The sequence below is a fragment of the Pseudomonas sp. AF03-9 genome (assembly GCF_020515815.1).
In the GTDB taxonomy this organism is placed as follows: domain Bacteria; phylum Pseudomonadota; class Gammaproteobacteria; order Pseudomonadales; family Pseudomonadaceae; genus Aquipseudomonas.
On the sequence record NZ_JAHPJF010000005.1, the window covers coordinates 57,672 to 409,287 of the forward strand.

Below are 351,616 nucleotides of genomic sequence, written 5' to 3' on the forward strand. Positions count from 1 at the left end.
AGGGCTTGTTGGATCAGCTGGCGAATGGTGTCTTTCATGGTGTTCTCTTTGTGCCGCAAGCGGCGGCGCGCGATGCGCAGGTGGAAAAACTGGGCATTATCCGTGGCGAGGGCGGGCTTGCCAACCGTTCAGACGGGTTGGCGGACCTGCGGGCCTCATCGCGGGCAAGCCCGCCCCCACATTTAAGGGCGTTCACAATCCAAACAGTGGGACCAATCGATCAATACAGATCCACGGGGTCGACGTCCATCGACCATCGCACTTGCCGGCCGCTGGGCATTTGCTCCAGAGCAAGCAATAGGCTACTTAACAGCCGATGCAATGGTGCTCGCGACGTCGCCTGCAAGAGTAGCTGGGCACGATAACGCCCGGCGCGGCGCTCCATGGGTGCGGGCACCGGGCCGAGCAACTCGATGCCGGTCAGACCCAGCTCACCGAGCAAACGTTCGGCGGCACTGCATGCCTCGTCGAGAAAACCTTCGGCCTGCCCCGGCTTGTGCGCTTCGGCGCGCAGCAAGGCCAAGTGGGCAAACGGCGGCAGGCCGGCGGAGCGGCGTTCGCTCAAGGCCTGTTCAGCGAAGGCAAAGTAACCTTGCTCTGTCAGCTGAATCAGCAGTGGATGGTCGGCCAGGTGTGTCTGGATAATCACTTTGCCCGGCTCTTCAGCGCGCCCCGCACGGCCGGCGACCTGCACGATCAACTGCGCCATGCGCTCGCTGGCGCGGAAGTCGCCGGAGAACAGACCGCCGTCGGCATCCAGGATCGAAACCAGTGTCACCCTGGGGAAATGGTGTCCTTTGGCCAGCATCTGCGTGCCGATCAGAATGCACGGCTGGCCTTTCTGGATGGTGGCGAACAGCTGGTTCATCGCATCTTTGCGCGAGGTACTGTCGCGGTCGACCCGCAACACCGGGTAGTCCGGGAACAGGATGCCCAGGCGCTCTTCGGCCCGTTCGGTGCCCGCGCCCACCGGCCGCAGGTCGACTTTGCCGCACTGCGGGCAGTGGCGTGGCACCCGTTCCACATGGCCACAGTGATGGCAACGCAGCTCGCCGTGGCGCTGATGCACGGTCATGCGCGCGTCGCAGCGCTCGCACTCGGACATCCAGCCGCAGTCATGGCACAACAGCGTCGGCGCAAAGCCGCGACGGTTGAGGAACACCAGCACTTGCTGGCCGGCGGCGAGGGTCTGGCCGATGGCTTGTTGCATCGGCCCGGAAATGCCGCTGTCCAGCGGGCGGCTTTTTACGTCCAGGCGCAGGAAACGTGGCTGTTTGGCGCCGCCTGCACGTTCGTTCAGGCGCAGGAGGCCGTAACGGCCGGTGTAGGCGTTGTGCAGGCTCTCCAGGGACGGCGTGGCCGAACCCAGCACAATCGGGATGTCTTCCTGGCGCGCGCGTACCAGCGCGAGGTCGCGGGCGTGGTAGCGCAGGCCTTCCTGCTGTTTGTAGGAACCGTCGTGTTCTTCGTCGATGATGATCAGCCCGGGGTTTTTCATCGGGGTGAACAGCGCCGAGCGGGTGCCGATAATAATGTCGGCCTCGCCATCTCGTGCGGCGAGCCAGGACTCCAGGCGTTCGCGGTCGTTGACCGCCGAGTGCACCAGGGCGATGCGCGCGTTGAAGCGTTGCTCGAAACGCGCCAGGGTCTGCGGGCCCAGGTTGATCTCGGGGATCAACACCAGCGCCTGTTTGCCGGCCTGCAGGGTTTCGCGGATCAGTTGCAAATACACTTCGGTCTTGCCACTGCCGGTGACCCCGGCCAGCAGGAACGCGTGGAAACTGTCGAAGCCTGCACGGATCGCCTCGTAGGCAGCGCGTTGCTCGGGGTTCAGCGGCAGTTCCGGTTGGGCCAGCCAGTGTTCGTGACGTGGGTCGGGGGCGTGCTTGCGGATTTCCACCTGCACCAGGCCCTTGGCCAGCAGCAGGTCGAGACTGTCTTTGCTCAGCATCAGCTTGCTTAACAGCTGATGGGCCACGCCATGGGGATGCTGCGCCAGGGTGGCCAGGGCCTCACGCTGACGCGGGGCGCGGGCGATGCGCGGGTCATCGAGGCGCGCGCCGGGCACCATCGACCAGAAACGTTCCTGGCGCGCTTCGGCCAGTTCGCCCTGGCGCAGCAGCACCGGCAGCGCCCAGCTCAGGGTGTCGCCGAGGCTGTGCTGGTAATACTGGGCGGTCCACAGGCACAGCTTGAACAGCGCGGGCGGCAGCGGTGGCGTGGCGTCGAGGATTGCCAGTGCAGGCTTGAGCTTCTCTGCCGGCACTTCGCTGTGGTCGGTGACTTCCACTAGGATGCCGATCATTTCCCGGCGCCCGAACGGCACGCGCACGCGCATGCCTGGTTGCAACTGCGTCCGCAGCACGCCGGCCGGGGCCCGGTAGTCGAACAGGCGGCGCAGGGGCGAAGGCAGGGCGAGGCGCAAGATGGCGTCGGGCACGCGGGGGTCTCATCTATAAAGGCAGGCGGTGGCGCAGGGGCGGGAGCCTAGCAGACAGGGGAGGGCTTGGGGTAGCCGATGGTTTTCTGATGAAAGGAAGTTTCACGCCCAAAGCGCCGCTTGCGCGTTTAAAAAGGTCTGGTAGAATCCGCGGCCTAATTACGTGCGGTATTCGACAATAGTGTCGAGTGGCGGCACGCAGCCCGAGGAAGTCACCATGAAAGCCGATATCCATCCAGCGTACGAAACCATCGAAGTAACCTGCAGCTGCGGTAACAAGTTCGAAACTCGTTCGAACCTGTGCAAGCCACTGGGTACTGACGTATGCAACGAGTGCCACCCGTTCTACACCGGTAAGCAGAAAACTCTGGACACCGGCGGCCGTGTACAGCGCTTTGCTGACCGTTTCGGCGCTTTCGGCAAGAAGCCTGCTGCTACTCCAGCAGAGTAAGGCTGAAAAGCCCCCTGGGCTTTTCCTGCTGAAAAAAGAGGCGTCCCTTGTGGACGCCTTTTTTGTGCCTGGAATTTGAGAGAATCGCATTTAATTGATGCATTAATAAAAAATTGTAGACATTTTTTTAGGCGATTGTGAACAGTTGAGCCCTTGTATCCCGTGGCCTTAGACCAAAGTACGTCGGTTTGGGGCCTTGACACCGGTGACTACCCAGTCTTGTAGGGACTTTACGACACGCGTATCCTCGGCGGTCCGTCGACCAACAGTAAAAGCGGAATGCCGATATGTCTGATTTGAAAACTGCCGCTCTCGAATATCATGCCCATCCTCGTCCAGGAAAGCTGAGTGTAGAGCTCACCAAAGCCACCGCCACCGCCCGCGACCTGTCGCTGGCCTACAGCCCTGGCGTGGCCGAGCCCGTACGTGAAATCGCACGCGACCCTGAGCTGGCGTACAAGTACACCGGCAAAGGCAACCTCGTTGCAGTGATTTCCGATGGCACCGCGATTCTGGGCCTGGGCAACCTTGGCCCATTGGCTTCCAAGCCGGTCATGGAAGGCAAGGGCGTGCTGTTCAAGCGCTTTGCCGGCATTGACGTTTTCGACATCGAAGTCGATTCCGAGAGCCCGCAGGCTTTCATCGACACCGTAAAGCGCATTTCCATCACTTTCGGTGGCATCAACCTGGAAGACATCAAGGCACCTGAGTGCTTCGAGATCGAAAAGGCCCTGATCGAACAGTGCGACATTCCGGTATTCCACGATGACCAGCACGGCACCGCGATCGTTACCGCGGCCGGCATGATCAACGCCCTGGAAATCGCCGGCAAGACCCTGGCTGACGCCAAGATCGTCTGCCTGGGCGCCGGTGCGGCAGCTATCTCGTGCATGAAGCTGATCGTGAGCATGGGCGCCAAGCTGGAAAACATCTACATGGTCGACAGCAAGGGCGTGATCCAGTCCGAGCGCACCGACCTGAACCAGTACAAGGCGATGTTTGCCCACCCGTCCTCCAAGCGCACCCTGGCTGATGCCCTTGACGGTGCAGACGTGTTCGTCGGCCTGTCCGGCCCGAACCTGCTGAGCGCCGAAGGCCTGAAGTCCATGGCGGCCAACCCGATCGTGTTCGCCTGCTCCAACCCGGACCCAGAGATCGCGCCGGAACTGGCTCACGCCACCCGTAACGACGTGATCATGGCTACCGGCCGTTCGGACTACCCGAACCAGGTCAACAACGTACTGGGCTTCCCGTTCATCTTCCGTGGCGCCTTGGACGTTCGCGCCAAGCGCATCAACGAAGAGATGAAAGTGGCTGCCGCTAACGCCCTGCGCGAACTGGCCAAGCTGCCGGTGCCTCAGGACGTATGCGACGCCTACGGCGGCGCCAAGCTGGAATTCGGTCGTGAGTACATCATTCCGAAGCCAATGGACAAGCGCCTGATCACCCTGATCTCCGATGCCGTGGCCAAAGCCGCCATCGAGACCGGTGTGGCCACCCTGCCGTATCCGAAGAACTACCCGCTGCAAAGCGTGGATGATGTGTTCAACGGCTAAGCCGTTGTAGCGCACCAACAAAAAGCCCCGGCTCTCGCGAGTCGGGGCTTTTTGCTGTGTGGTGATTTGTTTGAGCCTTGCACAGATCTAAATGTGGGGCCAGCTCCCACAGAAGCCAGCTGCCACACTGGATCTGCATCAGAACAGATCGATCGGCGCCGCCTCGTCTGCAGGCAGCGGGCTGCCTGGCACCACACCATTGCCCAGTTCATTGACCGACGGCGGCGTGTCTTCGCTCTTGAACAGTTCGAAGTACGCATTCGGCGTGCTTGGCGAGGCGGCGCGGCCACTGACCGGATCGATCCGCAGGCTGAGAATGCCTTCCGGCTCCGGCTGGGTATGCAACGGCTTGTCCTTCAAGGCAGCGCCCATGTAGCTCATCCAGATCGGCAGCGCGACGGTGCCGCCGAATTCGCGACGGCCGAGGCTTTCCGGCTGGTCGTAGCCGGTCCATACGGTGGTCACGTAGTCGCCGTTGTAGCCGGAGAACCAGGCGTCCTTGGAGTCGTTGGTGGTGCCGGTCTTGCCTGCGATGTCCGCACGGCCGAGGGCCAGGGCACGGCGGCCGGTGCCTTTCTTGATCACATCTTCAAGGATGCTGTTGAGGATGTAGGTGGTGCGACCATCCACAATCCGTTCGGCCACTGCCGGCGCCTGTGGCTCGGCAGGTATGGCGGCGTTGGCGGCCGGCGTGGCGCCTGGCGTCGGTTCGATGGTGATACCGCCGTTGCTCGGCGCGGCCAGGCCGTCCGTGGCGGCGATGCCGTTGACCACATCACCCGGCACCCGTGGTGGGTTGGCGGTGAACAGGGTGTCGCCATTGCGGCTTTCGATCTTGTCGATCAGGTACGGCGTGATCTTGTAGCCGCCGTTGGCAAAGGTGCTCCAGCCGGTGGCGATTTCCATTGGCGTGAGGGTCGCGGTGCCCAGGGCCAGGGACAGGTTCGGCGGCAGGTCCGACTTGTTGAAGCCAAAGCGCGTCATGTAGTCGATGGTCTTGCCGACGCCCATCGCTTGCAGCAGGCGGATCGATACCAGGTTGCGCGACTTGTACAGCGCCTCGCGGATACGGATCGGGCCGAGGAAGGTGTTAGTGTCGTTCTTCGGACGCCAGACCTTGTCCAGGTACTCGTCGACAAACACGATCGGGGCATCGTTGACCAGGCTGGCGGCTGTGTAGCCGTTATCCAGCGCGGCGCTGTAAATGAACGGCTTGAAGCTCGAGCCCGGCTGGCGCTTGGCCTGGGTGGCGCGGTTGTAGTTGCTCTGCTCGAAGGCAAAGCCGCCGACCAGGGCGCGGATCGCACCGTTCTGCGGGTCCAGGGAGACCAGCGCGCCCTGGGCGACCGGCACCTGGCTGAATTTGAGGCTATCGTCCTTCTGGCGTTGCACGCGGATCAAATCGCCCACCTGCGCCACATCCGACGGCTGCCTGGGCATCGGGCCCATGCTGTTGGTGTTCAGGAACGGGCGGGCCCACTTCATGCTGTCCCACGACACATGGGCTTCGCCGGTGCGGGTCAGCACCTGCACGCCGTCTTTCTTCACCTGGGTCACGATGGCCGGCTCCAGGCCGCTGATTGCGCGCTGCTTGCCCAGTTCGGTGGTCCACGCGCTCAGGGTCTTGCCCGGCAGACGCGATTCGGGGCCGCGGTAGCCGTGGCGCTGGTCGTAGGTGATCAGGCCGGAATGCACGGCGTTGTTGGCGATTTCCTGGGTGTCGCTCGGAACGGTCGTGGTGACGCGGAAACCTTCGGTGTAGGCCTCGCTGCCATACCGGCCGACCATCTCGGCACGGGCCATTTCGGCGATATACGGTGCGTTCACTTCCGGCGTCGGCACGTGGTAACTGGCGTTCAACGGCTCGGCCACGGCGGTTTCGTAGGCGTGCTGGTCGATCTTGCCCAGCTTGTACATGCGCCCCAGGATCCAGTCGCGGCGCTCTTTGCTGCGCGCCGGGTTGGCCAGTGGGTTGAAGCGCGACGGCGCCTTGGGCAGGCCGGCGATCATCGCCATCTGCGCCAGGCTGGCATCACGAATCGACTTGCCGTAGTAGACCTGCGACGCCGCCTCGATGCCGTAGGCACGGTTGCCCAGGTAGATCTTGTTGACGTACAGCTCAAGGATCTCGTCCTTGGTCAACTGGCGTTCAATCTGCAAGGCCAGCAGGATCTCTGTGGCCTTGCGCGAAAAACTGCGTTCGCTGGTGAGGAAGAAGTTCTTCGCCACCTGCATGGTGATGGTGCTGCCGCCGGATTGAATGTGTCCGCTTTTTACCAATTGCGTGGCTGCACGCACCAGGCTGCTTGGGTCGACGCCGTAGTGGTTGGCGAAATTGTCGTCTTCGGCCGACAGCAAGGCGCTGATGAAATTGGGCGGAATATCGGCAAAACGGATCGGGGTGCGGCGCATTTCACCGAACTCCGCGATCAGCTTTTCATCGCTGCTGTAGACCCGCAAAGGAATCTGCAACTGGATACTTCTGAGTGCCTCTACGGAGGGTAAACCCGGACTAAGGTAGAGGTAGGCCCCGCTGAGTACGAGCAGCAGCCCGCAGACGATCGCGACAATGGAGTACCCGAAAAACTTCAGCAGACGAATCAAGGCTTTTGGATTTCCAGAGAAAAGAATGGGTTAGGCGTCGGGGCATGCATGGCAAACGATGGATCGACCCGGGCTGCAGATAAAAGCGGGGAAAAACGCTGCGCATTAAAGCATTTTTCGGCTTGGGGCGTCATTCGCGCCTCTCAAACAAGCCGACCGAATGCACGGTGCGCGGCAGCAATCAGGCGGTATGACAGGGAAAGTTTTGGGGAGTTTTATGAAAAAGGGATTTTTCAGGCGAAAAGTCGCCAGCGTCCTGGGCGTCGATCTTAATGATCAGGAGATCAAGCTGGTCGAACTGGGCCGTTCAATTCGCGGTTACAGCGTGCAAGGCTATGTCATCCAGGCGTTGCCGGCCCATGTGGTGGTCGATGGCGCCGTGCTCGACCTTGCGGCTGCCGGGCAGGCGCTGCGCCAGGCGTTGTCGCGGCTGCACACATCGACCAGGTACGCGGCCGTTGCCGTGGCGGGGCCTTCGGTCATCACGCAGGTGATCGAAATGGAGGCTGGGCTCAGCGACGACGAGATGGGCTGGAAGATCCAGATGGAGGCGGATCAATACATTCCCTATCCACTGGATGACATGGCGCTCGACTTTTATGTGCAGGGCCCTTGTGCCCATGACCCCATGCGCGTCGAGGTGCTGCTGGCGGCGTGCCTCAGGGAACAGGTCGAGGCACGCGCGGCGGTCCTGGCCCTGGCTGGGTTGATGCCGAGGGTGGTGGACATAGAACGGTTTGCATTGGCGCGCGCTTGCCTTCAGGATTTCCCCAGCTTCACGCCGAGCCATCAAGTCGATGGCGAACGATGGGCTATGGATGCCCAGGGAATGGGAGTTGCTTGCGGGTTGGCCCTGAGGAGTTTCGCTTGATGACACGAATCAACCTATTACCCTGGCGCCAGGCACTCGCGCAGCGGCGGCGCAAATTTTTCCTGATGTTGCTGCTGGCATTCGCTGGTGTGGCGCTCGCAGCGGTGTGGCTGGCCAATCAAGTGATCGACCAAGCCATCGACCGCCAGGTCACGCGCAATAGCCGCGTCGATAGCGACATTGCGGTCCTGGATGCGCGCATCAAGACCATCGACGACCTGCACGTGCAAGGCCGGCAATTGGCGCAGCGCATGAAGGTGGTCGAGGACTTGCACGACGCTCGCTCGTCCGGCGCCCAGCTGTTGGACCAGTTGGCGCGCGCGGTGCCTGATGGCGTGCACCTGCATGAGGTGGTGGCCAAGGGCGATGCGGTGAGTGTCCGTGGCAGTGCCGAGTCCAGCCAGGATATTGCCCAATTGATGCGCCGCCTGGAGGCCTCGCAAGGTGCCAGCGCCACCCGCTTGCAACATGTTCGAACGGAAGGCGTGCGTGGCGACAATGAATTCCAGTTGATGGTGCGCAAGGGAGCGCCAGGCGAGGTTCAGCCATGAGCCGGGTCAGGCTCGATGTCGGCTCGCTCTATCACAACGCTGCAACATGGCCTTTGGCAGGCAAGCTCTTGTCAGGCTGTGCGCTGGCAGGGTTGGTGCTGCTGGTGGGCGATAGGCTGTATCTCGACGCGTCACAGGACCGTTTGCGCCAGGCTGAACTGAACGGCGTGGCGCTTGAGCAGCAATTGGCGCAAAAAAGCGTGCTGGCTGCCGGCCTTGAACAGCGTACCCAGCAGTTGCAGGTGCTGCGCGAGCAGGTCGAGGCGCGTTGGCGGCAATTGCCCGGCGAGTCCGCAATGCCCGGTCTGCTTGACGACACGGCGCGGTTGGCGCTGGCCAATGGTCTGTTGGTAGAAAGCATCACGCCGTTGGATGAGCAGGCGCGTCCGTTCTATATCGAGCAGCCGGTGCAGATTGGCGTCAGCGGGACCTTTCACGACCTGGCAAGGTTCGTGAGTGCCCTGGGCGGCCTGTCGCGGATCACCACGGTGCATGACCTCGCCCTGCGGCCTGACGGCAAGCTGTTGCGCCTTGATCTGCTGGCCAGGACTTATTGGCGCGCGCAGCAAAGCGCTGGGGTGGGTGAGTACGTGGCGCAGGCCCCGTCCTTTGTCTACGACCCCCAGGGATTGCGCGATCCTTTCCAGCCCCTTGCGGTTCAAGTCACCCGCACCCGTGGTCGGCCGGCCCAAGCGCCGGACCTTGCTCGGCCACGGGGCATCCTCGAAGCGCTGGCGGTCGATCAATTCGAAATGGTCGGCACCCTGTCCCGTGGTATGCAGGCCTTTGTCTTGCTGCGTGCGGCTTCCGAAGTGCATCGGCTGGCGGTCGGCGACTACCTCGGGCCGCATCACGGTCGGATCACCGCCATCTACGCCGGGCATATCGAGCTGGTCGAGTTATTTCCCGATGAACAGGGTGACTGGTTGGAGCGCCCGCGAACCCTCGCGTTAAACGTCAACTCATAACGGAATAAAACCAATGAAAAGGACTTTCCTGTCCTTCGGTGTGGCGCTATGGATAGCGTTCACGGCACCGATGGCTGCTGCTGTGCCCAATCGCGTCGACCTGATCCACCTGCCGCCCCCGGTGGCGGGTGCTGGCGACAAGCTCAACCTCAACTTCCAGAATGTCGAGCTGCGCGCCGTGTTGCAGCAAATTGCCGATGTGGCGGGCCTCAACCTGGTGGCCGGCGACGACGTGCAAGGCTCGATTACCCTGCGGCTCAAGGATGTGCCCTGGGACCAGGCGCTGGACTTGGTGTTGCAAGCCAAAGGCCTGGATAAACGGATCAAGGCCGGTGCCTTGCTGGTTGCACCCGCCGAGGAGTTGGCCGCGCGTGAATTGCTGAGTTTGGAATCGCGCCGGCAGATGGCCGAATTGGCGCCGCTGCGCCGGGAACTGTTGCAGGTCAACTACGCCAAGGCCGCTGATCTGGCCAAACTGTTCCAGTCGATGAGCGGGTTTGAGGGTGTCACCGATGAGCGTGGCTCGGTGGCGGTGGATGAACGCACCAATAACATCATTGCCTACCAGACCGGCGAGCGCCTGGAGGAGCTGCGGCGGATTGTGGCGCAACTGGATATTCCGGTGCGCCAGGTGATGATCGAAGCGCGGATTGTCGAGGCCAACGTGGATTACGACAAAAGCCTCGGGGCGCGCTGGGGCGGACGGCTCAATCGTGGAAACTGGGCGGGCGGGGGCATCCGCAAGCCGTTGCCGGAAGGCGCGGAGCTGCCGGAAAGCCCGCCCAGCTCGCCGTTTGTCGATTTGGGGGCGATTACCGGCACCTCGGGGCTGGGCGTGGCCTACGTCACCGACAACCTGCTGCTGGACCTGGAACTGACCGCCATGGAGAAAACCGGTAACGGCGAAATCGTCTCACAGCCCAAGGTGGTTACATCCGATAAGGAAACCGCACGCATCCTCAAGGGCACCGAGATTCCGTACCAGGAATCGAGCTCCAGCGGCGCCACATCGGTGTCGTTCAAGGAGGCCTCGCTGTCCCTGGAGGTCACCCCGCAGATCACCCCGGATGACCGCGTGATCATGGAGGTCAAGGTCACCAAGGACGAGCCCGACTACCTGAATAAACTCAACGATGTGCCGCCGATCAAGAAGAACGAAGTCAACGCCAAGGTGCTGGTCCGGGATGGCGAGACCATTGTCATTGGCGGAGTTTTCTCCAATACCCAAAGCAAAGTGGTAGATAAAGTGCCATTTTTGGGCGATGTGCCGTATCTTGGCCGCCTTTTCCGGCGCGATGTGCTGGCGGAGAAAAAATCCGAGCTGCTGGTATTCCTGACTCCGCGTATTATGAATAACCAGGCGATTGCTGTGAGTCGTTGATTCTGTGCGAAATTTGATTCTTGTAGGACCGATGGGCGCTGGAAAAAGCACCATCGGCCGTTTGCTTGCCAAAGAGCTGCGCCTGCCATTCAAAGATTCCGACAAGGAAATTGAAGTGCGCACGGGTGCCAATATCCCATGGATCTTCGATAAGGAAGGCGAACTGGGCTTTCGGGACCGCGAGCAGGCGATGATCGCCGAGCTGTGCGGCCTCGACGGCGTGGTATTGGCCACCGGCGGTGGCGCAGTCATGCGCGAAGAGAACCGTCGGGCACTGCATGCCGGTGGTCGGGTGGTTTACCTGCATGCCTCGGTCGAGCAACAGGTTGGCCGCACCGCCCGCGATCGCAATCGCCCGCTGCTGCGCACGGCCAACCCGGAAAAAACCTTGCGGGACCTGCTGGCGCTGCGCGATCCGCTGTATCGGGAGATCGCCGATCTGGTGGTGGAAACCGATGAGCGGCCACCTCGGATGGTGGTCCTCGATATTCTTGAGCGCCTGCAACGGCTGCCACCCCGTTAAAGCCAGGCCCGAAATGCGCTATTCTCGGCGGCGCGCCATCACCCTCTGGGGTGTGGCGTAGAGCCATCAGGCAACGCCGAGTCTCGACGTTGCCGGTCGTCAATACATCTCTAACGCGGGGACACATGCAGACACTTAAGGTCGATCTAGGCGAGCGCAGCTACCCGATCCATATTGGCGAAGGTCTGCTGGACCAGCCCGAGTTGCTCGCACCGCATATTGCCGGGCGGCAAGTGGCGATCATCTCCAACGAAACGGTCGCGCCGCTGTATCTTGAGCGTCTGAGCCGCAGTCTTGCGGCGTATTCGGTGATCTCGGTGATCCTGCCCGACGGCGAAGCCCACAAGAACTGGGAAACCCTGCAACTGATCTTTGATGGCCTGCTCACCGCGCGCCATGACCGCCGCACCACCGTGATCGCCCTGGGCGGCGGTGTGATCGGCGACATGGCCGGCTTTGCGGCGGCCTGCTACCAGCGTGGCGTGGACTTTATCCAGGTGCCGACCACCTTGCTGTCCCAGGTCGACTCGTCGGTGGGCGGCAAGACCGGTATCAACCATCCGCTGGGCAAGAATATGGTTGGCGCGTTCTACCAGCCTCAGGCTGTGCTGATCGACACCGCCACCCTCAATACCTTGCCGCCGCGCGAGTTGTCGGCGGGCCTGGCGGAAGTCATCAAGTACGGGCTGATCTGCGATGAGCCGTTCCTGGCCTGGCTGGAAGAGCACGTCGACGCCCTGCGCAACCTCGATCAGGTCGCCCTCACCGAAGCGATTTCCCGCTCCTGCGCCGCCAAGGCGCTGGTGGTGAATGCCGATGAACGGGAGTCCGGCGTACGGGCCACCCTGAACCTCGGCCACACCTTCGGCCATGCGATCGAAACGCACATGGGCTATGGTGTGTGGTTGCATGGGGAGGCCGTAGCGGCTGGCACAGTAATGGCATTGGACATGTCGCAGCGCCTGGGCTGGATCAGTGCCCAGGAGCGCGATCGTGGTATCCGCCTGTTCCAGCGCGCCGGTTTGCCGGTCATTCCGCCTGAGGAAATGACCGAGGCGGACTTCCTCGAACATATGGCGATAGACAAGAAAGTGATCGACGGTCGACTACGACTGGTGCTGTTGCGCCGCATGGGCGAAGCGGTGGTGACCGACGATTATCCAAAAGAGATTCTACAGGCCACGCTGGGAGCGGATTACCGCGCCCTGGCTCAGCTGAAAGGTTAACCAGATTCCGATGACTAGTTTGCATGCCGACGAGGCGTTCCTCGGCCATTACCAGTTAAGCCACGACCCTTTTGCTCCACGGGTGCCTGGTTTCAAATTCTTCCCGGCCCAGCGCAAGCCAGTGCTGGGGCAACTGCACCACCTGGCGCGCTACAGCCAGTTGCTGCTGGTGGTCACCGGCCCGTTGGGCAGCGGCAAGACCTTGCTGCGCCAGGCCCTGGTGGCCAGTACCAACAAGCAATCGGTGCAGAGCGTGGTCGTATCCGCTCGCGGGGCCGGTGATGCGGCGGGTGTGCTGCGCCAGGTGGCCCAGGCCCTGGACGTGTCCAGCGCCGAGCCGAATGCGATCCTCAAGCAAGTGGTGCAATTGGGCCTGACCGGCCAGGAAGTCTACTTGCTGGTGGATGACGCCGAGCAGCTTGACGAATCCGCGCTGGAAGCGCTGTTGGCGCTGGCAGCCGGCACGCCGGAAGGCCGTCCCCACGTGTTCCTGTTTGGTGAGTCGTCGTTGATCGCCGATCTGGAGCAGATCAGTGGCGATCAAGAGCTGTTCCACGTGATCGAATTGCAACCGTACGAAGAAGAGGAAACCCGCGAATACCTGGCTCAACGCCTGGAAGGCGCAGGGGCCGGTATCGAACTTTTCTCCGCCCAGCAGATCTCTGATATTCACGAAAGCTCCGACGGCTGGCCTGGCACCATCAACCAGGTCGCCCGCGATGCGATGATCGAAGCCATGATTGCCAGCCGCTCTGCGGTCAAGCGTCCAAAGATGGGGTTCACTATGCCTAAGAAGCACGTATTGGCGATTTCCGCCGTTGTCGTGGTTGCCGTCGCCGCCGCCTGGTTGATCCCGGGCCGCAACAAGGCCCCGACCACCGCTGGCGCGCCAACCGAACAGGCGCAGTTGCCACTGGGCAAGCCCACGCCAAATGTCGAATTCGCCAACTCCGGCCAGCCAACCAACCTGCCGATGGTCGGCCAGCCGGTGATGCGCGGCCCGCTCGCCGAAGAAGCCGGCGGCATCTCCGAAGGCGACGACGGCGTGCCGGTGGAAGGCTCCAGCGCCACACCGCCAACCGTGACCACCACCGCGCCACCTGCGGGCGTGCCGGCAGGCCAGCCAGCGGCAGTTGCCAAGCCGACGCCGACGCCGACGCCGGCACCGGCACCGACCGTCGCCACAGCCAAGCCGACGCCAGTGACCAAGCCGGTTGTCGCGGCGCCAGCGCCAGCCGCCAAGCCAACCCCGGCTCCGGCCGCCAAGCCGGCTGAAAAGCCTGTCACCGTCGCCAAGGCCGGTGCAGCGGGTAGCGGTTGGTACGGCAGCCAGCCTGCGAGCAACTTCGTGGTGCAGATCCTAGGCACCAGCTCCGAAGCCAACGCCCAGGCGTTCGTGAAAGAGCAGGGCGGCGAGTACCGTTATTTCAAGAAAGTGCTCAACGGCAAGCCTCTCTACGTGATCACCTACGGCAACTTCTCCAGCCGTGCAGCCGCTGATTCTGCGATCAAATCCTTGCCAGCGAAGGTTCAGGCTGGTAAACCTTGGCCTCGCACTGTCGCCAGCGTTCAACAAGAACTGGCAGCAACTCGCTGAAGATCCGGCGGCCTTACCCAGGCCGCCCTCCCGGCACCTCAAAAAATATCCGCAAGTGCGTGCTGCCCTCACAGGCCGCGCGCTTTGTGGTGTCTGCGTCACAGTGGCTTTTGAGTCGTAGCGGTCAGAATTAAAAAAGTTTTGACTAGCACAGCATATCGCTTTAAACCTTTCATAAATGCGACATAGATTTGCGACATTTCGTCGCTAAATTTGTGAGCGTCTGTGTCGGTGTGTACAATGACCTCCCTTTTGCCCCCGCTAAGCCGGCGTACGTTCGGCGTGGAAGGTAACCGGTTGAATTGAAAAGAAATTTGCCTCGATATAAGAGGCAGCCTGGTGAGAAAGTGTCTATGAAAGCAGGTCTGTACCAACCCGATGAATTCAAGGATAACTGCGGTTTCGGCCTGATAGCCCATATGCAGGGCGAGCCCAGTCATACCCTTTTGCAAACGGCCATCGAGGCCCTGACCTGCATGACCCACCGCGGTGGGATCAACGCCGACGGCAAGACCGGTGACGGTTGCGGCTTGCTGATCCAAAAGCCCGACCTGTTCCTGCGCGCTGTCGCCAAAGAGCAATTTGCGGTCGACCTGCCCAAGCAGTACGCCGTGGGCATGGTGTTTTTCAACCAGGACCCGGTAAAAGCCGAAGCCGCTCGCGAGAACATGAACCGCGAGATCCTCGCGGCCGGCCTGCAACTGGTCGGCTGGCGCAAAGTGCCGATCGACACCAGCGTACTCGGCCGCCTGGCCAACGAGCGTCTGCCGCAGATCGAACAAGTGTTCATCGCAGGCGACGGCCTCAGCGACCAGGACATGGCGATCAAGCTGTTTACCTCCCGTCGTCGTTCGTCCGTGGCCAACGCCGCCGATGCCGACCACTACATCTGCAGCTTTTCCCACAAGACCATTATCTACAAAGGCCTGATGATGCCGGCGGACCTCACCGCCTTCTATCCAGACCTGAGCGATGAGCGCCTGCAAACCGCGATCTGCGTGTTCCACCAGCGCTTCTCCACCAACACCCTGCCGAAATGGCCGCTGGCCCAGCCATTCCGCTTCCTCGCCCACAACGGCGAGATCAACACCATCACCGGTAACCGCAACTGGGCCGTGGCCCGTCGCACCAAGTTCGCCAACGACCTGATGGACCTCGAAGAGCTCGGCCCGCTGGTCAACCGCGTGGGTTCCGACTCCTCCAGCATGGACAACATGCTCGAACTGATGGTCACCGGCGGCATCGACCTGTTCCGTGGCGTGCGCATGATCATTCCGCCAGCGTGGCAGAACGTCGAGACCATGGACCCGGACCTGCGTGCATTCTACGAGTACAACTCGATGCACATGGAACCGTGGGACGGCCCGGCCGGCGTGGTCATGACCGACGGTCGCTACGCGGTGTGCCTGCTCGATCGTAACGGTCTGCGCCCGGCGCGTTGGGTCACCACCACCAACGGTTTCATCACCCTTGCGTCGGAAATCGGCGTGTGGAACTACCAGCCCGAAGACGTCATCGCCAAAGGCCGCGTCGGCCCTGGCCAGATCCTGGCCGTGGACACCGAAACCGGGCAGATCCTCGACACCGATGCCATCGACAACCGCTTGAAGTCGCGTCACCCGTACAAGCAATGGCTGCGCAAGAACGCCCTGCGCATTCAGGCGACCATGGAAGACAACGACCACGGTTCGGCGTTCTACGATGTCGATCAGCTCAAGCAATACATGAAGATGTACCAGGTCACGTTCGAAGAGCGCGACCAGGTGCTGCGTCCGCTCGGCGAGCAAGGCTACGAGGCCGTCGGCTCCATGGGCGATGACACGCCGATGGCCGTGCTGTCCCAGCGCGTGCGTACGCCGTACGACTACTTCCGCCAGCAGTTCGCCCAGGTGACCAACCCACCGATCGACCCGCTGCGCGAAGCCATCGTGATGTCTTTGGAAGTGTGCCTCGGTGCCGAGCGCAACATCTTCCAGGAGTCGCCTGAGCACGCTTCCCGTGTGATCCTCAGCTCGCCTGTGATCTCGCCGGCCAAGTGGCGTTCGTTGATGACCCTGGACCGCCCGGGCTTCGACCGCCAGATCATCGACCTGAACTACGACGAGAGCCTCGGCCTTGAAGCCGCGGTGCGCAACGTCGCCGACCAGGCCGAAGAAGCCGTGCGCGCCGGTCGCACCCAGATCGTGCTGACCGACCGCCACATCGCCCCAGGCAAGCTGCCGATTCACGCCTCGCTCGCCACCGGCGCGGTACACCACCGCCTGACCGAAAAAGGCCTGCGCTGCGACTCCAACATCCTTGTCGAAACGGCCACTGCCCGCGACCCGCATCACTTTGCGGTGTTGATCGGCTTCGGCGCCTCGGCGGTGTACCCGTTCCTCGCGTACGAAGTGCTGGGCGACCTGATCCGTGCGGGTGAAGTGCTGGGCGACCTCTATGAGGTGTTCAAGAACTACCGTAAGGGCATCACCAAGGGCCTGTTGAAGATCCTGTCGAAGATGGGCATCTCCACCGTCACGTCCTATCGCGGTGCGCAACTGTTCGAAGCCATCGGCCTGTCCGAAGAAGTCTGCGAGTTGAGCTTCCGTGGCGTGCCAAGCCGTATCAAGGGTGCACGTTTCGTCGACATCGAAGCCGAGCAGAAAGCCCTCGCGGCCGAAGCCTGGAGCGCGCGCAAGCCGATCCAGCAAGGCGGCCTGCTCAAGTTCGTGCACGGTGGCGAATACCACGCGTACAACCCGGACGTGGTCAACACCCTGCAAGCCGCCGTGCAGCAGGGCGACTACGCCAAGTTCAAGGAATACACGAGCCTGGTGGACAACCGCCCGGTGTCGATGATCCGCGACCTGTTCAAGGTGAAGACCCTGGACACGCCGATGGACATCAGCGAAGTCGAGCCGCTGGAATCGATCCTCAAGCGCTTTGACTCTGCCGGTATCTCCCTGGGCGCGCTGTCGCCCGAGGCCCACGAAGCCCTGGCCGAAGCCATGAACCGCCTGGGTGCGCGTTCCAACTCCGGCGAAGGCGGCGAGGACCCGGCGCGCTACGGCACCATCAAGAGCTCGAAGATCAAGCAAGTGGCGACTGGCCGTTTCGGCGTGACTCCGGAATACCTGGTCAACGCCGAAGTGCTGCAGATCAAGGTCGCCCAGGGCGCCAAGCCCGGCGAAGGCGGCCAGCTGCCAGGCGGCAAGGTCAACGGTCTGATCGCCAAGCTGCGTTACGCAGTGCCGGGCGTCACCCTGATCTCGCCACCGCCGCACCACGACATCTACTCGATCGAAGACTTGTCGCAGCTGATTTTCGACCTCAAGCAAGTCAACCCGCAGGCCCTGGTCTCGGTGAAACTGGTAGCAGAAGCCGGAGTGGGCACCATCGCCGCCGGTGTGGCCAAGGCCTATGCCGACCTGATCACCATCTCCGGTTATGACGGCGGCACCGGCGCATCGCCGCTGACCTCGATCAAGTACGCCGGTGCACCGTGGGAACTCGGCCTGGCGGAAACCCACCAGACCCTGCGCGGCAACGACCTGCGTGGCAAGGTTCGGGTACAAACCGACGGCGGCCTGAAAACCGGCCTCGACGTGATCAAGGCGGCGATCCTCGGCGCCGAAAGCTTCGGTTTCGGCACCGCGCCAATGATTGCCCTGGGCTGCAAATACCTGCGCATCTGCCACCTGAACAACTGCGCCACCGGCGTCGCCACTCAGAACGAGAAGCTGCGCAAGGATCACTACATCGGCACCGTCGACATGGTGGTGAACTTCTTCACCTACGTCGCCGAAGAGACCCGTGAGTGGCTGGCCAAGCTGGGCGTGCGCTCCCTCGAAGAGCTGATCGGTCGTACCGATCTGTTGGAAATCCTTCAGGGCCAGACCGCCAAGCAACATCACCTGGACCTGACGCCGCTGCTCGGCAGCGATCACATCCCGGCCGACAAGCCGCAGTTCTGCGGTGTCGAGCGCAACCCGCCATTCGACAAAGGCCTGCTGGCCGAGAAGATGGTGGAGATCGCCGGCTCGTCGATCCTGGAGTCCAGCGGTGGCGAATTCGCCCTGGACATCTGCAACTGCGACCGTTCCATCGGCGCGCGCATCTCCGGCGAAATCGCGCGCAAGCACGGCAACCAAGGCATGGCCAAGGCGCCGATCAATTTCCGCTTCAAGGGCACTGCGGGCCAGAGCTTTGGCGTGTGGAACGCCGGTGGCCTGCACATGTACCTGGAAGGCGACGCCAACGACTACGTGGGCAAGGGCATGACCGGCGGCAAGCTGGTGATCGTTCCGCCTAAAGGCAGCGTCTACAAGACTCAGGACAGTGCCATCATCGGCAACACCTGCTTGTACGGCGCCACCGGCGGCAAGCTGTTCGCCGCCGGCACCGCCGGTGAGCGTTTTGCCGTACGTAACTCCGGTGCCCACACCGTGGTGGAAGGCACCGGCGATCACTGCTGTGAGTACATGACTGGGGGCTTTGTCGCGGTACTGGGCAAGACCGGTTACAACTTCGGTTCGGGCATGACCGGCGGTTTCGCCTACGTGCTCGACCAGGACAACACCTTCGTCGACAAGGTCAACCACGAGTTGGTCGAGATCCAGCGGATCAGCGGCGAAGCCATGGAGTCCTACCGGAACCACTTGCAGCACGTGCTGGACGAGTACGTCGAGGAGACCGGCAGCGAATGGGGCCGCAACCTCGCCGAAAACCTCGATGATTACCTGCGTCGTTTCTGGCTGGTCAAGCCCAAGGCTGCCAACCTGAAATCGTTGCTTTCCAGCATCCGTGCCAACCCGCAGTGATATGCGCCTGAAGAGTTTGATGAGGTTTTAACATGGCTGAACGTCTGAATAACGACTTCCAGTTCATCGATGTCGGGCGCAAAGATCCGAAGAAGAAACTGTTGCGTCAACGCAAGAAAGAGTTCGTGGAAATCTACGAACCCTTCAAACCCCAGCACTCGGCCGACCAGGCCCACCGCTGCCTGGGTTGCGGTAACCCGTATTGCGAATGGAAGTGCCCGGTGCACAACTTCATTCCCAACTGGCTGAAGTTGGTGGCCGAGGGCAACATCCTCGCCGCCGCCGAGCTGTCGCACCAGACCAATACCCTGCCGGAAGTCTGCGGCCGGGTGTGCCCGCAGGACCGTCTGTGCGAGGGTGCCTGCACCCTCAACGACGGCTTCGGTGCGGTGACCATCGGTTCGGTGGAGAAGTACATCACCGACACCGCGTTCGCCATGGGCTGGCGTCCGGACATGTCCAAGGTCAAGCCGACCGGCAAGCGCGTCGCCATTATCGGCGCCGGTCCTGCCGGCCTCGGTTGTGCCGACGTGCTGGTGCGTGGCGGCGTGACCCCGGTGGTGTTCGACAAGAACCCGGAAATCGGTGGCCTGCTGACCTTCGGTATCCCCGAGTTCAAGCTGGAAAAAACCGTCCTGAGCCACCGTCGCGAAGTGTTCACCGGCATGGGTATCGAGTTCCGTCTCAATACCGAAATCGGCAAAGACGTGACCATGGAGCAACTGCTCGAAGAATACGATGCCGTGTTCATGGGCATGGGCACCTATACCTACATGAAGGGCGGGTTTGCCGGTGAGGACCTGCCGGGCGTGTATGACGCGCTGGACTTCCTCATCGCCAACGTCAATCGCAACCTGGGCTTTGAAAAGTCGCCGGAAGACTTCGTCGACATGAAAGGCAAGAAGGTCGTGGTACTCGGCGGTGGTGACACCGCGATGGACTGCAACCGCACCTCGATCCGCCAGGGCGCCAAGTCGGTGACCTGTGCCTACCGTCGTGACGAAGCCAACATGCCCGGCTCGCGCAAAGAGGTGAAGAACGCCAAGGAAGAAGGCGTGAAATTCCTCTACAACCGCCAGCCGATTGCGATTGTCGGTGAAGATCGCGTCGAAGGCGTGAAGGTGGTCGAGACCCGTCTCGGCGAACCGGACGCCCGTGGCCGTCGCAGCCCCGAGCCGATCCCGGGTTCCGAAGAGATCATCCCGGCCGACGCCGTGGTCATCGCCTTCGGTTTCCGTCCAAGCCCGGCGCCGTGGTTCGAACAGTTCCAGATCCAGACCGACAGCCAAGGCCGCGTCGTGGCCCCGGAACAAGGCCAGTACAAGCACCAGACCAGTAACCCGAAGATCTTCGCCGGTGGCGACATGGTGCGCGGTTCTGACCTGGTGGTAACCGCGATCTTCGAAGGCCGCAATGCTGCCGAAGGTATCCTGGATTACCTGCAAGTCTGACCCCGATCCCGAGCTGAAACGGGATCAAACTGTGGGAGCGGGCTTGCTCGCGAATGCGGAGTATCAGTCACTAAATGTGTCGACTGACCCACCGCTTTCGCGAGCAAGCCCGCTCCCACATTTGGTTTCAGCGTGTTCAAGACATTGCTTCAAATCAACCCGATAGACAAAAGGCACGGCTCACTCCGTGCCTTTTGCGTCCGGCTCTGAGAAAATGCCCGCACTTTTTTTGCGGATGCCGACATGACTGCCCTGAAGAACGACCGTTTCCTTCGTGCCCTGCTCAAGCAACCCGTGGACGTCACCCCTGTGTGGATGATGCGCCAGGCCGGTCGCTACCTGCCGGAATACCGCGCCAGTCGCGCCAATGCCGGTGACTTCATGAGCCTGTGCATGAACCCGGAGTTCGCCTGCGAAGTCACGATGCAGCCGTTGGACCGCTACCCGCAACTGGACGCGGCGATCCTGTTCTCCGACATCCTCACCATTCCTGATGCCATGGGCCAGGGCCTGTACTTCGAAACCGGCGAAGGCCCGCGTTTCAAGAAGGTCGTCAGCACCCTGGCCGACATCGAAGCCCTGCCGATCCCTGATCCGCACAAAGACCTTGGCTACGTGATGGACGCCGTCAGCACCATCCGCCGCGAGCTCAACGGCCGCGTGCCGCTGATCGGCTTCTCCGGCAGCCCCTGGACCCTGGCCACCTATATGGTCGAAGGCGGTTCGTCGAAAGACTTCCGCAAGACCAAGGCCATGCTCTACGACAACCCGCAAGCCATGCACCTGCTGCTGGACAAGCTGGCACAGTCGGTCACCTCCTACCTCAACGGCCAGATCATGGCCGGCGCGCAAGCGGTGCAGATCTTCGATACGTGGGGCGGTAACCTGTCGGCGGCGGCGTACCAGGAGTTCTCCCTGGCCTATATGCGCAAGATCGTCAGCGGCCTGATCCGCGAACACGAAGGCCGCAAAGTGCCGGTGATCATGTTCACCAAGGGCGGCGGCCTGTGGCTGGAAAGCATCGCCGACGCCGGTGCCGACGCCCTCGGCCTGGACTGGACCTGCGACCTCGGTGAAGCCCGCCAGCGCGTCGGCAACCGTGTCGCGCTGCAAGGCAACATGGACCCGACCGTGCTCTACGCCAAGCCGGAAGCGATCCGTGCCGAAGTCGGCCGCATCCTGGCCAGCTACGGCAAGGGCAGCGGGCACGTGTTCAACCTCGGCCATGGCATCACGCCGGAAGTGAACCCGGAGCATGCGGGTGCGTTCTTGCGGGCGGTGCATGAACTGTCTGCGCAATACCACCAGTAAACACCCCCGCCTGACACGAGCCCTCCTTTGCCTGCAAAGGGGGGCTCGTTGCGTTTCAGCCGCCGTTCAGCACTGTCTGGGTAATCTCGGTTCTTTAGGATTTCTCCTACAGTCTAGGTAGTTCGCCTCGGTAAAAATCCTACCCGACTCTTCCACTCGCCATTGATTGGCGTTGCTTGTCAGGTGATTTCGAGATGAAGACTTCCCCCTATTCAACGATCCAGAAGCTCCTGCACTGGATATCGGCCGTCATTATTCTGTGGGCGCTGCTGTCAGGCTTTGTTGTGGCGATGTTTACCGTGCCCGCCCCGGTCAAGGCGTGGGTCGGCTTTTTCAACGTGTCGTTGACCAGCCTGTACATCCCGGTCTTTGTCATGCGGCTGTATTGCTCGTTTGGCCACGGCCTGGATTTTTCCATCAAGCGTACGCCGCAGGAGTACCTGGCGCTGCTGGTGCACAAGGCCATGTACCTGATGCTGGCGGTGGTACTGGCCACGGGCGTGCTGATGATGGACCGGCCGATCAACGTATTTAACCTGTTCACCATCGCCCCGTTCGAAAGTGACCCGGCGGCCATTGTCTGGTACACCCGCGTGCATGTGCTGTCGTGTGTGGGGTTGTTGCTGATGCTGGTCGCACATATTGGTGCGGTGGTGCTGCATGAAACGCGTGGTAAGCGGGTGATGGCGCGGATGTCGTTTGATAAGACAGCCGCTGCCGTACGTAGGGATCAGGATGTCAGAGTCTGTTCAGCGAATCGTGCAACGACGTGATCGAAGGCTTGCTGATCAGCGAGTGCTGTTTCGCGCAGCGCCTTAGTCAGGGTTTTGAAGTCCTCATCGGTGGCCTGCGCTACAAAATCCGGGGCAAAAACACGCTTAATGGCACTCTGGCGTCGGTTGTTCAGGTAGGCGATGTCCAAAGCCAGGACTTCGATCATTTTTGCTGCTGGCGAATCATCGGTGTTGGTTGCTTGTATTTCTCCGGTCAATAAGTAGCGAAAGCGCTCCTCGCAGCCTTCCTCCATCGGTGATATGTGCTCGGCTTCGTCAAACCAGTCGCCTTTGACATGTCCGCAATGCAGTGGGGAGCCACGTTTGGTTTCCCTGATGCAGGATGCGTGAAGATTCTGGTACTCCAGCCCCAGCTCTGCGAAGTGCTCTTGCGGTCGGAAGTGCTCGATATGCCTGGATGCGGCATCAGAACTGCCAGAGGCACAGGTGTTACGTGCTTTTTGCGTCTTGCAACGGCGGCAACTTCGCCAACTTCAACGCCACCAGCAACGCCCCCACCAACAACGCCACGATAAACCCGCCAATTCCATTCCACTCGGCGTAATGCCAGAAGAACCCGCCCGCCGTCCCCGCCACGCTCGACCCCGCGTAATAGCAGAACAGGTACAGCGATGACGCCTGCCCCTTGGCCTTCACCGCGCGGCGGCCGATCCAGCTGCTGGCCACCGAGTGGGCGCCGAAGAAGCCGAAGGTGAAGATCAGCATGCCCGGTACGATCAGCCACAACGGGGAGAACAGGGTCAGGAGCATGCCGCTGAGCATCAGCACGATGGTGGCCCACAGCATGCGGCGGCGGCCGAGGCGGTCGGCCAGGGAGCCGATTTTCGCCGAACTGTAGATGCCCGACAGGTACACCAGCGACAGCAGGCCGACCACGGCCTGGCTCAAGTCGTAGGGATCGGCCAACAGGCGATAGCCGATGTAGTTGAACATCGTCACGAATGCGCCCATCAGCAGAAACGCTTCAAGAAACAGCCACGGCAGGCCCGCGTCCTTGAAGTGCATGACGAACCCATCCAGCAGGCTGCGCGGCCTGAGGCTGCTGGCGCGGAAGTTGCGCGATTCGGGAAGGATCTTCCAGAACACCGTGGCGGCGATCAGCGCCAGGGCGCCGATGATCAGCATCGCGGTGTGCCAGCTGACGAAATCGATCAGCACGCCGATGATCAGGCGCCCGCTCATGCCGCCAATCGCGTTGCCACCGATGTACAAGCCCATGGCCAAGCCGATGTGCTGCGGGTGGATCTCTTCGCTCAGGTAGGTCATCGCCACGGCGGCCAGGCCGCTCAGGGACAAACCCACCAACGCGCGCATCAAGAGGATCCCTTCCCACGTCGGCATCAGGCCGCTGGCAATCGTCGCCGTTGCTGCACAGAGCAGCGCGGCGACCATCACCGGCTTGCGCCCCAGGGTGTCGGAGATCGGTCCGGTGATCAGCAAACCCAGGGCCAGCATCGCGGTGGACACCGACAGGATCAGGCTGCTCTGCGCGGCATTGATCGAGAACTCATGGGACAGCGCCGGCATCATCGGCTGCACGCAATACAGCAGGGCAAACGTGGCAAAACCACCGCAGAACAGCGCCAGTACCGTGCGCATGAACATCGGCGTGCCTTTTTCGATGTACGCGTCATTGAACTGGGCCACCACCTCATCCAGGGCAGTGGGTGGCACTTCTTGAGCGAGTGGAGCGACAGCAGAATTCACGGGGACCTCGGGGAGGGGAAGCGTGCCAGGACCGGCCATGCAAAAAAGAATATAGCTGGCTAATGATTCTTTCCAATATATTGTTCGACCTGTTTGAGAGCTTTTACGACCTAATGAGGCTGGCATGGAATTACGACATCTGCGGTACTTCATCGCCGTCGCCGAAGAACTGCATTTCGGCCGCGCCGCGCAGGTGCTGGGCATCTCGCAACCGCCGCTGAGCCAGCAGATCCAGGCACTGGAGCAGGAGGTAGGCGCGCGGTTGTTCGAGCGTACCAATCGTCGGGTCGAGCTGAGCGAGGCCGGCCGCTTGTTCCTGCATGAGGCGCGATTGGTGTTGGCCCAGGTCGACAAGGCCGCCGATGTGGCCAGGCGTGCGCAGTTGGGCGAACTGGGTGAATTGAAGATCGGCTTCACCTCGTCGGCGCCGTTCAACGCGAGCATTCCCCAGGCGATTTTTGCCTTCCGCCAGGCGTTCCCGGCGGTGCATCTGAACCTGCAGGAAATGAGCAGTACCGAAGTGGCCGAGTCACTGGTGGACGAGTCGATCCAGGTCGGCTTGATGCGCCCGCTGCCGTTGCCGGACTCCCTGAGTGTGATCGAGTTGATGCGCGAACCGCTGGTGGCCGTACTGAGCGCCGGTCACCCGTTGGCGCAAGGCAGCGAGCGCGGCTTGCACCTGGCGCAGTTGGCCGAGGAACCCTTCGTGTTTTTCCCGCGCAGCTACGGCAGCGGTCTCTATGCGCAGTTGCTGAACCTGTGCCGTGACGCCGGCTTCAGCCCGCACTTTGCCCAGGAGGCAGGGGAGGCGATGACCATCATCGGCCTGGTGGCGGCAGGATTGGGGGTGTCGGTGCTGCCAGCGTCTTACCAGCGCATCCGGATTGATGGCGTGGTCTATCGCACGTTGCTGGATGAGGAGGCGGTGACATCGGTGTGGCTGGTGCAGCGCAAGGGCGTGCAAACGCCGATGGCAGCGGCGTTTGTGGAGTTGTTGACGCGCAAGGCTGTTCAGTAAGCAATACGCAATTCAAAACGAAGCAGATCAAAGTGGGAGCTGGCTTGCCTGCGATAGCATCACCTCGGCCTGACTGAAAAACCGAGTTGTCTGCATCGCGGGCAAGCCAGCTCCCACAGGGAGCGGCCCCAGTGTTATTTGGTAGTGCCCGTCTGCTCAAACAACTGCGCCGCCGAGCCCGACTCGCTCACGCCGTTGCTGCGCAGCCCGGCCATGATGTCGCTGTCCAGGTTGTTCACCCAACGGTTGTAGTTGCGATGGATCTTGCCGTCCTTGTAGCCCAGGGCGCGGCTGTCGCGGTAGGTGATGGCGTAGCTGTTGCGGGTGTAGCGGATGTCGATGGCCGCGTAGTACTGGTTGCGGACGGTGATCTCGGCCTGCACCAGTTGTGGGCTCAGGCGTTGTACCGTCCAGTCGCGTTTTTGCAGGGCGCTGAGGATGACCTGCTTGATTTTTTCTTCGCCGACCTGGGCGTTGGCCGGCAGTTCGTGCTGGGTGTTGAGCACCGGCTTGCTGGTGCAACCGGCGGTGGTCAATAGGGCGAGAGTGATCAGGGTGGCGCGTAGCAAGGAAGACATTCCGTATTCTCCAATCGATTAAAAAGTCAGGACCAGCGGCGGAAGATCAGCGAGGTGTTGACGCCGCCAAAGGCAAAGTTGTTGTTCATCACGTAGTCGTGGTGCATCTCGCGGAACTCACCTTGCAGGTAATCGAGCTCACCGCATTGCGGGTCCACCACGTCCAGGTTGAAGGTGTGCACGTACTGGTTGCGGTTCATCATCTCGATGCTGAACCACGACTCCAGCGCGCCGCACGCGCCCAAGGTGTGGCCGAGAAAACTTTTCTGCGAACTGATGGGCATGCGGCTGCCGAACAAGGCGTGGGTGGCCAGGGTCTCGGCGACGTCACCTTGGTCGGTGGCGGTGCCGTGGCCGTTGACGTAGCCGATGGCCGCCGGCTCCAAGCCTGCATCCTCAAGCGCCAGCTCCATGGCGCGGCGCATGGTTTTCTGTTCCGGGCGCGTGGTGTGCTGGCCGTCGGCGTTGCTGCCGAAACCGACCAGTTCCGCGTGGATATGGGCACCGCGTGCCAGCGCATGTTCCAGTTCTTCGAGCACCAGCATGCCGCCGCCTTCGCCGATCACCAGGCCATCGCGGCCGCTGTCGTAGGGGCGTGGGCTGGTCTGCGGCGCATCGTTTTTCAGGCTGGTGGCGTAAAGCGCATCAAACACCATGGCTTCGGTGGGGCACAGTTCCTCGGCGCCACCGGCGAGCATCAACGGCAGGCGGCCGAACTTGATCGCCTCGTAGGCATACCCGATGCCCTGGCTGCCGCTGGTGCAGGCGCTGGACGTGGGGATCAGCCGCCCGGTCAGGCCAAAGAAGATGCTGATATTCGCCGCCGTGGTGTGCGGCATCATGCGTACGTAGGAGTTGGCATTCAGGCCCTCGGCCACCGAGTTCAGCAGCATATTGCCGAATGCCTTGATCTCGTCGGTGCTGCCGGTGGACGAACCGCAGGCCACGCCCATGCGCCCATCCTTGATCGACTCGTCACCCAGCAAACCGGCGTCCTGCAACGCCTGCTCCGCCGCCCACACCGCAAAGCGCGAGACACGGCCCATGCTGCGCAGTTGCTTGCGCGTCCAGTGGGCGGGCACGACAAAATCGTCGATCGGCCCGGCCAGGCGCGTGTTCAATTCGGTGAAACGGTCCCACTCATCCATGCGCCGGATGCCGCTGCGGTTGGCGCGGAAGTTGGCCGAGATGGTCGCCCAATCGCTGCCCAGGGAAGTCATGCCGGCCATGCCGGTCACTACGACGCGTTTCATCAGCACAGGCCTCCGTTCACGGCCAGGACCTGGCGGGTGATATAACCGGCCTCGGCCGACATCAGGAAATTCACCGCACCGGCGACCTCTTCCGGGGTGCCCATGCGCTGTGCCGGGATCATCTTCATCAACTCTTCCACCGGCACGTTTTCATCCAGCATCGCTGTGTCGATCAGGCCCGGTGCGACGCAGTTGACGGTGATCTTGCGCTTGCCCAACTCGATGGCCAACGCTTTGGCTGCACCGATCAGGCCGGCTTTCGAGGCGCTGTAGTTGACCTGGCCACGGTTGCCGATCAGCCCGGAAACCGAAGTGATGCAGACGATGCGTCCAGCGGCGCGGCGGCGAATCATCGGCATCATCACCGGGTGCAGCACGTTGTAGAAACCGTCGAGGTTGGTACGCAGCACCACGTCCCAATCGTCTTCCGACAAGGCCGGGAACGCGCCGTCGCGAGTCAGGCCGGCGTTGAGCACCACGCCGTAATAGGCGCCGTGTGTCTCAACGTCCGCTTCAAGGATTGCCTTGCAGGCCGCGCGGTCCGCCACATCGAATTGCAGCACCCGCGCCTTGCGGCCCAGGGCTTGGACCTCGACCTGCACCGCGTCGGCTTCGGCACGGCCACTGCGGCAGTGCAGCACGATGTCGTGGCCGGCCTGGGCCAGGCGCAAGGCAATGGCGCGGCCGATACCACGGCTGGAGCCGGTGACCAGTACGGATTCAGTCATGGCGTTACGTCCTTCGATTCATCTAAATAGTTGGCCGCCTGGGGCGGTCGAAATACATTCAAGCGCGCACTGGCCTGGATCCCGTCACCAGTGAGGTGGCATTCGAACACACCCATGCCGTTGTCGTCTTCCAGGGAGCGTATGCCGTGGATCTTCAGCTCGGCGCCCGCCGGGAAGTGCTCCACGTTGCACTCGAACTTGCGTGTGCCGAGCAGGAAGCCCAGTTCCACCGCTTCGCCGTTCTGGCGCGCGCGGCAGCCGGCATAGGCGGCGACGCTTTGCGCCATCAGCTCGATGCCGACCCAGGCCGGCAGGCTGCCGTCCGGGCGGTTGAACAGGCCGCCGGGGGTGACGGTGAGGCGGGTGTGAATCTGCTCTTCATCGAACGACAGCACCTGATCGATCAGGATCATGTCGCCGGCATGGGGCAGCAGTTCGGCGAGTGGCCAAGGGGTCATGGGGCCTCTCCGATAATCAGGCTGACGTTGTTGCCGCCGAAGGCAAACGAGTTGCTCATCAGGCGGGGTTTTTCCAGGGTTTCGCCCAGGTGCGCCCACTTCAGGGCGGGCAGTGCCGGATCGGGCTGGCCGTCCCAGAGGTGCGGCGGCAGTTGGCCGTGGGTCAGGCTCAGCCAGCAGAACGCCGCTTCCAGCGCTCCAGCGGCCCCCAGGGTGTGGCCGCTCATGGGTTTGGTCGACGAGCAGGGCACGCCGCCGGGGAACAGGTTGGCCACGGCCAGGCTCTCCATGGCGTCGTTGTGCTGGGTGGCGGTGCCGTGCAGGTTCAGGTAGCCGATCTGCTCAGGCGTCAGTTGCGCGCTGGCCAGGGCCTTGCGCATCGATTGCAACGCGCCCTTGCCGCTGGGCTCGGGGGCGGAGATATGGTGTGCATCGCAACTCGCGCCGCTGCCCAGCAGGGCAATCGGCGCCGGCTCTTTACTCATCACGAACAGCACCGCGGCTTCGCCGATATTGATGCCGTTGCGGTTCACCGAAAACGGGTTGCAGCGCTCGTTCGACACCGCTTCCAGCGAACTGAAGCCGTTGAGCGTCAGCTTGCACAAACTGTCGACGCCGCCGCAGATCACGGCGTCGCACACGCCCAGGTCCAACAGGCGCTGGGCACTCATCAACGCACGGGCGCTGGAGGTGCAGGCAGTCGAGATCACATAGGCCGGGCCGCTCAGTTGCAGCCAGTCGGCAAGGAAATTCGCCGGGGCGCTGAGTTCCTGTTGCTGGTAATCGTAGTCGCCGGGGAACTGGTGTTCGCGCAGGTAATGGGCGATGCCGCGACTGGCCTCGTCGATGCCCGAGGTGCTGGTGCCGAGCACAACGCCGACCCGCGACGGGCCGTAGGTGTGGATCGCCTGGCGAATCTCGCCCTCGATCTGCAATGCCGCCTCCAGCAACAACTGGTTATTGCGGCTGCTCTGCTGGCCCAATTCCAGCGGGATGGCTGCCAGTTCGCCGTGCACGCTGCCCACCGGCAACACGCGTTCGGGCACCCAGCCGCTTTCGGCGCGCATGCCCGAACAGTCACCGGCAAACAGGCTGCGGCTGACTTCGGCCTGGCCACGGCCGAGGGCGCAGATCACGCCGAGGGCATTCAGGTAGGCGGTCATTGGGCGGCTCCGAGCGGGGTGATGCGGTAGCTCAACGGCTGCCCGCTGATGTTCACGCTGAAAGCCTCGGACGACTGGTAGATGATCTGCCAATGCCCCGGCAGTGTGCGCGTCAGGTCCATGGCCTGGGCGCTGGGGTACAGCGTGCGCACCTCATCCGCCGAAGCCAGGGCAAACAGCAACGCGGCAAACAGCTCGCGGGCCTGGGGATTGGGCGGCAGCAGGCCGTCGGCCTGCCAATGGCCATTGACCAGTTTTTGCCGGGCCTGGGGAATGCCCAGTGGGTCCATCATCGACCAGCGGATGCCAGCGCCTTCGCGCTGGATCACCAACAGCCAGTCCTGGCTCTGGCCGTCGGCCAGGCGCTGCACATGCAATTGCAACGGCAACGCCAGGGCCGGGGGATTCTTCGGCAGCGGCGGCTGGCTGGCGCAGGCGCCCAGCAGCAACAGGCAACCGATCAGCAACAGACGCATCATGGGGCGGTGCTCGCCAATGGTTTGCGAGCCACACAGTTGACCAGGGTTTCTTCGCGCTGCCCCACCGGCGGCGCCTTGCGCAGGCCCCAGCGTTCGAGCAGGCCGAAATCGCTGGAACGGCTCCACCACAGATACGGGTACGAGACGTTCTGCGGACCGAATTCAAAACCCTGCTCGCGGAGCATCTCCAGATATTGCTCGGCGCTTTTCTGCACATGCATCGGGTGGCGGAACAGCCAGCGGATCACCCAGGTGTCGATATAGGCTTCGGTGGACTCGGCAAACAGCAGATAACCGCCCGGCTTGAGCACGCGGTAGAACTCTTTCAGCGCGCGGTGCTGCTCGACCAGGTGGTGGAAGGTCTGGTGGCAGAACAGGATGTCGACGCTTGCGTCCGGCACATCGAGGGTGGCGCAGTCGCTGCCGATCAACTCGACGGACAGGCCCTGGCGCGCCGCTTCGGCTTGGCTCAGTGCGAGGCTGTGAGGGTCGGCATCCAGGCCGATCAGGCGCTCGGGCGCAAACACCTGCTGCAAGTACTGGAACGACTTGCCCTGGCCGCAACCGGCGTCGAGCAACACCGGCGCGGGCGGCAAGGGGTCGCTGAACAGGCTGCGCAGGTCGTTGATCGCCACGCGCAACACGTGGTGCTGCCAGGTGTGGCTGCGCAGGAACCAGAAGCCGAACTTGGTTTCTTCGACGTAGTTTTTACTCAGGTACTGACTGCTCATACCGGCTCACTCGCACAGATTTCCGACAACATCCGCAGGCGCCGCTTGGGCTCGCTGACAAACGGGTTACGCTCATCCCACGCGTAACCGGCGAGGATCGAGCAGATCATCCGGCGGATCTCCGGCGAGCTGTCCGGATGGTAGATCACGTCCTGGAAAGTCCCGGCGTACCAGCCTTCGACATAGCAGCGGAAGGTGTCGACACCGCGCTTCAATGGCTCGGCGAATTCGGTTTGCCAGTCCACCGCCTCGCCCTTCAATTGGCGATGCAACAGGCCGGCAGCCATGCTCGCCGAACGCATGGCGATGGTCACCCCGGAGGAGAACACCGGGTCGAGGAACTCCGCCGCATTGCCCAGCAGCGCGAAGCCCGGGCCATGCAGGGTCTTGACGTTGGCCGAGTAGCCGCCGATGGTGCGCGCCGGCGTATCCCACACGGCGTTCTGCAGTACGGTGGACAGGCTTGGGGTTTCGTCGATGAACCCGCGCAGGCATGCGTCGAGGTCGCCGTCGCGGCCGTCGAAATGCTCCTTGGCCGCGACCACGCCCACCGAGCAGCGGCCGTTGCTGAACGGGATGCTCCAGAACCAGATGTCACGCTGGGTCGGGTGGGTGGTGATGAGGATTTTGGTGCGGTCGAAACCGGGGTGTTCGATGCGGTCTTCGATATGGGTGAACACCGCCTGGCGCACCGGGAAATCCGACGGTGCTTCCAGGTCCAGCAGGCGCGGCAGCGCGCGGCCGTAGCCGCTGGCGTCGAGCACGAACTTGGCCTTGAGGTGGTACTCGCTGCCGTTCTCGCGGCGCACGTGCAGGTAGCGGGTCTCGCCTTTGAAATCGACGCCGACGATGGTTTCGCCGTAGCGGATGTCCACGCCTTGCAGCGCTGCCTGATCGGCCAGCAACTTGTCGAACTCGCCGCGCTGCACCTGGAAGGTGGTCGGCTTGCCGTGGCTGAACGTGTCGCTGAAATCAAACGCGCTGTAGCGCTCGCCCCAGGCGAACGCGGCGCCGGTCTTCACCTGGAACCCGGCGGCCTGCACGGCGTCGAGCATGCCGGCTTCTTCGATGAAGTCGATGCAGTGCGACAGCAGGCTTTCGCCGATCGAGAACCGTGGGAAATGCTGGCGCTCGATGATCAATACATCATGCCCTTTGCGCTTTAGCAGCGCGGCGGCGATGGCCCCGGACGGACCGGCACCGATCACCACCACCTGGCGACGTTCCATTTCAACTATGGGCACGAGGGCTCCTTGCCACTTTGGCGATAATCACATTCATAAGGCGTGCTTCTGTTGCCCGGCCCAGGGCGCCAGCATAAAGCTGAATGCCAGGCCGAGGCTGACCGATAGGCCGAAATTACTCACTGCCGGCGTGCTGGACACGGCCAGCAGGCCGAACGACAACCAGGTTGTCAACGCCGCCAGCAGCGTGCCCAACAGGCTGACCGCCGGGCCGCCGATCTGCTCGCGCATCAAGATCGCGTAATCGACGCTGATCGCCGTGACCAGTAGCAGGCCGAACAGGCTGAACAGGGTCAGCGGCTGGCCCAGCCAACCAAGGCTGGCCAGGCTGCACAGCGCGGCGAGCAACGGCAGCGCGACGATGCGCAAGGCGCCGCCGAAGCCGAACGGCAGGATCAGCAACAACACGATCAGCACGCACGACATCAATTTCAATTCGGCCGCGCTGATCTGCGTGTCGGCGAATACCCGGTTCAAATCGCCGAGGCGATCGACCAGTTGCACCCCTGGCAAATCCACGGCCTGCACGCGCAGCAACGCCGGGTTGTTCAGGCCCTGCAGGCTGACCATCGCTGCCACGCCGCCGTCCACCGGGCCCAACCACAGCGTGCGCCAAGGCTCGGCCAGCGGCCCGGCCAGTGCGGCGTCGATGTCTTGGGTGGGCAGCGCTTGCAGTTGTGCGACTTCGGCCTGCAGGGCGGCGACGGGGACGCCGAGGTCCAGCAGCGGTTGCCAGTGTTGGGGCAGGTTGTTCAGCGCATCGCGCACCCGTTGTTGCTCGGCGGGCAGGCTGACCAGTTGATTGAGCGCCAGGTAGCCCTGGAGCTTGTCCATGTTCACCAGTTGATCCAGGCGTTGGCCCAAGGCACTTTCACGCTCCAGCAACTGCTGCTGGTTCTCGGCGCGCACCAGGAAGAACTGGCTGGTGGGCTGGAACCCGGTGATCCGCGCCACGGCCTGGGCCTCTTGGAGCAATTGCGGCGGCGCACCGATCCACTGGCGAATATCGTTTTTGCTGTCGAGCTGCCACAGTCCACCGGCGCAAAACAGCAACAGCAGCGCCAGCAATGCCGGGCTGGGTACGCGCTTGAGCAACGAGGCACGCACCAGCCACAGGCATTCGGCGATGCGCAGCGGCCACTGCGCCGGGCGCAGTTCCACACCCTTGAGCAGCGCCGGCAACAGGCACACGGCGGACAGGTAGGCACCGACCAGGCCGGCAGCGGAGAACACCGCGATCTGGGTCAGCGCCGGGAACGGTGTCCAGGCCAGGGCCAGGTAGCCGATGCAACTGGTGGCCAGGCTCAGGCTCAGCCCCGGTAGCGTCAGGCGCAAGGCCGGCCAACTGCGCCAGGGTTTCAGGCTCCAGCTTTTTGACAGGTAGTGCAGCGGGTAATCCACCGCCACGCCGATCAGGCTGGAGCCCAGCACCAGGGTCATCACATGCATGTGGCCGAACAGCGCCACACAGGCCACCGCGCCAAACAGCATGCCCACCAGCACCGGCACAAACGCCAGCAGCACGCGCCAGCGGCGAAACGCGAGCAACAGCAACAGCAGGATGCCCACGGTGGCGCCACCGCCGACCCAGGTGATCTCCCGCGTGGCTTGCTGCTGACCGTTGGCCGCATAGAGCAGGCCGCTGGCGGCGAGTAGCTGGGCGCCTTGCTCGCCGGCCTGTGCACGGCTGGTTTGGAGCAGGTCCGCCACTTGCAGCGGCAATTTCATGTCGAAGGCATTGCCGGTGGTGCGCGCACGCAGCAGCACCCAGCTCTTGCCGTCGGCATCGGCGATCAACGCGCCGCTGCCAATGTCCAACTGCACCGCGCCGTGCTGCGGTTGGCTGTTCTGGATGCGCCCGGTCAGGCCCAACCAATCGTCCTGGCTCGGCACCAGGCTGAAGCCGGTGAAGGGGTCGAACAGCGCTTGCATACGTTGCTGGATAAACGCGTCGGGCTGTTCGATCAGTTGTTCGCGGTCCTTGGCCGAGAGCATCGCCAGGCGCCCGCGCAGCAGTTGCTCGCGCAGCGCCGGCAGGTCCGCTTGCAGGTTCCACTGGACCTTTTCAAACAGCCCGCTGGCCTGCCAGCGCTCGCCCAACTGTTGCGCCACGGCCACCGCTTGCTGGCGGTCGGCATGCCCGACCAGCACCAGCATTTCGCGGTTCAGCGGCTCTTGCATGCGCTGTTCGGCTTTTTGTTCGAGCGCGTCCGGCGTGTTGCCCGGCACCAGTTCCATCAGGTTGGCCGACAACGGCGCGCCATGGCGCCACTGCCAGCCGGCCAGGGCCAGCACGGCCACCAGCAGGATCAGGAACAGGCGCGGCAGCAGGCGCTCACTGGGCAAAGTCATGTCGCTCCGCGTCGCTCAGGGGCAGGGCTGCGGTGCTGTCTTGCATGCGCAGTAGGGTGCTGTCGCCCTGGGTTTCCAGCAGTTCGATGTTTTGCACCAGCTCGCCACCGTCGATATTGATCTGGGTGAAGACTTGTTTTAACAGCAGCGAGCGTGGGATCAGCGTCAGTTTCCAGTCGTTGGCTTCGCCTTGCAGTTGCAGTTCGAAGTCGCGTTGCAAGCCGCTGCTGTCGCCCTGAAGCACGGCGAGGAACAGGCGATTCTGCTCGGCACCGGCGCTCTTGTTCGGCAGCGGCTGCCAACCGTTGGCGTCGCGGCGGGCAATGCCCTGGGCGCTGATGCGGTAGTCCTGTTGCAGCGGGGTTTTGAGCAGCCATAGCAGGCCGTGGTCCTTGGCGAGCACGAAGGTGCCTTTGCTGACCAGCGGCTGGGGCAGGGCGCGCAGGTGTTTTTCCTGGGTGAAGTTGCCGTGGATCACCGAGGGTTTGGCGAGTTGGTCGCTGAGTTGCTGCAAGTCGAAGGCACGGGCCAGACTTGGAATACTGAACAGCAAGATCAGCGCGATCCATGTGGGAGCGGCGGTGCGACGATTCGACTTGCTCGCGAAGGACCTGAGGACGCCGCGTAGTGCCAGGCGGGTTGCAATATCGTTGACGACCTTCGCGAGCAAGCCCGCTCCCACAGGGGACCTCATTTCAGGGCTCTCTCTACGGCGTCTGTGAAGACTTTTGGCGAGGCCAATTGCATCTCACGGCTGGCGATTTCCACCGCCACTTGCACAGTGCTCGCGCGGGTCAGGCGCTCGCCGCTGGCCAGGTCGGTGATCAGGTAATTGACCTTCAAACGGTTTTCCCACTCCACCAGGCTGGCACGCACGTTGATGGTCTGGCCAAACACGGCGCCACGCACGTAGCGCAACTGCATGTCGATCACCGGCCACGCATAGCCCGATTCCAGCATCTGCGTGTAGTTGTGGTCGAGCTTGTCGAGCAGCGCGCAGCGCGCCACTTCCAGGTACTTCACGTAATGCCCGTGCCAGACGACGTTCATGGTGTCGACGTCGAAAAACGGCACGAGGATTTCGGTGTCGCAGTGCAGCACGCCGGGGCTACGCATGCAGCCTCCAGTGTTGTGCGGCAATGCGCTGCAGGCACAGGCGCAGTTCGCCTTCGAGGGCACGGTCTTCGATCACCGGCGGGAAGTCTTGGGCCAGTTGTTCGTGCATCGCGGCCAGGGCTGGCGGCAACGGCCGGGCGTCTTCGGCCTGGGCGCGTAGCCATACGCCCTGGTTGGCGGCGAGCAAGGTGGCGGCGGCGACCTGTTCGGTCAGCTCCAGCACGCGGATCGCATCGCGGGCGGCGATGGTGCCCATGCTCACTTTGTCTTGGTTATGGCATTCGGTGGAGCGCGAGAACACGCTGGCCGGCATGGTGTTTTTCAACGCTTCGGCGGTCCAGGCGCTGGTGCCGATCTGCACGGCCTTGAAGCCGTGGTTGATCATCGCGCGGTCCTTGGGGGCGCCGGACAGGTTGCTCGGCAGGCCGTGGTTGTAACGCACGTCCACCAGCAGTGCGAGCTGGCGGTCGAGCAGGTCGGCGACGTTGGCCACCAGGGTCTTGAGGCTGTCCATGGCGAAGGCAATGTGGCCGCCGTAGAAGTGGCCGCCGTGCAGCACGCGTTCCTCTTCGGCGTCGATGATCGGGTTGTCGTTGGCACTGTTCAGTTCGATTTCGATGAACGAACGCAGCCAGTTCAGGCTGTCGGCCAGCACGCCCAACACGTGGGGGGCGCAGCGCAGCGAGTAGCGGTCCTGCAAGCGATGCAGCGGTGCAGTCGGCGCGTCGATCGCCAGGTCCTTGCGCAGCCAGGCGGCGACTTGCATCTGCCCCGGATGCGGCTTGGCGGCGAACAGGCGTTCGTCGAAGTGTTCCGGGTTGCCTTGCAGCGCCACCACGTTCAGCGCGGTGATGCGCGTGGCCAGTTGCAGCAGGTAGTCGGCGCGGGCGAAGGCCAGGCAGGCGAGGCCGGTCATCACGGCGGTGCCGTTCATCAGCGCCAGGGCTTCCTTGGGGCGCAACACCAGCGGGTCCCAGCCCAGCTCACGGTGCACGTCGGCGGCCTGGCGGCGTTCGCCACGGAACATCACTTCACGTTCGCCGGACAAGGTCGCGGCCACGTAGGACAGCGGCGTCAGATCACCGCTGGCGCCCACCGAACCTTCTTCCGGGATCAGCGGCAGCACGTCGTGTTCGAGGAACGCATGCAGGCGCTCCAGCAGTTCCACGCGTACCCCGGACACGCCGTGGCACAGCGACTGCAAACGCGCGGCCAGCACGGCGCGGGTGGCTTGGGCGTCGAGTAGCTTGCCCAGGCCGCAACCGTGGAAGGTGTACAGGTGGCGGGGCAACGCTTCGACGTGCTGCAACGGCACGGCCACCACGCACGAGTCGCCGTAGCCGGTGGTCACGCCGTAGATCACGCCTTCCTTGTCCAGCAGCGAGTCGAGGAACTGCGCGCCCTTGGCGATGCGCTGGCGATAAGCGGCATCGCCCTGCAATTGGGTGGGCGCCTGACGGTTGGCCAGGGCCAGCACGTCTTCGATGCGCAAGGCGCGTTCGCCAAAGGTTACCGGCTCAAGATGCGTCGTCATCGGTCTTCCAGAAAGGGTAAAAGTTGAACCATTGTTGGGGCGCTTCCAGGCAGAACTGACCCAGGCGTGCGGCGTAACGCGCGGTCCACAGGGCTATGACCTGCTCGCGGGTATTACGTTTCCATTCGATCAACGGCGTGAACGGCTCGATGGTCAGGCGATAGCGGCTTTGGTGCTTGAGGCACATCAGCAGGTTCACCGGGCATTTGAGCAAGCCGGCCAGCAGCCACGGGCCTTGGGGGAAGGCGGCATCGTGGCCGAGGAAGTCCACGCGTACCGTGCGCCCGCCATGCAGGGGCACGCGGTCGCCGGCGATGGCCAGCCACTCGCCGTCATCCAGGCGCTGGCTGAGCAGCAGCATGGTGGCCGGGTCCAGCTCGCTGACCTGGATCAGGCGCAAGTGGGTCGCCCCGGCTTCCCCGAGCAGGCGGTTGAATTGTTCGGCGTGCTTGGTGTGCACCAGCACGTTCATGGTCACTTGCTCGCCGATTTCGGCGAGGGCGCGGCACACTTCGAGGTTGCCCAGGTGTGCGCCCACCAGCATTTGCCCGCGCTCGCCGCGCAGTTGCCCGCGTAACTTGGCCGGATCGTTGATCTCGATCTGCTCCAGGCGCAGCTTGCCGTTCCATACGTCGAGCTTGTCGAGCAGGGAGTCGGCGAAGGCCATGAACTGGCCGAAGACTTTACGCTGGGTCGGGCGCAGCTCGTCACGCCCGCTCCAGTCGGCCAGGCGCTGCTGGTATTGCCAGGCGCTCTGGCGCGCAGTGCGGCCGAACAAGTAGAAGTACAGGACGATGGCGTACAGCAGCGGGCTCAGCACGCGGCGGCCAAGAACCTTGGCGGCGAACGCGGTGAGTTTCATCAGCAGGAAGCTGCCGCGCTCCTCGCGGTCGGCCCAGTGCTTGGCGCTGTCGCTCATGCCTGCCACCGTCGCCACAGGATCATCGGCGCACGCACCAGCATGCCGAAGAACAAGCGGGTGTGCATCGCCGAGATGCGCACGTTGTCGCGCAGCAGGCGGAAGTGCGACAGGCCATCAGCCGGGTAATGCACTTGGGTCGGCAGCCAGCGCATCGGCTGGTTGCGCCAGGCCAGGCGCACCAGGATGTCGGAGTCGAAATCCATGCGCGTGCCGATGTAGGCCGAGTCCATCAGTGCCAGCGTGGGGGCCAGCGGGTACACGCGAAAGCCGCACATCGAGTCGCGGATCTGCAGCGACAGGGTGTTGATCCACACCCACACGTGGGTCAGGTAGCGCGCGTACAGCCGTCCCTTGGGCACGCTCTCGTCGTATTCGGGGTAGCCGCAGATGACGGCGTCGGGGTGGGTGCGCGAGGCGTCGAGGAAGGTCTCGACTTCACGCAGGTCGTGCTGGCCGTCGGCGTCCACTTGCAGGGCGTGGCTGAAGCCCAGGCGTGCGGCTTCACGGAAACCGGCCATGACCGCGCCGCCCTTGCCCTGGTTGTTCGGCAAGGTCAGCAAGGTGACGTTGTCCAGGCTTGCCAGTTGTGCCAGCACCGCCGCACAGGCCGGGCTGCTGCCGTCGTCTACCAGCAGGCAGGGCAGGCCGCTGTTCAGCAGGCTCTGGACCACGGCGGGCACGGCGGCTTCGTGGTTGTAGACCGGGATCAGGGCGCAGGGGTTATGCATGGTTTGCCCACAGAAGCTTATTCACTTGGTTTCTCCAGCAAAATCCGCCCACTGGAGCAGGCCGCCTCGCCATTGCGGTAGGCGAAGTACAGCTTGCTGCGCTCCTGATCAAAGCGCAGGTGCAGTTGGATGTGGTCGCCCGGCCGTACGAGTTGCTGGAACTTGAGCACTTCCATCCCGGCAAAGGTCGCGGGCAGGTCGAGCAGTTGCTGGCCGAGGTTGAACGCCCATTCGATCTGCACCACGCCCGGCAATACCGGCGTGAGCGGGAAGTGGCCGCTGAAGTAGGCCAGGTCCGGCGGGATGCTCAGTTGCAAGGTCCATTCGCCGTCGGCTTCGATTTGTTCCAGCACTTGTGGGGCTTTTGGCCGTGGGGCCAGCAGCAACGCCTCGACGTGGGCCTGGGGCAGTTTGCCTTGGCTGTTGAGGGGTAACTGGCGCAGCACACGCCAGCGACGCGGCAGCGCCAAGGCTTCGCAGTGTTGGCTCAGGTGCTGGCGCAGGGCTTGGGTGAGCGCACGACGGCCTTGATTGCGCAGGGCATGCAGGCCTTCGGCGCTCAGCACCACCAGCGCGCCGAGGGAGGCGCGGTTTTCCTGGACCACGCCCAGGCGGGTTTCGGCGACCCACGGGTGGGCCATCAGCGCCTGTTCGAGCATGGGCAGGGAGATGCGTTTTTCTTCCAGCTTGACGATGCGGTCCAGGCGCCCGAGCAGTTCGAAGCGGCCATCGGCATGGATGCGCGCGGCGTCGGCGGTCTGTTCGACATGCCCGGCGGGCAAATAGGGCGAGGCGATGCGCAGGGCACCGTCGGCGTCCTGGCTCAGCGCCACGTCGGCGAACGGCTGCCAGGGCTGTGCGCCCTGGCGCCAGGCGATGCCGCCGGTTTCCGAGCTGCCGAGGATTTCCGTCGGCCATTGCTGCAAGCGGTCGTACAACTCGCCAGCGGCCTCGATGGGCAAGGCACCGCCGGAGGAAAACACCCGCGCTACCTGGCTCAGCGCCGGCCAGTCGAGGTTGTCGCCCATGCGCTTGAGCAGCGCCGGGCTGGCAACCCAGGCGAATTGTGGGTGTTCGCGGCTGGCGCGCTGCAAGTCCTCGGGAAAGGCCAGTTGCTTGCGCACAAAGGTACGCCCGGCACACAGGGGCCACAGCACGCGGAACAGCAACCCGTAGATATGCTGGGTGGCGACGCTGCCGATGATGCAGGCGTCTTTCAGGTCTGCGCCCCACAGGGTTTCCAGGGCGTCGACTTCGTTGGCCAGTTGGCGCAGGGTCTTGTCGATGCGCTTGGGTTCGCCGCTGGAACCGGAGGTGCACAGGCTCAGTTGACAGGTGTCCAGATCCAGCGCCGCAGCGCTCAACGGCGCCTGATACAGGGCGTCGAGGTCCGCGACTTCGGTCAACCAGGCGTCGACGGCTGCGTCCCAGCGTTGGCGGGTTTGCGGTTGCAAGTCGGCGGGCAGCAGTACGCCGACACCGGCTCGCCAGGCACCCAGCAGGGCGATCGCCAGCAGGCCGGCGTCTTCCAGGTGCACGGCGACGTGCTGGATACCACGCGCTTGCAGGCCCGCGGCCAGGCTCAGGGACTGCTCCCACAGCTGGGCGTGATTCATTGCAGGTTCGGTCGTGACCGGACGCTGTTCCAGCGGCTCAAGCAGCAACTGCTCAAGTTTCAACCCATTCATACGCGGCCTCGAACCCTTTGTCGTACCAGCCATTCCACGGCAAACAACAGCCCCATCAACCCGTAGGCGATCAGGCCGTTGTACAACGTCCACCAGCTCAGTGGCGCCCATAGGGTAAGGGCGGCGGCGAGCAGGCCATTACATAGAAAAAACGCGCTCCAGACCACGGTGACCTGGCGCGTATACACAATCGCGTGGGGTGGCAGTTGCGGATCGGTCATGCGCGCCAGGCGCTCGACCATCGGCGGGCCGTATTTCAGGCTCAGGCCGAACAGCGCCAGCATGAATGCGCTGACCAGGCTCGGATACCAGCGCAGCAAGTGCGGGTTGTCAAACCAGGCCAACAGCAGGCAGAACACGATCACCGCCAAGGCCATCCAGCGGCTGCCGGGACGCCGCGCGCCGGTCATTGCGCGCAACAGCCACAGGCTGCCCAACAGCAGGCCGAATTGCCACGGTGCAAAGTGCTCGGTGCCGTAATACACCGCAAAGGGGTACAGCAGCCCCGCCAACAACAGGCCAAGGCCGATCAGTCGGCTCATGCGGCGGGCTGGACCAGACGGTACACCGCCTCAACCACGTCGTTCACGGTGCGCACCGCCTTGAACTCTTCGGCAGCGATTTTCTTGCCGGTCTGGCGCTTGATATGGTCGATCAAGTCCACCGCGTCGATGCTGTCGATTTCCAGGTCCTGGTACAGGTTGGCGTCAAGGGTGACGCGTTCCGGCTCCAGTTCAAACAGTTCCACCAGGGCATCGCGCAAGGTGTTGAAAATATCGTCACGAGTTTGCATGGTACGGTCTCAAGCTGCCTGTCGGGCCGTGACGAACGCCGCAAGGCTGGCCACGTCGGTGAAGTGATTGCGGGTGTCCTTGGCGTCGGCATCGATCTTGATGCCGTACTTTTTCTGGATCGCCAGGCCCAACTCCAGGGCGTCTACCGAGTCCAGGCCCAGGCCTTCGCCGAACAGGGTTTGGTCGCTACCGATGTCGTCGACGCTGATGTCTTCAAGGCCCAGGGCCTCGATGATCAGCGCCTTTATTTCTTGCTCAAGGCGTGTGTCTCGGTTGCTCATCTTCGGCGAGCTCCTTAATAAAATAGTCGTGCAGGTAATCGTTGAGCTTGCGTGAAGCCTGGGGCGCGGGCCCCAGTGTGGCGAACGCCTGTGGTTCTATATCGGCACCCACGCGCAAACTGAAGTGAAAGCGGCGTTTTGGGATGCGATACCAGGGTTCGGCCTTGGTCAGGGTCGTGGGGCTGACCTTGATCACCACCGGGGTGACGATTGTCGCACCGCGCAGGGCAATGGCGGCGCCGCCGCGATGAAAGGCGGGCGCGGCACCGGGTGTGGTGCGGGTGCCTTCGGGGAAAATGATCAGGGTCTGGCCGTCGCGCAGGGCGTCGGCGGCGGCGTCGAGCATGTCGGCGCTGCCGTCATTGCTGATGTAGCCCGCGTCGCGCACCGGGCCACGCATGAACGGGTTCTGGAACAGGCTCTGCTTGACCACGCAGTTGGTCTGGCGCATCAGGCCGATCAGAAACACCACATCGATCAGCGACGGGTGGTTGGCGACGATCATCTGGCCTGGGCGGCCGAGTTTTTCCGCACCTTCGACGCTGTAGGTGAGGATGCCCAGGCGGTACATCAGGCGAATGAAAAACCAGAACAGGCAACTGATGGTGTGGCGGGCGCGCCGTTGATGCTGCTTGGCATCGCCCGGCAGGCAACTGAGCAGCGGGAATACCAGCAAACGCAGGCACAGGCCGCCGATGCCAAAGGTCAGGAAGCTGATGGCGGTCGCGAACAGGCGCCAGTAGTAGGCCTGCCGTGGCTTGTCGGTCATTACTTGCGTTGCCAGTTCCATACGCGGTTCTTCCAGGCATGTTGGCAGGCGCCCTGCTCGGTGAGCAGGGTGCGCAGCAGGTTCAGGGCGTGGGGCCACTGGGTTTGAGTGGGTTGGACAGTGCCGGTGTGCAGTTCCAGCTGCCACTCGTCGCCCGGTGTCAGCAACAGACCGAGGGCGTAGGGGAATGGCACGTCTTTGATCCAGCTGGCGTAGGCGGCGGGCGGCTGTTCTTCGGTGATCACCAGCAACACCGCCGGGGCGCCTTCGTTGAGCAGCGCGGCGGCTTCGAGCACGCCGTGCTCCAGGCCATCGCCAGCGGCGGCGAGGGCGGTCATTTCGCTGGTTTCATTGCGCAGGATCGACCACAGGCCAATCACCGCGTTATGCACCGACAGGCTGAACTGGGTCGGCGACAGGGGCTGGTCGTTGGCCAGGTCGCTGAGGATGTCGAGGGTGCGCGGGGTTTCGCCATGCCGGGAGATGAACACCAGCGGCAGATCCTGCAGGCCTTCGGCCAATGGCCAGCCGACGCTGAACGCCATGCGCGCCAGGCGGCTGAGGCGACGGCGCTGCATGGCCGGCAGGAACGACACGTCGGGGGAGGCTTCGCTGGCTGGCAGCAACACCGGGGCCTGGCACCAGGTGTGCCAGTCCTGCGCGCTGTCGAGACCTGGGGCCCAGGCACGCCATTGGGCGATATTGAAATTGATCACTGAGAGGTTATCCCGCCCCTGCGGGCTTCCATGTGCGGCCGTTGGCCCCGAATACCGGGACAGGGAGCAATGGCCGAATGGCGCGCATTATCCCGGTGCCGTGGGGTTCTAGCAAACTTTGGTAATGAATTGTTCAAGGCTGATTACAAATGTGTTGGAAAGATTTACAGATTGTCCGTTACCGCAGGTCCGGTTGGATTGTCGGTTCGTTCTGTTTCATTTGTCGGCGATGGATGACAGTCCGCGCGCCAATCGCCCGTGATGCAGCAATGCATGGATGAACGAGGTAGCTAACAGGCGCTTTTGCCCTCTACACTCGGACATTCATTGATACACGGAGGTTTTTCCATGCGGCGTGTGGTGTTCAATCAGAAAGGCGGTGTGGGCAAGTCCAGCATCGCCTGCAACCTGGCGGCAGTCAGCGCCAGCGAAGGCTATCGAACCCTGTTGGTGGACCTCGATGCACAAGCCAATTCAACCCAGTACCTTACCGGGCTGACCGGCAACGACATCCCCATGGGGATCGCGGATTTCTTCAAGCAGACCCTGTCTTCCGGGCCGTTTTCCAAGAAAAACCAGGTGGACATCTACGAAACCCCCTTCGATAACCTCCACGTGATCACCGCCACCGCCGAGCTGGCTGACTTGCAGCCCAAGCTTGAGGCCAAGCACAAGATCAACAAGCTGCGAAAGTTGTTGGACGAGCTGAGCGAAGACTACGACCGGATTTACCTGGACACACCGCCAGCCCTGAATTTTTATGCGGTTTCAGCGCTGATTGCCGCTGATCGCGTACTGATCCCCTTCGATTGCGACAGTTTCTCGCGCCAGGCCCTGTACGGCCTGCTGGCGGAAATCGAAGAATTGAAGGAAGACCACAACGAAGGCCTTGAAGTGGAAGGCATCGTGGTCAACCAGTTCCAGGCCCGGGCGAGCCTGCCGCAGCAGATGCTCGACGAGTTGATTGCCGAGGGCCTGCTGGTGCTGCCGGTGTACCTGGCCAGTTCGGTACGTATGCGCGAATCGCACCAGGAGAGCAAACCGCTGATCCACCTGGACCCACGGCACAAGCTGACCCAGCAGTTTGTGGAGTTGCATAACCTGCTGGAAAACGCCTGATCTGACAGATCACTGAAAATCCCTGTGGGAGCGGGCTTGCTCGCGAATGCGGTGTATCAGTCACAAATATTTTGACTGGCCCACCGCATTCGCGAGCAAGCCCGCTCCCACATTTGTTTTGCATTCCGGCAGAGGGATTTGGATTTGTCCCACAGAGGCTGTAGGACAGGTCTGGCAATAGGGCATGAGCCTTGTATCGTTGCCTACGCGTACGCCAGAATCCGCCGGCTTGTGCGTCTGGAGGGGTGTCTCTTAAGGTTCGCCGGTCGCTGAATGTTCAGTGATCGGGTTTAGTAGCCCGTGTTGAGGCGTACAGCAATTCTCCATTTTATGGTGGCTGTACGGAGGGCGCTTTCGAGCGCGCCGGTTGCGTCTCCCGGTCTACTAACCTGCGTACAGCTGCCACCCTCTGTTTAGTAGCGGTCGGTTGCAGCTCCATTTAGGAGACGATCCATGGCTAATGTTTATTGCGTCACCCCCAACCTCCCCACCGAAACCCTCGTGCTCAACAGCTACGAAACCTTCTCTTCCGTGCGCACCCTGCTGCTCAACCTGTCCAACGACCTCACCGGCGAACACCGCGACGTGGCCTTGGCGATCCACCAATTGAGCGAACTGGGCGTGCTGCTGGTCGGCCAGATGATGGACCGCGAAGCCCCACTGGCCTGAACCTGCAATGCGATCAATGTGGGAGCTGGCTTGCCTGCGATAGCTGTAGTGAATTCAACACTGTCATCGCAGGCAAGCCAGCTCCCACATTTCGACCGAGTTACACGCCCTGGCTGCGCAGCCAGGCCATCAACTGCGGCAACGGGAACGCCCCGCTCTGGCGCGCCACTTCGCGGCCGTTCTTGAACAGGATCAAGCTAGGAATCGAACGAATCCCCAACTGCGCCGACAGCTGCTGATTGGCCTCACTGTCCAGTTTGGCCAACCGGCACTTACCCTCCAGTTGCCCCGCCGCCTGCTCAAACACCGGCGCAAAGGATTTGCAGGGCCCACACCAGTTGGCCCACACGTCCACCAGCAGCGGCAAGTCTCCTTTGATCTGGCTGGCGTAGTCGCCTTGCTTCAGCTCGAAAGGCTTGCTCAGTAAGACTGGCTGCTTGCAGCGCCCGCACTTGGGCGCGTCGCCCAGGCGTTCGCCGGGGATGCGGTTGAGGCCGTTGCAGTGAGGGCAGGGGATGACGAGAGGGTTGGACATGAGGGCTCCTACAGTAATTGAAAGGTTACGACGAACAACTAATCTCCAAATGTTTACCCCAATCCGGCGGCCGCTGCGCGTATTGCTCCATCCCCGGCTGTTCTTCAAACGGCTTGCTCAGCACCTCATGCAGCCGCTGCACTTCACTGTAGTCCCCGGACTCGGCAGCGGTGATGGCGTTCTGCGCCAGGTAGTTGCGCAGGAGGTACAGCGGGTTCACCGCGTGCATCCGTTCGCGGCGCTGTTCCTGGCTGTAATCCCCGTCCCGTTCAACGCGGGCCTTGTACAGGTCGGCCCAGGCATCAAACCCGGCCCTGTCGACAAAATCATCACGCAGCTTCGCCACGGCCAGCGCCGCCGACTCATCGCCAAGGCGGCGGAAGAACAGGGTGTAATCCACGCCGCTGTTCTGCATCAGCTTCAGCAGGCGCTCCACCAGTTTCTGGTCGTCATCTTCAGCGGTGGTGAGGCCCAGCCGGCGGCGCATCAAGTCCAGGTAGTTCGCCTGATACAGCGGCAGGTACAGGCCAAGCGCTTCTTTCAATGCATCCACACTGATAAACGGCGTCAACGCCTGCGCCAATGCGCTCAGGTTCCACTGGCCGATCGGCACCTGGTTGCTGAAGGAGTAACGCCCTTCATGATCCGAATGGTTGCAGATGAAGTGCGCGTCAAAATCATCCAGGAAGGCAAACGGCCCAAAGTCGAAGGTGATGCCCAGGATCGACATGTTGTCGGTGTTCATCACCCCGTGGCAGAAGCCATAGGCCTGCCATTTGGCAATCAGCTCGGCGTTGCGCTCGACGATTTCACGGAACATCGCCAGATACGGCTCAGGCTGTTCGCGGCATTCAGGGTAGTGAAGATTCAGTACGTGCTCGGCCAAAAGCGCCTGCTGCTCGGGCTTTTTGGTGTAGTAAAAGTATTCGAAATGCCCAAAGCGGATGTGGCTGGGCGCCATGCGCAAGACCATCGCGCCACGTTCCTGTTTCTCGCGCCACACCGGGGTGTCGGAGCCGATCACGCACAGTGCACGACTGCTCGGGATGCCCAGCGCATGCAGCGCTTCAGAGGCGAGGAATTCACGAATCGAAGAGCGCAGTACCGCACGCCCATCGCCCATGCGCGAGTAGGGCGTTTGCCCGGCGCCCTTGAGGTGCAAGTCCCAGTGCTCGCCGGCGGCGTTGTACACCTCGCCCAGCAGCAAGCCCCGCCCATCACCGAGTTGCGGGGTATAGCCGCCGAACTGATGCCCGGAATAGACCATCGCCCGCGGCTCCGCTTCTGCCCACAGCTTGTGCCCGCCGAACAGTTCGGCGAACACCGGTGTTTCGGCCACGGCCGGGTCGAGGTCGAGTAGCGCCATGGCGGCAGGGCTTGCGACCACCAGTCGGGGGGCATCGAGGGGTTCGGGCAAAACGTGGGTTGAGAACGCGTCGCCCAAGCGTGCGAAGCGATTGTCGAAGGTCAGTTCGTCGAGGGCTTTCACCGGCCATCTCCAGCAGAATGTCCGAGCATTCTGCTGGGGATAGCGCGGTTAGTCGAGTTTGCTCGGCGGCGGTTCGATGACGCCGCCGTCATTGGCGGGCTTGGCCGGGCTGTCGACTTCCACCAGTTTGTATTCCTGGCCGTGGAGGTTCTTGAGGTAGACCTCCATCTGGCGGAACGAGATGTTGATGTGGTGGTTCTTGAACTCGCGGTTGATAAAGCGGTTCACCTCGTCGATCACCGGGTTACGGTCACCGAGGTCGCGCACGTGCATGCGCAGTTCGTGGTCGAGGGTGCTTTCGCCGAAGTTGAGGAAGTAGACATGAGGTTCCGGTTCCTTCAGCACCCGTGGGTTTTCCCGGGCGGCCTTGAGCAGCAATTCCTTCACCAGATCCAGATCCGAGCCGTAGTCCACGCCCAGTTTCAGGGTCACACGGGTGATGGTGTCGGTCAGCGACCAGTTGATCAACTGCCCGGTGATGAAGGTCTTGTTCGGGACGATGATGTCCTTGCGGTCAAAGTCGGTGATCGTGGTGGCGCGAATGCGGATCTTGCTCACCGTGCCCGACAGGTTGCCGATGGTGATGGTGTCGCCGATCCGTACCGGGCGTTCGAACAGGATCATGATGCCGGAGATAAAGTTGGCGAAGATCTCCTGCATGCCGAAGCCCAACCCCACCGACAGCGCCGCCACCAGCCATTGCAACTTGTCCCAGCTCACGCCGAGGGTGGACAGCGTAGATACAAAGCCGACGCCGGCAATCACGTAGGAGAGCAATGTGGTGGTTGCGTACGCGCTGCCCTGGGCCAGGTCCAGCTTGGACAGCACCAACACTTCCAGCAAGCCCGGCAGGTTGCGTGCCAGGGCAAAGGTAATGCCGACAATGATCGACGCCCCCAGCAAGTCGCCGATACTGATGGGCACCATGCTGATATTGGCACCTGTGCCGCTGGTGTATTCGTAGAGGGTCACGTTGTCCAGGTAGGAGAACACCGTGATCAGGTCCTTCCACACCCAGTACAGCGCCGCGATGAAGCCGCCGAGCAGGGCCAGGCGGATCAGGCGCATCGACTGTTCGTTGACCTGCTCGATGTCCAGGGTCGGTTCTTCGATCACCGCTTCGCCGTCGCCGGCTTCCTTGGCCGCCTGGCGTTTGGCCAGGGCGCGGGCATAGGCCAGGCGCCGTGCGGCAACGCCCAGGCCACGGACGAAAGTGGCTTCGATCACCAGCCAGAACATCAGCAGGTACAGGGTGTTGATCAAGCGGTCGCTGAGCTTGAGCGCGGTGTAGTAGTAGCCGAAGCACACGGCGATAAACAGTGCGATGGGCAGCGCGGTAAACAGCACGCCCACGGCTTTGCGGAACAGCGAGGCCTTTTCGTGCGCGGGGCTATGCAACAACAGGCGGCCCAGCAGCCAGGCCATCAAGGCGTAGCACAGCAACACCACGCCGATGCCCAGTACATCGTCGGCCAGCGCCGCCGGTTGGTGCTCGGCGATGGCCACCACGGCCACCAGGGCCAGTACCACCAGGCCGAGTTTGCGCACCCAGCCTTGCAGGAACTCGACCTGGGGTTTCTCCCAGCGGAAGTGCAGCTCCGCCACGCCGCCGGGCGCCAGGATGCGATAGGCGGTGTAGAACACCATCCACGCCTGGGCGATCTGCAACAGCGCAGCGCCCAGATTGGCGTTTTGCCCACGGGCGTCGATCTGCAAGGCATAGCCGCACAGCGCCAGGCCCAGGGATACCGGCATCGCCAGCAGGATATTGATCAGGATCGCCTGGGGCGTATGCCACTGGCTGTCGCGCTTGAAGTGGCCGATGTCCTGATGGACTTTGTTCAGGCGCTGATACAGGTTTTTACGCCGCCACAGCAGCGCGCCGATCAACAGCAGCAACGGCAGGAACAGCAGCGGCCGCTGGGTCAGGCCGTCATACAACTCGCTGACGCTGGAAGCCCAGGGCAGGGTGGTGATTTGCTTGCTCAGGTTCGCCGGTACGGTTTCCAGCCACTCGGTGTCCAGCGGCTTGTTGCTGGGGATCCAGAACATCTGCTCATCCAGCGTCGCGCGCAAGGTGGTGGCGGTGCTCAGCAGTTGTTTCTGGTTGAGTTGCAGGGTGATCGATTCATTCAGCAGCGCACTCAGCTCACGGCTCAGGCGCTCCAGCAGGTCGCTGCGGGTGATCGCCAGTTCCAGCAGGGTACGGCGCAGTTGCGGGGTGACGTCTTCCGGCGACTGGTTCGCCAGCAGGTTATCCACATACGCGCTCGGGGAACTGATCAGCTCACGCTGTTGGTTGACCTCGAACTGGTACAGGCGAATGTTGGCGATGTCGTCCGCCAAGTCGCGGTCCACGGTGAGGCGCGGCAGGGCCTGCTTCTGTTTGTAGAGGATCTTGGACAGCAGCAGGCTGCCCTTGAGCACGTTGATCTGCTCGTCCAGGGCGGCATCGCTCTGGGTCACGGTGTCCAGTTGCTGCTTGGTCTGCAGGTTCTTCTGGGTCAGGTCGTTGAGGCGGTCGGTGCTTTTGAGCAGGTAGTCGGACAGCTTCAGGTTGGCCGCGCTTTCGGTGGCCAGCAGGCTGCTGCCCCCGGCTTTCTGCGCTTCGATGGATTGCTGGGTGACGGTCTGTTGCGACTGTGCCAGGCGTTTCTGGTTGATCAGGGTTTGCAGGTCCTGGATCTCTTGTTCCAGGCGCGCGGTCTTTTCCATCACCAGGTCATGCTGGCTGTTGCCCAGGTCTTGCAGTTGGCTGTTGCCGGCCAGTTCCTGGCGGCGCAGCGGGATCAGCGCGTTGAGCGAGGCAAGTTCGGCGTTGAGCTGGTTGCGCTGGTCGGCGCTGAGGGTCTTGCCGTTGTCTTTGCCAGCCTTGAGGGTCGAGTTGATCTGCAGGATGCGCGTCTGGCTGTTGCTGATTTCGGTCTGGGCGCGCTCGGGGCGGGTCTGGGCGGCGATGCTCAGGCTGTTGGCGTCGGCCAGCTCTTTTTGCAGGTCGCCTTGCTGGGTGGTGCGCTGCACCAGCAATTGTTCGAGCTGCGGCACCGGCAGGCTGGCGTAGCGCTGGGCCACCGGGATGACCTTGGTGGCCTTGAGCCGGGTCAGTTCACGCTGGTTTTCGGCGGTCTGGCGCGGCGCATCGCCCAGCTGGCGCTTGAGGTCCACCAGGCGCTGCTCGTAATCCTGCTTGTTGCCCAGGTACGTCAGGGTCTGTTGCAGGATGGTCTGCAAGGCCTTCATGTCGGCGTCGGGCAGCTTGCGGTCGGGCAGCTTGTCCAGGGTTTGCTGGATGGCGTCGGCGCTGGGCGGGTCGGCCGCGTGAACGGTGCCGACACAAAGGGTCAGGCCCAGCAGGGCAGTGGCGAGAAACGAGCGCAGGATTGGCATAGAGACCGGTCGAGCAAGGTGAAGAATCGGGGGTGTTGTCGCCCCGCAGTTTAGAGGAAGAGTCCGGGGCCCGGGCGACTTCCTTCGGGGAATCTGACGCCCACTTTGCCGATCTTGTTCCCGTCCATGACTGCGACGGTCCAGATGGTGTTGTTCCATTCCACCTGGTCGCCGACGATGGGCGCGCCGCCGACTTTCTGGGTGATGAAGCTGCTCAGCGGCATGTCCGGGTCGATGCCTTCCAGTTTCAGGCCGTACAGGGCGGAAACCGCGCCCAGCTGGGCGTCGCCTTCGAGGACGAAGTCGCCGAAGAAGCGCAGGTCGAGGCCGCGTTGCGGCGCCTGGCTGAACAGTTTGCCCAGGGCCGGCAGGTTGTGTTCGTGGCCGATCACGCAGAGCAAGTCGCCGACTTCCAGCACCGTACTACCCGACGGGTGGAGCAGTTGCTGGCCACGGAACAGCGCGGCGATCCGCGTGCCCTCGGGCATTTTCAGCTCGCGCAGGGCGGCGCCGATGCACCATTTCTCGGCACCCAGGCGGTAGACGAACAGCTCCCACTCGCTGGTGACGTGCACTTCCAGGGCCGCGCGGGAAATCGGCGCCGGGTCCGGTGGTACGGTGACCTTGAGCAGCTTGGCCACCCACGGCAGGCTCGTGCCCTGCACCAGCAGCGAGACCAGCACGATAAAGAACGCCAGGTTGAAGTACAGCTGCGCGTGAGGCAGGCCGGCCATCAGCGGGAACACTGCGAGAATGATCGGCACCGCGCCGCGCAGGCCTACCCAGGCGATAAAGGCTTTTTCGCGGCCGTGGAACGCCTTGAACGGCAGCAGGCCGACGATCACTGACAGCGGCCGCGCAAACAGGATCATCCACAGCGCCAGGCCCAGGGCCGGCAGGGCAATCGGCAGCAGGTCATGGGGCGTGACCAGCAGGCCCAGCACCAGGAACATGCCGATCTGTGCGAGCCAGGCCATGCCGTCGAGCATATGCAAAATGCCATGACGGCTGCGCACCGGCCGGTTGCCGATCACCAGGCCGCACAGGTACACGGCGAGAAAGCCGCTGCCGTGCAGGGCGTTGGTCACGGCGAAGACGAACAGGCCGCCGGCGATTACCAGGATCGGGTACAGGCCGGTGGCCAGGTTGATGCGGTTGACCATTTGCAGCATCAGCCAGCCGCCCCCGAGGCCGACGACGCCGCCGATGCCGAACTCGCGTACCAGGTGGGTCAGCAGGCTCCAGTGCAGGCCGGTCTGGCCGCTGGCGAGCATGTCGATCAGGGTGACGGTGAGAAACACCGCCATCGGGTCGTTGCTGCCGGACTCGATCTCCAGGCTGGCGGTCACCCGTTCGTTGAGGCCCTTGCCGCCCAGCAGCGAGAACACGGCGGCGGCGTCGGTCGAGCCGACAATCGCGCCAATCAACAAGCCCTGGATGATATTGAGGTCGAACAGCCATGCTGCGGCCATGCCGGTGAGGCCGGTGGTAATCAACACCCCCACCGTGGCCAGCGACAATGCCGGCCAGAGTGCCACGCGGAAACTCGCCACCCGAGTGCGCAAGCCGCCGTCGAGCAGGATCACGGCCAGTGCGAGGTTGCCCACCAGGTAGGCGGTCGGGTAATTGTCAAAGATGATGCCGCCGCCATCGACACCGGCAACCATGCCTACGGCCAGGATGATCACCAGGATCGGAATCCCCAGGCGGGACGAAAGAGAACTCACCAGAATGCTCGCACTCACCAGCAACGCGCCGATCAAGAACAGGCTGTTGATGGTCGTCGCATTCAAAGGCAGTACTCCATGGGCAAACAAGACGGGGCGCAAACTGACCATGCAGTCTGCGTGCCAGCGATTCTAACCTGTTGAATTGCTGCGCTGTCAAAAAGCTTTTGCAGGTTGGCGAAGATCCAATGTGGGAGCGGGCTTGCTCGCGAAAGCGGTGTGCCAGTCGATACATCTGGCGACTGATACACCGCTTTCGCGAGCAAGCCCGCTCCCACATTTTTGGCCGAGGTGTGTCAGTTAGAGGCGGAAACGGCCGACCATCCCATTCAAATCCACCGCCAATCGCGACAACTCACTGCTCGCCGCACTGGTCTGGTTGGCGCCTGTCGCCGATTGCACCGACAGATCGCGGATGTTCACCAGGTTGCGGTCCACTTCCCGCGCCACCTGCGCCTGTTCTTCCGCGGCGCTGGCGATCACCAGGTTGCGCTCGTTGATCTCGACAATCGCAGTGTTGATGGTATCCAGCGACATCCCTGCACCTTTGGCGATGTTCAGCGTCGATTCCGCACGCTCGGTGCTGTTGCGCATCGAATCCACTGCGTGTTCGGTGCCGGCCTGGATGCTGCCGATCATCCGCTCGATCTCGCTGGTGGATTGCTGGGTACGATGGGCCAGTGCGCGCACTTCATCGGCGACCACCGCAAAACCACGTCCGGCCTCACCGGCGCGGGCGGCTTCGATGGCGGCGTTGAGGGCCAGCAGGTTGGTCTGGTCGGCGAGGCCGCGAATCACGTCCAGTACCTTGCCGATGTCCCGCGACTCATTGGCCAGGTCGCCAATCAATGTGGCGGTGGCTTGCACATCACCGCTCATGCGTTCGATGGCGCTGACGGTTTCCTGCACCAGATCACGCCCGTCACCAGCCGAGGTGGTGGCGTTGCGCGAGGCTTCGGAGGTGCTCACCGCATTGCGCGCGACTTCTTCGACGGCGCTGGTCATTTCATTGACGGCGGTGGCGGCTTGTTCGATCTCGTTGTTTTGCTGGGTCAGGCCACGGGCGCTTTCGTCGGTGACGGCGTTCAGCTCTTCGGCGGCCGAGGCGAGTTGGGTGGCGGACCCGGCGATGCGTTGCAGGGTGTCGCGCAGTTTGTCCTGCATCTTGGCCATGGCGGCCAGCAGGCGGCCGGCTTCGTCATTGCCGTCGACCTTGATCGGGCGCGTCAGGTTGCCTTCGGCGACTTCTTCGGCGGCTTCCAGAGCCTGGGCGATAGGCACGGTGATGCTGCGGGTCAGCAGCCAGGCGAACAGCACAGTCAGCGCGGTGGCCAGTACCAGCAGGCCTACCACCAGGTCGAAAGCCAGGTCGTATTGATCCTTGGCTTGCTGATTGGTGACCAGGGCCATCTTGTTGTTGATGTCCAGCAGGCGCGCCAGCACGGCGTTGACCTGCTCGGAGTTGCTCAGCAGCTCAGTGTTGATCAGGGTGCGCAGGGCTTCCACCTGATTGGCCTGGGACAGGCTCTTCATGCGCGTTTCGATCTGACGGTACTGGCCCAGCAAGGTGACGTACTCGTCATAGGCGGCGCGCTCTTCGCGACTGTCGATGAGTTTTTCGTAAATGCCCTGGGCGGCGCGGATCTGCTGGTCGCGCAGTTCGAAGGTTTCCAGGGTCTTCTGCTGCACGTCCGGCTCGCGGTTGGTCAGCAAACGGTAGGACAGGACGCGCAGGCGCAGGGTCAGCTGGGTGAACTCATCCAGTGCGCGAATGCTCGGCACGCTGGACAGGGTGATGTCTTCGGCGGCGCCACGGATCTTGCTCATCTGGTTCAGGGCGAACACGCCGAGAAACAACATGAGTGCGCCGATAAACGCGAAGCCAAGAAAGGCGCGCGGCGCGATATTCATATTACGAAGGGACATGCTGGAATCCTGGGGGAGAAGCGCGATCCGTGCGGGCGTGATACGGGGTGTGCCTCTCTATCGGTCGTACGACTAAAGTCTAAAGGGGGCTGTGCGTTTTTGTCGCATCCGACGAGGTTCAGGAACCAGATGGGGGAATTGCAGTCACTAAGGCTCGAAAGCGCGGCTCGGCCCTGAATAATCGGGCTGCGCGCCGGGGATAACCCTGGCATCCGAGGTGAATTTTCTTTATCGTCACCGCCCTTTGAAAAAGCCCGAGAAATCAAAATGTTAGAAGCATCCCTCAGCCAATTGGAACAACTGGTCAGCGACCTGGTACAGCAGAACCAGGATCTGTTGGGCAGCAACGAATCCCTCAAGGCCGAACTGGCTCGCGCCAAGGATGAGAACGACAGCCTGCAACTGAGCCTGATGGAACAGGAAGAAAAACAAGGCGCCACCGCCGCCCGTATCCAAGCGTTGGTTGAGCGTGTGAGCGCAGGTCCGGTCGGCGCATGAATGAAGGGATAAAGGTCGTTTCGATTCTCGGCGAGGATTACTCGATCAAGGCGCCAGCCGGGGAAGACAAAACCCTGATGCACGCCGTGACCATGCTCAAGGCCTCCCTGGCCACCACCAAGAAAAAGTACCCGACCCTGATCGGGGACAAGTTACTGGTGCTGGCGGCGTTGAACCTGTGCGCCGAACAGATCGAAATGCAGCAGGCGCACCAGGAGGAACTCGACCGTTACCAAGAGCAAGTCAGCGCCACGGTCGAGGTGATTTCCAAGGTAATCGGACAGCCTTAGAACCACGCGTCCTGCATCGCGAGGCACGTATCATCCCGCGCCTCCAGAATCGCCAGTTCATGATGGCAGCCCGGTACTTCCCAGGTCAGGAAATACCGGGCGGCCTGGAACTTGCCTTTATAGAAGGCGACATCCGCCGCATTGCCCTTGGCCAACCCCTCTTCGGCGCGAATCGCCTGTTCCAGCCAGCGCCAGCCAATCACCGTATGCCCAAATACCTTCAGGTACAGCGCCGAATTCGCCAGGCTGCTGTTGACCTTGCCGTGGGCCAGATCCGTGAGCAGGCCAATGGTGACGCTTTGCAAGCGGTTGACCAGTTGCTCCAGGGGTTCTCTCAGGGCATTGAGTGATGGATATTCCTGCGCCCGGGCGCCGGTTTCGGCGATCAGCCGGATCAGTTGTTTCAAGCCCGCGCCGCCGTTCTGCGCCAGCTTGCGTCCCAGCAAGTCGAGGGACTGGATGCCGTGGGTGCCTTCATGGATCGGGTTCAGGCGGTTGTCGCGGTAGTACTGCTCCACCGGGTATTCGCGGGTGTAGCCGTGGCCGCCGAGGATCTGGATCGCCAGTTCGTTGGCCTTGAGGCAGAACTCCGAGGGCCAGGATTTGACGATGGGGGTGAGCAGGTCCAACAGTTCGTGGGCCTGTTTACGCTCGGTTTCAGTCTCCAGGGTGGTGGTGTCGTCGAACAGGCGTGCGGCGTACAAGCCAAGGTCGAAGGCGCCTTCGACGTAGGCTTTTTGCGTCAGCAGCATGCGTTTTATATCCGCGTGCTGAATGATCGAGACCGGCGCCGTTGTCGGGTCCTTGCTGTCCGGCAGGCGACCTTGCGGGCGTTCACGGGCGTATTCCAGGGAATACAGGTAGCCGGCGTAACCTAGCATCACCGCGCCCATGCCAACGCCGATTCGCGCTTCGTTCATCATCTGGAACATGCAGCTCAAGCCCTGGTGCGGTTTGCCCACCAGATAGCCGACACAGTTACCGTTATCGCCGAAGTTAAGCGCCGTGGACGTGGTGCCGCGCCAGCCCATCTTGTGAAACAGCCCGGCCAGTAGCACGTCGTTGCGTTCGCCAAGGCTGCCATCGTCGTTGACCAGGAACTTGGGCACGATGAACAGCGAAATGCCCTTCACCCCGGCGGGCGCGTCCGGCAGCTTGGCCAGCACCATGTGCACAATGTTTTCCGACAGCGGGTGATCGCCGCCGGAGATAAAGATCTTGTTGCCCTTCAGACGATAAGTGCCGTCGGCCGCCGGTTCTGCGCGGGTACGAATATCCGACAGTGACGAGCCCGCATGGGGTTCGGTCAGGGCCATGGTGCCGAAGAAGCGGCCATCGATCATCGGCTGCAGGAAGCGTTGTTTCTGCTCCTCGGTGCCGAAGCTTTCGATCAGGTTGGCGGCGCCCATGGTCAGGAACGGGTAGGACGTGGATGCGGCGTTGGCCGATTGGAAATGCGCAAAGCATGCCTGGGAGAGCAGGGTGGGCAACTGCATGCCACCGGCTTCGAAGCTGCGCGCGGCGTTGAGGAAGCCGGCTTCCAGAAATGCATCGACGGCCGGTTTGACCTCGGGAATCAGGATGGCTGCGCCATTTTCGTAGCGCGGCTCGTTTTCGTCGTTCTTGCGGTTATGGGGGGCGAAGTACTTTTCGGCGATGTTTCGAGCGGTGCTGATCGCCGCATCGAACGTTTCCCGATTGTGCTCGGCAAACCGCTCGCGCCTGGTCAGGCTCTCGGCATCAAGGACTTCGTACAGCTCGAAAGCCAGATTGCGGGAACTGAGCAGCGTCTCGGACATGGCGGATCACCTATGTGGGAATAGGGCCGAGTCTAAGTGCGCAAATAGAGGCTGGATAGCAAGATTGATTTGGGTGATGGAGGGGCAGAACACGGACGGGTGAGAGATACGCAGTCCAAATGCGGGAGCGGGCTTGCCCGCGAAGACGGAGTGCCAGTCACTGAATTAGTTGACTGACCCACCGCTTTCGCGAGCAAGCCCGCTCCCACAGGTTTAGCCGATGGTCATCAGGCTCGCGTTACCGCCCGCGGCTGCGGTGTTAACGCTCAGTGCCCGCTCGATCACCAGGCGTTCCAGCGCGATCGCCGTCTCACCTTGGGACAAACCATGCACCCCGACAATCGCACCACTGCGCTGCGCCACTTGCTGGCACACCGCACGCAGTTGGTCGGAGTCGCCGTGGTGCACAACAGCGTCGAATACCACTTCGTCCTTGGTCCAGTCAGCCACGCGCTTGATCTTCGCCTGAATTTCTTTCGGCAGGCGTGGGAGCAACGCCTTGGTCAAGTCAGTTTCCGGCCATACCGCCGAACCGCCTACCGCCAGCACTGCCGCCAGTTGCGTCAGCAGGTCGCCTTCTACTTCCGCCAGGCACAATACGTGCTCGCGGGGCAGGATGGCGTAGCTGTTGCGCTCGCCGGTCGGGCCGGCCAGTTGGCGGGTGATACCGCTTTGCGATTGCGCGGCGAACTGGCTGCACAGGGCGCTCAGCTCGCTGAGCTTGTTGCCGTCGGCCCAGGTTTTCAGGGCGGTCAGCGGCTGGCTCATGGCATCCCGCAGACGTACATCTGGAGCGGCCAGGGCATCGCCACGCACGAAGGACTGCTCGATGGCATCCGTAGGACGAGTCGACAGCAGGCGATACAGGTACAGCGGACCACCGGCTTTCGGGCCAGTCCCCGACAAGCCTTCGCCACCGAACGGTTGTACGCCAACCACGGCACCCACGATGTTGCGGTTTACGTAGACGTTACCGGCGTGGACGTTGTCGATCACCTTGGCGATGGTCTCGTCGATACGGGTGTGCACGCCCAGGGTCAGGCCGTAGCCCGACGCGTTGATCTGGCCGATGAGCTGATCGATCTCTTTGCGCTTGTAGCGCACCACGTGCAGTACCGGGCCGAAGATTTCGCGTTGCAGTTCGTCGAAGCTTTCCAGTTCGATCAGGGTTGGCATCACGAAGGTGCCGCGCTTGATCTCTTCACCGTCGGCGATTGCCACCTGGTACACATTGCGGCCTTTGTCACGCATGGCCTGGATGTGTTTCTCGATACCCGCCTTGGCTTCGGCGTCGATCACCGGGCCGATGTCTACCGACAGGCGCTCCGGGTTGCCCAGACGGCATTCGGCCATGGCGCCCTTGAGCATTTCGATGACGCGGTCTGCCGAATCTTCCTGCAAGCACAGTACACGCAGGGCTGAGCAGCGTTGACCGGCACTGTCGAAGGCCGAGGACACGACGTCGATGACCACTTGTTCGGTGAGTGCCGAGGAGTCGACGATCATTGCGTTCTGGCCGCCGGTTTCGGCGATCAGCGGGATCGGACGGCCCTGGGCATCCAGGCGACCGGCGACATTGCGCTGCAGCAGGCGCGCAACCTCGGTGGAACCAGTGAACATCACGCCTTTGACGCGATCATCACCCACCAGGCGGGCACCCACGGTTTCGCCCTGGCCCGGCAGCAGTTGCAGCACGCCTTGCGGAATACCGGCTTCCAGCAGGATGCGCACGGCTTGCGCGGCGACCAGCGGGGTTTGCTCGGCAGGCTTGGCCAGTACGGGGTTGCCGGCGGCCAGTGCAGCGGCGACCTGGCCGCTGAAGATCGCCAGCGGGAAGTTCCACGGGCTGATGCACACCACCGGCCCCAGTGGGCGGTGGGCGTCATTGGTGAAGTCGTTACGTGCCTGCACCGCGTAGTAACGCAGGAAGTCCACGGCTTCGCGCACTTCGGCGATGGCGTTGGCGAAGGTCTTGCCGGCTTCGCGGGCCAGCAGGCCCATCAGCGGTTGGATCTCGCTTTCCATCAGGTCGGCGGCGCGCTCCAGGATCGCGGCACGCTCGGCGGGCGGGGTGGCCTGCCAGATCGGACCGGCGCCGATGGCGCACTGGATGGCGTTGTCGACGTCTTCGACCGTAGCTTCTTGTACGTGGCCGACCACGTCGCGCAGGTCGGACGGGTTCAGCACCGGTGCCGCCGGTTGTTCACTGGCGGGGCAGCCGAGCATCGGCGCGGCCTTCCAGTTGTTGTGGGCAGTGGCCAGCAGGGCGCAGGACAGCGATGCCAGGCGATGTTCGTTGGCCAGGTCGATACCGGCCGAGTTGGCGCGGTCGCTGCCGTACAGGTCACGGGGCAATGGAATGCGCGGGTGTGGCAGGCCGAAGCCGCCTTCCAGCGTGGCCATTTGCTCGATGCTGGCCACTGGATCGGCCACCAGCTCCTGAATCGAGATGGACTGGTCAGCAATGCGGTTGACGAACGAGGTGTTGGCGCCGTTTTCCAGCAGGCGACGTACCAGGTAAGCCAACAGTGTTTCGTGGGTGCCGACCGGAGCGTACACGCGGCACGGACGGTTCAGCTTGCCATCGGAAACCTTGCCTACAACCTGCTCGTACAGAGGTTCACCCATGCCGTGCAGGCATTGGAACTCGTACTGGCCCGGGTAATAGTTCTGGCCGGCAATATGGTAGATGGCCGACAGGGTGTGGGCATTGTGCGTGGCGAACTGCGGGTAGATGACTTCCGGCACCGACAGCAGTTTGCGTGCGCAGGCGATGTAGGACACGTCGGTGTAAACCTTGCGGGTGTACACCGGGTAGCCTTCCAGGCCTTCGACCTGGGCGCGCTTGATCTCGCTGTCCCAGTACGCGCCTTTTACCAGGCGGATCATCAGGCGGTGACGGCTACGGCGCGCCAGGTCGATCACGTAGTCGATCACATACGGGCAACGCTTCTGGTAAGCCTGGATCACGAAGCCGATGCCGTTCCAGCCGGTCAGTTGCGGCTCGAAGCACAGGCGTTCCAGCAGGTCCAGCGACAGCTCCAGGCGGTCGGCTTCTTCGGCGTCGATGTTCAAGCCGATGTCGTATTGCTTGGCCAGCAAGGTCAGGGACAGCAGGCGTGGGTACAGCTCGTCCATCACACGCTCGTACTGCGCACGGCTGTAACGCGGGTGCAGTGCCGATAGCTTGATGGAGATGCCCGGGCCTTCATAGATCCCGCGGCCGTGGGAGGCTTTGCCGATGGAGTGAATGGCTTGTTCGTACGAGGCCAGGTACTTCTGCGCATCGTGTTCGGTGAGTGCGGCTTCACCGAGCATGTCGTAGGAATAGCGGAAGCCCTTGGCTTCGAACTTGCTCGCGTTGGCCAGGGCTTCGGCGATGGTTTCACCCGTGACGAACTGCTCGCCCATCAGGCGCATGGCCATGTCGACGCCCTTGCGGATCATCGGCTCGCCGCTCTTGCCGATGATGCGGCTCAGGGACGAGGTCAAGCCCGCTTCGTTGTGGGTGGCGACCAGTTTGCCGGTCAGCAGCAGGCCCCAGGTGGCGGCGTTGACGAACAGCGACGGGCTGTTGCCCAGGTGCGGCTGCCAGTTGCCGGTGCTGATTTTGTCGCGGATCAGCGCGTCGCGGGTGCCCTTGTCCGGGATGCGCAGCAGCGCTTCGGCCAGGCACATCAGTGCCACGCCTTCCTGGGACGACAGGGAAAACTCTTGCAGCAGGCCCTGAACAATACCGGCACGGCCACCGGCACTCTTCTGGTTACGCAGTTTTTCAGCGATCGACGCAGCCAGCTTGTTGGTGGCTTCGGCCATTGGTGCTGGCAGACGAGCCTGTTCGATCAGCATCGGCACCACTTCCGGCTCAGGGCGGCGGTAGGCGGCAGTGATCGAGGCGCGCAGCACGGATTGCGGCAGGATGCTCTCGGCAAATTCGAGGAAGCACTGGTGCGCGTGGTCGGTCTGGACCTCGCCAGCGTCGTCGCCGTCCTTGCTGCTCAAGCCATTGAGTTCGGTCAGGGTTGCACCACCCTCCAGTTTCTCCAGGTAATTGAAAATCGCCTGCTTGATCAGCCAGTGTGGCGTGCGATCAATGGAGGTCGCGGCCGCCTTCAGGCGTTCGCGGGTCGGGTCGTCGAGTTTGACCCCAAGGGTGGTCGTAGCCATTTTCTTATCCTCATGGGTGCCACTACCGAGTGGCATCAGCTGGCGGCAAGATTAGCTTCGCCCATGAAGAGGTGCAACCGGGTGCAACCCTTTTTATGCATGAAATTTTTGAAGGAGGGCATGAAAAAAATCGGCCCTCAACAGAATCCGCTTCACGGTGGTGCATTTGCTTCTTAGATCGGCTGTGCTTGCTCCGAAAAGGAGCAAAAACGGGGTGTTTTCTGGAATTAACATCAAGGTGCAACTTATTCTCGAGAAACTGGTTGCACCTTATTTAGTTTGTTGAATAGGATTCGCGCCCTAGGTGCAACCACCGCAAGGTTTGGTTCATCGGCTGACGGCTTTCCTGGGGAAACGTCAGTCATAAATGCGCGGCACGCAGTTACGTCTACCTACTTTCAGTGGGTGGCCGTCTGACAGACCGTCGCTACATAAAAACAAAGCCAGGGCGTCACTCATATGAGCGTTAGCAATCCAACCCTGATCACGTTCGTGATCTACATCGCAGCAATGGTGCTGATCGGCTTCATGGCCTATCGCTCCACCAATAACCTTTCCGATTACATCCTCGGCGGTCGCAGCCTCGGTAGCGTGGTCACGGCCTTGTCGGCCGGTGCGTCCGACATGAGTGGCTGGTTGTTGATGGGCCTGCCCGGCGCGATTTACATGTCCGGCCTGTCGGAAAGCTGGATCGCCATCGGCCTGATCGTCGGTGCCTACCTCAACTGGCTGTTCGTGGCCGGTCGCCTGCGGGTACAGACCGAACACAACGGCGACGCCCTGACCCTGCCGGACTACTTCTCCAGCCGTTTCGAAGATAAGAGCGGCCTGCTGCGGATCATCTCCGCCGTGGTGATCCTGGTGTTCTTCACCATCTACTGCGCTTCGGGCATCGTGGCTGGCGCCCGTCTGTTCGAAAGCACCTTCGGCATGTCCTACGAGACCGCGCTGTGGGCCGGTGCTGCTGCGACTATTGCCTACACCTTCGTCGGTGGTTTCCTGGCAGTGAGCTGGACAGATACCGTACAAGCCACCCTGATGATCTTCGCGCTGATCCTTACGCCGATCATCGTGCTGCTGGCCACCGGCGGCGTCGACACCACCTTCCTGGCCATCGAAGCCAAGAACCCTGACAACTTCAACATGCTGAAGAACACCACCTTCATCGGCATCATCTCGCTGATGGGCTGGGGCCTGGGTTACTTCGGCCAGCCGCACATCCTCGCGCGTTTCATGGCGGCGGATTCGGTGAAGTCGATTGCCAACGCGCGCCGCATCTCCATGACCTGGATGATCCTGTGCCTGGGCGGCACCGTGGCCGTAGGCTTCTTCGGCATCGCTTACTTCTCGGCGCACCCGGAAGTGGCCGGCCCTGTGACCGAGAACCACGAGCGTGTGTTCATCGAACTGGCCAAGCTGCTGTTCAACCCGTGGATTGCTGGTGTGCTGCTGTCGGCCATCCTGGCTGCCGTGATGAGCACCCTGAGCTGCCAGTTGCTGGTGTGCTCCAGCGCCCTGACCGAAGACTTCTACAAGACTTTCCTGCGCAAAAACGCTTCCCAGCGTGAGCTGGTATGGGTTGGCCGCCTGATGGTGCTGCTGGTTGCCCTGATCGCCATCGCCATGGCCGCCAACCCGAACAACCGCGTGCTGGGCCTGGTGAGCTACGCCTGGGCCGGTTTCGGCGCGGCGTTCGGCCCTGTGGTGCTGATCTCGGTAATCTGGAAAGGCATGACCCGCAACGGCGCGCTGGCCGGCATCCTGGTCGGCGCGATCACCGTGATCGTGTGGAAACACTTCGAGCTGCTGGGCCTGTACGAAATCATCCCGGGCTTCATCTTCGCCAGCCTGGCGATCTACTTCGTGAGCAAGCTGGGCGCACCGACTGCAGGTATGGTCGAGCGCTTTGATGCGGCGGAGAAGGACTACAACCTCAACAAGTAATTGCGCTGGGCGTTAAGCGCCTGTCGAGTTGAAAAGAGCGGCCCGCGTCCTTTGGATGACGGGCCGTTTTTTTGTCGGTCTGGAGGTGAAAACGTGCTGGATTACAGGCTTGGTTGATCGCTGAAATGAAAAAACATCGCACCCACTGCGCCGACCAGACCGATAAGAGCTGTTCCGTGAAGGGCGAATTTCAGGCAGCGGGGAAACTCTGCGACTTGTTTTGCGTTGATGACGCCTCGTCTTGTGTTCCACTTCGGCAGTGCAATTGCTACATAGACCGCGCACAGTCTGGTCAATCTTCCTCGTAGGCTGTTGCCCCACAGGTGCTTGTAATTATCCAGCAGACTGCATTGGTCCAGGCGTTGCTCCATCGACTCCAATTTGCGATAGGCCAGGAAGATGTCGAGCGCGACCGCCAGAAGCATTGAGGCTGCCGAGCCCAATGCTATTTGGTCTTTGGCAGGGAGGTTGAGTATGTACTCAATACTCATACAGTACCTCTCCAGTGACCGCGCCAATTTCGCTGCCCCAACTGCCGAACGCCGCGCCCATGGCGCCGCCAGCGATCAAAAGACAGCTCAGGGCGCCCGGCCCGGTTGTCGGAGCCATTACCGCTATACACAAGCCCATTCCCATCTGGCCTCCAATGATTCCTCCCGCTACACCAAAGGTTAATTTACCCGCTTCCACATACTTCGCTTTTCGGCATTGTTCCCCTCTGCCGGTAGAACACGCCTCCTTGATCTCCAGCGCCGTGGACGTCGTACTCAACGCCATCCCCAACGGCGTGCCGTGTTTAAGCAGCTTCGCCGTCTTGGAAATTTTGGCAATCGTTTCTGCGTATCGATTGATCTCCCCTGTGTGCAAATAGCTCCTGGTCGATATCCCCAGCATTTTCTTGATCGATCCTTCATTGCGCAGGCCCGTGCCGTAACGCGCAAAGCTGCGCATTTGCGCTTCCAGTTTGGCAAACAGCACTTTGCGCCGAGCCAAAAAATCATCTCGCGCCGCGCCACCGCCTCGGCGCAGCGACTGTTTATGCAGGGCCTCGATTTCATCGAGAGTTTTCACGATTTCCTGCAAATGCCGGCTCCAGGCATCCCCTGCGGTACCTATCCCCAGCGAAGCGTATCCGAGTAGTTTTTGCAGCAAATCATAATTCTGCAGCGCAAAGGCAGCCCCGCCATGGGCCGTCACGCTATGGCGGACATCCCAGGCGGCGCGCACCAGGCATGACTCCTCTGCGGTGCAGGCTGAGGTGGTGTGGTCACCGATGATCACCAGGTGTCCCGGCAGCACCACCACATTGCGGATATGCGTATTCAGCGCGTCGAACTTGGCTTCGGCGTGTCGGCTCATGCACAAGCTCGCCTTGAGTTCCACAGACGTCAGTGGCCGCTCATTGATAAAGGCATAGGGCTGAGGCATTACAAGTCCCTCAGCGATTGGGTGTCGAGATGTCCCGCCATGAACGCATTCCTTTGGAGTGAACATGGCAGCGAAATTTAATCAGTTGCCTGGAAAACGTCGTGGTTATGCAGGGGGGAATTGGGGGTGGTTTTTTCAGTTTGGGAAACGGGCTACGCGGTGACGAAAAGCTTCCGTCAGATGCCTGCTTTTTTGCGCTGAAAACCCAGGCAAACGTGAACGGGCGAAAAGCAAACCCGTGACGTAAGGAATTACTGATTTGTTGGCGCTGTGATCAGTACGGCAAGTGGCTGAGGCACTATCCCCGGCCCACCCCTTCGCAGAGAAACACCGGATGTTCGCTCCTGCCAATCAAAGTGCCTTCACCCTGACCCTGGATGGGCTTGCCAGTGACTTAAAGGTCTTGAGCTTCACGGGCACCGAAGCCCTCAGCCAACCCTATTGTTTTGATCTTGAATTGGTCAGCGAACAGCCTGATCTGGATCTCGAAGGCCTGCTGCATCGTCAGATGTACCTGGGTTTCGACGCGCAGGGTCATGGCATTCACGGCGTGGTCTATCGCGTGGCTCAAGGTGACTCGGGGCGCCGGCTGACGCGCTATCAACTCAGTCTGGTTCCACAGTTGGCCTACCTGGCCCACAGCAGCCACCAGCGCATCTTCCAACACAAGACGGTGCCGCAGATGGTTGCGCAGGTGCTGACGGCGCAGGGCATTCAGGGCGATCGTTTTGAGTTCCGCCTCAGTGGTACGTATCCCGAGCGTGAGTATTGCGTGCAGTTTGGCGAGAGCGACCTGGCGTTCGTTCAGCGGCTGTGTGCCGAGGCTGGCATCCACTATCACTTCCAACATTGCGTCGAGCGGCACCTGCTGGTGTTTGGCGATGACCAGACGGTGTTTGCCCAGCCTGACCGGCCCAGCCCTTACTCCCCCGGTTCCGGGATGGTTGCGCACGCCCCGGCGATCAAGCGTTTTGCGGTGCAATTGGAGACGCGTACTACAGCGCTGAATCTGCGTGATTACGACTGGCGCAAGCCGCGTCTGACGCTGGAAAGCACGGTGGCCGGCGAGCAGCTTCCCCACCTTGAGGCGCAGGACTACCCCGCGCACTTCAGCGACCGCGCCCATGGCAAGTACCTGGCGCAGCGTGGCCTGGAGCGCTATCGCAGCGACTATCGAACCGCCCGGGGCAGTGGCGATGAACCGGCGTTGGTCACCGGCGGGTTTCTCAAGCTGGCCGGGCACCCGCGCGAGGAGTGGAATGATTTGTGGCTGGTGACCCATATCGTCCACGAAGGCAAGCAACCCCAGGTGCTGGAAGAGGCGGTCACCGAGGTGCCGGGCGGGGACTTTCGCCAGGGGTATCGCAATGAATTTGTGGCGGCACCGTGGGATGTGATCTTTCGTCCACCGTTGCCTGGGCGCCCGAGTATTTCGGGGTATCAGAACGCGGTCGTCACCGGCCCCGCCGACAGCGAAATTCATTGCGACGAATACGGTCGGGTCAAAGTGCAGTTGGCCTGGGACCGCAACGGCGAACACAACGACCATTCCAGTTGCTGGCTGCGGGTGGCCAGCGGTTGGGCCCACGACCGCTATGGCGCGGTGCTGATCCCGCGAGTGGGCATGGAGGTGTTGGTGGGCTTCGTCAATGGCGACATGGACATGCCGTTGGTGATGGGTTGCCTGCCCAACGCGGCGACGCCGCTGCCCCTCGACCTGCCGGCGGACAAGACCCGCAGCATCTTGCGCAGTCACAGCAGCCCCGGGGGTGGCGGTTACAACGAGTTGCGCATCGAGGACCGCAAGGGCGCCGAGGAAATCTACCTGCGTGCCCAGCGCGATTGGACCCAGCATGTGCTGCATGACCAGCAGGTGCAGGTTGACAACCGGCGGCGGATCACGGTGGGCGGCGAGTCGCACCACGAACTGCAAGGCGAGGAGCAGCGCATCACCCACGGCAATCGCCTGATCGAACTCAAGAGGGATGATCATCTGCTGGTCGGCGGTTCGCAGCAGATGCGGGCCGCAGGCACCATTCAGATTGGCGCCGGGCAAAGCGTGGTGATCGATGCGGGCGCGAGCGTGACGATCCAGGCCGGGGGGCAATCGATCACCTTGTCGGCCGGCGGGATTTTCAGCAGCGTGCCGATCCAGCCCGGTGGTGCACCCACTGTGGTGTCGGCGCCGTTGCGGCCTGGGCTGAAGGAGGCGTTGCAGACGGTGGTTCCTGCACCGTTGAGTCGCGTACAAGTCGCCAGCCTCAAGCGCAGTGCGCCGTTCTGCGAAGAATGTGAGCGTTGCAAGAATGGCCAGTGCGCCGTTGCCTGAAAAGGAGCCTACATCGATGTATCAATCCTTGCGTGCGGGTGAACAGCTCTTCGCCATACTGGGCGCCGCCAGCGACGCCAAGCCAGTGGACGCCTGGCGAGCGCTGGCCGCCGGAACGCCTCTGCAACCCGTTTGGGCCGGCACGCCCTATGGGACATGGAGCGAGGTGATGCCCTACGTCGCCATTGTCGAACCGGGCAGTCCGTTCCTCGACTGGGTAGCCGCCACCGAGTCCACCGACTGGGGTTGGCTGGCGGTTTCGTCCAGCCCGCTGGAAAGTGTGGTCGCGTACCTGCAAAGCCTGACCAAGGTCTTCCTGCCGGATGGTCAGGAGGTGTTCTTGCGGTTCTGGGACGGGGTGCAGTGGTGGCCGATCGTTCAGCAGTGCGGCGCGGAGCTATTGCCCGTGTTCCAACGCTACCTGATCAACGGTCAGCCGCTGAGCGTGGCGACCGGCCCGGTGGCGGTTGCCAACCCCGGCCCGTGGTGGCACGTGCCGGCGTCGCTGCTCGAACAGCTGGCCGGGCGATCGCGCCGAACTCTTATCGATAACCTGTTGCAAGGGCTCGAAGAGCAATGCCCGGACCTCCATACCGCCTTCCCGCCGGCGACCTTGCGGCACAAGGTCGCCTACTTCGCGCGCGGGCGGCAGATCAGCCATGCGGGGTTGGCCGGTTACCTCGTCTCAGAGCTGGGTTGAGCCCAACGCCTGCTGCAAATCCTCGATCAGGTCTTCAATCGCCTCGATGCCCACCGACAGGCGAATCATCTCCGGCTTGACCCCGGCCTTGGCCTGTTCTTGCTCGTTCATCTGCCGGTGGGTGGTGGAGGCCGGGTGGCAGGCCAGGGATTTGGCATCGCCGATATTCACCAGGCGCTTGAAGATTTGCAGCGCGTCGTAGAAGCGCACCCCGGCTGCGTAGCCGCCCTTCAAGCCAAACGACAGGATCGCCGACGGTTTGCCTTGCAGGTATTTCTGCGCCAGCGCGTGGTGCGGGTGATCCGGCAGGCCCGCGTAGCTGACCCACTCCACCTCGGCATGGCCTTGCAGGAACTGCGCAACTTTCAACGCGTTCTCGGTGTGGCGCTCCATGCGCAGGGCCAGGGTTTCCAGGCCTTGCAGCAGCAGGAACGCGTTCATCGGGGCCAACGCCGCGCCGGTATTGCGCAGCGGCACGGTGCGGGCGCGCGCGATAAAGGCGGCGGGGCCGAATTTCTCGGTGTAGACCACGCCGTGATAGGCCGGCTCGGGGTTGTTGAGGCCGGGGAATTTCTCCGGGTAATCGCTCCAGGGGAAGGTGCCGCTGTCGACTATCACGCCGCCCAGGGAGTTGCCATGGCCGCCGATGTACTTGGTCACCGAGTGCACCACGATGTCGGCGCCGAAGCTGATGGGCTTGCACAGGATCGGCGTGGCCACGGTGTTATCCACCATCAGCGGCACGCCTCGGGCGTGGGCGACGTTCGCCAGGGCTTGCAGGTCGACGATATTGCCCGCCGGGTTGCCGATGCTTTCGCAGTACACCAGCTTGGTGTTGTCGTCGATCAGCTCGGCGATGGCTTGCGCGGAGTCGTCACGGGCGAAGCGTACGTCCACGCCAAAGCTCGGCAGCAGGTGCGCAAACAGGGTGTAGGTGCCGCCGTAGAGCTGCGGCGTGGTGACGATGTTGTCGCCGGCGCGGGTCAGGGTCTGGATCGCATAGTGGATCGCCGCGCTGCCAGCCGACACGGCCAGGGCCGCAATACCGCCTTCCAAGGCTGCGATACGTTGCTCCAGCACGTCGTTGGTCGGGTTCATGATGCGCGTGTAGATATTGCCGGGTACGTCCAGGTTGAACAGGTCGGCGCCGTGCTGGGCGTTATCGAATTCGAAGGCGACGTTCTGGTAGATCGGCACCGCGACGGCCTTGGTGGTGGGGTCCGACTTGAAGCCGTGGTGCAGTGCGATAGTGGCGTCTTTCATGATTGTTATTGACCTCCTTGGACAGTGTGGGAGCTGGCTTGCCTGCGATAGCGTCACCGCGGTGTGCAGGTAATACCGCGTCGCCTGCATCGCGGGCAAGCCCGCTTCCACATAACGGGCTAGATCATTTTCAGCGAGGTTCCTGCGCTTTAAGCATAAGCACCGCACTGCACCTGAGCCCGCGTAAAAGGTAAACTTCGCCCCCTGCGCAGGAGCAACCATGAATTATCGTCACGCCTTTCACGCCGGCAACCACGCCGATGTCTTCAAACACCTGACCTTGACCCGCCTCATCGCCCTGATGTCGCGCAAGGAGCAGCCGTTCGCCTACCTCGACACCCACGCCGGTATCGGTCTGTACGACCTGCAGGGCGACCAGGCCAACCGCACGGGTGAATACCTGGAAGGCATCGCGCGCCTGTGGGGCCAAAGCGACCTGCCGCCACTGACCGCCGATTACATGCGCGTGCTGCACGAGATGAACCCGGATGGCCAGTTGCGCTACTACCCGGGCTCGCCGGAGCTGGCGCGCCGCCTCACGCGGCCGCAGGATCGGGTGTTGCTCAACGAGAAACACCCGGAAGACGGCCTGCTGCTCAAAGACAATATGAAGGGTGATCGCCGCGTCAAAGTGCATTTGGGCGAAGGCTGGCACGTGCCGCGTGCCCTGTTGCCGGTGCCGGAAAAACGCGCACTGATGCTGATCGATCCGCCGTTCGAGAAACTCGACGAGATGCAGCGCTGCGCCGCTTCCCTCAAGGAAGCCGTGAGCCGCATGCGCCAGACCGTCGCTGCGATTTGGTATCCGGTGAAAGACCAGCGCATGTTGCGCCGCTTCTACCAGGACCTGGCCGGCACTGGTGCGCCGAAGTTGCTGCGCGTGGAGTTGTTGGTGCATCCGCTGGATACGCCGAACACCCTGACCGGCTCGGGCCTGGCGATTGCCAACCCGCCGTGGGGTTTGGAGGAGGAATTGCGTGAGCTGCTGCCGTGGTTGTCCAAGCAGCTTGGGCAGACCCAGGGCGGGTGGCAGATGGATTGGCTGATTGCTGAGTAATCAGCTCTAAGGCCAGACACAGAACCAAATGTGGGAGCGGGCTTGTGTGGGAGCGGGCTTGCTCGCGAATACGGAGTGTCAGTCACAGAGTCAGTTGACTGATCCACCGCTTTCGCGAGCAAGCCCGCTCCCACATTTGAACTGTGTAAGCCTTAGATCGGGCAGGTCACGCCTGTGCCGCCAATCCCGCAATAGCCCTGCGGATTCTTTGCCAGGTACTGCTGGTGATACGCCTCGGCGAAGTACACCGTCGGCGCTTCGTCGATCTCGGTGGTGATCTCCCCCAGCCCGGCCTTGGTCAGTTCTTGCTGATACGCCTGCGCGCTGGCTTTCGCCGCGTCCAATTGCTCCGGCGTGGTCGCATAGATCACCGAGCGGTATTGGCTGCCAATGTCATTGCCCTGGCGCATGCCCTGAGTCGGGTTGTGCAGTTCCCAGAACATCTTCAGCAAGTCTTCGTATTTCACCTTGGCCTGGTCGTACACCACCAGCACCACTTCGCTGTGGCCGGTCAGGCCCGAGCAGACTTCTTCGTAGGTCGGGTTCGGCGTGAAGCCGCCGGCGTAGCCGACCACCGTGCTGACTACGCCGTCGCGCTGCCAGAATTTACGCTCGGCGCCCCAGAAGCATCCCAGGCCGAAGATCGCGAAACCGACGTCATCCAGGAAAGGGCCGAGCAACGGGTTGCCGTTGACGAAGTGGGTTTCGGGCAGCGCCATCGGGGTTTCGCGGCCAGGCAAAGCTTGTTCTGCAGTAGGAAGCACGTTTTTATTCACCAGAATTTCCGAGCGCAAGACCATGATCAGTCCTCTCGTCAGGTTGGGTTAGCGGTAAAGAGTCAGACAGCCAGTGTGCCCGAGTGTTACCACGCTGTCAGGCGACAGGTCCGCGTGGGTAGCGCTTGAGCATAGCAAACAGCTCTGCGCCGGGGATTGGCCGGTCGAACAGGTAGCCCTGGCCGACGTCACAGCGATGCCGGCGCAGGAACGCCAGCTGTTCGGCGGTCTCGATGCCTTCGGCCACGACCTTGAGCTTGAGGTTGTGGGCCATGGCGATCACCGCCGAGGTGATTTCCATGTCGTCCTGGTTGTCCGGGATTTCGTGGATGAAGCTGCGATCGATCTTGATGATGTCGATCGGGAATTTTTTCAAGTAGCTCAGCGACGAGTAACCGGTGCCGAAATCGTCCATGGCCAGGGTCAGGCCGAAGCTTTTCAGCTGGTCCAGTTGCAGGCGCGTGTCCTCGGTGGCTTCCAGCAGCAGGCCTTCGGTCAGCTCCAGCTCCAGCAGGTTGGCCGGCAACTGTTCTTCTTTGAGGATGGTGGCAATCGAGGCCACCAGGTCCGGGTCGGAGAACTGTTTGGGCGACAGGTTGATGGCGACCTGCAAGTTGCCCATGCCAGCGGCGCTCAGTTGCTTGCTCATGCGGCAGGCCTGGCGCGCGATCCATTTGCCGATGGGGATGATCAAGCCGGTCTCTTCGGCCACGCTGATGAACTGGTCGGGGCGGATCATGCCCTTTTCCGGGTGGTTCCAGCGCAGCAGCGCTTCCATGCCCAGCAAACGCCCGCTGCGCAGGCACAGCTTGGGCTGGTAGAACACGTCCAGCTCGTTCTGGGTCAGGGCGCGGCGCAGGTTGTTTTCCACGAACAGCTTGTAGCTGGCTTCGGCGTTCAGCGCTTCGGTGAATACCTGCACCTGATGTTTGCCATTGGCCTTGGCCTTGTGCAGAGCCAGGCCGGCGTTGCGCATCAGGGTCTGCGGGTCGCGACCATGCAGTGGTGCGCAGGCCAGGCCCACGGAGCCGGTGACGCTGATCAGTTGGTTGTCGACGAACATCGGTTTGTCGAGGGTCGCCAACAGCTGGCCGGCGACTTGTTGGCCGGTTTCCAGGTCGGTGTCGTCGAGCAGTACCGCGAATTCGTTACTGGCAAACCGCGCCAGGCTGCCGCTGGCGCTGAGGCTGTTGCGCAAGCGCCGGGCCAGGCTGATCAGCAGTTTGTCGCCGGTCTGGTGGCCGAGGCTGTCGTTGATCCGCTTGAAGTTGTCGATGTCCACCAGCAGCAGGCTGATCGGGCTGTCGCTGTCGCGGGCAAACCGTTCGTCGAGATTGCGAATAAACGCCGGGCGGTTGCCCAGGTTTGTCAGATTGTCGGTGTAGGCCAGGCGCTCGATGCGCTGCTGGGCCAGCTTGCTCTGGGTGATGTCTTCGTAGATGCCGATGTAGTGCGTCAGCTCGCGGTTGTCGCCGTACACCTTGGAAATCGACAACTGGCCCCAGTAGGGTTCGAGGTTTTTACGCCGGCTCTTGAATTCGCCCTGCCAGCTGTTGCTCTTGGCCAGGCTGGAGGGGGCGTCGAACAGCAACTCGCTGAGGTTCTCCAGCGCCGGCAGTTGTGCCAGGCGGTGACCATGGACTTCTTCGGCGCTGTACTGGGTAATCGCGGTAAAGCTCGGGTTGACGTATTCGACCACGCCGTCGCAATTGACCAGCAGAAAGGCATTGGCGCTTTGCTCGACCGCACGCTGGAACAGGTGCAGGGCGCTGGTGGCGGTGCGCCGGTTGTGGTTGTTGATGACCTGGGCGAACTGGTCCGCCAGCTCACCGGCAAAGGCGATTTCGTCGGCTTGCCAGATACGCGTGTTGCGACCTTGCTCCAGGCAGAGCACGCCGACCACCTGGCCATCCACACGAATGCTGGCGTCGAGCAGGGCCTGGATGTCCTTGGCGCGCAGTTCTTCGGCCAGCTCGCGGGTGCGCGGGTCGCGTAGGGCGTTGGTGGCGTCGATGGCGCGGCTGCTGTGCAGGGCTTCCAGATAATCCGGAAAACCGCTGGCATCGATGGGCTCGGGCAGATAGTGCTGCTGCTCGGCACGCAGGTAGGCGGCAATCGGCACCAGGCGCTGGTCTTCGAGGTGCCAGATGCGCGCACTGTCGACTTGATAGATCTCGCAGGCGCTGCGGGTGATCAGCTCGGCGGCTTCCTGCAACGAATTGTTGGCGGTGTAGCGCTGGCGGGCCAGCAGCAGGATCAGCTCCTGCTGGGCGCGTACGCGCTCCAGATGTTGCAACTGTTCCTGTTGCGCGCGCTGGTTGAGCTCCAGGGCGATTTGCAGGCGGCTGTTCTGGCTTTCCAGGTCGGCCGTCGGGACTGTCGTCGGGATTTCGTTGAACAGGCCGTCGACCACCATCAGGTAGCCGCGCAGCAGGTGGCGATTGTGTTGTTTGTAGGCTTCACCCATCTCCAGCAGGCTCAGTGGACCGTCGCTGGTGTGCAGGGTGTAGCGCACCAGGTAGTGGGGGCTGTGGCTGAGTTGTTGCTGGATCGCGTCATGCAGCTGATAGCGCGCTTGCGGCTCCATCAGGCTGGCGTAGGGGGTGCCGAGCAGGGCGCACAGCTCAACGGCCGGCAGGCCGAACTGGCGTTCGCAATTGGGGTCGAGGTACAGCAGGGCCCAGCTTGCCTCATTCAGCCGCTCGAAACGCAGCATACCGAGGCGCGAAGGCACCGGTAACTGCGTCACTACCTCGGCCGCCATACGGGCGACATCGGGTTGGCTTTTCATGGGGGAAACTCGCTTGGGAAAATGCGCACGGCGCCGGGCTCACGCCCTCTTTTCTGTCGCCTGCAAGCAAGGTTGCATCATGCAGCACGCACTGACAAGAGAGGATGAAGGCTAAGTGCTATATGGGTGTTATCGGCCGCGCGGGGGATTTCTGAAATGGTACTGACGGAAGGTGTACAAACCTGTTTTGTCTGTCCAATTTTCACCTGAAAAGCGGGCAAAAAAAGCCCCGCCAAGTGGCGGGGTTGAGGTACGAGCGTGGCGCTCGGAAATCGATGCAACCAGGCCTCCCCGGTGAAAGGGAGGCCTGTGGAGATTTACAGCAGGATGGTGCGGATGTCGCCGAGCAGTTGCCCCAGGCGCTGCGTGAAGCGTGCAGCAGCGGCGCCGTTGATCACACGGTGATCGTAGGACAACGACAGCGGCAGCATCAGCTTCGGCTGGAACGCTTTGCCGTCCCACACAGGCTGGATAGTGGCCTTGGACACACCCAGGATCGCCACTTCCGGCGCGTTGACGATTGGCGTGAAGCCAGTGCCGCCAATGTGACCGAGGCTGGAGATGGTGAAGCACGCGCCCTGCATGTCGTCCGGAGTGAGCTTCTTGTCGCGGGCCTTGGCGGCCAGCGCAGCCGCTTCGGCAGCGAGTTGCAGCAGGCTCTTCTGGTCGACGTTCTTGATGACCGGTACCAGCAGGCCATCCGGGGTGTCGACGGCAAAGCCGATGTGCACGTACTTCTTGCGGATGATCGCCTTGCCGCTTGGTGCCAGCGAGGCGTTGAAGTCCGGCAGCTCCTTGAGCAGGTGCGCGCAGGCCTTGAGCAGCAGTGGCAGCACGGTCAGTTTCACGCCAGCCTTCTCGGCCACGGCTTTCTGCGCAACGCGGAAAGCTTCCAGGTCGGTGATGTCGGCCTGGTCGAACTGGGTCACGTGCGGGATGTTCAGGTAGCTGGCGTGCAGGCCGGCCGCGCCGATTTGCATCAGGCGGGTCATCGGCACTTCTTCGATTTCGCCGAAGCGGCTGAAGTCCACGGTGCGGATCGGCGGAATGCCCGAACCGCCAGTAGCGCCGCCGGCAGCCGGAGCTTCCTTGGCTTTCTGCATCATGGCCTTGACGTAAGCCTGCACGTCTTCCTTCAGCACACGGCCGTGAGGGCCGGTAGCCGCGACGGCGCTCAGCTCGACGCCGAACTCACGGGCCAGCTGACGAACGGCAGGGCCGGCGTGAACCTTGGCACCGCTTGGCGCAGGTGCGGCAGCCACAGGGGCCGGAGCGGCCTCGGCTTTTGCAGCAGGTGCAGGCGCGGCAGCAGCCGGAGCCGCTTCAGCCTTGGCCGCTGGAGCAGCCGGGGCAGGGGCAGCAGCAGGCGCAGCGCCTTGTACTTTGAGCTTGAGGATGAAGTCGCCAGTGCCGACTTCGTCTTCCAGCTTGACCGCGATGCTTTCCACCACACCGGCAGCCGGCGAGGGGATTTCCATGGAGGCCTTGTCGGACTCCAGGGTGATCAGCGACTGGTCGGCTTCGACGGTATCGCCGACCTTGACCAGCAGCTCGATGATCTTGGCCTTGCCCGACGAACCGATGTCCGGCACGTGGATGTCCTGGACCGAAGCGGCGGCCGGAGCAGCAGCCGGGGCCGCAGGGGCCTCGGCTGGCTTCTCGGCAGGCGCCGGTGCAGCAGCGGCAGCCGGAGCAGCCGCTGGAGCAGGGGCCGCATCAGCGGCACCTTCGATTTCCAGTTCCAGCAGTTCGTCGCCTTCTTTCAGGCGGTCGCCCAGCTTCACTTTCAGGCTCTTGACCACGCCGGCCTTGGGAGCAGGGATTTCCATGCTCGCCTTGTCCGATTCCAGGGTCAGGATGCTCTGGTCGGCTTCGACGGTGTCGCCGACCTTCACAAACAGCTCGATTACTTCACCTTCACCGCTGCCGATGTCAGGTACGCGAATGAGTTCGCTCACAAAAAGTCTCCTCAGCAGTCCAGTGGGTTGCGTTTGTCCGGGTTGATACCGAACTTGACGATAGCGTCTGCTACCACCTTGGGTTCGATCTCACCGCGGTCAGCCAAGGCTTCCAGGGCTGCCAACACCACGAAGTGACGGTCGACTTCGAAGAAGTGACGCAGCTTCTTGCGGCTGTCACTGCGGCCGAAACCGTCGGTGCCCAGGACTTTGAATTCCTTGGACGGGACCCACTGGCGAATTTGTTCAGCGAACAGCTTCATGTAGTCGGTAGAGGCAATGACTGGACCCTTGCGGCCGGCCAGGCACTCTTCGACGTAGCTCTTCGCAGGTTTCTGACCAGGTTTGAGGCGGTTGCTGCGCTCTACGGCCAGGCCGTCGCGACGCAGTTCGTTGAAGCTGGTAACGCTCCACACGTCAGCGCCGACATTGAACTCTTCACGCAGGATCTTCGCCGCCTCACGCACTTCGCGCAGGATGGTGCCGGAGCCCATCAGCTGTACGTGGTGCGCTGCTTCCTTGGTGTCTTCTTCGAGCAGGTACATGCCCTTGATGATGCCTTCCTCGACACCGGCCGGCATGGCTGGCTGCTGGTAGGATTCGTTCATCACGGTGATGTAGTAGAAAACGTCCTGCTGCTCTTCGGTCATCTTCTTCATGCCGTCCTGGATGATCACCGCCAGCTCGTAGCCGTAGGTTGGATCAAAGGTGCGGCAGTTCGGGATGGTGGCAGCCAGGATGTGGCTGTGACCGTCTTCGTGTTGCAGGCCTTCGCCGTTCAGCGTGGTCCGGCCGGCGGTACCGCCGATCAGGAAGCCACGGGTACGGCTGTCGCCGGCTGCCCAAGCCAGGTCGCCAATACGCTGGAAACCGAACATCGAGTAGAAGATGTAGAACGGCAGCATTGGCTGGTTGTGGCTGGAGTACGAAGTACCGGCAGCGATGAAGGAGCTCATGGCGCCCGCTTCGTTGATGCCTTCTTCGAGGATCTGGCCCTTCTTGTCTTCCTTGTAGAACATCACCTGGTCTTTATCGACTGGCTCGTAGAGCTGGCCGACGGAGGAGTAGATGCCCAACTGACGGAACATGCCTTCCATACCGAAGGTACGGGCTTCGTCCGGGATGATCGGGACGATGCGCGGGCCGATTTCCTTGTCCTTGACCAGCTGCGCCAGGATACGCACGAAGGCCATGGTGGTGGAGATTTCACGGTCGCCCGAACCGTCAAGGATTGCCTTGAGGGTGCTGAGGTCCGGTGTCGGTACGCTGAAACTCTGGGCACGGCGCTGTGGCACGAAACCGCCCAGTGCAGTACGACGCTCGCTGAGGTAGCGGGCTTCGGCGCTGTTTGGCTCTGGCTTGAAGAACGGCAGGTTTTCCAGCTCTTCGTCCTTGACCGGGATGTCGAAGCGGTCACGGAACAACTTCAGGCTGTCGACGTCGACTTTCTTGGTGTTGTGCGCGGTGTTCTTCGCTTCGCCGGCACCGGTGCCATAACCCTTGATGGTCTTGGCCAGGATGACGGTCGGTTGTTCCTTGTGGTTCACCGCTTCGTGGTACGCCGCGTAGACCTTGTACGGGTCGTGGCCGCCACGGTTGAGTTTCCAGATCTCGTCGTCGGACAGGTCTGCAACCATCGCCTTCAGTTCAGGCGTGTTGAAGAAGTGTTCACGTACGAACGCGCCGTCTTTGGCTTTGTAGTTCTGGTACTCGCCGTCGATGACTTCGTCCATGCGACGTTGCAGGATGCCGTCGACGTCTTTGGCCAGCAGTGGGTCCCAGAAACGGCCCCAGATGACTTTGGTCACGTTCCACTGAGCACCGCGGAACACGCCTTCGAGTTCCTGGATGATCTTGCCGTTGCCGCGAACCGGGCCGTCGAGGCGCTGCAGGTTGCAGTTGATGACGAAGATCAGGTTGTCGAGCTTCTCGCGGCCAGCCAGGGAGATGGCGCCCAGGGATTCCGGCTCGTCACACTCGCCGTCGCCCAGGAAGCACCAGACTTTCTGCTTGCCTTCAGGGATGAAGCCACGGGCTTCCAGGTACTTCATGAAACGTGCCTGGTAGATCGCCTGGATCGGACCCAGACCCATGGAAACGGTCGGGAACTGCCAGAAATCAGGCATCAGCCAAGGGTGCGGGTAGGACGACAGGCCCTGACCGTCCACTTCCTGGCGGAAGTTGTTCATTTGTTCTTCGCTGATGCGACCTTCCATGAACGCGCGGGCATAGACGCCTGGCGAGGTGTGGCCCTGGAAGTAGATCAGGTCGCCGCCGTGTTCGTCGGTCGGGGCCTGGAAGAAGTAGTTGAAGCCGATGTCATACAGGGTTGCGCTGGAAGCGAAGCTGGAAATGTGACCGCCCAGGTCCGAATCTTTCAGATTCGTGCGCATTACCATCGCCATGGCGTTCCAACGTACCAGCGAGCGAATGCGGCGTTCCATGAACAGGTCGCCAGGCATGCGTGCTTCGTGGGTAACGGGGATGGTATTGCGGTATGGCGTGGTGATGGCGTAAGGCAATTGCGAACCGCTGCGGGTTGCGAGTTCGCCCATACGGGTCATCAGGTAGTGAGCACGGTCTTCGCCTTCTTTGTCGAGAACCGATTCCAGGGCGTCCAGCCATTCCTGGGTTTCGACGGGATCGAGGTCTTGCATGGCTTGCTCCAGGGCGGAAAGGCTACCAGAATCGGTTGCCTGAAGTTTGCGACTGGCCTTGTGGGCAGACGACATAAATTCTTGGATGGCCGAAGGTTGCTTCGGCGTCCTGTAGTTTTACTACAAATCGTCGGCCATTTCAGCCTTTCGAATGTATATACGAGTAGTAAAACTACACAAGACAGAGCGGATTGCTCGGTCTGGCTGGTGAGCATAATCGTTAATGTTGATCTTTTGCAGACAAGAAAAGGTAGAAGTTTAATGTTGCCTGCCAAAAAATATGAATTTTCAGCTATTTATAACCTTTGTTCGACAGTTCGTCGCCGCGTGGGGTTCTTGTCGGCACCGCAATCAGTCAATTACGCGCCGATCAAGGATAGACCATGAGCCTTCCAACGCTGGCCAACCTGCCGGCCATCCTCCTGCCTTACGCCAGCCGGGCCGAGCAGTCATTTCGTGACGCAGTGGCCGCGCTGGGCGACGATCATGGCCTTTCTGCGTGGTCGCTGCAACGCTGGGCCGATTTTGCCCGTGTGTGCGCCGCCAGTGATTTCGTGATTGAACAGAGCGTTCGTGACCCTTTGATGTTGCTGGAGCTGGTGGCCTGGGGCGAGCTGGACCGCGGTTTCGCCCCCGGCGAGCTGTGTGGGCAGATTGCTGGCGCTGTGCAACAGGCTGAAACAGAAGATGAGCTGGGCCGCGTCCTGCGCCGCCAGCGTACCCGTCATCAAGTGCGCATTATCTGGCGCGACCTGACCCGCCAGGCGGACCTGGTACAAACCTGTCGCGACCTCTCCGACATGGCCGACGCCAGCATCGACCAGGCGTACCAATGGTTGTACCAGCGCCACAGCGCACAATTCGGTACCCCCACCGGCCGGCGCAGCGGTGAGCCGCAGCACATGGTCATCCTCGGCATGGGCAAGCTCGGTGCGGTGGAGCTGAACCTGTCATCGGACATCGACCTGATCTTCGCGTACCCCGAAGGCGGAGAAACGGTGGGTGTGAAGCGGGCGCTGGATAATCAGGAGTTCTTTATTCGCCTTGGTCAAAAACTGATCAAGGCCCTCGATCCGATGACCGTCGACGGTTTTGTGTTCCGCGTCGACATGCGCCTGCGTCCTTATGGCTCGTCGGGCTCGCTGGTGCTCAGCTTCAACGCGCTGGAGCAGTATTACCAGGACCAGGGGCGCGACTGGGAGCGCTACGCCATGATCAAGGCGCGGGTAGTCGCGGGCGACCAGGTGGCCGGTGCGCAGTTGCTCGACATGCTGCGACCGTTCGTCTATCGCCGTTACCTGGACTTCTCCGCCATCGAAGCGCTGCGCACCATGAAGCAGTTGATCCAGCAGGAAGTGCGGCGCAAGGGCATGGCCGACAATATCAAGCTGGGCGCGGGCGGCATCCGCGAGGTGGAGTTCATCGCCCAGGCCTTTCAGCTGATCCACGGCGGCCGCGACCTCAGCCTGCAACAACGGCCGCTGCTCAAGGTCCTTGGCACCCTTGAAGGCCAGGGCTACCTGCCGCCGGCGGTGATCGCCGAGTTGCGCGATGGCTACGAATTCCTGCGTTACACCGAACACGCGATCCAGGCGATTGCCGACCGCCAGACGCAAATGCTCCCGGACACCGAGGAAGATCAGGCGCGTATTGCCTTCATTCTGGGCTTTGATGATTGGGCGGCCTTCCATGAGCGCTTGATGTATTGGCGCGGTCGAGTGGACTGGCACTTCCGTCAGGTGATCGCCGACCCGGATGAAGAAGAGGGCGAAGAAAGCGAGTTGGTCGTGGGCGGCGAGTGGTTGCCGCTGTGGGAAGAGTCCCAGGATGAAGAGGCCGCTTGCCGTCAGTTGGCCGAAGGCGGTTTCAGTGACGCGCCCAAGGCCCTCAAGGCCTTGGCCGGCCTGCGCAGCAGCCCGCAATTGCGGGCGATGCAGCGCCTCGGTCGCGAGCGCCTGGATGCGTTTATCCCGCGCCTGCTGGCCCAGGCCGTCGAGCATGCCAACCCGGACCTGGTGCTGGAACGCGTATTGCCGCTGGTGGAAGCCGTGGCCCGTCGTTCCGCCTACCTGGTGCTGCTCACGGAAAACCCCGACGCCCTGCGCCGCCTGCTGACCCTGTGCGCCGCCAGCCCGTGGATCGCCGAGCAGATCACGCGCTTCCCGTTGCTGCTCGACGAATTGCTCAACGAAGGCCGTCTGTTCAAGCCGCCGTTGGCCCCTGAGTTGGCGGCCGAACTGCGCGAGCGCCTCACGCGCATCCCCGAGGACGACCTCGAGCAACAAATGGAAGCCCTGCGCCACTTCAAACTGGCCCACCGCCTGCGCGTTGCGGCCTCGGAAATCGCCGGCAGCCTGCCGTTGATGAAGGTCAGCGACTACCTGACCTGGCTCGCCGAGGCCATCCTCGAACAAGTACTGGCCCTGGCCTGGCGCCAGACCGTGGCGCGCCACGGCTCGCCGCAGCGGGTGGACGGCACCCTGTGCGATCCTGGGTTCATCATTGTCGGTTATGGGAAAGTCGGCGGCATCGAACTGGGGCATGGTTCGGATCTGGACCTGGTGTTTATCCACGACGGTGACCCCCAGGCCGAAACCGATGGCGCCAAGCCGATTGACGGTGCGCAGTTCTTCACGCGCCTGGGCCAGCGCATCATTCACTTGCTGACCACCCAGACCACCTCCGGCCAGTTGTACGAAGTCGATATGCGCCTGCGTCCGTCCGGCGCCTCCGGGCTGCTGGTCAGTTCGTTGGGCGCGTTCGAGCGCTATCAGGAAAACGAAGCCTGGACCTGGGAACATCAGGCTCTGATTCGCGCGCGGGTGCTGGTGGGTAGCCAGGATGTCGGCCATGCGTTCGAGCAGGTACGGGCCAAGGTGCTGGGGCGTGAGCGCGACCTGGCGACGCTGCGCCAGGAGGTCAGCGAGATGCGCGCCAAGATGCGTGACAACCTGGGCACCAAGGGCACGGCGGCCGGTACCGGCGCCAATGCCTTCGACGCCACGGTGGCGTTCGACCTCAAGCAGGACGCCGGAGGTATCGTCGATATTGAATTTATGGTGCAATACGCGGCTTTAGCGTGGTCTGCGCAACATCCATCGTTGCTGCGCTACACCGACAATATCCGCATTCTGGAAGGTCTGGAGCAGGTGGGGTTGATGCCCGCCGCCGATGCCCATCTGCTGCGCGAGGTGTATAAGGCCTACCGTTCCGCCGCGCACCGCCAGGCGTTGCAAAACGAGGCGGGGACGGTGACCGGCGAGCAGTTTGCCGACGAACGGCGCCAGGTAATGCGAATCTGGCAGGAGCTGGGCTTGAGCTGAAACACTATTAGGGCGGGGAGGCATAAGCCTCCCCGCATCGTTTGTGGGAACTACATGAATATTTTGATCGTTGGGCCCAGTTGGGTCGGTGACATGGTGATGGCGCAGACACTGTTCCAGTGCCTGAAACAACGTCATCCCGACTGCCAGATCGACGTGCTCGCCCCCGAGTGGAGCCGACCGATCCTTGAACGCATGCCCGAAGTCCGCCAGGCCTTGAGCTTCCCGCTCGGTCACGGGGCCCTGGAGCTTGCGACCCGTCGTCGCATCGGCAAATCCCTGGCCGGCGCGTACGACCAGGCGATCCTGCTGCCCAACTCGCTGAAGTCCGCGTTGGTGCCGTTTTTTGCCGGTATTCCCAAGCGCACCGGCTGGCGCGGCGAGTTCCGCTATGTGTTGCTCAACGACGTGCGCACGCTCGACAAGGCACGCTACCCGCTGATGATCGAACGCTTCATGGCCCTGGCCTACGAACCGGGTGCCGAGCTGCCCAAGCCGTATCCGCGCCCCAGCTTGCAGATCGACCCGGTGAGCCGCGATGCGGCCCTGGCCAAGTTCGGCCTGAGCCTGGACCGTCCGGTGTTGGCGCTGTGCCCGGGGGCTGAGTTTGGCGAGTCCAAGCGCTGGCCGTCGGAGCATTACGCCAAGGTCGCCGAGATGAAAATCCGCGAAGGCTGGCAGGTGTGGCTGTTTGGTTCGAAGAAGGACCATCCGGTCGGCGAGGATATTCGCCAGCGCCTGATCCCTGGCCTGCGTGAAGAAGCGGTCAACCTGAGTGGCGACACGTCCCTCGCCGAGGCTATCGACCTGCTGTCCTGCGCCGATTCGGTGGTGTCCAACGACTCCGGCCTGATGCACGTCGCCGCCGCGCTGAACCGCCCTCTGGTGGCGGTGTACGGCTCCACGTCCCCTGGCTTCACCCCGCCGCTGGCCGACAAGGTCGAAGTGGTGCGCCTGGGCCTGGAGTGCAGCCCGTGTTTTGATCGCACTTGCCGCTTCGGCCACTACAACTGCATGCGCCAGTTGCTGCCGCAGCCGGTGAACGAAGCCTTGCAGCGGTTGCAGGACTCTGCGGTCGAGGTCCGATAGTTTGCGCGTACTGGTAATCAAGACCTCATCCCTGGGCGACGTGATCCATGCGCTGCCGGCACTCACCGACGCCGCGCGGGCGATTCCCGGCATCCGGTTCGACTGGGTCGTGGAAGAAGGCTTCGCCGAGATTCCGACCTGGCACCCGGCCGTCGACAAGGTGATCCCGGTGGCGATCCGCCGCTGGCGCAAGAACCTCTGGCAGACCATCAAGAGCGGCGAGTGGCGGCGCTTCAAGCAGCAAGTCCAGTCGACCAGATACGACTTGGTGATCGACGCCCAAGGCCTGTTCAAAAGTGCCTGGCTGACCCGCTACGTGCGTGCGCCGATTGCCGGTTTCGACAAAAACTCCGCCCGTGAGCCCATCGCCGCACGCTTCTACTCGCGCCGCCTGGCCGTCGCCCGTGGGCAGCACGCGGTGGAGCGCTTGCGCCAGCTGTTTGCCGTGGCCCTCGGTTATGACCTGCCCAAAGGCTTGGGCGACTATGGTCTGAGCGTCGACAAGCTGCTCGGTTTGCCGCCGAAAAAGCCTTTCGTCCTGCTGCTGCACGGCACCACCTGGGACACCAAGCACTGGCCCGAAGCCTACTGGCGCGAACTCGCCGAGCGCATGGGCCGCCTGGGTGTGGACGTGAAGTTGCCGTGGGGCAACGCCGCCGAAAAAGCCCGCGCCGAGCGCCTGGCCCAAGGCCTGCCAAACGCCGAAGTGCTGCCCAGGCTGAACCTGGCCGGCATCGCCCGCGTATTGGCCGGCGCCCGCGCCTGTGTGGCGGTGGACACCGGCCTCGGCCACCTGGCCGCCGCGCTGGATGTGCCGACCATCTCCCTGTTCGGCCCGACCAACCCCGGCCTCACCGGCGCCTACGGCAAGGGCCAGATTCACCTGGGCAGCGACTTCCCGTGCGCGCCGTGCCTGCAAAAACAATGTACCTATCAACCGACGGCCGACGACCAGCGTCGGTTCGACCTCAAGCGCGAGTCGCCCCTGTGTTTCACGCGCCTGAACCCTGAGCGTGTGGCCAGCCGACTGAGCACGTTGTTATTGGCTGAGGAGCTGCACTGATGCAACTGGCTTTCGTTTTGTACAAATACTTCCCCTTCGGCGGCTTGCAGCGCGACTTCATGCGCATCGCCCTGGAGTGCCAGCAGCGCGGCCACCAGATCCGTGTCTACACACTGATCTGGGAAGGCGACATCCCGCCCGGCTTCGAAGTGCTGGTGGCGCCGGTCAAGGCGTTCTTCAACCATCGACGCAACGAGAAACTCAGTGCCTGGATGGCTGCCGACCTGGCCAAGCGCCCGGTGGACCGCCTGATCGGCTTCAACAAAATGCCCGGCCTTGACGTGTACTACGCCGCCGACGGCTGCTTTGAAGATAAGGCGCAGAACCTGCGGCACTCGCTGTACCGCTACTTTGGCCGCTACAAGCACTTCGCCGAGTACGAGCGCGCGGTGTTTGCCAAGGACGCCAAGACCCAGGTTCTGATGATCTCCGAAGTGCAGCAGCCGCTGTTCATCAAGTATTACGACACCCCGCTGGAACGCTTCCACCTGCTGCCGCCAGGCATTGCCCAGGACCGTCGCGCACCGCCGAATGCCGCCGAAATCCGCGAAGGTTTCCGCAAGGAATTCAACCTCGCTGATGACGACCTGCTGCTGGTGCAGATCGGCTCGGGCTTCAAGACCAAGGGCGTCGACCGCAGCCTCAAGGCCGTGGCCGCGCTGCCAGCGGAGCTGAAAAAACGCACGCGCCTGTTTGTAATCGGCCAGGACGACCCCAAGGTATTCCAGCTGCAAAGCGCGACGCTGGGCCTGGGGGATAACGTGCAGTTCCTCAAGGGCCGCAGCGACATCCCGCGTTTCCTGCTGGGCGCCGACCTGTTGATCCACCCGGCGTACAACGAAAACACCGGCACCGTATTGCTCGAAGCCCTGGTCGCCGGGCTGCCGGTGCTGGTCTCGGCGGTATGTGGTTATGCCCATTACATCGCCGAAGCCGATTGCGGCCTTGTGCTGGATGAGCCATTCGAACAAGCCCAGCTCAACCGCTACCTGACGCAAATGCTCAGCGACACTGCACAGCGCGCGGCCTGGGGCCGCAATGGGTTGGCCTTCGCCGAGACGGCCGACCTCTACAGCATGCCGCAGCACGCTGCGGATGTGATTCTGGCGGAGCCGAAACGATGAAGTTGATTCTTGCCGAACCGTTCAAGACGTTGTGGGCCGGGCGTGACGCCTTTGCCGAAGTCGAGAAACTGCAAGGCGAAGTATTCCGCGAACTGGCGGCGCGGCGCACATTGCGCACCGTGGCTGAGGGCCGTCCTTATTTCGTGAAGATCCACCGTGGCATCGGCTGGGGCGAGATCTTCAAGAACCTGATCACCGCCAAGCTGCCGGTGCTCGGCGCGGGCCTTGAGTGGGCGGCCATTCACCGCCTGCAGGATCTCGGCGTGCCGACCATGACCGGCGTGGCGTTCGGCGAGAAGGGCAACAATCCAGCGGATCAGCACTCGTTCATCATCACCGAAGAACTGGCGCCGACCCTCAGCCTCGAAGACCTGACCCTCGACTGGGGCGCGCAACCGCCGGCACCGGCGTTGCGCCATGCGCTCACCTTTGAGCTGGCGCGCATGGTCGGCGATATGCACCGTGGCGGCGTGAACCATCGCGACTGCTACCTGTGCCACTTCCTGCTCGACACCTCGCAACCGATCGACGCCAACAACATCAAGCTGTCGGTGATCGACCTGCACCGTGCCCAATTGCGCGCGCATTTGCCGCTGCGCTGGCGCGACAAGGACCTGTCCGCGTTGTACTACTCGGCGCTGGACATCGGTCTGACCCGACGCGACAAGTTGCGCTTCCTCAAGGGCTATTTCCGCCAGCCGCTGCGCCAGGTCCTCGCCGAGCAATCGGCGTCGCTGAACCTGATGCAACGCAAGGCCGACAAGCTCTACGCACGCAAACAACGCTACGGAGATGCGATCTGATGGCGGGTTGGAACCTGGAGCCGGCCTACGCCAGCCTGGCGCATGATTTTGGCAGCCTTGAAGCGGTCTTCGCCCTGCAAGGCGAGCAACTGACCCACGACCCGCTGTCGGAAGTGATCCGCGTGGAGCGTGGTGGGGTCAATTACTACGTCAAGCGCTACACCGGCGCCGGCAAGGGCCTGCGCCGCTACCTCGGCAAGCCGCGGGTCAAGTCCGAATGGCAGAACCTCAAGCGTTTCGCCAAATGGGGCATTCCCACCGCCGATGTGGTCGCCTGGGGCCTGGAACGCAACGGCCTGGCCTATGACCGTGGCGCGATGATCACCCGCGAATTGCCGCGCACCGAAGATTTGTCGGTGCTGGCCGAGCGCGACGATGCACGCCTGCACGATCCGAAGTGGGTCGATGCGGTGAGCCGTCAGCTCGCCGAATACACGCGCACCATGCACGATCACCGCTTCACCCATAACGACTTGAAGTGGCGCAACCTGCTGATCGACGACCAGTCGACCCTGTACCTGATCGATTGCCCCAACGGCGACTTCTGGCGCGGGTTCTGGCTCAAGTACCGCATCACCAAGGACCTGGCGTGCCTGGACAAGGTCGCCAAGTATCACTTGTCGGCCACCCAGCGCCTGCGTTTCTACATGCAGTACCGCCAGCGCCGGCACCTGAGTGCATCGGACAAGCAGCGGATTCGCCACGTGGTGAAGTTTTTTGAGGGGCGCGAATGACTGACTTCCTGGCGGCTGAAGACCGTGCGCTGCTGGAGCGCCATGGTCTCGCCACGTTTGATGCGTTGTGGGCCAAGCAACTCGATGCGGTGGACGAGCCGAACACCAGCCGTGGTGGCTGGAGCAGCGTGTTTCGCCTGGAACTCGACGGCCACGGCTACTACCTCAAGCGCCAGAGCAACTACCTGACGCGCAGCATGCACCGGCCGTTTGGCGAGCCGAGTTTCTCCCGCGAATTCCGCAATATCAGCCGTTACCGCAAGCTCGGTATCCCGGCATTGCAGGCGGCGTTCTACGGCGAGCGCAAGGTCGCCGGTGAGCATCGTGCAATGCTGCTGACCCGCGCCCTCGACGGCTGGAATGACCTGGATTCACTGCTCGACGAGTGGCCGCAACTGAGCGACGCCCAGCACGTCGCCATCCTGCGGGCCTGCGGTCAATTGGCGCGGCATCTGCACAGCGTCGGCCAGGTGCACGGCTGTTTTTACCCCAAGCATATTTTTTTGCAGGCCACCGGCGACGGCTACGCTGCGCAGCTGATCGACCTGGAGAAGACCCGCCCGCTGCTGTTCGGCTGGCGTGATCGGGTCAAGGATCTGGAGCCGTTGCTGCGTCGCGCGCCGCAATGGTCGGATGCCCACGTGCGCCAACTGTTGGCGGCGTACCTCGATCAGCCTGAGGACAGCGCGCTGGTCGCCACTTGGTATCAGCGCCTGAATGCCCGTCGTAGCCACAAGGAAAACCGTTGATGCGTTTGTCCGAGCTGAAAACCGCCGGCCGTACCCCCGACTTGCCGCTGACCCTTGAGCTGGCCGACGCGGCGGGCCCCGGCCAACTGCAACTGCTGAGCCTGTTGCGCGTGTTGCCGGGCGAGCGCTATGTGGGCGCGGCGGTTTGGCGCGGGCGTCCGGTACTGGCCAAGTTGCTGGTGGGCAGCAAGGCGGCGCGGCATTTTCAGCGCGAACTCAACGGCGTGCGCCTGCTCGCCGCACAAGGCCTGACCACGCCGGCGTTGCTCGCCGACGGTTTGCAGGAAGGTGAGGGCGGCTGGCTGCTCTTTGAGTTCATCGACGGCGCCGAAAGCCTGGCCGATGCCTGGCAGGCCGTCGAAGACCTGCCACCGTTGGCCGACGAACAAACCGCCGTCCTCGCCGAAGCCCTGGGCGCGATTGCGCAAATGCACGTCAAGGGCCTGTGGCAGGAAGATCTGCACCTGGACAACCTGCTGCGCCAGGACGGCAAACTGTATTTGATCGATGGCGCCGGGATTCGCGTGCAAGAGGCGGGCAAGCCGCTGTCGCGTGACCGCGTGCTGGAAAACCTCGGGGTATTTTTCGCCCAGTTGCCGAAAAACCTCGAGCCGTTCACCGAAGAGTTGTTGGTGTATTACCTGCTGAGCAACGGTGAGCACGCCTTGCCGCTGCAAGCCCTGGAAAAACAGGTGCGCAAGGTCAGTGCCTGGCGCCTGAAGGATTTCCTCAACAAGGTCGGCCGCGAGTGCACCCTGTTCAGCGTGCTGCGTGGGCCGTTTGCCTTGCGCGCGATCCGTCGCGAAGAAGAGGCCGCGATGCTGCCGGTGCTGGACCAGGCCGACGCGTTGCTCGACAGGGGTCACCTCTTCAAGACCGGAGGCGCGGCCACCGTGGCCAAGGTCGACGTGGCGGGCCGCCCGCTGGTGATCAAGCGCTACAACATCAAGGGTTTCGTCCATTGGCTCAAGCGCTTCTGGCGCCCGAGTCGCGCGTGGCACTCCTGGCGCGAAGGCAATCGCCTGGCGTTCCTCGGCATTGCCACACCCAAACCGCTGGCGGTGCTGGAGAAGCGCTTTTTCTGGCTGCGCAGCCGCGCTTACCTGATCACCGAGCACCTGTCGGGCCCGGACATCATCGAGCGTTTTGCGCCCTATGTTGAACGCGGTGACGCCCCGGAAAGTGAGTTGCTGGCCCTGGATCATTTATTCGCCGAACTGATCCGCGAGCGCATCAGTCATGGTGATTTCAAGGGGCACAACCTGTTCTGGGATAAGGGGCGCTGGTCGCTGATCGACCTCGATGCAATGCGCCAACACAGCAGCAATGCCAGCTTCGCCCCGGCCTACGCCAAGGACCGCGCGCGGTTTATGCGCAACTGGGCGCCGGACAGTGCGTTGTACAAACTCATCGACCAGCGCTTGCCAGTGCAGGTCTGACCGCGCTCAAAAGGTGGAAGCAGATCAATGTGGGCGCGGGCTTGCCCGCGAAGGCGGCGTGTCAGCTTGCACATCAGCGCCTGATACACCGCTATCGCAGGCAAGCCAGCTCCCACACAAGCCAGACCTGCGTCCTGCCGCAAGTTCTTGATACCCAGCCGAACGGCGACGGCCCAGCAACACCAATCAACTGTGGGAGCGGGCTTGCCCGCGAAGGCGGCGTGTCAGTTTGCACATCAGTGCCTGATGCACCGCTATCGCAGGCAAGCCAGCTCCCACACAAGCCAGCTTCAACAGTTGATTTTTGGCGGTTTTAGAATTGGTATTCGGCGCCGGCACCGGCGTACCACGAGCGGCCGGGGGCGGCTTCGTAGTAGCGGTTGTTGCTGTCGCCGACGATCACCGAGCCGACGTATTGGCGGTCCAGCAGGTTGTCCAGGCGCAGGGTCTGGTGGAAGGTCCAGTGTTCGACCTTCTGCTCGAAGCGCGCACGCCAGTTGAACACGCTGTAGGCCGGCGCGGCGCGTTGGTTGTTGGTGTCTTCGACGTAGACCTTGCTGCGGTACAGGCCTTCGATGGCGGTGCTGACCCAGTCGCGGGGCTTCCAGTTGAGTTCGGCGAACAGGGTGGTTTGGGGCACGCCGGGGAGGTAGTTGCCCTTTTCAATAGCCTTTGCGTTGTTGGTGAAGTCACTGTCGTAGGTGGCTTGCAAGCGGGTGTAGGCGAGGTTGGTGCTCCACTGTTCGCTGAGCTGGCTTTCAATGCCCAGCTCGAAGCCGCGGCGCAGGGTGCGGCCGGCGTTTTGGTAGCTGGTGCGGCCTTGGAGGGATTGGCTGATCACCAGCTCATCTTCTGTGGTGATTTGGAACACAGCAGCGTTGATCCGGGTGTCGTTCAGCTGTGCCTTCAGGCCCATTTCATATTGAGTACTTTCAGACGGTTTTAGGCCGAAGTTGAAGCCTTCGACATTCCCCGGTGCGTAGGCCAATTCAGCCTGGGTAGGCGTTTCAAAGCCTTTACCGGCACTGACGTAGCCGTGCAACTGCGGCGTGAAGGCGTACATCACGCTCATCGACGGGGTGTTTTTCTGATAGGTCTTGTTGCCGCTGGCGTCACCGTTGCTCAGGTGTTGATCGTCAACGTCAAGTTCCATGGTGCTATGGCGTATGCCAGCTTGCAGGGTCCAGTTGCCCAGAGCCCAATTGGCTTGAATGTAAGGGTCAAGGCTGCGGGCGGTGTCGATTTCATCACGACGTAGCTCGCCTTTCACACCAAGGTTGGTGCCGCTGTAGTTTTGATAGCCATGGCGACTGTCTTCGCTCTGGTCAAAGTCCAGGCCGGTGATGATCATCAGTTCGCCCGGTGCGCTCTCAATGGGTTGCATCCAGCGCACGCTGCCGCCGTAGAACTTGCGGTCGAATTGCACCACGCCGCCGCCGCGCTCGTTGGACGGCGTGCCCTTGGGAATCGACAAGTACTGAATCACACTCCGCCGCCCCGTATACGCATTCACTTGCAGCGTCGCCTCGCCGAAATACCGCTCGTAATTCATCCCCAACTGCTGATGATCGATGCTTTTGCGTGTGTTGTACGTCAACGCCCCGGTGGCTACCGAGCGCGGATCATCCTTGTACGCTTCCCACGTCTGTCCCAGCGGGTCCTGCGTGCCGTTCTGCTCCAAACTGCTGTAGATGAGCGCCAACTTGCTGTCGTCATCCGGCTGGAAATTGAGCTTGGCGAACGTCTGGTCGCGCCGTGCGCTGCTGTGGTCGCGGTAGCCGTCGGTGTCCATGCGCGAGGCGTCCAGTACGAAGCCTGCCCCGTTGGCGGCACCTTCGGCGCTCAGGTGGTTTTTGCTCAGGCCGTCGCTGCCCACCAGGGTTTCGGCGCCGATGCGCGGCGGGCCTTCGCCGTTGCGGGAGAACATCTGGATCACGCCACCTGCGTTGCTGCCGTACAGGGTGGCCGCGGGGCCGCGCAGCACTTCGATGCGCTCGGCGGTGTCGAGGTTGAACGTAGCGGCCTGGCCCTGGCCGTCCGGGGTGCTGGCGGGGATGCCGTCGGCGATCAGCTTGAGGCCGCGGACTCCGAACGCCGAGCGGGCGCCGAAGCCACGGGAGGAAATCTGCAGGTCCTGGGCATAGTTCTGGCGGTTCTGCACCACCAGGCCGGGTACGCGGGAGAGGGCTTCGGAAGCGTTGATGCCGAGCTGGCCGTCACTGATCTGCTCGCGGCTGATGGCGTCCACCGAATACGGCAGGTCAAACGTCGGGCTGGCGCTGCGTGAGCCGGTGACGACGCTGGGGTCGAGGACCAGTGGCAAATCGTCGCCCATCGCGAGGCCGCAAAAACCGAGCAAGCCGGCAATAAGAGGGAGGTGAGCAGGACCAGCAATTTTCATCAGATAACCAGGCAAAGTGCGGCAAACGCGGGATTCTAGCGATTCTTTCACTGTTTAACGAATCCTCTGGCTGCGCCTTTGGCTCCGTCTGACCTGACTCTAGACGCAATCCTACAGACTGCCCCCATCAGCTTGGCGCTTGCCGCTAACAGCTCCCCACTGGTTTTAAGCTATAATCCCGCCCTTTAGCTGTTTCCTGCCCAGGCGGGAAGCACACTTTTTCGCGGCGTAACCCGCCTGCATGCAGACTAAAAGAGGCTAGACCCCTGTGGCATTGACGATTCTTGGCCTGTCCGGCGCCCTTAGCCATGATCCTTCCGCAGCCCTGTATATCGACGGCAAGCTGATCGCGGCCGCCGAAGAAGAGCGCTTCGTACGCGACAAACATGCAAAGAACCGCATGCCCTACGAATCGGCGAAGTTCTGCCTGGAACAAGCCGGTATCAAGCCCTCCGACGTTGACGTAGTGGCGATCCCGTTCGCCCCGATCAGCCTGTTCGGCGAGGCGCGCTGGCACTACGCCAAGCGTTACTGGTACGCCCCGGACCGCGCCCTCGACGCGATCCTGATGGGCAACCGTCGCTACAAGCGCTATCGCAACAAGATCGTCTGGTGCCTGGAGCAACTGGGCTTCGATCCGAAGAAAATCAAGATCGAGCCGGTTGAACACCACCTGGCCCACGCTTCCAGCGCCTACCACTGCTCCGGCTTCCAGGAGAAAACCGCGATCCTCGGCATCGACGGTAAAGGTGAGTACGCCACCACGTTCTTCGGTTATGGCGAGAACGGCAAGATCCACAAGATCAAGGAATTCTACGATCCGGACTCCCTCGGCGGCCTGTATGGCGCGATCACCGAGTTCCTCGGTTTCGAGATGCTCGACGGCGAGTTCAAGGTCATGGGCATGGCGCCGTACGGCGACGCCAGCAAATACGATTTCTCGCGCCTGGCCTCGTTTGAAAACGGCGAGCTGGTGATCAACACCGACTACGCCAACGTCATCGGCCTGCGTCGCTACAAAGAGAAGGGCAAGGGTTTCTACTTCTCGCCGAAACTGATCGAGTGGCTGGGCCCGAAACGCGAAGGCGACATCGCCGACGAGCCTTACATTCACTACGCCGCCAGCATGCAAGCACTGTTCGAAAAGCTGGCCTTGCAGATGATCGACCACTACCTGGGCGACATCCTCAAGGACACCGGCAAGCTGGCCTTCGCCGGCGGTTGCGCGCTGAACGTCAAGCTGAACCAGAAAATCATTGCCCGCGACGACGTGAAAGAGCTGTTCGTGCAGCCGGCGTCCGGCGATGCCGGTACTGCGGTGGGCGCGGCGGCCTACGTGTCCCACGCCCGGGGTGTACCCGTGGAGAAGATGGAACACGTCTACCTCGGCCCGTCCTACAGCAACGAAGACGTGATCGCGGCGTGCGCCAAGCACGCGAGCAAGCCGGTATGGCGCAAGATCGAGAACATGCCTAAACGCATCGCCAAGATCATGGTCGACGGCAACCCGGTGGCCTGGTTCCAGGGCCGCATGGAGTTTGGCCCGCGTGCCCTCGGCGGTCGTTCGATCATCGGTTGCCCAAGCGCAACCGGCGTGGCTGACCGTATCAACCACCAGATCAAGTTCCGCGAGCGCTGGAGGCCTTTCTGCCCGTCGATGCTCGACACCGTGGCCCCGCAGATGATCAAGGTCGATCACCCGGCACCGTTCATGACCTTCACCTTTGAAGTGTCGGAAGAGTGGAAGACCCGCGTGCCGGAAGTGGTCCATGAAGATGGCACTTCCCGCGCCCAGGTGCTCAAGCGCGAATACAACCCGCGCTACTACGACATGATGAAAGAGCTGGAAGTGCTGACCGGCAACGGCGTGTCGCTGAACACCTCGCTCAACCGTCGTGGCGAAGCGATGATCTGCTCGCCGAAAGACGCGCTGGACATGTTCTTCGGGTCCGACCTGCAGTACCTGATCATGGAAGACATCCTGGTGGTCAAGGACGGCGTGGACCCTTATGACTCGCTCGGCTGATCGCCACGTCCTGCAGTTCTGCCACGGCTATGACGGGCCGTTCCTGGACTGCGCGCGGCAGTACGCCAGTTTGTTCGCAGGCTCCGGCTACAAGGTGACCACGGTGTTTCTCACCGGGGTCGCCGACCCTGAGGTCGCGGCCGGTTGCGCCTCTGATGAAGTGTTGTTCATGGAGTTCAGCTCCAAGGCCATTCGTGGCTTGAAGCTGGGCGCCATCGCCGAGATGCGCAAGATTGCCGCATCGCGCAACTTCAGTTTCTGTATTGCGCACCGCGCCAAGCCGATCTACGTCGCCTTACTCGCCACGCGTTTGCAGGTGATCGGCGTGCATCACGCCTTTGGTGACTACCAACGCCGTGGCCGCCGCCTGTTCGCTTCGATTTTCCGCAAGCGCCTGAGCTTGCTGGGTGTCTCCGACGCCGTGCGCGACGACATCCGCCGTTGCCTGCCGAACTGGCCGGCGGCGCGTATCCAGACCTTGTACAACCGCATCGATGTCGAGGCCATGCAGGCCCTGCAAGTCTCGAGGGACGAGGCGCGGGACGCCCTCGGGCTCTCGCCGGATGAGTGGGTGGTCGGCAACGTCGGCCGCCTGCATCCGGACAAGGACCAGGCCACGCTGCTCAAGGGCTTCGCCCTGGCCTTGCCTCGGTTGCCCGCCGAAAGCCGCCTGGCGATCCTCGGCACCGGCCGCCTGGAGCAGGACCTCAAGGAGCTGGCGCGTGAACTGGGGATTGCCGACAAGGTCCTGTTCCTCGGCCAGGTGCCGGATGCGCGTCGCTATTTCCGCGGGTTTGACGTGTTTGCCCTGAGCTCCGACCACGAGCCGTTCGGCATGGTGCTGCTTGAAGCCATGGCCGCCGGTGTACCGTTGCTGGCCACCGCTTGTGGCGGCGCCAAGGAAGTGGTCGAAGGCGTGGGCATCCTGTTCCCCTTCGGCGACGCCGAGCACCTGGCCCAAGGCCTGGAGCACCTGGCCGCGATGGATCAACACCAGCGACGCCAGTGCGCCGAGTTGATGCTGGAGCGTCTGCACGCGCGCTTCTCGGATCAGGCGGTACGCACTGCTTTCTGGCAACTGCCACACGTTATTGAACTGACCGCGAGGGCTTGATGCTCAATCGATTCCAAGGCTGGCGCGAGCGCGGCTGGACCGTCGTCGATGCACCTGCCTACAGCCAGGCCTGGCAGCGTTTTGGCGGCAGCGTCGCGACGCATCCGCAAGTGATCGAACGCCTGGCCGGGCTGGCGGCTATTCCGGTGCGCTACCTGGCCTGGGAACAGGCCGGTGAACTCAAGGCGTGCATTGCCACCTGGGGCCGCGACTTGGCCTTGTCCAAGGACGTGCTCAAGCGCAGCGGCAAGAAAGGCCTGTTCGACCTGGGCAATGCCGAGATCATCCTGCCGGCCGCTGCCGATGCGCAGGCGCCACTGCGCCAGCGTGGGCGTTACCTGTCGGAGCTCAATGAAGGCCGTTTCACGGGGCTCAAGCCCCAGGCCGAGCAGTTGGCCATGGCGCGCACGCCCGAAGACTTGTCGAAGAAATTCCGCTACAACCAGCGCCGCGAACTGCGCCTGTTGGAGGAGGCGGGCGGGGTGGTACGGCCGGTCAGCGAGTTTTCCAGCACTGAGCTGGCGTCGATCTACTGCGACCTGTTCCTGCGCCGCTGGGGCTTTGTCGCAACGGGGGCCGAGCGTTTGGCCGAGGTGATCGAATTGCTGCGCGAGTGGTTGATCGGCTCGGTGATCTTCCTCAACGATGCGCCTATCGCGATCCAGTTGGTGTACCGGGTCGAGTCGCCAGAGTGGATCAGCGTGGAGTACGTCAACGGCGGGGTCGACCCTGAAACCCGTGCCTTCAGCCCCGGCAGCGTGTTGAGCTTTCTCAACACCCAGAGCGCCTGGGAACAGGCCCGCGAAGTCGGTAAGCCGCTGCGCTTTTCGTTTGGGCGTGCCGACCGCGAGTACAAGGACCGCTGGTGCAACCCTGTGCAGGTGTTCAGCTCATGACTCGCAAGCAGCAATTGCTCAAGCGCCATCGGCGCAACAAGCGCATGGCGCTGTTGATTGGTGTGTTGCTGCTGGTGCTGATCGGCATCCTGGTGGCCTGGTGGTTGCCGTTGCTGTTGGCCGCGCTGGCCTGGGTCGCTCACGAAGCGTGGTTTGCCGACCACCTGTTTTATGCCCCCAACGAAGACTATCAATACCGCTTCTCGGCCGATGCCGAGTTACCCGGCGTGCGCCTGGAGAACGGGCGCTTGTTGCTCGATCAACCGGTCGCCGCAGACGCCACGCTGGTGCTGGCGATCACAGTCAAAAGCACCTGGCTGGGACGCTTTCTCGACCCGAACATTGCCCTGGGTGACGACCGCCAAACCTTTGAACGTGGGGTCAACGGCGTGCGTTATCTCAACCTCAGCGGTTTGGCGCTGGATCAGTTGCAGCTGCGCGGTCGCCATTGTCGCCTGCTCGGCACGCCGCGCCTGTGGGCCTGGACCCAGCCGGATTACAGCACCCAGCGTGTGATGGTCATCGCGCCCCACGCCGACGATGCCGAACTGGCAGCTTTCGGGCTCTACAGCCAGGCGCAAAAGCCGTGGATCGTCACCCTCACGGCGGGTGAAATCGAAGCCGAACACTATCAGCAGATGGGCCTGGACACGGTCGAAGCCGCGCGCATCAAGGGCCGCCTGCGCGCCTGGGACAGCATCGCCGTGCCGCTATGGGCGGGCGTACCCCAGGCACACTGCGTGCAACTGGGTTATTTCTGCCTGCAATTGCAAGCCATGCAGGCCGCGCCAGCCCAGCCCTTCGCCTCCCGTGAAGCCGAGCTGAGCGATGTGCGGCCGTTTCGCCAGTTCAATCCGTTCCCGCTGCCGTCGGATAGCGACGGCTTGCCGACCTGGAATAACCTGCTGGCCGATCTGCGCGCGGTGTTGTTGATGGCGCGCCCTGAAGTGATCGTGCTGCCGTACTCGGCGCTGGACCCGCACCCCGATCATATCTGCGCGCAGAACGCCGTCATGCAGGCCTTGCAAGGCCTGGAGTGGCAGCCAACCACGCTGCTGGGCTACGCCAATCATCTGCATGACAATGACCGCTGGCCCATGGGCGACGCTGGCAGTGGCATAGCCTTGCCGCCGCTGTTCGATGCAACCCAGGAGCTGCATCCGTGCAGCCTGCCGCTGACGTTGGCGCAACAGCGCGACAAGGCCATGGCACTGGGCATGATGCACGACCTGCAACCCGCGCCACCCTTCAAGCGGCGTGTCCGGCGGTTGTTGCAGCGTGTACTGGCCGGGCGCGCGCGTTCGCCTTACGGGGAGAACGAGTTCTTCCGCAAGGCGGTGCGGCGACATGAGTTGTTCTGGCGTTTGTGACCTGTGAAAGGAAGAGCATGAAAGTTTTATTTCTGGTGCAGAAAGAACAGCGCGCCATCCTAGATCGTCTTTACGAAGGCATCGCCGAGCATTGCGAATGCGATACCCGCTGGCTGAGCAGCGCCGAGCAGCGCAACCTGCGCGGCTACTTTCGCCGTGAGGTCGATGTGACCCGCTACGACCGCATCGTGTTCTTCCTGCGTTTCAAGCAGGAGATCCGCCAGGCCGGTTTTATCCGTACGATCCCCAATCTGGTGATCCTCGAACACGACGCCTACCAGAACTACATTCCCTGCAAATACACCGGAAAATTCAGCGCCCATTACCGCCGTTTACCCTGGGCGCGGGTGATCAGCTCGGGCTTCATGGTGACCGAGCGCCTGCGTGCGGAAGGCTTCGACGCGGTGTTCGTGCCCAAGGGCTACGACCAGGCGCTGTTGCAGCCGCAGGCGCGTGAGCGTGACATCGAGCTGGCGTTTGTCGGTAGCACCAATAGCGTGGCCTACAGCGGGCGCAAGGCGTTGCTCGATGAGCTGGCACGGGTCGAGCCGCTGGTGGTGACGCGTACCAAGTCGGGTGAGGAATACTGTGCGACGCTCAACCGGATCCGCTTTTTTGTCAGTGCCGACGTGGGCATGGGCGAATACATGATCAAGAACTTCGAAGCCATGGCCTGTGGTTGCGTGCTGCTGGCGTTTGACCAGGGCGAGGCGGAAAACCAGGCCCTGGGTTTCAAGGACAAGGTCAACGTAGTGTTCTATAAAGACATCCCGCAATTGCAGGAAAAACTCGCCGAGTTGCGCGCCAACCCTCAGTTGGCGGCGGATATTGCGCGTAAAGGCCAGGAGCTGGCTGTCAGCCAGTTCAGCTTTGCACGTATCGGCCAGCGTATTGTCGAAGTGCTGCAGCCACCTCTGCGGCCACGTGCGCCGTTGAGTTTGCTGGAAACGCTGCGCCTGAAACTGGGCGTGTAACCTCTGTCAGGCCGTCGATTGCGGTCATTTTATTGTTGGTGCCCACGTGCGATTTTCCGAACAGAGCGACATCACCCTTGTAGTGACCAGCTGCGGTCGCTTTGATCTGTTAAAGCGCACGCTTGAAAGCTTCGACGTGTTCAACACGGCTGACATCCGCGAGGTGTTCATCACCGAGGACTCCGGTGACGACGCGGTACGCCAGGCGATTCCGGCCCATTGGCAGGAACATTGCACTTTCTTCGTCAACCGCCCGAAGCTGGGGCAGTTGGCATCCATCGACCTGGCCTACGCGTCGGTGAAGACACCCTATATTTTCCATTGTGAAGATGACTGGGAGTTTTACCGCCCGGGGTTTGTCGAGGACTCCAAGACGGTGTTGGAGCTGCGCCCGGATGTGCTCCAGGTGTGGTTGCGCAACTTTGTCTATGACTTGCAGGTGCACAGCCCCTATATCCATCTGGGGCCGCGTGAGCTGATCGGTGGGGTGCCGTGCTACCCGCTGATCTCCGACAAGCCGGAGTGGCAGGCGTTTTCCCTGAACCCCGGTTTGCGCCGCCTCAAGGAGTACGCGTTGTGCGCGCCTTATGCCGGGTTCGAGGGCGAGAAGGGCTTGTCGCGGCGCTATGCGCAGTTGAACTTGATGGCCGTGACCCTTGAGGGCGATGCGGTATTGCACACCGGCTTCGGCTTGCATGTGTCGACCTCGGCCGAGCGCTTGAACAAGGCCAAGCGCAAGCGGCGCGAGCGGATCAAGCTGGTCGCCATGCTGTTGTTGGGCCTCGCCATCGGCTGGCTGGTCAATTGAGTTGCATGCACGCCTCCAGAACACCGCAGAAGGTTCGTATTATTCAATGAGCATCCTCAACGTCATGTGGGCCGGTGGTACTGCATTCGCTTCCGTGCAGAAGGTTCATCAGCAAGTGCTTGGCAGCGTCGACTGCGGTGCAGCCGTGCATACCTGGCTGCTTCAGGGCGGTGCACAAGCTGGAGATGGGGCGCTGGAATGGAATCTCTCATCGGCTCAGCTCAAGGGCCGTCACCTGTGGGCGTTGCTGCTGCCGCGCATGCGCGCGCGTTTTCGACGGGCGCTGCCGCAGGACGTGAAGGTCGTGCTGCTCGATGGCGTCGGCGTTGCGCGGGTGTTGTTGCCGGTGCTCAAGACCGTACCCGAGGTACGTGCTGTGGTGCTGTTTCACGGCATGACACGCCTGCGTCGCACGGATCGCAAGCTGTTCGAGCAATTCTCCGAGGCCCGACTGACCGTGGCAGCTGTGTCGCAGACCCTGGCCGACTCGTTGCAACGCGATTTGCATCGCCCGGTGGCAGTACTGCGCAGCGCCTTTGACCCCAGCGCGTTTTGCGCCGCGATGCTGTCCCGCGAGCAGGCCCGCGCGCAGTTGGGCCTGGCCGCAGACAACGCTCCGGTGCTGGGCGCCGTGGGGCGCCTGGTGGGCAGCAAGGGCTTTGCCTGTTTGCTGGATGCGTTTGCCGCCGTGACCTCGCGTCGGCCCGAGGCGCGCTTGGTGATCATTGGCGAAGGCACTGCGCGTGCGGAGCTTGAAGCGCAGATTGAGCACCTTGGCTTGCGCGGCAAAGTCTTCATGCCGGGGCACCTGGCGGACGCGGCGACCCTGTATCGCGCATTTGATTGGGTGGCGATACCGTCTTCGGAGGAGGGGCTTGGGTTGATCGTGCAGGAGGCCGTGATGGCCGGTGTGCCGGTGCTGACCAGCGAGCTGGCGGTGTTCCGCGAGCAATTGGCGGACGCTGGTTGGTATGCACCGGCTGACGCTGTCGACGCCTGGACGCAACTGCTGGAGCGCGCTTTTTCAACCAGCCCGCACGTCGCCGTGGCGGCTCAGTTGGCGGCGCTGGCGCCGGAACAGGCCTGGCAGGACTTCACCGCCACCGCCCGCCGGCTGCTCTCACCCCGGTAGTACGGCTTGTTCGAGCGCTTGCATCGGAAAGCGTTCGTTCAGCTTCTCGCGCGCAATATAACGGGCGAAGTGCTGCAGGTTGCGCTTGACCAGCGCCGGACTCAGCGGCGCACGCAGGAAGCGCAGGTCGGCCACGTCGATCAGGCCCATCTGGTTGTCCGGTGTCACGACAATGTTGCCCAGGTGCAGGGAGCGGAAGTAGATCCCGGCGCCATGCAGGCGGCGAATCAGCGTCACCAGCGGTTCCAGGTTCTGCTCCCAGTCAAAACCTTCCTTGTTGGCGATCTGGCGCAGCGTCTCGCCCGGTAGCGGGCGATACAGCACGGCGGTCATGCCGGGCGCGTCCAGCTGGAAGCTGTCGAGTACGGTGAGGGTGGGAATGCCGCGCTGTTGCAACCCGAGCGCGTTATCGATGAAACGCTTGGAGTACGGGCGAAACAAGGCGGAAGAAAAAAACCGCTTGCGACGAAACAGTTTAAGGATGTTCCCGTCCGTCAGCAGGTAGACTTTGGGCCCATAGCTGTCCTTCTCCAGGATTCTGGCGCCTTCAATCATCGTGTTTAGAGCGGCTTGGGGAAGCCTTGAACATTGCATCGTCAGGAAGCCTTGTGGGAGTCGCGGGCACATGAGTCGGCAATGATGCCGAAAGTTTTGGGTTTTAACCATGCCGGGGTGGCAGGTTGGCCGTAGTATTAGGAGCGGATGATGCAGGCAAGTCGTTGGGCGCAAGTATGGATGGGGTTCGGGTTGCTGTGGTTTTTACTGGCAATCGCCTTTGCGCCGACCAATAAGATCTATCAACAGGGGCTGACGCTGTTCTTGTGGCTGCCGGCCATGGTGTTTGCCTGGTCTGCCCGTGAGCAGCTCAAGCAGGTCTGGCAGGCTCAGCGTTGGGTCTACCTGGCGCTGGGCGTAATGGCGGCCTGGGGCTTGATCAGCCTGCTGTGGACCAATGCCGAGGACCCTTCCCGCGAAGCCAAGCGCCTGCTGTATATCGGCGTATTCCTGCTGTTCTTGCCGGTGCTTGCCCAAGGGCGCACCGAGCAGGTGGTTCGCCTGATGCAGTGGGGCGGCTTTGGCCTGGCGTTGTCGTCGCTGCTGGCGATGGTCAAGTTCTATGGCCTTCAAGGCAATGCCTGGGACGCTCGTCTTGAAGGGTTGGGGCAGCTGTCCCATCCGATCCTGGGCGCGTACGTCATTGGTCTCGCGGCTGTGTGGATGCTGCACTGGATGCCCCGTGGGCGCTGGATGCAAGTGGCCTTCCTGGCGGCGATCGGGCTGCTCGGCCTGTTTGTCGTGGCGAGCCAGAGCCGTGGTGCCGCGCTGGCCTTGCTGTTGAGCGTGGTGGCGATGCCGCTGTGGAGCCGCGACCGACGCAGTACGGTGATCGCGATCGCCGCAGCGGTGGCGGCGGTGGTGGTATTCGTGTCGATGCAATCGTTGATGCTGTCCCGTGGCGTGTCGTTCCGGCCGCAGATTTTCATGGCGGCGCTGCAGATGATTGGCGAGCACCCTTGGACCGGTCTGGGCCTGGGTGGTAATTACAACGTGGTCTGGAATGAGTTCCGCTTCGACCATTCCCACAACCTGTTCACCCACGTCGCCATCGAACTGGGCCTGCCGGGCCTGCTGCTGTGGTGCGCGGTGTGGTTCGGCGTGCTGTGGCAAGCCTGGAAAGTGCGTGACACCCATTACGGCAAAGGCCTCATCGGCATGTGGGTGTTCTCCACTCTGGCGATGCAGTTCGATGCGGCCAACCTCACCGGCACCCCGCGTGCCGAGTGGTTTATCACCTGGCTGCCGATCGCGCTGGTCAGCGTGTCGGTCTGGGCTCGGGCCAAACCCGGCGCTTGTGATAAAGTTGCCGCCCTACCTAATCAGTGAGCTCAACAATGAGTGACGCACCGCCTAAAGCGGAACAGGAATCCAGCCTGAAAATTTATTTCAGGCTGCTGGGATACGTGAAGCCGTACATCGGCATGTTCCTCGTGAGCATTATCGGGTTTGTGATTTTCGCATCCACCCAGCCCATGCTGGCCGGGATTCTCAAATACTTCGTGGATGGCCTGAGCAACCCGGACGTGGTGTTTTTCCCCAGTGTTCCGTACCTCAAGGACCTGAAACTGCTGATGGCCGTGCCGCTGCTGATCGTGCTGATCGCCGCGTGGCAGGGGCTGGGCTCTTTCCTGGGCAACTACTACCTGGCCAAGGTCTCCCTGGGGCTGGTCCACGATTTGCGGGTGCAGTTGTTCAACAAACTGCTGGTCCTGCCCAACCGCTATTTCGATACCCACAGCTCCGGGCACCTGATTTCCCGCATCACCTTCAACGTGACCATGGTCACCGGCGCCGCCACGGATGCGATCAAGGTCGTGATCCGCGAAGGCCTGACGGTGGTGTTCCTGTTCGGCTACCTGTTGTGGATGAACTGGAAGCTGACCCTGGTGATGCTGGCGATCCTGCCGATCATTGCCATGATGGTCGGCAGCACCAGCAAGAAATTCCGCAAGCAGAGCAAGAAAATCCAGGTGGCGATGGGCGACGTGACCCACGTGGCCTCGGAAACCATCCAGGGTTATCGCGTGGTGCGCAGCTTCGGTGGGGAGACCTACGAAGAGCAGCGTTTCGCCAAGGCGAGCATGAGCAACACCGAAAAGCAGATGCGCATGACCAAGACCGGTGCGGTCTACACGCCCATGCTGCAATTGGTGATCTACACCGCGATGGCGGCGCTGATGTTCCTGGTGCTGTTCCTGCGGGGTGACGCGACCGCCGGCGACCTGGTGGCCTATATCACGGCTGCGGGCCTGCTGCCCAAGCCGATCCGCCAGTTGTCGGAAGTCAGCTCGACGATCCAGAAGGGCGTCGCCGGTGCCGAGAGCATCTTCGAACAGCTGGACGTGGTGCCTGAAGTCGACACCGGCACTGTGGAAAAAGAGCGGGTCAGCGGCCACCTTGAGGTGCGCAACCTGAGCTTCACCTACCCCGGCACCGAGCGCGAAGTGCTCAAGAACATCAGCTTCATCGCAGCGCCAGGCCAGATGGTCGCGCTGGTCGGGCGTTCGGGCAGTGGCAAGTCCACCCTGGCCGCGCTGATTCCGCGTTTCTATCATCATGAAGTCGGCGAGATCCTGCTTGATGAAGTGGAAATCGAGGACTACCGCCTGCGCAACCTGCGCCGCCACGTGGCCCAGGTGACCCAGCACGTGACGCTGTTCAACGACACCGTGGCCAACAACATCGCCTACGGCGACCTGGCCGGCGCGCCGCGTGAAGACGTCGAAAAAGCTGCCCGTGATGCCTACGCCATGGACTTCATCGCCGAGCTGCCCAAGGGCTTGGACACCGAAGTCGGCGAAAACGGCGTGCTGCTCTCCGGCGGTCAGCGTCAGCGTCTGGCGATTGCCCGTGCCTTGCTGAAAAACGCACCGCTGCTGATCCTCGATGAGGCGACCTCGGCGCTGGACACCGAGTCCGAGCGGCATATCCAGGCCGCCCTGGACAAGGTCATGAAGGGTCGTACGACCCTGGTGATTGCGCACCGCTTGTCCACCATCGAGAAGGCTGACCTGATCCTGGTGATGGATCACGGTGAAATCGTCGAGCGTGGCACCCATGCCGATTTGTTGGCCCTGGGTGGCTACTACTCGCGTTTGCACGCCATGGGGCTGGACGAGCCGGCAACGGCCAACATCGTCTGACCGACCGGGGCGCGCAATGCGCCCCGTTTTTGTTCAAAAAGTGAGCAGTTGCGCGGTCGGATGTCTTACAGATAAAGCTCTCGAACTAGGCAGCGCCCACCCTGTGCTAATATCGCGCCCCTGTTCATTTTGTATGTGGGTTGCTCCATGAAGTTGTCCATGCCGCGATTCGATCAAGCCCCTGTCTTGGTGGTCGGCGATGTCATGCTCGACCGTTACTGGCATGGTGGTACCTCACGGATTTCCCCTGAGGCGCCGGTACCGGTAGTCAAGGTCGAGCAAATCGAAGACCGTCCAGGCGGCGCTGCCAACGTTGCCCTCAATATTGCCGCCCTCGGCGCCCCGGCCTCCCTGGTCGGCGTGACCGGCGATGACGAAGCCGCCGACAGCCTGGCCAACAGCCTGCGCGGTGCCGGCGTGCGTGCGCTGTTCCAGCGCATTGCCCATCAGCCGACCATCGTCAAGCTGCGGGTCATGAGTCGTCACCAGCAATTGCTGCGGATCGATTTTGAAGAACCCTTCGCCACCGACGCCCTGGCCCTCAGCGGTCAGGTCGATGCGTTGCTCGAAGGCATCAAGGTGCTGGTGTTGTCCGATTACGGCAAAGGCGCCTTGAAGAACCACCAGGCACTGATCCAGGCCGCCAAGGCCAAGGGCATTCCGGTGCTGGCCGACCCCAAGGGCAAGGATTTCTCGATTTATCGCGGTGCCAGCCTGATCACGCCGAACCTCAGCGAGTTCGAAGCCATCGTCGGCGGCTGCGCCGATGAGCACGAGCTGGTGAGCAAAGGCGCGGCATTGATGGCCGACCTCGACCTTGGCGCCTTGCTGGTGACCCGTGGCGAGCACGGCATGACCCTGCTGCGTCCGGATCATCCGGCGATGCACCTGCCGGCGCGGGCCCGTGAAGTGTTCGACGTCACCGGCGCCGGCGACACCGTGATCTCCACCCTGGCCGCCTCGATTGCGGCCGGCGAAGAACTGCCTCACGCCGTGGCCCTGGCCAACCTGGCGGCGGGCATTGTGGTCGGCAAGTTGGGTACGGCGGCCATCAGTGCACCGGAACTGCGGCGCGCCATCCAGCGTTCCGAAGGTTCGGAGCGTGGCGTGCTGGGGATCGAGCAATTGCTGCTGGCGATCGACGATGCCCGTGCCCACAACGAAAGCATTGTGTTCACCAACGGCTGCTTCGACATCCTGCATGCTGGCCACGTGACCTATCTGGAACAGGCGCGCGCCCAAGGCGATCGCCTGATCGTCGCGGTCAACGACGACGCGTCGGTCAGCCGCCTCAAAGGCCCGGGCCGTCCGATCAACAGTGTCGACCGTCGTATGGCGGTCCTGGCTGGCCTGGGCGCGGTGGACTGGGTGATCAGCTTTGCTGAAGGTACCCCGGAAAACCTGCTGGCCCAGGTCAAGCCGGACGTGCTGGTCAAGGGCGGCGATTACTCCGTCGACCAGGTGGTCGGTGCCGACATCGTCAGCGCCTATGGCGGCACGGTCAAAGTGCTGGGGCTGGTTGAAAACAGCTCGACCACGGCCATCGTCGAGAAGATTCGCAACAATGAGTAAGTGTGTCCTGATAACCGGCGGTGCGGGCTTTATCGGCTCGCACCTGGTCGATGCGTTGTTGGCCAAGGGCTACGGCGTGCGCGTGTTGGACAACCTGTCCACCGGCAAGCGCAGCAACCTGCCGTTGGATAATCCGCGGGTCGAGTTGCTGGAGGGTGATGTCGCCGACGCCGAGCTGGTCGCGCGTGCCGCGGTCGGCACGGCGGCGGTGGTGCACCTGGCGGCGGTGGCCTCGGTGCAGGCATCGGTGGATGACCCGGTCAGCACGCACCAGAGCAATTTCGTCGGTACGCTGAACGTGTGCGAAGCCATGCGCAAAGCGGCGGTGAAGCGCGTGGTCTTCGCCTCCAGCGCGGCGGTGTACGGCAACAATGGCGAGGGTGCTTCGATTGACGAAGAGACCACCAAGGCGCCGTTGACGCCCTATGCGTCCGACAAATTGGCCGGCGAGCATTACTTCGACTTTTACCGTCGCCAGCACGGTCTGGAGCCGGTGATTTTCCGCTTCTTCAATATCTTCGGGCCACGCCAGGACCCGTCCTCTCCGTACTCCGGAGTGATCAGCATCTTCAGCGAGCGCGTGCAGCAGGGCGTGCCGATTGCCGTGTTTGGCGATGGCGAGCAGACCCGTGACTTCATGTATGTGGAAGATCTGGTTGACGTGTTGGTGCAAGCCATTGAGGCGCCGGACGCGCCGTTGGGCGCGATCAATGTGGGCTGGAATCGAACGACGACGCTCAAGCAGGTGTTGCAGGCGCTGGAAGAGATTGTCGGCAAGTTGCCAGCGGTGACTTACGGGCCGGCACGTTCGGGGGATATTCGTCACTCGCGGGCGAATAATCAGCGCTTGTTGGCGAGCTTCAAGTTGCCCGAGCCTACGCCTCTGAAAGTCGGCCTGGAGCGCTTGCTCAACGGCTGACGCGATTATAAATGTGGGAGCGGGCTTGCTCGCGAAGGCGGTGTACCAGTCTCTGCCTGTGCGGGCTGATCCACCGCTTTCGCGAGCAAGCCCGCTCCCACATTTGGATTTGCGCCGGGCTTGGCATTGGAGTGGAGCCGCTAGCTGCTGGCCTTCTTCTTCGGCGTAATCTTGCGCAGCACCCGCTGGGCCAAACGCTTCAATTTCGATTCTTTCTCCGGCTCCGCCAAGCCTTGCTGGCGCAGCCAATCCTTCCAGCGAATCCGCTCCTCACGCACCAGCCAGCCTTCCTGCTGGGCGAAGCTTTCCGCCAGGTACAACCCGCGCGTACTGGCCGGGTACAGCTGATCTTTTTTGACGGTGTACAGCTCGGCCAGCGGCTGGCCGTCTTTCAACGGCATCAGGTACAGGTCCGGGCGCTGGCGGTCGAGGCGCGCCACCAACTGGTCGCCTTCCAGGCGCTCGTCCACATGGAACAGGCTCAGGGACTTGGCTTCCTTCGGCACTTCCAGGCGCAAGTCGTAGATCAATTGCAGTGACGCCGTGGGCAGGTGCACATAGGCCCGTGGGCGTTCGATCAGCTGAGTGGTCGCGCAACGCACCGGGCGAGCTGCGCCGGACAGCGGGCTGAGGCGAAACGGCAGTGCTTCGCGGTAATGCAGCGCGGCGGAGTAGGGCGCCGGCAGCCAGGTGTCGTTGAAGCGCCCGCCGAGCCAGCCTTCGGGCGTTTCCAGCAGGCACTCTTCGGCGATTTCCTGGATGGCGGTGTGCAGCGGCAGGTTCAGTTCGTGGGCGGGGACGTAGCCGGAGATCAGCTTGAGTACCACGTCGCCACGGTCCTGGCGTCGCTGGCGTACCAGCACCCAGTAGTCCTTGTTTTGCCAGTGCAGGGTCAGTCGTACCGACACGCCGAGGTTCGCCAGTTCCAGCACGAAACGCTCGGGGTCGGCCACCTCCACCGGCTTGCGCCGTTGCAGGGTCTGGGCGAAGTTGAGCGGCATGCCGACGCTCTGGTAGTTCAGTCCTTCGGGGGTGGCTTCGACGTGCAGCGGCAGTGTCTTGAAGTTGCTGGGGTTTTTTCGTATGAGCGTGCGCGCCATGTCGGCTCCTGCTTGCGACTGGGTCGGCCGCGTCGGCGGCATCAGAGTTGACGAATAACCTGGGCAGCGGTCGCCACGTTATGGGCCAGGTGCAGCGGATTGATGGTCCCGACAATAGCACTGGCAACGCCCGTTTGCGCAAACAACAGCATGAAACTGGCACGTATTGGATCCATTCCAGGCTCCAGGCAAACGTGGCCACTGGCCAGGGCTTTTTTCACCAGGATGCCTTTGCCGTGGGCGGCCGCATAGTCAATGACGGCTTTCTCGGCCTGTTCGTTCAAATTGTAGGTGACCATCGCGCAATCGCCCTGCTCCAGAGCCTTCACGCCGCCTTCGACGGTTTTCCCGGAAAAACCGAAACCGCGGATCTTGCCTTCCTGTTTCAGCTCGGCGAGGGTCTGGTAGACCTCGCAGTCGTTGAGGATATGCAGGTCGTTGCCGTCGGAGTGCACCAGCACCAGGTCGATAAAATCCGTTTCCAGTCGTTTCAAGCTGCGTTCAATCGACAGTCGAGTGTGGGCCGCGCTGAAATCGTGGCGGGACACGCCATTGTCGAATTCCTCGCCGACCTTGCTGACAATCACCCAGTCCTTGCGCTGGCCGCGCAGCAGCGGGCCCAGGCGCTCTTCGCTGCGGCCGTAGGCGGGTGCGGTGTCGATCAGGTTGATGCCCAATTGCTGGGCCTGACGCAGCAGCATCCGGGCTGCGTCGTCATCTGGAATCTGGAAGCCGTTGGGGTATTTAACCCCCTGGTCACGGCCCAGCTTGACGGTGCCCAGGCCCAGCGGCGACACCAGCAGGCCGGTGCTGCCCAGGGGGCGATGCAGGTCGTGCAAGGTCGGCAGGCTCATGGCAGCAGTTGCTCCCAGGCCGGTACGCCGATAGCGGGCTTTGGCAGCTCGGGCAGCGGCTCGCTGGCGGCTGGACGGATGCCATCACGTTCGAAGCTGTTGATCACCCGGTCGGCGAAGTCCGGCGCCAGTGCCAGTTTGGTCGGCCAGCCTACCAGCAGGCGGCCGTCCTCAAACACGAAGGCGTTGTCGGGGCGGCTCAGACCCGTTTGCAGCGGCTCGGCGCGGTCGACGCGCAGGGTGGCCCATTGGGTCTGGCTCATGTCGATCCACGGTAGCAATTGCGCCAGTTCTTTTTGCGCCGTTGCGATCTGTTCTTCAGGCGTACGTGCCACGCCATCGGCCTCGGCAATGTCGCCGCCCATGTACCAGACCCAGTTGCCATCGGCGGCCGGGTGGGTGGTCACGGTGAGGCGCGGCTTGGTGCCGCCGCCCAGGCAGTGGGCGTACAGCGGCTTCAGGCCGGGGCCTTTGGCGATGATCATGTGCAGCGGGCGTTTTTGCATCGCCGGCTTGCTCAAGCCCAGGCTGGTCAGCAGGTCGGCGGTGCCGCCACCGGCGCTCAGCACGATGCGCTGGGCACGGATCTCGCGGCCATCCACCTTCAGGCCCACCAGCTTGTTGCCGTCCAGCAGCGGCTCGATGTGCTGCCCGGCGAGCAAGCCGTCGCCGGCCAATTGGGCCAGGCGTTCGATCACACTGGGGACGTCCACCACGAGTTCGGCCAGGCGATAGACCTTGCCCTTGAAGCGGCGATCTTGCAGGGCTGGGGGCAGGTCGTCGCCCTTGACCTGGTCGACACGGCCGCGCACGGCCTTGCTGGCGAAGAAGCTGGTGAGGTTGCCGGCGAGCGTGCCGGGGGACCACAGGTAATGGGCCTGGGAGAGCACGCGCACGCCGGTCAGGTCCAGCTCGCCATTGCCCGCCAAGGCTTCACGCCAGCGGCGCGGCATGTCGGCGATGGCTTCGGAGGCGCCGGTGAGGGCGCCGTGCAGGGCGTATTTCGCGCCGCCGTGGATGATCCCTTGGGACTTCACGCTTTGCCCGCCACCCAGGGTAGCGTTTTCCACCAATACCGTGGAAAACCCCTGGCGGCGCAGGCGCGCATTCAGCCAGAGGCCGGCAACCCCGGCGCCGACAATCAGGACGTCGGTGGAAATAACGGATGGCATGGGCGACCTCAGTGTTCAAGACAAGAGGCGCAGTATACAGGCTGTTGCGTGGTGGTCAGTGCCCGGCGGTTTTCGAAAACAACTGGATCACCACCACACCCAGCACAATCAGGCCCATGCCGAGCATCGCCGGCAGGTCGAGTTTCTGCCCGTAGATGAACAGCGCTGCGACGCTCACCATCACGATGCCCATCCCGGCCCACACCGCGTAGGCCACGCCCACCGGCACGGTGCGCACCACCAGGGTCAGCATCCAGAACGCCACGCCGTAGCCGACGATCACCAGTAGCAGTGGGATAGGTGTGCTCCAGCCCTTGATGGCTTTCATCGAAACAGTGGCGATCACTTCCGAGCAGATGGCGATGGCCAGGTAGTAGTAGGCAGGGTTCATGGGTAATCCTCGGTGTGAAGCGCGTTTGATAATGTCGCCATTTTAGGGCTTGGCCAGATGGGGTAAAGTCATTACCTATCTGAATTGGAGATGGGTTGAAGCATGAGCGTGCAATGGAACCTGGAACAGATGCGCCTGTTTGTCAGCGTCGCCGAGCAGCGTTCGTTTTCGGCGGTGGCGCGCGGGCAGCGCAAGGCGCAGTCGGCGGTGAGTAATGGGGTTGCGCTGCTGGAGGCCGACCTGGGCGTCAGCCTGTTCGAGCGTAGTAGCGGCCGCCAACCGCGCCTGACCGAGGCCGGCACGGTGTTGCTTGAAGAAGCCCGGGAAGTGCTGCGCCAATGCGAGCGCCTCAACGGCCGGGCGCTGTCGTTGATGCGCGGCGAAGAAGCCTGCCTGCGCCTGGCCCAGGATGAGGCGATGCTGTATCAGCCGGTGCTGGACAGCCTGGATGCATTGGCCGGGCAGTTTCCCAACCTGGAAGTGCAGATTTCCAGCGCCGCCCAAGGCGATGTCGCACGCAAGCTGGTGGAGCGCAAGGCCGACCTGGGCATGTTGTTCTATCACGATCAGATCCCCGAGGCGCTGGAGCGGCGGGTGGTCGGCAGGGTGGAAATGGTCACCGTCTGCGGGCGCAATCACCCGTTGGCTCGGCAGAAAACCGTGGACTGCCAGGGCCTCGCGCAATACCGCCAACTGCTGATGTCGACCCAGACCAGCGTCTACCCCGGCAGCGAAGCTGCCAGCCCACAGGTGTGGCGTGCCGACAGCTTTTACGTGCTGGCCGAATGGCTGACCCGTGGCCTCGGCTGGGCCTGGCTGCCGCGGCATGTGGTGCAATACCCGACCTACCAGAACCAGATGGTCGAACTCGACAGTGAATGGACCCCGCCAGCGTTGGTGGTGGAGTTGGTCTGGCGCCGTGACGAGCCCCTCGGCCCGGCCGCACGTTTTCTGGCGGAACGTTTTGCCGAGTGTCTACGGGCGATTGACTGAAAAAGCCGATAAACTCCGCCGCCATGAATAGAACTCTCTACAGCTGTCTGTTTTACCTGGCGCTGCCGTTGGTGGCTTTACGTCTGTGGCTGCGCGCGCGCAAGGCCCCGGCCTATGCCAAGCGGGTGAGCGAACGTTTCTCCTATGGCTTGCCGGTGTTACAGCCGGGCGGGATCTGGGTGCATGCGGTGTCGGTGGGCGAGAGCATCGCCGCCGCGCCCATGGTGCGCGGGTTGCTGGAGCGTTATCCGACGCTTGTGATCACCGTGACCTGCATGACGCCCACGGGTTCCGAGCGCATCCAGGCGCTGTTCGCCAACGAGCCGCGCATCCAACACTGCTACCTGCCCTATGATTTGCCTTGCGCCGCCAAGCGCTTTCTTGATCGCGTGCAGCCGAAGCTGGCGGTGATCATGGAAACCGAGTTGTGGCCCAACCACATCCACGCCTGTGCCCTGCGCGGTATTCCCGTGGCGTTGGCCAACGGGCGGCTGTCGGCACGCTCGGCCAAGGGTTACGGGCGTTTCGCCAAGCTCACCGCGCCGATGCTGGCAGAGATGAGTCTGTTGGCCGTTCAGACGCAAACCGAAGCCCAGCGCTTTTTAAGCCTCGGTGCGCATCCGCAAGCCGTTGAAGTGACCGGCTCGATCAAGTTCGACCTGACCGTCGACCCCGAACTGCCGCAGCGCGCCGCCGCTTTGCGCGAACAATGGGGCGCCAGTGAGCGTCCGGTGTGGATCGCCGCCAGTACCCACGAAGGCGAAGATGAAGTGGTGCTCGCCGCCCATCGCCAGTTGCTCGACAGCTATCCCAATGCGTTATTGATCCTGGTGCCGCGCCATCAGGAGCGTTTCGGGCCAATGTTCGAGTTGTGTGGGCAACAGGGATTCGCCACGGTGCGCCGTTCCACGGGCGATCCCGTCACCTCGCAAACCTCGGTGTTGCTCGGCGATACCATGGGCGAATTGCTGTTTCTGTATGCCTTGGCCGACAGTGCCTTTGTCGGCGGCAGCCTGGTGGCGACTGGTGGGCATAACCCGCTGGAGCCGGCGGCGTTGGCCAAGCCGGTGATCATGGGGCCGCACGTATTCAACTTCCTCGAAATCACCGCGATGATGCGTGAAGGCGGGGCGTTGCGGCAGGTGGATGATGCCCAAGGGTTGGCTGAGGCGGTGCGGCAGTTGTTCGAGTTGCCGCAGGATGCGCGCAGGATGGGGCAGGCGGGGCTCAAGGTGATGCAGGCGAACCAAGGTGCTTTGAAGCGTTTGCTGGATGGTTTGAGCAGACTCATCACCCACTGACAATAGAGGTCAAATGTGGGAGCGGGCTTGCTCGCGAAAGCGGTGGGTCAGCCTGCACATGTGGCGACTGATACACCGCCTTCGCGAGCAAGCCCGCTCCCACACAAGCCAGCTCCCACATTGGTTTTGCAGTGTTATCAATATCCCGGTCGGGCTTTTAGCTGCTCGGCAGCAGCCTTGGCCAAATCCGGCGGCAGGAAGTCGCGGTCCGGGTTGTAGTCCGCCTTCAGATAACGCGCCAGATCCTGCAAATCCCCCGGGTTCAACGTCCCCGCCGCCTGCTTCAAGCGCAGGTTGTCGAGGATGTAGTCATAGCGGCTGTTGTTGTAGTTGCGCACCGACGAGTACAGCTGGCGCTGCGAATCCAGCACATCGACGATATTGCGCGTACCCACCTGATAGCCGATCTCCGTGGCTTCCACCGCGCTCTGGTTGGAGATGATCGACTGGCGACGCGCCTGCACCTGTTCCACATCGGTGTTCACCGCGCGGTGCAGGTTGCGTGTGTTTTCCACCACCTGGCGGCGCAGGCCTTCGCGTTGCTGCTCGGTCTGGTCCAGGCGCGAATAGGATTCGCGCACTTGCGAGCTGGTCAGCCCGCCGCTGTAGAGCGGGATGCTCAGGCGCAGGCCAATGGTGCGTTGGGACACATCGCCGCCGTACGGCACCGGCAACTGGTTGGGGTTGCTGAAGCCGAGCGCATCGTTATCGCCTTTTTCGTACTGCGCCACGGCGTCGAGGGTCGGCGCGTGGCCGGCCTTGCGCTGCTTGAGGGTTTCTTCGGCGGCGGTGACAGCGTAGTTGCTGGCCAGCAGGTTCAGGTTTTGGCGCCCGGCGGTTTCGACCCAGGATTTGGCGTCGTTCGGCAGCGGCGGCAGTACCGGCAGGGTGTGGACGATGCCCTGAATCGAGTTGTACTGGCGATTGGTCAGGGTGATCAGCGCTTCGAACGCGTCTTCCACCTGGCGCTGGGCGAGGATGCGGTTGGCGCGGGCAGTGTCGTAGCTGGCCTGGGATTGCAGCACGTCGGTCTTGTCCGACAGGCCGACGTCGAAGCGTTCGTTGGACTGGTCCAGCTGGCGCTTGAAGGCATTTTCCTCGGCCTTGGTGGAGGCCAGGTTGTCCTGGGCGCGCAGCACGGCGAAGTAGTTTTCGGCGCTTTGCAGGATCAGGTTCTGTTCGGTGGCCGAGAGTTGCAGCGCGGCCTGTTCGTTGACGGCTTCGGCGGCTTGCAGCTGGAACCAGCGGTCGGCGCGGAACAGCGGCTGGCTCAAGGTCGCGCGCCACGAATGCGCATCGCGATTGGCAGTGCCTGATGGCTGCGAGAGCTGGGTGCGCACGTTGTTGCTGTCGGCACCGGCCGACAGGTTCGGCAGCAAACCGGCGCGGGCCTGTGGCACCACTTCTTTTTGCGCGCCGTATTGGGCGCGGGCGGCCGCCAGGTCAGCGTTGTTGTTTACCGCTTCCTGGTAGACGCTGACCAAGTCAGTGTTGGCGGACAAGGGCGCTTCTGCTGCCCAAACCATTCCATTGGTCGCACAAGACACGGCAAGAGCCAGTGAGAGTTTGCGCAGCATGAGGCGTTCCCTGATCAAATATTACGGCGATAATTTGTCGGCCAAGGCTACGGCCGCAGCTTCAGAGCGTCAAGCCTTGGAGCCGTACCGAGTGTAGTGGCGCGATCACGGCACAACAATCCTGCAATTGCGCCATTCATCATGCTGAATGCACCGCCATTGGCAATTTGCCTACGCCATGGTCTAGACTGGCCGCGTTCTTGTCGGGGTGCCTTGTTGGAAGGCTGAGATCGGTAAATACCGGATCCCGTTGAACCTGATCAGGTTAGCGCCTGCGTAGGGAACAAGATTTCTCGTCACCCGGCGAGTCCTCTTGTGCTTCGTCCGGGATGCTGTTCGACAATCGAACAGCCCTCGTGCGCCAAGCACAGCACTGGTTCCAGTGCGTCCGTCCGTCACAGGTTCGCTCCGACAAAAATCCACCGCCTGGATAAAGAGTTGGAGAGCCCGTGATGAGTACAAAACCAAAAAACACCGTGCACCTGAGTGAATCGGCCAAGGTTGATTCCGGCTCCGTGCAACCCTTTACCCGCTCGCAGAAAATCTACGTACAGGGCTCCCGCCCGGACATCCGCGTGCCGATGCGCGAGATCAGCCTGGACGTGACCCCCACCGATTTCGGCGGTGAGATCAACGCGCCGGTCACCGTCTACGACACCTCCGGCCCCTACACCGACCCCAACGTGATCATCGATGTGCGCAAAGGCCTGGGCGACGTGCGCTCGCCGTGGATCGAAGTGCGTGGCGACACCGAACGCCTGCCGGGCCTCAGCTCGCACTTCGGCCAACAGCGCCTCAGCGATGCCGAGCTGACCGCACTGCGCTTCGCCCACGTGAAGAACCCACGCCGCGCCAAGGCCGGCGCCAACGTTACGCAGATGCACTACGCGCGCAAAGGCATCATCACCGCCGAGATGGAGTACGTTGCCATCCGCGAAAACATGAAGCTCGAAGAAGCCCGCGCCACTGGCCTGCTCGACCAGCAACACGCCGGCCACAGTTTCGGCGCCAGCGTGCCGAAGATCATCACGCCTGAGTTCGTGCGCGAAGAAATCGCCCGTGGCCGCGCGATCATCCCGGCCAACATCAACCACACCGAACTGGAACCGATGATCATCGGCCGTAACTTCCTGGTGAAGATCAACGGCAACATCGGCAACAGCGCCCTGGGTTCGTCCATCGAAGAAGAAGTGGCGAAACTGACCTGGGGCATTCGCTGGGGTTCGGACACCGTGATGGACTTGTCCACCGGTAAGCACATCCACGAAACCCGCGAGTGGATCATCCGCAACTCGCCAGTACCAATCGGCACCGTGCCGATCTACCAGGCCCTGGAAAAAGTTGGCGGTGCCGCCGAGGACCTGACCTGGGAGCTGTTCCGCGACACCCTGGTGGAGCAGGCCGAGCAAGGCGTCGATTACTTCACCATCCACGCCGGCGTGTTGCTGCGCTACGTGCCGCTGACCGCCAAGCGTGTCACTGGCATCGTCTCCCGTGGCGGCTCGATCATGGCCAAGTGGTGCCTGGCGCACCACAAAGAGAACTTCACCTACACGCATTTCGACGAAATCTGCGAAATCATGAAGGCCTATGACGTCAGCTTCTCCCTCGGCGACGGCCTGCGCCCAGGCTCGATTGCCGATGCCAACGATGCCGCGCAATTCGGCGAGCTGGAAACCCTTGGCGAGCTGACCAAGACCGCCTGGAAGCACGACGTGCAAACCATGATCGAAGGCCCTGGCCACGTGCCGATGCAGTTGATCAAGGAGAACATGGACAAGCAGCTCGAATGCTGCGACGAAGCGCCGTTCTACACCCTCGGCCCGCTGACCACCGACATTGCGCCGGGTTACGACCACATCACCTCGGGCATCGGTGCGGCGATGATCGGCTGGTTCGGCTGCGCGATGCTTTGCTACGTCACGCCGAAGGAGCACTTGGGCCTGCCGAACAAGGATGACGTGAAGACCGGGATCATCACCTACAAGATCGCCGCGCATGCGGCTGACCTCGCGAAAGGCCATCCGGGCGCGCAGATCCGTGATAACGCCCTGAGCAAGGCGCGCTTCGAATTCCGTTGGGAGGACCAGTTCAACCTCGGCCTGGACCCGGACACCGCGCGTTCGTACCACGATGAAACGCTGCCGAAGGATTCGGCCAAGGTCGCGCATTTCTGCTCGATGTGCGGGCCGAAGTTCTGCTCGATGAAGATTACCCAGGAAGTGCGTGAGTACGCGGCCAACCAGCGCATTGACGCGGTGGATGTGGAGGTGGCCAAGGGCTTGGCGGAGCAGGCCGAGCGGTTCAAGCAGGAAGGTAGCCAGTTGTACAAGAAGGTCTGATCCGGGATTGGAGGTGCCTGTACCGGCCTCTTCGCGAGCAAGCCCGCTCCCACATTTTGAATGTATTCACAGTTCAAAATGTGGGAGCGGGCTTGCTCGCGAAAGCAATCTCCCAAACAAAAAATGCCCCTCAGAGATAACACCCTTGAGCATTCAACCGAGTACCTACTCCCCTGATATAGCCGTGCCGAGCGACAAACGAGTCTTCGGCGCCCGCGACTTGTTCTCCCTGTGGTTCTCCCTCGGCATCGGCCTGATGGTCCTGCAAACCGGCGCCTTGCTCGCACCGGGCCTGGGCCTGTCCGGCTCGCTGCTGGCGATCTTCCTCGGCACCCTGGTTGGCGTGTTGCTGCTGGCCGCCGTCGGCGTGATCGGTAGCGACACCGGCCTGTCTGCCATGGCCGCGCTGAAACTCAGCCTCGGCGCCAAGGGCGCGAGCCTGCCGGCGTTGCTCAACCTGCTGCAACTGATCGGCTGGGGCTCGTTCGAAATCATCGTGATGCGCGACGCCGCCAGCCTGTTGGGTACGCGGGCGTTCAGCGAAGGCAGCCTGCTGGCCAGTCCGTTGTTGTGGACGCTGTTTTTCGGTGGCCTGGCGACCTTGCTGGCCGTCAGTGGGCCGCTGACCTTTGTGCGCCAGATCCTGCGCAAATGGGGCATCTGGCTGCTGCTCGCCGCATGCCTGTGGCTGACCTGGAACCTGTTCGCCAAGGCCGATCTTGGCGCACTGTGGGCCCAGGCCGGCGATGGCTCGATGCCGTTTGCGGTGGGTTTCGACATTGCCATCGCCATGCCGCTGTCGTGGCTGCCGCTGATTGCCGATTACTCACGCTTCGGCAAGCGCGCCAAAAGCGTATTCGGCGGCACCGCGCTGGGCTTTTTCATCGGTAATTTCTGGCTGATGAGCCTGGGCGTGGCCTACACCCTGGCGTTTGCGCCAAGCGCTGAAGTGAATGCGCTGCTGTTGGCCTTGGCCGGTGCGGGCCTGGGGATTCCGCTGTTGCTGATCCTGCTGGATGAGTCGGAAAACGCCTTTGCCGATATTCACTCGGCGGCGGTGTCCAGCGGCATCCTATTGCGCCTGAAAGTCGAGCACCTGGCCCTGGCGATTGGCGTGATCTGTACGCTGATCGCCTGCTTCGCGCCTTTGGCCCAGTACCAGAATTTCCTGCTGCTGATCGGTTCGGTGTTTGCGCCGCTGTTCGGCGTGGTGCTGGTGGATCACTTCATTCTGCGCCGTCGTGGCCCGGGTCTGGTCGCCGCTCTGCGTTGGCCGGCGCTGCTGGCGTGGTTGGGGGGCATCGGCACTTACCACCTGCTGGCCAACCTGTATCCGGATCTCGGCGCAACCCTGCCGGCGCTGCTGCTGGCAGGGCTGTTGCAGTTCATCCTCGGGCGCGTGTTCAGCGGCGCGCAGGCACCCATTCAGGCTTGAGGATACCGTCCAGGCGCGAGTAGGGGATTTGCAACTCGACGTGGCCCAGGGCGTAAGGCGCGATGGTGGAGGTGGGGTACTTGAGGATCACCCCACCGTAGGTCAGTGCCACGTTCGGGGTTTTCTGGAAGGGGTAGGTCTTCACGAACTCCGGTTCCAGGCTCAGGCGGGTGCTGATCAGCCAGCTGTTGTGGGCCACCTGGGCGGCTTTCCAGAACGCGTCCTCTTTGCCGGGCAGCAGCATGTCGGTCAACGTCAGGGCCTTTTGTTGCTGGCGCGAATAGTTGATGAACCCGCGGCCCGGCTCGCCGTGGGTAACGCCCTGGTCCAGGTAGCTGGACAGCTCGATGATCACCAAGCCGTCATGCTGCTCACGTACCTTGGCCTGCAAGTACATGCTGTTGCGCGGCGCGGCGGTGCGCAGGAATTGCTCGCGATAGGTCTCAAGGCTGGTCGGCAGCGGGTCGTTCGCGTTGGTGCGGGTCATTTCCAGCAGGCGCTGTTCGATCAGGGCGTCCAGCTTGGGCTCCTTGGCGAAGTGCACGGTGTCGATGTTCACCAGTGGGCAATCGGCGCTGGCACAACCGGCCTGGCTTTGCTCGGTGGTGTCGCGGGTGGCTTCCAGCGGCGTGCGCCAGCTGGGTTGGAACAGGCTTTGACAGGCGCCGAGGGTCAGTGCGATGCAGGCCACGGAGGCGATTTTTAAAAGCGACATGGATGTCCTTCGTCTATCGATAAGAGCGAAATTGTGCAGGTTCGACTACCGGCATGGCCGTCAGTTCGCCACTAAGCTGAATAGAGTGAGTTTGACGTTCGCCGTCTATCCCGGCAACTGGAAAGGGGCTGCACCAACGGGCGCGAGCGCGTTAGGATGGCGCGAATTGCACAGGCTTAACGAGGCAGGATATGACGGATACAGCGAAATCGACGCCGAGCGCGGTCGAGATTGTTCAGCGCGACAATGCCTATCAGGGCTTCTACAAGCTTGATCGGGTGCAATTGCGCCATGAAAAATTCGACGGTGGCATGAGCCGTGTGATCAACCGCGAAGTTTTCGTTCGTCATGACGCCGTGTGTGTATTGCCCTACGACCCCCAGCGCGACGAAGTGGTGTTGATCGAACAGTTCCGCGTCGGCGCCCTGGGCCGTACCGACAACCCCTGGCTGATCGAGATGGTCGCCGGCCTGATCGACAAGGATGAGGAGCCGGAGGAGGTTGCACACCGCGAAGCCGAGGAGGAAGCTGGGCTGACATTCTCCGCGCTGTGGCCGATCACCAAATATTTCCCATCGCCTGGCGGCAGTACCGAATTTGTCCACTTGTTCCTGGGCCGTTGCGACAGCTCGGGCGCCGGTGGCGTCCATGGACTGGAAGAAGAGGCAGAAGACATCCGCGTCACCGTCTGGGCTTTTGAAGACGCCCTGCAAGCGGTGCGCGACGGCAGGATTTCCAACGCAGCCAGCATCATCGCCCTGCAATGGCTTGCGCTTAATCGCGCGGAAGTGAGGGGGTTATGGCAGTAAAGGCACGGGAACGTTATCGCGTCGACCTGATCGGGCTGCAAGCAGCCTGCGAGGCCAACTATGCGCGGTTGATGCGTCTGCTCCCCGACATGCGCCACGCCCCGGCGGCCAGGCGCATCGGCGTGACCCATGGCGACCAGATGCTTGGCGTGCTGACCCTGGAAGTCATCGTCAATTGCCCGTACACCACTACCCTGCGCGTGCGCCAGGAGCACAGCCTGCCGTGGCTGCCGGTGCCGCAACTGGAAGTGCAGGTGTACCACGACGCACGCATGGCCGAAGTGATCAGCGCCGAACATGCGCGGCGCTTTCGCAGCATCTACCCTTACCCGAACGTGTTCATGCACCAGCCCGATGAGAAAGCACAGCTCAATGTGTTCCTCGGTGAATGGTTGAGTCACTGCCTGGCCCTGGGCCATGAGTTCGAAGCGGTGCGGTAGATGTGAACTGCGTCTGCTTCCCCTGGTTTCCTCTTTGTGTCCTGCCCAGCATAATCACGCCAACTGTCCATTCCTGTGATTGCCTTGGGAGAGCGCCTTGCCGAGCGTATCCACCGTGAACCCCGATGCGCCGGCGCTGCTGGTGCAACTGTCCGACAGCCACCTGTTTGCCGAGGCCGACGGCACGCTGCTGGGCATGAACACCCGTGAAAGCCTGCAACAGGTGATCGCGTTGGTGCGCACGCAACAACCGCAGATCGACCTGATGCTGGCCACTGGCGATCTGTCCCAGGACGGTACGCTGGCGTCGTACCAGCAATTTCGCGACATGACCCGGCAGATCGATGCGCCGGCACGCTGGATTCCCGGCAACCATGACGAACCCCAGATCATGGCCCACGCTGCCGTGCACAGTGATCTGTTGGAACCGGTGGTCGATGTCGGCCACTGGCGCATCATCCTGCTGGACTCCGCCGTGCCGGGCTCGGTGCCCGGTTACTTGCAGGATCAGCAACTGCAACTGCTCGTCCAGGCGTTGAGTGAAGCGCCGAATCGCCATCATTTGGTGTGTTTCCACCATCACCCGGTGTCCATTGGCTGTGCCTGGATGGAGCCCATCGGCCTGCGCAATCCCGACGCGCTGTTTGCCGTGCTGGATCGCTTCCCGCAGGTCAAGGCAGTGCTCTGGGGGCATGTGCACCAGGAAATCGACCGCGAGCGCAACGGCGTGCGGTTGTTGGCCTCGCCGTCGACCTGCATCCAGTTCGCGCCGGGCAGCGAGGATTTCCAGGTCAGCGAGCAGGCGCCGGGGTATCGCTGGTTGCGACTGCATGCCGACGGGCGGTTGGAAACTGGCGTAGAGCGGGTCCAGGACTTCGAATTTACGGTGGATTACGGCAGCAACGGCTATTAAAAGCTGCAAACACTGATCATAAATGTGGGAGCTGGCTTGCCTGCGATAGCGGTCTGCCAGCAATCAATGTGTGGCTGATACACCGCTGTCGCAGGCAAGCCAGCTCCCACATTGGTTCTTCTTATGTCCTGTAGATACCACCCCGATCCCTGTAAACTGCGCCTCTTTGGCCCAAGTCACGGAGAGCCCGGCATGTCCGCTTCGATCCTGTATATCCACGGTTTCAACAGCGCGCCGGCGTCCAACAAGGCCAGCCAGTTGATCACCGTGATGGACGCCCTCGGCCTGGCCGACCAGTTGCGTGTGCCGGCCCTGCATCACCACCCGCGTCAGGCAATTCCCCAACTGGAAGCGGGGATCGCTGAACTGGGGCGGCCACTGCTGGTCGGCAGCTCACTCGGCGGCTACTATGCAACCCATCTTGCCGAACGCCATGGCCTCAAGGCGCTGCTGGTCAACCCGGCGATCAGCCCCCATCGGATGTTCGACGGTTACCTGGGCACCCAGAAGAACCTCTACACCGATGAAACCTGGGAATTGACCCACGACCACGTCGCGGCCCTGGCCGAGCTGGAAGTGGCGGCGCCCCAGGACGCCGTGCGTTACCAGGTGTGGTTGCAGACCGGCGATGAAACGCTGGACTACCGCCTCGCCCAACAGTATTACCGTGCCTGCGCCTTGCGCATCCAGGCCGGTGGCGACCATGGTTACCAGGGGTTCGCCAGGCAATTGCCGGCGTTGTTGAGCTTTGCCGGGATTGGCGCAGATCAGTATCAATCCTTCGATTTTTCGTCATTGTAAAAATCGCAGGTCATTTTTTAATCGAACGACTCACGACGAGACACCATGGCCACTCCCAGCGCTAGCTCTTATAACGCCGACGCCATCGAAGTCCTCTCGGGCCTCGACCCGGTGCGCAAACGCCCCGGCATGTACACCGACACCAGCCGGCCGAACCACCTTGCCCAGGAAGTCATCGACAACAGCGTCGACGAAGCCCTGGCCGGTCACGCCAAGTCGGTACATGTCATTCTCCACGCTGACCACTCCCTGGAAGTGTCCGACGACGGCCGCGGCATGCCGGTGGACATTCACCCGGAAGAGGGTGTGCCAGGCGTCGAGCTGATCCTCACCAAGCTCCATGCGGGCGGCAAGTTCTCCAACAAGAACTACCAGTTCTCCGGCGGCCTGCACGGCGTGGGCATTTCGGTGGTCAACGCCCTGTCCACGCTGGTGCGGGTCAGGGTCAAGCGCGATGGCAACGAATACGAGATGACCTTCGCCGATGGCTACAAGGCCACCGACCTGGCCGTCATCGGCACCGTCGGCAAGCGCAACACCGGCACCAGCGTGTACTTCGCGCCGGACCCGAAATACTTCGATTCGCCGAAATTCTCCATCAGCCGCCTCAAGCACGTGCTCAAGGCCAAGGCCGTACTGTGCCCGGGCCTGCTCGTCACCTTTGAAGACAAAGGCACCGGCGAGAAGGTCGAGTGGCACTATGAAGACGGCCTGCGCTCCTACCTGGAAGACTCCGTCAGCGATTTCGAACGCCTGCCCAACGAGCCGTTCTGCGGCAGCCTGGCCGGTAATAAAGAAGCCGTCGACTGGGCGCTGTTGTGGCTGCCCGAAGGCGGCGACAGCGTGCAGGAAAGCTACGTCAACCTGATCCCCACGGCGCAGGGCGGCACCCACGTCAACGGTTTGCGCCAGGGTTTGCTGGATGCCATGCGCGAATTCTGCGAGTACCGCAGCCTGCTGCCGCGCGGCGTGAAGCTGGCGCCGGAAGACGTGTGGGAGCGCATCGCGTTCGTGCTGTCGATGAAGATGCAGGAGCCACAGTTCTCCGGCCAGACCAAGGAGCGCCTGTCGTCCCGCGAGGCGGCCGCGTTTGTCTCCGGCGTGGTCAAGGATGCCTTCAGCCTGTGGCTCAACGAACACCCTGAACTCGGCCTGGCCTTGGCCGAACTGGCGATCAACAACGCCGGCCGTCGCTTGAAGGCCAGCAAGAAGGTCGAGCGCAAACGCATCACCGCCGGCCCGGCACTGCCGGGCAAACTGGCCGATTGCGCCGGGCAAGACCCGATGCGCTCCGAACTGTTCCTGGTGGAAGGTGATTCCGCAGGCGGTTCCGCCAAGCAAGCGCGGGATAAAGAGTTCCAGGCGATCCTGCCGTTGCGCGGCAAGATCCTCAATACCTGGGAAGTCGATGGCAGCGAAGTCCTCGCCAGCCAGGAAGTGCACAACATCGCCGTGGCCATCGGCGTCGATCCCGGCGCGGCGGACATGAGCCAACTGCGCTACGGCAAGATCTGTATCCTCGCCGACGCCGACTCCGACGGCCTGCACATCGCTACCTTGCTGTGCGCGCTGTTCGTGCAGCACTTCCGTCCGTTGGTGGATGCCGGTCACGTCTATGTCGCCATGCCGCCGCTGTACCGGATCGACTTGGGCAAAGAGATTTTCTACGCCCTCGACGAAGCCGAGCGCGATGGCATCCTCGACCGCCTGGTGGCCGAGAAGAAGCGCGGCAAGCCGCAGGTCACGCGATTCAAAGGCCTGGGTGAGATGAACCCGCCGCAGCTGCGCGAAACCACTATGGACCCGAACACCCGGCGCCTGGTGCAGCTGACCCTGGGCGATGACTTCGCCGCGACGTCGGAAATGATGGACATGCTGCTGGCGAAGAAACGCGCGCCAGACCGCAAGTCCTGGCTGGAATCCAAGGGCAACCTCGCCGAGGTCCTGGGCTGATGCGCACAGGTTTCGCCCTGGCGATCCTGGTGTTGAGCGGGTTGGCGGCTGCCTCGGTGGCTGCTGCGCCCGTGGCTGAACTCAAGTTGGTATCCGAACACCCGGTAGACGGCATGCGCGGCGGCAACCTGTCGGGCCTTGCGTTGTGTGGCAAGGAGCTGTGGACCGTTTCTGATCGCGACGACGACCAGATCTATCGCCTGGACATCAGCGCGCCGACCTGGAAGGCCGAGACGGTGAAGATCGACGTGCCGCCGGTGCCGGAGTCCGGTTTGCCTTGGGGGCTGCGTTCGCGCACCAAGGCCGCGTCGTTCATTCGCGGTGGCGACCTGGATTTTGAAGGCATCAGTTGCGACGCCGCGGGCAACCGCTACATTGTCAGCGAAGCCCATGCTGCGGTGCTGCAAGTGCCGGCCAGTGGGGCGCCCGAGTGGTTGCGGATCGCCCCGGGCATGGTGCGCGAGGCGCGGGCCAGTGGCCTATTGCTGCACTTCAATGCGTTGTTTGAAGGCTTGGCGATAAATCCTGAAGGCAATCAGATTTGGCTCGCGGCCGAGCGCGAGCGGCGCGGCCTAATCTCGATCAAGCGTCCGCAAAGCCTGTGGGATTGCGACGGCCCGTGTGTGTTGCTGAGCGAGGCCGGCCAGGAAGTGCAGCCCGCCCAGTTCTCCAATGCCAAGGCGGTGTCCAAGGACTTTTCCGACCTGGCGCTCTTCAATGGCAAGCTGTTTACCCTTGAGCGCAATGCGTTCCAGATCTGCCGGCGCGATGCGGTCACGGCCAAAGTCGAGCTGTGCTGGTCGTTTGCCGACGAGACCCTGACCCCAGCGCGGCGCTACCCTCAGGCCTTTGGCCTGGCCGAAGCGCTGGTGGTGGATGCCGACGGTGCCTGGTTGGGCATCGACAACAACTTCGGCCCGCGTGCCGATGGTGAAAAACGCCCGGTGGTTTATCGTTTCGCCGCCCCGGCCGGTGGCTGGAGTGCCCAGCCATGATTTTTGATTATTTTGAATTGACCCGGCGCCGCGGCATTTCCGCTGTGCCTTACCCAATGATGAGGCCCGCATGAGTGACATCCTCGCAGACAGCTTAGATGGCGTAGAACGCCGTTCGCTGGCTGACTTCACCGAAAATGCCTACCTCAACTACTCCATGTACGTGATCATGGACCGTGCCTTGCCGCATATCGGCGACGGCCTGAAGCCCGTACAGCGGCGCATCATTTACGCCATGAGTGAGTTGGGCCTGGACGCTGACTCCAAACACAAGAAGTCGGCGCGTACCGTCGGTGACGTGCTCGGTAAGTTCCACCCCCACGGCGATTCGGCCTGCTATGAAGCCATGGTGCTGATGGCCCAGCCGTTCAGCTACCGCTATACGCTGGTGGACGGCCAGGGTAACTGGGGTGCGCCGGATGATCCGAAGTCGTTCGCCGCCATGCGATACACCGAGGCACGTTTGTCGCGTTACTCGGAAGTATTGCTCAGCGAACTGGGGCAGGGCACCGCCGACTGGGGCCCGAACTTTGACGGTACCCTCGACGAACCCCTGGTATTGCCGGCACGTTTGCCGAATATCCTCCTCAATGGCACCACCGGCATCGCCGTGGGCATGGCCACCGACGTGCCGCCGCACAACCTGCGCGAAGTCGCCACGGCCTGCGTGCGCCTGCTCGATGAGCCAAAGGCCACGGTCGAGCAGCTCTGCGAGCATATCCAGGGCCCGGACTACCCGACCGAAGCGGAAATCATCACGCCGCGCGCCGACCTGCTGAAGATGTACGAAACCGGCAAGGGCTCGGTGCGCATGCGCGCCGTGTACCACGTCGAAGATGGCGACATCATTGTCACCGCGTTGCCGCACCAGGTGTCCGGCGCCAAGGTGCTGGAGCAGATCGCGGCGCTGATGCAGGCCAAACCGTCGAAGCTGCCGCAGGTTGCCGACCTGCGTGACGAGTCCGACCACGAAAACCCATGCCGTATCGTGATCATTCCGACCAACAGCCGGGTCGACCATGAAGTGCTGATGCAGCATCTGTTTGCCAGCACCGACCTGGAGTCGAGCTACCGGGTCAACGTCAACATCATCGGCCTGGACGGCAAGCCGCAGCTGAAAAACCTGCGCAACCTTCTGGTGGAGTGGCTGGAGTTCCGCGTGCAGACCGTGCGTCGCCGCCTGCAATTCCGCCTCGACAAGGTCGAGCGCCGCCTGCACCTGTTGGATGGCTTGCTGATTGCCTATCTCAATCTGGATCGGGTGATCCACATCATCCGTACTGCCGAACATCCCAAGGCAGAGCTGATCGCCGAGTTCCAACTGAGCGAGATCCAGGCCGATTACATCCTTGATACTCGCTTGCGCCAGTTGGCACGCCTGGAAGAAATGAAGCTGCGCGACGAACAGGACGCGCTGCTCAAGGAACAAGCCAAGCTGCAAGCCCTTCTGGGCAGTGAAGCCAAGCTGAAGAAGCTGGTGCGCACCGAGCTGATCAAAGACGCCGAAACCTATGGCGACGACCGCCGCTCGCCCATCGTGCAGCGCGCTGAAGCCAAGGCGCTGACAGAGACCGAGCTGCTGCCAAACGAGAAGATTACCGTCGTTCTGTCGGAAAAGGGTTGGGTTCGCTCCGCCAAGGGGCATGATATTGACGCCACCGGCCTGTCGTACAAAGCCGGTGACGGCTTCAAGACCGCTGCGGCTGGGCGTTCCAACCAGTTTGCGGTGTTTATCGACTCGACCGGGCGCAGTTATTCGGTGCCGGCCCACACCTTGCCGTCTGCTCGGGGCCAGGGCGAGCCGCTGACCGGGCGTCTGACGCCGCCGCCAGGGGCGAATTTCGAGTGTGTGCTGCTGCCGGAGGATAATGCGCTGTACGTGATCGCGTCCGACGCGGGTTACGGTTTCGTGGTCAAGGGTGAAGACCTGCAGGCCAAGAACAAGGCGGGCAAGGCGTTGTTGAGCCTGCCGAACAACGCCAAGGTGATCCTGCCGCGACCGGTGGACGATCGTGAGAGCAACTGGCTGGCGTCGGTGACCACCGAAGGCCGCCTGTTGGTGTTCAAGATCAGCGACCTGCCGCAGCTGGGCAAAGGCAAGGGCAACAAGATCATCGGGATTCCTGGCGAGCGAGTGGCCAGTCGCGAAGAGTACGTGACCGACATCGCGGTGATTCCGGAGGGCGCGACGCTGGTGCTGCAAGCCGGCAAGCGCACGCTGTCGCTGCGCCCTGACGACCTTGAGCACTACAAAGGCGAGCGCGGCCGGCGCGGTAACAAACTGCCACGGGGCTTCCAGCGGGTGGATGCTTTACTGGTGGAAGCGCCGGTTTAACGCGCATTAGAGCCCTCGATCTACGATTTAACGCGTAGATCGACGCTTTGGCGCTGGAGTCATAGCGCATATTCACGGATGATATGGCCTTTCCAGCGCCGGCGTGGCCGCGCGTGTTTAGGGTATTTTTAGTATTAGTTGTGGTTAGCCTTGTGGCAGCCACCTGGATGGGATGATGACCGCTCCACGCGTGCCTTTATTTTTGATGCTCGCTGGCCTTTTGGGGCTGGCGGGTTGCAGCACACACCAGCCGGTGTCGCTGTACCAGCTGGACAGCGGAAGTCCGGCGCAGCCCGCCCAGGCTGCCGGTATGGCCGTTTTGCTCGGCCCTGTGGTCGTGGCTGACTACCTGCAACGCGAAACCCTGCTGCAACGTCAGAACGACGGCAGCCTGCAAGGTTCCATCGATGGTCGTTGGGCGGGCAGTTTGTCGTCCGACATCAACCAGCTGATGCTGCGCCAGGTGGCGGGTCACCTGGACAGCCAGCGCGTGGTGCTGTCGCCGGCACCGACGGGCTTCAGCCCGGATGTACAGGTGTTGTTGACCATCACGCGCCTTGACTCCGGCAAGTCGCAGCCAGCGATCCTCGATGCGCAGTGGCGCTTGATCGACCGTCGTGGCCAAGTGCGTGACAGCCGCATCGTGCACTTGCAGGAAGAACATGCCGGCACCACTGCGTCCCAGGTCCAGGCCCAGGGCGTGTTGTTGCAGCATTTGGCCGAGCAGTTGTCGGTGGCCCTCAAGCCATTGGCCAACCAACCGCCGATTGCCGAGGCGCCGCGCAAACAGGCGCCGGTGCAGGCGGCCAAGCCGGCAGAACCGCAGAAGCCAAAGATGCCGATGGCAACGCCGATCCGTACGGATATGGAAGTGTTCAGGTTCTGAGCTGAATCACCGACACAAAAAAAGGCCCGCTGATTCAGCGGGCCTTTTTTATGCACTATTTGGGTAGCGCTGAAGATCACCTGTGGGAGCGGGCTTGCTCGCGAATGCGGTGATTCAGTCATTGATGTATCGACTGACACTCCGCATTCGCGAGCAAGCCCGCTCCCACAACACAAGCCCACTCCACAGTGGATGTTGCAGTGTTGCTTAGGGCTTGCGGGTCTCGTGCATCCGGGCCAACTGGCGCTCCAGCATCGACGGATACGGCTCCATCAACCGCTCTACACAGCTCGCGCCTTCAGGGCTGGCAATCGGGCGGATACGTGCGCGCTGGCGGATCAGCGTGTCTTCGCTGATCTTGCGCTCCACCAGCAGCAGGTTGCGGCTGTGCTGCGACAAGGCCAGGGCGTCCTGGGCGATTTCGGTGAGCAGCAGGTCGATCTGGCTCATGCCGAACAGATCATCACCCACCGTCAGGCCCAGTTGCAGTTGCAAGGTGATGCCGCTGTCCGCCACTTCGATCTGCAAGGCATGGCCCAGGGCGCGCAGCAACTCGCCGCAGCAGATGGCGTTGGTCAGGTAGTCTTCGCCGCTGTCTTCGCTATGGAACAGCATCAGCGTGCTGCCGTCGTTCAGGGTATGCAGTTCGCTCTGGTACAGCGACGCGGCCTGGTCGAGGCAGTCGCGGTAGCGTTCCAGCAGTTCCGTCAGGCGGGTGCGGGGCAGGCGGCGCAGTTGATCCTGGGAGCCCAGTTGCACAGCCAGCACCGCACTGTGCTGGGGTTCGGCGTTTTTGACCGGGGCAGGCTTCGGCGCGATGGCCGGGCTGTCGGACGCCGTGTCGCGCAGGTCGGCGAACGGGTCTTCGTCGTCCAGTTCGTCTTCTTCGGCCCGGATCGCCTTGCGGGTGGCAGGCTTGAGGCCGGCGACCGGTGCGCTTTCGGCAAAGCCTGGCTCGCCCACGTCGAACTCGGGCTCGTCGTCGTATTCCGGCTCGGGCTCAGGTTCGCGCACGACCGGCTCTGGGGCGAAGCTGGCATGCAGTTGGCGGGCAAGGTCACCGATTTCATCCTGGCGGTCGGTGGCCGGGGTGTGTTCGTCGATGTCCCGCAGCCAGATGCGCAGTTGCATCAGAGGCGTTGAGATATGCCGACCCAGGCGCAGGCTCAGGGCCAACGCCAGGGCCAGCAGGATCGCGCTGAGGATGCCCATGCTTTGCAGGCTGATGGTCATTGGCTGCTGGAATTGCTGCATGTCCAGGCTGATGCGCAATTGGCCGGCCTTCACGTCCTGGAACGTGATGTTGCTCTGGTACAAGCCTTCGGCCTCACCCAGCAGGCCATTCTTCGGGCGCTGCCCGGCTTCGGCCATGATCCGGTTGTCCACGCTGTAGATGGCGGCGTGGGCCACCAGCGGGTTCTTGGTCAGGTTGTTGAGCAGCACGTTGAGGCTGAGGATGTCGTTGGACACCAAAAGCTCAGTCGCCGAGGTGGCGGTTTGCGTGGTCAGGCTCTCGCCCAGGGCGTCGGCTTGCTCGTGCATGGCCTGCTTGAACTGCAAACCCATCACGCAGGCGTAGATCACCAGGGCCAGGGCGACCAGGATCACGTTATGGCTGGCGATGCGTAATGCGATCGGTACACGGCGATGGCGCAGTGCCCGGAAGATCAGCAGGAAGAAGTTGTCGGTTTTTACTGGCGTGGGCCGGTTCACTTGCGCTCGGCTCTTGGTCCGTGAAGTTGACGCGCAGTATAGCGACAGGCCCCAGAGCGTCAAAGCGCTGGCTGTGCCCGATGGTCACTGAAAGTGGGTAGAATGCGGTTTTTTTCCAGCCTGGGGGTGCGCCTTGCGCGAAATTGTCCTGATTAACATCACTGGTGAAGATCGCCCGGGTCTCACCGCCGCCATTACCGGTGTTCTGGCCCAGGGTGGTGTGAACATTCTCGACATCGGCCAGGCGGTGATCCACGACACGTTGTCATTCGGCATCCTGGTTGAGATCCCGAGCACTGAACAGGCGTCTTCGGTACTCAAGGACATCCTGTTTACCGCGTACAAGCTCGATCAACAGGTGCGTTTCACCCCAGTGTCGGAAGAGGACTACCAGCACTGGGTCGCCGGCCAGGGCAAGAAGCGCCATATCGTCACCCTGCTGACCCGCAAGGTCACGGCCGAGCAACTGCAGCGCGTCAGCTCGATCACGGCGCAGTATGGCTTGAATATCGACCATATCGACCGTCTGTCGGGGCGCATGCCATTGGACACCCCGGCCGACAAAGGCAAGGGCTGCATCGAATTCTCCGTGCGCGGTGAGCCGGCCGACCCGCAAGCCCTGCGCGCCGAGTTCCTCAGCGTGGCCCAGGAGCTGAATGTCGACATCGCCTTCCAGGAAGACTCGCTGTTCCGCCGTAACCGCCGCCTGGCGGTGTTCGACATGGACTCGACGCTGATCGAAGCCGAAGTCATCGACGAACTGGCCAAGGCGGCCGGCGTGGGTGAGCAGGTCTCCGAGATCACTGAGCGCGCCATGGCCGGGGAGCTGGACTTCCGCTCCAGCTTCAAGGAGCGCCTGGCGCTGCTCAAGGGCCTGGACGTGAGCGTGCTGGACTCCATCGGTGCCTCGTTGCGCCTGACGGAAGGTGCCGAAACCCTGTTCGCCGAACTCAAGCGCCTGGGCTACAAGACCGCGATCCTGTCCGGCGGCTTCACCTATTTCGCCAAGCAGTTGCAGGCCAAGTTGGGCATCGACTATGTATTCGCCAACGAGCTGGAAGTGGTGGATGGCAAGGTGACTGGCGTGGCGGTCGAGCCGATTGTCGACGCACAGCGCAAGGCGGACTTGCTGAAGGAATTGGCCCATAAGGAAGGTTTGCGTCTGGAGCAGACCATTGCGGTCGGCGACGGTGCAAATGACTTGCCGATGCTGGCGATTGCCGGGTTGGGTGTGGCGTTCCGGGCGAAGCCGTTGGTGAAACAGTCGGCGAAGCAGGCGATTTCGACGTTGGGGTTGGATGGGGTGTTGTATCTGCTGGGTTTCCGCGACCGCGACGGTCAGCTGTAGTCACTGAAGAAACACAGTAAAAAATGTGGGAGCTGGCTTGCCTGCGATAGCATCACCTCGGTATCACTGATGCACCGAGGTGCCTGCATCGCAGGCAAACCAGCTCCCACATTGGGTTCTGCGTTAGGCTTTCGGCAGTGCCATGCCCTGGCCCATCCGCACCGGGGTGCCGGCTGCCAGTTCTTCAGCCCACTTCACCTGATCCGGCCCGAACAGCACGATCGCCGTCGAACCCAGTTTGAAGCGGCCCAGCTCGGCACCTTTCTCCAGATGAATCGGCGCACGTGCGGCTTCGTCATAGCGGAAGGTTTTCAACTCGCGCTTGGGCGGTGTCACCAAGCCAGCCCACACGGTTTCAATCGACGCGACGATCATCGCGCCCACCAATACCACCGCCATCGGGCCGCGTTCGGTGTCGAAAATGCAGGCAACGCGTTCGTTACGGGCGAACAGCTCCGGTACGTTTTCGGCGGTGGTCTGGTTGACCGAGAAGATACGCCCCGGGATATAGATCATCTCGCGCAGGGTGCCGGCCAGCGGCATGTGCACGCGGTGGTAGTCCTTCGGCGACAGATAGACCGTCGCGAAGTCGCCGCCCATGAACGGTGCCGCCACGGCGGAATCACCCCCCAGCAACTCCAGCACGCTGAAGCTGTGGCCCTTGGCCTGGAACACACGACCATGCTCGATCGGGCCCAACTGGCTGACGGCGCCATCGGCCGGGCTGAGTACCGCGCCTGGGGTTTGATCCAGCGGGCGCGCGCCGTCTTTCAGGGCGCGGGTGAAGAAGGCGTTGAAGTGCTCATAGGCGGTCACGTCTTCTACCAGGGCTTGGGACATGTCCACTTGATAGCGCTTGGCGAACCAGCTGGTGAACGCGTTCTTGAACCAGCGCACGCGGCACTCGGCAATGCAGCCGGCCAAGCGCGAGAGCAAGTGGTGCGGCAGCAAGTACTGGCTGAGGATAAACAACTGCTTTTTCATTTACTGTCCTTAAACCTTAAATCTCAACGGGGGTGTCGGGGTGGTTGCCCCATTCGCCCCAGGAACCGGCATAACCTTTGACTCGCGGATAACCGAGCGCCTTGGCCACCAGATAGGTGAAGCCAGAGCGGTGGTGAGTCTGGCAGTGGGTGATGATTTCTTTGTCGCGGGTCAGCCCGAGGTTTTCGAGGATCTGCGGCATGTCGCGGCGGATGCGCAGGTTGCGCGCAGGGTCCATGCCGGCGGTCCATTCGAAGTTCACGGCGCCGGGGATGTGCCCACCTTTGGCGGCGAGGACTTTCTCGCCGGAATACTCCAGCGGGCCGCGCGCATCCCAGATGCCCAGGTCGGCAGCGCCGAGGCGGCTTTGCAGGTATTCGCGGGTGGCGGTGGGGCCGTCGTGCAGCGTCAGGCTGACCGGGCCGCCGACGGGTGCGGGCACTTGGGTGGAGACGGGGTGTTGGCCTTCCAGCCAGGCCAGCAGGCCGCCGTCGAGGTAGTGATACTTCTGGTGGCCGATCACGTCGAGCATCCAGATGAAGCGGCCGGCCCAGCCACCGCCTTCGTCGTCGTAGACCACGTAGGTCGCGTCCGGGGTGTGACCCAGTTCGCCGAAGAGTTTTTCCAGGTCTGCCTTGTTGGGCAGCAACCCCGGTGCAGGCGCCTGGCCCAGTTGGGTGCGCTTGGGGTCAACGAAATGCGCGCCGGGGATATGCCCCTGGGCGTAGCGGGCGGCACTGGTGAGGTCCACCAGTATCAGGTGTTCGGCATCGAGGCGACCTTGCAGGTCGCTGGATTCGATCACCAGCGGCAAGCCAGAGAAGTCAGGCATGTGAGGTCTCCTGGGCACAAATGTTGGCGATAAAGGACCGCGATTGTAGCGCAAGCATCAGGCGCTGCGGTTGGTAAAGCAGTGCAGGGCTTTCTCGATGCATTGGGCGGTTTTGCCGAAGGCTTGCACGGTGGTTTCCGAGAACGGCCCGCCGCCCTGGTCGGCCACCATCAGCATCACCACCTTGCCGTTGCAGCTCAGGGAGCGCAGCAGCAGGTGCTCGCCGTTGAACAGGCGACGCAGGATCGGCGGCAACAAGGCCGAGAACTGCGCGTGGTTGTCCGGGTTGAGGCGCACCTGGGCGGATTTTTCCAGCAGGCGCTGCAGTAACGTGCTGTTGGTCACATCAAGACTCAGGTTGGCGGCGTCCTTTGGCAGGCCGTCGGCCTGGTGCACACGCAAGGTGCTTTGGGCGCGGTCGGTCATCAGCAGCATGACCCGTTGCATGCCGCTGGCCACCAGTGCCTCTTTGGCGCAGGTGGTCAGGTGCATGGCGTTGGCGAAGCGGCTCGGTTCCACCAGCAACTCGGTGCAGCGGCTGCGCCACAGGGCCAGTGCTTCGGCGGTGGGCGGTGGTGCCGGCAGCAGGCCGCGATGGATTTTTTGCACATGCCACGGCCAGATCAGCGACAGCGCCGGGTGCCAGAGGTCGGGCATCAAGGTGCTGCGGGCGCTGGTCACGGCTTGCTGGTGCACCTGTTGCTGCACATCGCCCAGCGGCTGTTGCAGGTACAGGGCGGTGAGGTATTGCCAGCGCTCGGTGTGCGGGCAAGTCCAGGATTCCTGGGCCGACATCGCCAGGCCGTTGGCCAGCAGCACAGTGTTGGCCGGCTGGTTCAGCCAGCGTCGCAGGTTGGGTTCGGCGTCGAGCAATTGCTGGTGGCGCAGCGCGTCGTCCTCGCGGGCGATGCGCAGGGCCTTGACCAGCAAGCGCTGCTCTTTGAGCAGCAGGTTGTAGCCCTGGGACACCCAGATCGGCAGGTGCCAGGTTTCGGTCAAGCCCAGGCACAGGTCGAGCAGGCGCACGCCGAACAGTTCCTGTTCGACCTGGCGCGCGGACTGGCCTTTGTGGATCACCCGCAGCTCCCATTCTTCAAGGAGCTTGGGGTAGGCGACGGCCATCGGCCACAGCGGCGACAGGAACAACAGGCTGCCCCAGTGGATGTCCTGCCACAACCGCGCCAGGCGGCTGGCGAACAAGCCGTTGGCCTGCTGCGAGGCGTGCTGGCTGACCAGCAACAGTTGGCGCAAGGCCACCGGGATTTCCTGGGCCGGCACCGACGGCAGGCGCGCCAGTAGCTCTTCGGCGCGCTTGAGGCCGAGGCGGTTGAGCGCCACTTCGAGGTTTTCCGCCGGTTCGGTGAAGCTGCCATGGGTATGGCTGTTGGCCTCGCGAATCACGCTGAGCACCAGCGCCGGGCTGTTTTGCATCAGCTCGGCAATATCGCGCAACGAACTGCGATTATCGCGGATGGCTTTGCACACGCGCTCGTGACTGGCCTGGGGGACGGGCAGCAGCACATCGTCCAGGCGCTTGATCCAAGCGGCGAGAGAATTGGGTTTTGCAGTTGGGACTGTCGTTTCATTAGCCATGATTGGGGCGCGATCATCACTTGCGGTCAACACGCCCGGAGCGGGCCGAACTGGCTTTTCGCCTTAACGGGCTATAGTCTGGCGCAGTTTTGCCGATAAGTAGAACAAGAGTTTTTCAGTTCCACCAAATATGTCCATGAACCCGACGGCGCAAGTACTCATCCCCTATGGCTAAAATTATCGGCATCATCGTCGTCTTCGCAAGCGTGCTCGGTGGGTACGTCCTGTCCCACGGTAAAATTGCCGCGCTGATCCAACCCTTCGAGGTGATGATTATCGGTGGCGCCGCACTGGGCGCATTCCTGCAGGCGAACCCCGGCTACATGACCATGCACGTGGTCAAGAAATCCCTGGCGATGTTCGGTTCGCGCTTTACCCACACCTTCTATCTTGAAGTGCTGGGCCTGGTGTATGAGATCCTCAACAAGAGCCGCCGCGAAGGCATGATGGCCATCGAGGCCGACATCGAAGACGCTGCCGCCAGCCCGATTTTCGCCAAGTACCCGGCGGTGCTCAAAGACGAGCGCATGACCGCCTACATCTGCGATTACCTGCGCATCATGTCCTCCGGCAACATGGCCCCCCATGAGCTGGAAGGCTTGTTCGACATGGAGTTGTTCAGCCTCAAGGAAGAACTGGAGCATCCGTCCCACGCCGTGACCGGCATCGCCGACGGCATGCCCGGCTTCGGTATCGTTGCGGCGGTACTCGGTATCGTGGTGACCATGGCTTCCCTGGGCGAAGGCGACCAGGCGGCCATCGGCATGCACGTAGGTGCGGCGCTGGTGGGTACGTTCTTCGGTATCCTCGCGGCCTACGGCTTCTTCGGCCCGCTGGCCACGTCCCTGGCCCACGATGCCAAGGAAGAAATCAACCTGTACGAATCGATCAAGGCCAGCCTGGTAGCGTCCGCTTCCGGCATGCCGCCATCGCTGGCGGTGGAGTTCGGTCGTAAAGTGTTGTACCCGAAACATCGCCCAAGCTTCGCCGAGCTGGAACAAGCGGTTCGCGGTCGCTAAGCCATGGAAAACAACCAGCCGATAATCATCAAGCGCGTCAAGCGCTTCGCTGCGGGGCACCATGGCGGTGCCTGGAAAATCGCCTTCGCCGACTTTGCCACGGCGATGATGGCGTTCTTCCTGGTACTGTGGCTGATGTCCACCGCCACGCCGGAACAGAAGATCGCCATCGCCGGTTACTTCAAGGACCCGATCGGCTTCTCGGAAAGCGGCACGCCTTTCGTGATCGACCTGGGCGGCTCGCCGCAGTTGGCGCCGGAGCGCACCATCAACCCGGAGGTCAAGACCGAAGCGCCGCAGGAACATATCCCGATCGAGCGCGACACCGTCGAAGCCGTGGCCGAGCAGGTCGAGCAGGAACGCCTGGAACTGTTGCTGCAAGAGTTGCAGACCAAGGTCGAGGAGAACCCACAACTGCTGAAGTTCAAGGATCAGATCTCGTTTGAGATCACCCCGGACGGCCTGCGCATCCAGATCACCGACGCGGCCAACCGGCCGATGTTCGACTCCGGCAGCGCGCGCCTGAAGCCTTACTTCGAAGACATCCTGCTGGCCATGGCCGACACCATCAAGGCGGTGCCGAACAAGATCAGTATCAGCGGCCACACCGACGCCAAGCCGTACGCGGGCCAAGGCGACTTCGGCAACTGGGAACTCTCCGCCAACCGCGCCAACGCCGCCCGCCGCGCGCTGGTGGCCGGCAGCTACCCGGACCCGCAAGTGGCGCGCGTGGTGGGCTTTGCCTCCTCGCAGCTGTTTGATCCCAAAGACCCGTTCAATCCGATCAACCGGCGGATCGACATCGTCGTGCTGACCAAAAAGGCCCAGCGTGCGATTGAAGGTGATCAACCCAAACCGGCGCCGACCTCAGGTGCGGGCTCGCCCGGTGAAGTACCGACCGACCCGAACGCCATCCCGCCAGGGCAGGAGCCGTTGCCGGCCCATGAGCTGCGGCAGAAGCTGAACCTGTTTGACGATGGTGGGGTGAAAGATCCTACGGTGCCTAAAGCTGGTTCTTAAGCTGCACACGCAAAAAGGCCGCGATGATCGCGGCCTTTTTGTTCCTGCCCTGTGGCGCAGCTTTCTGTGGTGCGCAGCAGTCACCGACTTTTTAGGGGTGCTGCGCACCCCAGCGCAAGCAAGGGTCAGTAACTGCTTTCAGGAAGACTCGCAATAATCGACCGATAGCTGTTCATCCGCTGCTGTTGCACGCGTCCATCTTCCAGCGCCTTGAGCAACGCACAGCCCGGCTCGCGGTCGTGTTTGCAATCGCGGAAGCGGCAAGTGCCGATGAGGTCGTTGAACTCGATGAAGCCCGCTTCCACATCGCTGCGGCTGACGTGGCCGAGGCCGAATTCGCGGATACCCGGGGAGTCGATCAGTTCGCCGCCGCCGGGGAAGTGGAACAACCGCGCGGTGGTGGTGGTGTGGGTGCCCTGCCCGGACAGTTCCGACAACGGGCCTACACGGGTTTCGACTTCCGGCAGCAGGCTGTTGACCAGCGAGGATTTACCCACGCCCGATTGGCCGACAAACACGCTGATGCGCCCATCCAACTGCTGTTGCAGTTGCTCCATGCCGTTGCCGTGGTGCGCCGACACTTCCAGCACCGGGTAACCCAGGGTGCGGTAGACCGCCAGCAGCGCATTGAGCGCCGGGGCGTTCTGCTCGTCGATCAGGTCGAATTTGTTCAGCAGCAGCAGCGGGCGGATGCCGGCGTGCTCGGCTGCCACCAGGTAGCGGTCGATCAGGTTGGCGTGGGGCTCGGGCAGCGGCGCAAACACGATCACGATCATGTCGACGTTGGCCGCCACCGGCTTGAGCTGGCCGCGACTGTCCGGGCGGCGCAGTTCAGTGGTGCGCGGCAACTGGGCGACGATCACGCCGATGCCCTGGTTGCCGGCACGCCATACCACCTTGTCGCCGGTGACCAGCGCAGGCAGGTTGGCGCGCAGGTGGCAACGGAACACCTGGCCTGTGAGTTCGCCTTCCAGCGCCTCGACTTCGACCTGCACACCAAAGTGCGCGATCACCAGGCCCGTTTGCTCGGGGCCCAGGTCGCCGCCCTCGAGCGCTTCCACGGCGGAGGATTCACGTTTGGCGGCGCGAGCAGCGCGTTCACCTTGAATCTTTTCGATGCGCCAGTTTTGGCGACGATTGAGCTGGCGTTTGGCCATTGGTGTTCCGTGTCGATAATGCAAAGGTTGGGTAAAACGGTCGCGAGTCTAGCACGGCCCCGCCTGCTAAACTGCGCAGCTACGCCAAGGTGCCAAGAGAATAGAGCCATGCAAAACCCACAGAACCTGATTTGGATCGATCTGGAAATGACCGGTCTGAACCCCGACACCGACGTCATCATCGAGATGGCCACCATTGTCACCGACAGCAACCTCAATACCCTGGCCGAAGGTCCGGTGATCGCTATCCATCACAGCGACGCCGTGCTGGCCACCATGGACGAATGGAACACCCGCACCCACGGCAACTCCGGCCTGACCCAGCGCGTGCGCGACAGCCGCATCAGCATGGCCGAAGCCGAAGCCGAGACCATCGCGTTCCTGGAAAAGTGGGTGCCCAAGGGCAAGTCGCCGATCTGCGGCAATAGCATCTGCCAGGACCGCCGCTTCCTCTATACCCACATGAAGGGGCTGGAGAGCTACTTCCACTACCGCAACCTGGATGTGTCTACCTTGAAAGAGCTGGCCGCGCGTTGGGCGCCGGAAGTCAAAGACAGCTTCCATAAAGGCAGCACCCATCTGGCGCTGGATGATATTCGCGAGTCGATCGCCGAGTTGCAGCATTACCGCAAGCATTTCATCAAGGCTTGAGCCAACCCCTGCGATGAGCGCCTATCTCTTTCTGTCGTGAGCGGGCTTGCCCCGCACTGGGGCACGAAGCGCCCCCAATGCAGCCAACATACTCGTCCAAGCAGGTATCATTGCCTGCTTTGGGGCCGCTGCGCGCCCCAGCGCGGGGCAAGCCCGCTCACTACAACACCGCAAGGATCGCCATCATGTTGTTGATGCTCTACCTCATCGCCATCACCGCCGAAGCCATGACTGGCGCCCTGTCCGCCGGGCGGCGCGGTATGGACTGGTTTGGTGTGGTGTTGATCGCCTGCGTGACGGCGCTGGGCGGCGGTTCGGTACGTGACGTGCTGCTGGGGCATTACCCGCTGACCTGGGTCAAACACCCGGAATACCTGGTGCTGACCTCGGTGGCGGCGCTGGTGACGATCTTTATCGCGCCGTTGATGCGCCATCTGCGCTCGCTGTTCCTGGCGCTGGATGCCGTGGGGCTGGTGGCGTTCACCTTGATCGGTTGCATGACCGCCCTGGAAATGGGGCATGGCATGCTGGTGGCGTCGGTCAGTGGCGTGATCACCGGCGTGTTCGGCGGCATCCTGCGGGACATTTTCTGCAACGACATCCCGCTGATCTTTCGGCGTGAGCTGTACGCCAGCGTGTCGTTCCTCGCCGCCTGGTTCTACCTGCTGTGTCTGTATCTGGAGCTGCCCAGCGAACAGGCGATTCTGCTGACTTTGTTCAGTGGCTTTCTCTTACGCCTGCTGGCGATCCGTTTTCACTGGGAAATGCCCAAGTTCGTCTATAACGACGACGTCCACTAGCCGCGCGTGGCGTGCTGCTTCAGCGCCCATTCCACATGCTCGCGCACCAGCTCTGAGGGGTAGTCCCGCCGTGCCTTCAAGGCTTCCAGCACGGGGATGCTCGATGGCGCATTGCCCAGGCCCACCGCCAGGTTGCGCAACCAGCGCTCGTACCCGGCGCGACGCAGGGGTGAACCTTCGGTGCTGCTGAGGAATTTGTCCTCGTCCCACATAAACAGCTCGGCTAACTCGGCATTGTCCAGGTTGTGGCGAGGCTTGAAATCGCTTTCGCCGGTGGCGCGGGCGAAACGATTCCACGGGCATACGATCTGACAGTCATCGCAGCCAAATACCCGGTTGCCGATCAACGGTCGCAAGTCTTCCGGGATTGCGTTCTTCAGTTCGATGGTCAGATAGGAAATGCAGCGCCGGGCATCCAGCACATAGGGGCCGACGAAGGCATTGGTGGGGCAGATGTCCAGGCACGCCGTGCAACGCCCGCAGTGTTCGGTGCCATGGGGCTCGTCCACCGGCAGCGGCAGGTCGACAAACAGCTCGCTGAGGAAGAAGTAACTGCCGGCCTTGCGATTGAGCACCAGGGTGTTCTTGCCGATCCAGCCCAGGCCGGCCTGTTCGGCGATGGCTTTTTCCAGCACCGGCGCGCTGTCGACGAAGGCGCGGAAGCCGAACGGCCCGATCTGCGCCTGGATGCGGTCGGCCAGTTGTTGCACGCGCTTGCGGATCAGCTTGTGGTAGTCGCGGCCGAGGGCGTAGCGCGAGATGTAGGCTTTTTCCGGCTTGGCCAGTAGTTGCGCCATTTGGGTGTCGCCAGGCAGGTAGTCCATGCGCAGCGAGACCACGCGCAGCGTGCCGGGCACCAGTTCATCGGGATGGGAGCGTTTGCTGCCGTGGGCGCCCATGTAGTCCATCTCGCCGTGGTAGCCGGCGTCGAGCCAGCGTTGCAGGTGCTGTTCATGCTCGGCGAGGTCCAGGCCGCTGATGCCGACTTGTTGAAAGCCCAGTTCGCGACCCCAGTCTTTGATCGATTGGGCGAGGGCGGGCAGATCGGAGGTAATCGCGGGCATGAGACAGGGGAAACCACAGGTTAGATGCGTATAATTCTGCCAGACATCGGAGCCCGAAGACGCATGCCGCAGACAAAACACTCAATTAACGACGTTCAGCCCCTGTTGCCTGGCGATTTACCGCAACTGGCTGCGCGTTCCCCGGACTCCCACAAAGGCCGGTTCGGCCACCTGCTGGTGATTGGCGGTGACCGTGGCTTGGGCGGTGCTGCGCTGCTCAGCGCGGAAAGTGCCTTGCGCAGTGGCGCGGGCCTGGTCTCCCTGGCGACGCGCCCGGAGCACGTGCCTGCCGCCTTGGCCCGTTTGCCGGAAGTAATGACGGTCGGCGTGAGCTCGGCTAACCAGTTGATGGGCTTGCTGGAGAAAGTTTCGGTCATCGTGGTTGGTCCAGGCCTTGGCGATGCCGCCTGGGGCAAAAGCCTGTTGTCCGTCGCCGCCAATGCGCAACAGCCACAGGTCTGGGACGCCGACGCCTTGAACCAACTGGCCACGGGCAGCGTCAACTTGCCGGCCAACAGTGTCATCACCCCGCATCCGGGTGAGGCTGCGCGGTTGTTGGGCCTGTCGACAGCCGAGGTTCAGGCTGATCGTCTTAAGGTGGCGCGCGCGTTGAGCCGGAAATTCAATGCAGTGGCTATTCTCAAGGGGGCTGGCAGTTTGATTGCCAGCCCGGATGGACGTGTTTCGCGTTGTGACCAAGGCCATCCGGCAATGGCCACGGCAGGCTTGGGTGATGTATTGGCCGGCCTCGTCGGAGCATTGCTGGCCCAGGGCATGCCAGCCTATGACGCCAGCTGCCTGGCTGTGTGGTTGCACGCCACGGCGGGGGATCGCCAGGGCAGCTTTGGTCGCGGCCTGGCGGCCAGTGACCTGATACCTGCCATTCGTCAATTGCTGGAGGAACAGTCACCGTGTCTGAAGTAATCCTATTCCTGGCCGATGAAGACGCCATGGTCGCGTTCGGTCAGCGCATCGCGCAGGTCACGGCCGGTGCGGGGCTGATCTTTCTCGAGGGCGACCTGGGGGCGGGCAAGACCACGTTGTCCCGGGGAATCATTCGCGGCTTGGGGCATGCGGGCGCGGTAAAAAGTCCGACGTTCACCTTGGTGGAGCCTTACGAGATTGGTGCGATACGTGCCTTTCACTTCGACCTCTACCGTTTGGTCGACCCCGAGGAGCTGGAGTACATGGGGATCCGGGATTACTTCGATGAGGATGCGTTGTGCCTGATCGAGTGGCCAGATAAAGGAACAGGCTTTTTGCCAAAGCCGGACCTGACCATTACCATTACGCCGCATGAAACAGGGCGTCAGTTGAAGTTGTTGCCCCAGAGCGCGCGCGGCCAGTCGTGGTGCGCCGCTTTGGCATTGGAATTCAAATAATTGGTGGGGTTAGGTATGCGCTTTCGCGCGTTGGTTGCTGTCGTAGGGGTGTTGCTTGCGGCAATGACTGTCAATGTTCTGGCTGCTTCACAGGTGAAAAGTGTGCGCCTGTGGCGAGCGCCGGATAACACGCGACTGGTGTTCGACCTGTCTGGCCCGGTCCAGCACAGCGTCTTTACCTTGTCGGCGCCGGATCGCCTGGTGATCGACATCAACGGTGCGACCCTGGCTGCGCCGCTGAAAGTCTCCACCGCCAACACCCCGATTACGTCCATGCGTTCGGCCCAGCGCACGCCGACTGACTTGCGTGTGGTCATCGACCTGAAAAAGGCCGTGACCCCGAAGAGCTTTGTGCTGGCGCCCAACGCCCAGTACGGCAACCGGCTGGTGGTCGACCTGTTCGACAACGCCGCCGACGCCAACCCGCCACCGGCACCTACCCCGAGCGTGGCGACCGTGCCCGCCGTACCGGTCAGCCCGGCGCAACCGCAGGTCAAGTTGCCACCGTTGCCACCGGCCCCGGCGGGCAAGCGCGACATTATCGTGGTGATCGACGCCGGTCACGGTGGCGAAGACCCGGGTGCCTCGGGTTCCCGTGGGCAGCATGAAAAAGACGTGGTACTGGCCATCGCCCGCGAACTGCAGCGTCAAGTCAATGCCATGAAAGGCTACCGCGCCGAGCTGACGCGTACTGGCGACTACTTCATCCCGTTGCGCGGGCGTACCGAGATCGCGCGCAAGAAAGGCGCCGACCTGTTCGTCTCGATCCACGCCGACGCCGCGCCGTCCACTGCCGCATTCGGTGCTTCGGTGTTTGCCTTGTCGGATCGCGGCGCCACGTCCGAGACCGCCCGTTGGCTGGCCGACAGCGAAAACCGTTCCGACTTGATCGGTGGGGCCGGCAACGTGTCCCTCGATGACAAGGACAAAATGCTCGCTGGCGTGTTGCTCGACCTGTCGATGACCGCCTCGCTCACCTCCAGCCTGAACGTCGGCCAGAAAGTCCTGAGCAATATCGGCCGGGTCACGTCGCTGCACAAACAACGCGTGGAGCAGGCCGGGTTCATGGTGCTGAAGTCGCCGGACATCCCGTCGATCCTGGTGGAAACCGGGTTTATCTCCAACGCCAACGAAGCCTCGAAGCTGGCCAGCGCCAGTCACCAGCAGGCCTTGGCGCGTTCGATCAGTGCCGGTATTCGTCAGTTTTTCCAGCAGAATCCTCCGCCGGGCACCTATATCGCCTGGCTGCGCGACTCCGGCAAAATCGCCCAGGGCCCGCGTGACCATCGCGTGCAGCCGGGCGACACCCTGGCCATGCTGGCCGTGCGTTTCCAGGTCTCGGCCGCGACGTTGCGCAGCGCCAATAGCCTGAAGACCGATGAATTGAAAGTCGGCCAGGTGTTGACCATCCCTGGCACCGAATTGGCGGCACAGTAATGAGTGAATCAGCGTTGAACAATGGCTCGCGTATCGAGCTGCTCAGCCCGCGCCTGGCCAACCAGATTGCCGCCGGTGAGGTGGTTGAACGCCCGGCATCGGTGATCAAGGAGCTGCTGGAAAACAGCATCGACTCCGGCGCCAAGCGCATCGACGTGGACGTGGAGCAGGGCGGCGTCAAACTGCTGCGGGTGCGGGATGACGGCAGCGGCATCTCCTCCGATGACCTGCCGCTGGCCCTGGCCCGTCACGCCACCAGCAAGATCCGCGACCTGGAAGACCTTGAGCGGGTGATGAGCCTGGGCTTCCGGGGTGAGGCGCTGGCGTCCATCAGCTCCGTGGCGCGCCTGACCCTGACCTCGCGCACCCGCGCCGCCGAACAGGCCTGGCAAGTGGAAACCGAAGGTCGCGACATGGCGCCCCAGGTCCAGCCGGCGGCGCACCCGGTGGGCACTTCGGTGGAAGTGCGCGACCTGTTCTTCAATACCCCGGCGCGGCGCAAATTCCTCAAGGCCGAGAAAACCGAATTCGATCACCTGCAAGAAGTCATCAAGCGCCTGGCCCTGGCGCGGTTCGACGTGGCGTTTCACCTGCGCCACAACGGCAAGACCATCCTCAGCCTGCACGAGGCCCATGACGAGGCAGCGCGTGCGCGCCGTGTCTCGGCGATCTGTGGTGCGGGCTTTTTGGAGCAGGCGCTGCCGATTGAAATCGAACGTAACGGTTTGCGCCTGTGGGGCTGGGTCGGTTTGCCGACCTTTTCCCGCAGCCAGGCGGACTTGCAGTACTTCTTTGTGAACGGTCGCGCCGTGCGCGACAAACTGGTGGCCCACGCGGTGCGCCAGGCCTACCGCGATGTGCTGTTCAACGGGCGGCATCCGACGTTTGTGCTGTTTTTTGAGGTCGACCCGTCGGTGGTGGATGTCAACGTGCACCCGACCAAGCACGAAGTACGTTTCCGTGATGGGCGCATGGTGCACGACTTCCTTTATGGCACTTTGCACCGCACCTTGGGCGATGTACGTCCGGATGATCAGCTGTCCGCGCCGATCGTGACCGCGGTGGTACGCCCGAGCGGTCCGCAGGCCGGTGAGTTCGGGCCCCAGGGCGAAATGAGCCTGGCGGGCAACCTGCTGCAATCGACGCCGCCACAGCCGTCCTTTGCTGCACCGGGTTCCGGCGCAGGTGCCGGCTACCAGTATCAATACACTCCGCGTCCGCAATCGGCAGTGCCGGTAGCCGAAGCGCAGGCGGCGTATCGCGAGTTTTTCGCGCCGCTGCCGGGCGCCGAGCCCGGTGCCGTGGCTCTGCCGGAAGGTGGCGGTGATATTCCGCCGTTGGGTTACGCGTTGGCGCAGCTCAAGGGCATCTATATCCTTGCGGAAAACGCCCACGGCCTGGTGCTGGTGGACATGCACGCCGCCCACGAGCGGATCATGTACGAGCGCCTCAAGATCGCCATGGCCAGCGAGGGTCTCAGCGGCCAGCCGCTGCTGGTGCCGGAATCCCTGGCGGTCAGCCAGCGCGAAGCCGACTGTGCCGAAGAGCATGCCGGGGTGTTCCAGAAGCTCGGCTTTGAGTTGCAGCGCCTGGGCCCGGAAACCCTGGCCATCCGCCAGATTCCCGCGCTGCTCAAGCAGGCCGAAGCCAACCGCCTGGTCGCCGACGTGCTTGCCGACCTGATGGAATACGGCACCAGCGACCGCGTCCAGGCGCATATCAACGAACTGCTCGGCACCATGGCCTGCCACGGTGCGATCCGCGCCAACCGCCGCCTGGCGCTGCCGGAAATGAACGGCCTGCTGCGTGACATGGAAAACACCGAGCGCAGCGGGCAGTGCAACCATGGCCGACCGACCTGGACCCAGATGGGCCTGGACGATCTGGACAAACTGTTCTTGCGCGGTCGCTGATGAGTGCCCTGCCCCCCGCGATCTTCCTGATGGGCCCCACGGCTGCCGGCAAGACTGACCTGGCCATCGAGCTGACCAAGGTGCTGCCGTGCGAGCTGATCAGCGTCGACTCTGCCCTGGTTTACCGGGACATGGACATCGGCACGGCTAAACCCTCCAAAGAGCTGCTGGCGCAGTATCCGCACAAGCTGATCGACATCATTGACCCGTCCGAGAGCTATTCGGCGGCGAATTTCCGTACCGATGCCCTGGCCGCCATGGCCGAGATCACCGCGCGCGGCAATATTCCCCTGCTGGTCGGGGGCACGATGCTCTACTACAAGGCTTTGCAGGAAGGCCTGGCGCAGATGCCACCGGCCGATCCCCAGGTGCGCGCCGAGCTGGAAGAAGAGGCTGCACGCCTTGGGTGGCAAGCCTTGCACGACCAGTTGGCGGCTGTGGACCCGGTGTCCGCCGCGCGTATTCACCCCAATGATCCCCAACGGCTCAGTCGCGCCCTGGAAGTCTGGCGTGTCAGCGGCCAGACCATGACCTGGCATCGGCAGCGACAATCTGCGCAAAGTGCTGATGCAGGCGCATCTGGACAGTCACAATTGCCCTATACTGTGGCGAATCTGGCCATCGCTCCGGCAAATCGCCAGGTGCTGCATGAACGAATAGCACAAAGATTCACAATTATGTTGGAACAGGGGTTTATAGACGAGGTCGTAGCACTGCGTTCCAGAGGTGACCTGCATCCAGGGTTGCCTTCGATACGTGCTGTAGGCTACCGCCAAGTCTGGGATCATCTGGATGGCAAGCTGACGTCAGCCGAAATGCAGGAGCGCGGCATCATCGCCACGCGCCAATTGGCGAAACGCCAGTTCACCTGGTTGCGCAGCTGGAGCGATTTGCACTGGCTGGACAGCCTGGACAGCGACAATCTGTCACGCGCCTTGAAATACTTGGGAACGGTCTCCATATTGAGCTGAGTCCTTGCAATTGCCGTCTATCCTTGGGGGTGTGACGGCCATGAGTTATCTATTTTCCGATTTTTTTATTATTGATCCTTAAAGGAGTGCGGCACATGTCAAAAGGGCATTCGCTACAAGACCCTTACTTGAATACTTTACGTAAAGAGAAAGTGGGGGTTTCCATCTACCTGGTGAACGGTATCAAGCTGCAAGGCACTATCGAATCGTTCGACCAGTTCGTCATCCTGCTGAAAAACACCGTCAGCCAGATGGTTTACAAGCACGCTATCTCTACAGTGGTTCCAGTTCGTCCAATCCGTCTGCCTAGTGCAACCGGTGATGACGCAGCTGACGCTGAGCCAGGTAACGCCTGATAGGAGTCTCCTTTGTTCTTTGAGCGCCACGGTGGTGGTGAGCGGGTAATCCTCGTTCACTTGGATGGACAGGACCCTGAGGCGCGCGAAGATCCGCAGGAGTTTCAGGAGTTGGCAAATTCGGCCGGCGCCGAGACCGTTGCGTTTTTTAACGTGCCGCGTCATCGGCCAACCGCCAAATTCCTGATTGGCAGCGGCAAGGTCGAGGAACTGCGCGACCTGGTCCACGCCGAAGAAGCCGATCTGGTGATCTTCAATCACGTCCTCACGCCCAGTCAGGAACGCAATCTCGAACGTGTCTTCGAGTGTCGCGTGATCGACCGTACCGGCCTGATTCTCGATATTTTCGCCCAACGCGCCCGTACCCATGAAGGCAAGCTCCAGGTTGAACTGGCCCAGCTTGACCACATGAGCACGCGCCTGGTTCGCGGCTGGACTCACCTTGAACGTCAGGGTGGCGGTATCGGCATGCGTGGCCCGGGGGAGACCCAACTGGAAACCGACCGGCGTCTGCTGCGGGTGCGCCTGCGCCAGATCAAGGGCCGGCTGGAAAAAGTGCGCAGCCAGCGTGAGCAATCGCGCCGTGGGCGTTCGCGTGCGGACATACCTACCGTGTCCCTGGTGGGCTACACAAACGCCGGCAAGTCCACGCTGTTCAACAACGTGACCAAATCCGACGTGTACGCGGCCGACCAACTGTTCGCCACTCTCGACCCGACCTTGCGCCGTCTGGATCTCGACGACCTGGGGCCGATTGTCCTGGCGGACACCGTGGGCTTCATTCGTCACTTGCCCCACAAGCTGGTCGAGGCATTTCGGTCTACGCTCGAAGAGTCGAGCAATTCCGATTTGCTGTTGCACGTGATCGATGCGGCCGAACCGGATCGCATGTTGCAGATCGAGCAGGTGATGCTGGTATTGGGCGAGATTGGCGCCCAGGACTTGCCGATCCTCGAGGTCTATAACAAACTCGATTTGCTTGAAGGCGTTGAGCCACAGATCCAGCGCGATGAGAACGGCAAGCCCCAGCGGGTATGGCTGTCGGCGCGCGACGGCAGTGGCCTGGAGCTGCTTGAACAAGCCATTGCCGAATTGCTCGGCAGCGATTTGTTCGTCGGCACCTTGCGCTTGCCCCAGCGTTTTGCTCGACTGCGTGCACAGTTTTTCGAGTTGGGCGCAGTACAGAAAGAAGAATACGACGAAGAAGGTGTCAGCTTGCTGGCTGTTCGATTGCCGCGCACGGAGCTTAATCGGCTGGTCAGTCGTGAAGGCGTAGTACCGACAGAGTTCATCGAACAACACACTTTGCAATAAAAGCCTCCGAAAGCGGTTGTGCCGCAGTAGCAGGCATTCTGTAGCATTGGTCGGCGCGCCGTGGGTGCGCCTTTGCTTTATCAGATGGAGAGCGCTATGGCTTGGAATGAGCCGGGTGGCAACTCGAATAATCAGGATCCTTGGGGTGGTAAACGCCGCAATAATGGCGACCGCAAGGGGCCACCAGATCTCGACGAGGCCTTCCGAAAGCTGCAGGAAAGCCTGAATGGGTTGTTCGGTGGTGGAAAAAAACGTGGTGGTGACGACAGTGGTCGCACAAGCAAGGGCGGCGGCTACGGCCTGCTGGGCCTGGGCCTTGTCGTGCTGGCGGCCGTCTGGCTGTACAGCGCTGTCTACGTCGTGGACGAGCAGGAGCAGGCCGTGGTGCTGCGCTTCGGCAAGTACTACGAGACTGTCGGCCCGGGCCTGAACATCTACTTCCCGCCGATCGACAAGAAGTACATGGAAAACGTCACGCGTGAGCGTGCCTACACCAAGCAGGGCCAGATGCTGACCGAAGACGAGAACATCGTCGAAGTGCCGCTGACCGTGCAGTACAAGATCAGCAACCTGCAGGACTTCGTGCTGAACGTCGACCAGCCGGAAATCAGCCTGCAACACGCGACCGAAAGTGCCCTGCGCCACGTGGTGGGTTCCACCGCCATGGACCAGGTCCTGACTGAAGGCCGTGAACTGATGGCCAGCGAGATCAAGGAGCGCCTGCAGCGGTTCCTCGATACCTATCGCACCGGTATCACCGTGACCCAGGTGAACGTACAGAGCGCAGCCGCACCGCGTGAAGTTCAGGAAGCCTTCGATGACGTGATCCGCGCCCGTGAAGACGAGCAGCGTTCGCGCAACCAGGCTGAAACCTACGCCAACGGCGTCGTGCCGGAAGCCCGTGGTCAGGCCCAGCGTATCCTTGAGGATGCCAACGGTTACCGTGACGAAGTGGTCTCCCGCGCCAAGGGTGAGGCGGATCGCTTTACCAAGCTGGTCGCCGAGTACCGCAAGGCTCCGGAAGTCACCCGCGAGCGTCTGTACCTGGACACCATGCAGGAAGTCTTCAGCAACACCAGCAAGGTTCTCGTGACCGGCAACAAAGGTGGGCAGAACAACCTGCTGTACCTGCCGCTGGACAAGATGATCGAAGGTGGTCGTAGCAGCACCAGCGCACCGGCCACAGGTTCGACAGCCGCTGCCAATGAAGCGAGCGCCCGTGCGGCCGCTGACTTGCTGCAACAGCAAACACGTAGCAGGGAGAGTCGTTGATGAGCAATAAATCGCTGACCGCCCTGATTGTGGGCGTCGTCGTGGTCATCGCGGCCTGGAACTGCTTCTACATCGTGTCTCAGACCGAGCGCGCGGTGATGCTGCAATTCGGTCGCGTGGTCCAGGCGGATGTCCAGCCAGGCCTGCATGTGAAAGTCCCCTTCGTCAACCAGGTGCGCAAGTTCGATGCTCGCCTGATGACCCTGGATGCACCGACGCAGCGCTTCCTGACCCTGGAAAAGAAAGCCGTGATGGTTGACGCCTACGCCAAGTGGCGCGTCAAGGATGCCGAGCGTTTCTACACGGCAACCTCTGGTATCAAGCAACTCGCCGACGATCGTTTGTCGCGTCGTCTTGAGTCGGGCCTGCGTGACCAGTTCGGTAAACGCACCCTGCACGAGGTGGTGTCCGGTGAACGTGACGCGCTGATGGCTGACATCACGCGTTCGTTGAACGCGATGGCGGAAAAAGAGCTGGGCATTGAGGTGGTTGATGTCCGGGTCAAGGCCATTGACCTGCCGAAGGAAGTGAACCGCAGCGTGTTCGAGCGTATGAGCACCGAGCGTGAGCGTGAGGCTCGTGAGCACCGCGCCAAGGGTAACGAGTTGGCTGAAGGTATCCGTGCGGATGCCGACCGTCAGCGCCGTGTACTGCTGGCAGAAGCCTATCGCGAGTCCGAAGTGGCCCGTGGTGATGGTGATGCTCAAGCCGCAGCGATCTACGCCAAGGCCTACGGCCAGGACCAGGAGTTCTACGCGTTCTACCGTAGCCTGCGCGCCTACCGTGAAAGCTTTGCGAACAAAACCGACGTCATGGTGCTGGACCCAAGTAGCGATTTCTTCCGCTACCTGGAAAAAGCCAAGTAATCAGCTCGTCACTGTGTAGGACGCACTCCGTCGGGCGGCTAAAACGCCTGGCGGGGTGATCCTTTCAGAAAACGGGTGTATGATGCGGCAGCCGGGAAATTCCCGGCTTTTTTGCGTCTGCATGTTTGATTCGGCAGGCGTGACAGGTTTTTCGAGGAAAGTGCCCGACGAGGCCGATTGCAGGCCATTCGTCACGTCGCTCTTGCGCGTGGTTTATGCAGGCGGCGGGCATTTTCTGCTTCACTCAAGGCTCGGCCTAGGGCTGGCCGCCCGGATCAAAGGGGAATGGCGTAATGGCAACGGTAGACCGCTGGCTGCTGCCAGATGGCATCGAAGAAGTACTGCCACCGGAAGCTGCGCGCATTGAAGTAGCGCGTCGCCAGGTGTTGGATCTGTTCCAGAGCTGGGGTTACGAGTTTGTCGTGACCCCCCATATCGAGTACCTGGAATCCCTGCTGACCGGCGCGGGCCAGGACCTGGATCTGCGCACCTTCAAGGTCATCGACCCGCAATCGGGCCGGCAAATGGGTTTCCGTGCCGACATCACGCCGCAAGTGGCGCGCATTGACGCGCACACCCTGCGTCGCGAAGGCCCGAGCCGCCTGTGCTACGCCGGCAGTGTGCTGCATGCGCAGCCACGTGCCTTGTCGTCTTCCCGTAGCCCGATCCAGTTGGGCGCCGAGTTGTATGGCGATGCCAGCCCGAGCAGCGACGTTGAGGTGATCAGCTTGATGCTGGCCATGCTGCAACTGGCTGACGTACCTGATGTCCACATGGACCTGGGCCACGTCGGTATCTACCGCGGCCTGGCCCGTGCGGCCGGTTTGTCCGGTGAAGTGGAGCAGCAGTTGTTCGACGCCCTGCAACGCAAGGCGATCGATGAAGTGATTGCCTTGACCGAAGGTGTGCCTGCGGAGTTGGCCGAGATGCTGCGTGCACTGGTCAACCTGTGCGGTGGTCGTGAAGTGCTGGTGGCTGCGCGCGAGCGTCTGGCCAAGGCGCCGGCGCCGGTACTGGCTGCACTGGACGATGTGCTGGCTATCGCCGAGCAACTGTCGGCGCGCTTCCCGCAGCTGCCGCTGTACTTTGATCTGGGTGAATTGCGCGGTTACCACTACCACACTGGTGTGGTGTTCGCGGTATTTGTACCGGGTGTTGGCCAGGCCATCGCCCAAGGCGGTCGTTATGACGACATCGGCGCTGACTTCGGTCGTGCCCGTCCGGCGACCGGCTTCTCTACCGATTTGAAAACCCTGGTGACCCTGGGGCGTGCTGAGGTCGAGCTGCCGTCTGGTGGCATCTGGATGCCCGACAGTACGGACGCGGCACTCTGGCAGCAGGTTTGCCAGTTGCGCAGTGAGGGTCAGCGTGTCGTTCAGGCTTTGCCTGGGCAGCCATTGGCCGCCGCCCGTGAAGCGGACTGCGACCGGCAATTGATTCAGCAGAACGGGCTTTGGCAAGTATCGCCACTGGCTTCTTGAGTTTTCCTGCCGGCCATCGCCGGCACCAAGTTTGCGCGAATGAGGACAAGTGTTATGGGTAAGAATGTCGTAGTCCTGGGCACCCAATGGGGTGATGAGGGCAAAGGCAAGATCGTTGATCTGCTGACCGAACATGCTGCCGCCGTAGTGCGCTACCAAGGTGGCCACAACGCTGGCCACACCCTGGTCATCGATGGCGAAAAAACCGTCTTGCACCTGATCCCGTCGGGCGTGCTGCGCGAAGGCGTGCAGTGCCTGATCGGCAACGGCGTGGTGGTTGCACCTGACGCCCTGCTGCGCGAGATCATCAAGCTGGAAGAGAAAGGCGTACCAGTGCGCGAGCGCCTGCGTATCAGCCCGTCCTGCCCGCTGATCCTGTCCTTCCACGTCGCGCTGGACCAAGCCCGTGAAAAGGCGCGTGGCGAGCTGAAGATCGGTACGACCGGTCGCGGCATCGGCCCGGCCTACGAAGACAAGGTCGCACGTCGTGGCCTGCGTGTGGGCGACCTGCTCAACATGCCGCGTTTCGAAGACAAACTGCGTGAACTGGTGGATTACCACAACTTCATGCTGGTCGGTTACTACAAAGAACCGGCTATCGAATTCGACAAGACCCTGGCTGAGTGCAAGGAATACGCTGAGCTGCTCAAGCCGCTGATGCTGGACGTGACCGCCGAACTGCACGACCTGCGTCGCGCCGGCAAAGACATCATGTTCGAAGGCGCCCAAGGCTCCCTGCTGGACATCGACCACGGCACCTACCCGTACGTGACCAGCTCCAACACCACCGCTGGTGGCGTTGCGACCGGTTCCGGTGTTGGCCCGATGTTCCTGGACTACATCCTGGGCATCACCAAGGCCTACACCACCCGTGTAGGTTCGGGTCCGTTCCCGACTGAGCTGTTCGACGAAGTCGGCGCTCACCTGGCCAAGCAAGGCCACGAGTTCGGTGCCACCACCGGCCGTGCCCGTCGTTGCGGCTGGTTCGACGCCGTTATCCTGCGTCGCGCTATCGATGTGAACAGCATCTCGGGCATCTGCCTGACCAAGCTGGACGTACTCGACGGCCTGGAAACCATCAACATTTGCGTCGGCTACAAAGACGCAAACGGTAATGATGTTGCCCCGACCGACGCTGACAGCTACGTGGGCCTGCTGCCTGTGTACGAAGAAGTGCCGGGCTGGACCGAATCGACCGTGGGTGCCAAAACCCTGGAAGAACTGCCGGCCAACGCCCGTGCCTACATCAAGCGCGTTGAAGCGCTGATCGGCGCACCGATCGACATTATTTCGACGGGTCCGGACCGCAACGAAACCATCGTTCTGCGTCACCCGTTCGCTTAATAAGCTGTTGATGTAAAAAGCAAAGGGCTCCTTCGGGAGCCCTTTGTCGTTTCTGGCGATCAAGCGGCACGACCCTTGCTTTGAATCCTTCTTTCGCGGTGCTATCAATTTAATGGCACCCGTGGTGGAGGGATTCCCGATGTCTGCCGTTCTCTCATTGTTACAAAGTCGTCTGTTGCGGCCCGTGTTCGTTACCCTAGGTATCGCCCTTTTGGTGCAAGTGCTGGTGGCCGTCGCTCTGACGCGGAGCACGGTGACTGCATTGGAAGCGGATTTGGGTAATCGCCTGGGTATCGACAGCCAGAAACTGTCTGGCGAGTTGGCGCAAGCCGGCAAGGAAGTCACGTCCAGCCTCGACAGCTTGTCGACCAGTACCCGTCAGCGTCTGACCGCCGGACTTTCGACGCGCTTGCAGGAAGAACAGAAGCAACTGCGTGCGACCCTGGAAAAAGACCTGAAAGACTCCGCCAACGACATGGCGCAACTACTGGCCTCGGTGGCGCCACGCGCCATGTGGGACAGCGACGTGCCGACCTTGTCCGAGTTCGCCCGGCGCGCCCAGCGCAATCCCAACGTGCTATTCGTGGTCTACGACGACGCGGCGGGCGAGCACCTGACGCGCTACTTGAACCGGGAAAACCCGATCAACAAGGCGTTGCTGGAAAAAGGCCAGGGTGACCGCGCACTCGACAAAGTGTTGAATGCGGCGAAGAACGATCCGTCGGTGTACTACGTCGAGGCCTCCATAAGCCCCAACGGCGTGGAAATCGGCAAGGTTCTGATGGGCGTTTCGACGGCTTCGGTCGAGGCCGACCTGCAAGCCCTGGACAAGCGTTTCGCCACCCTGATCGCCAGCGGTGATCAACTGGTTGGTGACAGCCTCAAAGGCGCCGCCGCTGACAGCGCCGCCGCCATGGGCGCACGCCTGCAATCGGCACAAACCACTGCCACCCAGATGACCGCCAACACCACCAGCGCCGTACAGGAGGCCGCCGGCACGCTGCGCTGGCGCATCGGCATGGGGCTCGCGCTGGTCGGTCTGGGCGTCCTGCTGCTGATCGCCATCGTGCTCGGGCGCCGTGTGGTCAATCGCCTGAAGCTGTTGATTGCCGCAATGGATGACCTGGCCGCGGGCGAGGGCGACCTCACCAAACGTGTGCAAATCAGCAGCAAGGATGAAATCGGCGACATGGCTTCGGCGGTCAATCGCTTTGTGGATAAGTTGCAACCCATCGTGCGTGAAGCCGGCGATGTGGCCCAACGCACCGGAGTGGAAATCGGCGCGATGACCCTGCGCAACGCTGGCGCCGACGCCGCTGCCGGTTTGCAGCGCGATGAGGTGGCCGAGAGCCTGCGGGCGCTGTCACAAATGGCTGACGAGGCCCAGGCCGAAAGCCATGCCATGCAGGCCGCCTTGCAGCAGGTGGTGGATATTCGCCAGGCCACGGATGAAAACTCACGCACCTCGACGGAAGTCGGCAGCCTGATCGAAGCGCTGGCGGGGCAGGTGCAGGCCGGTTCCAAGGTGATCGAGCGCCTGGCCCAGCAAAGTGAGCAGATTGAGGTGGTGTTGACGGTGATCCATGGCATTGCCGAGCAAACCAACCTGTTGGCGCTCAACGCCGCCATCGAGGCGGCACGTGCCGGCGAAACCGGGCGCGGCTTTGCGGTGGTGGCGGACGAAGTGCGGGCATTGGCCAGCAAGACCCAGAGCTCTACCGGCGACATTCAGGCGCATATCGTCGCGTTGCAGCAGGGCGCGCGTGAAGCGGTGGAAACCATCGGCAAGGCCGGGCGTCAGGCCAATGAAGGCTTGCTGGTGCTGCGCGACAGCGTGCGCTTGCAGCAGACCGTGCAGGCTTCGGTGGAGCAAGTGCATGCGGCTATTGGTTTGGCGACGCGTGCGGCGGAGCATCAGGCGCAAGGCGCGCAGGCGGTGCGTGGGCGGGTCGAGGTGATCCATGCCCAGGCCGAGCGGGCGGCGCAGGCGGTGGTGGAGACGACCGCCAGTGGCAAGGTGCTGGATGGGTTGGCGGCGCAGTTGAAGGCCAGCCTGGGGCAGTTTCGGGCTTGAAGGTCGTCAGCTCCGGCCTCATCGCAGGCAAGCCAGCTCCCACATTTTGATTTGTGAATACCGTCAAATGTGGGAGCTGGCTTGCCTGCGATAGCGGTATCAGCGGCTCAGATACATCCGAGTCGTCAGCAGATAAACCGGCAACCCCGACACCAGAATCAGCAGCGCCGCATACGGCGCCGCCGCTGCAAATTCCACATTCGAGGTATGCGCCCACACTGCCGTCGCCAGGGTATTCAACCCGGTCGGGCTGAGCAGCAAGGTCGCCGTCAATTCCTTCATGGCATCCAGAAATACCAGTGCGAACGCCGCACCCAATGCAGGAAAGATGATCGGCAAGGTCACCCGGCAAAACGCGCTGAACGACGACGCGCCCAAGGTGCGTGCAGCCTCTTCCAATTGCGGAGCAGCCTTGTTCAACGCCGTACGGATCGGTGCTTGAGCCAAAGGCAAAAACAGCAACGCATACGCAATCAACAACAGCGCCGACGTCTGATACAGCGCCGGCACGTAATGCAGCGCGAAATACACCAGCGTCAACGCAATCACCAGGCCGGGCAGGGCGTGCAGCAGGTAGGGCAAGCGCTCGGCCCAGATCGCCAACTGGCCTTTATAACGCACCACCAGCAAGCCTACCGGCACCGCCAGCACCAGGCACAACGCTGCGCCGCCGAGGGACAGCGCCAGCGAGGACAGCAGCGCCTCACTGATCGCGGCCACCGGAAACGCTGCCGATGAACCTACCGCTAGCCAGTAACCAAGCATGCCCAACGGAATGCCGCTGCCGATGATCGCCAGTGCCAGGCAATAGAGTTGCCCCAGCGGTGCCCACTTGCCCAATCGCACCTGCCCGGCATGTCGCGCCGCGCCCTGGCCGATGCGCACGTGTCGGCCCTTGCCGCGTACACGCAGCTCCAGCCACAGCAATGTCAGGCACATCACCAGCAATACCGCCGAGAGCATCGCGGCGTTGGCGTTACTGAATTCCAGCTCGAATTGCTGGTAGATCGCGGTGGTGAATGTTTGCAGGCCGATGATCGACAGCGCGCCGAATTCCACCAGCATATGCAGCGCGATCAACAACGCCCCGGCCAGCAGCGACGGCCACAGCAAGGGCAGGGTGACGCGCCAGAACACGCCCCAACGGTTCAGCCCCAGGGTGCGTGCGGACTCTTCCAGGGACGGGTCGAGGTTTCGCAGGGTCGCCGCCACCGGCAGGAAGACCAGCGGGTATTTCGACAGGCTCATCACCAGGATCGCGCCGCCGAGGCCTTCGAAGTTGGCACTCAACGACACCCAGGTAAAGCTGCTGACGAACGCCGGCACCGCAAACGGCAGGCACAGGATCACGCCCCAGATACGCCGACCGCTCAGGTTGCTGCGTTCCAGCAGCCACGCCAGGGACAGCCCGACCACTGCGCACGTCACCGTCACGCCGACCATCAGCGCGAGGGTGTTGCGCAGCAGGCCGAATACATACGGGCGCCACAGCAGGTGCACGGCCTCGGCCCAGCCAGCCTGCCAGGCCTTGAGCCCGACGTACACCAGCGGCAGCAGGCTCAAGCCCACCAGAAACAGCACGGGCAACAGCAGCCAGATCGACGGCCGCTTGCGCCGCGGGCTGAACCCCCCGCGTAGGGCGGGGGCGCAGAGCGATGGGTTCATCAGTTCAAGCCAACGTCACGTTCCAGGTCCAGGGCTTCTTCGGCGTTGCCCAGGTCGGCGGGGGTGACTTTCGGCGGTTGCAACTCGCTGAAAGGCTTGAGGCCGCGGCTGGATTCCATGCCCTTGCGCAGCGGGTATTCGGCCGAGGTGTTGGTGATCACGCGCTGGCCTTCTTCACTGGCCATGAACGCCAGCAGTTGCTGGGCTTCCTTGGGATGCTTGCTGGATTTCAGCGCAGCAGCGGACGACACGGTGATCAGCCCGCCAACGTCGCCATCAGTGAAGTAATGCAGTTGCGAATCCAGGTTGGTTTTTTCCTTTTTCAGGGCAAACCAGTAGTAGTTGTTCACCAGCACGGTGGCCACTTCGCCATTCTCCACGGCTTTGAGGGCGACCATGTTGTTGCTGTAGACCTTGCCGAATGCGCGCAGGCCGGTCAGCCATTCTTCGGCGGCGTCACGTCCGTGCAGCTTGATGATCGCCACGGCCTGTTCCTGGAACGCGCCGCTGGTGGGCACGAAGCCGACCTTGCCTTGCCACTCGGGGCCGGCGAAATCCAGCACCGACTTGGGCAGGTCTTTTTCGGCGATCAGTTTCGGGTTGAAGGCCACGACGCGGGTGCGCGCGGTCACGCCCATCCAGTCGCCATTGGCGCCGACATAGTCCTTGGGCAAGACATCGAGGGTGGCGGCGTCGATCTTGGCCAGCATGCCTTGCTCGCCGAGTTTGTTCAGCGGCGGCGACTCTTCGGTGTAGATCACATCGGCCGGGGAGCGTGCGCCTTCTTCGACGACCTGGCTGGCCAGCTGGTTGCTGCTGCCTTTGCGCACGTTGACGTGAATGCCGGTCTTGGCTTCGAAGGCCTTGGCGAGTTCATCGCCGACTTCCTTGTGCTGACCGTTGTACAGGGTCAGGGAGACCTTGTCGGCAGAATAAGCGGCGGGCGAGAGCAGGGTCAGGCCGAGCAGAGTGATGGTCAGGCCACGCAGAAGGGATGTCTTGAGACGGGTATCGCGGATCATCATCCGGAGGTTTCCTCGCTTGAGTGCAACAAATCATTGCAAGGATAAACGATAAACCTTCTCAAGTGCGGGCGAGGGGGGAATAGGTATGCAACTTTTGAGGCTGGCGTTTTCAAACCCCGGAAACGAAAAAACCCGCTTTCGCGGGTTTGATCTGAATTTGGTGCCCAGGAGAAGACTCGAACTTCCACGACCTTGCGATCACCAGCACCTGAAGCTGGCGTGTCTACCAATTTCACCACCTGGGCATTATCAAGCAACGTTGCCGCTGTTGATGGGGCGAACTATACGGCGGGCTTTTAGATCTGTAAACCCCTGATTCAAAAAAATAAATCGGGATTTGCGTTAAAAATCAAAGGCCTGAAACGAAAAAACCCGCTTTCGCGGGTTTGATCTGAATTTGGTGCCCAGGAGAAGACTCGAACTTCCACGACCGTAAGGTCACCAGCACCTGAAGCTGGCGTGTCTACCAATTTCACCACCTGGGCAACATCAACAACGTTGCCGTCGTCGATGGCGCGCACTATACGGAGGGGCTTTTGAGCTGTAAACCCCTGCCATGAAAAAAACCTGGAATATTTCTCCAGTGGTCGTGCAAGGTGCCTGGAAAGGGCACCAAAGGGCTTTTAAACGCTTGTTGATGCCTGAAATTTCCCGTTTCAATACGCGTATGCCAAACTAACCCGCATATAGACAAGGTGAAAACTCTCTAATGGCCGATTGGCAGTCCCTCGATCCCGAGGCCGCTCGTGAAGCGGAAAAATATGAAAACCCTATTCCTAGCCGCGAACTGATCCTGGCGCATCTCGCCGATCGGGGTTCGCCTGCTAGCCGCGAGCAGTTGGTTGAAGAATTCGGTCTGACCACCGAAGACCAGCTCGAAGCCCTGCGCCGCCGCTTGCGTGCCATGGAGCGCGACGCACAACTGATCTACACCCGCCGTGGCACTTATGCACCTGTGGATAAGCTTGACCTGATCCTGGGCCGCATCGCCGGCCACCGTGACGGCTTCGGCTTCCTGATCCCGGACGACGGCAGCGACGACCTGTTCATGAGCCCGGCGCAAATGCGTCTGGTGTTCGATGGCGACCGTGCGCTGGCGCGCGTGTCTGGCCTCGACCGTCGTGGTCGTCGTGAAGGCGTGATCGTCGAAGTGGTGTCCCGTGCCCACGAGTCCATCGTTGGCCGTTACTTCGAAGAAGGCGGCATCGGCTTTGTAGTGCCGGATAACCCGAAGGTCCAGCAGGAAGTGCTGATCACCCCGGGTCGCAATGGCGCCGCCAAGGTCGGTCAGTTCGTCGAGGTGAAGATCACCCACTGGCCAACCGCACGGTTCCAGCCACAGGGCGATATTGTTGAAGTGGTCGGCAACTACATGGCGCCGGGCATGGAAATCGACGTTGCGCTGCGCACCTACGATATTCCTCACGTCTGGCCTGAGGCTGTGCTGAAAGAAGCCGCCAAGCTCAAGCCGGAAGTGGAAGAAAAAGACAAAGAAAAACGCATCGACCTGCGCCATCTGCCGTTCGTCACCATCGACGGCGAAGATGCCCGCGACTTCGACGATGCGGTCTACTGCGAAGCCAAGCCGGGCAAGCTGCGTCTGTTTTCCGGCGGCTGGAAGTTGTTCGTCGCGATTGCCGACGTGTCCAGCTATGTGAAGATCGGTTCGGCCCTGGACAACGAAGCCCAGGTGCGCGGCAACTCGGTGTATTTCCCCGAGCGCGTGATTCCGATGCTGCCTGAGCAGCTGTCCAACGGCCTGTGCTCCCTGAACCCGAAAGTCGATCGTTTGGCCATGGTGTGCGAGATGACCATCTCGAAAACCGGCGAAATGACCGACTACCAGTTCTATGAAGCGGTGATCCACTCCCAGGCGCGCCTGACCTACAACAAGGTCAGCACCATTCTGGAAACGCCGAAGACCAGCGAAGCCAAGGCCCTGCGTACTGAATACGCTGGCGTAGTGCCGCACCTCAAGCAGCTTTATTCGCTGTACAAAGTGTTGCTGGGCGCCCGTCATACCCGTGGCGCGATCGATTTTGAAACCCAGGAAACCCGGATTGTCTTCGGTTCCGAGCGCAAGATCGCCGCGATTACCCCGACCACGCGTAACGATGCCCACAAGCTGATCGAGGAATGCATGCTGGCGGCCAACGTGGCCACTGCCGAATTCCTGCAGAAGCACGAAATTCCTGCGCTGTATCGCGTGCACGACGGCCCGCCGCCGGAGCGTCTGGAGAAGCTGCGCGCGTTCCTCGGCGAGCTCGGCCTGTCCCTGCACAAAGGCAAGGACGGCCCGACGCCGAAGGACTACCAGGCACTGCTGGCGAGCATCAAGGATCGTCCGGATTACCACGTGATCCAGACCGTCATGCTGCGCTCCCTGAGCCAGGCGGTGTACAGCGCCGATAACCAGGGCCACTTCGGCCTGAATTACGAAGCGTACACGCACTTCACTTCGCCGATCCGTCGTTACCCGGACCTGCTCACGCACCGCGCGATCCGCAGCGTGATCCATTCCAAGCAGAACACCCCGCACGTCAAGCGCGCCGGTGCCATGACCATTCCGAAGGCACGGATCTATCCGTACGACGAAGCTGCCCTGGAACAGTTGGGCGAGCAGTGCTCCATGAGCGAGCGCCGCGCCGACGAAGCTACCCGCGACGTGGTGAACTGGCTCAAGTGCGAGTTCATGAAGGATCGCGTAGGCGAGTCGTTCCCAGGTGTGATCACCGCCGTCACCGGCTTTGGCCTGTTTGTGGAGCTGACCGACATCTACGTCGAAGGCCTGGTACACGTTACCGCCTTGCCGGGTGACTACTACCACTTCGATCCTGTGCATCACCGCCTGGCGGGCGAGCGCACTGGTCGCAGCTTCCGTCTGGGCGACACCGTGGAAGTGCAGGTCATGCGCGTCGATCTCGACGAGCGCAAGATCGATTTTGGTATGTCCGACAAGCCGGCCGAGTCGCCGGGTAGCCGTAAAAAGCGTGGCAGTACACCCACTGCTCCGGCAAGCAAAGGCAAGGGTGCCCCTGCCAAAGCAGCGCCTGAGCCTGAGCTGGCCAAGGCTGGTCGTCGCTCTGCGGCCAAGGAAAAAGCCCCCGAGGCCTACCGCCCGAGCGACGCCGCGGCGAAAAATGCCGAGCTGCGCAAGAGTCGTGAGTTGAAGCAGCAGTTGCTCAACGAAGCCAAAAGCGGTGGTAAAGCGGCGTCTGGGGGAAAGTCCCACGGGGCGGAAAAACCGTCGAGCAAGCCGAGTAAACACCGTAAAGGCCCGCCGAAAGCGGGCTCGGCCCCTGCCAAAAGCAGCGGGTCGCGCAAACCTAAGGCCAAGTCATGAGTCTGGAAAAAATCTACGGCGTACACGCCGTGGAAGCACTGCTGCGTCACCACCCGAAGCGCGTCAAACAAGTGTGGTTGGCAGAAGGTCGCAGCGAGCCGCGCGTTCAGGCGCTGGTTGAGCTGGCGAACCAAAACAAGGTTGCCATCGGTCAAGCCGAGCGTCGTGAAATGGACGTTTGGGTCGAAGGCGTTCACCAGGGCGTGGTTGCGGACGTAAGCCCGAGCCAGGTCTGGGGCGAGGCGATGCTCGACGAGCTGCTCGACCGTACCGAGGGTGCGCCGCTGTTGCTGGTGCTGGACGGCGTGACCGACCCGCACAACCTCGGCGCCTGCCTGCGTTCGGCAGATGCTGCCGGCGCACTGGCGGTGATCGTGCCCAAAGACAAGTCGGCCACCCTGACGCCGGTTGTGCGCAAGGTTGCCTGCGGTGCAGCGGAAGTGATTCCGCTGGTGGCCGTGACCAACCTGGCGCGCACCCTGGAGAAACTCCAGCAGCGCGGCTTGTGGGTCGTGGGCACGGCAGGGGAGGCCGAGGTCAGCATTTATGACCAGGACCTCACCGGCCCGACCATCCTGATCATGGGCGCCGAAGGCAAGGGCATGCGTCGCCTGACCCGTGAGCACTGCGATTATCTGGTGCACCTGCCGATGGCCGGTAGCGTCAGCAGCTTGAACGTGTCGGTTGCCACCGGCGTGTGCTTGTTCGAAGCGCAGCGTCAGCGTGGCGCGAAGGCCAAGCCGAAGAAGTAACTAGGTCTGTCGCAGGCCAAATGTGGGAGCGGGCTTGCTCGCGAATACGGTATGTCAGTCACTGCAATTAGGGCTGATACACCGTATTCGCGAGCAAGCCCGCTCCCACATTGGTTTTGTGTTTGGCCTGAGAAGGTGATTGTTCAAATAATCACCAATCACCTTGCACGCTTCCTCCCCCTTCTCTACAATTGCGCCCCTTGCCTTCCTGGCGGGCACCGATGTGTCCCCCTTCGGCAAGATCCATAAGTGTCATTCACTCCTTGTCTGACCGTTTTTGAGCGGCAGGCTACAACCCGTAAGGAGCATTCATGCGTCATTACGAAATCATCTTTTTGGTCCACCCGGATCAAAGCGAGCAAGTCGGCGGCATGGTTGAGCGTTACACCAAGCTGATCGAAGAAGACGGCGGCAAAATCCACCGTCTGGAAGATTGGGGCCGTCGTCAACTGGCCTACGCAATCAACAATGTTCACAAGGCTCACTACGTGATGCTGAACGTTGAGTGCACTGGCAAGGCCCTGGCCGAGCTGGAAGACAACTTCCGCTACAACGATGCAGTGATCCGTAACCTGGTCATCCGTCGCGAAGAAGCCGTTACCGGCCAATCCGAGATGCTCAAGGCTGAAGAAAACCGCAGTGAGCGCCGTGAGCGTCGCGACCGTCCTGAGCACGAAGGCGCTGAAAGCGCTGATAGTGATGACAGCGACAACAGCGACAACGCTGACGAGTAATCCACGGACCTTTTAAGGAGCCTATCAAATGGCACGTTTCTTCCGTCGTCGTAAATTCTGCCGCTTCACCGCTGAAGAAGTGAAGGAGATCGATTACAAAGATCTCAACACTCTGAAAGCCTACGTATCCGAGACCGGCAAAATCGTTCCAAGCCGTATCACCGGTACCAAAGCTCGTTATCAGCGTCAGCTGGCCACCGCTATCAAGCGCGCCCGCTTCCTGGCCCTGCTGGCCTACACCGACAGCCACGGCCGCTGAGACCGGGCAGTCGACAAGTAGTAAGGGATTGAATGCATGCGCGCCTTAGCTGAGTTCATCATGCGCGGTCGTGTGCAGGCCACTCTGGTAGTGGCTGGATGTGCGGCATTGCCGTTGCTTTATTGGTTGGGTGCTGCCGCTGGTTGCCTTGTGCTGCTGCGGCGCGGTTTGAAGGACGCCCTTGGCGTTCTTGCCCTGGGATTGTTGCCTGCCTTGATCTGGTGGGTGCAATTGGGTGATCCACGGGTACTTCTGGTACTGCTGGGGTCATCGAGCCTTGCGTTGGTTCTGCGCGCAAGTGAGTCCTGGGTCCGCACGCTGCTGGTCAGCGTGGCATTGGGGTTGGTGTACTCAGTGATGCTTGGCGCGGCTTTCCGCCCGCAAATCGAAGCGCTGTCGCAAGAGATCGTCAAGATCCTGCCGATGGCCCTCGGGGATCTCTACCAGCAATTGTCGGTAGATGAGCGAGCGCGGTTTGCGTCACTGATTGCCCCGGTCCTGACCGGCCTGATTGCGGCATTGTTGCAGGTCGTCAGCGTGCTGAGCCTGATTGTTGGGCGCTATTGGCAGGCGTTGTTGTACAACCCGGGTGGTTTTGGTCGCGAATTTCGCAGTATCAGAATCCCAGCGGGGCCGGCGATGTTGCTGCTGGCGTGCATGGTTGTCGGGCCGAATTTCGGCCCACAGATGGCCGTGTTGGCGCCGATTTGCAGCGTACCGCTGGTGTTTGCCGGATTGGCCCTGATTCATGGGCTGGTTGCGCGAAAGCGCCTGGCCAAATTCTGGCTGGTGGGGTTGTACGTCACGCTGTTGCTGTTCATGCAGCTGATCTATCCGTTACTCGTGGTCTTGGCCATTGTCGACGGCCTGATTGATTTTCGCGGTCGTCTGGCGCCGAAAGACGCCGACAACGCGAACGGTGAAGGTTAAAAGTTAGAGGATTTTCACATGCAACTGATCCTTCTGGAAAAAGTCGCCAACCTGGGCAACCTGGGCGACAAAGTGAACGTTAAGGCCGGCTACGGTCGTAACTACCTGCTGCCATACGGCAAAGCCACCGCTGCAACCGCTGCCAACCTGGCTGCGTTTGAAGAGCGTCGTGCTGAGCTGGAAAAAGCAGCAGCAGACAAGAAAGCTTCGGCCGAAACTCGCGCTGCCCAACTGGCTGAGCTGGAAGTGACTATCACTGCCACCGCCGGTGACGAAGGCAAGCTGTTCGGTTCGATCGGCACCCACGACATCGCTGATGCACTGACCGCCTCCGGCGTTGAAGTGCAGAAGAGCGAAGTTCGTCTGCCGAACGGCACCATCCGCAACGTAGGCGAATTCGACGTAGCCGTGCACCTGCACGCCGAAGTTGAAGCCACCGTACGCGTTGTCGTGGTAGCAGCTTAAGTCGCACCTAACTGACTGGCACCTACGGTGTCAGCCGGTTAACATCGGGCACGATCCTGTTTACAGGTCGTGCCTTTTGTTTTTCTACACACCCCAAATTCCAAGTGGCCATGAACGATATTTCAGCTCCTGAGCAATACGATCTGCAAACCGCTGCCCTGAAGGTGCCGCCGCATTCCATCGAGGCCGAACAGGCCGTGCTCGGTGGCTTGATGCTGGACAACAACGCCTGGGAACGCGTGCTGGATCAAGTCTCGGACGGTGATTTCTATCGCCATGACCACCGCCTGATCTTCCGTGCCATCGCCAAGCTGGCCGACCAGAACTCGCCGATCGACGTGGTGACCCTGGCCGAGCAGCTGGACAAGGAAGGCCAGACCTCCCAAGTCGGCGGTCTGGGCTACCTCGGTGAACTGGCAAAAAATACGCCGTCCGTCGCCAACATCAAGGCGTATGCGCAGATCGTCCGCGAGCGCGCCACCCTGCGCCAGTTGATCGGCATCAGCACCGAAATCGCCGACAGTGCCTTCAACCCCGAAGGCCGCACCGCCGCCGAGATCCTCGACGAAGCCGAACGCCAGATCTTCCAGATCGCCGAAGCACGCCCGAAGACTGGCGGCCCGGTGGGCGTCAACGAGCTGTTGACCAAGGCCATCGACCGTATCGACACGCTGTTCAATACCGATAACGCCATCACCGGTATTTCCACCGGCTACACCGACCTCGACGAGAAGACCAGCGGCCTGCAACCGGCCGACCTGATCATCGTCGCCGGCCGTCCATCCATGGGTAAAACCACCTTTGCGATGAACCTGGTGGAAAACGCCGTGTTGCGCAGCGACAAGACCGTATTGGTGTACTCCCTGGAGATGCCAGGTGAATCGCTGATCATGCGGATGCTCTCGTCCCTGGGCCGTATCGACCAGACCAAGGTCCGTGCCGGTCGCCTGGAAGACGACGACTGGCCGCGCCTGACCTCGGCGGTCAACCTGCTCAACGATCGCAAGTTGTTCATCGATGACACCGCGGGCATCAGCCCGTCGGAGATGCGCGCACGTACCCGCCGCCTGGTGCGTGAGCACGGCGACATTGCGCTGATCATGATCGACTACCTGCAATTGATGCAGATCCCCGGCTCCAGCGGCGACAACCGCACCAACGAGATTTCCGAGATTTCCCGGTCCCTCAAGGCCCTGGCCAAGGAATTCAACTGCCCGGTGGTGGCGTTGTCCCAGCTCAACCGCTCCCTGGAACAGCGTCCCAACAAGCGCCCGGTGAACTCCGACTTGCGGGAATCCGGAGCGATCGAGCAGGACGCCGACGTCATCATGTTCGTGTATCGCGACGAGGTGTATCACCCCGAGACCGAGCACAAGGGCATCGCCGAAATCATCATCGGTAAGCAGCGGAACGGGCCGATCGGCTTTATCCGCCTGGCGTTCATCGGCAAGTACACTCGCTTCGAGAACCTGGCGCCGGGTAGCTACAACTTCGACGATGACGAGTAACGCTGGCTAAGGCCTGGCAAACAGATCCCGGATCGTGGCTTCGTCGTATTGGTAGTTCCAGCGTAACTCACTGCCCGCTTGGATGTTTTCGCTGGCAAAAAGCCCGGTGAGGATCAGTTGCTCCGAAGGGCCGTCGCCTGTTTGGGCCTGGACCCGAAACTGCGCGGCTTCAACGTTATAGCCAGTGGCGGCCTGCCGGACCGGGGTGCCCGCAGTGTCGTAGTCAAATAGGGTGTTGATCCGCGACAGCACATTGTCTCCAGAGAGCACTGGCTGGGTATTCACTGCAAAGGGAGTGGTCGGCCTGACGTTTTTCACTGCCATCAGATAAGGGTCCCTGCGCGCCTTGGCAATGAACAGGGGCAACAACTCTCCACCGTAGACACCCAGTGCTTCACCGGCTGCGAGGGGGCGCCGGCTGATAACGGTGGCTTGGCCGATCAGCGAGGCTTCTTGGGGAAATCGTTGATGGGCTGCTGTGAAGGGCACCACCTCGAGTTTGTCTTCATAAAGCTGTGCGACGCTTTCATAGCCTTCCCACCGGATGTATGGACGAAGCTGAATATTCTCGTATACACGGTTGGACGTTAACGATCTTCCTCGACTTTGTAGCAGCCGAATACGCATCGGCTTGCCTTGTTGGTCGCGTAGCGGATAACGGCCGTTGTTGGCACGATCATAATGACCCCGGTAGTTTTGGCTGAATTGATAGCCGCGCTCGGCGCGCATGTGGTTCAGTTCTTGACGTGTGTATTGCGCCTTTACCCAGCCCTCTTCGGCGGACAGGTACGTGCTGGAGGTGTGGGTCGACTCAAAATCCGCACTCGAATCCATGTCTTCAGCTGACGGTGTAGGGGAGTTTCCTCCGCCGAGTAATTTTCCTTTGGCGGGATCAATTTCCCACCCCCCTCCGGCTTTGTTACGCAGGTAGGGTTGATAGAACCTGAAAGGGCTGCGGGTGTCGATCAGCCGCCATCCCGGATGGGCAGGTTTGACTCGGTAATATTTCTGACTGTCTTGAATGTAATAACGGCAACTGCCGTCCGATAGCGCAGGGGTTCGATGGATGTTGTCAGGCCCTGCTGTCAGCCCGGACAACGGCGCCGTTTCCGCGAATAGCGGGTCGAGTGCTATTCCTGCGCCGTTTGATGCCGGCGGGAAAGGCGGCAAGGCTCGGCAAGGCGTCGGGCCCTCGGCCAATAGCCGTTGGGCGGTTTTGTGCAGTGCCTGCTCAAGGCTGGTTGTGCCCGATTGGCTGAGCAGTGCGCTGTGTTCAGTGGGGGAGAGTGTTTGCTCAATCGCCTCAGGCAGAGGAAGGGGGGCGCTCGGTTGTGCCCCTTGGGCGTCGTGGATGGCGTATAGCTCGCCTTGTCGGATCAAGGCATGCGGTGCGCTGGCCTCGCCGTCACCGATACTCCCCAGAAGCGGGCCGTCGGCGCTGCCATCATACAGTTCAAGCCTGTGGGAGGCAGGCCAGCCGGGAATCTGTTCCAGGGTGTACAGCGCCATCGGCACGCTCTCGCGGTTGCGCATCGAGCCGAGGAAAATACTGCTTTTTAGCCGCGTGGCGTCTGCCGCGCAGCGGTAGGCGTTGGCCTCCTCAAGCAATAGGTCGGGCAGGCCTTCGCCCTTTTGCAGGCGCTGGTGTTCCGGCTGCGTAAGCGTGGACTCCAGTTCTTCGAGGTGGCTTTTGGTCAGTTCCGGTATGAGTGTGCGCATGCTTGTTTCAGCCGGGGTGATGGCGGTTTCACTTGCGCCATTGAGCTGGGAAAACAGCCACTGTTTTTTTTGCGAGGCGTGCTTGGTCAATACCGTGGCCAGGTTTTCGGTTTTGGTGAAATAGTCGATGGGGGTAGGGGGCAAAAGCTGATTGAACTCGGTCTGTGGCAACTGCTCTTGCACCACATGCAACAGCTCTCCCTTTCTGAACCGGGCCTCACTGACGTTGATTTGCAGTGTTCCATTGCCGGCGCTCATCAAAATTTTCTGTTGCTTGTCCACGACCCTCAATACGTACGAGGCGGGCCACTCCGGCAGCGAGCCCAGCAGGTGAAACTGAATAAGTGGCGATAGCGCTGTCACCGAGGCACCCTCGGCGCGTTCCAGGTTGAAATCACTGATTTCCTGGTCAAGGTTGAAGTGCCTGACGGTGTCACGCAGTAAGGGCGGTGGACGGACCATCTCTTCATGGGCCAGGCGTATCGTCGTGGTGTCTGCGCCGCTTAGCAACAGGATAGGTTCGACGGCGTGTGGCTTGATGTTGGCAGCGTCGGGGCCCAGTCGCTTGATCAGTTTGAAGTTGTCCCAGTCCAGGGGCGTCTCGTGCGCGTGGCGCCAACCGCCTGCGCCATTGGTGAGCAGCGGCGGCGAGTACGCATGCGGGTCAGAGGGGTGTGACAGCTCCCATTGGCTGCCAATGGGTGAGCGTCGGGCGGCATAGGCATGGTCATCCAGTTTCACGTAGTACTGCTGTTCGTGAGAATACAGCCCCTGTTTGTCGGCAACCCAATGGTTGGGCAGCGCTTCCGGCTGACGGTAAGGCTTCAGGTCAGCGTGCCACAGGCGCCATCCTTGGTTGCGCACCTGTACTTTCACCAGCCCCGCAGTGAACCGTCCGGCCTTGATGGCGCCGGCGGTGGCGACGGCCATGGCGACATTGTCGATCACGTCCAACAGATCTTCGAGCGCTGCGTGGCTGTCGCCTCGGCGCCAGGCGGCAAACCCGTTGTAGACCGTGCCGATCAATTGCGCGCCGGTGACAATCAGGAGCGCTTCACCCACGATGGGCACGAACGATGCGGCGAAAAACAGCAGGGATTTGCCCAGGTCTATGTAGTACTGCAAGCGCTTTTGTCGGCTGATAATGTCGGCCTGTGCTGTGGGGACTGCCACTGCGCAAGCGTCGCTTTCGATCTGCGCGAAACGCTTCAAGCTGATGGCTTGGAACAGATGGCCAGTGATGCCAGTCAGTGTCAGCGGTTTTTCCAGGTGGGCGGGCCTGATTTTTCCCGGTGAGCCAACAGGCAGCCAATCCACCCAACTGGGCTTCACGGCCAGTAGTGATTCTCGCAAGTGCACGGGGACCAGGCCTTTGAAAAACGCCAGGTATTGCGGTTGCAGAAGGCGTGCGGTGAGTTGTGTTTCCAGTTCCTGCATCGTCTGGTGTAGACGGATGGGGGCTGTCGGATCTTCGGGGGTGTAGAGGATTGGCTGGGTCTCGGCCCGGAGGTCGTAGATAACCAGAACGCTGGGCAGCACCACCCCGCCGATGGTCAGATGGTTGCAGGTCAGGGCAACGTGATGGCCGTGTTCTGTGAGGCCGCTCAAGTCCTCGTAAAGGGTTTGCGGTATGTCGCCCTTGAGGTAGGCCAACTGAGCAGCCACGGCGAGCTTGTGTTGTTCGTGCTCGCGGAAGTGTCCGCGCACCACCACGCTGGATTTGATGACCGCGCGAATATGGTTGAGGTATTTGCCGCCCAGGTCCAGCCGGCGACAGAAGCCGGCGAAGAGGGTGGGTGATTGCAATGTATCAATGCGCCCGGAGGCGCTGGTGTTAAGAATCTTCGAGCCTGCCTCCATGCCATCGTCTTCAGCCTCCGACGCCTCGAAGTTCTGTAGCGCCGCTTCCAGAAGGGATTGTTCGGTGGTGCGTGCGTGGGTATGCAGCAGTCCGAGCAGGTGGCTGGTTTTCCACTCGCGAACCAGGATCGACGTCTTCGCATCCAGCAGCGTCAGGTACTCACTCTTCATGGCCTGCTCGAGCAGGGGGAGCGCGAACGCCTCCGGGCTCTGGATGCGATCGAAGACCGCTTGAAGTTGATGCCTGGATTGATTGCCTTTGAGCAAACTGTTGCGCAAGGCGGTGCGTATATCCGCCGGCGCTCGGGCCAGCCATGTGGGGAGCTGGGTTTTGATGAAGTCTGCGTGGGCATCGGGGCCCGGGGCGGGCGGGGATAGAGCGGTGTGACTGTTCATCGGCATTTCCAATGGAATAGGGGGCGTTGCGAAAGCCTATTCATGGCGCCGTAGGGCAAGGGCCTAGCGGATTAGGCCCCGCACACCCGCAAATTAGGCTTGTTGCCGGATTAAGCAGGGGGCGTGGCAAAAGCCGACCATTGCCGTCGGAATTGGTCAAAATTTGTGCTATATTCCGCCCCCGCGATTTTTCATCTCAACACCGGTCACCGTCATGCAAACAGCCAAGCCGTTATTTGACTATCCCAAGTATTGGGCCGAATGCTTCGGTCCAGCGCCATTCCTGCCCATGAGCAGGGAGGAGATGGATCAGCTTGGCTGGGATTCCTGCGACATCATCATCGTCACTGGTGATGCCTACGTTGACCATCCGTCGTTCGGCATGGCGATCATCGGCCGGCTGCTGGAGTCCCAGGGCTTCCGCGTCGGGATCATTGCCCAACCGAACTGGCAGTCCAAAGACGACTTCATGAAGCTCGGCGAGCCGAACCTGTTCTTCGGCGTCGCGGCCGGCAACATGGACTCCATGATCAACCGCTACACCGCCGACAAGAAAATCCGCTCCGACGACGCCTATACCCCCGGCGGCATGGCCGGCAAACGCCCGGACCGCGCCAGCCTGGTGTACAGCCAGCGCTGCAAGGAAGCCTACAAGCACGTGCCGATCGTGCTCGGTGGCATCGAAGCCTCCCTGCGCCGCATCGCGCACTACGACTACTGGCAGGATCGCGTACGCAACTCGATCCTGATCGACGCCTGCGCCGACATCCTGCTGTACGGCAACGCCGAGCGGGCGATTGTCGAAGTCGCCCAGCGCCTGTCGTGGGGCCACAAGATCGAAGACATCACCGACGTGCGCGGTACCGCGTTCATTCGTCGTGACACGCCGGCAGGCTGGTACGAAGTGGACTCCACGCGTATCGACCGCCCGGGCAAGATCGACAAGATCATCAACCCGTACGTCAACACCCAGGACACCCAGGCCTGCGCCATCGAGCAGGAAAAGGGGCCGGTGGATGACCCGGAAGAAGCCAAGGTCGTACAGATCCTGGCCAGCCCGCGCATGACCCGCGACAAAACGGTGATACGCCTGCCTTCCGTGGAAAAAGTCCGCGGCGATGCGGTGCTCTACGCCCACGCCAACCGCGTGTTGCACCTGGAGACCAACCCAGGTAACGCCCGCGCCCTGGTGCAGAAGCATGGTGAAGTGGATGTGTGGTTCAACCCGCCGCCTATCCCGATGACCACCGAAGAAATGGACTACGTGTTCGGCATGCCTTACGCCCGCGTCCCGCACCCGGCGTATGGCAAGGAGAAGATCCCGGCCTACGACATGATCCGCTTCTCGGTGAACATCATGCGTGGCTGCTTCGGCGGCTGCACCTTCTGCTCGATCACCGAGCACGAAGGCCGCATCATCCAGAACCGTTCCGAAGAGTCGATCATTCGCGAGATCGAAGAGATCCGCGACAAGGTCCCGGGCTTTACCGGAGTGATCTCCGACCTCGGCGGTCCGACCGCGAACATGTACCGCATCGCCTGCAAGAGTCCGGAAATCGAATCCGCGTGCCGCAAGCCGTCGTGCGTGTTCCCCGGCATCTGCCCGAACCTGAACACCGACCACTCTTCCCTGATCCAGCTGTACCGCAGCGCTCGTGCGTTGCCGGGGGTGAAGAAGATCCTGATCGCGTCCGGCCTGCGCTACGACCTTGCGGTCGAGTCGCCGGAATACGTCAAGGAGCTGGTAACCCACCACGTGGGTGGTTACCTCAAGATCGCCCCGGAACACACCGAGGAAGGTCCGCTCAACCAGATGATGAAGCCGGGCATTGGCAGCTATGACAAGTTCAAGCGCATGTTCGAGAAGTACACCAAGGAAGCGGGCAAGGAGCAGTACCTGATCCCGTACTTCATCGCCGCCCACCCGGGCACCACCGATGAAGACATGATGAACCTGGCCCTGTGGCTCAAGAGCAACGGCTTCCGTGCCGACCAGGTGCAGGCGTTCTACCCGTCGCCAATGGCCACCGCCACGGCCATGTACCACTCGGGCAAGAACCCGCTGCGCAAGGTCACCTACAAGAGCGACGCGGTGACCATCGTCAAGAGCGAAGAGCAGCGCCGTCTGCACAAGGCGTTCCTGCGTTATCACGACCCCAAAGGCTGGCCGATGCTGCGTGAGGCACTGACCCGCATGGGCCGCGCCGACCTGATCGGTCCGGGCAAGGAGCAGTTGATCCCGCTGCACCAGCCGAGCACTGACAGCTACCAGAGCGCCCGTCGCAAAAACTCGACGCCGGCCGGCAGCCATAAGGTCGCCAAGGAAACCACCACCAGGATCCTCACCCAGCACACCGGCCTGCCACCGCGCGGCAGTGACGGCAGCAACCCGTGGGACAAGCGTGAGCAAGCCAAGGCCGCGGCCCAGGCCCGCAACAAGCAGGCCGCCAAGGAACGTAGCGATGCGGCGAAGGGCAAGGGCGGCAAGCCTGCGCGCAAGCCGGTGGTGCCGCGTTGATCCACGCGTGAATATGCAAAACGCCAGCCGAGTGCTGGCGTTTTGCTTTCTATTCGGTGGCGCGCCGGTTTGTTAAGGTGGCGCCCATTCAATCGCCATCGCAGGCAAGCCCGCTCCTACAGATGACCGCGTTTATCCTGTGGGAATGCGGCCAAATGTGGGAGCGGGCTTGCCCGCGAAGGCGTCAGGTCAGCCAACATCAATTTCAAGGAAGAACACCCCCATGGGCAACCCCCTGGCCGGCATCGGCATGGACTCCAACCGCTCCCAGTTCATGGCGCGCCAGCGCATAGAAAGTGAAATCAACGTACCCCGGCTATTCGCCGCCATCGACGCCGACCCCGCTATCGTCGGCGCCGGCGTGGTGTATATCGACGCCGACTTCAACGTTGTCACCCTGCGCGAATTCAAGCCGATCTGCAGCATCCTGCCCAAGCGCATCATTGTGCGCGAGGCACAGAAATACATCGCGCCGGCACAGTTCGCCGACCAGGTCGTCAACAACCCGCGCGAAGGACGGCTGATCGGCGAAGCCATCAACACCACATTGTCCTGCGGCGGGGCGATCATCGGGTGGCTCGTTGTCCTGAGCGGTACTATCGCCGTGCCGTTCACCGCCGGCGCCAGTTCGGTGATGACCGTGATCGGCTATGCCAGCGCCACGGCCAGTACCGCCTCGTGCTTCTTCGGCGCGTATCGCACGCGCAATGAAATCGTCAACCCAGGCATGAACGACTACCTGGATAACGAAGAGTGGTATCAGACCGCGACAAAAATCATGGACGGCGCGGCCTTGGTCGGCGTGGGCGCGTCGACGCTGACCACGGTCAAACTGATCAACGTCACCCGCGCCTCCACCGGCAAAAGCTTGCGCCAGGTGCTCAAGGGCCTCAACGGCCAGGAGCGGGAGAAGCTGACCAAGGAATTGCTGAAACTTGCTGACCCGCAGATGTCGACCAAGATGCGCAAGCTCCTGCAACTGCGTGGCGAGTTGACCAAGCGGTTCACCCCGACCCAGCTCAAGCACGCCACCATCGTGCAGATCGGCGACGCCTTCGGCGCCGGGCTCGGCAGCTGGGGGCTGGCTCGTTCGGATAACGTCAAGAAAACCCTGGCGATTGGCTTGTACGAGGAGTCCGAATAATGCGTGGCGTGCCGTCGTTGAAACCATTCCTTCTGGAACATTTCCCGTCGTTCATCGGTGTGATTCTCGCAGGCTGCCTGGGCGGCTCCGGCGCTATTTCCCTGGCTGCCAGCACCTACTTCGCCGACGTGCCGATGGCTACCAACGCGACGGTGTCGTGGTTCGTGGTGCTGTTTGCCGCGCTGTTCGTGACCCTCAGCAACATCCTGGTCGTGCGCGGGCACGCCTGGGCGGTGTGGGGTATGGTCGGGTTTTTCGTGGTGTGTCTGCTGGTGACCCTGCCGACACTGGCCTATGGCCCCCACTGGTTTATCTACAGCGAATGTCTGTTCTGGCCACTGTTGGGGTTGTTGCTGATCAACGGCAAGGGCTATCGGGCGATGGTGGGCAAGCTGGTGGGTGTGCGCCGCATGCGTGAGGCGGCCAAGGTGGGGCTGTAGCCTTGGCTCGCGTGGTCAGATTTTCACGTTCTGACGAATGTTCCAACCGTATTTCACCGCACCGCCGTCCTTGCCGCCGTCGGCTTTCTGCGGTTGGTAGCTGACTTCGACGCTTGCGAAATTCAAGCCGATGACCTCTGTCAGTTCGTCACTGTTTTTCACCGCGTCGGTTTGGTAGGACGTCACCATCACCTCCTTCAAGGTGATCACCAGATACTCCACCGCACTGCTGCCCCCGGCCTTGCGCACCACCAGCCGCGCTTGCGGGTAATGCTTGCCGGTGGAGCAGGCCATCATCAGGTTGGGTGAGGACTTATCCATCACTTTCGAGATGGACAGGTTCTCGATATTGACCTTGCCCGCACCACCGCCGCTGCCGCTATGCATCGAGCCCGTCTGCGACATGCCCCAGCCCCATCGACTGATCTCGATTTCATCGCGATGGGCCTGATCCCTGGATTCGCCCTTGATGTCGCCCAACTTCAAAAACATATCAGTTGCCATTGTCGTTCCCTGTACTGGTGTCCGCCGGTAGTGGCGCGGGGCGTACTTTTTCTTATTCGGGACATGGCCTACAAGACGCTACACCGTGATCAGGAAGTGCCTGTCTGGATATAGCGAAGCTTCTGACATTTTTACGCGATGCCCAGTCTTTACCCTCTGCGCTCTTGTGAAAAACCGGAGTTAAGGGATGACTTCCAGTGTGTTGAAAGACGGGTTCCCCAGTGCGCACTTGACGACGCGGCAGTGGGTGGAAAGCACGATTGATCTGCGTAAGTTGTTTGCCGCCATTGATGCTGATCCGGCGATTGTCGGTGCTGGCGTGGTGTACCTCGATGCGCAGTTGCGGGTGATCGTCTTGCGCGAGTTCCAGCCGATTTGCAGCGTTGTGCCCAAGAAGGTGATTTTGCGGGAGGCGCCCAGTTATGTAGGGCGGGTGGAGTTTGCACGGCGGCTGGCGAATGAGCCGCGAGAGGCGGATGTGACGTTTGAGGCGGTGAATGCGGGGGTTGCGTGTGCTTCGGCGGTGATCAGTTGGTTGGTGATGGTGGGCGGCTCGGCGCTGAGTCCTTTTACCTTTGGGGCGACGGGTGTGGTTGCTGCCATTGGTTATTCGTCAGCGATAGCCAGTTCAGTTCAATGCGTGATCGGCGCTCGTCGGACTTACAACGAAATGACTGACCCTGCTCGTAACGACGCTTTGGATGGTGAACCGTGGTACCAGGCCGTAATGGCCGGATTGGATGCCGCTTCGTTGTTAGGTGCTAGTAATGCGGCGATGTCGACGGTTCGATTTGTCAGCATGCTCAAAAAAACAACGGGGAAAAACACGCATCAGGTACTAAAAGGGCTGAGTCGACAGGAACGGGTAAAGTTGACCAAGGAGTTACTGAGTATCAACCACCCAGAAATCAGCCGGAAAATGATCAAACTGAAGCAAATGGCTGGAGAGCTACCCAAGCGCTACACCTCGGCCGAAATAAAGCGTGGGACCGTCGTGCAGATGGTTGACGCCGTTGGCGCTATCTCAAGCATTACTGGCAGTGTGCGGTCCGGGAACACTCGGACAATTGCGTTAGGACTCTACGAGCAAGCGTCAGAATGAAATTCCTCGTGCCACTTCGACCTTTTCTGGTCCTTAATTTTCCCGTGTTTATCGGCGTGATTTTTTCGGGTCTCTTCGGTGGTGCTGCCGCTGTCGTGCTGGTTGAAAACTATTACTTACCCTCCTTATCGAATTCGGCTGCTGAAGCTGCGGCTGTGGTGCTGGCCTGCTTTATCACGCACTGCAATTTCATGATCGCCTATGGGCGACCGAAGTGGGCCTGGGGCATGTACGGCCTGTTCTTTGCCTGTTTACTGGTTGCTTTGCCAGCTTTTCAGTTTTCGCCATATCCATTTGTTTACGCCAGTAGTGTTTTTTGGCCGGCCTTTGGTCTTCTACTGCTTCACAGCAAGCGCCATCGAGAAATGCGCGCCACGGCCGTAGAGCTTCGTCATATGCGCCGCAAAGTCACGGTGGACATCGAGAAACGACGCAAACACGAGCGCGCAATAATCCGAATAAAGAAATCGAGGTGACTCCCCTATTGTCGTTCCCTGTAATGATGTCCGCCGGTAGTGGCGCGGGGCGTACTTTTTCTTATTCGGGACATGGCCTACAAGACGCTACACCGTGATCAGGAAGTGCCTGTCTGGATAAAGCGAAGCTTCTGACATTTTTACGCGATGCCCAGTCTTTACCCTCTGCGCTCTTGTGAAAAACCGGAGTAAAGGGATGACTTCCAGTGTGTTGAAAGACGGTTTCCCCAGTAAATATCCCGAAAAATGCTCAAGCTAAAGCAGATGACTGGTGAGATGCCCAAGCGTTTCACTTCGTCTGAAGTAAGGCGTGGGACCATGATTCAGATGCTTGATGCCCTTGGCGCCGTATCGAGTATTGCTGGCAGTGTGAGGTCTGGGAACATCCGGATTATCGCGGTTGGGCTGCATGAGGAAATCTCGGAATGAAATTTTTCAGAGTGAGATTTCTTATACCGGTGCGCCCCTTTCTTTTGCGGTTTTTTCCCGTCTTTATGGGTGCCATCTTCATGGGTATTTTAGGCGGGACCGCTGTCGTGGCGCTGTTGGAACACTACTACCCGCGCACAGCTCCGTGGGCTTTATCGGCGTCTGCTGCTGAGAAAGCCTGTGTCGTGTTGGCCCTCTTTATCACCCTCTGCAATTTCATGATCGCTTACGGGCGACCAAAATGGGTCTGGGGCATGTACGGTCTTTTCATCGCCTGCCTATTGTTCGCTTTACCGGCTTTTCGGTTTTCACCGCATCCATTTATTTACGTAGAAAGCGTCGTATGGCCGCTGCTCGGTTTAGTACTGCTTAGCAGTAAACGCCACGGGGAAATGCGTGCCAACTGCGTAGAACTTCGCCGCCTGCGCAGCAAGGTAATGGACGCCATCGAGAAACGACGCAAACACGAGCGCGCAATAATAAGAATAAAGAAACCGAGGTAATCCCCCACACCCGCCACAAATATGTGCAACTGTTGCACCAGGGCACCTACGTTGGCGCCGTTTTGGTGCTGTACTGCACCGGGCCGTACGACAAAGTGCAATGACTGCCGCGCTGGCATAAGTCTTGCGCGCGTCAAACCCCATGCCCTGGCTCGCAGGAGGCCGCCGTGTCGATTCATGTCGCGTTGCACCACGTTACGCATTACCGCTACGACCGCGCTGTCGAACTCGGCCCGCAGATCGTGCGTTTGCGCCCGGCGGCCCACAGCCGTACGCGGATTTTGTCCTACGCGCTGAAAGTGCTGCCCGAGCAGCATTTCATCAATTGGCAGCAAGATCCCCAGGGCAATTACCTGGCGCGTCTGGTGTTCCCGGAAAAGACTGCCGAGCTGCGTATCGAAGTCGATCTGGTCGCCGAGATGGCGGTGTTCAATCCGTTCGACTTTTTCCTCGAGCCCTACGCCGAAAAAATCCCTTTCAGCTATGCCGCCGATGAGCAGCGCGAGCTGGCGCCGTACCTGGAAACCTTGCCGTTGACGCCGAAGTTCGCCGCCTACCTGGCCGGTATCGACCGCACGCCATTGCCGGCGGTGGATTTCCTGGTGGGCCTCAACCAACGCCTGGCTGCCGATATCGGCTACCTGATCCGCATGGAGCCGGGCGTGCAGACGCCGGAGTTCACCCTGGAAAACGCCTCCGGTTCCTGCCGTGACTCGGCGTGGCTGCTGGTGCAATTGCTGCGCAACCTGGGGTTGGCGGCGCGGTTTGTGTCTGGCTACCTGATCCAGCTCACCGCCGACGTCAAAGCCCTCGACGGGCCGTCCGGCACCGAGGTGGACTTCACCGACTTGCACGCCTGGTGCGAAGTGTATTTGCCCGGCGCCGGCTGGATCGGCCTGGATGCCACCTCCGGTCTGTTTGCTGGTGAAGGCCATATCCCGTTGGCCTGTAGTCCCGATCCATCGTCTGCCGCCCCGATCAGTGGCTTGGTGGAACCGTGCGAGTGCGAATTCACCCACGAAATGTCGGTTGAGCGGATTTGGGAGGCGCCGCGCGTCACCAAGCCCTACACCGAAGAACAATGGCTGGCGATCCAGGCCCTCGGCCGGCAGATCGATGGCGACCTGCTAAAGGGGGATGTGCGCCTGACCATGGGTGGCGAGCCGACCTTCGTTTCCATCGACGACCCCGACGGCGCCGAATGGAACACCGCGGCCCTCGGCCCGGACAAGCGCCGGCTGTCTGCCGAGTTGTTCCAGCGCCTGCGCAAGCACTACGCGCCCAAGGGCCTGGTGCACTTCGGCCAGGGCAAGTGGTACCCCGGCGAGCAATTGCCGCGCTGGTCACTCAATTGCTACTGGCGTCGCGACGGCGTACCGATCTGGCACAACAGCGCGCTGATCGCCGATGAACAACAAGACTACGGCGCGGACGGCGCCATGGCCGGGCGTTTCCTCGCCAGCGTCGCCGAGCGCCTCAAACTGCCGGCGCGTTTTGTATTCCCGGCGTTTGAAGACAACTTCTACTACCTGTGGCGCGAAGGCGCGTTGCCGCAAAACGTCACCGCCCAGGACCCGCGTCTAAGCGACGACCTGGAGCGCGAACGCCTGCGCAAAGTGTTCAGCCAGGGCTTGGACAAAGTCATCGGCCAGGTCCTGCCGCTGGCGCGTACGGCTGCCAACGACCGCTGGCAGAGCGGGCGCTGGTACTTGCGCGATAACCACTGCCGCCTGGTGCCGGGGGATTCGCCCTTGGGCTATCGCCTGCCGTTGGCGTCGCAGCCCTGGGTGACGGCGGCGGAGTATCCGTTTGTGCACCCGACGGACCCGAACCAGGATCAGCCGGGGCTGCCCACGACCGCCCAGTTGAACAGCCATGGCGAACCTGCGCCGAGCGATGAGCGTACGCCCAGCGTGGACGAATCCGCCGACTGGCTGACCCGCACCGCGTTGTGCGCCGAAGCGCGGGAAGGGCGCCTCTACCTGTTCATGCCGCCGCTGGAGCGTGTCGAGGATTATCTGGAACTGGTCGCCGCCATCGAGGCCACTGCCGAAGAGTTGCATTGCCCGGTGCTGCTGGAGGGGTACGAACCGCCTGCCGATGCACGCCTGAGCAACTTCCGCGTGACGCCGGACCCGGGTGTGATCGAGGTCAACGTGCAGCCGTCCGCCAGTTGGGACGAGCTGGTCGAACGCACCGAATTCCTCTACGAAGAGGCGCGGCAAACCCGCCTGACCACGGAAAAATTCATGATCGACGGGCGCCACACCGGCACCGGCGGCGGTAACCATTTTGTACTCGGCGGCGCGACGCCCAAGGATTCACCGTTCCTGCGCCGACCTGATCTGCTGCGCAGCCTGATCAGCTACTGGCATAACCATCCTTCGTTGTCCTACCTGTTTTCCGGGCTGTTTATCGGCCCGACGTCCCAGGCACCACGGGTGGATGAAGCACGTAACGACGCGTTGTATGAACTGGAAATCGCCTTCGCGCAAATGCCTGAGCCGGGTGAAGAGTGTCCGCCGTGGTTGGTCGATCGCCTGCTGCGCAACCTGTTGATCGACGTGACCGGCAACACCCATCGCGCCGAATTCTGCATCGACAAACTCTATTCGCCGGACGGCGCCACCGGCCGCCTGGGCTTGCTGGAACTACGCGCGTTTGAAATGCCGCCCCATGCGCGCATGAGCCTGACCCAACAACTGCTGCTGCGTGCCCTGGTCGCTCGGTTCTGGCGCGAACCCTACGCGCCGCCAAAGCTGGCGCGCTGGGGCACCGAGTTGCATGACCGCTTCCTGCTGCCGCACTTTATCGAGCAGGACTTCGCTGACGTGATCGTCGAACTCAACGCCGCCGGCTACCCGCTGCGCGCCGAATGGTTTGCCGCGCACCTGGAGTTCCGCTTCCCCAAGGTCGGCGACTACGCCGTCAGCGGTATCGAACTGGAACTGCGCCAGGCCCTCGAACCTTGGCACGTACTGGGCGAGGAGGGCGCGGTGGGCGGCACGGTGCGCTATGTGGATTCGTCCCTGGAGCGCCTGCAAGTCAAGTTGACCGGCCTGGCGCCGCAACGCTACCTGCTGACCTGCAACGGCATCCCGGTGCCATTGCAGGCCACCGGCCGCGTGGGCGAGTTTGTCGCCGGCGTGCGTTACCGCGCCTGGCAACCGGCCAACTGCCTGCAACCGACCATCCCGGTGCATGCGCCGCTGGTATTTGATTTGCTGGATACCTGGATGCAACGTTCACTGGGCGGCTGCCAGTACCACGTCGCCCATCCGGGCGGGCGCAATTACGACAGTTTGCCGGTGAATGCCAACGAGGCGGAGAGTCGGCGGATGGCGCGGTTTTTCCGCCTTGGGCATAGCCCAGGGAAGCTTCCGGTGCCGTCTCTGGTGATCAATGATGAATTGCCAATGACCCTGGATCTACGACGCTTCCCCAATAAAAATGACTGAACGCAGTTCAAAATGTGGGAGCTGGCTTGCCTGCGATAGCGGTGTACCAGTCGATACTTCTGGTGACTGACCCACTGCTATCGCAGGCAAGCCAGCTCCCACATTAGACTGTGGTGAATCCGACCTTCTTTGCCTCTGCCGAGCGTTCCATGTCCGACTTGCTCGACCGTTACCCGCTGACCGCGGGCACTTATCACGAACTGCTGGACGACAGCGGTGCGGTGCGTGCCCATTGGCAGCGCTTGCTCGACCACCTGCAACGCAGCACCCCCGCGCAACTGGCCCAGCGCCAGGCGCTGCTGACCCGGCAGATCCAGGAAAACGGCGTGACCTACAACGTCTACGCCGACCCCAAGGGCGCCGACCGTCCCTGGGAACTGGACCTGCTGCCCCATGTGCTCGCCGCCGAAGAGTGGCAGCACCTGGCAGCGGGGATCGTCCAGCGCGCGCGCCTGCTCAATGCCGTGCTCGCCGACCTATACGGCCCGCAGCGCCTGATCAAGGAAGGCCTGCTGCCGGCCGAGCTGGTATTTGGACACAACAACTTCCTGTGGCCGTGCCAGGGCATCCAACCGCCGGACGGCGCGTTCCTGCATCTTTACGCCGTGGACCTGGCGCGCACACCCGACGGCCGCTGGTGGGTCACTGCCGACCGCACCCAGGCGCCGTCGGGCGCCGGTTATGCACTGGAAAACCGCACCATCGTGTCCCGCGCCTTTCCGGACCTGTACCGCGACTTGCAGGTGCAGCACCTCACCGGTTTCTTCCGCACCCTGCAGGAAACCCTGGCCCGCCAGGCCCCCGGCGATGACCAGCCGCCGCTGATCGTGCTGCTCACGCCGGGGCGCTTCAACGAAAGCTACTTCGAACACCTCTACCTCGCGCGCCAGCTCGGCTACCCGCTGGTGGAGGGCGGCGACCTCACCGTGCGCGACAGCAGTGTGTTTCTCAAGACCCTCAGCGGCCTGCGCCGGGTGCACGCGATCATGCGCCGTCTCGACGACGATTTCTGCGACCCGCTGGAACTGCGCACCGACTCGGCGTTGGGCGTGCCCGGCCTGCTCGATGCCGTGCGCCAAGGCAATGTGCTGGTGGCCAATGCCTTGGGCAGCGGCGTGCTGGAGTCGCCGGGGTTGCTTGGTTTCCTGCCGAAGATCAATGAGTTCCTGTTCGGCGAGGCGTTGATCCTGCCCTCCATCGCCACCTGGTGGTGCGGTGAAGCGCCGGTACTGGCCGAAGCGCTTGAGAAACTGCCCGAGCTGCTGATCAAGCCGGCGTTTGCGTCGCAGAGTTTTGCTCCGGTGTTCGGGCGCGATCTGGACGACAAACAACGCCTGGCCCTGGCCGAACGCATGCGCGCGCGCCCTTACGCCTACGTCGCCCAAGAGCTGGCGCAGCTGTCCCAGGCGCCGGTGTGGCACACCGTGGAGGACCATCTGCAACACCGCGCCATCGGCATGCGAGTGTACGCCGTGGCCAGCGATGACGGTTATCGCGTGTTGCCCGGCGGCCTGACGCGTGTAGCGGCGCAAGCCGATGCCGAAGTGGTGTCGATGCAACGAGGCGGCGCGAGCAAGGACACCTGGGTGCTCGGCGAACGCGCGCCGGGTGGCGAGCAATGGCGTGCGCAGCGCACCATCGGCGCCCATGACCTGGTGCGCCGCGATCCTTACCTGCCGTCCCGCGTGGTGGAAAACCTGTTCTGGTTCGGTCGTTATTGCGAGCGCTGCGATGACAGTGCGCGCTGGCTGCGCATCGTGCTGGCGCGTTATGTCGATGGCGACGATCCGCTGGCCTTGCAAGCGGCGGTGGAGTTGGGCGAGAACCTGCGGTTGCTGCCGGAGGAGGGCGAGCTACCCGAACGCCTGCTGGGTGCCATGCTCGGTGACGACTGGCCGTCGAGCCTGCGCGCCAATCTGCAGCGTTTGCAGTGGGCCGCGTCCCAGGTGCGGGGCAAGTTGTCCCGGGAGAACTGGCAGGCGCTGGTGGAGTTGCAGCGCGAAGCCCTGGAGTTGGAAAGCCAAGCGCCGGATTTCGGCGAATTGCTGGATTTCCTCAACCGCCTGGTGATGTCCCTGGCGGCGCTGTCCGGATTTGCCCTGGACGACATGACCCGTGACGAAGGTTGGCGCTTTTTGATGATGGGCCGACGCATCGAGCGCCTGCAATTTCTGAGCAGCAGCCTGGCGGCGTTTCTGCGGGGTGTGGCGGTGTTCGATCAGGCGGGGCTGGAGTGGTTGCTCGAACTGGGCAACAGCAGCATCACCTACCGCTCACGCTACCTGGCGGTGCCGCAGTTGATCCCGGTGCTCGACTTGTTGCTGTTGGACGAGCAGAACCCCCACGCAGTGCTGTTCCAATTGAAACTGGTGAGCCGCACCCTGCGGCGCTTGAACGATGATTTTGGCGTGCCCCGGGAAACCGGGCTTGGCCCGCTGGTCGAGCGCCTTGCGCATTTCGACCTGGGTTGCCTGGAGAACCCGCTGTTCGGCGAATCCAGCGTACGTGCCGCGCTGGACGGCCTGGCCGACCTGCTGCAAGCGGTCGCCGATGAGAGTGGGCAAGTGTCGGATCGCCTCGCGCTGCGCCATTTTGCCCACGTGGATGATGTCAGCCAGCAAACGGTGTCGGTGTGATGAGTGCGCATTACCAGATTTTCCACGATACCCATTACCACTATGACAGCCCGGTGTCCCTGGCCCAGCAGTTGGCGCACCTGTGGCCCCGGCCGTGTGCGTGGCAGCGCTGCACCCAGCAGCAACTGGAAATCAGCCCGCAGCCCTCGTCGCGGCGCGATGAGCTGGACGTGTTCGGCAACCCGATCACCCGCCTGGCCTTCGAGCGCCCCCACGACGAACTGCTGGTGAACGCCGGGCTGACCGTGGAGGTGCTGGCGCGTCCGACGCTGGACTTCCAGCAATCGCCCGCCTGGGACCAAGCCCGTGACAGCCTGACCTACAGCAGCCAGCCGCTGTCCGATGAGTTGATCGAAGCCATCCGTTACCGCTTCGAATCGCCCTACGTGCACCTGAAGAAAAACTTCGTCGAGTTCTCCGCCAGCTGTTTCCCACCGGGGCGTCCGCTGTTGCTCGGTGTGCAGGCGCTGATGGAAAAAATCTTCAGCGAATTCACCTTTGATGCCGAAGCCACCCAAGTCGCCACGCCGCTGGTGGAAGTGCTGGAGCGCCGCCGTGGCGTGTGCCAGGACTTTGCGCACCTGATGCTCGCTTGCCTGCGTTCGCGTGGCCTGGCGGCGCGTTATATCAGCGGCTACCTGCTCACCCAGCCTCCGCCCGGCCAGCCACGGCTGATCGGCGCCGATGCGTCCCACGCATGGGTTTCGGTGTATTGCCCGGTATCGGGCTGGGTGGATTTTGATCCGACCAACAATGTGCAGCCGGCCCTGGAGCACATCACCCTGGCCTGGGGCCGGGATTTCTCCGATGTGTCGCCGTTGCGGGGAGTGATTCTGGGGGGCGGTAGCCATGACCCGGAGGTGCGGGTGACGGTGATGCCGCTGGAATGATTGGCTATCAGGCTTTTTGTCGTGAGCGGGCTTGCCCCGCGCTGGACGGCGCAGCCGCCCCGATAGGGCCGCCGCGCTGTTTCAGAAAGACCGAGGCGCCTGGATTTAGGGTGGCTGCGCCACCCAGCGCGGGCAAGCCCGCTCACTACAGGATTCGCCTAGGGATTTAGAAGATGTGTAGATACCCAGGGCCTGCTCACCACAAGGTGGGAGCGCTCAATTATTGCGCCGGATCTTTTGGCGTTTCGCTCTCGTCGTTCGTTTCTTCAGCGTCGACATCGGTGCTCAGCCCATTGGCTTCGTCTTCTGCAGCGGCTTTCTTGCGTTGCAGCTTTTCCTCTTTCTTCTGCTCCTTGGCCAAGTCTCTCTGACGTTTGGCGAAGGAGTAATTAGGTTTGGCCATGGGCGATCCTCTAGGGTCGAAGGTGAGGGTGGCGGCGCGCAGCTGCCTTGGGCTGCCATGGTAGCAGCTTAGCAGCGCGCTTGGCCTTCACTTACCGCAGGCGTAAGCGGCCAGCAGGCCGTTGAACAGTTGGTCGAGGTGCATGATGCGGGCTCCAGTGGTTGGTGGGCCGATCATAGGGCGGTTGTAGTACTTTGGCCGTTAGATTGTGTTGATAAGTCTGATAGCCTAAAGTTGTATACAATCTGTTGACTCAGATCATAAGAACTCATGCCTGCTTGAGGCACCCTTGTCGCAATCCGCGTTTTTTAAACCCTGCCTTGGAGATTCACATGTTCGCCAAACTCGTTGCTGTTTCCCTGCTGACTCTGGCTAGCGGCCAGTTGCTTGCTGCAGAGTGCAAGGTCACCGTCGACTCCACTGACCAGATGTCCTTCAACACCAAGGAAATCACGATCGACAAGAGCTGCAAGACGTTCACTGTGAACCTGGAACACTCGGGCAGCTTGCCGAAAAACGTCATGGGCCATAACTGGGTACTGACCAGCGCGGCCGACATGCAACCGGTTGCCACTGACGGCATGGCCGCTGGCATCGACAAGAACTACCTGAAGGAAGGTGATGCACGCATCATCGCCCACACCAAGATCATCGGTGCCGGCGAGAAAGATTCGGTGACCTTCGACGTGTCGAAACTGGCCGCCGGGACTGACTACGCGTTCTTCTGCTCGTTCCCGGGCCACATCTCCATGATGAAAGGCACGGTGGTCGTCAAGTAAGACCGCGTTATCGTTCTTCGCGGGCAAGCCCGCTTCCACATTCGACCGCATTCCCCTGTTGGAGCACGGTCAAGTGTGGGAGCGGGCTTGCCCGCGAAGGCGACTTAACAATCAATACAGAACTGCCAGGCCCACCTCACGGCGCGAACGGCATGACCCGCTTGTGGGCAGTCTTGCGGTAGGTCTCGCAGATAATCCGGAACGCTTCCTCACGCACCGGCTCACCGTGCAGGAACGCATCAATCTCCGCATACGTCACGCCATGTGACGCCTCGTCCGGCTTGCCCGGCGACAAGTCTTCCAGGTCCGCCGTCGGCACCTTCTCCACCAACGATTCCGGCGCGCCAAAGTAGCGTGCAATCGAACGCACCTGGTTTTTCACCAGCCCGCTCAACGGTGCCAGGTCGCACGCACCATCGCCGAACTTGGTGAAAAAGCCCATCACCGCTTCCGCCGCATGGTCAGTACCGATCACCAAGCCACCGGCCGCGCCGGCGACAGTGTACTGCGCCACCATGCGCATGCGCGCCTTGGTGTTGCCCAGCACGAAGTCGCGGGAAACTGCGGCTTTGCCTTCAAACGCCGCCACTTCGGCCGCCAGTGCTTTCACCGCGGGGCCGATGTTGACGGTATGGCGCTCGTCCGGCTCGATAAAGTCCACCGAGGCCGTGGCGTCGATTTCATCGAACTGGACTTCGTACGGCAGGCGCACCGCGATAAAGCGGTAGGCCGCATCACCGCTGTTTTCGCGCAGTTCTTTTACCGCGCGCTGGGCCAAGAGGCCGGCGGTCAGGGAGTCGACGCCGCCGCTGATGCCCAGCACCAACGTCTTCAGCCCGGAATTGCGCAGGCAATCCTGGATAAAGGCCACGCGGCGGGCCACCTCGGCCTCCAGGGCCGCCTGGTCGTTGAACGGCGCTTGGACCTTGAGTTGTTCAGCAATCTCACGCTGTACGGCTTGCATGATTCACTCCTTGCTAGAGATGGCAGGTACTTTGAAAACGTGACGCAAATAGGCGACAAAGTTCGGATCGGTGCAGTGGGTCTTGCCCGCTTCGTCGGAAATTTTCGCGACGGGCTGGCCATTGCAGGCGGTCATTTTAAGCACGATGCTCATCGGTTCCACCCCTGGAATATCGCAAGTCAGGTTGGTGCCGATGCCAAAGCTCACATTGATCCGTCCACGCAGCGCCCGGAAGATCTCCAGCGCCTTGGGCAGCGACAGGCTGTCGGAGAACACCAGGGTCTTGTTCATCGGCTCGATGCCCAGCTTGTGGTAGTGGGCGATGGCTTTTTCGGCCCACCGCACGGGATCACCGGAGTCGTGGCGCAAGCCGTCGAACAGCTTGGCGAAGTACAGATCGAAATCGCCGAGGAACGCATCGGTGGTAATGCAATCGGTCAGGGCGATGCCCAGCAGGCCACGGTATTCGCGGACCCAGCAATCGAGGGCGGCGATCTGGCTGTCGATCAGGCGCGGGCCGAGTTGCTGGTGGGCCATGATCCATTCGTGGGCCATGGTGCCGAGCGGTTTCATGTCCAACTCGCGGGCCAGGTGCACGTTGCTGGTGCCGACGAAGCGGCCGGGGAAGTCATGCTTGAGCACGTTGACCACTTCCTCCTGCACCCGGTACGAAAAACGCCGGCGTGTGCCGAAATCGGCGACTTGCAGTTCGGATAATTCATCGCTACTGGCGTTGGCCGTCAGCCAATCGAACTTGCGGTACAACTGCTCGCGGGCCTGTTCGAGGATTACGCTCTGGTAGCGATAGCGGTTACGTACTTCGCTGACGATGGCCAGCATCGGCACTTCAAACAGGATCACATGCAGCCACGGCCCGCGCAGGCGGATAAACAACTCACCGTTCTCGATACCGGTCTGCACATAGCGCAAGTTGAAGCGGAACAGCCCGAGGAAGCGCAAAAAATCCGGCTTCATAAAGCTGATGCGCTCCAGGAAACCCAGTTGGTCGGGGCTCAGGCTCAACTCGGCGAGGCGCTCGATCTGGTAGCGGATTTCCGCCAGGTACGGGCGCAAATCCTCACTGTTGCGGCAACGAAACTCCCATTCAACTTCCACATTCGGGTAGTTGTGCAGCACCGCCTGCATCATGGTCAGCTTGTAGAAGTCGGTGTCGAGCAGGTTCTGCACGATGCGATCGGCAAACACACTCTCGCTCATAACGGGACTCTCCAGACGGATCGGCGATGGGCGCCGACCTTTACGCACAATTAAGGATGGGGGCTAGTGGCGCATAGGCGGGGGGTGGTTTGCCAGTGTTTTTTGCGTGATCGAGAAGCGTCCCGCTTTGAAAGACGAACCTTCTGACATTCGTCACGGATAGCAACTCTTTACGCTCTGGGCTTTCACCTAGCCGAGGGAGTAGAGGAATGAATCGCCCTGCCATTGTCGCGCCCGTCGCCTTGCAGCATACGCAGACCGTCACTTGTAACGCGCCCTGGTATGTGCAGGGCAGTGAATACCATCCTGTGGAGGCCACTTATCAACCGCTGATCAATGGCGAAGAAGCCTTCAAGGCCGTGCATTTGGCGATTGCCAGGGCCAGCAAAACCGTCGACATCATCTGTTGGGGGTTCCAGCCGTCGATGTATTTCATCCGCGACGGCAAGAGCCCGAGCATTGGCGAACTGCTCAAGGCAAAGGCTCGCGAGGGAGTCAGGGTTCGCGTATTGACGTGGGAAATGCCGCTTAACTCTGCCGGTGTTGCAGGTGAGGCGAACTTGCCCGGTAAAGGCTCGGTACGCATCAGCGATCGGGCGCTACAGACGTCTACCCAGGCGCAATACGACGAGGACCGTCGATGGTTCGCCGAATGCTCGGTGTCGGACAGCAAGGCCGCCGGGCAGGCAGCGCGCGGGCTCCCGGTCTTTATCAGTCGTGGTTTCGACCTGAATGAGCGGGCCGAGATCGCCCGCAGCCTGAAAGAGGAAAGCCTCGACCCCGAGATCAGCCTCCAGATGCGTCACGCATTGCGATGGACCGCCAGCCATCACCAGAAGAGCGTGCTGGTCGACTACGAACTGCCGGACTGCGCTGTAGGTTTTGTCATGGGCCACAACATGCTCGATGCGTATTGGGATACCGACAAACACTCGGCTTTGGGCCGATCTGAACAGAGCAAACCTGCACCCAATCGCGGGCCACGTGGTGACACTCCGCGCCAGGATATTTCCACTCAACTGAGCGGGCCGATCCTGGAGCACCTGCACCATAACTTCGCCAGTGCCTGGCTCAAGGAAACCGGGGAGAACCTGCTCGACCTTCGCCAAGCCAAGCAGGTCGGGCCGCACCTGCAATGCATGCCCGGCGTTACGCGCCAGCTGGCCCAAGTGCTGCGCACCCAGGCGCAAGCGGGCAAGCGTGAGATCGAGAAGGCCTACTTGAATGCGGTCAACAACGCGACGCAGTTTATCTATATCGAGAACCAGTATTTTCGCTGGCCACCGCTGGCCGAAGCGATCAAGAAGACGGCGGCGGATCAGACTGGTGGAGGGCGTGATCCAGGTGTACACGGCTCGTTGCACCTGTTTGTGATCACCAATGCGACCGATGACGGCATAGGTGCGGGCACGCTCAATACCCAGCGCATGCTTGAGAGCCTGGGACGTGCCGACACGATTCCCGGCGTGACCAAGCTTCGGCGTATCGAGCGGATGAAAGCGGCCGCACCTCCTCGGCCATCACCTGATCCACGGGATCATGTAGGGCAAAGGGAGTTGACTAAATGGCAGGCCGAACTCGATCAAAAAACCAAGGCGATCGAGGACAGCATGGTTGTTCCGCAAGAGCTGCCAGGGTTGAAAATTCACATGTGTTCGCTAGTGGCGCCTGACTCACCCGCCGGCCGGCAGTGGATGCCGGTGTATATCCACTCGAAGTTGATGATTGTGGATGACGTGTTTACGACCTTGGGCTCAGCGAACATCAACACCCGCAGCATGCAGGTCGATAGCGAGCTGAATATTGCGCATGAGTGGGGGAGTGTGACGCAGGGGTTGCGGCGCAGGTTATGGGGGCTGCATACGGATGGGAGGGGGGCTCAGGATGATCCGGAGGAGGCGTTTGTAGTTTGGACGGAGATCATCAATGAAAACAAAGAGCGCGAGTCCAAAGCTTCGACGCCCTGCACACCCCTCGTCGAGTTTTATTACGGCAAAAGAACCCTGAAGGACCTCGACTGATGCGCCGTTTTTTTCTGCTCTCAAGCCTGCTGCTGGCCGCTTGTATCAACGGTGCTGGGCCTATTCAACTGAACAAGGACATTCCGATGAATCCGATTACCGAGGCTAAACAAAAACTTACCTTTATCTGTAGGCATGAAACCATTCCTCAGCCGGCTGCCGAAGCTGACATGTTGTTCCAGTACGCTCGCTGGCTGCAAAAAAATAATCAGCTCATACCAGACAAGGCCGTCGACGTTGCGATCGAGCGGCTTTACCGCATCGCTGCTGAAAACGGTCACTACAAAGCCAATATCAATCTACAAGCCGGCAGCATGCGCGGCCGCTTCAAGCTTCATGGCGAAGAATATCTGCGACTAAGTCAGCAACTGATCGATGCTGGTGTCGCGACCGGCTATTACTTCATTGGGGTCTTCCTGCAGCAGGGTTCCGCTGGTTTGGCGCTGGACGAGGAAATGGCCCTGCGTTATTACCGCAAGGCCGCAGACCAAGGCAGTGCCCAAGCTCAAACGATTGTCGGGGACATATTGGCGCCGATCAGCGTCGCGCCAGCGATCGCCAGACAGATGCGCCGCTGTGCAGCTGAGCAAGGGAATGGAGCAGCAGCAGTGGCGTTGGGCATCGATCTCAAAAATGAGGGCGAGTACCAAGCTGCTTTGGAGGTGCTTCAACTGGGAGTGGCCGCAGGGGAAGAAAGCTCGGCCTCACGCTTGGGCAAAGGTTTTCGAGGCCCACTGCCGGAAGACCGTTTGTACTACCTCGACCAGAAAGAAGACCTTGAACGCGCCGAGCGCTATAAAACAATCTGGAGAATATTAGCGAGATACTCCTACGCTGACCCCAAAGTCCCCGAAATCAACCAGATTGTCCCCCTGCCTCCAGCCAAACTCCCCGCCTGGGACGGCAAATTGCAATGGCTGGAAGCGCGCCTGGCCAACGTCCCGCCACCCAAGCCCAGCGAAGCACTGATCCATCAACTGGCCAACGCCAAACTGCTCGACCCTGGCACCGGGAAAGGGTTGCCGGGCTCACCGGCATTCACCCAGGCCCACTTGTTTTCACCTAACTGCTACAGCGGCCAAGCCTGTCCGGTCAGTGGGTATTGGAAGGTGGGTCGGCTCCCTGATAGCGATTACGTCGCGAAAGGAGATGGGGTTCGGCATTTCGAGACGGGCGAGGTCCTGCCGAAAATGTTGATCGAACGCTACCAGGTACGTAGTTGGCCCTTCTCCGACAAGATCACGCGCAGTGAGCAGGTGGTGGAATGGTGCCTGCTTTAAACCTGCTCCATCATCCACCTCACAAACTCCCGCACCTTCGGCACCTCCGCCGAATGCTCCGGGTACGCCAGGTAGTACGCGTCCTGGCTCGGCATCGCATGCTGCCAGGGGATTACCAGTTTGCCGTCGGCCAATTCCTCCTCCACCAGGAACCGTGGCAATAGCGCCACGCCGCAGCCCACCTGCGCCGCGCGGATGCACATGTAAAAGGTGTCGAAACGCGGTCCGTGGTAGCTGTGTTCGGTCTGGTAGCCCTGGCTGGCGAACCAGTCGTGCCAGCCCTGGGGGCGTGAGGCGTTTTGCAGCAGCACCAAGTCGCTCAGTTGCGTCGGGTCGGTGAATGGCTGCGCGGGCAGGCTTTCCGGGGCGCAGACGGGCACCAGCTCTTCGCTGAACAATTTCAGGCTCTCGGTGCCCGGGCGTGAGCCTTGGCCGAAGTAGAAGGCCATGTCGGCCTTGCCTTGCAGCAGCTCGTCCGGGTCTTGTTCATTGCACAGGTCCAGGTGGATCTGCGGGTGACGCAGCCGCCAGCCCTTGAGGCGCGGCACCAGCCAGCGGGCGCCGAAGGTGTAGGGCGTGGACACCCGTAGCACTTCGGTCTCGCCGCCGTAGGAACGCAGGTAGTGGGTGGACATCTCCACTTGCGTGAGGATTTTTCTCACTTCCACCAGGTACAGGTCGCCCGCCGGGGTCATCTGTAAACGTCGGCGCACGCGGCGAAACAGCAGGTGCTGGAGCAGTTCTTCCAATTGCGCCACCTGCTTGCTCACCGCACTTTGTGTGAGGTTCAGCTCCTCGGCGGCGCGGGTAAAGCTCAGGTGGCGGGTGGCGGCTTCGAAGCACTGCAGGGCGGTGATCGAGGGCAAATGTCTTTTGTTCAGCACGCTGTGCCTCTTTTTATGTTTTGCATGAATTAATGGAATGATATCTCGCCTAATCGTCGTTTGTTGGCAAGTCTTGCGCCAGCTACAAATAAGCTCTGGATCGTCGTGTTCCTCGCGGCGCGAATTTTTAGGTCTGCAGACTGAAGGAGTGACCCATGGTTGCCGCATTGCTTGATCGTCTCGGGGTAAACCCGGCGCTGTACCAGGCGGGGAAACAACCCGTGCATTCGCCGATTGATGGCAGCCGTATCGGCAGTGTGCACTGGGAAGGTGCCGCCGAGGTGGAGCAACAGGTCAGTCGCGCCGAGCATGCATTCGAGGCCTGGCGCAAAGTGCCGGCGCCGCGTCGCGGTGAGCTGGTGCGCCAATTTGGCGATGTGCTGCGCGAATACAAGGCCGACCTCGGCGAGTTGGTCTCCTGGGAAGCCGGCAAGATCACCCAGGAAGGCCTGGGTGAAGTGCAGGAGATGATCGACATCTGCGACTTCGCCGTCGGCCTGTCCCGCCAGCTCTACGGCTTGACCATCGCCTCTGAGCGTCCTGGCCACCATATGCGCGAAACCTGGCACCCGCTGGGTGTGGTCGGCGTGATCAGTGCCTTCAACTTCCCGGTCGCGGTGTGGGCGTGGAACACCGCCCTGGCGCTGGTGTGCGGCAACGCGGTGATCTGGAAACCGTCGGAAAAGACCCCGCTCACCGCCCTGGCCTGTCAGGCGTTGTTCGAGCGCGTGGTGAAGAACTTCAACGATGCGCCGCCGTACCTCAGCCAAGTGATCATCGGCGGCCGCGATGCCGGCGCCGCGTTGGTGGATGACCCGCGTGTCGCCCTGATCAGCGCCACCGGCAGCACGCGCATGGGCCGCGAAGTGGCGCCCAAAGTCGCCGCACGCTTTGCCCGCAGCATCCTAGAGCTGGGCGGCAACAACGCGATGATCCTCGGCCCCAGCGCCGACCTCGACATGGCCGTGCGCGCGATCCTGTTCAGCGCTGTCGGCACTGCTGGCCAGCGCTGCACCACCTTGCGCCGTTTGATTGCTCACGAATCGGTCAAGGAAGAAATCGTCACCCGCCTCAAGGCCGCCTATTCCAAGGTGCGCATCGGCCACCCGCTGGAAGGCAACCTGATCGGCCCGCTGATCGACAAGCACGGCTTCGACAATATGCAGGATGCCCTGGCGCAAGCCTTGAGCGAAGGCGGCAAGGTGTTCGGCGGCAAGCGGCAGTTGGAAGACACCTTCCCGAATGCCTACTACGTGTCGCCGGCCATCGTGGAAATGCCCGAGCAAAGCGACGTGGTGTGCACCGAAACCTTCGCGCCGATCCTGTACGTGGTCGGCTACACCGATTTCGCTGAAGCCTTGCGCCTGAACAACGCGGTGCCGCAAGGCTTGTCGTCGTGCATCTTCACCACTGACGTGCGCGAGGCCGAGCAGTTCATGTCGGCGGTGGGCAGTGACTGTGGCATCGCCAACGTCAACATCGGCCCGAGCGGCGCGGAGATCGGCGGCGCGTTTGGCGGGGAGAAAGAGACGGGCGGCGGGCGTGAGTCGGGTTCGGATGCATGGCGCGGGTATATGCGTCGCCAGACCAATACCGTGAACTACTCGCTGGAATTGCCGCTGGCCCAGGGCATTACCTTCGACTAAAACACTGTCGGAACGCGGTTGAAAATGTGGGAGCGGGCTTGCTCGCGAATGCGGTGGATCAGCTGTAAATCTGTTGACTGACACACTGCATTCGCGAGCAAGCCCGCTCCCACATCTGATTGGATTACCAAGTCGAAACTGAATTGAGTGGTTTGTTGGGTCTCATCGGAGTCTGGCAATGGCATTACGCGAAACGTGTTTGTGGGAACATCTCACCCCCAGCCGGCCAGACCGCGCCGCGCTCAAGGGCGAGGTCAAGGTGGATGTGTGCGTGATCGGCGCCGGGATCACCGGTTTGTCAGCGGCCATTCACTTGCTGGAACAAGGTAAAAGCGTCGCCGTGCTGGAGGCCCATCGCACCGGCCACGGTGGTTCGGGGCGCAATGTCGGGCTGGTCAACGCCGGGCTGTGGATTCCGCCGGATGACATCGAAGCCGGTTTTGGCGAAGCGGTCGGCAGCCAGCTCAATCGCATGCTGGGTGCGGCGCCGGCACTGGTGTTCAGCCTCATTGACAAGTACAACATCGATTGCCAATTGCGTCGCGAGGGCACCTTGCACATGGCGCACAACGCCCGGGGCGAGGCGGATTTGCGCAGCCGCGAAGAACAATGGAAACGCCGTGGTGCGCCGGTGGAGCTGCTCACCGGCCAGGCCTGTGAGCAGGCCACCGGCACGCAGAAAATCGCCGCTGCCTTGCTCGACCGGCGCGCCGGCACCTTGAACCCAATGGCCTACACCAGTGGTCTGGCGAATGCTGCCGTCGGCTTGGGCGGGCAGTTGTTCGATCATTCGCCGGTCACGCAGCTGGAACGCCAGGGCGCGCACTGGTCGGTGCAGACCGTCCAGGGCTCGGTGCAGGCCAGCCAAGTGGTGATCGCCTCCAACGCCTACACCGAAGGCGAATGGACCGAACTGCGGCGCAATTTCTTCCCCGGCTACTACTATCAGGTCGCTTCGGCGCCGCTGACGGATGCCGCTGCCCAACAGATCCTTCCCGGTGGCCAGGGCTCGTGGGACACTCGCCAAGTACTGAGCAGCATCCGCCGTGACGCCGATGGCCGCCTGCTCCTTGGCAGCCTGGGCAATGGCAACCAGAAACCCGCCTGGTTTCTCAAGGCGTGGGCCGATCGGGTGCAGCAGCATTACTTCCCGTACCTCAAATCGGTGCAGTGGGAGTACACCTGGACCGGCTGCATCGCCTTCACTCCCGACCACTTGATGCGCCTGTTCGAACCGGCGCCGGGGCTGGTGGCCGTTACCGGCTATAACGGGCGTGGCGTGACCACCGGCAGTGTGGTCGGCAAGGCGTTTGCCGACTATCTATGTCACCAGAATCCCCAGGCCTTACCGATCCCCTTTGCACCCATGCAGCCGCTGGCCGGGGTGGGCCTGCGCAGTTGCTTGTATGAGGCTGGATTCTCGCTGTATCACGCCGGGCAATGTCTGCGGATCGTGATCTGATCAGCGAAATACCGCTCAGAAGCCCGCATTTTCTTAGCCGGCTACTAATCTGTATTGGTGCAAGTCGTAGCAGTCGCGCACTGTAAATGTGCAGTTCCGTTACGCAGCCTGTTACAGCTGTAGGAACTGTCGTTTATAGGCCTGGTTGCAGGTGCGACCTGCCAGGGTTGTACTTTTTTCGCTCATTGGTTGCACCTATTGATCCTAGAGGGTTGCACGTCCTGACGAACGGAGCCTAAACGCCTGTAATTCCAATGACACCGTGTCTTTTTGAAGAATAAAAACCTACTGGCACGCGCTTTGCTCTGGGCTTTCAGTGGAAAGTTTGAACGCAAGTTGTAGTGCCAAAAATCAAAAATATCGGAGCACCACTCATGTCCCAGACGTTTTACAAGAAAGGTTTTCTTGCCCTCGCCGTTGCAGCGGCCCTGGGTGTTTCTACGTTTGTTCAAGCTGATGTGAAGATTGGCGTAGCGGGGCCCATGACGGGTGCAAACGCCGCTTTCGGTGAGCAGTACATGAAGGGTGCCCAGGCGGCGGCCGATACCATCAACAAGGCCGGTGGCATCAATGGCGAGAAAATCGTCCTGGTGGCCGGCGACGACGCTTGCGAGCCCAAGCAGGCCGTAGCCGTGGCCAACCGCCTGGCCGATCAGGACAAAGTCATCGGCGTGGTCGGGCACTTCTGCTCGTCCAACACCATCCCGGCCTCCGAGGTCTACGACGAAGCGGACATCATCGCGATCACCCCAGGCTCCACCAACCCACAGGTCACCGAACGCGGTCTGGGCGCCATGTTCCGTATGTGCGGGCGTGACGACCAGCAGGGCATCGTGGCGGGCGACTACATCGTCGACGTGCTCAAGGGCAAGAAAGTCGCCGTCATCAACGACAAGGACACCTACGGCAAAGGCCTGGCCGATGCCACCGCTGCCCAGTTGACCAAGCGTGGCGTCAAGCCGGTGCTGGAAGAAGGCCTGACCCGTGGCGAGAAAGACTTCAGCGCCCTGGTCACCAAGATCCGTTCCCTGGGCGCCGACGTCGTGTACTTCGGCGGTCTGCACCCGGAAGCCGGTCCCCTGGTTCGCCAGATCCGTGAAGCCGGCCTGAAAGACGTCAAGTTCATGTCCGATGACGGCATTGTCACCGACGAACTGGTCGCCACCGCTGGCGGCGCGCAATACGTCGACGGCGTCTACATGACCTTCGGCGCCGACCCACGCCTGCTGCCGGACAGCAAGGCCGTGGTGGAAGAGTTCCGCAAAAACGGCACCGAGCCTGAAGGCTACACCCTGTACGCCTACGCCTCGGTCCAGGCCCTGGCTGCCGGCTTCAACGGCGCCAAGTCCAACAAGGGCGAAGACGCGGCCAAGTGGCTCAAGGCCAACCCGGTCCAGACCGTCATGGGCAAGAAGGAATGGGACGGCAAGGGCGACCTGAAAATCTCCGACTACGTGGTTTACCAGTGGGATAAAGACGGTAAATACCATCAGCTGGAAAAACAGAAGTAAGTACAAACACCGCGGACCTAATGTGGGAGCGGGCTTGCTCGCGAATGCGGCGTGTCAGTCTCTGAATGTGTTTCTGACACCCCGCCTTCGCGAGCAAGCCCGCTCCCACAGGGGGACTGTGTTGTGATCAAGATCTGTCTTTTCCTCCAGAAGCGCCGCACACCCACAGGTGTGCAGGTGCTCACCGCGTGAGATTGCGTTATGGATGGTATTTTCCTGCAGCAACTGGTCAACGGCCTGACCCTCGGGTCGGTCTACGGCCTGATCGCCATCGGCTACACAATGGTCTACGGCATCATCGGCATGATCAACTTCGCCCACGGCGAGGTTTATATGATTTCCGCTTACCTCGCGGCGATCACTCTGGCCCTGCTGGCCTACTTCGGCATTGAATCCTTCCCGCTGCTCATTCTCGGCACCTTGATCTTCACCGTGGTCGTCACCGGCGTGTACGGTTGGGTCATCGAGCGTGTCGCCTACAAACCGCTGCGCAACTCCACCCGATTGGCCCCGCTGATCAGCGCCATCGGTATCTCCCTGATCCTGCAGAACTACGCGCAGATCGCCCAGGGCGCCAAGCAACAAGGGATTCCCACCTTGCTGGCCGGGGCCTGGCGTGTCGACATCGGTACCGGTTTCGTGCAGTTGACGTACACCAAGGTCTTCATCCTGGTCGCCGCCTTCGCGGGCATGGCCCTGCTGACCTACGTGATCAAGTACACCAAGCTCGGCCGCATGTGCCGCGCCACTCAGCAAGATCGCAAGATGGCTTCGATCCTCGGCATCAACACCGACCGCGTGATTTCCTACGTGTTTGTCATCGGGGCCGCCATGGCCGCCCTCGCCGGTGTGCTCATTACCCTCAACTACGGCACCTTCGACTTCTATGCCGGCTTCATCATCGGCATCAAGGCGTTCACCGCTGCGGTTCTCGGCGGCATCGGCTCCCTGCCTGGGGCGATGCTCGGCGGGATCATCCTCGGCATCTCCGAGTCGCTGTTCTCGGGGTTGATCAACTCTGACTACAAAGACGTGTTCAGTTTCTCCCTGCTGGTGGTGATTCTGATCTTCCGTCCCCAGGGCCTGCTGGGTCGCCCACTCGTGGCTAAGGTGTAAACATGTCTGCTGCCAAACCCATCGATATCAAGAAAAGTGTGGTCGATACGATCCTTGCCGGGCTTATTTCCCTGGTCGTGTTCGGCCCGATCGTCGGCGTAGTCCTCGACGGCTATAGCTTCAACCTGGAACCGGCCCGCGTGGCCACGTTGGTCGCCATCGTGATGGTCGGCCGGTTTGCCCTGAGCCTGTTCCTGCAAACGCCCAAGGGCCTCAAGGTCCTGCAAGGTTTCGAGAGCAGCGGTTCGGGTGTGCATGTGCTGGCGCCGGACTACAAGTCGCGGTTGCGCTGGATCATCCCGGCACTGATCGTGATTGCCATCGTGTTCCCGATCTTCGCCAACAAATACCTGCTGACCGTGGTGATCCTCGGGCTGATCTACGTATTGCTCGGCCTTGGGCTGAACATCGTGGTTGGCCTGGCCGGCCTGCTCGACCTGGGTTACGTGGCGTTCTACGCCATCGGCGCCTACGGCCTGGCCCTGGGGTATCAGTACCTCGGCCTGGGTTTCTGGACGGTACTGCCACTGGCGGCCATCGCGGCGGCTTTGGCCGGCTGCATACTCGGCTTCCCGGTGTTGCGAATGCACGGCGACTACCTCGCCATCGTGACCCTGGGCTTTGGTGAAATCATCCGGTTGGTGCTGAACAACTGGCTGTCGTTCACTGGCGGCCCGAACGGCATGCCGGTGCCGTCGCCGACCTTCCTTGGCCTGGAGTTCGGGCGCAAGGCGAAGGACGGCGGGATTCCGTTCCACGAGTTCTTCGGCATCGATTACAACCCCAACATCAAGTTCATGTTCATCTACATCGTGCTGTTCCTGGTGGTGCTGGCCGTGCTGTACATCAAGCACCGCCTGACCCGCATGCCGGTCGGGCGCGCCTGGGAAGCCCTGCGCGAAGATGAAATCGCCTGCCGTTCCATGGGCCTGAACCATGTGCTGGTCAAGCTCTCGGCATTCACCATTGGTGCCTCCACCGCAGGTCTTGCCGGGGTGTTCTTCGCTAGTTACCAAGGCTTCGTCAACCCGTCGTCGTTCACCTTCTTCGAGTCGGCGCTGATCCTGGCCATCGTGGTGTTGGGTGGCATGGGCTCGACGGTGGGCGTGGTGATCGCCGCGTTCGTGCTGACGGTTGCGCCGGAACTGCTGCGCAGCTTCTCCGAATACCGCGTGCTGCTGTTTGGTGTGTTGATGGTGGTGATGATGATCTGGCGACCGCGCGGGTTGATCCGCATCAGCCGGACCGGTGTGACACCACGCAAGGGGGTAGCGCCATGAGCAAGGAAGTCGTCCTCTCAGTGGAACATTTGATGATGCACTTCGGTGGCATCAAGGCTTTGAGCGATGTGAGCCTCAAGGTCGAACGCAACTCGATCTTCGCCCTGATCGGCCCCAACGGAGCGGGCAAGACCACGGTGTTCAATTGCCTCACCGGTTTTTACAAAGCCAGCGGCGGCAAGATCGAGCTCAACGTGCGCGGCAAGCGCACCAACGTGATCCAACTGCTCGGCGAGCGCTTCCAGCCCACCGACTTCGTGTCGCCCAAAAGCTTTTTCAGCCGGGTGTTCTACAAGATGTTCGGCGGCACCCATCTGGTGAACCGCGCTGGCCTGGCGCGGACCTTCCAGAACATTCGCCTGTTCAAGGAAATGTCGGTGGTGGAAAACCTGCTGGTGGCCCAGCACATGTGGGTCAACCGCAATATGCTCGCGGGCATCCTCAACACCAAGGGCTACCGCAAGGCCGAAAGCGACGCCCTCGACCACGCCTTCTATTGGCTGGAGGTGGTGGACCTGGTGGACTGCGCCAACCGCCTCGCTGGCGAACTTTCCTACGGCCAACAACGGCGCCTGGAAATCGCCCGCGCCATGTGCACGCGGCCGCAGATCATCTGTCTCGACGAACCGGCTGCTGGCCTCAACCCCCAGGAAACCGAAGCCCTCAGCGCGATGATTCGCCTGTTGCGCGACGAACACGACCTTACGGTGGTGCTGATCGAACACGACATGGGCATGGTGATGAGTATTTCCGACCACATCGTGGTGCTTGACCACGGCAACGTGATCGCCGAAGGCGGCCCGGATGCGATCCGCAACGACCCGAAAGTGATTGCCGCCTACCTGGGCGCTGACGAAGAGGAGTTGGTATGAGCGGACCTATCCTCGAAATGAAGGACCTGGACGTGTTCTATGGCCCGATCCAGGCCCTGAAAAAAGTCTCGCTGCACATCAACGAAGGCGAAACCGTCAGCCTGATCGGCTCCAACGGCGCGGGTAAATCCACGCTGCTGATGTCGATCTTCGGCCAACCAAGGGCCGAGTCGGGGCAGATTCTGTACAACGGCGTCGATATTACCCACAAGTCGTCCCACTACATCGCCTCCAACGGCATCGCGCAGTCGCCGGAAGGGCGGCGGGTGTTCCCCGACATGACCGTCGAGGAAAACCTGCTGATGGGCACCATCCCGATTGGCGACAAGTACGCCCAGGAAGACATGCAGCGCATGTTCGAGTTGTTCCCGCGGCTCAAGGAACGGCGTAACCAGCGGGCCATGACCATGTCCGGCGGCGAGCAGCAAATGCTCGCCATCGCCCGCGCGCTGATGAGCCGGCCCAAGCTGTTGCTGCTGGACGAGCCGAGTCTGGGCCTGGCGCCGATTGTGGTGAAGCAGATCTTCTCGACGTTGCGCGAGCTGGCGTCTACCGGGATGACCATCTTCCTGGTGGAGCAGAACGCCAACCATGCGCTGCGCTTGTCGGATCGGGCGTATGTGATGGTCAACGGCGAGATTCGCCTGACAGGCACGGGTAAAGAGCTGCTGGTGAACGAGGAAGTGCGCAACGCCTACCTCGGCGGGCACTGACCTGAAGTTTGACGCAGGCCCCTGTGGGAGCGGGCTTGCTCGCGAAAGCGGTGTGTCAGTCAGTACATCTGAAACTGATCCACCGCCTTCGCGAGCAAGCCCGCTCCCACATTTGTTTTACGGTGTTCATAAGGCCGATACCAAATTGTGGAAAACAAATCTGGCTCCCCTCCAAAGCGCGACATATAGCCGCCGCAAATCCCTGTTTTGTCACAGTTTTGACTTGTCCCCACCTACTGTGGAACCGGCTGTGGGTAACGTGGTAGTACTCTGCTGAAGGCCTTTAAAACCGTGGCTTGTAGCGCGATGGTCGTTTTTTGATCAAGGACTTTTTCTCGGCCTGTCGAGGGCTTTGTCAACCTGTTTATAGACACAGGTATATGACTGATTTATGTCCGTAAGGCCTGTGGATAAGTCTGTGACTAAACTCTGGAAAGACAGCCGCAGAGGCCGGAATGACTGGCCTGGAGCCATCGTTCGAATTTCCCCGCTGGCAGTGGGCCTACATACGCCCTCGCAGAGGTCAAGCAAAAAACTTTCTAAAACCCTCTGAAAGCCACGCATACAGCGGCTTGGGCTGTTTTGGACTTGCCCCCAGAGACTGTGGGCGCAGCTGTGGATAACCTGCGCGCATATGGCTGTAAGCCACGGTTTAAAAGGCTTTGCTAGACATGGTTAAAAATTGATCAGGCGTGTATCGAGTTGTGTGCGTAACGGTTGCCGCCGCGGCGGCGTACGGGCATTCTGCTGGCAACTTTTTTCCCGATGCCCGCAAGGAGAACACCATGTCCGACACGCTGTTTATTACTGGCGCAACCTCAGGTTTCGGCGAGGCCTGTGCCCGTCGTTTTGCCCAAGCCGGCTGGAAACTGGTGCTCACCGGCCGTCGCGCCGACCGCTTGAATGCATTGGTGCAAGAGCTGTCAGAGCAGACCGAAGTGCACGGCCTGGTAGTGGATGTGCGTGACCGCAAGGGCATGGAAGAGGCGATCGCCAACCTGCCGCCGTCGTTCGCCAAGCTGCGCGGGCTGATCAACAACGCCGGGCTGGCCGTGGGCACCGACCCTGCGCCCAAGTGCGACCTCGACGATTGGGAGACCATGGTCGACACCAACATCAAGGGCCTGCTGACCACCACCAACCTGCTGCTGCCGCGTCTGATCGCCCACGGCCGTGGCGCCGGGATCATCAACCTCGGTTCCATCGCCGGCAACTACCCGTACCCGGGCAGCCATGTGTATGGCGGCTCCAAGGCGTTCGTGAAGCAGTTCTCGCTGAACCTGCGTTGCGACCTGCAAGGCACCGGCGTGCGTGTGACCAACATCGAGCCAGGCCTGTGTGAAAGCGAGTTTTCGCTGGTGCGCTTTGGTGGCGATCAGGCGCGGTATGACGCGACGTACGCGGGTGCCGAGCCGATCCAGCCGCAGGATATTGCCGACACCATCTTCTGGGTGATGAACACTCCAGCGCATGTGAACATCAACCGCCTGGAACTGATGCCAGTGAGCCAGACCTGGGCTGGGTTTGCCATTGAGCGTGGGGCCAAGTAAGGCTTTAAACCGCGCCGCCTGCTTCGCGAGCAAGCCCGCTCCCACAGGTTGACCGAGTACATCCTTCGAATGCGGTCAAGTGTGGGAGCGGGCTTGCTCGCGAAGGCGTCAAATCGGCCAAAATACGACATAAGGTACACTCCACCCGGTAAAACCCCTCCGCACTCTGTGGATTCAAGGTTTTGACGGGAGGAAATGTGAGTAACCGAGGTGAGCAGGCACTGCTCAAACAATCGACCATCCTGATGTTCGCAGTCGCGATCGCCGGGATTGTCACGGGTGTGGTATCCGGCGCCCAGTCCATTCTGTTCGACGGCTTTTTCTCGCTGATCGCCACCGCCATCAAGGTGCTGATGCTGATCACGGCCAAGCTGATCGCCAAGAAAAGCAACGAACGCTTCCAGTTCGGCTATTGGCACCTGGAGCCTATGGTGCTGTTGATCGAAGGCAGCTTCCTGTTGCTGATCGCCATCTACGCGTTTCTCAACGGTGTGTTCGGCATTATCAATGGCGGGCGCGAGATCGAGTTGGGGCTGGTGATCATCTACGCGGCGGTATTTACCGTGCTGGAATTCGCCTACTTCTTCTATGTGCGGTATCGCAATCGCACGCTGAAATCGTCGCTGATCCAGTTTGACAACATCAGTTGGCTAGTGGACGCCATGCTCTCGATCGGCTTGCTGATCAGCTTCCTGGCGGCGTTGTTGCTCAAGTCCCAGGGTTACGATGAGTGGGCGATGTATGTCGACCCGCTGATCCTGATCCTGCTGGCCCTGAGCATGCTGGCGCCGGCGTTCAAGATCCTGCGCCCGGCGTTGCGCGAGGTGCTGGGGATCGCCCCGGACCAGTTGGACGACAAGGTGCGCGAAGTGATGGACACGGCGCAGGCCAAGCATGGTTTCGCCGATTACGTGTCCTACGTGCAAAAGCACGGACGGGCACGGTTTATCGAGATTCATGTGGTGTTGCCGGCGGATTACCCGGTGGATAACGTGGCGACCCTGGATGGGCTGCGCGAAGAAATATCCACAGGGCTCGGCAAACCGGATGCGGCGCGCTGGTTGACCATCAGTTTTACCGGGGATCGCAAGTGGATTGCGTGAGGGGCAGATAGACCGGGGTGAAGCTTTCGCGAGCAAGCCCGCTCTCACATTCGACTGCATTTCAACGCTAGAGCGCAGTTAAATGTGGGCGCGGGCTTGCTCGCGAAGAGGCCCTGAAGATCAGCCCAGATGCTGGATCAGGCCCTGATAGCAAGTCGCCAAGTGATACGGCGTAGTTGACGGCATATCCCACCGACTCACCACTCCCTGGGCATCCAGGCATTCATTCCAGCCTTTGCTATGTAAAAAGTGTTGTTGCAGCGCCAGCAGTTGCCGCTGCAACACTGCCTCGCTACCCGGCCGCAATGTCAGTGCCCGCAGGTATTCCGCCTGGGCCCAGATGCGTTGGGTCCCGTCACGTACGCTGCCATCGAGGGCCAGCATGCCGCTGACAGCACCACTCAAGTTATCCACACCCTTGAGCTCGGCGTAGGCAAATGCCCGCGTCAACGAGGCATGCAACGGCGTACCGCGCAGGATGTCCGACGATTCCAGCAAGAAGAACCACTCGAACTGGTGGCCCGGTTCAAACCAGTTATCCACAGCACCCAGCGGTTTCTCCAGCATCACGCCATGCTGGCGGTCGATGAAGCGCTGCTGCATGGCCGTCGCCAACCCCAGCAATGCGGCTTGCACGTCGGCGTCTTCACGCACCGCGAGGGTGGCGAGGAAACCTTCGGCCAGGTGCATCAATGGGTTTTGCAGCGGGCCGGATTTGAGGGATGACCAGTTGCGCTCCAGTACCGCTTCGTAGAGGCCGTCGCCGCTGGAAAAGCGCTGGGCGACCACTGCCAGGGCGGCGTTGAGCACCGATTCCACCAACGGCTCGCGCACCTTGGCCCAGTAGTGGGCGCAGGCAAAAATAATGAAGGCGTGGGTGTAGAGGTCTTTGCGCTTGTCCAGTGGCTGCCCGGCCGGGTCGATGCTGTAGAACCAGCCGCCGTGCTCGGCGTCGTGGAAATGCCGTTGCAGAGAGCGGAACAACGCCGCCGCGCGCTCTTCGGCAAACGCTGCGCCGGGTTCGCCGATCAGGTTGGCAAACAGGTACAACTGCCGGGCGCACGCCATGGCACGGTAGCGCTGCGGGGGCAGCGGTTGGTGATCGGCGTCCAGCGCTTCATAGGGCAGCGCGAGGTCGGCATTCCAGCCTGGGCCTTGCCAGAGCGGCACGATCAAGGTGTGGAAGTGATTGAGCACGGCATTCAGGGCGGAGCTTGGAGCGGTGGGCATTGGCTGGCGTCGTCACGGCAGGGGTGTAGGCGCGCATGGTAGCAGGCTTGGGTTATCTGTTGTTTGTGCCGCCGCCTTCGCGAGCAAGCCCGCTCCCACATTCGAGCGCATTTCAAAGGTAGAACGCAGTTAAATGTGGGAGCGGGCTTGCTCGCGAAGAGGCCCGAATCAACGCCGCGAATCAGCCCACCAACAACCAGGCCCCCGTCGCCGCCGAAGCCGCCCCGGCAATCCGCACCAACGGCGCAGCCGCCGCCGGCAGGAAGCGCACCACGGAATACCCGGCCGCATGCAACACCGCTGTCGCCCCCACGAAACCTGCGGCATACGCCCACGGGCTGGACATGTCCGGCAGCTCCAAACCGTGCGCTACGCCATGAAACAAGGCGAACAAGGCTGTTGCACCGACGGCCATGAACAACGGCGGCCGTACCGCCAACGCTACCGCCAGGCCCAGGGCCAGCACCGAAGCGGCAATCCCGCTTTCCATCGCTGGCAATTGCATGCCTTCAAAGCCCAGCACGCCACCGAGCAACATGGTGCCGACAAAGGTGCACGGCAGTGCCCAGCGGGCCGCGCCTTGCTGTTGCGCGGCCCACAGACCGACCGCCAGCATCGCCAGCAAATGATCGAGGCCGCCCAGCGGGTGGCTGATCCCGGCGATCAAACCGTTGTCGCCATGCCCCGGATGGGCGAAGGCGAGGGCGGGGGCCAGCAGCAATGCGGCGGCGGTGAAGAGTTTTTTGAGGCTCATAAACAGGCTCCTTGTGGTTTATCAGGCAGCGGTCAGCAAGCCTTGGCGTTCGATGAAGGCGACGATTTCTTCCAGGCCCACACCGGTTTTCTGGTTGCTGAACACAAAGGGTTTGCCGTTGCGCATACGCGTGGTGTCGCTGTTCATCAACTCCAGCGACGCGCCGACCAGCGGCGCCAGGTCGATCTTGTTGATCACCAGCAGGTCGGACTTGCAAATACCCGGCCCACCCTTGCGCGGCAGCTTGTCGCCGGCGGACACATCGATCACGTAGATGGTCAGGTCCGACAGCTCCGGGCTGAAGGTGGCCGACAGATTGTCGCCGCCGGACTCCACCAGGATCAGGTCCAGGCCGGGAAAGCGGCGGTTGAGTTGGTCCACCGCTTCGAGGTTGATCGATGCATCTTCGCGGATTGCGGTGTGCGGGCAGCCGCCGGTTTCCACGCCAATGATGCGCTCGGGCGCGAGGGCCTGGTTGCGCACCAGGAAATCGGCGTCTTCGCGGGTATAGATGTCGTTGGTGACCACGGCCAGGTTGTAGCGATCGCGCAGCGCCAGGCACAGGGCGAGGGTCAGGGCGGTCTTGCCGGAACCTACCGGGCCGCCGATGCCGACGCGCAGAGGTTGTGTGTTCATGTAGTGCTTCTCCTAGGAACGGAACAGGCGGCTGTACTGGCGCTCGTGGGCCATGCACGCCAGGGACAGGCCGAACGCGGCGCTGCCGACATGGTTGGGGTCGATGTGGGTGGCGTCATGCTGGGCTTGTTGCAGCAACGGCAGCAGTTCGCTGGTCAGGCGTTGGGCGGCTTGTTGACCCAGGGGGAGGGTCTTCATCAGCACGGCCAACTGGTTTTCCAGCCAGCTCCACAGCCAGGCGGCGAGGGCATCGGCGGGGCTGATGGCCCAGGCGCGGGCGGCGAGGGCCCAGACCAGGGCGAGATGGGGTTCGGCACGTTGTTCAAGGAAGGCGCGCGCGCTGTCGTCCAGTTCGGGCAAGCCGTTGAGCAGTTGTTGCAGCGAATAACCCATCTGCCGGCTTTCTTGATGCAACTCGCGGGTCTCGCGGCTGGCGCGGTGCTCTTCACACAGGGTTGCCAGCATTGGCCAATTCTCCTGTGCCGCGGCGTGGCAATGGGCGAGCAGCAGCGGTGCTTCGAAGCGTGCCAGGTTGAGCAGCAACTGGTCACTGATCCAGCGTCTGGCGCTGCCCGCGTCATGCACCCGGCCGTTGTCCACGGCCATCTCCAGGCCCTGGGAGTAGCTGTAGCCACCAATCGGCAATTGCGGGCTGGCCAGACGCAGCAGCGCCCAGGCTGGGTTCATAGCCGCACGCCGAACTGGTGCAGCTTGGGCGGGTAGTTGAAATCTTCGTCGCCATGCCGTGAGTGGTGATGGCCGCCGCCGTAGGCGCCATGTTCCGGTTGGAACGGCGCTTCGATGGTCGCGGTGCTGGCCCCCAGTTGTTCGAGCATGGCCTTGAGCACGTAGTCATCAAGCAAGCGCAACCAGCCATCGCCGACTTGCAGCGCCACATGGCGGTTGCCCAGGTGATAGGCGGCGCGGGTCAGTTCAAAGGCACTGCTGCAGGTGACATGCAGCAGTTGTTCAGGACGGGCGCAGACGCGTACGACGCGTCCGTCTTCAGCCTGTAGGAATTCGCCGTCGTGCAGCGGTGGCTGACCGCGCTCCAGAAAAAGGCCGACGTCTTCACCGTCGGCACTGAAACAGCGCAGGCGGCTTTTACTGCGGGCTTCGAAATTCAGCAGCAACTCGGCGGCCCAGAGGGCTTGGGGGGCGATTCGGCGGTGGATCACCAGCATCAGAAGGCTTCCAGCAATGAGCGATGACAGTGCTAGAGCAAGGGGCTTGCCAACCCCGGGAGCGAGTAGGAATTGCCTGTAGGCAGGCACGATGGCGCCACGAAACAGGGCGCGGTGGGAATTTTGGTGTGCGCCGATGTGGTGCATTGATTGCTATAGCGCACTTGTTGCGGGCGTTTTGAGATTTTTCCTACATGGCTTGGGGATTCGCCGTTCAGGGTGTTGCAGGGTGATTGATTAGGCTTCGCGCCGTGTTTAATCCACTGCGACGTTCATCATGATCAAGTCATTTTTGTGTCTGGTTTTTATCAGCCTGTCTTTTTCCGTCTCTACCGCATCAGCCAATTTCCAGCCCCGCCCTATGTTCAGCAAGGCGGACATCAACAATGTGGTCGACCGCGCCCACGCGCTGTTGGGAACGCCCTATAAATATGGCGGAAACTCAGTGACGCAGGGCTTCGACTGCAGCAGTTTCCTGGTCTACCTGTTCAAGACCGAAGCGAATATCCAGCTGCCGCGCACCACGGCGGCGATGCACCGTTCGACGGCCGCGACCATCCCGCGCAATGCCTTGAAACCCGGCGATGCGGTGTTCTTCAGCGGCAACGGGCGTGGCCAGGTCAGCCATGTGGGCCTGTATATCGGTGAGGGCAAGTTCATCCATTCGCCGCGCACCGGCAAGACCGTGCGCATCGACTCGCTGAGCAACAACTACTGGAACAGGAACTACACGACTGCCAAGCGTTTCCACTCGGCGGGGTGACCGCGTTACTCGGTGCTGCCCAGCCCTTGCCAATGCTTGAGGCCGATAAAGATAAAGCGCAGCTGTTGGGTGATTTTTGCCTGGGGCGTGAGGTGCGCAGGCAGGGCCTGGGCGGGCGGGTCGATGATGTCGGGGAGGGTGGCGAACACACTTTTGACGATCAGGTCGGCCATCACGTGCAAGCCTTCGCCGTCCAGGTGTTGCAGCTTGGGCATCAATGTCAGGTCGGCGGCCAGGTCGCGGGTGATGTCTTCACGCAAGGCGCCAATGGCCTGGCGCACGGCCAGGCAGCCGCCGTATTGCTCGCGGGCGAGAAACAAAAATTGCGAACGGTTGGCGGCGACCACATCCAGGAAGATGCGCACCGAAGCATCGATAATGCCGCCCATCACGAATTCGTTGTGGCGCACCAGGCGGATGGTGGCGCGAAAGGTCTGGCCGACTTCACTGACCAACACGAGTCCAAGCTGGTCCATGTCGGCAAAGTGGCGATAGAAACCTGTAGGGACGATGCCGGCGGTCTTGGCCACTTCACGCAGGCTCAGGCTGCCGAACCCACGGCCACACTCCATCAGATGGCGAGCAGCGTCCATCAGGGCGAGGCGGGTCTGTTGCTTCTGTTCGGCGCGGGGCAGCATGGCGGGCGGGCTTAGTCGGCAAGTACAGCGACGCACTCTAGCAAACCAGCTCTGTTGGCGTCGAACTTGGCGGGGTACTGCGTGATGCGGTCTACAGGAAAGCAAAAGCCCGATCGACAGATCGGGCTTTTTTCTCGGCCACCACGGGCTTAGCTCTGGGCTTCGTGCAGTTCTTTCAGGCGATCAGCACCACCTTCGGCAAGACCTTGGGCGTAAGCGCGATCGTTTGCTTGTTCAGCACCACCTTCAGCGACGCCTTGGGTGTAGGCACGGTCGTTGGCTTGTTCAGCACCACCTTCGGCAACACCTTGGGTGTAAGCACGGTCGTTGGCTTGTTCAGCGCCGCCTTCAGCAATGCCTTTGGCGTAGTCACGGTTTTCTTCTTCTTGCGAGCCGCTGCGAGCCAGGGTCTGGCTGGACTGGACGGCTTGTGCTTTGTTCTGTGGGATGGCCTGTTCGGCAGCTGGCAGGGCGAAAGCGCTGGAAGCCAGGACGGACAACAGGACGGTAGCGAGTACTTGGCGTTTCATGATGGGTTGCTCCTTGGGAGGGCGATAAAGTGGGTACAGGGCTAATGCTACTCTTGATAACTCGATATAAAAGTTCATAAACACAATGGTAATAATCAACAGAATTGATTGTTCCAAGAGATGGCTCTAGACCGCACCTCTCAAGCCCGCGGTTTTGCACCGGGGTGGGTATTTTCGACACGTGCACGGGTAACAATGGTGCGCCGACGTAGGGATAAATCTGTCTAGATGGTCAGAAAAACGCCTTTTTCCTGGCAAATGGCCGATCCGGTTAAACCCCCGCGCGGTTTGCCAGTCGTAGTCCTATAAGCTGTCTTAAACGGCTGTCACCCAGCCGGTCGTATTCAGGAGTCCTGTGCAATGACGCGCACGCGCAAAATCGTCGCTTGGAGCTGTACCAGCTTCGTTCTATTAATCGCCGTGGCGGTGCTGGTGCTGGTGTTCTTCGACTGGAACCGCCTCAAGCCGCAGATCAACGCCAAGGTCTCCGAAGAACTGCACCGCCCGTTCGCCATCAACGGCAACCTGGCAGTGGTGTGGGCGCGTGAACCCGATGAAGGCGGCTGGCGCGCCTGGGTGCCTTGGCCGCACGTGATCGCCGAAGACCTGAGCCTTGGCAACCCCGACTGGTCAAAAAAACCGCAGATGGTCAGCCTCAAAAAGGTCGAGCTGCGCATCTCGCCCCTGGCCTTGCTGGTGCAGCGCGTGGTGATCCCGCGTATCGATCTCACCGAGCCGAGCGCCGAGTTGCAGCGCCTGGCCGACGGCCGCGCCAACTGGACTTTCAAGTTCGACCCTAAAGACCCCAACGCCGAGCCCTCCAACTGGGTTGTAGACATCGGCGCCATCGGCTTCGACAAGGGCTACGTGACCCTCGACGACCAAACCCTCAAGACCCAACTCGACGTGATCATCGATCCCCTGGGCAAACCCATCCCCTTCGGCGAAATCGTCGGCGAGGCCGATGCGAAGAAGGCCCTGGAAAAAGGCTCGGCGCCCCAGGACTACGCGTTCGCGCTCAAGGTCAAAGGCCAGTACCACGGCCAGAAACTCGACGGCACCGGCAAGATCGGCGGCCTGCTCGCCTTGCAGGACGCGGCAAAGCCATTCCCGCTGCAAGCCCAGGTCAGGATTGCTGACACCAGCATCGCCCTGGCCGGCACCCTGACCGACCCTCTCAACCTCGGCGCCCTCGACCTGCGCCTGAAACTCGCCGGCGCCAGCCTCGGCAATCTGTACCCGCTGACCGGCGTGACCCTGCCGGACTCGCCGGCCTACTCCACCGACGGCCGCCTGATCGCCAAGCTGCACGAGGCCAGCGGCGCATCATTCAGCTACGACAACTTCAACGGCAAGATCGGCAACAGCGACATCCACGGCAACCTCGCCTATGTCGCCAGCCAGCCACGCCCCAAGCTGAGCGGCGCGCTGGTGTCCAACCAACTGCTGATGACCGACCTCGCACCGCTGATCGGCGCCGACTCCAACGCCAAGCAAAAGGCCCGTGGCGGCGAAAGCAAACAGCCCGCGACCAAAGTGCTGCCGGTGGAAGAGTTCCGCACCGAACGCTGGCGTGACATGGATGCCGACGTGGAATTCACCGGCAAACGCATCGTGCACAGCGCCGAATTGCCCTTCACCGACCTCTACACCCACGTGTTACTCAACGATGGCCAACTCAGCCTCGAACCCCTGCGCTTCGGCGTGGCTGGCGGCAAGCTCGACGCGCAGATCCGCCTGAACGGGCGCATCACGCCCATGGAAGGCCGCGCCAAACTCACGGCGCGCAACTTCAAGCTCAAGCAACTGTTCCCGACCTTCGAACCGATGAAAACCAGCTTCGGCGAACTCAACGGCGACGCCGATATCGCCGGGCGCGGCAACTCCGTAGCGGCGCTGCTGGGCAGTTCCAACGGTGACCTGAAGATGCTGATCAACGACGGCGCGATCAGCCGTGGCCTGATGGAAATCGCCGGGCTCAACGTCGGTAACTACGTGGTCGGCCGCCTGTTCGGCGACAAGGAAGTGAAGATCAACTGCGCCGCGGCGGACTTCGGCGTCAAGAACGGCCTGGCGACCACGCGCTTGTTTGTGTTCGATACCGAGAACGCGATCATCTACATCGATGGCACCGCCAACATGGCCACCGAGCAACTGGACCTGATCATCACCCCGGAATCCAAGGGCTTTCGCCTGTTCTCCCTGCGGTCACCGTTGTACGTCAACGGGCCGTTCATCAAGCCCAACGCTGGCGTGAAGGCGGTCCCACTGATGTTGCGCGGCGCGGGCATGGTGGCTTTGGGCGTGATCGTTGCCCCGGCGGCCGGCTTGCTGGCGCTGGTGGCACCCAGCGGCGATGTGCCGAACCAGTGCGCGCCGTTGTTGCAGCAGATGAAAGAGGGCAAGGCGCCGAAAACGGTGAAGGGCTAACGGCACAAACCGAAGCCAAAAATGTGGGAGCGGGCTTGCCCGCGAATGCGGTGTGTCAGCCACATGTAAGTGGACTGATACTCCGGATTCGCGAGCAAGCCCGCTCCCACACTGTTAGGTGTTGCCTGTTAGAGACCTTGCAGAATATCCGCCATGTCATCGGCGTGTTCTTCTTCCTGGGCCAGGATGTCTTCGAAGATCCGGCGTGTGGTCGGGTCTTTATCACCGATGTACTGGATGATCTCGCGGTAGCTGTCCACCGCAATCCGTTCTGCTACCAGATCTTCGTAGACCATTTCCTTCAGGTCCTTGCCGGCCACGTACTGCGCGTGGGAGTTCTTCGACAGCAGGTCCGGGTTGAACTCCGGCTCACCGCCCAACTGCACGATGCGCTCGGCGAGTTTGTCGGCGTGTTCGGCTTCCTGGGTGGCGTGTTCGAGGAACTCATCGGCGGCGACGGAGGCCTTGAGGCCGCTGGCCATGAAGTAATGACGCTTGTAGCGCAGCACGCAGACCAGCTCCGTGGCCAGCGACGCGTTGAGCAGGCGGATGATTTCTTCGCGGTCGGCGTCATACCCTTCGGTCACGGCGCCATTTTCGACGTTTTGGCGCGCGCGGCTGCGCAGGGTTGCAACGTCTGTCAGGTGTGCTTCAGTCATCTCAATCTCCTGGTGCTAATCCGGTTTTGCGCCACGCTCTGTCGGCGTGATCGCTCGAAGTTGTGAGTCCCGGACCAAGCAAAAAGTTTTATCGGATTTACCCCGGGCGTCATCAGCGCGACTTGAGGCTGGGTTAGGCTGGCGCTCAAGTGATCAGGTTCGAGGACGTTCGCACCATGCCGCAGTCGTTAGCCACGCGTTACCCCCTGGTCCTGGTGCCCGGCATGCTTGGGTTTGTGCGTTTGGGGTGGTTCCCGTACTGGTACGGTATCGTCCCGGCATTGCGCGCGGGTGGCGCGCAGGTGTTTGCGGTGCAAGTGGCGCCGCTGGACTCCAGCGAGGTGCGCGGCGAGCAGTTGCTGGTGCAGATCGAGCGTATTCGCCGGGAGACCGGCGCCGACAAGGTCAACCTGATCGGTCATAGCCAGGGTTCGTTGACCGCCCGTTATGCCGCGGCCCAGCGTCCGGAATGGGTGGCCTCGGTGACCTCGGTGGCCGGGCCGAACCATGGCTCGGAACTGGCCGACCATATCCAGGTTCATTACCCCATTGACGGCGTGAAAGGGCGGATCATCAGCGCCCTGTTTCATCTGGCGGCGTGGGTAATGGGTGCGCTGGAAACCGGCTATCGCGGGCCGCGCTTCAAGGCGGATTTACAGGCCTCCCACCATTCCCTGACCAGCGCCGGGGTGGCGCTGTTCAATCGTCAGTACCCGCAAGGATTGCCCGAGACCTGGGGCGGGCACGGCGATGAGGTGGTCAACGGGGTGCGTTATTACTCGTGGTCCGGCACCTTGCAGCCGGGCATCACCGACCGCGGCCGCAACCTGTTCGATGGCACGAACCGCAGCTGTCGCCTGTTCGCCCGCAGCTTTGTTCGTGAGAAGGGCCAGTGCGACGGCATGGTCGGGCGCTACAGTTCACACTTGGGGCTGGTGATCGGTGATGACTTTCCGTTGGACCACTTTGACATCGTCAACCAGTCCCTCGGCCTGGTGGGCAAGGGGGCCGAGCCGATCCGGTTGTTTACCGAACATGCCCAAAGGCTCAAGGCCGCCGGGGTCTAAACAGTTGACTCGGTCCAATTGTGGGCTTGCTCGCGAAAGCGGCGGGTCGGCAGCAAATCTGGCGACTGTTACACCGTATTCGCGAGCAAGCCCGCTCCCACACAAGCCCGCTCCCACATTTTGATCGCGTTCAGGCCGCTCTGACCGGCGTGGTCCAGCGCTCCGACAAAATCACCCCGCCCAGTGTCAGCACGCCCCCCACCAAGTGATACAGCGCCAGCTCTTCCTTTAGCACCACCGCCGCAATCAGCGCCGTGATCAACGGCAGCAAATTGAAAAACAGCGTGGTTCGGCTTGGTCCCAGGGTCTTCACCGAGTGCATCCACGCCAGCGGCGCCAGCATCGAAGCCAGTAGGCAGGCGTACAACACCAGCGGAATATTCGCCCAGCCCAGCCCGGCCTTTTCCGAGAACACGAACAGTGGAAACAGCACCACCACCGCCACCAGCACCTGCAAGTACAGCAACACCAGTGGCGGCAGGCGCAGTTGCCATTTTTTCAGCAAGGTGCTGTAGACCGCGTAGGCCAGGGTGGCGACCAGCATCATCGCATCGCCCAGGTTGACCCCATGCTGCAGCAACGCACCAAGACTGCCGGACGACACCACCACGACCACCCCGGCAAACGACAGCACGGCCCCCGTGAGCGCGCCGTAGGTCAGGCGCTGGCCGAGGCTGATGATTGCCGCGGTGAGCGCCATCAGTGGCATCAGCGACAGGATGATGCCCATGTTGGTCGCCGTGGTCAGCGACGCGGCGTAGTACGCCAGGCTTTGGTACACCGCCATGCCCAGCACGCCAAGGATGCCGATCTTGCCCAGGTTCGGGCGGATCTGCGCCCAGTGGGCGAGCACCGGTTTGAGCATGAACGGGGTAAACAGCAGCGCCGCCAGCAGCCAGCGGTAAAAGCCGATCTCCGAGGGGAAGATCGAACCCACGGCCAACTTGTTGACCACGGTGTTGCCGGCCCAAATGAAGATGGCCAGCAGGGGATACGCGTATTGCATTGAAAGAAACCAGGTGTGTTGATGAGGGGCGATTATCCCTTGTCTGGATCGCAGCCTATACTGCGATCCGGACAAATGACTGATGTATCCAGACAACATGGCCAAGCACAACGTACGCCTCCCGGATTTCCCCCAACTGCCGAGCCCGGTGTACTTCCGCTATTCGGATTTTGCCCCCGACACCGAATGCACCCCGCACCGGCACGGCTGGGGTTCGCTGGATTACTCCGCCAGCGGCGTGATGCGTATGGAAGTGGCCGGCAATCGCTTTATGTCGCCACCGCAGTACGCGGTGTGGGTGCCGCCGCACACCGAGCACAGTTCTTATAACGCCGAGGCGATTGTCTACCACTCGGTGGGGCTGGCTCCGGCGCTCTGCGCGCAACTGCCGCAGCAACCCTGCACCCTGGCGATCAGCGACATCCTCAAGGCAATACTCAGCGACTTCGCCCGGCGCGACGTGAACATCCCGCAGAGCGAAGCCGACATCCGCCTGGCCCAGGTGCTGGTGGACCAACTCAAGCAGGCGCCGATCCACAATTGTTTCTTGCCCTACGCCCGCCACCCCGGCCTGCTCGGTGTGCTCGAAGGCATGCAGGCCGACCCCGGCGACAACCGCCCGCTGGCCCACTGGGCGGCGCACGTGCACGTCAGCGAACGCACCCTGGCGCGCCAGTTCGTGCGCGAGTTGGGCATGAGCTTTGGCGAATGGCGCCAGCGTCTGCGCTACCTTGCGGCTATCGAGGCGCTAAACAGCGAACACAGCGTGCAACACGTGGCCTTCGACCTGGGCTACAGCACTGCCTCGGCCTTTATTGCGATGTTCCAACGCCACGCCGGTTGCACCCCGGAGCAGTACCGGCGGACCACGATTCGTGGTGGGTGAAGATGTAACAGGGTTTGACTACACTGCAGGGTAGGCCGTGCCCCTCGGTACGGTAACAGGGAGAAAACTCCATGAAGATGCTGCGAATTCCGTTGTTGATGATGGGCCTGCTGCTGTGTTCCCAGGGCTTTGCCGCCACCGCCCAGCAAAACAAGATGACCACGTGCAACGCCGAAGCCACCACCAAGACCCTCAAGGGTGACGAACGCAAGGCGTTCATGAAAACCTGCCTGTCGGCCCCGGCGGCCAATGACGCCAAGACCCTGACGCCGCAGCAGCAGAAGATGAAAGACTGCAATGCCTCGGCGAAGACCAAGGCGCTGACTGGCGATGCGCGCAAGACCTTTATGAGCACTTGCCTCAAAGGCAACTGACAGCGCACATACCCTGTGGGAGCGGGCTTGCTCGCGAAAGCGGTGGGTCAGTCAACAAATCTGGCGACTGATACACCGCTTTCGCGAGCAAGCCCGCTCCCACATTGACGGTGTTCACGATTTTCAGAGCTCTCGCTTGATTCCCTCAAGGCTGGCAGACTGCCCATCCTTTAACGCCGTTTGTTTTGAGGCTGTATGCCAACGTTTTCTCAGCGTCCTGTGTTGTTGCTGGCCAGCTACATCATCATTTTCGGCGGTTTGCTGCTGGTGCTGCCGCTCAAGCTGCTGCCCAGCCTGTTGGCTGGCCTGTTGGTGTATGAACTGGTCAACATGCTCACCCCCCAACTGCAACGGCTGATCGAAGGCCGGCGTGCGCGCTGGTTGGCGGTGGCCTTGCTCGGCACTTTGATCGTCAGCGTGCTGACCCTGATTTTTGCCGGTGCCATCAGCTTCCTGCTCCACGAAGCGGAAAACCCCGGGGCTTCCCTCGACAAATTCATGGGCGTGGTTGATCGCGCACGCGGCCAATTGCCGCCGTTTATCGACGCCTACCTGCCCGCCAGTGCCGCCGAATTCCGCGTGGCCATCGGCGACTGGATGAGCAAGCACCTGAGCGAACTGCAGTTGGTCGGCAAAGACGCCGCCCACATGTTCGTCACCCTGCTGATCGGCATGGTGCTCGGCGCGATCATCGCCCTACAGCGCGTGCCCGACCTGACCAAACGCAAACCCCTGGCCGCCGCGCTGTTCGACCGCCTGCACCTGTTGGTCCAGGCCTTTCGCAACATCGTCTTCGCCCAGATCAAGATCGCTGCGCTCAACACCGCCTTCACGGCGGTCTTCCTCGCCGTGGTGCTGCCGTTGTGCGGGATTCACCTGCCGCTGACCAAAACCCTGATCGTGCTGACTTTCCTGCTGGGCCTGCTGCCGGTGATCGGCAACCTGATGTCCAACACGCTGATCACCATCGTCGCGCTGTCGCTGTCGATCTGGGTGGCGGTGGCGGCGCTGGGCTATTTGATCGTGATCCACAAGGTCGAGTACTTCCTCAACGCGCGGATCGTCGGCGGGCAGATCAGTGCCAAGTCGTGGGAGTTGTTGCTGGCGATGCTGGTGTTCGAGGCGGCGTTCGGCTTGCCCGGTGTGGTGGCGGGGCCGATTTATTATGCGTATCTCAAAAGTGAGCTGAAGCTTGGGGGGATGGTTTAAGGATTGTGTTGCCTGGGCTGGCCTCTTCGCGAGCAAGCCCGCTCCCACGCTGACTGTGTTCACAAGTCTAAATGTGTAAACACCGTAAATGTGGGAGCGGGCTTGCTCGCGAAGGGCGCGCCGCAGTCTTTCAGCTAAAACTCAGTAGCCGTACCGCTTGCTCGCCTCAATCGCCAGACCACTGCCGATACTGCCAAAGATATTGCCTTCCACATGCCGCGCCTTCGGCAACATCGCCGAGATGCTGTGGCGCAGTGCCGGAATCCCGCTGGAACCGCCGGTAAAGAACACCGTGTCCACCTGCGCCACGCTCACCGAAGCGTCGTTGAGCAACTGCGTCACGCTACCGCGCACACGCTCCAGCAAGGTATCGATGGACGACTCGAACAGTGCGCGGCTCAGGTCTACGCTCAGGCCTGGTTCGATGCGGTCCAGCGCGACGTGGCGGCTGTCTTCGTGGGTCAGTTGGATCTTGGTTTCTTCCACTTCCATGGCCAACCAGTGCCCGGCGCGCTGTTCGATCAACTTGAACAGGCGGTCGATGCCGCCGGTGTCTTCGATGTCGTAGCGCATGCTGCCCAGGGCCAACTGGGACTTTTGCGAGTACACCGAGTTGATGGTGTGCCAGGTCGCCAGGTTCATGTGGTGGCTGGTGGGCATGTAGGCGCCGCTCTTCATGCGGCTGCCGTAGCCGAACAGCGGCATCATGCCGTTCAGCGAGAGCTGTTTGTCGAAGTCGGTCCCGCCGATGTGCACGCCGCCGGTGGCGAGGATGTCGCTCTGGCGGTTGTCGTTGTGGCGGCGGTCCGGCGACAGGCGCACGAGGGAAAAGTCAGACGTACCACCGCCGATATCGACGATCAGTACCAGCTCTTCCTTCTGGATGGTGGACTCGTAGTCGAACGCGGCCGCGATGGGCTCGTACTGGAACGAAATGTCCTTGAAGCCGATCTTGCGCGCCACGTCCACCAGGGTGTTCTCGGCTTCCTGGTCGGCCATCGGGTCGTCATCGACGAAAAATACCGGGCGGCCCAGCACCACTTCTTCAAACTCACGGCCCGCGTTGGCTTCGGCGCGGCTCTTGAGCTGGCCGATAAACAGCGCCAGCAGGTCGGTGAACGGCATCGCGGTGCCGAGCACGCTGGTGTCGTGCTTGATCAGCTTGGACCCCAACAGGCTCTTGAGCGAGCGCATCAGGCGGCCTTCGTAGTTTTCCAGGTACTCGTGCAGCGCCAGGCGACCGTACACCGGGCGGCGTTCCTCGAAGTTGAAGAACACCACCGACGGCAGGGTGATCTTGTCGTCCTCCAGCGCAATAAGCGTCTCCTCGCCGGGGCGGATCCAGCCGACGGTGGAGTTGGACGTGCCAAAGTCGATGCCGCAGGCACGGGCTGGGGATGGGTTGTTCATGTCTATCGGGTTCCGGTCGAAAAACGGCCGCGCAGTGTATGCCAGTCGGCGGCGGATGCGTAGGCCGGCTATCTGTAAATACGCCTTGAAAGTGCGGGATTCGCCCCCACATCTGCTGCATACGGTGAATGCCGATAACACTTTGACGCACCCCCTGGCCACAAGACTCAACAGGTGCAAAGCTGCGCACGTTGTGCCCCGGGCTGTGCGATCTCGATTAAGGATGGTGAACCGCCGATGGATTTCAAAGACTACTACAAGATATTGGGCGTAGAGCCGACGGCCGACGACAAGGAAATCAAGGCGGCCTACCGCAAGCTCGCGCGTAAATATCACCCCGACGTAAGCAAGGAAAAAGACGCCGAAGCCAAGTTCAAGGACGCGTCCGAAGCCTACGAAGCGCTCAAGAGCGCCGACAAGCGCGCCGAATACGACGAGCTGCGCAAATACGGCCAGCATGGCCAACCGTTCCAGGGGCCACCGGGCTGGCAGAGCCGTGGCGGCTTTGGCGGCGGTGGCGGCGGCGAGGACTTCTCGGACTTCTTCAGCTCGATCTTCGGTTCGCGCGGCGACGGTTTCGGCGGCGGTCAGCGCCGTCCTGCCGGGCGCAAGGGCCAGGACGTGGAGATGCAGCTGTCGGTGTTCCTGGAAGAGACACTCTCTACCGAGTCCAAGCAAATCAGCTTCCAGGTGCCGCAATACGACGCCTCGGGCCGTCATGTGAGCAACACCACCAAGAGCCTGAACGTGAAGATCCCCGCCGGCGTCGCCGACGGTGAGCGCATTCGGCTCAAGGGCCAGGGTGCCCCGGGCATTGGCGGTGGTGCCAACGGTGATCTGTACCTGATCATCAAGTTCGCGCCGCATCCGAAGTTTGAGGTCGATGGCGAAAACCTGATCATCAACCTGCCGCTGGCGCCGTGGGAGTTGGCGTTGGGTGCGGAAGTTGCGGTGCCGACCCTCACCGGCAAGATCAACCTCAAGGTGCCTGCCGGCAGCCAGAACGGCCAGCGCATGCGTGCCAAGGGCCATGGGTTGCTGAACAAGAGCGGGCAACGCGGTTATCTGTTTATCCAGCTCAAGGCCGTGATGCCTAAGACGGCCGACGACGAGACAGTCTCCCTGTGGCAGGAACTGGCTAAAAAAGCCGCGTTCAACCCTCGCGAGAATTTCTGAGGCATCGAGCGCCGCGCTAACTATCTAGCGCGGGCTGCTCCGTCGGGCATGGTGTGCTGACGCTCCCAATCCAAGGAGCTAAGCCATGCCCGATCTCACCTCTGCCGCGCCGGCCACGGCGCCGGCGCATCCGCCGATTTCCCGCAGCCTGCACGGCGACTTCATCGAACGGTCGATCCCCGATTGGCTGGTCGATGCCACACCCGAACGCCTGGCCGCCTTCAGGGACAGTCCCACCCAGCCCCCCCTTTGGTACCGACACGCCACGGCGGCGCAGCGCCAGGCCCTGCACACGCAAACTCGCGCTGCATTCACTACCCAGACGCGCCTGGATAAAGCCATGGCCGGCCTGCAAGGCATCGACCGCTTTGCCGAGCCGCTGCTGGTTCATGCCCTCAAGGAGAAATTCAACGTCACCCTCGACGTCAACACGACGTTTTTGCAGCTCAGGCAGGCTGTCGAAGTGGGTGTTCTCGGCATCGATATTGCCAGCTATGAGGTGTTGAAACTGCCGTTGTTGCAGGCCGCGTTGCACAACTTCGAAGCCGCGGAGTGCGAAAGCGGCGCTTTTCATGAGTCCTCCGGGTTTCTTGAGCAGGACACCGCCAGCACGTTCAAGGCCATCACAACAGGCATTAGCGTGAAGCAATTCACCAGCCTGTGCCGCAGCCTCGACATCGGTGCGCAGTACCAGGCCTACCTCAAGGATTACCTCTATTCCCAAGACGCAGTCACCCGCACTGTACTGCGCGAGAAGTTCACCACCGCACAGAAAGCAGCACTGCGCGCGGCCGCAGAAATGGCGCTGCTGAAAAAGGACATCGAACCCGACGACTACCGCATGCTGCTGGCGGTCGCCGACGGCGAGCGGTTTCCACGATTGGGCGGCAAACCGGTGTGGTTTCGCGACCTGAGCCTGATGAAGCACCGCATGACCGGCTGCGTGCTGTTCGTGATCAGTGACAAGTACAGGTACACCGACGAGTGGATCCTCTACGTGCCCCACGACCCCTACGCACCGCTCAAACGCTACAGCGCCTCGACCATGGACCGCGCGTTCAAGCAGCGCTTTACCGAGCGCGATGCCAAGGCCCCGGATGACGGCAGCCCGACGCCCTACCAACGCTTTTTCAGCCGTTTCGTCGCGTATGCCGACCTGCCTGATTACTTCAGGCAACTGACGAAAGCCGCGCCAGATCCGTCGTTCAGCCATAAAGTGGCGAGCTATGCACCGTTGCTCAATGAGATTGCCAAGGGCGTCAATCCGTTTGCCATTTTTACCGGGTTGCGCCATCTGCCGCCTGGCTCGCCACCGCCCAGGCAAGCGAACCCCGACCCGTTCCTGGCTCCCCGGGACATCCCACGCGCAGGCCATGGTCTCTGGGCTGACAACGTGGACCTGTGGGATTACCTGTTCGACCAGCATCGCGCCAAGCTGGTTGCCGACGCCCGTGCCCACGCCGTGCCGACGGCGGACGTAGATGCCAGGGTGCGCTCGGAAAAACTCGCGCGCCTGCTCAACATCGGCATGCTGCTGTTCACCGCCGTGTCGATGTTCGTGCCGGTGCTGGGCGAGTTGATGATGGTGGTGATGGCCGCACAACTGCTGTACGAAAGTTTCGCGGGCGCGATCGAATGGAGCGAAGGCGACCGCCAGGCGGCCAAGGCGCATTTGTTGGACGTGGCGCAAAACCTTGCCTTCCTCGCCGTCACGGCGGGGGTCGGTAAAGGCTTGGCCAAACTGGCGTCGGTCAAGGCGCAACCGGTGATCGAAAACCTTGAACCGGTGACCTTGCCCAGTGGCGAACAACGCTTGTGGAAACCGGACCTCAAGGGCTATGAACAGGCCGTCAGCCTGCCGGGCGACGCTGACGCGCAAGGTCAATTCCGGCTGAATGGCAAGACCTACATCCGTCTCGACGGCAAGGTCTACGAACAGGCGTGGGACGAAACGCAGCAGCGCTGGCGTATCCGCCACCCCAGCGATCCCGAGGCTTATCAGCCACTGCTCAGCCACAATGGCGCCGGTGCCTGGCGCCTGGCCCTGGAGCGTCCGCAACACTGGGATCGTCTCACGTCGCTGCGGCGCATGGGCCCGGCGGTCGAGGGCTTGAGCGACGAAACGCTGCTCAGGGCCGCCGACATCAGCGGTGTCGATGAGGCTGCCCTGCGCAAAATGCACCTGGACAATGCCCTGCCGCCGCCCGCGTTGGTCGATGCGTTGCGTTTGTTCGAATCCGACCGCGGCGTCGAGGAGGTGATCGAGCAGTTGGAAGGCGCGCAGCCGATCAATGGCCGTTATTTCTACAGCCTGCCCCTGGTCACGCAAATGCCGCGCTGGCCATTGGGGCGGGTGCTGCAAGTGTTCGAAGGCCCCGAGTTGGCGGGGCCTTCGATCCAGTACGGGGTTGAGCGTCTGGTTGGCCTGCGCCAGCGCAAACCGGCGATCCGCGTGAGCCGCGCCGATGTGCTCAGTGGCGAGTTGCCCCAGCGCATCCTGGCCCAACTGGACGAAGCGGAAATCACCGGCATGCTGGGCGGTGAGCCAGCGCGCGTGGTGGATGCCAGGCCCCGGGAGTTGCGCAAGCAGTTGGCCGATTTTGCCCGCACCCGTAAACCGGCGATCTTCGACAGCCTCTACAACGGCACCGAGCCGCACGCGCCGTGGGTCACCCGGCTGCAACGCGAGTGCCCCGGGCTCAGCGAGCCGGCGGCGCAAGCGGTGCTGGCCCAGGCCGATGGAGAGGAAATCGCGCGCATGCAGGCCAGCAATACAGTGCCGTTGCACCTGTTGCAGCAGGGCCGTTGGTACGCCCAGCAGGGACGACTGGCACGGGCCTTTGCCGGTCTGTCCGGAGAGAACATGGCCTCGGCCGACAGCCGTCACTTGGCGTTGCAAACCCTGGCCGACCTGCCCGGCTGGCCGTCGACCCTGCGCCTGGAGGTGCGTGAGGGCAACATGGCCGGGACCTTGCTCGACGGGATCGGCAGCGAGGCGGCCACCCAGCGCAAATACCTGGTCAAGCGCGGGCCCACCTACCAGGCGTTTGATGAAAGGGGCGAGGCCCTCAACAGCGTGCCGGCGTACGGTGACAATTTCTTCCCGTCGCTCATGCATGCCTTGCCGGATGAAGCGCGCCAATCCCTCGGCGTTGCCCATGTGGGCGAGCACGCAAGGTTGCAGCGCCTGATCCGCGATCACGCGCTAGAGCACCGTCTGGCGTCCGCCCGGATCGTCACCGGGCGTCTTCACCAACAGCCCTGGTTCCGGCCACCGCAGCGCATCGCTGACAAACTGGTGGGGTACCCGGCCAGTGGACGGGGCGCAGGGGCGTCGCCGGACCTGACGACGAGGGTGCAGGCGGTGTACACGCGATTGACAAATGATCAGGCCAACGGGTTTATCCTCCGGCAAATGCTCAGTGGAAAATCGGAGCGGGACATCGTCCACCTGCTCAACAATCGCCAGCGCGAATGGCAGGCCCTGGAGTCGACATTGGACCAATGGACCGGCGCACAGCAGCCATCGCTCGCTGGCAGGAATCTCTGGGTATTGGGACGAGGCGGGGTGGCCGATGCGATCAAAGGCAGTTGGCAGCGAGCACCGTTGGCGGAGGATCCACAGTTCGCCCGGCTGGAGCTGTTTTTCAATGAACCATTGCCGCCGCTGGAAGCTGATTTTTCCCACGTGCGACACTTGGTGGTGGGCGGTGCAGGGTTAACGGACGCTACCGTGGAGCCGTTGTTGGCGACGTTCTCCAACGTGCAGAACCTTGAGATCAGGATGACTAGCTCGGACCTGCGCAGAGTGCCCGATGCGCTGCTGAACCTGTCGGCGCTCACGGAGCTGAAAATCACCCGGGATATATCGACGCCGGCCTTCGTCGATACCCAGGTCGCCAAGCTGCAGCGGTTGACCCAACTGCGCTCGCTGACGCTGCAGAATGTGATGGAACTCAACCAGGAGATGGACTTCAGCGGCTTTACCCAATTGCGCTATCTGCGGGTGTCAGGGGGCTTCCTGTCCGAGCTTCCTGCAGAACTGCTGAGGCTGCCCCATCTTGAGCGAGTGGACTTCAAGCGTATGTCGGTGCGCAGCTTGCCGCCCGAGCTGCTCACGCCTGGGCATGAGCGTCTGTGGCGCGGTTTGTCGCTGGATTGGTCACGGCTTGATCCCGAACAATTCCGTGCTGCCTATGAGTACGTGCAGGCGCAGGCCGAGCACTGGGTCGACCAGGAAGAAATGGTGCGAGAGTACTGTCAGGCTGAACTGACTCGGCTTGGCACACAGAACAACATGATGGTCGACTTTTCACGCTCGCTGGCACGTTCAGCGGCACTGCAGGAAGCGTTTCTGGTCCGGTGGACAGGTGCTCGGTCCAGGTTCCAAGCCATCGAGGCGCTGAGTGCGGAACAGGCTGCCTTGAGCGCGGACCTGGCCACATGGCAAGGCCCGCAGACCTACTCGGCGGATCACCTGATGCGCATGCGGGCGGCGCAAGCCATCGACAATGCCTGGTACGACGGCTTGCTACAGCGCTACAACGCGCCGCACTACGCCACAACCCTCGAACTGCCCGCGTTGTCGGTGCTGGAGATGCCGCCGTTACCTGCACAAGGCTTCAGCCATGTACAAACCCTGAACCTGCGTGGGTTGCGCGCGCCCCTAGAGTCGTTGCGTGGATTTATTCGTGGGTTCGGCCAACTGCGCAACCTCGACCTGAGCGACTGCGCCTTGGGCGAACTGCCGCTGGCCGCCGCTGACCAGTCGCTGCTGGAAACCCTGGACCTGGGCAAGAACCCGTTGACCCGTCTGGATGTCAGCGCCATGGATCGGCTTCAAGCATTGAACCTCGGTGGCAGCGCCCTGCAAGCCTTGCCCACGGGGGTCGAGCAGCTTGCCCAGTTGAGCTGGCTGGACCTGCGCGATTCTGCAGTGACCTCGCTGGCCCCGGCGGCGCTGGCTCGGGACGAGCTGGTGCTCAGCCTCAACCTGCTGGGGGCGCCGTTGGATGAAACCGCGCAGACTGCGCTGACCCAAGCCCTGCAGCGCGTCGAACGCAACCGTGGCCTGCCCGAGGGGGCGTTGGCGCGATTTGCCGCGCAAGCAGAGTCGTCTACCGAGTTTGCGCCACAGGAAACCGCTACGTCGGTTGCCCGCCACCTGCTGCCCTTGGCCCCGGCGCTACCGGACGGCGAAGGCCCGCTGTGGCGCACACAAAGTCTGCAACGGCTATGCCCGGACTTCTCGGCGGATCAACTGCGCCAAGGTCTCGAACAGCTGGAGCGCCAGGGGCTGTCGCAGGCCGTGATGGAGGCAAGGCTGCGCCAATGGAACCAGACGCTCGACGCGCTGACCGTCGAGCTCAACGGCTGGGTATTTGTACGCCAAACGTCGGGCGAAGGCTGGCAGATCTCCTCACAGGGGCGCGCCTTGGCGGCGACGCGGATCGTCGAATGCTGGCGCCAAGGCGTGCCTGGTGGGTACGTGCGACCATTCGCCAGCCTGGATTTCAGCGGCCTGCAACTGGGTGACCTGCCAGGGTTGCCGGGTGATTTCTCCCATGTGCAGCACTTGGACCTGACGGGCGTGCGCATCACCGCCCAAGGCTCCAACGATTTTCTACAGGCGTTTACCGAGCTGCGCAGGCTCACGCTTAACGGCCAGTACCTGCCCGAGCTACCCCGGGCCGTGTCGGGCATGCCGCGCCTGGAGCAACTCGACCTGGCGACCCTGGACCTGACCGACCCCGAACCGTTGTACCCCACACTGCGACAATTGGCGCACCTGCGCTCGTTGGACCTGGGCTACAACAACCTGCCAGCCTTCAGCGTCGAGCAATTGGATAACCTGGAGGCCCTCGACCTCAGCCATAACCTGCTGCAGGCCTGGCCCGCCGGAGTGTTGCAGGCGCCGCGCCTGCTCACCCTGGACCTGAGCGGTAACGAGATCACCTCGATCCCGGCCCAGGCCCTGGACGGCCAACATGACACCTTGATGGAGGGCACCGACCTCAGCATGAACCCCGACTTGTCCCGCGAGAGTCTGGAGCGACTCAGGGCATACGCCGAGCGCCGGGGCCGTGACACTGCGCTGGGCTATGCCCGGGATGAAATGGGCGAGCACAGTGACGATGATGGGTCGGATATCGAACAGCCAATCGCGCCTGATGAAGTGATCGAGCCAGAGACCGTCGAGGCGATTCCCGGACAACTGGCGCCCTGGCTGGCCCCCGTCCCCACCACGGACGTCGCCGACTATCGCGCGTTGTGGCAGCGGCTGGCCAACGAGCCGGATAACGTGCACTTCTTCCACCTGCTCCAGACCCTGCAGGACACCCAGGAATTCCGCCTGTTTCGCGCCGACCTCACGCGTCGTGTGTGGAGTGTGCTGGAAGCCGCCGAGCGCGATACCGAACTGCGTGAAACCTTGTTCAGCATGTCGCGTACCCACGGCACCTGTGCGGACGGGCGCACGCTGGCCTTCAGCGAGCTGGAGGTGAAAGTCTTCGAGTACAACGCCTTGCGCGATGTGCCGCCGGGCCTGGAGCACCGCGGGCGGGCGCTGCTGCGTCTGTCACGCCAGTTGTTCCGCCTGGACCAGGTGGAGCGCCTGGCGCATGAACGTGCAAGGACCAGCCACGACCCCGCCGAGGTGCGCCTGAGCTACCGCATCGGCCTGACCCATGGATGGCGCGACGGTCTGCCGTTGCCCGGCCAGCCCCACTATATGCGCTACAGTACGCCCATCGATGGCGAAGCCCGCTCCCAGGCTTTGCGTGAAGTGGAGCGACGGGAAACGACCGAGGCGTTTTATGACGACCTGATTGCCCGCGACTATTGGGTGCGCTACCTCGAAGACCTCTACCCCGATCAACTTAGCGCGCTGCAGCAGCGCGCCGCGCAGAAGCAGAACCAGATCGAGGATGAGCATCCGGACATTTCCACGGAGGCTTACGCCCAAGCCCTGCAGGCGTTGGAGGTGGAGCGGGCGATTGAGCGCAACCAGAAACTGCTGGAGCTGTCGCGCCAGGAGGTGGCGGCGTTGTCTGCGCCGGTGAGTGCGTCCGGTATGGAAGCGCTGCCTGGCTCCAGCCGTGGCAGCGGTTACCGCATGCCGCGTGCGGAGGGCCGGGCGATCTCATTCAACGGCAAGACCTATTTCGTGGCGAGCATGCCGGATGCCGGGGATGGCTTGCACTATGTGTTGCGGGTAGCGGCACCGAATGATCCGCAAGCGCTGGTCAGCAGTGGGATTCTCGCCAAACCCGACATCAACGGCGTGTGGCGCCGCCGGGGATCGCTCGGCGGGGGCCTGACGACGCCGTCCGATGATGAATTTGCATCGGCCTCGGATCGCTCCGACGATGAGTTCGAGGTGGCCTCGGAATCCATGCCGGCCGCCCCCTACACCGCCGAGGAACGCGCTGCGATGCGCCGCGCTGACCATTTCGCGACCACGCGCAATCTGCCGGGCACCTACAACCGCGTCAACAACGGTAAATACCCGCTGCGCGATTTCCAGGGCCGAGCGATGCGCATCACCCAGCTGGAGAAGGTCGTCGAAATCGGCGGGGTCAAGTACAGCTCCGATCAGATCAAGCCTTACATCCGGTTCGGCGGGTACGAGGACGTGGCCAGGCTGTATGACGAGCAACTGCAAGTGCGCACGTTCACCCCGGCGGATATGAAGGCGCCGGGGGAGCAGGCACTGGTGGGGCAAATCACGGTGGTGGCCAACCGGCGTATCGCCAAAGGCGAAATCGTCGGGGTCTACGGCGGTACTGTACTGCCCGCGGGAGTCGAGGGTACTGAGGGGCACACGTTCGCCATGACCGTGGGCAGTCGCCGGGTGGTTGAGGGCGGTGCGCTCGTCACCAAGCCGATCGTTCAGACGGGGGACAATATCCTCTCAAGGATCAATACGCTGTTTGAGTATGACGCCCAGGGCAAACCGGTGCGCCAGGCGAGCGAGGGGTACAACCTCAAGAACATACCCTTTGCCGTGGAGGTCGAGATGCTGCTGGGTATGGGGCCGAATGCCCGCACGGTGACCAAGGACCTGCTGCTCAATACGCTGTGGGCGTCGCAAGATATCCCCGCGGGAGCCGAGCTGCGCCTGAATTACCGCTACACCGAAAACATGGTCAAGGCCTTGTTCCCGTGAAGCGAGCACGGGGTACATAGTCAGGCTTTTTCGGCGCACAGGCTCAGTAGGCTGAGGGTCTTTTCACACCTAATGGATGACCCTCATGCCTGACCTGCAACCTCCGCCCGCCGAAGGCGGCACCCTCAATGCCGACCTGCGCGGCGTTCATTACGACGTGCTCAAGGAGCGTGTGCCGGCCTGGTTTTCCCAGGCCCCGGCATCGCGCCAGGCCGAGTTGGGCAACTACGAACTGCATCTGCCGTCCTGGTATCGCCGGGCGACGCCGCAGCAGCACGCTGCGTTGTCGAGCGCACACCGTCATTTTCGCCAGGCGTTGAACCAACTGGAAAACCGCCTGGGCAACCTCAACGACATTTTCGAGTTCGCCGAACAGCCGCTCAAGGACGCGATCAAGAGCCGCTTCGGTCTTGATGTGGATGTGCGCAATGTCTATTTCGCGCGCAAGTATGCGTTCAAGGATCGCGATGACCTGTGGGGCTTCCTGGTGCTGGACCGCACCAACGACCCGTCGCTGAACCATGAATACCGTGGCATTTCCTTGTTGGAAGCGGCCTTGGCCAACTTCGAACCCGCCGAGCAAAAGCCGCCGCGTTGCAGCGATTGCCAGGTCATCACCCGATGGGGCAGCTACGACGGCGATATTATTGTGCGCTATCCCACGGTCAGCGCCGAAGCCGTCGCCATCGCCCCCCATCTGTTCGCCACGCTCTGCCGTAACCTCGACCTGGGCACGCGCTACCAACAACACATCAATGACATCCTGCAACCGGCCGACCCCGGCGAGCGCGAGGCGTTGGAGGGGCAACTGGAAGAGCACCAGCGCCAGCATCTGGCGGTGAGTACCGAAATCGCGCACCTGCAATATGCGCATAAACCGAACAGTACCCAAGTGGCGTCCGGCATCAGCGCGCCGGTCTATGACATGCTCAAACAGCTGCTGGCCGATGCTCCGGCCATCACCCTGGATGGCCGGCCGGTGGTCGTCCAGGCGCTCAAGGTATTCGGTATTGTGCTGGTGGGCCCGCTGCTGATCGGGCCGAGCCGGTCCGGCGCCGGCACGCCCCAGCGCCTGGTGGTGTACCTGCCCAACGATCCGCAACAACCGTTACGCGAGTATGAGCACAGCGCCGCGTTCATGGCGGACCTGAGGATGCGCCTGCACAGCGTCGCCTACCGGCGATTCTTCAGCCGCTTTATTCCGGTGCGCCAGCAAGGTGAGTTCTTTCGCAAGTTCAACCGGCTGTACCAGCCCACGGACAGGGACGCGCAAGGTGATTTCCCATTGCGGTCGAACCCCGCCCAGCTGCCGTTGGGCGACGTCACCCTCAGGGGCAACCTGTGGCCGCAATTGCGCCGGGCGATGGTCGAGAAAATCCGCGCCGACGCTCGCGCCGTAGCCGTGCCTACCGGCGATGAAGACAGCAAGGCGCGCAAGGAGCGGTTACAGAGCTATCTGGATGCGGTGGTCAGCGTGTTCAACCTGGCCGCCTTCGTGGTGCCCGGCCTGGGGCCGATCATGCTGGCGGTGGGAGCGGTGCAGATGTGCCACGAGGTGTATGAAGGCATCGAGGCTTTTGAAAATGACGACATCCGCGCGATGTGGGCGCACTTTTCCAGCGTGGCGTTGAACGTGGGGTTTATCGGCGCCGGCGCGTACGTGTTGCCGCGCATTCAGGTGTCGCGTGTGGCCGAGCAACTCAAGCCGGTCACTTTAGCGAACGGTGAACGGCGCTTATGGAAACCGGACCTGGCGTCCTACAAGGTCGACCTCGAACTGGCACCGGACGCCCAGCCTGATGCCCTGGGCCTGTTCGAGCACCAGGGGCAAAAAGTGCTGGCCCTGGATGGCGATTTTTACCGCGTCAGGCAGGATGTCGACAGCGGCGATTACCGCGTACAACACCCCACCCGGCCGCACGCCTACGAGCCCTTGCTGGAACACAACCAGCAGGGTGCCTGGAGCCACGAGGCCGAAGAACCGCTGACCTGGGACGCCACAACCGTGCTCAGGCGCCTAGGCCATGATGTGCAGTCCCTCAATAGCGAGGCGCGCCAGCAGGCGCAACTGGCCAGCGGCATAGACACCGATACCCTGCGCACCGTGCACGCCGATCAGCAACCCACGCCACTGCTGCTGGCCGACTCCCTCCAGCGCTTTCGCCTGCACCAGGAGCTGACTACCTTCATCGAACAGTTGGGCAGTGCCGACCCGGCCACCTACGCGCAGGCCGACCTGGCCGCGCAACTGGACCTGATGCTGCGCCGTGGCTTGCTCGGCAACCAGCCGCTGCGGGTGTTGGGCAGTACCGGCGAGGTGCTCTGGGACGATCCGGCACCGGCCGCTACCCCGCGTACGCAAGTGGTGCTCAATCACGTGCAGGATGCCAATGGCGCAGGGCTGACCGAGGTGCTGCGCACCCTGCAAGACCAAGACCCCGAACTCAAGGACATCCCCGGCACTGCCGCCGATAGCATCGACCAGCGTGCGACCCTGCTGCGCCGATACCTGGCGCAGCAGGCCGCGGACCTCAAGCACACGCTGCTTGAGGAGCGCTACCGGGCGCTGTACCCGGACGCCGATCCGGCAGTCCAGCAGCTCTTGACCCAATACCCGAAACTGCCGGTGCCGGTTGCCCGGTCACTGCTCGACTGCACCAGCACGCTCGAGCGCCAGGCCCTGGGCAATGGCGGCCGGCTGCCCGAGACGCTGGATGAGCGGGCGCGTTGGGCGGAGCAGGAAACCCGTGTCGCCCGCGCCTATGAAGGGCTGTTCCTCGATGAATCGGCGGGCCTCGACACCCAGCGCCTGGCCCTGCGCACGCTGGAAACCTTGCCGGGCTGGCAGCGCGGTTCGCGAATCGAGCTGCGCCAGTTTTCGGCCGACGGTGAGCTGCTCGATGCCATCGGCTCCCCGGACGCGGGCGCCCGGCGCAGCCTGATCCTGACTGCGGATGGCCAATTCGACAGCCCGGGCGGGCGCGACTTCCACTCGGCCTTGTGGCACCTGTTGAGCAGCGCCGAGCGCCAGGCCCTGGGCGTGAATAACGTGGCCGAGCTCAAATCGGCCATCGCGCAAACGCCGTTGCCACGGGCGCCATTGCGCACGGTGCTGCTGGAACACCCCATCGTCAAACCCGCCTATGACCCGGCGATGCGCCTGCTCGGTGGCGGTCGCGGGTTGCCGCAATTGCTGGCGAGTACCGCCAATGCCCTGCGTACACCCCAAGTGCGTGTGCGCCGGCTGTTTCGTACGTTCAGCGATGAGCAAATCACAGGCTTTATCGAGTCATTGGGCCCCAACGTACGCGGTGAGTTGACGCGGCTGGAAACCGAGTACGCCGACCTCAAGCAGCACCTCAAAGCCTGGGTCCACAGCACTCGTCATGCCTCGCCGCTCTCGCAGAGCAATGCGCGCTATGTCGCCCAGCAAATCAAACGCTGCTGGCGGCGCGAGACGGGCAGCGAATTGCGCCTGACCCCGGCCCAACCCCATGGTTTACCTGCGCTCACCGCCGGCTTCGGGCATGTTCAGACGGTGGTCATACGCGCGATGAGCTGGTCGCCCGAGGCGGACACCTTTCTGAGTAACTTCACTGGCCTCAAGGTGCTCACGCTCGACCGCAGTGGCGTGCAGCAATTGCCCGAGGCCATCGGTGCCATGCGCGAGCTGACCTACCTGTCGATGCAGAACAATGGCTTGCGACTGACGGCGCACAGCGCGGCCCGCCTGGCGGCGCTGGAACGCCTGGAGTACGTGGACCTGTCCCACAACAACCTGGGGATTGCGCCGGACTTCAGCGGCATGCCCCAGCTCAAATACGTGGACTTGAAATACGCCGGGATCGAGCAGTGGCCAGCCGGGGTGCGCGATCAGCTCAACCTGCAGCGTTTCGATTTGCAGTTCAATCGGCTGCGCGCAATCCCTAGGGAAAACCTGGAGCCCGCCCCCGAGGATTTCCAGCAGAGGGTGCGCATCAACGGCGTGACCCTGATCGCGGGCAATCCGTTTCCACCCGAGGTGGCTCGCCAAGTGGACGACTACTGGCTGCGCCTCTCCCGGCAGCACCCCGAATTGCTCACCAGTAGTATCACCGACGCCTTCAGCGTCGAATCGCCAATGATCCGGCAAGTGCTGCACATGCACCCCGACATGACGTACATGCGTGCCAGGGAGCTGATTTGGAGCTTGGGGGAGGACGCCGAGGCCCATTTGACGCTCCAGGTGCAGGAATTCGATCGACTTTACGAACAGCTCAATGCCTGGGCTTTTTCTGGAGGGGGGGCGCATCAGCGTTATATCCGTGGCGACCGTTTGCAGCGCAACGTCCCGACCCGCGATGCACGCTTCACTGCCCGGGAGCTGATTGTCAAATGCTGGCTGCGTGACGCGCCGACGCGAAACGCACGTGACGGCACGCCCATCGGCTTCGCGCTCGACCTCAGCGGTCTGCCACTGCCCAGCCTGCCGAGCCTGGAGGCGGATTTCAGCCATGTGGGCTCGCTCAACTTGAGCAACATGGGGCTGGAGACTTCCCCGGAGAGCTTCCTGATGAACTTTCGCGGTGTGCGCTGGCTGAACCTGTCCAACAACCGACTGCGCGAGCTGCCCCCCGCGCTGGAGCATATGCAAGGCTTGACCCGCTTGAGCCTGCAAAACAACCGGCTTCGCCTGACGCCGCAGACCCGGCAGATCCTGGCCGGGCGCGTGACCCTGCGTGCGCTGCTGTTGGACAATAACCCGCTGGGCATGTCGCCGGACTTCAGCAACATTGGCGATATGCGGTCATTGAGCCTGCACAGTGCCGGGCTCGACACCTGGCCCACGGGGCTGTGGGAGCAACCGTTGCTGGACCGTATCGACCTGAGTGACAACCGACTGACCGACATTCCGGCAGCACTGATCAACCCGCCCCCTGAAGAGCTGGCGCACAGTGCGCGGATCAGCGGCGTGACCCTCCTCGCGGACAACCCGCTGTCCGACGCCACGCTGCAGCAAGTCAACGCGTATGCCGGCCGGTTGCGTGAGGCCGGGCTGCTCACTGCGCAGCGGCCCAATGCCTTGGTGAGCACGGCCGGCAGGCGCAGCGCTCTTCTTGATGCAGACTTTGTGTCCGCCCCGTTCCAGCGTTGGACCCAAGGTCTCGACGCTGCTCAGGTGATTGCCCGTAGAGCCCAGTGGCGAGGATTGCGCGGGCAGGCGGGCTCGGACGGCTTTTTCCAGATGTTGAACGACCTGCAGGAGGCCGGGGTCGGCCACGCGGAGTTGCAGCGACGGGTGTGGGAGGTGATCGATAGCGTCACCGAGCACACGGCCGAGTCCGAAGCCTTGCGCGAGCGCATGTTCGACTGGGCCGGACGCGCCGCCTGCTGCGACCGCGCCGCGTTGTCGTTCAGCAATGTGGAAGTCATGACCCTGGTGGAGCGGGCGCGAGCGCAGGCCACTGACCTGGCCCAGGGGCCGGCGTTGATGAAACTGTCCCGCGGGTTGTTTCGCCTGGATCAGGTCGAGAGCATCGCCTTGAACGATATCGCCACGCGCACTGCGGCGATCAACCAGGACCCGAGCCTGTCGACGGCGCAAAAACAGCACCGCATCGCCCAGCTTGAAGAAGTGGAAATCCGGCTGGCCTACCGCGTGGGGCTCAAGGGGCCGCAGCGCCTGGACCTACCGGGGCAGCCCGACCAGACGCGGTTTACCGTACTGGGCCGGGTCACCCCGGCCATGCTCGACGCGGCCGAGGCCCAGGTGCTCAGGCTCAACGGGTCGCCGCAGGAGTTCCAGGCGTTGATGGCCAGGGAGTTTTGGCAGGATTTCATCACCAGTAAATACCGCCCGCAGTTCGACACCCTCAGCAAGCCCTACCACGAACGCCTGGCGGTCTTGCATGACCAGGCTGAAGCGGGCTCGCTCAGCCGCGCGACCTATGAAGCCCAAGCCAAGGATTTGCAGGCACAACTGGCAGTGGAAGAGTCGGCCCTGATCGAAAGCCTGACGCGTCAGGAACTGCTTGAACACCCCCTGGACTGAACGGCGGCGGGTAGATAGTTAGCGCCGCGCGCCAAACCGCGCGGCCTAGGATGGCCTTCTTTCACTCCTGAAAGTTGGTTATGCCATGCCTGATTCCCCAACCCTACGACCTGGCGAGCAAGGTCGGCATTATGCGTTCATTCGCCAGGCGGTCTCGTCCTGCCTGGTGCAATCCTCCCCCGAGCGTCGGCAGGCGCTCAAGCACACGTCGCCACAGGTGCCGGCATGGTACGCGGCGAGCAGCGAGTCCCAGCAGGCACAGCTCAAGGCTCTGCTGGACGCGCGTTGCGAATCGCTCAATGCGCTGGAGAAAACCCTGGGCAAGCTGCAGTCGGTGCAGACCTTCGGCCAACCCTTGTTGGAGGCGGCGCTCAAAGACGCGGGTTTCCCACTGGATGTGAACCGCACCTGGCTGCGCCTGTACAGCCCCGCCGAGGATGCGTTCGGGGTGGCCACGGCGGGGTTTCAGGTCAAGACCCTGTCCCTGTTGCAGGCGGCGCTGAACAATTTCGAAGCGCGGGAGGCCGCCGCCGGTTATTTCAACGTCGCCTCGGGGTTTATCACCGCGCCGGACGCCCGCGGGCACTTCGAGCGCGACACCACTGCCATGCCCCTGGACACGTTCGTCCAGTTGTGCCGGCAACTCGACTTGGGCGCGCGTTACCAGGCCCACCTCAACGCCTTGCTCTACCCGTCGGACACTGTGGCCGAAGGTGTCCTGCGCGAACGTTACCTGCGCTACCAGAAAGACGCGCTGTTGGCCGCGGCATTCCTCGCGCTGCTCAAGGGTGATATCGGCGCCGACGACCATGCGCTGCTGCTCAGGGTCGCCGCCGGCGAGCGCCCGATCATGCTCGGCGACAAGCAGGTGTGGTACCGCACGCCGTGTCTGATGAACCTGCACCTGCACGATTGCCTGATCATCGAGCCTTGCGTCAAATACGGGTACTCGGATTGGTTTATCGCCTATCTGCCCGATGACCCCGATCACCCCATCAAGCGCTATGCCTCCTTTAGCGAGTTCCAGAATGACCTGAGCCGGCGCCTCAAGACCCGCAATGGCCGCCAGGACGACTACCAGCGCTTTATCAGCCGGTTCATTGCCTACAAGGATCGGCCGCATTATTTCCGTCGTCTCACCGAACTGGTGGTGGACGCGCCGCCGCAACCGTTCGCCGCGCAGTGGCTGCGTTCGGAGTGGGGCAAACTGGCCGCGAAGATCATCGCGCCGTCGCTGGCACCGCTCAACTCCCTGCCCGGCGCGGCGCAACCGCAGGTGCGCGTACCGATCGCCGACCCTGAGTTCAATATCAATGCTGACGCCATCGGCGGCATGTGGGGCGAGTTCGACCTGTGGCCGCAGCGCTTCGACGCGATGCGTCGGCGTGTGCTCGATGACGGCCGCGCCCAGGCCATTCCCACCGCCGACGCCGACAAGGCCGCCGGCGCCCTGCGCCTGCAGCATTACCTGAATATCGGCCTGTTCGCGGTCAACCTGCTGGCCATTGCCGTACCGCCATTGGGCGCGGTGATGTCGGTGGTGATGGTCGGGCAGATGCTCTATGAAGTGCTCGACGGTGTGATCGAACTCAGCCAGGGCGACCGCGAGGCGGGTTGGGCGCATATCAGCGACGTGCTGGAAAACCTGGCGCAGTTGGCGGCGGGTGCGGCGGTGTTTCACTTCACGGTGTCGCCGTTTATCGAACACCTGCAGTCGGTGCAATTGCCCAGCGGCAAGACGCGCCTGTGGAACCCCGACCTGTCTGCCTACGAGCACACGAGCCCTTTGCCCGGTGAGCCGGTTCGCGATGAACGCGGGCTGCACAAGGTCGGTGATCGTCATTTTCTGACCCTGGAGGGCAAGCGCTACAGCGTGCGCCAGGACCCGCTGAGCGAGGGTTACTACATCGAGCATCCCAGTCGCCCCGATGCCTATCGACCGCAACTGGTGGAGAACGGCAACGGCGCCTGGAACCACGAGTTGGAGCAGCCCCTGAGTTGGCAAGGGGTGACGTTGATGCGTCGTCTGGGGCCGGTGGTGGAGGGGTTCAGCGATCTGCAACTGGAACAGATCCGCCGTGTCAGTGGCGTAGAAGAAGACGTGCTGCGCCGCCTGCATGTGGACGGCGAACCGGTGCCGGCGGCGCTGTTGGATACGATTCGCCAGTTCCGTGCCTACGACGCTGCGATGGAAGTGGCCCGTGGGATCGGTGCGGGCCTATTGCCCGCCGATCTGTGCGGCTATGCGGCGTCGCTGGTCGTCGAGCTGCCTGGCTGGCCGCCGGGCAAGGCGATCGAAGCACTGGCGGACGCTGGCCTGGACGAGGCCTCGGTCAGGTACGGCGACGCCCTGGCGAGCGCGGCGGACACCCTGACGGTCAGCCGCCGCGAGCTGATGACCGGGCAATTACCCCGGCGCATCGTTGAATTCCTCGACGAAGCCGAGCTCGATACCCTCGTGGGCCGCCAAACGCGGCGCGACGTGCCGTCGCGGACCGCCGCTTTGCGCCAGCAGTTGCAGGCCCGGGCGCACTACTGCCGCTCCCGCCTGATGCGCAGCGTGTACACCTCTGCCGAACCGATGACCGACGCGGCGGTGAAGTTGGTGCAGCGTGACTTCAAGGGGCTACCGAGCTTGATGGTGCGCGAGATGCTGGCCGACGCCACACCGGCAGAGCAGGCGGCCTTGGCGCGCGGAGTGCGGGTGCCGTTGCGGTTGGCGGAACAAGCGCGACGGCTGCAGCAACGGGTGCGGCTGATACATGCATACGAAGGGCTCTACCTCGAAGCCCTGGCCAACCAAGACACCGAAGCCCTGGTGCTCAACAGCCTGGCCAACCTTCCCGGTTGGCACGATGGCCTGCGCCTGGAGGTGCTCGAAGGCAGCCTGGGGGGCCAATTGCGTGCCAGTTTCGGTGCGGCGGATGCCGCGCAGTACAAGGCGCTGGTGCGGGTCGCTGAGGGGCAGTATCAGGCGTTCGATGCCCAGGGTCAGGAGTTGCATGGAGTGAACGGTCTGTACGGGGCCCTGCAACATGCATTGACCGACGCCCACCGCAACGCGATCGGCTTGCCCCATGTCGGGCAGGGCGAACAGCTGAAAAACCTGCTGATCGCCAAGGCCCTGCCCCGCGAGCGGCTGCGCCAGGTGCTCGGTATGCAGTCGGTACGCAAACCCTGGTTCAGGTGGCCGCAACGCCTGTCCGACAACCGTTTGGGCTATCCCCTCAGCGGGCGTGGGCACGGCACTTGGCGCGGGATCATCGAAGAGCGCGTGAGGAACCTCTACCGCACCATCAACCCCGCGCAGATGGAGGAGTACCTGCGCGGCCGCAACCTGGAAGATGACAGCTGGCTCAAGGCGCTGGAAGCCGAGTTCAAGCTACTGGACAGCGTCTTGAGCCGCTGGTTGGTGGACGGCCCCAGGGACAGGGCGACCCTCAGGCTCCGCCGCAGGCTGTATGACACCCTTAAAGCGGTCTGGGCCAAAAGCGGTGAGTGGGATGTCGATGTGCAGGGCAACTACCGTGGGCAGCGGATACGTCTGAATGACACGGCGATGGGCGCACAAATCGCAACCCTGCCGCCATTGCCGGGTAACTTCGACCATGTCACCAGCATTCACTTGCCCGGGTGCGGGTTGACCGATCAGGGGGCGGGATTTCTATCGGCTTTTCGTCGCTTACGCATCCTCAACCTGGAGGGCAACCAACTGACGCGCTTGCCCGAAGTGTGTGCGGACATGCGGTACATCGAAGGCCTGGACCTGTCCGACAACGCAGTGGTGCTCACACAGGAGGCTGCGTTGCAGATCCGCGCCATGCATCGCATGGAATGGCTGGCGCTGCAGGGCAACCCGTTGTCCAGGCCAGTGGACATCAGCCGTATGCCACGGCTGCGATGGCTGTATCTGTCGGGTTGCGATTTGCAGGCGTGGCCCGTCGGAATATTTGCCTTCCCACGGCCACGGGAGTTTCTGTTGGAACTGACCGGTAACCGCCTCACGGCCATCCCGGACGTTGCCCCCGGTTCCGAGCGGGCAAGGGTCCTGGCCAGGACGGCGGTGACCCGGGATTGGCTGGCCCCCGAGGTACTCGTCAAGCTCAAGTTGTACCTCGAATCCGTCGGCCTGGACCCGGATCGACGGTTGCCGCCACGCGGCGCCCAGGACAGCGCGCACTGGATGAGTGGGCTGACCCAGGAGCAGTGGCTGAGTAAGCAAATGGACTGGAATGACCTGGAAGAGGCGGTGGACAGCGAGCCGTTTTTCGATGAAATCCGCAAGCTCGGCGAACACCTGGATCAACGACCGCAGGCGTACAAGATCGACTTGACCGCCAAGGTCTGGCGCATGCTGGAGGCGATGGCGGGTAGTGCCGACCTGCGCGAGCGCTTGTTCCAGATGGCCGCGGCGCCCACCACCTGTGTCGATGCAGGGGCGCAGTTGTTCAATGCCATGGGGGTCGAGGTACTGCTGCATGAGGCGTTGTTGCTGCCCAATCCTGACTTGAAGCGGTTGGAACTGTTGGACCTGGCCAGGGGCAAGGCACGGCTCGATGAGCTGGGACGCATCGCCCATGCCCGGGTGAGTGAGCTGGTCGACCAGGGGCGCCCGTTCCCCCAATACGACAGCGAGGGCGGCCTGATTCAGCAGGTCGACGCCCAGGGCCGCCCGGTGCCCAGTATCGATGAGGTGGAAATTCATTTGGCCTATGTCACGCGGCTGGCCGATCGGCTGGACCTGCCGTGGCAGACGGGCATGTTGTACCGGGAACCGGACGTCACCGACGCGATGATCGAAGACGCCTACACGCGCGTCGTCGCGCTGGAGCGTGGCGAGCTGTTACGCGAGGGCATCATCGACCAACCGTTCTGGGTCGACTATGTACAGGCGGAGTTTCCCGCTGAGTTCGAGGCTGTCAACGCCAGGAGCGAGGTATTGATTAACCGGTATGCGGTCCTGCAGGACATCCGCGACGACGAGTATTTTGCCGAGATGGCCAAGCTCGGCGAGGAACGCAAAAACGTCCTGCGCCGGCTGACCGACCGCTTGATGGGGCGTACGCCTCAGAATAGGAAGTAACGCTGGGCCATCGGCAGCACCTCGGCCGGTTCGCACCACAGCAACACGCCGTCAGCCTTGACCTGGTAGGTCTGGGGGTCCACTTCGATGTCCGGCAGGTAATCGTTGTGGATCAGGTCGGTTTTCTGCACATCGCGGCAGCCTTTGACCACCGCGATCTGCTTCTTCAAGCCCAGGGCTGCGGGCAACCCGGCGTCCTGGGCAGCCTGGCTGATAAAGGTCAGGCTGGTGGCGTGCAGCGAGGCGCCGAAGCTGGCGAACATCGGGCGGTAGTGCACCGGCTGCGGCGTGGGGATTGAAGCGTTGGCGTCGCCCATCAGGCTGGAGGCAATCGCACCGCCCTTGAGGATGAGGGTCGGCTTGATACCGAAAAACGCCGGGCGCCACAGCACCAGGTCGGCCCACTTGCCGACTTCGATGGAGCCGACAATGTGGCTCACGCCATGGGTGATCGCCGGGTTGATGGTGTACTTGGCGATGTAGCGCTTGGCGCGGAAGTTGTCGTTGCCGGGGCGGTCGCCGGGCAGCGGGCCGCGTTGTTTTTTCATCTTGTCGGCGGTCTGCCAAGTGCGCGTGATCACCTCGCCGACGCGGCCCATGGCCTGGCTGTCGGAACTGATCATGGAGAACGCGCCGAGGTCGTGCAGGATGTCTTCGGCGGCGATGGTTTCGCGGCGGATGCGGCTTTCGGCGAAGGCCACGTCTTCGGCAATGCTCGGGTCCAGGTGATGGCAGACCATCAGCATGTCGAGGTGTTCGTCGATGGTGTTGCGGGTGAACGGGCGTGTCGGGTTGGTCGAGCTGGGCAGCACGTTGGGGAAGCCGCAGGCCTTGATGATGTCTGGCGCGTGGCCGCCGCCGGCACCTTCGGTGTGATAGGTGTGGATGGTGCGGCCCTTGAGGGCGGCTAGGGTGGTTTCGACGAAGCCCGACTCGTTGAGGGTGTCGCTGTGGATCGCCACCTGTACGTCGTAGTCGTCGGCCACGCTCAGGCAGTTGTCGATGCTCGCCGGGGTGGTGCCCCAGTCTTCATGCAGCTTCAAGCCGATGGCGCCGGCCTTGACCTGTTCGATCAATGGCTCCGGCAAACTGGCGTTGCCCTTGCCGGTGAAGCCGATGTTCATCGGGAACGAATCACTGGCCTGGAGCATGCGCGCCAGGTGCCATGGGCCCGAGGTGCAGGTGGTCGCATTGGTGCCGGTGGCCGGGCCGGTGCCGCCGCCGATCATGGTGGTGACGCCGCTGGTCAGCGCTTCTTCGATCTGCTGCGGGCAGATGAAATGCACATGGCTGTCGATGCCGCCGGCGGTGAGGATCATGCCTTCGCCCGCGATCACTTCGGTGCTGGCGCCGATGGCCATGGTCACGCCGGGCTGGATGTCCGGGTTGCCGGCCTTGCCGATCGCATGGATGCGCCCGTTCTTGAGGCCGACGTCAGCCTTGACGATGCCCCAGTGGTCGATGATCAGCGCGTTGGTGATCAGGGTGTCGACCACTTCACTGGCGAGCAATTGGCTCTGGCCCTGGCCGTCGCGGATGACCTTGCCACCGCCGAATTTGACTTCTTCGCCGTAGACGGTGAAGTCCTGTTCGACTTCGACGAACAGTTCGGTGTCGGCCAGGCGGACCTTGTCACCGACGGTGGGGCCGTACATGTCGGCGTAGGCTTGGCGGCTGATTTTCATGTGGTTGCCCTGAAATATTTGTGTTGAATGTGAGACTGCTTTCGCGAGCAAGCCCGCTCCCACATGGGGTCGGTGTTGTTCAAGCGAACGCGGTCAAAATGTGGGAGCGGGCTTGCTCGCGAAGAGGCCCTAAAGATCACCCATGACCCGCCCGGCAAACCCAAACACCCGCCGGCCCCCACTCAAATCCACCAACTCCACCTCGCGACTCTGCCCCGGCTCAAACCGCACCGCCGTCCCCGCCGGAATGTTCAAGCGCATGCCACGGCTCGCCGCGCGGTCAAACGTCAGCGCGTCATTGGTCTCGAAAAAATGGTAATGCGAACCCACCTGGATCGGCCGGTCGCCACTGTTGGCCACGCTCAGGCTGATCGTACGGCGGCCGACGTTGAGTTCGATGTCGCCAGGCTGGATCTGATATTCACCAGGAATCATGAGGGTTGCCCCAGGGTCTTGAAGTAGATGGCGGTCGGGCTGTAGCGCCCGTCCGGGCTTTGGCAGTAGTCGGGCAACTCACCGATCTTGGTGTAGCGCAACGACTGGTAGAACGCTTCGGCCGGTGAGCCGGCCTCGGTGTCCAGGTACAGCAGGCCGCGCTTGTACTGGCGTGCGGCGAGTTCCAGGGTGTTCATCAACTGTTGGCCGAGGCCGTGGCGCCGTGCGCTGCTGTGCACCAGCAGTTTTTGCACCTCGGCGCGGTTCAACCCGTTGGCCTTCTGGCACAGCGCCAATTGCACGCTGGCGATCACGTGTTCATCGCGTACCACCACCCACAGCAACAGGCTGGCGTCTTCGATGCTCGCCTGCACGCCGTTCAAATAGCTGCGGGCCTGAGCCTCGTCGAAGTCGGCCATGAACCCGACCGACGCGCCATGCCTCACCGCGTCCAGCAACAGCTCGATCAAGCCCAGGCGGTAGTGGGCAAAACTTTCAGCATTGACTCGACGCAGTTGTGTAGCGCTCATCGCTCTCACTCCTTGGGCGGCTCGGCACCCGGGTTCAACGCCAGTTGCATGAAGGTCAGGTCCAGCCAGCGGCCGAACTTGATGCCCACTTGCGGCATCTGCCCGGTGGTGACGAAGCCCAGGCGCTCGTGCAGGCGGATCGAGGCCTGGTTGCCGCTTTCGATGGCGGCGACCATCACGTGTTTGCCAGCGCTGCGCGCGCGCTCGATCAGCGCTTGCATCAGCAGCGGGCCAAGGCCCTTGCCGCGCTGGTCGTTGCGCACGTACACCGAGTGCTCGACGCTGTAGCGGAAGCCTTCGAAGGGCCGCCAGTCACCGAACGAGGCGTAGCCGGTGACTTCACCGTTTTCCACCGACACCAGGATCGGATAGCGCTGCGCCTGGCGTGCGTTGAGCCAGGCTTGGCGGTTAGCCAGGTCCACGGGGTGCTCGTTCCAGATCGCCGTCGTATTCAGCACCGCATCGTTGTAGATGTCGCGGATCGCCGGCAGGTCGCTTTCAAGTGCATCACGAATCATGGCCGTGCCTCACGCGATGGGCTGGTGGACGGTGACGAGCTTGGTGCCGTCGGGAAAGGTGGCTTCCACCTGGATGTCCGGGATCATTTCCGGGATGCCTTCCATCACTTGTTCGCGGCTGAGCAGGGTGGTGCCGAAGTGCATCAGGTCGGCCACCGTGCGGCCATCGCGGGCGCCTTCCATCAGCGCGGCGGAGATGTAGGCGATGGTCTCCGGGTAGTTGAGCTTCACGCCACGCGCGAGGCGACGCTCGGCGACCAGGCCGGCGGTGAAGATCAGCAATTTGTCTTTTTCCCGTGGGGTCAGGTCCATGGTTCAAGATCCTTCATCAATACATTCTCAAATACACCCGAGATCAAATGTTGAGTGAGCTTGTGTGGGAGCGGGCTTGCTCGCGAATGCGGTGGATCAGCAACAGATGCATTGACTGACACACTGCATTCGCGAGCAAGCCCGCTCCCACACAAACCGATTCCCACATTTGGATCGTCATGTGCTCCAGATTCTCGGTGCAACTGCTTCTCGGCCCAGTACGGCTGGGCGTAACAGTTTCCATAAGTCAATCAACCATGCCCCTGCCAACAGCGCCTCAGCGGCCAGGCAGCGGGCCACCAGCAAGCCGGGCAATTGGGTCAGGTCGCCGCGTACCGCATGGGGCAGGGTGCGGCAGGTTTCCAGCAGGTCGGGGTCGATGTCACCCGTGAGCAGCAACGTGGCAAACACCGGTTGCCCGTCCAGCCCGATCGGCGAGTCGAGCAAAGCGTCGGCGCCGACAATGCGCTGGCGCTCATGCCAAAGCAACTGGCCGTCGCGGCGGATGTCCAGGTGCGATTGAAAGTGACCAAGGTCAAAACGCTCGCCGCTGGCCGGGCGGCCGAGGGCGATCACGTCCCAGTAGAACAGGCGTGCATCGCCCTGCAGCGCGATGCGCGTGGTGAGTTCGGCCTGGGCCGCGCTGAATACGATGGTTTCCTGGGGCAACCATTCCAGGGTCGCGCCGGCTTCAACCGTGAGCTCGAGTTGTTGAAACGCCGGGCCGCTGGCGCGATACCACTTGGCCGCGCCGGGGCTGGTCAATTGCGCCCAGGCGCCGCTGCCGACGTGGGCGCTGATGTCCAGGCGGTCACCGCCGGCAATCCCGCCGGGCGGGTGCACGATGATGTGCTGGCACACCTCGGGGCCTTCGGCGTACAGGTGTTTTTGCACGCGCAGCGGGCCGAGGTGGCGGCGCATCACCGGGCGCGTGGTGTCGTCGAAGCGGGCGTAGCCGAGGTTCAGCTCGGCGTGCCAGCTGGGGGTGAACAGGGCAGAGGGCAGGTTCATGTCGTTGTGCTTATCGTTAGGACGCTACAGATTAGATCGTAACCAGGCCGCGTACACCTTCGCTTTCCATATTTTCGCCACGGCCCTGCTGCACGATTTCACCACGGGACATCACCAGGTACTGGTCGGCCAGTTCGGCGGCAAAGTCGTAGAACTGCTCCACCAGCAGGATCGCCATGTCGCCACGCTCGGCGAGTTTCTTGATCACCGCGCCGATCTCCTTGATCACCGAGGGCTGGATGCCTTCGGTGGGTTCATCGAGGATCAGCAGGCGTGGACGGCTGGCCAGCGCGCGGCCGATGGCCAACTGTTGCTGCTGGCCGCCGGACAGGTCGCCGCCACGCCGGTGTTTCATTTGCAGCAGCACCGGGAACAGCTCGTAGATGAAGGCCGGGACTTCCTTGGCTTCGGCACCGGGGAAGCGCGCCAGGCCCATCAGCAGGTTTTCTTCCACCGTCAGCCGCCCGAAAATCTCGCGGCCCTGGGGCACGTAGGCGATCCCGGCATACACGCGCTGGTGCGGCTTGAACGTGGTGATGGCCTTGCCTTCCCAGTTCACCACGCCTTCCTTGGAAGGCAGCAGGCCCATCAGGCATTTGAGCAAGGTGGTCTTGCCCACGCCGTTACGGCCGAGCAGGCAGGTGACTTCACCGACTTTCACATCAAATGAAAGCCCGCGCAGGATGTGGCTACCGCCGTAGTACTGGTGCAATTTTTCGACTTGCAACATCTTTCAATTCTCCTCAAATCCCTTGTGGGAGCGGGCTTGCTCGCGAATGCGGTGTGTCAGTGAAAGGTGTAGTGACTGATACACCGCATTCGCGAGCAAGCCCGCTCCCACATAAAGCAAGTGCTTGTCTGGGTTAGCGACCGAGGTACACCTCAATGACGCGCTCGTTTTCCTGCACCTGCTCCAACGACCCCTCAGCCAGCACACTGCCCTGGTGCAACACGGTGACGTGGTCGGCAATCGAGCCGACAAACCCCATGTCGTGTTCCACCACCATCAGCGAATGCTTGCCCGCCAGGCGCTTGAACAGTTCGGCGGTGAACTCGGTTTCGGCGTCGGTCATGCCCGCCACAGGTTCGTCGAGCAGCAACAGTTGCGGGTCTTGCATCAGCAGCATGCCGATTTCCAGGAACTGCTTTTGCCCGTGGGACAACAGCCCCGCCGGGCGCTGTGCCGAGGCGGTCAGGCGGATGGTGTCGAGCACCTCGTCGATGCGCTCTTTCTGCTCGCCGCTCAGGCGTGCACGCAGGCTGGCCCATACGGATTTGTCGGTCTTCTGCGCCAGCTCCAGGTTTTCGAACACGCTCAAGGCTTCGAACACCGTGGGTTTCTGGAACTTGCGGCCGATACCGGCCTGGGCGATCTGCACTTCGCTCATGCCGGTGAGGTCGAGGTTTTCGCCGAACCAGGCGGTGCCGTGGCTGGGCCGGGTCTTGCCGGTGATCACGTCCATCAGCGTGGTCTTGCCCGCGCCGTTGGGGCCGATGATGCAGCGCAATTCGCCGACGCCGATGTACAGGTTCAGGTTGTTGAGCGCCTTGAAACCATCAAAGCTGACGCTGATGTCTTCCAGGGTCAGGATGGTGCCGTGGCGGGTGTTCAGGCCCTTGCCCGCGACCTGGCCAAGGCCGATGGCCTCACGGCCGCTGCCTGCGTCGAAAATAGGTTCCAGCATGACGTTCCTCATTTCTTCAGCAGGCCGATAACGCCCTTGGGCAGGTACAGGGTGACGATGATGAACAGCGCCCCGAGGAAGAACAGCCAATATTCCGGGAACGCCACGGTGAACCAGCTCTTCATGCCGTTCACCACACCGGCGCCGAGCAGCGGGCCGATCAGCGTGCCGCGCCCACCGAGGGCGACCCACACGGCGGCTTCGATGGAGTTGGTCGGTGACATTTCGCTGGGGTTGATGATGCCCACCTGCGGCACATACAGCGCCCCGGCCAGGCCACACAACACCGCGCTCAACACCCACACGAACAATTTGAACCCCCGCGGGTCGTAGCCGCAGAACATCAGGCGGTTCTCGGCGTCACGCAGCGCGGTCAGCACCCGGCCGAACTTGCTCTGCGCCAGGCGCCAGCCGATGTACAGGCTTGTCACGAGCAGCAGCACCGTGGCCACGAACAACACCGCCCGCGTGCCCGGTTCGGTAATGCCGAAACCGAGGATGCTGCGGAAATTGGTGAAGCCGTTGTTGCCGCCAAACCCGGTCTCGTTGCGAAAGAACAGCAGCATCCCGGCGAAGGTCAGCGCCTGGGTCATGATCGAGAAATACACGCCCTTGATCCGTGAGCGGAAGGCGAAGAAACCGAACACCAGCGCCAGTAAACCGGGGGCCAGCACCACCAGGCACAGGGCCCAGAGGAAGTGGTCGGTGCCAGCCCAGTACCACGGCAATTCAGTCCACGACAAAAACGTCATGAACGCCGGCAATTCATCGCCGGACGCCTGGCGCATCAGGTACATGCCCATTGCGTAGCCGCCCAGGGCAAAGAACAAACCGTGGCCGAGGGACAGCATGCCGGCGTAACCCCACACCAGGTCCAGGGCGAGGGCGACGATGGCGTAGCAGAGAATCTTGCCCACCAGCGTCAGGGTGTAGGCCGACACATGAAAGGCACTGTCGGCTGGCAGCAGTGAGAGCAACGGCAGCGCCAGCAGCAGCGCGAGGATCACGGCGCCGACGGCAATCGTCACCTTGGGGCCGGCCTTTTGCGTGGCCGTGAGCATCAATGGTTGGTTCATCAGTCGATCACCCGTCCTTTCAGTGCGAAGAGTCCCTGCGGGCGTTTCTGGATAAACAGAATGATCAGCGCGAGGATCAGGATCTTGCCGAGCACGGCACCGATCTGCGGTTCGAGAATCTTGTTGGCGATCCCCAGGCCAAACGCGGCCATCACGCTACCGGCCAACTGGCCGACGCCGCCCAATACCACCACCAGGAACGAATCGATGATGTAGCTCTGGCCCAGGTCCGGGCCGACGTTGCCGATCTGGCTCAGCGCCACGCCGCCCAGGCCGGCAATGCCGGAACCGAGGCCGAACGCGAGCATGTCCACACGCCCGGTGGGCACGCCGCAGCACGCCGCCATGTTGCGGTTCTGGGTGACGGCGCGCACGTTGAGACCCAGGCGCGTCTTGTTCAGCAGCAGCCAGGTCAGCACCACCACGCACAGGGCGAAGGCAATGATCACGATGCGGTTGTATGGCAGCACCAGGTTGGGCAGCACCTGGATGCCACCGGACAACCACACGGGGTTGGACACTTCGACGTTCTGCGCACCGAACACCAGGCGCACCAACTGGATCAGCATCAGGCTGATGCCCCAGGTGGCGAGCAGGGTTTCCAGGGGGCGGCCGTACAGGTGACGAATCACCGTGCGCTCCAGCGCCATGCCGATGGCGGCGGTGACGAAAAATGCCACCGGCAGCGCAATCAGCGGGTAGAACTCGATGGCCTGCGGCAGGTAGCGCTGCATCAGCATTTGCACCACGTAGGTCGAGTAGGCGCCGAGCATCAGCATCTCGCCGTGGGCCATGTTGATCACGCCGAGCAGGCCGAAGGTGATCGCCAGGCCGAGGGCGGCGAGCAGCAGGATCGAGCCGAGGGACATGCCGCTGAAGGCCTGGCCGAGGATCTCGCCAAACATCAGCTTGCGTTTGACCTGGGCCAGGCTGGTCTCGGCGGCGGTGTGCACGGCGGCATCGGTTTCCACGCCAGGAGCGAGCAGCGCTTCAAGGCGCGTGCGCGCCAGCGGGTCGCCGGTGCTGCCCAGCAGGCGCACGGCGGCGAGGCGCACCACCGGGTCGGCGTCGACCAGTTGCAGGTTGGCCAGCGCGAGGCTCAGCGCGGTATGCACGTCTTCGTCGGTTTCGGCGGCGACCCGCTGGTCGAGGAATTTGAGCTGCGCAGGTTGCGCGCTTTTTTGCAGGGTCTGGGCCGCGGCCAGGCGCACCTTGGGGTCGGCGGCGAGCAGTTGCTGGCTGGCTTGCACGTTGTCGATCAAGCCGCGCAGGCGGTTGTTCAGGCGTACGGTTTTGGTTTCGCCGTTGAGGTTGAGTTGGCCTTGTTCAAGGGCGTCGACCAATTCGATGCGCGCCGGGTCGGGCTGGGCGGCCCAGTCCTGGAGGAGCTTGGCTTGCTGGGCCGGGTTGGCGTTGATGAAATCTTCGGCGTCGCTGGCGTGTGCGGCCAGAGGCAGCAACAGCAGCGCCGTGATAATGAAACGGTACAGGGCAGTAGGCATAACAAAGTGTCCTGATCATGCGCGGACTGGCTTTATGTGGGAGCGGGCTTGCTCGCGAATGCGGTGTATCAGTATCAGGTGTACTGGATGACACTCCCTCTTCGCGAGCAAGCCCGCTCCCACACAAGCTCCTTCCCACAGTTGAACCGAGGTAGGGCTTAGTTGCTTTTCACCGCATAGTCCGGCTTTTTGTCGTTGCCCGGGATGTACGGGCTCCACGGCTGGGCACGAATCGGTTCCTGGGTCTGCCACACCACCGAGAACTGCCCATCGGTCTGGATCTCGCCGATCATCACTGGCTTGTGCAGGTGGTGGTTGGTCTTGTCCATGGTCAGGGTGAAGCCCGACGGTGCGGCAAACGTCTGCCCGCCGAGGGCTTCACGCACTTTGTCGACGTCGGTGGACTTGGCTTTCTCCGCCGCCTGCGCCCACATGTGAATGCCCACGTAGGTGGCTTCCATCGGGTCGTTGGTCACGGCTTTGTCGGCGCCCGGCAGGTTGTGTTTCTTGGCGTAGGCTTTCCAGTCGGCGACGAACTTTTTGTTTACCGGGTTTTCCACCGACTGGAAGTAGTTCCACGCCGCGAGGTTACCCACCAGCGGCTTGGTGTCGATGCCGCGCAGTTCTTCTTCGCCCACCGAGAACGCCACCACGGGTACGTCGGTGGCCTTCAGGCCCTGGTTGGCCAGCTCTTTGTAGAACGGCACGTTGGAGTCGCCGTTCACGGTGGAGATCACCGCAGTCTTGCCGCCGGCGGAGAACTTCTTGATGTTGGCGACGATGGTCTGGTAATCGGCGTGGCCGAACGGGGTGTAGACCTCTTCGATGTCTTTGTCTGCCACGCCTTTGGAATGCAGGAACGAACGCAGGATCTTGTTGGTAGTGCGCGGGTACACGTAGTCGGTGCCCAGCAGGAAGAAGCGCTTGGCGCTGCCGCCTTCTTCGCTCATCAGGTATTCCACCGCCGGGATCGCCTGCTGGTTCGGCGCTGCGCCGGTGTAGAACACGTTCGGCGACATCTCTTCGCCTTCGTATTGCACCGGGTAGAACAGCAGGCCGTTGAGTTCTTCAAACACCGGCAATACGGATTTGCGCGACACCGAGGTCCAGCAGCCGAACACCACGGCGACCTTGTCCTGGGTCAGCAACTGCCGGCCTTTTTCAGCGAACAGCGGCCAGTTGGAGGCGGGGTCCACGACGACGGGTTCGAGCATCTTGCCGTTCACGCCGCCCTTGGCGTTGATCTCGTCGATCGTCATCAGCGCCATGTCTTTAAGCGACGTTTCGGAGATGGCCATGGTGCCGGACAACGAGTGCAGGATGCCGACCTTGATGGTCTCGGCGGCCTGGAGGGTCCAGGTCATGCCCATGGCGGCGATGGATGCCGAAAGAGTGAAAGCCTTGATCAAGCTGCGACGCTTCATGGTGCGATCTCCGAGAACCCAAGTGTTGTTGTTGGACAGATACAGGGGCGATTGCAAAGGCTGTGCCTGCTTTCGAAAAGGGCGTGGCTGGGGCCTGCGGGCAGATGGCGGTACGCGGCTCGCGCACTGAATAGGCGCCGGACGGCGGCGTTGGTGCGCGATGGGCACCGTCATGGTGCGTGCACGATTTAACTATGTAGCGCCAGCGTCGCAGGCACGGGATCAGGATGGTGGGCACCTTTCATTTTCAGGTTTCAGGTGCATTCATGGACGAAAAACTCCTCCCCAAGCCGGGCCGACTGAGCCCCGCGTTTCTCAGCAGCGATGATGCTGCGCGCTGGGCCCACCAGCGCATTGGCGCGCGGCGTAGCGTCGAATACGCGAGCGTCATCCTGCAGCGCCTGTCGGATCGATGGTTTGTCGCCAGCGAGCCGGTGATGGGCAAGGCGACGTCTTTCGACTGGAACCGGCTGCTGGACCGCGACCGTGCGTCCGGGGAGTTTATCCACCCGGTCGGCTATCGCATTGTCGCCAGCCTGCACTCCCATCCCGATACGTTGGCGACGACCCAGCACCAGAACCCGCGTTGGACGCAGCAACAGGCCAGGGCGTTCATGAGCTTCTATTCGGTCCCGGACATCAGCTTCAACTATCAGGACCGTGCACGCTTTGCCGCGGCGTACCTGTCCGGGCCGGATGGCGCGTTGCTCAAGTACCAGCCCAGCGGCTCGGCGGCCGAGGCCGGGTTTGTGCATTGGCTCGAGACCAATGGCCCGTGGGAGTCGGTGCACGCTCACGATGGAACATTGGAGGGGGTCTACAAAAAGCTCGCGTCGGTGGGGCAACCGACCTTTGTGCTCTCCAGCGCTGCCTGGGGTGGTTCGATCGGTGCGGTGCCGGCCGACTGGCAGCCTTACCGGGCGTTCAGTGCGGCCGCGCTGCCAGTCGCCTGCGGCCCGGTGTTCAACGACAAGCTTGAGGTGTTCTCCTATGCCTGGTCGCTGATCCAGCGCACACCTGCGGCGCGACAACAGGTGTTGATCCTGCAACAGACGGCGGGCGAAGGTTACGTGGCCAGCGAGCCGCAGACGCCCGATGCACTGCCATTGCTGCCGGCGGGCTGGCACCTGCACGGCATCTACGTCCATTCCCGGCCTTTGCCTGGGCACTACCCGGCGCTGGAGGGCTGGCTCTACAAGAACTTTGTCAGCCCGCCCGAGTTGGCCGGCCACATCGCACGATTTCGTCAGTACAGTCAGGGCGGGCAGCCCACGTTGGGCGCCTCCCTGTACCTGCGCATGCGCGATGAGGCCGTATTGCGCTACCGTTTTTCAGGCTCGGCGGCCGAATCCGAGTTATTCACCCGGGATGAGCACGGTGAGGTCATCGACCACGGCATCCAGGCGGCCTTGTCGAGTGGGCAACGGCTGACCCGTGACTATGTGCGGCAAGTCGCGGCAGCGGGTGAGCTGAGTGTGGAAAAAACCAGTGCCCTGTGGGACCGCCCCGGAGTGGTCGACCCGCAGTGGCAACCCTATGCGGATTTTTCGTTGCCGGCCCTCAGTCGTGCGTTCCTGACGGCCGACGATGCCGCACGCCATGCCCATGAACGCATCGACGCACTGCGTGGGCATGCGTATGGCGGCTTGGTGCTCAAACGTCAGGACGGCCGTTTCGTGATCACCGCGCCAGTGTCCGTCGGTACCCACCCGTTTACCGAGGGCGGGCCCTATCCCAAGGACCGCCAAGGCCAACCGATCGTGTTGCACGCCGGTCACCAGCGGCATGCCGTGTATGGCTCGCGCCCGGCGATTTCGGTGTTTGAGCCCAGCGCCTTGGCGCAACCCGCCTGGCGGCGCGAGGATACGCAGGTGGATGCGCAGATGTTCCACGACCAGGATATCGAAGCGTTGTTGCACCATCGGCTCATGGCGTATCTCTCTTGCGCCCAGGAGGGGTTGCTGGCCTATCAATTGGGCGAGTCCACGGCACAGTGGCGGGCGCAATGGATAACCGACTCCAAGACCGGTGACAGCCCGATCGCACGCAACCTTGCCCACGGCTCGCTCAAACCGGTGGATGTGGTGCGCAAGCTGACCGAAGGCGGCACGCTGCGGGTACTGCAGGGCAACGCGCTGTGGGGGCCGGCTGGCACGCTTGACGCGGATTGGGCGCCATTCACCCAGGTGCTCGACTATCAACGACCGCAGCCAGTGAGCCACGGCGCGCTGTTCGCGAGTGCCGACGCCGCCGCCCTCGACCTGCAAGAGCGCGACTTGCAGGACTTTGGTGAACAGCACGTCAGCCGCTATTTCGCCTTCATTCTCAAGGCCGATCACAAGGATGAGTACCTGGCCAGCGAGCCGATCCCCGTTACCCGCAAGTCACCGCTGTTGTCACTGTCGGGCCTGTACGGCGACACCTTGCCGGCGGGTTTCAGCTGTCATGGCCTGTTCTACACCCAGCCGTGGGCAAGCAGTACGTCGACAACATGGCTGGAGCGTTTTTTCATCGGCCTGCAAGACTTGAACACGGCCATCGCCCAGGCCCGGCTCAATGCACCGATGCCGCCCCATGGCGCGTTGGTGTACATCGCCACGCCGGAAGGCGCCTTGCTGCGTTACCAGTCGCCGTCTACCCGTGGCCTGTTCGAGGCGCAAAGCGAGGGGGATTCGGCCGAGGTGATGCAGGCCAAGCTGAATGCCGGGACCTTGCTGCCGGTGCAGGTGGTGCGGCGTTTCGCGATGTCCGGGGCGTTACGGGTGATCCGCACAAGCCCGTGCTGGGATCGCGAGGGGCCGGTCTCCGGGTTGTGGAGCCCCTACCGGTTTCTTGAGCGGCGTCGCCTGAGCCCGGCCTTTGTGTCGATGGACGACGCGGCTCGGTATGTGCGGCAACGGGTGCCCACCGACTTGGCGCTGCACTACGGTGGCGTGATCCTGCGCCGCGACGATGGCTGGTTTGTCGCCACCGAACCGCTGCAAGTGCGGGATGAAGTGTTCGACATCGCGTGGGTGTTTCCGGATGAGCTGGTGACTCGCGGGCTGTACCCGGTACGCACCTCGGTGGTGGCGCGCTACGTATCTCGGCCTGCAAGGGTGGTGCCGCTGTTTCTGTCGCCGGTCCAGGCCAAAGTGTACGGCACGATGTTTTCCACTCGGCAACTGGCCCAGGCGATAGAGGACGCGTCCGCCAGGCAGTATCACTATTTGCTGGCCAGTGACGGTGCACTCTTGCGCCTGCTCGGCGCGCTCCAGGTGGACAACCCGCTGATCAGCGCGGCTCAGCTCAAGCTCAAGCCTCGCCACCGTCATGACTGGCTGGACAGCCCGCTGGAGCGCCAACTGCGCAACGCCGAACTGATGCCGATTGATTACGTCAACCGCGTGGCCGACAGCTTTGATTTACAGGTGGTGATCGGCAGCCCGTTATGGGGCCCGCAGGGCGTGGTGGCGGGGTGGCACCCGCTGGTGTCGGAGGTGGCGACGGCGCGTGGTTACCCCATGGCGCGCCATGATCCGGCGTGCACCCCGCTGTTCAGCCAGGCCGACGACGCTGCGCGGCACGTGCATGGCCTGCCGATGGAGCGTACCGAATTACGCTTTGGCTACGTGCTCAAGGCTCGGCACAACGGCCAATACACTGCGACCCTGCCGGTCAGCGATGCGGGTTCCAGGCTGGCGCGGCGCCGTGTATTCAGCGATGCCGGTTATCCCTATGGCTACCAGTTGGCGGGTCTGTATCTGTGCGTTTCGCGGCCGGCGGGGTTTTATCCCGAGGGCCGTGAGCAAAGCAGCGACGGGATTTATCAGGGGTTGTTTTCACCCACCGACCTGATCGAGGCGATGTTTCAAGTACACGCCACGAGTACGCGCCAGAGCCTGCCGTTGTACCTGTCCTGCGCAGACGGCGCACTGCTGCGGTTTGTGGTGCGAGACCCCCGGTTTGTCGGCTACGGCGATGAGTTGAAACTGCGTTTGCGGTTACTCCGTCCGGCCGACTTTATCCAGCGCATGCGGGCGGCCGGCGTGTTGACCGTGTTGGTGTCCAGCGTGAACTGGCCGCAGGGTGGGGCCACGCAAGGGGGCTTGGGGCCGATCCATGCGCATGCGGATGACGCGGTGGGCTACGTGCATGGGCGCATCGGACGCTTCAGCGGTACGCAATACCTGGGGGCGCTGCTGGAAAATCCTGCGGCGAGCAGTTGGGTTGCGATGATGCCGGTGGTGGATGCGGGCTTTCCTTCCACGATGGCGCCACGGGTGTTTACCGGGGCGCAATGGCCCAAGGGCTATCGGTTGTGTGCGGCGCACCTGGTGTTTCATGCCGGCCTCGACCAGCCGCCCGCCGTGGCTGAGGACCCTTACCGCGAGTACTTCGTGTCATGGCGCGAACTGGCGTACTACATCCATCAATTGACCCGCGATGGCCTGTCCATCGACGCGTTCTACCTGAGCGCCCGCGATGGTGCGCTGCTGCGCTACACCCCGCGTTTCTGCGACGCGGAATACAACCTGCTGGCCACCACCGGCAAATGGTCCGAGGAGCATGGGTACACACAGTTTGCGCCCGAACCTTCCTGGGTGATCGCTGAATTGGCACGCATCGGCGAGTTGCGGGTTGTGCACGCAGGCAGCTTTTGGGCAAGACGCGGTGCACTGGGGCAGGAGGGGCTGCCTCAAAACGGCGTGACGCCGGGTGCGCCCGAAAAAGATGAGCTTTGAACTGAGTTGCCGGGTGTACACGGACCTCAAACACGCGCAAAAAAACGTCAAGGATAAAAGGTAATGGACAACCTCAAGACAATCACCGCACAGCGGTTATTGCATACATTAAGCCCGGCTTTTGCGGCTTGCGATGACGCGGCGCGTTATGCGCTCGCCCAGGTCGATCGGCAGGCAGCCTATTCTCAGGGCGGCTACATTCTCAATGCGGATGATGGCCGTTGCTATGCCTCGGCACCTCTTCGTGGTTCGCTCGATGAGTTGTTGTTCGAAGACGCGATCAGCATGGAGAGCAGCAGGGACCGTCGGTTGCCCGCAGGGTATCGGTATGTGGGCTATTACTTTTTCGACATTGATCGGCACGCGCAAATCGCCAGGCTGCGCCCAGCGTGGTCAGCGGACAGCATCGCTTTGCAGCAGAGTGTTGCGCCGGCCAAGGCGGTAGTGTCGTGTATCCAGCTTGGCGTGGTGTTCTACCGGATTGGGCCTGAGGGCTCACTTGTGAGGTTCGGGCTGATCGACCGACCCGGTGTGGCGGATTACTTCCACAGGCTGAACGCGCGGATACACGCAGAACCCGAACCGGTGCTGGAGGCATCGGCCGAGGAATATGTGCGCCGTCTGAGGGACTTTGGTCAGCTCAAGGTCATCGTGACGTCTGCCATTTGGGCGGGATGGCGCGGCACATTGACGCCGAAATGGAAAGCGTATGTGCCCGACCCGGTCCCTGCGACCCCTGATCCGTGGGTGAGCCCGATCTTTCCGGATGCGGCGTCGGCCCTGGCTTTTGCACACCCGTTGATGATGCGCCATCCGACAGTGCTCCAGATTGGCTTTTTGCTAAAGCACCAACACGTTGAGAACTACATGGTCACCGAGCCCGTTGCGGTGAGCGCGAACCCGTTTGATCCGGCCGCGGTATTTCCGACAACCCCTGATGGTCGCCTTATCTACTCGTGCCAATGCGATATCGTCGGCGTCTACAGCTTTGCCCCGGACAGGCCCGCCCCTGAGACGGCCAAGGAACCCTGGCTGTACGAACGCTTTTTTTCACCACGGATGCTGGCTGAAGCCCTGTGGTTGGCCCATGGCCTGAAAAAGAAGGGTTTTACGTATTACCTGAGTACCTTCGACGGAGCGCAGTTGCGCTACACCGTGGCGGACCCTCAGGCCCCAATGCCATTTTTCAACCCGCTCCATTCGTCCACCCAACCGATTGACAATGGCTTGCAAGCCGACCTGGATAAAGGCGCGCTGACCCCCAGCGACTTTGTGCGGCAGCTCCGTAGCACAGGCCAGTTGCATGTGCTCAAGACCAGCAGCCTGTGGGACGTCGCCGCCAGGGTCGGGCGTGACTGGCAGCCTTACGCGGGTCTGCATCGGCCTGTGTTGAGCCCGGCTTTTGTGCAGGCGGATGATGCGGCCCGGCATGCCCACGAACGGATTGGCAGCCGTCGCGAGCGCGGTTATCTCGGCTTGATTTTGAAGCGTGACGACCAGCGCTTTGTTGCTACCGAACCCATGGCATTCAAAGGTGAACGCTTTGACTTCCACCGCTATTTCCCGGCCGACCGTTCGGGATTGCCGGTTGCCCTGACGTCGGGACAGGTGCTGCATGGGGTGTACAGCTCGCGTTGGCTGGATGATTACCACGGCCATTGGGAGGGTGATGAGGCGCGGGTGGGGGCGCAGATGTTCATGGACACCGACATCCAGCGGATCCTGGCAATGCCTGGCCTGCCGGTGGCTTACCTGTCAGGTTCGGCGGACTGCCTGCTGGCTTATCGACCCTACCTGCCGGATATGACGCATCGCTTGCTGGAGCGTGCACAACCCGGTGAGGGCGGCAGCCGCCTGTTCCAGGCGTTGAACGACGGCACGCTGGTGCCCAGCGACGTGGTCAGCGAAATGACCTTGTCCGGCTTACTGAGCGTGGTGGTCGGCAATCGCATATGGGGCCCGCCCGGGCCGCTCGACAGCCGTTGGGTCCCGGCCGGCGCCGCAGACCTGGCCGAGGTGCCCGGCCAGCCGCAGCTCGGCCCGGTCCACACCTCGGCCCGCGCAGCCGTGGAGGCCGCTTGCACCCATTGGCGCAGCCGCTATGGCCTGGACCATTGTGGCCTGGGGCTGGTACTCAAACACCAGGCGCGTGATGAGTTCGTGGCCACGCAGACGGTTGGTGGCCCACGCCTGGACAGGCTGTACCACGCCAGTCGTTTTGGCGCGACGGCACTCACCGCAACGTTCCAGGTGCATGCCGTGTATTACTCGGCACGTGGGTTGCCCCACGGGGTGATGGGACAAGAGGCCTGGCTGGCTCGACACTTTATCGGTGCGCTGGACTTTTATGCTGCGCTGTACGACCAACAAGGTGTTCGCCGTGGTGTCGGGCTTGCACCGTTGCCGTTGTACCTGTCGACACTCGATGGTGCGCTGCTGGAGTACCGCACGCAGCAGGATCCGCATCCGTTGTTCAAGAATGAGTCGGGCCAGGTGGATGAACAGGTGCTGGCGAAAAAACTCGCCTTGACCCTGACGCCCCATAGCCTGGTGCAGCAGGTCGCCCAGAGTGGGCAGTTGTCGGTGCTGGTCACCAGTGACTATTGGGATGTGTCAGGGCCGGTCGGCGCTCTTTGGACACCGTTTGCGCAGGTGGCCCGGCGCCTGTTGGGGCCAGTGTTTATTTCCCAGGACGACGCCGCGCGGCATGCGCTGTTTACGCTGGGCAGCCGACGTGACCGTGTCTATGGTGGGTTGATCCTGCGCCGCAGCGATGGCTTGTTCACGGCCACAGAGCCGCTGCCGGTGGGTGTGGAAGACTTTGCGCCGAGCTGGATTCGCCTGGACGAGCTGGTCAACCAGGCCCGGTTTCTGGCGGCCAGTACCGCCGTGGCGCGCTACCATTCGGCCGTCGCGTGTGAGCCGCCCTTCGGTCTTGCCGACGTGCAGCGCGCGGTGTACCTGGACATGTTCGCCAGCGATTTTCTCGGCGCAGTGCTGCGGCCTTCGACTGTCCCCCTCAAACACACCCTTGGCTGCGAATACCGGTTCTGCACCGACGGTGCCATTCTCTGTTACACCGTCAGGGGCGGTGCGCTGGAGCATTCACTGGCCAGCCAAGTGGCCAGTGCTTCACGCAATCATCCCAAGGACAACCGACTGGAACAGGCCCTGCGTGATTGCCAACTGACGCCGGTGGAATACGTCAACCGCGTCGCGCGTGCCGGTATGCTTCGCGTGGTGCAAGGCAGCGCCGTGTGGGGACGCCCCCGCCAGATCAGACAGTGGGAGCCCGGTACGGCGCAGGACCTATTGGAACCGGTGATGATGGACACGGGCACCAGTGCAGTGTTTGTGCAGTTGCCGGACTTGTTGCATTACCTGCATCGCCAGGCCGCCCAGCGCCGGCACCTGGTCTTCGGGTTGATCTTGAAAGCGCGCAAGGCCGCGCATTACCTGGGGAGTTTTCCCCTGGTGGCCGCCGACGCGGCGTTGACGCTCGATCGTGTGTTCGTCGATGGGTTGGCGCCCCAGGGGTATGACGTACAGGGCCTTTACCTTTGCCCTCCTGTGCAGCCTGACATACTCGCCAGCGATCCGATCTATCCCCATTTCGTCAGCCCACGGGACCTGGCGCGCGTGGTGAATCTCAAGGGGCCGAACGGCCAGGGCTACTTGCCGATTTACCTGGGCTGCACCGATGGTGCCTGGCTCACGTTCGAGCGGCGCGACCCCCAAGCGTTCGTGCCGCAGGTGGCTACCGCGTGGTCGCGCTTGCAGGCCGGCACACTCAAGCCCCAGGCATACGTCCGACAAGTGGCGGCAGCCTGGCCAATGACAGTGTTAGTCACCAGCGGCCTTTGGCACACGCCGGGTGCCGTCAGCCCGCAATGGCGAATGAATTCGCCTGCGCCGGTTGTGTCCCGCGCTGCGGCGCTGAGATTCGGTCCGTTGTTTTGCCATCCTGACGATGCCGCACGGCATGCCCGTCATCGCGCCGGTCGTTTCGAGCGTCATGCGTTCGTAGGCCTGGTGTTGGTCGATGAAAGGCAAACCCTGTATGTCGCCGCTGAGCCCCTCAAGGATGAGGGGATTGAGTCGCCGGTACCGCAGCGTCTGTTTTTGTATGCGGACACCCTGCTCGGGCCTTCGCCGCCGAAGCCGGCGTATCCGGCAGGTTTTCAGTTGCTGGCGGCGCATGTGTTTTACAAAACGATGGGGGCACGTCGCGATTGGGCCCCCGCAGACCAGCAGCTCGGCGAGCATTTTGTTGCTCGGGACGAGCTGGGCTTCTATCGAAACCTGTTGAAGGTCGGCGGGGTGAAAGGTGCTTTTTGTTATCTGTCCACACGCCAAGGCGCACTGCTCAAATATGTGCCCGGGTTCTACCCGCAAGAGGAGGACCTGTTTACCGGGCAGTTGTTCTTCGGCCCGGACGATTACGCGCCGACGGCATGGGTCGCTCGATTAGCGACCGATGGTGTGCTCGATGTACTCGATACAGATGACTACTGGACACGCAAAGGTGTGGTGAAGGTGAACTGGACGCTCAGTGTCGACGAGCAGCCGCCACCGATCCAGGTGCAGCCGACGCACCCTGAAAAAGACGAATTCTGAACACCCGGGGTTCAGCGTTTGCGCATCAAGCCAATAAAAAACACCCCGCCAATCGCCGCCGTGGCTACGCCGATGGGCAGGTCTTCGGGGGCGATCAGGGTGCGTGCCGCCACGTCGACCCACACCAGGAACAGGCTGCCGAGCAGCGCGCACGTGGGCAACAACCGGCGATGCTCGGCACCGACGAGACGCCTTGCGATATGCGGCACCATCAGCCCGACAAAGCCAATGGAGCCACTGATGGACACCAGCACGCCGGTCATCAGCGAGGCTACCAGGAACACCTTCAAGCGCACCGTGCGGGCGTTCAGGCCCAGGGTCACGGCGGTCTGTTCGCCGGCCATCAATGCGTTCAGCGGGCGGGCCATGCCCAGCAATACCAGCAGACCCAGCAGCACCGTGGCGCACGGGATCGCCAGCAGTTCCCAACGCGCCAGGCCGAGGCCGCCGAGCATCCAGAACATCACCGCCGAGGCCGCGCGGTGGTCGCCCATGAACAACAACAGGTTGGCTGCCGCCATCATCACGAACGACACCGCCACCCCGCACAGCAGCAGGCGATCACTCTCCAGCCGCCCATTGCGGCTGGCCACCGCCAGCACCACCAGCATGCTCAGCATGGCGCCGATAAACGCGGCGATGGGCAGGGTCAGCAGGCCGATGATTTCGCCCACATGCAGTACCACGATCACCGCGCCCAACGTCGCGCCGGAGGTCACGCCGAGCAGGTGCGGGTCGGCCAGCGGGTTGCGCGTAACCGCCTGCAACACCGCGCCGATCAACGCCAAACCGGCGCCGACCAATGCCCCCAGCAGCATGCGCGGTACGCGGATCAGCCAGACAATATGTTCCTGCCCCGCCGGCCAATTCACCTCGCCGATGCCCAAAGCCTTGTACAGCATGATCCGCCACACCACGTCCACCGGCACCCGCGCCGGACCAAAGCCCAGGGAGATCACGCACGAGACCAGCAACAGCGCCGCGAGGGCGACCAGCAGCAAGGCGTAGCGACGGGAGGTCATTCGCCGTGGAACCCCTTGGCCAGGGTTTCCACCGCCAGCACGTTGTCGATCCCCGGCGTGGCCTGCACGTACGGGATCACGATAAAGCGCTGGTTCTTGATCGCGTCCACCGCTTGCAGCGCCGGGTTGTTGAGCAGGAACTGCTGCTTCTGCGCGGCGGTGGTTTCGCTGTAGTCGACGATCACGATCACCTGCGGGTTGCGTTCCACCACGGTCTCCCAGTTGACGCGGGTCCAGCTGGCGTCGACGTCATCGAGGATGTTGCGCCCGCCGGCCGCGTCGATCAGCGCCTGGGGCATGCCCAGGCGCCCGGAGGTCATGGCACGGTCTTCGCCGCTGTCGTAGAGGAACACCCGCGGCTTGTCTTCGGGCAGGTCTTGTTGCACCTCATCGACCTGGGCCTGCATCTGCGCGATCAGGGTGTTGGCGCGGTCCTGCACGTCGAAGATCCGGCCCAGGTTGCGCAGGTCGTTATAGGTGTCGTCGAGGGTCGCGGCCGGGCGCTTCATCACGAAGGCGCAGGATTCGGTCAGTTCGTACACGTTGATGCCCAGGGGTTGCAGGCTGCTCGGCGTGAGGTCGCCGCCCACGCGCATGCCGTAGTCCCAGCCGGCAAAGAAGAAGTCCACGCTGGCGTTGAGCAGGGTTTCCACCGACGGGTATTTGCTCGCCAGCTCTGGCAGGCCGTCGAGGAGCGAGGCCATTTCGGGGGTGACCGACTTCCAGCCGGTCACTCCGCTGTAGCCGGCCATGCGCGGCTTGAGGCCGAGGGCGAGCATCATCTGGGTCATGTTGATGTCATGGCTGACGGCGTGCTTGGGGGCTTGCTGGAAGGTCACGTCGCGGTTGCAGCTTTTCACGGTGACCGGGTAGTGGGTGGCGTCGGCGAACGCGGGGGCTGCCGCGAGAGACAAGGCGAAGGCTAGGAGCGCGCGCAGGATCATGGTTGGGTTATCCAGGTGATTCGGGGGTAGCCGGACAGGGGGTGGGTGTCGATCAGTGCTTCGACGCCGAACACTTCGCGCAGCAGTTCGGCGGTCAGCACTTCATGGGGCGTGCCGCTGGCGACGATGCGGCCGTGGTTGATCACGTACAGGCGATCACAGAACGCGGCGGCCAGGTTGAGGTCGTGGATGCTCGCCAGGGTGCCGATGTTCAAGCGCTTGACCCGACGCAGCAACTCCAGCTGATAGCGTGGGTCGAGGTGGTTGGTGGGCTCGTCGAGGATCAGCAGTTGCGGCTGCTGGGCCAGGGCGCGGGCCAGGATCACACGTTGTTTTTCGCCGCCGGAGAGGGTGGCGAACCCGTGGTCTTCGAAGCCGAGCATGCCCACTGACTCCAGCGCGCTGCGAACAAGTTGCCGGTCGTGCAACGTGTCGCCATCGAACAGGCCTTTGTGGGGCGTGCGGCCCATGGCGACCACTTCATCCACGCGCAAGCCGAAGGCGTCGGGGAACTCCTGCAGCACCACGGCGATGCGCTGGGCGCACCATTTGGCGCTTTGCTTCCACACGTTCTGGTGGTCGAGCAGCACGTCGCCGCGTGCGGGCCTGGTGAAACGATAGGCGCAGCGCAACAGGCTGGTCTTGCCGCTGCCGTTGGGGCCGATCAGGCCGACGAACTCCCCCGCACCGATCTGCAGGCTGGCGTCACGCAGGTGGAACTGGTGATGGCAGTGGCCTGCGGGGGACCAGGTAAGGTCGGTGAGGCTGAGTGAAGTCATCAAGTCTCTCAAGTTAAAACCGGTCCAAATGTGGGAGCGGGCTTGCTCGCGAATGCGGTGTGTCAGTCAATACATCTGTTACTGACCCACCGCATTCGCGAGCAAGCCCGCTCCCACACTTTTTGACCTGTGGTGTCTCGGTTAGAAGGTGTAGTCCGCCGTCACGAAGAACGAGCGCGGCTCACCGAGGAGCCACTGTTGCCCGTCATTGTATTGGCTGACCGCATAGGTGCGATCAAACAGGTTATTCAACTGCAGCCCCAACGTGGTATTGCGCATGGCCTTCCACGAAACCGTCGCATCCACCACGGTATAGCTCGGTAGCTCATTTTGGTTGGCCATGTCGGCATACCGCGCATCCACATAACGCACGCCGGCGCCGGCGCGGATGTCGTCGGTCACGGCCTTGCTCAGCCACAGGTTGGCGGTGCGGCGCGGCACGTCTACCGGACGGTTGCCGTCGCGGGAGACTTGCACACCGTCGACGGCCTGTTTGAAGTCGTCGTACTGCGCGTGGACGATGGCCGCGTTGGCTTGCAGCTGCCAGGCATCCGGCAGTTGCAGGTCGAGGCTGGCCTCCAGGCCACGGGAGGATTGCTGGCCGACTTGCTGCTTGAGGTCCGGGTTGCCGGGCACGTCGGTGAGCAGTTTCTTTTTGACGATGTGATACGCGGCCAGGGTCCACTCACCGCGCTGGTCCCAGAAGGCTTGCTTGATGCCGATCTCGGTCTGCTTGGCGGTGGAGAGGTCGAACTGCTGCTGGCCGGGGCTCAGGGAAATCAGCCCGCCGACGCCGTCGGTGCTGGTGGCTTGCTGGCCGTAGACCGAGGTGTCCGGGGTGATCGCGTAGACCAGGCCGGCCTTCCAGTTGTTGCCGGTGAGGGTTTTGTCGGCCTGGCTGCCATCGCGCAGATCATCGCGGTCGACGTGGGCGTAGTCGCGGCGGATACCGGTGACCAGCGCCAGCTTGTCGGTGAGTTGCAGGCGGTTTTCGGCGAAGCCGGCGACGGTTTTGGTGGTGGTGGCGAACAGCGGCAGGAACGCGCTGTTGCTTGCAAACTGACCGGGTGCCGGATGATTCACATCGATGGGTTGGCCATCGGTGAAGCTGTCGGTGAACGGCGAGTTGCTGGCCAGGCGGAAGCGGATGCGGTTGTATTCGATGCCGGTCACGGTCTGGCTGTCGAGGCCGAACAGGGTGTGCTTGAAGGTGAAGGTCTGGCGGTCACCGACCTGTTCCTGGTTGTGCTTGATGCCGTAGTTGCCACTGCGGGTGAGCTGGCCGTTAGTGAAGTTGTAGTTCTCGGCGTTCTGCCAGCGGCGCTGGTTTTTCAGGTAGAACAATTCGTTGGTGGCGCTGACGCTGTCGTTGATCTGCCACTCGCTGGTCAGGCGCGTCCACTGGTCGTTGTAATGCTGCTCGTCGTTGCGCACGTTGTAGTTCTTGTCGCGCAGGCCCTTGTGCAATTGGCCGTTGATCAGCGGCGTGCCGAAGTAGTTCTGCGGGCGTTGGTCGCCGTAGTCGCTGGCCAACGTGAAGCTCAGGTTGTCGGCCGCCTGCCAGCGCAGGGCGCCGCTGATGAAGTCGCTTGAGGAATCGCCACGATCGATGAAACCGTTGCTGCGCAGGCGATTGAGGTTGAGGCGATAGCTCAGGGTGTCGCTCAGCGAGCCGCCGCTGTCGAGGGCTTGTTGCTGGCGGTCATAGGAACCGTAGCCGAGGCGGATGTGGTTTTCGATCGCGCCTTCAAACGGCTTTTTCGGCACGGTGTTGATCACCGCACCCGTGGCGCCTTCGCCATACAGCACCGAGGCCGGGCCGCGCAGCACGTCGACGCGTTCCACCGCCCAGGTATCCACCGGGAAGGTCGAGGTGCCCATGCCCATGTACATGCGGTTGCCGTCATAGAGCTGCATCACCGACCCCTGGCCGCTGAAGCCTCGGGCCGCCAACGAGGTGCCGCCGTCACCCGGCGCGCCGGTGCGGCTGATGCCGGTGGCGCGGGAAATCGCGTCTTGCACGCTGGCGTCGCCGCGCGCGCGGATCTGCGCGCCGGTCTGGCTTTCGACGCTGCCGGGGGTTTGCAGGGCACTGAGGTTCAGGCGCGAGCCGGCGGTGGTCGGGGTCTTGAGGTCGACATGTTCGTCGTCCACGGCGGGTGCGTTGACAGCGCTGGCGGGCAGGGTCAGGGCCTGGGCATGGGTGTGCAGGGCGAGCAGGCACAGGCCGGACGCTAGGTACTTGTTCATGGGGTGTTCAGTCTTCTTCGAGGGATGCTCGCCGCGTGTGGCGGCGAGCAACGATAACGCAACAAGTGTTATAAGTTAACACTTATTCGCTGCGCGGCAAAAGTCGCGCAAGGCTACAGAAGTGCTCTGCAACGGGCATCTCACCGGGCTCATGACGAACCTGAGACGGGCTCATGTTGGCCAAAAAAGCGTGAGAAGATCAGGCGATCCAGGACCCACACGGCGATCAGCGACGCGCCCACCAGCGGAAAAATGATCGCCAGGCCGAGCATGATCACCATCGCGGTTTTCCACTTTGGCAGGTCGTGACGCAGTGGCGGCACACCGAGCTTGCCCTGGGGTTTGCGCTTCCACCAGATCACCACGCCACTGACGGCGCTGAGCAGGATCATCAGGCAGATCAGCAGCACGATCAGTTGGTTGACCCAGCCGAACATCTTGCCTTCGTGCAGCATCACGCCAGTCTCGGTGGCGCGCGCGACCGTGCTGTAGTGCTCCCAGCGCACATCGGCGAGGACCTTGCCGGTGTACTGGTCCACGTGCAGGGTGGCGTCGTTGCGCGGGTCGTTGGCGAACACCGCGACGGTAAACACGCCTTCGGCGGTGGTGGGGAAGGTGATGCTGTAGCCGGGTTCGACTTTGCGTGCGGCGGCAAGGTCCACCACCTGTTGCAGGCGCAACGTGGGGGCGGCAGGAGCGGCGTGCATGGCGCCGTGGTTCATGTGTTCGGCGTGGTCGCCGGAGATCGGCATCGGCGTGTTTTCCAGGGCCCATGGCACGGTCTGTTGCGTCGCGGTATTGAGCACGCGGGCCTGCTGGTCGGACTGCGGCACGGCGTTCCACATCGCCGCCGGGAAGGTGTTCCACAGGTCGGCGTATTGCTTGCCCCAGAAGCCGGTCCAGGTCATGCCGCTGAGCAGCATCACCAGCAACAGTGACGCGCCCCAGAAACCGGTGACGGCGTGCAGGTCGCGCCAAAATACGCGACCGCGCGTGTTGAAACGCGGCCACAACACACCGGCCGACGACTTGCCGCGCGGCCACCACAGGTACACGCCGGACACCACCAGCATCACCCCCCAACCGGCGGCGAGCTCCACCAGGCGGTCGCCGACGGTGCCGATCATCAGTTCGCCGTGCAGGGCACGGGCGATGGCTTGCAGATTGTATTTGGCGTCTTGCTCGCCGAGGACTGTGCCGCGATACGGGTCGACAAACACCGTCACTTCACGGCCGTCGTTGTGCATCACGAATTGTGCGCTGCTGGTGGCGTCGGCCGGGGGCAGGTATTTGCTGATGGCGGCCTTGGGATAGGCAGCCTTGGCGCGTTGCAGTTGTTCGTCGGCGCTCAGACGGTGTTCGGCGACCGGGACCGTGAGCAAGTGGCCGTACATCAGCGGGTCGAGCTGGGGCTTGAACAGGTAGATGATGCCGGTCAGGGCCAGCAGCACCATGAACGGCGCGACAAACAGGCCGGCGTAGAAGTGCCAGCGCCAGGCCAGGTTGTAGAAAGAGATTTTGGGGGTGCTCATCAGGGATGCTCCGCAAAGGCTTGGAATTTTTTTGTTGGTTAGGCCGCCATCGCAGGCAAGCCAGCTCCCACATTCAGATTTGTGAACACATTCCAAACTGTGGGAGCGGGCTTGCCCGCGAAGCTTTTAGAAGCTCATGTCGACCTTGGTCCACAGGGTGCGACCGGGCTCCTTGATGGCCTGCGGATCATTGGCCGGGTAGCCGAACCCGGCGTTGCCGGCCAGGTTCAGATGCTCGGCATAAGCCTTGCCGAACAGGTTGTCGACGCCGGTGCTGACCTTGAAGTTTTTGTTGATGCGGTACGCCGCGTTCAGCGAGAACACGCCAAAACCGCCGCTCTTGTCGTAGTCCTTGCCGACCACGTTGCCCTTGTTCTGGTCGATGCGGTTTTGCGCCGCGACCACGCGCCACAAGGCGCCGGCGCTCCAGTCGTCTTCGCTGTAGGTGAGGCCCAGGCGGGCGTCCAGCGGTGGCATTTGCGGCAGGGCCTTGCCGTCGCTGCTGTTCTTGCCCCAGGCGTAGGCGAGGGTGGCGTCGGTTTTCCAGTTGCGCGTCAGCTTGTACGCGGCGCCCAGTTCGCCGCCCATGATGCGTGCGTCGACGTTACGCGCCTGGGAGGTGGTGCCCATCATCCCGGGCTTGTAGTCGAACAGGATGAAGTCCTGCACGCGGCCGATGTAGCCCGAGGCCCAGGCTTCGAGGTCGGCGCTTTTGTATTGCGCGCCGAAATCGAGTTGGGTGGTCTTTTCTGGCTTCACGCCGTCGAAGGCGTTCACCGAGCCGACCGCGCCGGTGTTCGGCGAGAACAGCTCCCAGTAATCCGGGAAACGCTCCGAATGGCCCAGGCCCGTGTAGAGGGTGGTGGGGCTGTCGGCCAGATCATGCTCGTAGCGCACGAAACCGGAGGGCAGGGTGTCGGCACGGGTGTCGTCGGCGGTCGGGTTGGGGCGGGCGCTCATGCCGGAGCCGGTGCGCTGGCGGAAATCCTTGGCCGAGGCGCGATCCAGGCGCGCGCCGCTGATCAGGCGTTCGCGGTCGGCGGCGTACCAGGTCAGTTCGCCGAACACGCCGTAGTTATGGAAGTTGGCGTCCTTGTTTCGCGGCAGCTCCTTGTAGGTGTCGACGCCCATGCTGCTGCGTTGGCGGTGTTCGTTGGTCTGCGCATCCAGGCCGCTGATCAACTGCACATCGGCCCAGCGCCAGGTGGCCTTGATGCGTGCGCCGAGGGTGCGGCGGTCGACGTTGGACGCCATCGGCCCGGCCATCATGCCGGTGCCTGACGGTGTGCGCAGGCTGTAGTTGTCCATCACATGGTCGGCGTAGTTGTAGTAGACCTGGGCCTCGACCTTGTCCAGCACCTCGCCGAGGTTGGATTTTTCAAAGCGCAGCCCGAGGCTTTCGCGCAGGAATTGCGAGCCGTCCATGCCACGTCCGGCGTAGCGTGCTTCGCCATCGCCGCGCCCGGCAGTGAGTTCCAGCAGGGTATCGGCGTCGGGGGTGAAGCCGACGGCGACGTCGCCGTTCCACTTGTCGTAGCGCGAGGCCACGGTGTCGTTGTTGCCGTCCTTGTAGTCGTCGGCGTGGGCCTGGTTGCCGATCACGCGCACGTAGCCCAGCGGGCCACCGGCGGCGGCATCGATGACCTTGTCGAAGCGCCCGTTGGAACCGGCCAGCACGCTGGCGTTGAGGCGCGTGCCCAGTTCGCCGAACTGCTCAGGCTCTCGTTCGAACAGGATCGTGCCGGCGGACGCGCCCGGGCCCCAGAGCACGGTTTGCGGGCCTTTGATCACGGTGAGCTTGTCGTAGGTTTCCGGCGAAATGTACGAGGTCGGCGCGTCCATGCGGCCGGGGCAGGCGCCGAGCATCATGCTGCCGTTGGTGAGGATGTTCAGGCGCGAGCCGAACATGCCGCGCAGCACCGGGTCGCCGTTGGTGCCGCCGTTGCGCACCAGGGCGAAGCCGGGGATGGTCTTGAGGTAGTCGCCGCCATCGCTGGCGGGCACTGGTTGGCGCGGGTCCTTGGGGTTGGTGATTACGGTCAGCGGTGAGCTGGGGGCGATTGCGGTGATCACCGTGGGGCTCAGTTCATGCTCGGCATGTTCATCGGCCAGGGCATGGGGGGCGAGCAGCGCGCCGCACAGGGCAGCGAGCACGGGGGTACATCCCAAACGGGAGTCAGCAGTAAACCTGGACATGACAAATTCCATCAATCAATCGTAAACAACACGGCCAGCAGCCTGCGGCTGTCTGTCTAGAGTCGGCCGGGGTGAAGTAACGCTGTGAAGTGCCTACGAGATGATGGGCGGCGCCCGGCTGCGGGCGCCGGGGAAGATGCTCTGCCGGGCATGGCCCAGGCGCGTGGCGGGGGTGAGGGCGTGGGCCGGTGGTGGGGTGTTCAGGGTGAATGTCGAGACGCCACCGGGCAGGGCGGGGCAACTGTAGAGCAGGTCGCAGTAGCCGCACTTGGACCAGAGGGCGTGGTGTTCGTCAGGCGCCTTGGGGTGATGGGCGGCGCCGTGGTCCATCGGCATGTCCATCGACATACCGGCGTGATGATCCATCGGCATCGCTTGGGAAATCAGCGGACCGATAAAGATCATCAGCATGGCGAACAGGCTGATCCAACTGCCGCGTTTCACACGCGACGGTGGGGACAACCTGGCGCGGGGGACGCCCATCGAGTGTTGGCCTATTGGGCGTGTTTATGCTCGTGGCCGGCCATCGGCGGCATCTTCTGCACCGACACTTGCACCTCGACCTTGCCGGCTTTTTCGAAGGTCAGGGTCAGTGGGAAGTGCTTGCCGTTGGCCAGCAGGCTGCGGTCTTTGAGGCCCAGCAGCATCACGTGATACGCCATGGGCGCGAAGGTCAGGTCGCCCTTGGCCGGGACGGCGACGGTGGGCACTTGCTGCATCTTCATCAGGTCGCCCTGCATGACGTGCTCGTGCAGCTCGGCTTTGTCGGCTACCGGCGTCTCGACACTGAGCAGGCGGTCCGGCGTTTCCCCGGTGTTATGAATCACAAAGTACGCCGCGACGGTGGGCGCATTCGGCGGCAACTCCTGGGACCAGGGGTCGCTGACCACGAGGTCGCCGGTTTTGTAGTCATCGGCATTGGCAGCACTGAACACCGGCAGCAACAACGCGGCCAGAAGCATGGAAGATTTGAGCATGGCAGTTCTCCAGAACGGTTCTAAACGCAGTTCACTTGCGAAGACATCAGACCGTTGGAGAGGCGCGGGGGTTGAGGCTTGGCCATTGCTGGCGCGGGGTCGGGCCTTGCAGCCGGGGCGGCGGCAAGCTTTGTGAGGTGTTGAATTGGGTGAGGTACAACTGCGGCACATGCCCCGGCAACGCCACCAACGGCGCCGAGCCCGAGCAGCACCAGCAATGCTGCATGGTGGAATGATCGTCCTGCTGCGGCGCCGGAATCTCCAGCTTGCCCAGGGCGATGGTCTTGAGACTGGCGCCATTGGAGGAACAGAAACTGCCCCACAGCAATTGCTGCGCCGGGTCCTTGGACTGTTGCATCGCGCTGGCCAGCGGCATGGCAAAGGCGTTGAACAGCACTGCAAAGCAGGCGATCCAGACGATTGCAAAGCGTTGACGGGCCATGGCGGACAATCCGTAGGGTTAAACGATCAGGCGGGTATTTAGCCTGATCGTAGGGGATAAGTAAAAAAGGGTGGTGTGGTTTGGTGTCGCACAGTCAATGGTTGAGGATAGACGGGAACGGATAGGTTGCCGATATCAAGGGCAATGCGGTGCTAAATGTGGGAGCGGGCTTGCTCGCGAAAGCGCAGTGTCAGCCAATACATGGGGTGACTGACACACCGTCTTCGCGAGCAAGCCCGCTCCCACATTTTGGATTGTGTTCGGCTCGAATATGGAGTCATTCGACTGAAATATCCGACAAGCCTTTAAGGTTGCCCCTAGGAAACTCAATCCCTAGTCTCCGTACACCGCTGCAAACGCAGCGGTCGGGCGTCGCGGCCCGGATTTCTCCAAACGTTGAAGCGTCATTGTCTCCTTTCAGTTGGCGTTTTTTTATCGTCTACTGTGCGGCGCTATGGCGGCTGTGCGCGGGATACCTTCGGGTATGCCGGTGTTCTGGAGGATCGGTCCGCGAACCTGCGTACAGCTGCCACCCCCATCGCGTCGCGGCGATCAGTGGCAGCTCCTTTTGACTTCTCCGGAGCTTCTCAATGATCAAACCCACCCCCAATCCCCCCGTTCGGCTCTTCACCGTTGCCGACGGCATCAGCACCGAAGACCTGTTGGTCAACCTCGGCGAAACCCTCGCCTCAGCCAATGCGCTGAGCTGCGATCTGGCATTTAACCTGGAAGGCTCGAAACGAGAGGAGTTGCTCGGCGTTGCGCAATTGATTGAGCTGGCGCAGTTGCTGGCTGATCGTGTGCACAAGGGCTGCGGCCCAGCGACAACTGCTGCCTGACAATACCGCCCAAATGTGGGAGCGGGCTTGCCCGCGATTGCGGTGCATCAGTTACAGATGAGTTGGCTGACAGGACGCTATCGCGGGCAAGCCCGCTCCCACAGGGGATTTATGGTGGTTAGAGCGTGGTGATTGCCTGGAGTAGCGCAGGCACGGTGGTGAATTCTCGATCCACCGCCGCCAACACCGGCCGCTTCAACACCAACACCGGCACCCCAAGCTCCCTTGCCACTTCCAGCTTCGGCTCCGTCGCCGTGCTGCCGCTGTTCTTGCTGATCAGCACATCAATCCCACGCCGCTCGAACAACACCCGCTCATCCTCAATCAGAAACGGCCCGCGTGCGCCGATCACTTCACAGCGCTCATTGCCCGGGTGTACATCCAGTGCGCGCAGTGTCCAGAACTGGTCCGGCGGGATCTCATCAAGGTGCTGCAACGGCTCGCGTCCCAAGGTGAACAGCGGGCGTTTGAACGGTTTCAACGCTTCTATCAAGGCGGCCCAATCGCTGACCTCCCGCCAATCATCCCCCGCCTGCGGCTGCCACGCCGGGCGGCGCAAGGCCCAGCATGGTACGCCGCTCAACTGCGCCGCCTCGGCAGCATTGCGGCTGATCTGTGCGGCATACGGGTGGGTTGCGTCGAGAATCAGGCTAATGCCCTCATCCCGGACAAACCGCGCCAAGCCCTCGGCGCCGCCATACCCACCGACCCGCACTTGGCAGGTCAGATCGGTCGGCACCCGCCCAACGCCGGCCAGGCTGTAGATATGTTCCGGGCCCAATGTGCGGGCAATGGCCAGGGCTTCGGTCACGCCGCCCAGCAGCAGGATGCGTTTCATCGTGGCTTGACCACGTCCAGCAAGGTGATCGGTAACGCCTGTCGCCACGTATCAAAGTCCCCGAGCGGCTGCGCCTGGGCCACGTGGATGCGCGTCAGTTCGCCGCCATGCCGGGCGCGCCAGTCCATCAAGGTCATTTCGCTTTGCAGGGTCACGGCGTTGGCGACCAAGCGCCCGCCCGGCCGCAGGTGTTGCCAGCAGGTGTCGAGCACGCCGTCGCGGGTGACGCCGCCGCCGATGAAGATTGCATCCGGCGCTTGCAGGCCGTGCAGCGCGTCCGGGGCCTTGCCGCGGATCAGTTGCAGGCCGGGCACGCCGAGGGCGTCGCGGTTGTGTTCGATCAGGCCTTGGCGGCCCTCGTCGGCTTCAATCGCCAGGGCTCGGCAGCTGGGATGGGTGCGCATCCATTCAATCCCAATGGAACCGCTGCCCGCGCCCACGTCCCACAGCAGTTCGCCGGGCATCGGTGCGAGGCGGGCCAGGGTCATGGCGCGCACATCGCGCTTGGTCAGTTGGCCGTCGTGTTTGAACGCCGAATCCGGCAGGCCTGCCAAGCGTGACAGGCGGGGTGTTTCGCCAGAGGCCACGCACTCGATGGCAACCAGGTTCAAATCGGCGATTCCAGTATGTTGCCAATCCGCAGCCAACCCATCGAGACGCCGCTCACCCGCGCCGCCCAAGTGTTCAAACACGCTCACACGGCTCGGTCCGAATCCCGACTCGGCCAATAAAGCGGCGATCAACGCCGGGCTACTGCCGTCATTGCTCAACACCAACAACCGCACGCCACTGGCCAGATGGGCATGCAGTGCCGCCAACGGCCGGGCCACCACGGACAGCGTCACCACCTCTTGCAACGGCCAGCCCAACCGCGCTGCGGCCAGGGACACCGACGACGGCGCCGGCAGGATCAGCAGTTCATCCGCCGCCACCTGCCGTGCCAGGCTCGCGCCAACGCCATAGAGCATCGGATCACCGCTGGCCAGCACGCACACCGGCGTACCGCGCCGGGCCAGTACCGGCTCCAGGGAAAACGGGCTCGGCCACACCTCGCGCGCACCACGAATACACACCGGCAACAGGTCCAACTGGCGTTGGCCGCCTATAATCCGCGAAGCGTGCAACAGGGCATGCCGGGCATTCCTGCCCAGCCCCTTGAAGCCGTCTTCACCGATGCCTACAACCGTCAGCCAGGGCGACATAAAAATTCCTTGAGCGACATCCGACGGGCAGGCTTTTCATGCTGCCGGACAAAGCAGGCATAATACCGCGCCTTTACCCGTCAACCGGAAGCCCCGTGAAACCAACGCCCGCTGTGAATACCTTGCGCCCCTCGGCTTGTCCGGGGTTGCTGCGTATCGTCCAGGCGTTGGATGGCGGTATTTGCCGGATCAAACTGGCCGGCGGTTCGATCACCGCCGCCCAGGCCCATGCGGTGGCGGAAGCCGCCCAGACCTATGCAGGCGGGGTGATCGAGGCGACCAATCGCGCCAACCTGCAGATCCGCGGGATCGGCACCGAAGAGGGGGCCTTGATCGCGATGCTGTTGGCCGCCGACCTCGGCCCCAACAACGCCGCTGGCGACGACGTGCGCAACCTGATGCTCAGCCCCAGCGCCGGGATCGACCCGCAGATGCTGTTCGACACGCGCCCGCTGGCCGGGCAGATCCTGAACACCCTGCAAAGCCACCCGCGTTTCCACGAGTTGTCGGCCAAGTTCGCCGTGCAACTGGATGGCGGCGAGGACCTGGCGATGCTCGAACATCATCATGACCTGTGGCTGTCGGCGTTCGTGCGCGATGGCCAGACGCTCCTCGCGTTCGGCCTGGCCGGTTGCCCGGGGCTCGATGCGCCGGTGGCCGCCGTGCCGCTGGAGCAGGGCCATGCGCTGGTGGTGGCGGTGCTGGAAGCCTTTCTCGACCTGGCGACCCCGGCGCAAACCCGCATGCGCCATCTGGCTGTGGATAAGTTATTGAGCCACCTCAGCCTGCCGCTGCTGCCAGCGGATGGCTTCAAACGCCCGCCCAGCGGCGCGTTATTGCACCTGGGGACTTATCCACAGGTGCAAAAAAATCAGTTCTATGTCGCTGCCATCGCGCCCTTGGGGCGCCTGGATTCGACGATGCTCAAAGGCGTCGCGCAACTGGCCAGCGAGCACGGCGACGGCACCTTGCGCTTCACCCCTTGGCAAGGCGTGCTGCTGCCCGGCGTCGAAAAACCCCATGCCGTGACCGAACGCCTGGCGCAACTGGGCTTCCTCTGCTCAGTCGACCAGCCCCTGGCGCACATGACCGCCTGCACCGGCTCCAGCGGTTGCGCCAAGGCCCTGGCCGATACCAAGGCCGACGCCGTGCGACTCGCCGCCCTGGACCCGGGGCACGGTGTGCACTTGTCCGGCTGCCCGCGTTCCTGCGCCGCCGCGCACATCGCGCCGGTGACCTTGCTGGCGGTAAGCCCCGGCCACTACGACCTCTATTTTCGCGATGCAGCCCACCCGGGTTTCGGCCGGCTGCACGCGCACGCCCTTTCTATTGAAGCGACGGGTGCCTTGCTGCGCGCCCGCCCACGGAGCAACACCGATGATTGATTACATCCGCGACGGTCAGGAGATCTATCGCAACTCCTTCGCCATTATTCGCGCGGAAGCCAAGTTGGAGCGCATCCCGGCCGACCTGGAAAAACTCGCGGTGCGGGTGATTCATGCCTGCGGCATGGTCGACGCCATCGACGGCCTGCAATTCTCCGAAGGTGCGGGCAAGGCCGGGCGCGATGCGCTGGCGGCCGGCGCGCCGATTCTGTGCGATGCGCGGATGGTCTCCGAAGGCGTGACCCGTACGCGCCTGCCGGCCAACAACGCGGTGATCTGCACCTTGCGCGACGACAGTGTGCCGGAGCTGGCGCGGGAGCTGGGCAACACGCGTTCCGCTGCGGCGCTGGAACTGTGGCGCCCGCACCTGGAAGGCAGCGTGGTGGTGATCGGCAACGCGCCGACCGCGTTGTTCTACCTGCTGGAAATGCTGGATGCCGGCGCACCGAAACCGGCACTGATCCTCGGCTTCCCGGTGGGCTTTGTCGGCGCCGCCGAATCCAAGGCGATGCTCGCCGCCGATAGCCGTGGCGTGCCGTTCGTGATCATGCAGGGCCGCCTGGGCGGCAGTGCCATGGCTGCCGCCGCGGTGAATGCCCTGGCCACGGAGGTCGAATAATGCAGGCTCGCGGACGGTTGATCGGCCTGGGCGTAGGCCCCGGCGACCCGGAACTGATCACCCTCAAGGCCCTGCGCCTGCTGCGTGAGTCGCCGGTGGTGGCGTACTTCGTGGCCAAGGGCAAGAAGGGCAACGCGTTCGGCATCATCGAGGATCACTTGGTGGCGCAGCAGACCCTGATGCCGCTGGTGTACCCGGTGACCACCGAAGCCTTGCCGGCGCCGATGTCATACGAGCAAGTGATCAGCGATTTCTACGACGCGGCCAGTGTCGATGTGGCCGCGCACCTGGACGCCGGCCGCGATGTGGCGGTGATCTGTGAAGGCGATCCGTTCTTCTATGGCTCCTACATGTACCTGCACGACCGCCTGGCCGAACGTTATGAAGCGCAAGTGATTCCTGGCGTGTGCTCGATGCTCGGTGGCGCCTCGGTGCTGGGCGCGCCGCTGGTGTATCGCAACCAGAGCCTGTCGGTGCTTTCCGGCGTGTTGCCCCATGACGATCTCAAGCGCCGCCTGGCCGATGCCGACGCGGCGGTGATCATGAAGCTGGGCCGCAACTTCCCCAAGGTGCGCCAGGTGCTGGAAGAGCTCGGCCTGGCCGGGCGCGCGTTGTATGTGGAACGCGCCACCATGGCGAATCAGAAGATCGTGGCGCTGGATCAGGTGGATCCGTCGTCGTCGCCGTACTTTTCACTGATCATCGTGCCCGGTGAACGGTGGCAAGGTTGATGACGCCGGCGATTGTCATTCTGGGCCAGGGCAGCCTGGCCACTGCGCGCAAGATTCAGCAGGTTTACCCGGGCGCATTGATCCACGGCTTGGCCGCACGGGTTGAAGGCGCGGACCAGACCTACAGCGAGTTCGGCGCGACCCTGCGGCACTTGTACCAACAAGGCACGCCGCTGATTGCGCTGTGTGCCGCCGGTATCGTGATCCGCACCCTGGCGCCGCTGCTGCTGGAAAAAGGCGAAGAGCCCGCCGTGCTGGCCGTGGCCGAAGACGGCAGCGCCGTGGTGCCGCTGCTCGGTGGCCTGGGCGGTGTGAACGTCATGGCGCGGGACATCGCGGCAGCGTTGAACGTGGCTGCGGCGATCACTACCAGCGGCGAGTTGCGTTTCGGCACCTGCCTGCTCAATCCTCCAAGTGGTTATGAGCTGGCCGACCTGGAGCTGGGCAAGCGCTTTGTCTCGGACCTGCTGGCGGGCGCAAGCGTGCGCATCGAAGGCGCGGCGCCGTGGTTGGATCAAGCCAACCTGCGCCAGGACCAGCAGGCGCAGTTGGCGATTCACGTGGGCAGTGCCGAGCGCCCGCCTGCGGCCAACGAACTGCTGATCTATCCGAAGAACGTCAGCGTGACCTGCAAGCCCGGCGCGCAACTGGCCGAGCGTGTGCGCACGGCGTTGCGTGAGGCGGGCATCGCCGTGCAATCCCTGGCGTGCCTGTTGGCCAGTGATACGCAGATGGCCGAGGCGTCGTTGCATGAAGCCGCGGCGACACTGGGGGTGCCGCTGCGTTTTGCCTGCGTCAGCCAGGACGCCGACATCGTGATCACCGTTGCCGAGCAGCCGTTGGACCTGTCCCAGGTAGGGCGTGTGCGCGGGCGTCTGGCCGTGATCGGCCTGGGGCCTGGCGCGGCCGAATTGATGGTGCCGGCGGTGAAGGCCGAATTGGCACGCTGCACCGATGTGCTGGGTTACGAAACCTACGTGCGCATGGCCGGGCCGTTCCGTGACGACCAGGTGCAGCACTGCACCGATAACCGCGAAGAAATGCAGCGCGCGCGCCACGCGTTCGAGCTGGCCGCGCAAGGCCGTTCGGTGGTGGTGGTGTCGTCCGGCGACCCGGGCGTGTTCGCCATGGCGGCGGCGGTGATCGAGGCGCTGCACGAGTCCAGCGATCCGGCGTGGCATCAGGTCGACCTGCAGATCCTGCCGGGCGTCTCGGCTTCGCTGGCCACCGCCGCCCAGGCGGGTGCGCCGTTGGGGCACGACTTCTGCGTGATGTCGCTGTCGGACAACCTCAAGCCTTGGGCAATCATCGAAAAGCGCCTGGACCTCGCGTCCCAGGCCGATCTTGCCCTGGCGTTCTACAACCCGATCTCGCGCTCGCGGCCGTGGCAACTGGGGCGTGCCCTGCAAATCGTCGCGCTGCACCGCACGCCGCAAACCCCGGTGGTGCTGGGCCGCGACATCGGTCGACCGGGCCAGACCTTGCGCGTCACCACCCTGGGGCAGCTCACGCCCGAGCAAGTGGACATGCGCACCATGGTGTTGATCGGCTCGTCCACCACCTGCGCGTTCCCGCGCGCCGGTGGTGGTGAGTGGGTGTACACGCCACGCTGGTACGGCGAAAAACCCCTCTCCTGAAAACAGCCTCGTGGCTGCCCGAAAGCTCCGAATGACCCAGGGATTTACCTGCGGTTGTCCGGGGCTTTTTCTTTTTTTGCGTGCTGAAATCCGCAAGGCCCGCGCGGTTGCTGGACGCTGGGGGCTGACACGCCCGGCCAAGGCATGTTTGTCGCCTGGCAAGCCCGCCAGCCGCTGGACTAGTGTGCAGGTAAGCCCCATGTGGGGTGCTTGTGGAGAACTGGAAATGGAGCGACATCAAAAAAGAAGGATCAACAGTACCAAGAGGCGTAAATTGATCGCCGCCTACAAGCTGCCGGGGGCTTCGGGATTGAATGCCGCGCTGCCGGTGGATATGGCGGATGACTGCAATGCGGCGGTGGTGAACAACGGCGTGATTTCGTTCGTCGAGGGCATGTCGGCGTTGAATCGTGAGTACATCCGCAAAAGCTATTTGCTGGCCAGCAGTTACGTCAGCGATGTGTTGAAGGTCCAGCGCGGCACCGAGGGCTGGTACGACGAATTTATCAAGGTGATGATCAGCCTGGGCTGGCTACCGTTGCGTAGCAGCTTTGAGCGGGTTTCCAGCAGCGGCAAGGGCCTGACGGTGCAACTGGCGGCATTGAATATGATCGCGGCGATGTTGGCCTCGACGTCACTGGTCGGGCCGGCTTTCGCGGCGTTGCCTAAGTTGGCGGCGGATGCGCTGGAGGCCTTGAAACAGGCGCCAGCGTCGTTCGAGCTGTTCAAGCGCAACAGCACCATGCAGCAAGGGGGGGATTTCGGCCTGGCCTCCTGTGCGCAAACCGATGGCGAAGTGACGATGGTGCTGGTGACCTACAGCACCCTCGGCGTGAGCAAGCAGGTCGGCCTACCGTTCCTGGAGTGGGACAGTTCCTCGTTCGAGGCCTTCAGCGGGCAGACGTGCCTGGTGCTGAATACCTCGGTGGTCAACGAAAAAACCATCCAACTGATGCGCGAGAGCGCGGGTGACAAGGTGCAGCTGGCAATCGCCAAGTACCGGATCTAAGGCACCAGGTAGCCGCGTACCCCGGTAAAGATGATTTGCGCGGCCAGGGCGCAGACGAACAGGCCCATCAAGCGGCTGACAATCTGCAAACCCTGGTCGCCCAGAATCCGTTCGATGCGGTTGGACAGGTAGAGCACCACGCCCACCGTGAGGCTGGCCAGGGCGATGCTGAGGATGGCGGTGAGTTTGTCGTCCCAGTGCGGCTGGCTGACGCCCATTACCAGCAGCGCACCGATGGTGCCGGGGCCGACGGTCAGGGGAATGGTCAGCGGCACGATGGTGACGTCCTGCTGCACGTTGTCGGTCTGCACCGCCGACTTGCCTTGGGCCATGCCCAGGGCCGAGATGAACAGCACACTGCCGGCGCCGATGCGGAACGCATCCACGGTGATCCCGAACACACTGAAAATCACACGGCCGAACAGGTAGAGCAACACGCTCGACACCAGGGTCGCCAGCGCGACCTTCCACGCCAGGCGTCGGCGCTCCTTGCTGGAGTAACCACGGGTCAGGCTGATAAAGCAGGACAGCACGAAGAAGGGGCTGTAGAGCACCAGCATTTTCAGGTAGACGCTGAATAACACGTGGAGCATGTGAGTGGCTCGCGATGAGAGAAGTGTGTCGAGTCTATCAGGCGCCAGAGATCAAATGTGGGAGCGGGCTTGCTGGGCTGTCAGCGCTCGGCTGGAGATCGCCCAGACACTGCCAATCCCCTGTGGGAGTTGTCGAGCTTTAGCGAGGCTGCGAAGGCGGCGGTACTGTTGGCAGAGGTGTTGGTTGAACCACCGCATTCGCGGGCAAGCCCGCTCCCACAGGTGATTGGTGTTGATGGGTAGTGAGTGTTCGGCTGGAGATCCCCCAGACACTGCCAACTCCCTGTGGGAGTTGTCGAGCTTTAGCGAGGCTGCGAAGGCGGCGGTACTGTTGGCAGAGGTGTTGGCTGAACCACCGCATTCGCGGGCAAGCCCGCTCCCACAGGTGATTGGTGTTGATGGGTAGTGAGTGTTCGGCTGGAGATCGCCCAGACACTGCCAATCCCCTGTGGGAGTTGTCGAGCTTTAGCGAGGCTGCGAAGGCGGCGGTACTGCTGGTGAAGATGTTGCCCCTCCACCATGGGGTCTCCCACAGGGGAACTGCATTGCAGGTCAGGAGGGGGCGTGTTCTGGGCGTTGCTGGCGCTGTGCAACCCAGTACTCCACCAGCTCGCGCAACTGCGACAGTTCCACCGGTTTGGCCATGTGCCCGTCCATCCCGGCCTGGCGCGCGCGCTCTTTGTGTTCGGAGAGGATGTGTGCGGTCAGCGCCACCACCGGCGTGCGGATGCGCTGGTGGCTGACTTCCCATGCGCGCAGTTGCTGGGTCGCCGAGAAGCCATCGAGGATCGGCATTTCGCAGTCCATCAACACCAAGTCATAACGCTGGGCTTTCATCGCTTCCAGGGCTTCTTCGCCGTTGCTGGCGGTGTCCGGGTTGAGGTTGAGTTTGCCGAGCATGCCGCGGATCACTTTGGTGGAGATGCTGTTGTCTTCGGCCACCAGGATGCGGAAGTCGGCGGGCACGGTCACGGCGGCCGGTGCACTTGGCGTCGGGCGTGATTGCACGGTGCCTTTGCTGCGTTGGGTCAGTTCGTCGGCCAGGGTGGTCTTGAGGGTGTAGCCCGCCACTGGCTTGGCGAGGATGCGCTTGATCCCGCAATTGCGCGCGATGATTTTGCTCGGCGCATTGCTGATGCCGGTGAGCATGATCAGCAGGATGTCGTGGTTCAGGCTCGGGTCTTCCTTGATCTTCGCCGCCAGTTGCATGCCGGTCATGCCGGGCATGTTCTGGTCCAGCAGGACCACGTCGAAGTAGTCGCGCAGGTGCGCCTTGGTGCGCAGCAGCGCCAGGGCTTCCTTGCCCGAAGGTACGGCGCTGACGTTGAGGCCCCAGGCCGTGCATTGCTGCACCAGCACTTTGCGGCAGGTGTCGTTGTCGTCCACCACTAGAACGCGCGCGCCCTTGAGCGGGCCGTCGAGGTCGGACGTCGGGTGTTCCAGGCGTTCCGGGTCCAGCGGCAGGGTCAGCCACAGGGTGCTGCCCTGGTGGCTGCCGCTCTTGATGCCGAACTCGCCGTTCATCAACAGGATCAGTTGGCGGGCGATGACCAGGCCCAGGTGGCCGCTCAAGCGGGTGGCCGAGAGGAAATTCTTGCTGTGCAGTTCGCTATGCAGCAGCGCGTCGCGTTCGGCCGCTTCCATCGGCAGGCCGCTGTCTTGCACGGCGATGCGCAGGCGCGGCTTGGTGCTGCGTTCATCGAGGGCGACGACGATCAGCACTTCGCCTTCATCGGTCTTTTGCAGGGCGTTTTCCAGCAGGCTCAACAGCGCCTGGCGCAGGCGGGTCGGGTCGCCACTGATGACGCGTGGCACCTGAGGCTGGATAAAGCTGATCAGCTCGACGTTCTGTTGTTCGGCCTTGGCGCGGAAGATGCTCAGGCAGTCGTCGATCAATGCGTTGAGGTCGAACTGCACGTCGTCCAGTTCGATCTGCCCGGATTCGAGCTTGGAGATGTCGAGGATCTCGTTGATCAGCGTGAGCAGTTCGTTGCCGGCGCTGTGGATGGTCTGTACGTAGTCCCGCTGTTTCACCGACAACGGCGTGCCCAGCAACAGCTCGGTCATGCCCAGCACGCCGTTCATGGGGGTACGGATTTCGTGGCTGATCTTCGCCAGGAACTCGGCCTTGGCCGCGATTTCGGCGTTGCTCGCAGCAAGGTCGCGGCTGAGGCTGAAGCGGGTTTCGACAATGGCGCGCTGGCGTTCACCCAGCGCAAGGCTCATCAACAAGCCGCTGATGCAGATAAAGGCGAGCAGGGTGATGATCAAGCCTTGCGGCGCCAGCAGCGTGAGGCCGAGCAGGGCGGGCAGGATGATCAGCGTACCCGTGTTGAATACCACCATCGCCGCCACGAACAGGCGCGCCGGGCGGTAGCCTTTCTGCCAGTGATAGGCCGAGACAAACAGCATGCTCAGCCCGGCGAGGGCGACCAGGGCGTAGGTGATGATGTTCAGTGGCAGGGTGTTGACGAATAACAGCAGCAGGCCGCACAGCACGATAAACAGGATGTCGGCCATCAGCAGCTTGTTCAGCGGGTGCGGGCCCAGCGGCATGAAGAAGCGGTAGGCAAACATCAGCCCGCACGGCGCGGTGAGCAGCAGGGCGAGGTAGGCGCCAGGTGTCTGGATCGCGTGCCAGTTTGGCAGCCAGGGGCCGACCACATTGAGCAGCAACGCCAGGCTCAGCATCAACAGCACTTCGCAGGCGGCCAGCCACAGGCTGCTGCGCGAGCGGTGGTAGGCAAAGCGCGTGAGGTTGTGCAGGATCAGCATCAGCAGGCAGCCGAACAACAGGCCGTAGATCAGCGTCTGGGTCTGGTTGGCGGCGACGAGGACGGCCGCCTCCAGGGTGATGTACGGGCGCAGCTCGTGTTCCGAGACCATGCGCAGGTACACATCGAGGGTTTTCTGGCTCTGGGGCATCGCCAGCATGAAATCGCTGCTGGGCAGTGGGCGCTCGGCCTGGGGCTGGCGCGTACCGGTGCTCTGTTGTTCCACCAGGGTGTCGCCGTCCAGTACGTAGAGGCTCAGGTGGGACAGGTCCGGGGCAAACACCCGCAGCACTTGTTCGTGCGCGCCGGGTTGCAGCTTGAAGCGTACCCACAACGCACCGTCGGGCGGCGCAGCCGTGATCCGGTCGAGTTCGATGGGGCTGAATTGATTGGTGTAGCGGGCTGAACGGATGTCGCTCAGTTGCAGGTCGGCCTGTTCATCAAGCAATACTGCCCAACCACTGCCTTGCGCCGCGGCCTGGGCCGGGAACAAGCAGAGCAGTGTCAGCAGACTGACTGTGAAACCTATGGCGATCCTGAGCCAGCGCACGGCGAAATCCCTTCGTAGGTTGATGCACGGGTTAACTATGCGCGGGGCGACATGTGTACGGCAAGGGCCGCGGGCCCTTGCCTAACCGAACGGATAGCTACGACTCAGTTGCTCTCGCCACGTTCACGGGCAATCGCGCGATAGCCGATGTCCTTGCGGTAGAAGCAGCCTTTCCAGTCGATCTTCGCGGCCAGCTTGTACGCCTGTTGTTGCGCGGCGTCGACACTGGCACCCATTGCGGTGGCACACAGCACGCGGCCACCTGCGGTTACAACCTTGCCATCCTTGAGCGCGGTGCCCGCATGAAACACCTTGCCCTCCAGCGTAGCAGCTGCGTCCAGACCTTCAATCACATCGCCCTTGGCGTAGTCGGCAGGGTAACCGCCGGCGGCCAGTACGACACCGACGCTTGGGCGTGGGTCCCACTGTGCTTCAACCTTGTCCAGGGCCTGGGCGAGGGCGGCTTCTACCAGCAACACCAGGCTCGACTGCAGGCGCAGCATCACTGGTTGGGTTTCCGGGTCGCCAAAGCGGCAGTTGAACTCGATGACTTTCGGGTTGCCGGCCTTGTCGATCATCAGGCCGGCATACAGGAAGCCGGTGTACACGTTGCCTTCGGCGGCCATGCCGCGCACGGTTGGCCAGATGACCAGGTCCATCACGCGCTGGTGCACGTCGGCGGTCACCACCGGGGCCGGGGAGTAAGCACCCATGCCGCCGGTGTTCGGGCCGCTGTCGCCGTCGCCGACGCGCTTGTGGTCCTGGCTGGTGGCCATCGGCAGCACGTTCTTGCCGTCGACCATCACGATGAAGCTGGCTTCTTCGCCGTCGAGGAACTCTTCGATCACCACGCGGGAACCGGCGTCGCCGAACGCGTTGCCGGCGAGCATGTCGCGCACGGCGTCTTCGGCTTCTTGCAGGGTCATGGCGACGATCACGCCTTTACCGGCGGCCAGGCCGTCGGCCTTGATCACGATCGGTGCGCCTTTTTCACGCAGGTAAGCCAGGGCCGGCTCGATCTCGGTGAAGTTCTGGTAGTCGGCGGTCGGGATCTTGTGGCGTGCCAGGAAGTCCTTGGTGAACGCCTTGGAGCCTTCCAGCTGGGCTGCACCGGCGGTAGGGCCGAAGCAGTCCAGGCCACGGCTGCGGAACAGGTCCACGACGCCGGCAACCAGAGGGACTTCCGGACCAACGATGGTCAGGGACACGTTCTTTTCAGCAAAATCGGCCAGTTGCTCAAGGGCCAGCACGTCGATAGCGACGTTTTCGCACTTGGCTTCAATGGCGGTGCCGGCGTTGCCGGGGGCGACGAAAACCTTCTGGACGCGTGGGTCCTGGGCTACTTTCCAGGCCAGGGCGTGTTCACGGCCACCGCTGCCAATGATCAAAACATTCATTTCAAAAACCTCAAATTCTGTGGACGCTGCAGAAGCGCCTTTAAATGTGGGAGCGGGCTTGCTCGCGAAAGCAGTGTGTCAGTCGCAGGATATGTAGCTGATACACCGCATTCGCGAGCAAGCCCGCTCCCACACAAGCCCGCTCTCACATCTCTATCGAGTTGGATCAGTGACGGAAGTGGCGCATGCCGGTAAAGACCATGGCGATGCCAGCTTCATCAGCCGCAGCGATCACTTCGGCATCGCGCATCGAGCCACCGGGTTGAATCACGGCGGTGACGCCCGCTTTCGCGGCGTTGTCCAGGCCGTCACGGAACGGGAAGAACGCGTCGGATGCCATCACCGAACCGACCACCTGTAAACCAGCGTGTTCAGCCTTGATCGCAGCGATACGCGCCGAGTTCACGCGGCTCATCTGGCCGGCGCCGACACCGATGGTCTGGCGGTTCTTGGCGTAGACGATGGCGTTGGACTTGACGTACTTGGCCACTTTCCAGGCGAAGATCAGGTCGTTGATCTCTTGCTCGGTTGGCGCGCGCTTGGTCACGACTTTCAGGTCGTCGCTGCCGATCATGCCGATGTCGCGGCTCTGTACCAGCAGGCCGCCGTTGACGCGCTTGTAGTCCCAGGCCGCAGCGCGGTCAGCCGACCACTCGCCGCAGGCCAGCAGGCGCACGTTGGCTTTGGCCGCCACGATGGCGCGGGCCTCATCGCTGACGCTTGGGGCGATGATCACTTCCACGAACTGACGCTCGACGATCGCCTTGGCGGTCTCGGCATCCAGTTCACGGTTGAAGGCGATGATGCCGCCAAATGCCGATTCGGTGTCGGTGGCGTAGGCCAGTTCGTAGGCCTGGCGGATACCGCCTTCAGCGTCCGGGCTCACGGCTACGCCGCACGGGTTGGCGTGCTTGACGATCACGCAGGCGGGCTTGACGAAGCTCTTCACACATTCCAGCGCGGCGTCGGTATCGGCCACGTTGTTGTAGGACAGTTCCTTGCCTTGTAGCTGGGTCGCGGTGGCGATGCCGACTTCGGCAGGCTTGGCTTCCACGTAGAACGCCGCGCTCTGGTGCGGGTTCTCGCCGTAGCGCATTTCCTGGGCCTTGATGAACTGGCTGTTGAAGGTGCGCGGGAATTGGCTGCGGCCTTCGGTCGACAGGGTTTCAGCGGCCTGGTCAACCGTGCCCATGTAGTTGGCGATCATGCCGTCGTAGGCTGCCGTGTGTTCGAATGCCTTGAGCATCAGGTCGAAACGCTGGGCGTAGGTCAGGCCACCGGCTTTCAGGCTTTCGAGCACTTGGCTGTAGTCGCTGGCGTTGACCACGATGGCCACGTCTTTGTGGTTCTTGGCCGCCGAACGCACCATGGTCGGGCCGCCGATATCGATGTTTTCGATGGCGGTCGGCAGGTCGCAGCCTGGCTTGTTGATGGTGGCTTCGAACGGGTACAGGTTGACGGCTACCAGGTCGATCGGCTTGATGCCGTGCTCGGCCATGATGGCGTCGTCGGTGCCGCGACGGCCAAGGATGCCGCCGTGGATTTTCGGGTGCAGGGTCTTGACCCGACCGTCCATCATTTCTGCGAAACCGGTGTAGTCCGCAACTTCTACTGCGGCCACGCCGTTGTCCTGCAGCAGTTTGAAGGTCCCGCCCGTGGAGAGGATTTCCACGCCCAGGGCTTCCAGCTCCCGGGCAAATTCGAGGATGCCGGTCTTGTCGGAAACGCTGATCAAGGCGCGGCGGATCGGCAGGCGGGTAGTCTGGTCGGTCATTTCAATTTCCATCAAAAGCAAAGGAGTCAGCAAAAAAGGCGACCGTTTTTTACGCGGGCGCCTTTCTGGTTTGATTGAATGCTTACAACAAATCGTACTGCTTGAGCTTTTTGCGCAAGGTGCCACGGTTGAGGCCGAGCAGCTCACTGGCTTTGGTCTGGTTGCCCTTGACGTAGTTCATCACGCTTTCGAGCAAGGGCGCTTCGACTTCGGAGAGCACCAGGTTGTACACGTCCGTGACGGATGCGCCCTCAAGGTGGGCGAAATAATTGTGCAGCGCCTTCTCGACACTACCGCGAAGGGTCTGGCCTTCTTCGCTCGGCGTGTTCAGGTGCTGTTTCAAATTGACGTTGTCGCTCACGGGTGTCGTTCCACTCACTAAAGTCTCGGTCATCATCGTCATGCGGCCACCCCCTCTCCGTCCCCTGTCCCCAGGCTCTTGTAACGCTCGCCGAAGAACTCACGAACGTTGGCGCACTGTGCTTCCGTATCATCCAAACGATTGAAGTGGGCGCGAAACTCCCTGGCGCCCGGCAGGGTTGCGAGATACCAGCCGACATGCTTGCGAGCAATGCGTACTCCCATCACGTCTCCGTAGAAGGCGTGCAGGGCGGCCAGATGCTCTAGCAGAATACGTTCCACCTCGATCAGCTCCGGTGCCGGCAAGACTTCGCCGGTACGCAGAAAATGGTCGATCTCACGGAAAATCCAGGGCCGCCCCTGGGCTGCCCGGCCAATCAACAAGCCGTCGGCGCCAGTGGCGTGCAACACGCGCCGGGCTTTCTCGGCTGAATCGATGTCGCCATTGGCAAATACCGGTATCGACACCGCCTGCTTGATCGCGGCAATGGTGTCGTACTCGGCTTCACCTGTGTAAAGGTCGGCGCGGGTGCGGCCATGCACCGCCAGCGCTGTAATTCCTGCCTGTTCGGCGATTTTCGCCACCGTCAGGCCGTTCTTGTTCTCCCGGTCCCAACCGGTACGGATCTTCAGCGTCACCGGCACCTCGACTGCGGCGACAACGGCCAGCAGGATCTCGGCAACCAACTGCTCATCTTTCAACAGCGCGGAACCGGCGGCCTTGTTGCAGACCTTCTTGGCCGGGCAGCCCATGTTGATGTCGATGATCTGCGCCCCCAACTCCACGTTGGCCCGGGCTGCATCCGCCAGCATCTGTGCATCCCCACCGGCGATCTGTACCGAGCGGGGCTCGGGATCACCTTCGTGGATCATGCGCATCCGCGATTTGCGGGTGTTCCACAAGCTCATGTCGCTGGTGACCATTTCCGAGACTACTAGACCCGCGCCCAAACGCTTGCACAGCTGACGAAAGGGCTGGTCGGTGACGCCCGCCATCGGGGCGAGAATCAAACCGTTGTGCAATGTATATGGGCCGATGCGTACCGCCGACATAGGACTTCCCTGTTGTGGGGCCGGATCATTAGAGTTCGAAAAAGGGTTGGCATGATACCCGCTCTCGATGACTGGATAAAGGCTGAATTGGATAAAATCTGAACAGTTATTTGTTTATCGCCGCCGGTTTGGATGCGCGGGGTCCAGTCAAGAATCCGCCGTCAAACCTCAATGCATAGGCCGATTCACTCGGGCGAGTGGAAGCTCAGGCTGTAATTCACGGCTTTGTTGCCCGGGTCGAGGATGTCCAGGGAGATGTGGATCGGCGTCTGCGAAGGCATTTCGCTGACACCGGCCAATTCGCCGCTGAGGTATTCGGCGGGTTTGAAGCGACGACTGGCGATCAGGTTGCCATTGAGGTCGGCAAAGCGCAGTTCCAGCAAGGGGAAGGGCTGGGAGAAGGTCGCGCGGTTATAGATGATGGCATCGACCACCAGCGCCCCGGCGAACTCTGGGTGGCTGCGCACCACCAGGTTGCTGCTCTTGATGTGGGCGATGTCGACCCGTGATGGCACGGTGCAGCCGAGTGTCGGGCACAGTTGCTGGAACCACGGGCGGTAGGCGTCCTGACGGGCCAGGTCGTCGAACTGGTAGGCGATGTACTGGGCGGCGAGGCCGCCGGCGGCGATCAGCACCAGCAAGATCCAGATCAGGCGGCTGCCCAGGCTGGCCGGGCGTTTTTGCGCGTAGAGGTGCAGCGGGTCGTCTTCCAGGTCCTGAAGCACATCGTCGTGCACGCCGGCTTCGGTGCGCGGGCGCTTGCGGCGGGTGCCGAGACGTTCTTCGGCTTCCGACTGGCCGGCGGCATGGGTCAGTGGCGTGAACGGCGGGTCGATGTCGTCCTCGTCCGGCGGCGCGCGCAGTGGCGGCTCTTCATCCAGGTCGTCGGTGTGGAACGACATGGACGGTTCGGTGCGCTGCTTGGTCGCAGGTGCATTCGTCGGTTCGGCGTCGTCTTCGTCTTCTTCAGCCGGCAGGCGTTCTTGCGGCGGTTCGCTGAACAGGCTGGCGGCCCACTTTTCTTCCTCGGCCTTGATGGTGTCGCGGCTGGCGCTGAGAGGTTCGTCTTTTTGCCGACGATCGCTGCCGGGTTGACGGCGATCCGCGCCAAGCGGCTGGGTGTGCTGAATTTCGCGGCGTTCCAGCTTGGCCAGTTCCTGGTCCAGGTCCAGGTTGTCCAGGTCCAGCTCTTCGGCGCTCCATTGCTTCTGGCTGATGGCGCGCGGGGCCGCTGGGGGCGGCTCGACGCTGGCCGGTTGCTCGGCTTGCGAGGCGGCCGCGGCCGCGGCTGCGCGCTGCTCCAGCAACTGGCGCACCGCGTTGAACACTTGCAGGCACGAGCCGCAACGCACCACGCCGCGGGCCACACTCAATTGAGCGTGGTTGACGCGAAAACGCGATTGGCAATGCGGGCACTGGGTGACGAAACTGTCGGTCATGCGGCCATCCGATTCAGGCAAGCGCTCATTCTAGCGCCGACGGCCGCTGATGCGTACCCAGCCATCACGGTTGGCGATGGGGTCCAGCTCGAAATCCTGGGCATAGGCGGCGGCAACATCTTCACCTTGCTCGGCCAGGATGCCCGACAGGGCCAGGCGGCCACCGGGCCTGACCAGGCTCGACAGCTGCGGCGCCAGCGACACCAGCGGCCCGGCGAGGATATTGGCGACCAGTACGTCGGCCTGCACCTGGGGCAATTGCTCCGGCAGGTAGAGGGGGAATTTGCCTTCAGCGATGTTGTTGCGCCCGGCGTTGTCGCGGGAGGCTTCCAGGGCTTGCACGTCGATATCGGTGCCGACGGCCTCCTTGGCGCCCAGCAACAGGGCAGCGATCGCCAGAATCCCCGAGCCGCAGCCGAAGTCCAGCACATTGCAGTCGTGCAGGTCCTGGCCGTCCAGCCATTCCAGGCACAGTGCGGTGGTGGGGTGGGTGCCGGTGCCGAATGCGAGGCCCGGGTCCAGCAGCAGGTTCACGGCGTCAGGTTCTGGCGCGGCGTGCCAGCTCGGTACGATCCACAGGCGCTGGCCGAAACGCATCGGCTGGAAGTTGTCCATCCAGCTGCGTTCCCAGTCCTGGTCTTCGATGACTTCGCTGTGATGCTCCGGCAGCGGTGCGCCGGTGAGCAGTTCCATATGGGCCAGCACGCTGGCGGCATCGGTGCCGTCTTCGAACAGGGCGAGCAGATGGGTGTGCGACCACAGCGGGGTGGTGTTGAGTTCGGGTTCGAAGATCGGCTGGTCTTCGGCGTCCATGAAGGTGACCGAAACGGCGCCGACTTCGAGGAACGCGTCTTCATAGGTTTCGGCTTGTTCTGGGCTGATGGCGAGACGGACTTGCAGCCAAGGCATGGCGGGCACCTTTGAAAAAATTGAATGTGCGACGGGTGGGTCGCGAAAGGGCGCAAGTTTACGCGAGCGGCGGGAGGGGTGTACACATAACAAATGTGGGAGCGGGCTTGCTCGCGAATGCGGTGGGTCAGTGAATAATATCTTGGCTGACGCACCGCATTCGCGAGCAAGCCCGCTCCCACAGGGAAATGTATCCCGCCAGTAAAATCCGGGGGCCAGAAACAACAAAACCGCCCGAAGGCGGCTTTGTCGGGTGGAGCGCTTACTGGTTGGCCAGCTTGTGTTCCAGGTAGTGAATGTTCACACCACCTTCGCAGAAGCCTTCATCACGGACCAGGTCCCGGTGCAACGGGATGTTGGTCTTGATGCCGTCAACCACGATCTCGTCCAGGGCATTGCGCATGCGGGCCATGGCCTCGTCGCGGGTCGCGCCCCAGGTGATCAGCTTGCCGATCAGCGAGTCGTAGTTGGACGGAACCTTGTAGCCGCTGTACAGGTGCGAATCCACACGTACGCCGTTGCCGCCGGGCGCGTGGAAATGCTTGACCAGGCCAGGGCTTGGGATAAAGGTTTTCGGGTCTTCGGCGTTGATGCGGCACTCCAGGGAGTGGCCGTGCATCTTCACGTCGTCCTGGGTGAAGGACAGCGGGTTGCCGGCGGCGATGCTCAGCATCTCCTTGACGATGTCGATACCGGTGACCATCTCCGAAACCGGGTGCTCTACTTGCACGCGAGTGTTCATCTCGATGAAGTAGAAACGGCCGTTCTCGTAGAGGAACTCAAAGGTACCGGCGCCACGGTAGTTGATGTCGATGCACGCCTTGACGCAACGAGCCAGTACTTCCTGACGCGCTTTTTCGTCCAGGCCCGGTGCCGGTGCTTCTTCCAGGACCTTCTGGTGACGACGTTGCAGCGAGCAATCGCGGTCGCCCAGGTGGATGGCGTGGCCTTGGCCGTCGGAGAGTACTTGCACTTCCACGTGACGTGGGTTGGTCAGGTACTTTTCCAGGTAGACCATCGGGTTGCCAAACCAGGCACCCGCTTCGGAGCGGGTCTGCTTGGCCGCTTCGATCAGGTCTTCTTCCTTGTGCACCACGCGCATGCCGCGACCACCACCGCCACCTGCGGCCTTGATGATCACCGGGTAGCCGACTTCGCGACCAATGCGCAGCGCGGTTTCTTCGTCTTCAGGCAGCGGGCCGTCAGAACCGGGAACGGTTGGCACGCCGGCTGCGATCATGGCGTCCTTGGCAGAAACCTTGTCACCCATCAGGCGAATGGTTTCGGCTTTCGGGCCGATGAAGGCAAAGCCGGATTTTTCCACCTGTTCGGCGAAATCGGCGTTTTCCGCGAGGAAGCCGTAGCCTGGGTGGATGCCATCAGCGCCGGTCACTTCCGCGGCAGCGATGATGTTCGAGACCTTCAGGTACGAATTCGTGGCCAGTGGCGGGCCGATGCAGATGCTTTCGTCCGCCAGTTTCACGTGCATCAATTCGGTGTCAGCCGTCGAGTAAACAGCGACGGTCTTGATGCCCTCTTCCTTACAGGCGCGCAGGATACGCAGCGCGATCTCGCCGCGGTTGGCGATCAGGACTTTTTGCAGTTTCTTCGCAGGTTTCAACATCGAAGGCGCTCCGCGGTTCAAACGATGGTGAACAGCGGCTGGTCGTACTCAACCGGCTGACCGTTTTCTACCAGGATGGATTCGATGACGCCGGCTTTTTCAGCGGTGATGTGGTTCATCATCTTCATCGCTTCAACGATGCAGATGGTGTCGCCCACTTTCACGGTCTGGCCCACTTCAACGAAGGCTGGCGAGGTTGGCGCCGGGGTGCGGTAGAAAGTACCGACCATTGGCGACTTGACCACGAAACCGTTCAGCACTGGAGCGGCTGGCGCTGCAGGAGCGGCGGCAGCGGCTGGCGCAGCAGCAGCAGGAGCGGCGGCAGGAGCCGGTGCTTGCATTTGCGGTGCGTAGAACTGTTGGGCCGGGGTCTTGCTGTGGCGGCTGATCCGTACGGACTCTTCGCCTTCCTTGATTTCCAGCTCGTCGATGCCGGACTCTTCCAGCAGCTCGATCAGTTTCTTAACTTTACGGATATCCATGAATCATCAACTCCCAAGGGTCGGTCAGGGGCGCTTGGCCGGTTGTTCAATGTGTTCCAGGGCGGCCTCCAGGGCCAGTCGGTAACCGCTGGCGCCAAGGCCGCAGATCACTCCTACCGCTACGTCGGAGAAGTAAGAGTGATGGCGGAAAGCTTCGCGTTTGTGCACGTTGGACAAATGCACTTCGATGAATGGGATGCTCACCGCCAGCAGCGCGTCACGTAATGCAACACTTGTATGCGTAAAAGCGGCGGGATTGATCAGGATAAAGTCCACGCCTTCGCCGCGCGCGGCATGGATGCGATCAATCAATTCATACTCGGCATTGCTTTGCAGGTAGAGCAGATGGTGGCCGGCTTCACGGGCCCTGCGTTCCAGATCGAGGTTGATCTGTTCCAGGGTGACTGCCCCGTAGACGCCCGGTTCGCGGGTGCCGAGCAGGTTCAGGTTGGGTCCGTGTAGAACCAGAAAGGTCGCCATCGGCTGTTCCTTGTTATTGATGTGGGTACGGCAGAACCCGGCGACTATGCCGCAAAGCCTTTGTGACTGTCCAGTTCTATGCAGTAGGCAGCACGATTAGCGAGGATAGCGCAAAATTTGTGACTGCGAGCCTGGATCCGGTCAGTGTGGGAGCGGCATCCAGGCTGAGACCGGGTTAAACGCGGAACGCCTGGACAGCGGTGTTGAGCTGCCCGCCGAGCACCAGCAGATGCTCGCCCTGGCTGCGGCCCTGGCCGATGCGCAGCAAATTGTCCTCACCCAATTGGTGAATCCGCTCGCTGTTGTCACGGATTTCGCTGACCGCGCTGCTCTGCTGTGCGGTCACATCGGCAATGCGCACTGCTGTGGCGGAAATGGTCTGGATCGCCCCGACGATTTCATCCAGTGCACCGTCGGCCGCCTGGGCCTGCTGGGCGGTGGCTTCGGCGTGTTCGACCTGGGCGCGCATGCCTTGCACCGATTGGTGCGCAGCGGCTTGCAGGCCGGCGATCAGGGTCTGGATTTCGGCGGTGGCGCCGGCGGTGCGCTGCGCCAGGGAGCGCACTTCGTCGGCGACCACGGCAAACCCGCGTCCGGCTTCACCGGCCCGGGCGGCCTCAATCGCCGCGTTGAGCGCGAGCAGGTTGGTCTGGTCGGCGATCGAGCGGATCACCGTCAGCACGCCGCCGATGGTCGCGGACTCTTCAGCGAGTTTCTCGATCATCTGCGCATTTTGCTGCACTTCACCCACCAGCGCATGTAGCCCGGTCAGGCTCAGGCCGATCACCCGTTGGCCCTGTTCCACCGCGTCACCGGCGCTGCGGCTGGCCCCGGCAGCCTGGCTGGCGTCGCCTGCGACTTGTTGAATGGTCGCTTCGAGTTCGCCCAGGGAGTCGCGGATCTGCGCGGTGTCGCCGGCCTGGCGCTCGGCGCCGTCATGCAGGCCGCTGCTCAGTTCGGCCAATGCACGGCTGCTGCCGGCGACTTCCTCGGCATTGCCGCGAATGGTGCCGACCAACGCCACCAAATAGGCGCGCAGGCGGTTCAGCGACGCTTCAATGTCGTGCAGTTCGCGGTTGGTCTTGCCCAAGGCAATCGACTGGCTGAAGTCGCCTTCGGCCCAGGTCGACAGGGCCGGTGCCAGGTTGGTCAGGACTCGCGCCAAGCGGCGTTGCAGGGTGTCGATCAGCAATGCGATCAGCAGGATCAGACCGATCATCACGCCTTGCATCACCCGCACTTCGCCCTGGATCTTGCCGTGCTGCGCGCGCACCACCGGCTCCAGGCTGGCGATGGCTTGTTGCACGGCGTTGATTTTCAGGTGAGTGGCGTTGGCCAGGTCGGCCCGCTGCTGGATCTGCTCGCGAGTGCGCTTGAGTTCGGCGGGGTAGCGGGTCAGCAGGCTGTTGAGTTCGCGCTTGAGGTCGACGCCGGTGTCCTGGGCTTCGGTTTTTTCGCTGTTTTCCAGGCCCATCAGGGCGGAGAAGTCGTCGGCGCTGGATTCGGCGCTGGCCGTCACGCCCAGCAGCGGCAGCTGTTCCAGCAGGTCCGCCTGGCTGCGGATGTTGCCGACTTCGCGCTCCACATCATCGGCGAGTTCCGCACGGCCGCTGCTCACCAGCTTGTCGCGGGCCAGGGACAGTTTGCCCAGGTGTTGCGACGCGGCCAGCAGCGGCGGCAGGTAGCGCGCGGCCTGGGGGGAATTCACGCCGATGGCGTATTGGCTCAGTTGCTCCAGGTTTGCGCCCAATTCGCGCTCGGCTTGCAGCAGCAGGGCTTGCGGGTCGCCGGCCAGCTTGCCGGCAGCGAGCAGGTCGGTCTTGCTGAAGGCGTCCAGGTCCACAAGGCTCGGGCGCAGATTTTGCGCGAGGTCGGCAGGCAGTTCATCCAGATGTTGCAGCAGGTTTTCCAGGCTCTGGCTGGCGCTGCTCAAACGCAGGGCGTCGCCGCTGGCGAGGTAGTCGTCGATATTGCGCGCGGCCTGGTTCTGGAAGGTCTGGGACAGGCCCAGGTAGCGTTCCATCAGCAAATACGGACGCTCCAGTGCCCGCTGCGACCACCAGAGTGTCGCCCCGAGCGCCAGGCACACAGCCACGAGCAGAAGGGTATTGAGATTGGTCAGCAGCTTCAGGCGCATGCGGGATTTCAACCGACAGCAAAAGGTAAGTGCCTGAAGTTATTGCGCTTTCATTACAAGGTTATGACGGAATCAGTGGATTCCGGTGAAAAGGTGGCACTTTGCTTTGATGTGCGCGCCGCTTGTACTCGGTTGCGTCCGGCGTTCTTCGCGCGGTACAGCGCCTCGTCGGCCTGGGCCGCCATCATCAGGCTGTCGGAACCGTCGCACAGCTCCACAACCCCTGCGCTGAAGGTGCACCACAAGTCCTGCGGCTGGGCCGGGTAGTGAATTTCGGCAAAGCGCCCACGGATTTCGTCCAGCACCTTGCAGGCCGATTCCAGGTCGGTGTCGGGCATCACGATGGCGAATTCCTCGCCGCCGTAGCGCCCGATGTAGTCCGTCTTGCGCAGGCGCTGCTTGAGAAACAGCGCCAGGCTCTTGATCACGCGGTCGCCCATGGGGTGGCCGTGGCTGTCGTTGACCCGCTTGAAGTGGTCAATGTCGAGCATGGCAAAGCTCAGCGGCTTGTTCTCGCGGCGCGCACGGAAGCTGCAGTCTTCGAGCAATTGCAGGATGTGGGTGTGGTTGTACAGGCCGGTCAGGCTGTCGCGCACCATGCGCGCCTTGAGGTGGCGGGCGCGGGCGGCGCGGTTGCGCACGGTGGTGATCAGGTGGCGCGGCTTGATCGGCTTGGTCAGGAAGTCGTCGCCGCCCTCGCTCATCGCGTCCAGCTGTTTGTCCAGGTCATCTTCAGCCGACAGGTAGATGATCGGCACGCTGACATAGCGGTCGTTATGGCGGATCACCTTGGCCAGTTCGGTGCCGGTGCAGGCGGGCATGTACATGTCGAGGATGATCAGGTCGGGCTGGAAGTCCGCCAGCTCGGCCATGGCCTGGATCGGCTCGATCAAGGTGCGGGTGACGATGCCGGCACTGTTGAGCAGGCGTTCGGTGTGCAGGGCCTGGGCGCGCGAGTCGTCGATGATCAGCACTTTATACGGCTCGTACTGGGCGACGCAGGTGAGCACTTCGATCTTCTCCAGCAGGCTGGAGGCTTCCAGGGTGCCGGTGAGGAACTCCTGGCCACCGGCGCGCACGGCGGCGAGACGGGTCGGGGTGTCGGTTTCGTGCAGGCTGAAAAACAGCAGTGGCAGTTTTTGCTCCAGGCCTTCCTGGGCTTCGGCGGCCAGCTTGAGGCCCAGGCCGGCGCCGCAAAAGTCCACGTCCATGACGATGGCCGACGGCAAGCGCTCGGCCATCGACGCTCGGAACGCCGGTACGCTGTCCAGGGACTGCGCGCTCATGCCAAAAAATTCCAGCTGCTTGGCCAGGCGCTCGGCGCGGTCGTGATCGGCGAGCATCACGTAGATCGGCTTGCGCATCGGTGGCAGGAAGGTTTGTTCGAGCTGGTCGCCCTGGCGCAGCCCGGTGCGCGACAGGCGCTGCATCAGGCGATTGAGTTCGGTGATCAGGTGGCTGCTGAGGCGGCCACGGTTTTCGTCGACTTGCTTGAGCGATTCGCCGATATGCCGCGCCAACTGGCCGTGCTCCGGCTGCTCGAAGCGCTCGGCAAAACGCTGCAGGCGCAGGTTGGCTTCGCTGAGTTCGGAGAGGTCAGCGTTGGACCATTCACTGCGTTGCAGGCGCTGCCAGATCTCAAGAATTTGACGTGCCTGATGAATTACCCGCTGGGCAAAATGGTGCTTGAGACGCTCACGGCTGGGGTCTTCTGGCTCGGTCATATCCTGACTACTAGTAAGGCTGCATGCTGAGGTCGAACTGATGGCTCTATGCTAGCACCTCTTTTCTGTTGCATGAGTGTCATACGTCAATTAACTGCGAGACTTACGCATTCAATTTTCGACTCATCGGTCGCGCAGCGTAAAAAGCGTGCATCCTTTATAGTCGAACGTCCCGTATGCGCCACTTTCGTTTAAAAGCCCCGCGCTGACGGGCACGATGGGGTAGGGTTGTGGTCGGAGTGTTTGAACGCACCCGGACAATAGACGTGCATGAACTCAAGTGATTGAAAGGATCCCGCCATGCTGGACTGGAAAAACCGCGCAGACAGTACCAAAGGCCCCGCCCCCGAACCCAAGTCGGCCAACCGCAGCTACTTTCGCAGCCTGCTGATGAGCCGCGCCGTGCTCAGCCTGCTGGGCTTGTACCTGTTGGTCACGGGTGCCCTGGGGTGGTATTGGAGCGCAGAGCCGGCGCTGTTCCCGGTCCAGCAAAATGCGCAGATTGCCGCCGAGAAGGAAGGCAAGCAGATGGTGGTGGGCTATACCACCGTCGAAACCCTCAAGACCGTGGTCGGCACTTTACTGGACAAGCCCGGTGGCTATATCTCCAACGACCGTTTCCCGCCTGGCCTGTGGATGGACAACATGCCCAGCTGGGAATACGGCGTGCTGGTCCAGGTGCGTGACCTGACCCGCGCCCTGCGCAAAGATTTCGCGCGTTCCCAGTCGCAGTCGGCCGAAGACGCGGACCTGGCCAAGGCCGAACCGCGCTTCAACTTCGACAACAAGAGCTGGGTGCTGCCTTCCAGCGAGTCCGAGTACCAGGAAGGCATCAATTCCCTGAGCCGCTATGAAGCGCGCCTGTCCGACCCGAACCAGCGCGGCGCCTTGTTCTATGCACGTGCCGACAACCTGAACAACTGGCTGGGTGACGTGGCGACCCGCCTGGGTTCGCTGTCGCAGCGCCTGTCGGCCAGCGTCGGCCGGGTGAAACTGAACACCGCGCTGAAAACCGAAGCCCTGGCGCCGGGTGAAGTGCCGCAGGTCGATGAAGAAGTGGTGGAAACCCCATGGATGCAGATCGACAACGTGTTCTATGAAGCCCGTGGCCAGGCCTGGGCGCTGTCCCACCTGCTGCGCGCCATCGAGGTCGACTTTGCCGATGTACTGGCCAAGAAAAACGCCACGGTCAGCGTGCGCCAGATCATCCGTGAGCTGGAAGCCTCGCAGGAACCGGTCTGGAGTCCTATGATTCTTAACGGCAGTGGCTTCGGCGTACTGGCGAACCATTCGCTGGTGATGGCCAACTACATTTCCCGGGCCAACGCTGCAGTGATCGACTTGCGTCAGCTCCTCAATCAGGGTTGATGATGGACGCTACTCAAAACGAGGCCGCACACCGTGCGGCCTCTGATGCTGAACTGATCTGCTGGGTTGACGAAGAGGACAGGCTCCTCGGTCACCTGGTCAGGTCCGACCTGCGCCAGCGCGGTCTTATCGGCCGTTGCACGTTTATCTTCCTGTTCAACTCCAAGGGCGAGCTGTGTGTGCATCGACGCACCCTGAGCAAAGCCTTGTACCCCGGTTTCTGGGATACGGCGGCGGGTGGGATGGTCGCGGCGGGGGAGAGCTACGCCGATTCGGCGGCCCGCGAGCTGGAAGAAGAACTCGGTGTGGCCGGGGTAGCACTGGTCGAGCATGATCACTTCTATTTCGCCGACGGCGACAGCCGGCTCTGGTGCAAGTCCTACTCTGCCGTGTGGGACGGGGCGCTGCGTTTGCAGCCCGAAGAGGTCATGGAAGCGCACTTTCTGCCCCTCGACGTTATCCTTCAGGAAGCTGAACAAAAGCCCTATTGCCCGGACGCCCAGGAGGGCCTGCGTCGCTATCTGGCCCTGCGTCGCTAAACTTGCATAAATTGGCGCGATTTGGCCCTTAGCAAGTCGGCTTTTTGCCGTTACACTGCGCGACTTTTCACCCGAGCCTTCCTGCTATTAGGAGTGGGGCGGTTCGGTAGCGCTGCCCCTGCCTGAGTGGGGCTTCGCGGTCGGTAGTCCCGTTGCGGGCACCGATCTGTCTTTGTCCTCCCAAGAGGATTGCCGGTGGCCAAAAAAGCCGCATCCTTCGCCGCCCTTGGTGGCCTGGTATTTTCCACCGACGCAGGTCGACACTGCCCGGACTGTCGTCAGCCCGTGGATTCGTGCACCTGCAAACAGACCCTGATCCCTGAAGGCGACGGTATTGCCCGCGTGCGACGCGAGAGCAAGGGCCGTGGCGGCAAGACGGTGACCACCATCACCGGCGTGCCGTTGGCCGAGGATGCCCTGAAAGAACTCGCCACCACGCTGAAAAAGCGTTGTGGCACCGGTGGCGCGTTGAAAGACGGCGTCATCGAGATCCAGGGCGATCACGTCGAGTTGCTGTTGGCCGAGCTGATCAAGCTCGGGTACAAGGCCAAGAAGTCCGGCGGCTGAAAGCCTCTTCCCGACCTGTGTCTAAACTCTGTCCTGCAAGTGGGGTCCTACCTCTCGCGCAGGCAAATCGTCATTTTCATTCTTTAGACTGCGCCAGCCTCTGATAGGGGGCTGCGCCTTCGACTTCATTTATAGGGGACTTCGATGTCCGTACGACGCACACGCAAAGACGATGGCAGCCAATGGACAGTTGCGGACAGCCGCAGTGTTTACGGGATTCGCCATTGGGGGGCCGGGTATTTCGCGATCAATGATGCCGGTCGCGTTGAAGTCCGTCCGAACGGCCCGAACAGCACGCCTGTCGACCTTTACGAGCAAGTCGACGAGCTGCGCAAGAGCGGCCTGTCCTTGCCGCTGCTGGTGCGCTTTCCCGACATCCTGCAAGACCGTGTACGCCAGCTGACCGGCGCCTTCGATGCGAACATCGAGCGCCTGGAGTACCAGAGCAAGTACACCGCGCTGTACCCGATCAAGGTGAACCAGCAGGAAGCGGTGATCGAGAACATCATCGCCACCCAGAACGTGTCCATCGGCCTCGAAGCCGGTTCCAAGCCTGAGCTGCTGGCCGTGCTGGCCCTGGCGCCGAAGGGCGGCACCATCGTCTGCAACGGTTACAAGGACCGTGAGTTCATCCGCCTCGCGCTGATGGGGCAGAAACTCGGCCACAACGTGTTCATCGTGATCGAGAAAGAATCCGAAGTCGGCCTGGTGATCGAAGAGGCCGCCAGCCTCAAGGTCAAGCCACAGGTCGGCCTGCGCGTGCGCCTGTCGTCCCTGGCGTCGAGCAAGTGGGCGGACACCGGCGGCGAGAAATCCAAGTTCGGTCTGTCGGCGGCGCAGCTGCTGTCGGTGGTCGAGCGCTTCCGCGCCGCCGGCCTGGACCAGGGCATCCGCCTGCTGCACTTTCACATGGGCTCGCAGATCGCCAACCTGGCGGACTACCAGCACGGGTTCAAGGAAGCCATTCGTTACTACGGCGAACTGCGCAACCTCGGCCTGCCGGTGGATCACATCGACGTCGGCGGCGGCCTGGGCGTGGACTACGACGGTACCCACTCGCGTAACGCCAGTTCGATCAACTACGACATGGACGACTACGCCGGCGTGGTGGTGGGCATGCTCAAGGAGTTCTGCGACGCCCAGAGCCTGCCGCACCCGCATATCTTCTCCGAAAGCGGTCGCTCGCTGACTGCCCACCACGCCATGCTGGTGGTGCAGGTCACCGACGTCGAGAAACACAACGACGAAATCCCGCTGATCGAAAACAAGGAAAGCCTGCCGGAAACCGTGCAGTGGCTGGTGGACCTGCTCGGTCCGACCGACATTGAAATGGTCACCGAAACCTACTGGCGCGCCACCCACTACATGAGCGACGTGGCCGCCCAGTACGCCGACGGCAAACTGACCCTGGCGGAAAAGGCCCTGGCCGAACAGTGCTACTTCGCCGTGTGCCGCCGCCTGCATAACTCGCTCAAGGCCCGCCAGCGCTCGCACCGCCAGGTGCTGGACGAACTCAACGACAAGCTGGCCGACAAGTACATCTGCAACTTCTCGGTATTCCAGAGCCTGCCGGACACCTGGGCCATCGGCCAGGTCCTGCCGATCCTGCCGCTGCACCGCCTCGACGAAGAGCCGTTGCGCCGTGCGGTGTTGCAGGACCTGACCTGCGACTCCGACGGCAAGATCAAGCAGTACGTCGACGAGCAGTCCATCGAGACCAGCCTGCCGGTGCATGCGTTGAACGAAGGTGAGGATTACTTGCTGGGCATCTTCCTGGTTGGTGCTTACCAAGAGATCCTGGGCGACATGCACAACCTGTTCGGTGATACCGATTCGGTGAACATCTACCAGCGTGAAGACGGTTCGGTGTACAGCGCCGGGATCGAGACCCATGACACCATCGAAGACATGCTGCGTTATGTGCACTTGTCGCCGGAGGAGTTGATGACCCACTACCGCGACAAGTGTGCGAGCGCGAAGATCTCTGCGTCTGAGCGTACCCAGTTCCTCGACGCCTTGCGCCTGGGCCTGACGCGTTCGTCGTACCTGTCCTCATAAGCACAGTCGACGGCGATCCAAGATGTGGGAAGGGGCTTGCCCCCTCCCACATTTTTTTATCCAAGCCACTGGTCCTGCCGGTTCAGTCGCCACGCAATCGCCCACAAAGTCAGGCTGCGCAGCGCCATGAACAGCAGGAAGGTCAGCCACAGCCCGTGGTTGCCCAACCCCTGCAACAGCCAGGCGAACGGCAGCGTCAACAGCACCGTCAGCAACATGCCATTGCGCATCTCCCGCGCACGGGTAGCGCCGATAAACAGGCCATCGAGCAAATAACTCCACACCGCAATCAACGGCAATACCGCCAGATACGGCAGGTAACGGTCAGCCGTTTCGCGCACGCTGGGGATGTCGGTCTGCATGGCGATAAACAAGTGCCCGCCGACCGTGAACAGCAAGGCAAAACCGACGCTGGCGATCAGCGACCAACCGCCGGCGACCACCAGTGAACGCCTTAGCGCCTGACGGTCGTGGGCACCGATGGCATGGCCGCACAGGGCTTCGACCGCGTGGGCCAATCCGTCCAATGCGTGGGCGGTCAGCAACAGGCCGTTGAGCAGCAACGCGTTGGCCGCCACGGTGGCATCGCCCAGGCGCGCGCCCTGCACGGTGATCATGAAGAACACCGACTGCAACGCCAGGCTGCGGATAAAAATGTCGCGGTTCACCGCCAGCAGCGGGCGCCAGCTCTTCCATCGTTGCAACGCAGCCCAAGCGATATGCCCGGGGTAGGCACGCAGGGCTTTTTGCGTGAGGGTCAGGCCGAGCAGGGCGCCGGTCCATTCGGCGATCACCGAGGCTCGAGCCGAGCCGACCACCCCCCAATCCAGGCCAAGCACAAACCACAGGTTCAGGGCGATGTTCACCAGGTTGGTCGTCAGCAGAATCGCCAACGGCGCGCGGGCGTTTTGCGTGCCGAGGAACCAGCCGACCAGCGCATAGCTCGCAAGCGTTGCGGGCAGGCCGAACAGGCGGGTGTGGAAAAAATCCTGGGTCAACTGATTGAGCTCGGGGGAGGGCTGCATCCATTCCAGCGCCAGATGGCTGAAGGGAATACCTACCGTGCCCAGCAACATCGCCAGCCCCAGCGCCAACAGTAACCCTTGCAGGAGGATTTGCCGCAACGCCGCACCATCATTGCGCCCAGCGGCCTGGGCAGCGAACCCGGTGGAGCCCATGCGCAGGAAGCCCATGGCCCAGGCCAGGAAGGTGTACAGGCTGGCGCCGACGGCCACGGCGCCCAACTGATGGGCGTGGGGCAAGTGGCCGATGACCATGCTGTCTACCAGGGCCACCAACGGCACCGAGATGTTAGAAAGAATCATCGGCGCAGCTAAGGCCCATACACGGCGATGAGTAGGGCGGTCGCGCCAGTCGGTCAGTAAGGTGGACATGCAGGCTCCTCGGGAGAGCGGCATTGTAACCGGCACTCCTTGTCATCGCAGGACCAATGTGGGAGCGGGCTTGCTCGCGAATGCGGTGGTTCAGTAATAGATGTGTCGACTGACACACCGCCTTCGCAAGCAAACCCGCTCCCACACAAGCCCGCTCCCACATTTTGATCTTCAGTGTTTGTGGGATTTGGCTTGGCAACACTTCCTTTCAAGAACCAAACCACCCTCCGTCGGTCAATGTGAGCAGCACCTCATCAGCCCCACGCGGGCTGATATATAGTTCATCCCTCGGCCCCCTAACAACGAGTGCCCCATGCTTAACAAAGGATTGTTCCTGGCCTGCGCGCTGGCCCTGCTGAGCGCCTGCGATTCTTCCGACAAACCGGCGGCGCCTCCTGCGCCAACCGTGACGGCAGCACCTAAGGCGGCCAAGGCGGTGGTGGACGTGGCGGCGCTGAAGCAGCGCTACGCCGGGCGTGAGTTAAGCGTGGTGGATGTGTCCGAGGTGCAGCTCGATGGGGCCAGCACGCTCTCCGTGAGCTTTTCCATTCCCCTGGACCCCGATCAAAAATTCGCCGACAAACTTCACCTGGTGGACAGCAAGTCCGGCAAGGTCGATGGTGCCTGGGAAATTTCCGACAACCTGATGGAGCTGCGCCTGCGCCATCTGGAGCCACAGCGCAAGCTGGTGCTGACCATCGACGCCGGCGTGAAAGCGGTCAACGACGCCAAGCTCGCCGCCGAATACAGCGCCCGCCTGGAAACCCGCGACCTACAAGCCACCGTCGGTTTCGCCAGCCGTGGCACCTTGCTGCCGACACGCCTGGCCGAAGGCCTGCCGGTGATTGCGTTGAACGTCGACAAGATCGACGTCGAATTCTTTCGCATCAAGCCCGAATCCCTGCCCACCTTCCTGGCGCAATGGGGCCGCAATAGCAGCCTGCAAAGTTATGAGGCCCGCGAACTGCTGCCGATGGCCGACCTGGTCTACGGCGGCCGTTTCGACCTGAACCCGGCACGCAACACCCGTGAAACCCTGCTGCTGCCGATTGCCGGCCTCAAGCAATTGCAGCAGCCAGGCGTGTACCTGGCGGTGATGCGCGCTTCCGGCACCTACAACTATTCCCAGCCGGCGACGCTGTTTACCTTGAGTGACATCGGCTTGTCGGTGCACCGCTACGCCAATCGCCTGGACGTGTTTACCCAGGCCCTCGAAGGCGGCAAGGCGCTGGATGGCGTCGACCTTGAAGTGCTCGATGCCGACGGCCGCGTGCTGGGCCAGGGCAAGACCGAGAAGGGCGGCCACGCCGAGCTGCCGTTGCCGAAAAAAGCCCAGGTGTTGCTGGCCAAGCAGGGCGAGCAAACCAGCCTGTTACGCCTCGACAGCGCGGCGCTGGACCTGGCCGAGTTCGACATCGGCGGCCAGCCGTCCCATCCGTTGCAGTTCTTTGTGTTCGGCCCGCGTGACCTGTATCGCCCCGGCGAAACCGTGCTGCTCAACGCCCTGTTGCGCGACAAGGACGGCAACGCGGTCAAGCCGCAACCCGTGAGCGTCGAGGTCCGTCGCCCGGATGAGCAGGTCAGCCGTAAGTTCGTGTGGGATGCCGACGCGTCCGGCCTCTATCAATACCCACTGCAACTGGCTGGCGAAGCGCCGACCGGGCGCTGGCAGCTGGTGTTCGACCTGGGGGACGGCAAGCCGCAGTTGTATGAATTCCTCGTCGAAGACTTCCTGCCCGAGCGCCTGGCGCTGGAACTCAAGGGCAGCGACACGGCGTTGAGCCCGGCCGATAACCCGGTCATCCAGGTCAGTGGCCGCTACCTCTACGGCGCCCCGGCATCGGGCAACCGCGTCAGCGGGCAAATCTATGTGCGGCCGTTGCGCGAAGCGGTCAAGGCGCTGCCGGGCTATCAGTTTGGCTCTGTCACCGAAGAAGAACTGAGCCAGGATTTCGAACTCGACGAAAGCGTGCTCGACGCCAAGGGTCAGGAAGAACTGACCCTGGAAAGCAAATGGGCCGACGCCAAGTCGCCGCTGCAACTGATCGTGCAAGCCAGCCTGCACGAGTCCGGCGGGCGCCCGATCACCCGGCGCCTGGTGCAGCCGATCTGGCCGGCCGAACAACTGCCGGGCCTGCGCGGGTTGTTTGACGGCAAGGAAACCAACGGCGATGGCCCGGCAGAATTCGAAGTACTGCTGGCCAACCCGCAAGGGCAGAAGCTCGCCGCGCAAAACCTCAAAGTGCGCCTGGTGCGTGAGCGTCGCGATTACTACTGGAACTACTCCGACAACGATGGCTGGAGTTACCACTTCAACGAAAAATTCCTCAACCTCGACGAACAGACCTTGAACATCCAGGCGGGCGACACCGCCAAGGTCAGCTTCCAGGTCGAGTGGGGCCCTTACCGCGTCGAGGTCGAAGACCCGCAGACCGGGCTGGTCAGCAGCCTGCGCTTCTGGGCCGGCTACCAGGCCCAGGACAACACCGAAGGCGGCGCCGTACGCCCCGATCAGGTCAAGCTGGCGCTGGATAAACCGGCGTATGGCGACGGCGATACCGCCAACGTCACCGTGACCCCGCCTGCCGCCGGCAAGGGCTACCTGCTGGTGGAGTCCGCCGAAGGGCCGTTGTGGTGGCAGGAAATCGACGTGCCGGCCGAAGGCAAAAGCTTCGCCGTGAAGCTCGACCCGAAATGGTCGCGCCATGATTTGTACGTCAGTGCCCTGGTGATTCGTCCCGGCGAGCGCAAAGCCAATATCACCCCCAAACGGGCCGTGGGCCTGCTGCACCTGCCGCTGGATCGCACCCAGCGCAAACTCGGCGTGACCCTCAGCGCGCCGGAAAAAATGCGTCCCAAGCAAGCGCTGACGGTAAAAGTCGCCGCCAAGAATGCCGATGGCAGCGTGCCGAAACAGGTGCACGTGCTGGTCGCGGCGGTGGATGTGGGCATCCTCAATATCACCGAATACCCGACGCCGGACCCGTACGCCAGCCTGTTCGGTCGCAAGGCTTACGGCGTGGACCAGTTCGACATCTACGGCCAGTTGATCGAGGCTGGCCAGGGCCGCCTGGCCAGCCTGGCCTTTGGTGGTGACGCTGCGCTGGCCAAGGGCGGCAAGCGCCCGGACACCAGCCTCACCATCGTCGCCCTGCAAAGCGCGCCCGTGACCTTGAATGAGCGGGGCGAGGGCGAAGTCAGCGTCAACATCCCCGACTTCAACGGCGAACTGCGCCTGATGGCCCAGGCCTGGAGCGATGATCGCTATGGCATGGCCGAAGCCAAGACAGTGATTGCCGCGCCGCTGATCGCCGAGCTGTCGGCGCCGCGTTTCCTTGCCGGTGGCGACCAGACCACCTTGGCGCTGGACCTGTCCAACCTGTCGGGCCGGGCGCAGAAGCTCGATGTGCAATTGAGCGTCGAGGGGCAGCTGGAATTGGTCAACCCTGGCGCACAAAACGTCGAACTCAAACAAGGCCAGCGCACCACCCTGCGCATCCCGGTAAAAGCCTGGGGCGGCTTGGGGCAGGGCAAGGTCAAGGTCACCGTGAATGGCCTCGACCTGCCGGGTGAAAATCTACCGCCGTTCACTCGCGAATGGACCCTGGGCGTGCGTCCGGCGTATCCGGCATTGCTCAAGCATTACCGCGCGGTACTCAAGGATCAGCCGTGGAGCCTGCCAGCGGGCACCCTGGATCAGTTCGATGCGTCGGGGCGCGAGGCGCTGTTGAGCCTGTCGAGCCGGCCGCCGTTGAACCTTGGCGCGCAGATCAGCGCGCTCAAGGCCTACCCTTATGGCTGCCTGGAGCAGACCGCCAGCGGCCTGTACCCGTCGCTGTACGCCGACGATACGTTGCTCAAGCGCCTGGCGATCAAGGGCGAGCCGGATGCCGAGCGCAAGCGCAAGATCGAAATCGGCATCGAGCGCTTGCTGGGCATGCAGCGCTATAACGGCAGCTTCGGGTTGTGGGGAGCTGACGGCGAAGAAGAATATTGGCTGACAGCCTACGTCACCGACTTCCTCCTGCGCGCCCGTGATCAGGGTTTCGCGGTGCCGCAGGAGGCCTTGAAAAAGGCCAGTGAGCGACTGCTGCGTTATGTGCAGGAGCGCAACCTGATCGACGTCGATTACAGCGACAACGCCGACCACACCCGCTTCGCCGTGCAGGCCTACGCCGGCATGGTCCTGGCGCGCAGCCAGCAGGCGCCGTTGGGCGCGTTGCGCAGCATCTTCGAGCGTCGCAGCGATGCGCGCTCCGGGTTGCCGCTGGTGCAACTGGCGATTGCGTTGCAGAAAATGGGCGACCAGCCACGGGCGGACCAGGCGTTGCTGGCCGGTCTGGCGGCGCAGCGCAATGCCAATGAATGGCTGGCCGACTACGGCAGCCCGTTGCGTGATCAAGCGATGATCCTGGCGCTGCTGGAGGAGAACGACCTGGCCAAGGGCAAGCGTGAGGAGCGCTTGTTCACGCTGTCGGATCAGTTGGCGGCGAGCCCGTACTTGTCGACCCAGGAGCGTAATTCGCTGTTCCTCGCCGGGCGCCTGGGGTTTGCCAAGCCGGAGTCGGACTGGAAAGTGCTACTGGATGGCAGTGCTGGACGCCACGAGTTGAATAACCAGCAGTCGACCCTGGATCTGGAGGGCAAGCTGCTTTCAAGCAACCTGAGCCTGACCAATCAGGGCGATGTGCCGGTTTACCAGCAACTGACGATTTCAGGTTACCCACAGGTGCCACCGGCGCCAGGTGGCGACAACTTGAGCATCCGCCGTGAATACCTGGGCATGAACGGCCAGCCGCTGAACCTGCGCAGCCTCAACAGCGGCGACCTGGTGCTGGTGCACTTGGCCGTCAGCGCCAAGCAACGTGTGCCGGACGCCCTGGTGGTGGACCTGCTGCCCGCCGGCCTGGAACTGGAAAACCAGAACCTGGCACAGAGCGCTGCCAGCCTGGAAAACGCCAGCAGCCAGGTGAAGGAATGGCGTGAGTCGATGCAGAACGCGTCGCTCAAGCATCAGGAGTTCCGCGATGACCGTTATGTGGCCGCGCTGAACCTGGACGGTTCCGGCACCACGCACTTGCTGTATCTGGCACGAGCGGTGACGCCGGGCACGTACCGCGTACCGCCGCCGCAAGTGGAGTCGATGTACCGGCCGAACTGGCAGGCGGTGGGCGAGACCCCGGCGGACTTGGTGATCAAGGGCCGCTGAGATCTCAACTTGAAATGGGGCCTGAATGTGTGCGGGCTTGCTCGCGAAGACGGAGTGTCAGCCAGTACATCTGATACTGACATACCGCATTCGCGAGCAATCCCGCTGCCACAGGGGGGGCTGGTTGTTTGGGGGATCAGTGCACGACCCAGCTGAGCAGCCACAGCCCCAGCAGCAACCAGATAATCCCGAAGATGATCGACGCACGCATAAACGCCCGCACCGCCGAATACAGGAACAGCAGGCCAATGATCAGCGTGAGGATGCTGATGATCGAAGTGTCCATGCCCAGCGTACGTGAGAGGCCCTCGACAAAGTTGCCGCCAGCGTTGGTCAAGGCCCCGAACAATCCGCTGAGCCCATCGACGATAAAGCGGATGACCGAACCGAGCGCTTGGCCCAGCCATTCGAAGAAGCTTTCTACCTGCATGTGTGTGTCCTGATGAGAAGGTGGGCGTATCTGTGCCTTTGGTTGTGATTGCGCCAGGCTAGTTCCCTATAAGCATAGAGGTTTGCAGGTTAAATAATGGGTTTGCTTAGTATCGGATACCCACAATCCCATGTGGGAGCTGGCTTGCCTGCGATAGCGGTGGGTCAGTGAAAAATTTACCAACCGCCCCACCGCTATCGCAGGCAAGCCCGCTCCCACGGTTACTGCGCTGGAGCTTGGGGGTTGTGGTGTTGGTGATCGCGCTGTTGTGGCTGGCCGACCGTATCTGGCCCTTGCCGCTCCCTCAGGACGACCTGGCACGCGTCGTACTCGCCGAAGACGGTACGCCCTTGTGGCGCTTCGCCGATGCCAACGGCGTGTGGCGCTACCCGGTGCAAACCGGCGAAGTCTCGCCGTATTACCTCGACGCACTGCTCACCTACGAAGACCGCTGGTTCTACCGACACCCCGGCGTCAACCCGCTGGCGCTGGTGCGGGCCTCCTGGCAGAACCTCAGCGGCACACGGGTAGTGTCCGGCGGCAGCACCTTGTCGATGCAGGTCGCACGCCTGCTCGATCCGCATTCGCGCACCTTCCACGGCAAGTTGCGCCAGTTGTGGCGCACGGCGCAGTTGGAGTGGCACCTGTCCAAGGACGAAATCCTCAACCTCTACCTGAACCGCGCCCCGTTTGGCGGGACGTTGCAAGGCGTGGCGGCGGCCAGTTGGGCCTACCTGGGAAAATCCCCGGCGCACTTGACCCATGCCGAAGCGGCCTTGCTTGCCGTACTGCCCCAGGCCCCCAGCCGCTTGCGCCCGGACCGTCACCCGCAACGCGCCCAGCAAGCCCGCGACAAGGTGCTGCGCCGCCTCGCCGAGTTTCAGGTGTGGCCGCAGACCGCTGTCGACGAAGCCCTGGAGGAACCGCTGCTGCTCGCCCCGCGCCTGGAGCCGAGCCTGGCACCCTTGCTCGCGCGCCGCCTGAACCGTCCGGACAGCCCGCCGCTGATCCGCACCACCGTGGATGCCACCTTGCAACGCCGTCTCGAAGACCTGCTGCTGGGCTGGCGCGCCCGTTTGCCGGAGTACACCTCCGCCGCGATCCTGGTGGTGGAAGAAGAAAGCATGGCCGTGCGCGCCTACGTCGGCTCGGTGGACATCAACGATGCCAAGCGCTTTGGCCATGTGGACATGATCAGCGCGTTGCGTTCGCCAGGCTCCACGTTGAAACCGTTTCTGTATGGCATGGCGTTGGATGACGGCTTGATCCACTCCGAGTCGCTGTTGCAAGACGTCCCCCGCCGTTACGGCGATTACCGGCCGGGCAATTTTTCCATGGGCTTTACCGGCGCGGTGCCTGCGAGTACGGCGTTGTCCAGTTCGCTGAACCTGCCGGCGGTGCAGTTGCTGGAAGCCTACGGGCCCAAGCGCTTCGCCGCCCAAATGCGTATCGGCGGCGTGCCCTTGGCGTTGCCGGCGCTGGCCGAGCCCAATCTGGCGTTGATTCTTGGCGGCGCGGGCAGTCGTCTGGAGGATCTGGTCAGCGGTTACAGCGCCTTCGCCCGGGATGGCAAGAGCGCGACCATCCGCTTGCAGCCAGGCGACGTTCTCAGGGAGCGGCCGATGTTGTCCCCTGGTGCGGCGTGGATTGTGCGACGTATCCTCAGTGGCCAGGCACGCCCCGACCGCGACCCGCGTGCCGAGTTGGTGCAGCGCCCGGTGCTGGCCTGGAAAACCGGCACCAGCTATGGCTTTCGTGATGCCTGGGCGATTGGTGTGGGGCCGCGTTACTTGATTGGTGTGTGGATCGGCCGACCGGACGGCACGCCGGTGCCGGGGCAGTTCGGCCTGGCCTCGGCGGCGCCGTTGATGCTGCAGGTGCACGATGTGCTGACCAACCGCGACAGCCAGCGCGGCATCAGTGCGCCCGTCAAACCGGTGCCGGCGAATGTTGGCGTGGCTGCGATCTGTTGGCCGCTGGGCCAGCCGCTGGGCCGCAGCGATCCCAATTGCCGGCGCCAGCGTTTTGCCTGGACGTTGGACAACACCACACCGCCGACCTTGCAGGCATTGGATCAACCGTTGAGCGTGGGGTTGATGGAGAGTGTGTGGGTCAACGCCAAGGGCCTGCGGGTCGACGCCCATTGCCCTGGTGCCGAGGCGAAAAGCATCGCCTTGTGGCCGGCGCCGCTGGAGCCATGGTTGCCACGGGTCGAGCGCCGCGAAGCACGCATCCCGGCCGCCGATCCCGATTGCCCGCCGCCGGTATTGGCCGCGTCGTCGCCGTTGTCGATTGTAGGCGTGCGCGAGGGTGATCAACTGCGCTTGCCGGCTGCCAGCCAGCAGGCGCTGCGTCTGAAAATCTCGGCGTTGGGCGGCAGTGGGCGGCGTTGGTGGTTTCTCAATGGCGAGCCGTTGGGGGACAGTGCCAACCAGGACTTTATCAATGCCAGCTTTGAGCGGTTGGGGCGGTATCAGCTGAGTGTGCTGGATGAGGCGGGGCAGACTGCCCGGCTTGAGTTCAGTGTCGTCGACTAAATCGCCTTCGCGAGCAAGCCCGCGCCCACATTTTGATTTGTGAATACCTTCAAGTGTGGGAGCGGGCTTGCTCGCGAAGGCGTCCTCAAGAACACCCGGAGATTCACTTGCCTTCAAGGCCAATCCCCCCGAAGCTACTCACCTTCAGGAGCCTCACGCATGAACCTCGAACACCTCACCGAACGCCTGCACCGCATCCGCGATACCAACGACTGGAAGCAGTTCCACAGCCCGAAAAACCTGGCCATGGCCGCCAGCGTGGAAATGGCCGAGCTGGTGGAGATCTTCCAATGGCTGAGCGAAGACCAATCCCGCCAGCTGCCTGCCGACAAACTCGCCCATGCCGGGCAGGAAGTCGGCGATATCGTGTTGTACCTGCTGTTGCTGTGCAGCGAGTTGGGCCTGGACATGAACGAGGTGGTGCGCGCCAAACTGGCCGACAGCGAACGGCGGTTTGCCCATGAGTGACCGACATTTCGACCAATTGGCCACGCGTTTTGCCGAGAAAATCTACGGTGGCGCCAAGGGGGCCATCCGTCTGGCGGTGCTCCAGGCCGACCTGACCGAAGCGCTGCCCAAGCGCCCATTGCGCGTGCTGGACATCGGCGCGGGCCTGGGCCATATGTCGTTGTGGCTGGCCGAGCAGGGCCATCAAGTGACCCTGGCCGAACCCGCCGAGCCGATGCTCGAAGGCGCGCGCCAACGCTTCGCCGAGGCCGGGCAGAGCGCAACGTTCATTCACGCGCCGTGGCAGGATTTGCTTGGCCAACTCACCGAACCCTATGACCTGGTGCTGTGCCACGCCGTGCTGGAATGGCTGGCCGAGCCCCACGCGATCCTGCCGGTGCTGCACCAACTCACGGTGCCCGGCGGCTGGTTGTCCCTGGCGTTCTACAACCGTGATGCGCTGATTTACCGCAACCTGCTCAAAGGCCACTTCCGCAAGATGCGCAAGAACGACATGGCCGGGGAAAAGCAGAGCCTCACCCCGCAACAGCCGCTCGACCCGCGTGAACTGGCGGCGCAACTCGAAGGCCTTTGGCAGGTCGAAAGCCAAAGTGGCGTGCGGGTGTTCCACGACTACATGCCGGTGGAATTCCAGGCCCGCGCGAATCTGCAGGACTTGTTGGAGATGGAACTCGCTCACCGTCGTCACCCAAGCTTTGCCGGACTTGGGCGTTATTTGCACTGGATCTGCCGTCCGGTTTAAGCGGCCCAGTCTGCGGAGGTCGAAATGCGTCGTCTCTGTTTGATCCTGTTGTCTTTGGGACTGGGCGCCTGTTCCAGCCCCAATCCCTACGTGGCCGCCTCGGCCCCGATGCCGCCGGCCCCGGCCCAGGCGGCCAATACCTTTGATGCCAGTGCCTACCCGGCGCCGGTGCGCGACTATGGCGCCTACCGCAACTGGGCCTGGCGCAACGGCCAGCTGCCGGCGGGCACGGCCTGGGCCGATTCGGCGCAGATTGCCGAAGCGGTCAGTGGCGCCCTCGACCAGCGCGGCTTGCGCCCCCTGCACGACAATCGCCCGCCGGACCTGCTGGTCAGCGCCGACGTGCGCCTGGAGAAGCGCCTCAAGCAAGTCCAGGATGACTATGGCTACGGCTATGGTGGCTACAACCGCTATGGCAATGGCTACGGCATGTACAACTCGGCACCGATCGTGCGCACCTATGAAGTGACGGTGGCGGTGGTGCGCGTCAACCTGTTCGACGCCCGCAGCGGCCAGCCGGTGTGGAGCACCAGCGCGGAAACCGCCAGCCAGGGTAGCCTCAGCGAACGCGCCGATGGGCTGCGCAAGGCGGTGCAGAAGGCGATGAGCGCTTATCCGCCACGTTAAGCGCTAAGCTCAATGACAGGCCCCGGTCTATTTTGGAGAACACTCATGTTTCGTCGTATCGCAACGCTCGCTTTTGTAGTGCTGCTGGGCGGTTGCCAGACCAGCCAGGTCAACCACGATTTTGACGCCAGCCGTGATTTCGGCGCGTACCGCAGCTGGGCCTGGAAAGACCCGGCGCTGCAATACCGTCCGGATGACCCGCGGATCAAGAGCGACCTCACCGAACAACGCATCCGCCAGGCCGTCGGCGAACAACTCGACCAGCGCGGCCTGCGTCCGGCGGCGGCTGGCGCCAAGGCGGACTTGAAGGTGCAGGCCTACCTGATCGTCGAAGACCGCCAGCAACAAGTCACCACCAACTACGGCGGCGCCTGGGGCGGCCCGTGGAACGGCTACTGGGGCGCGCCGATGTACAACGAAACGCGCAACATCACCTACAAAGTGGCAACCCTTCAGATCGACCTGCTCGACGGCAAGGACGGCAAGCTGGTGTGGCGCGGCAGCGACGAGCAGATGATGAGCAGCACGCCGAATCCCCAGGATCGCAGCAATGCCATCCGCGCGACGGTGACTAAAATTCTCTCCAACTACCCGCCGCACTAACCAACACCGCAATCCCCCTGTGGGAGCAAGCCCGCTCCCACACCTAGCTTTGTGCACGCCCCACAATCTCCGTCAGTCGCCAATGTGGCGACTGGCCGGCGCGGCCGCAACGCCTTGTCTACACTCCACTGCACTACGGAGAGTAAGCGCTAAAGGAGTGCTCGATGTCTCCCCGACTTCGTTCCAGGCAGCGTGGTGCGATTGGCTTGATGGCGGCCCTGACCCTGGGGCTGGCGCTGGTCTTTCTGTTGCTGGTCGTCGATAGCGGGCGGCTGTACCTGGAGAAGCGCAAGCTGCAAGGCATCGCCGACATGGCCGCGCTGGAAGCGGTGCAGCGCAACGGCAATTGCATACCGGCCACCAACACCGCGCCGACCTTTGCCGGCGCCAGCGCCACGCGCAACGGCTATGTCATTCCCCCCGGCAGTGCGCTGGACGTGCGCTGCGGCGTGCTGAGCACCAATGCCAGCAACCTGCGCGTGTTCAGCCAGGACTCCACCAAGACCGATGCCATCCAGGTGACCGCCTCCCGCCCGGTGTTGACCAGCGTTGCGGGTGGCGTCTGGACGCTGGTCAATGGCAACGCCTACAACGTGATGACCCAATTGACCGCCAGGGCCGTCGCCGCGCCGAAGATTCTGCCGCCGCAGGCGCAGTTGACGATCAAGTCGACGGTGCTGACGGTCGACTCCAGCAAGTCGGACGCCCTGGACCTGCTGTTCGGCAAGCTGCTGGGCGGCAACCTGTCGGTGGGCCTGGCGGGCTGGCAAGGGTTGGTGGGCACCGATATAAACCTGCTCAGTTACCTGAACCAACTGGCGCTGAACGTGGGGGTGCAGGCAGGCAATTACGATGAGTTGTTGGCCAAGAACCTCAAGCTCGGTCAGTTGGTGGATGCAGCGGTCACGGTGTTGCAGGCCGGAGGCAGCACCGCCTCGGTGGCGGCTGCGGCGGGAGCGGCGAAGATCAGTGCGCTGGTGGGCAACCTGGACGTGACGTTGGGCAGCTTGATGCAAGTGCAGACCGGCGCGGTGTCCGCGGGGCTCAATACCACGGTGAATGCCTTCCAGTTGATCGAGGCGTTTGTGCAGTTGGCCAACAAGACAAGTGCCGTGGTTGCCGACGTGCCGGTGACGCTGCCCGGGGTCACGACGAATCTCAAGATCAAAGTGATCCAGCCGCCGCAGTTGTCGGCGATTGGCGATCCCACGTACGCCAAGAACAAAACCGATGCGACGACGCGGATTTATGTGCGCACGGCGCAAGTCAGCGTTGGGCTGACGGTGGGGCTGCCACTCCTCGACACGGCGCCGGTGAACCTGGTCTTGAACGGGTTGCTCGGTCCGCTTTCTGACGTTTTGAATAATTTGTTAAGCCTGAACCTGGGCGGGACGGTGTCATCGTTGTTGTGTGTATTGGGTGGTTACTGCGAGCGTACAGACCTGAAAGTGCTGTCCTCTGCCTCCAACCCCCCTATCACTGGCGTGGATGTGATTCTGGAATTGGGCAGTGCTGAAAGTTATGTCACCGGGTTCACCTGCGTGAGCGACGCGACCAAAACCTTGACTACCCAATCCAACGCCTCGGTAGTCACCGTCAAGATCGGCCAGACTCCCACGTTGATCAACTCACTGGCCTCCAGCCCGCCGTTGAGTCCTGTGCCGCCGTTACCGGTGGTCGACATCGGCGCGATCACCTGCTTCAAACCGCTGCTGGGGCTCGGGCCGACCACGTGTGACCCCGCGACACGCAAGGCGTTTTATGGCGGCGGGATCGGGCTGAGTATCAACAGTACTGTGGGGACGACCACTGCGGCCCTCGGTGCTCACACCTATAATCAACCGCCGGAAATCAAGCAGCCGGCGCTCTACTACGCATTCTCGACCACCGGTCTGGTGGGCTCGCTCAAGACGACATTGGCGGGCATTCAGTTCCAGGTTTACAAACCCACCGGCTTCAACCTGCTGGGCGGCTTGCTGGTGACCAGCGCAACGTTGCTCAATGATTTGAATACCACGCTGGGAGGGCTGATCGGCAATGTGTTGAGCCCAGTCGTCGACCCACTGGTCAACGGCCTGCTGAACACCCTCGGCATCAACCTCAACCAGGTCGAAGTCGGTGCCAACCTCAGTTGCCGCCCCCATGGCCAGGCGGCGCTGGTGAACTAGGCCAGCGGCAACTCCACGCAAAACCGGGCGCCGTGCTCGCCGTTGCTGACGCTCAGGCGTCCGCCCATGTTTTCCACAATCCCATAGCTCACCGACAACCCGAGGCCGGTGCCTACGCCAATCGGCTTGGTGGTGAAGAAGGGTTCGAAGATCCGCTCCAGCAGGCGCGGGTCGATGCCGCCGCCGTTGTCCTCGACCCAGATGCGCACGTGGCGGCCGTCACGCTCGCTGTGCATGGCGATCCAGGGGCGCAGCTCCGGCTGTTTTTCACGCTGGCCGAGCAACGCGTCGCGGGCGTTGACGATCAGGTTGATCAGCACCTGTTCCAACTGGTCGACGTGGCCCTTGACCTGCACCGTGAAGTCCGGCGGTGTCAGGCGCAGCTCCACACCCTTGCCGCGCAAGCCTTCGCTGAGCAGCGACAGCGTACCCTCCACCGCCTGTGCCGGGTCGAAGGGGTGCTGCTCGACTTCCGAGCGGCGGCCGAACACGCGCATATGGTCGACCACCCGCGCCGCGCGCTGCACCTGGGTGTCGATGCGTTGCAGTTTTTCGGTCAGGTAGTCGATTTGTGCATCGCCATCGCGCACGCGCTTGAGCACATTGACGATGGCCATGCGCATCACGTTCAACGGTTGGTTGATCTCGTGGGCCAGGCCCGTGGCCATTTCGCCGAGGGTGGCCATTTTGGCGCTCTGGGTCAGTTGTTGCTGGGAGCGGCGCACTTCGGTGTTGTCGCGGCCCACAGCCTGCACTTCCATCAGCGCGCCCTGCTCATCGAACACGCCGCGGTCTGACCATACCCACCAGGCATGTTCGCGCCCCGGCAGTTGCAGGCTGATTTCGGCGGTGCTGACCGGGAACTCCGGCGTCAGTCGGCCAATGCGCTGCACAAAGCTATCGCGTTGTTCGGCCGACAGCCAATCCGCCAGGTTCAGCCCCGGCAATTGTTCCGGGCGGCACTCCAGATAGTTGGCCAGCGGGGTGTTGCCGAACGTCAGGGTCAGGTCGGGGCGGTAGCGGCAGATCATCGCCGGTGAGTCCTCTACCAGGATGCGGTAGCGTTCCTCGCTTTGCTTGACGTGCTCCGCCGCCAGGGTTGCCTCGGTCACATCCAGCCACAGGCCCACGGCTTCGACCGGCAGGCCCAGGTCGTCGCGCAGCAGCCTGGCTTCGTCGAGCAGCCAGTGATAGTTGCCTTGCTTGTCCTGCACGCGATAGCGGCTGCGCACATTGCCTTCGCGCAGCAGTTGGCGGGTGCGTTCGAAATACAGGTCGCGGTCGTCGGGGTGCAGCCATTCGATCAGGCTGGCGGCCGTGCATTCGGCGAGCGTACGGCCGAGCAACGGCAGCAGGCTGTCGCTGAAAAACAGCGGTTGCAGGGTGCCTTCGACGTAGCGCTGTACATAGATGATTGCCGGTGAGCTGGCGATCAGGTTGTCCAGCCGGGCGTGGGCGGCAGCGGCTTGCTGTTGCTGGTTTTTGATGTCGCTGATGTCGAGCATGAAGCCGACCAGCCGCCGATGGTTGCCGACGCCCAGGGCCTGGCCCTGGACGCGATACCAGATGGGGTTTTGCGCGGCGTCGAGACGGTGCAGGCGCACGCTGGTCGACAGCGGTTTGCTCAGGGTCTGCAAGTCGTGCAGGCGGCTGGCGAGTTCCTCGCGGTCGGCGGGGTGAAACAGCCGCAGCCAGTCGCTCAAGGTGTGGCGTGTGGTGGCTTCGTCGGGGTTCAGGTGCTGTTGCAGCTGGGGCGCCAGTTGGATGTCGTCGCTGAGGTTGGGCAGTTCCCACCAACCAGTGCCGAGCAGGCCTTGCAGGGCTTCGAGGCGATCCAGTTGCTGTTGATGGCGCTGTTCGCGCAGGCGGCTGAGCAGGGGCGCGGCGAGGGCTGCGGTGAGTTGCAGCCAGTCGCGCTCGAAGGTGTCTTGGGCGTGGTAGAAACCGCACAGCAGCCAGGCGGCGACGCCATGGTCATCGCGATAGGGCACCAGGAACCCCTCGGCATTCGCAAAGATGCCTTGCAGGCGCGGATGCTCGCTGTGGCCGTGGGTGAGGGTCAGGCTCAACGGCGCGGTGCCGCCCAAACTGTCCAGGGCCGCGCCGAGTGCCTGGCCATCGTGCCACAGCACCGGGGCGTCAAACGTGCGGTATTGGCTGTGGACCCGCCAGCCCAGGTCCTGTTCGTCGAGCAGGGCGATGGCGACACAGGGAATCTGAAAGTGTTGGGCAATGCTTTGCAGGTTGTCCTGCACCACTTCCGGCAGCCGGGTCAGGCTGCACACGCGCAAGCGTTCGCTGACCTGGGCGCTGAGCAACTGGTGTTGCTCGCGGGCTTCGGCGTGCTCGCGGTGGCCGATCAAGTCGCCGATGTCCAACAGCTGCAAAACCCAGCCGTCGCCGCTGGGCTGGATCCAGCCACGGGTTTGCAGGGGGCGTCCAGCGAAGCCATTGAAATCCAGGTCGAGGTTTTGGCCCTGCCAATCGGCGGGGCTGCCCTCGATCACCACGGCGCTGTGGGCACACAGGTAGTCCACCAGCGGTTCGGGATGTTGCTCGGCGGTGTGTTTGACCAGGCGATGACGCAGCGGACCGTGGGTTTGCAGGACGCGGCCGAGGTTGTCCAGGTCAATCTGCAAACCGGCGTTGACGGGGACGTGCGCCGCGGGCAGGTGTGACTCGGGCGGGCGGCCGAGCAGGCGGTCGAAGAACTTTTCCCCCGAGGTCAAAATTGCAGGCTCGCTTGGGCCGACAGCGTGGTGGGCAGGTTGGGCACGGTGCCGAAGCCCGGCAGCACCAGGAATGGCAGGACGCTTTTGAGGTTGTCGGAGGGGTAGTTGATTTGCACGGTCAACAGGTTGCCGGCCGAGTAGGTGGCGGTGACATAGCCCGGGACGAATTTGAACGCGGCAGGCAGCCACTGCAATTGAGCCTGGGCGGTCGCCACGGCACGTGCGGTGACGGCGCTGGAGTAACCGGGGGTGGTGGGGTCCAGTGCAACGCTGCGCCTGACACCCTCGGCCGTGGCCTGGTTGAACGATTGCAGCAACAGCAACGGCAGGCTGTAGCTGACCAAACCGTAAAACACGGCAAAAAAGATCATGAACACCATCGCGAACTCAAGCGCGGCGGCACCTTTCTGTTTTCTGGGGAGGCCCTTTCTCATGACTGCGTCTACCCTGACAACGACTACCTGATATCAGCATAGAGTCATTCAGTAAAAAGGGATTTTTTTTACGTGATTCACAGCCTCATCGTGTTTGCCTGGCTGGCGCTGTGCGCCGTGCAAGATACCCGTCAACGCCAGATCGCCAACCGCCTGACCCTCGGCGGTTTTGTGCTGGCACTGGTTTACCTGGTGTGGAGCGGTTCCACCTGGCTGGGCGCGACGCCGGCCGAGGGTGCCTGGGCATTTGCCCTTGCCGTGGTGTTCACCTTGCCCGGTTATGCCCTGGGGCGTCTTGGCGCTGCGGATGTAAAACTGCTGGCGGCCCTGGGCCTGGCGAGCAATTGCACGTACTTGCTCGGCACGTTTGTCGGTGCCGGCCTGGCCAGCGTGGTGTGGCTGCTGTTGGCGCCAAAATTGTGGCCGCTGATGAATCAAGGGCTTAGAAATGCCCTTGAGTACCTCGGCCCGCACCAGTCAAAAAAACAGCCCTTCGCGCCATTTTTGTTGGCCGGATTTACCCTCGCCTGGCTTTGGAACCCACTGATCGCAACGTAGCGTAGCTCTATGTACATAGTCGGAAAGTGCGTCTACGTTTATAGCCAGGATGTGCGAAATAGACGCGGTTGTACCGTTTTGAACCGATTTTTGCTTGGCCAGGCATGGAGTAGCGCGTGAACAAGCTTATCTCTCAGATGAAAGTCCTCGTGGTCGACGATCAGCCCTTGATCGTGGAAGAGTTGTGCGAATACCTCGAAAGCAGCGGTTACCGTTGCGTGCCTTGCGATTCAAGCCGGCAGGCCATCGCGCGGTTCCGTGAAGACGCTGAAATCGCCCTGGTGCTGTGCGACCTGCACATGCCGGAAATGGATGGCATCGAGCTGGTCCAGGAACTGCAACGCCTTGCCGGCAAACGCCGCGCCTTCGAGGCGATCATGCTGACCGGGCGTGCCGACAAACAGGACGTGATCAAGGCGCTGCGGGCGGGCATCGCCGATTACTATCAGAAACCGATCAACCTCGAAGAACTGCTTGAAGGCCTGCAACGCCAGGAGGCCGCGCTGCATGAGCGCCAGAAGGATCTGGAACTGGGGCAGTTGAATCAGAAATTGCAGTTCCTGTCCGCGTCGATCGACGACCTTTACCACGACCTCGACAAGGTGCGCAGCGGCCCGCAACCCGCCACTGATGAAGCCCTGGGCGACGACGTCGAAAGCGCCGAAATGCCGGTGATCTTCAAGCAACTGTCGCCGCGCCAATTGGATGTGGCGCGCCTGGTCGGCAAGGGCCAGACCAACTACCAGATCGCCTGCGAACTGGGCATCACCGAAAACACGGTGAAGCTCTACGTGTCCCAGGTGCTGCGCCTGACCCACATGCACAACCGCACGCAACTGGCGCTCGCGCTGTCACCCGCCAGCGCGTCGATCCGCCAGCGCGTGAGCGCCCACTAGTTACTGCTGCCACTCTTCGCGGCGCCACCCTGCTTCTGGTCGTAGTACTCGGGAATGGGGTGCTTGTAGCTTTCGATCAAACGTTGCATGGCCTGCTCGCGTTCCGCCGGGGAGGCTTTTTGCGCTGTGGACGAAGCCAATTGCCCGGTGACCTGCATCTGCAGCCAGCCTTCGGTCTGCTGTTGATAAGGCGATGACGGGCCGGGCTCGATGGCCAGTGCGCTCAGGGGCAGGGTGGCCAGCAGCAGGTGGGCGAACGGTTTGAGTGTCATCTGAATACTCCCTCGGATACTTATTTGACGGGCACTTGCCGTGCGTCGCTGACGGTTGCCACTTGCTCCCTGGCGCGGGGCGCCGAGCGCTTGAGTTGTTCGGCGCGGAGCTGGGCCTGGGTGAATTGCTCCGGGCTCAAGCCAAAGCGGCTGACCAACTGCGACGCCTGCGTCCAGTTGTCCTGATAGATCAGCAGGGTGACCAGGTTGACTGCCGCCAGTGAGCTGCTCTGGTTGAGTTCCATGGCGGTGAGGAATTCGAAGCGCGCGTCCTCCAGGCGCAACTGGTTGAGGTAGACCACGCCGAGGTCATTGCGGATTTTCTCGTCGATGGGCGACAACCTGGTTGCCCGCTGCAAATGCTCCATGGCCTGGCCGTTATCCCCTTTGGCCACCGCCAGTTGGCCCAGCCCGTGCTCGCCCTCGGCCGCCAGGCACGTGCCGAGCAGGCCGCGATATAACCCTTCGGCCTCGCTGCGCCCCAGCAAGCGGTAGACCTTGGCTTTGCGCAGGCGCACCTGCGGCAGGTTGTCCGACAGGTTCTGCAGATTGGCCAGGCTGGCGTGCAGCTTGCCGTCGTTGGCCATGTCGTCGGCGAGGTTCAGCGACAGCTCCTGGTCGGCGTTGGGCTTGGTGCAACTGCCGGTGCCGGCGAACCCGGCCCAGGGAGCCTGGCCCATGTTCGCGCAACCACTGATCAGTAGCAGGCTGCAGGCGGCAAACAGTAATTTCATGGTGCGTCCTCTCAAGTGCCGATGGCCTTGGATATGGCGATAAACCCCGGGCCGGCCAGTACGATCAGCAGCGCGGGAAACAGAAAAACCATCATCACCACCGACATCTTGGCCGACATCTTGGAAATGAATTCCTGCATGCGCGTCAGGCGCCGGTCATCGAGCAGTTGCTTGAGCGCCTGCAACGATTTCATCGCACCGCCGCCCTGATACAGCAGCTGTTGCAGGATGGTGCAGGTGTCGGTGAACTCATCCACGCTGAGCATCAGACTGGTTTTGCTCAGTTCTTCGCCCAGCTCCAGGCCCGAGTCCACCCGTGCCAGCACCAGGCGCAACTCGGCGGTCAGCACCGGCATCAAGGTCTGGGAGTCGTTGGACATGACCCGCAAGGTTTGCTCCACCGCCATGCCGGACTCGAACAGGATGCGCAGCAGTGGGATAAAGGTCGAAATCTCCTGGGCGATCTGCTCCTGGCGCCGTTTGGCGACGGAGGCCAGCACACGTTTGGGCAGCAGGTAACCGACGGCAAACCCGAGAAACGGCACCGGCCAGACATGGGCGACGTCCGGGAAAAACAGGCTTTGCACCAGGATCGTCAGGCCCAGCAACAGAATCGGCGCGCCCACCTGGCAGGCGGCGAACATCGAGCGCTGGCTGGCCTTTCTCCAGCCGATGCGGTTGAGCAGAGTCTGGGTTTCGTTGTCCAGGCTGATGGTGCGCTGGCCGATGCGCGTATTGCCCAACTGACGCAGCAACTGGCCCATCTTGTCATCGCGTACGGTGTTGCCCTGTAGCCGCTGGCTGACCAGCCGCTGCTGGCGACGATGGGCGAGCAGGTTGATGACCAGCAGCGCGAGTGCCGCGAAAAACAGGGCGATGCTGATCATCACGGCCATCTCAGACGCTCCTCAGCATGCGCCACAGCGCCACGCACCCGAAGACCTGCATGCTGAAGGCGCCGATCAGCAACCATTGGCCGCTGTCATCGGCCCACATGCCCACCAGATACGTCGGGTTGGTCAGCAGGAAATAGCCCGCCACGCTGACCGGCAACAACGCCAGGACCACCGCGGTGACCCGGGTTTCGCCGGTCATTGCGCGCAGTTGGCGCGCACCCTGGTCGCGCTCGCGGATCATCTTGATCAGGTTTTCCAGCAGCTCGCTGGCGTTGCCGCCATACCGATGGTTGACCTTCAAACCGAGGGCAAACAGGCGCAATTCATCCTGTTCATACAGCTCGGCGAAATCGTGGGTGGCCTCCGGCAGGCTGACGCCCAGCAGCACATTGCGCTTGATGCGGCCCATGGCGGTGCGCAGTGGGTCGTCGCTGGCGTCGATAGCGTTGAGCACCGCATCGGCCAGGGTGCGCCCGGATTTGAGACTGCGCACCGCGTGATCGAGCAACTGCGGTAGCTGTTCGATCATGCGCTGCAAGCGCCGTTGATAGCGCAGTGAAATGTAGAAGCGCAGGATCAGCGGCGGCCCCAATAGCATCACCAGCAATCCCAACCATTCGAAGGCGAGCAACCCCAGCACTACGCCCAGTGCCCACAAGCTCAGCCACAGCCCCAGGCGTTCGGTCGGCTTGCCCAGGCCGGCACGCATAAAGGCGCGCTCCAGGCTGTTGAGCAGTGGGTTGCTTTCCTGGGTTTGCGGCTGCCCGTGGGCCAGGCGCTCCAATACGCGGTCGGTCTGGGCCTGACGTACCCCGCGACGCATCAACTGCACGCCGAGCAACAACATGGCCAGGGAGGTCAGCGCGAGCAGTATCGGACCAAGCATGGGGCACGCCTCCTAGTGCGGCAGGTGGCTCTCGCGGCGCAGCTTGTCGCCGGCGGGGTTGATGGCCTCGCGCAAGAATCCGTAGCCGGTGCGCTTGTCGAGGCGGAACAAGGTATTGGTGACGTAGATGTCATCGCGCACACCGACCACTTCCACCACTTCGGTGACGCAGCGGCGGCCGTCGGGCAGGCGTGACAATTGGATGATCACGTCGAGTGCCGCGCAGATCATCTGGCGCAGGGTTTTTTCCGCGATCAGACGCCCGGTCAGGCCCACCAGCGTCTCCAGGCGCAGCAGTGCGTCCTGGGCATTGTTGGCGTGCACGGTGCTCATCGAGCCGTCGTGGCCGGTGTTCATTGCGGTGAGCACATCGAGCACTTCGACGCCACGGATCTCGCCAAGGATGATGCGGTCCGGGCGCATCCGCAGGGCGTTGCGGATCAGGTCGCTGGCCTTTACTTCGCCGTGGCCTTCGGCATTCGGCGGGCGGGTTTCTAGGCGTACCACGTGGGGGTGGCCCAGTTGCAGTTCAGCCACGTCTTCGATGGTGACCAGCCGTTCATGGGGGTTGATCAGTTGGCTGAGGATGTTCAGCAAGGTGGTCTTGCCGGTGCCGGTACCGCCACTGATCAGGATGTTGCAGCGCTTGCCCACCGCGCCCTGGAAGAACTCGAAAATCGGCTGGTCGATGGTTTGCATCGCCACCAGGTCGCTGCTTTTGAGCATGTCCTTGCGGAATTTCCGGATCGACAGGCACGGCCCATCCAGGGCAATCGGCGGGATGATCGCGTTGACCCGGCTGCCGTCGGGCAGCCGCGCATCGACCATCGGCGAGGACTCATCCAGGCGCCGCCCCAACGGCGCGAGGATGCGCTGCATGACGCGTTCCACGTGATGGTCATCGATAAACCGCAGGTCACTCTGGTGCAGCAACCCCTCGCGCTCAACGAACACCCGATGGGGGCCGTTGACCAGGATTTCAGTGACGGAGGCATCGCGCAGCAGCACTTCCAGCGGGCCGAAGCCGGTGAGTTCGTCGACGATCTCTTCGGCCAGGCGTTCCATCTCGTAGCGGGAAATCGCCAGGTGCATGCGGGTGATGTATTCGCTGACCTTGTCGATCACAAACTGCGCGAGGGACTGGCGTGTGCCTTCCAGCAGGTTGCGCCCCGACTCCTCGATGGCATCGATGATGTAGCGGTGCAGTACCAGCTTGAGGCCGTCATGGTCGGTGTTGCCGACGGCGCTGCGCCCGCCCGGCCCGCCGAACAGTTTGTCGCCGCTCATTTGGTGCTCCAAAGACGGGTCAGCCAGTTGGCGGTGGGTTTCTCAAGGCCTTCGGAGCGCTTGGCCAAGCGCTCGCCGAGGTTGCGCAAGCCTTGGGTCAAGGGTTCGCGCGGGGCCAGGGTGAACAGGCTTTGGCCCTGATTCTTGGCGTTGAGGCGGATCTCTGCACTCAGCGGCAATATGGCCATCACCTCCAGGCCGAAGGTTTTGCCCAAGGCTTCGGCCTCGGGCGCGGCGCCTTTGATGTAGCGGTCGATCAGCAGCCGCCCGTGTTCGAGTTTCATGCCCTTTTCGCGCCAGCGATTGAGCACCGCCAGGTTGCGACGGCAGTCGAGCACACTCTGGTCGGTGCACCACAAGAGCTTGTCGCAGTGGCTGACAACGGTGCGCAGGGCGTCGCTGTCCGGCTGCCCGGTGAGGTTCACCACGATGTGCTGGAAGTGTTGGCGCAGGGCGCTGAGCAGCATGTACAGCTCGGCGGCACTGGTCTGTTCCAGGGGATCGTCGCCGTCGGTGTAGGCGAGGATCCGCAACCCATCCTCGGCCTGGGTAAAGGCGCTGTTGATCAGCGTGGCGTCGAGGCGGCGCAGGTGGCGCAGGGCATCGCCAAAGTGGAACGAGCTTTCCAGGCCGAGCAACGCCAGGCTGTCGCCCCGTGGCAGGCCCAGGTCGAGCACCAGGGTTTGCTGGCCACTTTTCTGCACCACATGGGCCAGGTGGTCGGCCAGCATGGCGCCGTCGGTGCCGCACTGGGTGCCGTACAGCACGGTCAGGCCGCCCAGGTGGCTGGTGTGGGCCACGGCGGGCAGGCGTTTGCCCAGGCGCCGGACCAGCCCCGCCACTTCGCTGGAACGCGAGCCGTAGGCGACAAAGTCCCGGGCCCCGGCGCGCATGGCGTTCAGCACCAGTTGGTTGTCCATGCCGTCGCCCAGGGCCACGATGGCCAGCATGGGCTTGGCCTCCAGGGCGCCTTCGATCAGAGCGCACTGGTTGCTGACGTTTTCCCGGTCCAGGCCGATGAACACCAGGTTGGCGAAGGTCACGTCTACCAACGCCAGCAATTCGTCGAGGCTGCCGCTGCCGGCGCTGACCACTTGGCCGAGGGGCGCGAGGGCACCCTGCAGCCATTCCAGGTCGGTGCCGTTGCGGGTGATTGCAAGGAAGGTCTGGCTCAGGCTTTCACTCATTGGGACAGTCCCGTGCGTCGGTCGAAATTACCGTTTTCGAGGAAGAACAGGCGATACCAGTTCGGGTCATAGCTGCGCAGTTTTTCCCCTGGCAGCGAAGGCAGTTGCGCGTTGGCGGCCAGGGGTTGGACCAGGTGCGGGGTGACGATCATCAGCAGCTCTTTTTCTTCGCGGCTGATGTTGGAGTCACGGAAAAATGCACCCAGGATCGGGATGTCACCCAGGCCGGGAAACTTGGCGATGGTCGAACGGTTGTTGGTGCTGATCAGCCCGCTGATCACGAAGCTTTCGCCATCGGCCAGGGACACGCTGGTGTCGGTGCGGCGCACGGTAAGCGCGGGCACCTGGATGCCCTGGATCGCGATGGCGTTGCTGTAGTCCAGTTCGCTGACTTCCGGCGCCACCTTGAGGGTGATGCGGTTGCGGTCGATCACCGTGGGGGTGAGGGTCAAGCGGATGCCGAATTCCTTGTACTCGATGGAGATGCTGTCGCTGCCGGAACTGGGCACCGGAATCGGCACTTCGCCGCCGGCCAGGAAGGTCGCGCTCTGGCCGCTCAGGGCCACCAGGCTGGGGCGTGCGAGGGTGTAGGCGAAGCCGCTGCTTTCCAGGGCATTGATCATCGCCTTGACTCGACCCCCGCCGAAGCCGACGTTGAAATTGTCGGTACTCACCGGCAGTTTGAACACGCTCTCCGAGGGCGAGACGATGCTCGGGCTGCTGACGAAGAAGTTGGTGCCGATCCCCAGGAACTTGATGCTCGCCTCCTTGAGCTTGGTGCGGCTGACTTCAACGAAGCGGATGTCGGTCTGCACCTGGCTGGGCAGCGAAGGGTCATCCGACGGCGACAGCGACTGGCTGGTCAACGCCGAAGTGGCCTTGCCTTTGACGAACACCATGGTCTGGCGCGGGTTGGGCGAGCAGGCGGTCCAGATCATCAGGGTGGTGGCGCCGGGCGCGACGCCGGTGAGCAGGAAGGCCTGGTTGCCGTTGACGTGTACGTCGGCGATTTTCGGATCGCCGACGGCCAGCCGGGTAATGGCGACCGGCGACTGTATGGCCTGTTGCAGCCCTTCACCCACCTCCAGCGTGGCGGGCAACTGCCCCAGGCTGGCGCAGTTGGCGGAAGCCGCCTGGGCGGCCGCGACGGGCAGGCTGAGGGTGATGACGGCCCAGAACACTCGCGAAAACTTCGGCATGGAACGACTGCTCATTCAAGGCATCCTTAGCGCTATCAGGGCGTTTGTTGAGTGATCTGGTTGCCGCGTATGACTTCGACCCCAGAGCGCCGTGGGGCGCCCGTGGTGGCGGGCCGGTTGAAGTTGCCGAGGGGCGGCGTGGTGAGCGCCAGTTGGTTGAATTGGTAGAGATCGCGCTTGGCGCTGTCGAGGTTGGCCATGGCGTCGGTGCCGCCGCTCCAGTAGTGGCTCAGGCGCTGCTCGTCGGCGCTGCGTACGGCCAGGCGCAGGTTGCCGGCTTGTATGGCCAGGACCAGGCGGGTCATCAACTGTTCAGGCACCGCCAGCAACACCGTGCGCGCACTGGCGCGGTTTTGTTGTTGCCTGGCCTTGTCTTCCTGGGTGACGGGTACCGGGGAGCCGGGTTTGCCGTCGTTGGTCAGCCCCAGCTGATCACCCACGCCCAGCAGGCGCAGGGCCGGGATGATGGTTTGTGCGGAGGGTTGCGGGTTGCCGTTTTCCTGGCGCAGATAGAGCATCACGTCAACGTAGTCACCCGGGTTGAGTTGGCCGCCGGCGCCGGTCACTTCATCCACGGCGACCGCCAGTGCGCGCTCATCGGGGCGGATCATGCGGGACAGGTTGCCGCCGGCGCTGAAGCTCTCTTCGGTCAGCCAGGTGCCGGCTTCCAGGGCGCGCCATGGGGCGCGGCCGACTGCTTGGTCCAGGCGGGTCAGGCTGCCGGCGGGCACGGTCTTGAGTTTTTCCACGCTCAGGTCGGCGGCGGTCAGCGCGACGAAGGGCGGCACGTCATGGATCAGTACGACCACGGGTAGGCGGGTCGGGTCTTCGACGGGAGCCACGGGGGCGTTGTTAATGACAGGTGGCGCGACGGCGGTGATGGGCTCCGGCCGGCTCAGGACGAGGCCCCAATACCCGGCGATCAGCGCGCCGAGCAGCAATATCACGGCCAGAATCATGCTGATACGACTGCTCATAAAGGCTCTCCCTTTCCTGCTGCCGGGCCTGCCATCGGGTCCGTCCAGCTACTACGCAATCAGTGCATTCTGGGCTTCTGACTATTTCGCTATTTGAAGGTAGTAGAGCTAGGACAAAACGCCATTAATCCGTCTGAATATTATGCGTCGCCACACAAATACAGGGGGTTTGGCGCCATGAAACTGACTAATACTTTGTGATTAGTCGCTTGTTACAGTTGTCGGGAGTGGATTTGCCGACAATGCTCTTGAGGCATAGCAAGATCATGTTGCAAGCCCGCTACATCGCGCTTCCTGCGCAAAGGAGAAGTCATATGTTCAATATGTTCCTTGACGGTATTCGCAAGGTGTTCATCAAAATCCAGATCCTGTCGTATGGCAGGGAAGGGGCCTCCGGTATTGAATATGCGATTGTTGCAGCGATGTGTGCGGCGGTCATCGGGGCGTTCATGTCACCTATCAGCACCAAGGTGAAGGCTATCTTTACTTCCATACAAACCGGGATCGGTACTTGATATTTTAATGCGTTGCGTTCTCCTCTTTAGTTTGACGGAGCTCTACATGCACATCGAAGACAGCATTCGCAGCGCGTACGTGAAAGTGCAAGTAATGGTGAGCGCCAGGGACGGCGCCTCCGGCATCGAGTACGCCATTGTGGCGGCGATGTGCGCGGCGGTGATCGGTATTTTCATGACCCCGATCAGCGACCGTGTGAAGGTATTGTTCAACCTGATCGAAACGAGCCTGCTGTCGACTTGATCATTTTATTGACGCGACTAACCTGAGTACATTCTTAGTGTCAGGATCTTTTTCCATGAGCCTCCCTGCCTCGTCTTCCCGGCAACAAATCCTCTTGGTGGACGACGAAGAAGACGCCCTGATCGAACTCGCCGAATCCCTCGCAAATGAGGGATTTGTCTGTTTCACCGCCACCTCCGTGACCTTCGCGCTACAGGAACTGACCCTCAACCCCGACATCGCGCTGATCATCACCGACCTGCGCATGCCCGAGGAAAGTGGCATCTCCCTGATCAAGCGCCTGCGCGAACACACCGACCGTCAGCACCTGCCGGTGATCGTGATGTCGGGTCATGCCGAAATGGATGACGTCAGTGACATGCTGCGCCTGCAAGTGCTGGATTTGTTTCGCAAGCCGATCTATCTGGTGCGCTTGATCGATACCCTCAACAATCTGTTTCCTCTCCAGAAACGCCATCTCTGACCTCAATGGCGAGGGAACAAGCGTCCTCGCCACAGGTTTACAACCCTGCCGTTCAGAGTTGATAGCTGAAGCTCAAGGTATAGCGCGGCCGCCGATCAAAGCTGTCCAGCGCGACGTCCGACATCGGCTTGGCCGCTTCCAACGCAATGTTGTAGTACTTGCTGTCGCCAAAGCGCAGGCCGACGGCCGCCGAGGACAGGTTATTGCCCTTGACCGGCACTTCGTTGAACCACGTTTTGGCGCGGTCGAACACCACGTAGGGTTGCAGGATGCGCACCCAGTCGCCGGCGCGGTTGTAGCTGTAGTTGACCTCGTAGGCCACGCCCCAGCCCTTGTCGCCGGAACCCTGGTCATCCGGGTAACCTCGGCCGAAACTCTGCCCGCCGAACGTGGCGCGTTCGCTGTCGGGCAGGGTGTCGTCGCTCCAGTAGAACGCCCCCGACAGCACGCCCTGGAAGTTGCTGGCGAACAGCTTGTTGCTTTGCACGCCGGACAGGCGCAGGCGGAAGAAGTCGAGGTCGGGTTTTAGCCCTTGCAGATCGCTGCGGGTCTTGGCGCCCATGCCGTTGATGCCTTGGTACAAACCGGCGCTGAGGATGCGCAGTTGGTCGCTGTCGGCCTTGCGCCAGTCGCCTTCGAAGGCCAGGGCGCGCAGGTTTGTTTCGACATCGAAGCGATTGGGGAAACCCACCAGTTGATAGCGGGTTTTCTGGTCGACGCCGTACAAGCGTGTACCCAGGCTCAACGACTCGGTCGGCGAGGCGATCAGCGGGTGGCTCAAACCAATGGAGAATCGGTCGATGGCCTGGTGCGGCTTGAGCTCGAAACCGCCGCCCAGTTGCAGGTTGGTGCCTGGGTCGGCGCGGTAGCGTTCGCCCGAAAGTGCCAGTTGGGTGCCCTCGGCATTGATGAATTGGCTGTAGGCGGCGCGGTAGTAGTGTTCCTTGTCGTCGCCCGGCGGGAACAGGCCACTGACGGTCAACTGCTCGCCCATGGACGTCTGGGAGTTGCTGGTGGCGCTGAGCAGCGCTTGCAGGCCGCCACGGCTGGCCTGGTTGAGGCTCATGCTGGTGGTGAACGGCTTGCGGCTGGCGGTGATCTGCATGCGGGTGCCGCCGTCGGTGGTGCCCGGTGGCGGCACTTGCGCCTGGAGCGTCACGCCCGGTATCGCGCCCATCAGCGTGGTGTAACGCTCGAAGGTCTTGCGTGTGAGGGGGCGTTCGGCCTTGAGTTTGTCCGCGAGTTTGGTGACGTAGGCCGACACCGAGCCGATGTCGCCCTGCACTTGGTAATCGCGGATATAGCCCTCCACCAGCACCACGTGCACCAGGCCGCCTTCGAAATGTTGTTCCGGCAGGAACGCGTAGGACAGCAGGTAACCGTCCGCCTGGTAGCGCCGGGTGATGCTGCGGGTGGCTTCGATCAGGTGGGCCAGGTCTGTTTCGTGGCCAATCAGCGGCTCGAACGCCTGGGCCAGTTCCTTGAGCGGGTAGACCGTGCCACCGTCGATCTGCAGTTTGCGGATGGTCACTTTGGTGTCCATCAATAAGGGTCTTGCTTCGCTGGCTGCGGGCGTCGGCAACTGGGTCTGCGGGGTGTTCGGTCGATAGGCATCGGCGGGCAGGTTGGGCACGGGCAGGTTGCGGATGGTGTCGTTGCTATTGAGGAAGCTGGGCAGGGTATCGGCGTGGGCGTAGGCACTGAGGGTGAGCAACAACAACGGCGTGAAAGCGCGCATAGGACACTCCATGGTCAAAACTGCTGCAGCGTTTCGCAGATTCCCGCCGGGCTCTGGGGGCGCGGTTCGGGTGCCTTTCATTGGCGCTAAAAAAGACGAGAGACTTACTGGGTCTCTCGTCTCAACCAAGCGTAGGCGCTGTAGGGGAGGCCGTCTAATCGGCCAGGTGCAATTCTATTTATTGCCAATCAGGCCTCCGAGCAGGCCGCCGTTGCTGCTCGTACCGGCGCTGGCGCTGGCAGATGCGCTGCCGCCCAGGTTCAGGCCGCCACCGAGCAACCCACCGCCGCTGGTGCCACCTGTGACCACGCCACCCACCGAGGCCACGGTGTTGCCGACGGCGTTCACAGTGCCGCCCAAGGCATTGGTGACCGGGTTGGCATTGGTGCCGACGATGGCGCCGCCCAGGTTGCTCACAGCCCCGCCGACGTTGGTGACCAGGCCATTGACCGGAGCGCCGAGCCCAGTGGCGCTACCGACGTTCTGCGTGAGGCTGGTGACGCCGCTGGTGACCGGGTTGAGCGCGCCACCCACGCTGGTGGTGAGTGCCGCCACTGGCGCACCCGCTGCGCTGTTCGGTACGCCGCTGCCGCCGAGCAGCGTGCCCAGGGATGCCACGCTACCGCCTGCGTTGCCGCCCGTGATGCCCGCCGCACTGACCAGGCCATTGGTGTTGCCGGCATTGAGGCCGTTGCCGGCGCCGGCGATCACGCCGCCGATGAGTTCCGGCAGGCCGAGGTTGGTTGTCCCCGTGCCGCCACCCGTGCCGCCGGTTGGGTTGACGTAGCCCCCGGCGCTGGCGACCACAGTACCTGCGCCATTGAGCACGCTGCCCACCGCGCCGGTGACTGGGTTGCCAGTGCCGCCCGCACTGGCGACTTGATTGCCGAGACCGTCGACGGTACTCCCGACTTTATTCAGCAGGCCGCTGACAGGGCTGTTCAGGCCGGTTGCGGTGCCGACTTGGCCGGTGGTTTTTTCCACCAGCGAGACCACGGGCACCAGCACTCTGGCGCCGACGGCGTTGGTGACCGAACCCAGTGGGCCGGTGGTGCTGGCGGTACTCAGGGTGTCGCCGAGCATGGTCACGACGTTGCCGACATTGTCGACTGCCCCGCCGACCACCGGCGCGACACCGCTGACCACGGGCACGCGCCCGAGCAAGGTGGCAACGTTGGTGCCGGTCGTGCTCACGCCATCACCCAGGTCCGAGACACCGTTGCCGACCCCGGCGAGGGTCGTGCCCAGTGCGTTGCTGTCAGTGCCGAGCGTGCCCAAGCCGTCCGACAGGCCAGTGCCGATGCTGCCCACTGCGGTGCCAGTGGCAGTCACCAGGCCGCCGGCGGTAGCGCCGACAATCGGCAGGTTGCCCAGTTGAGTGCCTAGGCTTTCGACCGCGGTGCCGGCACCGGTCACGGTAGTGCCCACGGTGTCGACGACGGTGGCGGTGACCAATGGCGTGGTCGTGCCGCCGGTGCCAGTGCCAGGACCGGTGGTGCCGCCACCTGTGCCGCCACCTGTGCCTCCTCCAGTACCTCCGCCAGTGCCGCCACCAGTTCCACCTCCAGTGCCGCCGCCAGTACCACCGCCAGTGCCACCTGTGCCGGCAGTCGTATCGTCGGTGGAGGACGAGCCGCCGCTGTGATGCCCACCACCGCCGCTGCTGCAGCCGCCGAGTGTCAGTGCTACGGCGAGGGCGAGTGCGGTACTTGCTTTCCAAAACACTACTTGAGTTTTCATGATTGAGTTCCTTGCACCTGTACAACCTGAGTTGTCTTCAAACACTCGCTATTTCTTTGGATAGCGATGGGTTTGTCCGTGGAATCATCACAGGCCTGGGGCAACTTTCGCGCAATGCTCAACTTGGTATTAACGATTTATATAGGGAGGGCAAGTCTGTACTTGGCGATTAATACGAAGGGTGTAAGGGGAGGATGTATATATATTAAAAAACATGGGGTTGAATGAAGGGGCGGACTTTATGAAGTCCGCTATCACTTAAGGTGTATATATACAATTTATCGGTTTGTTTCAGGCGATTGGTTGCCACTTGCCGAGCATGTGCTCAATCTCTTCGCTGCCTTTCAACACCCATTCACCGCTGGAACCGGCTGCGCTGGTGAATAACCGCACTTCACTGGGCAAGCGCACCGGTTTTTTGAACTCGACGTGTATTTCGATATTGGCCGCGGGCAGATGCTCACCGAGGGCGGCGAGGGCGTGCGCCTTGTTCCACAGACCGTGGGCAATGGCCTGGGGGAACCCGAACAGCCTGGCGGTCAGGGCGCTGAGGTGGATCGGGTTGTAGTCGCCGGACACCCTGGCATAACGCCGACCGACGTCGGCAGGGGCGGGCCAGCGTGTCAGTTCGCTGACGGGGGTGGGCGTGGGCAGGGCGTCGTCCGCCGCGTTGCCGTCAGTCTTCACGCCTCGGCAGAGCATGCGGCTTTCGGCTTCCCACAGCAGGCCCAGGGCATCTTCGACGGTGGTCACCACGTCAAAGGTCGCACCCTTGGGGTGAGGCTTGAGGTTTTGCGTGTGTACGCTGAGGGTCAGGTCGCTGATGCCGCCCAAGGGCCTGTGGATACGGATGCAGTTGCCCAGGTGAATCAGGCCCAGCAACGGGAAGGGGAACCTTGTGTCGGTGAGCAACTGCATCTGCAGGCCGAACGCCAGGATATGCGGGTACGTCGCCGGCAGGATCGGGCTGTCGGCAAAGCCGCAGACCCTGCGATAGGCCGCCACGTGCGTAGGGTCGACGCTGACCCGGCAGCGCAGCCCCAGGGCGGGCAAGGTGTCGCCGCTGATTTTGCGCTTGAGCGCCGCACGCCAGTACAGCGGTGGCAGAAACGGAGTGCTGCCTAAGGTTTGCCAATCCATGGTTACGCTCCCAGAAGACTTTGCCCGCACACCCGCAGCGCCTGGCCGCTGACCGCGCCGGACCCCGGTTGGCCAAGCCAGGCCACGGCCTCGGCGACGTCTTGCGGCAGGCCGCCCTGGCCCAGCGAATTCATGCGACGCCCGGCCTCACGCAGGCCGAACGGGATATGCGCGGTCATCTGGGTTTCAATGAAGCCCGGCGCCACGGCATTGATGCTGATGCCACGGCCCTTGAGCAGCGGCGCCCAGGCCTGTGCGAGGCCAATCAAGCCGGCCTTGCTCGCGGCGTAGTTGGTTTGCCCACGGTTGCCGGCGATGCCACTGATGGAGGCGAGCAGCACCACGCGGGCGTGGTCTTGCAGGGTGCCGCTGTCGATCAGCGCCTTGGTCAGCACTTGCGGGGCGTTCAGGTTGACCGCCACCACCGCGTCCCAAAAGTCCGGGGTCATGTTGGCCAAGGTCTTGTCGCGGGTGATACCGGCGTTGTGCACCAGAATGTCGAGGCCGGTGGGAAGTTGCTCGACCAACTGGTCGGCGGCGGCGTCGGCGCAGATGTCCAGCGCGACGCTACGCGCGCCCAGGCGTGCGGCCAGAGCGTCGAGGTCGGTCTTGGCCTGGGGCACATCGAGCAGGACCACCTCGGCGCCGTCGCGGGCGAGAGTCTCGGCGATGGCCGCGCCAATGCCTCGGGCGGCTCCGGTGACCAGCGCCGTGCGCCCGGCCAGCGGGCGGGTCCAGTCCTCGACCGGCGTGGCGCAGGCTTCCAGGCGGATCACCTGGCCCGAGATGTATGCGCTTTTGGGTGAGAGGAAGAATCGCAGCGCGCCTTCCAGTTGGTCTTCGGCGCCGTCACCGACGTAAAGCAATTGCAGCACGCCACCGTTGCGCAACTCTTTGGCCAGGGACCGGCTGAAGCCTTCAAGGGCGCGTTGGGCACTGGCCGCGAATGGGTTGAGAAAGCTCTCTGGCGCACGACCGAGGATCACCAGGTGCGCGCTGTTATCGAGGTTTTTCAGCAGTGGCTGGAAAAATTCGCGCAGTTGCTTGAGTTGGTCGGTGTGCTGCAGCTCACTGGCGTCGAATACCACGGCCTTGATCTTCGGGCCATGTCCGGGGATCCATGTCGAGGTTTCGGTGCCGTAGGTGTAAATGGCGTCGGTGAGTTTGTGCGCGAATGCCTGCACCTTGTCCACCAACCCGCCACCGCCGAGTAACAAGGCGCCGTCGACCGGGCGCAGACGCCCGGCCTGCCAGCGTTCCAGGCGTACCGGTGACGGCAGGCCAAGGGCGGCGACCAGACGATGGCCGAGGCCTGAATTGGCGAAGTCGATATAACGGTCAGGCATGGAACGCTCTCCAGAAACTGTGGTTCAAAGAAAAGTTGACCATCAAAACGCGCTAGTCGTTCGATCAGCCTAGGCTAGGCTGACGGATTACACCCATATCCAGCAGGGAGATTTTCATGACTCAATTGCGCCGTGTAGCGATCATTGGCGGTAACCGCATCCCTTTTGCCCGCTCCAATGGTCCCTACGCCACGGCGAGCAATCAGGCGATGCTGACCGCTGCGCTGGAAGGCCTGATCGAGCGTTACAACCTGCACGGTTTGCGTATCGGCGAGGTGGTCGCCGGCGCGGTGCTCAAGCATTCGCGGGACTTCAACCTGACCCGCGAATGCGTGCTCGGCTCGCGCCTGTCGCCGCAAACCCCGGCCTATGACATTCAACAAGCATGCGGCACCGGGCTTGAGGCGGCGTTGCTGGTGGCCAACAAAATCGCCCTGGGCCAGATCGAGTGCGCGATTGCGGGTGGGGTCGACACCACGTCCGACGCGCCCATCGGCGTCAACGAAGGGCTGCGCAAGATTCTGCTGCAAGCCAACCGCAGCAAATCCCTGGCGGACAAGCTTAAAGTGCTGTTGCAACTGCGCCCCCATCACCTCAAGCCGGAACTGCCGCGCAACGGTGAGCCACGTACAGGGTTGTCCATGGGCCAGCATTGCGAACTGATGGCGCAGACCTGGCAGATCCCCCGCGCCGAGCAAGACCAGCTGGCGCTGGAGAGTCACCGGAACATGGCGGCCGCCTACGCCGAAGGCTGGCACAACGATTTGCTCACGCCGTTCCTCGGCCTGACCCGCGATAACAACCTGCGCCCGGATCTGACCCTAGAGAAACTTGCCGCGCTCAAGCCGGCGTTCGAACGTGGCGAAAAAGCTACGCTCACGGCGGGCAACTCCACGCCTCTGACAGATGGTGCCTCATTGGTATTGTTGGGCAGCGAGGCCTGGGCTAAAGAGCGTGGGCTGCCGATCCTCGCGTATTTGCGCGATGGTGAAGCGGCGGCGGTGGATTTCGTCAACGGTGCCGAAGGCCTGTTGATGGCGCCGGTGTATGCGGTGCCGCGTTTGCTGGCGAGGAATGGCCTGACGCTGCAGGACTTCGATTACTACGAGATCCACGAAGCCTTCGCTGCCCAGGTGTTGTGCACGCTCAAGGCGTGGGAGGATGCGCACTACTGCAAGACGCGCCTCGGGCTTGATGCCCCCCTCGGCGCGATCGACCGCAGCCGGCTCAACGTCAAGGGCAGTTCATTGGCGGCCGGGCACCCGTTTGCTGCCACGGGTGGGCGTATCGTCGCCAACCTGGCCAAACTGTTGGACGCGGCGGGCAAGGGGCGTGGGCTGATTTCAATCTGTGCGGCGGGCGGGCAGGGGGTTACAGCGATCATTGAGCGCTGAAACTGGCATATCTGATGCATTCTTAAGTGATCAACGGTCAGTCGCCTCTCCCACCGGCGGGCCGATTGCCGTATAACGAGTGCCATACGCGTATTTGGTAATAAAGGACCCACAATAAAAGCTGATGAAGACTCCTAAACGCATTGAACCCCTGATCGAAGACGGTCTGGTCGACGAAGTGCTGCGCCCACTCATGAGTGGTAAAGAAGCAGCTGTTTATGTGGTGCGCTGCGGCAATGAATTGCGTTGCGCCAAGGTTTACAAGGAGGCGAACAAACGAAGTTTTCGTCAGGCGTCCGAATACCAGGAAGGCCGCAAGGTCCGCAACAGTCGTCAGGCCCGGGCCATGGCCAAGGGCTCCAAATTCGGCAAGAAAGAAACCGAAGATGCCTGGCAGAACGCTGAAGTGGCGGCGTTGTTCCGCCTGGCCGGTGCGGGCGTTCGCGTGCCCCAGCCGTTCGACTTCCTGGAAGGCGTGCTGTTGATGGAGCTGGTGGCCGACGAGTACGGCGATGCGGCACCGCGCCTGAATGACGTGGTACTGGAGCCGGACCAGGCGCGTGAATACCACGCCTTCCTGATCTCGCAGATCGTGCTGATGCTGTGTACCGGCCTGGTGCACGGTGACTTGTCCGAGTTCAACGTACTGCTCACGCCGACCGGCCCGGTGATCATCGACCTGCCCCAGGCGGTGGATGCGGCGGGCAACAACCACGCGTTCAGCATGCTGGAGCGGGATGTGGGCAACATGGCGTCGTACTTCGGGCGTTTTGCCCCGGAGTTGAAAAAGACCAAATACGCCAAGGAAATGTGGGCGCTTTACGAAGCCGGCACGTTGCACCCGGCCAGTGTGTTGACCGGCGAGTTCGATGAGCCGGAAGAACTGGCGGACGTGGGCGGCGTGATCCGCGAGATCGAAGCGGCGCGGCTGGATGAAGAGCGTCGGCAGGCGATCCGCGCGGCGGACGATGCACCACCGAGCAAAGTCCCGGACGAGCCACCGCCGCCGCCTTGGATGCAGTGATCTCAAGGCCTGCGTAGATCTAAAAAATGTGGGAGCGGGCTTGCTCCCACATTTGGTTTTGTATGTATTCAGGTAGATTCCATCAGGTGCAGCAACTGCCCGACGCCAACTCCTTGAGAATCGGACAGTCCGGCCGATGATCGCCATGGCAGTGCTCCACCAGGTCCTGCAAGGTATCGCGCAACTGCCCCAGTTCCATGATCTTCTGATTCAACTCATCAATGTGTTGGCGCGCCAGGGCTTTTACGTCGGCGCTGGCCCGATGCCGGTCTTGCCACAGGGTCAGCAGTTTGCCGACCTCCTCCAAAGAAAACCCCAAGTCCCGCGAGCGTTTGATAAACGCCAGGGTGTGCAGGTCGTCGGCACCGTACACACGGTAGCCGCTGTCGGTGCGGTGGGCGGCCTTGAGCAAGCCTATGGATTCGTAGTAGCGAATCATCTTCGCGCTGAGCCCGCTCTGGCGTGCGGCTTGGCCGATGTTCATGGGCGGTGATCCTCCAGGTCCTTGGGTTTCCAGGTTTTCAGCAGCAGGGCATTACTGACCACGCTGACGCTCGACAGCGCCATCGCCGCACCGGCCAACACCGGGTTGAGCAGGCCGAATGCTGCCAGTGGAATGCCGATCAAGTTATACACAAAGGCCCAGAACAGGTTCTGGCGGATTTTTGCGTAGGTCTTGCGGCTGATCTCCAGCGCGGCCGGCACCAGGCGTGGATCGCCGCGCATCAAGGTGATGCCGGCCGCGTGCATGGCCACGTCGGTGCCGCCCCCCATAGCGATGCCGATATCGGCGGCGGCGAGGGCCGGGGCGTCGTTGATGCCGTCGCCGACCATGGCCACCACGCCGGTTTTTTTCAATTCGGTGACGGTGGCGGCTTTGTCGGCGGGCAGCACCTCGGCGTGCACGTCGTCGATGCCCAGCGCCTCGGCCACCACGCGCGCACTGCCGCGGTTGTCGCCGGTGAGCAGGTGACTGCTGATGTGTTGCGCCTTGAGTTGGTTGACTGCTTCCAGTGCGCCGGGCTTGAGCGTGTCGCCAAAGGCGAACAGCCCCAGCACACGCGGTTGCGCGCCTTGCTCGATAAGCCAGGACAGGGTGCGGCCTTCGGCCTCCCAGGCCTTGGCGGACTCGGCCAGGTCACCGGCGTTCAAGCCGCTTTCTTCGAGCAGGCGGCGGTTGCCCAGGGCCAACTGCCGACCATCGAGAGTACCGGCGATGCCGCGCCCGGTCAGGGATTGGCTGGCGCTCACGTCGGCCACCACCAGGCCTTGTTCGTTGCAGGCGTCCAGCACGGCCTTGGCCAGCGGGTGTTCGCTGCCACGTTGCAGCGCCCCGGCCTGTTGCAGCAGCAGGGCTTCGTTGCCATCCACGGCGCTCAGATGAGCGATTTTTGGCGTGCCGGAGGTGAGGGTGCCGGTCTTGTCGAAGACCACGGCGCTGACTGCATGGGCGCGCTCCAGGGCTTCGGCGTCTTTGATCAGGATGCCATGGCGCGCAGCCACGCCGGTGCCGGCCATGATTGCGGTGGGTGTAGCCAGGCCCAGGGCGCACGGGCAGGCAATCACCAGCACGGCGACCGCGTTGATGATCGCGGTTTCCAGCGATGCGCCGTACAGCCACCAGCCCACCAACGTGACCAACGCCAGCACCAGCACGGCGGGCACGAACACTTGGCTGACTTTATCCACCAGTTTCTGGATCGGCGCCTTGGCGGCCTGGGCGTCTTCCACCAGGCGGATGATCCGCGCCAGCACGCTTTCGGCGCCCAGGGCGGTGGTGCGCACCAGCAGGCGGCCTTCGCCGTTGATGGCGCCGCCGGTAACGCTGTCCCCTGGCTGCTTCGGCACCGGCAGGCTTTCGCCGCTGATCAGCGCTTCGTCGGCGTGGCTCTGGCCTTCCACCACTTCACCGTCCACCGGGAAGCGTTCGCCGGGCTTGACCAGCACCAGGTCATTGAGCGCCAGCGCGTTGATGGCGACGTCTTCTTCACGCCCGCCATTGACCCGAATCGCCCGCTCCGGGCGCAAGGCTTCGAGGGCGCGGATGGCGCTGGCGGTCTGACGCTTGGCGCGGCTTTCGAGGTATTTGCCCAGCAGCACCAGGGCGATCACCACCGCCGAGGCTTCGAAATACAGGTGCGGCGCCATGCCGGGGTGGGCGCTGAGCCATTCATAGATGCTCAGGCCGTAACCGGCGCTGGTGCCGATGGCCACGAGCAAATCCATATTGCCAGCACCGGCGCGCACGGCTTTCCACGCGGCGATATAGAAGCGTGCGCCAAAGATGAATTGCACCGGGGTGGCCAGGGCGAACTGCACCCAGGCGGGCAGCATCCAGTGCAGGCCGAAGGGGTCCACCAGCATCGGCAGCACCAGCGGCAGCGCCAGGGCAATCGCCAGCAGCAGCGACAGGCGTTCGCGCTGCAGGCGCTGGGCCTGATCGACTTCGGTAGCGGTTTCACTCTGCGGCAGGGTGGCGGTGTAGCCGGCCTTGTCGACGGCGGCAATCAACACACCGGGGTCCATCTGGCCCGCCACTTCGACGTGGGCACGCTCGTTGGCCAGGTTGACGCTGACGCTTTGCACCCCCGGCACCTTGCCCAGCGCGCGCTCGACGCGGCCGGCACAGCTGGCGCAGGTCATGCCGCTGATCGGCAGGTCAAAGGTGGTGGTTCCATTCATGGGGCAGTCCTCCAGGAGAAGTGGCCCCTAGCATCAACCTTGACCTGTGGGGAAGGTCAAGGCCGTTTAATAGTCCAGCGCAGCGGCTTTGAGATACATGCCGTCCGGACCCTGGGCAATGCGCAGTTTGCGCACGTCGCCAACCTTCAACGTGATGTTCTGTGCTGGCGGCGCGAGCAGGCCCGGCTGGCAGCCCGGTGCCTGGCCCGGCAGCAACTTGAGGCGCAACGACAGGTTGCCCGCCGGCAGGTTGAACGAGGTGGACTGTTCCTGGAACAGCCGCCCTGCCAGCTGATCATTCAGGTACAGGCCGATCTCGCAGTTGGTCGACACTTCCAGGCGTTCCCGGGAAATGATCAACACCGCATAGTCTTCTGCGGCACTGGCCAGCGGCGCAGCGGCAGACAAGCTCATCAGGCCGGCAAGGGCAAAAAACGACCAGCGCATGGCGAATGCTCCGTGGGTTGAATCAAAGATGGGTGAAGCTTGGCCGACAGCGCGGGCGAATACCAGCCCGGCGGATATTTTCTGAGCTTGACCTTGCCATGATGGCAAGGTCGAGACTGCCTCTACCCTCAATACAGGAGTCATGTCATGCAAGTATTCAGCGTTGAAGGAATGACCTGCGGCCATTGCGTCAAATCGGTGACCCAGGCAGTGCACAACCAGGACCCGAGCGCCGAAGTGAAGGTGGACCTCGCCGCGAAGCAAGTCAGCGTGCAAAGCCAACTGAGCGCGCAGCAGATCGCCGATGCGATTCGGGAAGAAGGCTACAGCGTCGTCTGATTTTTAATAGTTAGCGAGCTAACGTAATGTTCAAGGCACCCAAGCGCGGCTAGACTGTCGAGCTGCCGACTCACTTGGGTGTCTGATGAACCTGCGCATAATTCTGATTCTGGGCGCCTTGAGCGCCTTCGCACCATTGGCGATCGACTTTTACCTGCCGGGCTTCCCCGCCATGGCTATCGCGTTCGGCACTGACGAAAAACATATCCAGACCACCCTGGCGGTGTATTTCACCGGCCTGGCCATCGGCCAATTGATCTACGGCCCGCTGGCCGATCGCTTTGGCCGGCGCGTGCCGCTGCTCAGCGGTGTGACCCTGTTTACCCTCGCTTCCTTTGCCTGTGCCTATGCGCCGTCGTTGGAATGGCTGATCGCCGCACGTTTCGTCCAGGCCCTGGGCGGTTGTGCGGGCATGGTGATTTCCCGCGCCGTGGTCAGCGACAAATGTGATGCGGTGGGGTCGGCCAAGGTGTTTTCCCAACTGATGCTGGTCACGGGGTTGGCGCCGATCCTCGCACCGTTGGCGGGTGGGGTGATGGTCGGGTTGTGGGGCTGGCAGTCGATCTTCCTCGCGCTGACCGCGTTCAGTGTATTGGCGGCGATTGCGGTGGCCGTCGGCCTGCCGGAAACCTTCCCGGCCCATCAGCCGCGCCAGCCATTGTCCGGCTCGCTGCGGCGCTACCTGTCGTTGCTGTCGGACCGGGTCTACCTCGGCTACGCCCTCACTGGCGGTATTGCGATTGGCGGGATGTTTGCCTACATCGCCGGTTCACCTTTCGTATTCATCAAACTGTATGGCGTGCCTGCCGAGCATTACGGCTGGGTATTCGGTTCCAACGCGGCCGGTTTCATCCTGATCGCCCAAGTGAACGCGCGCTTGCTGGCCAAGCGCGGCCCGGCGTTCTTGCTGTCGCGCAGCGTGTGGGTGTACCTGGCGGCGGCGTTGTCATTGCTGGCGATCAGCGCTTTGCACACCGATGCCCTGTGGCCGCTGCTGGTGCCGCTGTTTATCTGCATCGCCAGCCTGGGCTGCATTTTGCCCAACACCTCGGCCTGCGCCATGAGCGGGCAAGGGGCGCGGGCGGGCAGTGCGTCGGCGCTGCTCGGTTGCATTCAGTTTGGTGTGGCGGCGGGGGCGGCGTCGTTGGTCGGCCTGTTGCACGATGGCACGGCGCTGCCGATGGCCATGGTCATCAGCCTGTGCGGTGTGTTGGCGGTGACGGTGGCCGTGTCGACCCAGCGCTTGCAGCGGGCTCGGGCCGCGCAAGCGCAGGTCTGAGGTGGCGGTCAGCCAGCGGCGGAGTGTTGCTGGTTGACGGGAAGACGGTGAGGGGCCTGGATTCGGGCTTGCAGGGTATCGGCAAAGGCGCGGGCCTCGGCTTCACTGTGGAAGATGATGGCCTTCTGGTCCAGGCGCACTTCCCACTGGGATTTTGCTAACGCTTTTATCAGGATCTTCATTACTGACTTCCTCGCGTAAAAGAATCGTGGCAAAGGCGGCCAATATAAACCCGTATACCCGCGCAAATATGACAAAGATCAACTCTCTGACTAATGGTGTCGTCCATCACTCACATGAATAACGGACGACGCCTACAGACCCTTTTCAGAATCCTTCCAGCACGATCTTGCCCTTGGCCGTGCCGCTTTCCAGCAGGGCATGGGCGCGGCGCAGGTTCGCCGCATTGATCACGCCGAAGTGTTCGCCCACCGTGGTTTGCAGGGTGCCAGCGTCGATCAGCTCGGCGACGCGGTTGAGCAGGTGGTGCTGCTCGATCATGTCCGCCGTCTCGAACATCGAACGCGTGTACATGAACTCCCAATGCAGCGACAGGCTCTTGCGCTTGAGCTTGCTGACGTCCAGCGCCTTCGGGTCGTCGATCAACGCCAGCTTGCCTTGGGGTTGCAGGGCTTCGACCAGTTGATCGAGGTGTTGGTCGGTTTGCGTCAGGCTGGCGACGTGGGTGACCTGGCCGACACCGGCGCGTTTGAGTTCTTCGCTCAGCGGTTGGCTGTGGTCGATCACCAGGTCTGCGCCCAGTGCCTTGGCCCAGGCCTGGGTTTGCGGGCGCGAGGCGCTGCCGATCACCTTCAGCGCGGTGAGCTGGCTGGCCAGTTGGGTCAGAATCGACCCCACGCCACCGGCGGCACCGACGATCAGCAGGCTCTGGCCCCTGTCTTCTTTGCCCTCTGATACTTGCAGGCGCTCGAAGAGCAATTCCCAGGCGGTGATCGCCGTCAGCGGCAGCGCGGCGGCTTCGGCAAAACCCAGGCTCTTGGGCATGTGGCCAACGATGCGTTCGTCCACGGTGTGCAGTTCGCTGTTGCCGCCGGGGCGTACCAGGGAGCCGGCGTAGAACACCTTGTCGCCGGCCTTGAACAGCGTCACGTCGCTGCCGACCGCCTTGACCACCCCGGCGACGTCCCAGCCCAGCACCTTGGCGGCGCCGTTTTCCGGGGCGACGTTCTGGCGTACTTTGGTGTCCACCGGGTTGACCGAGATGGCTTTGACTTCCACCAGCAGGTCACGCGGGCCGGCGACCGGCGCTGGCAGTTCGATGTCTTGCAGGGATTGGGGATCGTTGATCGGCAGCGAGTTGTAGTACGCGATGGCTTTCATGGGGGCTCCGGGAAGTGGGCGAATAAACGGGATGGACAGATGATTGGCTATTTCCCGTATAGATAAAAGCGGCTAAAACAGAGGTCTGTTTCAATAAAATTTTGATAATGGATGGGCGGCATGCTGCGTTTTGACGATTTGCAGTTGTTTGTACGTTCGGCGGATTTGGGCAGCCTGTCGGCGGCAGCGCGGGTGATGGACCTGTCGCCCGCCGTGGCCAGTGCGGTGCTCAAGCGCATCGAACAGCAACTGGGCGCGCGCTTGCTGGCGCGCTCCACCCGCAGCCTGCGCCTGACGGCTGAAGGTGAGGGGTTCCTGGAGTATGCCCGCGCTGCGCTGAGTTCGCTGGACGAGGGGCGGCGCCTATTGGCCAGTGGCCAGGATCAGGTCAGCGGTGTGCTGCAGTTGTCCGCACCCTCGGACCTGGGGCGCAACCTGTTGCTGCCGTGGTTGGATGACTTCCAGCGTGAGCATCCGCAACTGACCGTGCGTCTGTTGTTGGGCGACCGGATTGCCGATCTGTTTCGCCAGCCGGTAGACATCGCCCTGCGCTACGGCGAGCCCGAGGACTCCAGCCTGATCGCATTGCCGGTGGCCCCGGACAATGTGCGCGTGTTGTGCGCGGCGCCCGGCTACCTCGCACGGCACGGCGAACCCCGGCACCTGGAGCAATTGGCCCAGCACAATTGCCTGCTGTACATGCTTGGCAGCCGCGTGCATGACCGCTGGAGCTTTCACGACGGCAAACGCGAGATCAGCCTGACGGTGAGTGGCGACCGCTTCAGTGACGATGCCGACGTGGTGCGCCGCTGGGCAGTGGCGGGGGTGGGGATTGCCTACAAGTCCTGGCTGGATGTCAGCGCTGACGTGCTCGCCGGGCGCTTGCGCGTGATCCTGCCGGAGCTGCGTGGTGAGCGTACGCCGCTGAATCTGCTGTGTGCCCACCGTGCGCAATTGAGCAAACCGGTCAACCTGCTGCGCGAAATGCTTGTGTCGCGTTGTGCGACTTTGACCGCGCAGTGGCCGGAGCGATTTACCGCTGGGCAGTAGCCTCCAGCAAGCGAGGAAATTTCACTCAGATTCTGTCCTTATCCGCGCTGTCGGACGGCGCGGAACGGGTTGCTTGCGCCCCTATACTTTGGCGCCAACCACAGCAGAAAAATGATTTAACAGGGAGTGAAACCATGGAAGAAGCACCTTGCATCAGTCAAGTTGCCAGCTTGCTCGCCGAGCCCAAGCGCACGGCGATGCTCTGGGCCTTGATGGACGGCTCGGCCAAGTCGTCGCAGGATCTGGCGGCGCATGCAGGGCTGTCACCGGCCTCGGCCATTGCGCATTTGGCGCGATTGACAGGTGGCGGCTTGCTGCGGGTCGAGACCCGTCGTGGCCAGCGCTTGTTTCGTGTGGCGGCACCGGATGTCAGTGCGGCCATCGATGCCTTGGCCAGTACCACCATGGCCAGCGCCGCACGCAGTCGCCCGGGTGCGCCACCGCCGCCGTTGGTGGTGCCATCGCCGCTGCGTCACGCCAGGATGTGCCACGGCCACCTCGGCGGCGAACTGGCGGCAGGGTTGTATCAACGGATGTTGGCGGCCGGTTGGATTGCGCGGCATGAGCAGCGTCTGGGCGTGACCCTCAAGGGCGCTCGGCATTTGGCAGACCTGGGGATTTTTACCCAGGCGCTGGCATTGCCCGTGGTGTGTGATTGTTTCGACTGGAGCCAGCAGCAACCGCATCTGGGCGGTGCGTTGGGCGCGGGCTTGCTGCAACTGTTTCTGCAATCGAACTGGGTCAGCCTGATCAAAGACTCACACGCCTTGCAGGTCAACGACAGCGGGCTGGTGGAAATCAATCGTTTGGCTGCGCCCGAGAATCTCTAAACCGTGAACCTCATCCCTGTAGTGAGCGGGCTCACTACAACACGGTTGTCATAGTGTTTGCGGTCGCCAAAAGTTGTGCAGATACCTATGCCCCGGCAACCTTGGCCACACGGGCGTCGTTCAGAGTTTCAATCAGGTCGCATCCAGCAATAATCTGGAAAAAGCATGCCGCACACTCGCCGAGAGGACTTTTACACTGGGGGTGCGGCATGGGTATGAGAGGCTACAGCGCAGCGGAACGGTTGGAACGGTTGCCCATCAGCGGCTACCACCGAGTCATTTTCATCATCATCGCCCTGGCGTTTTTCTTCGACTCCATGGACCTGGCGATGATGACCTTCCTGTTGGGCTCGATCAAAACCGAGTTCGGGCTGAGTACGGCCCAGGCCGGATTGCTGGCCAGTTCGAGTTTTTTCGGCATGGTGGTGGGCGCATCGTTGTCCGGGATGCTCGCCGACCGCTTCGGGCGCAAGCCGGTGTTCCAGTGGAGCATCGTGTTATGGGGCATCGCCAGTTACCTGTGTTCCACCGCGCAGACGGTAGAGACGCTGACGCTGTTTCGCATCTTGCTGGGCATCGGCATGGGCATGGAGTTTCCCATTGCGCAGTCGATGCTGTCGGAGTTGATTCCAGCCAAGCGGCGCGGGCGTTACATCGCCTTGATGGATGGCTTCTGGCCGTTGGGTTTTGTGGCTGCGGGTGTGCTGTCGTACTTCTTGCTGCCGGTGATCGGCTGGCGCGACATTTTCCTGGTGTTGGCGGTGCCGGCGGTGTTTGTGCTGGCGATCCGGTTTTTTATCCCTGAGTCGCCGCGCTGGCTGGAACAGGCCGGACGGCATGACGCGGCGGACAAAGTGTTGCAGGGCATCGAGCAGAAAGTGCGCAACTCCCTGGGCGGCGCGCAGTTGCCGGAGCCGATTCGCTTGCCACGGGGGGAGAGCACGCCGGGCACATTTTTCTCGGCGTTCCAGCAACTGTGGTCGGTGCAGTATCGCCAACGCACGATGATGATCTGGAGCGTGTGGTTTTTTGCCCTGCTCGGCTTCTACGGGCTGACGTCGTGGTTGAGTGCGCTGTTGCAGCAGTCGGGTTTTGCGGTGACGCAGTCGGTGTATTACACGGTGATCATTTCCCTGGGCGGGATTCCCGGTTTCCTGATGGCGGCCTGGCTGGTGGAGCGCTGGGGACGTAAACCGGTGTGTGTGGTGACGCTGCTCGGTGGCGGGGTGATGGCGTTTGTGTATGGGCAAAGCGCGGTGTTTGGCGGCAATGTGGGCTTGCTGATCACCTCGGGCTTGTTGATGCAGTTCTTTCTGTTTGGCATGTGGGCGGTGTTGTACACCTATACGCCTGAACTCTATCCCACCTCGGCGCGTGCGACCGGGTCCGGGTTTGCCTCGGCGATCGGCCGGGTCGGTTCGTTGCTGGGGCCGTTGGTGACCGGGTTGGTATTTCCGATGACCGGGCAGGGTGGGGTGTTTGCCCTGGGCGCGCTGTGTTTTGCGGTGGCGGCGCTGGTGGTGTGGGTGTTTGGGATGGAGACGAAGGGCAAGACGCTGGAAGAGCTGAGCGAAATCTGATCGACGATACACCTCTAATGTGGGAGCGGGCTTGCTCGCGAAGGCGGTCTTTCAGTCAGTGCTATATGGACTGACCCACCGCTTTCGCGAGCAAGCCCGCTCCCACATTTAGCCTGCACTCATCCAGTGAGTGCGGGTTATGGCTTGACCAAGCGTGCATCCAGGCTGTTCTGCGCCAGGCGTTTGGCCTGGTCCAGGGTCATGCCCAGCGCGGTGTGCAGCGCGTGGAAGTTCTCGGTGACATAACCGCCGAAGTACGCCGGGTCATCCGAGTTCACGGTGACCTTCACGCCGCGTTCGAGCATGTCGAGGATGTTGTGCTGGGACATGTCATCGAACACGCAGAGCTTGGTGTTGGACAGCGGGCACACGGTCAGCGGGATCTGCTCGTCGATGATGCGCTGCATCAAACGCTCGTCTTCGATGGCGCGTACACCATGGTCGATGCGCTGGATTTTCAGCAGGTCGATGGCTTCCCAGATGTACTCGGGCGGGCCTTCTTCGCCGGCGTGGGCCACGGTGAGGAAGCCTTCGTGACGGGCACGGTCGAACACGCGCTGGAATTTGCTCGGCGGGTGGCCCATTTCCGAGCTGTCCAGGCCCACGGCCACGAACGCGTCACGGAATGGCAGGGCCTGGTCCAGGGTTTTCTCGGCTTCGGCTTCGCTCAGGTGGCGCAGGAAACTGAGGATCAAGCCGCTGGTGATGCCCAGTTGCTGCTCGCCATCTTTGAGTGCAGCGGCGATACCGTTGAGCACTACTTCAAACGGGATGCCACGGTCGGTGTGGGTCTGCGGGTCGAAGAACGGTTCGGTGTGGATCACGTTCTGCGCTTTGCAGCGCAGCAGATAGGCCCAGGTCAGGTCGTAGAAATCCTGGGAGGTGCGCAGCACATCGGCACCCTTGTAGTACAGGTCGAGAAACTCTTGCAGGTTGTTGAACGCGTAAGCCTTGCGCAAGGTTTCGACATCGTTCCACGGCAGCGCAATCTTGTTACGCTCGGCCAGGGCGAACAGCAGCTCAGGCTCCAGCGAACCCTCCAGGTGCAGGTGCAGTTCAGCCTTGGGCAGGGCGTTGAGCCAATCGTACATTTTCTAAATTCTCATCAGGTGCAATGGCGGCATTCTACAGGGCATGGCTGAAATAATCGGTAAAACCTGACCAGCAGGATCGTTTTCGTTGGATTCGCGCAAGGGCCGCGTGAACTAAGGTGTAACGAAACGTTAGCAGCCTGCCGTAGTCTGTACTCCATCAATGACTGATTCGCTGTTTGATAAGGCCCGGAATGCTCACATCCCTCAAGCAAGAAAAATTCATGCTGCTGGCGCTGCTTGCCGCCATCGCCGCATACCCCCTGGAACACTGGATGCTCAACAGCGGGCAGGGCGTGGCACTGCTTGGCGGGGTGGTGCTGATCGTGTTCATCGTGATCGCCTCGATGCGCGTGGCCCATCACGCCGAGCAGCTCGCGGAAAAAGTCGGTGACCCCTACGGCACCATGATCCTGACCCTGGCCGCCGTGCTGGTGGAAGTGGTGATCCTGGCGATCATGATGAGTAACGAGCCTTCGCCGACCTTGGTGCGCGACACGATTTATTCGGCGGTGATGCTCGACATCAACGGCATCCTCGGCCTGGCGGCGCTGATGGGCGGCATCAAGCATGGTGAACAGTCCTACAACGACGATTCGGCGCGCAGCTACAGCGTGATGATTCTGACGGCCATGGGTGTGTCGATGGTGGTGCCGGAATTTATCCCAGAGGCCGACTGGAAAATTTACTCGGCATTCACCATCGGCGCGATGGTGGTGCTCTACACCCTGTTCCTGCGCATGCAGGTGGGGCCGCACAGTTATTTCTTCAGCTACAGCTACCCGGAGAAACGCGGTAAGAAGCCGTCGGAAGAAGCGCATTCGATCAATCTGGCGTTTTCTATCGGTACGTTGGTGTTTGGCGTGATTGTGATTGGCGCGTTGGCCGAGGTGATGTCCAAGACCCTCGACCTGGGCCTGGAGGGCACGGGCGCACCGCCGGTGATCACGGCAATCGTGGTGGCGGCGATTTCGGCGGCGCCGGAGATTCTGACGGCGTTGCGTGCGGCGCTGGCCAACCGCATGCAGTCGGTGGTCAATATTGCGTTGGGGGCCTCGTTGTCGACGGTGATCCTGACGGTGCCGGTGATGGAGGCGATGGCGCTCTACACTGGCCAGCCGTTCCAGATGGCGATGACGCCAGTGCAGACGGTGATGGTGTTGATCACGTTGATTGTCAGTGCGATCAACCTCAATGACGGGGAAACCAATGCCATTGAGGGGATGACGCATTTTGTGTTGTTTGCGACCTTCATTATGTTGTCGTTACTGGGTCTATAGCCGCCGCCAATCAGCTGTGGGAGCGGGCTTGCCCGCGAAAGCGGTGTATCAGTCAGCACATGCATTGACTGACCCGCCGTCTTCGCGGGCAAGGCCGCTCCCACATTTTGATTTGTGTATGACTTAGGTTCCGGCGATCAGTGCTCGAGCCGCTTGGCTGTGATCGGCGATCAAACCTTTCAAGTCCAGGCCTTCCACTTGGCCATCAATCACCCGCCACTTACCCGCCACCATCACCCGGTCCGCCCGGTCGGCGCCGCACAACAGCAGTGCCGAGATCGGGTCGTGACTACCGGAGAAGCGCAGTTCATCCAGTTTGAATAGCGCGAGGTCGGCCTGTTTTCCCACAGCCAATTCACCAATATCCGTGCGCCCCAGCAACTGCGCAGAACCTTTGGTCGCCCAGCCCAGCACGCCTTCGGGGGTGATCTTTTCCGCGCCGTAGCGCAAGCGCTGGATGTACAGGGCCTGGCGCGCTTCAAGGATCATGTTTGACGCATCGTTGGAGGCTGAACCGTCCACGCCAAGACCGATGGGCGCGCCAGCGGCGAGCAGGTCGAGGGTCGGGCAGATGCCCGAGGCCAAACGCATATTCGAGCTTGGGCAATGGCAGATGCCGGTGCCGGCCGCGCCGAGGCGTTCGATTTCATCCGGGTTGAAGTGAATGCCGTGGGCCAGCCAGGTGCGCGGGCCAAGCCAGCCGACGCTGTCGAGGTAGTCCACGGTGCGCAGGCCGAAGCGCTGTAGGCAAAAATCTTCTTCGTCGAGGGTTTCCGCCAAGTGTGTGTGTAGGCGTACGTCGAGACTGTCAGCCAATTCGGCGCTGGCGCGCATGATTTCTGGCGTGACGGAGAACGGCGAGCACGGCGCCAGGGCGATCTGGACCTGCGCGCCTTCGTCACGCTCGTGGTATGCGCGGATCAGGCGCTGGCTGTCGTCGAGGATCACCTGGCCTTGTTGCACGGTTTGTTGCGGTGGCAGGCCGCCATCGGCTTCGCCCAGGCTCATGGAACCGCGGGTGAGCATGGCGCGCATGCCCAGTTCGCGCACGCTCTGCACTTGCACGTCGATGGCGTTTTCCAGGCCGTCGGGGAACAGGTAGTGGTGGTCGGCCGCCGTGGTGCAGCCCGAGAGCAGCAGTTCGGCCAGCGCGACTTTGGTGGCTAGGGCGAGTTTTTCCGGGGTGAGGCGTGCCCAGACCGGGTACAGGGTTTTCAGCCACGGGAACAATGGCTGGTTGACCACTGGCGCCCAGGCGCGGGTCAGGGTTTGATAAAAGTGGTGGTGGGTGTTGATCAGGCCCGGCAGGATCACATGTTCGCGGGCATCGAAGGTTTGTGCGCAGGGCTGGGCAGGTGTTTGGCCCAGGGCCAGCACTTCGCTGATCACACCGTCTTGCAGCACGAGGCCGCCACGGGCGTCGAGGCCGTTGGCAGTGAAAATCGCGAGGGGGTTTTTTAACCAGATACGGGTCGCAGGCATTGGCCGGCTCCTCTGAATGATGGGTTCAGGTTTGCCAGCTCAGTGTTGCCCTGTCTGCTGATCCAGGGTCGCCGGTGAAGGCGAGGGGCTAGATTACGTGTAGTTAAAGATCTCGTCCACATGTAGGAAAGTGGACGAGATTGAGGTGGGAGTTACCAGGCGATGGTGTCGCCTTTGTAGTCGATGAAGTGATGGCCGCCCTTGCCGGTGTAGGCATTTACCTGATCCACCAGGCCACGCACGCTGGTATCGACATCGATGTGGGCGTTTTCGCCGCCCATGTCGGTCTTCACCCAGCCTGGGTGCAGCGACAGTACGGTGAGTTTGTGATCGCCCAGTTGGGTGACGAAGCTGTTGGTCATGGAGTTGAGTGCGGCCTTGCTGGCCTTGTACAGCGCCAGGTCGGAGCCGTCGGGGATGGTCACGCTGCCCAGCACCGAACTCATGAAGGCCAGCACGCCGCTGTCTTTGCGGATCTGCCCGACTAAGCGCTGGGCCAGGTTGATCGGTGCCACGGCATTGGTGAAGAACAGTTGGCCGACTTCCGCCAGGGTGGCGTGGCCAGGCTCCTGGTTGGCCGGGCCTTTGACGCCGGCGTTGACGAACAGCAGGTCAAAGGTGCGCGCCTTGAGGCGCTGGCTCAGGGCGATCACGGCTTGCTGATCGTCCATGTCGAGTTTCTCGATCTGCACCGGGCCGAGCGCTTTGAGGGCGTCGGCCTTGCTCGGGTCACGCACGGTGGCGGTCACGTCCCAGCCGTCCTGGAGCAGTTGCTTGACCAGGCCAAGGCCCAGCCCGCGGGAGGCGCCGATGATCAGTGCGGTTTTTGGCGTAGACATGAAAAGCTTCCTTTGGAGTCGCGGTTCAGGGAGTTCAGCGTTGTAGCAGGATACGCCCGCGGCTGAGGTCGGCGAGTTGAATTTGCAGGGTGTCGATATGCGCTTGGCCGACAGCGAGTTGTAGTTCGACGCCGTTGGCAGTGAAGGTTTCTTCCACCACCAGCCCGCCCAGGTCGGCGACACGCAGTTTCACCAGGTTCAACTCGGAGAAGCTGCAAGCGCAACTCAGCGGGACGCGGCTGATCAGTTCGATGCGCTCGGCGTTCTGCAGGCATTTGTTCGCACCGCCGCCATAAGCACGGGCGAGGCCGCCGGTACCGAGCTGGATGCCGCCGTACCAGCGGATCACCAGCACCGCGACTTGATCGAAACCTTGCGCCTCGATGGCCGCCAGGATCGGCCGCCCGGCGGTGCCGCCGGGTTCGCCATCGTCGTTGCTGCGGTATTGATCAGCCAATTTCCAGGCCCAGCAGTTGTGCGTGGCGTTCAAGTCGCTGTGTTGCGCGAAAAACGCCTGTGCGTCCTGCGGGCTGGTGATCGGGGCGGCGAGGGTGATAAAGCGGCTTTTGCGGATTTCTTCGTGAAACTCGCAAAGGCCGGTGAGCGTGAAAGGCATAAGTCGCTTCGTTTATAGGGCCGGCTTGACGCCGCAGCCCTTGAGAATGATGTGGATCAGGTTGGTGCCGGCGTCTTCCATATCCTGCTTGGTCAGCTTGGTGCGACCGGTGACGCGGCAGATCTGGGTGGCGAAGTCGGCATAGTGTTGGGTGCTGCCCCACAGCAGGAAGATCAGGTGTACGGGGTCGACAGGGTCCATCTTGCCCGCATCGATCCAGGCTTGGAACACGGCGGCCCGGCCACTGAACCAGGCGCGGTAGTCCTGGCTGAAATATTCGGTGAGGCATTCGCCGCCACTGATGATCTCCATGGCGAAGATCCGCGAGGCCTGGGGCTGGCGTCGCGAAAACTCCATCTTGGTGCGGATGTAGCGAGCCAGGGCTACCCCGGGGTCGTCCTCGGCGGTCAGCGTGTTGAAGGTGCTGTCCCACAGTTCGAGGATATTGCTGAGCACCGCAATATAGAGGCCCAGCTTGTTGGTGAAGTAGTAGTGCAAGTTGGCCTTGGGCAGCCCGGCACTGGCAGCAATGGTGTTCATGCTGGTGCCTTTGTAGCCATGGCGCGCGAATTCGTCTTCAGCAGCCTGGAGAATCGCTTGTTCGTTCTTTTGCCGAATGCGGCTGGCGGGTTTTCCGGTGGGGTTGCTGTGGGCAGGAACTTCGAGGCTCATGGAGGTTTCCGTGCAGATCGATAGAGACGACGTGTGCACAGATAACCCACCCTCAAGCCTCAGACAAGTCCTGATGCAATAAAACCGTCAGAGCGATTCCACCGTGTCGCTTTCCGACGCGTGGTTTGCGGCATTCCCGGTGGCCTTGGCTTCCGGTAATAGCAGGCATAGCACGATGGCGGTCAAGCCGCCGCTGGTGATCGCCGAGTCGAACAGGCTCTGCACCAGCGTCGGCATCAGGTGCAGCAGGTTCGGTTGTGCGGCGATGCCCAGGCCGACGCCGAACGAGGTGGCGATGATCAACATGCTGCGCCGATCCAATGGCGCCTGGGCGAGGATGCGCACCCCGGCGGCGGCCACGCTGCCGAACATCACCAGGGTTGCGCCGCCCAACACCGGTTTGGGGATTTGCTGGAGTACCGCGCCAATCAACGGAAACAGGCCGAGGCAAAACAACAGCACGCCGATGTATAAGCCGACGTAACGGCTGGCCACGCCGGTGAGTTGGATCACGCCGTTGTTCTGGGCAAACGTGGTGTTGGGGAAGGCGCTGAAGGTGGCGGCGATCATGCAGCTGACGCCGTCACCGAGTACGCCGCCCTTGAGTCGGCTTATATAAGAAGGGCCGCTGATGGGCTGGCGCGCGATCATGCAGTTGGCGGTGAGGTCGCCGACGGTTTCGATGCTGCTGATCAGATAAATCAGCGCGATGGGCAGGAAAGCGCTCCAGTCGAAGTTGAAACCGTAGCGGAATGGGATCGGCAGGCTGACCAGGGGCAGGTCGGGCAAGGTTTGGGGCACCAGCTTGCCGCTGAACCAGGCCGCGAGGCTGCCCAGCGCCAGGCCGATGATGATGGCCGAGAGGCGCACCCATGGGGTGTTCGAGCGGTTGAGCAGGATGATCGTCAATACGACGAACACGCCCAGTGCCAGATTGATGGGGGCGCCGAAGTCGGGGGCATTGAAGCCACCGCCCAGGTCGGTAATACCGACCTTGATCAGGCTGATGCCGATCAGGGTAATGACAATCCCCGTCACCAACGGTGTGATAACCCGGCGCAGTTGACCGATGAAGCGACTCAGCACGATCTGCACCACGGCGCCAAAAAAGCACACGCCAAAGATCATTGCCATGATGTCTTCCGGGCTGCCGCCGCGTTGCTTGACCAGGAAACCCGCCGACAACACCGCGCCGAGAAACGCAAAGCTGGTGCCCTGCAGGCAAATCATGCCGGCGCCGATGCCATACGGCCTACGTGCCTGGATGAAGGTGCCGACGCCGGAGACCATCAACGCCATGCTGATCAGGTAGGGCAAATGCGCGGTAAGGCCCAGGGTGGAGCCGATGATCAGCGGCGGGGTGATGATGCCGACGAACGCGGCCAGTACATGTTGCAGTGCGGCGAGCAGGGCCGGGGCGGGTTTCGGGCGGTCGTTGAGGCCGTAGATCAGGTCGCTGCTGCTGGAGGATTCTGGTGGCATGGCGGGCAAACTTAAGGTCTATGTCCTTGGGTTCCTGCAAAAAGCTGTCCAACTGCTCAGCTTTTCGCTTGCGCCCGAATTAACGGGTGGCGGCCAGGCTTTCCAGGAAGCTTTCCAGCACCAAATGAGGGCGACGCCCCTTGCGTGTGACCGATGCCAGGCTCAAATCGTAAAAACGTGTAGCCGGTTTCAGCGCGCGCAGTCGGCCTTGTTGCACCCATAAACTGGCGTAATGGTCGGGCAGGTAGCCGATGTAGCGGCCGGTGAGGATCAGGAACGCCATGCCTTCGCGGTCCGAGGCGCTGGCGGTGCAGTTGAGCGCCTGATAGTGGGCCTGGATGTCGGCGGGCAGGCGGAAAGTGGGGGCGATGGCGTCCTGGCTATCGATACGTGCGTCGTCCAACTGCTTGTCGTCGGCGTAGAACAGCGGGTGGCCGACTGCGCAGTAGAGCAGCGAGCGCTCGCTGTACAGCGGCTGGTATTCCAATCCAGAGAGGGCGCTGGCCTGGGGCACCACGCCGACGTGCAGGCGGCCGTCGAGTACGCCTTGCTCGACTTCGTTGGGGGCGATCATGCGGATCTGGATCTGCACGTCCGGGCCACGTTCCTTCAACTGCGCCAGGGCGTGGGTGATGCGCATGTGGGGCAGGGTGACGAGGTTGTCGGTGAGGCCAATGATCAACTCGCCGCGCAGATGCTGGTGCAGGCCGTTGACCTCTGTGCGGAAGCTTTCCAGGGCGCTCAACAGTTGCAACGCGGACTGGTAGACCTCGCGGCCTTCTTCGGTCAGGGAGAAACCGGCGCGGCCGCGCTGGCAGAGTCGCAGTCCGAGGCGCTGCTCCAGGTCGCTCATTTGCTGGCTGATGGCGGAGCGGCCGATGCCGAGCACGGTTTCCGCTGCCGAGAAGCCGCCGCATTCGACCACGCTGCGAAAGATGCGCAACAAGCGTATATCGAAGTCGCTGACTTGGGCGAGGGGATCGGGTCGACGGCTGCTCATAGTTTAGTAAAGGCCTGACTGAGGGTTAGAAGAGTTGGATTTCACCGACTTTATCGCCGTGGCAATTTAGCTGCAACAACGCTTTTCAATCCCGACGCTGCCTTTTGCCCTGCGAGGTTTTGCTGATGAACATGCCCGAAAACGCCCCATCGTCCCTGGCCAGCCAACTGAAGTTGGACGCGCACTGGATGCCTTACACCGCCAACCGTAACTTCCAGCGTGACCCGCGTTTGATCGTGGGCGCGGAAGGTAGCTGGTTGATCGATGACAAGGGGCGCAAGGTCTACGACTCGTTGTCGGGTTTGTGGACGTGCGGCGCCGGGCATACGCGCAAGGAAATCCAGGAAGCGGTGGCCAAGCAACTGGGGACTTTGGACTACTCGCCGGGCTTCCAATATGGTCATCCGTTGTCCTTCCAGTTGGCGGAAAAGATTACCGACCTGACTCCAGGTAACTTGAACCACGTGTTCTTCACCGACTCCGGCTCCGAGTGCGCCGATACCGCGGTGAAGATGGTGCGTGCCTATTGGCGCCTGAAGGGGCAGTCGACCAAGACCAAGATGATCGGCCGTGCCCGTGGTTATCACGGTGTGAACATTGCCGGTACCAGCTTGGGCGGCGTGAACGGCAACCGTAAGATTTTTGGTCAGGCGATGATGGATGTTGACCATCTGCCGCACACCCTGTTGGCGAGCAATGCGTTCTCCCGTGGCATGCCGGAGCAGGGCGGCATCGCCTTGGCCGATGAGTTGCTCAAGCTGATCGAACTGCACGACGCGTCGAACATCGCCGCGGTGTTTGTCGAGCCGATGGCCGGCTCTGCTGGCGTACTGGTGCCACCGCAGGGTTACCTCAAGCGTCTGCGTGAAATTTGCGATCAGCACAATATCCTGCTGGTGTTCGACGAAGTGATCACCGGTTTCGGTCGTACTGGTTCGATGTTTGGCGCCGACAGCTTTGGTGTAACGCCAGACCTGATGTGCATCGCCAAGCAAGTCACCAACGGTGCCATCCCAATGGGTGCTGTGATTGCCAGCAGCGAGATTTATCAGACGTTCATGAACCAGGCGACGCCGGAGTATGCGGTGGAATTCCCACACGGCTATACGTACTCGGCGCACCCGGTTGCATGTGCTGCAGGCCTGGCGGCTTTGGACCTGCTGCAGAAGGAGAATCTGGTGCAGAGCGTAGCCGAAGTCGCTCCACACTTTGAGAATGCGCTGCACGGGTTGAAGGGCAGCAAGAACGTGATCGACATCCGCAACTACGGTCTGGCCGGTGCGATTCAGATTGCCCCGCGTGACGGTGATGCGATCGTGCGTCCATTCGAGGCCGGCATGGCCTTGTGGAAAGCCGGTTTCTACGTACGTTTTGGCGGTGACACCCTGCAGTTCGGGCCAACTTTCAACAGCAAACCGCAGGACCTGGATCGCCTGTTCGATGCGGTCGGTGAAGTGCTGAACAAGATCGACTGATTTCTCCTTCTATATAGAACAATTTTTCAGGAGCCCTGCATGAGCCTTATCCAGCATTTGATCAACGGTGAATTGGTCAATGACAGCGGTCGTAGTGCCGACGTCTACAACCCGTCGACCGGCCAAGTGATCCACCAGGTGCCGTTGGCCAGTCGTGAAACCATTCAACAGGCGATCGACTCGGCCAAGGCGGCGTTCCCGGCCTGGCGTAATACCCCGCCGGCCAAGCGCGCCCAGGTGATGTTTCGTTTCAAGCAATTGCTGGAGCAGAACGAAGCGCGCATCTCGCAGTTGATCAGCGAAGAGCATGGCAAGACGCTGGAAGATGCTGCCGGTGAATTGAAGCGTGGCATCGAGAACGTTGAATACGCCTGTTCCGCGCCGGAGATTCTGAAGGGCGAATACAGCCGTAACGTAGGACCGAATATTGATGCCTGGTCGGATTTCCAGCCGTTGGGCGTGGTAGCGGGTATTACTCCGTTCAACTTCCCGGCAATGGTGCCGTTGTGGATGTATCCGCTGGCGATTGTTTGCGGTAACTGTTTTATCCTCAAGCCGTCGGAGCGTGATCCGAGCTCGACGCTGTTGATCGCACAACTGTTGCAGGAAGCCGGTTTGCCCAAAGGTGTGCTGAGCGTGGTGCACGGTGACAAGGGCGCAGTGGATGCGCTGATCGAAGCGCCGGAAGTGAAGGCGCTGAGTTTTGTGGGCTCGACGCCGATTGCCGAGTACATCTATGCCGAGGCGACCAAGCGCGGTAAACGCGTGCAGGCGCTGGGTGGGGCGAAGAACCACGCGGTATTGATGCCGGATGCGGATCTGGATAACGCTGTCAGCGCGTTGATGGGCGCGGCGTATGGTTCATGCGGTGAGCGTTGCATGGCAATCTCGGTGGCCGTGTGCGTGGGCGACCAGGTCGCGGATGCGTTGATCGCCAAGTTGGTGCCGCAGGTCAAGGCGCTGAAGATCGGTGCGGGCACCTCCTGCGGCCTGGATATGGGGCCGTTGGTGACGGGGCAGGCGCGGGATAAGGTCAGTGGCTATATAGAAGACGGAGTTTCTTCGGGTGCCAAGTTGGTGGTTGATGGTCGCGGTCTGAGCGTTGCCGGTCACGAAGAGGGGTTCTTCCTGGGGGGCAGCCTGTTTGATCATGTGACGCCTGAGATGCGTATCTACAAAGAAGAGATCTTTGGGCCAGTGCTGTGCGTGGTGCGGGTCGATAGCTTGGAAGCGGCGATGCAACTGATCAACGACCACGAGTACGGCAACGGTACGTGTATCTTCACCCGTGATGGTGAAGCGGCGCGTTTGTTCTGTGACGAGATTGAAGTGGGCATGGTCGGGGTTAACGTTCCGTTGCCGGTGCCGGTGGCGTATCACAGCTTTGGTGGCTGGAAGCGCTCGCTGTTTGGTGACTTGCATGCGTATGGGCCGGATGGCGTGCGTTTCTATACCCGTCGCAAGGCGATTACCCAGCGTTGGCCGCAACGGGCCAGCCATGAAGCGTCGCAGTTTGCTTTCCCTAGCTTGTAACGCTTGAGGCAAAAGCCGGCCCTTGGGGCCGGCTTTTGCGTTTTTGGGGCTTTTCTGACTTATATGACAGAAATATGAAGAAAGGCA

The 351,616-nt window shown here is 62.3% G+C and carries 274 protein-coding genes, 2 tRNA genes, 3 pseudogenes and 1 riboswitch (1 of these 280 running past the window's edge); of the genes and pseudogenes, 142 read left to right on the forward strand and 137 right to left on the reverse strand.

The genetic code is table 11. The features are described from left to right. On the reverse strand, positions 1 to 38 hold the 5' end (the start) of the coding sequence (gene argS / locus LIY36_RS09665) for an arginine--tRNA ligase (RefSeq protein WP_226455536.1). The gene continues 1,699 nt to the left of window position 1, outside the view; only the first 38 of its 1,737 coding nucleotides appear in the window; it begins with the start codon at positions 36 to 38; its stop codon lies beyond the left edge, outside the window. A gap of 182 nt (positions 39 to 220) precedes the next feature. Next, positions 221 to 2,440, reverse strand: a complete 2,220-nt coding sequence (locus LIY36_RS09670) for a primosomal protein N' (RefSeq protein WP_192298347.1) — start codon at positions 2,438 to 2,440, stop codon at positions 221 to 223. Positions 2,441 to 2,657: 217 nt separating this feature from the next. Between LIY36_RS09670 and rpmE the strand changes: the two genes are divergently transcribed. Next, positions 2,658 to 2,891 (forward strand): 50S ribosomal protein L31, encoded by a 234-nt coding sequence (gene rpmE / locus LIY36_RS09675; protein ID WP_005784030.1) that lies wholly within the window; start codon positions 2,658 to 2,660, stop codon positions 2,889 to 2,891. A gap of 287 nt (positions 2,892 to 3,178) precedes the next feature. Next, positions 3,179 to 4,447, forward strand: a complete 1,269-nt coding sequence (locus LIY36_RS09680) for a malic enzyme-like NAD(P)-binding protein (RefSeq protein WP_192298346.1) — start codon at positions 3,179 to 3,181, stop codon at positions 4,445 to 4,447. Positions 4,448 to 4,585: 138 nt separating this feature from the next. Here the strand turns inward: LIY36_RS09680 and LIY36_RS09685 are convergent, their stop codons facing one another. After that, complete coding sequence (locus LIY36_RS09685; protein ID WP_442962213.1) at positions 4,586 to 7,048, reverse strand: penicillin-binding protein 1A; 2,463 nt, start codon at positions 7,046 to 7,048, stop codon at positions 4,586 to 4,588. A 220-nt stretch (positions 7,049 to 7,268) separates the two neighbouring features. On the opposite strand from LIY36_RS09685, the gene pilM reads away from it, so the two are divergent. The 11 genes and pseudogenes from pilM to LIY36_RS09740 all read left to right on the forward strand — a co-directional run bounded on the left by pilM (position 7,269) and on the right by LIY36_RS09740 (position 22,502). Then, a complete protein-coding gene (gene pilM / locus LIY36_RS09690; RefSeq protein ID WP_226455538.1) occupies positions 7,269 to 7,922 on the forward strand; it encodes a type IV pilus biogenesis protein PilM in 654 nt (217 codons plus the stop codon). Next, a complete protein-coding gene (locus LIY36_RS09695; protein ID WP_192298343.1) occupies positions 7,922 to 8,473 on the forward strand; it encodes a PilN domain-containing protein in 552 nt (183 codons plus the stop codon). The genes pilM and LIY36_RS09695 overlap by 1 nt, the downstream gene beginning before the upstream one ends. Next, the gene (locus LIY36_RS09700) at positions 8,470 to 9,441 is read left to right on the forward strand and encodes a pilus assembly protein PilP (protein ID WP_226455539.1); all 972 of its coding nucleotides are present in this window, start codon (positions 8,470 to 8,472) and stop codon (positions 9,439 to 9,441) included. Before LIY36_RS09695 ends, LIY36_RS09700 begins: the two co-directional genes overlap by 4 nt. Before the next feature lie 124 nt (positions 9,442 to 9,565). After that, a pseudogene (locus tag LIY36_RS09705) lies at positions 9,566 to 10,822 on the forward strand (type IV pilus secretin PilQ); the annotation flags it as partial. Between the two features lie 4 nt (positions 10,823 to 10,826). Continuing rightward, positions 10,827 to 11,345 (forward strand): shikimate kinase AroK, encoded by a 519-nt coding sequence (gene aroK / locus LIY36_RS09710; RefSeq protein ID WP_192298341.1) that lies wholly within the window; start codon positions 10,827 to 10,829, stop codon positions 11,343 to 11,345. A gap of 125 nt (positions 11,346 to 11,470) precedes the next feature. After that, positions 11,471 to 12,571, forward strand: coding sequence for a 3-dehydroquinate synthase (gene aroB, locus LIY36_RS09715; RefSeq protein ID WP_192298340.1), 1,101 nt, complete (start codon positions 11,471 to 11,473; stop codon positions 12,569 to 12,571). 10 nt (positions 12,572 to 12,581) lie between these two features. Next, positions 12,582 to 14,168, forward strand: coding sequence for an SPOR domain-containing protein (locus LIY36_RS09720; RefSeq protein WP_226455540.1), 1,587 nt, complete (start codon positions 12,582 to 12,584; stop codon positions 14,166 to 14,168). Between the two features lie 353 nt (positions 14,169 to 14,521). Beyond that, complete coding sequence (gltB, locus tag LIY36_RS09725) at positions 14,522 to 18,967, forward strand: glutamate synthase large subunit (protein ID WP_226455541.1); 4,446 nt, start codon at positions 14,522 to 14,524, stop codon at positions 18,965 to 18,967. A gap of 32 nt (positions 18,968 to 18,999) precedes the next feature. Then, on the forward strand, positions 19,000 to 20,418 hold the full coding sequence (locus tag LIY36_RS09730) for an FAD-dependent oxidoreductase (protein WP_088423072.1): 1,419 nt from the start codon (positions 19,000 to 19,002) through the stop codon (positions 20,416 to 20,418). Between the two features lie 243 nt (positions 20,419 to 20,661). Next, complete coding sequence (hemE, locus tag LIY36_RS09735) at positions 20,662 to 21,729, forward strand: uroporphyrinogen decarboxylase (protein ID WP_192298336.1); 1,068 nt, start codon at positions 20,662 to 20,664, stop codon at positions 21,727 to 21,729. A 194-nt stretch (positions 21,730 to 21,923) separates the two neighbouring features. Beyond that, positions 21,924 to 22,502 (forward strand): cytochrome b/b6 domain-containing protein, encoded by a 579-nt coding sequence (locus LIY36_RS09740; protein WP_226455542.1) that lies wholly within the window; start codon positions 21,924 to 21,926, stop codon positions 22,500 to 22,502. On the opposite strand, the pseudogene LIY36_RS09745 reads toward LIY36_RS09740, so the two are convergent. After that, a pseudogene (locus tag LIY36_RS09745) lies at positions 22,460 to 22,921 on the reverse strand (retron system putative HNH endonuclease); the annotation flags it as partial. The gene LIY36_RS09740 and the pseudogene LIY36_RS09745 overlap by 43 nt on opposite strands. A 31-nt stretch (positions 22,922 to 22,952) precedes the next feature. Continuing rightward, entirely contained in the window at positions 22,953 to 24,197 is a 1,245-nt protein-coding gene (locus tag LIY36_RS09750) for an MFS transporter (RefSeq protein ID WP_442962214.1), read from the reverse strand. A 157-nt stretch (positions 24,198 to 24,354) separates the two neighbouring features. Between LIY36_RS09750 and LIY36_RS09755 the strand changes: the two genes are divergently transcribed. Next, a complete protein-coding gene (locus LIY36_RS09755) occupies positions 24,355 to 25,248 on the forward strand; it encodes a LysR family transcriptional regulator (protein WP_226455544.1) in 894 nt (297 codons plus the stop codon). 134 nt (positions 25,249 to 25,382) lie between these two features. Here LIY36_RS09755 and LIY36_RS09760 read toward each other — a convergent pair whose 3' ends face one another. Genes LIY36_RS09760 through LIY36_RS09855 form a run of 20 tightly spaced genes read right to left on the reverse strand, consistent with a single transcriptional unit; the run spans position 25,383 to position 42,782 of the window. Next, positions 25,383 to 25,826 (reverse strand): hypothetical protein, encoded by a 444-nt coding sequence (locus tag LIY36_RS09760; RefSeq protein WP_226455545.1) that lies wholly within the window; start codon positions 25,824 to 25,826, stop codon positions 25,383 to 25,385. Positions 25,827 to 25,852: 26 nt separating this feature from the next. Further along, positions 25,853 to 27,079, reverse strand: coding sequence for a beta-ketoacyl-ACP synthase (locus LIY36_RS09765; protein WP_226455546.1), 1,227 nt, complete (start codon positions 27,077 to 27,079; stop codon positions 25,853 to 25,855). Continuing rightward, positions 27,079 to 27,807, reverse strand: coding sequence for a 3-oxoacyl-ACP reductase FabG (fabG, locus tag LIY36_RS09770; RefSeq protein ID WP_226455547.1), 729 nt, complete (start codon positions 27,805 to 27,807; stop codon positions 27,079 to 27,081). The genes LIY36_RS09765 and fabG overlap by 1 nt, the downstream gene beginning before the upstream one ends. After that, on the reverse strand, positions 27,804 to 28,265 hold the full coding sequence (locus tag LIY36_RS09775; RefSeq protein ID WP_192298328.1) for an ApeP family dehydratase: 462 nt from the start codon (positions 28,263 to 28,265) through the stop codon (positions 27,804 to 27,806). Before LIY36_RS09775 ends, fabG begins: the two co-directional genes overlap by 4 nt. After that, positions 28,262 to 29,428: a beta-ketoacyl-[acyl-carrier-protein] synthase family protein gene (locus LIY36_RS09780; RefSeq protein WP_192298327.1), complete on the reverse strand. Its 1,167-nt coding sequence runs from the start codon at positions 29,426 to 29,428 to the stop codon at positions 28,262 to 28,264. Before LIY36_RS09780 ends, LIY36_RS09775 begins: the two co-directional genes overlap by 4 nt. Continuing rightward, positions 29,425 to 29,907: a hypothetical protein gene (locus tag LIY36_RS09785; RefSeq protein WP_226455548.1), complete on the reverse strand. Its 483-nt coding sequence runs from the start codon at positions 29,905 to 29,907 to the stop codon at positions 29,425 to 29,427. Before LIY36_RS09785 ends, LIY36_RS09780 begins: the two co-directional genes overlap by 4 nt. Then, positions 29,904 to 30,638 (reverse strand): class I SAM-dependent methyltransferase, encoded by a 735-nt coding sequence (locus LIY36_RS09790; protein WP_226455549.1) that lies wholly within the window; start codon positions 30,636 to 30,638, stop codon positions 29,904 to 29,906. The genes LIY36_RS09785 and LIY36_RS09790 overlap by 4 nt, the downstream gene beginning before the upstream one ends. Beyond that, positions 30,635 to 31,882 carry an NAD(P)/FAD-dependent oxidoreductase gene (locus LIY36_RS09795; protein ID WP_226455550.1) on the reverse strand — a complete coding sequence of 416 codons (1,248 nt, stop codon included), beginning with the start codon at positions 31,880 to 31,882 and terminating at the stop codon, positions 30,635 to 30,637. Before LIY36_RS09795 ends, LIY36_RS09790 begins: the two co-directional genes overlap by 4 nt. Before the next feature lie 33 nt (positions 31,883 to 31,915). After that, positions 31,916 to 34,228 carry an MMPL family transporter gene (locus LIY36_RS09800; RefSeq protein WP_226455705.1) on the reverse strand — a complete coding sequence of 771 codons (2,313 nt, stop codon included), beginning with the start codon at positions 34,226 to 34,228 and terminating at the stop codon, positions 31,916 to 31,918. Further along, complete coding sequence (locus tag LIY36_RS09805; protein ID WP_226455551.1) at positions 34,218 to 34,928, reverse strand: outer membrane lipoprotein carrier protein LolA; 711 nt, start codon at positions 34,926 to 34,928, stop codon at positions 34,218 to 34,220. The genes LIY36_RS09800 and LIY36_RS09805 overlap by 11 nt, the downstream gene beginning before the upstream one ends. Next, positions 34,925 to 35,350: an acyl-CoA thioesterase gene (locus LIY36_RS09810; protein WP_226455552.1), complete on the reverse strand. Its 426-nt coding sequence runs from the start codon at positions 35,348 to 35,350 to the stop codon at positions 34,925 to 34,927. Before LIY36_RS09810 ends, LIY36_RS09805 begins: the two co-directional genes overlap by 4 nt. Next, positions 35,343 to 36,884: an HAL/PAL/TAL family ammonia-lyase gene (locus tag LIY36_RS09815; RefSeq protein WP_226455553.1), complete on the reverse strand. Its 1,542-nt coding sequence runs from the start codon at positions 36,882 to 36,884 to the stop codon at positions 35,343 to 35,345. Before LIY36_RS09815 ends, LIY36_RS09810 begins: the two co-directional genes overlap by 8 nt. Then, positions 36,868 to 37,803: an LpxL/LpxP family acyltransferase gene (locus LIY36_RS09820; protein ID WP_192298322.1), complete on the reverse strand. Its 936-nt coding sequence runs from the start codon at positions 37,801 to 37,803 to the stop codon at positions 36,868 to 36,870. Before LIY36_RS09820 ends, LIY36_RS09815 begins: the two co-directional genes overlap by 17 nt. Continuing rightward, positions 37,800 to 38,534 carry a glycosyltransferase family 2 protein gene (locus tag LIY36_RS09825; RefSeq protein ID WP_226455554.1) on the reverse strand — a complete coding sequence of 245 codons (735 nt, stop codon included), beginning with the start codon at positions 38,532 to 38,534 and terminating at the stop codon, positions 37,800 to 37,802. The genes LIY36_RS09820 and LIY36_RS09825 overlap by 4 nt, the downstream gene beginning before the upstream one ends. 17 nt (positions 38,535 to 38,551) lie before the next feature. Beyond that, positions 38,552 to 40,222 (reverse strand): acyl-CoA synthetase family protein, encoded by a 1,671-nt coding sequence (locus tag LIY36_RS09830; protein WP_226455555.1) that lies wholly within the window; start codon positions 40,220 to 40,222, stop codon positions 38,552 to 38,554. After that, a complete protein-coding gene (locus LIY36_RS09835) occupies positions 40,219 to 40,764 on the reverse strand; it encodes a hypothetical protein (RefSeq protein WP_226455556.1) in 546 nt (181 codons plus the stop codon). The genes LIY36_RS09830 and LIY36_RS09835 overlap by 4 nt, the downstream gene beginning before the upstream one ends. Beyond that, positions 40,761 to 41,015, reverse strand: coding sequence for an acyl carrier protein (locus tag LIY36_RS09840; protein WP_003209389.1), 255 nt, complete (start codon positions 41,013 to 41,015; stop codon positions 40,761 to 40,763). Before LIY36_RS09840 ends, LIY36_RS09835 begins: the two co-directional genes overlap by 4 nt. Before the next feature lie 9 nt (positions 41,016 to 41,024). Continuing rightward, positions 41,025 to 41,297, reverse strand: coding sequence for a phosphopantetheine-binding protein (locus tag LIY36_RS09845; protein ID WP_192298318.1), 273 nt, complete (start codon positions 41,295 to 41,297; stop codon positions 41,025 to 41,027). Next, on the reverse strand, positions 41,272 to 42,087 hold the full coding sequence (locus LIY36_RS09850) for a lysophospholipid acyltransferase family protein (protein WP_226455557.1): 816 nt from the start codon (positions 42,085 to 42,087) through the stop codon (positions 41,272 to 41,274). Before LIY36_RS09850 ends, LIY36_RS09845 begins: the two co-directional genes overlap by 26 nt. Continuing rightward, positions 42,066 to 42,782, reverse strand: a complete 717-nt coding sequence (locus tag LIY36_RS09855) for a beta-ketoacyl synthase chain length factor (RefSeq protein ID WP_192298316.1) — start codon at positions 42,780 to 42,782, stop codon at positions 42,066 to 42,068. The genes LIY36_RS09850 and LIY36_RS09855 overlap by 22 nt, the downstream gene beginning before the upstream one ends. Positions 42,783 to 43,130: 348 nt before the next feature. Here LIY36_RS09855 and LIY36_RS09860 point away from each other — a divergent pair, with 348 nt between their 5' ends. Next, a complete protein-coding gene (locus LIY36_RS09860) occupies positions 43,131 to 43,901 on the forward strand; it encodes a ParA family protein (RefSeq protein ID WP_226455558.1) in 771 nt (256 codons plus the stop codon). A gap of 453 nt (positions 43,902 to 44,354) precedes the next feature. Continuing rightward, complete coding sequence (locus LIY36_RS09865) at positions 44,355 to 44,570, forward strand: DUF6124 family protein (protein WP_192298315.1); 216 nt, start codon at positions 44,355 to 44,357, stop codon at positions 44,568 to 44,570. Between the two features lie 100 nt (positions 44,571 to 44,670). Here LIY36_RS09865 and trxC read toward each other — a convergent pair whose 3' ends face one another. The 6 genes and pseudogenes from trxC to LIY36_RS27820 all read right to left on the reverse strand — a co-directional run. Further along, positions 44,671 to 45,105: a thioredoxin TrxC gene (gene trxC, locus LIY36_RS09870; RefSeq protein ID WP_226455559.1), complete on the reverse strand. Its 435-nt coding sequence runs from the start codon at positions 45,103 to 45,105 to the stop codon at positions 44,671 to 44,673. 25 nt (positions 45,106 to 45,130) lie between these two features. Continuing rightward, the gene (gene selO / locus LIY36_RS09875) at positions 45,131 to 46,594 is read right to left on the reverse strand and encodes a protein adenylyltransferase SelO (protein ID WP_226455560.1); all 1,464 of its coding nucleotides are present in this window, start codon (positions 46,592 to 46,594) and stop codon (positions 45,131 to 45,133) included. 48 nt (positions 46,595 to 46,642) lie between these two features. Then, positions 46,643 to 49,981, reverse strand: coding sequence for a mechanosensitive channel MscK (gene mscK / locus LIY36_RS09880; RefSeq protein ID WP_226455561.1), 3,339 nt, complete (start codon positions 49,979 to 49,981; stop codon positions 46,643 to 46,645). A 50-nt stretch (positions 49,982 to 50,031) separates the two neighbouring features. Next, positions 50,032 to 51,774, reverse strand: coding sequence for a potassium/proton antiporter (locus tag LIY36_RS09885; RefSeq protein ID WP_192298311.1), 1,743 nt, complete (start codon positions 51,772 to 51,774; stop codon positions 50,032 to 50,034). 234 nt (positions 51,775 to 52,008) lie between these two features. Continuing rightward, complete coding sequence (locus tag LIY36_RS27815; protein WP_370694905.1) at positions 52,009 to 52,881, reverse strand: methyl-accepting chemotaxis protein; 873 nt, start codon at positions 52,879 to 52,881, stop codon at positions 52,009 to 52,011. Between the two features lie 30 nt (positions 52,882 to 52,911). After that, positions 52,912 to 53,634: pseudogene (locus tag LIY36_RS27820) on the reverse strand (MCP four helix bundle domain-containing protein); the annotation flags it as partial. Positions 53,635 to 53,901: 267 nt separating this feature from the next. Between LIY36_RS27820 and LIY36_RS09895 the strand changes: the two are divergent. Both LIY36_RS09895 and LIY36_RS09900 read left to right on the forward strand, forming a co-directional pair. After that, complete coding sequence (locus LIY36_RS09895; RefSeq protein WP_124525484.1) at positions 53,902 to 54,132, forward strand: hypothetical protein; 231 nt, start codon at positions 53,902 to 53,904, stop codon at positions 54,130 to 54,132. Continuing rightward, positions 54,129 to 54,422 (forward strand): cell division protein ZapA, encoded by a 294-nt coding sequence (locus tag LIY36_RS09900; protein ID WP_226455562.1) that lies wholly within the window; start codon positions 54,129 to 54,131, stop codon positions 54,420 to 54,422. Before LIY36_RS09895 ends, LIY36_RS09900 begins: the two co-directional genes overlap by 4 nt. Here LIY36_RS09900 and LIY36_RS09905 read toward each other — a convergent pair. Both LIY36_RS09905 and putA read right to left on the reverse strand, forming a co-directional pair. Beyond that, the gene (locus LIY36_RS09905; protein WP_226455563.1) at positions 54,419 to 56,221 is read right to left on the reverse strand and encodes an acyl-CoA dehydrogenase; all 1,803 of its coding nucleotides are present in this window, start codon (positions 56,219 to 56,221) and stop codon (positions 54,419 to 54,421) included. The genes LIY36_RS09900 and LIY36_RS09905 overlap by 4 nt on opposite strands. A 213-nt stretch (positions 56,222 to 56,434) precedes the next feature. Beyond that, positions 56,435 to 60,388, reverse strand: coding sequence for a trifunctional transcriptional regulator/proline dehydrogenase/L-glutamate gamma-semialdehyde dehydrogenase (gene putA / locus LIY36_RS09910; protein WP_226455564.1), 3,954 nt, complete (start codon positions 60,386 to 60,388; stop codon positions 56,435 to 56,437). A 459-nt stretch (positions 60,389 to 60,847) separates the two neighbouring features. Between putA and putP the strand changes: the two genes are divergently transcribed. Beyond that, positions 60,848 to 62,332 (forward strand): sodium/proline symporter PutP, encoded by a 1,485-nt coding sequence (gene putP / locus LIY36_RS09915; protein ID WP_226455565.1) that lies wholly within the window; start codon positions 60,848 to 60,850, stop codon positions 62,330 to 62,332. Positions 62,333 to 62,433: 101 nt separating this feature from the next. On the opposite strand, the gene LIY36_RS09920 is transcribed toward putP, so the two are convergent. Beyond that, positions 62,434 to 62,823 carry a hypothetical protein gene (locus LIY36_RS09920; protein WP_226455566.1) on the reverse strand — a complete coding sequence of 130 codons (390 nt, stop codon included), beginning with the start codon at positions 62,821 to 62,823 and terminating at the stop codon, positions 62,434 to 62,436. Then, on the reverse strand, positions 62,813 to 63,760 hold the full coding sequence (locus LIY36_RS09925) for a hypothetical protein (protein ID WP_226455567.1): 948 nt from the start codon (positions 63,758 to 63,760) through the stop codon (positions 62,813 to 62,815). The genes LIY36_RS09920 and LIY36_RS09925 overlap by 11 nt, the downstream gene beginning before the upstream one ends. A gap of 334 nt (positions 63,761 to 64,094) precedes the next feature. On the opposite strand from LIY36_RS09925, the gene LIY36_RS09930 reads away from it, so the two are divergent. Both LIY36_RS09930 and LIY36_RS09935 read left to right on the forward strand, forming a co-directional pair. After that, the gene (locus LIY36_RS09930) at positions 64,095 to 66,089 is read left to right on the forward strand and encodes a type VI secretion system Vgr family protein (RefSeq protein WP_226455568.1); all 1,995 of its coding nucleotides are present in this window, start codon (positions 64,095 to 64,097) and stop codon (positions 66,087 to 66,089) included. Between the two features lie 16 nt (positions 66,090 to 66,105). Next, positions 66,106 to 66,789 (forward strand): DUF4123 domain-containing protein, encoded by a 684-nt coding sequence (locus LIY36_RS09935; RefSeq protein WP_226455706.1) that lies wholly within the window; start codon positions 66,106 to 66,108, stop codon positions 66,787 to 66,789. Here the strand turns inward: LIY36_RS09935 and LIY36_RS09940 are convergent. Then, positions 66,775 to 68,052, reverse strand: a complete 1,278-nt coding sequence (locus LIY36_RS09940; protein ID WP_226455569.1) for an O-acetylhomoserine aminocarboxypropyltransferase/cysteine synthase family protein — start codon at positions 68,050 to 68,052, stop codon at positions 66,775 to 66,777. The two genes, LIY36_RS09935 and LIY36_RS09940, sit on opposite strands and share 15 nt — an antisense overlap. Positions 68,053 to 68,272: 220 nt before the next feature. On the opposite strand from LIY36_RS09940, the gene LIY36_RS09945 reads away from it, so the two are divergent. Next, the gene (locus tag LIY36_RS09945) at positions 68,273 to 69,109 is read left to right on the forward strand and encodes a 23S rRNA (adenine(2030)-N(6))-methyltransferase RlmJ (RefSeq protein ID WP_192298300.1); all 837 of its coding nucleotides are present in this window, start codon (positions 68,273 to 68,275) and stop codon (positions 69,107 to 69,109) included. 152 nt (positions 69,110 to 69,261) lie between these two features. Here the strand turns inward: LIY36_RS09945 and msrA are convergent, their stop codons facing one another. The 4 genes from msrA to aceE form a co-directional block, all read right to left on the reverse strand. Beyond that, entirely contained in the window at positions 69,262 to 69,909 is a 648-nt protein-coding gene (gene msrA, locus LIY36_RS09955; protein ID WP_226455570.1) for a peptide-methionine (S)-S-oxide reductase MsrA, read from the reverse strand. 73 nt (positions 69,910 to 69,982) lie between these two features. Further along, positions 69,983 to 72,676, reverse strand: a complete 2,694-nt coding sequence (locus tag LIY36_RS09960) for a putative bifunctional diguanylate cyclase/phosphodiesterase (RefSeq protein ID WP_226455571.1) — start codon at positions 72,674 to 72,676, stop codon at positions 69,983 to 69,985. A gap of 317 nt (positions 72,677 to 72,993) precedes the next feature. Beyond that, positions 72,994 to 74,634 carry a dihydrolipoyllysine-residue acetyltransferase gene (gene aceF, locus LIY36_RS09965; protein ID WP_226455572.1) on the reverse strand — a complete coding sequence of 547 codons (1,641 nt, stop codon included), beginning with the start codon at positions 74,632 to 74,634 and terminating at the stop codon, positions 72,994 to 72,996. 11 nt (positions 74,635 to 74,645) lie between these two features. Continuing rightward, positions 74,646 to 77,291 (reverse strand): pyruvate dehydrogenase (acetyl-transferring), homodimeric type, encoded by a 2,646-nt coding sequence (gene aceE, locus LIY36_RS09970; protein ID WP_226455573.1) that lies wholly within the window; start codon positions 77,289 to 77,291, stop codon positions 74,646 to 74,648. Positions 77,292 to 77,674: 383 nt separating this feature from the next. Here aceE and glnE point away from each other — a divergent pair, with 383 nt between their 5' ends. Genes glnE through LIY36_RS10010 form a run of 8 tightly spaced genes read left to right on the forward strand, consistent with a single transcriptional unit; the run spans position 77,675 to position 87,615 of the window. Continuing rightward, positions 77,675 to 80,614 (forward strand): bifunctional [glutamate--ammonia ligase]-adenylyl-L-tyrosine phosphorylase/[glutamate--ammonia-ligase] adenylyltransferase, encoded by a 2,940-nt coding sequence (gene glnE, locus LIY36_RS09975; protein WP_226455574.1) that lies wholly within the window; start codon positions 77,675 to 77,677, stop codon positions 80,612 to 80,614. A 54-nt stretch (positions 80,615 to 80,668) separates the two neighbouring features. Further along, entirely contained in the window at positions 80,669 to 81,703 is a 1,035-nt protein-coding gene (gene waaF, locus LIY36_RS09980) for a lipopolysaccharide heptosyltransferase II (RefSeq protein WP_226455575.1), read from the forward strand. Between the two features lies 1 nt (position 81,704). Continuing rightward, positions 81,705 to 82,766, forward strand: a complete 1,062-nt coding sequence (gene waaC / locus LIY36_RS09985; protein ID WP_192298293.1) for a lipopolysaccharide heptosyltransferase I — start codon at positions 81,705 to 81,707, stop codon at positions 82,764 to 82,766. Then, positions 82,766 to 83,890, forward strand: coding sequence for a glycosyltransferase family 4 protein (locus tag LIY36_RS09990; RefSeq protein ID WP_226455576.1), 1,125 nt, complete (start codon positions 82,766 to 82,768; stop codon positions 83,888 to 83,890). Before waaC ends, LIY36_RS09990 begins: the two co-directional genes overlap by 1 nt. Next, entirely contained in the window at positions 83,887 to 84,693 is an 807-nt protein-coding gene (rfaP, locus tag LIY36_RS09995) for a lipopolysaccharide core heptose(I) kinase RfaP (protein WP_226455577.1), read from the forward strand. The genes LIY36_RS09990 and rfaP overlap by 4 nt, the downstream gene beginning before the upstream one ends. Further along, on the forward strand, positions 84,693 to 85,427 hold the full coding sequence (locus LIY36_RS10000) for a lipopolysaccharide kinase InaA family protein (RefSeq protein WP_192298290.1): 735 nt from the start codon (positions 84,693 to 84,695) through the stop codon (positions 85,425 to 85,427). The genes rfaP and LIY36_RS10000 overlap by 1 nt, the downstream gene beginning before the upstream one ends. Continuing rightward, on the forward strand, positions 85,424 to 86,176 hold the full coding sequence (locus tag LIY36_RS10005) for a lipopolysaccharide kinase InaA family protein (RefSeq protein ID WP_226455578.1): 753 nt from the start codon (positions 85,424 to 85,426) through the stop codon (positions 86,174 to 86,176). The genes LIY36_RS10000 and LIY36_RS10005 overlap by 4 nt, the downstream gene beginning before the upstream one ends. Beyond that, positions 86,176 to 87,615, forward strand: a complete 1,440-nt coding sequence (locus LIY36_RS10010; protein WP_226455579.1) for a lipopolysaccharide kinase InaA family protein — start codon at positions 86,176 to 86,178, stop codon at positions 87,613 to 87,615. The genes LIY36_RS10005 and LIY36_RS10010 overlap by 1 nt, the downstream gene beginning before the upstream one ends. Before the next feature lie 313 nt (positions 87,616 to 87,928). Here the strand turns inward: LIY36_RS10010 and LIY36_RS10015 are convergent, their stop codons facing one another. Then, the gene (locus tag LIY36_RS10015; protein ID WP_442962211.1) at positions 87,929 to 90,016 is read right to left on the reverse strand and encodes a TonB-dependent receptor family protein; all 2,088 of its coding nucleotides are present in this window, start codon (positions 90,014 to 90,016) and stop codon (positions 87,929 to 87,931) included. Positions 90,017 to 90,284: 268 nt separating this feature from the next. On the opposite strand from LIY36_RS10015, the gene LIY36_RS10020 reads away from it, so the two are divergent. The 7 genes from LIY36_RS10020 to LIY36_RS10050 are packed head-to-tail and all read left to right on the forward strand — an operon-like array spanning position 90,285 to position 98,336. Next, positions 90,285 to 92,042: a carbamoyltransferase family protein gene (locus tag LIY36_RS10020; RefSeq protein WP_192298286.1), complete on the forward strand. Its 1,758-nt coding sequence runs from the start codon at positions 90,285 to 90,287 to the stop codon at positions 92,040 to 92,042. Then, positions 92,026 to 93,156 carry a glycosyltransferase gene (locus tag LIY36_RS10025; RefSeq protein ID WP_226455580.1) on the forward strand — a complete coding sequence of 377 codons (1,131 nt, stop codon included), beginning with the start codon at positions 92,026 to 92,028 and terminating at the stop codon, positions 93,154 to 93,156. The genes LIY36_RS10020 and LIY36_RS10025 overlap by 17 nt, the downstream gene beginning before the upstream one ends. Further along, on the forward strand, positions 93,156 to 94,052 hold the full coding sequence (locus LIY36_RS10030) for an antimicrobial resistance protein Mig-14 (RefSeq protein ID WP_226455581.1): 897 nt from the start codon (positions 93,156 to 93,158) through the stop codon (positions 94,050 to 94,052). The genes LIY36_RS10025 and LIY36_RS10030 overlap by 1 nt, the downstream gene beginning before the upstream one ends. Next, positions 94,049 to 95,422, forward strand: coding sequence for a PIG-L family deacetylase (locus LIY36_RS10035; RefSeq protein WP_226455582.1), 1,374 nt, complete (start codon positions 94,049 to 94,051; stop codon positions 95,420 to 95,422). Before LIY36_RS10030 ends, LIY36_RS10035 begins: the two co-directional genes overlap by 4 nt. Positions 95,423 to 95,439: 17 nt before the next feature. After that, positions 95,440 to 96,396, forward strand: a complete 957-nt coding sequence (locus LIY36_RS10040) for a glycosyltransferase family protein (protein WP_226455583.1) — start codon at positions 95,440 to 95,442, stop codon at positions 96,394 to 96,396. 46 nt (positions 96,397 to 96,442) lie between these two features. Beyond that, complete coding sequence (locus LIY36_RS10045) at positions 96,443 to 97,204, forward strand: glycosyltransferase family 2 protein (protein ID WP_226455584.1); 762 nt, start codon at positions 96,443 to 96,445, stop codon at positions 97,202 to 97,204. Between the two features lie 46 nt (positions 97,205 to 97,250). Then, the gene (locus LIY36_RS10050; protein ID WP_226455585.1) at positions 97,251 to 98,336 is read left to right on the forward strand and encodes a glycosyltransferase; all 1,086 of its coding nucleotides are present in this window, start codon (positions 97,251 to 97,253) and stop codon (positions 98,334 to 98,336) included. Here the strand turns inward: LIY36_RS10050 and LIY36_RS10055 are convergent. After that, entirely contained in the window at positions 98,325 to 98,891 is a 567-nt protein-coding gene (locus tag LIY36_RS10055) for a toluene tolerance protein (protein WP_192298279.1), read from the reverse strand. The genes LIY36_RS10050 and LIY36_RS10055 overlap by 12 nt on opposite strands. Positions 98,892 to 99,041: 150 nt before the next feature. Here LIY36_RS10055 and LIY36_RS10060 point away from each other — a divergent pair, with 150 nt between their 5' ends. From LIY36_RS10060 to LIY36_RS10075, 4 genes are all read left to right on the forward strand, one after another. Then, positions 99,042 to 100,220 (forward strand): O-antigen ligase family protein, encoded by a 1,179-nt coding sequence (locus tag LIY36_RS10060; RefSeq protein ID WP_226455586.1) that lies wholly within the window; start codon positions 99,042 to 99,044, stop codon positions 100,218 to 100,220. Positions 100,221 to 100,228: 8 nt separating this feature from the next. After that, positions 100,229 to 102,037 (forward strand): lipid A export permease/ATP-binding protein MsbA, encoded by a 1,809-nt coding sequence (msbA, locus tag LIY36_RS10065; RefSeq protein ID WP_192298277.1) that lies wholly within the window; start codon positions 100,229 to 100,231, stop codon positions 102,035 to 102,037. 147 nt (positions 102,038 to 102,184) lie between these two features. Beyond that, on the forward strand, positions 102,185 to 103,609 hold the full coding sequence (gene hldE / locus LIY36_RS10070; protein WP_192298276.1) for a bifunctional D-glycero-beta-D-manno-heptose-7-phosphate kinase/D-glycero-beta-D-manno-heptose 1-phosphate adenylyltransferase HldE: 1,425 nt from the start codon (positions 102,185 to 102,187) through the stop codon (positions 103,607 to 103,609). Then, the gene (locus LIY36_RS10075) at positions 103,602 to 104,528 is read left to right on the forward strand and encodes an NAD-dependent epimerase/dehydratase family protein (protein WP_226455587.1); all 927 of its coding nucleotides are present in this window, start codon (positions 103,602 to 103,604) and stop codon (positions 104,526 to 104,528) included. Before hldE ends, LIY36_RS10075 begins: the two co-directional genes overlap by 8 nt. 140 nt (positions 104,529 to 104,668) lie before the next feature. Here LIY36_RS10075 and LIY36_RS10080 read toward each other — a convergent pair whose 3' ends face one another. Genes LIY36_RS10080 through LIY36_RS10095 form a run of 4 tightly spaced genes read right to left on the reverse strand, consistent with a single transcriptional unit; the run spans position 104,669 to position 108,045 of the window. Continuing rightward, positions 104,669 to 105,628 carry a metal ABC transporter ATPase gene (locus tag LIY36_RS10080; protein WP_226455588.1) on the reverse strand — a complete coding sequence of 320 codons (960 nt, stop codon included), beginning with the start codon at positions 105,626 to 105,628 and terminating at the stop codon, positions 104,669 to 104,671. Positions 105,629 to 105,669: 41 nt separating this feature from the next. Continuing rightward, positions 105,670 to 106,482, reverse strand: coding sequence for an aldo/keto reductase (locus LIY36_RS10085; protein WP_192298273.1), 813 nt, complete (start codon positions 106,480 to 106,482; stop codon positions 105,670 to 105,672). Next, a complete protein-coding gene (locus LIY36_RS10090) occupies positions 106,479 to 107,654 on the reverse strand; it encodes an NAD(P)/FAD-dependent oxidoreductase (RefSeq protein ID WP_192298272.1) in 1,176 nt (391 codons plus the stop codon). The genes LIY36_RS10085 and LIY36_RS10090 overlap by 4 nt, the downstream gene beginning before the upstream one ends. A gap of 55 nt (positions 107,655 to 107,709) precedes the next feature. Further along, positions 107,710 to 108,045: a DMT family transporter gene (locus LIY36_RS10095; protein ID WP_192298271.1), complete on the reverse strand. Its 336-nt coding sequence runs from the start codon at positions 108,043 to 108,045 to the stop codon at positions 107,710 to 107,712. Positions 108,046 to 108,147: 102 nt separating this feature from the next. Between LIY36_RS10095 and LIY36_RS10100 the strand changes: the two genes are divergently transcribed. Next, entirely contained in the window at positions 108,148 to 109,038 is an 891-nt protein-coding gene (locus LIY36_RS10100; RefSeq protein WP_226455589.1) for a LysR family transcriptional regulator, read from the forward strand. A gap of 23 nt (positions 109,039 to 109,061) precedes the next feature. Continuing rightward, a complete protein-coding gene (gene waaA / locus LIY36_RS10105; protein WP_226455590.1) occupies positions 109,062 to 110,339 on the forward strand; it encodes a lipid IV(A) 3-deoxy-D-manno-octulosonic acid transferase in 1,278 nt (425 codons plus the stop codon). A gap of 137 nt (positions 110,340 to 110,476) precedes the next feature. Here waaA and LIY36_RS10110 read toward each other — a convergent pair whose 3' ends face one another. Continuing rightward, positions 110,477 to 111,916 carry a TolC family outer membrane protein gene (locus tag LIY36_RS10110; protein ID WP_192298268.1) on the reverse strand — a complete coding sequence of 480 codons (1,440 nt, stop codon included), beginning with the start codon at positions 111,914 to 111,916 and terminating at the stop codon, positions 110,477 to 110,479. Positions 111,917 to 112,110: 194 nt separating this feature from the next. Further along, positions 112,111 to 112,216: riboswitch (TPP riboswitch) on the forward strand. A 152-nt stretch (positions 112,217 to 112,368) separates the two neighbouring features. Here LIY36_RS10110 and thiC point away from each other — a divergent pair. Together thiC and cytX are read left to right on the forward strand one after the other, a co-directional pair. Then, on the forward strand, positions 112,369 to 114,258 hold the full coding sequence (gene thiC, locus LIY36_RS10115) for a phosphomethylpyrimidine synthase ThiC (RefSeq protein ID WP_192298267.1): 1,890 nt from the start codon (positions 112,369 to 112,371) through the stop codon (positions 114,256 to 114,258). Between the two features lie 145 nt (positions 114,259 to 114,403). Next, a complete protein-coding gene (gene cytX / locus LIY36_RS10120; protein WP_226455591.1) occupies positions 114,404 to 115,693 on the forward strand; it encodes a putative hydroxymethylpyrimidine transporter CytX in 1,290 nt (429 codons plus the stop codon). On the opposite strand, the gene LIY36_RS10125 is transcribed toward cytX, so the two are convergent. Next, positions 115,662 to 116,408, reverse strand: a complete 747-nt coding sequence (locus LIY36_RS10125; protein ID WP_192298266.1) for an RsiV family protein — start codon at positions 116,406 to 116,408, stop codon at positions 115,662 to 115,664. The genes cytX and LIY36_RS10125 overlap by 32 nt on opposite strands. A 191-nt stretch (positions 116,409 to 116,599) precedes the next feature. Between LIY36_RS10125 and LIY36_RS10130 the strand changes: the two genes are divergently transcribed. From LIY36_RS10130 to LIY36_RS10165, 8 genes are all read left to right on the forward strand, one after another. Continuing rightward, positions 116,600 to 117,217, forward strand: coding sequence for an NUDIX domain-containing protein (locus tag LIY36_RS10130; RefSeq protein WP_192298265.1), 618 nt, complete (start codon positions 116,600 to 116,602; stop codon positions 117,215 to 117,217). Next, positions 117,208 to 117,657, forward strand: coding sequence for a DUF1249 domain-containing protein (locus LIY36_RS10135; RefSeq protein WP_017734937.1), 450 nt, complete (start codon positions 117,208 to 117,210; stop codon positions 117,655 to 117,657). The genes LIY36_RS10130 and LIY36_RS10135 overlap by 10 nt, the downstream gene beginning before the upstream one ends. A gap of 97 nt (positions 117,658 to 117,754) precedes the next feature. Continuing rightward, on the forward strand, positions 117,755 to 118,570 hold the full coding sequence (gene cpdA, locus LIY36_RS10140) for a 3',5'-cyclic-AMP phosphodiesterase (protein ID WP_192298264.1): 816 nt from the start codon (positions 117,755 to 117,757) through the stop codon (positions 118,568 to 118,570). Between the two features lie 192 nt (positions 118,571 to 118,762). After that, positions 118,763 to 119,371 (forward strand): YqiA/YcfP family alpha/beta fold hydrolase, encoded by a 609-nt coding sequence (locus LIY36_RS10145; RefSeq protein ID WP_226455592.1) that lies wholly within the window; start codon positions 118,763 to 118,765, stop codon positions 119,369 to 119,371. A 45-nt stretch (positions 119,372 to 119,416) separates the two neighbouring features. After that, on the forward strand, positions 119,417 to 121,324 hold the full coding sequence (parE, locus tag LIY36_RS10150; protein ID WP_192298262.1) for a DNA topoisomerase IV subunit B: 1,908 nt from the start codon (positions 119,417 to 119,419) through the stop codon (positions 121,322 to 121,324). Then, entirely contained in the window at positions 121,324 to 122,319 is a 996-nt protein-coding gene (locus LIY36_RS10155) for an esterase-like activity of phytase family protein (protein ID WP_226455593.1), read from the forward strand. Before parE ends, LIY36_RS10155 begins: the two co-directional genes overlap by 1 nt. Positions 122,320 to 122,389: 70 nt before the next feature. Further along, positions 122,390 to 124,654 (forward strand): DNA topoisomerase IV subunit A, encoded by a 2,265-nt coding sequence (parC, locus tag LIY36_RS10160; protein WP_226455594.1) that lies wholly within the window; start codon positions 122,390 to 122,392, stop codon positions 124,652 to 124,654. A gap of 175 nt (positions 124,655 to 124,829) precedes the next feature. Beyond that, positions 124,830 to 125,540, forward strand: a complete 711-nt coding sequence (locus tag LIY36_RS10165; protein WP_192298259.1) for a PqiC family protein — start codon at positions 124,830 to 124,832, stop codon at positions 125,538 to 125,540. 207 nt (positions 125,541 to 125,747) lie between these two features. Here the strand turns inward: LIY36_RS10165 and LIY36_RS10170 are convergent, their stop codons facing one another. After that, entirely contained in the window at positions 125,748 to 127,253 is a 1,506-nt protein-coding gene (locus LIY36_RS10170; RefSeq protein ID WP_192298258.1) for an AhpA/YtjB family protein, read from the reverse strand. A 133-nt stretch (positions 127,254 to 127,386) separates the two neighbouring features. Here LIY36_RS10170 and serB point away from each other — a divergent pair, with 133 nt between their 5' ends. After that, complete coding sequence (gene serB / locus LIY36_RS10175) at positions 127,387 to 128,601, forward strand: phosphoserine phosphatase SerB (RefSeq protein WP_226455595.1); 1,215 nt, start codon at positions 127,387 to 127,389, stop codon at positions 128,599 to 128,601. Positions 128,602 to 128,724: 123 nt separating this feature from the next. On the opposite strand, the gene asd is transcribed toward serB, so the two are convergent. Genes asd through LIY36_RS10190 form a run of 3 tightly spaced genes read right to left on the reverse strand, consistent with a single transcriptional unit; the run spans position 128,725 to position 132,010 of the window. Continuing rightward, positions 128,725 to 129,585, reverse strand: a complete 861-nt coding sequence (asd, locus tag LIY36_RS10180; protein WP_226455596.1) for an archaetidylserine decarboxylase — start codon at positions 129,583 to 129,585, stop codon at positions 128,725 to 128,727. A 16-nt stretch (positions 129,586 to 129,601) separates the two neighbouring features. Continuing rightward, positions 129,602 to 130,417 carry a rhodanese-like domain-containing protein gene (locus tag LIY36_RS10185; protein WP_226455597.1) on the reverse strand — a complete coding sequence of 272 codons (816 nt, stop codon included), beginning with the start codon at positions 130,415 to 130,417 and terminating at the stop codon, positions 129,602 to 129,604. 57 nt (positions 130,418 to 130,474) lie between these two features. Further along, the gene (locus LIY36_RS10190) at positions 130,475 to 132,010 is read right to left on the reverse strand and encodes an HDOD domain-containing protein (RefSeq protein ID WP_192298255.1); all 1,536 of its coding nucleotides are present in this window, start codon (positions 132,008 to 132,010) and stop codon (positions 130,475 to 130,477) included. Positions 132,011 to 132,177: 167 nt separating this feature from the next. On the opposite strand from LIY36_RS10190, the gene motA reads away from it, so the two are divergent. Together motA and motB are read left to right on the forward strand one after the other, a co-directional pair. Then, complete coding sequence (gene motA / locus LIY36_RS10195; RefSeq protein ID WP_122308461.1) at positions 132,178 to 133,029, forward strand: flagellar motor stator protein MotA; 852 nt, start codon at positions 132,178 to 132,180, stop codon at positions 133,027 to 133,029. Positions 133,030 to 133,032: 3 nt separating this feature from the next. Beyond that, the gene (gene motB / locus LIY36_RS10200) at positions 133,033 to 134,049 is read left to right on the forward strand and encodes a flagellar motor protein MotB (RefSeq protein WP_226455598.1); all 1,017 of its coding nucleotides are present in this window, start codon (positions 133,033 to 133,035) and stop codon (positions 134,047 to 134,049) included. A gap of 125 nt (positions 134,050 to 134,174) precedes the next feature. Here the strand turns inward: motB and rsgA are convergent, their stop codons facing one another. Continuing rightward, complete coding sequence (gene rsgA / locus LIY36_RS10205; RefSeq protein WP_192298253.1) at positions 134,175 to 135,206, reverse strand: small ribosomal subunit biogenesis GTPase RsgA; 1,032 nt, start codon at positions 135,204 to 135,206, stop codon at positions 134,175 to 134,177. A gap of 108 nt (positions 135,207 to 135,314) precedes the next feature. Between rsgA and orn the strand changes: the two genes are divergently transcribed. Both orn and LIY36_RS10215 read left to right on the forward strand, forming a co-directional pair. Continuing rightward, positions 135,315 to 135,857: an oligoribonuclease gene (gene orn / locus LIY36_RS10210; protein WP_003171343.1), complete on the forward strand. Its 543-nt coding sequence runs from the start codon at positions 135,315 to 135,317 to the stop codon at positions 135,855 to 135,857. A 182-nt stretch (positions 135,858 to 136,039) separates the two neighbouring features. Next, positions 136,040 to 136,657 (forward strand): trimeric intracellular cation channel family protein, encoded by a 618-nt coding sequence (locus tag LIY36_RS10215; RefSeq protein ID WP_172681530.1) that lies wholly within the window; start codon positions 136,040 to 136,042, stop codon positions 136,655 to 136,657. Here LIY36_RS10215 and queG read toward each other — a convergent pair. Further along, positions 136,654 to 137,721: a tRNA epoxyqueuosine(34) reductase QueG gene (gene queG / locus LIY36_RS10220; RefSeq protein ID WP_226455599.1), complete on the reverse strand. Its 1,068-nt coding sequence runs from the start codon at positions 137,719 to 137,721 to the stop codon at positions 136,654 to 136,656. The two genes, LIY36_RS10215 and queG, sit on opposite strands and share 4 nt — an antisense overlap. A 63-nt stretch (positions 137,722 to 137,784) precedes the next feature. On the opposite strand from queG, the gene LIY36_RS10225 reads away from it, so the two are divergent. The 12 genes from LIY36_RS10225 to LIY36_RS10280 all read left to right on the forward strand — a co-directional run bounded on the left by LIY36_RS10225 (position 137,785) and on the right by LIY36_RS10280 (position 152,131). Further along, on the forward strand, positions 137,785 to 138,645 hold the full coding sequence (locus LIY36_RS10225) for an NAD(P)H-hydrate dehydratase (protein ID WP_226455600.1): 861 nt from the start codon (positions 137,785 to 137,787) through the stop codon (positions 138,643 to 138,645). Beyond that, complete coding sequence (gene tsaE / locus LIY36_RS10230; protein ID WP_226455601.1) at positions 138,633 to 139,103, forward strand: tRNA (adenosine(37)-N6)-threonylcarbamoyltransferase complex ATPase subunit type 1 TsaE; 471 nt, start codon at positions 138,633 to 138,635, stop codon at positions 139,101 to 139,103. The genes LIY36_RS10225 and tsaE overlap by 13 nt, the downstream gene beginning before the upstream one ends. Positions 139,104 to 139,118: 15 nt before the next feature. After that, entirely contained in the window at positions 139,119 to 140,540 is a 1,422-nt protein-coding gene (locus LIY36_RS10235) for an N-acetylmuramoyl-L-alanine amidase (protein ID WP_192300278.1), read from the forward strand. Then, complete coding sequence (gene mutL / locus LIY36_RS10240) at positions 140,540 to 142,453, forward strand: DNA mismatch repair endonuclease MutL (protein WP_442962212.1); 1,914 nt, start codon at positions 140,540 to 140,542, stop codon at positions 142,451 to 142,453. The genes LIY36_RS10235 and mutL overlap by 1 nt, the downstream gene beginning before the upstream one ends. Beyond that, entirely contained in the window at positions 142,453 to 143,424 is a 972-nt protein-coding gene (gene miaA / locus LIY36_RS10245) for a tRNA (adenosine(37)-N6)-dimethylallyltransferase MiaA (RefSeq protein WP_226455602.1), read from the forward strand. Before mutL ends, miaA begins: the two co-directional genes overlap by 1 nt. Positions 143,425 to 143,519: 95 nt before the next feature. Beyond that, positions 143,520 to 143,780: an RNA chaperone Hfq gene (gene hfq, locus LIY36_RS10250; protein WP_176997135.1), complete on the forward strand. Its 261-nt coding sequence runs from the start codon at positions 143,520 to 143,522 to the stop codon at positions 143,778 to 143,780. Positions 143,781 to 143,792: 12 nt separating this feature from the next. Beyond that, complete coding sequence (hflX, locus tag LIY36_RS10255; protein WP_017734959.1) at positions 143,793 to 145,094, forward strand: ribosome rescue GTPase HflX; 1,302 nt, start codon at positions 143,793 to 143,795, stop codon at positions 145,092 to 145,094. A gap of 96 nt (positions 145,095 to 145,190) precedes the next feature. Beyond that, positions 145,191 to 146,366, forward strand: coding sequence for an FtsH protease activity modulator HflK (hflK, locus tag LIY36_RS10260; RefSeq protein WP_192300276.1), 1,176 nt, complete (start codon positions 145,191 to 145,193; stop codon positions 146,364 to 146,366). Beyond that, a complete protein-coding gene (hflC, locus tag LIY36_RS10265; protein WP_192300275.1) occupies positions 146,366 to 147,232 on the forward strand; it encodes a protease modulator HflC in 867 nt (288 codons plus the stop codon). The genes hflK and hflC overlap by 1 nt, the downstream gene beginning before the upstream one ends. A gap of 293 nt (positions 147,233 to 147,525) precedes the next feature. Beyond that, complete coding sequence (locus LIY36_RS10270; protein ID WP_226455603.1) at positions 147,526 to 148,713, forward strand: ATP phosphoribosyltransferase regulatory subunit; 1,188 nt, start codon at positions 147,526 to 147,528, stop codon at positions 148,711 to 148,713. Between the two features lie 54 nt (positions 148,714 to 148,767). After that, a complete protein-coding gene (locus LIY36_RS10275) occupies positions 148,768 to 150,057 on the forward strand; it encodes an adenylosuccinate synthase (RefSeq protein WP_192300273.1) in 1,290 nt (429 codons plus the stop codon). Positions 150,058 to 150,196: 139 nt separating this feature from the next. Next, positions 150,197 to 152,131, forward strand: coding sequence for a methyl-accepting chemotaxis protein (locus LIY36_RS10280; protein WP_226455604.1), 1,935 nt, complete (start codon positions 150,197 to 150,199; stop codon positions 152,129 to 152,131). Positions 152,132 to 152,230: 99 nt separating this feature from the next. Here the strand turns inward: LIY36_RS10280 and LIY36_RS10285 are convergent, their stop codons facing one another. The 4 genes from LIY36_RS10285 to LIY36_RS10300 all read right to left on the reverse strand — a co-directional run bounded on the left by LIY36_RS10285 (position 152,231) and on the right by LIY36_RS10300 (position 155,306). Continuing rightward, positions 152,231 to 153,796, reverse strand: coding sequence for an ABC transporter permease (locus tag LIY36_RS10285; RefSeq protein ID WP_226455605.1), 1,566 nt, complete (start codon positions 153,794 to 153,796; stop codon positions 152,231 to 152,233). Then, positions 153,796 to 154,821 carry an extracellular solute-binding protein gene (locus tag LIY36_RS10290; protein WP_192300270.1) on the reverse strand — a complete coding sequence of 342 codons (1,026 nt, stop codon included), beginning with the start codon at positions 154,819 to 154,821 and terminating at the stop codon, positions 153,796 to 153,798. Before LIY36_RS10290 ends, LIY36_RS10285 begins: the two co-directional genes overlap by 1 nt. A gap of 158 nt (positions 154,822 to 154,979) precedes the next feature. Then, positions 154,980 to 155,066, reverse strand: a tRNA-Leu gene (locus tag LIY36_RS10295). Positions 155,067 to 155,219: 153 nt separating this feature from the next. Next, a tRNA-Leu gene (locus LIY36_RS10300) sits at positions 155,220 to 155,306 on the reverse strand. A 224-nt stretch (positions 155,307 to 155,530) separates the two neighbouring features. On the opposite strand from LIY36_RS10300, the gene rnr reads away from it, so the two are divergent. The 7 genes from rnr to dnaB all read left to right on the forward strand — a co-directional run bounded on the left by rnr (position 155,531) and on the right by dnaB (position 162,812). Next, positions 155,531 to 158,164, forward strand: coding sequence for a ribonuclease R (gene rnr / locus LIY36_RS10305; protein ID WP_226455606.1), 2,634 nt, complete (start codon positions 155,531 to 155,533; stop codon positions 158,162 to 158,164). Next, the gene (gene rlmB / locus LIY36_RS10310) at positions 158,161 to 158,916 is read left to right on the forward strand and encodes a 23S rRNA (guanosine(2251)-2'-O)-methyltransferase RlmB (protein WP_226455607.1); all 756 of its coding nucleotides are present in this window, start codon (positions 158,161 to 158,163) and stop codon (positions 158,914 to 158,916) included. The genes rnr and rlmB overlap by 4 nt, the downstream gene beginning before the upstream one ends. A gap of 311 nt (positions 158,917 to 159,227) precedes the next feature. Then, entirely contained in the window at positions 159,228 to 159,650 is a 423-nt protein-coding gene (gene rpsF, locus LIY36_RS10315; protein WP_003217491.1) for a 30S ribosomal protein S6, read from the forward strand. A gap of 28 nt (positions 159,651 to 159,678) precedes the next feature. Continuing rightward, positions 159,679 to 159,909: a 30S ribosomal protein S18 gene (gene rpsR, locus LIY36_RS10320; RefSeq protein ID WP_003171373.1), complete on the forward strand. Its 231-nt coding sequence runs from the start codon at positions 159,679 to 159,681 to the stop codon at positions 159,907 to 159,909. 36 nt (positions 159,910 to 159,945) lie between these two features. Next, positions 159,946 to 160,839 (forward strand): hypothetical protein, encoded by an 894-nt coding sequence (locus LIY36_RS10325; protein WP_192300267.1) that lies wholly within the window; start codon positions 159,946 to 159,948, stop codon positions 160,837 to 160,839. Positions 160,840 to 160,857: 18 nt separating this feature from the next. Further along, a complete protein-coding gene (gene rplI / locus LIY36_RS10330) occupies positions 160,858 to 161,304 on the forward strand; it encodes a 50S ribosomal protein L9 (RefSeq protein ID WP_003171376.1) in 447 nt (148 codons plus the stop codon). Between the two features lie 110 nt (positions 161,305 to 161,414). Then, positions 161,415 to 162,812, forward strand: a complete 1,398-nt coding sequence (dnaB, locus tag LIY36_RS10335; RefSeq protein WP_192300266.1) for a replicative DNA helicase — start codon at positions 161,415 to 161,417, stop codon at positions 162,810 to 162,812. Positions 162,813 to 162,818: 6 nt separating this feature from the next. Here the strand turns inward: dnaB and LIY36_RS10340 are convergent, their stop codons facing one another. After that, positions 162,819 to 166,787, reverse strand: coding sequence for a dermonecrotic toxin domain-containing protein (locus tag LIY36_RS10340; protein ID WP_226455608.1), 3,969 nt, complete (start codon positions 166,785 to 166,787; stop codon positions 162,819 to 162,821). Positions 166,788 to 167,001: 214 nt separating this feature from the next. Between LIY36_RS10340 and LIY36_RS10345 the strand changes: the two genes are divergently transcribed. From LIY36_RS10345 to LIY36_RS10355, 3 genes are all read left to right on the forward strand, one after another. After that, entirely contained in the window at positions 167,002 to 169,305 is a 2,304-nt protein-coding gene (locus tag LIY36_RS10345; RefSeq protein WP_226455609.1) for a YgiQ family radical SAM protein, read from the forward strand. Positions 169,306 to 169,528: 223 nt separating this feature from the next. Next, positions 169,529 to 170,449, forward strand: a complete 921-nt coding sequence (locus LIY36_RS10350; protein ID WP_226455610.1) for an NAD synthetase — start codon at positions 169,529 to 169,531, stop codon at positions 170,447 to 170,449. After that, complete coding sequence (locus LIY36_RS10355) at positions 170,449 to 170,889, forward strand: hypothetical protein (RefSeq protein WP_226455611.1); 441 nt, start codon at positions 170,449 to 170,451, stop codon at positions 170,887 to 170,889. The genes LIY36_RS10350 and LIY36_RS10355 overlap by 1 nt, the downstream gene beginning before the upstream one ends. A 15-nt stretch (positions 170,890 to 170,904) precedes the next feature. On the opposite strand, the gene LIY36_RS10360 is transcribed toward LIY36_RS10355, so the two are convergent. Next, positions 170,905 to 171,393: an Hcp family type VI secretion system effector gene (locus LIY36_RS10360; protein WP_192300261.1), complete on the reverse strand. Its 489-nt coding sequence runs from the start codon at positions 171,391 to 171,393 to the stop codon at positions 170,905 to 170,907. A gap of 187 nt (positions 171,394 to 171,580) precedes the next feature. On the opposite strand from LIY36_RS10360, the gene LIY36_RS10365 reads away from it, so the two are divergent. The 6 genes from LIY36_RS10365 to LIY36_RS10390 all read left to right on the forward strand — a co-directional run bounded on the left by LIY36_RS10365 (position 171,581) and on the right by LIY36_RS10390 (position 180,887). Next, on the forward strand, positions 171,581 to 172,495 hold the full coding sequence (locus LIY36_RS10365; RefSeq protein WP_226455612.1) for an NAD synthetase: 915 nt from the start codon (positions 171,581 to 171,583) through the stop codon (positions 172,493 to 172,495). Further along, positions 172,492 to 172,971, forward strand: coding sequence for a hypothetical protein (locus tag LIY36_RS10370; protein ID WP_226455613.1), 480 nt, complete (start codon positions 172,492 to 172,494; stop codon positions 172,969 to 172,971). Before LIY36_RS10365 ends, LIY36_RS10370 begins: the two co-directional genes overlap by 4 nt. Positions 172,972 to 173,396: 425 nt before the next feature. Next, a complete protein-coding gene (locus LIY36_RS10375; RefSeq protein ID WP_226455614.1) occupies positions 173,397 to 173,903 on the forward strand; it encodes a hypothetical protein in 507 nt (168 codons plus the stop codon). Positions 173,904 to 174,070: 167 nt separating this feature from the next. Then, on the forward strand, positions 174,071 to 177,361 hold the full coding sequence (locus LIY36_RS10380; protein ID WP_226455615.1) for a transglutaminase family protein: 3,291 nt from the start codon (positions 174,071 to 174,073) through the stop codon (positions 177,359 to 177,361). 149 nt (positions 177,362 to 177,510) lie between these two features. After that, positions 177,511 to 179,997 carry a circularly permuted type 2 ATP-grasp protein gene (locus LIY36_RS10385; RefSeq protein WP_226455616.1) on the forward strand — a complete coding sequence of 829 codons (2,487 nt, stop codon included), beginning with the start codon at positions 177,511 to 177,513 and terminating at the stop codon, positions 179,995 to 179,997. Next, complete coding sequence (locus LIY36_RS10390) at positions 179,997 to 180,887, forward strand: transglutaminase family protein (protein ID WP_226455617.1); 891 nt, start codon at positions 179,997 to 179,999, stop codon at positions 180,885 to 180,887. The genes LIY36_RS10385 and LIY36_RS10390 overlap by 1 nt, the downstream gene beginning before the upstream one ends. Before the next feature lie 220 nt (positions 180,888 to 181,107). On the opposite strand, the gene LIY36_RS10395 is transcribed toward LIY36_RS10390, so the two are convergent. Beyond that, positions 181,108 to 181,290, reverse strand: a complete 183-nt coding sequence (locus LIY36_RS10395) for a hypothetical protein (RefSeq protein WP_192300255.1) — start codon at positions 181,288 to 181,290, stop codon at positions 181,108 to 181,110. A 332-nt stretch (positions 181,291 to 181,622) separates the two neighbouring features. On the opposite strand from LIY36_RS10395, the gene azu reads away from it, so the two are divergent. Then, complete coding sequence (gene azu / locus LIY36_RS10400) at positions 181,623 to 182,069, forward strand: azurin (RefSeq protein WP_192300254.1); 447 nt, start codon at positions 181,623 to 181,625, stop codon at positions 182,067 to 182,069. A 136-nt stretch (positions 182,070 to 182,205) separates the two neighbouring features. Here the strand turns inward: azu and nadE are convergent, their stop codons facing one another. Both nadE and pncB read right to left on the reverse strand, forming a co-directional pair. Next, positions 182,206 to 183,033 carry an ammonia-dependent NAD(+) synthetase gene (nadE, locus tag LIY36_RS10405; RefSeq protein ID WP_192300253.1) on the reverse strand — a complete coding sequence of 276 codons (828 nt, stop codon included), beginning with the start codon at positions 183,031 to 183,033 and terminating at the stop codon, positions 182,206 to 182,208. A 3-nt stretch (positions 183,034 to 183,036) separates the two neighbouring features. Next, on the reverse strand, positions 183,037 to 184,251 hold the full coding sequence (gene pncB / locus LIY36_RS10410) for a nicotinate phosphoribosyltransferase (protein WP_226455618.1): 1,215 nt from the start codon (positions 184,249 to 184,251) through the stop codon (positions 183,037 to 183,039). 209 nt (positions 184,252 to 184,460) lie between these two features. Here pncB and LIY36_RS10415 point away from each other — a divergent pair, with 209 nt between their 5' ends. Together LIY36_RS10415 and LIY36_RS10420 are read left to right on the forward strand one after the other, a co-directional pair. Then, complete coding sequence (locus LIY36_RS10415) at positions 184,461 to 186,272, forward strand: phospholipase D-like domain-containing protein (protein ID WP_226455619.1); 1,812 nt, start codon at positions 184,461 to 184,463, stop codon at positions 186,270 to 186,272. Continuing rightward, a complete protein-coding gene (locus tag LIY36_RS10420; protein ID WP_226455620.1) occupies positions 186,272 to 187,552 on the forward strand; it encodes an SEL1-like repeat protein in 1,281 nt (426 codons plus the stop codon). Before LIY36_RS10415 ends, LIY36_RS10420 begins: the two co-directional genes overlap by 1 nt. Here the strand turns inward: LIY36_RS10420 and LIY36_RS10425 are convergent. Further along, positions 187,549 to 188,436, reverse strand: a complete 888-nt coding sequence (locus LIY36_RS10425; RefSeq protein ID WP_226455621.1) for a LysR family transcriptional regulator — start codon at positions 188,434 to 188,436, stop codon at positions 187,549 to 187,551. The two genes, LIY36_RS10420 and LIY36_RS10425, sit on opposite strands and share 4 nt — an antisense overlap. Positions 188,437 to 188,591: 155 nt before the next feature. On the opposite strand from LIY36_RS10425, the gene amaB reads away from it, so the two are divergent. The 9 genes from amaB (at position 188,592) to LIY36_RS10470 (ending at position 199,689) form a co-directional block, all read left to right on the forward strand. After that, positions 188,592 to 190,082 carry an L-piperidine-6-carboxylate dehydrogenase gene (gene amaB / locus LIY36_RS10430; protein WP_226455622.1) on the forward strand — a complete coding sequence of 497 codons (1,491 nt, stop codon included), beginning with the start codon at positions 188,592 to 188,594 and terminating at the stop codon, positions 190,080 to 190,082. A 178-nt stretch (positions 190,083 to 190,260) separates the two neighbouring features. Next, positions 190,261 to 191,544 carry an L-pipecolate oxidase gene (gene amaA / locus LIY36_RS10435; RefSeq protein ID WP_226455623.1) on the forward strand — a complete coding sequence of 428 codons (1,284 nt, stop codon included), beginning with the start codon at positions 190,261 to 190,263 and terminating at the stop codon, positions 191,542 to 191,544. 374 nt (positions 191,545 to 191,918) lie between these two features. Next, the gene (locus LIY36_RS10440) at positions 191,919 to 193,055 is read left to right on the forward strand and encodes a branched-chain amino acid ABC transporter substrate-binding protein (protein WP_226455624.1); all 1,137 of its coding nucleotides are present in this window, start codon (positions 191,919 to 191,921) and stop codon (positions 193,053 to 193,055) included. Positions 193,056 to 193,256: 201 nt separating this feature from the next. Then, complete coding sequence (locus LIY36_RS10445; RefSeq protein ID WP_192300245.1) at positions 193,257 to 194,171, forward strand: ABC transporter permease subunit; 915 nt, start codon at positions 193,257 to 193,259, stop codon at positions 194,169 to 194,171. Positions 194,172 to 194,173: 2 nt separating this feature from the next. Further along, the gene (gene livM / locus LIY36_RS10450) at positions 194,174 to 195,451 is read left to right on the forward strand and encodes a high-affinity branched-chain amino acid ABC transporter permease LivM (protein ID WP_192300244.1); all 1,278 of its coding nucleotides are present in this window, start codon (positions 194,174 to 194,176) and stop codon (positions 195,449 to 195,451) included. Further along, positions 195,448 to 196,323: an ABC transporter ATP-binding protein gene (locus tag LIY36_RS10455; RefSeq protein ID WP_192300243.1), complete on the forward strand. Its 876-nt coding sequence runs from the start codon at positions 195,448 to 195,450 to the stop codon at positions 196,321 to 196,323. The genes livM and LIY36_RS10455 overlap by 4 nt, the downstream gene beginning before the upstream one ends. Beyond that, entirely contained in the window at positions 196,320 to 197,036 is a 717-nt protein-coding gene (locus tag LIY36_RS10460; RefSeq protein WP_192300242.1) for an ABC transporter ATP-binding protein, read from the forward strand. The genes LIY36_RS10455 and LIY36_RS10460 overlap by 4 nt, the downstream gene beginning before the upstream one ends. 785 nt (positions 197,037 to 197,821) lie before the next feature. Further along, positions 197,822 to 198,586, forward strand: coding sequence for an SDR family oxidoreductase (locus LIY36_RS10465; protein ID WP_192300241.1), 765 nt, complete (start codon positions 197,822 to 197,824; stop codon positions 198,584 to 198,586). 197 nt (positions 198,587 to 198,783) lie between these two features. Next, positions 198,784 to 199,689 (forward strand): cation diffusion facilitator family transporter, encoded by a 906-nt coding sequence (locus LIY36_RS10470; RefSeq protein WP_226455625.1) that lies wholly within the window; start codon positions 198,784 to 198,786, stop codon positions 199,687 to 199,689. 120 nt (positions 199,690 to 199,809) lie between these two features. Here the strand turns inward: LIY36_RS10470 and LIY36_RS10475 are convergent, their stop codons facing one another. The 5 genes from LIY36_RS10475 to ureE form a co-directional block, all read right to left on the reverse strand. Then, on the reverse strand, positions 199,810 to 200,919 hold the full coding sequence (locus tag LIY36_RS10475) for an AGE family epimerase/isomerase (protein ID WP_226455626.1): 1,110 nt from the start codon (positions 200,917 to 200,919) through the stop codon (positions 199,810 to 199,812). 181 nt (positions 200,920 to 201,100) lie between these two features. Then, positions 201,101 to 201,673: a HupE/UreJ family protein gene (locus LIY36_RS10480; protein WP_226455627.1), complete on the reverse strand. Its 573-nt coding sequence runs from the start codon at positions 201,671 to 201,673 to the stop codon at positions 201,101 to 201,103. Positions 201,674 to 201,694: 21 nt separating this feature from the next. Next, entirely contained in the window at positions 201,695 to 202,309 is a 615-nt protein-coding gene (gene ureG, locus LIY36_RS10485) for an urease accessory protein UreG (protein ID WP_017737493.1), read from the reverse strand. 12 nt (positions 202,310 to 202,321) lie between these two features. Beyond that, the gene (locus LIY36_RS10490) at positions 202,322 to 202,996 is read right to left on the reverse strand and encodes an urease accessory protein UreF (RefSeq protein ID WP_226455628.1); all 675 of its coding nucleotides are present in this window, start codon (positions 202,994 to 202,996) and stop codon (positions 202,322 to 202,324) included. Further along, entirely contained in the window at positions 202,993 to 203,493 is a 501-nt protein-coding gene (gene ureE, locus LIY36_RS10495) for an urease accessory protein UreE (protein ID WP_192300236.1), read from the reverse strand. The genes LIY36_RS10490 and ureE overlap by 4 nt, the downstream gene beginning before the upstream one ends. 277 nt (positions 203,494 to 203,770) lie before the next feature. On the opposite strand from ureE, the gene LIY36_RS10500 reads away from it, so the two are divergent. After that, on the forward strand, positions 203,771 to 204,256 hold the full coding sequence (locus LIY36_RS10500) for a C40 family peptidase (RefSeq protein WP_226455629.1): 486 nt from the start codon (positions 203,771 to 203,773) through the stop codon (positions 204,254 to 204,256). Positions 204,257 to 204,261: 5 nt separating this feature from the next. Here LIY36_RS10500 and LIY36_RS10505 read toward each other — a convergent pair whose 3' ends face one another. Further along, positions 204,262 to 204,894, reverse strand: a complete 633-nt coding sequence (locus LIY36_RS10505) for a TetR family transcriptional regulator (protein ID WP_192300234.1) — start codon at positions 204,892 to 204,894, stop codon at positions 204,262 to 204,264. Between the two features lie 149 nt (positions 204,895 to 205,043). Continuing rightward, positions 205,044 to 205,424, reverse strand: coding sequence for a hypothetical protein (locus LIY36_RS10510; protein ID WP_192300233.1), 381 nt, complete (start codon positions 205,422 to 205,424; stop codon positions 205,044 to 205,046). 360 nt (positions 205,425 to 205,784) lie between these two features. Here LIY36_RS10510 and LIY36_RS10515 point away from each other — a divergent pair, with 360 nt between their 5' ends. Then, on the forward strand, positions 205,785 to 207,854 hold the full coding sequence (locus LIY36_RS10515; RefSeq protein ID WP_226455630.1) for an AsmA family protein: 2,070 nt from the start codon (positions 205,785 to 205,787) through the stop codon (positions 207,852 to 207,854). A 128-nt stretch (positions 207,855 to 207,982) separates the two neighbouring features. On the opposite strand, the gene LIY36_RS10520 is transcribed toward LIY36_RS10515, so the two are convergent. Further along, entirely contained in the window at positions 207,983 to 208,513 is a 531-nt protein-coding gene (locus LIY36_RS10520) for a ferritin-like domain-containing protein (protein WP_192300231.1), read from the reverse strand. A 176-nt stretch (positions 208,514 to 208,689) separates the two neighbouring features. On the opposite strand from LIY36_RS10520, the gene LIY36_RS10525 reads away from it, so the two are divergent. Beyond that, complete coding sequence (locus LIY36_RS10525) at positions 208,690 to 209,580, forward strand: esterase/lipase family protein (protein ID WP_226455631.1); 891 nt, start codon at positions 208,690 to 208,692, stop codon at positions 209,578 to 209,580. Between the two features lie 130 nt (positions 209,581 to 209,710). Here LIY36_RS10525 and LIY36_RS10530 read toward each other — a convergent pair whose 3' ends face one another. Next, a complete protein-coding gene (locus LIY36_RS10530) occupies positions 209,711 to 210,586 on the reverse strand; it encodes a DMT family transporter (RefSeq protein ID WP_226455632.1) in 876 nt (291 codons plus the stop codon). Positions 210,587 to 210,683: 97 nt separating this feature from the next. On the opposite strand from LIY36_RS10530, the gene LIY36_RS10535 reads away from it, so the two are divergent. From LIY36_RS10535 to LIY36_RS10545, 3 genes are all read left to right on the forward strand, one after another. After that, the gene (locus LIY36_RS10535) at positions 210,684 to 211,472 is read left to right on the forward strand and encodes an AraC family transcriptional regulator (protein ID WP_226455709.1); all 789 of its coding nucleotides are present in this window, start codon (positions 210,684 to 210,686) and stop codon (positions 211,470 to 211,472) included. Between the two features lie 71 nt (positions 211,473 to 211,543). Further along, positions 211,544 to 211,846: a PsiF family protein gene (locus tag LIY36_RS10540; RefSeq protein ID WP_226455633.1), complete on the forward strand. Its 303-nt coding sequence runs from the start codon at positions 211,544 to 211,546 to the stop codon at positions 211,844 to 211,846. 195 nt (positions 211,847 to 212,041) lie between these two features. Further along, positions 212,042 to 213,055 (forward strand): AI-2E family transporter, encoded by a 1,014-nt coding sequence (locus LIY36_RS10545; RefSeq protein ID WP_192300227.1) that lies wholly within the window; start codon positions 212,042 to 212,044, stop codon positions 213,053 to 213,055. 141 nt (positions 213,056 to 213,196) lie between these two features. Here the strand turns inward: LIY36_RS10545 and LIY36_RS10550 are convergent, their stop codons facing one another. Continuing rightward, the gene (locus LIY36_RS10550) at positions 213,197 to 214,465 is read right to left on the reverse strand and encodes an Hsp70 family protein (protein WP_226455634.1); all 1,269 of its coding nucleotides are present in this window, start codon (positions 214,463 to 214,465) and stop codon (positions 213,197 to 213,199) included. A gap of 237 nt (positions 214,466 to 214,702) precedes the next feature. Here LIY36_RS10550 and LIY36_RS10555 point away from each other — a divergent pair, with 237 nt between their 5' ends. The 4 genes from LIY36_RS10555 (at position 214,703) to LIY36_RS10570 (ending at position 234,922) form a co-directional block, all read left to right on the forward strand. Then, positions 214,703 to 215,641 carry a DnaJ C-terminal domain-containing protein gene (locus tag LIY36_RS10555; RefSeq protein WP_226455635.1) on the forward strand — a complete coding sequence of 313 codons (939 nt, stop codon included), beginning with the start codon at positions 214,703 to 214,705 and terminating at the stop codon, positions 215,639 to 215,641. A gap of 85 nt (positions 215,642 to 215,726) precedes the next feature. After that, the gene (locus LIY36_RS10560; RefSeq protein WP_226455636.1) at positions 215,727 to 223,808 is read left to right on the forward strand and encodes an NEL-type E3 ubiquitin ligase domain-containing protein; all 8,082 of its coding nucleotides are present in this window, start codon (positions 215,727 to 215,729) and stop codon (positions 223,806 to 223,808) included. 85 nt (positions 223,809 to 223,893) lie between these two features. Beyond that, on the forward strand, positions 223,894 to 229,839 hold the full coding sequence (locus LIY36_RS10565; protein ID WP_226455637.1) for an NEL-type E3 ubiquitin ligase domain-containing protein: 5,946 nt from the start codon (positions 223,894 to 223,896) through the stop codon (positions 229,837 to 229,839). An 85-nt stretch (positions 229,840 to 229,924) separates the two neighbouring features. Then, positions 229,925 to 234,922 carry a dermonecrotic toxin domain-containing protein gene (locus LIY36_RS10570; RefSeq protein ID WP_226455638.1) on the forward strand — a complete coding sequence of 1,666 codons (4,998 nt, stop codon included), beginning with the start codon at positions 229,925 to 229,927 and terminating at the stop codon, positions 234,920 to 234,922. Here LIY36_RS10570 and ureC read toward each other — a convergent pair. The 11 genes from ureC to urtA all read right to left on the reverse strand — a co-directional run bounded on the left by ureC (position 234,907) and on the right by urtA (position 245,100). Beyond that, positions 234,907 to 236,607, reverse strand: a complete 1,701-nt coding sequence (gene ureC, locus LIY36_RS10575; protein ID WP_226455639.1) for an urease subunit alpha — start codon at positions 236,605 to 236,607, stop codon at positions 234,907 to 234,909. The two genes, LIY36_RS10570 and ureC, sit on opposite strands and share 16 nt — an antisense overlap. Before the next feature lie 129 nt (positions 236,608 to 236,736). Then, positions 236,737 to 237,042, reverse strand: coding sequence for an urease subunit beta (locus LIY36_RS10580; RefSeq protein WP_017737512.1), 306 nt, complete (start codon positions 237,040 to 237,042; stop codon positions 236,737 to 236,739). Beyond that, positions 237,039 to 237,572 carry a GNAT family N-acetyltransferase gene (locus LIY36_RS10585; RefSeq protein WP_226455640.1) on the reverse strand — a complete coding sequence of 178 codons (534 nt, stop codon included), beginning with the start codon at positions 237,570 to 237,572 and terminating at the stop codon, positions 237,039 to 237,041. The genes LIY36_RS10580 and LIY36_RS10585 overlap by 4 nt, the downstream gene beginning before the upstream one ends. A 5-nt stretch (positions 237,573 to 237,577) precedes the next feature. Next, complete coding sequence (locus LIY36_RS10590) at positions 237,578 to 238,090, reverse strand: GNAT family N-acetyltransferase (RefSeq protein WP_226455641.1); 513 nt, start codon at positions 238,088 to 238,090, stop codon at positions 237,578 to 237,580. Positions 238,091 to 238,099: 9 nt separating this feature from the next. Further along, the gene (locus LIY36_RS10595) at positions 238,100 to 238,402 is read right to left on the reverse strand and encodes an urease subunit gamma (protein ID WP_010213535.1); all 303 of its coding nucleotides are present in this window, start codon (positions 238,400 to 238,402) and stop codon (positions 238,100 to 238,102) included. A gap of 177 nt (positions 238,403 to 238,579) precedes the next feature. Then, a complete protein-coding gene (locus LIY36_RS10600) occupies positions 238,580 to 239,413 on the reverse strand; it encodes an urease accessory protein UreD (RefSeq protein WP_226455642.1) in 834 nt (277 codons plus the stop codon). Positions 239,414 to 239,444: 31 nt separating this feature from the next. Then, positions 239,445 to 240,143, reverse strand: a complete 699-nt coding sequence (urtE, locus tag LIY36_RS10605; RefSeq protein ID WP_226455643.1) for an urea ABC transporter ATP-binding subunit UrtE — start codon at positions 240,141 to 240,143, stop codon at positions 239,445 to 239,447. Positions 240,144 to 240,276: 133 nt separating this feature from the next. After that, positions 240,277 to 241,110 carry an urea ABC transporter ATP-binding protein UrtD gene (gene urtD, locus LIY36_RS10610; protein ID WP_226455644.1) on the reverse strand — a complete coding sequence of 278 codons (834 nt, stop codon included), beginning with the start codon at positions 241,108 to 241,110 and terminating at the stop codon, positions 240,277 to 240,279. Further along, positions 241,107 to 242,174, reverse strand: coding sequence for an urea ABC transporter permease subunit UrtC (urtC, locus tag LIY36_RS10615; protein WP_226455645.1), 1,068 nt, complete (start codon positions 242,172 to 242,174; stop codon positions 241,107 to 241,109). Before urtC ends, urtD begins: the two co-directional genes overlap by 4 nt. After that, the gene (gene urtB, locus LIY36_RS10620; RefSeq protein ID WP_226455646.1) at positions 242,174 to 243,676 is read right to left on the reverse strand and encodes an urea ABC transporter permease subunit UrtB; all 1,503 of its coding nucleotides are present in this window, start codon (positions 243,674 to 243,676) and stop codon (positions 242,174 to 242,176) included. The genes urtC and urtB overlap by 1 nt, the downstream gene beginning before the upstream one ends. Before the next feature lie 158 nt (positions 243,677 to 243,834). Beyond that, positions 243,835 to 245,100, reverse strand: coding sequence for an urea ABC transporter substrate-binding protein (urtA, locus tag LIY36_RS10625; RefSeq protein ID WP_226455647.1), 1,266 nt, complete (start codon positions 245,098 to 245,100; stop codon positions 243,835 to 243,837). 266 nt (positions 245,101 to 245,366) lie between these two features. Here urtA and LIY36_RS10630 point away from each other — a divergent pair, with 266 nt between their 5' ends. Then, positions 245,367 to 249,824, forward strand: coding sequence for a DUF4329 domain-containing protein (locus LIY36_RS10630; RefSeq protein WP_226455648.1), 4,458 nt, complete (start codon positions 245,367 to 245,369; stop codon positions 249,822 to 249,824). 63 nt (positions 249,825 to 249,887) lie between these two features. Continuing rightward, positions 249,888 to 254,441, forward strand: coding sequence for a hypothetical protein (locus LIY36_RS10635; RefSeq protein ID WP_226455649.1), 4,554 nt, complete (start codon positions 249,888 to 249,890; stop codon positions 254,439 to 254,441). An 11-nt stretch (positions 254,442 to 254,452) separates the two neighbouring features. Here the strand turns inward: LIY36_RS10635 and LIY36_RS10640 are convergent, their stop codons facing one another. From LIY36_RS10640 to LIY36_RS10680, 9 genes are all read right to left on the reverse strand, one after another. Beyond that, positions 254,453 to 255,463, reverse strand: coding sequence for a FecCD family ABC transporter permease (locus tag LIY36_RS10640; protein WP_226455650.1), 1,011 nt, complete (start codon positions 255,461 to 255,463; stop codon positions 254,453 to 254,455). Continuing rightward, complete coding sequence (locus LIY36_RS10645; RefSeq protein WP_226455651.1) at positions 255,460 to 256,407, reverse strand: ABC transporter substrate-binding protein; 948 nt, start codon at positions 256,405 to 256,407, stop codon at positions 255,460 to 255,462. Before LIY36_RS10645 ends, LIY36_RS10640 begins: the two co-directional genes overlap by 4 nt. Continuing rightward, positions 256,404 to 257,186 carry an ABC transporter ATP-binding protein gene (locus LIY36_RS10650; protein WP_226455652.1) on the reverse strand — a complete coding sequence of 261 codons (783 nt, stop codon included), beginning with the start codon at positions 257,184 to 257,186 and terminating at the stop codon, positions 256,404 to 256,406. The genes LIY36_RS10645 and LIY36_RS10650 overlap by 4 nt, the downstream gene beginning before the upstream one ends. Positions 257,187 to 257,327: 141 nt before the next feature. Next, the gene (locus LIY36_RS10655) at positions 257,328 to 259,436 is read right to left on the reverse strand and encodes a TonB-dependent receptor (protein WP_226455653.1); all 2,109 of its coding nucleotides are present in this window, start codon (positions 259,434 to 259,436) and stop codon (positions 257,328 to 257,330) included. A gap of 149 nt (positions 259,437 to 259,585) precedes the next feature. Then, positions 259,586 to 260,968: a PepSY-associated TM helix domain-containing protein gene (locus LIY36_RS10660; RefSeq protein ID WP_226455654.1), complete on the reverse strand. Its 1,383-nt coding sequence runs from the start codon at positions 260,966 to 260,968 to the stop codon at positions 259,586 to 259,588. A 126-nt stretch (positions 260,969 to 261,094) separates the two neighbouring features. Further along, positions 261,095 to 263,164: a TonB-dependent copper receptor gene (locus LIY36_RS10665; protein WP_226455655.1), complete on the reverse strand. Its 2,070-nt coding sequence runs from the start codon at positions 263,162 to 263,164 to the stop codon at positions 261,095 to 261,097. A 93-nt stretch (positions 263,165 to 263,257) separates the two neighbouring features. Continuing rightward, the gene (locus LIY36_RS10670; RefSeq protein WP_226455656.1) at positions 263,258 to 263,647 is read right to left on the reverse strand and encodes a DUF2946 domain-containing protein; all 390 of its coding nucleotides are present in this window, start codon (positions 263,645 to 263,647) and stop codon (positions 263,258 to 263,260) included. An 11-nt stretch (positions 263,648 to 263,658) separates the two neighbouring features. Next, positions 263,659 to 264,141, reverse strand: a complete 483-nt coding sequence (locus LIY36_RS10675; RefSeq protein WP_226455657.1) for a copper chaperone PCu(A)C — start codon at positions 264,139 to 264,141, stop codon at positions 263,659 to 263,661. Positions 264,142 to 264,187: 46 nt separating this feature from the next. Continuing rightward, the gene (locus LIY36_RS10680; protein WP_226455658.1) at positions 264,188 to 264,583 is read right to left on the reverse strand and encodes a DUF2946 domain-containing protein; all 396 of its coding nucleotides are present in this window, start codon (positions 264,581 to 264,583) and stop codon (positions 264,188 to 264,190) included. A gap of 590 nt (positions 264,584 to 265,173) precedes the next feature. Here LIY36_RS10680 and LIY36_RS10685 point away from each other — a divergent pair. Beyond that, entirely contained in the window at positions 265,174 to 265,422 is a 249-nt protein-coding gene (locus LIY36_RS10685) for a DUF6124 family protein (protein ID WP_226455659.1), read from the forward strand. 118 nt (positions 265,423 to 265,540) lie between these two features. Here the strand turns inward: LIY36_RS10685 and LIY36_RS10690 are convergent, their stop codons facing one another. Next, on the reverse strand, positions 265,541 to 266,260 hold the full coding sequence (locus tag LIY36_RS10690; protein WP_226455660.1) for a cobalt-precorrin-6A reductase: 720 nt from the start codon (positions 266,258 to 266,260) through the stop codon (positions 265,541 to 265,543). Then, complete coding sequence (cbiE, locus tag LIY36_RS10695) at positions 266,257 to 267,462, reverse strand: precorrin-6y C5,15-methyltransferase (decarboxylating) subunit CbiE (RefSeq protein ID WP_226455661.1); 1,206 nt, start codon at positions 267,460 to 267,462, stop codon at positions 266,257 to 266,259. Before cbiE ends, LIY36_RS10690 begins: the two co-directional genes overlap by 4 nt. A gap of 38 nt (positions 267,463 to 267,500) precedes the next feature. On the opposite strand from cbiE, the gene cobG reads away from it, so the two are divergent. From cobG to LIY36_RS10720, 5 genes are all read left to right on the forward strand, one after another. Then, on the forward strand, positions 267,501 to 268,847 hold the full coding sequence (gene cobG / locus LIY36_RS10700) for a precorrin-3B synthase (RefSeq protein ID WP_226455662.1): 1,347 nt from the start codon (positions 267,501 to 267,503) through the stop codon (positions 268,845 to 268,847). Further along, complete coding sequence (locus LIY36_RS10705) at positions 268,840 to 269,466, forward strand: precorrin-8X methylmutase (RefSeq protein WP_226455663.1); 627 nt, start codon at positions 268,840 to 268,842, stop codon at positions 269,464 to 269,466. Before cobG ends, LIY36_RS10705 begins: the two co-directional genes overlap by 8 nt. Beyond that, positions 269,466 to 270,197, forward strand: a complete 732-nt coding sequence (locus LIY36_RS10710) for a precorrin-2 C(20)-methyltransferase (RefSeq protein ID WP_226455664.1) — start codon at positions 269,466 to 269,468, stop codon at positions 270,195 to 270,197. Before LIY36_RS10705 ends, LIY36_RS10710 begins: the two co-directional genes overlap by 1 nt. Then, positions 270,197 to 271,834, forward strand: a complete 1,638-nt coding sequence (gene cobJ, locus LIY36_RS10715) for a precorrin-3B C(17)-methyltransferase (RefSeq protein ID WP_226455665.1) — start codon at positions 270,197 to 270,199, stop codon at positions 271,832 to 271,834. Before LIY36_RS10710 ends, cobJ begins: the two co-directional genes overlap by 1 nt. Before the next feature lie 226 nt (positions 271,835 to 272,060). After that, positions 272,061 to 272,843 (forward strand): hypothetical protein, encoded by a 783-nt coding sequence (locus LIY36_RS10720; protein ID WP_226455666.1) that lies wholly within the window; start codon positions 272,061 to 272,063, stop codon positions 272,841 to 272,843. On the opposite strand, the gene LIY36_RS10725 is transcribed toward LIY36_RS10720, so the two are convergent. From LIY36_RS10725 to LIY36_RS10785, 13 genes are all read right to left on the reverse strand, one after another. Next, a complete protein-coding gene (locus LIY36_RS10725) occupies positions 272,840 to 273,436 on the reverse strand; it encodes a MarC family protein (RefSeq protein ID WP_003171467.1) in 597 nt (198 codons plus the stop codon). The two genes, LIY36_RS10720 and LIY36_RS10725, sit on opposite strands and share 4 nt — an antisense overlap. Before the next feature lie 552 nt (positions 273,437 to 273,988). Beyond that, entirely contained in the window at positions 273,989 to 276,760 is a 2,772-nt protein-coding gene (locus tag LIY36_RS10730) for a hybrid sensor histidine kinase/response regulator (protein WP_226455667.1), read from the reverse strand. Positions 276,761 to 276,864: 104 nt separating this feature from the next. After that, the gene (gene purD / locus LIY36_RS10735; protein ID WP_226455668.1) at positions 276,865 to 278,157 is read right to left on the reverse strand and encodes a phosphoribosylamine--glycine ligase; all 1,293 of its coding nucleotides are present in this window, start codon (positions 278,155 to 278,157) and stop codon (positions 276,865 to 276,867) included. A 166-nt stretch (positions 278,158 to 278,323) separates the two neighbouring features. Further along, complete coding sequence (gene purH / locus LIY36_RS10740; RefSeq protein ID WP_192300194.1) at positions 278,324 to 279,931, reverse strand: bifunctional phosphoribosylaminoimidazolecarboxamide formyltransferase/IMP cyclohydrolase; 1,608 nt, start codon at positions 279,929 to 279,931, stop codon at positions 278,324 to 278,326. A gap of 82 nt (positions 279,932 to 280,013) precedes the next feature. Further along, positions 280,014 to 280,334, reverse strand: a complete 321-nt coding sequence (gene fis, locus LIY36_RS10745) for a DNA-binding transcriptional regulator Fis (RefSeq protein WP_002555375.1) — start codon at positions 280,332 to 280,334, stop codon at positions 280,014 to 280,016. Beyond that, positions 280,331 to 281,344 carry a tRNA dihydrouridine synthase DusB gene (gene dusB / locus LIY36_RS10750; protein ID WP_226455669.1) on the reverse strand — a complete coding sequence of 338 codons (1,014 nt, stop codon included), beginning with the start codon at positions 281,342 to 281,344 and terminating at the stop codon, positions 280,331 to 280,333. Before dusB ends, fis begins: the two co-directional genes overlap by 4 nt. 185 nt (positions 281,345 to 281,529) lie before the next feature. After that, positions 281,530 to 282,783, reverse strand: a complete 1,254-nt coding sequence (locus LIY36_RS10755) for a DUF3426 domain-containing protein (RefSeq protein WP_226455670.1) — start codon at positions 282,781 to 282,783, stop codon at positions 281,530 to 281,532. Between the two features lie 30 nt (positions 282,784 to 282,813). After that, a complete protein-coding gene (gene prmA, locus LIY36_RS10760; RefSeq protein WP_226455671.1) occupies positions 282,814 to 283,692 on the reverse strand; it encodes a 50S ribosomal protein L11 methyltransferase in 879 nt (292 codons plus the stop codon). 262 nt (positions 283,693 to 283,954) lie between these two features. Then, a complete protein-coding gene (gene accC, locus LIY36_RS10765) occupies positions 283,955 to 285,316 on the reverse strand; it encodes an acetyl-CoA carboxylase biotin carboxylase subunit (RefSeq protein ID WP_010213490.1) in 1,362 nt (453 codons plus the stop codon). Between the two features lie 17 nt (positions 285,317 to 285,333). Beyond that, complete coding sequence (gene accB, locus LIY36_RS10770) at positions 285,334 to 285,798, reverse strand: acetyl-CoA carboxylase biotin carboxyl carrier protein (RefSeq protein WP_226455672.1); 465 nt, start codon at positions 285,796 to 285,798, stop codon at positions 285,334 to 285,336. A 24-nt stretch (positions 285,799 to 285,822) separates the two neighbouring features. Then, entirely contained in the window at positions 285,823 to 286,278 is a 456-nt protein-coding gene (aroQ, locus tag LIY36_RS10775) for a type II 3-dehydroquinate dehydratase (RefSeq protein WP_017738538.1), read from the reverse strand. A gap of 175 nt (positions 286,279 to 286,453) precedes the next feature. Further along, complete coding sequence (locus LIY36_RS10780) at positions 286,454 to 288,415, reverse strand: methyl-accepting chemotaxis protein (protein WP_226455673.1); 1,962 nt, start codon at positions 288,413 to 288,415, stop codon at positions 286,454 to 286,456. Between the two features lie 53 nt (positions 288,416 to 288,468). Beyond that, the gene (locus tag LIY36_RS10785; protein WP_192300188.1) at positions 288,469 to 290,139 is read right to left on the reverse strand and encodes a response regulator; all 1,671 of its coding nucleotides are present in this window, start codon (positions 290,137 to 290,139) and stop codon (positions 288,469 to 288,471) included. A 300-nt stretch (positions 290,140 to 290,439) separates the two neighbouring features. Between LIY36_RS10785 and LIY36_RS10790 the strand changes: the two genes are divergently transcribed. The 4 genes from LIY36_RS10790 (at position 290,440) to speA (ending at position 294,671) form a co-directional block, all read left to right on the forward strand. Beyond that, the gene (locus tag LIY36_RS10790; RefSeq protein WP_192300187.1) at positions 290,440 to 291,507 is read left to right on the forward strand and encodes a DUF2333 family protein; all 1,068 of its coding nucleotides are present in this window, start codon (positions 290,440 to 290,442) and stop codon (positions 291,505 to 291,507) included. 2 nt (positions 291,508 to 291,509) lie between these two features. Further along, positions 291,510 to 292,046: an NUDIX hydrolase gene (locus LIY36_RS10795; protein WP_226455674.1), complete on the forward strand. Its 537-nt coding sequence runs from the start codon at positions 291,510 to 291,512 to the stop codon at positions 292,044 to 292,046. 195 nt (positions 292,047 to 292,241) lie between these two features. Next, positions 292,242 to 292,613: a translation initiation factor Sui1 gene (locus LIY36_RS10800; protein WP_005784408.1), complete on the forward strand. Its 372-nt coding sequence runs from the start codon at positions 292,242 to 292,244 to the stop codon at positions 292,611 to 292,613. A 144-nt stretch (positions 292,614 to 292,757) separates the two neighbouring features. Next, a complete protein-coding gene (speA, locus tag LIY36_RS10805; RefSeq protein WP_192300185.1) occupies positions 292,758 to 294,671 on the forward strand; it encodes an arginine decarboxylase in 1,914 nt (637 codons plus the stop codon). A gap of 56 nt (positions 294,672 to 294,727) precedes the next feature. Here speA and LIY36_RS10810 read toward each other — a convergent pair whose 3' ends face one another. Then, positions 294,728 to 296,065, reverse strand: coding sequence for an MATE family efflux transporter (locus LIY36_RS10810; RefSeq protein WP_226455675.1), 1,338 nt, complete (start codon positions 296,063 to 296,065; stop codon positions 294,728 to 294,730). A 313-nt stretch (positions 296,066 to 296,378) separates the two neighbouring features. On the opposite strand from LIY36_RS10810, the gene LIY36_RS10815 reads away from it, so the two are divergent. Beyond that, entirely contained in the window at positions 296,379 to 301,274 is a 4,896-nt protein-coding gene (locus LIY36_RS10815; protein WP_226455676.1) for an alpha-2-macroglobulin family protein, read from the forward strand. 136 nt (positions 301,275 to 301,410) lie between these two features. On the opposite strand, the gene LIY36_RS10820 is transcribed toward LIY36_RS10815, so the two are convergent. Further along, positions 301,411 to 301,704: a hypothetical protein gene (locus tag LIY36_RS10820; protein WP_017738360.1), complete on the reverse strand. Its 294-nt coding sequence runs from the start codon at positions 301,702 to 301,704 to the stop codon at positions 301,411 to 301,413. 224 nt (positions 301,705 to 301,928) lie between these two features. Here LIY36_RS10820 and pbpC point away from each other — a divergent pair, with 224 nt between their 5' ends. The 6 genes from pbpC to LIY36_RS10850 all read left to right on the forward strand — a co-directional run bounded on the left by pbpC (position 301,929) and on the right by LIY36_RS10850 (position 308,849). Beyond that, positions 301,929 to 304,241, forward strand: a complete 2,313-nt coding sequence (gene pbpC, locus LIY36_RS10825) for a peptidoglycan glycosyltransferase PbpC (protein WP_226455710.1) — start codon at positions 301,929 to 301,931, stop codon at positions 304,239 to 304,241. A gap of 159 nt (positions 304,242 to 304,400) precedes the next feature. Then, on the forward strand, positions 304,401 to 304,709 hold the full coding sequence (locus tag LIY36_RS10830; protein WP_048723087.1) for a MazG-like family protein: 309 nt from the start codon (positions 304,401 to 304,403) through the stop codon (positions 304,707 to 304,709). Beyond that, positions 304,702 to 305,451 (forward strand): methyltransferase, encoded by a 750-nt coding sequence (locus LIY36_RS10835; RefSeq protein ID WP_226455677.1) that lies wholly within the window; start codon positions 304,702 to 304,704, stop codon positions 305,449 to 305,451. Before LIY36_RS10830 ends, LIY36_RS10835 begins: the two co-directional genes overlap by 8 nt. A 24-nt stretch (positions 305,452 to 305,475) precedes the next feature. After that, positions 305,476 to 306,078 (forward strand): DUF4136 domain-containing protein, encoded by a 603-nt coding sequence (locus LIY36_RS10840; RefSeq protein WP_192300182.1) that lies wholly within the window; start codon positions 305,476 to 305,478, stop codon positions 306,076 to 306,078. Between the two features lie 45 nt (positions 306,079 to 306,123). After that, a complete protein-coding gene (locus tag LIY36_RS10845) occupies positions 306,124 to 306,681 on the forward strand; it encodes a DUF4136 domain-containing protein (protein WP_192300181.1) in 558 nt (185 codons plus the stop codon). Positions 306,682 to 306,845: 164 nt separating this feature from the next. Next, the gene (locus LIY36_RS10850) at positions 306,846 to 308,849 is read left to right on the forward strand and encodes a pilus assembly protein TadG-related protein (RefSeq protein WP_226455678.1); all 2,004 of its coding nucleotides are present in this window, start codon (positions 306,846 to 306,848) and stop codon (positions 308,847 to 308,849) included. Here LIY36_RS10850 and LIY36_RS10855 read toward each other — a convergent pair. Both LIY36_RS10855 and LIY36_RS10860 read right to left on the reverse strand, forming a co-directional pair. Beyond that, positions 308,846 to 311,578, reverse strand: coding sequence for a PAS domain-containing sensor histidine kinase (locus tag LIY36_RS10855; protein WP_226455679.1), 2,733 nt, complete (start codon positions 311,576 to 311,578; stop codon positions 308,846 to 308,848). The genes LIY36_RS10850 and LIY36_RS10855 overlap by 4 nt on opposite strands. Then, positions 311,575 to 312,015 carry a TadE/TadG family type IV pilus assembly protein gene (locus LIY36_RS10860; protein WP_226455680.1) on the reverse strand — a complete coding sequence of 147 codons (441 nt, stop codon included), beginning with the start codon at positions 312,013 to 312,015 and terminating at the stop codon, positions 311,575 to 311,577. Before LIY36_RS10860 ends, LIY36_RS10855 begins: the two co-directional genes overlap by 4 nt. A 72-nt stretch (positions 312,016 to 312,087) precedes the next feature. On the opposite strand from LIY36_RS10860, the gene LIY36_RS10865 reads away from it, so the two are divergent. Then, positions 312,088 to 312,573, forward strand: a complete 486-nt coding sequence (locus LIY36_RS10865) for a prepilin peptidase (RefSeq protein ID WP_226455681.1) — start codon at positions 312,088 to 312,090, stop codon at positions 312,571 to 312,573. Between the two features lie 116 nt (positions 312,574 to 312,689). Then, positions 312,690 to 313,469, forward strand: a complete 780-nt coding sequence (locus tag LIY36_RS10870; protein WP_226455682.1) for a response regulator transcription factor — start codon at positions 312,690 to 312,692, stop codon at positions 313,467 to 313,469. Here LIY36_RS10870 and LIY36_RS10875 read toward each other — a convergent pair. Genes LIY36_RS10875 through cpaB form a run of 8 tightly spaced genes read right to left on the reverse strand, consistent with a single transcriptional unit; the run spans position 313,466 to position 320,907 of the window. Continuing rightward, positions 313,466 to 313,741 carry a DUF3613 domain-containing protein gene (locus LIY36_RS10875; RefSeq protein ID WP_192300175.1) on the reverse strand — a complete coding sequence of 92 codons (276 nt, stop codon included), beginning with the start codon at positions 313,739 to 313,741 and terminating at the stop codon, positions 313,466 to 313,468. The genes LIY36_RS10870 and LIY36_RS10875 overlap by 4 nt on opposite strands. A 20-nt stretch (positions 313,742 to 313,761) precedes the next feature. Next, positions 313,762 to 314,475 carry a tetratricopeptide repeat protein gene (locus tag LIY36_RS10880; protein WP_226455683.1) on the reverse strand — a complete coding sequence of 238 codons (714 nt, stop codon included), beginning with the start codon at positions 314,473 to 314,475 and terminating at the stop codon, positions 313,762 to 313,764. Positions 314,476 to 314,486: 11 nt separating this feature from the next. Then, positions 314,487 to 315,371 (reverse strand): type II secretion system F family protein, encoded by an 885-nt coding sequence (locus LIY36_RS10885; protein ID WP_192300173.1) that lies wholly within the window; start codon positions 315,369 to 315,371, stop codon positions 314,487 to 314,489. 1 nt (position 315,372) lies between these two features. Beyond that, entirely contained in the window at positions 315,373 to 316,257 is an 885-nt protein-coding gene (locus LIY36_RS10890) for a type II secretion system F family protein (protein ID WP_226455684.1), read from the reverse strand. Between the two features lie 12 nt (positions 316,258 to 316,269). After that, positions 316,270 to 317,544: a CpaF family protein gene (locus LIY36_RS10895; protein ID WP_226455685.1), complete on the reverse strand. Its 1,275-nt coding sequence runs from the start codon at positions 317,542 to 317,544 to the stop codon at positions 316,270 to 316,272. Then, on the reverse strand, positions 317,541 to 318,731 hold the full coding sequence (locus LIY36_RS10900; protein ID WP_226455686.1) for a pilus assembly protein: 1,191 nt from the start codon (positions 318,729 to 318,731) through the stop codon (positions 317,541 to 317,543). The genes LIY36_RS10895 and LIY36_RS10900 overlap by 4 nt, the downstream gene beginning before the upstream one ends. After that, complete coding sequence (locus LIY36_RS10905; RefSeq protein WP_226455687.1) at positions 318,728 to 319,945, reverse strand: type II and III secretion system protein family protein; 1,218 nt, start codon at positions 319,943 to 319,945, stop codon at positions 318,728 to 318,730. The genes LIY36_RS10900 and LIY36_RS10905 overlap by 4 nt, the downstream gene beginning before the upstream one ends. 20 nt (positions 319,946 to 319,965) lie before the next feature. Continuing rightward, complete coding sequence (gene cpaB / locus LIY36_RS10910; protein WP_192300168.1) at positions 319,966 to 320,907, reverse strand: Flp pilus assembly protein CpaB; 942 nt, start codon at positions 320,905 to 320,907, stop codon at positions 319,966 to 319,968. A 323-nt stretch (positions 320,908 to 321,230) separates the two neighbouring features. Here cpaB and LIY36_RS10915 point away from each other — a divergent pair, with 323 nt between their 5' ends. Genes LIY36_RS10915 through LIY36_RS10925 form a run of 3 tightly spaced genes read left to right on the forward strand, consistent with a single transcriptional unit; the run spans position 321,231 to position 322,129 of the window. Continuing rightward, the gene (locus LIY36_RS10915; RefSeq protein ID WP_192300282.1) at positions 321,231 to 321,422 is read left to right on the forward strand and encodes a Flp family type IVb pilin; all 192 of its coding nucleotides are present in this window, start codon (positions 321,231 to 321,233) and stop codon (positions 321,420 to 321,422) included. Between the two features lie 46 nt (positions 321,423 to 321,468). Next, positions 321,469 to 321,666, forward strand: coding sequence for a Flp family type IVb pilin (locus LIY36_RS10920; protein WP_192300167.1), 198 nt, complete (start codon positions 321,469 to 321,471; stop codon positions 321,664 to 321,666). 55 nt (positions 321,667 to 321,721) lie between these two features. After that, positions 321,722 to 322,129 (forward strand): response regulator, encoded by a 408-nt coding sequence (locus tag LIY36_RS10925; RefSeq protein WP_192300166.1) that lies wholly within the window; start codon positions 321,722 to 321,724, stop codon positions 322,127 to 322,129. 52 nt (positions 322,130 to 322,181) lie between these two features. Here the strand turns inward: LIY36_RS10925 and LIY36_RS10930 are convergent, their stop codons facing one another. From LIY36_RS10930 to LIY36_RS10945, 4 genes are all read right to left on the reverse strand, one after another. Next, the gene (locus LIY36_RS10930; protein ID WP_226455688.1) at positions 322,182 to 323,867 is read right to left on the reverse strand and encodes a ShlB/FhaC/HecB family hemolysin secretion/activation protein; all 1,686 of its coding nucleotides are present in this window, start codon (positions 323,865 to 323,867) and stop codon (positions 322,182 to 322,184) included. A gap of 174 nt (positions 323,868 to 324,041) precedes the next feature. After that, positions 324,042 to 325,607 carry a collagen-like triple helix repeat-containing protein gene (locus tag LIY36_RS10935; protein ID WP_226455689.1) on the reverse strand — a complete coding sequence of 522 codons (1,566 nt, stop codon included), beginning with the start codon at positions 325,605 to 325,607 and terminating at the stop codon, positions 324,042 to 324,044. A gap of 291 nt (positions 325,608 to 325,898) precedes the next feature. After that, the gene (locus LIY36_RS10940) at positions 325,899 to 326,747 is read right to left on the reverse strand and encodes a MaoC family dehydratase (protein WP_226455690.1); all 849 of its coding nucleotides are present in this window, start codon (positions 326,745 to 326,747) and stop codon (positions 325,899 to 325,901) included. A 2-nt stretch (positions 326,748 to 326,749) separates the two neighbouring features. Next, positions 326,750 to 328,093, reverse strand: a complete 1,344-nt coding sequence (locus tag LIY36_RS10945; RefSeq protein WP_226455691.1) for a 3-oxoacyl-ACP reductase — start codon at positions 328,091 to 328,093, stop codon at positions 326,750 to 326,752. Positions 328,094 to 328,209: 116 nt separating this feature from the next. On the opposite strand from LIY36_RS10945, the gene LIY36_RS10950 reads away from it, so the two are divergent. Next, positions 328,210 to 329,487, forward strand: coding sequence for an acetyl-CoA C-acetyltransferase (locus LIY36_RS10950; protein ID WP_226455692.1), 1,278 nt, complete (start codon positions 328,210 to 328,212; stop codon positions 329,485 to 329,487). Between the two features lie 124 nt (positions 329,488 to 329,611). Beyond that, on the forward strand, positions 329,612 to 330,511 hold the full coding sequence (locus LIY36_RS10955; protein WP_014716761.1) for a PA4780 family RIO1-like protein kinase: 900 nt from the start codon (positions 329,612 to 329,614) through the stop codon (positions 330,509 to 330,511). A gap of 82 nt (positions 330,512 to 330,593) precedes the next feature. On the opposite strand, the gene cueR is transcribed toward LIY36_RS10955, so the two are convergent. The 3 genes from cueR to LIY36_RS10970 all read right to left on the reverse strand — a co-directional run bounded on the left by cueR (position 330,594) and on the right by LIY36_RS10970 (position 333,640). After that, positions 330,594 to 330,995 (reverse strand): Cu(I)-responsive transcriptional regulator, encoded by a 402-nt coding sequence (gene cueR / locus LIY36_RS10960; protein ID WP_192300160.1) that lies wholly within the window; start codon positions 330,993 to 330,995, stop codon positions 330,594 to 330,596. Beyond that, a complete protein-coding gene (locus LIY36_RS10965) occupies positions 330,992 to 333,193 on the reverse strand; it encodes a heavy metal translocating P-type ATPase (RefSeq protein WP_226455693.1) in 2,202 nt (733 codons plus the stop codon). The genes cueR and LIY36_RS10965 overlap by 4 nt, the downstream gene beginning before the upstream one ends. A 66-nt stretch (positions 333,194 to 333,259) precedes the next feature. Next, entirely contained in the window at positions 333,260 to 333,640 is a 381-nt protein-coding gene (locus tag LIY36_RS10970; RefSeq protein WP_192300158.1) for a hypothetical protein, read from the reverse strand. 147 nt (positions 333,641 to 333,787) lie between these two features. On the opposite strand from LIY36_RS10970, the gene LIY36_RS10975 reads away from it, so the two are divergent. Both LIY36_RS10975 and LIY36_RS10980 read left to right on the forward strand, forming a co-directional pair. After that, positions 333,788 to 333,979, forward strand: coding sequence for a heavy-metal-associated domain-containing protein (locus LIY36_RS10975; RefSeq protein WP_192300157.1), 192 nt, complete (start codon positions 333,788 to 333,790; stop codon positions 333,977 to 333,979). A gap of 85 nt (positions 333,980 to 334,064) precedes the next feature. Then, complete coding sequence (locus tag LIY36_RS10980) at positions 334,065 to 335,258, forward strand: multidrug effflux MFS transporter (protein WP_226455694.1); 1,194 nt, start codon at positions 334,065 to 334,067, stop codon at positions 335,256 to 335,258. An 8-nt stretch (positions 335,259 to 335,266) separates the two neighbouring features. Here LIY36_RS10980 and LIY36_RS10985 read toward each other — a convergent pair whose 3' ends face one another. Then, positions 335,267 to 335,440: a hypothetical protein gene (locus tag LIY36_RS10985; protein WP_226455695.1), complete on the reverse strand. Its 174-nt coding sequence runs from the start codon at positions 335,438 to 335,440 to the stop codon at positions 335,267 to 335,269. Between the two features lie 145 nt (positions 335,441 to 335,585). Next, positions 335,586 to 336,599, reverse strand: a complete 1,014-nt coding sequence (locus LIY36_RS10990; RefSeq protein ID WP_226455696.1) for a zinc-binding alcohol dehydrogenase family protein — start codon at positions 336,597 to 336,599, stop codon at positions 335,586 to 335,588. Between the two features lie 120 nt (positions 336,600 to 336,719). Here LIY36_RS10990 and LIY36_RS10995 point away from each other — a divergent pair, with 120 nt between their 5' ends. From LIY36_RS10995 to LIY36_RS11005, 3 genes are all read left to right on the forward strand, one after another. Continuing rightward, positions 336,720 to 337,649: a LysR family transcriptional regulator gene (locus LIY36_RS10995; RefSeq protein WP_226455697.1), complete on the forward strand. Its 930-nt coding sequence runs from the start codon at positions 336,720 to 336,722 to the stop codon at positions 337,647 to 337,649. 134 nt (positions 337,650 to 337,783) lie between these two features. Then, positions 337,784 to 338,479, forward strand: coding sequence for an ArsR/SmtB family transcription factor (locus tag LIY36_RS11000; RefSeq protein WP_226455698.1), 696 nt, complete (start codon positions 337,784 to 337,786; stop codon positions 338,477 to 338,479). 209 nt (positions 338,480 to 338,688) lie between these two features. Next, on the forward strand, positions 338,689 to 340,059 hold the full coding sequence (locus tag LIY36_RS11005; protein ID WP_192300151.1) for an MFS transporter: 1,371 nt from the start codon (positions 338,689 to 338,691) through the stop codon (positions 340,057 to 340,059). Positions 340,060 to 340,196: 137 nt separating this feature from the next. On the opposite strand, the gene LIY36_RS11010 is transcribed toward LIY36_RS11005, so the two are convergent. Next, a complete protein-coding gene (locus LIY36_RS11010) occupies positions 340,197 to 341,150 on the reverse strand; it encodes an adenosine deaminase (RefSeq protein ID WP_226455699.1) in 954 nt (317 codons plus the stop codon). Between the two features lie 194 nt (positions 341,151 to 341,344). Between LIY36_RS11010 and LIY36_RS11015 the strand changes: the two genes are divergently transcribed. Beyond that, positions 341,345 to 342,430, forward strand: a complete 1,086-nt coding sequence (locus LIY36_RS11015; RefSeq protein ID WP_192300149.1) for a calcium:proton antiporter — start codon at positions 341,345 to 341,347, stop codon at positions 342,428 to 342,430. Positions 342,431 to 342,553: 123 nt separating this feature from the next. Here the strand turns inward: LIY36_RS11015 and LIY36_RS11020 are convergent, their stop codons facing one another. The 6 genes from LIY36_RS11020 to LIY36_RS11045 form a co-directional block, all read right to left on the reverse strand. After that, positions 342,554 to 343,912 (reverse strand): 8-oxoguanine deaminase, encoded by a 1,359-nt coding sequence (locus LIY36_RS11020; RefSeq protein WP_226455700.1) that lies wholly within the window; start codon positions 343,910 to 343,912, stop codon positions 342,554 to 342,556. A 152-nt stretch (positions 343,913 to 344,064) separates the two neighbouring features. Next, positions 344,065 to 344,751: an SDR family oxidoreductase gene (locus LIY36_RS11025; protein ID WP_226455701.1), complete on the reverse strand. Its 687-nt coding sequence runs from the start codon at positions 344,749 to 344,751 to the stop codon at positions 344,065 to 344,067. 34 nt (positions 344,752 to 344,785) lie between these two features. After that, positions 344,786 to 345,367 (reverse strand): IMPACT family protein, encoded by a 582-nt coding sequence (locus LIY36_RS11030; protein ID WP_192300146.1) that lies wholly within the window; start codon positions 345,365 to 345,367, stop codon positions 344,786 to 344,788. Between the two features lie 12 nt (positions 345,368 to 345,379). Next, positions 345,380 to 346,039: a TetR/AcrR family transcriptional regulator gene (locus tag LIY36_RS11035; RefSeq protein ID WP_226455702.1), complete on the reverse strand. Its 660-nt coding sequence runs from the start codon at positions 346,037 to 346,039 to the stop codon at positions 345,380 to 345,382. 87 nt (positions 346,040 to 346,126) lie between these two features. Further along, positions 346,127 to 347,521 carry a uracil-xanthine permease family protein gene (locus LIY36_RS11040; RefSeq protein ID WP_226455703.1) on the reverse strand — a complete coding sequence of 465 codons (1,395 nt, stop codon included), beginning with the start codon at positions 347,519 to 347,521 and terminating at the stop codon, positions 346,127 to 346,129. Positions 347,522 to 347,600: 79 nt separating this feature from the next. Then, positions 347,601 to 348,521 carry a LysR family transcriptional regulator gene (locus tag LIY36_RS11045; RefSeq protein ID WP_192300143.1) on the reverse strand — a complete coding sequence of 307 codons (921 nt, stop codon included), beginning with the start codon at positions 348,519 to 348,521 and terminating at the stop codon, positions 347,601 to 347,603. A 125-nt stretch (positions 348,522 to 348,646) separates the two neighbouring features. On the opposite strand from LIY36_RS11045, the gene LIY36_RS11050 reads away from it, so the two are divergent. Beyond that, entirely contained in the window at positions 348,647 to 349,996 is a 1,350-nt protein-coding gene (locus LIY36_RS11050; protein WP_192300142.1) for an aspartate aminotransferase family protein, read from the forward strand. Positions 349,997 to 350,035: 39 nt separating this feature from the next. After that, positions 350,036 to 351,529, forward strand: coding sequence for a CoA-acylating methylmalonate-semialdehyde dehydrogenase (locus LIY36_RS11055; RefSeq protein WP_192300141.1), 1,494 nt, complete (start codon positions 350,036 to 350,038; stop codon positions 351,527 to 351,529). The last annotated feature ends 87 nt before the right edge of the window (positions 351,530 to 351,616 follow it).

Bases quoted from the DNA above. Each gene is read 5' to 3' on its own strand.
- rpmE (WP_005784030.1), top strand. From the start codon at position 2,658: ATGAAAGCCGATATCCATCCAGCGTACGAAACCATCGAAGTAACCTGC.
- LIY36_RS09680 (WP_192298346.1), top strand. From the start codon at position 3,179: ATGTCTGATTTGAAAACTGCCGCTCTCGAATATCATGCCCATCCTCGT.
- pilM (WP_226455538.1), top strand. From the start codon at position 7,269: ATGAAAAAGGGATTTTTCAGGCGAAAAGTCGCCAGCGTCCTGGGCGTC.
- LIY36_RS09695 (WP_192298343.1), top strand. From the start codon at position 7,922: ATGACACGAATCAACCTATTACCCTGGCGCCAGGCACTCGCGCAGCGG.
- LIY36_RS09700 (WP_226455539.1), top strand. From the start codon at position 8,470: ATGAGCCGGGTCAGGCTCGATGTCGGCTCGCTCTATCACAACGCTGCA.
- aroB (WP_192298340.1), top strand. From the start codon at position 11,471: ATGCAGACACTTAAGGTCGATCTAGGCGAGCGCAGCTACCCGATCCAT.
- LIY36_RS09720 (WP_226455540.1), top strand. From the start codon at position 12,582: ATGACTAGTTTGCATGCCGACGAGGCGTTCCTCGGCCATTACCAGTTA.
- gltB (WP_226455541.1), top strand. From the start codon at position 14,522: ATGAAAGCAGGTCTGTACCAACCCGATGAATTCAAGGATAACTGCGGT.
- LIY36_RS09730 (WP_088423072.1), top strand. From the start codon at position 19,000: ATGGCTGAACGTCTGAATAACGACTTCCAGTTCATCGATGTCGGGCGC.
- hemE (WP_192298336.1), top strand. From the start codon at position 20,662: ATGACTGCCCTGAAGAACGACCGTTTCCTTCGTGCCCTGCTCAAGCAA.
- LIY36_RS09740 (WP_226455542.1), top strand. From the start codon at position 21,924: ATGAAGACTTCCCCCTATTCAACGATCCAGAAGCTCCTGCACTGGATA.
- LIY36_RS09755 (WP_226455544.1), top strand. From the start codon at position 24,355: ATGGAATTACGACATCTGCGGTACTTCATCGCCGTCGCCGAAGAACTG.
- LIY36_RS09760 (WP_226455545.1), bottom strand. From the start codon at position 25,826: ATGTCTTCCTTGCTACGCGCCACCCTGATCACTCTCGCCCTATTGACC.
- LIY36_RS09765 (WP_226455546.1), bottom strand. From the start codon at position 27,079: ATGAAACGCGTCGTAGTGACCGGCATGGCCGGCATGACTTCCCTGGGC.
- fabG (WP_226455547.1), bottom strand. From the start codon at position 27,807: ATGACTGAATCCGTACTGGTCACCGGCTCCAGCCGTGGTATCGGCCGC.
- LIY36_RS09775 (WP_192298328.1), bottom strand. From the start codon at position 28,265: ATGACCCCTTGGCCACTCGCCGAACTGCTGCCCCATGCCGGCGACATG.
- LIY36_RS09780 (WP_192298327.1), bottom strand. From the start codon at position 29,428: ATGACCGCCTACCTGAATGCCCTCGGCGTGATCTGCGCCCTCGGCCGT.
- LIY36_RS09785 (WP_226455548.1), bottom strand. From the start codon at position 29,907: ATGATGCGTCTGTTGCTGATCGGTTGCCTGTTGCTGCTGGGCGCCTGC.
- LIY36_RS09790 (WP_226455549.1), bottom strand. From the start codon at position 30,638: ATGAGCAGTCAGTACCTGAGTAAAAACTACGTCGAAGAAACCAAGTTC.
- LIY36_RS09805 (WP_226455551.1), bottom strand. From the start codon at position 34,928: ATGAGGTCCCCTGTGGGAGCGGGCTTGCTCGCGAAGGTCGTCAACGAT.
- LIY36_RS09810 (WP_226455552.1), bottom strand. From the start codon at position 35,350: ATGCGTAGCCCCGGCGTGCTGCACTGCGACACCGAAATCCTCGTGCCG.
- LIY36_RS09815 (WP_226455553.1), bottom strand. From the start codon at position 36,884: ATGACGACGCATCTTGAGCCGGTAACCTTTGGCGAACGCGCCTTGCGC.
- LIY36_RS09820 (WP_192298322.1), bottom strand. From the start codon at position 37,803: ATGAGCGACAGCGCCAAGCACTGGGCCGACCGCGAGGAGCGCGGCAGC.
- LIY36_RS09825 (WP_226455554.1), bottom strand. From the start codon at position 38,534: ATGCATAACCCCTGCGCCCTGATCCCGGTCTACAACCACGAAGCCGCC.
- LIY36_RS09830 (WP_226455555.1), bottom strand. From the start codon at position 40,222: ATGAATGGGTTGAAACTTGAGCAGTTGCTGCTTGAGCCGCTGGAACAG.
- LIY36_RS09835 (WP_226455556.1), bottom strand. From the start codon at position 40,764: ATGAGCCGACTGATCGGCCTTGGCCTGTTGTTGGCGGGGCTGCTGTAC.
- LIY36_RS09840 (WP_003209389.1), bottom strand. From the start codon at position 41,015: ATGCAAACTCGTGACGATATTTTCAACACCTTGCGCGATGCCCTGGTG.
- LIY36_RS09845 (WP_192298318.1), bottom strand. From the start codon at position 41,297: ATGAGCAACCGAGACACACGCCTTGAGCAAGAAATAAAGGCGCTGATC.
- LIY36_RS09850 (WP_226455557.1), bottom strand. From the start codon at position 42,087: ATGGAACTGGCAACGCAAGTAATGACCGACAAGCCACGGCAGGCCTAC.
- LIY36_RS09860 (WP_226455558.1), top strand. From the start codon at position 43,131: ATGCGGCGTGTGGTGTTCAATCAGAAAGGCGGTGTGGGCAAGTCCAGC.
- LIY36_RS09865 (WP_192298315.1), top strand. From the start codon at position 44,355: ATGGCTAATGTTTATTGCGTCACCCCCAACCTCCCCACCGAAACCCTC.
- trxC (WP_226455559.1), bottom strand. From the start codon at position 45,105: ATGTCCAACCCTCTCGTCATCCCCTGCCCTCACTGCAACGGCCTCAAC.
- mscK (WP_226455561.1), bottom strand. From the start codon at position 49,981: ATGCCAATCCTGCGCTCGTTTCTCGCCACTGCCCTGCTGGGCCTGACC.
- LIY36_RS27815 (WP_370694905.1), bottom strand. From the start codon at position 52,881: ATGGCCAAGATGCAGGACAAACTGCGCGACACCCTGCAACGCATCGCC.
- LIY36_RS09895 (WP_124525484.1), top strand. From the start codon at position 53,902: ATGTTAGAAGCATCCCTCAGCCAATTGGAACAACTGGTCAGCGACCTG.
- LIY36_RS09900 (WP_226455562.1), top strand. From the start codon at position 54,129: ATGAATGAAGGGATAAAGGTCGTTTCGATTCTCGGCGAGGATTACTCG.
- LIY36_RS09905 (WP_226455563.1), bottom strand. From the start codon at position 56,221: ATGTCCGAGACGCTGCTCAGTTCCCGCAATCTGGCTTTCGAGCTGTAC.
- putA (WP_226455564.1), bottom strand. From the start codon at position 60,388: ATGGCTACGACCACCCTTGGGGTCAAACTCGACGACCCGACCCGCGAA.
- putP (WP_226455565.1), top strand. From the start codon at position 60,848: ATGAGCGTTAGCAATCCAACCCTGATCACGTTCGTGATCTACATCGCA.
- LIY36_RS09920 (WP_226455566.1), bottom strand. From the start codon at position 62,823: ATGAGTATTGAGTACATACTCAACCTCCCTGCCAAAGACCAAATAGCA.
- LIY36_RS09925 (WP_226455567.1), bottom strand. From the start codon at position 63,760: ATGCCTCAGCCCTATGCCTTTATCAATGAGCGGCCACTGACGTCTGTG.
- LIY36_RS09930 (WP_226455568.1), top strand. From the start codon at position 64,095: ATGTTCGCTCCTGCCAATCAAAGTGCCTTCACCCTGACCCTGGATGGG.
- LIY36_RS09935 (WP_226455706.1), top strand. From the start codon at position 66,106: ATGTATCAATCCTTGCGTGCGGGTGAACAGCTCTTCGCCATACTGGGC.
- LIY36_RS09940 (WP_226455569.1), bottom strand. From the start codon at position 68,052: ATGAAAGACGCCACTATCGCACTGCACCACGGCTTCAAGTCGGACCCC.
- LIY36_RS09945 (WP_192298300.1), top strand. From the start codon at position 68,273: ATGAATTATCGTCACGCCTTTCACGCCGGCAACCACGCCGATGTCTTC.
- msrA (WP_226455570.1), bottom strand. From the start codon at position 69,909: ATGGTCTTGCGCTCGGAAATTCTGGTGAATAAAAACGTGCTTCCTACT.
- LIY36_RS09960 (WP_226455571.1), bottom strand. From the start codon at position 72,676: ATGAAAAGCCAACCCGATGTCGCCCGTATGGCGGCCGAGGTAGTGACG.
- aceE (WP_226455573.1), bottom strand. From the start codon at position 77,291: ATGCAAGACCTCGATCCCGTCGAAACCCAGGAATGGCTGGACGCCCTG.
- glnE (WP_226455574.1), top strand. From the start codon at position 77,675: ATGAGCCTTCCAACGCTGGCCAACCTGCCGGCCATCCTCCTGCCTTAC.
- waaF (WP_226455575.1), top strand. From the start codon at position 80,669: ATGAATATTTTGATCGTTGGGCCCAGTTGGGTCGGTGACATGGTGATG.
- LIY36_RS09990 (WP_226455576.1), top strand. From the start codon at position 82,766: ATGCAACTGGCTTTCGTTTTGTACAAATACTTCCCCTTCGGCGGCTTG.
- rfaP (WP_226455577.1), top strand. From the start codon at position 83,887: ATGAAGTTGATTCTTGCCGAACCGTTCAAGACGTTGTGGGCCGGGCGT.
- LIY36_RS10000 (WP_192298290.1), top strand. From the start codon at position 84,693: ATGGCGGGTTGGAACCTGGAGCCGGCCTACGCCAGCCTGGCGCATGAT.
- LIY36_RS10005 (WP_226455578.1), top strand. From the start codon at position 85,424: ATGACTGACTTCCTGGCGGCTGAAGACCGTGCGCTGCTGGAGCGCCAT.
- LIY36_RS10010 (WP_226455579.1), top strand. From the start codon at position 86,176: ATGCGTTTGTCCGAGCTGAAAACCGCCGGCCGTACCCCCGACTTGCCG.
- LIY36_RS10015 (WP_442962211.1), bottom strand. From the start codon at position 90,016: ATGAAAATTGCTGGTCCTGCTCACCTCCCTCTTATTGCCGGCTTGCTC.
- LIY36_RS10025 (WP_226455580.1), top strand. From the start codon at position 92,026: ATGACTCGCTCGGCTGATCGCCACGTCCTGCAGTTCTGCCACGGCTAT.
- LIY36_RS10030 (WP_226455581.1), top strand. From the start codon at position 93,156: ATGCTCAATCGATTCCAAGGCTGGCGCGAGCGCGGCTGGACCGTCGTC.
- LIY36_RS10035 (WP_226455582.1), top strand. From the start codon at position 94,049: ATGACTCGCAAGCAGCAATTGCTCAAGCGCCATCGGCGCAACAAGCGC.
- LIY36_RS10040 (WP_226455583.1), top strand. From the start codon at position 95,440: ATGAAAGTTTTATTTCTGGTGCAGAAAGAACAGCGCGCCATCCTAGAT.
- LIY36_RS10050 (WP_226455585.1), top strand. From the start codon at position 97,251: ATGAGCATCCTCAACGTCATGTGGGCCGGTGGTACTGCATTCGCTTCC.
- LIY36_RS10055 (WP_192298279.1), bottom strand. From the start codon at position 98,891: ATGATTGAAGGCGCCAGAATCCTGGAGAAGGACAGCTATGGGCCCAAA.
- LIY36_RS10060 (WP_226455586.1), top strand. From the start codon at position 99,042: ATGCAGGCAAGTCGTTGGGCGCAAGTATGGATGGGGTTCGGGTTGCTG.
- msbA (WP_192298277.1), top strand. From the start codon at position 100,229: ATGAGTGACGCACCGCCTAAAGCGGAACAGGAATCCAGCCTGAAAATT.
- hldE (WP_192298276.1), top strand. From the start codon at position 102,185: ATGAAGTTGTCCATGCCGCGATTCGATCAAGCCCCTGTCTTGGTGGTC.
- LIY36_RS10075 (WP_226455587.1), top strand. From the start codon at position 103,602: ATGAGTAAGTGTGTCCTGATAACCGGCGGTGCGGGCTTTATCGGCTCG.
- LIY36_RS10080 (WP_226455588.1), bottom strand. From the start codon at position 105,628: ATGGCGCGCACGCTCATACGAAAAAACCCCAGCAACTTCAAGACACTG.
- LIY36_RS10085 (WP_192298273.1), bottom strand. From the start codon at position 106,482: ATGAGCCTGCCGACCTTGCACGACCTGCATCGCCCCCTGGGCAGCACC.
- LIY36_RS10090 (WP_192298272.1), bottom strand. From the start codon at position 107,654: ATGCCATCCGTTATTTCCACCGACGTCCTGATTGTCGGCGCCGGGGTT.
- LIY36_RS10095 (WP_192298271.1), bottom strand. From the start codon at position 108,045: ATGAACCCTGCCTACTACTACCTGGCCATCGCCATCTGCTCGGAAGTG.
- LIY36_RS10100 (WP_226455589.1), top strand. From the start codon at position 108,148: ATGAGCGTGCAATGGAACCTGGAACAGATGCGCCTGTTTGTCAGCGTC.
- waaA (WP_226455590.1), top strand. From the start codon at position 109,062: ATGAATAGAACTCTCTACAGCTGTCTGTTTTACCTGGCGCTGCCGTTG.
- LIY36_RS10110 (WP_192298268.1), bottom strand. From the start codon at position 111,916: ATGCTGCGCAAACTCTCACTGGCTCTTGCCGTGTCTTGTGCGACCAAT.
- thiC (WP_192298267.1), top strand. From the start codon at position 112,369: ATGAGTACAAAACCAAAAAACACCGTGCACCTGAGTGAATCGGCCAAG.
- LIY36_RS10125 (WP_192298266.1), bottom strand. From the start codon at position 116,408: ATGTCGCTTTTAAAAATCGCCTCCGTGGCCTGCATCGCACTGACCCTC.
- LIY36_RS10130 (WP_192298265.1), top strand. From the start codon at position 116,600: ATGACGGATACAGCGAAATCGACGCCGAGCGCGGTCGAGATTGTTCAG.
- LIY36_RS10135 (WP_017734937.1), top strand. From the start codon at position 117,208: ATGGCAGTAAAGGCACGGGAACGTTATCGCGTCGACCTGATCGGGCTG.
- LIY36_RS10145 (WP_226455592.1), top strand. From the start codon at position 118,763: ATGTCCGCTTCGATCCTGTATATCCACGGTTTCAACAGCGCGCCGGCG.
- parE (WP_192298262.1), top strand. From the start codon at position 119,417: ATGGCCACTCCCAGCGCTAGCTCTTATAACGCCGACGCCATCGAAGTC.
- LIY36_RS10155 (WP_226455593.1), top strand. From the start codon at position 121,324: ATGCGCACAGGTTTCGCCCTGGCGATCCTGGTGTTGAGCGGGTTGGCG.
- parC (WP_226455594.1), top strand. From the start codon at position 122,390: ATGAGTGACATCCTCGCAGACAGCTTAGATGGCGTAGAACGCCGTTCG.
- LIY36_RS10165 (WP_192298259.1), top strand. From the start codon at position 124,830: ATGACCGCTCCACGCGTGCCTTTATTTTTGATGCTCGCTGGCCTTTTG.
- asd (WP_226455596.1), bottom strand. From the start codon at position 129,585: ATGAAAAAGCAGTTGTTTATCCTCAGCCAGTACTTGCTGCCGCACCAC.
- LIY36_RS10185 (WP_226455597.1), bottom strand. From the start codon at position 130,417: ATGCCTGACTTCTCTGGCTTGCCGCTGGTGATCGAATCCAGCGACCTG.
- LIY36_RS10190 (WP_192298255.1), bottom strand. From the start codon at position 132,010: ATGGCTAATGAAACGACAGTCCCAACTGCAAAACCCAATTCTCTCGCC.
- motA (WP_122308461.1), top strand. From the start codon at position 132,178: ATGGCTAAAATTATCGGCATCATCGTCGTCTTCGCAAGCGTGCTCGGT.
- motB (WP_226455598.1), top strand. From the start codon at position 133,033: ATGGAAAACAACCAGCCGATAATCATCAAGCGCGTCAAGCGCTTCGCT.
- rsgA (WP_192298253.1), bottom strand. From the start codon at position 135,206: ATGGCCAAACGCCAGCTCAATCGTCGCCAAAACTGGCGCATCGAAAAG.
- orn (WP_003171343.1), top strand. From the start codon at position 135,315: ATGCAAAACCCACAGAACCTGATTTGGATCGATCTGGAAATGACCGGT.
- queG (WP_226455599.1), bottom strand. From the start codon at position 137,721: ATGCCCGCGATTACCTCCGATCTGCCCGCCCTCGCCCAATCGATCAAA.
- LIY36_RS10225 (WP_226455600.1), top strand. From the start codon at position 137,785: ATGCCGCAGACAAAACACTCAATTAACGACGTTCAGCCCCTGTTGCCT.
- LIY36_RS10235 (WP_192300278.1), top strand. From the start codon at position 139,119: ATGCGCTTTCGCGCGTTGGTTGCTGTCGTAGGGGTGTTGCTTGCGGCA.
- mutL (WP_442962212.1), top strand. From the start codon at position 140,540: ATGAGTGAATCAGCGTTGAACAATGGCTCGCGTATCGAGCTGCTCAGC.
- miaA (WP_226455602.1), top strand. From the start codon at position 142,453: ATGAGTGCCCTGCCCCCCGCGATCTTCCTGATGGGCCCCACGGCTGCC.
- hfq (WP_176997135.1), top strand. From the start codon at position 143,520: ATGTCAAAAGGGCATTCGCTACAAGACCCTTACTTGAATACTTTACGT.
- hflK (WP_192300276.1), top strand. From the start codon at position 145,191: ATGGCTTGGAATGAGCCGGGTGGCAACTCGAATAATCAGGATCCTTGG.
- hflC (WP_192300275.1), top strand. From the start codon at position 146,366: ATGAGCAATAAATCGCTGACCGCCCTGATTGTGGGCGTCGTCGTGGTC.
- LIY36_RS10270 (WP_226455603.1), top strand. From the start codon at position 147,526: ATGGCAACGGTAGACCGCTGGCTGCTGCCAGATGGCATCGAAGAAGTA.
- LIY36_RS10275 (WP_192300273.1), top strand. From the start codon at position 148,768: ATGGGTAAGAATGTCGTAGTCCTGGGCACCCAATGGGGTGATGAGGGC.
- LIY36_RS10280 (WP_226455604.1), top strand. From the start codon at position 150,197: ATGTCTGCCGTTCTCTCATTGTTACAAAGTCGTCTGTTGCGGCCCGTG.
- LIY36_RS10285 (WP_226455605.1), bottom strand. From the start codon at position 153,796: ATGAACCCATCGCTCTGCGCCCCCGCCCTACGCGGGGGGTTCAGCCCG.
- LIY36_RS10290 (WP_192300270.1), bottom strand. From the start codon at position 154,821: ATGATGATCCGCGATACCCGTCTCAAGACATCCCTTCTGCGTGGCCTG.
- rnr (WP_226455606.1), top strand. From the start codon at position 155,531: ATGGCCGATTGGCAGTCCCTCGATCCCGAGGCCGCTCGTGAAGCGGAA.
- rlmB (WP_226455607.1), top strand. From the start codon at position 158,161: ATGAGTCTGGAAAAAATCTACGGCGTACACGCCGTGGAAGCACTGCTG.
- rpsF (WP_003217491.1), top strand. From the start codon at position 159,228: ATGCGTCATTACGAAATCATCTTTTTGGTCCACCCGGATCAAAGCGAG.
- rpsR (WP_003171373.1), top strand. From the start codon at position 159,679: ATGGCACGTTTCTTCCGTCGTCGTAAATTCTGCCGCTTCACCGCTGAA.
- LIY36_RS10325 (WP_192300267.1), top strand. From the start codon at position 159,946: ATGCGCGCCTTAGCTGAGTTCATCATGCGCGGTCGTGTGCAGGCCACT.
- rplI (WP_003171376.1), top strand. From the start codon at position 160,858: ATGCAACTGATCCTTCTGGAAAAAGTCGCCAACCTGGGCAACCTGGGC.
- dnaB (WP_192300266.1), top strand. From the start codon at position 161,415: ATGAACGATATTTCAGCTCCTGAGCAATACGATCTGCAAACCGCTGCC.
- LIY36_RS10340 (WP_226455608.1), bottom strand. From the start codon at position 166,787: ATGAACAGTCACACCGCTCTATCCCCGCCCGCCCCGGGCCCCGATGCC.
- LIY36_RS10345 (WP_226455609.1), top strand. From the start codon at position 167,002: ATGCAAACAGCCAAGCCGTTATTTGACTATCCCAAGTATTGGGCCGAA.
- LIY36_RS10350 (WP_226455610.1), top strand. From the start codon at position 169,529: ATGGGCAACCCCCTGGCCGGCATCGGCATGGACTCCAACCGCTCCCAG.
- LIY36_RS10355 (WP_226455611.1), top strand. From the start codon at position 170,449: ATGCGTGGCGTGCCGTCGTTGAAACCATTCCTTCTGGAACATTTCCCG.
- LIY36_RS10360 (WP_192300261.1), bottom strand. From the start codon at position 171,393: ATGGCAACTGATATGTTTTTGAAGTTGGGCGACATCAAGGGCGAATCC.
- LIY36_RS10365 (WP_226455612.1), top strand. From the start codon at position 171,581: ATGACTTCCAGTGTGTTGAAAGACGGGTTCCCCAGTGCGCACTTGACG.
- LIY36_RS10370 (WP_226455613.1), top strand. From the start codon at position 172,492: ATGAAATTCCTCGTGCCACTTCGACCTTTTCTGGTCCTTAATTTTCCC.
- LIY36_RS10375 (WP_226455614.1), top strand. From the start codon at position 173,397: ATGAAATTTTTCAGAGTGAGATTTCTTATACCGGTGCGCCCCTTTCTT.
- LIY36_RS10385 (WP_226455616.1), top strand. From the start codon at position 177,511: ATGTCCGACTTGCTCGACCGTTACCCGCTGACCGCGGGCACTTATCAC.
- LIY36_RS10390 (WP_226455617.1), top strand. From the start codon at position 179,997: ATGAGTGCGCATTACCAGATTTTCCACGATACCCATTACCACTATGAC.
- LIY36_RS10395 (WP_192300255.1), bottom strand. From the start codon at position 181,290: ATGGCCAAACCTAATTACTCCTTCGCCAAACGTCAGAGAGACTTGGCC.
- azu (WP_192300254.1), top strand. From the start codon at position 181,623: ATGTTCGCCAAACTCGTTGCTGTTTCCCTGCTGACTCTGGCTAGCGGC.
- nadE (WP_192300253.1), bottom strand. From the start codon at position 183,033: ATGCAAGCCGTACAGCGTGAGATTGCTGAACAACTCAAGGTCCAAGCG.
- pncB (WP_226455618.1), bottom strand. From the start codon at position 184,251: ATGAGCGAGAGTGTGTTTGCCGATCGCATCGTGCAGAACCTGCTCGAC.
- LIY36_RS10415 (WP_226455619.1), top strand. From the start codon at position 184,461: ATGAATCGCCCTGCCATTGTCGCGCCCGTCGCCTTGCAGCATACGCAG.
- LIY36_RS10420 (WP_226455620.1), top strand. From the start codon at position 186,272: ATGCGCCGTTTTTTTCTGCTCTCAAGCCTGCTGCTGGCCGCTTGTATC.
- amaB (WP_226455622.1), top strand. From the start codon at position 188,592: ATGGTTGCCGCATTGCTTGATCGTCTCGGGGTAAACCCGGCGCTGTAC.
- amaA (WP_226455623.1), top strand. From the start codon at position 190,261: ATGGCATTACGCGAAACGTGTTTGTGGGAACATCTCACCCCCAGCCGG.
- LIY36_RS10440 (WP_226455624.1), top strand. From the start codon at position 191,919: ATGTCCCAGACGTTTTACAAGAAAGGTTTTCTTGCCCTCGCCGTTGCA.
- LIY36_RS10445 (WP_192300245.1), top strand. From the start codon at position 193,257: ATGGATGGTATTTTCCTGCAGCAACTGGTCAACGGCCTGACCCTCGGG.
- livM (WP_192300244.1), top strand. From the start codon at position 194,174: ATGTCTGCTGCCAAACCCATCGATATCAAGAAAAGTGTGGTCGATACG.
- LIY36_RS10455 (WP_192300243.1), top strand. From the start codon at position 195,448: ATGAGCAAGGAAGTCGTCCTCTCAGTGGAACATTTGATGATGCACTTC.
- LIY36_RS10460 (WP_192300242.1), top strand. From the start codon at position 196,320: ATGAGCGGACCTATCCTCGAAATGAAGGACCTGGACGTGTTCTATGGC.
- LIY36_RS10465 (WP_192300241.1), top strand. From the start codon at position 197,822: ATGTCCGACACGCTGTTTATTACTGGCGCAACCTCAGGTTTCGGCGAG.
- LIY36_RS10475 (WP_226455626.1), bottom strand. From the start codon at position 200,919: ATGCCCACCGCTCCAAGCTCCGCCCTGAATGCCGTGCTCAATCACTTC.
- LIY36_RS10480 (WP_226455627.1), bottom strand. From the start codon at position 201,673: ATGAGCCTCAAAAAACTCTTCACCGCCGCCGCATTGCTGCTGGCCCCC.
- ureG (WP_017737493.1), bottom strand. From the start codon at position 202,309: ATGAACACACAACCTCTGCGCGTCGGCATCGGCGGCCCGGTAGGTTCC.
- LIY36_RS10490 (WP_226455628.1), bottom strand. From the start codon at position 202,996: ATGAACCCAGCCTGGGCGCTGCTGCGTCTGGCCAGCCCGCAATTGCCG.
- ureE (WP_192300236.1), bottom strand. From the start codon at position 203,493: ATGCTGGTGATCCACCGCCGAATCGCCCCCCAAGCCCTCTGGGCCGCC.
- LIY36_RS10500 (WP_226455629.1), top strand. From the start codon at position 203,771: ATGATCAAGTCATTTTTGTGTCTGGTTTTTATCAGCCTGTCTTTTTCC.
- LIY36_RS10505 (WP_192300234.1), bottom strand. From the start codon at position 204,894: ATGCTGCCCCGCGCCGAACAGAAGCAACAGACCCGCCTCGCCCTGATG.
- LIY36_RS10510 (WP_192300233.1), bottom strand. From the start codon at position 205,424: ATGAAACGCCAAGTACTCGCTACCGTCCTGTTGTCCGTCCTGGCTTCC.
- LIY36_RS10515 (WP_226455630.1), top strand. From the start codon at position 205,785: ATGACGCGCACGCGCAAAATCGTCGCTTGGAGCTGTACCAGCTTCGTT.
- LIY36_RS10520 (WP_192300231.1), bottom strand. From the start codon at position 208,513: ATGACTGAAGCACACCTGACAGACGTTGCAACCCTGCGCAGCCGCGCG.
- LIY36_RS10525 (WP_226455631.1), top strand. From the start codon at position 208,690: ATGCCGCAGTCGTTAGCCACGCGTTACCCCCTGGTCCTGGTGCCCGGC.
- LIY36_RS10530 (WP_226455632.1), bottom strand. From the start codon at position 210,586: ATGCAATACGCGTATCCCCTGCTGGCCATCTTCATTTGGGCCGGCAAC.
- LIY36_RS10535 (WP_226455709.1), top strand. From the start codon at position 210,684: ATGGCCAAGCACAACGTACGCCTCCCGGATTTCCCCCAACTGCCGAGC.
- LIY36_RS10540 (WP_226455633.1), top strand. From the start codon at position 211,544: ATGAAGATGCTGCGAATTCCGTTGTTGATGATGGGCCTGCTGCTGTGT.
- LIY36_RS10545 (WP_192300227.1), top strand. From the start codon at position 212,042: ATGCCAACGTTTTCTCAGCGTCCTGTGTTGTTGCTGGCCAGCTACATC.
- LIY36_RS10550 (WP_226455634.1), bottom strand. From the start codon at position 214,465: ATGAACAACCCATCCCCAGCCCGTGCCTGCGGCATCGACTTTGGCACG.
- LIY36_RS10555 (WP_226455635.1), top strand. From the start codon at position 214,703: ATGGATTTCAAAGACTACTACAAGATATTGGGCGTAGAGCCGACGGCC.
- LIY36_RS10560 (WP_226455636.1), top strand. From the start codon at position 215,727: ATGCCCGATCTCACCTCTGCCGCGCCGGCCACGGCGCCGGCGCATCCG.
- LIY36_RS10565 (WP_226455637.1), top strand. From the start codon at position 223,894: ATGCCTGACCTGCAACCTCCGCCCGCCGAAGGCGGCACCCTCAATGCC.
- LIY36_RS10570 (WP_226455638.1), top strand. From the start codon at position 229,925: ATGCCTGATTCCCCAACCCTACGACCTGGCGAGCAAGGTCGGCATTAT.
- ureC (WP_226455639.1), bottom strand. From the start codon at position 236,607: ATGAAAATCAGCCGCCAAGCCTACGCCGACATGTACGGCCCCACCGTC.
- LIY36_RS10580 (WP_017737512.1), bottom strand. From the start codon at position 237,042: ATGATTCCTGGTGAATATCAGATCCAGCCTGGCGACATCGAACTCAAC.
- LIY36_RS10585 (WP_226455640.1), bottom strand. From the start codon at position 237,572: ATGAGCGCTACACAACTGCGTCGAGTCAATGCTGAAAGTTTTGCCCAC.
- LIY36_RS10590 (WP_226455641.1), bottom strand. From the start codon at position 238,090: ATGATTCGTGATGCACTTGAAAGCGACCTGCCGGCGATCCGCGACATC.
- LIY36_RS10595 (WP_010213535.1), bottom strand. From the start codon at position 238,402: ATGGACCTGACCCCACGGGAAAAAGACAAATTGCTGATCTTCACCGCC.
- LIY36_RS10600 (WP_226455642.1), bottom strand. From the start codon at position 239,413: ATGAACCTGCCCTCTGCCCTGTTCACCCCCAGCTGGCACGCCGAGCTG.
- urtE (WP_226455643.1), bottom strand. From the start codon at position 240,143: ATGTTGCAAGTCGAAAAATTGCACCAGTACTACGGCGGTAGCCACATC.
- urtD (WP_226455644.1), bottom strand. From the start codon at position 241,110: ATGAGGAACGTCATGCTGGAACCTATTTTCGACGCAGGCAGCGGCCGT.
- urtC (WP_226455645.1), bottom strand. From the start codon at position 242,174: ATGAACCAACCATTGATGCTCACGGCCACGCAAAAGGCCGGCCCCAAG.
- urtB (WP_226455646.1), bottom strand. From the start codon at position 243,676: ATGCCTACTGCCCTGTACCGTTTCATTATCACGGCGCTGCTGTTGCTG.
- urtA (WP_226455647.1), bottom strand. From the start codon at position 245,100: ATGAAGCGTCGCAGCTTGATCAAGGCTTTCACTCTTTCGGCATCCATC.
- LIY36_RS10630 (WP_226455648.1), top strand. From the start codon at position 245,367: ATGGACGAAAAACTCCTCCCCAAGCCGGGCCGACTGAGCCCCGCGTTT.
- LIY36_RS10635 (WP_226455649.1), top strand. From the start codon at position 249,888: ATGGACAACCTCAAGACAATCACCGCACAGCGGTTATTGCATACATTA.
- LIY36_RS10640 (WP_226455650.1), bottom strand. From the start codon at position 255,463: ATGACCTCCCGTCGCTACGCCTTGCTGCTGGTCGCCCTCGCGGCGCTG.
- LIY36_RS10645 (WP_226455651.1), bottom strand. From the start codon at position 256,407: ATGATCCTGCGCGCGCTCCTAGCCTTCGCCTTGTCTCTCGCGGCAGCC.
- LIY36_RS10650 (WP_226455652.1), bottom strand. From the start codon at position 257,186: ATGACTTCACTCAGCCTCACCGACCTTACCTGGTCCCCCGCAGGCCAC.
- LIY36_RS10655 (WP_226455653.1), bottom strand. From the start codon at position 259,436: ATGAACAAGTACCTAGCGTCCGGCCTGTGCCTGCTCGCCCTGCACACC.
- LIY36_RS10660 (WP_226455654.1), bottom strand. From the start codon at position 260,968: ATGAGCACCCCCAAAATCTCTTTCTACAACCTGGCCTGGCGCTGGCAC.
- LIY36_RS10665 (WP_226455655.1), bottom strand. From the start codon at position 263,164: ATGTCCAGGTTTACTGCTGACTCCCGTTTGGGATGTACCCCCGTGCTC.
- LIY36_RS10670 (WP_226455656.1), bottom strand. From the start codon at position 263,647: ATGGGCGTCCCCCGCGCCAGGTTGTCCCCACCGTCGCGTGTGAAACGC.
- LIY36_RS10675 (WP_226455657.1), bottom strand. From the start codon at position 264,141: ATGCTCAAATCTTCCATGCTTCTGGCCGCGTTGTTGCTGCCGGTGTTC.
- LIY36_RS10680 (WP_226455658.1), bottom strand. From the start codon at position 264,583: ATGGCCCGTCAACGCTTTGCAATCGTCTGGATCGCCTGCTTTGCAGTG.
- LIY36_RS10685 (WP_226455659.1), top strand. From the start codon at position 265,174: ATGATCAAACCCACCCCCAATCCCCCCGTTCGGCTCTTCACCGTTGCC.
- LIY36_RS10690 (WP_226455660.1), bottom strand. From the start codon at position 266,260: ATGAAACGCATCCTGCTGCTGGGCGGCGTGACCGAAGCCCTGGCCATT.
- cbiE (WP_226455661.1), bottom strand. From the start codon at position 267,462: ATGTCGCCCTGGCTGACGGTTGTAGGCATCGGTGAAGACGGCTTCAAG.
- cobG (WP_226455662.1), top strand. From the start codon at position 267,501: ATGCTGCCGGACAAAGCAGGCATAATACCGCGCCTTTACCCGTCAACC.
- LIY36_RS10705 (WP_226455663.1), top strand. From the start codon at position 268,840: ATGATTGATTACATCCGCGACGGTCAGGAGATCTATCGCAACTCCTTC.
- LIY36_RS10710 (WP_226455664.1), top strand. From the start codon at position 269,466: ATGCAGGCTCGCGGACGGTTGATCGGCCTGGGCGTAGGCCCCGGCGAC.
- cobJ (WP_226455665.1), top strand. From the start codon at position 270,197: ATGACGCCGGCGATTGTCATTCTGGGCCAGGGCAGCCTGGCCACTGCG.
- LIY36_RS10720 (WP_226455666.1), top strand. From the start codon at position 272,061: ATGGAGCGACATCAAAAAAGAAGGATCAACAGTACCAAGAGGCGTAAA.
- LIY36_RS10725 (WP_003171467.1), bottom strand. From the start codon at position 273,436: ATGCTCCACGTGTTATTCAGCGTCTACCTGAAAATGCTGGTGCTCTAC.
- purD (WP_226455668.1), bottom strand. From the start codon at position 278,157: ATGAATGTTTTGATCATTGGCAGCGGTGGCCGTGAACACGCCCTGGCC.
- purH (WP_192300194.1), bottom strand. From the start codon at position 279,931: ATGACCGACCAGACTACCCGCCTGCCGATCCGCCGCGCCTTGATCAGC.
- fis (WP_002555375.1), bottom strand. From the start codon at position 280,334: ATGACGATGATGACCGAGACTTTAGTGAGTGGAACGACACCCGTGAGC.
- dusB (WP_226455669.1), bottom strand. From the start codon at position 281,344: ATGTCGGCGGTACGCATCGGCCCATATACATTGCACAACGGTTTGATT.
- LIY36_RS10755 (WP_226455670.1), bottom strand. From the start codon at position 282,783: ATGACCGACAGTTTCGTCACCCAGTGCCCGCATTGCCAATCGCGTTTT.
- prmA (WP_226455671.1), bottom strand. From the start codon at position 283,692: ATGCCTTGGCTGCAAGTCCGTCTCGCCATCAGCCCAGAACAAGCCGAA.
- accC (WP_010213490.1), bottom strand. From the start codon at position 285,316: ATGTTGAAACCTGCGAAGAAACTGCAAAAAGTCCTGATCGCCAACCGC.
- accB (WP_226455672.1), bottom strand. From the start codon at position 285,798: ATGGATATCCGTAAAGTTAAGAAACTGATCGAGCTGCTGGAAGAGTCC.
- aroQ (WP_017738538.1), bottom strand. From the start codon at position 286,278: ATGGCGACCTTTCTGGTTCTACACGGACCCAACCTGAACCTGCTCGGC.
- LIY36_RS10780 (WP_226455673.1), bottom strand. From the start codon at position 288,415: ATGCGCCTGAAGCTGCTGACCAATCTCAATACCCTTCTGCTCGTGGCT.
- LIY36_RS10785 (WP_192300188.1), bottom strand. From the start codon at position 290,139: ATGACCGAGCCAGAAGACCCCAGCCGTGAGCGTCTCAAGCACCATTTT.
- LIY36_RS10790 (WP_192300187.1), top strand. From the start codon at position 290,440: ATGCTGGACTGGAAAAACCGCGCAGACAGTACCAAAGGCCCCGCCCCC.
- LIY36_RS10795 (WP_226455674.1), top strand. From the start codon at position 291,510: ATGGACGCTACTCAAAACGAGGCCGCACACCGTGCGGCCTCTGATGCT.
- speA (WP_192300185.1), top strand. From the start codon at position 292,758: ATGTCCGTACGACGCACACGCAAAGACGATGGCAGCCAATGGACAGTT.
- LIY36_RS10810 (WP_226455675.1), bottom strand. From the start codon at position 296,065: ATGTCCACCTTACTGACCGACTGGCGCGACCGCCCTACTCATCGCCGT.
- LIY36_RS10815 (WP_226455676.1), top strand. From the start codon at position 296,379: ATGCTTAACAAAGGATTGTTCCTGGCCTGCGCGCTGGCCCTGCTGAGC.
- LIY36_RS10820 (WP_017738360.1), bottom strand. From the start codon at position 301,704: ATGCAGGTAGAAAGCTTCTTCGAATGGCTGGGCCAAGCGCTCGGTTCG.
- LIY36_RS10830 (WP_048723087.1), top strand. From the start codon at position 304,401: ATGAACCTCGAACACCTCACCGAACGCCTGCACCGCATCCGCGATACC.
- LIY36_RS10835 (WP_226455677.1), top strand. From the start codon at position 304,702: ATGAGTGACCGACATTTCGACCAATTGGCCACGCGTTTTGCCGAGAAA.
- LIY36_RS10840 (WP_192300182.1), top strand. From the start codon at position 305,476: ATGCGTCGTCTCTGTTTGATCCTGTTGTCTTTGGGACTGGGCGCCTGT.
- LIY36_RS10845 (WP_192300181.1), top strand. From the start codon at position 306,124: ATGTTTCGTCGTATCGCAACGCTCGCTTTTGTAGTGCTGCTGGGCGGT.
- LIY36_RS10850 (WP_226455678.1), top strand. From the start codon at position 306,846: ATGTCTCCCCGACTTCGTTCCAGGCAGCGTGGTGCGATTGGCTTGATG.
- LIY36_RS10860 (WP_226455680.1), bottom strand. From the start codon at position 312,015: ATGAGAAAGGGCCTCCCCAGAAAACAGAAAGGTGCCGCCGCGCTTGAG.
- LIY36_RS10875 (WP_192300175.1), bottom strand. From the start codon at position 313,741: ATGACACTCAAACCGTTCGCCCACCTGCTGCTGGCCACCCTGCCCCTG.
- LIY36_RS10880 (WP_226455683.1), bottom strand. From the start codon at position 314,475: ATGAAATTACTGTTTGCCGCCTGCAGCCTGCTACTGATCAGTGGTTGC.
- LIY36_RS10885 (WP_192300173.1), bottom strand. From the start codon at position 315,371: ATGGCCGTGATGATCAGCATCGCCCTGTTTTTCGCGGCACTCGCGCTG.
- LIY36_RS10890 (WP_226455684.1), bottom strand. From the start codon at position 316,257: ATGCTTGGTCCGATACTGCTCGCGCTGACCTCCCTGGCCATGTTGTTG.
- LIY36_RS10895 (WP_226455685.1), bottom strand. From the start codon at position 317,544: ATGAGCGGCGACAAACTGTTCGGCGGGCCGGGCGGGCGCAGCGCCGTC.
- LIY36_RS10900 (WP_226455686.1), bottom strand. From the start codon at position 318,731: ATGAGTGAAAGCCTGAGCCAGACCTTCCTTGCAATCACCCGCAACGGC.
- LIY36_RS10905 (WP_226455687.1), bottom strand. From the start codon at position 319,945: ATGAGCAGTCGTTCCATGCCGAAGTTTTCGCGAGTGTTCTGGGCCGTC.
- cpaB (WP_192300168.1), bottom strand. From the start codon at position 320,907: ATGAGCAGTCGTATCAGCATGATTCTGGCCGTGATATTGCTGCTCGGC.
- LIY36_RS10915 (WP_192300282.1), top strand. From the start codon at position 321,231: ATGTTCCTTGACGGTATTCGCAAGGTGTTCATCAAAATCCAGATCCTG.
- LIY36_RS10920 (WP_192300167.1), top strand. From the start codon at position 321,469: ATGCACATCGAAGACAGCATTCGCAGCGCGTACGTGAAAGTGCAAGTA.
- LIY36_RS10925 (WP_192300166.1), top strand. From the start codon at position 321,722: ATGAGCCTCCCTGCCTCGTCTTCCCGGCAACAAATCCTCTTGGTGGAC.
- LIY36_RS10930 (WP_226455688.1), bottom strand. From the start codon at position 323,867: ATGCGCGCTTTCACGCCGTTGTTGTTGCTCACCCTCAGTGCCTACGCC.
- LIY36_RS10935 (WP_226455689.1), bottom strand. From the start codon at position 325,607: ATGAAAACTCAAGTAGTGTTTTGGAAAGCAAGTACCGCACTCGCCCTC.
- LIY36_RS10940 (WP_226455690.1), bottom strand. From the start codon at position 326,747: ATGGATTGGCAAACCTTAGGCAGCACTCCGTTTCTGCCACCGCTGTAC.
- LIY36_RS10945 (WP_226455691.1), bottom strand. From the start codon at position 328,093: ATGCCTGACCGTTATATCGACTTCGCCAATTCAGGCCTCGGCCATCGT.
- LIY36_RS10950 (WP_226455692.1), top strand. From the start codon at position 328,210: ATGACTCAATTGCGCCGTGTAGCGATCATTGGCGGTAACCGCATCCCT.
- LIY36_RS10955 (WP_014716761.1), top strand. From the start codon at position 329,612: ATGAAGACTCCTAAACGCATTGAACCCCTGATCGAAGACGGTCTGGTC.
- cueR (WP_192300160.1), bottom strand. From the start codon at position 330,995: ATGAACATCGGCCAAGCCGCACGCCAGAGCGGGCTCAGCGCGAAGATG.
- LIY36_RS10965 (WP_226455693.1), bottom strand. From the start codon at position 333,193: ATGAATGGAACCACCACCTTTGACCTGCCGATCAGCGGCATGACCTGC.
- LIY36_RS10970 (WP_192300158.1), bottom strand. From the start codon at position 333,640: ATGCGCTGGTCGTTTTTTGCCCTTGCCGGCCTGATGAGCTTGTCTGCC.
- LIY36_RS10975 (WP_192300157.1), top strand. From the start codon at position 333,788: ATGCAAGTATTCAGCGTTGAAGGAATGACCTGCGGCCATTGCGTCAAA.
- LIY36_RS10980 (WP_226455694.1), top strand. From the start codon at position 334,065: ATGAACCTGCGCATAATTCTGATTCTGGGCGCCTTGAGCGCCTTCGCA.
- LIY36_RS10985 (WP_226455695.1), bottom strand. From the start codon at position 335,440: ATGAAGATCCTGATAAAAGCGTTAGCAAAATCCCAGTGGGAAGTGCGC.
- LIY36_RS10990 (WP_226455696.1), bottom strand. From the start codon at position 336,599: ATGAAAGCCATCGCGTACTACAACTCGCTGCCGATCAACGATCCCCAA.
- LIY36_RS10995 (WP_226455697.1), top strand. From the start codon at position 336,720: ATGCTGCGTTTTGACGATTTGCAGTTGTTTGTACGTTCGGCGGATTTG.
- LIY36_RS11000 (WP_226455698.1), top strand. From the start codon at position 337,784: ATGGAAGAAGCACCTTGCATCAGTCAAGTTGCCAGCTTGCTCGCCGAG.
- LIY36_RS11005 (WP_192300151.1), top strand. From the start codon at position 338,689: ATGGGTATGAGAGGCTACAGCGCAGCGGAACGGTTGGAACGGTTGCCC.
- LIY36_RS11010 (WP_226455699.1), bottom strand. From the start codon at position 341,150: ATGTACGATTGGCTCAACGCCCTGCCCAAGGCTGAACTGCACCTGCAC.
- LIY36_RS11015 (WP_192300149.1), top strand. From the start codon at position 341,345: ATGCTCACATCCCTCAAGCAAGAAAAATTCATGCTGCTGGCGCTGCTT.
- LIY36_RS11020 (WP_226455700.1), bottom strand. From the start codon at position 343,912: ATGCCTGCGACCCGTATCTGGTTAAAAAACCCCCTCGCGATTTTCACT.
- LIY36_RS11025 (WP_226455701.1), bottom strand. From the start codon at position 344,751: ATGTCTACGCCAAAAACCGCACTGATCATCGGCGCCTCCCGCGGGCTG.
- LIY36_RS11030 (WP_192300146.1), bottom strand. From the start codon at position 345,367: ATGCCTTTCACGCTCACCGGCCTTTGCGAGTTTCACGAAGAAATCCGC.
- LIY36_RS11035 (WP_226455702.1), bottom strand. From the start codon at position 346,039: ATGAGCCTCGAAGTTCCTGCCCACAGCAACCCCACCGGAAAACCCGCC.
- LIY36_RS11040 (WP_226455703.1), bottom strand. From the start codon at position 347,521: ATGCCACCAGAATCCTCCAGCAGCAGCGACCTGATCTACGGCCTCAAC.
- LIY36_RS11045 (WP_192300143.1), bottom strand. From the start codon at position 348,521: ATGAGCAGCCGTCGACCCGATCCCCTCGCCCAAGTCAGCGACTTCGAT.
- LIY36_RS11050 (WP_192300142.1), top strand. From the start codon at position 348,647: ATGAACATGCCCGAAAACGCCCCATCGTCCCTGGCCAGCCAACTGAAG.
- LIY36_RS11055 (WP_192300141.1), top strand. From the start codon at position 350,036: ATGAGCCTTATCCAGCATTTGATCAACGGTGAATTGGTCAATGACAGC.